At 75.4% G+C, this 461373-nt stretch carries 421 protein-coding genes, 4 tRNA genes, 2 pseudogenes and 4 riboswitches (2 of these 431 running past the window's edge); of the genes and pseudogenes, 223 read left to right on the forward strand and 204 right to left on the reverse strand.

The annotated features are described in order from the left end of the window. Window positions 1-620 carry the 3' portion of a type I 3-dehydroquinate dehydratase gene (aroD, locus tag FB586_RS01445; RefSeq protein WP_168800408.1) on the forward strand. The gene continues 184 nt to the left of window position 1, outside the view, so only the last 620 of its 804 coding nucleotides appear in the window; its start codon lies beyond the left edge, outside the window; it ends in the stop codon at window positions 618-620. A 110-nt stretch (window positions 621-730) separates the two neighbouring features. After that, a complete protein-coding gene (locus FB586_RS01450) occupies window positions 731-1897 on the forward strand; it encodes a serine hydrolase domain-containing protein (protein ID WP_168800409.1) in 1167 nt (388 codons plus the stop codon). A 15-nt stretch (window positions 1898-1912) separates the two neighbouring features. Here the strand turns inward: FB586_RS01450 and FB586_RS01455 are convergent, their stop codons facing one another. The 3 genes from FB586_RS01455 to FB586_RS01465 form a co-directional block, all read right to left on the reverse strand. Then, complete coding sequence (locus tag FB586_RS01455) at window positions 1913-3175, reverse strand: AI-2E family transporter (RefSeq protein ID WP_136517555.1); 1263 nt, start codon at window positions 3173-3175, stop codon at window positions 1913-1915. A 132-nt stretch (window positions 3176-3307) separates the two neighbouring features. After that, entirely contained in the window at window positions 3308-4279 is a 972-nt protein-coding gene (locus FB586_RS01460) for a DMT family transporter (RefSeq protein ID WP_136517556.1), read from the reverse strand. Window positions 4280-4410: 131 nt separating this feature from the next. Then, window positions 4411-4974 (reverse strand): TIGR03086 family metal-binding protein, encoded by a 564-nt coding sequence (locus FB586_RS01465; protein ID WP_136517557.1) that lies wholly within the window; start codon window positions 4972-4974, stop codon window positions 4411-4413. Between the two features lie 34 nt (window positions 4975-5008). Between FB586_RS01465 and FB586_RS01470 the strand changes: the two genes are divergently transcribed. Further along, on the forward strand, window positions 5009-5872 hold the full coding sequence (locus FB586_RS01470) for a helix-turn-helix domain-containing protein (RefSeq protein ID WP_246036303.1): 864 nt from the start codon (window positions 5009-5011) through the stop codon (window positions 5870-5872). Here the strand turns inward: FB586_RS01470 and FB586_RS01475 are convergent. The 4 genes from FB586_RS01475 to FB586_RS01490 all read right to left on the reverse strand — a co-directional run bounded on the left by FB586_RS01475 (window position 5841) and on the right by FB586_RS01490 (window position 7718). Then, entirely contained in the window at window positions 5841-6290 is a 450-nt protein-coding gene (locus FB586_RS01475; RefSeq protein WP_136517559.1) for a hypothetical protein, read from the reverse strand. The genes FB586_RS01470 and FB586_RS01475 overlap by 32 nt on opposite strands. 67 nt (window positions 6291-6357) lie before the next feature. Then, a complete protein-coding gene (locus FB586_RS01480) occupies window positions 6358-6747 on the reverse strand; it encodes an ArsR/SmtB family transcription factor (protein ID WP_136518244.1) in 390 nt (129 codons plus the stop codon). Between the two features lie 2 nt (window positions 6748-6749). Continuing rightward, window positions 6750-7403 (reverse strand): SRPBCC family protein, encoded by a 654-nt coding sequence (locus FB586_RS01485; RefSeq protein ID WP_136517560.1) that lies wholly within the window; start codon window positions 7401-7403, stop codon window positions 6750-6752. Window positions 7404-7487: 84 nt separating this feature from the next. Continuing rightward, on the reverse strand, window positions 7488-7718 hold the full coding sequence (locus FB586_RS01490; RefSeq protein ID WP_136517561.1) for a hypothetical protein: 231 nt from the start codon (window positions 7716-7718) through the stop codon (window positions 7488-7490). 133 nt (window positions 7719-7851) lie between these two features. Between FB586_RS01490 and FB586_RS01495 the strand changes: the two genes are divergently transcribed. Together FB586_RS01495 and FB586_RS01500 are read left to right on the forward strand one after the other, a co-directional pair. Further along, the gene (locus FB586_RS01495) at window positions 7852-9138 is read left to right on the forward strand and encodes a glycoside hydrolase family 6 protein (protein ID WP_136517562.1); all 1287 of its coding nucleotides are present in this window, start codon (window positions 7852-7854) and stop codon (window positions 9136-9138) included. Window positions 9139-9276: 138 nt separating this feature from the next. After that, complete coding sequence (locus FB586_RS01500) at window positions 9277-10410, forward strand: 6-phosphofructokinase (RefSeq protein WP_136517563.1); 1134 nt, start codon at window positions 9277-9279, stop codon at window positions 10408-10410. A 61-nt stretch (window positions 10411-10471) separates the two neighbouring features. On the opposite strand, the gene FB586_RS01505 is transcribed toward FB586_RS01500, so the two are convergent. After that, window positions 10472-10975: a DinB family protein gene (locus tag FB586_RS01505; protein WP_136517564.1), complete on the reverse strand. Its 504-nt coding sequence runs from the start codon at window positions 10973-10975 to the stop codon at window positions 10472-10474. Window positions 10976-11078: 103 nt separating this feature from the next. Here FB586_RS01505 and FB586_RS01510 point away from each other — a divergent pair, with 103 nt between their 5' ends. After that, entirely contained in the window at window positions 11079-12347 is a 1269-nt protein-coding gene (locus tag FB586_RS01510) for an alpha-amylase family protein (protein WP_136517565.1), read from the forward strand. A 42-nt stretch (window positions 12348-12389) separates the two neighbouring features. Here FB586_RS01510 and FB586_RS01515 read toward each other — a convergent pair whose 3' ends face one another. Then, window positions 12390-12971: a dihydrofolate reductase family protein gene (locus FB586_RS01515; RefSeq protein WP_136517566.1), complete on the reverse strand. Its 582-nt coding sequence runs from the start codon at window positions 12969-12971 to the stop codon at window positions 12390-12392. Window positions 12972-13067: 96 nt separating this feature from the next. Between FB586_RS01515 and FB586_RS01520 the strand changes: the two genes are divergently transcribed. Then, window positions 13068-14288 (forward strand): AAA family ATPase, encoded by a 1221-nt coding sequence (locus FB586_RS01520; RefSeq protein ID WP_136517567.1) that lies wholly within the window; start codon window positions 13068-13070, stop codon window positions 14286-14288. A gap of 24 nt (window positions 14289-14312) precedes the next feature. Here the strand turns inward: FB586_RS01520 and FB586_RS01525 are convergent, their stop codons facing one another. Then, window positions 14313-15443: an alpha/beta fold hydrolase gene (locus FB586_RS01525; RefSeq protein ID WP_136517568.1), complete on the reverse strand. Its 1131-nt coding sequence runs from the start codon at window positions 15441-15443 to the stop codon at window positions 14313-14315. An 83-nt stretch (window positions 15444-15526) separates the two neighbouring features. On the opposite strand from FB586_RS01525, the gene FB586_RS01530 reads away from it, so the two are divergent. Then, a complete protein-coding gene (locus FB586_RS01530; RefSeq protein WP_222928257.1) occupies window positions 15527-16321 on the forward strand; it encodes a glycoside hydrolase family 16 protein in 795 nt (264 codons plus the stop codon). Window positions 16322-16324: 3 nt separating this feature from the next. Here the strand turns inward: FB586_RS01530 and FB586_RS01535 are convergent, their stop codons facing one another. After that, window positions 16325-16939, reverse strand: coding sequence for a LysE/ArgO family amino acid transporter (locus FB586_RS01535; RefSeq protein WP_136517569.1), 615 nt, complete (start codon window positions 16937-16939; stop codon window positions 16325-16327). 71 nt (window positions 16940-17010) lie between these two features. Here FB586_RS01535 and FB586_RS01540 point away from each other — a divergent pair, with 71 nt between their 5' ends. Further along, window positions 17011-17910 carry an ArgP/LysG family DNA-binding transcriptional regulator gene (locus FB586_RS01540; RefSeq protein ID WP_136517570.1) on the forward strand — a complete coding sequence of 300 codons (900 nt, stop codon included), beginning with the start codon at window positions 17011-17013 and terminating at the stop codon, window positions 17908-17910. 117 nt (window positions 17911-18027) lie between these two features. Then, entirely contained in the window at window positions 18028-19302 is a 1275-nt protein-coding gene (locus tag FB586_RS01545; protein WP_136517571.1) for a CE1 family esterase, read from the forward strand. A 31-nt stretch (window positions 19303-19333) separates the two neighbouring features. Here the strand turns inward: FB586_RS01545 and FB586_RS20230 are convergent, their stop codons facing one another. The 4 genes from FB586_RS20230 to FB586_RS01565 all read right to left on the reverse strand — a co-directional run bounded on the left by FB586_RS20230 (window position 19334) and on the right by FB586_RS01565 (window position 23066). Further along, window positions 19334-19789, reverse strand: a complete 456-nt coding sequence (locus FB586_RS20230; protein ID WP_136517572.1) for a DUF1905 domain-containing protein — start codon at window positions 19787-19789, stop codon at window positions 19334-19336. A 135-nt stretch (window positions 19790-19924) separates the two neighbouring features. Further along, window positions 19925-21862 carry an ABC transporter permease gene (locus FB586_RS01555; protein WP_136517573.1) on the reverse strand — a complete coding sequence of 646 codons (1938 nt, stop codon included), beginning with the start codon at window positions 21860-21862 and terminating at the stop codon, window positions 19925-19927. Further along, complete coding sequence (locus FB586_RS01560) at window positions 21859-22536, reverse strand: ABC transporter ATP-binding protein (protein WP_136517574.1); 678 nt, start codon at window positions 22534-22536, stop codon at window positions 21859-21861. Before FB586_RS01560 ends, FB586_RS01555 begins: the two co-directional genes overlap by 4 nt. Beyond that, entirely contained in the window at window positions 22533-23066 is a 534-nt protein-coding gene (locus FB586_RS01565) for a PadR family transcriptional regulator (RefSeq protein WP_136517575.1), read from the reverse strand. Before FB586_RS01565 ends, FB586_RS01560 begins: the two co-directional genes overlap by 4 nt. A 124-nt stretch (window positions 23067-23190) precedes the next feature. Between FB586_RS01565 and FB586_RS01570 the strand changes: the two genes are divergently transcribed. Beyond that, window positions 23191-23802 carry a LysE family translocator gene (locus FB586_RS01570; protein ID WP_136517576.1) on the forward strand — a complete coding sequence of 204 codons (612 nt, stop codon included), beginning with the start codon at window positions 23191-23193 and terminating at the stop codon, window positions 23800-23802. 141 nt (window positions 23803-23943) lie between these two features. Here the strand turns inward: FB586_RS01570 and FB586_RS01575 are convergent, their stop codons facing one another. The 3 genes from FB586_RS01575 to FB586_RS01585 are packed head-to-tail and all read right to left on the reverse strand — an operon-like array spanning window position 23944 to window position 28264. Next, window positions 23944-25887: a hypothetical protein gene (locus tag FB586_RS01575; RefSeq protein WP_136517577.1), complete on the reverse strand. Its 1944-nt coding sequence runs from the start codon at window positions 25885-25887 to the stop codon at window positions 23944-23946. Then, window positions 25884-27782 carry an HSP90 family protein gene (locus FB586_RS01580; protein WP_136517578.1) on the reverse strand — a complete coding sequence of 633 codons (1899 nt, stop codon included), beginning with the start codon at window positions 27780-27782 and terminating at the stop codon, window positions 25884-25886. The genes FB586_RS01575 and FB586_RS01580 overlap by 4 nt, the downstream gene beginning before the upstream one ends. Then, the gene (locus FB586_RS01585) at window positions 27779-28264 is read right to left on the reverse strand and encodes a type III secretion system chaperone family protein (RefSeq protein WP_136517579.1); all 486 of its coding nucleotides are present in this window, start codon (window positions 28262-28264) and stop codon (window positions 27779-27781) included. The genes FB586_RS01580 and FB586_RS01585 overlap by 4 nt, the downstream gene beginning before the upstream one ends. Before the next feature lie 198 nt (window positions 28265-28462). Here FB586_RS01585 and FB586_RS01590 point away from each other — a divergent pair, with 198 nt between their 5' ends. The 3 genes from FB586_RS01590 to FB586_RS01600 all read left to right on the forward strand — a co-directional run bounded on the left by FB586_RS01590 (window position 28463) and on the right by FB586_RS01600 (window position 31039). Next, the gene (locus FB586_RS01590; protein ID WP_136517580.1) at window positions 28463-28873 is read left to right on the forward strand and encodes a YciI family protein; all 411 of its coding nucleotides are present in this window, start codon (window positions 28463-28465) and stop codon (window positions 28871-28873) included. A gap of 3 nt (window positions 28874-28876) precedes the next feature. After that, window positions 28877-30109 (forward strand): RNA polymerase sigma factor, encoded by a 1233-nt coding sequence (locus FB586_RS01595; RefSeq protein WP_246036305.1) that lies wholly within the window; start codon window positions 28877-28879, stop codon window positions 30107-30109. 78 nt (window positions 30110-30187) lie between these two features. After that, a complete protein-coding gene (locus tag FB586_RS01600) occupies window positions 30188-31039 on the forward strand; it encodes a MerR family transcriptional regulator (RefSeq protein WP_136517581.1) in 852 nt (283 codons plus the stop codon). On the opposite strand, the gene FB586_RS01605 is transcribed toward FB586_RS01600, so the two are convergent. Both FB586_RS01605 and FB586_RS01610 read right to left on the reverse strand, forming a co-directional pair. Continuing rightward, window positions 31036-32457, reverse strand: coding sequence for an amino acid permease (locus FB586_RS01605; RefSeq protein WP_136517582.1), 1422 nt, complete (start codon window positions 32455-32457; stop codon window positions 31036-31038). The two genes, FB586_RS01600 and FB586_RS01605, sit on opposite strands and share 4 nt — an antisense overlap. Window positions 32458-32632: 175 nt before the next feature. Continuing rightward, window positions 32633-33097: an SRPBCC family protein gene (locus tag FB586_RS01610; RefSeq protein WP_136517583.1), complete on the reverse strand. Its 465-nt coding sequence runs from the start codon at window positions 33095-33097 to the stop codon at window positions 32633-32635. A 177-nt stretch (window positions 33098-33274) separates the two neighbouring features. On the opposite strand from FB586_RS01610, the gene FB586_RS01615 reads away from it, so the two are divergent. Beyond that, window positions 33275-33646 carry a YciI family protein gene (locus tag FB586_RS01615; RefSeq protein ID WP_246036314.1) on the forward strand — a complete coding sequence of 124 codons (372 nt, stop codon included), beginning with the start codon at window positions 33275-33277 and terminating at the stop codon, window positions 33644-33646. Window positions 33647-33670: 24 nt separating this feature from the next. On the opposite strand, the gene FB586_RS01620 is transcribed toward FB586_RS01615, so the two are convergent. The 3 genes from FB586_RS01620 to FB586_RS01630 form a co-directional block, all read right to left on the reverse strand. Continuing rightward, window positions 33671-34327: an HAD-IA family hydrolase gene (locus FB586_RS01620; protein ID WP_168800410.1), complete on the reverse strand. Its 657-nt coding sequence runs from the start codon at window positions 34325-34327 to the stop codon at window positions 33671-33673. A 164-nt stretch (window positions 34328-34491) separates the two neighbouring features. Continuing rightward, a complete protein-coding gene (locus FB586_RS01625) occupies window positions 34492-35751 on the reverse strand; it encodes an MFS transporter (RefSeq protein WP_136517585.1) in 1260 nt (419 codons plus the stop codon). 101 nt (window positions 35752-35852) lie between these two features. Continuing rightward, window positions 35853-36623 (reverse strand): GNAT family N-acetyltransferase, encoded by a 771-nt coding sequence (locus FB586_RS01630; RefSeq protein ID WP_136517586.1) that lies wholly within the window; start codon window positions 36621-36623, stop codon window positions 35853-35855. A gap of 285 nt (window positions 36624-36908) precedes the next feature. On the opposite strand from FB586_RS01630, the gene FB586_RS19885 reads away from it, so the two are divergent. Then, a complete protein-coding gene (locus FB586_RS19885; protein WP_246036316.1) occupies window positions 36909-38576 on the forward strand; it encodes a glucuronyl esterase domain-containing protein in 1668 nt (555 codons plus the stop codon). Between the two features lie 158 nt (window positions 38577-38734). Further along, window positions 38735-39220 (forward strand): hypothetical protein, encoded by a 486-nt coding sequence (locus tag FB586_RS19170; RefSeq protein WP_168800411.1) that lies wholly within the window; start codon window positions 38735-38737, stop codon window positions 39218-39220. 97 nt (window positions 39221-39317) lie between these two features. On the opposite strand, the gene FB586_RS01645 is transcribed toward FB586_RS19170, so the two are convergent. From FB586_RS01645 to FB586_RS01665, 5 genes are all read right to left on the reverse strand, one after another. Beyond that, entirely contained in the window at window positions 39318-39878 is a 561-nt protein-coding gene (locus FB586_RS01645) for an AMIN-like domain-containing (lipo)protein (protein ID WP_136517587.1), read from the reverse strand. Window positions 39879-40125: 247 nt separating this feature from the next. Beyond that, window positions 40126-41652: an alpha-N-arabinofuranosidase gene (locus tag FB586_RS01650; RefSeq protein WP_136517588.1), complete on the reverse strand. Its 1527-nt coding sequence runs from the start codon at window positions 41650-41652 to the stop codon at window positions 40126-40128. Window positions 41653-41707: 55 nt separating this feature from the next. After that, window positions 41708-42532 (reverse strand): carbohydrate ABC transporter permease, encoded by an 825-nt coding sequence (locus FB586_RS01655; RefSeq protein WP_136517589.1) that lies wholly within the window; start codon window positions 42530-42532, stop codon window positions 41708-41710. Beyond that, the gene (locus FB586_RS01660) at window positions 42529-43485 is read right to left on the reverse strand and encodes a carbohydrate ABC transporter permease (protein WP_136517590.1); all 957 of its coding nucleotides are present in this window, start codon (window positions 43483-43485) and stop codon (window positions 42529-42531) included. Before FB586_RS01660 ends, FB586_RS01655 begins: the two co-directional genes overlap by 4 nt. Window positions 43486-43547: 62 nt before the next feature. After that, complete coding sequence (locus FB586_RS01665) at window positions 43548-44801, reverse strand: ABC transporter substrate-binding protein (protein ID WP_168800412.1); 1254 nt, start codon at window positions 44799-44801, stop codon at window positions 43548-43550. A gap of 192 nt (window positions 44802-44993) precedes the next feature. Here FB586_RS01665 and FB586_RS01670 point away from each other — a divergent pair, with 192 nt between their 5' ends. Both FB586_RS01670 and FB586_RS01675 read left to right on the forward strand, forming a co-directional pair. Next, window positions 44994-45995 carry a LacI family DNA-binding transcriptional regulator gene (locus tag FB586_RS01670; RefSeq protein WP_136517592.1) on the forward strand — a complete coding sequence of 334 codons (1002 nt, stop codon included), beginning with the start codon at window positions 44994-44996 and terminating at the stop codon, window positions 45993-45995. Window positions 45996-46122: 127 nt separating this feature from the next. After that, window positions 46123-47601: a hypothetical protein gene (locus FB586_RS01675; protein ID WP_136517593.1), complete on the forward strand. Its 1479-nt coding sequence runs from the start codon at window positions 46123-46125 to the stop codon at window positions 47599-47601. 29 nt (window positions 47602-47630) lie between these two features. Here the strand turns inward: FB586_RS01675 and FB586_RS01680 are convergent, their stop codons facing one another. The 9 genes from FB586_RS01680 to FB586_RS01715 all read right to left on the reverse strand — a co-directional run bounded on the left by FB586_RS01680 (window position 47631) and on the right by FB586_RS01715 (window position 56870). Further along, entirely contained in the window at window positions 47631-48359 is a 729-nt protein-coding gene (locus tag FB586_RS01680; RefSeq protein WP_168800395.1) for a GNAT family N-acetyltransferase, read from the reverse strand. A gap of 2 nt (window positions 48360-48361) precedes the next feature. Next, window positions 48362-49708 carry an MSCRAMM family protein gene (locus tag FB586_RS19680; protein ID WP_187697831.1) on the reverse strand — a complete coding sequence of 449 codons (1347 nt, stop codon included), beginning with the start codon at window positions 49706-49708 and terminating at the stop codon, window positions 48362-48364. 227 nt (window positions 49709-49935) lie between these two features. Next, complete coding sequence (locus FB586_RS19180) at window positions 49936-50106, reverse strand: hypothetical protein (RefSeq protein WP_168800413.1); 171 nt, start codon at window positions 50104-50106, stop codon at window positions 49936-49938. Between the two features lie 152 nt (window positions 50107-50258). Continuing rightward, window positions 50259-51056 (reverse strand): hypothetical protein, encoded by a 798-nt coding sequence (locus FB586_RS01690; RefSeq protein ID WP_136517595.1) that lies wholly within the window; start codon window positions 51054-51056, stop codon window positions 50259-50261. 52 nt (window positions 51057-51108) lie between these two features. Further along, window positions 51109-52227 carry a nitroreductase family protein gene (locus FB586_RS01695; protein WP_136517596.1) on the reverse strand — a complete coding sequence of 373 codons (1119 nt, stop codon included), beginning with the start codon at window positions 52225-52227 and terminating at the stop codon, window positions 51109-51111. 38 nt (window positions 52228-52265) lie between these two features. Then, window positions 52266-53372, reverse strand: coding sequence for a GNAT family N-acetyltransferase (locus FB586_RS01700; RefSeq protein WP_136517597.1), 1107 nt, complete (start codon window positions 53370-53372; stop codon window positions 52266-52268). Continuing rightward, window positions 53369-54196, reverse strand: a complete 828-nt coding sequence (locus FB586_RS01705) for a hypothetical protein (RefSeq protein ID WP_136517598.1) — start codon at window positions 54194-54196, stop codon at window positions 53369-53371. Before FB586_RS01705 ends, FB586_RS01700 begins: the two co-directional genes overlap by 4 nt. Then, window positions 54196-55815 (reverse strand): phenylacetate--CoA ligase family protein, encoded by a 1620-nt coding sequence (locus FB586_RS01710; protein WP_136517599.1) that lies wholly within the window; start codon window positions 55813-55815, stop codon window positions 54196-54198. Before FB586_RS01710 ends, FB586_RS01705 begins: the two co-directional genes overlap by 1 nt. A gap of 65 nt (window positions 55816-55880) precedes the next feature. Further along, on the reverse strand, window positions 55881-56870 hold the full coding sequence (locus FB586_RS01715; RefSeq protein ID WP_136517600.1) for an ALF repeat-containing protein: 990 nt from the start codon (window positions 56868-56870) through the stop codon (window positions 55881-55883). 274 nt (window positions 56871-57144) lie between these two features. Here FB586_RS01715 and FB586_RS01720 point away from each other — a divergent pair, with 274 nt between their 5' ends. Continuing rightward, entirely contained in the window at window positions 57145-59892 is a 2748-nt protein-coding gene (locus FB586_RS01720) for a glycoside hydrolase family 3 N-terminal domain-containing protein (RefSeq protein ID WP_246036474.1), read from the forward strand. Between the two features lie 12 nt (window positions 59893-59904). Here the strand turns inward: FB586_RS01720 and FB586_RS01725 are convergent, their stop codons facing one another. Both FB586_RS01725 and FB586_RS01730 read right to left on the reverse strand, forming a co-directional pair. Beyond that, window positions 59905-60237, reverse strand: a complete 333-nt coding sequence (locus FB586_RS01725) for a hypothetical protein (protein WP_136517602.1) — start codon at window positions 60235-60237, stop codon at window positions 59905-59907. A 155-nt stretch (window positions 60238-60392) separates the two neighbouring features. After that, complete coding sequence (locus tag FB586_RS01730) at window positions 60393-60572, reverse strand: hypothetical protein (protein ID WP_136517603.1); 180 nt, start codon at window positions 60570-60572, stop codon at window positions 60393-60395. Between the two features lie 323 nt (window positions 60573-60895). Here FB586_RS01730 and FB586_RS01735 point away from each other — a divergent pair, with 323 nt between their 5' ends. Further along, entirely contained in the window at window positions 60896-62317 is a 1422-nt protein-coding gene (locus tag FB586_RS01735) for a glycoside hydrolase family 10 protein (RefSeq protein ID WP_136517604.1), read from the forward strand. A 144-nt stretch (window positions 62318-62461) separates the two neighbouring features. Here FB586_RS01735 and FB586_RS01740 read toward each other — a convergent pair whose 3' ends face one another. After that, window positions 62462-63268: a Nif3-like dinuclear metal center hexameric protein gene (locus FB586_RS01740; RefSeq protein WP_136517605.1), complete on the reverse strand. Its 807-nt coding sequence runs from the start codon at window positions 63266-63268 to the stop codon at window positions 62462-62464. A 49-nt stretch (window positions 63269-63317) separates the two neighbouring features. Here FB586_RS01740 and FB586_RS01745 point away from each other — a divergent pair, with 49 nt between their 5' ends. After that, the gene (locus FB586_RS01745) at window positions 63318-64259 is read left to right on the forward strand and encodes a pseudouridine synthase (protein WP_136517606.1); all 942 of its coding nucleotides are present in this window, start codon (window positions 63318-63320) and stop codon (window positions 64257-64259) included. A 56-nt stretch (window positions 64260-64315) separates the two neighbouring features. On the opposite strand, the gene FB586_RS01750 is transcribed toward FB586_RS01745, so the two are convergent. After that, a complete protein-coding gene (locus tag FB586_RS01750) occupies window positions 64316-66574 on the reverse strand; it encodes an endo-1,4-beta-xylanase (protein ID WP_136517607.1) in 2259 nt (752 codons plus the stop codon). Window positions 66575-66944: 370 nt separating this feature from the next. Here FB586_RS01750 and FB586_RS01755 point away from each other — a divergent pair, with 370 nt between their 5' ends. Both FB586_RS01755 and FB586_RS01760 read left to right on the forward strand, forming a co-directional pair. Next, complete coding sequence (locus FB586_RS01755; protein WP_246036321.1) at window positions 66945-67985, forward strand: lytic polysaccharide monooxygenase; 1041 nt, start codon at window positions 66945-66947, stop codon at window positions 67983-67985. Between the two features lie 490 nt (window positions 67986-68475). Beyond that, window positions 68476-68682 (forward strand): hypothetical protein, encoded by a 207-nt coding sequence (locus FB586_RS01760; protein WP_136517609.1) that lies wholly within the window; start codon window positions 68476-68478, stop codon window positions 68680-68682. Between the two features lie 510 nt (window positions 68683-69192). Here FB586_RS01760 and dnaB read toward each other — a convergent pair. Further along, window positions 69193-70572, reverse strand: coding sequence for a replicative DNA helicase (gene dnaB, locus FB586_RS01765; protein WP_136517610.1), 1380 nt, complete (start codon window positions 70570-70572; stop codon window positions 69193-69195). A gap of 418 nt (window positions 70573-70990) precedes the next feature. On the opposite strand from dnaB, the gene FB586_RS01770 reads away from it, so the two are divergent. Further along, entirely contained in the window at window positions 70991-72295 is a 1305-nt protein-coding gene (locus tag FB586_RS01770; RefSeq protein ID WP_136517611.1) for an MATE family efflux transporter, read from the forward strand. Between the two features lie 58 nt (window positions 72296-72353). On the opposite strand, the gene FB586_RS19185 is transcribed toward FB586_RS01770, so the two are convergent. The 6 genes from FB586_RS19185 to FB586_RS01800 form a co-directional block, all read right to left on the reverse strand. Further along, window positions 72354-72746, reverse strand: a complete 393-nt coding sequence (locus FB586_RS19185) for a hypothetical protein (protein ID WP_168800396.1) — start codon at window positions 72744-72746, stop codon at window positions 72354-72356. A gap of 198 nt (window positions 72747-72944) precedes the next feature. Continuing rightward, on the reverse strand, window positions 72945-73394 hold the full coding sequence (gene rplI, locus FB586_RS01780) for a 50S ribosomal protein L9 (RefSeq protein ID WP_136517612.1): 450 nt from the start codon (window positions 73392-73394) through the stop codon (window positions 72945-72947). 14 nt (window positions 73395-73408) lie between these two features. Continuing rightward, entirely contained in the window at window positions 73409-73645 is a 237-nt protein-coding gene (gene rpsR / locus FB586_RS01785) for a 30S ribosomal protein S18 (RefSeq protein WP_136517613.1), read from the reverse strand. 77 nt (window positions 73646-73722) lie between these two features. Then, on the reverse strand, window positions 73723-74256 hold the full coding sequence (locus FB586_RS01790) for a single-stranded DNA-binding protein (RefSeq protein WP_136517614.1): 534 nt from the start codon (window positions 74254-74256) through the stop codon (window positions 73723-73725). Window positions 74257-74351: 95 nt separating this feature from the next. Continuing rightward, the gene (rpsF, locus tag FB586_RS01795; protein ID WP_136517615.1) at window positions 74352-74645 is read right to left on the reverse strand and encodes a 30S ribosomal protein S6; all 294 of its coding nucleotides are present in this window, start codon (window positions 74643-74645) and stop codon (window positions 74352-74354) included. Between the two features lie 177 nt (window positions 74646-74822). Beyond that, window positions 74823-77300: a transglycosylase domain-containing protein gene (locus FB586_RS01800; protein ID WP_136517616.1), complete on the reverse strand. Its 2478-nt coding sequence runs from the start codon at window positions 77298-77300 to the stop codon at window positions 74823-74825. 306 nt (window positions 77301-77606) lie between these two features. Here FB586_RS01800 and FB586_RS01805 point away from each other — a divergent pair, with 306 nt between their 5' ends. From FB586_RS01805 to FB586_RS01835, 7 genes are all read left to right on the forward strand, one after another. Next, the gene (locus tag FB586_RS01805) at window positions 77607-78245 is read left to right on the forward strand and encodes a PadR family transcriptional regulator (RefSeq protein ID WP_136517617.1); all 639 of its coding nucleotides are present in this window, start codon (window positions 77607-77609) and stop codon (window positions 78243-78245) included. Next, window positions 78242-79336 carry an inositol-3-phosphate synthase gene (locus tag FB586_RS01810; RefSeq protein ID WP_136517618.1) on the forward strand — a complete coding sequence of 365 codons (1095 nt, stop codon included), beginning with the start codon at window positions 78242-78244 and terminating at the stop codon, window positions 79334-79336. The genes FB586_RS01805 and FB586_RS01810 overlap by 4 nt, the downstream gene beginning before the upstream one ends. Before the next feature lie 385 nt (window positions 79337-79721). After that, complete coding sequence (locus FB586_RS01815; RefSeq protein ID WP_246036322.1) at window positions 79722-80723, forward strand: type IV toxin-antitoxin system AbiEi family antitoxin domain-containing protein; 1002 nt, start codon at window positions 79722-79724, stop codon at window positions 80721-80723. 165 nt (window positions 80724-80888) lie between these two features. Beyond that, window positions 80889-81218 (forward strand): DUF4333 domain-containing protein, encoded by a 330-nt coding sequence (locus FB586_RS01820; protein WP_222928258.1) that lies wholly within the window; start codon window positions 80889-80891, stop codon window positions 81216-81218. 28 nt (window positions 81219-81246) lie between these two features. After that, window positions 81247-81576 (forward strand): type VII secretion target, encoded by a 330-nt coding sequence (locus tag FB586_RS01825; protein ID WP_136517619.1) that lies wholly within the window; start codon window positions 81247-81249, stop codon window positions 81574-81576. After that, a complete protein-coding gene (locus FB586_RS01830) occupies window positions 81573-82847 on the forward strand; it encodes a WXG100 family type VII secretion target (RefSeq protein WP_136517620.1) in 1275 nt (424 codons plus the stop codon). Before FB586_RS01825 ends, FB586_RS01830 begins: the two co-directional genes overlap by 4 nt. Next, window positions 82844-83314, forward strand: a complete 471-nt coding sequence (locus FB586_RS01835) for a hypothetical protein (RefSeq protein ID WP_136517621.1) — start codon at window positions 82844-82846, stop codon at window positions 83312-83314. Before FB586_RS01830 ends, FB586_RS01835 begins: the two co-directional genes overlap by 4 nt. A 37-nt stretch (window positions 83315-83351) precedes the next feature. On the opposite strand, the gene FB586_RS01840 is transcribed toward FB586_RS01835, so the two are convergent. After that, window positions 83352-83891, reverse strand: a complete 540-nt coding sequence (locus FB586_RS01840; RefSeq protein ID WP_136517622.1) for a hypothetical protein — start codon at window positions 83889-83891, stop codon at window positions 83352-83354. Between the two features lie 95 nt (window positions 83892-83986). Between FB586_RS01840 and FB586_RS01845 the strand changes: the two genes are divergently transcribed. Together FB586_RS01845 and FB586_RS01850 are read left to right on the forward strand one after the other, a co-directional pair. Further along, complete coding sequence (locus FB586_RS01845) at window positions 83987-85300, forward strand: MFS transporter (RefSeq protein WP_136517623.1); 1314 nt, start codon at window positions 83987-83989, stop codon at window positions 85298-85300. Then, window positions 85297-87006 carry a SpoIIE family protein phosphatase gene (locus FB586_RS01850; protein WP_246036325.1) on the forward strand — a complete coding sequence of 570 codons (1710 nt, stop codon included), beginning with the start codon at window positions 85297-85299 and terminating at the stop codon, window positions 87004-87006. The genes FB586_RS01845 and FB586_RS01850 overlap by 4 nt, the downstream gene beginning before the upstream one ends. 25 nt (window positions 87007-87031) lie before the next feature. On the opposite strand, the gene FB586_RS01855 is transcribed toward FB586_RS01850, so the two are convergent. After that, the gene (locus FB586_RS01855; protein WP_281276643.1) at window positions 87032-88540 is read right to left on the reverse strand and encodes a CCA tRNA nucleotidyltransferase; all 1509 of its coding nucleotides are present in this window, start codon (window positions 88538-88540) and stop codon (window positions 87032-87034) included. 168 nt (window positions 88541-88708) lie between these two features. Between FB586_RS01855 and FB586_RS01860 the strand changes: the two genes are divergently transcribed. The 6 genes from FB586_RS01860 (at window position 88709) to trxA (ending at window position 96598) form a co-directional block, all read left to right on the forward strand. Beyond that, window positions 88709-89263 (forward strand): NUDIX hydrolase, encoded by a 555-nt coding sequence (locus FB586_RS01860; protein ID WP_136517625.1) that lies wholly within the window; start codon window positions 88709-88711, stop codon window positions 89261-89263. After that, complete coding sequence (locus FB586_RS01865) at window positions 89260-91425, forward strand: DUF6049 family protein (protein WP_136517626.1); 2166 nt, start codon at window positions 89260-89262, stop codon at window positions 91423-91425. The genes FB586_RS01860 and FB586_RS01865 overlap by 4 nt, the downstream gene beginning before the upstream one ends. Beyond that, entirely contained in the window at window positions 91422-93086 is a 1665-nt protein-coding gene (gene murJ, locus FB586_RS01870) for a murein biosynthesis integral membrane protein MurJ (protein ID WP_246036327.1), read from the forward strand. The genes FB586_RS01865 and murJ overlap by 4 nt, the downstream gene beginning before the upstream one ends. Before the next feature lie 138 nt (window positions 93087-93224). Next, window positions 93225-95087, forward strand: a complete 1863-nt coding sequence (locus FB586_RS01875) for a protein kinase family protein (protein ID WP_136517627.1) — start codon at window positions 93225-93227, stop codon at window positions 95085-95087. A 141-nt stretch (window positions 95088-95228) separates the two neighbouring features. Beyond that, complete coding sequence (trxB, locus tag FB586_RS01880) at window positions 95229-96269, forward strand: thioredoxin-disulfide reductase (RefSeq protein ID WP_136517628.1); 1041 nt, start codon at window positions 95229-95231, stop codon at window positions 96267-96269. Further along, entirely contained in the window at window positions 96266-96598 is a 333-nt protein-coding gene (gene trxA / locus FB586_RS01885; protein ID WP_136517629.1) for a thioredoxin, read from the forward strand. The genes trxB and trxA overlap by 4 nt, the downstream gene beginning before the upstream one ends. A gap of 301 nt (window positions 96599-96899) precedes the next feature. On the opposite strand, the gene FB586_RS01890 is transcribed toward trxA, so the two are convergent. The 8 genes from FB586_RS01890 to rpmH form a co-directional block, all read right to left on the reverse strand. Then, window positions 96900-98207, reverse strand: a complete 1308-nt coding sequence (locus FB586_RS01890; protein WP_136517630.1) for a ParB/RepB/Spo0J family partition protein — start codon at window positions 98205-98207, stop codon at window positions 96900-96902. Further along, entirely contained in the window at window positions 98204-99139 is a 936-nt protein-coding gene (locus FB586_RS01895; protein ID WP_136518253.1) for a ParA family protein, read from the reverse strand. Before FB586_RS01895 ends, FB586_RS01890 begins: the two co-directional genes overlap by 4 nt. Window positions 99140-100571: 1432 nt before the next feature. Beyond that, window positions 100572-101240: a 16S rRNA (guanine(527)-N(7))-methyltransferase RsmG gene (rsmG, locus tag FB586_RS01900; RefSeq protein ID WP_222928259.1), complete on the reverse strand. Its 669-nt coding sequence runs from the start codon at window positions 101238-101240 to the stop codon at window positions 100572-100574. Window positions 101241-104755: 3515 nt separating this feature from the next. After that, window positions 104756-105265 (reverse strand): Jag family protein, encoded by a 510-nt coding sequence (locus tag FB586_RS01905; RefSeq protein WP_136517632.1) that lies wholly within the window; start codon window positions 105263-105265, stop codon window positions 104756-104758. 54 nt (window positions 105266-105319) lie between these two features. Beyond that, on the reverse strand, window positions 105320-106465 hold the full coding sequence (gene yidC / locus FB586_RS01910) for a membrane protein insertase YidC (RefSeq protein ID WP_136517633.1): 1146 nt from the start codon (window positions 106463-106465) through the stop codon (window positions 105320-105322). A 21-nt stretch (window positions 106466-106486) separates the two neighbouring features. Next, the gene (yidD, locus tag FB586_RS01915) at window positions 106487-106783 is read right to left on the reverse strand and encodes a membrane protein insertion efficiency factor YidD (protein ID WP_136517634.1); all 297 of its coding nucleotides are present in this window, start codon (window positions 106781-106783) and stop codon (window positions 106487-106489) included. After that, window positions 106780-107145, reverse strand: a complete 366-nt coding sequence (rnpA, locus tag FB586_RS01920) for a ribonuclease P protein component (protein WP_136517635.1) — start codon at window positions 107143-107145, stop codon at window positions 106780-106782. The genes yidD and rnpA overlap by 4 nt, the downstream gene beginning before the upstream one ends. Before the next feature lie 11 nt (window positions 107146-107156). Next, window positions 107157-107294: a 50S ribosomal protein L34 gene (gene rpmH / locus FB586_RS01925; RefSeq protein ID WP_043601468.1), complete on the reverse strand. Its 138-nt coding sequence runs from the start codon at window positions 107292-107294 to the stop codon at window positions 107157-107159. 475 nt (window positions 107295-107769) lie between these two features. Between rpmH and dnaA the strand changes: the two genes are divergently transcribed. From dnaA to FB586_RS01980, 12 genes and pseudogenes are all read left to right on the forward strand, one after another. Beyond that, the gene (dnaA, locus tag FB586_RS01930) at window positions 107770-109356 is read left to right on the forward strand and encodes a chromosomal replication initiator protein DnaA (protein ID WP_136517636.1); all 1587 of its coding nucleotides are present in this window, start codon (window positions 107770-107772) and stop codon (window positions 109354-109356) included. A 1109-nt stretch (window positions 109357-110465) separates the two neighbouring features. After that, the gene (gene dnaN, locus FB586_RS01935; RefSeq protein ID WP_136517637.1) at window positions 110466-111596 is read left to right on the forward strand and encodes a DNA polymerase III subunit beta; all 1131 of its coding nucleotides are present in this window, start codon (window positions 110466-110468) and stop codon (window positions 111594-111596) included. A 137-nt stretch (window positions 111597-111733) separates the two neighbouring features. Next, a pseudogene (gene gnd, locus FB586_RS01940) lies at window positions 111734-112669 on the forward strand (phosphogluconate dehydrogenase (NAD(+)-dependent, decarboxylating)); the annotation flags it as partial. A gap of 8 nt (window positions 112670-112677) precedes the next feature. Continuing rightward, complete coding sequence (recF, locus tag FB586_RS01945) at window positions 112678-113892, forward strand: DNA replication/repair protein RecF (RefSeq protein WP_136517639.1); 1215 nt, start codon at window positions 112678-112680, stop codon at window positions 113890-113892. Then, window positions 113882-114490 (forward strand): DciA family protein, encoded by a 609-nt coding sequence (locus tag FB586_RS01950; protein ID WP_136517640.1) that lies wholly within the window; start codon window positions 113882-113884, stop codon window positions 114488-114490. Before recF ends, FB586_RS01950 begins: the two co-directional genes overlap by 11 nt. Before the next feature lie 362 nt (window positions 114491-114852). Beyond that, the gene (gyrB, locus tag FB586_RS01955; RefSeq protein WP_370741045.1) at window positions 114853-116826 is read left to right on the forward strand and encodes a DNA topoisomerase (ATP-hydrolyzing) subunit B; all 1974 of its coding nucleotides are present in this window, start codon (window positions 114853-114855) and stop codon (window positions 116824-116826) included. Window positions 116827-116883: 57 nt separating this feature from the next. Continuing rightward, window positions 116884-119559, forward strand: a complete 2676-nt coding sequence (gyrA, locus tag FB586_RS01960; RefSeq protein WP_136517642.1) for a DNA gyrase subunit A — start codon at window positions 116884-116886, stop codon at window positions 119557-119559. Continuing rightward, window positions 119556-120488 carry a DUF3566 domain-containing protein gene (locus FB586_RS01965; protein WP_136517643.1) on the forward strand — a complete coding sequence of 311 codons (933 nt, stop codon included), beginning with the start codon at window positions 119556-119558 and terminating at the stop codon, window positions 120486-120488. Before gyrA ends, FB586_RS01965 begins: the two co-directional genes overlap by 4 nt. Window positions 120489-120608: 120 nt before the next feature. Continuing rightward, window positions 120609-120682 (forward strand) — tRNA-Ile (locus tag FB586_RS01970). A gap of 57 nt (window positions 120683-120739) precedes the next feature. Continuing rightward, window positions 120740-120859 (forward strand): DLW-39 family protein, encoded by a 120-nt coding sequence (locus tag FB586_RS19765; RefSeq protein ID WP_222928260.1) that lies wholly within the window; start codon window positions 120740-120742, stop codon window positions 120857-120859. 45 nt (window positions 120860-120904) lie between these two features. Beyond that, window positions 120905-120977 (forward strand) — tRNA-Ala (locus FB586_RS01975). Between the two features lie 155 nt (window positions 120978-121132). Beyond that, window positions 121133-122662, forward strand: a complete 1530-nt coding sequence (locus FB586_RS01980; protein WP_136517644.1) for a DUF6345 domain-containing protein — start codon at window positions 121133-121135, stop codon at window positions 122660-122662. A 52-nt stretch (window positions 122663-122714) separates the two neighbouring features. On the opposite strand, the gene FB586_RS01985 is transcribed toward FB586_RS01980, so the two are convergent. The 6 genes from FB586_RS01985 to FB586_RS02010 form a co-directional block, all read right to left on the reverse strand. Further along, entirely contained in the window at window positions 122715-123062 is a 348-nt protein-coding gene (locus FB586_RS01985; protein ID WP_136517645.1) for a UBP-type zinc finger domain-containing protein, read from the reverse strand. After that, window positions 123059-124528, reverse strand: a complete 1470-nt coding sequence (locus FB586_RS19890; RefSeq protein WP_246036331.1) for an ATP-binding protein — start codon at window positions 124526-124528, stop codon at window positions 123059-123061. Before FB586_RS19890 ends, FB586_RS01985 begins: the two co-directional genes overlap by 4 nt. Beyond that, window positions 124525-126204 carry an NAD(P)/FAD-dependent oxidoreductase gene (locus FB586_RS01995; protein WP_136517646.1) on the reverse strand — a complete coding sequence of 560 codons (1680 nt, stop codon included), beginning with the start codon at window positions 126202-126204 and terminating at the stop codon, window positions 124525-124527. The genes FB586_RS19890 and FB586_RS01995 overlap by 4 nt, the downstream gene beginning before the upstream one ends. A gap of 154 nt (window positions 126205-126358) precedes the next feature. Further along, window positions 126359-127048 (reverse strand): GNAT family N-acetyltransferase, encoded by a 690-nt coding sequence (locus FB586_RS02000; RefSeq protein WP_136517647.1) that lies wholly within the window; start codon window positions 127046-127048, stop codon window positions 126359-126361. A gap of 238 nt (window positions 127049-127286) precedes the next feature. Further along, entirely contained in the window at window positions 127287-129899 is a 2613-nt protein-coding gene (locus tag FB586_RS02005) for a glycoside hydrolase family 9 protein (protein ID WP_136517648.1), read from the reverse strand. Between the two features lie 218 nt (window positions 129900-130117). After that, entirely contained in the window at window positions 130118-131089 is a 972-nt protein-coding gene (locus FB586_RS02010) for a hypothetical protein (RefSeq protein WP_187697832.1), read from the reverse strand. A gap of 146 nt (window positions 131090-131235) precedes the next feature. Between FB586_RS02010 and FB586_RS02015 the strand changes: the two genes are divergently transcribed. Beyond that, window positions 131236-131775 (forward strand): peptidylprolyl isomerase, encoded by a 540-nt coding sequence (locus tag FB586_RS02015; RefSeq protein ID WP_136517649.1) that lies wholly within the window; start codon window positions 131236-131238, stop codon window positions 131773-131775. Between the two features lies 1 nt (window position 131776). Continuing rightward, a complete protein-coding gene (locus tag FB586_RS02020; protein WP_370741046.1) occupies window positions 131777-132652 on the forward strand; it encodes a rhomboid family intramembrane serine protease in 876 nt (291 codons plus the stop codon). 142 nt (window positions 132653-132794) lie between these two features. Here FB586_RS02020 and FB586_RS02025 read toward each other — a convergent pair whose 3' ends face one another. Beyond that, the gene (locus FB586_RS02025) at window positions 132795-133046 is read right to left on the reverse strand and encodes a cell division protein CrgA (protein ID WP_136517651.1); all 252 of its coding nucleotides are present in this window, start codon (window positions 133044-133046) and stop codon (window positions 132795-132797) included. Window positions 133047-133224: 178 nt separating this feature from the next. Between FB586_RS02025 and FB586_RS02030 the strand changes: the two genes are divergently transcribed. Genes FB586_RS02030 through FB586_RS02040 form a run of 4 tightly spaced genes read left to right on the forward strand, consistent with a single transcriptional unit; the run spans window position 133225 to window position 135742 of the window. Continuing rightward, window positions 133225-134106, forward strand: a complete 882-nt coding sequence (locus tag FB586_RS02030) for a DUF881 domain-containing protein (RefSeq protein ID WP_246036340.1) — start codon at window positions 133225-133227, stop codon at window positions 134104-134106. Then, window positions 134103-134906, forward strand: coding sequence for a class E sortase (locus FB586_RS02035; RefSeq protein ID WP_246036343.1), 804 nt, complete (start codon window positions 134103-134105; stop codon window positions 134904-134906). The genes FB586_RS02030 and FB586_RS02035 overlap by 4 nt, the downstream gene beginning before the upstream one ends. Window positions 134907-134955: 49 nt before the next feature. Next, complete coding sequence (locus tag FB586_RS19190; protein ID WP_168800397.1) at window positions 134956-135117, forward strand: hypothetical protein; 162 nt, start codon at window positions 134956-134958, stop codon at window positions 135115-135117. A gap of 1 nt (window position 135118) precedes the next feature. Beyond that, window positions 135119-135742: an aminodeoxychorismate/anthranilate synthase component II gene (locus FB586_RS02040; RefSeq protein WP_136517652.1), complete on the forward strand. Its 624-nt coding sequence runs from the start codon at window positions 135119-135121 to the stop codon at window positions 135740-135742. Window positions 135743-135828: 86 nt separating this feature from the next. On the opposite strand, the gene pknB is transcribed toward FB586_RS02040, so the two are convergent. From pknB to FB586_RS19195, 7 genes are read right to left on the reverse strand one after another with little or no spacing between them, the layout of a single operon-like run. Beyond that, entirely contained in the window at window positions 135829-137862 is a 2034-nt protein-coding gene (pknB, locus tag FB586_RS02045; protein WP_136517653.1) for a Stk1 family PASTA domain-containing Ser/Thr kinase, read from the reverse strand. Next, window positions 137862-139211, reverse strand: a complete 1350-nt coding sequence (locus tag FB586_RS02050; protein ID WP_136517654.1) for a serine/threonine-protein kinase — start codon at window positions 139209-139211, stop codon at window positions 137862-137864. The genes pknB and FB586_RS02050 overlap by 1 nt, the downstream gene beginning before the upstream one ends. Continuing rightward, window positions 139208-140659, reverse strand: a complete 1452-nt coding sequence (locus FB586_RS02055) for a peptidoglycan D,D-transpeptidase FtsI family protein (RefSeq protein WP_136517655.1) — start codon at window positions 140657-140659, stop codon at window positions 139208-139210. The genes FB586_RS02050 and FB586_RS02055 overlap by 4 nt, the downstream gene beginning before the upstream one ends. Next, window positions 140656-142161 (reverse strand): FtsW/RodA/SpoVE family cell cycle protein, encoded by a 1506-nt coding sequence (locus FB586_RS02060; protein WP_136517656.1) that lies wholly within the window; start codon window positions 142159-142161, stop codon window positions 140656-140658. Before FB586_RS02060 ends, FB586_RS02055 begins: the two co-directional genes overlap by 4 nt. Next, a complete protein-coding gene (locus FB586_RS02065; protein ID WP_136517657.1) occupies window positions 142161-143621 on the reverse strand; it encodes a PP2C family protein-serine/threonine phosphatase in 1461 nt (486 codons plus the stop codon). The genes FB586_RS02060 and FB586_RS02065 overlap by 1 nt, the downstream gene beginning before the upstream one ends. Before the next feature lie 3 nt (window positions 143622-143624). After that, window positions 143625-144134, reverse strand: coding sequence for an FHA domain-containing protein FhaB/FipA (locus tag FB586_RS02070; RefSeq protein WP_136517658.1), 510 nt, complete (start codon window positions 144132-144134; stop codon window positions 143625-143627). Between the two features lie 10 nt (window positions 144135-144144). Then, on the reverse strand, window positions 144145-144849 hold the full coding sequence (locus FB586_RS19195) for an FHA domain-containing protein (protein ID WP_168800414.1): 705 nt from the start codon (window positions 144847-144849) through the stop codon (window positions 144145-144147). Between the two features lie 240 nt (window positions 144850-145089). Here FB586_RS19195 and FB586_RS02080 point away from each other — a divergent pair. From FB586_RS02080 to FB586_RS02105, 7 genes are all read left to right on the forward strand, one after another. Continuing rightward, window positions 145090-145172, forward strand: a tRNA-Leu gene (locus tag FB586_RS02080). A gap of 89 nt (window positions 145173-145261) precedes the next feature. Beyond that, window positions 145262-145486 (forward strand): hypothetical protein, encoded by a 225-nt coding sequence (locus FB586_RS02085; RefSeq protein ID WP_136517659.1) that lies wholly within the window; start codon window positions 145262-145264, stop codon window positions 145484-145486. A gap of 450 nt (window positions 145487-145936) precedes the next feature. Then, window positions 145937-146428 (forward strand): Rossmann-fold NAD(P)-binding domain-containing protein, encoded by a 492-nt coding sequence (locus FB586_RS19895; protein ID WP_246036514.1) that lies wholly within the window; start codon window positions 145937-145939, stop codon window positions 146426-146428. Next, window positions 146332-146673, forward strand: a complete 342-nt coding sequence (locus tag FB586_RS19900) for an NAD(P)-dependent oxidoreductase (protein ID WP_246036479.1) — start codon at window positions 146332-146334, stop codon at window positions 146671-146673. The genes FB586_RS19895 and FB586_RS19900 overlap by 97 nt, the downstream gene beginning before the upstream one ends. After that, window positions 146666-147952, forward strand: coding sequence for an ATP-grasp domain-containing protein (locus tag FB586_RS02095; RefSeq protein ID WP_136517661.1), 1287 nt, complete (start codon window positions 146666-146668; stop codon window positions 147950-147952). Before FB586_RS19900 ends, FB586_RS02095 begins: the two co-directional genes overlap by 8 nt. A 153-nt stretch (window positions 147953-148105) precedes the next feature. Continuing rightward, complete coding sequence (locus FB586_RS02100) at window positions 148106-148753, forward strand: 4-hydroxyphenylacetate 3-hydroxylase N-terminal domain-containing protein (RefSeq protein WP_136517662.1); 648 nt, start codon at window positions 148106-148108, stop codon at window positions 148751-148753. Window positions 148754-148886: 133 nt separating this feature from the next. Then, entirely contained in the window at window positions 148887-150476 is a 1590-nt protein-coding gene (locus FB586_RS02105) for a pectate lyase family protein (RefSeq protein ID WP_136517663.1), read from the forward strand. Window positions 150477-150571: 95 nt separating this feature from the next. Here the strand turns inward: FB586_RS02105 and FB586_RS02110 are convergent, their stop codons facing one another. Continuing rightward, the gene (locus FB586_RS02110; RefSeq protein ID WP_136517664.1) at window positions 150572-151105 is read right to left on the reverse strand and encodes a hypothetical protein; all 534 of its coding nucleotides are present in this window, start codon (window positions 151103-151105) and stop codon (window positions 150572-150574) included. Between the two features lie 103 nt (window positions 151106-151208). Between FB586_RS02110 and FB586_RS02115 the strand changes: the two genes are divergently transcribed. Together FB586_RS02115 and FB586_RS02120 are read left to right on the forward strand one after the other, a co-directional pair. After that, on the forward strand, window positions 151209-152315 hold the full coding sequence (locus FB586_RS02115; RefSeq protein ID WP_306419147.1) for a spore photoproduct lyase family protein: 1107 nt from the start codon (window positions 151209-151211) through the stop codon (window positions 152313-152315). A 278-nt stretch (window positions 152316-152593) separates the two neighbouring features. Then, window positions 152594-153328, forward strand: a complete 735-nt coding sequence (locus FB586_RS02120; RefSeq protein ID WP_246036345.1) for a class I SAM-dependent methyltransferase — start codon at window positions 152594-152596, stop codon at window positions 153326-153328. Window positions 153329-153344: 16 nt separating this feature from the next. Here FB586_RS02120 and FB586_RS02125 read toward each other — a convergent pair whose 3' ends face one another. The 5 genes from FB586_RS02125 to FB586_RS02145 form a co-directional block, all read right to left on the reverse strand. After that, window positions 153345-154544: an AI-2E family transporter gene (locus FB586_RS02125; RefSeq protein ID WP_136517667.1), complete on the reverse strand. Its 1200-nt coding sequence runs from the start codon at window positions 154542-154544 to the stop codon at window positions 153345-153347. A 90-nt stretch (window positions 154545-154634) separates the two neighbouring features. Then, window positions 154635-156227, reverse strand: coding sequence for a polyamine aminopropyltransferase (locus FB586_RS02130; protein WP_136517668.1), 1593 nt, complete (start codon window positions 156225-156227; stop codon window positions 154635-154637). 2 nt (window positions 156228-156229) lie between these two features. After that, complete coding sequence (locus tag FB586_RS02135; RefSeq protein ID WP_136517669.1) at window positions 156230-156436, reverse strand: DUF350 domain-containing protein; 207 nt, start codon at window positions 156434-156436, stop codon at window positions 156230-156232. 22 nt (window positions 156437-156458) lie between these two features. Continuing rightward, the gene (locus FB586_RS02140) at window positions 156459-157187 is read right to left on the reverse strand and encodes a DUF4178 domain-containing protein (RefSeq protein WP_136517670.1); all 729 of its coding nucleotides are present in this window, start codon (window positions 157185-157187) and stop codon (window positions 156459-156461) included. 10 nt (window positions 157188-157197) lie between these two features. Next, window positions 157198-157542 carry an S-adenosylmethionine decarboxylase family protein gene (locus FB586_RS02145; protein ID WP_168800415.1) on the reverse strand — a complete coding sequence of 115 codons (345 nt, stop codon included), beginning with the start codon at window positions 157540-157542 and terminating at the stop codon, window positions 157198-157200. Between the two features lie 343 nt (window positions 157543-157885). Between FB586_RS02145 and FB586_RS02150 the strand changes: the two genes are divergently transcribed. Continuing rightward, window positions 157886-159484: a glycoside hydrolase family 64 protein gene (locus FB586_RS02150; RefSeq protein ID WP_136517672.1), complete on the forward strand. Its 1599-nt coding sequence runs from the start codon at window positions 157886-157888 to the stop codon at window positions 159482-159484. Between the two features lie 185 nt (window positions 159485-159669). Here the strand turns inward: FB586_RS02150 and FB586_RS02155 are convergent, their stop codons facing one another. Then, on the reverse strand, window positions 159670-160743 hold the full coding sequence (locus FB586_RS02155) for a hypothetical protein (RefSeq protein WP_136517673.1): 1074 nt from the start codon (window positions 160741-160743) through the stop codon (window positions 159670-159672). Window positions 160744-161317: 574 nt separating this feature from the next. Here FB586_RS02155 and map point away from each other — a divergent pair. After that, window positions 161318-162082: a type I methionyl aminopeptidase gene (gene map / locus FB586_RS02160; protein WP_136517674.1), complete on the forward strand. Its 765-nt coding sequence runs from the start codon at window positions 161318-161320 to the stop codon at window positions 162080-162082. 107 nt (window positions 162083-162189) lie between these two features. Beyond that, window positions 162190-163008: a VanZ family protein gene (locus FB586_RS02165; protein WP_168800416.1), complete on the forward strand. Its 819-nt coding sequence runs from the start codon at window positions 162190-162192 to the stop codon at window positions 163006-163008. Between the two features lie 39 nt (window positions 163009-163047). Here the strand turns inward: FB586_RS02165 and FB586_RS02170 are convergent, their stop codons facing one another. Next, window positions 163048-163362, reverse strand: coding sequence for a hypothetical protein (locus tag FB586_RS02170; RefSeq protein WP_136517676.1), 315 nt, complete (start codon window positions 163360-163362; stop codon window positions 163048-163050). Here FB586_RS02170 and FB586_RS02175 point away from each other — a divergent pair. Then, window positions 163352-163648 carry a TetR-like C-terminal domain-containing protein gene (locus FB586_RS02175; protein WP_136517677.1) on the forward strand — a complete coding sequence of 99 codons (297 nt, stop codon included), beginning with the start codon at window positions 163352-163354 and terminating at the stop codon, window positions 163646-163648. The two genes, FB586_RS02170 and FB586_RS02175, sit on opposite strands and share 11 nt — an antisense overlap. 10 nt (window positions 163649-163658) lie before the next feature. Here FB586_RS02175 and FB586_RS02180 read toward each other — a convergent pair whose 3' ends face one another. Both FB586_RS02180 and FB586_RS02185 read right to left on the reverse strand, forming a co-directional pair. Continuing rightward, window positions 163659-164078 (reverse strand): arsenate reductase ArsC, encoded by a 420-nt coding sequence (locus tag FB586_RS02180; RefSeq protein WP_136517678.1) that lies wholly within the window; start codon window positions 164076-164078, stop codon window positions 163659-163661. Further along, complete coding sequence (locus tag FB586_RS02185) at window positions 164075-164470, reverse strand: ArsR/SmtB family transcription factor (RefSeq protein ID WP_136517679.1); 396 nt, start codon at window positions 164468-164470, stop codon at window positions 164075-164077. The genes FB586_RS02180 and FB586_RS02185 overlap by 4 nt, the downstream gene beginning before the upstream one ends. 88 nt (window positions 164471-164558) lie before the next feature. Between FB586_RS02185 and arsM the strand changes: the two genes are divergently transcribed. Continuing rightward, window positions 164559-165425, forward strand: a complete 867-nt coding sequence (gene arsM / locus FB586_RS02190; RefSeq protein WP_136517680.1) for an arsenite methyltransferase — start codon at window positions 164559-164561, stop codon at window positions 165423-165425. 2 nt (window positions 165426-165427) lie between these two features. On the opposite strand, the gene FB586_RS02195 is transcribed toward arsM, so the two are convergent. Together FB586_RS02195 and FB586_RS02200 are read right to left on the reverse strand one after the other, a co-directional pair. After that, entirely contained in the window at window positions 165428-166252 is an 825-nt protein-coding gene (locus tag FB586_RS02195) for an endo alpha-1,4 polygalactosaminidase (RefSeq protein WP_168800417.1), read from the reverse strand. A 5-nt stretch (window positions 166253-166257) separates the two neighbouring features. Continuing rightward, complete coding sequence (locus FB586_RS02200; RefSeq protein WP_222928261.1) at window positions 166258-167787, reverse strand: DNA polymerase IV; 1530 nt, start codon at window positions 167785-167787, stop codon at window positions 166258-166260. Between the two features lie 169 nt (window positions 167788-167956). Here FB586_RS02200 and FB586_RS02205 point away from each other — a divergent pair, with 169 nt between their 5' ends. Further along, entirely contained in the window at window positions 167957-168757 is an 801-nt protein-coding gene (locus FB586_RS02205) for a CPBP family intramembrane glutamic endopeptidase (protein ID WP_168800418.1), read from the forward strand. Window positions 168758-168825: 68 nt separating this feature from the next. Further along, window positions 168826-169320: a protein-tyrosine phosphatase family protein gene (locus FB586_RS02210; RefSeq protein WP_136517684.1), complete on the forward strand. Its 495-nt coding sequence runs from the start codon at window positions 168826-168828 to the stop codon at window positions 169318-169320. A gap of 22 nt (window positions 169321-169342) precedes the next feature. Here the strand turns inward: FB586_RS02210 and FB586_RS19200 are convergent, their stop codons facing one another. After that, window positions 169343-170311, reverse strand: coding sequence for a phosphotransferase (locus FB586_RS19200; protein ID WP_168800419.1), 969 nt, complete (start codon window positions 170309-170311; stop codon window positions 169343-169345). Between the two features lie 156 nt (window positions 170312-170467). On the opposite strand from FB586_RS19200, the gene FB586_RS02220 reads away from it, so the two are divergent. The 4 genes from FB586_RS02220 to FB586_RS02230 are packed head-to-tail and all read left to right on the forward strand — an operon-like array spanning window position 170468 to window position 172842. Next, on the forward strand, window positions 170468-171043 hold the full coding sequence (locus tag FB586_RS02220; protein ID WP_246036348.1) for a GNAT family N-acetyltransferase: 576 nt from the start codon (window positions 170468-170470) through the stop codon (window positions 171041-171043). A 39-nt stretch (window positions 171044-171082) separates the two neighbouring features. After that, window positions 171083-171394: an arsenate reductase/protein-tyrosine-phosphatase family protein gene (locus FB586_RS20290; protein WP_370741039.1), complete on the forward strand. Its 312-nt coding sequence runs from the start codon at window positions 171083-171085 to the stop codon at window positions 171392-171394. Beyond that, window positions 171298-171648 carry an arsenate reductase/protein-tyrosine-phosphatase family protein gene (locus tag FB586_RS20295; RefSeq protein ID WP_370741040.1) on the forward strand — a complete coding sequence of 117 codons (351 nt, stop codon included), beginning with the start codon at window positions 171298-171300 and terminating at the stop codon, window positions 171646-171648. Before FB586_RS20290 ends, FB586_RS20295 begins: the two co-directional genes overlap by 97 nt. An 18-nt stretch (window positions 171649-171666) precedes the next feature. Further along, on the forward strand, window positions 171667-172842 hold the full coding sequence (locus FB586_RS02230) for an aminotransferase class I/II-fold pyridoxal phosphate-dependent enzyme (protein ID WP_136517686.1): 1176 nt from the start codon (window positions 171667-171669) through the stop codon (window positions 172840-172842). Here FB586_RS02230 and FB586_RS02235 read toward each other — a convergent pair. Together FB586_RS02235 and FB586_RS02240 are read right to left on the reverse strand one after the other, a co-directional pair. Beyond that, entirely contained in the window at window positions 172839-173195 is a 357-nt protein-coding gene (locus FB586_RS02235) for a hypothetical protein (protein ID WP_136517687.1), read from the reverse strand. The two genes, FB586_RS02230 and FB586_RS02235, sit on opposite strands and share 4 nt — an antisense overlap. Before the next feature lie 54 nt (window positions 173196-173249). Continuing rightward, window positions 173250-174614 (reverse strand): glucose-6-phosphate dehydrogenase, encoded by a 1365-nt coding sequence (locus FB586_RS02240; RefSeq protein WP_136517688.1) that lies wholly within the window; start codon window positions 174612-174614, stop codon window positions 173250-173252. A gap of 155 nt (window positions 174615-174769) precedes the next feature. Here FB586_RS02240 and FB586_RS02245 point away from each other — a divergent pair, with 155 nt between their 5' ends. After that, window positions 174770-175261, forward strand: coding sequence for a heme-degrading domain-containing protein (locus tag FB586_RS02245; protein ID WP_136517689.1), 492 nt, complete (start codon window positions 174770-174772; stop codon window positions 175259-175261). A gap of 18 nt (window positions 175262-175279) precedes the next feature. Here FB586_RS02245 and FB586_RS02250 read toward each other — a convergent pair whose 3' ends face one another. Next, the gene (locus FB586_RS02250; RefSeq protein WP_222928262.1) at window positions 175280-176191 is read right to left on the reverse strand and encodes an SDR family NAD(P)-dependent oxidoreductase; all 912 of its coding nucleotides are present in this window, start codon (window positions 176189-176191) and stop codon (window positions 175280-175282) included. A 95-nt stretch (window positions 176192-176286) separates the two neighbouring features. Between FB586_RS02250 and FB586_RS02255 the strand changes: the two genes are divergently transcribed. Continuing rightward, window positions 176287-176859, forward strand: a complete 573-nt coding sequence (locus FB586_RS02255; RefSeq protein WP_136517690.1) for a TetR/AcrR family transcriptional regulator — start codon at window positions 176287-176289, stop codon at window positions 176857-176859. 44 nt (window positions 176860-176903) lie between these two features. After that, entirely contained in the window at window positions 176904-177296 is a 393-nt protein-coding gene (locus FB586_RS02260; RefSeq protein WP_136517691.1) for a TFIIB-type zinc ribbon-containing protein, read from the forward strand. Between the two features lie 6 nt (window positions 177297-177302). Here FB586_RS02260 and FB586_RS19205 read toward each other — a convergent pair whose 3' ends face one another. Continuing rightward, the gene (locus tag FB586_RS19205; protein ID WP_168800420.1) at window positions 177303-177716 is read right to left on the reverse strand and encodes a hypothetical protein; all 414 of its coding nucleotides are present in this window, start codon (window positions 177714-177716) and stop codon (window positions 177303-177305) included. A gap of 148 nt (window positions 177717-177864) precedes the next feature. Here FB586_RS19205 and FB586_RS02270 point away from each other — a divergent pair, with 148 nt between their 5' ends. The 5 genes from FB586_RS02270 (at window position 177865) to FB586_RS02290 (ending at window position 182032) form a co-directional block, all read left to right on the forward strand. After that, window positions 177865-178965 carry a lactate/malate family dehydrogenase gene (locus FB586_RS02270; protein WP_136517692.1) on the forward strand — a complete coding sequence of 367 codons (1101 nt, stop codon included), beginning with the start codon at window positions 177865-177867 and terminating at the stop codon, window positions 178963-178965. Further along, window positions 178962-179429 carry an ACT domain-containing protein gene (locus tag FB586_RS02275; protein ID WP_136517693.1) on the forward strand — a complete coding sequence of 156 codons (468 nt, stop codon included), beginning with the start codon at window positions 178962-178964 and terminating at the stop codon, window positions 179427-179429. The genes FB586_RS02270 and FB586_RS02275 overlap by 4 nt, the downstream gene beginning before the upstream one ends. 87 nt (window positions 179430-179516) lie before the next feature. Next, a complete protein-coding gene (locus FB586_RS02280; protein ID WP_136517694.1) occupies window positions 179517-180083 on the forward strand; it encodes a dihydrofolate reductase family protein in 567 nt (188 codons plus the stop codon). A gap of 91 nt (window positions 180084-180174) precedes the next feature. Next, window positions 180175-181107, forward strand: a complete 933-nt coding sequence (locus FB586_RS02285) for a DUF72 domain-containing protein (RefSeq protein ID WP_136517695.1) — start codon at window positions 180175-180177, stop codon at window positions 181105-181107. Window positions 181108-181483: 376 nt separating this feature from the next. Further along, entirely contained in the window at window positions 181484-182032 is a 549-nt protein-coding gene (locus FB586_RS02290; protein ID WP_136517696.1) for an RBBP9/YdeN family alpha/beta hydrolase, read from the forward strand. A gap of 77 nt (window positions 182033-182109) precedes the next feature. On the opposite strand, the gene FB586_RS02295 is transcribed toward FB586_RS02290, so the two are convergent. Then, complete coding sequence (locus tag FB586_RS02295; RefSeq protein WP_136517697.1) at window positions 182110-183120, reverse strand: aldo/keto reductase family protein; 1011 nt, start codon at window positions 183118-183120, stop codon at window positions 182110-182112. Window positions 183121-183237: 117 nt separating this feature from the next. On the opposite strand from FB586_RS02295, the gene FB586_RS02300 reads away from it, so the two are divergent. The 7 genes from FB586_RS02300 to FB586_RS02330 all read left to right on the forward strand — a co-directional run bounded on the left by FB586_RS02300 (window position 183238) and on the right by FB586_RS02330 (window position 190553). Further along, entirely contained in the window at window positions 183238-183837 is a 600-nt protein-coding gene (locus tag FB586_RS02300) for a sugar O-acetyltransferase (protein ID WP_136517698.1), read from the forward strand. Between the two features lie 51 nt (window positions 183838-183888). Beyond that, window positions 183889-183999, forward strand: a riboswitch (glycine riboswitch). A gap of 247 nt (window positions 184000-184246) precedes the next feature. Beyond that, window positions 184247-187162: an aminomethyl-transferring glycine dehydrogenase gene (gene gcvP / locus FB586_RS02305; protein WP_246036480.1), complete on the forward strand. Its 2916-nt coding sequence runs from the start codon at window positions 184247-184249 to the stop codon at window positions 187160-187162. After that, window positions 187159-188340 carry a glycine cleavage system aminomethyltransferase GcvT gene (gene gcvT / locus FB586_RS02310; protein WP_136517700.1) on the forward strand — a complete coding sequence of 394 codons (1182 nt, stop codon included), beginning with the start codon at window positions 187159-187161 and terminating at the stop codon, window positions 188338-188340. Before gcvP ends, gcvT begins: the two co-directional genes overlap by 4 nt. 41 nt (window positions 188341-188381) lie before the next feature. Then, window positions 188382-188753, forward strand: a complete 372-nt coding sequence (gcvH, locus tag FB586_RS02315; protein ID WP_136517701.1) for a glycine cleavage system protein GcvH — start codon at window positions 188382-188384, stop codon at window positions 188751-188753. A gap of 322 nt (window positions 188754-189075) precedes the next feature. Continuing rightward, window positions 189076-189312 (forward strand): helix-turn-helix domain-containing protein, encoded by a 237-nt coding sequence (locus tag FB586_RS02320; protein ID WP_136517702.1) that lies wholly within the window; start codon window positions 189076-189078, stop codon window positions 189310-189312. A gap of 136 nt (window positions 189313-189448) precedes the next feature. Next, window positions 189449-189919 (forward strand): (deoxy)nucleoside triphosphate pyrophosphohydrolase, encoded by a 471-nt coding sequence (locus FB586_RS02325; protein WP_136517703.1) that lies wholly within the window; start codon window positions 189449-189451, stop codon window positions 189917-189919. 175 nt (window positions 189920-190094) lie between these two features. After that, the gene (locus FB586_RS02330; protein WP_136517704.1) at window positions 190095-190553 is read left to right on the forward strand and encodes an Hsp20/alpha crystallin family protein; all 459 of its coding nucleotides are present in this window, start codon (window positions 190095-190097) and stop codon (window positions 190551-190553) included. Between the two features lie 267 nt (window positions 190554-190820). On the opposite strand, the gene FB586_RS02335 is transcribed toward FB586_RS02330, so the two are convergent. After that, window positions 190821-191951, reverse strand: coding sequence for a MalY/PatB family protein (locus tag FB586_RS02335; RefSeq protein WP_136517705.1), 1131 nt, complete (start codon window positions 191949-191951; stop codon window positions 190821-190823). 85 nt (window positions 191952-192036) lie between these two features. Here FB586_RS02335 and FB586_RS02340 point away from each other — a divergent pair, with 85 nt between their 5' ends. After that, window positions 192037-192471 carry a hypothetical protein gene (locus FB586_RS02340; protein WP_136517706.1) on the forward strand — a complete coding sequence of 145 codons (435 nt, stop codon included), beginning with the start codon at window positions 192037-192039 and terminating at the stop codon, window positions 192469-192471. Between the two features lie 91 nt (window positions 192472-192562). Beyond that, on the forward strand, window positions 192563-193204 hold the full coding sequence (locus tag FB586_RS02345; RefSeq protein WP_136517707.1) for a dihydrofolate reductase family protein: 642 nt from the start codon (window positions 192563-192565) through the stop codon (window positions 193202-193204). Between the two features lie 131 nt (window positions 193205-193335). On the opposite strand, the gene metE is transcribed toward FB586_RS02345, so the two are convergent. From metE to FB586_RS20140, 5 genes are all read right to left on the reverse strand, one after another. After that, complete coding sequence (gene metE, locus FB586_RS02350; RefSeq protein WP_136517708.1) at window positions 193336-195684, reverse strand: 5-methyltetrahydropteroyltriglutamate--homocysteine S-methyltransferase; 2349 nt, start codon at window positions 195682-195684, stop codon at window positions 193336-193338. A gap of 6 nt (window positions 195685-195690) precedes the next feature. After that, entirely contained in the window at window positions 195691-196767 is a 1077-nt protein-coding gene (locus tag FB586_RS02355) for a methylenetetrahydrofolate reductase (protein WP_136517709.1), read from the reverse strand. Window positions 196768-196858: 91 nt separating this feature from the next. Next, a riboswitch (SAM riboswitch) is annotated at window positions 196859-196966 on the reverse strand. A gap of 159 nt (window positions 196967-197125) precedes the next feature. Then, the gene (locus FB586_RS02360) at window positions 197126-197347 is read right to left on the reverse strand and encodes a hypothetical protein (RefSeq protein ID WP_136517710.1); all 222 of its coding nucleotides are present in this window, start codon (window positions 197345-197347) and stop codon (window positions 197126-197128) included. A gap of 52 nt (window positions 197348-197399) precedes the next feature. Then, window positions 197400-198074, reverse strand: coding sequence for a DNA-3-methyladenine glycosylase I (locus FB586_RS02365; protein WP_136517711.1), 675 nt, complete (start codon window positions 198072-198074; stop codon window positions 197400-197402). Between the two features lie 106 nt (window positions 198075-198180). Next, entirely contained in the window at window positions 198181-199368 is a 1188-nt protein-coding gene (locus FB586_RS20140) for a TetR/AcrR family transcriptional regulator (protein WP_136517712.1), read from the reverse strand. Window positions 199369-199439: 71 nt separating this feature from the next. Here FB586_RS20140 and FB586_RS02375 point away from each other — a divergent pair, with 71 nt between their 5' ends. The 5 genes from FB586_RS02375 to FB586_RS02395 all read left to right on the forward strand — a co-directional run bounded on the left by FB586_RS02375 (window position 199440) and on the right by FB586_RS02395 (window position 204185). Then, window positions 199440-200360 carry an ATP-binding cassette domain-containing protein gene (locus FB586_RS02375; RefSeq protein WP_136517713.1) on the forward strand — a complete coding sequence of 307 codons (921 nt, stop codon included), beginning with the start codon at window positions 199440-199442 and terminating at the stop codon, window positions 200358-200360. Further along, the gene (locus tag FB586_RS02380; RefSeq protein ID WP_136517714.1) at window positions 200357-201157 is read left to right on the forward strand and encodes an ABC transporter permease; all 801 of its coding nucleotides are present in this window, start codon (window positions 200357-200359) and stop codon (window positions 201155-201157) included. The genes FB586_RS02375 and FB586_RS02380 overlap by 4 nt, the downstream gene beginning before the upstream one ends. Before the next feature lie 121 nt (window positions 201158-201278). Next, on the forward strand, window positions 201279-202676 hold the full coding sequence (locus FB586_RS02385; RefSeq protein ID WP_136517715.1) for an MFS transporter: 1398 nt from the start codon (window positions 201279-201281) through the stop codon (window positions 202674-202676). Then, window positions 202673-203707 (forward strand): alpha/beta fold hydrolase, encoded by a 1035-nt coding sequence (locus FB586_RS02390; protein WP_168800421.1) that lies wholly within the window; start codon window positions 202673-202675, stop codon window positions 203705-203707. The genes FB586_RS02385 and FB586_RS02390 overlap by 4 nt, the downstream gene beginning before the upstream one ends. Window positions 203708-203765: 58 nt before the next feature. Continuing rightward, window positions 203766-204185 (forward strand): pyridoxamine 5'-phosphate oxidase family protein, encoded by a 420-nt coding sequence (locus tag FB586_RS02395; protein WP_136517717.1) that lies wholly within the window; start codon window positions 203766-203768, stop codon window positions 204183-204185. A gap of 25 nt (window positions 204186-204210) precedes the next feature. On the opposite strand, the gene FB586_RS02400 is transcribed toward FB586_RS02395, so the two are convergent. After that, window positions 204211-204543 (reverse strand): ArsR/SmtB family transcription factor, encoded by a 333-nt coding sequence (locus FB586_RS02400; protein ID WP_222928263.1) that lies wholly within the window; start codon window positions 204541-204543, stop codon window positions 204211-204213. A 16-nt stretch (window positions 204544-204559) separates the two neighbouring features. Between FB586_RS02400 and FB586_RS02405 the strand changes: the two genes are divergently transcribed. Further along, window positions 204560-205036: an SRPBCC domain-containing protein gene (locus FB586_RS02405; protein WP_136517718.1), complete on the forward strand. Its 477-nt coding sequence runs from the start codon at window positions 204560-204562 to the stop codon at window positions 205034-205036. A 9-nt stretch (window positions 205037-205045) separates the two neighbouring features. On the opposite strand, the gene FB586_RS02410 is transcribed toward FB586_RS02405, so the two are convergent. Then, window positions 205046-205720: a DUF6766 family protein gene (locus tag FB586_RS02410; RefSeq protein ID WP_136518259.1), complete on the reverse strand. Its 675-nt coding sequence runs from the start codon at window positions 205718-205720 to the stop codon at window positions 205046-205048. Between the two features lie 91 nt (window positions 205721-205811). Then, complete coding sequence (locus FB586_RS02415) at window positions 205812-206240, reverse strand: hypothetical protein (RefSeq protein WP_136517719.1); 429 nt, start codon at window positions 206238-206240, stop codon at window positions 205812-205814. 211 nt (window positions 206241-206451) lie between these two features. Between FB586_RS02415 and FB586_RS02420 the strand changes: the two genes are divergently transcribed. Continuing rightward, a complete protein-coding gene (locus FB586_RS02420) occupies window positions 206452-207528 on the forward strand; it encodes a right-handed parallel beta-helix repeat-containing protein (RefSeq protein ID WP_136517720.1) in 1077 nt (358 codons plus the stop codon). A 205-nt stretch (window positions 207529-207733) separates the two neighbouring features. Continuing rightward, window positions 207734-208411: a 4'-phosphopantetheinyl transferase family protein gene (locus FB586_RS02425; protein ID WP_136517721.1), complete on the forward strand. Its 678-nt coding sequence runs from the start codon at window positions 207734-207736 to the stop codon at window positions 208409-208411. 214 nt (window positions 208412-208625) lie between these two features. On the opposite strand, the gene FB586_RS02430 is transcribed toward FB586_RS02425, so the two are convergent. From FB586_RS02430 to FB586_RS02465, 8 genes are all read right to left on the reverse strand, one after another. Further along, complete coding sequence (locus FB586_RS02430; protein WP_136518260.1) at window positions 208626-209531, reverse strand: siderophore-interacting protein; 906 nt, start codon at window positions 209529-209531, stop codon at window positions 208626-208628. A gap of 158 nt (window positions 209532-209689) precedes the next feature. Further along, window positions 209690-210130 (reverse strand): type II toxin-antitoxin system VapC family toxin, encoded by a 441-nt coding sequence (locus tag FB586_RS02435; protein WP_136517722.1) that lies wholly within the window; start codon window positions 210128-210130, stop codon window positions 209690-209692. After that, window positions 210120-210389: a type II toxin-antitoxin system Phd/YefM family antitoxin gene (locus FB586_RS02440; RefSeq protein WP_136517723.1), complete on the reverse strand. Its 270-nt coding sequence runs from the start codon at window positions 210387-210389 to the stop codon at window positions 210120-210122. Before FB586_RS02440 ends, FB586_RS02435 begins: the two co-directional genes overlap by 11 nt. Window positions 210390-210422: 33 nt before the next feature. Beyond that, entirely contained in the window at window positions 210423-210794 is a 372-nt protein-coding gene (locus FB586_RS02445) for a VOC family protein (RefSeq protein ID WP_136517724.1), read from the reverse strand. Window positions 210795-210969: 175 nt separating this feature from the next. Further along, window positions 210970-212169 (reverse strand): VIT1/CCC1 transporter family protein, encoded by a 1200-nt coding sequence (locus tag FB586_RS02450; RefSeq protein ID WP_136517725.1) that lies wholly within the window; start codon window positions 212167-212169, stop codon window positions 210970-210972. A 245-nt stretch (window positions 212170-212414) separates the two neighbouring features. After that, window positions 212415-213413, reverse strand: coding sequence for a TIGR03557 family F420-dependent LLM class oxidoreductase (locus FB586_RS02455; protein ID WP_136517726.1), 999 nt, complete (start codon window positions 213411-213413; stop codon window positions 212415-212417). A 49-nt stretch (window positions 213414-213462) separates the two neighbouring features. After that, window positions 213463-214254: a DUF899 family protein gene (locus FB586_RS02460; protein WP_136517727.1), complete on the reverse strand. Its 792-nt coding sequence runs from the start codon at window positions 214252-214254 to the stop codon at window positions 213463-213465. A gap of 114 nt (window positions 214255-214368) precedes the next feature. Further along, window positions 214369-215493: a Gfo/Idh/MocA family protein gene (locus tag FB586_RS02465; protein WP_136517728.1), complete on the reverse strand. Its 1125-nt coding sequence runs from the start codon at window positions 215491-215493 to the stop codon at window positions 214369-214371. Between the two features lie 163 nt (window positions 215494-215656). Between FB586_RS02465 and FB586_RS02470 the strand changes: the two genes are divergently transcribed. From FB586_RS02470 to FB586_RS02480, 3 genes are all read left to right on the forward strand, one after another. Then, window positions 215657-216349: a Pr6Pr family membrane protein gene (locus FB586_RS02470; RefSeq protein ID WP_168800422.1), complete on the forward strand. Its 693-nt coding sequence runs from the start codon at window positions 215657-215659 to the stop codon at window positions 216347-216349. Between the two features lie 25 nt (window positions 216350-216374). Next, window positions 216375-217454 carry a winged helix DNA-binding domain-containing protein gene (locus FB586_RS02475; RefSeq protein ID WP_136517729.1) on the forward strand — a complete coding sequence of 360 codons (1080 nt, stop codon included), beginning with the start codon at window positions 216375-216377 and terminating at the stop codon, window positions 217452-217454. A 144-nt stretch (window positions 217455-217598) separates the two neighbouring features. Beyond that, a complete protein-coding gene (locus FB586_RS02480) occupies window positions 217599-218999 on the forward strand; it encodes a family 43 glycosylhydrolase (protein ID WP_168800423.1) in 1401 nt (466 codons plus the stop codon). A 6-nt stretch (window positions 219000-219005) separates the two neighbouring features. Here the strand turns inward: FB586_RS02480 and FB586_RS02485 are convergent, their stop codons facing one another. Continuing rightward, entirely contained in the window at window positions 219006-219623 is a 618-nt protein-coding gene (locus tag FB586_RS02485) for a hypothetical protein (protein WP_246036352.1), read from the reverse strand. A 139-nt stretch (window positions 219624-219762) separates the two neighbouring features. On the opposite strand from FB586_RS02485, the gene FB586_RS02490 reads away from it, so the two are divergent. Beyond that, window positions 219763-221007, forward strand: coding sequence for a sensor histidine kinase (locus FB586_RS02490; RefSeq protein WP_136517731.1), 1245 nt, complete (start codon window positions 219763-219765; stop codon window positions 221005-221007). Further along, the gene (locus FB586_RS02495; RefSeq protein ID WP_136517732.1) at window positions 221004-221678 is read left to right on the forward strand and encodes a response regulator; all 675 of its coding nucleotides are present in this window, start codon (window positions 221004-221006) and stop codon (window positions 221676-221678) included. Before FB586_RS02490 ends, FB586_RS02495 begins: the two co-directional genes overlap by 4 nt. Window positions 221679-221823: 145 nt before the next feature. On the opposite strand, the gene FB586_RS02500 is transcribed toward FB586_RS02495, so the two are convergent. Continuing rightward, window positions 221824-222681 (reverse strand): SDR family oxidoreductase, encoded by an 858-nt coding sequence (locus FB586_RS02500; RefSeq protein ID WP_136517733.1) that lies wholly within the window; start codon window positions 222679-222681, stop codon window positions 221824-221826. 179 nt (window positions 222682-222860) lie between these two features. Here FB586_RS02500 and FB586_RS02505 point away from each other — a divergent pair, with 179 nt between their 5' ends. From FB586_RS02505 to FB586_RS02525, 5 genes are all read left to right on the forward strand, one after another. Continuing rightward, window positions 222861-223892: a TIGR03885 family FMN-dependent LLM class oxidoreductase gene (locus FB586_RS02505; protein WP_136517734.1), complete on the forward strand. Its 1032-nt coding sequence runs from the start codon at window positions 222861-222863 to the stop codon at window positions 223890-223892. Beyond that, a complete protein-coding gene (locus FB586_RS02510; RefSeq protein WP_136517735.1) occupies window positions 223889-225583 on the forward strand; it encodes an alpha-amylase family protein in 1695 nt (564 codons plus the stop codon). Before FB586_RS02505 ends, FB586_RS02510 begins: the two co-directional genes overlap by 4 nt. 282 nt (window positions 225584-225865) lie before the next feature. After that, window positions 225866-226840 (forward strand): FKBP-type peptidyl-prolyl cis-trans isomerase, encoded by a 975-nt coding sequence (locus tag FB586_RS02515; RefSeq protein WP_136517736.1) that lies wholly within the window; start codon window positions 225866-225868, stop codon window positions 226838-226840. A 119-nt stretch (window positions 226841-226959) separates the two neighbouring features. Next, window positions 226960-229020: an elongation factor G gene (locus tag FB586_RS02520; protein ID WP_136517737.1), complete on the forward strand. Its 2061-nt coding sequence runs from the start codon at window positions 226960-226962 to the stop codon at window positions 229018-229020. A 41-nt stretch (window positions 229021-229061) separates the two neighbouring features. Continuing rightward, window positions 229062-229415, forward strand: coding sequence for a nucleotide pyrophosphohydrolase (locus FB586_RS02525; RefSeq protein ID WP_136517738.1), 354 nt, complete (start codon window positions 229062-229064; stop codon window positions 229413-229415). Between the two features lie 22 nt (window positions 229416-229437). Here FB586_RS02525 and FB586_RS02530 read toward each other — a convergent pair whose 3' ends face one another. The 3 genes from FB586_RS02530 to FB586_RS02540 form a co-directional block, all read right to left on the reverse strand. Next, the gene (locus tag FB586_RS02530) at window positions 229438-230871 is read right to left on the reverse strand and encodes a calcium-binding protein (RefSeq protein WP_136517739.1); all 1434 of its coding nucleotides are present in this window, start codon (window positions 230869-230871) and stop codon (window positions 229438-229440) included. Window positions 230872-231067: 196 nt separating this feature from the next. Then, window positions 231068-233635 (reverse strand): ABC transporter permease, encoded by a 2568-nt coding sequence (locus FB586_RS02535; RefSeq protein WP_136517740.1) that lies wholly within the window; start codon window positions 233633-233635, stop codon window positions 231068-231070. Next, the gene (locus FB586_RS02540) at window positions 233635-234393 is read right to left on the reverse strand and encodes an ABC transporter ATP-binding protein (RefSeq protein WP_136517741.1); all 759 of its coding nucleotides are present in this window, start codon (window positions 234391-234393) and stop codon (window positions 233635-233637) included. The genes FB586_RS02535 and FB586_RS02540 overlap by 1 nt, the downstream gene beginning before the upstream one ends. Before the next feature lie 289 nt (window positions 234394-234682). On the opposite strand from FB586_RS02540, the gene FB586_RS19210 reads away from it, so the two are divergent. Continuing rightward, complete coding sequence (locus FB586_RS19210) at window positions 234683-234853, forward strand: hypothetical protein (RefSeq protein ID WP_168800424.1); 171 nt, start codon at window positions 234683-234685, stop codon at window positions 234851-234853. 27 nt (window positions 234854-234880) lie between these two features. On the opposite strand, the gene FB586_RS02545 is transcribed toward FB586_RS19210, so the two are convergent. The 4 genes from FB586_RS02545 to FB586_RS02560 all read right to left on the reverse strand — a co-directional run bounded on the left by FB586_RS02545 (window position 234881) and on the right by FB586_RS02560 (window position 238063). After that, a complete protein-coding gene (locus FB586_RS02545) occupies window positions 234881-235711 on the reverse strand; it encodes an ABC transporter permease (RefSeq protein WP_136517742.1) in 831 nt (276 codons plus the stop codon). Next, window positions 235711-236484 (reverse strand): ABC transporter ATP-binding protein, encoded by a 774-nt coding sequence (locus FB586_RS02550; protein ID WP_136517743.1) that lies wholly within the window; start codon window positions 236482-236484, stop codon window positions 235711-235713. The genes FB586_RS02545 and FB586_RS02550 overlap by 1 nt, the downstream gene beginning before the upstream one ends. A 124-nt stretch (window positions 236485-236608) precedes the next feature. Continuing rightward, entirely contained in the window at window positions 236609-237451 is an 843-nt protein-coding gene (locus FB586_RS02555) for a DUF4097 family beta strand repeat-containing protein (protein ID WP_136517744.1), read from the reverse strand. A gap of 66 nt (window positions 237452-237517) precedes the next feature. Then, window positions 237518-238063, reverse strand: coding sequence for a histidine kinase (locus tag FB586_RS02560; protein WP_136517745.1), 546 nt, complete (start codon window positions 238061-238063; stop codon window positions 237518-237520). Window positions 238064-238182: 119 nt separating this feature from the next. On the opposite strand from FB586_RS02560, the gene FB586_RS02565 reads away from it, so the two are divergent. The 8 genes from FB586_RS02565 to FB586_RS02600 all read left to right on the forward strand — a co-directional run bounded on the left by FB586_RS02565 (window position 238183) and on the right by FB586_RS02600 (window position 243766). After that, complete coding sequence (locus tag FB586_RS02565) at window positions 238183-238800, forward strand: L-threonylcarbamoyladenylate synthase (RefSeq protein ID WP_136517746.1); 618 nt, start codon at window positions 238183-238185, stop codon at window positions 238798-238800. 1 nt (window position 238801) lies between these two features. After that, window positions 238802-239305, forward strand: a complete 504-nt coding sequence (locus tag FB586_RS02570; protein WP_246036358.1) for a TIGR00725 family protein — start codon at window positions 238802-238804, stop codon at window positions 239303-239305. A gap of 112 nt (window positions 239306-239417) precedes the next feature. Next, complete coding sequence (locus FB586_RS02575; protein ID WP_168800425.1) at window positions 239418-239822, forward strand: YbaB/EbfC family nucleoid-associated protein; 405 nt, start codon at window positions 239418-239420, stop codon at window positions 239820-239822. Continuing rightward, window positions 239819-240160 (forward strand): hypothetical protein, encoded by a 342-nt coding sequence (locus FB586_RS02580; protein WP_136517748.1) that lies wholly within the window; start codon window positions 239819-239821, stop codon window positions 240158-240160. The genes FB586_RS02575 and FB586_RS02580 overlap by 4 nt, the downstream gene beginning before the upstream one ends. Continuing rightward, complete coding sequence (locus FB586_RS02585) at window positions 240157-241944, forward strand: glycohydrolase toxin TNT-related protein (protein ID WP_136517749.1); 1788 nt, start codon at window positions 240157-240159, stop codon at window positions 241942-241944. The genes FB586_RS02580 and FB586_RS02585 overlap by 4 nt, the downstream gene beginning before the upstream one ends. 8 nt (window positions 241945-241952) lie before the next feature. Continuing rightward, a complete protein-coding gene (locus FB586_RS02590; protein ID WP_168800426.1) occupies window positions 241953-242426 on the forward strand; it encodes an Imm61 family immunity protein in 474 nt (157 codons plus the stop codon). Beyond that, window positions 242423-242932, forward strand: coding sequence for an Imm61 family immunity protein (locus FB586_RS02595; protein ID WP_136517751.1), 510 nt, complete (start codon window positions 242423-242425; stop codon window positions 242930-242932). Before FB586_RS02590 ends, FB586_RS02595 begins: the two co-directional genes overlap by 4 nt. A gap of 75 nt (window positions 242933-243007) precedes the next feature. Beyond that, window positions 243008-243766: a uracil-DNA glycosylase gene (locus FB586_RS02600; RefSeq protein ID WP_136517752.1), complete on the forward strand. Its 759-nt coding sequence runs from the start codon at window positions 243008-243010 to the stop codon at window positions 243764-243766. A gap of 57 nt (window positions 243767-243823) precedes the next feature. On the opposite strand, the gene FB586_RS02605 is transcribed toward FB586_RS02600, so the two are convergent. Further along, complete coding sequence (locus FB586_RS02605) at window positions 243824-244324, reverse strand: SgcJ/EcaC family oxidoreductase (RefSeq protein ID WP_168800427.1); 501 nt, start codon at window positions 244322-244324, stop codon at window positions 243824-243826. A gap of 108 nt (window positions 244325-244432) precedes the next feature. After that, entirely contained in the window at window positions 244433-245302 is an 870-nt protein-coding gene (locus FB586_RS02610; RefSeq protein WP_136517754.1) for a CPBP family intramembrane glutamic endopeptidase, read from the reverse strand. A gap of 149 nt (window positions 245303-245451) precedes the next feature. On the opposite strand from FB586_RS02610, the gene FB586_RS02615 reads away from it, so the two are divergent. After that, window positions 245452-246159 carry a nucleotidyltransferase domain-containing protein gene (locus FB586_RS02615; RefSeq protein WP_136517755.1) on the forward strand — a complete coding sequence of 236 codons (708 nt, stop codon included), beginning with the start codon at window positions 245452-245454 and terminating at the stop codon, window positions 246157-246159. Window positions 246160-246279: 120 nt separating this feature from the next. Further along, entirely contained in the window at window positions 246280-250080 is a 3801-nt protein-coding gene (locus tag FB586_RS19215) for a choice-of-anchor I family protein (protein ID WP_168800428.1), read from the forward strand. 94 nt (window positions 250081-250174) lie between these two features. On the opposite strand, the gene FB586_RS02635 is transcribed toward FB586_RS19215, so the two are convergent. Beyond that, window positions 250175-250825 (reverse strand): SDR family oxidoreductase, encoded by a 651-nt coding sequence (locus tag FB586_RS02635; protein WP_136517756.1) that lies wholly within the window; start codon window positions 250823-250825, stop codon window positions 250175-250177. Beyond that, window positions 250825-251718, reverse strand: a complete 894-nt coding sequence (locus tag FB586_RS02640) for an SDR family oxidoreductase (protein WP_136517757.1) — start codon at window positions 251716-251718, stop codon at window positions 250825-250827. The genes FB586_RS02635 and FB586_RS02640 overlap by 1 nt, the downstream gene beginning before the upstream one ends. A 108-nt stretch (window positions 251719-251826) precedes the next feature. Here FB586_RS02640 and FB586_RS02645 point away from each other — a divergent pair, with 108 nt between their 5' ends. The 3 genes from FB586_RS02645 (at window position 251827) to FB586_RS02655 (ending at window position 254430) form a co-directional block, all read left to right on the forward strand. After that, window positions 251827-252825 (forward strand): glycoside hydrolase family 113, encoded by a 999-nt coding sequence (locus FB586_RS02645; protein WP_442319892.1) that lies wholly within the window; start codon window positions 251827-251829, stop codon window positions 252823-252825. Between the two features lie 107 nt (window positions 252826-252932). Further along, window positions 252933-253373, forward strand: coding sequence for a VOC family protein (locus FB586_RS02650; RefSeq protein WP_246036359.1), 441 nt, complete (start codon window positions 252933-252935; stop codon window positions 253371-253373). Between the two features lie 166 nt (window positions 253374-253539). Then, window positions 253540-254430 (forward strand): dihydrodipicolinate synthase family protein, encoded by an 891-nt coding sequence (locus tag FB586_RS02655; RefSeq protein WP_136517758.1) that lies wholly within the window; start codon window positions 253540-253542, stop codon window positions 254428-254430. Between the two features lie 8 nt (window positions 254431-254438). Here FB586_RS02655 and FB586_RS02660 read toward each other — a convergent pair whose 3' ends face one another. Continuing rightward, window positions 254439-255689: an alpha/beta fold hydrolase gene (locus tag FB586_RS02660; RefSeq protein WP_136517759.1), complete on the reverse strand. Its 1251-nt coding sequence runs from the start codon at window positions 255687-255689 to the stop codon at window positions 254439-254441. 123 nt (window positions 255690-255812) lie between these two features. Here FB586_RS02660 and FB586_RS02665 point away from each other — a divergent pair, with 123 nt between their 5' ends. The 4 genes from FB586_RS02665 (at window position 255813) to FB586_RS19220 (ending at window position 261975) form a co-directional block, all read left to right on the forward strand. Next, complete coding sequence (locus FB586_RS02665; protein ID WP_136517760.1) at window positions 255813-256184, forward strand: DUF3817 domain-containing protein; 372 nt, start codon at window positions 255813-255815, stop codon at window positions 256182-256184. Window positions 256185-256225: 41 nt separating this feature from the next. Further along, window positions 256226-259939, forward strand: coding sequence for a TM0106 family RecB-like putative nuclease (locus FB586_RS02670; RefSeq protein ID WP_136517761.1), 3714 nt, complete (start codon window positions 256226-256228; stop codon window positions 259937-259939). Window positions 259940-260023: 84 nt separating this feature from the next. Beyond that, a complete protein-coding gene (locus FB586_RS02675; protein ID WP_222928264.1) occupies window positions 260024-261433 on the forward strand; it encodes a glucose-6-phosphate dehydrogenase in 1410 nt (469 codons plus the stop codon). A gap of 2 nt (window positions 261434-261435) precedes the next feature. Next, on the forward strand, window positions 261436-261975 hold the full coding sequence (locus FB586_RS19220; RefSeq protein WP_168800429.1) for a hypothetical protein: 540 nt from the start codon (window positions 261436-261438) through the stop codon (window positions 261973-261975). An 11-nt stretch (window positions 261976-261986) separates the two neighbouring features. Here FB586_RS19220 and FB586_RS20145 read toward each other — a convergent pair whose 3' ends face one another. Next, entirely contained in the window at window positions 261987-262904 is a 918-nt protein-coding gene (locus FB586_RS20145; protein WP_168800430.1) for an RDD family protein, read from the reverse strand. A gap of 52 nt (window positions 262905-262956) precedes the next feature. After that, window positions 262957-264462 carry an MFS transporter gene (locus FB586_RS02690; RefSeq protein WP_246036362.1) on the reverse strand — a complete coding sequence of 502 codons (1506 nt, stop codon included), beginning with the start codon at window positions 264460-264462 and terminating at the stop codon, window positions 262957-262959. A gap of 281 nt (window positions 264463-264743) precedes the next feature. Here FB586_RS02690 and FB586_RS02695 point away from each other — a divergent pair, with 281 nt between their 5' ends. The 4 genes from FB586_RS02695 to FB586_RS02710 all read left to right on the forward strand — a co-directional run bounded on the left by FB586_RS02695 (window position 264744) and on the right by FB586_RS02710 (window position 270352). After that, window positions 264744-265439: a DUF998 domain-containing protein gene (locus FB586_RS02695; RefSeq protein WP_136517765.1), complete on the forward strand. Its 696-nt coding sequence runs from the start codon at window positions 264744-264746 to the stop codon at window positions 265437-265439. A gap of 10 nt (window positions 265440-265449) precedes the next feature. After that, the gene (locus FB586_RS02700) at window positions 265450-266412 is read left to right on the forward strand and encodes an LLM class flavin-dependent oxidoreductase (protein ID WP_136517766.1); all 963 of its coding nucleotides are present in this window, start codon (window positions 265450-265452) and stop codon (window positions 266410-266412) included. Between the two features lie 320 nt (window positions 266413-266732). Then, on the forward strand, window positions 266733-268973 hold the full coding sequence (locus FB586_RS02705; protein WP_136517767.1) for a glycoside hydrolase domain-containing protein: 2241 nt from the start codon (window positions 266733-266735) through the stop codon (window positions 268971-268973). 62 nt (window positions 268974-269035) lie between these two features. Further along, window positions 269036-270352, forward strand: coding sequence for a glycosyltransferase (locus tag FB586_RS02710; protein ID WP_136517768.1), 1317 nt, complete (start codon window positions 269036-269038; stop codon window positions 270350-270352). A gap of 70 nt (window positions 270353-270422) precedes the next feature. Here FB586_RS02710 and FB586_RS02715 read toward each other — a convergent pair whose 3' ends face one another. Beyond that, window positions 270423-270839, reverse strand: coding sequence for a DUF3592 domain-containing protein (locus tag FB586_RS02715; protein WP_136517769.1), 417 nt, complete (start codon window positions 270837-270839; stop codon window positions 270423-270425). A gap of 37 nt (window positions 270840-270876) precedes the next feature. Continuing rightward, the gene (locus tag FB586_RS02720; protein ID WP_136517770.1) at window positions 270877-271338 is read right to left on the reverse strand and encodes a winged helix-turn-helix transcriptional regulator; all 462 of its coding nucleotides are present in this window, start codon (window positions 271336-271338) and stop codon (window positions 270877-270879) included. Between the two features lie 84 nt (window positions 271339-271422). Here FB586_RS02720 and FB586_RS02725 point away from each other — a divergent pair, with 84 nt between their 5' ends. Next, the gene (locus FB586_RS02725) at window positions 271423-271956 is read left to right on the forward strand and encodes a pyridoxamine 5'-phosphate oxidase family protein (RefSeq protein ID WP_136517771.1); all 534 of its coding nucleotides are present in this window, start codon (window positions 271423-271425) and stop codon (window positions 271954-271956) included. A gap of 24 nt (window positions 271957-271980) precedes the next feature. On the opposite strand, the gene FB586_RS19225 is transcribed toward FB586_RS02725, so the two are convergent. Continuing rightward, window positions 271981-272838, reverse strand: a complete 858-nt coding sequence (locus FB586_RS19225; protein WP_168800431.1) for a hypothetical protein — start codon at window positions 272836-272838, stop codon at window positions 271981-271983. 110 nt (window positions 272839-272948) lie between these two features. On the opposite strand from FB586_RS19225, the gene FB586_RS02735 reads away from it, so the two are divergent. From FB586_RS02735 to FB586_RS02745, 3 genes are all read left to right on the forward strand, one after another. Beyond that, on the forward strand, window positions 272949-274139 hold the full coding sequence (locus FB586_RS02735; protein ID WP_222928265.1) for a sensor histidine kinase: 1191 nt from the start codon (window positions 272949-272951) through the stop codon (window positions 274137-274139). Further along, the gene (locus FB586_RS02740) at window positions 274136-274741 is read left to right on the forward strand and encodes a response regulator transcription factor (RefSeq protein WP_136517772.1); all 606 of its coding nucleotides are present in this window, start codon (window positions 274136-274138) and stop codon (window positions 274739-274741) included. Before FB586_RS02735 ends, FB586_RS02740 begins: the two co-directional genes overlap by 4 nt. A gap of 123 nt (window positions 274742-274864) precedes the next feature. After that, window positions 274865-278248, forward strand: a complete 3384-nt coding sequence (locus FB586_RS02745) for a hypothetical protein (protein ID WP_136517773.1) — start codon at window positions 274865-274867, stop codon at window positions 278246-278248. A 29-nt stretch (window positions 278249-278277) separates the two neighbouring features. Here the strand turns inward: FB586_RS02745 and FB586_RS02750 are convergent, their stop codons facing one another. Then, complete coding sequence (locus tag FB586_RS02750) at window positions 278278-278925, reverse strand: hypothetical protein (RefSeq protein WP_136517774.1); 648 nt, start codon at window positions 278923-278925, stop codon at window positions 278278-278280. Window positions 278926-279102: 177 nt separating this feature from the next. On the opposite strand from FB586_RS02750, the gene FB586_RS02755 reads away from it, so the two are divergent. Beyond that, complete coding sequence (locus FB586_RS02755; protein WP_136517775.1) at window positions 279103-280026, forward strand: hypothetical protein; 924 nt, start codon at window positions 279103-279105, stop codon at window positions 280024-280026. Here FB586_RS02755 and FB586_RS02760 read toward each other — a convergent pair. From FB586_RS02760 to FB586_RS02810, 9 genes are all read right to left on the reverse strand, one after another. Further along, window positions 280001-280402, reverse strand: coding sequence for a universal stress protein (locus tag FB586_RS02760; protein WP_136517776.1), 402 nt, complete (start codon window positions 280400-280402; stop codon window positions 280001-280003). The genes FB586_RS02755 and FB586_RS02760 overlap by 26 nt on opposite strands. Beyond that, window positions 280399-281925, reverse strand: coding sequence for a tripartite tricarboxylate transporter permease (locus FB586_RS02765; RefSeq protein WP_136517777.1), 1527 nt, complete (start codon window positions 281923-281925; stop codon window positions 280399-280401). Before FB586_RS02765 ends, FB586_RS02760 begins: the two co-directional genes overlap by 4 nt. A gap of 16 nt (window positions 281926-281941) precedes the next feature. Then, window positions 281942-282508 (reverse strand): tripartite tricarboxylate transporter TctB family protein, encoded by a 567-nt coding sequence (locus FB586_RS02770; RefSeq protein ID WP_136517778.1) that lies wholly within the window; start codon window positions 282506-282508, stop codon window positions 281942-281944. Continuing rightward, window positions 282505-283473 (reverse strand): Bug family tripartite tricarboxylate transporter substrate binding protein, encoded by a 969-nt coding sequence (locus tag FB586_RS02775; protein WP_246036363.1) that lies wholly within the window; start codon window positions 283471-283473, stop codon window positions 282505-282507. Before FB586_RS02775 ends, FB586_RS02770 begins: the two co-directional genes overlap by 4 nt. A gap of 501 nt (window positions 283474-283974) precedes the next feature. Further along, on the reverse strand, window positions 283975-288159 hold the full coding sequence (locus FB586_RS02785) for a glycoside hydrolase (protein WP_136517780.1): 4185 nt from the start codon (window positions 288157-288159) through the stop codon (window positions 283975-283977). Window positions 288160-288314: 155 nt separating this feature from the next. Next, window positions 288315-290072: a glycoside hydrolase family 35 protein gene (locus FB586_RS02790; RefSeq protein WP_136517781.1), complete on the reverse strand. Its 1758-nt coding sequence runs from the start codon at window positions 290070-290072 to the stop codon at window positions 288315-288317. A gap of 195 nt (window positions 290073-290267) precedes the next feature. After that, window positions 290268-291611, reverse strand: coding sequence for an ABC transporter substrate-binding protein (locus FB586_RS02800; protein ID WP_136517783.1), 1344 nt, complete (start codon window positions 291609-291611; stop codon window positions 290268-290270). Between the two features lie 56 nt (window positions 291612-291667). Further along, complete coding sequence (locus tag FB586_RS02805) at window positions 291668-292618, reverse strand: carbohydrate ABC transporter permease (protein ID WP_136517784.1); 951 nt, start codon at window positions 292616-292618, stop codon at window positions 291668-291670. Between the two features lie 3 nt (window positions 292619-292621). Further along, window positions 292622-293545, reverse strand: coding sequence for a carbohydrate ABC transporter permease (locus FB586_RS02810; RefSeq protein ID WP_246036364.1), 924 nt, complete (start codon window positions 293543-293545; stop codon window positions 292622-292624). 189 nt (window positions 293546-293734) lie between these two features. On the opposite strand from FB586_RS02810, the gene FB586_RS02815 reads away from it, so the two are divergent. Beyond that, on the forward strand, window positions 293735-294763 hold the full coding sequence (locus tag FB586_RS02815; protein ID WP_246036365.1) for a LacI family DNA-binding transcriptional regulator: 1029 nt from the start codon (window positions 293735-293737) through the stop codon (window positions 294761-294763). 328 nt (window positions 294764-295091) lie between these two features. Here the strand turns inward: FB586_RS02815 and FB586_RS02820 are convergent, their stop codons facing one another. Together FB586_RS02820 and FB586_RS02825 are read right to left on the reverse strand one after the other, a co-directional pair. After that, a complete protein-coding gene (locus tag FB586_RS02820; protein ID WP_136517787.1) occupies window positions 295092-299756 on the reverse strand; it encodes a lamin tail domain-containing metallophosphoesterase family protein in 4665 nt (1554 codons plus the stop codon). Window positions 299757-300005: 249 nt separating this feature from the next. After that, window positions 300006-300923: a TetR/AcrR family transcriptional regulator gene (locus FB586_RS02825; RefSeq protein WP_136517788.1), complete on the reverse strand. Its 918-nt coding sequence runs from the start codon at window positions 300921-300923 to the stop codon at window positions 300006-300008. A gap of 125 nt (window positions 300924-301048) precedes the next feature. Here FB586_RS02825 and FB586_RS02830 point away from each other — a divergent pair, with 125 nt between their 5' ends. Together FB586_RS02830 and FB586_RS02835 are read left to right on the forward strand one after the other, a co-directional pair. Then, on the forward strand, window positions 301049-302002 hold the full coding sequence (locus tag FB586_RS02830) for an ABC transporter ATP-binding protein (protein ID WP_136517789.1): 954 nt from the start codon (window positions 301049-301051) through the stop codon (window positions 302000-302002). Continuing rightward, entirely contained in the window at window positions 301999-302769 is a 771-nt protein-coding gene (locus tag FB586_RS02835; protein ID WP_136517790.1) for an ABC transporter permease, read from the forward strand. Before FB586_RS02830 ends, FB586_RS02835 begins: the two co-directional genes overlap by 4 nt. Before the next feature lie 45 nt (window positions 302770-302814). Here FB586_RS02835 and FB586_RS02840 read toward each other — a convergent pair whose 3' ends face one another. The 4 genes from FB586_RS02840 to FB586_RS02855 all read right to left on the reverse strand — a co-directional run bounded on the left by FB586_RS02840 (window position 302815) and on the right by FB586_RS02855 (window position 308531). Next, window positions 302815-303672, reverse strand: coding sequence for a hypothetical protein (locus FB586_RS02840; RefSeq protein WP_136517791.1), 858 nt, complete (start codon window positions 303670-303672; stop codon window positions 302815-302817). Between the two features lie 62 nt (window positions 303673-303734). Continuing rightward, window positions 303735-305129 carry a hypothetical protein gene (locus tag FB586_RS20150; RefSeq protein WP_136517792.1) on the reverse strand — a complete coding sequence of 465 codons (1395 nt, stop codon included), beginning with the start codon at window positions 305127-305129 and terminating at the stop codon, window positions 303735-303737. Window positions 305130-305511: 382 nt separating this feature from the next. Beyond that, window positions 305512-306747, reverse strand: coding sequence for a globin domain-containing protein (locus tag FB586_RS02850; protein WP_136517793.1), 1236 nt, complete (start codon window positions 306745-306747; stop codon window positions 305512-305514). Window positions 306748-306992: 245 nt separating this feature from the next. After that, entirely contained in the window at window positions 306993-308531 is a 1539-nt protein-coding gene (locus FB586_RS02855) for an MATE family efflux transporter (protein ID WP_136517794.1), read from the reverse strand. 254 nt (window positions 308532-308785) lie between these two features. On the opposite strand from FB586_RS02855, the gene FB586_RS02860 reads away from it, so the two are divergent. Both FB586_RS02860 and FB586_RS02865 read left to right on the forward strand, forming a co-directional pair. Further along, a complete protein-coding gene (locus FB586_RS02860; protein WP_136517795.1) occupies window positions 308786-309394 on the forward strand; it encodes a GNAT family N-acetyltransferase in 609 nt (202 codons plus the stop codon). Further along, entirely contained in the window at window positions 309391-310284 is an 894-nt protein-coding gene (locus FB586_RS02865; protein ID WP_136517796.1) for a phosphotransferase, read from the forward strand. Before FB586_RS02860 ends, FB586_RS02865 begins: the two co-directional genes overlap by 4 nt. 116 nt (window positions 310285-310400) lie before the next feature. Here the strand turns inward: FB586_RS02865 and FB586_RS02870 are convergent, their stop codons facing one another. Beyond that, on the reverse strand, window positions 310401-310613 hold the full coding sequence (locus FB586_RS02870) for a hypothetical protein (protein WP_136517797.1): 213 nt from the start codon (window positions 310611-310613) through the stop codon (window positions 310401-310403). 131 nt (window positions 310614-310744) lie between these two features. Here FB586_RS02870 and FB586_RS02875 point away from each other — a divergent pair, with 131 nt between their 5' ends. The 3 genes from FB586_RS02875 (at window position 310745) to FB586_RS19230 (ending at window position 313434) form a co-directional block, all read left to right on the forward strand. After that, entirely contained in the window at window positions 310745-311158 is a 414-nt protein-coding gene (locus FB586_RS02875) for a RidA family protein (protein WP_136517798.1), read from the forward strand. Further along, on the forward strand, window positions 311155-312099 hold the full coding sequence (locus tag FB586_RS02880) for an ADP-ribosylglycohydrolase family protein (RefSeq protein WP_136517799.1): 945 nt from the start codon (window positions 311155-311157) through the stop codon (window positions 312097-312099). The genes FB586_RS02875 and FB586_RS02880 overlap by 4 nt, the downstream gene beginning before the upstream one ends. A gap of 81 nt (window positions 312100-312180) precedes the next feature. Further along, window positions 312181-313434, forward strand: coding sequence for a hypothetical protein (locus tag FB586_RS19230; protein WP_168800432.1), 1254 nt, complete (start codon window positions 312181-312183; stop codon window positions 313432-313434). Between the two features lie 143 nt (window positions 313435-313577). Here the strand turns inward: FB586_RS19230 and FB586_RS02890 are convergent, their stop codons facing one another. Together FB586_RS02890 and FB586_RS19235 are read right to left on the reverse strand one after the other, a co-directional pair. Further along, a complete protein-coding gene (locus FB586_RS02890; RefSeq protein WP_246036366.1) occupies window positions 313578-314381 on the reverse strand; it encodes a hypothetical protein in 804 nt (267 codons plus the stop codon). A 77-nt stretch (window positions 314382-314458) separates the two neighbouring features. Next, on the reverse strand, window positions 314459-315142 hold the full coding sequence (locus FB586_RS19235; protein WP_168800433.1) for a DUF6318 family protein: 684 nt from the start codon (window positions 315140-315142) through the stop codon (window positions 314459-314461). Window positions 315143-315153: 11 nt separating this feature from the next. Between FB586_RS19235 and FB586_RS02900 the strand changes: the two genes are divergently transcribed. The 4 genes from FB586_RS02900 (at window position 315154) to FB586_RS02915 (ending at window position 317810) form a co-directional block, all read left to right on the forward strand. Further along, window positions 315154-315960: a nuclease-related domain-containing protein gene (locus FB586_RS02900; protein ID WP_136517803.1), complete on the forward strand. Its 807-nt coding sequence runs from the start codon at window positions 315154-315156 to the stop codon at window positions 315958-315960. A 59-nt stretch (window positions 315961-316019) separates the two neighbouring features. Continuing rightward, a complete protein-coding gene (locus FB586_RS02905; RefSeq protein WP_136517804.1) occupies window positions 316020-316913 on the forward strand; it encodes an HNH endonuclease in 894 nt (297 codons plus the stop codon). 97 nt (window positions 316914-317010) lie between these two features. Beyond that, a complete protein-coding gene (locus FB586_RS02910) occupies window positions 317011-317469 on the forward strand; it encodes a nucleotidyltransferase domain-containing protein (RefSeq protein WP_136517805.1) in 459 nt (152 codons plus the stop codon). After that, window positions 317466-317810, forward strand: a complete 345-nt coding sequence (locus tag FB586_RS02915) for a HepT-like ribonuclease domain-containing protein (RefSeq protein ID WP_246036367.1) — start codon at window positions 317466-317468, stop codon at window positions 317808-317810. Before FB586_RS02910 ends, FB586_RS02915 begins: the two co-directional genes overlap by 4 nt. Window positions 317811-317893: 83 nt before the next feature. Here FB586_RS02915 and FB586_RS02920 read toward each other — a convergent pair whose 3' ends face one another. Next, the gene (locus tag FB586_RS02920; RefSeq protein ID WP_136517806.1) at window positions 317894-318883 is read right to left on the reverse strand and encodes an HNH endonuclease; all 990 of its coding nucleotides are present in this window, start codon (window positions 318881-318883) and stop codon (window positions 317894-317896) included. A 257-nt stretch (window positions 318884-319140) separates the two neighbouring features. Here FB586_RS02920 and FB586_RS19685 point away from each other — a divergent pair, with 257 nt between their 5' ends. Both FB586_RS19685 and FB586_RS02930 read left to right on the forward strand, forming a co-directional pair. Further along, complete coding sequence (locus FB586_RS19685) at window positions 319141-320196, forward strand: thermonuclease family protein (protein ID WP_187697834.1); 1056 nt, start codon at window positions 319141-319143, stop codon at window positions 320194-320196. Between the two features lie 287 nt (window positions 320197-320483). After that, window positions 320484-321527 (forward strand): restriction endonuclease, encoded by a 1044-nt coding sequence (locus FB586_RS02930; RefSeq protein WP_136517809.1) that lies wholly within the window; start codon window positions 320484-320486, stop codon window positions 321525-321527. Window positions 321528-321662: 135 nt separating this feature from the next. On the opposite strand, the gene FB586_RS02935 is transcribed toward FB586_RS02930, so the two are convergent. Next, complete coding sequence (locus FB586_RS02935; RefSeq protein ID WP_136517810.1) at window positions 321663-324167, reverse strand: hypothetical protein; 2505 nt, start codon at window positions 324165-324167, stop codon at window positions 321663-321665. 131 nt (window positions 324168-324298) lie between these two features. On the opposite strand from FB586_RS02935, the gene FB586_RS02940 reads away from it, so the two are divergent. Next, window positions 324299-324571 (forward strand): type II toxin-antitoxin system Phd/YefM family antitoxin, encoded by a 273-nt coding sequence (locus tag FB586_RS02940; RefSeq protein WP_136517811.1) that lies wholly within the window; start codon window positions 324299-324301, stop codon window positions 324569-324571. Continuing rightward, window positions 324568-324960, forward strand: coding sequence for a PIN domain-containing protein (locus FB586_RS02945; protein ID WP_136517812.1), 393 nt, complete (start codon window positions 324568-324570; stop codon window positions 324958-324960). The genes FB586_RS02940 and FB586_RS02945 overlap by 4 nt, the downstream gene beginning before the upstream one ends. A 74-nt stretch (window positions 324961-325034) precedes the next feature. Here the strand turns inward: FB586_RS02945 and FB586_RS02950 are convergent, their stop codons facing one another. The 6 genes from FB586_RS02950 to FB586_RS02970 form a co-directional block, all read right to left on the reverse strand. Next, window positions 325035-325631: a PKD domain-containing protein gene (locus tag FB586_RS02950; protein WP_246036369.1), complete on the reverse strand. Its 597-nt coding sequence runs from the start codon at window positions 325629-325631 to the stop codon at window positions 325035-325037. Window positions 325632-325915: 284 nt separating this feature from the next. Further along, the gene (locus tag FB586_RS19245; RefSeq protein WP_168800434.1) at window positions 325916-326524 is read right to left on the reverse strand and encodes a DUF6318 family protein; all 609 of its coding nucleotides are present in this window, start codon (window positions 326522-326524) and stop codon (window positions 325916-325918) included. A gap of 79 nt (window positions 326525-326603) precedes the next feature. Next, window positions 326604-327305: a hypothetical protein gene (locus tag FB586_RS19250; protein ID WP_168800435.1), complete on the reverse strand. Its 702-nt coding sequence runs from the start codon at window positions 327303-327305 to the stop codon at window positions 326604-326606. Next, a complete protein-coding gene (locus FB586_RS19255; RefSeq protein ID WP_168800436.1) occupies window positions 327296-328324 on the reverse strand; it encodes a hypothetical protein in 1029 nt (342 codons plus the stop codon). The genes FB586_RS19250 and FB586_RS19255 overlap by 10 nt, the downstream gene beginning before the upstream one ends. A 25-nt stretch (window positions 328325-328349) precedes the next feature. Next, window positions 328350-328631 carry an isoamylase early set domain-containing protein gene (locus FB586_RS02965; protein ID WP_136517815.1) on the reverse strand — a complete coding sequence of 94 codons (282 nt, stop codon included), beginning with the start codon at window positions 328629-328631 and terminating at the stop codon, window positions 328350-328352. A 238-nt stretch (window positions 328632-328869) separates the two neighbouring features. After that, entirely contained in the window at window positions 328870-330816 is a 1947-nt protein-coding gene (locus FB586_RS02970; RefSeq protein ID WP_136517816.1) for a pectate lyase-like domain-containing protein, read from the reverse strand. Window positions 330817-330998: 182 nt separating this feature from the next. Between FB586_RS02970 and FB586_RS02975 the strand changes: the two genes are divergently transcribed. Both FB586_RS02975 and FB586_RS02980 read left to right on the forward strand, forming a co-directional pair. Further along, the gene (locus FB586_RS02975) at window positions 330999-331760 is read left to right on the forward strand and encodes a deoxyribonuclease IV (protein WP_246036371.1); all 762 of its coding nucleotides are present in this window, start codon (window positions 330999-331001) and stop codon (window positions 331758-331760) included. A gap of 43 nt (window positions 331761-331803) precedes the next feature. Further along, a complete protein-coding gene (locus tag FB586_RS02980; protein WP_136517817.1) occupies window positions 331804-332286 on the forward strand; it encodes a hemerythrin domain-containing protein in 483 nt (160 codons plus the stop codon). Between the two features lie 49 nt (window positions 332287-332335). Here FB586_RS02980 and FB586_RS02985 read toward each other — a convergent pair whose 3' ends face one another. Beyond that, complete coding sequence (locus tag FB586_RS02985; protein WP_136517818.1) at window positions 332336-333010, reverse strand: hypothetical protein; 675 nt, start codon at window positions 333008-333010, stop codon at window positions 332336-332338. Between the two features lie 17 nt (window positions 333011-333027). Then, a riboswitch (SAM riboswitch) is annotated at window positions 333028-333140 on the reverse strand. On the opposite strand from FB586_RS02985, the gene FB586_RS02990 reads away from it, so the two are divergent. From FB586_RS02990 to FB586_RS03005, 4 genes are all read left to right on the forward strand, one after another. Further along, window positions 333135-333842 (forward strand): DUF6318 family protein, encoded by a 708-nt coding sequence (locus FB586_RS02990; RefSeq protein WP_136517819.1) that lies wholly within the window; start codon window positions 333135-333137, stop codon window positions 333840-333842. Its footprint overlaps the riboswitch before it by 6 nt. 350 nt (window positions 333843-334192) lie before the next feature. Continuing rightward, window positions 334193-334771 carry a hypothetical protein gene (locus FB586_RS02995; RefSeq protein ID WP_246036372.1) on the forward strand — a complete coding sequence of 193 codons (579 nt, stop codon included), beginning with the start codon at window positions 334193-334195 and terminating at the stop codon, window positions 334769-334771. A 204-nt stretch (window positions 334772-334975) separates the two neighbouring features. Further along, on the forward strand, window positions 334976-335704 hold the full coding sequence (locus tag FB586_RS03000) for a hypothetical protein (protein ID WP_136517820.1): 729 nt from the start codon (window positions 334976-334978) through the stop codon (window positions 335702-335704). A 398-nt stretch (window positions 335705-336102) separates the two neighbouring features. Next, complete coding sequence (locus FB586_RS03005; protein WP_136517822.1) at window positions 336103-336510, forward strand: hypothetical protein; 408 nt, start codon at window positions 336103-336105, stop codon at window positions 336508-336510. A gap of 7 nt (window positions 336511-336517) precedes the next feature. Here FB586_RS03005 and FB586_RS03010 read toward each other — a convergent pair whose 3' ends face one another. After that, window positions 336518-338722 (reverse strand): nuclease-related domain-containing DEAD/DEAH box helicase, encoded by a 2205-nt coding sequence (locus FB586_RS03010; RefSeq protein WP_136517823.1) that lies wholly within the window; start codon window positions 338720-338722, stop codon window positions 336518-336520. A gap of 193 nt (window positions 338723-338915) precedes the next feature. Beyond that, window positions 338916-340229 (reverse strand): MFS transporter, encoded by a 1314-nt coding sequence (locus FB586_RS03015; protein ID WP_136517824.1) that lies wholly within the window; start codon window positions 340227-340229, stop codon window positions 338916-338918. 229 nt (window positions 340230-340458) lie between these two features. On the opposite strand from FB586_RS03015, the gene FB586_RS03020 reads away from it, so the two are divergent. After that, window positions 340459-340926 carry a hypothetical protein gene (locus FB586_RS03020; RefSeq protein WP_136517825.1) on the forward strand — a complete coding sequence of 156 codons (468 nt, stop codon included), beginning with the start codon at window positions 340459-340461 and terminating at the stop codon, window positions 340924-340926. Next, window positions 340923-341591, forward strand: a complete 669-nt coding sequence (locus tag FB586_RS03025; protein WP_136517826.1) for a hypothetical protein — start codon at window positions 340923-340925, stop codon at window positions 341589-341591. The genes FB586_RS03020 and FB586_RS03025 overlap by 4 nt, the downstream gene beginning before the upstream one ends. Window positions 341592-341628: 37 nt before the next feature. Here the strand turns inward: FB586_RS03025 and FB586_RS03030 are convergent, their stop codons facing one another. Further along, window positions 341629-342348 carry an alpha/beta fold hydrolase gene (locus FB586_RS03030; protein WP_136517827.1) on the reverse strand — a complete coding sequence of 240 codons (720 nt, stop codon included), beginning with the start codon at window positions 342346-342348 and terminating at the stop codon, window positions 341629-341631. A 166-nt stretch (window positions 342349-342514) separates the two neighbouring features. Here FB586_RS03030 and FB586_RS03035 point away from each other — a divergent pair, with 166 nt between their 5' ends. Continuing rightward, window positions 342515-343375, forward strand: a complete 861-nt coding sequence (locus tag FB586_RS03035; protein WP_136517828.1) for an NERD domain-containing protein — start codon at window positions 342515-342517, stop codon at window positions 343373-343375. Window positions 343376-343402: 27 nt separating this feature from the next. Here the strand turns inward: FB586_RS03035 and FB586_RS03040 are convergent, their stop codons facing one another. Beyond that, on the reverse strand, window positions 343403-344029 hold the full coding sequence (locus FB586_RS03040) for a hypothetical protein (RefSeq protein ID WP_136517829.1): 627 nt from the start codon (window positions 344027-344029) through the stop codon (window positions 343403-343405). A 75-nt stretch (window positions 344030-344104) separates the two neighbouring features. Between FB586_RS03040 and FB586_RS03045 the strand changes: the two genes are divergently transcribed. Genes FB586_RS03045 through FB586_RS03060 form a run of 4 tightly spaced genes read left to right on the forward strand, consistent with a single transcriptional unit; the run spans window position 344105 to window position 346736 of the window. Next, the gene (locus FB586_RS03045; protein ID WP_306419139.1) at window positions 344105-344590 is read left to right on the forward strand and encodes a VOC family protein; all 486 of its coding nucleotides are present in this window, start codon (window positions 344105-344107) and stop codon (window positions 344588-344590) included. A 54-nt stretch (window positions 344591-344644) separates the two neighbouring features. Continuing rightward, window positions 344645-345574 carry an ABC transporter ATP-binding protein gene (locus FB586_RS03050; RefSeq protein WP_136517830.1) on the forward strand — a complete coding sequence of 310 codons (930 nt, stop codon included), beginning with the start codon at window positions 344645-344647 and terminating at the stop codon, window positions 345572-345574. Continuing rightward, on the forward strand, window positions 345571-346476 hold the full coding sequence (locus tag FB586_RS03055; protein WP_136517831.1) for an ABC transporter permease: 906 nt from the start codon (window positions 345571-345573) through the stop codon (window positions 346474-346476). Before FB586_RS03050 ends, FB586_RS03055 begins: the two co-directional genes overlap by 4 nt. A 2-nt stretch (window positions 346477-346478) precedes the next feature. After that, window positions 346479-346736 carry a helix-turn-helix transcriptional regulator gene (locus tag FB586_RS03060; RefSeq protein WP_136517832.1) on the forward strand — a complete coding sequence of 86 codons (258 nt, stop codon included), beginning with the start codon at window positions 346479-346481 and terminating at the stop codon, window positions 346734-346736. A 112-nt stretch (window positions 346737-346848) separates the two neighbouring features. Here the strand turns inward: FB586_RS03060 and FB586_RS03065 are convergent, their stop codons facing one another. After that, window positions 346849-348378 carry a M20/M25/M40 family metallo-hydrolase gene (locus FB586_RS03065; protein ID WP_246036373.1) on the reverse strand — a complete coding sequence of 510 codons (1530 nt, stop codon included), beginning with the start codon at window positions 348376-348378 and terminating at the stop codon, window positions 346849-346851. A gap of 200 nt (window positions 348379-348578) precedes the next feature. Here FB586_RS03065 and FB586_RS03070 point away from each other — a divergent pair, with 200 nt between their 5' ends. The 3 genes from FB586_RS03070 to FB586_RS20155 all read left to right on the forward strand — a co-directional run bounded on the left by FB586_RS03070 (window position 348579) and on the right by FB586_RS20155 (window position 350567). Beyond that, window positions 348579-349775 carry a cobalamin-independent methionine synthase II family protein gene (locus FB586_RS03070; RefSeq protein WP_136517834.1) on the forward strand — a complete coding sequence of 399 codons (1197 nt, stop codon included), beginning with the start codon at window positions 348579-348581 and terminating at the stop codon, window positions 349773-349775. A 169-nt stretch (window positions 349776-349944) separates the two neighbouring features. Next, on the forward strand, window positions 349945-350370 hold the full coding sequence (nrdI, locus tag FB586_RS03075) for a class Ib ribonucleoside-diphosphate reductase assembly flavoprotein NrdI (protein WP_136517835.1): 426 nt from the start codon (window positions 349945-349947) through the stop codon (window positions 350368-350370). 62 nt (window positions 350371-350432) lie between these two features. After that, on the forward strand, window positions 350433-350567 hold the full coding sequence (locus tag FB586_RS20155; protein ID WP_281276645.1) for a hypothetical protein: 135 nt from the start codon (window positions 350433-350435) through the stop codon (window positions 350565-350567). Window positions 350568-350584: 17 nt separating this feature from the next. Here FB586_RS20155 and FB586_RS03080 read toward each other — a convergent pair whose 3' ends face one another. The 3 genes from FB586_RS03080 to FB586_RS03090 form a co-directional block, all read right to left on the reverse strand. Beyond that, on the reverse strand, window positions 350585-351862 hold the full coding sequence (locus FB586_RS03080; RefSeq protein ID WP_136518270.1) for an alpha/beta fold hydrolase: 1278 nt from the start codon (window positions 351860-351862) through the stop codon (window positions 350585-350587). A gap of 273 nt (window positions 351863-352135) precedes the next feature. Further along, the gene (locus FB586_RS03085; RefSeq protein WP_136517836.1) at window positions 352136-352408 is read right to left on the reverse strand and encodes a hypothetical protein; all 273 of its coding nucleotides are present in this window, start codon (window positions 352406-352408) and stop codon (window positions 352136-352138) included. Window positions 352409-352612: 204 nt separating this feature from the next. After that, window positions 352613-355009 (reverse strand): glycoside hydrolase family 31 protein, encoded by a 2397-nt coding sequence (locus tag FB586_RS03090; RefSeq protein ID WP_136517837.1) that lies wholly within the window; start codon window positions 355007-355009, stop codon window positions 352613-352615. A gap of 216 nt (window positions 355010-355225) precedes the next feature. Here FB586_RS03090 and FB586_RS03095 point away from each other — a divergent pair, with 216 nt between their 5' ends. Further along, complete coding sequence (locus tag FB586_RS03095) at window positions 355226-355663, forward strand: nitroreductase family deazaflavin-dependent oxidoreductase (RefSeq protein WP_136517838.1); 438 nt, start codon at window positions 355226-355228, stop codon at window positions 355661-355663. Window positions 355664-355743: 80 nt separating this feature from the next. Here the strand turns inward: FB586_RS03095 and FB586_RS03100 are convergent, their stop codons facing one another. Beyond that, the gene (locus tag FB586_RS03100; protein ID WP_136517839.1) at window positions 355744-356334 is read right to left on the reverse strand and encodes a YdeI/OmpD-associated family protein; all 591 of its coding nucleotides are present in this window, start codon (window positions 356332-356334) and stop codon (window positions 355744-355746) included. Between the two features lie 13 nt (window positions 356335-356347). Then, a complete protein-coding gene (locus FB586_RS03105) occupies window positions 356348-357898 on the reverse strand; it encodes an amino acid permease (protein WP_136517840.1) in 1551 nt (516 codons plus the stop codon). A gap of 285 nt (window positions 357899-358183) precedes the next feature. On the opposite strand from FB586_RS03105, the gene FB586_RS03110 reads away from it, so the two are divergent. Then, on the forward strand, window positions 358184-358711 hold the full coding sequence (locus FB586_RS03110) for a hypothetical protein (protein ID WP_246036374.1): 528 nt from the start codon (window positions 358184-358186) through the stop codon (window positions 358709-358711). A gap of 108 nt (window positions 358712-358819) precedes the next feature. After that, window positions 358820-359548: an HNH endonuclease family protein gene (locus FB586_RS03115; protein WP_136517841.1), complete on the forward strand. Its 729-nt coding sequence runs from the start codon at window positions 358820-358822 to the stop codon at window positions 359546-359548. A 111-nt stretch (window positions 359549-359659) separates the two neighbouring features. On the opposite strand, the gene FB586_RS03120 is transcribed toward FB586_RS03115, so the two are convergent. Genes FB586_RS03120 through FB586_RS03130 form a run of 3 tightly spaced genes read right to left on the reverse strand, consistent with a single transcriptional unit; the run spans window position 359660 to window position 363040 of the window. After that, window positions 359660-361525 (reverse strand): threonine/serine exporter family protein, encoded by a 1866-nt coding sequence (locus tag FB586_RS03120; RefSeq protein ID WP_136517842.1) that lies wholly within the window; start codon window positions 361523-361525, stop codon window positions 359660-359662. A gap of 43 nt (window positions 361526-361568) precedes the next feature. Beyond that, window positions 361569-362351 (reverse strand): M50 family metallopeptidase, encoded by a 783-nt coding sequence (locus tag FB586_RS03125; RefSeq protein ID WP_306419141.1) that lies wholly within the window; start codon window positions 362349-362351, stop codon window positions 361569-361571. Beyond that, on the reverse strand, window positions 362348-363040 hold the full coding sequence (locus FB586_RS03130) for an LmeA family phospholipid-binding protein (protein WP_136517843.1): 693 nt from the start codon (window positions 363038-363040) through the stop codon (window positions 362348-362350). The genes FB586_RS03125 and FB586_RS03130 overlap by 4 nt, the downstream gene beginning before the upstream one ends. A 163-nt stretch (window positions 363041-363203) precedes the next feature. Between FB586_RS03130 and FB586_RS03135 the strand changes: the two genes are divergently transcribed. Beyond that, window positions 363204-363620 carry a hypothetical protein gene (locus FB586_RS03135; protein WP_136517844.1) on the forward strand — a complete coding sequence of 139 codons (417 nt, stop codon included), beginning with the start codon at window positions 363204-363206 and terminating at the stop codon, window positions 363618-363620. Between the two features lie 18 nt (window positions 363621-363638). Here FB586_RS03135 and FB586_RS03140 read toward each other — a convergent pair whose 3' ends face one another. The 9 genes from FB586_RS03140 to FB586_RS03175 form a co-directional block, all read right to left on the reverse strand. Then, window positions 363639-366842 (reverse strand): AAA family ATPase, encoded by a 3204-nt coding sequence (locus FB586_RS03140; RefSeq protein ID WP_136517845.1) that lies wholly within the window; start codon window positions 366840-366842, stop codon window positions 363639-363641. Next, entirely contained in the window at window positions 366842-368026 is a 1185-nt protein-coding gene (locus FB586_RS03145; protein WP_136517846.1) for an exonuclease SbcCD subunit D, read from the reverse strand. The genes FB586_RS03140 and FB586_RS03145 overlap by 1 nt, the downstream gene beginning before the upstream one ends. A gap of 84 nt (window positions 368027-368110) precedes the next feature. Continuing rightward, on the reverse strand, window positions 368111-368470 hold the full coding sequence (locus FB586_RS03150) for an STAS domain-containing protein (RefSeq protein WP_136517847.1): 360 nt from the start codon (window positions 368468-368470) through the stop codon (window positions 368111-368113). Between the two features lie 199 nt (window positions 368471-368669). Further along, the gene (locus tag FB586_RS19930; protein WP_246036375.1) at window positions 368670-369173 is read right to left on the reverse strand and encodes an aminoacyl-tRNA deacylase; all 504 of its coding nucleotides are present in this window, start codon (window positions 369171-369173) and stop codon (window positions 368670-368672) included. A gap of 14 nt (window positions 369174-369187) precedes the next feature. Further along, window positions 369188-369643 carry a hypothetical protein gene (locus FB586_RS19935; protein ID WP_246036376.1) on the reverse strand — a complete coding sequence of 152 codons (456 nt, stop codon included), beginning with the start codon at window positions 369641-369643 and terminating at the stop codon, window positions 369188-369190. A gap of 101 nt (window positions 369644-369744) precedes the next feature. Continuing rightward, window positions 369745-371379 (reverse strand): ATP-binding cassette domain-containing protein, encoded by a 1635-nt coding sequence (locus tag FB586_RS03160; protein ID WP_136517849.1) that lies wholly within the window; start codon window positions 371377-371379, stop codon window positions 369745-369747. Between the two features lie 157 nt (window positions 371380-371536). Next, window positions 371537-372097 (reverse strand): TetR/AcrR family transcriptional regulator, encoded by a 561-nt coding sequence (locus FB586_RS03165; RefSeq protein ID WP_136517850.1) that lies wholly within the window; start codon window positions 372095-372097, stop codon window positions 371537-371539. 10 nt (window positions 372098-372107) lie between these two features. Continuing rightward, window positions 372108-372725, reverse strand: a complete 618-nt coding sequence (locus FB586_RS03170; protein ID WP_246036378.1) for a sugar O-acetyltransferase — start codon at window positions 372723-372725, stop codon at window positions 372108-372110. Window positions 372726-372817: 92 nt separating this feature from the next. Next, window positions 372818-373018: a hypothetical protein gene (locus FB586_RS03175; RefSeq protein ID WP_136517851.1), complete on the reverse strand. Its 201-nt coding sequence runs from the start codon at window positions 373016-373018 to the stop codon at window positions 372818-372820. Between the two features lie 145 nt (window positions 373019-373163). Here FB586_RS03175 and FB586_RS03180 point away from each other — a divergent pair, with 145 nt between their 5' ends. The 5 genes from FB586_RS03180 (at window position 373164) to FB586_RS03200 (ending at window position 381116) form a co-directional block, all read left to right on the forward strand. After that, on the forward strand, window positions 373164-373883 hold the full coding sequence (locus FB586_RS03180; protein ID WP_168800437.1) for a DUF1361 domain-containing protein: 720 nt from the start codon (window positions 373164-373166) through the stop codon (window positions 373881-373883). 83 nt (window positions 373884-373966) lie between these two features. Next, window positions 373967-378520, forward strand: a complete 4554-nt coding sequence (gene hrpA / locus FB586_RS03185) for an ATP-dependent RNA helicase HrpA (protein ID WP_136517853.1) — start codon at window positions 373967-373969, stop codon at window positions 378518-378520. A 217-nt stretch (window positions 378521-378737) separates the two neighbouring features. Next, a complete protein-coding gene (locus tag FB586_RS03190) occupies window positions 378738-379139 on the forward strand; it encodes a type II toxin-antitoxin system VapC family toxin (protein WP_136517854.1) in 402 nt (133 codons plus the stop codon). Between the two features lie 53 nt (window positions 379140-379192). Next, complete coding sequence (locus tag FB586_RS03195) at window positions 379193-380419, forward strand: saccharopine dehydrogenase family protein (protein WP_136517855.1); 1227 nt, start codon at window positions 379193-379195, stop codon at window positions 380417-380419. A gap of 49 nt (window positions 380420-380468) precedes the next feature. Next, window positions 380469-381116 carry a maleylpyruvate isomerase family mycothiol-dependent enzyme gene (locus tag FB586_RS03200; RefSeq protein ID WP_136517856.1) on the forward strand — a complete coding sequence of 216 codons (648 nt, stop codon included), beginning with the start codon at window positions 380469-380471 and terminating at the stop codon, window positions 381114-381116. Between the two features lie 29 nt (window positions 381117-381145). On the opposite strand, the gene FB586_RS03205 is transcribed toward FB586_RS03200, so the two are convergent. From FB586_RS03205 to chrA, 3 genes are all read right to left on the reverse strand, one after another. Then, a complete protein-coding gene (locus FB586_RS03205; protein WP_136517857.1) occupies window positions 381146-382861 on the reverse strand; it encodes a cation:proton antiporter in 1716 nt (571 codons plus the stop codon). Between the two features lie 6 nt (window positions 382862-382867). Continuing rightward, complete coding sequence (locus tag FB586_RS03210; RefSeq protein WP_246036380.1) at window positions 382868-384274, reverse strand: APC family permease; 1407 nt, start codon at window positions 384272-384274, stop codon at window positions 382868-382870. Window positions 384275-384347: 73 nt separating this feature from the next. Beyond that, a complete protein-coding gene (chrA, locus tag FB586_RS03215; RefSeq protein ID WP_246036382.1) occupies window positions 384348-385820 on the reverse strand; it encodes a chromate efflux transporter in 1473 nt (490 codons plus the stop codon). A gap of 199 nt (window positions 385821-386019) precedes the next feature. Between chrA and FB586_RS03220 the strand changes: the two genes are divergently transcribed. Together FB586_RS03220 and FB586_RS03225 are read left to right on the forward strand one after the other, a co-directional pair. Then, a complete protein-coding gene (locus FB586_RS03220) occupies window positions 386020-386364 on the forward strand; it encodes a YtxH domain-containing protein (protein WP_136517858.1) in 345 nt (114 codons plus the stop codon). A 118-nt stretch (window positions 386365-386482) separates the two neighbouring features. Beyond that, window positions 386483-386833 (forward strand): hypothetical protein, encoded by a 351-nt coding sequence (locus FB586_RS03225; protein WP_136517859.1) that lies wholly within the window; start codon window positions 386483-386485, stop codon window positions 386831-386833. A 45-nt stretch (window positions 386834-386878) separates the two neighbouring features. On the opposite strand, the gene FB586_RS03230 is transcribed toward FB586_RS03225, so the two are convergent. The 3 genes from FB586_RS03230 to FB586_RS03240 all read right to left on the reverse strand — a co-directional run bounded on the left by FB586_RS03230 (window position 386879) and on the right by FB586_RS03240 (window position 389716). After that, window positions 386879-388342 carry a PepSY-associated TM helix domain-containing protein gene (locus FB586_RS03230; RefSeq protein ID WP_136517860.1) on the reverse strand — a complete coding sequence of 488 codons (1464 nt, stop codon included), beginning with the start codon at window positions 388340-388342 and terminating at the stop codon, window positions 386879-386881. Window positions 388343-388448: 106 nt separating this feature from the next. Beyond that, window positions 388449-389087: a hypothetical protein gene (locus FB586_RS03235; RefSeq protein WP_136517861.1), complete on the reverse strand. Its 639-nt coding sequence runs from the start codon at window positions 389085-389087 to the stop codon at window positions 388449-388451. A gap of 68 nt (window positions 389088-389155) precedes the next feature. After that, entirely contained in the window at window positions 389156-389716 is a 561-nt protein-coding gene (locus FB586_RS03240) for a gluconokinase (RefSeq protein ID WP_246036384.1), read from the reverse strand. 84 nt (window positions 389717-389800) lie between these two features. Between FB586_RS03240 and FB586_RS03245 the strand changes: the two genes are divergently transcribed. Then, entirely contained in the window at window positions 389801-390880 is a 1080-nt protein-coding gene (locus tag FB586_RS03245; protein WP_246036386.1) for a magnesium and cobalt transport protein CorA, read from the forward strand. 58 nt (window positions 390881-390938) lie between these two features. Then, window positions 390939-392222 carry an MFS transporter gene (locus tag FB586_RS03250; RefSeq protein WP_136517862.1) on the forward strand — a complete coding sequence of 428 codons (1284 nt, stop codon included), beginning with the start codon at window positions 390939-390941 and terminating at the stop codon, window positions 392220-392222. 52 nt (window positions 392223-392274) lie between these two features. Here the strand turns inward: FB586_RS03250 and FB586_RS03255 are convergent, their stop codons facing one another. After that, a complete protein-coding gene (locus FB586_RS03255) occupies window positions 392275-393738 on the reverse strand; it encodes an outer membrane protein assembly factor BamB family protein (protein ID WP_136517863.1) in 1464 nt (487 codons plus the stop codon). A 53-nt stretch (window positions 393739-393791) separates the two neighbouring features. Here FB586_RS03255 and FB586_RS03260 point away from each other — a divergent pair, with 53 nt between their 5' ends. From FB586_RS03260 to FB586_RS03285, 6 genes are all read left to right on the forward strand, one after another. Then, window positions 393792-395387, forward strand: coding sequence for an outer membrane protein assembly factor BamB family protein (locus FB586_RS03260; protein WP_136517864.1), 1596 nt, complete (start codon window positions 393792-393794; stop codon window positions 395385-395387). 129 nt (window positions 395388-395516) lie between these two features. Then, window positions 395517-396542 (forward strand): LacI family DNA-binding transcriptional regulator, encoded by a 1026-nt coding sequence (locus FB586_RS03265; protein ID WP_136518278.1) that lies wholly within the window; start codon window positions 395517-395519, stop codon window positions 396540-396542. 387 nt (window positions 396543-396929) lie between these two features. After that, window positions 396930-398357, forward strand: coding sequence for a glycoside hydrolase family 10 protein (locus tag FB586_RS03270; RefSeq protein ID WP_136517865.1), 1428 nt, complete (start codon window positions 396930-396932; stop codon window positions 398355-398357). Between the two features lie 130 nt (window positions 398358-398487). Continuing rightward, window positions 398488-398934, forward strand: a complete 447-nt coding sequence (locus FB586_RS03275; protein WP_136518279.1) for an ArsR/SmtB family transcription factor — start codon at window positions 398488-398490, stop codon at window positions 398932-398934. After that, entirely contained in the window at window positions 398931-399848 is a 918-nt protein-coding gene (locus FB586_RS03280; RefSeq protein ID WP_136517866.1) for a cation diffusion facilitator family transporter, read from the forward strand. Before FB586_RS03275 ends, FB586_RS03280 begins: the two co-directional genes overlap by 4 nt. Window positions 399849-400069: 221 nt before the next feature. Continuing rightward, window positions 400070-400627, forward strand: coding sequence for a DUF2231 domain-containing protein (locus FB586_RS03285; protein WP_136517867.1), 558 nt, complete (start codon window positions 400070-400072; stop codon window positions 400625-400627). 48 nt (window positions 400628-400675) lie between these two features. On the opposite strand, the gene FB586_RS03290 is transcribed toward FB586_RS03285, so the two are convergent. Next, entirely contained in the window at window positions 400676-402049 is a 1374-nt protein-coding gene (locus FB586_RS03290; RefSeq protein ID WP_136517868.1) for an MFS transporter, read from the reverse strand. A 111-nt stretch (window positions 402050-402160) separates the two neighbouring features. Here FB586_RS03290 and FB586_RS03295 point away from each other — a divergent pair, with 111 nt between their 5' ends. From FB586_RS03295 to FB586_RS03315, 4 genes are all read left to right on the forward strand, one after another. Next, window positions 402161-402451 carry a GNAT family N-acetyltransferase gene (locus FB586_RS03295; protein WP_136517869.1) on the forward strand — a complete coding sequence of 97 codons (291 nt, stop codon included), beginning with the start codon at window positions 402161-402163 and terminating at the stop codon, window positions 402449-402451. A gap of 449 nt (window positions 402452-402900) precedes the next feature. After that, the gene (locus FB586_RS03300; RefSeq protein ID WP_136517870.1) at window positions 402901-404406 is read left to right on the forward strand and encodes a glycosyltransferase family 2 protein; all 1506 of its coding nucleotides are present in this window, start codon (window positions 402901-402903) and stop codon (window positions 404404-404406) included. Then, window positions 404399-406222 (forward strand): glycoside hydrolase family 26 protein, encoded by a 1824-nt coding sequence (locus FB586_RS03305; RefSeq protein WP_246036388.1) that lies wholly within the window; start codon window positions 404399-404401, stop codon window positions 406220-406222. The genes FB586_RS03300 and FB586_RS03305 overlap by 8 nt, the downstream gene beginning before the upstream one ends. Window positions 406223-406274: 52 nt before the next feature. After that, on the forward strand, window positions 406275-407636 hold the full coding sequence (locus tag FB586_RS03315; protein WP_136517871.1) for a UDP-glucose dehydrogenase family protein: 1362 nt from the start codon (window positions 406275-406277) through the stop codon (window positions 407634-407636). 145 nt (window positions 407637-407781) lie between these two features. On the opposite strand, the gene pgm is transcribed toward FB586_RS03315, so the two are convergent. Next, window positions 407782-409467: a phosphoglucomutase (alpha-D-glucose-1,6-bisphosphate-dependent) gene (pgm, locus tag FB586_RS03320; RefSeq protein ID WP_136517872.1), complete on the reverse strand. Its 1686-nt coding sequence runs from the start codon at window positions 409465-409467 to the stop codon at window positions 407782-407784. A 204-nt stretch (window positions 409468-409671) separates the two neighbouring features. Continuing rightward, complete coding sequence (locus FB586_RS03325) at window positions 409672-410649, reverse strand: diacylglycerol/lipid kinase family protein (protein ID WP_136517873.1); 978 nt, start codon at window positions 410647-410649, stop codon at window positions 409672-409674. A 184-nt stretch (window positions 410650-410833) separates the two neighbouring features. On the opposite strand from FB586_RS03325, the gene FB586_RS03330 reads away from it, so the two are divergent. Then, window positions 410834-411655: a DUF5926 family protein gene (locus FB586_RS03330; protein ID WP_136517874.1), complete on the forward strand. Its 822-nt coding sequence runs from the start codon at window positions 410834-410836 to the stop codon at window positions 411653-411655. Window positions 411656-411762: 107 nt separating this feature from the next. Then, a complete protein-coding gene (locus tag FB586_RS03335; RefSeq protein WP_370741041.1) occupies window positions 411763-412584 on the forward strand; it encodes a glycosyltransferase family 2 protein in 822 nt (273 codons plus the stop codon). Here FB586_RS03335 and FB586_RS03340 read toward each other — a convergent pair. Next, the gene (locus FB586_RS03340) at window positions 412556-414976 is read right to left on the reverse strand and encodes a hypothetical protein (RefSeq protein WP_136517875.1); all 2421 of its coding nucleotides are present in this window, start codon (window positions 414974-414976) and stop codon (window positions 412556-412558) included. The two genes, FB586_RS03335 and FB586_RS03340, sit on opposite strands and share 29 nt — an antisense overlap. A 72-nt stretch (window positions 414977-415048) precedes the next feature. Between FB586_RS03340 and pheA the strand changes: the two genes are divergently transcribed. Next, the gene (gene pheA, locus FB586_RS03345; protein ID WP_136517876.1) at window positions 415049-416005 is read left to right on the forward strand and encodes a prephenate dehydratase; all 957 of its coding nucleotides are present in this window, start codon (window positions 415049-415051) and stop codon (window positions 416003-416005) included. A gap of 82 nt (window positions 416006-416087) precedes the next feature. Then, a riboswitch (TPP riboswitch) is annotated at window positions 416088-416198 on the forward strand. After that, on the forward strand, window positions 416187-417527 hold the full coding sequence (locus FB586_RS03350) for an MFS transporter (protein ID WP_136517877.1): 1341 nt from the start codon (window positions 416187-416189) through the stop codon (window positions 417525-417527). Its footprint overlaps the riboswitch before it by 12 nt. 115 nt (window positions 417528-417642) lie before the next feature. Here FB586_RS03350 and FB586_RS03355 read toward each other — a convergent pair whose 3' ends face one another. Further along, the gene (locus FB586_RS03355) at window positions 417643-418788 is read right to left on the reverse strand and encodes a diacylglycerol/lipid kinase family protein (protein WP_136517878.1); all 1146 of its coding nucleotides are present in this window, start codon (window positions 418786-418788) and stop codon (window positions 417643-417645) included. A gap of 229 nt (window positions 418789-419017) precedes the next feature. Between FB586_RS03355 and serS the strand changes: the two genes are divergently transcribed. From serS to FB586_RS03385, 6 genes are all read left to right on the forward strand, one after another. After that, entirely contained in the window at window positions 419018-420316 is a 1299-nt protein-coding gene (gene serS / locus FB586_RS03360) for a serine--tRNA ligase (RefSeq protein WP_136517879.1), read from the forward strand. Beyond that, complete coding sequence (locus tag FB586_RS03365; protein WP_136517880.1) at window positions 420313-421110, forward strand: HAD family hydrolase; 798 nt, start codon at window positions 420313-420315, stop codon at window positions 421108-421110. The genes serS and FB586_RS03365 overlap by 4 nt, the downstream gene beginning before the upstream one ends. 163 nt (window positions 421111-421273) lie before the next feature. Next, the gene (locus FB586_RS03370) at window positions 421274-422653 is read left to right on the forward strand and encodes an ABC transporter substrate-binding protein (RefSeq protein ID WP_136517881.1); all 1380 of its coding nucleotides are present in this window, start codon (window positions 421274-421276) and stop codon (window positions 422651-422653) included. 104 nt (window positions 422654-422757) lie between these two features. Beyond that, window positions 422758-423747 (forward strand): carbohydrate ABC transporter permease, encoded by a 990-nt coding sequence (locus tag FB586_RS03375; RefSeq protein WP_136517882.1) that lies wholly within the window; start codon window positions 422758-422760, stop codon window positions 423745-423747. Beyond that, on the forward strand, window positions 423744-424682 hold the full coding sequence (locus tag FB586_RS03380) for a carbohydrate ABC transporter permease (protein WP_136517883.1): 939 nt from the start codon (window positions 423744-423746) through the stop codon (window positions 424680-424682). The genes FB586_RS03375 and FB586_RS03380 overlap by 4 nt, the downstream gene beginning before the upstream one ends. Window positions 424683-424719: 37 nt before the next feature. Further along, window positions 424720-425601, forward strand: a complete 882-nt coding sequence (locus FB586_RS03385) for an EamA family transporter (RefSeq protein WP_136517884.1) — start codon at window positions 424720-424722, stop codon at window positions 425599-425601. Window positions 425602-425658: 57 nt separating this feature from the next. On the opposite strand, the gene FB586_RS03390 is transcribed toward FB586_RS03385, so the two are convergent. Continuing rightward, on the reverse strand, window positions 425659-426252 hold the full coding sequence (locus tag FB586_RS03390; RefSeq protein ID WP_246036390.1) for a bacterial proteasome activator family protein: 594 nt from the start codon (window positions 426250-426252) through the stop codon (window positions 425659-425661). Between the two features lie 90 nt (window positions 426253-426342). On the opposite strand from FB586_RS03390, the gene FB586_RS03395 reads away from it, so the two are divergent. Then, complete coding sequence (locus tag FB586_RS03395; RefSeq protein WP_136517886.1) at window positions 426343-427575, forward strand: AGE family epimerase/isomerase; 1233 nt, start codon at window positions 426343-426345, stop codon at window positions 427573-427575. Window positions 427576-427758: 183 nt separating this feature from the next. Here the strand turns inward: FB586_RS03395 and FB586_RS03400 are convergent, their stop codons facing one another. Further along, the gene (locus FB586_RS03400) at window positions 427759-428772 is read right to left on the reverse strand and encodes an NAD(P)H-quinone oxidoreductase (protein WP_136517887.1); all 1014 of its coding nucleotides are present in this window, start codon (window positions 428770-428772) and stop codon (window positions 427759-427761) included. 240 nt (window positions 428773-429012) lie between these two features. Here FB586_RS03400 and FB586_RS20160 point away from each other — a divergent pair, with 240 nt between their 5' ends. From FB586_RS20160 to FB586_RS03430, 6 genes are all read left to right on the forward strand, one after another. After that, window positions 429013-433431, forward strand: a complete 4419-nt coding sequence (locus FB586_RS20160) for an ATP-binding protein (protein WP_222928267.1) — start codon at window positions 429013-429015, stop codon at window positions 433429-433431. 85 nt (window positions 433432-433516) lie between these two features. Continuing rightward, entirely contained in the window at window positions 433517-433966 is a 450-nt protein-coding gene (locus FB586_RS03410) for a roadblock/LC7 domain-containing protein (protein WP_136517889.1), read from the forward strand. Window positions 433967-433976: 10 nt separating this feature from the next. Next, window positions 433977-434354, forward strand: a complete 378-nt coding sequence (locus FB586_RS03415) for a DUF742 domain-containing protein (protein WP_136517890.1) — start codon at window positions 433977-433979, stop codon at window positions 434352-434354. Next, entirely contained in the window at window positions 434335-434946 is a 612-nt protein-coding gene (locus tag FB586_RS03420) for a GTP-binding protein (protein ID WP_136517891.1), read from the forward strand. The genes FB586_RS03415 and FB586_RS03420 overlap by 20 nt, the downstream gene beginning before the upstream one ends. 107 nt (window positions 434947-435053) lie before the next feature. Further along, window positions 435054-435476, forward strand: a complete 423-nt coding sequence (locus FB586_RS03425) for a hypothetical protein (protein WP_136517892.1) — start codon at window positions 435054-435056, stop codon at window positions 435474-435476. Window positions 435477-435559: 83 nt separating this feature from the next. Further along, window positions 435560-436357, forward strand: a complete 798-nt coding sequence (locus FB586_RS03430; RefSeq protein WP_136517893.1) for an SDR family NAD(P)-dependent oxidoreductase — start codon at window positions 435560-435562, stop codon at window positions 436355-436357. Between the two features lie 12 nt (window positions 436358-436369). Here the strand turns inward: FB586_RS03430 and FB586_RS03435 are convergent, their stop codons facing one another. Continuing rightward, on the reverse strand, window positions 436370-436729 hold the full coding sequence (locus FB586_RS03435; protein ID WP_136517894.1) for a hypothetical protein: 360 nt from the start codon (window positions 436727-436729) through the stop codon (window positions 436370-436372). 101 nt (window positions 436730-436830) lie between these two features. Here FB586_RS03435 and FB586_RS03440 point away from each other — a divergent pair. The 4 genes and pseudogenes from FB586_RS03440 to FB586_RS03455 all read left to right on the forward strand — a co-directional run bounded on the left by FB586_RS03440 (window position 436831) and on the right by FB586_RS03455 (window position 439040). Then, window positions 436831-436920, forward strand: a tRNA-Ser gene (locus FB586_RS03440). Between the two features lie 47 nt (window positions 436921-436967). Then, window positions 436968-437318: pseudogene (locus FB586_RS03445) on the forward strand (NUDIX hydrolase); the annotation flags it as partial. 225 nt (window positions 437319-437543) lie between these two features. Continuing rightward, window positions 437544-438008, forward strand: a complete 465-nt coding sequence (locus FB586_RS03450; RefSeq protein ID WP_136518281.1) for an ASCH domain-containing protein — start codon at window positions 437544-437546, stop codon at window positions 438006-438008. A 63-nt stretch (window positions 438009-438071) separates the two neighbouring features. Further along, complete coding sequence (locus FB586_RS03455; RefSeq protein WP_136517895.1) at window positions 438072-439040, forward strand: alpha/beta hydrolase; 969 nt, start codon at window positions 438072-438074, stop codon at window positions 439038-439040. A gap of 103 nt (window positions 439041-439143) precedes the next feature. On the opposite strand, the gene FB586_RS03460 is transcribed toward FB586_RS03455, so the two are convergent. From FB586_RS03460 to FB586_RS03490, 7 genes are all read right to left on the reverse strand, one after another. After that, complete coding sequence (locus FB586_RS03460; protein WP_136517896.1) at window positions 439144-439593, reverse strand: iron chaperone; 450 nt, start codon at window positions 439591-439593, stop codon at window positions 439144-439146. A 183-nt stretch (window positions 439594-439776) separates the two neighbouring features. Next, window positions 439777-441174 (reverse strand): zinc metallochaperone AztD, encoded by a 1398-nt coding sequence (aztD, locus tag FB586_RS03465; protein WP_136517897.1) that lies wholly within the window; start codon window positions 441172-441174, stop codon window positions 439777-439779. Window positions 441175-441322: 148 nt separating this feature from the next. After that, the gene (locus FB586_RS03470; RefSeq protein WP_136517898.1) at window positions 441323-442168 is read right to left on the reverse strand and encodes a MetQ/NlpA family ABC transporter substrate-binding protein; all 846 of its coding nucleotides are present in this window, start codon (window positions 442166-442168) and stop codon (window positions 441323-441325) included. Between the two features lie 80 nt (window positions 442169-442248). Next, window positions 442249-442929, reverse strand: a complete 681-nt coding sequence (locus FB586_RS03475) for a methionine ABC transporter permease (RefSeq protein WP_136517899.1) — start codon at window positions 442927-442929, stop codon at window positions 442249-442251. Next, window positions 442929-443957 (reverse strand): methionine ABC transporter ATP-binding protein, encoded by a 1029-nt coding sequence (locus FB586_RS03480; protein WP_136517900.1) that lies wholly within the window; start codon window positions 443955-443957, stop codon window positions 442929-442931. Before FB586_RS03480 ends, FB586_RS03475 begins: the two co-directional genes overlap by 1 nt. Before the next feature lie 299 nt (window positions 443958-444256). Beyond that, window positions 444257-444931: a YqeB family protein gene (locus tag FB586_RS19270; protein ID WP_168800438.1), complete on the reverse strand. Its 675-nt coding sequence runs from the start codon at window positions 444929-444931 to the stop codon at window positions 444257-444259. A 43-nt stretch (window positions 444932-444974) separates the two neighbouring features. Continuing rightward, window positions 444975-446048, reverse strand: a complete 1074-nt coding sequence (locus FB586_RS03490; protein WP_136517901.1) for an alpha/beta hydrolase — start codon at window positions 446046-446048, stop codon at window positions 444975-444977. 107 nt (window positions 446049-446155) lie between these two features. On the opposite strand from FB586_RS03490, the gene FB586_RS03495 reads away from it, so the two are divergent. After that, window positions 446156-447085: an Fpg/Nei family DNA glycosylase gene (locus FB586_RS03495; protein ID WP_136517902.1), complete on the forward strand. Its 930-nt coding sequence runs from the start codon at window positions 446156-446158 to the stop codon at window positions 447083-447085. 18 nt (window positions 447086-447103) lie between these two features. On the opposite strand, the gene FB586_RS03500 is transcribed toward FB586_RS03495, so the two are convergent. Next, complete coding sequence (locus FB586_RS03500) at window positions 447104-447757, reverse strand: DUF1684 domain-containing protein (RefSeq protein WP_246036392.1); 654 nt, start codon at window positions 447755-447757, stop codon at window positions 447104-447106. 151 nt (window positions 447758-447908) lie between these two features. Here FB586_RS03500 and FB586_RS03505 point away from each other — a divergent pair, with 151 nt between their 5' ends. The 4 genes from FB586_RS03505 to FB586_RS03520 all read left to right on the forward strand — a co-directional run bounded on the left by FB586_RS03505 (window position 447909) and on the right by FB586_RS03520 (window position 453834). After that, a complete protein-coding gene (locus tag FB586_RS03505; RefSeq protein ID WP_136517904.1) occupies window positions 447909-448853 on the forward strand; it encodes an LLM class F420-dependent oxidoreductase in 945 nt (314 codons plus the stop codon). Window positions 448854-449273: 420 nt separating this feature from the next. After that, on the forward strand, window positions 449274-451010 hold the full coding sequence (locus tag FB586_RS03510) for a glycosyltransferase family 2 protein (protein WP_136517905.1): 1737 nt from the start codon (window positions 449274-449276) through the stop codon (window positions 451008-451010). Continuing rightward, a complete protein-coding gene (locus FB586_RS03515; RefSeq protein ID WP_136517906.1) occupies window positions 451007-451738 on the forward strand; it encodes an efflux RND transporter periplasmic adaptor subunit in 732 nt (243 codons plus the stop codon). The genes FB586_RS03510 and FB586_RS03515 overlap by 4 nt, the downstream gene beginning before the upstream one ends. Then, entirely contained in the window at window positions 451735-453834 is a 2100-nt protein-coding gene (locus FB586_RS03520; protein WP_136517907.1) for a glycosyl hydrolase, read from the forward strand. The genes FB586_RS03515 and FB586_RS03520 overlap by 4 nt, the downstream gene beginning before the upstream one ends. Here the strand turns inward: FB586_RS03520 and FB586_RS03525 are convergent. Continuing rightward, on the reverse strand, window positions 453760-455133 hold the full coding sequence (locus FB586_RS03525; RefSeq protein ID WP_136517908.1) for a glycosyltransferase 87 family protein: 1374 nt from the start codon (window positions 455131-455133) through the stop codon (window positions 453760-453762). The two genes, FB586_RS03520 and FB586_RS03525, sit on opposite strands and share 75 nt — an antisense overlap. 166 nt (window positions 455134-455299) lie before the next feature. After that, window positions 455300-455521, reverse strand: a complete 222-nt coding sequence (locus tag FB586_RS03530) for a hypothetical protein (protein WP_136517909.1) — start codon at window positions 455519-455521, stop codon at window positions 455300-455302. A 185-nt stretch (window positions 455522-455706) separates the two neighbouring features. Between FB586_RS03530 and FB586_RS03535 the strand changes: the two genes are divergently transcribed. Further along, complete coding sequence (locus FB586_RS03535) at window positions 455707-457041, forward strand: uracil-xanthine permease family protein (protein WP_136517910.1); 1335 nt, start codon at window positions 455707-455709, stop codon at window positions 457039-457041. Between the two features lie 95 nt (window positions 457042-457136). Here FB586_RS03535 and FB586_RS03540 read toward each other — a convergent pair whose 3' ends face one another. Together FB586_RS03540 and FB586_RS03545 are read right to left on the reverse strand one after the other, a co-directional pair. Then, window positions 457137-457769, reverse strand: coding sequence for a LytR C-terminal domain-containing protein (locus tag FB586_RS03540; protein ID WP_136517911.1), 633 nt, complete (start codon window positions 457767-457769; stop codon window positions 457137-457139). A gap of 12 nt (window positions 457770-457781) precedes the next feature. Further along, window positions 457782-458078, reverse strand: a complete 297-nt coding sequence (locus tag FB586_RS03545) for a type II toxin-antitoxin system VapB family antitoxin (protein ID WP_136517912.1) — start codon at window positions 458076-458078, stop codon at window positions 457782-457784. A 216-nt stretch (window positions 458079-458294) separates the two neighbouring features. Between FB586_RS03545 and FB586_RS03550 the strand changes: the two genes are divergently transcribed. Continuing rightward, window positions 458295-460928, forward strand: coding sequence for a rhamnogalacturonan lyase (locus FB586_RS03550; RefSeq protein WP_168800439.1), 2634 nt, complete (start codon window positions 458295-458297; stop codon window positions 460926-460928). Window positions 460929-461041: 113 nt separating this feature from the next. On the opposite strand, the gene FB586_RS03555 is transcribed toward FB586_RS03550, so the two are convergent. Beyond that, on the reverse strand, window positions 461042-461373 hold the end of the coding sequence (locus FB586_RS03555) for a hypothetical protein (RefSeq protein ID WP_136517913.1). The gene runs 412 nt beyond the window's last position; only the last 332 of its 744 coding nucleotides appear in the window; the start codon falls outside the window, past its right edge; the stop codon is at window positions 461042-461044.

Below are 461373 nucleotides of genomic sequence, written 5' to 3' on the forward strand. Positions count from 1 at the left end.
TGGCCGGTGCCGCGGACGACCCGGCGCTGGTCGGCGCGACCCTGACGGCGGTGCGCGCCGTCCTGCCGCCGCACGTGCCGGTGCTCGCCACCTACCGCTCCGCCCGCGAGGGTGGCGTCCAGCCCGCCGACGACGCCGCGTACGCGGCGGTGGTCGAGGCCGCCGTCGAGGCCGCCGCCGGCGGTGCCGCGGACGCGGTGGACGTCGAGCTCGCCACGCCGGAGACGCTGCGCGACCCGCTGCTCGCCGCCGCGCGGGCGCACGCGGTGCCGGTCGTCCTCTCGACCCACGACTTCACCGGGACGCCCCCGCTCGACGGCCTCCTCGACGTGCTGCGCCGGCAGCGCGCCCTGGGTGCCGACGTCTGCAAGGTCGCGGTCATGCCGCACGACCCGGACGACGTGCTCACCCTGCTGCGGGCGACGCGTGCGTTCGGCCGCGAGGCGGACCGTCCCGTCGTCGCGATCGCGATGGGCGGGCTCGGGCTCGTCACCCGTCTCGCGGGCGAGGTGTTCGGCTCGGCCCTGACGTTCGGCGCCGTCGGCGCCGCCAGCGCACCCGGCCAGGTCGACGCGGTGCGCCTGCGCGACGTGCTCACGCTCGTGCACGACGCGCTCTGACGGGTCGGGCCGCTCGCGGGCGGGCGCCCGATGAGTCCCGGCGGCGGGGCCGGTCGGCACCGACGAGCCCGGCACCGGGCTGCTCACCGCACCAGCCCGAGGAGACCGCCGTGCGCGCAGGAGCCGACGACCCCCGCAGCGCGGCCGTGGCCGCGCTGCTCGACCGCGCCGTCACGGACGGACGCGTCCACGGCGCCGCCTGGCTCGTCGCGCGCGGCGACGACGTGGTCACGGGCACCGCGGGCGAGGCCGCCCCCGGGCGAGCGGTGCGGCGGGACACCCTGTTCCGCCTGTCCTCGACCACCAAGCCGGTCGTCGCGGCCGCCGCCCTCACGCTCGTCGACGACGGCACGCTCGGCCTCGACGCCCCCGTCGACCGCTGGCTGCCGGAGCTGGCGGGCCGCCGCGTGCTCGCCGACCCCGCGGGACCGCTCGACGCGACCGTCCCCGCCGAGCGGCCGATCACGGTGCGCGACGTGCTGGAGTCGCGCATCGGGCTCGGGTTCGACTTCACGTCCGAGGGCCCCGACCCCGTGCTCGCGGCGCTCGCCGCGGGGGGCCTGCACGTCGGTCCGCCCGCGCCGCAGGCCGACCCCGACCCCGACACGTGGCTCGCCGTGGTCGGCGGCGTGCCGCTCGCCGAGCAGCCCGGGACGCGCTGGCGCTACCACCTGCCGATGCAGGTGCTGGGCGTCCTGGTCGCTCGCGCCGCCGGGGCGCCGCTGCCGCAGGTGCTGCGGGCGCGGGTGCTGGACCCGGCGGGCATGACCCGCACCGGCTTCCACGTGCCGGCCGACCAGCGGCACCGGTTCGGGCGGCAGTGGGCGACGGGACCCGGCGGGGACGTCACCGTGTACGACGAGCCGGACGGGCAGTGGGCGCGCCCGCCGGCCTTCCCCGACGGCGGTGCGGGGCTGGTCGCGACGGTCGACGACGTGCACGCGTTCGCGCGCGTGCTGCGGGCGGGCGGCACGGCGGACGACGGCACCCGCGTGCTCGCCGCCGGCACGGTCGAGGCGATGCTCTCGCCGCACGTCGGACCGCTGGGCGACGACGGGCGCGGCGCGTGGGGCCTGGGCATCGGCCTGTGCCGGCTGGACATGCCCGACGGGCGACGCGCGGGCACCTACGGGTGGGACGGCGGCCTGGGGTCGACGTGGTGGACGGACCCCGTCCAGGACGTCGTCGCGGTGCTGCTCACGACGGACGCGTGGACGTCGCCCGAGCCGTCGCCGCTCTTCCAGGCGTTCTGGTCGGCGGCGTTCGGCGGGGCCTGAGCACCGCCCGGGCGGCTACTGGACCCCGTCCGCGTGCCGCTGCTCGACCTCGCGCGCGGCGGCGCGCGTGCGCTCGGCGTTCGTCCCGTCCGGCGCGGCGGCCGTGGTCTCGCCCGGGTCGTGCAGCATGTGCGACTGCACGAGCTCGTGCCGCTGCACGTACGTGTTCGCGACCGCCTGGATCGTCGCGGCGATGGGCAGCGCCAGGAACGCGCCGAGCGCACCGAAGACCGCGCCGAACGCGAGCACGACGACGAACGACACGGCCGCGTTCATCTCCAGCGCACGCGCGGACACCTTCGGCGCGAGCCACAGGTTCTCCACCTGCTGGTAGCCGATGATGAACGCGAGCACGCCGAGGGCCTGCGGCACCCCCTGCGAGGTCAGCGCGACGACGACGGGCAGGGCGCCGCCGATGTACGTGCCGATCGTCGGGACGAACTGCGAGACGACACCGGTGAACAGCGCGAGCGGCAGCGAGTACGGCGTGCCGAGGATCGCGAGGAACGCGAACGTCGCGACGGTCGCGATCGCGGCCAGCACGATGCGCGTGTTGATGAAGTCCGCCACCTTGACCTGCGTGATCTCCCACAGCCGCAGGACCTCCTGCTGGCGGTTCGGGGTGAGCCAGCGGCAGATCGACGCCCGGAACCTGGGGCCCGCCGCGAGCAGGTAGTACGTGACCAGCAGGATCGTCAGCGCCGCGAAGACGCCGCCGAGGATCGTCGTGCCCACCAGCAGCGCCCCGCTCGCGAGGTCGCCGCCCCACGCCTCGGTCGCCTGCCGCAGCAGCTCGTCGGTCTCCGGGACCTCCACGCCGAACCGCTCGCCGACCATCGTCCGCGCGTCCGCGTAGAGCTGCGGCACGTTCTCGACGAGCTGCACGAGCTGCTGGACGAAGAGGTTGCCGAACAGCGCCAGCACGACGACCACGAGGACCAGCCCGCCGATCAGCGCGACCGCCGCGGCCGCACCGCGCTTCCACCCGTGCCGCACGAGCCAGACGACGATCGGCTCGAGCGCGAGGGCCAGGAAGAACGCGATGAGCAGGTTGACGAACAACGTGCCGAGGGCGCCCAGCGCGTTCCACGTGAAGATGCCGACGAACACCGCGACGACCGCCATCGCGAGCGCCTTGCCCCACCACCGCGGGGGGCGGCGTGCGTCGTGCTGGAGCGCCCGCGTGCCCCGGTCGCCCGGCTGCTCGGGTGCGCCGAGCACCGGGGCCGGCGCGGTGCTGCCCCCGGGCACGGGGGGCGGGGTGTCGGTGCTGCTCACGGGCGTCCTCCCGGTCGGGCGGCGCCTCCTGCGGGGAGGCTCGGCCACACCCTAGGGCCGCCCGCCACGCCGTGCGGTGCGGCGACCGGGCGGGTCGGGCGCACGACGTCCACCGCGGTGGATGCGTCACATCTACCGCGCTCGTGGGGTGGGGGCTGAGGTCGGGGTGGGTGGGGCGGACGGGCGGGGGTGGCGGCGGGTGCCGGCGGTCAGGGCGACGAGGCCCGCGGCGAGCACGGCCAGGCCGACGAGCGTCGAGGGCGACAGCCGCTCGTGCAGCACGACGAGTCCGAGGACGGTCGCCGTGAGGGGCTCGGCGAGGGTCAGGGTCGCGACCGTGGCGGCTCCCAGGCGCGCCAGGCCGTACCCGAACAGCACGTAGGCCAGCGTCGTGGTCACGAGGCCCAGCCACGCGACCTGCACCAGGCCGGCCGGCGTGGTGAGCAGACCGTCCCCGGCGACGAGCAGCACGGGGACGCTCACCGCCCCGGCGGCGCCGAACACGGCGCCCATGCTGGTCGTCGAGGTCCACCCGCCGTCGATGAGCGCCGCCCCGGCCAGGGTGTAGAGCGCGTAGGCGGCGCCCGCGCCGAGGGACCCGAGCACCCCGACCGGGTCGACGCCGCCGCCCCCGTCGCCCGGGCCCGCGAGCCCGAGGACGGCCACCCCCGCCGTCGCCAGCGCCGTCGCGAGCACCCACGCGGCGGACGGACGCTCCCGCCGGAGCACCCAGGCGAGCACGCCGGTCACCACGGGTGCGGAGCCGAGCGCGATGACCGTGCCGACGGCCACCCCGTTGCGCCCCGTGCCGAGGAAGAACGCCGGCTGGTACGCGAGGACGCCGGCGGCGCCGACGGCCACCGCGACGGCACGACCGGTGCGGGTGACGGCGGCACCACGGGGTCGGCCCGGGCCCGCGGCCGGGGCCGCACCCGTCCTCCCGCGGCGGGCGACCACCGCCGCGACGGCCGCGAGCGCGAGCCCTCCGACCGCGATGCGCGCGGCGCCGAGCGCCACCGGGTCCGCGTCCGGGCCCAGCGCCTGGGCGGTGCCGGTGGTCCCGAAGCACAGGGCGGCGAGGAGGACGGCGAGGACGGCGCGCACGAGCGGATGGTCGCACGCGCCGGGCCGCCCGGGTCAGGCGGGCAGGGTGGCGCGGGCAGGGTCAGGCGGGTCGGGTCAGGCGGGCAGGGTCAGGCGGGTCGGGTCAGGCGGGTCGGGTCAGGCGGGTCGGGTCAGGCGGGCAGGGTCGCCCGCCGGCCGAGGGCCGCGAGGGCCCGGGTCTGCCGGTCGGCGTCGGCCGGCACCTCCACCGGGGGCGCGCACACGCCCTCGCCGTACAGGTGCTCGCCCATCGCGGAGACCATGCCCTCGATGGTGTCGAGGTCGGCGTCGGTGAAGCGGTGCGGGCGCCCGTCGGCCGCCGCGACGTCCCACCGGTGCGCGACCATGTCGAAGCCGTAGAACATGTCGAACGTGGCGCCGAGGGTCGAGCGGCCCGTGATCGTGTCGATCTCGCGGTCGCCGACGCCGGGCTCGGCGAGGGCACGTCGGACCGCGGCCGCGTGGGTGCGCCAGGCGGCGGCGGGGTCGGCGAGGTCGGGACGGGGGCCGAGGTCCACGTCGTGGCGTGCCAGGTAGTCGCGCTGCGTGTCGACCACGTGCGCGACGACGTCCCGGCCGGTCCAGCCCTCGCACGGCGAGGGTGCGTCCCACCCGGCGGGGCTCGTGGCGTCGAGCACGGCCTGGAAGCCGGCGGCGCGCTCGTCGTAGGCGTCGAGGACGGGGGTGTCGGTCATGTGCGCCACCCTACGGACGAGCGGGAGGTGCGCATTGGACGAACGCGACAGGCGCGACGACGTCGAGCGGGCCCACCTCGTCGACCCGCGGGACACGTCGTTCCGCATCGGCCGGTGGGGGCCGGCGGACGACCTCGCGCCGCTCGTGCGCCGCTACTGGGTGCCCACGTGGTCGGTGCCCGAGGGACACGAGGCGGAGCAGGGCGTCCTGCAGTACCCGGTGTGCCTGGTCGTCGTCGCCGACTCCTACGCGCGGTTCTATGGCGTGCAGCCGGGGCTGTCGCGCACGACGCTGAGCGGCACGGGCTGGGCGGTCGGGGTGATGCTGCAGCCGGCCGCGGGCGCGCTGCTCACCGGTGGGTCGGTGGCGCCGTGGACCGGACGCCACGCCGACCTCGCGGACGCGCTGGCGCCCACCACGCCCCGTGCGGACGTCGAGACGCTCGTCGCGGGCGTGCGGGGCGACATGGCGCCGGACCCGACGGACGAGGAGCGCCAGCACGTCGCGACCGACCGCGTCGGGGCGTTCCTGCGGCGCTTCCTGCCCGTGGACGACGAGGGGCTGCTCGTGGACGCGGTGGTCGCGGCGGTGGAGGAGGACCCGGAGGTCCTCCGGGTCGCGCAGCTGTGCGAACGCTTCGCGATGTCCGAGCGGACGTTGCAGCGGCTGACGCGCCGGCGCCTGGGGCTCACGCCGAAGTGGCTCGTGCAGCGCCGCCGCCTGCACGAGGCGGCGGGGCGCCTGCGGGACGGCGGGGCGACGCTCGCCGTGCTCGCCGCCGAGCTGGGCTACGCCGACGAGTCGCACCTCTCGCGCGACTTCCGCCGGGTCACGAGCATGACGCCCGGCGCGTTCGCGGCCCGGTTCACGCCGGACGGACCCCGTCGTACGGGGTGAGCAGGCGCCAGCCCTCACCGGTGCCGTCGGCGGGGTCGCCGCGGTCGAGCCAGAGCCGCACGGGGTGGTCGACGTCGAGCGGGTCAGGGGGTGGGTCCGGCGTGCAGGTGACGGGCGTGGCCGCCACGTGCAGGCGGTCGCCGGGTGCGGCGTCGCCGGCGACGACCGCGACCACCTCGACCTCCCACACGGCGGCCTGCGTGCCGAGCATCGGCCGGGTGCCCGCGCGCTCGTGCACGGTCGCGTCGACGACGAGCGCGGCGGCCTGCGTCCGCGCCGCCTCGTCGGGGTAGGGCACCCAGTCCACGCACGTCTGCGCGCCGGCGGGTCCGGTGCAGGCCGCGACGACGAGCACGAGGGCCACGGGCGCGGCCCGGAGGGCACCACGCCGGCGGCCCGCGCGCACGTGACCGCTCATGCCCTGCCTGTGTCCCGCGGGCCCGCGCCCTTGCACGCCGACCCACCCCGACCCCGACCTCGACGGCTCACGCGCCCGCGGCCCGCTCCGCACGCTCCGCCGCCGGCGCGGTGCGTGCCCGCGACCGCCGACCACGTGCGAGCTCGGTCGCGAGGGCGTCCAGCGGCTGCGCGAACGGGTCCTGGAACGCGCGCAGCCAGTCGGCGACGACCGCCAGCGCGGCCGGGTCGGGCGCGTACACCCGGCGGCTGCCCTCGGCGCGGACCTGCACGACGCCCGCCTCGCGCAGCACCCGCAGGTGCTGCGACGTGGCCGGCTGCGAGATCCCGAACTCTCCCCGCGCGAGCGCGACGAGGTCGCCGGCCGCGCACTCGCCGACCGCGAGCCGTTCGAGGAGGCGTCGCCGCACCGGCTCCGCGAGGGCGGCCAGGACGGCGTCGACGTGCGGGGCCGGCACGGTCAACCGGCCTGCCCGGCGCCGGTGTCGCCCGTGTAGAACGCGATCGTCCGCTCCCCCGCCTGCTGCGCCGCCGCGGGGTCGTCGCCGTCGCCCACGGCCGCTGCGACCCAGCCGGTCGCGGCCGACGTGACGAACGCGCGACCCTCCGGCCCCACCGACCACGCCTCGCTCTCGGCCGGGTCGACGGAGGCCCCCGTCGCCAGGTGCAGCGCGAGGCCCCACAGCGCGAGGTCCCAGCCCACACCCACCGCGCCCGGGCCGAACTGCTCCCAGAAGGCCGGGTCGACGTGGGCCTCGTGCAGCAGCCGGAGCTCCGTCGCGTCCTCGCCCGCCGCGGCGAGGTGGACCTCGACCCAGCCGACCTCGCCCCCGTACTCCCAGGTCACCGCGAGCCGGTGCGGCCGGTCGCAGGCCTCGACGGTGCCCCCCGCGTTGCCCTGGAGCTGGTAGCGCCCGCCCACGCTCAGGTCGCCGCTGACGGGCATGAACCAGCGCGGCAGGCGCTCGGCGCTGGTGAGGGCGTCCCAGACGTCGTCGACGTCCGCGCGGTAGACGCGGCGCGCCTCCGCGACCTTCGTCGGGCGTCCGTCCCGCTCGCCGGTGCGCACGACGCGCGTCACCAGCCCGACCTGCTCCAGCGCGTCGATCGACATCGCACGTCCTCCTCATTTATAAGCGACGACTTATACGGTAGCCACGCCCCCGCGACGGTGTCCAGACCTCGGCGCCGCGGCCCGTCAGTGCCCGGCCGCGGGCCGGTCGTCGGCGAACGCGCGGCCCTGCGCCGCCAGCTCCTCGGCCAGGAGGCGGACGGCCTTCGGGCCCACGCCGTGGATCGCGAGGAGGTCGGACCGGCGCACGTGGGTCAGCTGCTCCCAGCGCGTGTACCCGGCGAGCGCGAGGGCCCGCCGCGCGGTGCGGCCGATCGCCGGCGGGTACTCGGTGGGGACGGGCACGTCCTCGGGCACGGGTCCTCCTGGGGACGACGGCACGGTGCGGTCGTCCGCACGCTAGCGTGGGCGCCTCGCACCGGTTCGTCCCGGTGCCCCGTCGGTCGCTGATGCCCGCACCGGGATCGGCACGTCCTGCAGGAGCGTCGCCATGACCGCAGCACCCCGCCGCCGCGGCCTCGCCGCACTCGTCGCCTGCGCCCTCGCCGTCGCCGGCGTCGTCCTGGGCGCGGCACCCGCGTCCGCGGCGAACGACGTGCTCGACGCCCGCACCCGCCTGTACGTGGACCCGCAGAGCACGACGGCGCAGGCCGCGCGCACGCTGCGCGGCCAGGCGCGCCAGGACGCCCGCCTCCTGTCGCGCGTCCCCAGTGGCTCCTGGTTCACCGGTGGCACCCCGGACGAGGTCCGCCGGGACGTGTCGCGCCTCGTGCGCCGCACCGGCAGGCAGGTGCCCGTGCTCGTCGCCTACAACGTGCCGTTCCGCGACTGCGCGCTCTACTCCGCCGGCGGCGCCGCGAGCCTCGACGAGTACCGCGCCTGGATCGAGGGGTTCGCCGCGGGGATCGGCGACCGGCAGGCCGTCGTCGTGCTCGAGCCCGACGGCCTGGGCGTCATCCCCTGGTACACCACGCTCGACGGGGTCCAGGAGTCGTGCCGGCCCGCGGAGCTCGACCCTCAGACGGCGGTCGACGAGCGCTTCGCGGCGCTCAACCACGCGGTCGACGTGCTCGCCGCGCTGCCCCGCACGGTCGTCTACCTGGACGGCACCGGGTCGTCGTGGCTGCCCGCGGGCGAGTCCGCGGACCGGCTGCTGAAGGCCGGCGTGCAGCGCGCCGACGGGTTCTTCCTCAACGTCTCCAACTACGAGCGGACGGAGAACGTCGTCCACTACGGCACGTGGGTGTCCGGCTGCATCGCCTACGTCACGCAGGTCGCACCCGGTGACTTCGCGAGCTGCGGGCACCAGTACTGGAGCGGCGGCCCCGCGAACGACTGGAACGGCGTCCAGCTGAGCAACCAGGGCGTGTGGAGCGACGACGCCGCCGACCCGCTGCTCAACACGGCCGGGATCACGTCGCGCTACGCGATGATCCTGGGCGACGTCGAGCCGAGCACCCACTTCGTGGTCGACACCAGCCGCAACGGGCAGGGCGCCTGGGCGGCGCCCGCCGGCGTCTACACGGACGCCGAGACCTGGTGCAACCCGTCGGGCCGCGGGCTCGGCGTGCGCCCGACGACCCGGACCGGGAACGACCTGGTGGACGCCTACCTGTGGATCAAGGTGCCCGGCGAGTCCGACGGGCAGTGCCTGCGCGGCACGGCCGGCCCCGAGGACCCCGAGCGCGGCATGGTCGCGCCGCAGGCGGGCGGCTGGTTCGTGGAGCAGGCGCGCGAGCTGATCGCCCTGGCCGACCCGCCGCTGGGCCGCCGCTGACCGGCCGCTGACGCACGTCCCGCCCGCCGCGCCCGGCGATCAGGGGTCCCCCGTCTGCCGTTGGCGCAGGTCACGCGCGTGCACCAGGCTGGGCGCCGACGGGGCCGGTCCGCCGGCCGGGCGAGCACGGGAGCGGCGATGGCGCGGTCGAAGGTCAAGAAGGTCGGCATCCTCACGGCGGGTGGCGACAGCCCCGGGCTGAACGCCGCCATCCGGGGGTTCGGCAAGACCGCGATCGGCCACTACGGCATGGAGCTGTTCGGGTTCCGCGACGGCGTGACCGGCCTGGTGGAGAACCGCTACGTCGAGCTCGACGCGAAGGCGCTCTCCGGCATCCTCACGGTCGGCGGCACGATCCTCGGCACCAGCCGCGACAAGGTGCACCGCTTCCCGGTCGACGGCGGCACGCAGGACATGGTGCCGACCGTCGTCGAGAACTACCGCGCGCTCGGCCTGGACGCGCTCATCATGCTCGGCGGCGGCGGCACGGCGAAGAACGCGATGCGGCTGGTCGAGGCGGGCCTCAACGTCGTCCACCTGCCCAAGACGATCGACAACGACATCGCCGAGACGGACACGACGTTCGGCTTCGCGACCGCCACCGAGATCGCGACCGACGCGGTCGACCGCGTGCACTCCACGGCGCACAGCCACCACCGGATCATCCTCACGGAGATCATGGGCCACCGGGCCGGCTGGCTGACGCTCGCCGCCGGCATCGCGGGCGGCGCCGACATCATCCTCATCCCCGAGATCCCGTACACCGTCGAGTCCGTCGCGGAGACCATCAGGGCCCGCACGGCGCGCGGGTCGTCGTTCTCGGTCGTCGCCGTCGCGGAGGGCGCGCGGGACGTCGACGACACCGCCGACTACGAGGCCGCCCAGCTGCTGGTGCGGACCGCGAAGACCCCCGAGGCGCAGCGCGCCGCCCGCACCCACCTCGCCAACGTCGAGGACCAGCAGCGCGAGCACTCCTTCCGCCTGGCCCGGGCGCTCGAGGCCGCGACGGGGCTGGAGTCCCGCGTGACGATCCTCGGCTACGTGCAGCGCGGCGGGACGCCGTGCGCGGCCGACCGCCTGCTCGCCACCCGTCTGGGCGCCGCCGCGGCCGACCTCGTCTCGCGCGGGCAGTTCGGGGTCATGGTGGCCGCACGCGGCGAGGGCACGAAGGCCGTCCCCCTCGCGGACGTCGCGGGCAAGGTCAAGCTCGTGCCGAAGGACCACGCGTGGATCACCGCGGCGCGGCAGGTCGGCACGGGCCTCGGGGACTGACGGCGCCGCTCGCGCGGGCCGCGCGGTCACGTCCCGGTGCACGTGCTCCTCGTCCCGCCGGTCAGAGCCCCCGCGTGCCGTCGGTGCTCTCGCGCAGCAGGTCGAGGTGCCCGCAGTGGCGGGCCGTCTCCTCGATCATGTGCGCGAGCGCGTAGCGCAGCGTGAAGTCGCAGCCGTCGGCACGGGCCCGGGCGTCCAGGTCGGCGGCCGCGACGACCGCGGAGGACCGGGCGCACTCGGCGCGGTACGCCTCGACGAGGCCCGCGAGCGTGTCGCCGGGCGCGAGCGTGAAGGCGCCGGGGTCGTCGTCCCCCCAGGGCGCCGGCAGGTCGAGCCCGGCGAAGTCGATGCTGAACCAGAACCGCTCGACACCCGTCAGGTGCTTGACCACAGCCGCCGGTGTGAGTGCGGACGCGCCCACCGGCCGCGCGGCCGCCTGCTCGTCGGTGAGCCCGGCGACCTTCAGGACCACGGTGGCCCGCAGGTAGTCGAGGAGACCGGTCAGGGTGTCGCGCTCGGTCGCGTCCTGAGCGGGGCGCACGCGGGTCACGGTGTCGGGCGTCATCGGGGGACGGTAGCGGCGGGCGCCGACACCGAGTGGGCCGGCGACGCCGGAGGCCGGCGCCCAGCGGTCGCGGCCGGACGGTGCGCCGGGGCAGGGTAAGGACGTGACCAGCACCGACGTCCCCTCCGCGCGCGCCTGGGTCGAGCACGCGATCTGGTGGCACGTGTACCCGCTCGGGGCCGTGGGCGCGCCGATCCGCGAGCCGGACAGCGACCCCGAGCCGCACCGCCTGCGCCGGCTGCTCCCCTGGCTGGACCACGTCGTCGCGCTGGGCGCGAACGGCCTGCTCCTCGGCCCGGTCTTCGCGTCGTCGACGCACGGGTACGACACCACCGACCACTACCGCGTCGACCCGCGCCTGGGCACGGAGGAGGACCTCGACGCGCTGCTCGCCGCCGCCCGCGAGCGCGGGGTCCGCGTGCTCATGGACGGCGTCTTCCACCACGTCGGCGCCGAGCACCCGCTGGTCGCGCAGGTGCTCGCCGAGGGGCGCGACGGACCCCGCGCGTCCTGGCTGGCCGTGGACTGGGACGCGCCCGGCGGCCCGCGGACCGCGGACTTCGAGGGCCACCGCGCGCTCGTGAAGCTGAACCACGACGAGCCCGCGGTCGCGGACCTCGTGGCCGACGTCATGACGCACTGGCTCGACCGCGGCATCGACGGGTGGCGGCTCGACGCGGCGTACGCGGTGCCGCCGGCGTTCTGGGCGCGCGTGCTGCCGCGGGTGCGCGAGAAGCACCCCGGCGCGTGGGTGGTCGGCGAGGTGATCCACGGCGACTACGCCGCAACCGTGCGCGACTCCGGCATGGACTCGGTCACGCAGTACCCGCTGTGGAAGGCCACCTGGAGCAGCCTGCGCGACCGCAACTTCTTCGAGCTCGACTGGGCCCTGCAGCGGCACGCCGAGCTGCTGGACGCCTTCCTGCCGCAGACCTTCGTCGGCAACCACGACGTCACGCGCATCGCGACGCAGGTCGGGGCGGACGCCGCCGTGCTCGCGCTGGTCGTCCTCATGACCGTGGGCGGGGTGCCGTCCGTCTACTACGGCGACGAGCTGGGGTGGACGGGGCTGAAGGAGGAGCGGGAGGGCGGGGACGACGCGGTCCGGCCGGCCCTGCCGGACGCGCCGCCGGACCCGTCCGCACCCGGCCAGGACCTGCTGCACGCGCACCGGGCGCTGATCGCGCTGCGCCGGCAGCACCCGTGGCTCGTCCGCGCCCGCACCCGGGCCGACGAGCTCACGAACGAGCGGTACCGGTACACGGCGACCTCGTCCGACGGGGCGCACCGGCTGCAGGTCGAGCTGGACGTGACGGGCCGCCCGCGGGCGGTGGTGCGGGACGGCGGGACGGTGGTCTGGGCCTTCGGGTGACGCCTCCCGCGCCGGCCCCGGGCCCTGCGTGACACCCGGCCTTCAGCGCAGGGTCGGCCGGTACACGAGCTCCTGCGTGCGGCCGTCGAGCACGCGGCTCCCGAGCAGCTCCAGGTCGAAGTCGTCCGCGCCGGCGAACACCGGCGCCGTCCCCGTCCGGCCCGTCAGGACCGGGAAGATCGTGACCTGCACCCGGTCCACCAGGCCCGCGGCCATCAGGGCGCGGTTGAGCGACAGGGAGCCGTGCGAGCGCAGCGGCACGTCCGACTCCTCCTTGAGCCGCGCGACGACCTCGGCCGCGTCCCCGCGCGCGACGGTGGCGTCGGGCCAGTCGAGCGGCCCGGACAGCGTCGACGACACGACGGTCGTCGGCAGGTGGCGCATGCGGGTCACCCACGGGTCGCGCACGTCGGAGTCCTCGGTGCTGCCGGCGAGCATCGCGACGAACTCGCGGAACGTCGTCGCGCCGAGGACCAGGCGCTGCTCGCCGTCGTACTGCGCGAGGCGGTGCTCGAGCAGCTCGGGCCCCTGCTTGCCCCAGTAGCCGCCCCAGTCACCGGGCGGCGCGTAGGAGCCGAAGCCGTCGAGGCTGGTGAAGACGTCGAAGGTGTAGGTCGCGGTCATGGTCGTCCTCCCGGGCGGCGCGGTCGTGGGTGCAGACCGGCCGCGCAGGCGGGACTCATCGCCTCGGGCGTCGGTGGTCGCCCCTACGGTGGCCGCGTGATCCGGACCGTCGCCGTCGAGGGCTACCGCTCGCTGCGCAGCCTCGTGCTCGAGCCGGGCGCGCTGACCGTCGTCACCGGCGGCAACGGGTCCGGGAAGTCGTCGCTGTACCGCTCGCTCCGGCTGCTGCAGGCGTGCGCGACGGGTGCGTTCGCGTCCACCCTCGCGCAGGAGGGCGGGCTCTCCTCGACGCTGTGGGCGGGCCCGGAGCGGATCGGCCGGGCCGTGCGCGAGGGGCGGGCGCCCGTCGAGGGCACCTGGCGCACCGGGCCGGTGCGGCTGCGGCTCGGCGTGCAGCACGGGCCCGGGCACGTGCGGGGGCGGCTCCCCGACGACGACGTCGCGTTCGGGTACGCCGTGGACGTCGGCCTCCCGCAGCTGGACCAGCACTCCCCGTTCGTGCGCGACCCGGAGGTGAAGGTCGAGACGGTGTGGGTGGGCGACGCGCCCCGCCCGCGCGACGTGGTCGCCGAGCGGCGCGGGCCGTCGGTCCGGGCACGCGACGCCCACGACGACTGGGTGCAGGTGCCGCTGCAGCCCGGGCCGACCGACAGCCTGCTCACCGAGCTGGTCGACCCGCTCGGCGCTCCGCAGGTGCTGCTGGTGCGCGAGCGGCTGCGCGCGTGGCGGTTCTACGACCACGTCCGCACGGACGCGGGCGCACCCGCCCGGCGGGGCTCGGTGCTGACGCGCACGCCGGTGCTCGCCGCCGACGGGCACGACCTCGCCGGCGCCCTCGCGACCATCCGGTACCTCGGCGGCGGCGCCGAGCTCGACGACGTCGTGGACCGCGCGTTCCCCGGGGCCGTCGTCGGCATCGGGGGCACCGACGCCCAGGCGACCGTGACGATGACCCAGCCGGGCCTGCTCCGCCCGCTCACGGCCGCCGAGCTCTCCGACGGGACGCTGCGGTTCCTGCTGTGGGCGGCCGCGCTGCTGACGCCGCGCCCGCCCGCGCTCATGGTCGTCAACGAGCCGGAGACGAGCCTGCACCCCGACCTGCTGCCGGCGCTCGCGCACCTGCTCGCCGCGGCGGCGCGGCGGACACAGGTCGTCGTCGTCAGCCACGCACGGGCGCTGGTCGACGCGCTCGTCGCCGACCCGGACGCCCCGGCGGACACGCGTCACGTCGTGCTCGAGAAGGACCTCGGCGAGACGGTGGTCGCCGGCCGCGAGGGCCTGCTCGACCAGCCCGCGTGGCACTGGCCGGGGCGGTGAGGACCGGCGCGTCGACCCGCGCCGTCAGCCGTCCGCGCGCGCCGGGAAGCAGAGGTCGCACCACCGGAAGCCGGCGGGCCGGGCGCCCACGGGCACGCGGTTGCGCAGGGCGATGTCGTCCACGAACGCGCACGGGTGGTCCAGCGAGTGCGTCTCCCGGGTGCGGCGGTTGGCGAGGAGGCGCTCGGTGGCCTGCGACACGGCCACCTCGCCGCAGGCGCCGCCGCTCGCGACGAGCGCCTCCCACCCGCCGAGGAACCCGCCCGCGAAGAACTCCTGCTCGCGGGTCAGCACGAGGTCGGGCGGCTCCAGGTCGACGGGCACCTCGGACGCCAGGTTCGTGGCCAGCTCCGGCGGCAGGTAGCGGGCCAGGAACATCGTCACCAGGTCGGCGACGGCGCCGCGGATGCCCGGGCAGGTGGGCGGCGGAGCGCACGGCGGCCGGTCGGTGCCGAGGTAGTCCCAGTGCTGTCCCTCGGCGAACACCACCCGGTGTCGTGGTCGGGCCATGGCCTGCCACTGCGGATCCGGCAGGGGGACGAGGAACTCCTCGGCGCCCCACGTGAGCAGGGAGGGGACGGTCAGGAGGGGCAACGGGAAGGGCTCGGCGCCGAACCAGTCCTGCCACCGCCCGCTCAGGCCCGCGTACGCGGACACCGGACGCCCGACCGCGTACCGCGCGGCGACCAGCGCACCGAAGCTGTGCCCCACCACGCCGGTCGCCGGGGGCGGCAGGAGCACGTCGGCGTGCTCCCACCCCGTGCGGGCCCACGCCTCGACCGCCGCGAGCGTCGCCTCGTCGGGGTGCTCGGGCACCGACGGGTTCGCTCCACCGGCGTTGCCCGCCAGGTGCGGCACGACCACCACGTATCCGCTGCGGGCGAGGAAGGCCGGGATCAGGAACCACCGCCGGAAGTGCTGCGGGTCGCCGTGGCAGTGCCCGTGCGCGAGCAGCACGAGCGGGTAGCGGCCGCAGCCGGCCAGGATCGGCGCGCTCTCGACCGCCCCGTCGAGGCTCGGGAAGAAGATGCGCAGGTCGACCGGGGCGCCGTCGCCCGGGCCGACGGAGCGGACGCCCCAGAAGACGGGCGCGAGCGCCTGGGGCTGCCAGTGGATCGGGCAGCTCGCGGGAGGCGGCGCCGGCCCCGGGCCCATCCGTCCAGTCTCCTCGCCGCGCTGCAGCCGTCAACACCTCCGCGCGTGCCCGTCGCGTCGGTGGTCCCGCCTACCGTTGCCGCGTGGACGACCTCGACCTGAGCGGGTACGTGCTCGTGGCGGCGGAGGAGTTCGACGCCGACCGGCTCGACACCGACCGGTGGTGGCCGCACTACCTGCCGCACTGGTCCTCGCGGGCGACGACGGCGGCGCGGTACGAGGTCGGCGGCGGACGGCTGCGGCTGCGCGTGGAGGCGGGCACGGAGCCGTGGGCGCCGGAGTGGGACGGGGACGTGCGGGTCTCGCACCTGCAGACGGGCCAGGTGTCGGGTCCGGTCGGGTCCGGCCGCGGGCAGCACCGGTTCCGCGACGGCCTCGTGGTGCGCGAGGAGCAGCCGGAGCACCGCGGGTGGCTCGTGCGCGACGGCGTGCTCGAGGTGCGCATGACGGCCGTGCGGCACCCGGCGGCACTCGTGGCGTTCTGGCCGGTCGGGGTCGAGGACCGGCCGGAGGACAGCGGGGAGATCTGCGTCGCCGAGGTGTTCGGCAGCGAGATGGACGACACCGGCGGCCTCGTCGGCGTCGGCGTCAAGGCCCAGCACGACCCCCGCCTGAGGGACGACTTCGTGAAGGTGCGGGTCGACGGCGACCTCACGGCGCCGCACGACTACGCCGTGCAGTGGGACGACGACGAGCTGCGCTTCCACGTCGACGGCCGGCTCGTGCACACCGTCCGGCAGCGGATCGGCTACCCGGTGCAGCTCATGCTCGACGTCTACGAGCTGCCGGTCGCCGGGACCCCCCGCGACACGGCCGCGCTGCCGTTCGTCGCCGACGTGCACCACGTGCGGCACTGGCGGCGGCGCGACCGGCTCTGACCGCTACAGCACCTCCGCGACCAGCCGCCCTGCGATCGCGACCATGACGAGCGCGATCACCGAGTCGAGCACGCGCCACGCGCCCGGCCGCGCGAACAGCGGACGCAGCGCCGCCGCGCCGAAGCCGAGGCCGGTGAACCAGGCGATGCTCGCGACGGCCGCGCCGATCGCGAACCACCACCGCTCGTCCCCGTGGCCCGCGGCGACGGACCCCAGGAGCACGACGGTGTCGAGGTAGACGTGCGGGTTGAGCCACGTGAGCGCGAGCGTGGTCGCGACGGCGGCGCCCGTGCTCAGGCCGGTGCCGCGCGCGTCGGCGACGAGCGCCTCCCCGGGGCGCAGCGCCCGGCGGGCGGCGAGGAACCCGTAGCCCAGCAGGACCAGCGCCCCGAGCACGGTGACGACGACGGTGACGGTGCGGCTCGCCGCGATCACGGCACCGACGCCCGCCGTCCCGACCGCGATGAGGACGACGTCCGACAGCGCGCAGATCGCCACCACCAGGCCGACGTGCTCGCGGCGCAGCCCCTGGCGCAGCACGTGCGCGTTCTGCGCGCCGATCGCCACGATGAGCGCGAAGCCGAATCCCGCGCCCGCGAGCGCTGCCGTCCATCCCACGTCGGCGACGGTACGTGCCGCGGCGGCGTGAACTCCAGCGACAGTTCCTCACGCACCGTTAGCGTGGCTTCATGCCGGACTGGGACCTGGGACAGCTCCGCGCGCTCGCCGCCGCGGCCGACCTCGGCACGCTCGACGCCGCCGCACGCGCCCTGCACGTGACCCCGTCGGCGGTGAGCCAGCGGATCAAGGCGCTCGAGCAGCAGGTCGGCGCGGTGCTGCTCCGCCGCGAGCGGCCGGTGCGCCCGACGGCGGCGGGCGAGCCGCTCGTCCGGCTCGCCCGCCAGCTCGACGCCCTCACCGAGGACGCCACCCGCCACCTCGCCGCGCCCCGCGTGCCCCGCGTCCCCCTCGCCGTCAACGGCGACTCCCTGACGACGTGGCTGCTGCCGGCCCTCGCCCCGCTCGCGGACCGCGTGGTGGTCGAGCTCGTGCGCGAGGACCAGGACCGCTCGGCGACGCTGCTGCGGGACGGGTCGGTGATGGCCGCGGTGACGGCCGAGCGCACGGCGGTGCAGGGCTGCTCCGTCGAGCCGCTCGGCGTCATGCGCTACCGCCCGTTCGCGGCGCCCGCCTTCCGGGACCGCTGGTTCGCGGACGGCGTGGGACCGGCGGCGCTGGCCGCGGCACCGGTCGTCGTCTTCGACGCAGCCGACCGGCTCCAGGACCGCTGGCTCGAGCGCGCCGGCGTCGACCCGCTCGCCCCGCCGCGCCACCTGGTGCCCGCGTCGGCCGACTTCGCGACGGCGATCCGGCTCGGCTTCGGCTGGGGCATGCTGCCCGACCAGCAGAGCGCCGACGACGTCGCCGCCGGCCGGCTCGTCCTGCTCGACGACGGGCCGGGCGTCGAGGTGCCGCTGTTCTGGCAGCAGTGGTCGCTGCGGACGCAGGCGCTGGACGCCGTCGCCGACCACGTGCGGCGCGGGGCACGGGCGGCGCTGCGGGGCGCGCGAGGTCCGGCAGCGTCGTGAACCGTTTCGCCCCGTCCTCGCCGGCGTGGTTTATCGATAGATTCGCCGGGCCGGCGGTCGTCCGACCGCCGTGCCACCCGGCGACGACGCCGGGCGCCCGCGCCGGAGGGAGCCACCGTGCGACACCCCACCCCGTCCCGAGCCCGTCGGACCGTGCTGGCCCTCACGGTCGCCGCGCTCGCCGTCGTCGGCCTGACCGCGCCCGCGTCGGCGCTGCCGGGCGCCCCCGCCCCCGCTGCCGCCACGGCGGGCTGCGGCCGACCCGCCGGGCTGGCCACCGGCACCCACACGATCACCAGCGGCGGGCAGTCCCGCACGTTCCGCCTCGACGTGCCCGCCGGCTACGACCCGAACCGGCCGTACCGGCTGGTCGTCGGGCTGCACTGGTGGCACGGCACCGCGGCCGACGTCGTCAACCAGGGCTTCTACGGCCTGAAGCCGCTCGCCGGGACCAGCACGGTCTTCGTCGCGCCGCAGGGCATCGACAACGCGTGGCCCAACAGCGGCGGCCAGGACGTCGCGTTCGTCGACGACATCCTGCGCACGCTCGAGCGGGCGCTGTGCATCGACACCACCCAGCGGTTCGCCACCGGGTTCAGCTACGGCGGCGGCATGAGCAACGCACTCGCGTGCGCCCGGGCCGACGTCTTCCGCGCCGTCGCCGTCCTCAACGGGGCGCAGCTGTCCGGGTGCGCCGGCGGCACGCAGCCCATCGCCTACCTCGGCTCGCACGGCGTCGTCGACGACGTCCTCAACATCTCACAGGGCCGCGCCCTGCGGGACCGCGCCCTGCGCACCAACGGGTGCCAGGCGCAGCAGGCGCCGGAACCCGCTGCCGGCAGCCGCACGCACGTGCGCACCGCGTACACCTGCCGCGAGGGCTACCCCGTGGTGTGGATCGCGTCGGACAGCGGGCACCAGTGGGACGCCCGCGACCGCGGGCAGCAGCAGTCGTGGGTGCCGGGCGAGATCTGGCGGTTCTTCACGTCGCTGACGTCGACGACCCCGACGGCGTCGCCGACCCCCACGCCCACCGCCACCACCACACCGACGGCCACCCCGACGGCCACGCCCACCGCCGGCCCCACCACCCCGCCGCCCGCGGGCGCCTGCACCGCCACCTACCGGACCGTGAACTCCTGGCCCGGCGGGTTCCAGGGCGAGGTGACCGTCCGCGCCGGCTCCCCGTCCACGTCGTGGAGCGTGAGCTGGCGTCCCTCCGGTGAGCGGGTCGACCAGGTGTGGAACGGCACGCTGCAGCCGCAGGGTGACCTCGTCGTCGTCCGCAGCACCGCCTGGAACGGGCGGCTCGCCGCCGGCGGCACCGCGTCCTTCGGTCTGCTCGGCAGCGGCACGCCCCCGAACCCCGCCCTGACCTGCACGAGCTCCTGAGGGGGAGGAGCCCGACGGCCGCCGGCGCTCGTCAGCCGGCGGCCGTCGGTGCGTCCGCGCCCCGGCCGGCGGCGGGGCCGGCAGCGGGATCGGCGGCAGGGTCGAAGTAGTCGTCGTCGTCAGCCGGGTCGTGCCGGGGCGCGCGACGCGTGACGGGGACGGCGTCCTGCGGGTCCTCGGCGTCGTCCGCCGGCCCGTCGGGGTCGTCCACGACGACGACGAGCGCCACCTCGTCCCCGAGCTCGACGCCCTCGGCCCGGCGGGCGGCCGTCTTGACCGGGACCAGGAAGCCGCCGTCCTTGGGGAAGATCGACGTGGTGAACGTGGTCGCGCCCAGGGTCACCGTCGCCGGGATGCACCCCCAGCCGTAGGTGACCCGCGACGCCACGGCGCGCAGCCGCGCTGCCTCGGGCTCGGGCAGCGCGACGAAGTGGAACGGCGCGGGCCCGCGCCACCACACGACCTCACCGCCGAACCGCAGCTCCACCCGGCGAGCATGGCACCGGCCCCGGACACCGGGAACCCCCGCCCGTCCCGGCAGGTCGCGGACCACGCGGACGACCCGGGCGGGCGCTGGAGGACCCGGGTCGGCACACCCGCGCGGCCTGTCACGCAGGGAGCGTCACTCCCGCCGCAGCAGGTCCGCGGTCACCCGCGCCCGCACCACCGGGACCGTCGTCAGGGACACGAGGACCGCACCCGCCAGCGTCGCAGCCGCGACGAGGCCGAGCTGCGTGCTGTCGGCGAGCGGCGGCCAGCCCGACAGGGCCGCGTACGCGCGCACCATGAGCGACCCCAGCGCCGCCGCGAGCGCGACCGCGACGACGAGCGGCAGCAGCGTCTGCAGGAGCTGCGCCGTCCGCAGGACCCGGGGCGGCACCCCGACGGCGACGTGGCGCGCCACGGCCCGCCGTCGCTCGACCGCGCGGTCCACCGCCACCATCGCGAGGCTGAGCAGCCCGGCGCCGATCACGATCGCCGAGAGCGTCGTGACCACCACGCGCACGCGCTGCACGGCGTCGTAGTCGTGGAGCGGGTACGGCTGGACGACGAGGCCGGGGGGCGCGGCGTCAGCGAGGGCCCGCTGCACGGCCAGCCCGCCGTCGGCGACCACGAGCGCCGAGCTCGGTCCCACGCCCGCGCGCTCCGCCACGGACCGGGGCACGAACACGGTGACGGAGGACTGGTACACCCAGCGCTCCTGCGTGGCGGCGGAGTCCTGCACCACCGGCTCGCCCAGCGGGACGGTGACGTCGGGGCCGTCGGCACCGAACCGGACCTGCGCCGACGACTCCGACGCGCGCTCCGGCAGCACGGGTGGCATGCCGTTCGTGGTGCCCTCGTACCGGTCGACGGTGACCACGGCCGCCCGGTCGTCGTGGCACCCCTCCGCCACCATGAGCTGCGCGAGGTCGTCGCAGGTCCCGACGAAGACCTCGGCCGCGCACGGCGCCTGGGGCGAGCACCACCCCTCCACCTCCGCGGTGTAGCGCGGGACCACCGCCTGCACCCCGGGCACCGCGGCGAGGGCGGCGAGCTCCGTGTCGGAGACGGGAGCGACACGCCCGCCGCGGCCGTCCCACTCGTGCCCGACGACGACCGGCTGCGGCCCCTGGCGGATCGTCTGGAGCGCGTAGCGGTACTGCGGCGTCGACTCGTAGGCGGCGAGGACGGCGAGCGCGGCGAGCACGAGGTAGACCGCCACGCCGACGCCCGAGACGAGCCGGCCCGTCGCCGCCGGCTCCCCCTGGACGGCGCGTCCGGCGAGGACCGCCGGCACCGCGCGCGTGCGGACGAGCAGGCCCGCGCACCATGCGGCGAGCAGGGGCGTGACCACCGCGACCGCCACCGCGCCGACGACGGCACCCGCCACCAGGAGGAGCACGCCGGCGTCCGAGCGCAGCCACGCCGCGGTACCGGACTCCTCGACGACGAGCACGAACGCGCCGACCGAGAGCGCGGCCGGCACGAGACGCCACGGGCTCAGGACGCGGGGCGTCCCCTCGGCCCGGTCCGCGAGCGGCCGCCGGGTCGAGCGCGCGGTGGACCCGGCGGCGACGAGCGCCGACGCACCGGTGGTCGCGACGACGACGAGCGCGGCCGCGGCCGGCGTGGCCGCGAACGTCGCGGCGAACCACTCGGGCCCCGCCGCCACCGCCGCGTCCACGACCGGCGCCATCACGAGGAAGAGCGCGAGCCCCACCAACGACCCGGCGAGCCCGAGCACCCCGTTCTCCACGGCGGCGACGACGACCGTCCGCGTCCGCGTGAGGCCGAGCAGGCGCAACGCCGCCGCGCGGCGGTCGTGCGCGGCGCCCGACGTGCGCGCGGCCGTGAGCACGAGCACCACCGCGGGGACGAGGCTGAACGCCAGCACGGCGGCCGTGTTCGTCCGCTCGACCGGGTCGACCACGTCGCCGGCCGGGTGCAGCGCGGCGGGGAGAGCCGCCGCGGCGAGCAGCAGCGCGGCCGCCACGGCGTTCCCGACGACGACGGCGGCGGAGCGCAGCCGGCCGCCGGACAGCGCGAACCGCAGCCCGAGGGCGACGAGCGCCCTCACCACGTCACCGACGGCGTCTCGATGCGCCCGTCGCGCAGGTGCACCTCGCGACGCGCCCACGCGGCGACCCGCAGCTCGTGGGTCACGAGCAGGACCGCCGCCCCACGGGACGTCGCCGCCGCCACGAGCGCCTCCAGCACGCGCTCGCCCGTCACCGTGTCGAGGGCGCCGGTCGGCTCGTCGGCCAGGACGACCGCGGGCTCGTGCACGAGCGCCCGCGCGACGGCGGCGCGCTGCGCCTGCCCGCCCGAGACCTCGCTCGTGCGACGGGACGCGACGTCGGCGACGCCGAGCTCGTCGAGCAGCGCGAGGGCGCGGTCCCGGGCGGCGCGTCGTGGGACCCCGGTCAGGCGCAGGGGCAGCTCGACGTTCTCCACGACGGTGAGCTCGGGCACGAGGTCGCCGAACTGGAAGACGAAGCCCGTGCGGCGCAGGCGCAGCCGGGACCGCGCGGCGTCCGGGAGGTCGTCGAGCCGCGACCCGGCGAGCGTGACCGTGCCGGACTCCGGACGCAGGAGGCCCGCGAGCACGTGCAGCAGGGTCGACTTGCCGGAACCGGACGGGCCCATGACGGCGACGACCTCGCCCGTCTCCACCGTGACGTCGACGCCGTCGAGGACGCGCCGCCCTCCGAGCGTGATCGACAGGCCCTCTCCGGCCAGGACGGCGCTCACCGGTCCCGCTCCGGCCCGTGCCCGTCGGCCCCGCCGTGCAGGCGTGCCGCCGCGGTCTCGATCCACCGCAGGTCCGCCTCGAGGTGCGCGATCTCGTAGTCGCCCGCGAGCCGGTCGACCAGGTCGCCGGCGTGCCGGGCCGACGTGAGCTCGCGCATGCGGGTGAGGTACAGCGCCCGCTGGGCCGCGAGCACCGCCTCCGGGGAGCGGCCCGAGACGAGCGCGAGCACGACCTTGGTGAAGAGCTCGCCGGGGCGCGTCCGGGTGGAGTACGGGGTCGCGAGCCACTGCTCGAGCTCGGCGACCCCCTCCTGCGTGATCGCGTACACGCGGCGGTCCGGCCCCTCCCCCTTGGCGATCTCCACACCACGCGCCAGCCCGTCGCGCTCGAGCCGGGCGAGGGTGGAGTACACCTGCCCGGACCGCAGCTCGCGCTCGTGCCCGAGCAGCTCGTCGTACCGCTGCTTGAGTGCGAACCCGTGCGCGGGGTGCTCGTCGAGGAACGCCAGCATCGCCATCGGGACCGTCATGCGCGTCACAGTACACCGGGTGTATGCACTCAGTGGGTAGTTCGCGAGCGGATCTGCTGCCCCTGTCCCTGCTCGACGGCGACCGCTAGCGTCGAGCCGTCGTCCGCCACCGCCGGGAGCACCCGTGAGCGTCGCGTTCCTCGTCACCACCCTCGTCGTCGTCGCCACTCCCGGCACCGGCGCGCTGTTCACGATCGCGGCCGGCCTCGCGCGCGGAGCCCGGGGCAGCCTGGTCGCGGCGCTCGGCTGCACGCTCGGCGTCGTGCCGCACGTGGCCGCCGCGATCACCGGTCTCGCCGCGCTGCTGCACGCCTCGGCCGTGGCGTTCCAGACGCTCACGTACCTGGGCGTCGCCTACCTGCTGTACCTGGCGTGGCAGACGTGGCGGGACCGCACGCCGCTGCACGTCGAGGAGGGGGCGCCGCCGCGGTCGGCGCGGCAGGTCGTGCGCGACGCGGTGCTGCTCAACCTGCTGAACCCGAAGCTGACGATCTTCTTCCTCGCGTTCCTGCCGCAGTTCGTCCCCGCGGACGCCCCGGGTGCGACGGCGCGGATGGCGGTGCTCAGCCTCGTGTTCATGGCGGTGACGTTCGCGGTGTTCGCGCTCTACGGGCTCGGTGCGTCGGCGGTGCGCCGCCACGTCGTCCAGCGCCCGCGGGTGGTGTCGGCGCTGCGCCGCAGCTTCGCGGCCGCGTACGTCGTCCTCGCGGGACGCCTGGCCCTGCAGACCCGCTGACGCCTGCCCGCCACCCCGGCACCCCGGCACCCCGGCACCGAGTTCGCCACCCCGGCCCAAGGTCGCCAGGTCGGCCTGGCGACCTCGGGCCGACGTGGCGAACTCGCCGGGAGGAGGCGGGGTCGTGGGGGGCCGCGCGGGTCAGCGCGTCAGCGCCTCCAGCACCTCCTCCGCGCGGGCGTCCTGCCCGGTGCGGCGCAGCAGCGCGACGAGGTCGTCGGCCGCCTGCGCCCGGGTGCGGCGGTCGCGGGCGAGGCCGAAGCCCTCGACCGCGGACTCGAGGTGGTGCAGCGCGTCCTCGGGGCGGCCCGCCGTGTCGAGCACGCGGCCCGCGAGCCAGAACGCGTGCGCCGCGTCGGCGACCGCCCCGACGGAGGCGTACACCTCGCCGGCGCGGACGGCCCGGTCGACGGCGTCCTGCGTCCGCGCGTCGCCGCCCAGGGTCGCCAGCGCGCGGGCCGCGGCGTCGTCGACGTCCGCGAGGGCGCGGCGGCGCTCGGTGCGGCGTCGGTCCGCGAGCGCCTGCCCGGCCGGGTCGGGCGCGCCGTCGGCGTCGTCGCCGTCGAGCGCGGCACGCACGGCGTCGACCGCGTCCAGGTACGGCGGCAGCGTGCCCGCGGACGCGGCCGCGGGCGCCCACGCGACGAGCACCGGCACGACCTGCACCGGCTCGGCACCGCCCGCGTGCAGGCGGGCGACCGCGTGCGCGTACAGGCCCGCAGCCGTGTCGTCGTCGCCGAGCACCTGGGCGCAGCGCGCGGCCTCGGCCGCGGCGTACCCGGCGTCGACGAGCAGCCCGGCCTCCTCGGCGGCCGTGGAGGCGGCGACGAAGGCCCGGGCCGCCTCCTCGGTGCTGCCGTCGGCGAGAAGGCGCTCGGCGCGGGCGAGGAGCGGCTCGTCGCCGTCGGCGCCTGCACCGTCCGGGCCGTCGTCGGAGCCCGCCCCCGTCGCGTCCACCACCGGCCGCGCCGACGCACCGGGCAGCGCGACGACGTCCAGCTCCAGCGGCTCGTCGAGCGGCCGCGTCGCGCGCGCCTCCGCCAGGCGCGTCGTGAGCGCCGTGCCCCCGTCGCGCAGGTCGAACGCGGCGGCCAGCGCCTCCGCCTCGCCGACCGCCCAGCCGTGCAGGTCGGCGACCGTCGCCGCCGGCACCCGCGTCAGGCGCACCGCCGCATCGGCGTGCGCGGGCAGCAGCGCCGCCGTCCCCGCGACCACGCCGAGCAGCCACTCCAGCCGTGCCCGCGGCGTCTCCGCCTCGAGGAGCAGCCGCTCGTCCTGCTCGACCGCGCGCACGAGCCGCGCCACGGCGCCCGCCCGTCCGAGCAGCACGACGCGCCGCCCCCGCGCCCCCGCCATCTCGCCCGTCGCGTCCGCGAGCGCGGCGACCGCCCGCCGGTGCGCGCGCGCCGCCTCCGCCCGGTGCCCCAGGTCGAGGTGCGCGAGGGCGAGGTGGGACAGCATGTCGGCCGGCTCGGTCGCGCACGTCGCGCCCGTCGCGAGGGTCTCCTCCACGAGCCGGACGCCCTCGGCGAGCCGCCCCGTGGCGAACAGGTGCGACGCCCGGTCGCCCGGGTCGCAGACCTCGCACTGCGAGTAGTCGTCCCGCGGCGTCGCGACCCACGTGCGGTACGCCTCCTCGACGTCCTCCGCGCCGCGTCGCGCCGCCCACGCGAACCGCGCGTACGCGACCGCGTCCCGGCCGAGGCCCGCGAGCGCGTACCGCCGCTCCATGTCGTCGAGCGTCGCCTCGATCTGCGCCGCCGGGACGGTCGGGAACTCGCCCAGGTGCCCGACCATCCACTTGAACGACCAGAACATGGCGTACCGGTCGGCGTCGTCGAACTGCTCGGGGTGCTCGTCGTACCAGCGCACGAGCTGCGTGAACGGCAGGTACGAGCGCTCGACCTCACCGCCCCACACCATCGACTCCAGCAGCACCGACAGCGCGTACGCGCGCGCCCGGTCCGGCCCCTCGGCCTCCACCAGGCGCACCTGCCGCTCGGCTGCCTGCGTGCGCGCCAGGCCGTACGGCATGTCGCGGATGCGGGACAGCTCCCGGTTGGCCTCGTCCAGGCTGCGGCTCACCGCTCCTCCTCCTCGTGGGCGACGGTGCCCGTCGCGCCGGTCGCGCCCTCGGGTCCGAGGCCCGCGTCGAGCAGCACGGTCATGGCCGCCGTCATGGTCGCGGCGTCCTGCGCGCGCAGCGGCTCGCCCGCCAGCAGGACGGCCGTCACGTACATCGACCGCAGACCGGCCGCGAAGACCTCGGGCCGCGCCGCACCCGCGAGCAGGCGGCGGACCGTCGGGTTGGTGTCGTTGAGCACGAGCCGGCGTGCGGGGGCCGGCGCGGACCCGGCGGTGAGGCCCGCGAGGACACCGCCCCACAGGTCGTCCGCCGCCTCGACGGCGCGGGCGACGTCGCGCCGGTGCTCGTCGTCGCGGTCCTGCAGCAGCACGGCCGGCAGGTCGGCGGGGGCGAAGCGGCGCACGACGACCTCGCAGTCGAGGTCCCGGACGGCCGACGTGGCGGCGTCCACCGCGTCGAGGAGCTCGAGCTCCCGCTGCGGCTCGACCCGGTCGAGCACCTGCGCGACGTCGGCGGCCCGCAGCGGGCGCACGTCCCACCCGCGCCGGCCCGCGAGCCGCGCCAGCAGGTCCGCGTCGTAGACGTACCCCGCGTTGACGACGAGCAGGCCCTGGGCCCGCGCGACGGGGGCGACCCGCCGGTACTCCTCGACGCTCGTCGTGTGCACCACGGTGCCGCCCTGCTGGGCGACCTCGGCGAGCGTGAGGGTGCCGTCGGTCGTCTCGAACGGCAGCACCTGCGCCGCGAGGTCGAGCATCTCGTCGTCGACGAGCGCGAGGGACCGGATCGCCAGGTGGTGCGTGCGGACGAGCTCGCGCGCGAGCGCGCTGCCCGCCCGCAGGGTGTCCAGGGTCCACGTGCGGACCTGCGCGGCGAGCGCGTCCCGGGCGACGAGCAGCGCCTCGTCGTCGTAGAGCTGCTCGCGGGAGGCCGTGGGACGCAGCCCGTCGGCGTCGACGACGCAGCGGACGTAGAAGGCCCAGTCCGGCAGCAGCCCCGCGACCCGCTCCCCCAGCAGCATCCGCTTGAGGTGCACGCGGTGGGTGCCGCCGCCGCCCGGCGGCACGGCCGTGGGCAGCACGAACGCGACGCCCGTGAGCCCGACCAGCGGCACCTCGAGGTCGACGTGCGTCAGCGGCGTGAAGCCGAGGGTGCGCTCGCAGTACCGCGCGAGCGCGTGGTCACGGGCCGCGTCGTCCGCGTACGCGGCACGCCACGGCAGCTCGGGCTCGCTGACCCGCCGCCACGCCCGCGCCTCGTCGCCCAGCGGCACCTCGACCGCCACGTCGAGCGGCAGGAGGGCGCCGAACTCCCGGGCGAGCTCCGCGACCGTGCCGGGGTCGAGCCAGTGGTCCATGTCCTGGCGCGGTGCGAGGCGCACCGTCGAGCCCACGGGGTCGTCGTCCCTGCGCGGCAGGACCGTCAGGTCGTACGTGCCGTCCGCGTGACCGACCCACCGCACGCCCGGCGCGTCCCGGTGCACCGCCGACCGTGACTCGAGCTCGATGCGGTCGGCCACCATGAACGCCGAGAGCAGCCCGATGCCGAACTGCCCGAGGAACTCCGCCCGCCCGACGCCCAGCTCGAGGTCGCGCTTCGAGCTGCGGCCCACCGTCGCGAGCAGCTCGCGCGCCTCGTCCGGCGTCAGCCCGACGCCCGTGTCGGTGACCTCCAGCCCGCCCCCGTCCACGCCGCGGAACCGCACGCGCGCGGGCGCGTCCGGCTCGTGCGCGCGGCGGGCCGTGACCGCGTCGACCGCGTTCTGCAGCAGCTCGCGCACGTACACGCGGGGCCCCGAGTACAGGTGCCGGGCGAGCAGGTCGACGACGCCGCGCAGGTCGACCTGGAACGCCTGCGCGGCCTCGCCGCCCGCCGGGGCGGGCGGGTGCGTCACTCCTTCTCGAGCTCGGCGCGCGCGGCGGCCGCGAGCTCCGGGTACGCCTCGTCGAGGTGCGCGAACAGCTGCAGGCCGGTGCTGATGCCGCAGGCCAGGTGCAGGTCGAGCTGCTCGTCGGTCAGGCCGTGCTCGTAGTCGACGGTGTGCTCCGCGTACACGCCGAGCTGGTCCTCCTCGACGCGCACGTAGCCCTTGGGCCACAGCCGCTCGGCGTTCCAGTCGTTCACCAGGCGCGTCACGCGGTCCAGCTCCGTGACGGGCAGGGGGCGGTTCCAGCGGCCGCGGGTCTGCAGGTACTCGCGGTGCTCCCCCAGGCGGAAGAAGTAGAAGAGGTGCCCGTCCCAGTAGCCGCCGACGTCGCCGTCGTCGTCGACGCCGTAGCGCATGTCGCGGGCCTCGAGCGTCGCGGTGAGGCGCTCGTGCGAGAGCGGCGCGAGGGCGGCGTCGGGGATGTCGGTCGGCTTGGTGAAGAAGCCCATGGGTCCTCGTCCGTCGGGGTCGGCTGGGGTGGCGCGGCGCGGGGGCCGCCGCCGCGTCGAGCCTAGACCTGGGTGCTGCGTCACGTCCCCGCCTCACACCTGTGGTCCACGGGGCGGCACGATGTCGAGAACCGCCCACCGGCTCCGCTCCCCCTGCGAGGCCGCGACCGGCGCGGCCCACGACACGGGAGGCACCCCATGCCCAGGTACCTGCTCCTCAAGCACTACCGCGGCGCGCCCGAGCAGCACCGGCCCGTCCCGCCGATGGACCGGTGGGCGCCGGAGGACGTCGAGGCCCACATGACGTTCCTGCGGCACGTCGCCGACATGCTGCGGGAGACCGGCGAGTACGTGGACGCGCAGGCCCTCACGACCGCGCAGACGTGGGTGCGCTACGGCGGGCCCGACGCGGCACCCGTCACCACCGACGGCCCGCACCCGGAGACGAGCGACCTCGTCGCCGGCTGGTACATGGTCGACGTCGACTCCTACGAGCGGGCCCTCGAGCTCGCCGCGTACGTGTCCTCGGAGCCCGGGCCCGGTGGGACGCCGCTGTACGAGTGGATCGACGTGCGCGAGGTCATGTCGGGGACCCCCGCGGACGACTGAGGCGTGGACCACGTCGACGGGGTCCCGGCGGCCCCCGCGGCTCCCCTGGACGAGGGCACCCTGCGTGCCCTCGTCCCGCGGGTGCTCGCCGGGCTGGTGCGGCGCGGCGAGGACTTCGACGCCGCCGAGGACGCGCTGCAGGACGCGCTGCTCGAGGCGCTGCGGGTCTGGCCGGAGCACCCGCCGCGGGACCCGCGCGCGTGGCTGACCACGGTCGCCGTCCGTCGCCTCGTCGACGCCCGCCGCAGCGAGGCGGCGCGGCGGCGGCGCGAGGAGGCCGTCGAGACGCAGCCCTCGCCCGGTCCGGCGGAGGAGACCGACGACACGCTGCTCCTGCTGTTCTGCTGCTGCCACCCCGACCTGCCGCCCGCGTCGCAGGTCGCGCTCACGCTGCGCGCGGTGGCCGGCCTCACGACCCGGGAGGTGGCCGACGCGTTCTTCGTCCCCGAGGCGACGATGGCGCAGCGCATCAGCCGCGCCAAGCGCTCGCTGCGCGGGCAGCGGCTCGACCGGCCAGGTGACCTCGCGGTCGTCCTGCGCGTGCTGTACCTCGTCTACACGACCGGGCACGCGGGCCGGGTCGACCTCGCAGCGGAGGCGATCCGGCTGACGCGGCAGCTCACGCTCGCGACCGACGAGCCGGAGGCGCGGGGCCTGCTCGCGCTCATGCTGCTGCACCACGCGCGGCGCGCGGCACGGCGGGACGACGAGGGCCGGGTGGTGCCGCTCGACCGCCAGGACCGCTCCCGCTGGGACGCGCACGAGGTCGCGGAGGGCGTGCACGTCCTGCAGCAGGCGCTCGCGGAGCAGACCGACGACCGTCCCCCCGGACGCCACCAGGTGGAGGCCGCGATCGCCGCCCTGCACGACGACGCCGCGAGCGCCGCCGAGACCGACTGGCCGCAGGTCCTCGCGTGGTACGACGACCTGGTCGCGCTCTCGCCGGACCCGGCGCGGCAGGACCCGGCGGCGGTGCTCGCGCGCGCCGTCGCGGTCGGCCACGTGCTCGGTCCGGCGGCCGGGCTGCGCGAGACCGAGCGGGTGCACGACGTGCTGGGTGACCGGCACCGCTGGCACGCGACGCGCGGCTACCTGCACGAGCTGGCGGGCGACCTGCCCGCGGCGGCCGACGCCTACGCCGAGGCGGCCCGGCGAGCCACCAGCGCCGACGAGCGCGACCACCTCGTGCTGGAGGCGGCACGGGCCCGCGCGGGGCGGGTGCGGCCGGTGCGGTGACGGGCTCGGCAGCCGGCCCTTGCACCTCACGCGACGTGAGGGGCCACGCTGACACGTGGGACCGACGGGAGGCACGACATGACGACGCACGACACCGGTGCGGACGACGACCTGCACCTCGGCGTCGGGGACGTGGCCCGCGCCGCCGGCGTCTCCGTCCGCACGCTGCACCACTACCACGAGCTCGGCCTGCTGCGTCCCGCGCAGGTCGACCCGCGCACGGGGCGCCGCCGCTACGCGACGCGACAGCTGCGCGACCTCAGCCGGGTGGTGACGCTCAAGGAGCTGGGGTTCTCGCTGCGGGAGGTCGGCGACATCCTGGCGCGGGACCTGTCGGAGGACGGGATGCGCCGCCTGCTGCTCACACGACGAGCCGAGCTCGAGCGGCGGCAGGCGGAGGTGCGGCACCGCCTGGTGCAGCTGGACGCGCACCTGCGCCTGCTGGACGCGGCGGAGGTCGGACCGCAGGTCCTCACGCGCGAGGTTCCCGCGCTGCGCGTGGCGGCGCTGACCGCCGTGCTGGCCGACGACGCGGAGCGGGGGCGACGCGTCGAGGACCTCTTCGCCCGGGCGTCGGACCTCGCCGACGCGGCGGGTGCGTCCCGCACGACGCCCGTGGGCCGGTTCGTGCCGGTCACCGACGGGACCGTGCACGTCCTCGCCGGGTTCGAGGCGGTCGGTGACGTCCCCGGGCTCACGGTCGCGCACCTGCCCGCGGCACGCGTCGCGACCGTCGTGCACCACGGTCCGATGGACGGCGTGGGCCGCGCCGTCGAGATCCTCGACGCGTGGGCCGTCGCGCACGGATCGTCGCCCGGGACGGTCGTGCGGCGGTGGCACTTCCTCGAGGCCGACGGCGAGGACCAGGGCGACTGGGTGGTCGAGGTGCAGGTGGAGCTCGGCACCGGCGAGGCGGTGCCGCCGCGCTAGCGTGCCTGCCGCCGCCGCACCAGCGCCGTCACCCCGTACACCGCGACGACCACGGCCACGAGCCCGGTGGTCGCGAGCAGCTGCGCGCGCGCCGCCGTGTCGGTCGCCATGAGCACCACGACGCCGGCGAGCGCGGCGAGCGTGGCCCACGTGAGCCACGGGTACAGCCACATGCGCAGCTCCAGCGGGCGCCCGGCGGCGCGCGCCTCGGCCTCCAGGCGCGGTCGCAGCCGCAGCTGGGCGACCGCGACGAGGACCCACACGACGAGCAGCGACGCGCCGACGGCGTTGAGCAGGATGCCGAGCAGCGCGTCGGGCAGCAGCCAGTTCAGCCCGACGGCGACGAGACCGAGCGCGACCGACACGAGCACGGCGACGAACGGCACGTCCCGGCGGGACACGCGGCGCAGCACCGCGGGCCCGTCGCCGCGCGCGGCGAGCGAGAACGCCATGCGCGACGTCGCGTACACGTTGGCGTTGAACGCGGACAGCAGCGCCAGGACGACGACGACCTCCATGACCCGCGCAGCGCCGGGCAGGCCCGCGAGGTCGAGCACCGCGACGAACGGCCCCTCTTGGAGGGCGGGTGCGTCCCAGGGCAGCAGCAGCACCATGAGCGCGACGGAGCCGACGTAGAACAGCAGGATCCGCCAGACGATGGAGCGGGTCGCGCGCGCCACGGCCCGCTGCGGGTCCTCGGCCTCGGCGGCCGCGATCGTGACGATCTCGATGCCGCCGAACGCGAAGACGACGACGAGGAGCCCGGCGGCGACGCCCGCCACGCCCGTGGGCGCGAAGCCGTCCACGAGCAGGACGGACGTGCCGACGGGGTCGGTCCCGGGCAGCAGGCCGAGGACCAGCGCGACGCCGACGACGAGGAACGCGACGATCGCGACGACCTTGATCGCGGCGAACCAGAACTCCGTCTCGCCGAACTGCCGCACCCCGACGAGGTTGACGACCGCGAACACCGCCACGACCACGAGCGCGACCGCCCACTGCGGCACGCCCGGCAGCCACCCCGTGACGATCCGCGCGACGCCGGTCACCTCGACGCCCAGCACCATGACGATGGTGAACCAGTAGACCCAGCCGAGCGTGAAGCCGGCCCAGCGCCCGAGCGCCCTCTCGGCGTAGACGGAGAACGACCCGCTGGCGGGCACGGCCGACGCCATCTCGGCGAGCATCCGCATGACGAGCACCACGAGCACGCCGGCGATCGCGTACGAGACGAGCACGGCCGGCCCGGCGGTCGCGATGCCGACGCCGCTGCCGAGGAACAGGCCCGCCCCGATCGCGGAGCCGAGGCCCATCATCGTCAGGTGCCGCGTCCGCAGCCCGTGCCGCAGCGGGGCGTCGGGAGCGGTCGCGGGGTCGGTGCCCGTCGCGGGAGGGCCGGCGGGGGTCGTGGACGTCATGGGGTGCCTCGGTGGTGCGGGGTGCGTGGCCGGACGGCCGACGGACCACGGTAGCCGCCGTGCGTGGCCGGTCCTCCCGCCGGCCCCCCGGGCGCCGAGCGCGCCACCCGTCGCACGAGCGCGCCACTCGTGTCCGGCGCGCTCGACCCAGAGGTGGCGCGCTCGGCGGGGGTGGCTACACGTCCCGCTCGACGAGCACCGCGAGCTGGGCCAGCGACGACGCGAGCCCGTCGGCGTGGTCCTGCGCGGAGATGCCCGGAGGCACGTCGTCGGCGCGGAACGTCACGCGGGTGCCGCCGTCGACGGGCTCCAGCGACCACGTCATGCGCATCGTGCCGCCGAACGCGGGGTCGTCGGACACGAAGACGACGTCGTGCACCACCCGCTCCCCCGGCACGACCTCGACGAACGTCCCCTCGGTGACGTCGGCGTCGGCGGTCGTCTTGCCGTGCCCGCCGCCGTCGACGTAGGTCAGGACGATGCGGTACCGGCCGCCCGGGCGGGCGTCGAGCTCCTCCACCACGCCGGTCATGCCGTCCGGCGGCAGCCACGCCGCGAGCGCGTCCGGCTCGACGAACGCGCGGAAGACCCGCTCCGGCGGTGCCGCCACCACCCGGTGCTGCTCGTCGGTCCTGCTCATGCCGCCTCCTCCGCCCGGTGCTGCGCGGCGCCTCGCCGCGATCCGTACCGACCGGCGCGCCGCCGCCTCCTCGTCGGCCCCGCCGCGCTTCACTCGTCCGGGTGATGCGGCCCGCCGCGCGACGAGTCCGGCACGTCGTCCGGGTCGAGCCACCCACAGGTACCACGACGACGGAGGATGAGCCCGATGCCCCAGTACTTCCTGACCGTGCCGCACGACAGCGCGGAGGAGCCCACGATGGAGTCGATGGCTGCGGCCGACCCGGCCGAGCTCGAGGCGCTGGTCGCGGCCGTCAACGACCTGAACGCCGACCTGGCGGCCGCGGGCGCGCTCGTGCACGCGGGCGGTCTGATGCCGCCGTCGACGGCGGTCACCGTGGACGCGTCCGGCGAGGTCCCGGTGCGCACTAACGCCCCGTTCGTGGAGGCGCCCGCGTACGTCGGCGGCTTCTGGATCCTCGACGTCGCCGACGAGGACGCCGCCGTGTCGTGGGCCGAGCGGGCGTCGGCCGTGCTCGGCTCGCGGATCGAGGTGCGCGCCGTGCAGTGACGCGCGCGCCGCGGGGCGCGGGTCTCAGGCGACGGTCAGGCGCAGGAGGTCGCCGTCGACGGTCACGACCACCCGCCCGGGTGCGTCCACGAGGGCGTCCGCGCCGGCGCTGCGCAGGTCGTCCGGCCGGTGCGTGCCCAGCACCCCGACGACGCGCAGCCCCGCCGCCCGGGCCGACCGCACCCCCTCGGGCGTGTCCTCGAGCGCGACGGCGTCCGCCGGCTCGACCCCGACCCGCTCCGCGCCCCGCAGGTAGGGCTCCGGGTCGGGCTTGCCGCGCCCGACGTCCTCCGCGGCCACGAGCACGTCCGGCACGGGCAGGCCCGCCCCGCGCAGGCGCGCGGTGAGGATCTCGCGGCGTCCGGACGTCACGCACCCCCACCGCCCGGGCGGCAGCGACGCCAGCAGGTCCGCGGCGCCGGGCAGCGCCCGGACGAGGTGCGCCGACGCGACCGACGTGCGCAGCGAGGCGTCCAGCGCGTGCGGCCGGTCCTCGGCGTAGAAGAACTCCTCGACGACCTCCGACGCCCGCCGGGCGAGGGCCGCCGCCGCGACCTCCTCGGGGTCCGCCCCCAGCTCCTGCGCCACGGCCGACCACGCGGCGCGCACGGCGTCCGCGGAGTCCACGAGCGTGCCGTCGACGTCCAGCAGCAACGCCCGGCAGGTCAGGGTGACGTCCACCCCCCGATCCCAGCACACGACCCCCGCCGGGGCGCTCCCGCGGCCGCCGCCCGGGTGGCGGCGCCGCGACTTCGCCAGTGCGGCTCGACCTCGCCAGGTCTGCGTGGCGAACTGGGGTCGGGATGGCGAACTCGCGGGGCGAGGAGGCGGCGGGGTGCGAGGCGTCAACGGGATGGGTCGGGTGTCGCCGGGGTCGGTGCCGGGCGGAGCTGGACCGCCGTCGTCACCGCGACGAGCGCGACCAGCACGGCCGCCAGGCCCGAGAAGCCGACCCACGCGAGCACCGGCCCGGCGAGCGCGCCGCCCACCGCGCCCGCGAGGCTCATGAGCGCGTCCGCGACGCCCTGCAGCGCGGGCCGCTGCGGGGGCTCGACCGCCGTGACGACGAGCGCCGAGCCGGCGACCGTCGCCGCCGACCAGCCCAGGCCCAGCAGGACGAGGGCGACGACGACGGCCGTGTGCGACTCGGACCCGACGAGCACGAGCACGAGCGACGCCAGCAGCAGCGCCTGCCCCACGAGGACGACCCGGTGCCGTCCCCAGCGGTCGGCGAGCCCGCCGAACAGCGGCGACAGCGCGTACATCCCCGCGACGTGCAGGCTGATGGTCAGGCCGACGGCCGTGAGGGTGGCGCCGTGCCCCGTCAGGTGCACGGGCGTCATGCTCATCAGCGCCACCATCACGGCGTGGCTGAGCGCGACCGTGAGCACGGCCCGACGTGCGGTGGCGCTGCCCCGCAGCACGCGCAGCCCGCCGGCCCGGGGCGTCGGCGCACCGCCCGCGGGGACGCGTGCGGCCTCGTCCGCCGCGGCGACGAGCAGCGGGTCGGGGCGCAGGCCCGCGACGTACACGACCGCACCGAGGGACTGCGCGACCGCCGCGATGACGAACCCGCCGGCGAGCGGCGGCAGCCCGAGGGCGCCCGCGAGCGCCTCCCCCGGCTCGTACAGGTTCGGCCCGACGACGGCCCCGACGGTCGTCGCCCAGACCACCAGCGACAGGTCGCGGGCGCGACGGCCCGGCGCCGCGAGGTCGGTGGCGGCGAAGCGGGCCTGCAGGTTCAGCGTGGTCGCGGCGCCGAGCAGGAGGATCCCGGCGAGCAGCAGCGCGAGCAGGTCGGCGACGGCGGCCGCGACGACCGTGAGGCTGCCGAGCACGGCGACGAGCGCACCGGTGGTGAGGGAGACGCGCCGTCCGCGCCGCAGGGCCAGCGTCGCGAGCGGGACGGAGAGCAGGGCGGCACCGAGCGTGCCCATCGTCGCGGCCATGCCGGACCAGGCGGGCGACCCGGAGACGTCCGCGACCAGCAGGGCCCCGAGGCCCAGCGCGGCTCCCGTGCCGAGCCCGCCGAGGACCTGCCCGGCGGCGAGCACGCGCACGACGCGGCCCTGCAGCCGCCCGTGGTCGACGGCGCGCCCCGTCACGGGCTCGGTGCTGCTGCCCGCTGCTCCTCCTGCTGCGCGCTCCGCCCGCTCGGCGGTCGTGGGGCGGACGCCGGCGTGCCGGGGTCGGCCGGCGCGGCCCCTCACGCGAGGTCGACGTACACGTCGAGCCCGTCGACCTCGACGAAGCCGAGCCGGGCGTACACGCGCGCCGCCGCGTCGGTGTCGGGGTGCAGGTGCGCGATCCGCGCCCCCGCCGCGACGGCCCGGGCGAGGAGCCAGGCCGACACGGCGGCCGCGACGCCCCGCCGGCGCGCCTCGGGCAGCACCGCGACGCCGGCCAGGTACGCGGCGGCGCCCGCACGTCCGTCGGTGCGCAGCACGGACGCGGTGGCGACGGGCCGGCCGTCGAGCTCGGCGAGGGCGACGGTCGCGCGCTCGGCCTCGAGCATCGGCCGGACCCACGCGGCCTCCGTGGCCGCGTCGGCGTCGAAGGCGACCGCGTCGACGTGGGCGACGGCGTCGAGGTCCGCGAGCCGCGCCGCACGGACGGTCAGGCCGGGCACGGGGACGGCGGGTACCAGGTCCGCGGCCTCCAGCAGCATGAGCCGCTTGTGGAACAGCAGGCGTCCGTGCGGCCACGGCGCCCCCGCGGGCACCCGCACGCCCCACGGCACGCGCCGGGCGGCGTACCAGGCGCGCAGCGCGTCGACGTCGGCGGCGGCCGGGTCCGTGACGTCCCCGTTGTTCCACTGCGCGTACGGCAGGCCGCTGGTCATGACCCGGACGCCGGGCAGCTCGGCGGCCTCCCCGCCGACGGTCGCGCGGAGCAGGCCGTGCTGCTCCCAGGCGTCGGCGTGCGCCGTACGGGCGAGCGCTGCACGGGCGAACGCTGTCGCGGACCGGGTCGTCACGTGGGCCTCCTGTCCCGCCCGCACCCGGGCGGGCGCGGCACGTGGCGAGCATGGCGGCGCCACCCGTCGCGGCGCCCCTTGATTTCCTCGGACGTGGCAGCCGCGTCGCCCTCGTCTGGCAAAAGTTTCGCTAAAGGGTTCATGCGTTGCCCGCCCTGTGAGCAGCCCGCACAGTGATCCGCAGCGTGGGCAGGAGTCCGACCGGTCCACCCGCGGAGCGAGACTTTCGGCCTCGACGGCGAGCGCCGCGTCCCCGTCCGCGACCGTCCTGGAGGGAGTCCACCCGTGACCACCACACGCCGTCCGGCGGCCCGCTCGGCGCTCGTCGCGCTGACCGTGGCCGCCCTGGCGACCGCGACCGTCCTGACCGACGTCGGCGGCGCCGCCCCCGCCCAGGCCGCCCCGTTCGCGGCCGCCGTCGAGAACGAGGGTGCCGACTGCGCGGTGCCCGCCCTGCCCGACGCGGGCGCGCTGCCGACGAACGCCCAGCTGCCCGACCCGTTCCGCCGCCTGGACGGCACCCGCATCGCCACGAAGGCGGACTGGCGCTGCCAGCGCGAGCTGACCCGCCGGCTGGCCGAGAAGTTCGTCTACGGCGAGAAGCCCGGCAGGCCGGCGAGCGTCACCGGCACGGTGAGCAGCACGAGCATCACCGTGAACACGTCCCACCAGGGACGCAGCTCCAGCTTCTCGGCGAAGGTCGAGCTGCCCAGCGGCACCGGCCCGTTCCCGGCGGTCATCGTCTACGGCGGGTTCGGCGCCGACACCGCCGCGATCAAGGCCGCCGGTGCGGCGGTCATCAGCTACGACCCGTACCTCGTCGGCAAGGAGGGCACCGGCCGGTCGAACAAGCAGGGCGCCTTCTACACGCTGTACGGCGCGCAGAGCCAGACCGGCCTGCTCATGGCCTGGGCGTGGGGCGTCAGCCGCATCATCGACGTCATCGGCCAGTCCGGCGGCAGCATCCTCAAGGCGGACGCGACCGGTGTCACCGGCTGCTCGCGGTTCGGCAAGGGCGCGTTCGTCGCCGGGGCCTTCGACCAGCGCATCGGCCTGACCATGCCGATCGAGTCCGGCAGCGCCGGCGTGCCGATCTTCCGCGGCATCCCCGGCGAGGGCGCCCAGAGCCTGAGCAGCGCGTACGGCGAGCAGCCGTGGCTCGGCGACGCCTTCGGGACGTTCACGAGCAGCCCCACCCGCCTGCCGGTCGACACGCACCAGGTCGTCGGGCTCGTCGCGCCGCGCGGTCTGCTCGTCCTCGACAACCCGCACATCGCCAACCTGGGGCCGCGCTCGGCCAGTGTCGCGGCGCTCGGCGGTGCCGAGGTCTACGAGGCGCTGGGTGCCGGGGCGAACATCTCCTACTGGTCCGACGTGCAGGACGGCTCGCACTGCGCGAACCGCTCCGAGTGGCGCACGCCCATCCAGCAGAACATCCAGAAGTTCCTCGTCGGCACCGGCAGCGCCTCGGGCACCTTCCGGATCTCCAGCCGGGCGCAGGGCCGCCTCGCCGACTGGGCCTCGTGGACGACGCCGACGCTGACGGACGGCCCTGGCACTCCGACCCAGCAGCCCACCCAGCAGCCCACGCAGCAGCCCACCCAGCAGCCCACGCAGCAGCCCACCCAGCAGCCCACCCAGCAGCCGACGCAGCAGCCCACCCAGCAGCCGGGCGGGGCCTGCGCCGCGACCGTGTCGGTCAACCAGTGGAACGGCGGGTTCGTGGCGACCGTCCGGGTGACGGCCGGGTCGGCGCCCCTGAGCCGCTGGACCGTCGACGTCGTGCTCCCCGCGGGGGCCGGCGTGACGAACGCGTGGAACGCCGCGCGCAGCGGGACGCGGTTCTCGAACGTCGCGTGGAACGGCTCCGTGGGGGCGGGCCGGACCACCGAGTTCGGGTTCCAGGGGACGGGCAGTGCGAGCGGTCTGACCGCTACCTGCAGCGCCGGCTGACCGGCCCGTCCCGCGGGGCCCGGCACGACGTCCGCCGTCGTGCCGGGCCCTGCCGCGTCCGGGTCCGTCCCGGTCGCTCCGGATGCCCGGGCGCGCGAGCCGGGTCACAGTGGGACCAGCGGCAGGACGACCGCTCCGCCGCCGAGCAGGGGGACGACATGCGACGGAACGGTGCCACGGCGGGCGTGCTGCTCGCGCTCGCGCTCACGGGGTGCGCGGACTCCCCGGAGGCCGGCGAGGGCGCGCTGGAGACGAGCGCGGCCTCGACGCCGCCGGCGACGACGGACGCCTCGCCCTCCGCCTCGCCGACGCCGTCCGTGCCGAGCGCCGCCGAGACGTTCTTCCCGGGTGCCCCGGACGACGTCGGCATGGAGGAGGTCGCCGTGGTGGCGGACGAGGACCCGCGGCGGGTCCGCGTCGTCGCGTGGGGCAGCTCGAGCTGCCCGACGCTGCCGGACGACGTCCTCTGGGACGAGGCGGCCGAGGTCCTGCGCGTGACGCTGACCGACGCCACCGCGTACGGCGACCGCGCGTGCACCACGGACATGGCGCCGACGACGAGCGTCGTCGAGCTCCCCGACGAGGCGCCGGACGCGTCGGGCCTGTCCGTCGAGGTCGCGGGCGAGACGCTGACGGTCGACTGAGCCGGCACGGGCCGGCGCGGCCCGGGCGACTGCAGGGGCGGTCGCCGCGGCGCCCGTCCCTGCAGTCCTGTGCCCGGAGGTGGTCCTCGGTGCGGTGTCAGCAGGTGTGCCCGGTGGCGCACCACTGGTGGGCGACGTCGACGACGAGCCGGGACCCGGCGCCGGGGCCGGGCAGCACGAACGCGCGGAACGGGAGCCGGGCGCGCACGCCCAGGCCGACCGTCGTCATGCCCTCGAAGCTGCCGGCCCAGACCACGTCGCGGAACGTGCGGTAGCCGGTCGTGTCGACGAGCCGGTTGGGGGCGACGAACCAGGCGTCGGTCGGCGTCGCGGGGACGCCGGCGACGACCTGGAGCCGGGCCCCGCCGGCGACGGGCACGACGTGCCCGGAGCCGTCCTGCCGGACCTGGTCGACGTACCGCACGGACCAGCCGGTGAGGACCGCACCGCCGACGTCGAGGACGAGCCGGTCGTAGCAGTCGTGCCGGCCGGCGCGCACGTCGACGAGCCTGCCTGCGGAGAGGCTGCCGGCCGCCTTCGGCGCGGAGCCCCACGTGATGCCGCAGTAGGGGTGCGCCGAGGCGGTCGGCGCGACGAGCAGGTGCAGACCTGCCAGGACGACCAGGGCCACGAGGGCCCGCAGGAGACGGGAACGCATGGTGGGTTCCTTCGGGGAGTGCCGTCGTGGTGCGCGCGCTCGCGCGCGTGACGTCGGCGGCCCGCCGCGACGCCCGCCCCCCTCACCGGTCGCCGTGACCACCGCCGACGCGGACGGTGGACGTGCCACACCCGTAGGAGGGGTGGCGGGCTCCCCTGATACGTCCCCGGACGCACGGGACCGCAGGAGCGGTCGTCGGGTTCGACCGTTCCTGCGGTCCGTGCGAGGGCCGGCGGTGCCGGGCCGGTCAGGCCAGCGTCAGCCGCACCGTCGCGTAGGAGTGCGCCGGCAGCTCGACCTCGAGGCCCAGCGCGTGCGGACGGACCCCGTCGAACGCCACGGGCGCGACGGCGTCCGGCGACTCGGGCGTGTTGTGGGCGTTCAGCTCCGGCGCGGTGAGCACGCGGGCCTCGTGCCCCGTGACCTCGCGGCCGCGCAGGTCGAGCACGAGGGTCAGCGGCTCGTCCGCGTCGAGGTTCGACAGCGACAGCAGCGCGGTCTCCCCCGTGGTCGACGCCGACGCCGAGAACAGCTGCAGCCGCTTGCCGTCCACCTCGCGGGCCGGCACGTCGCCCTTGAGGTGCACGTCGAGCGCGGCGGCGTCGTGATGGCCCACGTTCATCTCGAACACGTGGTAGCTCGGCGTGCGGACCAGCGCGCCCGTCTCCGGGTCGGTGAGCAGCATCGCCTGCAGCACGTTGACGGTCTGCGCGATGTTCGCCATGACGACGCGGTCGGCGTGCCGGTGGAACGCGTCGAGGTGACGGCTCGCGACGAGCGCGTCGCGCAGCGTGTTCTGCTGGTACAGGAAGCCGGGGTTCGTGCCCTTCTCGACGTTCCACCACGTGCCCCACTCGTCGACGACGAGGCCGACGCGCTTGCGCGGGTCGTAGCGGTCCATCACCGCGCCGTGCCGGTCGAGCAGCTCCTCCATGTACGCGGCGCGGGCGAGCGCGACGTACCACTCGTCCGTCGTGAAGTCCGTGGCCCAGCCCTTGTCCGACCACGGTCCGGTCATCGTGTAGTAGTGCAGCGACACGGCCTGGAACGGCGCGGCCCTGCCGTCGGACGTGTCCAGCGGGTCGAACGACCGCATGAGCGTCTCGGTCCAGTGCAGGTCGTGGTCGGACGCGCCGGCGGCGATCCGGTAGACCTCGTTGCCCGCGTGCTCGCGCACGTACGTGGAGTACTGCCGGGCCAGGGACGCGAACTGCTCCGCGCGCAGGTTGCCGCCGCAGCCCCACGCCTCGTTGCCGATGCCCCAGAACGGGACCTTCCACGGCTCGTCGCGCCCGTTCTCGCGCCGCAGCGCGGCCATCGGCGAGTCGTCGGCGCGCGTGAGGTACTCGATCCACTCGCTCATCTCGCGCACGGACCCGGACCCGACGTTGCCGCTCACGTACGGCTCGGCGCCGAGCAGCTCGCACAGGTCCATGAACTCGTGCGTGCCGAAGGAGTTGTCCTCGACGACGTCGCCCCAGTGCGAGTTGACCATCCGCGGCCGCTGCTCGCGCGGGCCGATGCCGTCGCGCCAGTGGTAGTCGTCGGCGAAGCAGCCGCCCGGCCAGCGCAGGTTCGGGATGTGCAGGGCGCGCAGCGCCTCGACGACGTCGGTGCGGATGCCCCGGACGTTCGGCACGTCGGCGTCCTCGCCCACCCAGAACCCGCCGTAGATGCACCGGCCGAGGTGCTCGGCGAAGTGCCCGTAGACGTGGCGGCTGATGGTGGGCCCGGGCAGGTCGAGGTCGACGACGGCCGTGAGCGGGACGGGCATGGTGCTCCTTCGCACGGGGATGGGACGGGTGGTACGGGCCGGACGGGCGCGGCGGTCAGCCCTTGACGCTGCCGGCCAGCAGGCCGCTGGCGATGTGCCGCTGAGTGAACACGAAGAACACGACCATCGGCACGAGCGCCACGACCGAGACGGTCATGAACACGGGCCAGTTGGTGGTGAACTCGGTGACCGCGTTGTAGACCTGCAGCACGATCGTCCGCTTCTCCGGGCTCGAGATGATGACGGTCGGCAGCAGGAAGTCGTTCCAGACCCACATCGTCTGGAAGATGCCGACGGTCACGAGGATCGGCTTGATGAGCGGCAGGACGATCCGGCCGAAGATCTGCACGTCCCCGGCGCCGTCGAGGCGCGCGGCCTCGATGAGCTCGTACGGCAGGGTGCGGATGTACCCCTGCACGAGGAAGTAGCAGAAGATCGACCCGCCCAGGTAGAGCAGGACGAGCCCGTTGAGGTCGTCCACGAGCCGGAAGCCGACCAGGGTCCGGTACAGCGGGATGAGGGTCGACTGCCCGGGGACGACGAACCCGATGAGCAGCACCGACGCGAGGATCCTGTTGAACCGGCTGGTCCGCACGACCATCGCGTAGGCGGCCAGCGCGCCCACGGCGAGCTGCAGCAGCACCGAGGCCACCGTGACGTAGAGCGTGTTGGCGAACGACCGGTAGATGCGCGGGTCCGACAGCACCTCGGCGTAGTTGCTGAACACCGGGCTCGTGGGCAGGCCGAGCGGTGTCGCCACCATCTCGCCCTGGGTCTTCAGGGTGTTCGCGAGGACGTAGTACAGGGGCACCGCGACGACGGCGGCGAGCGCCAGCATGGCGATGCTCAGCACCGCCCGGCGCCACAGGGGCGTGGTCACACGAACCTCCGCTCGACGTAGCGGGTGAGGGCGAGCTGCCCGAAGGACAGGGCCGCGACCGCGACGGTGAACAGCACCGCGAGCGCCGACGCGAGCCCGTACCGGCCCTGGCCGACGCCGGACACGACGATCGACTGCGTGATCGTGTACGTCGAGAAGCCCGGGCCGCCGTTGGTGAGGGTGTACGGCAGGTCGAACACCTTGAGGCCGCCCGTCATCAGCAGGAACGTGCTGATGACGATCGCCGGGGTGAGCAGCGGCAGCGTGATGCCGAAGAACTGCTGCCGGGCGCTGGCGCCGTCGATCTTTGCGACCTCGTAGTACTCGTGCGGGATCGACTGCAGGTACGCCGTGTAGAGCACGGCGTGCCAGCCGGTGGCGCCCCAGACGCCGACGAGGATGACGGACAGGCGGGCCAGCGTCGGGTCGGACAGCCACCCGAGCGGGCCGACGCCGACGGTCGCGAGCGCCGTGTTGAGCACGCCCGAGTCCAGCGGCGACAGGATGTACCGCCACACCAGGCCGAGGATGGCCATGGACGGGATGGCCGGGAAGAACCAGATCGACCGGACGAGGTTGCGCCCGACGAACGCCTTGTTCAGCTGCACCGCGAGCGGGATCGCGAGCAGCGTGATGGCGATCGTCGTGCCGACGCCGAACAGCAGGGTGAAGCCGAGACCCGCGAGCATCGACGGGTCGGTCATGATCACGCGGTAGTTGGCCAGCCCGACGAAGCTCGCCTCGGGGCTGTACCCGGTGAAGTCGGTGAAGCTCCACCACAGCGTCTGCGCGAGCGGGATCACGAACAGCAGGACGAAGACGACGATCGCCGGCAGCAGGAACGCCTTGTTGACGGTCGTCTGCCGCCACCCGCCGGACGGGCGCGACAGCCAGGACCGGCCGGAGCCCCCGGGCACGAGGGCGGGCTGCCTCAGCGTGGTGGTTGCGGACATGGGTACCCCTCTCGGGGCGTGCCCGGCGGCGGCGGTGCGCCGCCGCCGGGCACGCGAGGTCGTCAGGACGCGGCGAGCTTCGTGTCGAGCGCCTTCGCGACCTGCTCGGGCTGGACCTCGCCGCGGATCATCCGCTGGATCTGGGCGACGGCCTCGACGTTGAGCACGTCCTCGGCCCGCTGCCACGCGATCATCGGCAGGTAGAGCTGGCCGTTGCGGATCGGCTCGACCATGGGCTCGAACGACGGGTCGACCGGCGGCTCGAAGTCGTCGGTGACGGTGACGTCGTTGGTCAGGCTCTGGAAGAGCTCGACGGCCTCGGGCTCGGCGAGCCAGCCGAGGAACGTCTTGGCGGCCTCCTGCTTGGCCTCGTCGCTCTTCGCGTTGATCGCGTACCCGGGCGCGGCGGCACCGGCGGCGAACGGCGTGCCGGACTCGTCCATCGCCGGCACGAGGGAGAACTGGAAGTCGAGGTCGGGGTTCGCCTCGCGCAGCGACGCGATGAACCAGGGACCGCCGTTGATGACCGCCACGCGGCCGTTGGCGAACTCCGCGCTGACCTGGTCGCCGTCGAGGCCGACGACGTCCTTCGACATCAGCCCCTCCTCGAAGACGCGGTTGTACTGCTCGAGCGCCGGGGTCCACTGCTCGGCGAAGGTCGACTCGCCGTCGAAGATCTGGTCGTCCAGGGACGGCTCCATCTCCGCGTTCTTCGCGCCGATCCACGCCGAGACGGTCGTCGGCATCTGGTCGACGCTCTCGAGGAACGGCGTGATGCCGGCGTCCTGGAGCTTCTGGCACATCTCGAGGAACTCGTCCCACGTCTCGGGGACGGTCTCGTACCCGACCTGCGCGAGCAGGTCCTTGTTGTAGATGTAGCCGGCGGCCCACGACGAGAGCGACAGGCCGTAGTACTTGCCGTCGCGGCCGTAGGTCTCGAGGTTGAACGGCTCGACGCCCTCGACGAAGTCCTCGCCGGACAGGTCGAGCACGTGCCCGCCCTCGATGAGGTTCGTCTTGTTCTCGGCGGCGATGACGAAGACGTCGGGCGCCGTGCCGGACAGCACGCGGGTCTGCAGCGCCTGGATGTACTCGGCCACCGGGGGCGCGTAGGACGCCTCGACGCGGACCTCGGGGTGGTCCTCCTCGAACGCGTCGATGACCTGCTCCATCTGCTCCTCCCCGGTCCAGGAGAGGAAGGTGATCGTGGTGACGCCCTCGGGGTCACCACTGCCGCCACCGCTGCAGGCGGTGAGCGCGAGGGCGGCGGAGGCCGCCACGGCGGCCAGGCCTGCCAGTCGAGAGCGTCGCTTCATCGAGAGCTCCTTCATGCCCCGCCAGGGGCTGTCGGCCGGCGGGGACAGGGCGGCGGGTGCCTTGTCGTCCTCGCCATTTAACGTTACACATCGGTGTGCAGGGCACGACTGTGCCTCCCCGGTCCTCTACGGTCAAGACCTGGGGCCATCGGATTTGTGAGCGTTCACATGTTGTGACCGGAAGGAGACCGGGTGGCGACCTTGCGCGACGTGGCGAAGGTCTCGGGCGTCTCCGTCATGACCGTCAGCAACGTGGTGAACGGGCGGCCCAGCGTCGGCGAGGCCACCCGGCAGCGCGTGCTCGAGGTCATCGCCGAGCTCGGCTACGAGGCCAACCTCACCGCCCGGCGGCTGCGCGCCGGCCGCAGCGGCACCCTCGCGCTCGTCGTGCCCCGCATCGACCACCCGTACTTCGGCGAGCTCGCCGCCCGGTTCACCGACGCGCTGCGCCCCACCGGCCGCCACCTCGTGCTCGAGCAGAGCGGCGCCAGCAAGGAGGGCGAGCTCGGCGCGCTCTCGCAGGCGCGCCTGCAGCAGTACGACGGCGTGCTGCTCAGCGCCGTCGGCCTGCAGTTCGCGGACGTCGACCGCCTCGACGGCGGCGTGCCGCTCGTGCTGCTCGGCGAGAAGCCCATGCCGCCGCGGTTCGACCACGTCTCGCTCGGCAACCGCGCCGGCGGGCGCCTCGCCACCGCGCACCTGCTGGCGCACGGGGCGCGTCGCGTCCTCATGCTCGGCGGGACGACCGCGCCGACCGACGGCGGCATGGGGGACCTGCGCACGCAGGGCTGGCGGGACGCGCACGCGGACGCCGGCGTCCCCGCCGACCCGGCCCTCGTCGTCCCGCTGGCCCAGCTCGAGATGGGCTGGGCGCGGGGCGTCGTCCGCGGCCTCGTCACCGACGGGCCGGCGTTCGACGCGGTGTTCGCCGTGACCGACCAGGTCGCGGTCGGCGTGCTCGCGGGCCTGCGGGACGCCGGGCTGCGCGTCCCGGAGGACGTCCAGGTCGTGGGCTTCGACAACCTCGCCGTCGGCGAGCACGTCGGCCCCGGCCTGACCACCGTCGACCCGGGCAACGACGTCCTCGTCGAGCACGCGGTCCGGCTGCTCGACCGGCGGCTCGCCGGGGACGCGCCCGAGGCCGAGCACGTGGTCACGCCGGTGCGGCTCGTGGAGCGCGGCACCACACGCTGACCGGCGCCGTGATGTGATGCGGCTCACATCACGGTCGGGCCACGACGGCTGCGGGTCGGCCTCCCGATCCGATGGGATGCGTCCTGCACGCGGGCGGCCGGACCCGCCGACCCGGACGGACGGGCCCATGCCGACGATCGACGCGCAGGAGCTGCTGGGCAGCTGGTCGAGCAGCGCGAGCCGGATGGACGAGTTCACGCTCGTCTCCGACGTCCTCGAGGCGGCCGCGCGCGCCGGGCACGCCGAGGACCTCGAGCTCGAGCGGGCCCGCGCCGCCGTCGTCGCCGGACGTCCCGCGCTGGCCGCCGGCCTGCTCGCCGACGTCGACCGGGACGTGCTCACCGGCGAGACCCACACGTGGCGGACCGTCGTCGCCGTGGCCGCGTGGGCGGCGCAGGGCGACACGGAGGCGCTGGCGGCCCTCATCCGGGTCGGCCAGGGCATGGAACGCGGGCCGGCCCTCACCCACCGGTACCTCCTCGCCGCCGCGGCCGAGCAGGCCGGCCAGAGCGACCTCGCGGACGCGACGTGGCGCGAGATCCAGGAGACGACGAACGCCCCGACCCAGACCGTGCAGCGGCGCGTCCTCGCCGCGGACGTCGCCCGCCGCTCCACGACCGACGTCGACGCGGCCGGCGCCGTCGTCGGCGGCACCGTGCGCACCCTCGTCGAGGCCCACCCCATGCCCGAGGACGGCCTCAACCCGACGCGCGACGTCGTCACCCGGCTCGAGGAGCGCGGCGACCGGGCCGGCGCCTGGCTCCTGCTCGAGGGCATCGCCGCGCTCCGCCCCCTGGCGACCGGGGTCCGGCAGATGCGGGACGAGCGCAGGTCCGGCGGCGGCTGGTGGCACGAGCGGCTGCCCGGGCTGGCCGCCGCCGTCGCCGCCGCGGCCCTCGTGGTCGTCGCCGGGCTCGCGCCGCTGCCCGCCTGGGTCCCCGCGCTCGCGTCCGTGGCGGCCGCGACCGTGTGGCGGCGCTGGCGGCTGCCGCAGGGCACCCGGCTCGGGCGGGTCGACGCGCGCCTGCTGTCGCAGGTCCGCGCGTTCCCGCCGGACATCCCGAACGGGCACCGGTGGGGGCTGCGGCGGGTCGGCGCGATCGTCACCGGTGGCGCCGCCGGGTTCCTGCTGGCGGTCGTCGTCACGGGCGTGCTCGTCGAGGGTCCGCTCGCCGAGCTGAACCGGACGCACACCGCGGCCGTCGACGCCGTCGCGTGGCCGCTCGTGCTGCTCGCGCTCGTGCTGGGCGGCGCGGCAGGACCCCACCTGCTCACCCGGACGCTGCGCGAGCCCGCGCAGCGGTGGGTGGACGAGGCCCGGGCGCGGACGGTCGAGCAGGTCCGCGGCTGCGTGTGCGTGCGCACGCTCGCGCTGCGCGGCGTGGAGGTCGACGCCTACACCACGGGGCACCTGCGCGCCGCCGACGCCGACGTGGCGGCCCTCGCGCCGTCCCTGCCGTCCGCCACGGTCGCGGTCCACCAGTGCCCGCTGTCGGGCACGCCGTGGCTCCGGGTGCAGCTGCCCGACCGTGAGCCCGTGCTGCTGCGCGGCACCCTCACGCGGGTGCAGGACGAGCCGGAGCGGGCGGTCGGCGGCTACCTCTGACGGCACCGCGACCGCGCCGGGCACCGCGGTCAGGCGTCGGGCTCCAGGTGGTGCCGGGGGACGCCGACGCCGTCCCCGGGCGGCGTCATCGGCGGCGCGAGCTCGGTCAGCGGTGCCACGCGGGCAGCCGCACCCCAGCGCAGCCGCTGCGCGACGGCCTCACCGAGCGCGGTCCGCACGCCGCCCGTCCACAGGCGCGGCCACCCGCGTGCAGCCGCCGCGCCCTCGGCGGCCAGCAGCAACGACGTCGCCACGCGCCGGCGCCGGTGGGCGGGGGCGACGTACACCTCGAGGACCTGACCCGTCCCGACGCTCCACCGCAACGCCCCGACCTGGTCGCGGGAGGCGAGGCCGATGCGCGCCACGTCCCGCGCCGTGAGCACCGCACCCGGGGACGTGCGCGCGCCGACCGCCGCGGCACGCCCGGCCACGAGGTCGTACGGGAACGCGACCAGCTCGGCGAGCGGCGGACGCGCGTCGCGCAGCACCCGCTCGACGACGACGAGCGGGGGTGCCCCGTCCACGAGCAGCTCGGCGGTCAGCAGCTGCAGCGACCCCGCGCGGACGGTGACCCGGCCCACGCGTCGGCCGGCCGTCGCGAGGCCCGGCGGCAGGTCCGCGACGTCGACGACGGCACGGTCCGGACGCTCGTCGCCGGCCACCGCGTGCACGACGACGACGTCCCCCTCACCGGTGCCGGCCGCCGCCGCGCGGACGGACCGCAGCCACCAGACCGGGACCCGTCCGCGCGGCGGCACGGTCAGCGGCGCCGTGCGGGCCGGCGCGCGGCTGCCACCGCTGCGGCACCGGCCACGACGAGCCCGGCGGCGAGCGCGCCCACGGCTCCGGGCTCGGCACCGGTCGCGGCGAGGCGGTCGGTGCGGGGACGCGCGACGGGGGCCGCGACCGCTGCGGCCGGTGCCGCCGGTGCCGCCGGCAGGGCGACCGGTGCCGCGGGCGGCACGGGTCCGGTCGACGGGACCGACGGCGCGGGCGCCGGGACCGCGGCCAGCACGAGCGGCACGACGACCGGGACGTCCGCCTGCGTCGCCGAGAGGACGGCGTCGAGGGCGACCGGCTGCGTGGCGGACGGCAGGACCCAGCCGGCGGGCACGCCCGTGGTCCGCAGCTCGTAGGTGCCGGGCGTCCGGGGGCCGAACGCGACGCGACCGGCCGCGTCCGACGTCGCGGTGCCGAGCAGGACCAGGCCGGCGGGCTCCGCCGCCACGGCCAGGGGCCGGACGACCGGCTCGACCGGCTCCGGCGGGGTGCCCCACAGCTCGACCGTCGCGCCGGCGACGGCCGCGCCCTCGTCGTCCTGCACGTCGACGTCGAGCACCCGGTACGCCTCGACGAGGTCGGTCCTGAGGTCGTACGAGCAGTCGAACGGGTCCTCGGGCCCGCACGGCCCGATCGTCCACTCGACGGGCCCGGTGGCCATGAGGCCCGCCGGCGCCGCGACCAGGCGCACGGTCGCGGACTCGCCCGTGCCCAGCTCGTAGTAGCCCGCGACGGCGCCGAAGGAGGTCGTGCTGGGGGCCCACTCCGGCTCAGGGCCGGTGCCGACCACGTCGAGCTCGAAGCGCGCACCGGCGAGGTCCCTGCCCGTCTCCGAGCCCACCCCGAGGGAGACCTTGCCCGTCCCGTAGCAGCCCTCGACGCAGGGCAGCTCGGGGAACGGGGGCAGCTCGGGCTCCGTCGGCGGGGCGGGGTCCTCCTCCGCGGCGGCGTCGGCCGGCTCCCCGACCGGGACCTCCTCGGCGGGCGCCTCGGGGAGGGCGGTCCCGTCGAGCGGCTCCGGGTCCGCGGTCCCGTCGGCCGGGGCCTGCACGACCGGGGCCTCGTCGGCCGGGGCGTCCTGCGTCACCGCGGCCGGCACCAGCTGGTCGACCTGGTCGTCGGACGGCAGCAGGACCTGCGTCGCGATGGCCGTCGTACCGGCTGCGGCGTCGGAGGCGGGCGCCGTGGCGTCCGTGACCGTGTCGTCGGCGGCCAGCGCGGCCGGCGCGGAGCCGACGAGGGCGACCGCGCCGAGAGCGAGGAGGGCGGAGCCGCGGCGCGCGGCCGACCGGCTGCGGGCAGGGGTGGTCGAACGGGCAGGGCGCACGGGAGGGCCTTGTCGTCGGGGCCGTCGACGACGGCGGGAGGGCGCGGCAAGGACCGGCCGCAGGAGGATCGTCGCGGCCGCGGTCCCGCTCGTGACGCGCACGATGCTCGTACGCCGCAGATGTCCGACTACTTCACCCGGCGACGTGGGTGCTACGTCCCGCCCGTACGGCCCTCACGTCACCCGTGCGTGCGACGAGGCAGACCGGAGCAGGAGCGCCCGCCCGGCTACCGCCGCGTGCCGCTGCGGCTCTTCACCCAGCCGTAGACGACGGTCGCCGCGAGCAGCACGAGGCCGACGACGGTCAGCCACAGCAGGCCCTCGACGAGTGCGCCGAGGATCGAGAGCGCTAGCCAGATCAGCGCGAGGACGACGACGACGGTGAGGATCGACTTCATCGCCCCACCGTCCCACGGCACGGGAGGGCCGGCATCCGGGTGCTGCCCCCGGGGAGCTCGCGGGAGTCGTGCGAGCTCGCGGGCCGGAAGCCGCGACCTGGCGGCCGACCGCGACCGGGCGCCGGCGTCACCGGCGGCAGCGGCGACCGTGATCAGTGCGGAGGAGCCGGCATGGCGAGCGCTGTCGACGGCCGGCAGCCCAGCTCGCCCGGCTGGAGCTGCACGGGCGCGACGTGCACGTCCACGACCGTGCCGCCGACGCGAGCGACGAGCACGCAGTCATCCGGGCCGCCGGTCGCGACCCCCACGTCGGCGCCCTCCACCTCGACGTCGACGTCGGCGAGGGGCGGGCCGCCGGGCTCGACCGGCGCCAGGAGCGCGGTGATCCGCTCGGCCACGTCGTCCGCGTCGGGCGTCCCGCCGGCCGGCAGCTCCTCGAGCACCTGCCACGCGGCGTCACGCGCGTCCTCGGCCGCGACGGGCACGTCGGACGGCGGCGGCGTCACCTCGACGACCCCCGGCGGGCAGTCGACGCGGTCGACGCCGTCGGGCTCCCCCCACTCCCCGACCTTGCCCCAGCGGTCGAACCGGACGGCGAAGCAGTGCGGGCCGCGGTCGACCTCGTCCGGCTCGCCGATCGAGAACTTCGGCGCGTCCGCCGGCTCGGGCAGCGTCACCGCGAACGTCAGCGTCCCCAGCAGCACGTCGCCCCGCTCGAACCCCTCGGCGGGCTCGATGCCGACGAGCGTCGTCCCCGAGGGCGTGCCCACCGCGGCACGGGCGAACCCGTCGATGCTCTCGGTGTGCGAGCTCATGCGTGTCGTCGCCAGCAGGTCGAGCACGACGTCGCGCGCCTGCAGCTCCCCCGGCGTGAGGGACGGGGCGCACGCGACGAGCGCGAGGACGGCGGCTGCGACAGGCAGGGTGCGACGCGCACGGTCGGTCGGCATGCGCGGACGGTAGCGCCGTGGCCCGGGCCGTGTCCGCCGTTCCGCGCGGCCCTCAGGCCCGCCCGTCCCCGGCGTCGGTCAGCCGCGGCGACCACGGCGACGTCTTGGTCGGCCGCCCGACGCTGAACACCGCGAGCGCGACGTGCGACCGCCGCAGCCCGAGCCGCCGGCGCAGCGCGGCCACCGCGTGCGGGGAGTCGACGACCTCGGAGTGCGGTGCCACCGCAAGCCCGGCCCGGTGCGCGTGCAGCCACGTGCGCTGCAGCGCCCGCCCGGCCTCGACCACGTCGGCCGGCGGCAGGCCGAGCCGGGCGTCGAGTGTCTCGGTGGCGCTGTGCACGTCGCGGGTCTGCGCGACGAGCACGAGGTGCTGCGGCCCGTCGAGCGGCGCGCCCGGCGCGGGCGGCGGCGGGAGCGGACGCGTGCGGTCGACGGCCTCCACCGCACGGCCGACGAGCCCGGCGACGCGCAGCGCGGCGTCGTGCAGGGCCGGGCGGCGGGTGAGCGGTGCGGCGACCAGCGCGGCCCACGGCGGCAGCTGCAGCATCCGGTCGGTCATGCCGTCGAGCGCGTAGCGCGGGTGGGCGGGGCTCAGGCGCAGCCACCGGACGAGCTCGGCGGCGACCGCCGGGCGCGAGGCCGTCCACGCGGAGCCGAGCCGCACCAGGCGGCGCATCGCCGGGTCGTCCACCTGCAGCAGGCGCAGCCAGGACGGCAGCGCGGGAGCGTCCGCGCGCAGGTCGGGGCCGGGCAGCAGCGGGCCCCGGTTCACGCGGCGCTCGCGCACGTCCGCCGGGGTGAAGGGTGTGGCCGCCGGGGAGGCGGTGGGCCGCAGCACGAGCACCGTGTCGGCGGGGTCGGCCGGGCCGCGCACCGGCAGGTCGTCGAGCCGGTCCAGGACGGGCGTCGGCGCGACCTCCAGGCCGCACCCGTCCGCCGCGGCGACGACGACGGCCGACTCGACCCACGCGCCCAGCGCGAGCAGCAGGTCCCGCGACGACGGGTCGCCCGCGCACAGCATGCGCCCGGGCACGACGCCCACCTCGATCCGTCCGTCGACCACGCGCACCGACCACGGCTGGGTGTTGTGCGCCGACGGCGCCCGCCCGGCCAGGCGCACCCACCGGCGCACGTCGTCCTCGGTGACGGGCGCACCGTCCGTCGCGGTCATGCGGCCTCCCTCGCCGCCGTCGGCGGCCCTCGTGCCGGTCACGCGACCGGCCTGCGGTAGAACGTGACGCCGTGCAGCGGGCGCCCGCCGAACCGCGCGAACTGGCGCGCGGACGCCGGGTTGTCCCGGCCGACGAACGTCGAGCGCAGCCGCTCGTAGCCGCCGGCCGCGAGGTGCGCCTGCAGCGTGCGGGACAGCAGCGTCAGCACGCCGCGCCCCTGCCGGTCGGGGTCCGTGCCCTGGACGACGAGCACGGCCTCCCGCCGGTGGCGCTGCCGGGTGGCGAGCAGGAGCAGCTGCTGCAGCGGCCCCAGCCGCCCGCCGACGCGCTGCACGAACGCCGTGATGTCCGGCACGACCAGCACGAACGCGACGAGCCCGCCGGTGCCGGCGTCGCGCGCGAGCAGCAGCAGGTCCTCGTCGACGAGGAAGCCCAGCCCGTCGGTCGCCGCGGCCATCTCCGCGTCGGTGATGGTCGTGTAGTACGGCAGCGCCGCGAAGGAGCGGTTGAGCACCGCGAGCACCTCGGGCACGAGGCGGGCCACCTGCGAGCGGCGTCCGCGCTCGAGCCGGAGCCCGGCGGCGCGCCACTCGGCCTCGCTCGGTGCACGCCTCGCCGCCGTCGGGTCCACGTCGACGACCCACGTGTCGGACTCGCCCCAGCGCTCGAACCCCAGCGCCTCGTAGGCCGCCGGCACCCGGGCCGGGTTCCACGGCGAGTCGACGAACCCCCGCTCCTCGAAGCCCGACGTGATCACCCCGCCCGACTGGTTGGGCAGCAGGGACACGGGCCCGAACAGCTGCGCCCGCCCGGCGGCCCTCGCCTCGAGGGCTCCGACCAGCGCGGCCGCTGCGTCGGCGTCGGCGAACTCGGTCGCGCCGAACAGCAGCGACGGCACTCCCAGGCGCGCGTCGAGCCGGGCGTCGGTGTGGACCGTCGTGCGCCCGACGACCTGCCCGGCGGCGTCGCGCACGAGCAGCAGCTCGACGGGCCCGGGGTGCGGCGACGTGCCCCGCCACCACGACGTGATCGTCGACGCGAGCAGCGGCACAGCGAGGTGGCGCGGGTGCAGGCGCAGCGGCAGGTCGACGAACGCGCGCAGGTCGGCGCGCGTGGTGACGGGGACGACGGTCAGCCCGTTCACGTACCGCCCTCCCCCACGTCGCCGCCCGGCGCGTCCCCCACGCCGGTGGCGACGTGCACGCGGATGTACCCCCCGGTCCCGTGGCGCCGGTCGCGCGTGATCCACGTCATGAGCCGCCGGTGCGCGGGCAGCCGCGCGAACAGCATCAGCGCGTCCCGGTCGGCGAAGAACGCGATCGTGCCGAGCGTGAACGGCGGCGCCCAGTACACCCGGTGCCACACGTGCCCCCTCATGCGGCGCATGGCGGCCACCATCGGGTACCACTCGCGCGCGAGGGCCGCCCACGAGTGCGGGCCGCGGTAGCGCGTGGCGCCGAGGAACATCGCGCCCGCCTGGGCGGGTGTGCGGACGGGACGGGCGGCTGCGACGGCGGGGTCGTCGACCCCCGCCCGGTCCACGGGCGTCCGGCGGCCGCGCGGTGGCGCGGGCGCGACGAGCGGCGGCGTCCGTCCCCGTGTGCTCTCGCTGGTCAGCGGGGTGAACCGCTCGACGTGCGCCATCACGTCACCCTCGGCGCGCCAGACGCCGTTGGAGTACCCCTCGGCCTCCGCGACGAACGTGCGCGCACGCTCGTGCCCGGGGGCGGACGAGCCCGCGAGCGCGGCCGCGTGCGCGGGCGTCGCGACGCACACGACGAGCCCGCGCACGGTGCTCCCGGCGGCGTCGCGTGCGCGCACCCCCGCGCTCCAGACGTACCCGTCGGCGGCGCGCACGGCCCGCCGCGCCCCACGCGTCCACCTCGGCCCGGCTCCGGTGCGCTCCAGCACGACGAGCGCCCCGGCGCGGGCCTCGGCGGGTGCGCGGGAGAAGTCTCGGGTCCGCATCAGGCGGTGCCGGCCGCCGGCACCGGGTGGGCGGTCGTCGCGTCCCGGTCGCCGGGGTCCACGACGTACACGTTCTTGATCTTCGTGCTGCCACCCGTGAACGGCCCGGTGCCGTGGTCGTGCACGTGCACGCGCAGCTCGGACGCCGCCGGGTCCTCCTCGAGCGACTGCGCGAAGTCCCGCGACACCGCGGCGAGGTGGCGCAGCACACCCGCCGCGGCCCGGTCGGCGAGCTCGGCCCGCGCCGCGTCGTCGAGGTCCGCGTCGGCGCGCAGCTGCAGGTGGATCGCGGGACGCTGCTCGTGGTCGCCGACGTCGACGAGCGCGAGCTTGAACGACTCGATCGCGGCCGCGTGCGGGTTGTCGAGGTACAGGCCGTTCTCCACGTCGAGCGGGTAGAGGTTCGCGCCCATGTACGACACGGTCGAGTCCTTGCGGCCGTACAGCAGCAGGAACGGCAGGCGCATCCGCTGGATCGCGTACGCGCGCTCGAACCCGAACGCGAGCCGGTCGCGCACCGGCTCCGGCAGCGCCGCGATCGCCGCCTTCATCTCGTCGAACTGCACGATCTTCGCCTCGTCGCCGATGTCGTAGCGCAGCTTCGGGCTCATGATGTCGGCCGAGTTCAGCGTGACGAGCAGACGCCCGTCGGGCGTCGTCTCGAGGTACGTCTCGAGCGGGTTGTACTGGAAGACCATCGGCGTGCGGGCCTCGTCCGGCCCGAGCAGCGCCTCGCGCAGCGGGCCGCCGGCGGCGAGCGTGCGGCGCAGCCACACGGACAGGTCGCTCTCCCCGGCCATGCCGATCGTCAGGTCGGACGCCCCGTAGCCGGAGTACACGCGGCCGAACCGGTCCTCCAGGTAGTCGCGCAACCCCTCCGTCAGGGCCTCGCCGCCGACGAACCCGTTCAGGTCGTACGCGTCCCAGTCGAAGCCCTCGGCGTCGAGCCGGTCGCGCAGGTGCTTGAGGAACGGCGGGTACGCGCAGACCAGGTACGTGTACCCGGGGCCGAAGTGGCGCAGGGTGTCGACGATCTTGTCGATGTCCGGCCCGGTGTTCTTCACCATGGCGATGCGCGACATGGCGATGCCGGTGTTCGTCCCGGTCGCCCACGCGCCCATCGAGAAGGCGTTGACCGCGAACAGCCGACGCGACCCGAACAGCAGGGTCACGTAGCCGGACACGTTCTTGTGGACCGTGGCCAGCTCGCGCTTCGACCGCATCCAGTTGTACGGCGTCCCGGACGAGCCGCTGGACTCGTCGACCACGGTGCCGACGGTCTCGATGAGCCCGTTCCAGCACCGCTGGTCCTCGGGGTAGCGGTCCACGTAGTCGTGCTTGGACGTCGGCCGGTAGTTCGTCAGGTCCCACCAGCGGAACCGGAAGCCGGCCTCCTCGACGTAGTGCCGGTAGGCCGGCACGTCGAGGTACGCGTGCTGGCAGATCATCCACGCGTTGAGCCGCGCGAACCGCTCCATCGCCGGGTGGTAGTTGCGGGCGGTGAACCGCCACAACGCCGGGTGCAGGCGGTAGACGCGGTACACGACGGTCACGAGCCAGGTGGCGAGCCGCAGCGCGGCCTGCCGCAGGACGCTCGTGCGGGGGGCGTCCGGTGTCACGGGCGGACAGTAGCAACGGGGACCGGCGCGGCACCGCCGCCGTTCGGGGCGCGTCCCGCCCGGGTTCAGGCCCGGCGGTACCGCCGCGCGAGCACGACCAGGCCGGCACCGGTGACGAGCGCGGTCCCGGCGAGCGCCGCGAGGGACGCCTCGGCGAAGGGGCCCGTCGTGGCGAGCTCCGTGACGCCGCGCGTCCCGGCGGCGGACCGGCTCGCGGGCTGCGGCGCCGCCGCGGGGGCGGCGGGAACCGCCGGTACGGCAGGCGCGGCGGGGACCGCCGGTGCCGCCGGCGTCCCCGGCGCGGTCGGCGTGCCCGGCGCCGCTGCGGCGTCGATCGCGCGGGCCACGTGCTGCCCGGTGAGCAGGAACTCCCGGAGCTCCTCGGGGGTGCCCGCCAGCGCCGCCGCCGCCGCGGCGTGGAGCGCCGGACCGCTGTTGTTCGGCCCGCCGTTCAGCATGCTGGCCGCCGTCAGCCGGTCGTCGGCGTGCTGCGCCTGCGCGAGGCCGGTGGCGAGGAACGCGGCCACCACGTCCGGGTCGTTGCTGGCGAGCGCCCGCTCCGCGGCGCTGCGGACCACGGGACCGGGCTCGTCGGCCAGCACGCGCGCGATCGCCAGCCGGTCGTCGGCGTACTGCGCCTGAGCGAGACCCGTGGAGAGGAACGCGGACCAGTCGGCGGGGTCGTCGCTGTCGAGCGCCGCCTGCACGCCCTCGTACACCGCGGGTCCGGTCGCAGCCGCGAGGACGCGCGCCAGCCGGAGGCGCTCGTCGGCGTACCAGGCCGTGCGGAAGCCGCCGTCGACGAAGGCGCGCAGCTCCTCGGGGGTGCCCTCGAGCGCGCGGGTGGCCGCACGCGGGACGGCCGGACCGTCGGTCGACGCGGCCAGGACCCCGGCCCAGGCGCGGTACTCCTCGTCCGTGGAACCGGTGAACCCCGCCTCGACGAACGCGCGGAGCTCCGCGGCCGGTGCCGGTGCGGCCGACGCCGGTCCTGCCACGAGCCCGACCACCGACAGCACCACGGCCAGCCCGAGCGACCCCATCCACCTGCGCACAGAACCGCTCCTCGTCGTCCACCGGACGGGCGGGCGACGCGCTGCGCGCGAGACGGACCCTGCCCCCGCGCGACCCTAGCGATCCGTCGCTCCCGGCGTGGGCGGTTCCGGCAACGTCGTCCGGGCACGTGGTGACGGTGCCGCCGCGCACCCGGCCGGGCTCCTCCGTGGGGGCCGCTCACCCGGCCGCGACTGCGGTCGGCGGCCGGCAGCACGGGAGTCGACGGAACCGTTGACAGCGGCCCGTCGGCGTCGAAGCATGGGGCGCGTGCGCATGCCGCACCGCGTGCCCGACGACGTGCACGCGAGCTCGAGAGCCCGGGGGGGCCGGCTCATGACCGTGCTCACGTCTGTCCGGCGGCACGTCGCCGCACTCGGCGCAGGGGCCCTCGCGGTCCCGCTCGTGGTCGTCACGGCCCCCGCGGCCGTGGCGGCGTCACCCGTCACGGTCGCACCGGTGGCCGCGCTCGTCACGGCCGCCGAGGGTGACACGGCCACCGTGACGCTCAGCGCCACGACGGCCGACGGCACCGCGCTCGCCGCACCCGTCACCGTGTTCTTCTCGACCGGCACGGGCACCGCGACGGGCGGCGCCGACTACACCGAGACCGGCGGGACCGTCACCTTCCCCGCCGGTGCCGCCTCGGGCGCGACGCAGGAGGTCACGGTCGAGCTCGCGGCCGACGACGACGCGGAGACCACCGAGACCGTCCCGCTGTCCTTCAGCACCACGACCAGTGGTGCCACCGTCTCCGGCGGCGCGACGGTCGCGGTGGTCGCCAACGGCTTCCCCTACCTCGACGCGGGTCGTCCGGTCGCGGAGCGTGTCGCCGACCTGCTGGGCCGCATGACGCTGGCGGAGAAGGTCGGCCAGATGACGCAGGCGGAGCGCGCCAACGTCGCCGGCAGCCCCGGCCGCGTCGCGTCGCTCGGGCTCGGCTCGGTGCTCTCCGGCGGCGGGTCGACGCCGACCCCCAACACGCCCGAGGCGTGGGCGGACATGGTGGACGGGTTCCAGACGCAGTCGCTGTCGACGCGCCTGTCGATCCCCCTGCTCTACGGCGTCGACGCCGTGCACGGCCACAACAACCTCGTCGGCGCCACGGTCTTCCCGCACAACATCGGCCTGGGCGCGATGCGCGACCCGGGCCTGGTCGAGCGAGCCGCGCACGTCACCGCCGCGGAGACGCGCACGACGGGCCCCCAGTGGTCGTTCGCGCCGTGCCTGTGCGTGGCGCGCGACCTGCGCTGGGGTCGCACCTACGAGAGCTTCGGGGAGGACCCGGCGCTGGTGGTCCTCAACGAGACGGCGATCGACGGGCTCCAGGGTCCCGCGCGCAGCGAGCTCGACCAGCCGGACCGCGTGCTGGCGTCGGCCAAGCACTTCGCCGGCGACGGCGACACCGAGTTCGGCACGGGAGAGGGCGAGTACACGATCGACCAGGGCGTCACGGTGACGAACCGGCAGGACTTCGAGCGCATCGACCTCGCGCCGTACGTCCCCGCGGTCCGGCAGTACCGCGCCGGCACCGTCATGCCGTCGTACTCGAGCGTGGACTGGACCGAGAACGGCGTGGGCGACCCGCTGAAGATGCACGCCCACACCGAGCTCATCACCGGCTGGCTGAAGGGCCAGCACGAGTTCGACGGGTTCGTCATCAGCGACTACAACGCGATCCACCAGATCCCCGGCGACTACGCGACGCAGGTGCGCACGAGCGTCAACGCCGGCGTCGACATGTTCATGGAGCCGAACACCGCGGACCCCTTCGTCGCCACCCTCATGGGCGAGGTCCGCGGTGGCCGGGTGCCGATGGCCCGGATCGACGACGCCGTGCGGCGCATCCTGCGGCAGAAGATGGAGCTCGGGCTGTTCGAGCACCCGTTCACCGACCGCGCCGGCCAGGCCGCGATCGGCTCCGACGAGCACCGCGCCGTCGCGCGCGAGGCCGTCGTGAAGTCGCAGGTCCTGCTGCGCAACACCGGCGACGCGCTGCCGCTGGCGAAGGACGCCCGCCTCTACCTCGCCGGCCGCGCGGCGGACAACATCGGCATCCAGGCGGGCGGCTGGACGGTCACCTGGCAGGGCCAGCCGGTCCCGGACCTGATCCCGGGTACGACGGTCCGCGAGGGCATCGCGCAGGTCGCGCCCGACGCGCAGGTCACCTTCAGCGCGGACGCCTCCGCGCCGATCGAGGGCGTCGACACCGGTGTGGTCGTCGTCGGGGAGACGCCGTACGCCGAGGGCTACGGCGACGTCGGCGGGCCGGGCTGGCCGTGGGACCCGTCGGACGGCGGCGTGCCGCGCGAGCCGGACAAGCAGCTCACGCTCACGCCCGGCGACCAGGCGGTCGTGGACAAGGTCTGCTCCGCGGTCGAGACGTGCGTCGTGCTGCTCGTCACGGGACGGCCGAACGTCGTGGCCGACCCGGCGGGGCAGATCGACGCGCTCGTCGCGTCGTGGCTGCCGGGCTCCGAGGGCGCCGGCGTCGCGGACGTGCTGTTCGGCGACGCCCCCTTCACCGGGCGCCTCGGCATGACGTGGCCGCGGACGCAGGAGCAGGAGCCGATCAACGTCGGCGACGCGGACTACGACCCCGAGCTGCCGTTCGGGTGGGGCCTGCGCACCGACTCCGCGCAGGCGCGGCTCGAGGCCCTCCGCGGTGAGCTCGAGTCCTCGCGCGACCGCTCCGTGCGGCGTGCGGTCGGTGACATCGACACCGCCCTGGCGCGGGGCCGGTGGACCGAGACCGGTGCCGTCGGGAACGAGCGGCTCGTGCTGCGGGTCCTGGGCCGGGCCGTCGAGCGGCTGTCCGCGAGCGACGAGCCGACGTGGCAGCAGATGGACGCCGTCGTCTCGGTGCTGCGCGACGTCGCGCAGCGGCACGTCGTCGAGGCGGGCGCCGACGCCCCCGAGGGCTGGGCCGCCGACCTCGCGGACGCCGAGCACGCTCTGCTCGTCGGGGAGTACACGCGGGCCGCCGACCTCCTGCGCGCGGTGGCCGGCTACCCGGCGGGCTGAGGCAGGCCGCGGTCAGCCCTCGGCGCAGAGGTGCCGCGGCGCCTGGGTCGCCGCGGCGACGGCGGCCGAGTCCTCCGCGCCGTACTCCGAGATGACCCAGGGCAGCACGTCGCTCGTGGCGACGTCACCCGTGGCGAGCCGCTCGCAGATGGCGTACCCGACGGCCAGGACGTGCTCCTCGTCCCAGTCCTCCTGCGTCCGGACCGCCACCTGGTCCATGGTCTCGATGTACGCGATCTCGCGGGGATCGGTCGTGGGCGTGGCCTCGTCGGCCGGCTCGGAGCCTCCGCACGCGGCGACGGTGAGGGCGGCGGCCACGACGAGCAGCGGGGCGATGCGCTTCATGGCTCTCCTGTCGGTAAGCGCAGTCCAACACGTGAGGCGTGGTGTCCCGCGTCCCGCTCCCGTGGCGGGACCGTCCCCCGGGCGGGGGGCGCAGCCGGGTGAGAGGTGCACCGCGAGGCGCGGCGCCGGGGTAGGGGCCGTGACCGTCCCGGCCGTCACCGCGCGGCCTCCCCCGCCTGTCGGCGCGCCTGCTCCACGGTCGCGTTCCAGCGCGCCAGGTACGGCAGGCGGCTGTCCCGCTCCGCCGAGGGAGGCGAAGGGGGCACGGGGATCTCGGCCAGGGGCGACCGCCCCCACGGGACTTCGGAGGCGGGGTCCGTCGACGGGGTGCTCATGGACCCTCCTCCCCGGGCTCCGCTGCGCGGGAGCGTCGCCCGCCGGCCGGCACGTGACCGGGGGGGCGACACCTCGACCGCCAGCGTGCCAGAGGTGCGCCGTGCGCGGTGTCACCCGCGCGGGTCGCGCCCGGGTGACCGGTGCTCGGCGCCGGTGCCGCTGCCCGTCCGGCGCCACCGCCGCTACCGGTTTCGGCGCAACACCCGAAAGTGCGCGAACCATAACGTTTACGTCCATCGACGGTGGGAGCGCGAGGTCCGAGAGTTGACCACCGCCGACCGGCTCAGGGTTGATCCGGGGATCGGCTCATCGAGGAGGCATGATGACCCCACCCATGCTCGGACGAGGACGAGGGCGTCGTCACGGCGCCCGCAGCGCGGGCGCGCTCGCCGTCGCCGTCGTGACCGTCGCGGTGACCGCCGTCGCGGGCGTCCCCGCCCACGCCGCCGGCTCGACGCTGCAGGACGCCGCCGAGGAGCGCGGCCGCTACTTCGGCACGGCGATCGCCGCGAACAAGCTCAGCGACTCGACGTACGTGACCATCGCGAACCGCGAGTTCAACATGATCACGGCCGAGAACGAGATGAAGATGGACGCGACGGAGCCGTCGCAGAACCAGTTCAACTTCACCAACGGCGACCGGATCGTCAACTGGGCGCTGCAGAACGGCAAGCAGGTCCGTGGCCACGCGCTCGCCTGGCACTCGCAGCAGCCCGGCTGGATGCAGAACATGTCCGGCACCGCCCTGCGCCAGGCCATGCTCAACCACGTCACGCAGGTCGCGACGCACTACCGGGGCAAGATCCACTCCTGGGACGTCGTGAACGAGGCGTTCGCCGACGGCAACGGTGGTGCCCGCCGCGACTCGAACCTCCAGCGCACCGGCAACGACTGGATCGAGGCCGCGTTCCGCGCCGCCCGCGCCGCCGACCCGGGCGCGAAGCTCTGCTACAACGACTACAACACCGACAACTGGAACTGGGACAAGACCCAGGCCGTGTACAACATGGTCCGGGACTTCAAGGCCCGCGGCGTGCCGATCGACTGCGTCGGCCTCCAGTCCCACTTCAACTCGGGCAGCCCGTACCCGAGCAACTACCGCACGACGCTGTCGAGCTTCGCGGCCCTGGGCGTGGACGTCCAGATCACCGAGCTCGACATCGAGGGCTCGGGCCAGACGCAGGCCGACACCTACGCCAAGGTCGTCGCGGACTGCCTCGCGGTCGCCCGCTGCACCGGCATCACGGTGTGGGGCGTGCGGGACACCGACTCGTGGCGAGCCTCGGGCACCCCGCTGCTGTTCGACGGCCAGGGCAACAAGAAGCCGGCGTACACCGCGGTCCTCAACACGCTGAACAACGGCGTGACGCCGACGCAGCAGCCGACCCAGCAGCCGACTCAGCAGCCCACCCAGCAGCCGACCCAGCAGCCCACGCAGCAGCCCACCCAGCAGCCCACGCAGAACCCGGGCGGCGCCTGCTCCGCGAGCCTGACCATCGCCAACAGCTGGGGCGGCGGCTACCAGGCCACCGTCACGGTCCGGGCGGGCTCGTCCGCCCTGAACGGCTGGCGGGTCACCCTGCCCTCCGGCGTGACGTCGTCGAACCTCTGGAACGGCGTGCTGTCCGGCGGCGTCGTGACGAACGCGCCGTACAACGGCTCGGTCGCTGCGGGGCAGTCGACGTCCTTCGGGTTCATCGGCAACGGCACGCCGCCGGCCGCCGGCTCCCTCGCCTGCGCCTGACCTGACCTCCCGCCGCAGCTGACCGCTCGGCACGACCGGCTCCAGCCGGGCACGACGACGGCGCCCCACCGATCGCTGGTGGGGCGCCGTCGTCGTCCCTGCGCGCGGTGCGGGGGCGGGCGCGTCGCGGCGCGGGGGCGAGGGCTAGCGCACGACCGTCCGGAACGGGTCGGCCGTGGGCACGAGCTCGACCGGGACCTCCGGCACCAGACCGGCGAGCCACCGGGCCGCCTCCGCCATGCCCTCCTGCTCGGACGGCACGTGCCCGACGACGACGAGCCCGGCGCACAGCCCCGCGCTCACGGCGTCCGCCGCGTACTCCCCCGTCTCCCACTCGTGCCCCTCGCCGATGACGAGCACGTCGACGTCGGGACGGGCGAGGAGCCGGCGGTTCGGGCCGAAGCCGTGGAACCCCGGCTGGAGGCCGACGGTGCGCACGGGGGCGTCGGGGTCGCCGACGTAGCGCAGCGCCCGGGCGCCGAGCGCCTGCGCGACGTGCGCGGCGAGGGCGCCGAGGGTCGTGGGCGGCAGGTCGTAGACGCCCTCCACGTCGGGGCGCTCGGCGTCGAGCCAGCCGAGCGCGCGCGCGACGCCGGTGAGCACGCCGTCGGGCCGGCGGTCGTGCCAGACGTCGTGCAGGTGGAAGACGACGAGCCCGTGCTCGGCGACGAAGGCCGACTTCGCCGCGTAGACCGGGTCGCCCTCGGCCGCGAGCTCCGCGCCGGCGGCGCCGTGGTGGTCGAAGTAGAGCGGCTCGTGCGTGACGACGAGGTCGAGCCCGCGCTCCACGGCGTCACGCAGCACGTCGAACGTCGCCATCATGGTGACGGCGACCCCTCGGACCGGGGCGTCCGGGTCCCCGGCGAGGAACTCGTCGACCGTCCTCTCGCGCCACGGCACCCCGACGTGCGCGCCGATCCGCTCCACCACCTGCCGCGCCGTGACCGTCACGGCCGTCACCCTACGACGCGGTCACGGGGCGGGCTCGTACCATCGACGGGTGCCGCCCCGCTCGCCGCTCCCGGCACGTCACGGCCTCGCCGCCGCGCACCTGTGCACCCCGCCGCGGGTCCGTACCGCCCCCGACCCGTGGCCGACGATGGGCGCCTGGCTGCGCCACCGCCTCCCCCGGCACGTCGACGTGGCCGGGCTGCTCGCGCAGGGGCGCTTCGTCGACGAGGACGGCCGCCCGCTGCACGACGACGACCCGTACGCCCCCGCGCGGCACGTGTGGTTCCACCGCGACCTGCGCGACGAGCCGGTCGTGCCCGGCGCGATCCACGTGGTCCACCGGGACGAGCGGCTCGTGGTGGTCGACAAGCCGCCGTTCCTGTCGACGATCCCCCGCGGCCGGCACGTGGTGCAGAGCGTCGTCGTCCGGCTGCGCGCGGAGCTGGACCTGCCGGAGCTCTCGCCGCTGCACCGGCTCGACCGCGTGACGTCGGGGCTGCTGCTGCTCACGACGGAGCGGCGCTGGCGGGGCGCGTACCAGACGGGGTTCGAGCGCCGCGCCGTCGACAAGACCTACCGGGCGCTCGCACCGCTGCGGGCCGACCTCCCGCTGCCGACGGTCGTGCGCGACCACATCCGCAAGGACCGCGGCACCCAGCGCGCCGAGGTCGTGCCCGGCGCCCCGGTCAACGCCGAGACGCGCGTGGAGCTCGAGCGCGAGGTCGACGGCCACGGGGTGTACCGGCTCAGCCCGCGCACGGGCCGCACCCACCAACTGCGGGTCCACCTGGCGGGGCTGGGGATCCCGATCGTGGGCGACCCGCTGTACCCGGTCGTGCGTGAGGTCGCCGTGGACGACTTCCGGGAGCCGCTGCAGCTCCTCGCCGCCGAGGTCGCGTTCACCGACCCGGTCGACGGGCGGCGGCGCGAGTTCCGCAGCGTGCGGTCGCTGCCGCTGCCTCCCGAGCAGGTCGTCGGCCCGCCCCGGTGAGCGGCGGGGCACCGCCCCCGAGGAGACCGGCACCCCGCCGCCGCACGGCTGCCGGGTCAGCCGCAGGCCGCCCCCGCGTGCCCGGCCTCGTAGGTGGTGAGGGCTCCGCGCCACGCCTCGACCTTCACGCCCGTGACGCTCACGTGCCCGGCCTCGAGGGTCTTCCCGGGTGCCGTCCACGAGCGCTCGAAGGACGCCCCGGGCGGCAGCACGGTCCCGGCCGCCGTCCACCACGGGGTCGTCGCGACGACGACGACGGGGACGCGCTCGGTGTTGCGCACCCGCACCGTGACCCGCGGGCGTCCGTCGACGCACTGCGCCTGCCCCGACACGGTGAGCGCCACCGCGCGCGGCGTCCCGGCCGGAGCCGAGGGCGTGACCGGCGCGGACGGCGCCGACGGCGCGGAGTCGCCCGCGGCGTTCGTCGCGACGACCGTGAACGTGTGCGCGCGCCCGGCCGCCAGTCCGGTGACCTCGCAGGACGTGCCCTCCGTCGTGCACGTCGCCCCGCCGGGCGACGCGGTGACGGTCGAGGTGGTGACGGGGCTGCCGCCGTCGTCGGCCGGCGGGGTCCACGACACGGTCGCGGAGCCGGCCCCGGCGGTCGCCCGCACGTCCGTGGGCGCCGCAGGCGGCGTGGCGGGCGGCGCGACGGCGCCCGGCCAGGTCACGAGCAGCTCGTCGCCCGTCGGGGAGATCCGCTCGACCGTGATCCTGTTGATCGTGAAGGCGTTGCCTCCCCCGCCGCCGCGGATGCCGACGTTGCCGACGAGCCCGTCGGCCGGCTGCGACCCGTCGAAGGTGATCTCGCTGACCAGGTCGTAGCTGCCCATGTTGACCATGCCGCTGTTGAAGTACGCCGGGAGCTGCGTGGCGACCTGGTTCGCGGAGTACGGGTGGGCGTTCACGAGCGCGCCGTCGGCGGTGGTGTAGCCGCCGTTGGTGTTGTCCTTGAGCCAGCGGACCCGGATCGCGGTCGTCCCCTTGGCCGTGTAGTTGACGGTGAAGCGGTAGGTGCCGCCCGGCTCGGGCCGGAACGCGACCTCGCCGTCGTCCGTGGTGGACCACGGCCACGCCGTCGCGTCGTCGCCGAGGACGATGTTGGCGCCGCTCCACGGGTCACCGGCGGAGGTGTCGAAGACGTGGACGCCGGGGACCGGGGCCGGCTCCTCGCCGCCGGAGGTGTCGATCCACTCGTGCGTGGCGAGGAACTCGTCCGGGTACAGGATGCCGAGCAGCGCGAGCTTCGCGCGGCCGTCGTAGTCGTACGGCATGGCGAACTCACCGCCCTTCCAGCCGGTGCGGACGTCGCGCACACCCGCGAGCTTCACGGCGGTGACGACCTTCGGGTTGCCCGTCGTGTTGGCCGGGCCGGCCGCGTGGTCGCGGTAGACGCGGAAGAGCTCGGCGTACTTCACGCCCTGGTTGTTCTCGTTCTCGGGCGTCAGCTCGCCGGGCGGCAGGGCGATGTCCATCTCGGTCACGTGGACCTCGACGTTCCCGAGCGTCGCGAAGAGCTTGATGTTCTGCTCGACGGCCGCTACGTCGGTGGCCAGGTTGTAGTGCCCCTGCATGCCGATGACCTCGATGAGCGGCTTGCCGCCCGGGCGTGTGCCGGCGTACCGCTCGTTGATGTCCTTGACCATCTCGTGGACGACGCGGGCCTTCGCCGGGGAGTCCAGGCCGAAGTCGTTGTACGTGAGCTTCACGTCCCAGCCGTGCGCGTCGACCACCTCGGCCGCCTTGAGGAACGCGAGCTCGACCCACTCGTGACCCAGCGCCTGGTACCACCCCTCGCCCTTGGCCAGGGACGCACGCCAGTCGGCCGGGTCGGCGGTGCCGACCGCCTCGTTCACCACGTCGATCGCCACCAGCCGGTCGCCGAAGTGGCCCAGCACGGTCTCGATGTGCGTGTTCAGGTTCTCGAGAGCGACGGCGCGGTCGAACGTGCCGGGCTGGCCGAACCGCGCCGGGGGCGCGTCCCACATCCACGTGGGCGTCTGCGAGTGCCACGCCAGCGTGTGCCCGTAGAACGTCAGGTCGGGGTTCCGCGCCGCGTGCTCCGCGAAGGCCGCCTCCGCCGCGTCGAAGGTGAACACGCCCTTGTCCCGCTGCGTGCTCTCGGGCTTCATCTCGTTGCCCGGGGTGTAGGACGCGTAGTTGTGGACCAGGCCGTCCATCTCGCCGCGGCCGAAGATGCCGAACGAGAAGTGGTCCTCGTAGACGTCCTTCATCGCGGGGTAGTGCTCGAACGTCTGGCCGCTCGGGGGGAGCTCGGCCTCGGCGGCGGCCACCGCCTGCTGGCCGGCGCCCACCGCGGCGAGCGACAGGACTCCTGCCAGCAGCGTGGCGAGTGCGGGCCGGACCGGCCCCCGTGCCCGCGGAGGTCTGCGTGAGGAGCCCGGCACTCCGGGCGCTGCGAGCTGTGATCGCCGATCCGACATGGGACCTCCGGTGATGACCCACGCACCGTTGCGCGGGGAGGCGGGTGGCAATTTTGCCACTGTTGCACAGCGGCTTTGCCAGGTTGTCGAGGGGCGTCGTCGCTGTCAAGGGCTCCCCAAGCGTTTCGGACGTTGCCGCGCCCGCTCCCGCGGCCGAAGGGTGCTCCTCGTACGTCTCCACCGACCTCGTCCCGGAGGGGCACCCATGTCACGGTCCTCAGTACTCCGCCGCCTCACCGCGGTGGCCGGCACCCTCGCGCTCGGCGCCGCGATGGTGGCGGGCTCTGCCGTCCTCGCCGCACCGGCGTCGGCGCACGGCGCCGTGTCCGACCCGCCCTCGCGCATCTACGGCTGCTACGACCGCTGGAGCGCGGCGTGGACCGACCCGGCCATGCAGACGCAGGACCCGATGTGCTGGAACGCGTGGCAGAGCAACCCCAACGCCATGTGGAACTGGAACGGCATGTTCCAGGAGAACGTCGGCGGCCGTCACGAGCAGGTGATCCCGAACGGCAAGCTCTGCTCCGCCAACAACCCGACCTACGCGGCGGCCGACGTCCCCGGCGCCTGGCAGACGACCTCCCGCCCGCACAGCTTCCGGCTCACCGTGCACGACCCGTCCAACCACGGCGCGGACTACCTGAAGATCTACGTCACCAAGCAGGGCTACGACGCCCGGACGAAGGCACTCGCGTGGTCCGACCTCGAGCTGGTGAAGACGACCGGGAGCTACCCCACCTCGAGCCCGTACGTCACCGACGTCACCGTCCCGAGCGACCGCCGCGGCCACCACGTCGTCTTCACGATCTGGCAGGCGAGCCACCTCGACCAGCCGTACTACCAGTGCAGCGACGTGAGCTTCGGCGGCACCGGCAACCCGACGCCGAACCCCACGACCCCGGCGCCGGACCCCACCACCCCGGCGCCGAACCCGACCACGCCGGCCCCCGACCCGACCACGCCGGCGCCGAACCCCACGACGCCCGCGCCGAACCCGACGACGCCGGCCGGTGCCTGCACCGCGACGGTGACCGTCGCGAGCTCCTGGCAGGGCGGCTACCAGGCCACGGTGACGGTGAAGGCCGGGGCCAGCGCGATCAACGGCTGGAGGGCGACCATCAACGGCGCGACGATCACCCAGGCGTGGAACGGCACGGCCTCCGGCAACACGATCACCTCGTCGTCGTGGAACGGGAAGCTCGCCGCGGGGGCGACGACCTCCGCCGGCTTCCTCGGCAGCGGCAGCCCGAGCAACCTGAGCGCCACCTGCACGGCGTCGTGACCGTCGGGCACTGATCGCCGAGCACTGACCGTCGAGCACTGACGCACGAGGGCCGCACGCCCGGGTGGGCGTGCGGCCCTGGTGCAGGCGTCGAGCACCGTGGACGCGCGCAGCCGCCGTGCCGCGGGCTTTCCGATCGGCTTTCGGGGGCGCCGCCGAAAGAAGCCTCCACCTCATGTCGCCAAGTCGCGGTGCCGCGCGTCGCTCGGTCCGGACCTCGGGCTCGGCGGCAGGGATCGCATTCGTGCCCGTCGCGGCAAAAAGGCGCACGTTCTTGCCGGGAAGTTCGGGACTGGTCACCGTTGACAGGCCGAGTCGCACCCCCATAGCGTTCCGGCATTGGAATCCTCGAGGTGGCCGGCAGCCGGCCGCCGTCATATCGAGTCGCGCACCGAGGCGAAGGCTCGACATCAAGGATCCATGCCATTCTCGCGTTTCACGCGACCACAAAGGGGGCTTCACGATGCATCGGAAGATCGCACGCGCAGTTGTGACGGCGGGAGTGCTCGCCGGCGTCTTCGTCGGCGGGGCGACGTCCGCGTCGGCGGCGACGCACTGGTCCGGCAACTACCCCACCAAGGCGGCCTGCGACCGGGCTCGGATCGCGCACCACGACTACGGGCAGCGCACCACCACGTGCTCCGTGTCGTACGACCGCGCCGGCAACCGGTCCTACTTCTTCCACTGGTTCAGCTGACGTCACCGCGGTGGGCAGCCGCAGTTCCGACGTCGTCGTCGGGTGCGGCGCACCCACCCGCGGATCTTTCCCGATCCGGGATCTGAGCCGCAGTCGGTGAAGCGGGGTGTCGATGTTCGAGCTCGGACATCGACACCCCGCTGCCGCGCGCCCGGGCCGCGGTGATGCCGGTCGTCGAAACGCGTTCCGAACCCGGGACAGGAACGGTGCGAGCTGCGAAAGCTCGCCAACCCTCGCCACGAGCTCCCCAGCACTTCGCACTTCGCCGCACTCGCGACGAGTATGCGCATCGATGTGGGCGCCCGTCGCGGCACGTTGCCTGGTCGTCGTGCCCTAGGTGTTCGTCCGTCGCCGTCCGGTACGCCGGTTGCCGGTCGACTGAGGGCCGCTCCACTGACCAGACACCGGCGCGCGCCCACGTGCCACTCATTCAGCCGCCGCATTCAATGAAGTCGTCGCGGCTTTCCGAAGTAGAGGGGAGCTCGACATCGCCCTCGCAGAGGTCGTCAGCTACATCTGCATGTCGACGAAGCGCGAGTAGTGGCCCTGGAACGCGACGGTGATCGTGTCCGTCGGGCCGTTACGGTGCTTCGCGACGATCAGGTCGGCCTCGCCGGCGCGCGGGGACTCCTTCTCGTAGGCGTCCTCGCGGTGCAGCAGGATCACCATGTCGGCGTCCTGCTCGATGCTGCCTGACTCACGCAGGTCGCTCATCGCCGGCCGCTTGTCGGTGCGCTGCTCGGGGCCACGGTTCAGCTGCGAGATCGCGATGACCGGGACCTCGAGCTCCTTGGCGAGCAGCTTGAGCGCACGCGAGAACTCCGAGACCTCCTGCTGGCGGGACTCGACGCGCTTGCCGGACGTCATCAGCTGGAGGTAGTCGATGACGACGAGCTTGAGGTCGTGCCGCTGCTTGAGCCGCCGGCACTTGGCGCGGATCTCCATCAGCGACATGTTCGGCGAGTCGTCGATGAAGAGCGGCGCCTCGGAGATGCGGCCCATGGTCGCCGCGATCTTCGCCCAGTCCTCCTCGCCCATCGCACCCGTGCGCAGCTTCTGCAGGTGCACGCGCGCCTCGGCCGAGAGCAGACGCATCGTGATCTCGTTGCGGCTCATCTCGAGCGAGAACACGACGGACGCCATGTTGTGCTTGATGGCCGCGGACCGGACGATGTCGATTCCCACCGTCGACTTGCCGATGGCCGGCCGCGCGGCGATGACGATCATCTGCCCCGGGTGCAGGCCGTTCGTCAGGCGGTCCAGGTCGGAGAAGCCGGTCGGCACCCCGATCATGCCCTCGCCGCGGTGGCCGGCTGCCTCGATCTCGTCGACCGTGCCGCCGATGATCTCCGACAGCGGCAGGTAGTCCTCCGACGCACGCCGCTCGGTGACCGCGTAGACCTCCGCCTGCGCGTTGTTGACGAGCTCGTCGACGTCGCCGCCGTCGGTCGCGTAGCCGAGCTGGACGATGCGGGTGCCGGCCTCGACGAGCTTCCGGAGGATGGAGCGCTCGCGCACGATGCGCGCGTAGAAGCCGGCGTTCGCGGCGGTGGGGACCGACGCGATCAGCGTGTGCAGGTAGGCGGCTCCGCCGATGCGGCCGATCTCGCCGCGCTTGGTCAGCTCGTCGGAGACCGTGATCGCGTCCGCCGGCTCGCCGCGGCCGTACAGGTCGATGATCGCGTCGTAGATCGCCTCGTGCGCCGGCCGGTAGAAGTCCGTCCCCCGCACCTGCTCGATCACGTCGGCGATGGCGTCCTTGCTGATCATCATGCCGCCGAGCACCGAGCGCTCGGCCTCGAGGTCCTGCGGCGGCGTGCGGTCGAAGCCGCCCCCGCCGCGGTTGCCCGTGTCCGGCGGTGCGCCGTACTCGAGGTCCTCGATGGTCACCTGTCACCCACTCTTCGCTCGTCCCACCCGGTCGAACGCCTGTTCTACACGGAGCCGCTGACAGTGCTCGGGGCCGCACGGCACGCCGCGCGGGCGCACCGGTGCCACCTGTCCTCGCGAGACTAGGGGGCGCGCCGCGGCTCCCCAAACGGCGCTGTGCACGCACCGGTGGACAGCCTGTGGACTCACGCCCGGACCCTGTGTGCACAGGATGGGGACAGTCCTGTGGACAACATCGAGGACGAGTCCGGACGGCGCCTCCCACCGGCGCATACGCTGTGCACGTGCTGTGGATCGGAATTCGTTCGTCTCGTATCCACCTGGCGGACGCCTGAACCGGCACGCGGACGACGAGCGCGCGTCACACTCCCCCGCCCAGCCGTCCCCCGACCCGTCGCCGGCGGCCCGACCGTCGGGTGTGGACCGGCAGATCGTCGCCCTCGCCGTCCCCGCCCTCGGCGCCCTCGTCGCCGAGCCGCTGTTCGTCCTCGTCGACTCCGCGATCGTCGGCCACCTGGGCACGGACGCCCTCGCCGGCCTCGCGCTCGCCTCGACCGTGCTCGTCACGCTCGTCGGACTCTGCGTCTTCCTCGCCTACGCCACGACCGCCGCCGTCGCCCGGCGCCTCGGCGCCGGTGACGCCCGCGGCGCCATGCAGACGGGTGTGGACGGGCTCTGGCTCGGTCTCGGGCTGGGCCTCGTGCTCGCAGCGGCCGCCTGGCTCGTCGCGCCGTGGCTGCTCGCCGCGCTCGGCGCCACGGGCGGCGTCCTCGAGCAGGCCGTCGCGTACCTGCGCTGGTCCACCCCCGGCCTGCCCGGCATGCTGCTCGTCCTCGCGGCCACGGGCGCGCTGCGCGGCCTGCAGGACACCCGCACGCCCCTGGTCGTCGCGGCGTCGGGCGCCGTCGCCAACGCCGTGCTCAACGCCGTGCTCGTCTACGGCGCCGGCATGGGCATCGCGGGCTCCGGCCTCGGGACCGCCGTCGCGCAGCTCGGGATGGCGGTCGCGCTCGTCGTGGTCGTCGTGCGCGGGGCGCGCGCCGCGGGCGCGGACCTGCGCCCGGCAGCGGGCGGCATCCTCGCGAACGCACGCGCCGGCGTCCCGCTGCTCGTGCGCACGGCCACGCTGCGGCTCGCGATCCTGCTCACGGTGTGGGTCGCGACCGGCCTCGGTGCCACGGCCCTGGCCGGGCACCAGGTCGTCAACGCGGTCTGGGGGCTGACCGCGTTCGCGCTCGACGCCCTCGCGATCGCCGCCCAGGCGCTGGTCGGGCACGCGCTCGGCGCGGGGGACGTGCCCCGCACGCGCGCGCTCCTGCGCCGCACGCTGCAGTGGGGCGTCGCGGCGGGGGCGATCATGGGTCTGCTCGTCGGCGTCCTCGCGCCGGTGTACGTGCGCCTGTTCACCACCGACCCCGACGTGCGGCGGGCCGCCGTCGTCGGCCTCGTCGTCGCCGCCGTCGCGCTGCCCATGGCGGGCTGGGTGTTCGTCCTGGACGGGGTGCTCATCGGCGCGGGTGACGGCCCGTTCCTCGCCTGGGCCGGCGTCGCGACCCTCGTCGTCTACGTGCCCGCCGCGCTCGCCGTGCACGCGTGGGCGCCCCCGGGGGCCGCGGGACTCGCGTGGCTGTGGGCGGCGTTCGCGGTCCTCTTCATGGCGTCACGGGCCGTGACCACCGGATGGCGTGCGCGGGGCACGGCGTGGATGGTCACGGGCGCGTAGACGCTCCCGCCCCTGCGGCCCGTGAGTCGCGGCCGGTGCGCCGCGGCGTCCGCCCGCGTCAGTCTCCGCCGCCGCCGCCCCCGCCGTCGGAGCCGCCGTCGCCGCCCCAGCCGCCGCCATGGCCGCCGGAACCGCCGTCGTGCCCGTCACGGCCGTCGCCGGAGGACCCCGCGCCTGCCGCGCCACCGTCGGACCCGCCCCCGTCGCCACGGCGTCGACGGTCCGCCGGCGCCGCCGGACGCGTGCTGACCCACCACGACCCGGTCGCACCGAGACCGAGCGCCAGGAAGACGATCCCGATCGCGGTGAACGACGAGCTGCCCTCCTGGGTCAGCCCGAGCACCAGGAACACGATCCCGATCGGCAGGAACGCCGCGCCGGCGCCCTGCGCGTTCCAGTCCCCACCGGTCTGCGCGCCGTCGCGCTCGGCACCGTTGCTGTCGTCGGCCATGCCGACCTCCTCGTCCGTCCTCCGTCGTCCGGTGGCTGACGCTAGCGACGGCCAGGGGCACAGGGGCACCGTCCGGCGGCCGATGTCGTCCTCGTCCTGGGGACGGAGGAGGCACCGCGCTCCGGACGCGACGAGGCCCCGCCCCGGACGGACCGGGACGGGGCCTCGTACCACCTCGAGGAGGTCAGGCGCGGCAGGTCAGGCGCCGACGACCTTGACGGTCACCGTGGCCGAGACCTCGGGGTGCAGGCGGACCTGCACCTTGTACTCGCCGAGCGACTTGATCGCCTGCGAGACCTCGATCTTGCGCTTGTCGACGGCCGGGGCACCGGCGGCCTTGATCGCCTCGGCGATCTCGGCCGTGGTGACGGCACCGAACAGGCGGCCGGACTCGCCGGACTTCGCCGTGACCGTGACCGCGTTCGCCTGGAGCGAGTCGCGGATGGCACGGGCGTCGTCGAGGGACGCGATCTCGCGGGCCTTGCGGGCCTTGCGGATCGCGGTGACGTCCTTCTCGGCGCCCTTGGTCCACGGCGTGGCCAGGTTGCGCGGGACGAGGTAGTTGCGGGCGTACCCGTCCTTCACCTCGACGACGTCGCCGGGGGCACCGAGGCCGGTGACCTCGTGGGTCAGGATGATCTTCGCCATGAGTCTCCCCTTCCTCAGCGGGCCGACGACGAGTACGGCAGCAGGGCCATCTCGCGGGCGTTCTTGACGGCGCGGGCGATCGCGCGCTGCTCCTGCACCGACACGCCGGTGACGCGACGGGCGCGGATCTTGCCGCGGTCGGAGATGAACTTGCGGAGCAGAGCCGTGTCCTTGTAGTCGACCGTCTCGATCTTGGCGGCCTTCAGGGGGTTCTGCTTCTTCTTGGGCTTGCGGACGACGGGCTTGGCCATCGTGGTGCTCCTTGTCTGTGGAGCCCCGAGCGTTGCCGTGCTCGGGGATGTGCGTCTTCAGGTGGTGCGAGCGCCGATCAGAACGGGGGCTCGTCGGAGTAGCCGCCGCCGGAGGACCCGCCCGCGGGCGTGGCCCACGGGTCGTCGGCCTGGCCGGCGGAGGACGACTGGCCGCCCCCGTAGCCGCCGCCACCGCCGCCGAACCCACCGCCGCCGCCGCCGCCGAAGCCGCCGCCACCGCCGGACCGCTGGGTCCGGGTGACCTTGGCCGTGGCGTAGCGCAGCGACGGGCCGACCTCGTCGACCTGCAGCTCGTACACGGTGCGCTTCTCGCCCTCGCGGGTCTCGTAGGAGCGCTGCACGAGCCGCCCGGTCACGATGACGCGGGTGCCCTTGGTGAGGGACTCGGCGACGGACTCGGCCGCCTCGCGCCAGATCGAGCAGCGCAGGAACAGCGTCTCGCCGTCCTTCCACTCGTTGCTCTGGCGGTCGAACGTGCGCGGCGTGGACGCGACGGTGAAGTTCGCGACCGCGGCCCCGGACGGGGTGAAGCGCAGCTCCGGGTCCCCGGTCAGGTTCCCGATCACCGTGATGGTGGTCTCACCGGCCATGGCGGCCTCCTCGCTCGTTCCGACGGATCGACTGCGGCTGTGCCGCACGGGTGGGGTGCTGCCCGGACCCTAGGGCCGGGCACCCACACGCGGGCTCAGGCCTCGCGGCGCAGGACCTTGGTGCGCAGGACGACCTCGTTGAGGCCGAGCTGGCGGTCGAGCTCCTTGGCGGTCGCGGGCGTCGCGGTGAAGTCGACGACGGCGTAGATGCCCTCGGCCTTCTTCTTGATGTCGTACGCGAGGCGACGACGGCCCCACACGTCCACCTTGTCGACGGTGCCACCCTCGGTCTTGACGACCGTCAGGTACTTGTCGAGCGACGGGGCGACGGTGCGCTCCTCGATCTCGGGGTCGAGGATGATCATGATCTCGTACTGACGCAGGCTCATACCCACCTCCTCTGGTCTTCGCGGTCACGGTCGGTCCGTGACAGGAGGGTCTCGTGCGTCTGCGCACCCCCGCCCCGAGCCGGGGAGAGGGCGCACGGAACCGTCCGCGAGGGACGGCAGCGGCCCAGCCTACCGGGTCCGGACGCCAGGTCCGAACCCGGTCACCCGGGCGCGACGTCAGCCGCTCTGGCCGGTGCCCTGACCGCCGCCCTCACCGCCGCCGCCCTGGCCGCCACCGGCTCCGCCGCCGCCGTCGCCGGCACCGGCCGTCTGCGTGGGCTGCGGCTCCGCCGGCTGCGTGGGCTCCGGCGGGGGCGGCGGTGCCTGCGTCGGCTGCGGCGGCGGACCGCTGGAGACCACGATCGTCACCGTCGAGCCCGTCGGCACGGTGCTGCCCTCACCGGGCTGGACGCGGATGACCCGTCCCCTGTCGACGTCCGCCGAGCTCTCGTACGTCACGCTGGCGACGAGGTTCGCCCCCTGCAGGGCCCCGACCGCGTCCGCCTCGCGGCGGCCCGCCAGCCCACCGGGCACCTGGACCTCGGCGGGAGCCTCCTGGGTCGGCTCCGGCGCGGCCGTCTCGGTCGGCGTCGGCGTCGCCGTCGCGGTCGGCTTGCGGCCGACGTTCGCGCGCGCCGGGAAGTCGACGACCTCGGCGTACCGCGGCTGGGCGAAGACCTGCCCCATGTAGTGCGCCCACAGCGCCGCGGGGTACGTGCCGCCGGTGATCTCCGTCAGGCGACGTCCGCCCGCGGAGTACCCGAACTCCGAGATGGAGTCCTTGCCCTTGCCGTCGACCGCGTCCTGCGACAGGGCGACGGCCGTCGCCAGCTGCGGCACGTACCCGACGAACCAGGCGGACTTGTTGAGGCTCGACGTACCCGTCTTGCCGGCGATCGGCCGGCCCAGGGGCGACACCCACCCCTCCGCGGAGCCCTCCTCCACGACGCGCGTCATCGCGTACGTGGCGTCGGCCATGACGGCCGGGTCGAACGTGGGCTGACCGGTCGTGTCGGCGGTGTACGCGACCGAGCCGTCGGTGTTGGTGACGCTCGCCACGATGTGCGGGTCGTGGCGCACGCCCTGCGCGGCGAACGTGGCGTAGGCGTTGGCCATGTCCAGCGGGTACACGTCGTCGGAGCCGAGCACGTTGGACGCCAGCACCTGCGGCTCCGTCGTGAGGCCGGCGCGCTTGGCGACCTCGGCGGTCTTGTCGGGCCCGACCTCGAGGTTGAGCTCCGCGTACACGGTGTTGACCGAGTGCGCGGTGGCGGTCGCGAGGTCGATCGACCCGAACGAGTCGTTGCCGAAGTTCTGGACGCGCCACGGCTCGCCCTCGCCGATGTCGAACTCCTGCGGCGAGTGGCCGCTGTACCGGTTGCTGAGACCGATGCCCTGCTCGAGAGCGGCGACCAGCGTGAAGGGCTTGAAGGTGGAGCCCGCCTGGATCCGGTCGAACGTCGCGGTGTTCCGCGCGTCCGCGAGGTAGTCCGGGCCGCCGTAGAGCGAGACGATCGCTCCCGTCGCCGGGTCGACCGACACGATCGACACCCGCAGCCGCTCGTTGGGCACCTCGCCCTCCGACAGCCCGCCGCTGCGCAGCGCGTCCGCCGACGCCACGGCCGCCTGCTGGAGCGCCGGGTCGATCGTCGTGACGATCGACAGGCCCTTGGTGCGCAGCTCGTCCTCGCGCCACAGCTTCGTGGCGAGCAGCTCGTCCTCGACCATCTTGAGCAGGTGCCCGTTGGGGCCCCGGAACGTCTCGCCGCGCGCGTACGGCACGGTGGCGGGGAACACCTGGGCGGCGCGGTCCGCCGCGGTCAGCCATCCCGAGTCGACCATCGAGTCGAGCACGAGGCCCCAGCGCTGCTCCGCCTTCTCCGGGCTGTTGGCGGGGTCCCAGTTGTTCGGGGACGGGATGACGGCCGCGAGCAGCGCGGCCTCGGAGACCGTCAGGTCGGCCGCGTTCTTGCCGAAGTACGACTGCGCCGCGGCCTGGATGCCGTACGAGTCACGACCGAAGTAGATCGTGTTCAGGTAGCGGCCCATGATCTGTTCCTTGGACTCGCGCTGGGTGATCTTGATGGCGAGGATCGCTTCCTTCGCCTTGCCCAGGTAGTCCGTGGTGGTGTTCTGGTAGTACCGCTCGACGTACTGCTGCGTCAGCGTCGACCCGCCCTGCGTCGGCTTGCCCTGCACGTTGTTGAGGAACGCGCGGGCCATGCCCGTGATCGAGATGCCGCGGTTGGAGAAGAACGTCTTGTCCTCGCCGGCCGCGACGGCCTTGCCGATGTGGTCGGGCAGCGTCTCGTAGTCGACGATCTCGCGCTTCTGCTTCGCGAACTGCCCCATGACGGGCCCCGGCTCCCCCGGGTTCGCGCCCGCGAAGTAGACGGTCGTCGTCTCGAACTCGACCTCGTCGAGGGGGTCCGGCGGCTGGACCAGCGAGAAGGCGGCGACCCCCGCGCCGAGCACGAGGAAGATGCCGCCGATGACGGTGCCGAGCACGACGCGCCACGAGGGCAGCCAGCGGTGCAGGCCCGTGTACCCCGACCGGGGGTAGTCCCAGAAGCGGCGCTTGCCGGCCTCCGTGGTGGGGCGACGCGTCGCGCGCCGGGCGCGCGGGGGCGCCGCACGGCGGTTCGAGGCTGCCAACTCCAGGCCTTCCGTCGACGACTGGTCCGGCGCCGTCCCCCGTCGCGACCGACGGCGGGGACCGCGCCGGGCTCAGTATGGACGAACGACCTGGGGCGGTCGCCCGGTCGGCGCCCGGGATGTTCCGGTTCGCGGCGTGCCTTCACATGATCGCCACCGGCCCCGAACGGTCCCCGCCGACGCGCGCCGGGGTCGGTGCGCCCGTCCCGGTTGTCCCGACCCGTCCCGCCGACCTATTCTCCGGATGTATCGAGTTGATACATCGGCACCGACGACCGGTGCCGATGCGAGCGGGAGGAGGGTGACGTGCGCGGACGTTCCGACGTGCTCGAGCCGGCGATCCTCGGCCTGCTCGCCGAGTCGCCCATGCACGGGTACGAGCTGCGCAAGCGGCTCAACCTGGTGCTCGGCTCGTTCCGCGCGCTGTCCTACGGGTCGCTCTACCCCGCCCTCAAGGCGCTGGCCGCGAAGGGCTGGATCGTCGGCAACGACGCGCCGGTCGAGCGCCCCGTCGCGACGAAGCGCGCCCGGATCGTCTACCAGCTCACCGGCGAGGGCAAGGAGCACCTGCAGCAGGTGCTCGCGTCCGCCGGGCCGTCGGCGTGGGAGGACGAGAACTTCGACGTGCGCTTCGCGTTCTTCGGCCAGACGGACGCCGAGACGCGGCTGCGCATCCTCGAGGGCCGCCGCACCCGCCTGACCGAGCGGCTCGAGACGATCCGCCAGTCGTTCAACCGCACCCGCGAGCGCATGGACGAGTACACGCTCGAGCTCCAGCGCCACGGCCTCGAGCAGGTCGAGCGCGAGGTCCGCTGGCTGGACGGCCTCATCGACAACGAGCGCGGCGTCCGCCGCGCCCGCACCGAGAGCGAGGGCCGGCCGGCCCTCGCCACTGACGACGCCGAGGGATCCACCGAGGCGCACACCGAGAAGGAGCGAGGATGACCTCCATCCGCGTCGCCATCGTCGGCGTCGGCAACTGCGCCGCATCGCTGGTCCAGGGCGTGCAGTACTACCGCGACGCCGACCCGCAGGCGAAGGTCCCGGGCCTCATGCACGTGCAGTTCGGCGACTACCACGTGCGCGACATCGAGTTCGTCGCCGCGTTCGACGTCGACGCGAAGAAGGTCGGCTTCGACCTCTCCGAGGCGATCTTCAACTCGGAGAACAACACCATCAAGATCTCCGACGTCCCGCCGCTGGGCGTGCCGGTGCTGCGCGGCCACACGCTGGACGGCCTCGGCAAGTACTACTCGCAGACCATCGAGGAGTCGGACGCCGAGCCCGTCGACGTCGTCGCCACGCTGCGCGAGGCGCAGGTCGACGTGCTCGTCTGCTACCTGCCCGTCGGGTCCGAGGACGCGGCGAAGTTCTACGCGCAGGCCGCGATCGACGCCGGCGTCGCGTTCGTCAACGCGCTGCCCGTGTTCATCGCGTCCGACCCGGAGTGGGCCGCGAAGTTCGAGGCCGCCGGCGTGCCGATCGTCGGCGACGACATCAAGTCGCAGGTCGGCGCGACGATCACGCACCGCGTGCTCGCCCGTCTGTTCGAGGACCGCGGCGTGGTCCTGGACCGCACGTACCAGCTGAACGTCGGCGGCAACATGGACTTCAAGAACATGCTCGAGCGCGAGCGCCTGGAGTCCAAGAAGGTCTCGAAGACGCAGGCCGTCACGTCGAACCTCGACGACGGCCCGCTGGCCGGCAAGAAGGACGACCGCAACGTCCACATCGGCCCGTCGGACTACGTCGCGTGGCTCGACGACCGCAAGTGGGCGTACGTACGCCTCGAGGGCCGCGCGTTCGGCGACGTCCCGCTGAACCTCGAGTACAAGCTCGAGGTCTGGGACTCCCCGAACTCGGCCGGCGTCATCATCGACGCCCTGCGCGCGGCGAAGATCGCGAAGGACCGCGGCATCGGCGGCCCGATCCTGTCGGCGTCGACGTACTTCATGAAGTCCCCGCCGGTGCAGATGGAGGACCAGAAGGGCCGTGCCCAGCTGGAGGCCTTCATCCGCGGTGAGGTGGAGCGCTGATCCGGAGCGCAGCGGAGCGTGGGGGTCGAGCGGAGCGAGGCACCCGCGCGTAGCGGAGCGCAGGACCGGCGCGACCACAGGCGTGGAGCGCTGATCCGGAGCGCAGCGGAGCGTGGGGGTCGAGCCGAGTGAGGCACCCGCGCGTAGCGGAGCGCAGGATCGGCGCGACCACAGGCGTGGAGCGCTGATCCGGAGCGCAGCGGAGGCCGAGGGCCCGACGAGCACGTGCTCGTCGGGCCCTCGCCCGTTCCCCGGCCCCACCACGTCCGCAGTGTGCAGCGTTCGTCCCGTCCGGCGCGACGAACGCTGCACACGGACCGTCAAGCTCGTCCACAGGAGGGGGTCGGTGGCGTCCCGCGGCCCCGGGCGTCGGCATGGTGGCGGGGTGCGGTGGGACGACGGCGGGCGGGCGCCCGTGGACGTGGCACGGCTGCCGGGCGTCGCCGGGCTGCCCGAGCCGGTGCGCACGGCGGTGCTGCGGCGCGACGGCGTCGTGACGACGGACGAGCTCGTCCGCGCGGGCACGAGCCGGGGGCGCGTCGCACGCCGCGTGGCGTCCGGCGAGTGGCAGCGGTTGCACCGTGGCGTCGTGCTGCTGCAGTCCGGACCGCCGACGTGGCGCCAGTCCGCGCGCGCGGCGCTCGTGGCGGCGGGTCCCGGTGCGGCGCTCTCGCACGTCTCGGCGGCGTACGTCCACGGCATCGTGCGGCGGCCCGGAACGCAGGTCGTCGTGAGCGTGCCCGTCGAACGGTACGTACGACCGCACGCGGGCGTGGTCGTCCGGCGTCGGCGCCGCATGCCGCCGGTCTGCGGGCGCCTGCCCGCGACGACGCGCGAGGCCACGGTGCTCGACCTGGTGCACGACGCACTCACGGAGGACGACGTGGTGGGCCTGCTCTGCGACGCGGTGCGTGCGGGCGTGCACCCGTGGGCCGTCGCCCGGGCCGCGCAGGCGCGTACCGCGCTGCGGCACCGGGCGCTGCTGCGGGACGTCGTCGAGGACGTGCGGGCCGGGGTCGAGTCGCCGCTCGAGCGACGCTACGACCGCGACGTCGAGCGTCGGCACGGGCTCCCCCGGTCGGCGGCCCAGGTGCGCGAGCGCGTCGGCGGGACGTGGATACGCGCGGACCGCGTCTACGTGGGCCTGGGTGTGCGCGTCGAGCTCGACGGCCGGCTCGCGCACCCGTCGGGCACGACCGACGACGACGTGTGGCGCGACAACGCGGTCCTGCTGGACCGCGCGGACGTGACGCTGCGGTTCCGCTGGCGGCACGTGGTCGCGACGCCCTGCGCCGCGGCCGTCCAGGTCGCCCGCGCCCTCGCGTCCCGCGGCTGGCGCCCCCGTCCCACTCCCTGCTCCCCGGCCTGCCCCCTGCCCCGTCCCTGACCGTCGGTGTGCAGCGTCCGTCCTGTCACGCGTGACCGACGCTGCACACCCGGTCGTGCGGCAGCGCGGGGTGGCAGGTCCGGGTGCGGCGTGGCGCTGCTCCGGTCGGGTGTCACCCGCGAGCAGGTCGGGCGGCGCCTGCGGCACCCGTGGCAGCATGCCCTGGTGCGCCTCCGTCCCGCCCTCGCCGCCGTCCTCGTGATGCCGGCCCTCGCGGCCTGCACGGTCTCCGCGGACGTGGACCTCGGCCCGGGCGTGGAGCCGGAGAAGCTCGCGACGCAGGTCAGCAGCGCCCTCGAGGAGTCCGTCGGCGTCGCCCCCGACGACGTGGAGTGCGACGACCAGCTCGACGCCCGGGTGGACGCCACGACGCGGTGCGTCCTGACGGCCGGCGAGGAGCGGTACGGCGTCACGGTGACCGCGACCGAGGTGTCGGGCGACACCGTCGACTTCGACGTCCAGGTGGACGACCAGCCGATGACGGACGGGTCCTGACGGGACCGGTCCGGGCGGGAGGGGTGCGATGAACGTGTCGATCTCGGTGAGCGCGCAGGAGGTCGGCGCCCTCGCCGACGCGCTGGACGGCGTGGGGGCCGAGTACGGCTGCCCGGCGCTGCCGACCGCGGGCACGGGTGCCGAGTCGACCGGGCACGTCGAGCTCGCGCAGGCGCTGCCGCAGTTCTGCCAGTTCACCTCGGACGTCCTCAACGCCCTGGTGGCGAACCTGGGGCAGCACGCGGACCAGCTGCGTGAGGCGTCGCGCCTCTACTGCTCCGCGGACGACGGCGCCTCGTCCGCCGTCGACGCGCTGCGCCTGCCCGCGTTCGACGCGCACCTGGACCAGTCGCGGTGACGGCGCCCGCGAGCGCCGAGCTCGGCGAGTCCGACGACCCGGTCGCCCTCGTCCCGGGGGTCGCGGGCGACGTGCGCGGGGCCGCCGCGACGCTGCGGTCCTGGTCGACGCGGCTGTCGGACACCGGTGACCAGCTCAAGGCCCTGCGTGCGCCGTCCTGGACCGGCGAGGGAGCGGACGCGTTCTGGGGGTCGTTCGGCCCCGTGCCGGGGGTCTGGTTCACGGCGTCCGACCTGCTCGCCGACGCGGCGACCGCCCTCGAGGCGCACGCCGACGCGATCACGAGCGCGCAGGACAAGGCGCAGGACGCGATCGACCGGTGGAACCGCGGCGAGGAGCGCACCGCGCGTGCCCGCGCCGACTACCAGGAGGCCGCAGTGCGCTTCGCGCAGCACGGCGGGGGCATGCACCCGGTGTTCGTCGACAGCGGTGAGGCCGACCGCCGCGAGGCGCGCGAGATCCTCGAGGACGCACGCACGGCGCTGGACGAGTCCGGGCACACCGCGATCATGGCGCTCGTCGAGGTCGGCGGCGGCACGATGACGCAGGGCGGCTCCGAGGGCCCGGGCGCGGAGGGCAGCTGGTCGTGGGGCTCGGCGAAGAGCGACCAGTGGAAGAAGCACTTCGGCGACGGCCCGTCCTGGGCGCCGGGGCCGAGCGGACCGCCGGAGCTCGGCCTCTCCGCGGTGCTCGCGTCCGTGCACGGTGCCGCCTGGGTGTGGCGGACGCAGGGCAGCTTCACGCGCCCCCTCGGCGGGGGCGCGCAGGTGTACGGCAACGGCAGCGTGTCCGTCCTGTCCGCCGAGGCCACCGGGTCCGCGTCGTGGTCGAACAGCAAGGGGTTCCACGCCGCTGCCAACGCCGAGGCGAACGTCGCGAAGGCGGAGGGCCGGGTCGGCTACCGCAACGACTGGGCGGACGCGCACCTGGGCGGCACTGCGCAGGTGGGCGCCTACGCGAGGGGTGAGGCGCAGTTCACGACGGACGGCGTCGAACTCAGCGGCGAGGCGCTCGCCGGAGCGAAGGTCTCGGTGGAAGGCGAGGCCACGCTCGGCGGCATCGGGATCAGCGCGGGAGCCGAGGGCTGGGCCGGCGCCGGTGCCGGTGGCTCCGTGCAGTTCGGCATGGAGGACGGCAAGTGGCGCATGGGCGTCAGCGGCGGCGCGGCGTTCGGTCTGGGCGGTGAGCTCTCCGTCGGAATCGTGATCGACCCGGCGGAGGTCGTCGAGACGGGGCAGAAGCTGGCCGACGAGATCGCGAGCTGGTGGTGACGGAGATGGTGACGCTGCGGTGGCCCAACGACCTGTGGCGGCCCCTGGACCCCGGCGCGGTCGGGGTGGAGGGGGTCGAGCTGCTGGTCGGGCGCGCGGGCCTGGGTGGCGGGTACACGCCGCTGATGAGCGTGCGCCGCACGCTGCTGCCCGCGGGTGCGCCGCTCGAGCGGGTCGCCGACGAGGCCGCGCTGCGGCTCGCCCGGCAGACGGGGACGGCCGAGCGCCTGCGCCTGACGACGACGGGCACGGACGGGCCCGCGCCGGGGCTCACCCAGCTGCTGGCCGGGCAGGCGGAGGTCGACGGTGTGCGCTACGACCTGCGCCAGCTCGACGGGTTGCTCGGGGCGGTGCAGGAGAACGGGACGACCGCGGTGGTCGTCCTCACGGCCGTGTGCACGGCGGACCAGCTGCCGGTCGTCGGTCCGGAGTTCACCGCGGTGCTCGGGGGCATGACGGCCGACTGACGGCCGTCGCGCCGGCCACGGGAGCGCCGGGGCGCCGTCAGCCCAGCCGGCCGGTGAGCGCCAGCACCCCCAGCACGACGAGGGTGAGGAGCGCCCCCGCCCCGGCGATCGCGCCGACGACCTTGCCGACGGTCGCGGAGAGCGGCTGCTTCTCGTGCCACCCCAGCTCCGCCGCCGGTCCGCGCACGGCCCCGTGCAGCGTGGAGGTGCGCTGCACCTGCCGCTCGACGAGCACCGGCTCGCCGTCGGGGCCCGGGGCGTACACGGCCACGGACCGCACGGCGTTCTCCCGCCCGCGGAAGCCGGCGACGCCGACCTTGCCCGTCAGGCGGTCGGTGCCGGCGCTGAAGCGCATGTCCTCGATGCGCAGCGTCATGGTCGCCGGGTCGCAGCGGACCATCGCCCACGAGCGCACCTGGCCCTGCGTGCTCCCGATGCGGTCCTCGAACGGGTGGCGGAACCCCACGGCGAAGCCGTCGTCCGTCTCCCGCACCATCACGTCGTCCGGCACGCGCCGCTCGACGGCCTCGCGCAGCTCCGCGACGAGGTCGACCTCGTCCCGCTCGTCCCTGTCCACGTCGTCCTCCGTCCACGGCTGCCGGGCAGCGTAGCCCGACGGCCGGCCCCCGCCGAGCACGGACCGAGGGCCGCCCCGGGCATAGCCTGTCCCGCGTGCAGGTGATCTCCGACCTCCGGGCGCTCTGGCCGCTGCGCGGCTTCCGGCGCCTGTTCGCCGTCCGTCTGGTCAGCCAGACGTCAGACGGCATGTTCCAGGTCGGCCTCGCGACCCTGTTCTTCTTCTCGCCGGAGAACGCGAGCACCGCCACGGGTGTCGCGGCCGCGTTCGCGGTGCTGCTGCTGCCGTTCACGATCGTCGGACCGTGGGCGGGCGTGCTGCTGGACCGGTGGCGGCGCCGGCAGGTGCTGCTGTGGGGCAACCTCGTGCGGGTCGCGCTGACGCTGACGATCGCCGTGGTGATGCTCACCAGCGGCGTGACGCCCGCGGTGTACGTGCTGGCGCTCGTCACGCTGTCGGTCAACCGGTTCCTGCTCGCCGCGCTGTCGGCGTCGCTGCCGAAGGTCGTCGACGGGCCCCTCCTGCTGACGGCCAACTCCCTGACCCCGACGCTCGGCGCCGCGGCCGCCGGCGTCGGCGGTGCCCTCGGGTTCGTCCTCGGGCTCGTCCTGCCGACGGGCAGGCTGCGCGACGCGATCTCGCTGCTCGTCGCGGCGGCGGTCATGGCCTGCGCGTCGGCGCTCGCGACGCGCCTGCGTCCGGACCAGCTCGGCCCCGACGAGCGCGCCGCCCGGTCGGACGTGCGCGCCGCGCTCGTCGACCTCGCCCGCGGCCTCGTCGCCGGTGCGCGGTGGCTCGTGGCCCGGCGCACGCCCGCGCAGGCGCTCGGCATCATGGCGCTGCACCGCTTCTGCTACGGCGCCGTGTTCATCGCCAGCATCCTCATCTCCCGCAACCTGCTCTCCGACCCCGCGGACGTCGACGCCGGCCTGCGCACGTTCGGCACCGTGCTCGCCGTCAGCGGCGTCGGCTTCGCCCTCGCGGTCGTGCTGACGCCGGTGCTCAGCCCGCGCACCGGTCCGCACCGCTGGATCGTGCTGTGCCTGGGCCTGGCGGTGGTCAGCCAGCTGCTGCTCGCCGTGACGGTCGAGCGGTGGGCCGTGCTCGCGGGTGCGCTCGCGCTGGGCCTCGCCGCGCAGGGGGCGAAGATCGCGGTCGACACGATCGTGCAGCGCGACACCGTCGACGCGTACCGCGGCCGCGCGTTCTCGCTCTACGACGTGCTCTACAACGCCGCGTTCGTCGGCGCGGCCGCGCTCGCCGCGGTGACGCTGCCGGACAGCGGCTGGTCCCGCCCGGTGTTCGTCGCGCTGGCCGTCGTCTACGCGGCCGGTGCGGTGCTGTACGCGGCGGCGCCGCACACCCCGGCACGGGCCGAGGGGCCGGTGCCGCGAGCGGTCGCGCCGTGAGCGCCCCCGACGCGCTGCCCCTGCCGCCGACCGTCCTCGAGGACGTCCTCACGGGCGACCTCGCCCGGCGCGTGCTGGTCGACCAGACGCTCGCCATGGTGCTGACCGACCCGTCGCAGCCGGACGAGCCCGTCGTCTGGACGAACGCCGCCTTCACGCGGCTGACCGGGTGGGCGCCCGAGGACGTCCGCGGGCGCAACTGCCGCTTCCTGCAGACCCCGCGCACGGACCGGGACGCCCTCGCGCGCCTGCGCGCCGCGCTCGAGGCGGGCGAGGACCACGTCGAGCTGCTGCTCAACGCCCGCAAGGACGGCAGCGAGTTCTGGAACCAGCTCGTCGTCACGCACGTCCGCGACGACGACGGGCGCGTCACACACCGGGTCGGCGTGCAGGTGGACGTCACCGCGCGCGCGGTCGGGGACGCGGTGCGCGAGACCGAGCTGACGCTCGCGCGGCAGACGGGCGAGCGGCTGGCGCTGCTCTCGGCGGTGACGGACGAGCTCACGCGCCACCTGGAGTACGGGCACGCCGTCGACGCGCTCGCCGAGGTGGTGGTCCCGCGGATGGCGACGTGGGGGTTCGTCGCGGTGACGAACGAGCGCGGGCGGTTCGAGCGCGTGCACGTCGTCACGACGGACCCCGGCCGGCGGGCGGAGGCCGTCGCGCTGGGGCACGAGGGACCGGAGTGGCTGCTCAACTCCTCGCGGGTGCAGCAGGCGCTCGCCTCGGGGACCGACCACGTCGCGGAGCCGTTCGTCGTGGACGTCGACTCCCTGCCGGGCCGCACGACGCCACGCCAGCTCACCCTGCTGCGCGCGCTCGGGCTCGGCTCGGCGCTGGTGGTGCCGCTGCGCGCCCGCTCGGGGGTGATCGGCGTGCTGTGCCTGGTGCACGAGCGCACCGACGCCTTCGGCCAGGACGCGGTCGTGACGGCGGCGCACCTGAGCAGCCGCGCCGGCGTGGTGCTGGAGAACGTCCGCCTGTACCTGGCGGAGCGGGACGCCGCGGTGACGCTCCAGCACAGCCTGCTGCCCGTGCTCGGCGACGTCGCGGGGCTCGACGTCGCCGCGTCCTACCTGCCGTCGGGCCGGCGCGCCGAGGTGGGCGGCGACTGGTTCGACGCGTTCGCCCTGCCCGACGGCGCGGTCAGCCTCGCCGTCGGCGACGTCGTCGGGCACGACCTGCGCGCCGCCGCCTCGATGGGCCAGCTGCGCTCGCTGCTGCGCGCCGCGGTGTGGAGCGGCGACGAGCCGGGGGGCGCGCTCGCGCGGCTCGACGAGCTCGTGCGCGGCCTCGAGATCGCGGACCTCGCGACGTGCGTCCAGGTGCGCTGGGAGCGCACGGACGCCGGCGCGCGGCTCACGTGGGCGACGGCCGGGCACCCGCCCGCGCTCGTGCGGCTGCCCGACGGGGACGTCGTCGAGCTCACGGGCGGTGCCACGACCCCGGTCGGGCTGGCCGGACCCGGGCGGGGCACGCAGGCGTCGAGGACGGTCCCGCCGGGCTCGACCCTCGTGCTCTACAGCGACGGCCTCGTCGAGCGCCGCGACCGCACCCTGCGCGAGGGCATCGCCGTGCTGCGGGCCGCGCTCGCCGCGGTCCCCGCCAGTGCGACGGCCGAGCAGGTGCGCGACGCCCTCGTCGACGAGCTCGTCGGACGCCACCAGGAGGACGACGTCTGCCTGCTGGTGGTCCGGGACCCCTGACCGGGCCGGTCCCCCGTCGTGGGCCTCAGCCCTGACGCGCCGCCCACCAGCGCAGCAGCTCCTCGCGCGCTGCGTCCTCGCCGAGCGGTCCGCGCTCCATGCGCAGCTCGAGCAGGTACCGGTACGCCTCCCCCACCTCACGGCCGGGGGCGATGCCGAGCGCGGCCATGATCTGCGTGCCGTCGAGGTCGGGGCGGATCGCCGCGAGCTCCTCCTGCTCGCGCAGGCGCGCGATGCGCGTCTCGAGGTCGTCGTACGCCGCCGACAGCCGGGCCGCCTTGCGCTGGTTGCGGGTGGTGGAGTCCGAGCGGGTGAGCCGGTGGAGCCGCTCGAGCAGCGGACCCGCGTCCGTCACGTAGCGGCGCACGGCCGAGTCCGTCCACTCCCCCTCGCCGTACCCGTGGAAGCGCAGGTGCAGCTCGGTCAGCCGGGCGACGTCCTGGACGGTCTGCTTGTCGAACCGCAGCGCCTTGAGCCGCTTGGCGACCATCTTCGCGCCGACCACCTCGTGGTGGTGGAAGCTCACGCCGCCGCCGGGCTCGAACCGGCGGGTGCGGGGCTTGCCGATGTCGTGCAGCAGCGCGGCCAGGCGCAGCACGAGGTCGGGCCCGGGCACCGCGCCGTCGGGCCCGGTCTCCAGCGCGATCGCCTTCTCCAGGACCATGAGCGAGTGCTCGTAGACGTCCTTGTGGCGGTGGTGCTCGTCGATCTCGAGCCGCAGCGCGGGCAGCTCGGGCAGGACGTGGTCGGCCAGGCCGGTGTCGACGAGGACCTCGAGGCCGGCGCGCGCGTGCGGGGCCAGCAGCAGCTTCACGAGCTCCTCGCGTACCCGCTCGGCGGACACGATCGAGATCCGCTCCGCCATGTCGACGATCGCGGCGCGGGCGTCGTCGTCGAGGCGGAAGCCGAGCTGCGCCACGAACCGGGCGCCGCGCATCATGCGCAGCGGGTCGTCGTCGAAGGACTGCCGCGGGTCCACGGGGGTGCGCAGGACGCGCCGGGCGAGGTCGCCCATGCCGTCGAAGGGGTCGACGAACACGAGGTCGGGGACGCGGACCGCCATGGCGTTGACCGTGAAGTCCCGCCGGGACAGGTCGCCCTCGAGCGTGTCGCCGAACGCGACGACCGGCTTGCGCGACGACGGGTCGTACTCGTCCGTGCGGTACGTCGTCACCTCGACGACGACGTCCTGGGACCCCGGCCCGCGGCGGCCGCCGAACCGCCGGGCGCCCACCGTGCCGAAGGCGCGGCCCACGTCCCAGTGCGCGTCCCCCCACGCGGCCAGCAGCGGCTCGGCCTCGTCCGGCGTCGCCGACGTCGCGAAGTCGAGGTCGTGGCTCGCCCGCCCGAGGAACGCGTCGCGGACCGGGCCGCCGACGAGCGCGAGCTCGTGCCCGGCGGCACGGAACGCCTCCCCGAGCGGCCCGGCGTCCGGCGCCATGCGCGTGAGCACGTCGATCGCGCGGCGCTGGAGCTGCTGCAGGGTCGGCTGCGGCTGGGAGGTGGACGGTCGGTCGTCGGTCTCGCGCGGCACCGGACAAGCCTGCCAGAGGTTGCCGTCCCCGCCGACGGGCCGCGGGTCGCGATGCGTGACCGCATCGTGGCCGGCGGTCGACCGCCGCATGACCCGCCGATGGCCTCTCCATGACATCCCCACACGGACGACAGGGGACAGCAGGGGATGACTCGTTACAGTGTCGGCATGTCCGCCGCCGCCCACCCGCCCGTCCCCGGGCGTGTGCCGGCCCCGCCCGGCGGCCACCGGCTGCGTATCGACCCCGCCCGCCTGACCCCACGGCCGCACCCCGTGCCCGTCCCGGTGGTGGACGAGACGTCCGCCGGCGGGCTCGTCGTCACGCGTCGCCACGGCGAGTACGAGGCGGCCGTGATCGCGCGACGCAACCGCGCCGGCCGCCTCGAGTGGTGCCTGCCGAAGGGCCACCTCGAGGGCGACGAGACGCCCGAGGAGGCGGCGGTCCGCGAGATCGCCGAGGAGACGGGCATCACCGGGCAGGTCCTGCGCCGGCTCGGCGTCATCGACTACTGGTTCTCGGGCGACGACCGCCGGGTGCACAAGGTGGTGCACCACTTCCTGCTCGGCGCCGTCGAGGGCGACCTCACCGTCGAGAACGACCCCGACGGCGAGGCCGAGCAGGTCGAGTGGGTGCGGGTCGTGGACCTGTCCGCGCGCCTGGCCTACCCGAACGAGCGCCGCCTCGCCGGGACCGCACTCGTGGTCCTGTCCGCCGACGCATGAGCGCCGCCCGACGGGGACCCGTCCCGGCCCTGGTGGCGCTGCTCGTCGGGCTGCTCGCCGTGCTGCTCGCGGCGCCCGCGCAGGGAGCGGCCGCGTCCCCGTCCCCACGCCCGGGCTCCTCGGCGACGGACGCGCGCACGGCCGCCGCGGACGACGAGGACGACGCGCTGCCCGTGCGCGTCCAGGTGGTCGAGGTCGCGCCGCTCGTCCTCGCCCCCGGGGAGGATCTCACCGTCCGGGCGCGCCTGACGAACGACGGCGACGAGGAGCTCGACGCACCGCGCGCCCACGTGCGGATCGAACGCATCCGACCCGGCACGCGCGCCGACCTCGACGTGTGGCTGGACGAGCCGGTGGCGCCGGGCACGGGCAGCCGGGCCGGCAGCCGGGTGGCCGTGGCGACCGCACCGGGACCGCTCGCACCCGGCGCGTCGGTCGAGCTGGAGCTCACCGTCGCGGCGGACGACGTCGGCCTGCTCGACCGCCCCGACGTGTGGGGGCCGCGCGGCCTCGCCGTGGAGGCCGTCGACGGGTCCCGGCGGGTCGGGCTGCAGCGCACCTTCCTGCTCTGGGCCCCCGAGGGCACGATCCCGCAGGCCCGGCTGTCCGTGCTCGCGCCGGTCGTCGGCCCCGCACAGCTGCCCGCCGACGTGGCGACCGACGTCGAGCCGGCCGGGCCGGCGCTCGAGGAGCTCGCGGCCGACGGGCGCCTGGCCGACGTGCTGACGGTCGTCCGCGAGCACCCCGAGGTGTCGCTCGCCGTCGACCCCGCGCTCGTCGCCTCGGCGCGGGCGTCCGACGGCCCCGCTGCCACGTGGGCCGAGGAGCTGCTCACGGCGTCCGCCGGGCGGGACGTCCTCGTGCTGCCGTGGGGCGACCCGGACCTCACCGCCCTCGCCCACGCCGGCACTCCCGACCTGCTGGGCGCCGCGGTCGCGCGGTCGCGCGCCGCCGTCGCCGGCGGGGACGTGGAGGACGCCCCGTTCGCCGGACGCACCGACGTGCTCTGGGCGCCCGGACCCGCCACCGACCAGGCGACGGCCGACCTCGCCGCCGCGGCCGGGGCGCAGGCCCTCGTGCTGCGCCCCGGCGACCTGCCCACGCGGGCCGGCGATCCCGGTGGCGCCCGGACCGCCGCCACCGCCGACGGCCTCGTGGGCCTGGTGCCCGACGAGGTGCTCACCCAGCTCCTCGTCGACCCGACCGCGCTCGACCCCGACGCCACCACCGCGACCACCGTCCAGCGCGTGCTCGCGGAGCTGTCGGTCGTGGCCCGGGACGCCGCCGGCGGGCCGCGGCACCTCCTGGTCGCACCTCCCCGCGGGTGGACGCCCGACACGGCCGCCGTCGACGCCGTCCTCGCCGCGGTCGCGCAGGCGCCCTGGGCACGGCTCTCGTCGCTGTCGTCCCTGCTGGGTGCGTCGTCCGACCCGGCCGTGCGCGAGCCGCTCCCCGCGGTGACGCCCGTCGAGGCCGCGCTCGGCGCCGAGCACGTGCGGCGGCTCGACGAGACCCGCACGGCCACGCACGCGTTCGCGTCCGTCACGCAGGACCCGGCGGCGATCGTCTCCGGCGTCGACGAGGACGTCCTCGCACCGCTGTCCACCGCGTGGCGTGCCGACCCGCAGGCGCGGGCGCCGCTCGTCGACGCCGTCGTCGCCGCCGTCGACGCCCGCCGCGCGGGCCTGGAGCTCGCACCCACGAGCACCCAGAACATCCTCAGCGCACGCGGCGAGGTCCGGTTCTCGGTGCGCAACGCCCTGCCGGCGGACGCCTCGGTCCGCGTCCGGACGACGCCGCGCAAGGCGTGCCTGCGCGCCGGCACGAGCGACGCGGTCGTCGTCCCGGCCGGCAGCGAGGTCGCCGTGCCGGTGCCCGTGCACGCCACCGCGAACTGCGAGGTGCTGGTCGAGGCCGTGCTCACGAGCGTGGACGGCACACCGCTGTCCGCGCCGGTGACGTTCCTCGCGCGTGCCACCCCGACGATCGAGTCCGTCGGCACCGCGGTCGTGGGCGTCCTGCTCGCGATCGGGCTGGTGCTCGGCATCGTCCGGACCGTGCGCCGCGGCCAGAGCGCCCGGCGCGGGGCGCGGCGGATGCGCGAGGAGGAGGGCACGCGGCCGCTGCCGGTGCTCGGCGGGACCCGGGAGGGAGACGCGTGAGCGAGGCAGGCACGTCGGCGGGCTCGTCCCGGAGCGCCGTGGGGCGGGGTGCCGCGCTCATGGCGTCGGGGACCGCGGTGTCGCGGGCGCTCGGGCTGCTGCGCGCGATGGTCCTGGCTGCCGCGATCGGCGTCACCGGGCAGGCGGCCGACGCGTTCGCGATCGGCAACACGCTGCCGAACGTCCTGTTCATGCTCCTCGCCGGGGGCGTCCTCAACGCGATCCTCGTCCCCCAGGTCGTCCGCGCCTACAAGCGGGACGCGGGGCAGGAGTACGTCGACCGGCTCCTGTCGTTCGGTTTCGCCCTGCTCGCCGGCCTCACGGTCCTCCTCACGCTGGCCGCACCCCTGCTGGTGCGCCTCTACACCGACGGCGGGGACGACGCGCAGATCGCCCTGGCCACGACCTTCGCGTGGTGGTGCATCCCCCAGCTGTTCTTCTACGGCGCGTACGCGCTGCTGGGCCAGGTGCTGAACGCGCGCCAGTCGTTCGGCCCCTACATGTGGGCGCCGGTGGTCAACAACGTCGTGTCGATCGCCGGGTTCGGCGTGTTCATCGTGGTGTTCGGGCGCGACGTCTCGGACGCGTCCGCGTGGGACGCCGGGCGCATCGCGCTGCTCGCCGGGACCGCGACCGCCGGGGTCGTCGCGCAGGCGCTCGTCCTCGTGCCGTTCCTGCGCCGGGCGGGCGTCTCGTACCGGTGGCGCTGGGGTCTGCGCGGCTCCGGGCTCGGCCGCGCCGGGACGGTGGCGACGTGGACGTTCGTCGGCCTCGCGATCGGGCAGATCGGCTACCTCGTCGTCCAACGGGTCGCATGGTCGGCGCCGGGTGCGGCCGCCGACGCGGTGCACGTCGCGGGCAACGCCGCCTACCAGTACGCGTTCACCATCTTCATGCTCCCCCACTCCCTCGTCACCGTGTCGCTGGCGACTGCGCTGTTCACGCGGCTGTCCGCGCAGGCGCACGACGAGGACGCGGACGCCGTGCGCTCGACGCTCTCCGTGGGCCTGCGGGTCGTCGGGCTCTTCACGGTGCTGGCGGCCGTCGCGCTCGTCGTGCTCGCCGAGCCGGTGACGCGGATCGTCCTGCTGACGGAGCCGAGCGGTTCCGTCCGCGCGGTGGCGGACGTCGTGATCGCCATGGCCGTCGGTCTTCCGGCGTTCGGGGCGTGGTCCATGTGCCAGCGCGTGTACTACGCCTACGAGGACGCGCGCGGGATGGTCCCCATCCAGGTCGCGATGGCGGCGGTGGTGGTCGGTGGGACGCTGCTCGGCACGGTGCTGCTGCCGAGCACCGCGTGGGTGGCCGCCGCCGGTCTGTCGATGAGCGTGTCGTACCTGCTGGGCGCGCTGCTCGCGCTCGCCACGCAGCGGCGCCGCCTGGGCGGCGTCGACGCGGGCGCCGTGCTGCGCACGCACGTCCGCGCGCTGCTCGCCGCCCTCGTCGCCGGGGCGGTCGCCCTCGGCGTGCTGGTCCTGCTGCGCCGGGCGGGTGTCGAGGGGGTCCCGGGTGCGGTGCTGGAGTGCGTCGTCGGCGGCGGTGTCATGGGCCTGGTGTACCTCGGTGCGCTGCGCCTGCTGCGGGTCCGGGAGCTGGACCTGCTGCTCGGGCCGCTGCTGCGACGGGTGCGTGGGCGGCGAGGTCAGGACCGACCCGTCTAGCATGGCCTCCGGGGTGCGTACCGGTTGCCGCGGGCGACGCGGAGGTACGGGCCGGGCGGGGTGCACGGACGGTGGTGACCCGCACGGACGGGTCGACGGCGGTTGCGGACGGTTGGTCGGACGGGCGGAGGTGCGGACGTGGCGGAGGTCGGCCGGGGGACGGTGCTGGCGGGGCGCTACCGCGTCCTCGAACCACTCCCGTCGGACCTCGAAGGCGTGTCCGTGTGGCGGGCCGTCGACCAGATCCTCGACCGGCCGGTGCGCGTGCGCGTGCTGCAGTCCGGCGACGTCGCCCCCGCCCTGGACGCGGCCCGCCGTGCCGCCCTCGTCACCGACGCACGCCTCGTGCGCGTGCTCGACGTCGGCATGCACGAGGGCGTCGGCTACGTCGTCACCGAGCAGATCGTCGGTGCGTCCCTCGCGCAGCTGGTCGAGAACGGTCCGCTGACGGCGGACCAGGCGCGCGCCGTCGTCGGCGAGGCCGCCGCGGCGCTCGAGGTCGCGCGCCGCCGCGGCGTGCACCACCTGGCCCTGCGTCCGTCCGTCGTGCACGTCTCCGCCGACGGGCGCGTGCTGCTGTCCGGTCTCGCGCTCGACGCCGCGCTGACCGGCCTGCCCCCGGGCGACGCGGCAGCCACGAGCCGGACCGACGCGGTCGACCTCGTCCGCCTGCTCTACACGGCGCTCACCGGCCGCTGGCCGGCGGACCAGCAGCGCGGCGTCGGCCCCTCCCCGGACGTCGAGACCGCCCCCGTGCTCGACGGGGCGCCCGTCCCGCCGGCCGAGCTGACGAGGGGTGTGCCGAACGACCTCGACACGCTCTGCACCGTGACGCTCGGCAGCTACGGCGACGGCCCCCACACCCCGGGCGAGCTGGTGCACGAGCTCGAGCCGTGGGGCGAGATCCGCGTCGGACGTGCGGCGGACGGACCGGTGGACGCAGCGACGGCCGGTGCGGCCGCGGCTGCTCCGGCCGCAGCGGACGTCGAGACCGAGACGGCCCCCGTGCGCGTACCGCGTCAGTCGGTCCGCACCGTCTTCGACGAGGCACCGCCCGGGGTCGTGCGACCCGGGACGCCTCCCCCGGCGGCTCCCGCGCGCGCCAGCGGGCTGCCGGGAGCGGGGCCGCGCATCGAGCGCACGAGTGCGCTGCCCGCGGCGGGCGCCGGCGCGGCGGCGGGTGCCGCAGCGGCGGCTGCCGCACCGCCCACGCTGCCCGCGACCATCCCTCCGGTGGCCGCAGGCCACGGCGGTCCCCCGCCCTCGGTGGCACCCGCCGGCCCCGCCGAGGACGAGCCGTGGGGCGGCGCCTGGGACGACGGGGGCGACGACCCGTTCCCGTTCGAGCAGGACGAGCCGGAGGAGCGGCGCCGGTTCGGGGCCACCGGCCTCGTCCTCGTCCTCGTCGGGCTCGCCGTGCTGGTCGGGCTCGTCCTGGCGGCCCGTGCGCTCTTCACGTCCCCCGACCTCACCGGAGGGGGCACGGAGCCGGAGCAGACGGCCTCGTCCGCGCCGTCCGAGCCGACGGACGACGGCTCCGAGCCGCCGGCCTCGCCCGAGCAGCCGGCCGCCGGCCCCCCGGTCGTCATCGGGATCCGGTCGCTGGACGCCTCCGATGCGGACGGCGAGCACGAGGAGGCCGTGACGCGCGCGACCGACGGCGACCCCGGGACGTACTGGTTCTCGCAGACGTACAACCGACCGGACTTCGCGGGCCTCAAGGAGGGCGTCGGCCTCGAGCTGCGCCTCGCCCAGGCGACCGCGGTCAGCGGCGTGACGCTCCAGGTCAACGGGTCCGGCGGGAACGTCGAGGTGCGGGCCACCAGCGGCGACGCCCCGACGCAGGGTGACGTGCTCGCGTCCGGACCCATGGGGCCCGAGACGGCGCTGACCTTCGCCGAACCCGTCGAGACCGACGTCATCACGATCTGGTTCACCGAGCTCCCGACCATGCCCGACGGCCGGTTCCGCATCGAGCTGCCGGAGCTCGGCGTCAGCTGACCAGGCCCCGGCCACGCCGCCGCGGACCGTCCGGCGGGTGGGAACAGAAGCACCCTACGATCGGTTTGACCGGGCAGAACAGGGCCGCCGACGGCGGCTCCGTCGCCCGCGCGACGCACCCGACCAACCAGCGAGGCACTTGTGACCGCTCAGACCCCCGCCGCGCAGTCCGGCACCCCGGCCGACGACGTCCGTGACGTCGTCATCGTGGGGTCAGGCCCTGCCGGGTACACCGCCGCGGTCTACGCCGCCCGTGCCGGGCTCGCGCCCGTCGTGGTCGCCGGCTCGGTCACCGCGGGTGGTGCGCTCATGAACACCACCGACGTCGAGAACTTCCCCGGCTTCCCCGACGGCATCCAGGGCCCCGAGCTCATGGAGAACATGCAGAAGCAGGCGGAGAAGTTCGGCGCGACCGTGCTCTGGGACGACGCGACGGCGCTGGACCTGACCGGTGACGTCAAGGTCGTCACGACCGGCAGCGGCGAGGTGTATCGCGCCCGTGCGGTCATCCTCGCCACGGGCTCCGCCTACCGCGAGCTCGGCCTCCCCGACGAGAAGCGGCTGTCCGGACGCGGCGTGTCCTGGTGCGCCACCTGCGACGGCTTCTTCTTCCGCGACCAGCCGATCGTGGTCGTCGGGGGCGGGGACTCGGCCGTCGAGGAGGCGACGTTCCTCACGCGCTTCGGTTCGAAGGTCACCATGGTCCACCGCCGTGACCAGCTCCGCGCCTCACGGATCATGGCGCAGCGCGCGTTCGACAACCCGAAGATCGAGTTCGAGTGGAACGCCGAGGTCGTCGGCATCAACGGCGACCAGAAGGTCACCGGCGTCACGCTGCGCGACACCCGCACCGGCGAGACGCGGGAGCTCGAGGCCGGCGGCCTGTTCGTCGCCATCGGCCACGTCCCGCGCTCCGACCTGCTCGTCGGGCAGGTGGACCTCGACGAGAACGGGTACGTCCAGGTGGTGGGCCGGACGACCGCCACCAACCTGCCCGGTGTCTTCGCGTGCGGCGACCTGGTCGACCACACCTACCGCCAGGCGATCACGGCCGCCGGCTCCGGCTGCTCCGCGGCCCTCGACGCCCAGCACTACCTCGCCGGCCTCGCGTACACGTCCGACGTGGAGAACCCCGTCGTGCCGGCCGAGGCCACCGCTCCCGTCCCGGAGGTGCAGGCATGAGCACGACCGACGTCACCGACGCCACGTTCCGCGCGGAGGTCCTCGAGAGCGACCTCCCGGTCGTGGTCGACTTCTGGGCGCCCTGGTGCGGGCCCTGCCGGCTCGTCTCCCCCGTGCTCGAGGAGCTGTCGAACGACTACGAGGGACGCGTGCGCGTGGTGAAGGTCAACGCGGACGAGAACCCTCAGCTGAGCCAGGACTACCAGGTGCAGTCGATCCCGCTGATCGCGTTCTTCTCCGGCGGGGAGCTCGAGAAGACCCTCGTGGGGGCGCGTCCGAAGGCGGTCCTGAAGGAGGCGGTCGAGGAGCTGCTCGCGCAGCAGTCCTGACCCAGACCCGCGGCGAACGCCCGGGCCCGTCAGCAGCCGGTCGGCTGCGGGGGTCCGGGCGTTGTCGTACCCCGACGGTGGGACGCGTCACGGCGGCGACCGCGTGCCCCGGGCTGGCGCGACCGGGTGGCAGGACGTCGTCGTGGGTCTCTCGCACGATCGCTCTGGGAGAACTCACGCACGCCCGACGCGGGCTTTACCGGTACACGACTTCGTGGAGAAGCCCTGAGAGGCCAGAAGCAGGCCGTTCTGGGGCGCCGAGGACGTCACCAAGCGGCCCGTCAACGCGCTGGCGCAGGCGTCAGCGTCGCAGGATGCCCGGGTCGTCGGGTGCCAGCGAGGCCAGGATCCGGTTGAGGTCCTGCACGGACGCGAACTCCACCGTGAGCTTGCCCCGCGTCTTGCCGAGGTCGACCTTGACGCGCGTCTCGAAGCGGTCGGACAGGCGCGAGGCCAGCTCGTCGAGCGCTTCGTTCCGCACGCCCGCGCGCGGCCGCGGCCGCGGCTTGGGCGCGGACTCGTCACCACCGAGGGCGACGATCTCCTCCACCGCGCGCACCGACAGACCCTCGGCGACGATGCGCTGCGCCAGTCGCTCGATCGCCGCACCGTCGCTGAGTCCGAGCAGTGCACGGGCGTGCCCCGCGGTCAGGACCCCGGCCGCGACACGACGCTGCACCAGCGGCGGGAGGCGCAGCAGGCGGAGCGTGTTCGAGATCTGCGGGCGGGAGCGGTGGATGCGAGCCGCCAGCTCCTCGTGCGTGCAGCCGAAGTCGTCGAGGAGCTGCTGGTACGCGGCCGCCTCCTCGAGCGGGTTCAGCTCGGCACGGTGGAGGTTCTCCAGCAGCGCGTCGCGCAGCAGGTCGCCGTCCTCGGTCTCCCGGACGATCGCGGGGATCGTCGTCAGGCCGGCCTCCTGGGTCGCGCGCCAGCGCCGCTCCCCCATGATCAGCTCGTAGCCCTCGTCGACCGGACGGACCACGACGGGCTGGAGGACGCCGATCTCCCGGATCGAGCCCACGAGCTCCGCGAGGGCGTCCTCGTCGAACACCGAACGGGGCTGGCGGGGGTTCGGCCGGATCGCGTCCACGGGCAGCTCGGCGAAGCGGGCACCCGGGACGGGGACGAGGCCGTCCTCGTCGCCTGCGGGCGCGTCCGCGTCGGCGGCACCGGTCACGACGGCGTCGATGCTGGAGGCGTCGACGCCCGCCCCGCCGGCTCCGGAAGCGTCGGCGGTGGTCAGCCGTGCGGCCGGATTCGCCGCGTCCGCGCTGGTGCTCGCGCCGGCGCCTCCGGCGGCCGGGATCCCTGCACCGTCCGGCGCGGGGGTCGTGGCCCGCTCGGCGGGCGCCGAGTCCGAGGTCGTACCGGGTGCAGCAGGGGCCGACGTGCCGGCGTCACCGACGGGCGGCGCACCCTCACGCTCGACGTCGGCGGGTGTCCCCCGGTCCTCCGTCGTCGTGTCCGCGGTCTTCTCCGCGGCCGCGTCCTTGCGGTTGTCGGGGAAGAACACGTCGACCGGTCGTTCCGCCGTCGAGCGGGGCTGGTCCAGCCCCGTCGGGATGAGGGCGCCGAGTCCGCGTCCCAGGCCGCGCCGCTTCTCGCTCACTGATCCTCCTGTCCAGGGACCTGCGCCTGGGACGGGACGTCCTCGGCGGCGGTGCTGCTCGCGGTCGTCGCCCCGACCGCTCGTTCCGCGAGCTCGCGCGCCGCCTCGAGGTACGCGAGCGCACCCGAGGACCCGGCGTCGTAGGTCATGACGGTCTGCCCGTAGCTCGGCGCCTCGGAGATGCGCACGGAGCGCGGCACGGTGGTCCGCAGCGTGCGGTCCGGGAAGTGCGTTCGCACCTCCTCCGCGACCTGCTGCGCGAGGTTGGTCCGCGCGTCGTACATCGTCAGCAGGATCGTGGAGACCCGGAGCGTGGGGTTGAGGTGCGCCTGGATGAGGTCGATCGTCTTGAGCAGCTGCGACAGTCCTTCCAGCGCGTAGTACTCGCACTGGATGGGGATGAGGACCTCGCGCGCCACGACGAACGCGTTCACGGTGAGCAGGCCGAGGCTGGGCGGGCAGTCGACGAAGACGTAGTCGATCCGCTCCATGCCCTGGTCCAGGCGCCACTGCAGGTACGCGTCGAGTGCCGTCCGCAGGCGTGTCTCCCGGGCGACCATGGAGACGAGCTCGATCTCGGCGCCGGAGAGGTCGATCGTCGCGGGCAGGCACCAGAGGCCCGGGATCTCGGGGCTCTCCTGCACGGCGTCCTGCATCGGGGCGCTGTCGACGAGCACCTCGTAGATCGAGGGGGTACCGGCGCGGTGGTCGATCCCGAGCGCTGTCGACGCGTTCCCCTGCGGGTCGTTGTCGAGCACGAGCACCTTGAGGCCCGCCTGCGCGAGCGCGGCGGCCAGGTTCACGGTCGTCGTGGTCTTGCCGACGCCGCCCTTCTGGTTCGCCACGGTGATGACGCGGGTCTGCGGCGGGCGCGGGAACTTGCGTCCGCGCAGCTCGATCCGCCGGCGGGCGTCGAGCTGGAGCTCGGCCATCAGCGGGGTGTCGTCGGACGGACGCGGCAGGCTCTCGACCAGAGCGGCGCGGCGCAGCTCGTCGGGGTCGGTTGCCCCCGGGCGAGCCGTCTCGGTCGTCGACGCCGCGGTCGCGATGGTGGACTCTCGCCCGCTGCCGGTCACAGCACTTCCCTCCCCGTCGTCCAGGACGTCACCGCCCCGTACGGGACCCTGGGCCGCCGACGCGATCGCATCGGGCTGGTCCCCGACGTCCGACGTCACGCGGGCCGGCGTCGCGAGCGCGTGGTGCGCGGACGCCGCAGCGGGCGAGTCAGCCTCGGGGGAAGGTGACGGCTCAGTCTGCCACGCGTAGACGGCGCCGACGTCCGCGACGGAGACCGGCTGTGGACGCGTCCCGGCGCGCCGAGGGCGTCCCTCTGCGCCGTCGGCGCGAGGGGCGACGCCGGATGTCGGGGCGGCGTCCGGGCGGGTGGCCGTTTCACGTGGAACGTCGCTCCGCTCACCCTCGAGCAGGGCGGCGTCCGGGTCGTTCTCGTGCGTCGGCGTCGCCCGATCCTCGACCGGCTCGGGCCACGTTTCACGTGAAACGGCGCTCGCGCCGTCGTCTGCCGCGGGATGCTCCGTGCGGTCGTCGCCAGGATGCGGAGCGGCAGGCGTACCCGCGGCGACCTCGGTCCGCCCGTCGACTGCGATCTCGGCCGCGGTGGCCGTCGCGGTGTGCCCCTCACCGCCGCCTCTGTAGCTGGCATCGCGCTCGGTTCCACGTGAAACGGCGGCGCCCGTTTCGGCCGGCGCGCCACTGCCACGCGCGACGGGCGAAGACGCGGGGAGCCCCGCGTCGCCGCTCTCGGCTCGTGCACTCGGGGCGCCATCACGCTCGCCGGCTTCCCCCGAGGCCGGCTCCGAGCTCTCATCAGCAGACTCGAGCCGTCCGAGCGCCTGCGGAACCGGCGTCGTTCCACGTGAAACGGCCACGGAGTCGGCGTCCCCCAAGCCGCCGTTGCGCACCCAAGGACTGCTCGACGCTTCCGCGCTGGAACGCGGGGGAACGTCGGCGAGCGGCGTCATCTCCTGGGCTGCCGCCGACGGCCGCGCCCGACCCGTCTCGGCACCTCCCGAGTCCGTCGTGCCCACGACCTGAGGAGAGGCGCCGTCACTCCGCGCCCCCACTCCGGTGTTGCCGGACGTGCTCGCCGCATCGGAGGCTCCGCCATGGCGGGCGCTCGCCGGCGTCACGACGGTGGAGCGTCCGAGGGCGGCATCGCCCCCGGCTGCGACGGGAGCGGAGGGGTCGGGATGCGTCAACGCCGACCTCGAGGGGACCCACGACGTCTCAGCGTCACCCGGCGGACCGTCGGCGCGGCCCAGGACGCCGCCGGTGGAGGCGGTGCGCGCTTCGGACGCGCTGCGCTGCGCCGCCTCGCGCGCCTTCTCCTCGCGCCGCTTCTTCCTACCGAACACCGGCGCCGCCCCCTCCCCGTACGGCGGTCACGACGTGGGTCGGCTCGACGCCCGGGATCGTCCCGGCGCGGTGCACCTGCGCGTCGACCAGTCGCAGCTTGCGCAGCACGGGGGCCGCGGCGGTCAGCTCCTCGGCAGCACGGGATCCCTTCAGAGCGACGATCACACCGCCGTCACGCACGAGTGGGACGGTCCAGCGGAAGAGCTTGTCCAGCGCCGCCACCGCACGGGCCGTCACGACGTCGGCCTCGATCGCACCCTCGAGCTCCTGTGCACGAGCCCGTCGGACGGTGACGTTCACCAGCCCGGTCGCCGCCACCACGTCGTCGAGCCAGGTGGTGCGTCGCTCCATCGGCTCGACGAGCACGACCTGCGCCTCGGGGCGCATCGCGGCGACGACGATGCCCGGCAGGCCCGAGCCCGAACCGACGTCGACGATCACGCCGGTCTCCGGCAGGAACGGGACGACCGCGGCGGAGTTGAGCAGGTGACGCTCCCACAGGCGGCCCACCTCGCGGGGTCCGATCAGCCCACGCAGCTCACCTTCATCGACAAGCATCCGGTGGAACCGCTCGACGGCGGGCCAGGCGTCAGCGAAGAACTCCGGAAGCCGCGCGTCGCCCTCCCAGGGGTCCCGGACCGCCTCGGCCTCGGTCACCGCTGCGGCGTCCGGTTCTCCGACCACTCGACAACCCCCGGTTCGACATCGAGCCGCGGCGGTGCGGCGGTCCTCTCACGGGCGGACCCGTCGCCGGCGTCCGCGGGCCCACGCTACTAGGCGCATCCGCCGTCCGGGTGGACGCGCACCGGCGCATGCGGGCCGAGTCCACAGATCTCCCGGACTGTGCTTCCTCGAGCGCGCAGCACGACGTGAATCGGAGTCGCGAAGAGGAGACCCACGTCCGCCGCGTCGATGTCGAGGGTTCGCCGATCCCTCGGCCACGAGCGTCATCACGTGCCGATCGCCCGCTGGCGGACCGCTGCCGCGGGACTCGACTCGGCATTTCGTCCTGCTGTCATCGCTCGACGGTCCATCCCGCTCTTCGCCCCGTAGCGGGCGAACGCGACGTTCCGCAGCGCACGGGCAGCGCCGGCGGCGTGCGGACCGCGTAGGGCGCCGCGAGCGAGGCGAACCAGAATCCTGTGCCGCCGTGTCGCAGCGGAGCACCGCCCGCCAGCGCTTGCCGTTCTGCAGCGCTGTTGCAGTCCGTCGTGGCGGCCGGTTCCCGCCGAGCCGCCCGCGGCGGGAGGCCATCCTGCTCGCGCAGCACGGTCCTGCCCCGCACCACCGTCCTGCTCTCCGCAGCACCGTCCTTGCCCTGGACAGCACCGTCCTGCCCCCCGCACCACCGTCCTGCTCTCCGCAGCACCGTCCTTGCCCTGGACAGCACCGTCCTGCCCCCCGCACCACCGTCCTGCTCTCCGCAGCACCGTCCTTGCCCTGGACAGCACCGTCCTGCCCCCCGCACCACCGTCCTGCTCTCCGCAGCACCGTCCTTGCCCTGGACAGCACTGTCCTGCCCTGCGCAGCACTGTCCTGCCCGGCGCGGCACTGTCCTGCCCAGGACGGCACCCATCCGCGACGGTCTCTCCGCACCGTTCAACACTGGACCCGTCCGGTACCGGTGCTGCGCCTCTCCGACGCGATCGAGCTGGCGCGCCTCTCCGCGGGCAAGCACGACAGGCACGGCTGCGCGCCCCCGTCCCCCCGGACACGCGCTGCTCCCGGGACGCCCGCGACAGACCGACCCTGTCGCCCCTACGGTCACCGTGCCTGGTCCGTTGGTGCTCGGACGGTCCGTCCGGCCGCGCCCGAGGCCGCCTGCCCGACGTGACGACCCCCTCCGCTCCCGTCCGAGGCTGCCTGCGTCGTGGCGTGCCTCGCTTCGGCAAGGGCTGCTTCGTGTGCTGGCGCCCTCGTGTCTCGCGCGTCGACGCAGGCGGGTGAATCGTCCCCGGAAGGTCGAGACGAGATTGCTACGTGCCGCGCTGTTTCACGTGGAACGTGGACCGCTCATGCCCCATCCGCCAGTGCGGCGGTGCCCATCGGTGTCTGGTGCCCACTCGTCGGGAACGGCGGGGAAGCGAAGTACCGTGCGCCGCTTCGTGCGCGCTGGCGTGGGTTGGCCTCACTCGCTTCGCTCCCATCACAGCGACTCCTCGGCGCAGAAGCGGCGGGGGTAGCCGGCCAGTTCGCGGACTAGGCCCCGCCGGTACGCGCATCTCGATGGGACCGGGCTCCCGGACGGGGAAGACGACCGCGCGGCGAGGTGGAGCCGGTGCGGACGCCGTGCACAGGCGGGTGGGACGCAGCGCAAGAGGCGCGGGATTGGAGGTGTCGAGAGGATACGGGTCGCGCAGGCCCGCTCTGCGGCCTCCTCCGTCGGGGGCCGTCCGTCTGTCCTCGACGGCGCGTGCCAGCGCCCGGAGATCCAGGGCAGTCGGCTCGGCTCCGAACGGGCGAGCGTCGCGCCGCGCAGGACGGGCGGTTGCGGCGGCGCGGCCCCGGCGCCATAGGTCTCACATCGGACCGGCGCGTCGCTCGGCGCTTGTCCGTCGGTGGACGGCGCCCTGACCCGCTCACACTCCTCGGTCGCGCGCATGTCCCGGCCCTCGCGGCGAGCCGTCGTGGCGCGGCAGGCTGGCTCTCCCCCGTGAGCGCGACGCCCGTGCTCCAACGGGGCTCTACCTCTCGTGCGAGGCCGGTCGCCACGCCCATGGACATCGCCTTCTCCGGTACGTCGTGATGCCGTCGTTCGCCGGGCTGGCGGCGCCGCGCAGCAACGAGCTCCATGACGGACGAGCATCGAGGAACGATGCGCGGCCACGAGGACCGGTGGCGGTCGAGGAGGGGTGGCAGTCGGCGGCCAGTCCCCGCTCACGGCAGTCCCTTGCGGCTCCACGCCCGGCCTCGCCGTCCCACACCCTGGTCGAACGCAGCGGGCCCGTTCCACGTGAAACGGCCGCGCTCGGTGGTGGGTTTCGGGGTCCCCGACCGGACCCCCCGCTGCTGCGGCCCGCGCACGCACCCAAAACCGACGACGCGTCCTACGCGACGACGTGTGGGCGCGCCCCCCAACCCTGTTCGCCACAGCGGGACCGTGCCCGAACCGCTACTCGCTCAGAAGGCGCGCCGCAGAACTCCTGACCGTTCCACGTGAAACGGCAAGACGGGAGATCGGCAGGGCGCCGTTTCACGTGGAACGAAGCCTGTTCACGAGCGGGTCTGCGTCGAGCGCGACGAAGAACAGCAATGGGAACGGAACCGGGCACCGTCATCCGGTGAAGATGGCGGGGCGTTCACGTGGAACGGTCCACCCTGCGCGGCGGCGGTATGCGGAGAACCGGGTCCGTGCCGTCCCGCCGCCGTCCCGCCGCTCCGCGCGGTGGCGGAACCGGTGTCGGACGGCACGCGGGCGGCGTCCCTGCATGCGGCCAGCGGAACACCCCGGCACCGTGGCGCTACACGCCGGCGCACGGCTGCACCGCGCGACGTCGTGACAACGCAGAGCGGCCCCCGTCACTCGTCCCCCCGGCGGCCGACGCCGCCGGTGCCGGGGCGCTGCCTCGATCCCGTCGCCCGCCCTTCAGCCAGCCGGCGACCGTCATCCCCGCCCTCGCCTGCTCCGCGTGGGCTGCTGTGCCACAACTCCTAGCGACCTCGACCTCGAGGCCGATGGCGTGACCACGGAATATCCGACAACCACGGACGCTCCATCGTCGGACGCCTCGAATCAGCGATACCCGCACAGGCTCTCGCGCGCCGCCTGTTCCCGACTCACCCTCGTACAGCTCGCCTCTCGCGAGCGCCGGTCGGCACCAGGAGTGCTCGACCGCTCACGACCGACTTCCGACCGGCCCGCAGATCCGCGCGCGCAGACACGCCGCCGCTTCTGCGCGCCCCGCGCTGTCGCGTCCAGCCCTCCACTCCCCAGACTGCGCCGGCCCTCGCACAGTTCGTGCCCCGGTGGGAGGGACACGACGCCCGTCCTCGTCTGATCGGCCACGTGCGCAGCCACGCCCCTGACGGTGCGACGCAGAGCAGACCATCGGCGCACACGCCCACCCGCCACCGGTGTTCCACGTGGAACCACGCCGTGCCGGGCGCCAGAGCATGACGAAGGGCGGGTGACCGTCCGGTCACCCGCCCTTCGTCGAGGGACTCCGCCGCCGTCAGGCGGGACGCACGACCACCCGACGCTGCGGCTCGACACCCTCCGAGTCGCTCACCAGGCCCGCGTCCGCCACCGCGTCGTGGACGACCTTGCGCTCGAACGGGTTCATCGGGGCGAGCGGAACGGGCGTGCCCGACTCCCGCACGCGCTCGATCGCCTCCTTCGCCACCGCGACCAGCTCCGCACGCCGGCGCGCACGGTGGCCAGCGATGTCGAGCATCAGGCGGCTGCGCTCCCCCGTGCGGGTCTGGACCGCGAGCCGCGTCAGCTCCTGCAGAGCGTCGAGGACCTCGCCGTCCCGACCGATCAGCTGCTGCAGCGAGGCGTCGTCGCCGTCCTCGGCGAGGATCTCCACGGCGGCGCGGCCGTGGTCCACGTCGATCTCGATGTCACCGTCGAGGTCGGTGATGTCGAGCAGCTCCTCGAGGTAGTCGGCGGCGATCTCGCCCTCCTCCTCGAGGCGCCGCACGACGTCGGCGTCGACCGCGGTCTCCGGCTGTGTGCTCATGTCTCCTCCGATCAGACGCCGCGTCACCGCGGCCACGTCCGTGTGGTGCTGCCGTCAGGAGGCGTCGGGACCGTCGACGGCCCCGCTGCCCGAGCTCTTCCCGGGTGCACGGGTCGTCCCCGACGGTCGGCCGCCCTGAGGGCGCGACTTCCCCGCGGACGGCGGAGCGCCCTTGCCCTTGCCCGAGGTCCCGCCCGCGCCGGGCGACGCGGGCTTCGTCGGGGCCTGCGACGGCCGTGCCTTGGCACGGTCCTTGCGCTTCGGCTGCTCCCGCTGCCCGCGCGGCTTCTCCTCGATCACGGCGACCGGCCCCTGAGAGCTCTCCTCGATCCCGACTCCCTTGCGCGCGGCCTTGCGCGCCTGGCGTGCCTTCAGCGCCGCCTCGGCCTCCGAGCCCGGCGCCGGCATGCGGCGGATCGTGTAGAACTGCTGGCCCATCGACCACAGGTTGGTCGTGGTCCAGTAGATGAGGACGCCGATCGGGAAGTTCACGCCCGAGAATGCGAAGACCAGCGGCAGGACGTAGAGCAGGATCTTCTGCTGCTGCGCCATCGGGCCCTGCAGAGCGGCCGGCGGCATGTTCTTCATCGTCAGCTGGCGCTGCGTCGTGAACGTCGTCACCGACATCGCGATGATGAGGATCACCGTGACGATGCGGATGTTCCAGTTGCCGTCGGCCTGCATGAACGTGCCCGAGAGCGGCGCGCCGAAGATCGTCGCGGCCTCGGCCTGCGCCGCGAGCTGCTTGGTCATCGGGCCGATGGACTCACCGCGGGGGTACGTCCCGTCGGCGAGGCGGGGCAGCTCGTAGAGCACCCGGAACAGCGCGAAGAAGATCGGCGACTGGAGCAGCAGCGGCAGGCAGGACGCGAACGGGTTCGTGCCGTGCTTGCGGTAGAGCTCCATCATCTCCCGGCTCATCGCCTCACGGGAGGCCGGGTCGGTCTTGCCCTTGTACTTCTTCTGCAGCGCCTGCATCTCCGGCTGCACGAGCTGCAGGCCGCGCGACGCCTTGATCTGCTTGAAGAACAGCGGGATCAGCAGGATGCGGATGACGATCACGAGGCCGACGATGGACAGGGCCCACGCCGCACCCCCCGCGGGGTCGAGGCCGAGCGTGGTCAGCAGGTCGTGGAACTGGACCATGATCCAGGCCACCGCGACCATGATCGGGAAGAGCAGGCCGTCCATCCAGTCCATCGGGAAGTGCTCCTCGAGAGCTCAGTGCGCGGACGTGACCGCGTCGAGATGATGGCGCGCATCGCGCGCCGGTGGAACGTCGTCGACGCCGCCGGGGTTCCAGGGGTGGCAGCGCAGGAGGCGTCGGGCGGCCAACCAGGTCCCCCGCAGCGCACCGTGCCGTTGCACCGCGATCACCGCGTACGTGGAGCACGACGGGTAGAAGCGGCAGGTCGCGGGCGTGAGAGGCGACACCAGGTGCCGGTAGAGCCACAGGAGGCCGAGCAGCGCACGGGCCGGGAGGCGGCGCAGCTCACGCCCGAGTGCGCGCACGGTCATGGGACGACCCCTCGGGCGTCGCCGGCTCGCCGCAGGGCCCGGTCGAGCGCGGCGTCGACGTCCGCCTCCAGGCGCGCGAACGAGGCCGACGCTGCCGCGGCCTGCGCGCGGACGACGACGCGGGCGCCCGTCGGGAGGGCCCCCAGACGTGCCCGCACGATCTCGCGCAGCCGCCGGCGCACCCGGTTGCGCACGACCGCACCGCCGACGGCCCGAGACACGACGAGACCGACCACCGGAGGACCGGGGTCGGTCGTGGTCGTGACGTGCACGACGAGGGTCGGTCGCCCCCCGCGCGCACCGCGACGCACCGTCTGCTGGAAGTCGGCAGAGCGGCGCATCCGGTGCGCTGCGGGGAGCACCGGCGTGCGGGTCAGGCCGAGAGCTCGGCGCGCCCCTTGCGACGGCGCGCGGCGAGGATCGCGCGGCCGGCACGGGTGCGCATGCGCAGGCGGAAGCCGTGCGTCTTGGCCCGGCGCCGGTTGTTCGGCTGGAAGGTGCGCTTGGTCACGACGATCTCCACGTTCTCGGGGCGGCCGCACACGTGCGCGACCAGGTCCAGGTGCTCGACCGCTCCTCAGGAGCACACGGGGAGCCGTGTGAGTGGCGTCTGGGCGCGCCGGATGGAGCCGTCAAAGGCTGGACCACGTTACGCTGCCGGCCACGACCCGGTCAAATGCGGACGTGCGTCCGCGGCCCTGCACGCGCACCGCGCGCACGGGTCCGACGGGACCGGGCCCTTCTGCGGCCCGCGCCGCACCGTTAGCATCGGTCGACGTCGCTCCCCGCGCCGCACCGTGCGCGCCGGACGGCCCACCGGTCGGGCAGGCGGTGGCGACGACCGTCTGCGGGACCGCTCTCGCGACCCCCCGGGTGCGGTCGTCCGCGCCACCCCAGCGGTGAGCGCACAGGTGTGGACAACTATGTGGACGACGGGCCCGCGTGCCAGACTCGCCGGACCGCGAGACCGATCATCGAGGTAGGACGTGTCACAGGACGAAGAACCCGCCCGCGTCTGGGGGCACGTCGTGGCGACCCTCGAGGCGAGCCCCGACATCACCCCGCGCCAGCTGGCGTTCGTCCGCCTCGCGCACCCTCTGGGCCTGCTCGACGGCACGATGATCCTCGCCGTCGGGAACGACCTGACGAAGGAGTACCTCGAGTCGCGTGTGCGGGGCGAGGTCACGTCGGCGCTGTCCGAGGCGCTGGGACGCGAGGGCCGTTTCGCGATCACGGTCGACCCCGAGGTCGCGGACGACGTCCCGCCGGCGCTCCGCGTCGTGCCGTCGTCGCCGGCGGCCCCGGCCGACGACAGGTTCGGGCGGGACGACGACCTGCGCCCCGACCTCTCGCTCGTCTCCTCCGCCGGCTTCGGCGGCTACGGGCGCGACGACCGCTCCCCCGGCGACCGGACCGGCGACCCGGCGGGATCGGCCGAGCCGGCGGACCACGACCGCGGCGACGGGCGTGCGGCCCTGCGGGCCGTCGACGGCAGCCTCGCCGAGGACGTCCGGCCGGCGCGGCGCGGACTGTCGGAGCCTGCCCGCCTGAACCCGAAGTACCTGTTCGAGACCTTCGTCATCGGCTCGTCCAACCGGTTCGCGCACGCGGCCGCGGTCGCTGTGGCGGAGGCACCGGCCAAGGCGTACAACCCGCTGTTCATCTACGGGGACTCCGGGCTGGGCAAGACGCACCTGCTGCACGCGATCGGGCACTACGCGCAGAACCTCTACCCCGCGGTGCGCGTGCGCTACGTGAACTCCGAGGAGTTCACGAACGACTTCATCAACTCCATCAGCGAGGGCAAGGCCGGCGCGTTCCAGCGCCGCTACCGCGAGGTGGACGTCCTGCTCATCGACGACATCCAGTTCCTGCAGGGCAAGGAACAGACGATGGAGGAGTTCTTCCACACGTTCAACACCCTGCACAACGCGAACAAGCAGGTCGTCATCACCTCGGACGTCCCGCCGAAGCAGCTCAACGGCTTCGAGGACCGGATGCGGTCGCGGTTCGAGTGGGGCCTCATCACGGACGTCCAGCCGCCGGACCTCGAGACGCGTATCGCCATTCTCCGCAAGAAGGCCGCGAGCGAGCGGCTGCAGGCACCGGACGACGTGCTCGAGTACATCGCGTCGAAGATCTCGACGAACATCCGCGAGCTCGAGGGCGCCCTCATCCGCGTGACCGCGTTCGCGAACCTCAACCGCCAGCTCGTCGACGTCTCGCTCGCGGAGATCGTCCTCAAGGACCTCATCACCGACGACCAGACGCAGGAGATCACCGCGACGACGGTGATCGGCCAGACGGCCGCCTACTTCGGCCTGTCCATCGAGGACCTGTGCGGCTCCAGCCGGTCGCGCGTGCTCGTGACCGCCCGGCAGATCGCCATGTACCTCTGCCGCGAGCTGACGGACCTGTCGCTGCCCAAGATCGGCCAGGCGTTCGGCGGGCGTGACCACACGACCGTCATGCACGCCAACCGCAAGATCCGCGAGCTCATGGCGGAGCGCCGCTCGATCTACAACCAGGTCACCGAGCTGACGAACCGCATCAAGCAGCAGCACCGGGGCTGAGCCGACCGTGAGGACCTGCCCCGCCGGGGCAGGTCCTCACGTCCGTCCGGCACGTCCCCGGCGCTCACCGCGCAGGGCACCCTCCCGTGCGACGTCTTCCCGCGTGCCGGGGCCGGCGACCCCTGCCCGCGTCCCGTCCCACCGCGTCCCGCTCCGCAGCGCCCTGGGCCCCCGCGTCCCCGGGACACCTCGTCGACGCCCCTGCGACCGACCAGGCGGCCCGGCGCTCACGCCGCCCGCCGCCGGCCCACGCCCCCGCGCCGGCCACATCCCCGCGTCCGCGCCGGCGCACGACGGACGAACCGGGACCATCGACCGCCCCGGCCTGGCACGCCCGGGCTGTGTCCGCGGTCACGTGCGGACAGCGCCGAGCCCCACCTTCACCACCGCCCGTCCACTGTGTCCTCCACCGCGAGGGGCGGGTTGTCCACAGAGTTGCCCACGGTTGGGGACAACGGCGGAGGTCCTTCCGCGTGCTCCTGGACGAGTTGTCCACTGCCCGCCGGCGCTTGAGGACGCGTCCCTCCTGACCAGCACCGACACCCGGTCGCGCCCGCGACGACGGCAGCACCGTGACGCCCCGCCCGGCACCTGCACCTATGAGAGCACTCTCACCACAAAACGGGTGGAACCGCGCGACCGTCGTCCACCGGTGCCTGAAGAAGGCGTAGGACGATTGTTCACACCTGTGCACACACCTGTGGATGACGGTGGACGACCTGGATCGTTGCTGTGGACCGATCCTGTGCTCGCCGTGGACGCCGGTGCACGGTCCGCGGCCGGTCCACCGGCGTCCACACCCGGCACCGGGTCCGGCACAGCGGCCCGCACACCCTGTTTCGTGACCTGACCTGCACGGAAGCCGCTCGTCCACACGATGCACACCCCCGATGACGATGACGACACTTCTCTGCTGGAGGGATCCACACACCGCCGTGTGGTGCGGTGCTGCGGCGACCGGGCGGCGTGCCGCCGACCACGTGCCGGGCGTCGGGGCGGTCGCGTAGTGTTCGGCAGTGCTCCGCCGGTGCGTGCCGGCTGCATCCCCGCGCGCCGTGCCGGCGCCGCAGGGCGGGAGCGTCGACGGGTCGATGACGAGAAGGTGGCGCATGAGGTTCCGGGTCGATCGCGACGTGCTGGCCGACGCCGTCACGTGGACGGCGCGAAGCCTGCCGACGCGCCCGCCCGTACCGGTGCTCGCGGGTGTGCGCATCGAGGCGGACGCCACGGGCACGATCCAGCTCTCGAGCTTCGACTACGAGGTCTCCGCGCGCGCCCAGCTGCCCGCCGACGTGTCCGAGCCGGGCACCGTCCTCGTCTCGGGTCGCCTGCTCGCGGAGATCTCGCGCGCGCTGCCGGCCAAGCCGGTCGACGTCGTGCTCGAGGGCACCAAGGTCCACGTCACCTGCGGGGCGAGCCGCTTCACGCTGCTGACGATGCCGGTCGAGGACTACCCCGCGCTGCCGGTGATGCCCCCGGTGACCGGCACGGTGGACGGCGACGACCTGACGCACGCCGTCGCCCAGGTGTCCGTGGCCGCGAGCCGCGACGACACCCTCCCCCTGCTCACCGGCGTCCGGGTCGAGATCGAGGGCGAGAAGGTGACGCTCCTGGCGACCGACCGGTACCGCCTGGCCCTGCGCGAGCTCACGTGGAAGCCGTCGACCCCGGACATCTCCACGGTCGCGCTCGTCCGTGCCCGCACGCTCTCCGACGCGGCGAAGTCCCTCGGCAGCGCCGGCTCGGTCGCCGTCGCCCTCTCCACCGGCGGTGGCGTCGACCTCATCGGCTTCGAGGCGGGCGGCCGCCACACGACGAGCCTGCTGGTGGACGGCGACTACCCGGCGGTGCGCCGGCTCTTCCCGGACGAGACGCCGATCCACGCGATCGTGCAGCGCCAGGCGCTGATGGACGCCGCCAAGCGCGTGGCCCTCGTCGCCGAGCGCAACACCCCGATCCGGCTCGGCTTCAGCGACGGCCAGGTCGTCCTCGACGCCGGCCAGGGCGACGACGCCCAGGCCTCCGAGGCGCTCGAGGCCGTGCTCGTGGGCGACGACATCACCGTCGCCTTCAACCCCCAGTTCCTGCTCGACGGCCTCGGCGCCCTGGACACGACGTTCGTGCGGATGTCGTTCACCCACCCGAACAAGCCGGTGGAGTTCACGGGCCAGGAGTCGCTGGACGGCGAGGACTCGAAGGACTACCGGTACCTGCTGGTGCCGATCCGCTTCTCGAGCTGACCGGCACCGGTCCCCCGCGCGGGGACCGGCGACCTGCGGCACAGTGACCGGGGGGCGGCCGCCGACCCGGCGGTGCGCCGGACGCGTCCGCGCAGGACGGCACGACAGGCTCGGCGGAGGACCGCCGCGGGAAGGGGCGAGGCATGCAGATCGGGCTGGTCGGCCTGGGCAAGATGGGCGCGAACATGCGCCAGCGGATGCGGGACGCGGGGATCGAGGTCGTCGGCTACGACCGCAACCCCGACGTCTCGGACGTCGGCTCGCTCGAGGAGCTCGCGCAGGCGCTGCCCGCCGGCGAGCGGATCGTGTGGGTGATGGTCCCGGCGGGGAAGATCACCGACGCCGTCATCTGCGACCTCGCGGAGATCCTCGCCGAGGGCGACCTCGTCATCGACGGCGGCAACTCGTACTACCAGGACGACGCGAAGCACGCGGAGCTCCTGGACGCCAAGGGCATCCGCTTCGTCGACGCCGGCGTCTCGGGCGGCGTGTGGGGCCTGGAGAACGGCTACGGCCTCATGGTCGGCGGGGCACCCGAGGACGTCGAGCGCGCCATGCCGGTCTTCGACGCGCTGCGACCCGAGGGCGAGCGCGCCGACGGCTTCGTGCACGTCGGCCCCGTCGGTGCGGGCCACTTCGCGAAGATGGTCCACAACGGCGTCGAGTACGGCCTGATGCAGGCGTACGCCGAGGGCTACGAGCTCCTCGCGGCGAAGGACCTGGTCACGAACGTCGGCGGCACCATGCGGGCGTGGCGCAAGGGCACGGTCGTGCGCTCGTGGCTGCTCGACCTGCTCGTGCAGGCGCTCGACGAGGACCCCGGCTTCGCGGCGATCGACGACTGGGTCGAGGACTCGGGCGAGGGCCGCTGGACCGTGGACGAGGCGATCGACCTCGCGGTCCCGGCGCCGGTCATCGCCGCGTCGCTGTTCGCGCGCTTCGCGTCCCGTCAGGGCGAGTCGCCGGCGATGAAGGCCGTCGCCGCGCTGCGTCAGCAGTTCGGCGGGCACGCCGTGCGCGCCGCCGGCGCCGACAGCGTCGCCCCCGCGACGCCACCGACCTCGGAGGGCTGAGGCGGCCCGTGTACGTCGCGCACCTGTCCCTCACCGACTTCCGGTCGTACCCGCAGGTCGAGCTGCCGCTCGAGCCGGGCATCACCGCGCTCGTCGGGCCGAACGGGCAGGGCAAGACGAACCTGGTCGAGGCGGTCGGGTACGTCGCGACGCTGGGCAGCCACCGGGTGCCCAGCGACGCGGCGCTGGTCCGGGCGGGCGCGAGCCGTGCGGTGGTCCGGGCGAAGGTGGTGCGCGAGGAGCGCTCGACCCTCGTCGAGATCGAGGTCACGCCGGGACGGGCCAACCGCGCCCGCGTCAACGGCGGCTCGCCGGGGCGCGCGCGGGACGTGCTCGGCATCCTGCGCACCGTGCTGTTCGCACCGGAGGACCTCGCGCTCGTCAAGGGCGACCCGGACGGTCGCCGTCGGTTCCTCGACGACCTGCTCGTGCAGCTCACCCCGCGCATCGCGGGGACGCTGACGGACTACGAGCGCGTCCTGCGCCAGCGCTCGGCGCTGCTGAAGTCGGCGGGTGCGGCCGTCCGGTCGCGCGCGGGGGCGGACCTGCGCACGCTCGACGTGTGGGACGCGAAGCTCGCGCAGGCGGGCGCGCAGATCGTCGTGGCCCGGCAGGCGCTGGTGGAGGCGCTGCGGCCCCGGGCCGCGGACGCGTACCGGCAGGTCAGCTCCGGTCAGGGCGAGCTGGAGCTGGCGTACCGGTCGTCGCTGGAGGCGGCCCTGGGGCGTGACGACGAGACGTCGGGAGCGCCGGGCGCCCCCGACGCGCGGGAGCGTGCCTCCGCGGCGGACGTCGAGGCGCGCCTGCTCGAGGCGATGGGCCGCCTGCGCTCGAAGGAGATCGAGCGCGGCGTCAGCCTCGTCGGGCCGCACCGCGACGACCTCGTCCTGACGCTCGGCGCCCTGCCGGCGAAGGGGTACGCGAGCCACGGCGAGTCGTGGTCGGTCGCGCTGGCGCTGCGGCTCGCGTCCTGGACCCTGCTGACGCACGGCTTCGACGATGCCGGCGGGTGGGCGGCCGACTGGGGTCCGGACGGCGAGCCGGTGCTCATCCTCGACGACGTGTTCGCGGAGCTGGACGCGCGCCGGCGCGACCGGCTCGCCGAGCTGGTGGCGCCGGCCCGGCAGGTGCTGGTCACGGCGGCGGTGCCGGAGGACGTCCCGGAGCCGCTCGCGGGTGCGCGCGTGGACGTCCTGGGCGGGGGGGTCTCCCGTGTCCTCTGACCCTCGTGCCGGGCGGGGCGACGCGGGCGCGGGCGACACCGGCGCGGGTGACGACGCCCTCCTCCCGCCGCCCACGGTCGTACCGGACGGCGTCCCGGTGTCCGAGCTCGTCGCGCTGACCCCGCCGGAGCAGGTCGCCCGCACCGCGCTCGCGCGCGCGAAGGCCGCCGCACGGGCCCGCGGCCTGCGGCCCGGGCAGGCACCGCGCGGCACGGTCGCGTCGAGCGGCGCCGCGCCGGGTCCCCGCGACCCGCAGCCGCTCTCGGTGTCGGCGGGTCTGCTCGCCCGCGACCTCGGGTGGGAGCCGGGCCTGGTGGTCGGCGACCTCGTGCACCGCTGGGTGCACATCGTGGGTCCGCAGGTCGCCGAGCACTGCACGTACGAGTCGTTCGAGGCGGGCCTGCTGACGGTGCGGGCATCGTCGACCGCGTGGGCCGCGAACCTGCGCCTGCTGGCGCCGGCGATGCTGGCCCGCTTCGACGAGGCGCTGGGGCCGGGCGTCGTCGTCCAGGTCGACGTCCTGGGGCCGGTCGGCCACGGCTTCGGCCGCGGGCCGAAGCGGGTGCAGGGGCGGGGGCCGCGGGACACCTGGGGCTGAGCCGCCCGGGGACGCGGGCGGCCCTGTCGTGCCGCGTCACCGTACCGGTGGCGCCCCGGCGCCGCGCCGCCCGGTTCCCGCCGCGCCCAGGCGGTAGACTGGACAGGTCATTGCAGACGTCTGCGCGCCCTCGTGCGCCGCGAACTCCGCCCGCGCGGGGTGATCCGGTGTCCTGGCGGCTCGCAGCCGCTCTCGACGCGCCTCGCGCGCGCACGACTTTTCGAGGAGACCCGCCGCCCGTGGCCGACCAGAGCACCCCTCGCGACACCGACTCGGACCACGGCGACGACGCCACCCCCGCACCGGCACCCGCCTCCCCCGCGCCCAGCGGCGCCTCGTCGTACGACGCCAGCGCCATCACGGTGCTCGAGGGCCTCGAGGCCGTGCGCAAGCGCCCCGGCATGTACATCGGGTCGACGGGCGCGCGCGGCCTGCACCACCTCGTGTACGAGGTCGTCGACAACTCCGTCGACGAGGCGCTGGCGGGGTACTGCGACACGATCGAGGTCACGCTCCTGGCCGACGGCGGCGTGCGTGTCACGGACAACGGCCGCGGCATCCCGGTCGCGATGCACCCGACGGAGGGCAAGCCGACCCTCGAGGTCGTCATGACAATCCTGCACGCCGGCGGCAAGTTCGGCGGCAGCGGCTACGCGGTCTCCGGCGGCCTGCACGGGGTCGGCATCTCCGTCGTCAACGCGCTGTCCCGGCGGGTGGAGTCGCGCGTCAAGCGCGACGGCCACGCGTGGGAGATGGACTTCGAGGACGGCGGGCACCCCGTCGGCCCGATCCGTCAGGGCGCCCCGACCGAGGAGACGGGGACCACCCAGACGTTCTGGGCGGACCCGACGATCTTCGAGACGGTCGACTACGACTTCGAGACGCTGCGCTCGCGCTTCCAGCAGACGGCGTTCCTCAACAAGGGCCTGAAGATCACGCTCACCGACGAGCGTCCGCAGCACACCGGCACCGAGGACGAGGTCGTGGAGCCCGCGAGCACCGACCTCACGGACGTCGCGGAGGCCCCGCAGCACCGCTCGGTCACGTACAAGTACGACGGCGGCCTCGTCGACTACGTCGCGCACCTCAACGCGGCGAAGAAGGTCGACCTCGTCCACCCGGACGTCATCGAGATCGCCGCGGAGGACCCCGAGCGGCGCATCTCCGTCGACATCGCCCTGCAGTGGACCAGCGCCTACAGCGAGTCCGTGCACACGTTCGCGAACACGATCTCCACCACCGAGGGCGGCACGCACGAGGAGGGCTTCCGCGCGGCGATGACCTCGCTCATCAACCGCTACGCGCGCGAGAAGAACCTCCTGAAGGAGAAGGACGAGAACCTCACGGGCGACGACATCCGCGAGGGCCTGACGGCGGTCATCTCCATCAAGCTCGGCGAGCCGCAGTTCGAGGGGCAGACCAAGACGAAGCTGGGCAACACCGAGGCGAAGACGTTCGTGCAGCGCGTCGTCAACGAGCGCCTCGGCGACTGGCTGGACGCGCACCCGGGCGAGGCGCGGGACGTCATCCGCAAGGCGTCCCAGGCGGCGGCCGCCCGCATGGCGGCCCGCAAGGCGCGCGAGGCGACCCGCCGCAAGGGCCTGCTGGAGTCGGGCGGCATGCCCGGCAAGCTCAAGGACTGCCAGTCGAACAACCCCGCCGAGTGCGAGGTCTTCATCGTCGAGGGCGACTCCGCCGGCGGCTCCGCCGTCCGCGGCCGCAACCCGCGCACGCAGGCGATCCTCCCGATCCGCGGCAAGATCCTGAACGTCGAGCGCGCCCGCCTGGACCGCGCCCTGGGCAACCAGGAGGTGCAGGCGCTCATCACGGCGTTCGGCACGGGCATCGGCGAGGACTTCGACATCGCCAAGCTGCGGTACCACAAGATCGTGCTCATGGCCGACGCCGACGTCGACGGCCAGCACATCCGCACCCTCCTGCTGACGCTGCTGTTCCGGTACATGCCCGAGCTCATCACGCACGGGCACGTCTACATGGCGCAGCCGCCGCTGTACCGCATCAAGTGGTCGAACTCGGAGCACGACTACGTGTACTCCGACCGCGAGCGGGACGCCGTCATCGCCGACGGGCGCGCCAACGGCAAGCGCCTGCCCAAGGAGAACGGCGTGCAGCGCTACAAGGGCCTCGGCGAGATGGACTACTCCGAGCTCTGGGAGACCACCATGGCGCCCGAGCACCGCACGCTGCTGCAGGTCACCCTCGACGAGGCGGCCGCGGCGGACGAGATCTTCTCGGTGCTCATGGGCGAGGACGTCGAGTCGCGGCGCGCGTTCATCCAGCGCAACGCCAAGGACGTCCGCTTCCTCGACATCTAGGGCGCGCACGCACGCCTGCACCCCTGACCGCGCGCCCACGACTGGAGTGACCACCACGTGACCGAGACCCCCGGCGAGATCGAGCACGGCCGGATCGACCAGATCGACCTGCAGCTCGAGATGCAGCGCTCGTACCTGGACTACGCGATGGCCGTCATCGTCGGCCGTGCCCTGCCCGACGTCCGCGACGGCCTCAAGCCGGTGCACCGCCGCGTCCTGTACGCGATGTACGACGGCGGGTACCGCCCCGACCGGCAGTTCTCGAAGTGCAGCCGTGTCGTCGGCGACGTCATGGGCAAGTACCACCCGCACGGCGACGCCCCGATCTACGACGCGCTCGTGCGCCTCGTGCAGGACTGGTCGATGCGGTACCCGCTCGTGTCGGGCCAGGGCAACTTCGGCTCCCCCGGCGACGACCCGGCCGCTGCCCCGCGGTACACCGAGTGCAAGATGGCGCCGCTGGCCATGGAGATGGTCCGCGACATCGACGAGGACGCCGTCGACTTCCAGGACAACTACGACGGGCACACGCAGGAGCCGGTCGTCCTGCCGTCGCGGTTCCCGAACCTGCTGGTCAACGGCTCGGCCGGCATCGCGGTCGGCATGGCGACGAACATCCCGCCGCACAACCTGCGCGAGGTCGCGGCGGGCGTGCAGTGGCACCTGGACCACCCGGACGCCTCGAAGGAGGAGCTCCTCGAGGCCCTGATGCAGCGCATCAAGGGCCCGGACTTCCCGACGCACGCGACGATCCTCGGCCGGCGCGGTATCGAGGACGCGTACCGCACGGGCCGCGGCTCGATCACGATGCGCGCGGTCGTCGAGGTCGAGGAGATCCAGAACCGGACCTGCCTCGTCGTCACCGAGCTGCCGTACCAGGTCAACCCGGACTCCCTGGCCAAGAAGATCGCGGACCTGGTGCGCGACAACAAGGTCCAGGGCATCGCCGACATCCGCGACGAGACCTCGGGCCGCACCGGTCAGCGCCTGGTCATCGTGCTCAAGCGCGACGCCGTGGCGAAGGTCGTGCTGAACAACCTGTACAAGCACACGCAGCTGCAGGACACGTTCGGCGCGAACATGCTCGCCCTGGTCGACGGCGTGCCGCGCACGCTCAGCCTCGACGCGTTCGTGCGGCACTGGACCGCGCACCAGATCGACGTCATCCAGCGCCGCACCCGCTTCCGCCTCCGCCGCGCGGAGGAGGAGATCCACATCTACCGCGGGTACCTCAAGGCGCTCGACGCGCTGGACGAGGTCATCGCGCTCATCCGCCGCTCCCCCGACGCCGACACCGCGCGCACGGGCCTCATGGAGCTGCTCGAGATCGACGAGCAGCAGGCGCAGGCGATCCTCAACCTGCAGCTGCGCCGCCTGGCCGCGCTGCAGCGCCAGGAGATCCTGCAGCGCCACGCGGAGCTCGAGGCCCGGATCGTCGAGCTCAACGCCATCCTCGAGTCGCCGGTCCGGCAGCGGCAGATCGTCAGCGAGGAGCTCGCGACGGTCGTCGACAAGCACGGCGACGAGCGCCGCACCCGCATCCTGCCGTTCGACGGCGAAGTGAGCATCGAGGACCTCATCGCCGAGGAGGACGTGGTCGTCACGATCACGCGCGGCGGCTACGCCAAGCGCACGCGGGTCGACGCGTACCGTGCGCAGCGTCGCGGCGGCAAGGGGGTGCGCGGCGCGCAGCTGCGCGAGGACGACATCGTCGACCACTTCTTCGTCACGACGACGCACCACTGGCTGCTGTTCTTCACGAACCTCGGCCGGGTGTACCGCGCGAAGGCGTACGAGCTGCCCGAGGGCGGCCGTGACGCCAAGGGCCAGCACGTCGCGAACCTGCTGGCCTTCCAGCCGGGCGAGCGGATCGCGCAGGTGCTGGACCTGCGCGACTACGAGCAGGCCGAGCACCTCGTGCTCGCCACCCGCCGCGGCCTGGTGAAGAAGACCCGTCTGACGGAGTACGACTCGAACCGCTCCGGCGGCGTCATCGCGATCAACCTGCGCGAGGACGAGGAGGGCCGTGCGGACGAGCTCGTCTCGGCGCGCCTGGTCGACCCCGACCAGGACGTCATCCTGGTCTCGCGCCAGGGGCAGTCGGTGCGCTTCACGGCCTCGGACGAGGCGCTGCGGCCGATGGGCCGGGCGACGAGCGGCGTGACGGGCATGAAGTTCCGCGGCGACGACGACCTGCTCGCGATGGACGTCGTCCGCGAGGACGCGTTCCTGTTCACGGTCACCCAGGGCGGGATCGCGAAGCGCACCGCCCTGACGGTCGAGAACTACCGCCAGCAGGGACGTGGCGGCCTGGGCATCAAGGTGGCGAACCTGCCGGAGGCGAACGGGGACCTCGTCGGCGCGCTGGTCACCGACGCGGACGACGAGGTGCTCGTCATCATGGAGCGCGGCAAGATCGTCCGTTCCTCCACCTCCGAGGTGAACGCGACGGGGCGGACGACGCAGGGCGTCATCTTCGCCAAGCCCGACAACGGGGACCGCATCATCGCGGTGGCCCGCAACACCGAGCGACACCTCACGGACGATGCGGGTAGCGTGGCCCCGAACGGCGAGGGAACGGACGGACCCGACGGCGACGGCCCGGCGCCCGAGCCGGTGGCCCCGGAGCCCACCGTGCCGGACCAGGCTGTGCCCGACCAGGCCGCGCCCGACGACACCGTGCCCGACGGGCCGGAGCCGGACAGCGGTGACCGACCCGCGGAGGACGCATGACGGACACGCCCCCCTCGATCCCGCCGCGCAAGAAGCCGACGCCGCCCGTGACGGGTGGCTCGGCGCGCACCACCCCGACCGGTGCGACGACCACCGACCGGGGTGCCGGGACGGGCGGGGCCGAGACCGGCGGCGCGACGACGGCACGGTCCACGACGGTGCGGACGTCCACGCGGCCGCAGCCGGCCGGCCGCAGCACCGGCCCGGCGGGTGCGCGTCCGGCCGACGCCTCGGCGGGCGACGCGGCACCCGCACCGGCGTCCGAGCGGCCCGCGCCGGCGTCGGCGGGCGCCGAGCCCGACGACTCCCAGGAGCCGTCCCCGCTCGTCACGGCCGTCGACACGACGACCGTGTGGCTCAAGAAGGCGGCGGGCGCGACGAGCGCCCGGCTGTCCCAGGCGTACTCCCAGCTGACCCGCCCCCGGAGCGAGGACCCCGAGATGACCAGCACGGACGCACCCGTGACCCCTGCCGCCGCGAGCACCGCGACGGCGACCGCCGGTGCGCCCCGCGCCGACGCCGGCCCGGCACCGCGCCCCACGACGGGTCGGATCCCCTCGGTCGGCGGGCCGCGGCGGGTGCGCCTGTCGGTGTCCCGAGTCGACCCCTGGTCCGTCATGAAGCTCGCGTTCCTGCTGTCGGTCGCGATCGGCATCATGCTCGTGGTGGCGGCGGCCGTGCTGTGGTTCACGCTGGACGGGCTGGAGGTGTTCGCGCAGATCGACGCCCTCGTGCGCACCGTGGTGGGCGACGACAGCCCGATCCAGGTGGCCGACTACCTGTCCTTCCAGAAGACGATCTCGGCGGCCACGCTCGTCGCGGTCATCGACGTCTTCCTGCTGACGGCCCTGGCCACGATCGGTGCCTTCCTCTACAACCTCGTGGCCGCGCTCGTGGGCGGTGTCCACGTGACGATGACGGACGAGTGACCTCGGCCGGGACGCCCCGCAGCGACGTCGCCGGTTTGGGATCGGCGCCGCGGCTGGGGTAGTCTCGACCGTCGCACCCCCCGGGACGCTCCTCGTGAGCGCGCAGCGGAGTGCGAAGACGGGCCTATAGCTCAGACGGTTAGAGCGCTTCCCTGATAAGGAAGAGGTCACAGGTTCAAGTCCTGTTAGGCCCACTCGCGACGGACCCGCTCGGGTCGCGCCCACCGGCACCACCCGAGACGGGGGAACCGATGAAGAAGCTGCTGCTCCTCGCCGCCCTCGCGGGCGTCGGCTACGTCGCCTGGCAGAAGTACGCGCAGGACCGCGACGAGCGCGACCTGTGGGCCGAGGTCACCGACACCTTCGAGTGACCGGACGCTCCCCCGCGGAGCAGCACCAGCGGCGGACGCCGCACCGGGGCCATGGCGCAATTGGTAGCGCACCTGCTTTGCAAGCAGGGGGTTAGGGGTTCGAGTCCCCTTGGCTCCACGCCTGGACCGAGGCCCTCCCCGTCCGCGGGGAGGGCCTCCGTCGTTCCCGCCGCCGGTCTTCGCCCGGGTGAGGCGCGGTCGGCTCCCGTATCAGCCCCTCGCCCTCCCCCTCCTCCCTGCCGTCCGAGCACGGAGCTGACGAGGAGCGATCACATGACCGATCTGCTGGACGTCCGCACGCTGACGGGGGCGGACCCGGACGCGCGTGGCGAGAGGAACATGAAGGGGACGCAGCAGGACGTCTACTTCTTCACGTCGATCGAGGACTTCCCCGCCGGTGTCGGCGACCTGGGACTCACCCACGACGACGCACAGGGCTTCCACGACTACGTGAAGCAGTTCAACACCCCGAACGGCTGGTACCGCGACGGCAGCGTCGGGCAGTGGATCTACGAGCAGACGTACGACAACTGGCTCGACGACGTCGGCTTCGACTCCGCGAAGGTCGTGTACCACTCCGGGCACGGGGTGATGGGCGCCGACGGCGTCTTCTCGATCCCGGTCGGGAACGACTGGGGCGGCGACCACTGGACCAGCTCCGCCGACATGCGGCTGGGCGACGAGTACGCGCGGTACGCCTTCTGGTCGACGTGCGAGTCGCTGCGCGTGAAGGGCGGGCACACCCCGCTGCGGACCTGGGGCACGGCGAACCTGGGTCTGCGGATGATCTTCGGGTACGAGACCGTGAGCGTCGACGACGGCAACTACGGGCGGTACTTCTTCGACGAGTGGAAGAAGGGCAAGTCGTTCAGCACCGCGTTCCTGGACGCGTCGTGGCGGATCAGCCGCCACCAGGAGCCGGCCGTCGTCGCCTGCGGCGCCACGCAGGCGGAGGCCAGCGACCGGGTGTTCAACGAGCGGTTCTTCGACGGCGCCCGCGCGAGCACCACGTGGTGGTGGTGGCGCTGGTACGACATAGCGGCGCGGCGGACGCGCACGCTCGACGTCCCGTCGCGGGCCCGGTCGGCGGCGTTCGCGCCGGCCGCGCCGCGCGACCTGGCCGCCGGCTGGCGGGACCGCTTCGGCGACGCCTCGCGGCTGGTGCTCGCCGGCGACGGCGCCCGCGAGGTCACCCTGGCCCCGCCCGCCGAGACCGACCGGGACCTGTCCGACGACGAGGCGGTGGACGTGGCGCGGCGTGCAATCGACCGCCACGGGGTCGCCGAGCACGTCGAGCTGGCGCTCGACCACATCCGGTACGACCGGCACGCCGGCGGCACGCAGGACGAGCTCGTGGACGCCCGGGTGCGGGAGCGCACGGTCACGTTCGTCCAGCTGGTCGACGGTGTCCCCGTCGTCACGCCCGGCGGCGGCCGGGTGCAGGTCCGGGTGGACAACGAGGGCACCGTGACGGCCGTCGCCGACTCGACGCGGCCGGTCGCGGACGTGCGGGACGTCGCCGCCGTCCCGGCCGCCCCGTCCTCGGGCACGGGGAACCGCCGCGCGGGCGGCTCGGACGCGTCGAGCATCGACGAGCTGCTCGACGAGTCGCTGCAGCGCCGCCTGCGGCGGGCCGCGGCCGGTGGGCGTGTGCCGAGCGCGGTGCACGCCGTCCCGGAGTCGACCGAGGTCGGCTACGCCGTCCGCGGGGACGCCGCGGTCCTCGTCGCGCGGCGCGAGATCGAGGTCGGGTTCGGCCACGGCCTGGCCAAGCGGTACGTGCTGGAGGAGCCGATCACCTGAGGGCCGCGCAGGCGGCGGGCCGCACCCGGGATCACCGGGGGCGGTCCGCCGCTCACGCGTGGATGTGGGAGCGCCAGTCCGCCGGCACGCGTCCCGCCGGCCCGGGCACCGGCTGGTCGTCCGGCCGGTGCGTGGGCGGGGCGAGCGCCGGGCCGCGGGCGTAGTCCTCGGTCGCGTAGTCCCAGAACCAGTTCTCGCCGGGCTCGAAGGAGCGCACGACGGGGTGGCCGGTCGCCCGCCAGTGGGCGGTCGCGTGCTGGGCGGGGGACGTGTCGCAGCAGCCGACGTGGCCGCACGCCGCGCACCGGCGCAGGTGCACCCACCAGCCGCCGTCGGCGTCGCACTCGACGCAGCCGGGGCCGCTCGGGGGGACGGTCGGGTCGATCGGTTCGACGGTCATGACGCACGCACCTCCGGGGTGTAGGGGAGCCGGACGAGGAACCGGGTGTCACCGGGCACGGACCGGACGGTGAGGTCGCCGTGGTGCTTGGTGACGACGATCCGCCACGCGATGTCGAGGCCGAGGCCGGTGCCGGACCCCACGGGCTTCGTGGTGAAGAACGGCTCGAACACGCGCCCCACCACGTCGGGCGGGATGCCGGGGCCGGTGTCCGCGACCTCGACCTCGAGCCAGTCGTCCACCCGGCGGGTGGAGACCGTCAGCGTGCCGCTGCCGTCCATGGCCTGGGCGGCGTTCTCGACCAGGTTCGTCCAGACCTGGTTCAGCTCGGCGCCGTAGGCGTGCACGGGGGGCAGGTCCCGGTCGTAGTCGCGGACCACCGTGAGCCCGTCCAGGCGACGGTCGAGCATCGTGAGCGTGGCGTCGAGGAGCTCGTGGACGTCGAGTTCCCGGTCCGGTGCCCGGCCGATCTGCGAGTACTGCTTCGCGGCGCCGACGAGCGCGGAGATGCGGGTGCTGGCGTCCTCGACGTCGTTCATGAGCTGCTCGGTCTCCAGGCCGTACGCGAGCCAGCGGACCGCCCCCTCGAGCACCGAGGGGGCGACCGCCGCGGCGACCGCGTCCAGCCAGCCCGTGTCGAGGCCCGCCGTGACGAACGTCGGCGCGAGGTCCCACGACGCGGCGACGCCGTGCGCGTCCAGCCAGTCGGCGAGCGCGTCCTCCGCGTCCGCGCGCTCCAGGGCCGTGGGTGGCGGCGGTGCGCCGGGCGCCCGCGACTTGGCGAGCGACTCCACCGCCTGCTCCTGCAGGTCGACGAGCGTGGTGAGCGTCGACGCGTCGTACGGCCCGGACGCGATCAGCCCGAGCTTGTGCCGCATGCCCGCGACGCGCTCGCGCAGGGCCGAGGTGGCACGGCTCGCGGCCGCCGCGGGGTTGTTCAGCTCGTGCGTCAGGCCGGCCGACAGCGCGCCCAGCGCCAGCAGCCGCTCGCGCTGGTTCACCGCGAGCTGCGTGTCGCGCTGGCCCATGAACAGGCCCTCGAGCAGGTGCACGGCCATGGGGAACCAGTCGGTCATGAGCCGGCTGAAGTCCGCGGCGGGCAGCGCGTAGAAGCGGGACGACGCGAGCACGCGCATGGTCTGCGTGTACGTCTGCGGCGCGCGGTCCCCGAGGTAGGCGGCCCACGCCCCGCCGTACACCCCGCGCTGCGACGTGCGCGAGATCTCGACGTCGTCGGCGCCGACGCGCCGGTCGAGCGCCACCGACCCCTCGAGCAGGACGTAGAACCACTCCGCGGTCTCCCCCTCGGCGTACAGGACGCCGGGCGCTCGCCGCTCCACGTGCCCGTGCGCGCACAACCACCGCAGCTGGTCGTCGTCGAGGTGCTCGAACAGGAACAGCGTCCGCAGCTCCTCGACGTCGCAGGGCTCGGCGCCCGCGGGCCGTCCGGCCGGCACCGCGCTCACCGCTCCGCCAGGTACCGGTGCACGAGCATGACCGCCATCGCCCCCTCGCCGACGGCGGACGCGACGCGCTTGGCGGACTCCGCCCGCACGTCCCCCGCCGCGAACACGCCCGGCACGCTCGTCTCCAGGTGGTACGGCGGCCGGTCGAGCGGCCACCCGCCCGGGGGGCGCCCGTCGACGAGCAGGTCGTGGCCGGTGCGCACGAACCCGCGCTCGTCCCGCGCGACCGTCCCGTCGAGCCACCCGGTGAAGGGCGCCGCGCCGATGAACACGAACAGGAAGGCCGCCGGCACGGACTCCTTCTCCCCCGTGCCGACGTCCTGCAGCACGAGGCCCTCCAGGTGGTCGTCGCCCACGCCCTCCACCACCGTGGTCCGCGTCCGCACCGTGATGCGGGGGTGCGCTTCGATCTGCTCGACGAGGTAGTGCGACATCGACGCGGTCAGCCCGTCGCCGCGCACGAGCAGCGTGACGGACCGGGCCTCCCGGGCGAGGAAGAGCGCCGCCTGACCGGCCGAGTTGGCGCCGCCGACCACGTGCACGTCCTGGTCGCGGCACGCCGGCGCCTCCGTGAGCGACGACCCGTAGCAGACGCCGCGCCCGACGAGGGCCGCCAGCCCGGGCCCGTCGAGCTCGCGGTAGGCGACGCCGTTCGCCAGCACGACCGCGTGCGTCGCGATCGTGCTGCCGTCGGCGAAGCGCAGGGCCCGCGCCGAGCCGTGCACCTCCAGGCCCACCGCGTCGTGCGTCATGACGATCTCCGCACCGAACCGCTGCGCCTGGCGGCGCGCGCGCTCGGTCAGCTGTGCGCCGGAGACGCCGTCCGGGAAGCCCAGGTAGTTCTCGATCCGCGCGCTCTGCCCCGCCTGCCCGCCGGTCGCCGTCCGCTCGACCAGCGCCGTGCGCAGCCCCTCCGACGCGCCGTACAGGGCCGCGCTCAGCCCCGCGGGCCCGGCACCGACGACGACGAGGTCGTAGAAGTCCGACGCCGGCTGCACGGCCAGGCCGACGCGGGCGGCGAGGGCCGCGTCGTCGGGTGCGACGAGGACGTCCCCGTCCCCCGTCACGACGACCGGCAGGTGCTCGCCGCCGATGCCGGCCGCTTCGAGGATGCGCCGCCCCTCGGCGGACTCGACCGGGTACCAGCGGTAGGGCACCTGGTTCCGGGCGAGGAACTCGCGCACCTGCGACGAGCGCGCCGACCAGCGGTGCCCGACCACCCGGGGCCCCGTCACGGGCGGTGGTGCCGCGGCGTGCCAGGCCTCGAGCTGCGCGTCGAGGACGGGGTAGAGCTTCTCCTCGGGCGGGTCCCACGGCTTGAGCAGGTAGTGGTCCAGGTCGACGACGTTCACCGCGTCGATCGCCGCGGCCGTGTCCGCGTACGCCGTGAGCAGGACGCGACGGGCAGCCGGGAAGAGGTCCATCGCCTCCTCGAGGAAGTCGATGCCGCTCATGCCCGGCATCCGCTGGTCGGCGAGCAGCACGGCCACCTGCTCCCCGCGCAGCTTCAGCTCGCGGCACGCGTCCAGCGCCTCCGTGCCGGACTCGGCCCGCAGGACGCGGTACCGGTCGCCGTACCGTCGCCGCAGGTCGCGCGCGACGGCGCGGGAGACGGCGGGGTCGTCGTCGACGGTGAGCAGGGCGGCGCGGGGGGCGGTGGCGGACTCAGCGGGCACGGGGCCTCCCGGTCTCAGAGGTGCGTCGGCGGCGCAGGCCACAGTCTGCGCCCACCGGGCGTCGCGGCACAGCCCTCGACGACGCGGGGTGCTCGCCCGAGCTCGTCCTTCCCCTCCACCACCGGTTCTGCCACCATCGCGCCGCGCGCCGCGGTCAGGACAGCCCGAGCTGGTCGCGCAGGGCCTCGACACCCTCCATCTCGACGTCCAGCCGCAGCTCGTCCCGCCGCGCGTCCCAGTCGGCCCGGTCCAGCACGTACAGCCGGCTCTCGACCGGCCCGCCCTCGCGGGCCTGGTGCACGACGCCGTTCTCGCGGTAGCCGATCTTGCGGGTGACGCCCGACGAGCCCGGGTTGTCGGCGAACGCGGACGTGGTGGCGTGCTGCGCGCCCAGGCCCTCGAAGAGCAGGTGCAGGATCATCAGCCGCATCCGGGTCCCGATGCCCTGGTGGTGGTGCTCGAGGCCGAGCCACGAACCGGTCTCGGCCGAGCGGGTGATCGCGAAGTCCTTCGCGTACATGCCCTGCGTGCCCAGCGGGACGCCGTCCCGGACGACCGCGAGCTCGATCGCCCAGTCGGCGGGCGTCGTCCGCTGGCGCAGGCCCCACTGGTACGTCATGACGCTGCGCGCGACCTGCACGGGCGTGCCGCGCGTCCAGGGCACGAGGAAGGGCATGTAGTCCGGCGGGTGCACGCCGCGGGCCGCGAGCCGCGCGAGGTCGAGGAGCATGCGGTCGTCGGGCGCGCGCAGCTCGAGGTCCCCGCTGCGCACGCGCACCCCGAGCAACGGCCAGATCTCGGCGTCGGTCAGCGGTGCGGCTGCGTCCTGCTCGGGTGCGGTCATCCGCGCAGGCTCCCGGTTCGCGGACCGTGGGGTCAACCGGAAACCGGCCCGCCGCGGGACGGTCCGGCCGACGACGCCACGAGGGCGCCGCACGTGCGTGCGGCGCCCTCGCCGTGCGTCCTGACCGCCCCCGCGTCGGACGCACGCCCTCCGGCGGTGCTCACGGGCGGCACCGCAGGTGGTGGTGGTTCGGCCCCGACCCGGCGACTCGAGGTCGAGCCGGGCCGGGACCCGTCTGTCAGCCCACGGTGCAGCCCGTCCCGTTGACCGTGAAGGCCGTCGGCGCCGGGTTCTGGCCGGTGTGGCTGCCGTTGAACCCGAGGTCGACCGAGGCGCCGGGCGCGAGCGTGGAGTTCCACGCCGCTCCCGTCGCGGTCACCCGCGTGCCGGTCTGCGACCACGTCGCGCTCCACCCCTGCTGCAGCCTCTGGCCGCCGGCGAGGTCGAACGCGAGCGACCACCGCAGCGGCGCCGTGCCGCTGTTGGTCAGCCGGACCGTCGCGGTGAAGCCGGTGCTCCAGCTGTTCGCGGAGTACCGCACGGCGCACGCGGCGGGGGACGTGGTCGGCGTGACGGTCGGTGTGGCGGTCGGCGAGCTCGTCGGGAACCCGTCGACGATCTCGATCTCGGTGCTCACCCACGGCGAGGTGCGCCCGTCCGCGGCGACGGCACGCACACGCAGCACGTACCGGCCGTTCGTGAGGTCGTAGAACGTCGCGGCCGGCTCGGTGACGCCGAACGCCTGGCGGGTGACGACCTCGACCTCGTACGACGCGGGCGGCGTGCCGGTGCTCGGCGGGTCCCAGGCGGCGTGGACGGTACCCAGCCCGCGGAGCGTGTAGCGCAGGTTCGTCGGGGACCCGACCGGCGTCGGGGTGACCGTGGGCGTGGCGGTCGGCGTCGGGGTCGGCGTCCCGTCCGGCTCGGTGCCCCACACCAGGCGCCCGGCCTCGTACAGCGTGATCGCCCGCGTCTTGACGGGGTCGCCCGTGGCGACCAGGCCCGCGGACGACGGGTCGTTCGCGGCGTTCCACGCCGCTCCCCCGCTGACCCGGAACTGGATCTCGCGCCGGTGCTGCGACTGCCCGCCCGGGTGGATGTCCTGCCCCGCGCACGCCAGCTCCGCGTAGTACAGGTTCCCCCCGGCGTGCACGACGCGGTTCGTCTGGGTGCCGCACTCGCTGTAGTTGGTCGAGACCGTCAGCCCCGACGCGGGGTCCGCGCCGTCGAGCGTGAACCAGTACCGCAGCGACGCGTTGCGCAGCGACCGCGCGGGGAACGCGGACCTGTTCCGGATGATCGCCTTGACCTCGGTGAACGTGCCGCCCGCGGGCTGGTTGAGCCGCGCCTCGACGAACAGCTCGTCCTGGTCGGGCGTCTCGGGCCGGGGGAAGGACGCCAGCGGCGTGCCGCCGTACTCCTGCGTCAGCCGGGCCAGCGCGCTCGTGAACCCGGCGTTGTAGTCGGTCGCGACCTCGTTGGCGACGTAGTCGGACCGGCTGTCGGTGTACGCGTCGTTCGGCGACCCGGGGCCGCCCACGAGCGCGCCGTACAGGACGTGCCGGGTCTCGGCGGGCTGCGTCAGGGAGTCGAGCCACGACCCGTGCGCGGTGCGGTGGTGCGGGTTCTGCGGCGGGTTCGCGCCGAAGCCGACCACGTAGGACGCCTTGCGCGGGTTGTCCCCGAGCGCGTACCCGATCTGCCGCACCCCGAAGTCGTGGTAGCGCGCCTTGCGCACCGGGTCGCCGACCCAGTCCGAGTAGACGAGCGCGACGAACGACGTGTTCGCGGCGTAGCGCAGCGCGCCCCACGAGTCGAGCACCGCCATGCCACCCGGCGAGTAGGGCACCTTCTGCCCGTCGACGCCGACCGTCCAGTAGTCGAGCCACCGGTTGGTGTCGTCGACGTACTTCTGCTTGCCGGTCTCCATCGCGAGCAGCGCGTACGCGCCGAACGACTTGTCGTCCCACGCGACGGTCCACTTGTACTTGCGCGTGGACGTCTGGTTCTCCGTGCCGAGCTTGTCGTACTCCGCCTCGGCCTTCGCGAGGTACGACGCGTCCCCCGTGGCCTCGTACAGCCAGTACGCGCCCCACACGAGCTCGTCCTGGTACCCGGACCACGACCGGTAGAACGACTGGGCGTCGGTGACGCAGTCGGAGTAGCTGCCGCGGTAGGTGTCGGCGAACGAGTACAGCTGCTTCGCGTGCTCCACGAGCGTGCGGGCGTACGCGGGGTCGTCGTCGGCGAAGACGACCGACGCCGACGCCATAGCCGCCGCCGTCTCGGCCGCGACGTCGGAGCCCGGGCACGAGGCGGTGATCTTGTACGCCGGCCGCGCCATGGTCATGACCTCGGCGGGGCCCCACCACTTGTGGTCGTCGTCGCCCTTGCCCACCTGCACGTACAGCTCGTTCGGTGCCGTGTGGGCCTTGACGAGGTAGTCGTTGACCCAGCGCAGGTTGTCCTTCAGCTCGTCGAGCTGGCCGGCCGCGCGGTAGCCCTCGGGGCTCTCGATCGCCCCCCACGCGAGCATCGTCGCCGTGAACGCCATCGGGAAGCCGAACTTCACGTGGTCGCCCGCGTCGTACCAGCCGCCGGTCAGGTCCTCCCCCACGTCCGCGCCGTCCTGCAGGCCGGAGTCGCCGCGCCACGAGACCGGGAAGTCCTCGGGAAGGTCGCCCGAGCGCTGCGCCTGGTAGAAGAACATCGACTTCTGCAGCGCCTCGGCGTAGTTGAACGCGGGCGCGGCGTCCGCCGCCGACAGCGGCACGGTCACCGCACCCGCCGTGAGCGCCAGTGCCGCCGCCCCTGCCCAGAGCGGACGGGTCGCGCGTGCCAGACGAGCCATCGGACCATCCCTTTCGCGACGGGATGGGAGCGGTGGAGCGCTCCCACGCGGCCCGGGCCAGCGGCGACGTCGTCGTCGGCAAGGGGCGGGGGCCGGCTGCGATGCTGCCCGACGGCCGCGACCGCGCGGAACGCACGAAAGGTTTCAGGGCGGGACGCACACCGGCCCCGGTCCGTGCGGACCGGGGCCGGTGGGTGCGCCGCGCGAGCGGCCGGGACTCAGGAGCCGGACGTGCCGCGCTCGTCCTGCGGGCGGGACTCGACGACGGGGTCGGGCACCTCGCCGGTCGTCGCGGTCTCCGCCGGGAGGCCCTCGGTGGTCGCCGGGACGTCGGTCTGCAGGCCCTCGGTCGGCTTCGTCTGGTCCGGCGCCTTCGACGTGGAGCGACGCGTGGTCTTGCGGGCCTCCTGGACCTTCTCGGTCAGGTCCTCGGTCGCCGCCGAGACGCGCTCCGCCGCCTTCTTGGTCGCCTCGCGGCTCCTCGCGACCGCGGAGCCCGCGGCCTCACCGACGGCGTCGGCCGCGTCACCCGTGGCGGCCTGCGCCCGCGTGCGCAGGGACTCGGCCGTGGTGCTGTCGCCCGGCTCCCACGGCTCGGCCCACGGGTCGGTGGTCGAGCGCGACCGCAGCCAGGCGAACGCGGCCGCGCCGCCACCGAGCAGCAGCGCGACGAGGAAGAACCGCTTGCCCGCCGACCCCTTCTTCTCCGCCTTCGCGGCCTCCTTCGCGGCGAGCGCGGCGGCGGCCCTGGCCGCCTTCGCGGCCTTCCTCGACTGCTTGCCGGTCGCCACCGCGGCGGCCGTCGTCGCGGCCTCGACCTGGGCACCGGCCTTGACGGCGGCCTCGTTGACGGCGGCGACCACCTTGGGGATCAGCTCGCTGACGAGCTTGTCGTGCGCGGTGTCGATCGCGGGCGTCGCCCGGAGGGCGGCCCTCTCCACCTGCGGCGCCGTGGCCTTCAGGCTCTCCCGGTACAGGTGCTCCACGCGGGGCGTGAGCCACTCGGCGAGCGCCTCGATCTTGGGGGTCGTCCACTCCTTGGCGTGGCCCGCCGCGCCCGACGCCCTGGAGGCGGCGTCGAGGGCGCCGAGCCTCGCTGCGCCGGCGGCGTCCACGAGCGTCGCGCCGAGGCCCGCGGCCTGCACCTTCAGACGCTCGGCGTCCACGTCGATCTTCGGACGATGGGTCATGTCCACTCCCGGACTGGTCTCGACGACGGGGCTGTGGCACCTCACTCTGCCACCGTCGTGCCTGGTCCGCCCTCTGTTCACACTCCCGGCACCGGGTGCGCACGGGGCGCCCGTGCGGCGTCGGCGGCCCGTGGAACACTGGGCAGATGTTCGCGACCATCCACACGACCGCCGGTGACATCCGGGTCGAGCTCTACGAGAACCACGCGCCGCGCACCGTCGAGAACTTCGTCGGCCTGAGCACGGGCGCCATCGAGTGGACCGACCCGTCGACGGGTGCGCCCCGCACCGACCCGCTGTACAAGGACGTCGTCTTCCACCGCGTCATCCCGGGCTTCATGATCCAGGGCGGCGACCCGCTCGGCTCCGGCCGTGGCGGCCCCGGCTACCAGTTCGACGACGAGATCCACCCCGAGCTGACGTTCTCGGAGCCCTACCTGCTCGCCATGGCGAACGCCGGCAAGCGGATGGACCCGGTGACGGGCAAGGTCGGCGGCACCAACGGGTCGCAGTTCTTCATCTCGGTCGCGCCGACCACCTGGCTCAACGGCAAGCACACGATCTTCGGCAAGGTCGCGGACGACGCGAGCCGCCAGGTCGTCGACGCCATCGCCGCGACGCCGACCCGTCCGGGCGACCGTCCGGTGCAGGACATCACGATCACGTCGATCTCCGTGGAGGACTGAGATCAGCACGCTCCCCCCGGCCGGCGGCTCCCCCGTGGAGCCGTCGGCCGAGCAGCAGCCGCCCGTCTGCCCCCGGCACCCGGACCGCACGTCCTACGTGCGCTGCCAGCGGTGCGGTCGCCCGACGTGCCCGGAGTGCCAGCGCCCGGCAGCCGTCGGCGTGCACTGCGTGGACTGCGTCGCGGAGGCGGCGAGGAACGCGCCCCAGGCCCGCAGCGCGCTCGGCGGGCGCGCCGTGCAGGGCCGCCCGGTGGTGACGCTCACGATCATCGCCCTGTGCGTGGCGAGCTACGCGCTGCAGTGGGCGGTGCCCGGGTGGACGACCCGCTGGGCGTTCAGCCCGGCGGCCGGGGTCGTCGAGCCGTGGCGCTTCCTGACGGCCGCGTTCCTGCACTCGACCGGGCTCCTGCTGCACATCGCCTTCAACATGCTGGCGCTGTGGATGCTCGGTCCGTACCTCGAGCAGACGCTCGGCCGCCTGCGCTTCGCGACGCTGTACGTGCTGAGCGCGATCGGCGGCTCCGTCGCGGCCGTGCTGCTCGTCCCCGTGGTCGGCGGCTGGAGCACGGGTGCCGTCGGCGCGTCCGGGGCCGTGTTCGGGCTGTTCGGCGCCGTGCTCGTCGTGCTGCGCCGCCTCGGACGGGACGCGCGCGGGATCGTCGGCATCATCCTCGTCAACGTCGCCCTGAGCTTCCTGCCCGGGATCGCGTGGCAGGCGCACCTCGGCGGGCTCGTCGTCGGCGCGGCACTCGGCGCGGCGTACGCCTACGTGCCGCGGGAGCGACGTCGGCTCGTCGCCGTGCTCGCGCCGGCACTCGTCGGCGTCGCCCTGGTCGGCGCGACGCTCGCCGTGTACGGCCGCTACGGATTCGTCTGAGCGACCGTCTGCGGCCCTCCGGGCGCGTCCCCAGCGTTGCTCACAGCTGTGGAATTACACCGGTGTAGTTATCCACAGGTCTGTGCACCGTCTCTGTACCGAACCTTCCAGCGGCCCTTGAACCTGTGGACGGAGCGGTGGGTCAGCGCCAGCGCGTGAGCATCGCGAAGCCCACGATGATGAACCCGAAGCCGATCGCCAGGTTCCACTGGCCGATGCCCGGCACGGGGTACGCGGCGCCCGGGGACAGGTACGTCGTCACGAGCCAGACGAGGCCGAGGATCATCAGGCCGATCGCCAGCGGGACGTACCAGCGGGGCAGCGGCCCCGGCGCGGGCGCCTTGCCGGGGGGCGGGGTGTACGACGCCTTCTTGCGCGACTTCGACTCGGGCACGTCGGTGAGCTCCTGTCTGCGACCATGGTGCGGCGGCCGCCGCCGTCCGTCCGCGGCCGCCGTCCCGGTACGGCGGGCTCGGGGTACGGACCGATGTCGGCACGGCGCCGATCGTGACCTAGCGTAGTGGTGTCGACCGGTAGGCGTACGTGCCGGCCGACCGGCGGAAGGAGCAGGCGTGAGCCAGCGGGCGCACCGGGGCACCGGCGACCTCCCGCCGGCCGTCGTGCGCCGCCGCCGTGCGCGCCGGGGCACCGCGGCCGTCGGCGCCGTGCTCGCCCTGTCGGGCGCCCTGTTCACGCTCAGCGCCCGCAGCGCCGACGCCGGCCCCGACCGCCACCCCCAGGACCTCGGGGAGCTCTCCCGCCAGCAGGCGCAGAACGTCGAGCGCATGTCCGCCGAGGTGGACGCCCTGCGCGCCGACGTCGAGCGGCTGGCCGCGGAGCAGAACGCCCTCTCCGGGTACACGCTGCCCACGCCGTCGCCCGGGTACCTGGTCGCCGGCGGGTCCGTCCCCGTCGTCGGCCCCGGTCTCACGGTGGTCCTGGACGACGCCCCGGCGGACGTGCAGAACCAGTCGGTCAACGGCGACGTGCTCGTCGTGCACCAGCAGGACCTGCAGGCCGTCATGAACGCCCTGTGGGCGGGCGGTGCCGAGGCCATGGCCCTGATGGACCAGCGGGTGGTGTCGACCAGCGCGTTCTGGTGCGTCGGCAACGTCCTGCGCCTGCACGGACGCGTCTACTCCCCGCCCTACACGGTGCGGGCCGTCGGCGACCCCGACGACCTGCGCGCGGCCCTCGACGACTCCCCGGCGGTCCGGGGGTACCAGCGACACTCGGTGGAGGTGGGGCTCGGCTGGGAGGTCCACGAGTCCGACCGGCTCGAGCTGCCCGCGTACTCGGGTGCCACCGAGCTCACGTCCGCGCGGGTGCCGTCCGACGTCGAGGTCCTGCCGGGCCTGCCCGCCCGGCCGGACGCCTTCCCCGACGCGGGCACCGGGGACGCCGTCGAGGACACGACCGGGACCGGCGGTCCCCCCACCGAGGAGGGCACGTGACGACGCAGCCGATGACCGAGCGGCCGACGCGCCGGGCCGCCCGCACGCAGCGGCCGGCACCGACGACGCGGCGCGGCGGCGTGCGCTCGTTCGTGTACGGCGTCGTGGGCGTGCTGGGCGAGCTGCTCATCACGCTCGGCGTCCTGCTGCTCGGGTTCCTCGTCTGGCAGCTGTGGTGGACGGACGTCGAGGGGGACCGCGCGCAGGCGGAGATCGTGCGCGACCTCGACTTCGTCGAGCCCGCGCAGGCCGCCGCGGACACCGGTCCCGTGGTCGCCGAGCCGCGGCGGGACGAGCCGCCGGCGCCGATGGCCGAGCCGGGGCACGCCGAGACGTTCGCGACGATCCAGGTGCCCCGCTGGGCGGGGGAGCCGGAGCGCCCCATCAGCCAGGGCGTCGACCGGCCGACGGTGCTGGACGTGCTCGGCGTGGGCCACTACCCGGGCACCGCCATGCCGGGCGGTGTCGGCAACTTCGCCCTCGCCGGGCACCGGGTCACCTTCGGCAAGCCGTTCAACCGGATCGAGGAGATCCAGGTCGGCGACCCGATCGTCGTGCGCACGGCCGACACCTGGTACGTCTACCGCGCGACCGGCACCGAGGTCGTGCTGCCGCGGGACGTGCGCGTCATCGCCCCCGCGCCGAACCAGCCCGGCGTCGAGCCCACCGAGCGGTCGATCACGCTGACCACGTGCCACCCGATGTTCTCCGCACGCGAGCGGTACGTCGTCTACGGCGTCCTCGACTACTGGGCACCCGCGTCGAGCGGGACGCCCGCCGAGCTGCTGGAGGCGTCGTGAGGACGCCGGCGTGCCGGACCAGGGGTGGGCGACGCGGACAGGGAGGTTCATGATGTACGGATGGCTGTGGCGGCACCTGCCGGGGCCGTGGCCCGTGCGGGCGTTCCTCGCCCTCCTGCTGGCGGCGGCCGTGCTGGCCGCGTGCTTCCTGTGGCTGTACCCCGCCGTGGCGCCGTACATGCCGTTCAACGAGACCACGGTGGGTGAGTGACGTGACGCGGATCCTCGTGATCGACAACTACGACTCGTTCGTCTACACGATCGTCGGCTACCTCGACCAGCTCGGGGCGACGACCGAGGTCGTGCGCAACGACGCCGTGCCGCCCGCGGCCGAGCGCGCCGGCTACGACGGGGTGCTCGTCTCGCCCGGACCCGGCACGCCGTCCGAGGCGGGGCAGAGCATGCAGGTCATCCGCGAGTGCGCCGCGGCCGGCACCCCGATGCTCGGCGTGTGCCTCGGGCACCAGGCGCTCGGTGAGGTGTTCGGCGGGACCGTGACGCACGCGCCGGAGCTCATGCACGGCAAGACGAGCGAGGTCGAGCACGGCGGCGACGGCGTGCTCGCCGGGCTGCCGACGCCGTTCACGGCGACGCGGTACCACTCGCTCGCGGTCGTCGACGGCACCTTCTCCGACGAGCTGTCCGTCACCGCCCGCGCCAACGGGATCATCATGGGCCTGCAGCACCGGGAGCTGCCGCTGCACGGCGTGCAGTTCCACCCCGAGTCGGTGCTCACCGAGGGCGGCCACCGGCTGCTCGCGAACTGGCTCGAGGTGTGCGGTGCCTCGGACGCCGTGGAGCGCTCGGAGGGGCTGCACCCGCTCGTGCGGCTCTGAGCCCGGCGCGCGGCGCGCGCGGACGGACGAGAACGGCCCCCGGGGGGGAGTCCCCCGGGGGCCGTCGTCGTCTCACCGGTCAGGGGTCACTCGTCGTCGTCGTCGCCCTGGCCACCGCCCTGGCCGTTGCCCTGCCCGCTCGTGGGCGACGGGCTGGGGTTGCTGCTCGGGCCGCGGGACACCCGCAGCGTGACCTGCTGCTCGCGGGCGATCTTCGTGCCGCCGTTCGGGTCGGAGGAGACGACGGTGCCGGCGGGCTCGTCGGAGTCGACGTCCTCACGGCGGACGTTCGTCAGACCCACGGCGGCGAGCGCCTGCGAGGCCGCCTCGAAGGTCTGCCCCCGCAGGTCCGTCGGCACGGTCGCCGTCGTCGGCGGGGACGCGACCCCGAGGTTCACGGTCGCGCCCTGGGGGACGATCTCGCCCTCCGGCCGGTCCTGCGAGACGACCGTGCCCTCGGGCTGGTCCTCGCTCGGCTCCTCGAACGTCGAGACCTGCAGGCCTGCCTCGCGCAGCGCGGTGGTGGCGTCCTCGATGTTCTGGCCGGTCACGTTCGGCACGGTGACCATGCCGTCGGACACGTACAGGGTGACCGTCTGCCCGGCGGTCACCGGCGTGCCCTCCGCGGGGTCGGTGCGCACGACGCGTCCGCGTGGGATCGTCGGGTGGTTCTCCGACTCGCGGTTGTCGGCGACCACGAGGTTCTCGTCCTCGAGGATCTGCACGGCCTCAGCCTCGGTGAGCTCCGCCACGCGGGGGACGGTGACCTGGGCCGGACCCGTGGAGATGAAGACGGTGACGTCGCTGCCGGGCGCGACCTCCTCGCCCTCCGCCGGGTCGGTGCCGATGGCCTGGTCCGCCGGGACGGTGTCGTCCGCGCGCTGCTGGGGCACCGGGTCGAGGTTCGCGTCGCGCAGCGTCTGCAGCGCCTCCTCCTGGCTCATCCCCGCCACCGGCGGCACCGTGACGACGTCCTGCGCCCCGTCGTCCCCGTTCAGCGCGATCGCCGCGACGATGCCCGCGATCGCGAGCACCGCGACCGCGATCAGCGTCCACAGCAGCCAGCGCTTGCGCTTCTCCTCCGGCTCGTCCTCCTCCGGCGGCGTCGAGGCGAGCACACCCGTGGCACCCCAGGGCGCGGTGCCGGCCGCGGCCGGCGGCATGGCCTGCGTCGTGGCGACCGGGGGAGCCATGACCTGCGTGGTCTCGCCGGCGGGCATCGCCGCCAGCGCGGCCCCCACCGCCGGTGCGCCCACGGCACCGCCACGCAGCACGGCCTCGAGGTCGGCGCGGAACTCGGCCGCCGTGGAGTAGCGGGCGTCGCGCTCCTTGGCGAGGGCCTTGAGCGTGATGCGGTCCAGCGGCTCGGGCACGTCGGACGCGATCTGGCTGGGCACGGGCGGCGCCTCGCGCACGTGCTGGTACGCGACGGCGACGGGGGAGTCGCCGACGAACGGCGGCCGGCCCGTGAGCAGCTCGAACAGCAGGCAGCCGGTCGAGTACAGGTCGGACCGGGCGTCGACCTGCTCGCCGCGCGCCTGCTCCGGGGAGAGGTACTGCGCCGTGCCGATCACGGCCTGCGTCTGCGTCATCGTCGCGGCGGAGTCCGCGACCGCACGGGCGATGCCGAAGTCCATGACCTTGACCGCCCCCGTGGGCGTGATCATGACGTTGGCCGGCTTGATGTCGCGGTGCACGATGCCGGCGTGGTGGGAGTACTCGAGCGCCGACAGGACGCCCGCGGTGATCTCCACGGCCTCGTCGATCGGCACGGCGTGGCCGTCGCGCAGGATGTCCCGCACGGTGTGGCCCTCGACGTACTCCATGACGATGAACGGCACGTGGGCGACCGTGCCGGTCGCCTCGGTGACGAGGTCCTCGCCGGTGTCGTACACCGCGACGATCGCCGGGTGGTTGAGAGCGGCCGCCGACTGCGCCTCCCGGCGGAACCGGTTCTGGAACGAGGGGTCGCGGGCCAGGTCCGAGCGCAGGATCTTGATCGCGACCGTACGGCCGAGCCTGGTGTCGTGGCCGATGTGCACCTCGGCCATGCCGCCGCGCCCGATGAGCTCGCCGACCTCGTACCGGTTGGCCAGGATTCGGGATCCGTCGTCCACCACTAGGCGTCCTTCACTTCCGTCGATCGCGGGACGGGCGTCCCGCCCGGGTCCCGCCCTGCCGGGTCGGTGGTCTCGCGCACGGCCCGGCGCTCCCCGGTGATCATCCCACCGGGTGCGTCCGCACGAGGGTACTGGTCGGTCCGGGTCGCGCCCGTCGCCTGCACGGAGGACGTCGCGGCGGGACCGGCCGCCCCCACGAGGCGGTCGGCCAGGGCCGCGCCCAGGAGCGCGACGAGCACGAGCACGAGGATGACGAGCGGCAGACGCAGCCGCCGCAGGTTGCGGCCCGCGTCACGCACGGCGTCGAGCACCGAGCCGGACGGGGGAGTGGCGGCGCGGGCGGCGGCACGCCGGGTGCCCGGGGCGGGCTCGGTGCGGCCGGCACGTCCCCGACGCGAGGGCGGGTAGGACGGCGGCGTCTGCGCGCGCGGGGGCGCGGGCGCCTCGGGTGCGTCCCGCCGGGTGCGTGCGAACTCGTCCCGGGGCCGCTGCGGGTGCGACACGAGCACGGGGACGCCCGACGGCGGCGTCTGCGGCACGAGCCGGTCGAGCATCGCCGCGAGCTCCTCGCCGGACCGCGGCCGCTCCGACGGCTCCTTCGACAGCAGCCGCAGGACCAGCGCGGCCAGGCGCCGCTCGACCGTCGTCGGCAGCGGCGGGACGGGGTCGTTGACGTGCGCGACCGCGATGTCCACGGCCGTCGGCCCCGTGAAGGGACGCCTGCCGGCCAGCGCCTCGTAGGCGACGACGCCGAGCGAGTACAGGTCGGACAGCGGGGTCGCCGGACGCCCGACGGCCTGCTCGGGGGAGAGGTACTGCGCCGTCCCCATGACCATGCCGGTCGCCGTCATCGTCTTCTGGTCCGCCGCGAGGGAGACGCCGAAGTCGGTGATCTTCACCTTGCCGGACCGGGCGAGCAGGATGTTGCCGGGCTTGACGTCCCGGTGGACCACACCCGCCTCGTGCGCGGCGTGCAGACCCCGCGCGGTCTGGGCGAGCACCGGCAGGAGCCGGCGCGGGTCGAGCACCGGCTCACGCTCGAGCAGGTCGCTCAGCGGCTCGCCGACGACGAGCTCCATGACGAGGTACGCCGACCCCTCCTGCTCGCCGTAGTCGAACAGTGCGGCGATGTTCGGGTGCGACAGGGCGGCGGAGTTGCGCGCCTCCGTGCGGAACCGCTCGAGGAACCCCGCGTCCCCGGCGAACTCGGCACGCAGCACCTTGACGGCGACGGGACGGGCCAGGGCGTCGTCGTTGGCCTCCCACACCTCGCCCATGCCGCCCACGGCGATGCGGCGCAGGAGCCGGTAGCGCCCGCCGCCGAGCGCGACGCCCGGAGCCGTCCTCACGATGCCAGCACCGCCTCGATCACGGCCCGCGCGATGGGCGCCGCGACCTGACCGCCGGTCGCCTCGTTGCCGAGCGACCCACCGTTCTCCACGACCACGGCGACCGCCACCCGGGGCTCGTCCGCAGGTGCGAACGCCGTGAACCACGCGTGCGGCGGCTCGCCCTGGACGGTCTCCGCCGTGCCGGTCTTGCCCGCGACCTGCACGCCGGGGACCTGGGCCGAGCGTCCGGTACCGGACTCGACGACGCCGACCATCATCTGCGTGAGCGCGTCCGCGCTGGCGCGCGACAGGGCGGTCGAGAGCTCCTCGGGCTCGGTCCGGGACACGACCGTCAGGTCGGGGGCACGCACCGTGTCGACGAGGTAGGGCCGCATGACGACGCCGTCGTTCGCGATCCCCGCGCTGACCATGGCCATCTGGAGCGGCGTGGCGCTCACGTCGCGCTGGCCGATCGCGGCCTGCGCGAGCGACGGCGGGTCCAGGTCGGCGGGGAACACGCTCTCGACGACCTCGGTCGGGATCGTCAGCGTGGCGTCGCCGAAGCCGAAGCGCTCGGCCTGCTCGCGCAGGGCGTCCTCGCCGAGGGTCAGGCCGAGGTTCGCGAACGCGGTGTTGCACGAGACCCGCAGCGCGTCGGCGAGGGTGACCTGGTCGCCCCCGCAGCTGCTGCCGCCGAAGTTGCCGATCGTCGCGGACGTCTGGGGGAGGTCCAGGACGACCGGCGAGGGCACGGGCGTGTCCGCCGCGTACCCGCCGCTCTCGAGCGCCGCGGCCGCGGTGACGAGCTTGAACGTGGAGCCGGGCGCGTAGCGCTCCTGCGTGGCGTTGCTGCGCAGCGGGTTGCCCTCGGCGGCGTCGAGCTCCGCGTACCGCTGCGACGCCTCGCTCGTGCTGTGCACGGCCAGCGCGTTCGGGTCGAACCCCGGCGTGGAGACCAGCGCGAGGACCTTGCCCGTGGACGGGTCGAGCGCCACGACGGCACCGTGCTGGTCCCCGAGCGCGTCGCGCGCGGCCCGCTGGGCCGCCGGGAGGATCGTCGTCTCGACCGCCGCGCCCTCGGGCCGCCGGCCCGTGAGCAGGTCGCGGATCCGGGAGAAGAACAGCTGGTCACCGCGGCCCGTGAGCTGGTCGTTCGCCGCGCGCTCGAGCTGGCTGCGCCCGTTCGCGATCGAGTAGAAGCCGGTCACGGAGGAGTAGAGCTCGCCCTGCGGGTACGTGCGCTGGAAGCCGAACGGGTCGTCCACCGGGACGGACGAGGCGATCGCCTCGCCGCCGGCGACGATCGGCCCGCGGGCGTTGCCGTGCTCGCGGTACAGGGTGCGGGCGTTGCGCGGGTCGGTGTTGAGGTCCTCCGCCTGGACGAACTGCACCCACGACGCGCTGCCCATGAGGGCGACGAACATGACGAGGACGAGCGTGGCCAGGCGGCGCAGCGGCGTGTTCACGCGTCACCCCCCAGGTGCTCGGTCGGTCGGTCGTCGGGACGTGGGCCGGTGCCGTCGGGTACGTCCCGGGCGGACGACCGCACCGGGCGGCCCGTGCCCTCGCCGCGGCCCGCCACGGCGACCGGGACGCCGATGTCCGGCGTCGGCACCGCGCGGACCACCGGCACGGGGCGGCGCGCCTCGTCGGAGATGCGCAGCAGCAGCGCCGCGATGATCCAGTTCGCCACGAGGGACGACCCGCCGTACGCGAGGAACGGGGTCGTCAGACCGGTGAGCGGGATGACGCGCGTGACGCCGCCGACGACGACGAACAGCTGGAACGCGACGACGAACGACAGGCCGCCCGCGAGCAGCTTGCCGAACCCGTCGCGGACGCCGATCGCGGTGCGCAGCCCGCGCTCGGCGAGGACCGTGTACAGCAGCAGCACGGCGAGCAGGCCCGTCAGGCCCAGCTCCTCGCCGATGGACGCGATGATGAAGTCCGACTCGGCGTACGGCACCAGGTCGGGGCGTCCCTGCCCCCAGCCCGTGCCGAACAGCCCGCCGTTCGCCATGCCGAACAGCCCCTGCACCACCTGGAACGAGCCGCCGACCTCGCGCCCGTACACGTCCTGGTCCAGCGCGCGCAGCCACACGTCGAACCGCGCGCCGACGTGCCCGAACGTGGTGGCCGCCGCCGCGGCGCCCCCGACGAACAGCAGCAGGCCGATGACGACCCAGCTGGTGCGCTCGGTGGCGAGGTACAGCATCGCGACGAACAGGCCGAAGAACAGCAGGGACGTGCCCAGGTCGCGCTGCCCGACCAGGACCAGCAGCGACGCCCCCCACACGACGAGGATGGGGCCGAGGTCGCGCGCGCGGGGCAGCTGCAGCCCGAGCACCTTCTTGCCGGCGAGGGCCAGGGTGTCGCGGTGCGTGACGAGGTAGCCGGCGAAGAACACCGCCAGGGCGATCTTCGCGAACTCCGCCGGCTGCATGCCGACCGGCCCGACCCGCACCCAGATCCGCGCACCGTTGACCGTCTGGCCGATCACGGGCAGCAGCGGCAGCGCGATGAGCGCGAGCGCGGCCACCATCGCCGTGTACGTGTAGCGCCGCAGCGTGCGGTGGTCGCGCAGGAGCAGCAGCACGACGACCGCCAGCGCCACGGAGATGGCGGTCCACGCGAGCTGGCGGTCGGCGAAGCCGGAGTCGGCGCGGCCGCGCTCGGCGTACGCCAGGGACAGGCGCGAGATCATCGCGAGACCGAGGCCGTTGAGCGCCACGACGACGGGCAGGATCACCGGGTCCGCGTACGGCGCGCGCAGGCGCAGCACGACGTGCACGACGAGCGCGAGCACCGTGGTGCCGACCGCGTACCCGACCGCGTTGCCCGGCACGTGGTCGGTCACGCCGATGCCGGCGAGCACGTACCCGGTGACGCCGATCGCCAGGGCGGGCACGAGCAGCAGGAGCTCGGTCCCACGCCCGGGACGGACCCGGTGGGGCTGGATGCTGGCCATCACCGCGCGCCGGCCTCGGGCAGGTCGGAGCCCGCCGCGTTCGGCTGCGGGTCGGTCGGGGCGGGCACGGCGGGGTCGGTGGGCGCCGGCGGCAGCGTGCCGTCGGTCGGCCGCGGGCTCGGGGCGGTGGTCGTCGGCCTCGGCGTGGGCGTCCGGGACCCCTCGGGCGGGAGGCCGTCCTCGAGCATCGCGACGAGGGCACGCGCCTCGGTGAGGGAACCGGCCGAGATCGTCTGCTCGACGCGCTCGCGCAGGTAGGCGGGCAGGTCCTCCACCTCGAGGTCGGTGGTCTCGACGACCGACGCCAGCTCGACCGGTCCGAGGGTCTGCGGGATGCCGCGGTAGACCGTGACGCGCCCGTCGCCGTCGCCGACGTAGTACTGCTGCTGCGTCCACAGGTAGCCGAGCACGACCGCCGCGACGACGGCCACGCCCGCGACCACCCACGCGACGACCAGGCCGCGCCGGCGCGGCTCGGGCGCGAGCGGCTCGTCCTCGTGCTCGGGGTCCCGCTCGGGCTCGCCGCCGCCGTCGGCGGACGCGGCGGTGCCGGCGGGGGGCGTGTCGGGGGTGCCGTCCTCGTCGGCGGTGCCGCCGCGCCGTGCGCGGCCCGTGAGCCACGCCGCGCGGGCCGCCGGGCTCTCCGCGGCCGCGGACGGGCGCTTGCGCGAGAGCGCCGCGGCGCCGACGACGCTCGCGTTGGTCGACGGCATCGCGCCGTCGGGCAGGTCGTCGAGCTCGACGACGTCGGCCAGCACGACCGTGACGTTGTCGCCGCCGCCGGCGCGGAGCGCGAGCTGCACGAGCCGGTCGGCGCACGCGTCGACGTCAGGGATCGTCGCGAGCGTCTCCTCGATCGTCTCCGCGGAGACGAAGCCGGACAGGCCGTCCGAGCACAGCAGCCAGCGGTCGCCGACGCGCGCCTCGCGCACCGACAGGTCGGCCGTGACGTCGGCGTCGAAGTCGCCCAGGACGCGCATGACGACCGAGCGCTGCGGGTGGTGCTCGGCCTCCTCGGCCGTGATGCGCCCGGTGTCGACGAGGTGCTGGACGAACGTGTGGTCGGTCGTCACCTGCGACAGGACGCCGTCGCGGAACAGGTAGCCGCGGCTGTCGCCGAGGTGCACCATCGCGAGCTTGTTGCCCGCGCGCAGGATCGCGGTGACGGTCGTGCCCATGCCGGCCAGGTCGGGGTCGGCGGTGCTGCGGGCGATGATCTCCGCCCGCGCGTCGTCGAGCGCGACCTCCAGCTCGTCCAGCGCGTCGTCAGGGCCGTGCGACTCCCCGTCGAGAGGAGCGAGGGCCGCGACCGCCACCGACGAGGCGACGTCGCCGCCGGCGTGCCCGCCCATGCCGTCGGCGACGACCAGCAGGTGCGGTCCCGCGTAGGCGGAGTCCTGGTTGTCGGAGCGCACGAGCCCCACGTCGGAGCGCGCGGCGAAGCGGAGGGCGACCGTCACGGGCTACCTCTGCAGCTCGAGCACGCTCTGCCCGACCCGCACCGGCGTGCCGGTCGGGACGGGCGTGGGCTGCTCGACGCGCTGGTCGCCCACGTAGGTGCCGTTGGTGGAGCCCAGGTCCTCGACGAACCACTGGTCGTCCTGCGGGAACAGGCGGGCGTGGCGGGAGGAGGAGTAGTCGTCGTCCAGGACGAGGGTGCAGCTGGGGGCGCGGCCGATCAGGACCGCGGACGACCCGAGCGGCAGCGTGGTGCCCCGCAGGGGCCCCTCGGTCACCACGAGACGGCTCGGACCGGCGGAGCGGCTGCGGCGCGGCGGGCGCGCCGGTGCCTCCGCCGCCGCCGGCGGTGCGTCGGCGGCGGGACCGGCCGCGCGGGGCGCGGGGGTGCGGCGGCGGTCGATGATGCGCGTGCCGTACAGGTCGCGGCGCAGCACGGTGATGGCGGACAGCACGAGCAGCCACAGCAGGGCCAGGTACCCGATGCGCAGGAGGGTGACGGTCAGCTCGCTCATGCCCGCCGTTTCACTCGTCCGCGTCGGGGCCGCCGGTCCAGAACAGGATCCGGGTGCGGCCGATCGTCAGGGTGTTGCCGTCGAGCAGCGTCGCCGCCGGCACCTGGTGCCCCTCGACGTACAGGCCGTTGGTGGAGCCGAGGTCGCTCGCGACGACGCCGTCCGGCGTGACGCGGATCTCGAGGTGCCGCCGGGACACGCCCGGGTCGTCCACGATGATGTCCGCCTCGGAGCCCCGGCCGATGACGGTGACCGGCCCCGTGAGGATGTACCGCTGCCCGTCGATGTCGATGAGCGGGTGCCGCGGGCTGGGCGCCGCGCTCGTCGCGGGGGCGACGGCGCCGCGCACGGTCGCGCTGTGGACGGCGAACCGGCCCGCGTCCTGCTCCGTGTTCTCGCTGAAGGACACCGTGACCGGGCCGACGAACGCGTAGTGCTGGCCGGCGGCGTGGTCGGTCACGTTCGCGGCGAGCTCCTCCGCGAGGGCCTCCGCGCCCCACTGCTCGACCTGGTCGTAGTCGGGCGTGGACAGCTCGATCGTGAACTCGTTCGGCACGACGGTGCGGTCGCGACCCACCACGGCCGCGCGGTCGTCGAGCTCGCGCCGCAGCGCGTCGGCGAGCTCGATCGGCTTCACCTCGCTGCGGAAGGCGCGCGCGAACGCGTTGTTGACCACGCGCTCGACGCCGTTCTCGAACTTGTCGAGGAACCCCACGCCCACCTCCTCCCGCCGCTCGTCCGGGGCCGTCGGCCCCCAGCGTGCTCCGTGGCTCGTCGGGCGTGGCGCGCCGACGGTCCGTCCTGATCGTATCCGTGCCGTGCACCCCACGGGTCCGCCCGGGGTGGGGACACCCCGCACGTGTGGTGGGACGTGGGTCGTACCGGACCTGCCCGGACCTCGCCCTGACCGGCCGGTTCGGTGCCGGGCACACAGCGTGCTACTGTTCCGGACTGCGCGCGAGTGGCGGAACGGCAGACGCGCTGGCTTCAGGTGCCAGTGTCCGAAAGGGCGTGCGGGTTCAAATCCCGCCTCGCGCACGTCAGGACGAGAGCCGGTGACCTCAGGGTCACCGGCTCTCGTCGCATCCGACCACGTCCGCGGCGGACGGGATGGGGGCGCGAGCGCGATGGGCGGCAGCACGGACTGGGCCGGCGTGACCGTCATGGCGCTCGTCGCGCTGGGCGGCGTCGCCCTGGTCGTCACCGGCGTCCGGCTGCTGCGGTCCGCGCGCACGTCCGCCCGCGGGGGCTCGGTGCGCGCGGTGGTCGGCGTGCTGCTGGTCGTGGCCGGTGCCGTCGCGACGTTCTTCGGCGGGTTCCTCGCGCTGCTGGCGTACTCCCTCTCGTCCTGACGCGACGACGAGCGCGACGTCGGGTGGAGCGCCGTCGTCGACGACCGCACGTCGTACGCCGTGCGATCTCACCGTCGGGGCATGCCTGGCGCCCGCAACGGTGGGGGCAGGAAGCGGCGTAGATGTCTGCCTGAGATGGTCGATGTTTGCCTGACATGTCGGCCCGTACCCGTGCCTCCGTGGAGTAGTTGGCGGGTTCGTCGCGCGAGCGCGCGCAAGGAGCTACTGACAGCCCGCGTCGCCGGAGGCTCGCCGGTCTGGCGCGACCCGTGGCTCGTACGGGCTTCGACCACTTTTGTCCGGGGCCGTCCGTTACGGTCCGGTACCGACTGCCAGTCGAAGATACGGTGATCATCCCGTTCTGTCGTTCCGGTGCAGGGGGCCTGCGCGGATGTGGTGTGCGCGCCACGTCGCGCAGTCGCCGTGCCACGACCAGGAGGTCCGAGGTCCATGACGCACGTCATCACGTCCGCCGTCCCCCCGGGGGCAGCGGACGAGCTGGCAGCACGCCTCACGAAGGCGCTGCGCTCCGACGTGGCCGTCGTCGACTGGAAGGACGGCCCGACGCCGGGCGGTCTCCTGGTGCTCGCCCCGCACGAGCTGGCCGACGACGAGCGTCGGGCGGCGCTGGCTTCCGTCGACTACTCCTGGGTGCACGTGACCTCGGCCGGCGTGGACTTCGCCGGGCTCGCCGACGTCGGTCCGGGCACGCTCCTGACGCGGAGCTGGCGCTGCTACGCGGCGCCGCTCGCCGAGTACGCGATGCACGCGATCCTGACGCACGAGTCGGTGAGGACTCCCGTCGGCTTCTCGACCGCGAGGCGCTCGGGCGCGCCCGGCCGGGCCTGCACCTCGTCAACGTGTCGCGTGGCAAGCTCGTGGACACCGACGCGCTCCTCGAGCACTGCGACGCAGGCCGCCTGCACGCGACGCTCGACGTGACCTCGCCCGAGCCGCTGCCGGACGACCATCCTCTGAGGGTGGTGCCGACGGTCCGCCTCTCGCCGCACGTCGCCTGGCGCAGCCGTGAGAGCGCCTGGGCGTACGTCGACGACCTGGTCGCGGTGTGGCAGGCCCTCGCGCGGCACGAGCCGGTGCCTGGAGTCGTCTCGGGGCAGCTGGGCCGTGCCCGCGCGCTGACCACCGGCCGGGTGCTGGTCCCGACGTCAGGAGGCCATGGTGGGTGACGCGTCCGACGCGCGCCGGCGAGTGTTCGTCCTCCACTCGCGTCAGTTCCTCACGACGGACCCGGCGGAGGCGTTCCCGCCGGACCGGTTCGACGTCGTCGTGCTGACCGACGCCGACCCCGGCAGCGTCCTGCGGGAGGACGGCGGGAACCCGGACGTGCGGGTCGTGCGCGCGGACCGGGAGGAGTGGGAGGCGGTCGTGCGGTCCGCGCCCGGTGCGCAGGTCGTGAGCAACGACGAGTACTGCGTCGTCGAGTGCGCGCGCCTGCGGGCCGCGACGGGTCTGCCCGCGCGGCACCCCGCGGACCTCGAGGGGTACCGCGACAAGGTGCTGATGAAGCGTCGGCTCGCCGCCGCTGGCGTCGCGGTGCCGCGGCACCTGACCCTCGAGCCGGCCGTCACGTCGTCCGGCGCGGTCGCGGACCACGTGGTGGCGAGCGTCGGGCTGCCCGCCGTCGTGAAGCCCAGGGACGAGGCGAACTCGCGCGGCGTCGAGGTGCTGCACGACCGCCAGGCGCTGCTGGCGTGGCTGGCGCGGCACGACGGTGAGACGGGGTGGCAGGTCGACGAGTACGTGACCGGCGCCCTGGGCCACGTCAACGCGCTGGTGCGCCACGGCGACGTGCAGCCGGTCCAGGTGGGTGGCTACCTGGGGCCGCTGCTGGGGTTCGAGCACGGCCGAGTACTGGGCGGGTGGAGCGTGCCGCACGCATCCGCGCAGGCCGCGGCGGCGCACGAGCTGAACGAGCGCGTGGTCCGCGCACTGGGCGCGGACGGCGACTTCGTGGTCCACACGGAGTTCGCGACGACCCCCGACGGCAGGCTCGTGGTGCTGGAGACCGCCGCGCGCGCTCCGGGGGCGCTGGTCTCCGAGGTCGCCCGTGTGCACGCCGGTGTCCAGCTCGAGGTGGCGAACCTGCGTCTGCAGGCAGGTCTGCCCGTCCCCGAGCCGGACCGCACCGGAACCCGCCAGGGCGCGTGGCTGTGGCTGCCGGTGATGCCGGGTCAGCGTTGGGACGGCACGCCCGAGGTCGTCGACGTCCTGGGCAGCGAGGTCGACGTGCACGTGTTCCGCGTCGCGCGCGACGGCAACACCGGGACCACCGTGCGCCTCGGTGCCTCGGCCCTGCTCGCGAGCACCGGCGCGATCGCCGACGACGTGGCGGCACTCAGCCGTGCGCCGTGGTTCGCCGCGGTGGCCGAGACGAATGGCTTCGCAGACGAGCAGCCCCACGCCCCCCGACGTGACGAGGAGGACGACGGTGATGGTCGTGCGTGACCAGGACACCCAGATGGCGACGGCCGCGGCCGCGGGACGGAGCGCGTCCGACGGTCCGACCCGTACCGGCGCCGACTACCTCCGCGGCCTCGCAGGTCGCCGGGTCTTCTCGTCGGGCACACCCATCGAGGACGTCGCTGAGGACCCGCGGACGTGCGCCATGGCGCACCTGCTCGCGGAGATGCTGGACGAGGCCCTCGTACCCGGCCCCTTCGTCGGGTCGTCCGGGTTCCCGCTCGCGTACAGCATCGCGTCCTCGCCGGAGGACGTGCGGGCACGTGGGGCCGCCTTCGCCGCGACCGCACGTCGCAGCGGCGGGTTCATGGGCGGATCCCCGACTTCCTCGCCACCGTCCTCACTGCGTGGCGGGCGGCCTCCCCGCACTTCGGCAAGCACGCGGACGACCTCGTCCGGTACTGGGAGCGCGCCCGCACGCTCGACCTCGTGCTCACCCATGCGATCAGCGACCCGCCGGGAGACCGCCACCTGCCCGCCGAGCTCCGCGGTGCGCCGCGCACCCTGCGTGCCGTGGATCGGACGGCGGAAGGCCTGGTCGTGAGCGGCGCGAAGATGCTCGCCACGCTCGCGCCCTTCGCCGACGACCTGATCGTGTACCCGTTCCGGCCGCTCGGCCCGGCCGAGGCCGACCAGGCGCTCTGCTTCGCCGTGCCCGTCGCGACGCCGGGTCTCGTGCTGTACAGCCGCCCGTCGCTCGCGGTCGGCGCACCGCAGGTCCGGCCCGGCACGCGCGGTGCCCGCTCGTGCGGTCGGGCACGGCGTCCGCACACCGGGCACGTGTGAAGCGTTTCGTCGTCCACACAGGGCCTTGCGCGCCGGGAAAGCGGTCTCCTAGCGTCGAGAAACCGGTTACCCGGCGAGTCAGCCGCCGCTCCGGTGCAGTCCCCACTTCGACGACGAAGGTGAGACGACGACGATGACACGACCCACCGCCCTGCGATCACTCGCGGCCGGCGCCACTCTCGCGCTCGCGGCCGCGGCCGGCGTGACCGCGCTCGCGGCCCCCGCCGCCCATGCCGTCTCCGGCAGCGCCACGGGCTTCGCGTCCCAGAACGGCGGCACCACCGGCGGCGCCGGCGGGCAGACCGTCCGCGCCACCACCGGCACGGAGATCCACCAGGCCCTGTGCAGCCGCCCCAGCACGAGCACCCCGATCACGATCCAGGTCTCCGGGACCATCACCGTCGGCAACACCGCCAAGGTGTCGGGGACGGGCTGCAACACGGCCGCCGGCGTGATCGAGCTCAAGGGCATCAGCAACGTGACGATCGAGGGCGTCGGCAGCGGTGCGACGTTCGACCAGATCGGCATCCACATCCGCGACTCGAGCAACATCATCATCCAGAACGTCACGGTCAAGAACGTCAAGAAGTCGGGCTCCCCGACGTCCAACGGCGGCGACGCCATCGGCATGGAGAGCACGGTCCGCAACGTGTGGGTGGACCACGTGACGCTCGAGGCGTCGGGCGGGGAGTCGGAGGGCTTCGACGGCCTGTTCGACATGAAGAACGACGTCGAGTACGTGACGCTGTCCTACTCGATCCTGCGCAACTCCGGCCGCGGCGGGCTGATCGGCTCCAGCGAGAGCGACACGGGGAACAGCAACATCACGTTCCACCACAACCTGTACCAGAACATCGACTCCCGCACCCCGCTGCTGCGCGGCGGCGTCGCGCACATGTACAACAACCACTACCTGCAGCTCAACGAGTCGGGCATCAACTCGCGCGCCGGTGCGCGGGCGAAGGTGGAGAACAACTACTTCGAGGACTCCAAGGACGTCCTCGGCACCTTCTACACGTCCGAGCGCGGCGAGTGGCAGACGGCGGGCAACATCCTCGACAACGTCACGTGGTCCAGCCCGGGCGGCGACACGCGTCCGGCCGGCCCGAGCATGGCGTCCACGACCACCGTGAGCGTCCCCTACTCGTACCGCCTGGACGGGGCGAGCTGCGTCCCGGCGCTCGTCGCCGCCACCGCGGGCGCGAACAAGGGTCTGCGCGTGTCCGACGGCTCCTGCTCGCCGCAGACGCCCGCGCCGAACCCGACCACCCCGGGGCCCAACCCCACGACCCCGGGGCCCAACCCGACGACGCCCGCGCCGAACCCGACGACGCCCGCGCCGAACCCGACCTCGCCGTCGGGGACGAACCTCAGCCGCGGCGCGGGCGCCGACGGCTCGGGCAAGGCGAGCGGCACGAGCTACGGCAACGTGATCGACGGCAACCTCAGCACCTACTGGTCGCCCAGCGGCTCGACGGGTCGCGTCTCGGTCAAGTGGGACTCGGCGACGACCATCTCGACGGTCGTCGTGAAGCAGGCGTCCGGCGGCGGCAGCATCACGAGCTTCCGGGTCGTCAACAACGACACGGGTGCCGTGCTCGGCACGGGTAGCGGCAGCAACGCGACGGTCTCCTTCCCGGCCGTCTCGCTGAAGAAGGTCAACGTCGAGATCACCGGCGCGAGCGGCACGCCGCGCGTCGCCGAGGTCGAGACCTACCGCTGACCCGGCTGGTCGCCCTCACGCGACGCTGAACCCGGGGATCGTCAGGACCAGGGCCACCTCGTCCTGACGATCTCCGGGTTCGTCGCGTCCGGGGGTCAGTCGTCCGTGTCCGCGGGGATGAGGGACAGGGCGCCCGAGAGGGCGCCCAGGACGAGGGCCGCGCGGGTGTGCGCCAGCGGGCGGCCTGCCGCGGCCAGCCGCTCGCCGCGCCGGAAGACCCACCGCTCGAACGCGACGGTGCCCACGGCGGACACGGCGACCGTCGCTGCGGCGACGCCCGCGACCAGTGCGGGCCGCAGGTCGCGCGGGGGTGCCGGCGCGTCGTCGGACGTGCGGTTCTCGTCGACGGCGCGGGCGACCGGCTCGGTGGCGTCGAGGCCGGTGCCGTCAGGCACGGCGATGCCGTCGAGGCGCAACCCGTCGGTGGCGAGCTCCTGCCTCCCGGCGGCGACGGCGGCACGCATATCGGGGATGCTCGCGGCCAGCGTGACCGCCGCCAGACCGGCCTTCGCCCAGCCACGGGCGGTGCGGGAGCGGATGAGGTCAGGGGTGGCGTAGTAGGCGGTCGTGGCGACGCCGGTGACGAGCGCGGCGAGGACACGGGAGGCGGTCGGTCGGGTCGTCGTCATGGGGCCATCCTCGCGCCGGGTGGGCCGTCTCACACCCTCCTCGAGGACCAGACGGGACGTCCCGGGCTCATCCCGGCGTTCCACCTGTGTGACGACACCGCCGCTGTCCGTCCCGCCCGCCGCACCCTCCGCGCCCCCCTCCGCCCGCCGCACCCGGCCCCTCCTGGACGTCCGCCGCATCTACGTCGAGCCCGAGGCCGCGGCCCTGCCGCGCGGCCAGGAGGTGCTCGCGCGCTGGCCCGACGCGGAGCGGGTCGAGGTGGCGTCCCACTGGAACATCCCCGAGCTGCACGGCGACGAGGCCAACGTCGACCGGTGGGTGCGGATCAAGACCGAGGCGCTCGTGCTCGGCGTCAAGAAGTCGCTGGCCGCGCGGCCGAACGGCCGCTCGTCGGACTTCATCGCGCCCTCGACGGCCAACGGCTGCGCCATGGCGTGCTCGTACTGCTACGTGCCGCGGCGCAAGGGCTACAGCAACCCGATCACGGTGTTCGCGAACATCGAGCGCATCACCGGCTACCTGCGCCGGCACGTCGCCAGGCAGGGCGTGAAGGCCGAGCCGAACCAGTGCGACCCGCACGCGTGGGTGTACGACATCGGCGAGAACAGCGACTGCTCCGTCGACGCGACCGTCAGCGACAACGTCCGCGACCTCGTCGAGCTCTTCCGCGCCCTGCCGACCGCGAAGGCGTCCTTCGCGACCAAGCACGTCAACCGGGACCTGCTCGACTGGGACCCGCAGGGGCGCACACGCGTGCGGTTCTCGCTCATGCCCGAGCGCGTCTCGCGGCTGGTGGACGTGCGCACGGACAAGGTCGCGGACCGCATCGCCGCCATCGACGACTTCGTCGAGGCCGGGTACGAGGTGCACCTCAACCTCTCGCCCGTGATCGTCCACGACGGCTGGCTCGAGGACTGGGCCGAGCTGCTCGACCAGGTCGCCGACGGCGTGGGGCCGCGGGCACGGGCGCAGCTCGCCGCCGAGGTCATCATGCTGACCCACAACCAGGCCCTGCACGAGGTCAACCTCGGCTGGCACCCGAAGGCGGAGCAGGTGCTGTGGCGCCCCGACCTGCAGGAGCCGAAGCGCTCGCAGACCGGCGGGTGGAACGTCCGGTACCGCACGGGCGACAAGGGCCGGTACGTGCGCGCGCTGACGGACCTGGTCGCCGAGCGCCTCCCGGAGTGCCGCATCCGCTACGCGTTCTGACGCCCCCGGCCCCCCGCCCCCGCCCGACCGCCCCCACCCCACCGCCCCCGCCCGACCGCCCCCACCCCACCGCCCCTCACCCGACCGCCCCCGCCCCGCGAGTTCGCCAGTTCCGTCTCGAGTTCGCCAGGTCGACCTGCCGAACTCGGCACCGAGGTGGCGAACTCGGCGGAGGCACGGCCGGGCCGGGGTCGGGCCAGGGGCGGGGGCGGGCGAGGGGCGGTCGGCACGGCGGAGGGGTGGGTGCGCCCGCGCCCGCGGCGGGGCAGGGTGGGGGCGTGGAGGACTTCTGGTCGGAGGTCGCCGAGGAGTGGGCGCTGCTGTGGGCGCGGTCGCCCGACCCGGCGCGTGACGTCCTCCTCACGGAGTCGGGCGTGCGTCCCGGGACGCGCGTGCTCGACGTCGGCTGCGGCAGCGGAGAGCTCCTCGCCCGGGCCGCCGCGCTCGGGGCGAGCGTGGCGGGGGTCGACAGCGCGCCCGGCATGGTCGCGGTGGCGCGTCGCACGGCACCGGACGGCGACGTGCGCGTCGCGGACGCGCAGGCGCTGCCCTGGCCCGCGGCCGTCTTCGACGTCGTCCTGGCCGTCAACGCGCTCCACCTGGCCGACGACCCCGACGCGGCGCTCGCGGAGATGGTGCGGGTCACGCGCGCCGGCGGCCGCGTCGGGCTCGCGCAGTGGGCCGAGGCCGGGCGCAACGACCTGGAGGCCGTCGAGCGCGCCGTCGCGCTGGCGCACGGCGAGGACGACGTGGGGCGCGACGACCCGCACCTCGACACGCTCCTGCGCGAGGCCGGGCTCGCGGACGTCCGCGGCGGGGTCGTCGACGTGGTGTGGGAGGCACCGGACGACGCGACCCTCGTGCGCGCCGCGCTGCTGGGCGAGGACGCCGAGGGCCGGGCGGCGACCGCCGGGGTCGTGCTGGCCGCCGCCGCGCCCTACCGGACGGACGGCGGTGGCTACCGGTTCGTCGACGCCGTGCGCTGGGTGGTCGGGGCAGTGCCGGCGCGGTGAGGGACGCCGCGCCCGCTCAGACCGTCTCGGGTCGCTTCTTGCGCGCGAACCGGGCCGGCAGGTCGGGACCGTCCCACACCTGGATCGCGCGCCAGATCGCGGCGGCGATCGGCACGGCCAGCACGGCGCCCGTGATGCCGACGAGCACGGTGCCCGCCGTCAGCGCGAACAGGATGACCAGCGGGTGCAGGCGCAGCGCGCGGCCCATGACGATCGGCTGCAGGAAGTCGCCCTCGACCTGGTTCACCACGACGACGATCGCGACGACGATCAGCGCCTCGACCGGCCCGACCGCCACGAGCGTGACCAGCGCGGCGAGGATGCCGGCGAGGGTGGCGCCGACCAGCGGGATGAACGCGAGCAGGAAGACGAGCACGGACAGCGGGATCACCAGCGGCACGCCGACGACCGCCAGGCCGATGCCGATGAAGACCGCGTCGACGAGCGCGACGATCGCGGTGCCGCGCACGTAGCCGCCGAGCGTGCTGATGGTCGCGTGGCCGACGCGGCGGCCGCGCTCGTAGCGGTGGCCCTCGAACGGGCGCAGCAGGAACTCCCACATCGCCGGGCCGTCCTTCAGGAAGAAGAACAGCACGACGATCATGATGAAGAAGCCGGCGACGAAGTCGGCGGTCTGGGAGACGCCGGCGATCGCGCCGGAGCCCACGGCGTCGGACTGCAGCAGGCCGGTGGCGGACTCGCGGACGGACTGGATCTGCTCGTCGGTGATGTCGAACGGCAGCCCCTGGATGTAGGCCTGCAGCTCGTCGAAGCCCTCGAGGGCCTGGTCGCGCAGCTCGCCCCACTGGTTCGCGACCGCGCGCACGACGAGCCACAGGATCACGCCCAGCAGCGCGACGAGGGCGAGCAGCGCGATCCACGTGGCCAGCAGCGACGGCACGCCGCGGCGGCGCAGGAGCGACACGAGCGGCGAGATCGCCGCGGCGAGGACCAGCGCGATGAGCACCGGGATCACGACGAGCGTCAGCCGCGTGACGACGAACCCGAACACCGCCACGAGCGCCACGACGGCGAGCACCTGCAGCGAGCGCGTGCCGACGCGGCCGAACCCGTCGGACCACAGGCCGGCGGTGCGCCGCTGCTCGGGTGCGTGCTCGTCCGACGGCGGTGCCGTCGGCACGGTGCGCGTCTCGACGCGCGTGACCTCGACGCCCGGCCGGGCGGGGGGTGGTGTGCGGCGGCCGAAGAGACCCATCGCCTGTCCTCCTGGTGCTCGCGGCGGTTGCCGGACGGTGCCGACGCTATTGCCGACCGGTCCTCCCCGCGCGGCGACGGTGTGCGGGGGTCAGTACCGCCAGCGCCCCATGTCCTGCTGGTACGTGCGGTGGACGGTGGGGGAGAGGAGGGTCGAGGGCGGCAGGTCGCGCGGTGGCGCGTCCGCGGGCAGCCGTGCGGTGGCGCGCAGGGACGCCTCGTCGTGGAACCGCAGGCCGTCGGGCAGCGGCGTCGCGGCGAACGCCTGCGACCCGTCGCCGGGCAGGGAGAGCGCGAAGCCCCACTCGCCGAACGACGGCACGTTGACGCCCAGCGGCAGCACCGTCCGGCCGGGCGCCCCGTCGCGCATCGTCGACACCACCTGCCAGAACGCGTTCGGGGTGAAGTACGTCGAGGTGGCCTGGGTCGCCATGACGCCGCCCGGGCGCAGGTGCGCGGCCGTCATCGCGTAGAACGGCGACGAGTAGAGCTTCGCGATGCGCTCGTTCGACGGGTCGACGAGGTCGACCAGCACCGCGTCGAACGTCCGGTCGGTACCGCGCAGCCACGCGAACGCGTCGGCGTTGACGACCTCGACGCGCGGGTCGTCGAACGCGTGGCCGTTGAGGTCGCTGACCAGCCGGTCGTGCCGGCCCAGGTCGGTCATCGCGGGGTCGAGGTCGACGACGACGACCTCGCGCACCGTCGGGTACCGCAGCACCTCGCGGACCAGCAGCCCGTCACCGCCGCCGAGCACCGCCACGGCGGACGGGGCGGCGACCGAGGTCAGCGCCGCGTGCGCGAGGGTCTCGTGGTACCGCGCCTCGTCGACGGACGAGAACTGGAGCTGGTCGTCCAGGTACAGGCGCGTGTCGCCCTGGTACGACGTCACGACGAGCTTCTGGTAGGCGCTCTGCTCGTAGTGCAGCACCGGGTCGACGTACAGGCGGGTGCTGACCGCGTCCTCGAGCGCGGTGGCCGTGACGAGACCGGCGACGAGCAGCACCGAGACGGCCGCCGTCGGCCAGGTCAGCCGCACCGGCCAGCCCATCCGCCCGAGCATGAACAGCGCGACCAGCACGTTGAGCAGCGCGACGGCGAACGCCGTGCGGACCAGCCCGAGCGTCGGCAGCAGCAGGAACGGGAACAGCAGCGACGCCGCCAGCGCGCCGAGGTAGTCCAGCGCGAGGACCTTCGACAGCAGCGCGACCGACTCGTCCCGCCCGTGCTCCTTGAGCAGCGCGACGAGCAGCGGGATCTCGACGCCGATGCCCACGCCGATCGCGAGCGAGAGCAGCGTGAACACCACCCACGCCAGGTCGGTGACCGCGTAGGCCCAGAACAGCAGCAGCACCGACGACCCGCCGAGGACGCCGAGCAGCAGCTCGTTGCGGACGAACGCGCGCCCCGGCGACCGGGCCAGGCGCACGGCGAGCAGGGAGCCGACGCCCATCCCGAACATGGTCACGCCCGTGGCGACCGAGAAGGCCACCACGGAGTCGCCGAACAGCGCGGAGGCGGCCGTCCCGAGGATCAGCTCGTAGACGATGCCGCCGACCGCGACGAGCAGCGCCGCCGCGAACACGGTGGGCCGGTCGCCGCGCCGGGCGCCGCGGGGCGCGGCCGGGACGGCGTCGAGGACGACCGTGCCGGCGCCGCCGGCGGGGGTGCTGCCGTCGTCCACGGTCAGGAGGTGATCGTCCCCGCGACGATCACGCCGATGGCGATGGCGAGGCCCGCGATGACGACGCCGAACGCCACGTTGTGCTCGTCGACGAGCTCGCGGTGCAGGTCGAGCCGGAACAGCTTGTTGACGACGACGACGGTGACCAGCAGCAGCACGATGCCGATCACCGCGTAGACGATCGTGGACAGCAGCTCGTCGAGGGCCATGGTTCCTCCGGTGGGGTCGCGGTTACTTGCCGAGACCGCCGACCCCGGTGACCGGGCGGCGGTAGCAGATCTGGTTCTCGTCCTCGGAGACGACGGTGCTGCCGCTGGGCGGCGCGGTCGCCAGCGTCCGCGGCGTGCAGTCGGTGCGGTGACCCGGGGAGCAGGAGTGCGCGAACGAGAAGGTGACGAGCGCGAGCACGACGAGCGGACCCACCCAGCAGCCCCACCGGCGCGGTGCGACGACCTTGCCGAAGTGCTCCTTCTGCGCCTGCGCGTCGAGGACGGTGCCGCGGTACACGTCGAGCACCCGCTCGTCGAACTTCTCGACCGACAGCACCAGGCCCGGCCCGTGCAGCTCGGCGTAGGCGACCTTCTGGCCCTTCTGCAGGTCGTACGTGAACGACCCCTCCAGGCTGCGGACCGTCCCGGCGCCGACCTCGCCCACGCGCAGCCGCTGGGGCGTGCCGTCGACGGTGACCGTGACCTCCTGCCCCGTGCGCAGGGTCTCCGGGTCGAGGGTCTCCGGGACGCGCTCGGGCCAGTACAGCGTGACCTTGTGGGTGTCGTGGTCGTACTCCACCCAGTAGTCGAGGTTCTGGTAGCCGAGGAGCTCCCACTCCTCCCAGTGGTACCAGCGCCCGTCGGACGCGTCCTTCTCGGCGTAGACGACCACGCCGTGCGGCATCGACCGCCACGGCGGCTTCCCGACGAGCGCGTGGCCGAGCTTCATGCGTGCCTGGTGACGTGCCACGGCGTGCCCCTCAGACCAGCGCGCGCACGTCGACCGACGCCGCCCCCAGCACGTCGGCGAGGTCGGCGCGCGTGGCGTCGGCGAAGTCGTCGCCGTCGGGCCGCCGGCAGGTGGTGAGCGTGACGTAGGCCGTGCCGCGCTCGGGCCAGGTGTGCACGGCGACGTGCGACTCGGCCAGGATCACGGCCACGCTCAGGCCCTGCGGGCTGAAGCGGTGCGCGGCCTCCGCGCCGACCGGCGTCAGGCCGGCGCGCGTGACCACCGCGTCGAGGCACCGGCGGACCGTGCCCTCGTCGTCGAGGCGTGCGGCGTCGGCGCCCGCGACGTCGAAGACGTACACGAGGTTGCGGTCCACGGGCGTGCGGCCTCCGGGCGGGGGGTGGGGGGAGCGCGGTGAGCCTAGTGGAGGCGCGGGGCCCGCCCGGGACCTGCACCCGTTCGCCGACGTGCGCCGTCCCCGCCGTTCCCCCGCCCGGTCACGGCAGGACGTCCCATGACTGGAGTGCGAGCCCGCGAGAACAACCATACGTTCGAGTGACGCGCACGCGCCGGAGATATGTCAGGGTTGCTTACTAATCGCCCGACGGTGCGCGTCGGAGAGGCCGCGTACCGGGGGCGTCCGGGTGCGCAGCGCCGCGTACCCGCACCCGCGCGCAGCACCGTGCGCGGGCCCACCGGGGGGCGAAGGGAAGACATCGATGCGTCAGCTACGGACGTGGCTCACCGCGCTGGTCGTGGGAGCACTCTGCGTCATGGGGGCGGCCGCGCCGGCGGCCGCCGTGGGGCCGGACCGGCTCCCGATCACGATCGGCAACCAGTCGGGGCGGGGCGAGCAGGTGTTCGTCCACGTGCTCGGCACCGACCTGGCGACCGGCCGGCTCGGCTGGGTCGACGCCGGCGGCACGTTCCGGCCGTGGCCGGCGGGCTCGAACCCGCCGTCGCCGGCACCGGACAGCGCCATCGCCGGCCCCGCGAACGGCGGCTCTGTGACCGTGCAGGTGCCGCGCGGGTTCTCGGGCCGCATCTACTTCTCGTTCGGGCAGAGGCTGCCGTTCTCGCTCACGCCCGGCGGGCTCGTGCAGCCCGCGCCGTGGGCCGCCGGCGACCCGACGCGGGACATCCTGTTCGACTGGAGCGAGCTCACCTACAACGACGCGGGCCTGTGGCTGAACAGCTCGCAGGTCGACATGTTCGCCGTGCCGCACTCGGTGAGCGTCACGGGTGCCTCGGGCCAGACCCGCACGACGGGCCGCCTCGTCGCAGGCGGCCGGCAGCAGGTCATCGACGCGCTGCGCGCCGACCCCGCGTGGGCCCGCAGCGTCGTCACGCGCGCCGACGGCACGGTCCTGCGCGTCCTCGCGCCCGGCAAGGCGGCGAGCGCCGGCCTGCTGAGCAGCACGTACCTCGACGGGTACATCTCGTCGGCGTGGAACGCGTACACGACCCGCACGCTCACGGTGCAGCCGTTCGGGGACCGGCCCGAGGTCCGCTACACCGGCCGCACGTCGGGCACCACCCTGCGGTTCACCGACGCCTCGGGCCGGGAGGTCGCGGCGTTCCAGCGACCGTCGTCCTCGGACGTCTGGGGCTGCGACGGCGCCCTGCACGCCCCGAACGACCAGGTCGTGGGGCCGATCGCGCGCACGCTGTGCGCCGCGCTGTTCCGCGGCACCCTGGGCAGCAGCACCACGGAGCCCGTGCTCGACGCGGCGCAGTTCTACCGGAGCAGCCCCCCGAACCTGTACGGGCGGGCCGTGCACGCGGCGATGGTCGACGGGCGTGCGTACGCGTTCGCGTTCGACGACGTCGGCGCGTTCGAGTCCCTGGTGCACGACGGCGACCCGCGCAGCGCCCGTGTCGACCTCACGCCGTTCACGGGCGGCACCGGCACGCCGGGCGGCGGCACCGGGGGCGCCGGACGGGCGCTCGCCAGCCAGTGGAACGGCAAGTGCCTCGACGTCCCCGGGGGCACGTTCACCGCGGGCGCCCGCGTGCAGATGTGGACGTGCAACGGCACCGCGGCGCAGCGATGGGTCGCCACGGGCGGCGCGCTGCGCGTCGGGCCGGACCAGTGCCTGGACGTGGTGTGGGGCGGCACCGCCAACGGCACACCGGTGCAGATCGCCACGTGCAGCGGCAACCCGGCCCAGCAGTGGGTGCTCAGCGGGGCCGGCGACCTGGTGAACCCGGCCTCGAACCGCTGCCTCGACATCGCCGACTGGGGTGCGGGGGACGGAGCACGGCTGCAGATCTGGGACTGCGCCGGGTCCGCCAACCAGAGGTGGGCGTGGCGCTGACCCGGGCGTGACGGCGCCGCGGGCGGCCTGCCCGCGGCGCCCTCGCACGACCGTGCGGCCCGCCGGGGGGGTGGACGGGCCGCACGGTGCTGCCGGCAACGGAGGGGGAAGTACGCCGGCATGAGCTGCCCGGCGCCGGGCGGGGGACCGCGTCTCGACCCCCGCCCGGTCCGGACGTCGCTGCGTCAGGCCTCGGTCGTGCGACCGCGGCGGCGCAGGATCATCAGGACGGCACCCGCGGCCACGGCGGCGACGGCGGCGAGGAGTCCGACGAGGACCGACGTGCCGGTGGCGGCGAGCACCTGCCCGCGGTTGCTGCCGGAGGCGTCGTCGTCGTCCGCGGCGGACAGCACCTCGGCCCGCTCCGTCACCGACGGCGTGGGCGCCGGCGTGACCGGCGCCGCGACCGGCGTCGGCGTCGTGGTGACGACCGGAGCCGGCGCGGGCTCCTCCTCGACGTCCTGCGTGGGCGCCGGGGTCGGCGTCGGCGTCACGACGGGCTCCGGCTCCTCCTCGACGTCGTCGGTCGGCGTCGGGGTGGGCGTCGGCACGGGGGTCGGGACCACCGGCGGCACCTCCACGTCGGGCGCGCAGAGCTCGTCGAGGTCGACCAGCTCGGCGACGTCGTAGTGGCCGTAGAACGCCAGGGTGTGCGGGGTGTTGAAGCCGCCGTCGTGCGGGGGCGTGATGACCGTCGGCATGAGCGACGCCACGTCCAGCCCGCGGTCCGCGACGAAGTCCCCGATCAGGTCGACCTGCAGGCCGTACGCCTCGGGAGCCTCGCAGACGGCCGCCGTGTCCGTGGCGTCGAGCTCGAGCGGGATGACGTCGTAGTCGCGGGGCAGGTGGTGCGACGCGCCGTGCCGCTGGCGGTCGTCCGCGGTGGGCCACGCCCACGTCAGGTGCAGGGCCACCCGGTGCTGCTGCTTGCTGTTGGACCAGTTCGCCGACTGGCGCGGGTCCTTCTTCTCGTAGAGGAAGTAGCCGGTCGCCTTGTCGCAGGTGTAGGCGTGCCACGGGATGACCTCGCCGGCCCGGGACCCGCCGCACAGCTCGGGGCGGGGCGTCGGCTGACCCTTGCCCGGCTTGCCGTGGTCACCCTTCCCGGGCTTGCCGTGGTCGCCCTTGCCGGGCCAGCCGTGCCAGGTGCTGGTACCCCAGCGGTGGTCGCCGTCGCCCGTGGCCGACGCGGCCGTGGCGGGGGCGAGGAGCAGGGCGCTCGCGGTGAGCAGGACGAGGGGGAGGTGATGACGCTTCACGAGGGGGTGACTCCAGCGACCGTGGGACGGGGGACGGAGGCCGAGGTCGCACGGTCACGCCGTCGGCCGGTCCGGACAATACGGTGGAATCGGACAACTGTGCAGGACGCGTGCACAACTCACCCGAAAGGGGCATCGCGGCTCCGCCGTCCGGCGGCGGTGCAGGCGCGCGAGCGCCTGACCAGCGGACGCGCGGGCAGCCGGGCCGGCCCCGCCCCACGCGGCCCTCGGCGCGCGTGCACGCCGTGGGCGAAATCCTGTTGGCAGCCGTCCCGGGCAGGCGTACGGTCGCTGGCACACGGGAAGGAGGTGGTCCGAGACATGAAGTCTTCTTGGACGCGTGAGGTGGCTGCCCGCTAGTCGCCCGAGGCATCGGACGGACTCCGAGGTCCGCCCGCGCCGTGTCAGGGTCCCCTGACCGGCGGCGAGCGAATCCCCGGCAGTCACCGCAGCCCGTGGGTGCCGCGACATCGTCCATCGCGGCAGGGCCCCGTCAGGGGTCCGACCCACGGGCTGTTCCCTGCCCGCGCACGGTCGCGAGGTCACCGTGGGCGGCGGGTGAGAGGGTGGGACGGTGCCCCTCAAGACGCCCGCCCAGATCGAGGAGATGCGGCCCGCGGGCCGCTTCGTCGCCCACGTCCTGACCTCGCTGCGCGAGCACGCGCGCGTCGGCATGACGACGCAGGACCTGGACGCGCACGCCCACCGCCTCATCGACGAGGCCGGGGCGCGGTCCGTCTACCTGGGCTACCACCCGAGCTTCGGCGCGATGCCGTACCCCGGCGTGCTGTGCACGTCGGTCAACGACCACGCGCTGCACGGGCTGCCGTCGGACCGCGTGCTCGAGGACGGCGACGTGCTGAGCATCGACTTCGCCGCCGAGCTGCAGGGCTGGGTGTGCGACTCCGCCCTGACGTTCCAGCTCGGCACGCCGACCCCCGACGCGCAGCGGCTCATCGCCACCACCGAGCAGGCGCTGGACGCGGGCATCGCGGCGGCACGCGTCGGCGGGCGCATGGGGGACGTGTCCGCGGCCATCGGCCGCATCGGGCGCGACGCGGGCTACGGCATCAACGGCGACTTCGGCGGCCACGGCGTCGGGCGCACGATGCACGAGGACCCGCACGTGCCGAACCTGGGCCGGCGCGGCACGGGGGACCGGCTCAGGGCGGGGCTGGTCGTCGCGATCGAGCCGTGGTTCATGGCCGGCGGCGACGGCTACGTCGTCGACGACGACGGCTGGACCATCCGGACGGCCGACGGCTCGCTCGCCGCGCACGCCGAGCACACGGTGGCGCTGACGCAGGAGGGCCCGGTCGTCCTCACGGCACGGGACTGAGACCACCGGGGCGGTCGCGGGACCGGTTCGGTGTCCGACCGCGGGAGGACCGGGGCTCCGGCCGCCGGCGGACGCAGCCGCCCCGGCAGGACCGCGACGATGCGGGGGTGACGGACCAGCCCGCCCCCGCCCTGCACCGCGCCGCACGCGTGGCGTTCGTGCTCTACCTGCTCGTGCTCGCGGCCGCGGCGTTCCTGCCCCTGCCGTCGCAGACCCTCGCGCACGGCACGGGCGCCGCGTACGACCTGCACCTGCGCCGGCCCGACCTGCTCGGCGGGTGGGAGGCGCAGCGCAACGTCCTCATGACCGTGCCGTTCGGCGTGCTGCTGCCGCTGGTCGTGCGGTGGCGGTACGAGCTGCTGGTGCTCGCGTGCGTCGGCGTGACCGTCCTGATCGAGTCGGTCCAGCTGCTCGTCTCCCTGGCGGTCGGGTGGCCGTGGCGGTCGTTCGACGTGAACGACCTGCTGCTGAACACGGTCGGCGGTCTGCTGGGGCTCGCGCTGGCGGGCGCGGCGCTCGCCGTGGTGCGGCGACCGGCGCTGCCGGCCGGCCGACGGCTGGTCCCGGGTGCGCTCGCGGTCGGCCTGGTCGGCTGGGCGGCCGTGTCGACCGTGACGGCAACGCCCGCCGTCCCGCTCCCGGAGGCGTGCGCGCAGGGGCCGGCGGGTGCGGTCACCGCGCTCAGCGAGGGCGAGGTGTTCGCGGGGGACGACGGGTCGTTGTGCTTCGTGCTCGCGAGCGGGACGGCAGACGTGCCGGCCAATTCACCGGCCGGGCCGGTCGTGCTGGTGGACGACTCCACCGGGACGTGGGAGGTGGGCACCGCACCGGCCGGTGCCCGGGACGTGCGCGACGGCCGCGGGGCGCCTGTGGAGCTGCTCGAGGTCGAGGGCTCCCCGCTGCGCGTGTGGGAGTCGCGCTGGTAGACGCCGGCGGTCTGCCGCCGGAGCGACGTGGACGCGGCCTCAGCCGGACGCGAGAACCGAGCGCAGCCGGTCCGCGAACGCGCGCGGCTGCTCGAGGAACCCGGTGTGCTCACCGGGGAAGGCGGTGACGGGGACGCCGAGCAGCGCCGCCAGCGCGGTCGACGTCCGTGCCGTCTCCAGGCCCCCCGACTCCTCGCCGAGGCCGACGACGACCCGCCGGGCACCCGCGCGCACCGCGGCGGCGTCGGGCACCCACGTCGTCGTCCAGGTGAGCTCGTGCAGGAAGAAGCGCGCGCTCTCCCGCTCGAGCTGCTCGTCGTCCTGCGCGGTCGCCCTGTTCGCGATGGAGGACATGGTGGAGGTCGAGGACCCCGCGTCGACCGGGGAGACGGGCCGCTCCCCGTACCACCAGCTGCAGGACGCGCTGGCCCGGCTCGTCGCCGAGGGGCGCCTCGACCCGGCCGCCGTCGCCGGCGCGGCGCTCACCTGCTGGTCCGGCGTCCACGGCTACGCGACGCTGGCGGCGCTCGGACCGCTGCGCTCGCTGCCGCGGGCGGAGCGGGACGCGGCGGGTGCCGGCGTCGTGGGCGGCCTGGTCGCCGCGGTGACGGACGGGCCGGGCGCCGGGCGCGGCGCCTGACCGCGCGACCCTACGGCGGGGGGACGGGCACGCCCAGCGACTCCAGCAGCGCCACGACGCGGCGGCGGATCTCGTCGCGGATCGGCCGGACGGCCTCGAGGCCCTGGCCGGCGGGGTCGTCGAGCTGCCAGTCCTCGTAGCGGACCCCGGGGTAGAACGGGCAGGCGTCGCCGCAGCCCATGGTGACGACCACGTCGGAGGCCTGGACGGCCTCGGGGGTGAGCACCTTCGGCTGCTCGCCCGTGAGGTCGACGCCGACCTCCCGCATGGCCTCGACCGCGACCGGGTTGATGCGCTCGGCGGGCATCGACCCGGCCGACCGCACCTCGACGGCACCCCCGGACAGCGCGCGGACGAAGCCGGCGGCCATCTGGGACCGGCCCGCGTTGTGCACGCAGACGAAGAGCACGGACGGGGTCGTGGCGGTCATCGAGCTCCTCCGGTGGCGGTGGCGGTGGCGGTGGCGGGGGCGAGGGTCGCGGCGAGGGCGCCGGCGACGAGGTCGTGGGCCTGCCCGGCGACCCGGAAGTGGGCCCAGCGGCCCCGCTGCTCGCGGGTGACGAGGCCGGCCTCGGCGAGCGTCGCCATGTGGTGCGAGACGGTCGGCTGGGAGAGGCCGACGGGGCCGGTGAGGTCGCAGATGCACGCCTCGCCGCTCTCCTGGGCGGCGATCAGCGAGAGCAGGCGGACGCGGGCCGGGTCGGCGAGGGCCTTGAACGTGCGGGCGACGTCACGGGCGGCGTCGGCGTCGAGGCCGGCGTCGGGGGTGCCGCAGCAGCCGTCCGTGGAGGCGTCGACGGCGAGGGGCAGGAGGTCGGGCACCCGCACATCGTGGCACACGTATTGACATGTGTCGATGCGTCGGTCCAGGCTTCGACACATCGAAGTTCATCGATACGTGGAGGACGACATGAACACCAGCGCGAGCACCCACGAGGTGCACGAGACGGTCCGCCGGCGGTACGCCGCCGTCGCGACCGCGACCGCGACGGGCGCCGACCCGGCCGACGGCCCGGCGACCGACGGCGGGTGCTGCGGCGGCACGGGTGGCTGCGGCGGCACGGGGTGCTGCGGCGGCACGGGTGGCTGCGGCGGCACGGGGTGCTGCGGCGGCACGGGCGGCTGCGGCAGCGGCGCCGGCCCGACGTTCGGCGCGGGGCTCTACGACGCGAGCGAACTCGTGGGCCTGCCGCGAGCGGCCGTCGGCGCGAGCCTCGGCTGCGGCGACCCCACTGCGGTCGCGGACCTGCGCCCGGGCGAGCGCGTCCTCGACCTCGGCTCGGGCGCCGGCATCGACGTGCTGCTGTCGGCTCGGCGCGTGGGTCCCACCGGCTTCGTGCACGGGGTCGACATGACGGACGAGATGCTCGCGCTGGCCCGTGCCAACGCGGCCGAGGCCGGTGCCACCAACGTCGCCTTCCACCGCGGCACCATCGAGGACCTGCCGCTGCCCGACGCGTGCGTCGACGTCGTCGTCTCCAACTGCGTCGTCAACCTCTCGCCGGACAAGGACGCCGTGCTCGCCGAGGCCCACCGCGTCCTGGTGCCGGGCGGGCGGCTGGGCATCTCCGACGTCGTCGCGGAGGACCGGCTGACCCCGGCCGAGCGCGCTGCGCGCGGCAGCCACGTCGGGTGCGTCGCGGGCGCGCTGTCGTTCGGCGAGTACACCGCGGCGCTCACCGCCGCCGGCTTCGTCGAGGTGCGCGTGGAGCCGACGCACACCGTGGCCGACGGCATGCACGCGGCCGTCGTGCGGGCGGTCAAGCCCCGCCCCTGACGTCAGCAGGTCGCGTGCACCGCGCCGGGTGCGTCGCGGGGGAGCACGTCGCGGTCACGCAGGACGACCGACAGCCCGGGCAGCGCCCGCCGTCGGTCGTCCTGCGCCGCGCACAGGAGCGCGAACGCGTCGGCGTCGTACTCGACGTCGAGGACGACCGGGTACGCGCCGGCGTACGTGCCGCACTCGTCGAACGCCGCGCAGTCCTCGGCCACCACGAGGTCGGCGCCGGCGGCCCGCACGCGGTCCGTGACCTCCGCCGCGTTCTTCTGCGCGTACGCGAGGCCGCGGGCGTGCGCGCGGTCCACGAGCAGCGCCGTGAACGCGACCGCGTCGTCCGCGTCCAGCAGGCCGCGCGAGCGGGTCCACGAGTCCAGGTTGTCCACCTCGACCGCCTCGAAGCCCGCGCTCGCGCAGCGGTCGAGCAGGGGGCCGACCACCTCCCGGACCAGGCGGGTGCGCAGCGCGGGCGTCGACACGTCGAGGAGGACCTCGTCGGGCCAGTCGGGGTCGGCCACGGGTTCGCCGCCGTCGTGCAGCACCAGCTCGGGGTGCTCGGACACCAGCCGGTCGGTCTCCGCCGGCTGGCTCTGGAACCCGTTGACGTAGCAGACGTCGTACCGCCCGGCGGGCAGGGCGGTCACGTCGCGCACGACGACCTCGGTCGCGGGCGCGGGTGGTCCGGCACCGCCGAGCTGGTACTCGAACGGCGCGCCCGGACGCGGGAGCGTCACGGCGTCGGTGCCCGGCCGCGGACCGGTGCACCCGACCGCGGCCAGCAGGGCGAGCAGGGCGAGCAGCGGGGCAGCGGCACGGCGCACCGGCACGGGCGTCACCCGTCGCCCCGCAGCTCCGCCGGGACCGCGCTCGGCGGCGTGACCCCGACAGGCTCGACGAGCACGAGCGGGTCGGCGTCCAGGTCGAGCACGCGCGAGCGGGCGGGCGCCGTCGTCGCCGTCTCGAACCGCACGGTCGCCTCGCGCCCCCGCACGTGGACGACCCAGCCGCGGCCGAGCGTCGCGTGCTCGACGTCGAGGCCTGGCCGCGCGTTGGCGGCGTCGAGGAGGCGCCCGGTCGCCGGCGGGCCAAGGGGTCGGCCGACGACCGGGACGGTCCCGTCGCCGGGCGCCTCGACCGCCGGCACCGGCTTCTCGGCGCCGACGAGACGCGGGTCGTCCGCCGGCCCGGGCAGGACGTCGCCCTCGTCGTCCCCGTCGAGCGGCAGGTCGGGCTGCACGACCGCGTCGTCGCCGCCCTCCAGGTCGAGCGCGAGCTGGGCGTGCGGTGCGAGGTTGTGGAAGGAGACGCCGAGCAGCCGGACGGGCTCGTCGATGCCCGCCGCGAGGGCGGCGCGCCGCGCCGCGTCCCGCAGCTGCGCGACCGAGGCGGTCGGGTGCGGGAACGTCACCGACCGCGTGACCGTCGAGAAGTCGCCGTAGCGGACCTTCGCGACCACCGTCCGCGTCGCACCGCCGTGCCGCTCGAGCCGCTGCAGCGCCTCGTCGACCACGTCGTCCACCGCCGCGAGCACGACGTCCCTGCCGGCCAGGTCGTGCGCGAACGTGCGTTCCGCCCCGGCGGACTTGCGCTCGCCCGACACGCTGACCGGCCGGTCGTCGAGCCCCCGCGCCATGAGGAACAGGTGGGACCCGTTCGCCTCGCCGAGCGTCATCGTCAGCGTGTCCAGCGGCTGACGGCGCAGGTCGGCGACGGTGCGGACCCCCAGGCGCTCCAGCGCGCCCGCCGTGGCGGGCCCGACGCCGGGGATCACGCGCACGTCGAGCGGCAGCAGCACGTCGTCCTCGTCCGCGGGCCGGACGACCACGACGCCGCCGGGCTTGCGCAGGTCGGATGCGATCTTCGCGACCAGCTTCGAGCGTCCCACGCCGACCGAGACGGTGAGACCGGTGAGCTCCGCGACGCGGGCCTGCACGCGGGCCGCGGCCTCCTCCGGCTCCGGCGTGCCCCCCTCGGCCTGCGCGAGGTCGGCGAACGCCTCGTCGATCGACAGCGGCTCGACGCCCGGCGTCAGCTCGCGCAGGACGCCCATGATCACGCCCGAGTAGGCCGCGTACGCCGCGAAGCGGGGCACGAGCACGGCCGCCGCCGGGCTCAGCCGACGGGCCCGGGCCATCGGCATGGCGGACCGTGCGCCGTCGCGACGGGCCTCGTAGGACGCGGTGGACACGACGCCGCGCGGCCCGACACCCCCCACGAGCACCGGCCTGCCGCGCAGCGACGGCTTGTCGCGCTGCTCGACGGCCGCGAAGAACGCGTCGGCGTCGAGGTGCAGCACGGTGGCGGCGTCGCGGACGCGCACCGCGTCCACCAGGCGCTGCGCCCGGTCCCCTCGCCCGTCCACGCCCCCATCCTCCCCGTCCCCACCGACGCCGGACGCACCGGCGGCCCCGGTGGCGGGTGTGCCGGAACCCGCCCCGACCAGGGGTGGGGATGGCTACGCTCGGCCCGATCGTCCGGCGGGGACCCCCGACCGGTGCACGCCGCGGGGCACGGCGACGGGAGAGACCCACGTGACGACCACCTCCGACGCGCCTGCGCGCACACGGCCGCGCGGGCGCGACCGCGTCCTCCTCGTGGTCGTCGTCTTCCTCGCGGTCTCGGCGGTGGCGTCGGTGCTGCTGGCGGCCGCGCAGGCCGCGACCGGGCTGCCGACCGACGTCCTGGTGCTCACGCAGCTCGCGACGGCGTTCGGGGCGGTCGTCACCTGGCTGCTGTGGCGCGGCCGGCTCGTGCTCCCGCCGGTGCGCCGCGGGGGACTGCGGGTGCCGCTGCTCGCGTCGCTCGGCGTGGCCGCGGTGGTCGTCGCGGTGGCGGCGGTGGCGCAGGCGGTGTGGGGCGGGTGGCCGCCGCTCGACCCGGCCACGCTCGGGGCGCCGCTCGTCGTCGTCCTCGCCGCGCAGCTGCTGGGTGCAGCGGGCGAGGAGGTCGGCTGGCGCGGCCTGGTCCAGCCGCTGCTCGAGACGCGCCTGCCCGTGCTCGGCGCGGCGGTGGTGACCGGCCTGCTGTTCGGCCTGGGGCACGTGCACGTCCTGGCCGCCGGTCCCGTCGTCTACGCGCTGTTCCTCGTCTCGGCCGTCGGGCTCTCGGTCGCGCTCGCGTACGTCACCACGGGCCGGTCGGTCGTGCAGCGCGTCGTGCTCGGCACCGTGCTGCACTGGCTCGTCAACGTCGTGCTGCTCGTCGGCTTCTCCGGCGGGGACGCGTCCGCGCGGTGGACGGCGACCACGGCCGTCGCGACGGTCGTCGCCGGTGCCGTGTGCGCGCTGGTGGCGGCGCGTGCCGCTCGCCGGGCCGCCCGGACGGCCGCCTGACGTCGTCTTCACCCGGCGGTCGGACGCTCGCCGCGCCGTCGTCGCCGGCCCTGGTTAGCGTGAGCCGCGTGAGCGCCCCCACGGTCAACCTGACGACCGACCCCGTCGAGCTGCCCGGCGTCGACCCGGCCGACCCGCCGACCGAGCTGCTACCCGGGAAGCTGTGGCAGGGCGGCTGCCCGGTCGACTTCGACTGGGTGCGCGCGACCGGCATCGGCGCGGTCGTCGACCTCGCGGACGCCGACGCCCTCGCCCCGGCCGCCGACGTCGAGGGTCTGGTCTACCTCAAGTCGCCGCTGGTCGACGGCGACGACCTCCCCGACCCGGCGCTCACGCTGCGGCTCGCGGCCCTCGTGGCCGGCCTGATCGCCGACGGGTACCGCGTGCTCGTGCACTGCACGTTCGGGCGCAACCGGTCCGGGCTGATGGCGACCCTGGTCGTCCGCGAGGTGCTCGGGGTGACGGGTGCGGAGGCGCTCGCGCACGTGCAGTCGCACCGGCGCCGCACCGTCAACAACGAGGGCTTCGCGGCCTGGCTGCGGACGCTGCCCGCGCCGCGCTGACGGCGCGCACCGAGCACGGCCGTCAGAGCGGCGTGCGCCACCGGGCGACCGTCGCGCCCAGCCAGTCGAGCGGGCGGCCCGCACGCCGGTCGTCCCACACCCGGAAGGCGACGCCGCCGAGCTGGGCGATCGCGTCGAGGACGGCCCGGCCCTCCCACGTGCGCACGTCCGCGCCGTAGGCCCGGCAGAACGCGAGGTAGGTCGCGGGGTCGAGCTCGCCCGCGTCCGCGCGACGTGCGGCGCTGGACAGGTCGTACTCGAGGGGTGCGCGCGCCGCGAAGTCGAGGTCGATGAGCACCGGGCCCGCGGCCGTGGCCAGCACGTTCGCGGGGGAGACGTCGCCGTGCACGACGCCGGTGCCGAGCGGGGAGCGCAGCGCGGCGAGCTCGGCGAGCAGGGCCGCGCGGGCCTCGACGAGGACGCGCGCGGCGCTGTCGGGCAGGTCCGGCGCCACCGTGAGCACGCGGCGCAGCGGCTGCCACGCGGGCACGTCGGCGTCGGCGTGCTCGGCGTGGAACGCGCGCAGCAGGGCGCCCGTGCCGGCCCAGTCGACGGGGCCCGTCGCGGTCAGCCACGGCTGCACCGAGACCACGCCCCACGACGTCACGACCGGCTCGGCGACCGGCAGCAGGGCCGTCGCGGACCCGGCGAGGGCCGTCGTCACGCGCGCGAGGTGGTCCGGGTCGGTGCCCGCCGGGTACACCTTCACGGCCAGGTCCCCGCACCGCAGCACGACCGTCGTGAGCGCGCTGACGACGACCGCGTCCGGCACGGCGAACGGCAGGGCGAGCCGTGCCTCGTCGAGCGCGAGCAGCGCCTCGTCCGCGCCCCACGTGCCGGCCGGGAGCGGCAGCGGGTCGGCCGGGAGGACCGCCCCGGCGGCCGGGTGCGGCGCCGGGACGACGAGCGCCTCCGCGTCGAGCACGACGGCGACGTCGGCGGGGGAGCCCGAGGTCGGGCGGGGTGCTGCGGGCTCGGCCGTGAGCGACATGGGAGGTCTCCCGGTCAGGTGCGGATGGTGCCACCACACGACGTCGGTGCACGCGCACGACCGGGTTGGGAGCAGGACTGTAACCCCCGGACGGCCGCCCGTGGCAGTCACCCGCGCGGGCGACGCGCCGGCGGGTCGCGTGGTGGACTGTCGGCCGTGACCGAGCCGACCGCCGTCCTCGTGCGTCCCGCGACCGCGGCCGACCTGCCCGCCGCGGCCGCGGCCCTCGCCGACGCCTTCGCCGACTACCCCTGGACGCGCTGGGTCGTCCCCGCCGACGACCACGCCGCACGCCTGGCCGAGCTGCAGCACCTGTACCTCGCGCACGCGCTCGCGCACGGGGTCGTGCTCGTCGACGACGCCGTGACCGGCGTGGTCGCGCTGGTCCCGCCGGACGTGCCCGCCCCCGACGACGCCACGTGGGCGCGGGTCGCCGAGCTGCACGGCGACCGGCTCGGCCGCCTCGCCGAGGGCGGCGCGGCGCCGGCGCCGGACGGGGCCTGGACCCTCGCGACGCTGGGGGTCGCCCGGGCGGGGCAGGGACGCGGGGTGGGCGGTGCGCTCCTCGCCGCGGCGCTCGGGCGGGTCGACGCCGCCGGGGCGCCGGTCGCCCTGGAGACGTCGGACCCACGCAACGTCGCCCTGTACGAGCGCCACGGCTTCACGACCACCGGCCACGTGCAGGTACCCGCCGGGCCGCCGGTGTGGGCGATGGTCCGCCCCGCGCGCTGAGGGCCGCCGGCCCGCACGGCGTCGGCGAGGATGGGGGACGTGGACACCCCCTACCGCGTCATGACCGTCTGCACGGGCAACATCTGCCGCTCCCCGATGGCCGAGGTCGTGCTGCGCACGAAGCTCGAGGAGGCCGGGCTCGCCGACGTCGTCGAGGTCGACTCGACGGGCATCAGCGACGAGGAGCACGGCAACCCGGTCGACCGCCGGGCGCGCGCGGTGCTGCGGGCGCACGGGTACCCCACCGGTGAGCGGTGCTGCGGGCGCACGGGTACCCCACCGGTGAGGGGCACCGCGCCCGGCAGGTCCGCGCGAGCGACCTCGTCTCCCGCGACCTGCTCCTGCCGATGACCGCCGCGCACGCACGCGCGCTGCGGCGGCTGGCCGGCGGGGACCCCGCCCTGACCGACCGCATCCGCATGCTCCGCACCTTCGACCCCACCGCCGAGCACGAGGCCGGGCAGCCGGAGGACGTGCTCGACGTCGACGACCCCTGGTACGGCCCGGACGAGGCGTTCGAGCGCACGCTCGCGGAGATCGAGGCGGCCGCCGACGGCATCGTCGCGCACGTGCGGGACGGCCTCGCCGCCCGCCGTCGCGGCTGACCGGGGGAGGATGGCCCCATGAAGGTCGCCCGCCGCGCCCACGTCCCGCCGTTCGCCGTCATGGAGGTCCTCGCCGCCGCGAACGCGCGCCGGGCCGCCGGCGAGCACGTGCTCAACCTGTGCGCCGGCGAGCCGTCGACGGGCGCCTCCGACGTCGTGCGGCAGCGCGCCGTCGACCTGCTCACCATCGGCGACCTCGGGTACACCGAGTCCCTTGGGGCGCCCGGGCTGCGCGCGGCGATCGCCGCGCACTACCGGGACACCTACGCCGTCGACGTCGACCCGTCGCGCGTCGCGGTCACGACCGGGTCGTCCGGGGGGTTCATGCTCGCGTTCCTCGCGGCGTTCGACGTCGGCGACCGCGTCGCGCTCGCCCGCCCGGGCTACCCGGCGTACGCGAACATCCTCACCGCGCTCGGCATCGAGGTCGTCGACCTGCCGTGCGGCCCGGAGCAGCGGTACCAGCCGACGGTCGCGCAGCTCGAGGCGCTCGACCGCCCCGTCGACGGGCTGGTCGTCGCGAGCCCCGCCAACCCCACCGGCACGATGATCGAGCCGGCCGAGCTCGCCGCGCTCGCGGCCTGGTGCGGCGAGCACGGCGTGCGGCTGGTCAGCGACGAGATCTACCACGGCATCACCTACCCGGACGCGTCCGGCAGCACGCCGCAGACCGCCACGGCCGCGCGGTTCCTCGACGCGGGCGCGGTCGTCGTCAACTCGTTCTCCAAGTTCTGGGCGATGACCGGCTGGCGCCTCGGGTGGCTCGTCCTGCCCGACGACCTCGTCGCGCCCGTCGACGCGCTCGCGGGCAACGTCGCCCTGTGCCCGCCCGCGCTCGCGCAGCACGCCGGCGTCGCGGCGTTCAGCGCCGAGGGCATGGCCGCGGCCCGCGCGAACGTCGAGCGGTACGCGGTCAGCCGCCGGCTCCTGCTCGACCGCCTGCCGGACCTCGGGTGGGACCCCGTCGCCCCGGCCGACGGCGCGTTCTACCTGTACGGGGACGTGTCGGCGACGGGCCTGGACTCGGTGACGTACTGCGCGCGGCTGCTCGACGAGGCCGGCGTCGCGCTCACGCCAGGCAGCGACTTCGACCCCGTCGGCGGCCGCGACTGGGTGCGGCTGTCGTTCGCCTCGGCACCCGAGGTCGTCGCGGAGGCGGCCGACCGCGTCGCCGACTGGCAGTGGCGGCTCTAGGCGCCCGGCGCCTCGGGCGCGGTGCCGACGACGACCGTCGCCCCCGTGGCCACGGCCGCGCTCACGCAGCCGTGCACGCGCTCGACGTCGGCGCGGCGCGCGTCCGCGGCCAGCACGAACACGGCGCTGGAGGACGGCTGGTCGGCGGACATGTACGCGTCGACCACGGCCGGGTCGGACGCGCACGCCCCCGCTCCGGACGCGTCGCCGGAGACGTAGACCGCCCACGGCCCCTCGTCAGGGATGTCGACGGCCGCGCGCCGCCCGAGCAGCATCGACACGGCGGCGAGCACGCTCGTCGAGAGCATCGCGGCCACGACGACGGCGGCGATCAGCCGGGTGCGTCGGCGCATGGGGGTCCTCCCGGTGGGTGCCCGGCACCCTAACCCGGATGCCCTGACGGACCCTCAGGCCGGCCCGTCGCTGCCCGCCGGGTACTCCTCGAGCGGCGCCGCGTCGTCCGCCCAGGCGGCGAGCATCGGCTCGACGATCCGCCACCCCTCCTCCGCCTCCGCGGCGCGGGCCGACAGGCGGGTGTCGCCCTCGATCACCGCGAGCAGCAGCTGGCCGTACGGCGTGGGGTCCTGCCGCGCGAGCTCGGTGTCCAGGCGGACCGTCTCCAGCTCGAACGGGTCGCCGATGCCGTTGACGTTGAGGTCGAGGGACATGCGGTCCGGGTCGAGCTGCAGGCGCAGCTCGTTGCGCACGGGCCGCTGCCCGGGGAAGACGAGGTGCGGCACCTGCCGGAACCGCACGACGATCTCGCGCCGGTCCGCCGCCAGCGCCTTGCCGGTCCGCAGCCGGAACGGCACGCCGGACCAGCGCCACGTGTCGACCCAGAGCGTCACCTCGGCGTACGTCTCGACGCCGCGGCCGGGGTCGACGCCCGGCGCGTCGGCGTACGCGTCGACGGCACGCCCCTGCACCGTGCCCGCGGTGTACCGGGCGCGGCGCGTCCAGCGGGCGACGTGGTCGCGGTCGGGTGTGCGCACGGCGCGCAGCACGTCGGCCTTGCGCGCGGCGAGGTCGGCGGGGGCGACGGACGTCGGAGGCTCCATCGCCACGTACGTCAGCAGCTGCAGCAGGTGGTTCTGCACCATGTCGCGCAGCGCGCCGGACCGGTCGTAGTACGACGCCCGGCTCTGCGCGTCCACGGTCTCGTCGAACACGATGTCGACGGACTCGACGTGCGTGCTGCTCCACAGCGGCTCGAGCACGCGGTTCGCGAACCGCAGCCCGAGCAGGTTGAGCACCGTCTGCTTGGCGAGGAAGTGGTCGACGCGGAAGACCTGGTCCTCCGGCAGGAGGCGGCCCAGGGCGGCGTTCAGCTCGACCGCACCGGCCAGGTCCTCGCCGAACGGCTTCTCGACGACGACGCGCAGCCCGCTCGGCAGGTCCACGTGCGCGAGCGCCTCGACCACCGGCTGGAACAGCACGTGCGGCAGCGCGAGGTACAGGACGAGCGGGTCCGCGTCCTCGAGCTCGGCGGCCGCGATGCCGGCCTGCAGCGTCGCGGGGTCCGTGACGTCGCCGCGCACCCACAGGGCGGCGTCGACCAGGGCCGCCACGTCCGGGTCGGGGCCGTCCGGCTCGTACCGGGCGACCTTCGTGCGCACGTGCGCGCGGAAGCCCTCGGTGTCGAGGTCGTCGTTCGCGACGCCCACGAGACGCAGCCCGCCGGGCACCGCGGACGCGACCCGCGCCAGCCCGGGCAGCAGGTAGCGGGCCGTCAGGTCGCCGGTGGCGCCGAGGACGACGACGCCCGCGGTCACGGGCGCACTCCTCGGACGCGGGACGGGAGGGGGCCGCGGCAGCTCGTGCGCATCGCCCCATCGTGGCGAGGACGGGGCGGATCCGCGCGTCGACCGGCGCGGCGGCCGCCGCGGCTGGGAGGGTGCGGCCAGGACGTTCGACGGGCGGAGGAGACATGGGCGAGACGGACCTGGCGGCGCTGGTCGCACGGCTCGAGCAGGAGGAGGGCGGTCGGTCGCTGCCGCGGTTCACCAACGACGACGCCTGGTGGCTCGGGACGTGGGTGCGGGAGAGGGCGCGCGAGCGCGGCCTGTCCGTCGTGGTGGACGTCCGGCGCGGTGAGCACCAGCTGTTCCACGCCGCGCTCGACGGCACGTCGGCGGACAACGACGCGTGGGTCGAGCGCAAGGTCCGCACGGTCCGGCGCCTGGGGCAGTCCTCGTACCTGGTGGGACGCCGGCTCGCGCTCAAGGGGCAGACGCTCCTCGACATCGGGCTGGACCCGCTGCTGTTCGTCGCGGCCGGCGGGTGCGTGCCCGTGGTCGTCGACGGGGTGGGACCGGTCGGGACGCTCGCGGTGTCGGGCCTGCCGCAGGCCGACGACCACGCGCTGGCCACGGAGGCGCTCGCGGCGCTGCGCGAGCACCAGGGGGCCGGCGCCGCCTGAGCGCGCGGCACGCCGACGTCACTCGACGACGCCGGCGTGCACGTCCTCCGCGAACCGCCACAGCGCGTCCTCGCGGGCCTCGTCGTACGACTCGGGTGACGACGGCACGACGCGGCGCCGGTCGACGTACGCGCCGCTCGCCGCGGTGAGGTCGCCCAGGAGGAGGGCCGCGAGCGACGCGCCCGCCGTCTCGACGGTGTCGAGCAGCGGGGTGCGTGCGAGCAGCGGCAGCACCCGCAGGTTGAGGAACCGGGTGGCGGGCCCCGCCCGGCGGGTCAGCCCGGTGCCGGGCACGAACGCGGGGTTCCAGGACAGCACGTCGACGCCCGCCGGGGTGTGCCGGGCCCAGGCGTGCACGAGGTGGACGGCCGCGAGCTTGCTCGTGGAGTAGGCGGTGCGGCCGGCGGCGACCGTGCCCGGCCGGTCGAAGGCACCTGGCCGGGCCAGCACCGCGGGCTCCGACCAGCGGGGCGCCGGCACGAGCCCGAGGTTGTGCCGCAGGTCGCCGAAGTGCGTGTCGCTCACGGTGACGACGGCTCGCGCCGGCGGGCGCAGCCACGGCGCGAGACCGCGCAGCAGCACGTGCACCGACAGCACGTTGACGACGAACGTCGTCTCGAGGCCGTCGGTGGTGTGCAGCGCGTCCGGCAGCTGCACCCCGGCGTTCGCCGCGACCGTCCGCAGCGGCGGCAGGCGGCCCGCGTCCAGCAGGCGGCCGACGTCAGCGGTGGCGGCGCGGACGTCGTCGAGGCGTGCGAGGTCCGCCTCGACGGGGACGACGCGGGCGGGACCCAGGGCGTCCGCCGCGGACCGCACGGCCGCGGCGCGCCCGACGAGGACGAGGTGGGCGGAGGGGTCGCGGCGCAGCACCTCGGCAGCCGCCGCGCGGCCGATGCCCCGGGTGCCTCCGGTCATGACGATCGTGTGCACGGGTCTACCTCTCGCCCTGCGGGTCCTCCCGCACTTCGGTTGACAATGTCAACCTTAGGTCCGGTCCAGTGGACGGTGTCAACTACCCTGCCTGCATGACGTCCAGAGCCGAGACCGCGGCCGGCACACGGAGGGCCCTGCTCGACGCGGCCGGCCAACTCCTCGACGCGGGCGGCGAGCCCGCGGTGACCCTGCGCGACGTCGGCGCCGGCGCGGGGGTCTCCCGCACGGCGCCGTACCGGCACTTCGCGGACAAGGACGACCTGCTCGCGGCGCTCGCCGCCGACGCCTGGACGTCCGCGGCCGACCGCGTACGGGCCGTCGCCGAGGACGCCCGGCTCGCGCCGACCGACGCGCTGCGCCGCGCGCTCGCGGCGCTCGTCGACCTCGCGCGGACACGGCCGCACCTGTACCGGCTGATGTCCACGCCGCCGGCCGCGTCGTCCCCGCGGGTCGTCGCCGCCGCGTCGGCCGCGCAGGACGCGCTGCTCGTTCTCGTCGCCCGTGCCGTGGGCGAGGCGCGCGCACGGCCGGTCGGCGGCCTGCTCGTCGCCACCGTGCACGGTGCCGTCGACCTCCACCTCGCCGGCCACCTGCCCGCCGAGAAGTGGGACGTCGACCTCGACGGCCTAGTCGACCTGGCCGTCGCGGCCGTCGCCCGGACCTGACAGTGGCGTAGGTTCGTCCGCACACGACCGGAAGGAGCGCGGCGATGCAGTGCCCCGTGGACCAGGCCCAGCTCGTCATGGCGGAGCGCCAGGGCGTCGAGATCGACTACTGCCCCGTGTGCCGCGGCATCTGGCTGGACCGAGGCGAGCTCGACAAGATCCTCGACCGGGCCGCCGGCCCCGCCGCGCCTGCGGATCCGCTGTCCGCGCCGGGTGTCCAGACCCCTGGCCCGCCGCCCGGGTACGACGACCGCCGCTACGACGGCGGGCGGCCCGAGCGCGGGTACGAGCGGGACTACGGCCGCGGCTACGACGACGACCGTCGTGACCCGCGGTACGACCCGCGGCGCCAGGCGCCCGGCTACGGCACGCCCGGCTACGACCCGCGTCGCCGCAAGAAGAAGGACTCCTGGCTCGAGGACCTGTTCGACTTCTGACGCACGTCAGCAGCTGAGGGAGTCTGCGAGGTCGTCGCGGGCGGTGCCGACCTCGGTCGCCTGCTCGCGCAGCGACTCGGCCGCCGCGCCCACGCCCCCGCCGTCCTCCGCGTCGTCGAGCTGGTCGTCGAGCCGCTCCCACGCGTCGTCGAACGCCTCGCGCTGCTCCTGCGCGATCTCGTCGGCGGCGTCCGCCAGGCGGTCCTGCGCCTCGTCCGCGCGCTCGCGGGCCTCGCGGACGTCGTCGGCCGTGGAGTCGGCGGTGAACGTCGCGTCGAGCTCGTCCAGCGCGGTGCCGAACTGCTCGACGGCGGCGCAGGGGGCGGCGTCCTTGTCCTCCGGCTGGTCGCCGTCGCTGCACGCGCCGAGGGCGGTCACGGCGGCGAGCAGGGCGACGGTGCGGACGAGCGGACGGCGCATGGTGGTCTCCCTCACGAGGCACGGCCGCGGGTGCGACCACGACCAGCGTCCGTCGTCCCGGCGGGCCGCGCACCCGCTCCCGGCGGACGCGTGCCGGGCGCCCGGTGCCGCGACGCGCGCGACACGCGGCGCCCGTAGCCTCGGCCGCATGGACGTGGCGGTGCTCGGGGCGACCGGGGACGTGGGGCGGCAGGTGTGCACCCAGCTCGTGGAGCGGCAGGTGCTGCCCACGACGTCCCGGCTGCAGCTCGTCGGACGCCCCGGCGGTGCGTCGGGCCGCGCCGTGCACGGCCTGCGCGCCGACCTCGTCGACGCGTACGACGAGCACGCGCCCGTGCTCGACGTGGCGCTCGACCCGGCCGACGTCGTCGCGGACGTCGTCGTCGTGGCCGCCGGGCGCACGGTGCCGCCGCGCAGCGACGGCGTGCCGCCGAGCCGGGCCGAGCTCGCGGCCGCCAACGCCGCCGTCTTCCGCGCCTACGCCGACGCGCTCGCCGCGCACGGGTCCGGCAGCGAGGTCGTCGTGGTCGTCGCGAACCCGGTCGAGCTCGGTGTCGCCGTCATGGCGGAGCGGCTGGGCCGGCACCGGGTGATCGGCATGGGCGCGTGGCTCGACACGCTGCGGTTCCGGCGGGAGATCGCCGTGCAGCTCGGGGTCCGGCGGCACCGCGTGGGCGGGTTCGTGGCCGGGCAGCACGGGGACGACGCCGTGCCGCTGTGGTCGACCGTGCGCATCAGCGGCCTCGACCTCGCGGAGCGGCGGCGGGCCGTCACCCGCCTGCGCGGCGGACGGACGCTCGCGACGTTCCCGGCGGAGGTGGCCCAGGCGAAGCAGGACCTGCTCGCGGTCGCCGCGACGGACATCGGCGCCGCGTTCGCCCTCATCGACACCTGGCCGCCCGACCTGCGGGCCCTGGCGCGGCCGTGGATGACGCACCAGTCCGGCGCCAAGACCGCGACCGGCACCGCGTCGGCCACGATCGACCTGCTGGAGACGGTCCTCGACGGGCGCGACATCGTCGTGGCCGGGCAGGTCGCGCTCGCGGGGGAGGCGACGGTGGGCGGCGCACCCGTGCACGGCGTGCTGGGCGTGCCCGTCGTCCTCGGACCGGAGGGGTGGACCCGCGTGCTGCTCGACCCGCTGCCGGAGGACGAGGACGCCCGCCTGGCGCAGGCCGCGGCCGCGATCGCCGCCGGCACCGCGTCCTGGACGTCGGCCGGCACCGCCGCCCCCGAGGAGGCCCGATGACGACCGACGACGACACCCGCTGGGTCGGCTGGGTGCGCACCGAGCACCGCACCGGCAGCATCTCCGCGCTCGCGGGCGTGTTCTCCACCCGCGGCGTCAACGTCGACTCCATGGCCACGGGGGACGTGCACGACGACGCCGGCCTCGTGGTCGTCACGTTCCGCGCCGGTGAGCGCCGCGCGCGCCTGCTCACGCGCACGGTCGAGCGCCTGCCGCAGGTCCGCTCGGTGCAGGTGCGCCGCGCCGACGACCTCGGCGTGCGGGCCGCCGCCGTGGTGCACCTGCCGGCGGGCGTGGCGTTCCGGCCGCCTGCGCACGCGGCCGTGCGCTGGTCCGGGGAGACGGAGCAGGGCCAGCCCCTGCTCGTCGAGGGCGCGCTGGCCGACGTCGAGGCGACGGTCGACGCGGCGCGGGCCGCAGGGGCCACGAGCGACGCGACGGTCATCCAGCCGCCGTACGCCTGAGCCGGCACGCCCGATGAGAACCGGCGCCGGCCGGAGTCCCCTCCTCCGGTGAGGCGCGCCGTGCGCCCCGAGGGAGAGGCGACGCCGATGAGACCGCTGCGCTACGCGATCAACGTGACGCTCGACGGCTGCTGCCACCACGAGGCGGGGCTCCCGCCCGACGAGGAGTCGATGCGCTGGTGGACCGACGAGCTGGGGCGGGCCGACGCCCTCCTGTTCGGCCGGGTGACCTACGGGATGATGGAGTCCGCGTGGCGGCGGCCCGCCACGGGCACGTGGCCCGACTGGATGGGCGAGTGGGAGGTCCCCTTCGCCGAGACCATCGACCTCGCGAGGAAGCACGTCGTCTCCAGCACGCTGGACGAGGTCGACTGGAACGCCGAGCTGGTGCGGGGCGACCTGGGGGACGCGGTGCGGCGGCTCAAGCAGGAGCCGGGCGAGGGCCTGTTCGTGGGCGGCGTGACGCTGCCCCGGGCGCTGGCGGACCTGGGACTCGTCGACGAGTACGTGCTCCTCGTGCAGCCGGTCGTCGCCGGGCACGGGCCGACGTTGCTCGCGGGTCTGCGCGAGCGCGTCCGGCTCGAGCTCGTCGACCGCCAGGAGCTCCGGTCGGGGGCGGTCGTGCAGCGGTACCGGCCGGTGCCGGCGATGTGACGTGACGTGGGGCGGCGCTCCTCGTCGCGCCGGCACCGGAGAGCGCCGCTCACCGGGTGCACGCGCCCGCGCCCTCCTAGAGTCCCGTCGCATGACCGGGGACGTGCGCATCGGCATCTCCGGGTGGCGGTACGCGCCCTGGCGCGGCGTGTTCTACCCACCGGGCCTGGCGCAGCGGCGCGAGCTGGAGTTCGCGTCGCGGCAGATGCGGTCCGTGGAGATCAACGGGTCCTTCTACTCGCTGCAGCGCCCCGACAGCTACCGCGCGTGGCGGGCCGAGACGCCGGACGACTTCGTGTTCTCCGTGAAGGGCCCCCGCTTCGTCACGCACATGAAGAAGCTGGCCGGCGTCGAGACGCCGCTCGCGAACTTCTTCGCCTCCGGCGTGCTGGCTCTGGGCGACCGCACGGGCCCGATCCTGTGGCAGCTGCCGCCGAACCTCGGCTTCGACGCCGACCGCCTCGCGCGCTTCTTCGACCTGCTGCCCCGCTCGACGGCCGCCGCCGCCCGGCTCGCCGAGCAGCACGACGACAAGGTGCCGGAGGGCCGTGCGCTGACCGAGACCGACACGGACCGGCCGCTGCGGCACGTCCTCGAGGTGCGGCACGACACGTTCGTCACGCCGGCCTTCCCCGCGCTGCTGCGTGCGCACGACGTCGGCCTCGTCGTCGCCGACACCGCCGGCCGCTGGCCCCACCTGGAGGACCTGACCAGCGACGTCGTCTACGTGCGCCTGCACGGCGAGAGCGAGCTGTACGTCTCGGGGTACGACGACGCGTCCCTCGACCGCTGGGCGGCGAAGGTGCGCGCCTGGTCCACCGGCGCGCCGCCGCCCGACGGCCCCCGCGTCGCGCCGCCCGCCCCGGACCGCCCGCGGGACGTCTACGTGTACTTCGACAACGACGTGAAGGTCCGCGCCCCGTTCGACGCCATGGCGCTCGCGGCCCGCCTGGGCGCCGGCCCCCAGGAGGCGGCGCAGGGCGGGGTCGGCGGAGCAGACGCCACACCCGGCGGACGGGCCTGACCGGTACCCGCTCCGCCGACACCTCGACTGCCGGCCGCGCCCGTCCCGCCCGTCGTGTCGACTGCCGGCCGCGCCGGTCCCGCCCGCCACGGCGACCGCCCACCGGCCGCGGTCCCTGCGCCGTCACGACCCTTCCGCTCGGCGTGTCGCACGCGAGGACAGGCGTTCGCCGCGACCGTACGGACGGTGTGCGTACACCGTGCGTACGGTCGCGTGAGAAGGGTGCCTCCCTCCGGGTCCGACGACCCGGCGCGGCCGCGTGGAGGCGCATCCTGCGCCCGGCGCACCCGCCTGCGCACCCGGCCGCGCCGCCCGGCACCGTGTCCCCCGGCACGGGGCCCTGCCGGCCGCAGGCCCGGTGCGGGACGATGGCGGCGTGCAGCCCACCGACGCACCCCGACCCGTCTTCGTCGCCGGCATCACCGGTTCCGAGCCCGAGCACTGGCAGGCCCTGTGGCACGCCGAGCTGCCGCACGGCGTCTGGGTCGAGCACGCCTCCTGGGACGAGCCGGTCCGCGACGAGTGGGTCGCCGACCTCGACGCCGCGCTGCGCGCCACCGACGGGCCGAAGGTGCTCGTCGCGCACAGCCTGGGGTGCACGGTCGTCACCGAGTGGGCCGCCACGCACACCGACGAGTCGGTCGTGGCTGCGCTCCTCGTCGCACCGCCGGACGTGCACGCCCCGGCGTTCCCCGCCGCCGCGCACGGGTTCGACGCACCCCTGCGCCGGCGGATGCCGTTCCGCACCGTCGTCGTCACGAGCCAGGACGACCCGTACGGCACGCCGGAGCACGCGGCGCGGCTCGCGGAGGACCTCGGCGCGGAGCTCGTGGACGTCGGCCCGCTGGGGCACATCAACTCCGACTCGGGCCTCGGCACGTGGCCGCAGGGTCGTGCGCTCCTGGACGACCTGCTCGCTCACTGAGGATCCGACGCCCCCGGACGCACCGACGCCCGGCGGCCGCGAGGGCCACCGGGCGTCGGGACGGGCCGACCGCGAGGTCAGACCGGGCGCTTCTGCGGCGACGTCTCCGCCGTCTTGCCCGGGTCGCGCTCGACGACGTCGCCGAGGACGTCGTCGATCCTCTGCATCATCTCGGCGGGGATCTTCACGCCCGCGGCCTTGACGTTCTCGTGCACCTGCTCGGGGCGCGAGGCGCCGATGAGCGCGGCCGCGACGTTGTCGTTCTGCAGCACCCAGGCGACGGCGAGCTGCGCCATCGAGAGGCCGAGCTCGTCCGCGATCGGCTGCAGGCCCTGCACGCGCGTGAGGACGTCGTCGTTCATGAACCGCTTGATCATGTTCGCGCCGCCCTTCTCGTCCGTGGCGCGCGACCCGGCCGGCGGCTCCTGACCCGGCTTGTACTTGCCGGTGAGCACACCCTGGGCGACGGGCGACCAGACGATCTGGGAGATGCCGAGCTCGCGCGAGGTCGGCACGACCTCCTCCTCGATGACCCGCCACAGCATCGAGTACTGCGGCTGGCTCGAGATGAGCTGGAAGCCGAGCTCCTGCGCGAGGGCGTGGCCGGCGCGGATCTGGTCCGCGGTCCACTCCGAGACGCCGATGTAGAGCGCCTTGCCCTGCCGGACGACGTCGGCGAACGCCTGCATCGTCTCCTCGAGCGGCGTCTCGGTGTCGTACCGGTGGGCCTGGTAGAGGTCGACGTAGTCGGTCTGCAGGCGCTGCAGCGAGCCGTTGATCGACTCCATGATGTGCTTGCGCGACAGGCCGACGTCGTTCTTGCCCTGCGGGCCGGTCGGCCAGTAGACCTTCGTGAAGATCTCCAGCGACTCGCGCCGCTCACCCTTGAGCGCCTCGCCGAGGACGGTCTCGGCCTTGGTGTTCGCGTAGACGTCCGCGGTGTCGAACGTCGAGATGCCGGCGTCGAGCGCGGCGCGCACGCACTGGGTCGCGGTCTCGTTCTCGACCTGCGAGCCGTGCGTCAGCCAGTTGCCGTAGGTGATCTCCGAGATCTTGAGCCCGGAGTTGCCGAGGTAGCGGAATTCCATGCCCCCATCCCAGCACCTCCGCCGGGGTGCTGCCGCACCGGACGGGACCTGAGGCACGTGGGCGGCCGCCGCGCGGGTGACAGACTCGCGGACGCCGAACCACCGGGAGGGTGCTGCATGGACCTCGACCTGGCGACCGCGCTCGCGGACGCACGCTCCGAGTACGACAAGATGGTCGCGGGCGACTGGTACCGCTACCGGTACGGGCCGGAGCTGGCGGACATGACGACGTCGACGCAGCGCACCTGCCGGCGCATCACCGCCCTCTACGACGAGGACCGCGACGCCGCGCTGGCGATGTTCCGCGAGCTGCTCGGCACGGTGGGCGAGGGAGTCGACTTCCGCCCGCCGTTCTACCTCGACTACGGCCACCGCCTGCACCTCGGGGACCGCACGTTCGTCAACGCCGACTTCCTCACGCTCGGCGGCGGCGAGATCCGCATCGGCGCGGACGTGCTCATCGGGCCGAGCGTCCGGCTGTACACGCCCACGCACGTGCTGGACCCCGCGCTGCGGCCCGACGGCTGGGAGCGGGTCGACCCGATCACGATCGAGGACGGCGTGTGGCTCGGCGGCAGTGTCGTGGTGTGCCCGGGCGTCACGATCGGGGCGCGGTCCGTGATCGGGGCCGGCTCGGTGGTGACGAGGGACGTCCCGCCGGACGTGGTGGCGGTCGGCAACCCCGCCCGGGTCGTGAAGGAGCTGCGGGCCGGCTGACCGCCGTGGCGTAGGCTGGACGTGAAGCGAGCCACAACTGAACACGCTGCTCGAACCGCGGCGGGAGAGCTCCCGCCGGTCGCCCGTGAGGGCACCGACGCGGGACGCCGAAGGAGCAACCCTCCCCGGGAATCTCTCAGGCACCCGTACCGCCGCGGCCAGGCAACTCTGGAAAGCGGTGCCGGCTCGTCCGGCGCCCACCGACGGTGCAAGCCGGCGCGCCCCGGAGCCTCGCGAGGCTCATGGCGGACCGGCAAAACTCTCAGGTCGCAGCCCTCACCGGCGCGCGGATGACAGAGCGGGGAGCCCCCAGCCCGTCCCGGTGCCCGGCACCGGACGACCCCGTGGAGCAGCCGTGACCGACCTCGACGTGCAGTCCCTCGCCGCCACCGGGCGGTCCGCGACGCCCGTGCCGCACGCCCCCGCCGCCCGCGGCTTCGCCGACCGGCACATCGGGCCCCGCGGCGACGAGACCTCGCGCATGCTGGCGACGCTCGGCTTCGGCAGCCTCGACGCGCTCGTGGACGCCGCCGTCCCGGCGTCGATCCGCACGGAGCGCCCGCTCGACCTGCCGCCGGCCCGCGGGGAGTCCGAGGTGCTCGCGGACCTGCGCGCGATCGCCGGCCGCAACCGCGTCATGACGCAGATGATCGGGCAGGGCTACTACGACACCGTGACGCCGCCGGTGATCCGCCGCAACGTGCTCGAGTCGCCCGCCTGGTACACCGCGTACACCCCGTACCAGCCGGAGATCTCGCAGGGCCGGCTCGAGGCGCTGCTCAACTTCCAGACGGTCGTCTCCGACCTGACCGGCCTCGACGTGGCGAACGCGTCGCTGCTCGACGAGGCCACCGCCGTCGCGGAGGCCGTCGCGCTCATGTGGCGGGCGTCGAAGGCCGCGACCGGCACCGTCGTCCTCGACGCGGACCTGTTCCCGCAGTCCCTCGCCGTCACGCGGGGCCGGGCGCGCGCGGTCGGCCTGCCGGTCGTCGTCGCGGACCTCACCGAGGGCCTGCCGGAGGTCGACGGCCCGCTCGTCGGCGTCGTGGTGCAGCAGGTCGGCGCGTCGGGCGCGCTGCGCGACCTGCGCCCGGTCGTCGCGGCCGCGAAGGAGCGCGGCGCGCTCGTCACGGTCGCCGCGGACCTCCTCGCCCTCACGCTCGCGACGACGCCGGGCGAGCTCGGCGCGGACGTGGCGGTCGGGTCGGCGCAGCGCTTCGGCGTCCCGCTGTTCGGCGGCGGTCCGCACGCGGCGTTCATGGCGGTGCGCAGCGGCCTCGAGCGCACGCTGCCCGGCCGGCTCGTCGGCGTCTCCGTCGACGCCGACGGCGCGCCCGCGTACCGCCTCGCCCTGCAGACCCGCGAGCAGCACATCCGCCGCGAGAAGGCGACGAGCAACATCTGCACCGCGCAGGCGCTGCTCGCGATCGTGGCGTCGATGTACGCCGTCTTCCACGGCCCCGACGGGCTCCGCGACATCGCGCGCCGGGTGCACGGGCAGGCCGTCACGCTCGCGGACGTGCTGCGCGCCGCCGGGGTCGCCGTGGAGCACGACGCGTTCTTCGACACCGTCCGCGCCGTCGTCCCCGGCCGCGCCCGCGAGGTCGTGCGGGCCGCCGCCGCACGGGGCGTCAACGTGTGGGCGCCGGACGCGGACCACGTCCAGGTCGCGTGCGACGAGACGACCACCGACCACGACCTGCTGCGGGTCGCGCTCGCGTTCGCCGAGGGCGGCGCGACGACGCTGACGCCGGACGACGCCGGGCGGTACTCCGTCGGTTTCGTCGGCGCGCGCCCGGCCGACCTGCCGCCACACCTGTCGCGCGAGTCGGACTACCTGACGCACCCGGTCTTCCACCGGTACCGCTCGGAGACGGCGATGCTGCGCTACCTGCGCCGGCTGTCCGACAAGGACCTGGCGCTCGACCGCACGATGATCCCGCTCGGCTCCTGCACCATGAAGCTCAACGCGACGGTCGAGATGGAGCCGATCTCCTGGCCGGAGCTGGCGACGATCCACCCGTACGCCCCGCACGACCAGACGGACGGCTACGCGGCGCTCGTCGACGAGCTGCAGCGCTGGCTCGCGGAGATCACCGGCTACGCCGCGGTGTCCGTCCAGCCGAACGCCGGCTCGCAGGGCGAGCTCGCCGGGCTGCTCGCGATCCACGCGTACCACGAGGCGCGGCGCGGCCCGGGGGACGAGGCGCGCGACGTCTGCCTCATCCCCGCCTCGGCGCACGGCACGAACGCCGCGTCCGCCGCGCTCGCGGGCCTCAAGGTCGTCGTCGTCGCGACCGCCGAGGACGGCGAGGTCGACCTCGCCGACCTGCGCGCGAAGCTCGACCAGCACGGCCGTCGCGTCGCGGCGATCATGATCACCTACCCCTCGACGCACGGCGTCTACGAGGAGCACGTGCGCGAGGTGTGCGACCTCGTGCACGCCGCGGGCGGGCAGGTGTACATCGACGGCGCGAACCTCAACGCGCTGGTCGGCCTCGCACGGCCCGGCGAGCTGGGCGGCGACGTCTCGCACCTCAACCTGCACAAGACGTTCTGCATCCCGCACGGCGGTGGCGGCCCGGGCGTCGGCCCGGTCGCGGTGGCGCAGCACCTCGTGCCGTTCCTGCCCGGGGACCCGACGCCGACGGGCAAGGGGTCGGCCGCGCCGGTGCCGCCCGTGTCCGCGGCCCGCTGGGGCTCGGCCGGGATCCTGCCGATCTCGTGGGCGTACGTCGCGCTCATGGGCGCGGAGGGCCTGCGCGCGGCCACCGAGACCGCCGTGCTCGCCGCGAACTACCTCGCCGCGCGCCTCGCCCCGCACTACCCGGTGCTCTACACCGGCCCGAACGGCCTGGTCGCGCACGAGTGCATCCTCGACCTGCGCCCGATCACCAAGGCCACGGGCGTCACGGCGGAGGACGTCGCGAAGCGGCTCATGGACTACGGGTTCCACGCCCCGACGCTGTCGTTCCCGGTGGCGGGCACGCTCATGGTCGAGCCGACCGAGAGCGAGGACCTGGCCGAGCTCGACCGGTTCGTCGACGCCATGGTCGCGATCCGCGCCGAGATCGACGCCGTCGAGGACGGCCGCTGGCCGCTCGCGGACAGCCCGCTGCGCCACGCGCCGCACACCGCGGCGTCCGTGACGGCCGACGCGTGGGACCACGCCTACGGGCGCGAGACCGCGGCGTACCCCCTCGCGAGCCTGCGCCAGGACAAGTACTGGCCGCCCGTGCGGCGCATCGACGGCGCCCGCGGCGACCGCAACCTGCAGTGCTCGTGCCCGCCGGTCGAGGCGTTCGCGGACGGGGACCTCGCGTGAGCGGCGGGACGGACGCGACGACGGACGAGCGGCGCTCGCCGCTGCACGACGAGCACGTGGCGCTCGGCGCCGCGCTGACGTCGTTCGCGGGCTGGCAGATGCCGCTGCGCTACACGTCCGACCTGGCCGAGCACACCGCGGTGCGCACCGCGGCGGGGCTGTTCGACCTGTCGCACATGGGCGAGATCGCGGTCGCCGGTCCGGACGCGGGCCGGTTCCTCGACCTCGCGCTGGTCGGGAACCTCTCGGGCCTGCGCGTGCTCGGTGCGCGCTACACGATGGTCGTCCAGCCCGACGGCGGCGTGATCGACGACCTCGTCGTCTACCGGACCGGCGAGCAGGAGTACCTGGTCGTCGCGAACGCCTCGAACCACGTCACCGTGCTGGACGAGCTGCGCGAGCGGGCCGCCGGGCTCGACGTCGAGGTCGCCGACCGGTCCGCCGCCACCGGCCTCGTCGCGGTGCAGGGACCGCGTGCGCTCGACGTCGTCCTCGCGACCGCGGGCGTGTCCGCCGACCCCGACGCCCCCGCCGACGCCACCGTCGGGGCGCTGCGCTACTACGCGTGCCTGCCGGTGCGGTTCGACGGCGTGCCCGTGCTCGTCGCCCGCACCGGCTACACCGGGGAGGACGGGTTCGAGTTCTTCCTGCCCGCCGAGCACGCGCCGGCGCTGTGGCGCGCCCTGCTCGCCGCCGGCGAGCCGTACGGCCTCGTGCCCGCCGGGCTGTCCGCGCGGGACTCGCTGCGCCTCGAGGCGGGCATGCCGCTGTACGGCAACGAGCTCGACCGCACGACGACGCCGCACGACGCCGGCCTCGGCCGCGTGGTCCGGCTCGACAAGGTCGACGCGGACGGGCGGCCGGTGCCGTTCGTCGGGCGTGACGCGCTCGCCGCGCGGGCCGCGTCCGCACCGGCGCGCGTGCTCGTCGGGCTGCAGGGTCTGGGCCGCCGCGCCGCCCGGCACGGGTACGCCGTGGTGGCGTCGAGCGCGCCCGACGCCCCCGCCGTCGGGACCGTGACGTCCGGCGCGCCGTCGCCGACGCTCGGGCACCCCGTCGCCATGGCGTACGTGACGCCCGAGGTGTCCGCCGAGGGCACCGAGCTCGCCGTCGACGTGCGCGGGCGGCGCGAACCCGTGCGCGTCGTGCCCCTGCCCTTCTACCGTCGTCCTCGCTGACGTCCCACCCGCCCCGCACGACCGTCCCGGACAGGAGCACCATGGCCGCCGAGCTGCCCGACACGCTGCAGTACACCGCCGAGCACGAGTGGATCGACGCGGCGTCCCCCGCGACCGTCGGGATCACGTCGGTGGCGGCCGACGCGCTCGGCGACATCGTGTTCGTCGAGCTGCCCGGTGTGGGCGACGAGGTGACGGCGGGCGCGGTCGTCGGCGAGATCGAGTCGACGAAGTCGGTCTCCGAGCTCTACTCCCCGGTCACGGGCACCGTCGTCGAGGTGAACCAGGCGGTCGTCGACGACCCCGCGCTCGTCAACGCCGACCCCTACGGAGCGGGCTGGCTCCTGCGCGTCGAGGTCACCGCGACCGGCGACCTGCTGTCCGCCGAGGAGTACCGCGCGCTCAACCCGTGACGCACCTGGGTGCCACGTCCCAGACGAATCGGACGCGTACGCCGGACGGGTGAAGTCCGGGCGCGCCTAAGCCTTGCGGGTGCTTGCCCCGTACGGGTGAAGGGGAGCACTCTGCTGGCGACAGCCCGTGACGTCGTGTATCAAGCGGCGGCCCGGGGCGTCATGTGTGGTGCAGCGTTCGGCACCGCGGGGGGGAACCTTCGGTGGTCGGAGAGAACAGGGCGTGGAAGTCCCGTCATAGGACGGCGTCCTGTCCCTCTCATCCGGTACGCAGCCCTAGCGGGATCGGACGGTCCGGCCCCGCCGCCCACCGGAGGACATCATGAGCATGCTGGAGACCCGCCCGAACCCGGCCGTTCTCGGCGGACACTCCCTCACCCGTCGTGAGCGCGTCGTCCTGGCCGAGCTCACGGAGGACGTGACGCTCGAGGAGATCGCGACGCGGCTCTTCGTCACGCGCAACACCGTGAAGTCCCAGGTGCGGAGCGTCTACCGCAAGATCGGTGTCTCCACGCGCGCCGAGGCCGTCGCCTGGGCCGAGGCGCACGGCATCCGCTGACCCCCCGATCCTCCGGGCACCCGCCCGGCGTCCGGCCGGGGGAGAGCGGACGCCGGGCGGCCCTCGGGCCGCTCCCCGCGCCTGCCGTGCACGCGCCCGTGACCTGCACGTGACGGGCGGCTGGCAGACTCGGCGCATGACGCCGCCCACGCTCGTCGTCGCCGCTGCGCTGGTGGACGACCTGGACGACCCGCGGCTGCTCCTGGCGGCCCGCCGCGCCACGCCAGCGAGCCTCGCCGGCCGGTGGGAGTTCCCCGGCGGCAAGGTGGACCCGGGCGAACAGCCCGAGGAGGCCCTCCACCGTGAGCTCCGCGAGGAGCTCGGCGTGCGCGTGGCCCTGGGGGTCGAGCTGCTCGGTCCCGACGACGGCGCCTGGCGCCTGTCCGACCGGTACGTCATGCGGCTGTGGTTCGCCGAGGTCCTCGACGGCGAGCCCGAGCCCCTCGTGGAGCACGACGAGCTGCGCTGGCTGCCCGAGGGGCAGTGGCGTGAGGTGCCCTGGCTCGACGCGGACGTCCCGATCGTCGAGCGCCTGGCCGAGTTCGTGGCGACGTTCCCGGGCCGCGGCCACGACCCCCGTGTGGACGCCGGGGACCGCCCCGCCTGACCCTCGGCGGGAGCCCCGCCGTGGCGTTCTCCCTGAGCGAAACGCCGCCTCCCGACGCTGGCACTCTCGGGTCGAGAGTGCTAAATCTGTGCGTGTAGCCACCCGGTGCCGGAGAGGCCCGGGGACGCACCGGGGCCCGGGAGGTCCGAGGCCCCACGTCGAGGAGGTGAGGGGCGTGGCTACTCGTTTCGACCCGTTCCAGGAGATGGACCGCGTGCTCGCGCAGGTGTTCGCCGCGGACCGCGCGTCGGCGTCGATGCCGATGGACCTCTACCGCGACGGCGACCACTACGTGCTCCACGTCGACCTGCCGGGTGCCGACCCGGGCACGATCGACGTCAACGTCGAGGACCGCACGCTGACCATCCGCGCGCAGCGCTCCGGCCGCACCGAGCACGACGTGCAGTGGCTCGCGAAGGAGCGCCCGTCCGGCACGTACGCACGGCAGCTCACCGTCGGTCGCGGCCTCGCGCTCGACCGCATCTCGGCGACCTACGCCGACGGCGTGCTCACGCTGACGATCCCGGTGGCCGAGGAGGCCAAGCCGCGCCGCATCGAGGTGCAGCACGGCGCACGGCCCACGTCCATCGAGGCCGGCCACGTCGAGGCCCAGCAGGCCGACGCCACCGCCTGACGGGCTCGTCGCACCGGTTGCACGGCCCCGCTCCCGCGACGGGAGCGGGGCCGTCCGTCGTCCTGCCCCGACCCGCGCCCCCGCCCGCGCCACCCGTCCCACCCGCGCCACCCGTCCCGCCCCTCCCGCCTGCGGCTCCCCGTCCACCCCTCCGCCGAGCTCGGCAGGTGCGTGCCGAGCTCGCGACCTCGAGGTGCGGGTCTCGGCACAGGACTGCCGAAGTCGGCGAGAGGGGTGCGGGTGGGGTGGGTGAGGTCGCGGGAGGTGTCAGGCGAGGGTGGTGGTCAGGCGGTCGAGGACCTCCGTCAGGGTCTGCGGGGAGCAGGCCAGGTTGAGGCGGACCCGGCCCTCGCCGCCGGGGCCGAACGCCGGGCCGGGCTGCGTCGCCAGGCGGCCCTCCTCCCGCAGGAGGTGGACCGGCTCGGCACCGGTCGCGCGGACCGCCGGGGTGTCGCGCAGGTCGAGCCAGGCGAAGTAGGTCGCCTCCGGGCGGCGCCAGCGCGCCGAGGGCAGGCGGTCCGCGAGCGTCCGCTCGGTCGTCGCGACGTTCTCGCGCAGCACCGCCAGCACCTCGTCCAGCCAGGGACCGCCCTCCCGGAACGCCGCCTGGTGGGCGACGGAGCCGACGTGGCTCACGGCGTGACCGACGATCTCCGGCATGCGGGCGAGGTCGGCCGCGGCGTCCGGCCCGGGCACCGCGACCGCGGCCTTGAGCCCGGCCAGGTGGAACCCCTTGGACGCCGAGTGCAGCGCGACCGCGTCCGGGATGACCGTGGTCGTGGGCACGAACGGCGCGTCCCCCACGACGAGCGGTGCGTGGATCTCGTCGGCGACGACGCGCACCCCGTGCCGCGCGGCGAGCTCGCCGACCGCCGCCAGCTCGTCCCGGGTGTGCAGGGTGCCGGTGGGGTTGTGGGGGTGGCACAGCAGGTACGCCGTCGCGTCGGTGAACGCCCGGTCGAGGGCCTCGAGGTCGAGGCGGCCGTCGGCGCCCAGCGGTGCGTCGACCACCCGCCGGCCGGCGTGCGCGAGGAACTCCCGGAACGGCGGGTACACGGGCGGGTTGATGACGACGCCGTCGCCCGGGGCCGTCAGGACGCGGACCACCTCGACGATGCCCAGCATGACGTCCGGCACGGGGCGCGAGGCGGCGACCGGCACCTGCCACCCGTACCGCTCCGCCGCGAAGGCGGCGAACGCCTCGGCGTACCCGTTGCCGACCTCGTAGCCGGTGTCGCCCCTGCTCAGGGTGTCCGCGACCGCACGGACCACCGCCTCCGGCAGCCGGACGTCCATCTCGGCGACGAACGCCGGCAGCACGTCCGGCGGGTAGGTGGCCCACTTCGAGGAACGCCGCGTGCGCAGCTCGTCGAGGGGGACGTCGAACGGGGTGCCCATACCCCCGACGCTAGCCGTCGCGTCCGCGGCCGGGCCCCCTGGAATGCGCTCGTCGTGCCCGCGGGCCCAGGAGCATGCTGACCACATGACGCACTTCCTGTGCCGGGCCTGCGGCGCGCGGCTCACCGCCGACCTGCGGCCGGTCACCGACGCCGACCGGGCCGCCGCGCCGACGGTCCGCCCCGAGGAGCCGACGCCGAGCGTCCCCGTCGGCACGTTCGGCATGGACCCCGAGCCCTTCGGTGCGCCCTGGGTGCCCGGACCGTCGGCCGGTGTGCGCGTCGCCGGCGGTCCCGCCGGCTGCGTCGTCGTGCACCCCGCGGAGGCGCTCGCGGTGCGCCGGCACCACGACGGGTACCGGCTCGCCGGCTGCTGCGGGCGCGACGGGATGCAGGGCCCGAACCTGCTGTGCGACGCGTGCGGGGCCGAGGTCGGCACCCTGCGGGACGACTGCTGGGTCGACGAGTCCGGCGTGTGGCTCGACCCGGGGGCAGTCGTCGCGGGACCGACGCTGCCCTGACGTGCTCCGGACGGGGACTGGCGCGCACCCGATGACTGCGGCCCGTCGCGCCGGTCGGTAGGGGCACGAGGACGACGACGGGAGGCGCGCGATGCGGCTGACGGTGCACGAGTTCATGACGCTCGACGGTGTGGTGCAGGGGCCCGGCGCGCCGGACGAGGACACCAGCGACGGGTTCACCGCCGGCGGTTGGGTGATCCCGTTCGCGGACGACCCGCTGTTCGGGGAGGTCGTCGGCGGGTGGTTCGAGCGGACGGGCGAGCTGCTGTTCGGCCGGACGACGTGGGAGCTGATGCGCGCGTACTGGCCGCAGGTCACCGACGGCGACCCGGCCGCGGTGGCGCTGAACTCGCTGCCGAAGCACGTCGTCACGTCGACCGACCTCGGCGGCGAGGAGTGGGCGGGCTCGCGCCGGGTCGAGGGCGACCTCGTCGAGGCGGTCACGGCGCTCAAGGAGCGCGACGGCGGCGAGCTGCAGGTGCACGGGTGCGCCCGGCTCGCGGCGTCGCTGCACGCCGCGGGTCTGGTGGACGAGTACCGGTTGCTCGTCGCGCCGGTGACGGTCGGGCACGGGCGGCGCCTGTTCGGCACCGACGCCGTGCCGCGCGGGTACGACGTGGTCGAGCACAGGTCGAGCGAACGGGGTCTGACGTACCTCGCGCTGGAACCGCGGCCCTACGAGGTGGCGTCGACGGCCGTGGTCGACGGCAGCGAGGTGGTCGTCCCGGCCTGACCGCCCACCCGGCCCGTCCCGACGCGACGGCGCCCGCCCCCCGGCAGGGGACGGGCGCCGTCGTGGCTCCGCGGCGGTGGGCGCGCCGCGGGTGGTGCGGGCCGGCGCGAGCGGACGCCGGCCCGACGCCGTCAGAGCGTCGCGCGCACCGTCCGCGTCGCGGCGACGAGGTGCTCGAGGGAGGGCGTGACCTCCTCGTAGCGGCGGGTCTTCAGGCCGCAGTCGGGGTTCACCCAGAGCTGGTCGACGTCGATCGTCCGCACCGCCTCGGTGAGCAGCTCGGTCACCTCGGCCTCGCTGGGCACGCGCGGGGAGTGGATGTCGTAGACGCCCGGGCCGACGGCGCGCGGGTACCCCGCCGCCGCGATGTCCCCGAGGATCTCCATCTTCGACCGGGCCGCCTCGATGCTCGTCACGTCCGCGTCGAGCCCGTCGATCGCGTCCATGATCTCGCCGAACTCCGAGTAGCACAGGTGCGTGTGGATCTGCGTCTCCGGGCCCACCCCGGCCGTGGAGAGCCGGAACGAGCGGACCGACCAGTCGAGGTAGGCGGCGTGGTCCTTCTCCCGCAGCGGGAGCAGCTCGCGCAGCGCGGGCTCGTCGACCTGGACGATGCCGATGCCGGCGGCCTCGAGGTCGGCGATCTCGTCGCGCAGCGCCAGGGCCACCTGGTTCGCGGTGTCGCCGAGCGGCTGGTCGTCGCGGACGAACGACCACGCGAGGATCGTCACCGGCCCGGTGAGCATGCCCTTGACCGGCTTCTCGGTCAGAGACTGCGTGTACGTCGACCAGGCGACCGTGATGGGCGCCGGGCGCGAGACGTCGCCCCACAGGATCGAGGGACGCGTGCAGCGCGAGCCGTACGACTGCACCCAGCCGTTCTGCGTCACGGCGAACCCGTCGAGGTTCTCCGCGAAGTACTGGACCATGTCGTTGCGCTCCGGCTCGCCGTGCACGAGCACGTCCAGGCCGATCCGCTCCTGCAGCTCGACGACGCGGCGGATCTCCGCCTTCATCTCGTCCTCGTACTGCTCGGCGGTCAGCTCGCCCTTGCCGAACGCCGCACGGGCCTTGCGGATCTCCGGCGTCTGCGGGAACGAGCCGATGGTCGTGGTGGGCAGGGCCGGGAGCTGCAGGCGCTCGGCCTGGGCGGCCTTGCGCTCCGCGAACGGGCCGCGGCGGAACTGCTCGTCCGTGAGGGCAGCGGCGCGCTCGCGGACCTCCGGGCGGACGACGCCCGGGGCGGCCGCACGGCTGCGGACGGCGTCGGACGCGGCCAGGAGCTGCTCGTGGATCGCCTCGCGGCCCTCGGTCAGGCCCTCGGCGAGGGTCGCGACCTCGCGGACCTTCTCGTCGGCGAACGCCAGCCAGGACACCAGCGTGCGGTCGAGAGCCGGCTCGTCCTCGACCGTGTGCGGGACGTGGAAGAGCGACGTGGACGTGCCGACGGTGACCGCGCGGGCGGCGAGCGTCTCGAGCTGCTCCAGCACGGCGAGCTTCTGGTCGAGGTCAGCACGCCAGATGTTGTGGCCGTCGACGACGCCGCCGACCACCGTCTTGGTGCCCAGGCCGGGCGCGACGACCGAGGGGGCCTCGCCGCGGACGAGGTCGATCGCGATGCCCTCGACGTCGGTGGCCGCGAGCACGGGCAGCGCCGGCCCGAGGTCGCCGTAGGGCGCCGCGACGAGGATCGCCGGCCGCTGCGGGCGCGCGAGCTCGGTGGCCAGGGCGCGGTAGGCGCGCGTCGTGGCCTCGTACAGCTCCTCGGCGGGCACGCCGATCGAGTCCGAGACGAGCGCGGGCTCGTCGAGCTGCACCCAGGTCGCGCCCGCGGCGGCGAGCTCGGTGAGCAGGCGCGCGTAGACGGGGAGCAGGTCGTCGAGGCGGTCGAGCGGGCCGAACCCGGCCGGCGCGTCCTCGGTCGGCTTGGACAGCGCGAGGAAGGTGACCGGGCCGACGACGACGGGACGCGTGAGCACGCCGTCCGCCAGACCCTCGGCGAACTCGGCGACCGGCCGGTCGCTCGCGTACCGGAACGTCGTGCCCGGGCCGATCTCCGGCACGAGGTAGTGGTAGTTCGTGTCGAACCACTTCGTCATCTCGAGCGGGAGGTCGTCGCCGCGGCCGCGCGCCACCGTCGAGTAGCCCGCGAGGTCGAGGCGGCCGTCGGCGTCCTGCAGGTCGGCGAAGCGTGCCGGCACGGCGCCGACGAGGGCGGCCGCGTCGAGCACGTGGTCGTAGAAGGAGAACGCGCTCGGGATGGCGGGCGCGTCGGTCGCCAGGCCCAGCTCCGCGAGGCGGGTGCGCGTGCGGCGGCGCAGGTCGGCGGCCACGGCCTCGACCTCGTCGGCCGTCGTGCGGCCGGCCCAGAACGCCTCGAGCGCCTTCTTCAGCTCACGGCGCGGGCCGATGCGGGGGTAGCCGAGCACGGAGCCGGCGGGGAACGCCGGGGCGGGGGTCGTGGTGGCGGTGTCGGTCATGACGGGTTACCTCGCCGGTGTCGGGGTGGGCCCGGCGGCGGGGTCGCCGACGGGCTCGGTGGACGTCGTGGGGGCGGCGGCGGCCGGTCGGCCGCCGCGCAGGTCGGCGCCCTCGAGCAGGTCGAGCGCGGCCTCGTGCTTGTTGAACGTGTAGACGTGCACGCCCGGTGCGCCGCCGTCGAGCACGGCGCGGACCAGGTCGACGCCCGCGCGGATCCCGCGGCGGTGGCGGTCGGCGTCGTCGTCGGCGGAGCCGAGCAGGTCCAGGAGCGAGCGGGGCACGGGGACCCCCGTGAGCTCCTGCACGCGCAGGAGCCGGGCGGGGTCGGTGGTCGGGATGATGCCGGGGACGATCGGGATCGTCACCCCGGCGCGGCGGGCCTCGGCGACCAGGCCGAGGTACGCCTCCGCGTCGAAGAACACCTGCGTGATGGCGAAGTCCGCCCCGGCCTCCTGCTTCGCCAGCAGCGCCTGCACGTCCTGCTGGCGGGTGCCGCCCGTCGCGTGGTTGCCGCGGGGGAAGGCGGCGACGGCGAGGGAGAGCGGACGCACGCGCGCACGCACCGCCTGCGCCGGGGACCCCGCGCACCGGCGCTGCTCGATCTCGCGGAGCAGGGCGACGAGGTCGGCCGCGGTCGCGACGCCCTCGGGGTGCGGCTGCCAGTCGGCCTGCCCCGCGGGCGGGTCGCCCCGCAGCGCGAGGAACGCGCGCACGCCCTCGTCGAGGAACTCCTCGACGACGGCCGCGACCTCCGCGCGGGACGTGCCGACGCACGTGAGGTGCGCGATCGGGTTGAGCGTCGTCTCGCGCAGGAGCCGCGTCACCAGGGCACGCGTGGTCTCGCGGGTCTTCCCGGACGCCCCGTAGGTGACCGAGACGAAGTCCGGCTCGGCCGCCTCCAGCTCGCGCACCGTCGACCACAGGCGGGGGGCGGCGTCGACGTCGCGCGGGGGGAACAGCTCGAACGACACCGTGGGCCGGTCCAGCGCGGCCGCCGGCTCGTGCCGGTGGGCGGCGCGCGTGGCGGGCGTCGCGGCGGTGCGCGGCGGAGCCTGCTCGCGGGTGTCGGTCACGACCGTCATCGCGCCGTCCCGGCGCGGTGCCGGGGACGAGGGCGGGCGGCCGGCACGGACGACGTCACGCCGTCCGTGGGGTCGGCGACGTCAGGGCGCACGATCATCGTCACTCCATCGTTCCTGGCGGAAGCACCCACACCCTCGACGAGGAGGGGGGTTGCTGCGGCGTCGCTGAGCCAGGTCTCTCGGCCGCTCTGGATGGTCGGCGTGAGCGTAGCGAGGGCGCCCGCATGGCGGACAGAGGCGCCCGTGTGGTGAGACAGAGTGTGTCAGCGCGCGGTCCGGCGGCAGCCCGCACATTCGTCCGGGCGCGGGTGGGGGACGGGCCGCTGAGAGCGGGGCGTCCCCTCCGGGGGAGCGCGTGTCAGCGCTGGCGGCGGTGCAGCCCGCCCGGCGGCTGCTGCTCCCGCGACGGGCGGGGGCGCGGGACGCCGAACCAGGCGGTCGGGGACCCGGCGGGGACCGCGAGCAGACCGTCCTGCACCGCGGCGAGCACGCTGGGGTCCGGCGCGTCGGCGCTCTCCCACGCGTCCTGGGCGCCGCGCACGGCGTCGTGCCGTCCGTCGCCGTCCCGCTGCTCCACCATGCGGGGCACCCTAGCCCCGACGCCGTCCCTGGACACGCGTCCGACACGCGTGTCACCCCTGCGGAGCACCGCCACCCGCGGTGGCCTGCACGCCGGTCACCGGGGCACCCGACCGGAGGACCGCGACCGGGCACGTCGCCGGGTGGTCGTCGACGACGCCGCACGCCTGCATCGCGGCGTACGCGGTGGTGGGGCCGACGAACCGGAACCCGAGCCCGCGCAGCTCCTTCGCCAGCGCGCGCGACTCCGGCGTGCTCCCGGGCACGTCGGCCCCGGTGGCCGGCCGGGTCCGCGGCGCGGCGGGCGCGTGCGACCACAGCACCTCGTCGAGCGTGCGACCGGCCGCGTGGAGCGCGAGCGTGGCCCGCGCGTTCGCGATCGTCGCCTCGATCTTCGCCCGGTTGCGCACGATGGCCGCGTCCCCGAGCAGCCGGGCCACGTCCTCGTCCCCGAACCGCGCGACGGCCTCCGGGTCGAAGCCCGCGAAGGCGGACCGGAAGGCCGGCCGCTTGCGCAGGATCGTGATCCACGCCAGGCCCGACTGGAACGCCTCGAGGGCGAGGCGCTCGAACAGGGCGTGCTCGTCGTGCACCGCAACGCCCCACTCGTCGTCGTGGTAGGCGGCGTAGAGGGGGTCGCCGTCGCCGAAGCAGCGGCCGGCGACGAGGGGCAGCGCGTCGGGCCGCGGGTCGGACGCGCCGTGCACCGGCGCGGGGGTGTCGGTCATGCCGCGAGTCTGCTGCCCACCGGCGACACCCGGGCAGGTCCGGGCGGCACCCTGTGAGCTCCCCACGGTGACGGCGGGCTGGGGTCGGCCCGGCGGCGCCCCTTGGTCAGGCCCGTGCGTCGTCCTGTTCGTGCCGCGCGACGAGGGCGGCGATCCCATCGAGGATCACCCGGGTCCCGAAGTCCAGCCCCGACCCGTCGCCGCCCGCGGGCGCCGCCTCCGGGTCGAGGGCGCCACCCGCGACCGCCCGCGCCAGCGCCGGGTGGGTCGCGGGGTCGACGAGCCGGGCGATGACGGCGTCCGGGTCCTCGCCGCCGCCGTCCCCGGCCGTCCGCTGCCGGGTCGCGTAGGCGTCGAGCAGCCGGGCCCAGTCGAGCTGGTGGCTCGACAGCACGCCCGTCACCGCCAGCTTCTCGGGCTCGGTGAGCCCGGTGTCCTCGAAGCACGCCAGGATCGCGTCCATCCACGCGAGGCGGTTCGGCCCGACGGCGAACAGCGTGCTGGTCGTGCGCGCGAGCCACGGGTGCGCCGCGAGCACGGGGCGCTGCAGCTCCAGCAGGAGCTCCAGGCGCTCGCGCCAGCCGCCCACCTCGGGCCCGACGCGCGGGACCTGCCCGGCCGCACGGTCGGCCATGAGCATGAGGACCTCGTCCTTGCTGGTCACGTACCGGTACAGCGACATCGTCGTGAAGCCGAGCGACTCGGCCAGGCGGGCCATGGAGACGGCGTCGAGGCCCTCGGCGTCGGCCAGGGCGATGCCCGCGTCGGCGATCTGCTCGAGCGACAGACCGGGACGGGGCCCCCGGCGGCCGGGTGCCGGGCGGCGCCACAGCACGGCGACGTCCGGGGGCAGGTCGGCCAGGTCGGGCGGTGCGGCGAGCGGAGGGTCCGCGCGCTCGGCCTGCCGGCGCGCCTTCTCGGCCTCGCGGGCGGCACGACGACGGGCGAGGGCGGCGGCCCGCTCGGCCTGCTCGGCCTCGCGCAGCGCGCGCGCCGCCTCCCGCGCGCTCTCGGCCGCCTCGCGCTCGCGCTCGCGGCGTCGCTGCTCGTCGTCCTTCGCGCGTTCCGCCTCGAGCCGCAGCCGCTCGCGCTCGTGCCGCTCGGCGGCGCGTCGCGCCTCCCGCTCGTCCTTCTCGGCCTGGCGTGCGGCCCGCTCGGCGTCGCGACGTGCGCGCTCGGCCTCCTTCTGGGCGGCGCGGTCGGCCTTCTCGCGGTCGCGCCGGGCGCGCTCGGCCTCGCGGCGGGCGGCGGCGTCGTCGCGGTCGAGGGCGTCGGTCGGGGCGTCGGCATCCATTGACGCCACATCCTACAAGTGTGTATGACATACACACACAGTTTGCGACGTACACAGAAAGGTGGTGCGCGATGGAGGAGCCCGTCATCGAGACGCGGGGGCTGCGCAAGGCGTACGGCGGGCGCCCGGTGCTCGACGGCGTCGACCTGACCGTCCGGCGCGGTCAGGTGCTCGCACTGCTCGGCCCCAACGGCGCCGGCAAGACGACGACCGTCCGGATCCTGTCCACGCTCGTGGCACCGGACGGCGGCACGGCCCGCGTGGCCGGCTTCGACGTGCGGACCGAGGCCGCCCGGGTCCGCGCGGCCCTGAGCCTCACCGGCCAGTACGCCGCCGTCGACGAGCTCCTGACGGGCGAGGAGAACGTCCGGCTCGCCGCACGGCTCGCGCACGTGCCGCGCCGGCAGGTGCGCGAGCGGGCCGCCGAGATGCTCGCCCTGTTCGACCTCACCGACGCGGCACGGCGCACGGTCCGCACCTACTCGGGCGGCATGCGCCGGCGCCTCGACCTCGCCGTCAGCCTGCTGAGCCGACCCCAGGTCCTCGTCCTCGACGAACCCACCACAGGTCTCGACCCGCGCAGCCGCGCCGCCCTCTGGGACGTGGTCCGCTCGGTCGTCGCAGCGGGCGGGACCGTCCTGCTCACCACGCAGTACCTGGAGGAGGCGGACGCCCTGGCCGACCGGGTCGCCGTCATCGACCGCGGGGTCGTCGTCGCCGACGGCACCGCGGCCGAGCTCAAGGCCGCCGTCGGGTCGGCGCACGTCGAGCTCGCGCTCGCGGACGGCCGCACCGAGCGCCTCGCCACCGACGGCACCGTCGGCGACGTCCGGCGCGTCCTCGGGGAGGTCGAGCGGCGCGGGCTCGACGTCGTGCACTGGCAGGTGCGCACGCCGACGCTCGACGACGCGTTCCTCGCCCTCACCGGCCACGACGCCGGCACCGCCGACCGCACCCCCGCGCTCGCCACGACCGCCCAGGAGCCCCGATGAGCACCGTCGACCTCACGCCCCGCCCGGTCCCGCCGCCCCCGGGCCCCCTCGACGCGGCGCGCGACACGCTCGCGCTCGTCGGCCGCAGCGTGCGCCGGTCCACCCGCCAGCTCGACACGCTGCTGCTCGCGGTGCTGCTGCCGGTCGTGCTGCTGCTGATGTTCGTCTACGTCTTCGGCGGGGCCATCAGCACCGGCATGGAGTACGTGGACTTCGTCGTCCCGGCGATCGTCCTGCTCACCGCGGGGTACGGGGCCGCGACGACCGCCGTGGACGTCGCGAGCGACATGACGAACGGCATCGTCGACCGCTTCCGCAGCATGCCCGTGCCCGCCGGCGCCGTCCTCACCGGCCACGTGGTGGCGAGCCTCGCGCGCAACGCCGTCTCGACCGCGCTCGTCGTCGCGGTCGCGCTGCTGGTCGGCTTCGACCCGGCGGCGTCGGCCGGGGACTGGCTGGCCGCGGCGGGCGTGCTGGTCGTGTACGTCCTCGCGCTGACCTGGGTCGCGGTCGCGATCGGCCTCGTCGCGTCGGGGCCGGAGGCGGCGAGCGGGTTCACGTTCGTCATCCTCTTCCTGCCCTACGTGTCCAGCGCGTTCGTGCCCGTCGGGACCATGCCCGGCGTGCTCGAGACCGTGGCGCGGCTGAACCCCGTCACGCCGACGTCGGACGCGCTGCGGGCCCTGCTGCTCGGCATGCCGGTCGGCAGCACGGTGCTCGTCGCCCTCGCCTGGTGGGCGGGCGTGCTCGTCGTCGCGCGGGTGGCGTCGGCGGTGCTGTTCCGGCGCCAGCGGTGAGGCCCCTGGGCCGGTCGTGACGCCGGCTCCCGTCCGGTCCGTGCGGTTCCGTCCCCGCGTCAGGCACGCGTTCACCGTGCCGCCATCCCACAGGGGGGCGCCGCGGCCTACGCTCGCGCCCATGGCGCACCCCACCGCTGCGGTCCCCGCCGGCGCTCCCGTCGCGGAGCCGCCGCTCGTCCGTCGTCAGATCGCGGCCTGGGCCGCCTGGGACTGGGGCTCCGCCGCCTTCAACGCGGTCGTCACGACCTTCGTCTTCACGGTGTACCTCACGGGCTCGTCGTTCGTGGAGCCCGGCGCCGACGTCGAGGCCGTCACGGCCCTGCACAGCCAGTGGCTCGGGTGGGGGCTGGCCGCCGCGGGCGTGCTCGTCGCGCTGACCGCGCCCGCGCTCGGAACCCTCGCCGACGCGGGCGGGCGGCGGCGCCCCCTGCTCGCGGTGACCTCGCTGGTCGTGGGCCTGTGCATCCTCGCGCTGTGGTTCGTGCAGCCCGTCGAGGGCGGCATGGCGGACGCCGTGCGCCTCGGCGTCACGCTGCTGGCGGTCGGCACCATCGCCGCGGAGATCGCCGGCGTCGCCTACAACGCGCTCCTGCTGCAGATCAGCGGGCCGCGGACCATCGGGCGCGTCAGCGGCATCGGGTGGGGCGCCGGGTACGTCGGCGGCATCGTGCTGCTGCTCGTCCTGTACTTCGGCCTCATCCAGCCGGAGGTCGGCCTGTTCGGCGTCACGTCGGAGGCCGGCATGGACGTGCGCGTCTCCATGCTCATCGCGGGCCTGTGGTTCCTCGCCTTCGCCGTCCCGGTGCTCGTCGCGGTGCCGGACCGCCGGCGTCCCGGCGCCCCGGAGCGGGTCGGCCTGGTCGGGGCGTACGTGACCGTCGGCCGGCACATCGCGACGCTGTGGCGCGAGCGGCGCTCGACGCTGCGCTTCCTCATCGCCAGCGCGGTGTTCCGCGACGGCCTCACCGGGGTGTTCACCTTCGGCGGCGTGCTCGCGGCGGGCACGTTCGGGTTCTCCCCCGGCGAGGTGATCGTGTTCGCGATCGCCGCGAACGTCGTCGCGGGCGCCGCGACCATCGCCGCCGGGTGGCTCGACGACCGGTTCGGGCCGCGGCGTGTCGTCACGTGGTCGCTGGTCGTGCTCGTCCTCGCCGGGACGGCCGTGTTCCTCCTGCACGACCTCGGGGCGTCGGCGTTCTGGGCGGGTGGGCTCGTGCTCTCGGCGTGCGTCGGGCCGGCGCAGTCGGCCTCGCGCGCGCTGCTCGCCCGGCTCGCGGAGCCGGGGCGGGAGACGGAGGTCTTCGGTCTCTACGCGACGACCGGGCGTGCCGCGACCTTCCTGGCACCCGCGGCGTTCTCGCTCGCGATCGCCCTCGGCGGCGGGCAGTACTGGGGGATCCTCGGGATCGTCGCCGTGCTGCTGCTCGGGCTGCTGCTGTTCGTGCCGGTGCGCTTCCCGCGCGGGCTGGGCGTCGACGGGCGGCGGGACGTGGCCACGACGACGATGGGCGCGTGACGGGGGCGGACGTGGACGGACCGGCGGCGGCGGACGAGACGGCGACCGGCTGGTCGCCCGACCCGCTGCTCGACGGGTACGAGGTCCGCACCTTGCCCGGCTGGCGCCCGGCGCCCGGCGGCCCCGGCTGGCGCGCCGTGGGCGTCGGCGGCGCCGCACCGGTGCTCACCCTCGTGCGGCCGCTCGCACAGCCCGAGGACCCGCGCGGCGTCGTCGTCCACCTGCACGGCTACAACGACTACGTGTTCGCGACGCCGCTGCCGCAGGCGCTGCGCGAGGCGGGGTGGGCCTTCCTCGGGCTCGACGCACGCCGGGCCGGGCGGTCGCTGCGTCCCGGGGACGTGCCGCACTACCAGGGCGACCTGCGCGAGCAGGCGTCGGACCTGAGCCGTGCGGTGGCCGCCGCGCGCTCCGCCTGGCCGGGTGTGCCGGTGGTGGTGCACGCGCACTCCACCGGCGGGCTGGTCGCGGCGCTGTGGGCGCACGCCCACCGGGTGCGCGGCGGTGCCGACGGGCTCGTGCTGAACAGCCCGTTCCTGTCCGTCGAGCGCTCGTGGGTCACGCCCCTGCAGGACCAGGCGCTGCGCCCGCTCGCGCGGAGCGCGCCGCTGCGGGTGCTGTCGAGCGGGCCGTCGCACTACGCGGGGCGGATGCGGGAGCGGTGGGAGTTCGACACCGAGCTGAAGCGACCGGACGGGGTGCCGATCCGGGCGGGGTGGCTGGCGGCCGTCCGGGCGGGGCAGCGCCGCGTCGCCGCGGGCATGGAGATCGGCGTGCCGGTCCTGGTCGCGCGGTCGGCGCGGTCGCGGGCGGACCTCGCGGAGGGGGACGACCTCGACGCCGTCGACACCGTGCTCGACGTCGCGACGATCGCGGCGCTCGCGCCCGGCCTCGGGCCGGACGTGCGCGAGCTCGTCGTCGACGGCGGCGTGCACGACCTGGTGCTGTCGCACGACGAGCCGCGCGGCGCGTACCTCGGCGGGCTCGTGCGCTTCCTCGACGAGGCCGTGGGCGTGGCGCGGCGCGGATGACCTCGGGTCCCGGCGCGGTTGTGCCCGACGTAGGGACACGCCGACGAAAGGAGCCGTGATGACCGACGCCCTGACCGATGAGGACCGCGCGCTGCTGCGCCGCCCGCTGCACGCGTTCTTCACCCCCGCGGCGGGGCCGGTGCCGCCGCAGCCGCGCCCGGTGTGGTTCGAGCTCGCGGACGACGGCACGGTGCAGCTCTTCACCGGTCCCGACAGCCTCAAGGTGCGGCACCTGCGCCCTGACCCGCGCGCGTCGGTGGTCGTCGCCGCCCCGGTGGGCGAGCGCGAGCACTGGGTGTCCGTCAGCGGCCCGGTCACGGTCGAGGCCGACGGCGCGCACGAGCTCGCCGCGCGGCTGGCCGCCCGCTACTGGGACCTCGGCGACCCGGTGCGTGCGCGCGACCTCGAGGCCCTGCTCGCGGACGACTACGTGCGGCTGGTCCTGCGTCCGGAGCAGGTGCGGCGCACGGTGTTCTGACCGCCGGCGTCCGCGCCCGACGCGCTCAGCCGCGGTCGAGCCGGTCCAGCAGGTCGACGGCGACGCGCGCGTAGTCGCCGATCCACCGGTCGTGGATGCGCTTGATCGGCAGCGGCGCGAGGGACAGGTGCCGCTCGCGGCCCACCTTGCGGCCGGTCACGAGCTCGGCCTGCTCGAGCACGCGCAGGTGCTGGAGCACGGTGGTGCGGTCGAGGTCGGGGAAGAGCGAGCAGAGCTCGCCGGTCGTGCGGGGTGACTCCTTGAGGGCGTCGAGCATGCGGCGGCGAACCGGCGCGGCGAGGGCCTTGAAGACGCGGTCGTCGGCCTCGTCGTCACCCTTGTGGGCCGTCCCAGACATGTTGTAAGAATACAACATGTCAACCGACGAGACGCTCACCGCACTCTCCTTCACCGTGTCGGGACGCATCGCGCGCCCCTGCGAGCAGGTGTACGAGGCCGTCGCCGACCCCGAGCAGCTCTCGCGCTACTTCACCACCGGCGGCGCCCACGGCCGGCTCGAGCCCGGCGCTGACGTGACCTGGGACTTCGCCGACTTCCCCGGCCGGTTCCCCGTCACCGTCGTCGAGGCGGACCCGCCCCGCCGCCTCGTCATCGAGTGGGGCGGCGAGGCCACCGCCGGCGAGGGCGGTACCACGCGCACCGAGTTCGCGTTCGAGCCGGTCGACGACGGTGCGCGCACGCTCGTCACCATCACCGAGTCGTCCTGGCGTCCGACGCCCGACGGAGCCCGCGCCGCCTTCGGCAACTGCGAGGGCTGGACGAGCATGCTGAACGCCCTCAAGGCGTGGCTCGAGCACGGGGTGAACCTGCGGGAGGGGTTCTACCGCTGACCGCGGGAGTCAGCCCTCGACGCCCGTCGCCGAGTGGGCGGACCCCACCGGCTTCGACTCCGGCGACCCGCGCTCGCGGAGGAACACCGCCAGCAGCACCATGCTGAGCACCGCGAGGAACTCCGACTGCCAGTTCTGGAACGTGCGGTTCCAGAAGTCGGGGTGGCCGAGGTACTGCGCCCACGGGACCGGGTCCTGCAGCTCGCGCATCTGCTCCTCCGAGTACGCGACCGCACCCGTCATCGACTGGACCAGCCACGACAGCAGGAAGATCGACCCCATCACGAGCGTCAGGGAGTGGGAGTAGACGCTCAGCCGCCACCCGCGCACGCGTGCCCAGGCCGGCGAGTCCGGCGTGGCGTGCTCCGCGACCTTCTGCTCCTCGTCGCTCTCGCGCCCGGCCTCGTCCAGCGCCTTCGACTCCGGCGAGCCCTTCTGCACCAGCCACACCGTCGCGCCGATGTACAGCAGGAACTGCAGGAACTCGGACTGCCAGTTCTCGGTGACGTCGACGGCGAAGGCGGACGAGAAGAGGTAGTCGGCCAGCGGCACGGGGTCGAGGCCCGCCGCGCGCTGCTCCTCGTTGAAGAACGCGACGCCGGTGAGGGCCTGCCCCACGAGGGACAGCAGGAAGATCGCCGCGAAGAACAGGCTCAGCCCGTTCTCCCGCACCACGCGCGGCATCCTCATCGCCGCACCACCGCCAGCACCACCGACAGCACCAGGGAGGCGTAGACCGCGACCAGCGTCAGCGCGACCAGGACCCGCTGCGACCTCATGCCTCCACCTCGCAGTCGTAGGGACGCTCCGGGCGGGAGTCGCAGCCGGCGGCGGTGACGACCCACCCGCCGCCCGACCGCGCCAGGAACACCGTGTCCGCCGCGAACAGCACCTGTGCCTGCCGGCCCGCCACGTGGGCCGTCGCCGTGCCGAGGCCGTCCGCCCGGGAGGCGAGGTCGTCCCCGACGTCGCCGGAGGTCACCGCCTGCGCGCAGGGGGCGTCCGCGTCGGCGGCGGCGGCCTCGGCCGCGTCGGGGAGCAGCAGGGCGCAGGCCGCCTCGCCGTCGCCGTCGGCGACGGCGGCGTAGAAGCGCTCCGCGGCGTCGACGGCGTCCGCGGAGGCGGGGGCGTCGCTGCAGGCGGAGGCGACCAGGGCCACCGCCAGGGTCAGCGCGGCGACCGCCGCGCCGTGTCGTCGATCCATGCCGGGATGGTGGCAGGGGCGACGTCGGCCGGCATCCGGTCGCCGGGGAAGCCCGCGGGGGGCACCCGTTCGGCCGTGGCCGAGCGAGCCCCACCAACTTCACCCGACTCCGGGAGATCTCCTGGGTGATCCACGTCCTTACCATCCCTTTGTCACAGTTTGAGCGGCGCTCGAACCGTGTGCGCCGCGGTCCTGCAAGGGGGGCAAGGACATGAGGACGAGGTCTCTGCTGGCCGTCGGTGCGGCCCTGGGCATGGTGGTCACGTTCGCGACGAGCGCGGCGGCGGCACCTCCACCGTGTCCGGGGTTCGTGCAGAAGGGGCCGAACCACTACCGGTTGGTCGCGGACTCGACGTGCGACCTGGGGGTGCTGCCCTCCGGCACCACGGTCGACCTGGCCGGGCGCACGCTGACGAGCCCGGGGAGCGGTGGTTCCGGCACCGTGGTCGGTGGATCCGACGTGACGCTCGCCCGAGGCCACCTGCGCGCGAACTCGATCTACTGGGCGGGCGAGCGCGGCCGCCTCGACCGCGTCGACGTCACGTCCGTCGTCCCCGGTGCCGCCACCGGCGCCTTCCTCACGGCCGGCGCGCCGGGGATGGTCGTCACGAGGAGCCACTTCCACGACCTGCCCGGCACGGCCGTCGACTTCTACCACGCAGGGCAGGGGAGGGTCTCCGACTCGAGGTTCACCCGGAACGGCATCGCCGTCGCGATCCAGAAGAGGGACGGGTTCGTCGTCGAGCGGTCGACGTTCGTGGGGAACCAGACGGGCGTCTTCCTGCGCAACGAGGACGGCGCCGGCGCCAACGACGTCGCCGTCGCCGACAACGTCTTCAAGGCCAGCTCCGGGGCCGGCATCCGCGTGGTCCTGCGCAAGAGCTACTTCCAGAGCGCCGCCCGCGGCCTCGACGACGTGCAGCTCCTCCGGAACCGCCTGATCGACAACGGCGGGCCCGGGATCGACGTCACGGTGGAGTGCTCGACGGAGGAGGCCGAGTGCACGCTCGGGCAGTCCTCCATCACCGTGACGGGGAACGCGCTCCGGCACAACGGCTTCGCCCCCTCGGCCGGCCTGGGCGACGACGGCATCTCGGCCCGGACGCTCGTCGGCGGCCCGGGAGCCGCCCCGGGCACCGCGGGCCTGTCCGTCGTCACCGTGACCGGCAACCGCTCGGACCGGAACGCGGACCGCGGGTACGACGTGGCGGGCGTGACCGACGGCGGCGGCAACACCGCGCGGCGCAACGCCGACCCGCAGCAGTGCCTGGGCGTGGTCTGCCCGTAGACGGGGACGGCGAGGGCCGGGGACGCGCAGTCCCCGGCCCTGTCGCGCGGCCGCGTCGGGCGGGACGCGAGGGTCCGGGGCCCGGGCGGCGCGCCCGTGCGCGACACTGCTCCGAGCCGCTCACGCGGCGGGACCGCCCTGCCGGCACGGGTCGACGGGGTCGGCGCAGTCCCGCCGCCCTCGCCCCGACGGAGGACGACCACGCATGGTGTCCCGGCTGCTGCCCACGGAGAGCGTCGGCGTCTGGACCGACGCGCCGGTGGAGGCGCTGCCGGCCGCACCGCCCTGGCTCGCGATCACCGACCCCGTCGCCGCGAGGCTCGCGCGCCTGCGGGACCCGCGCGACCGCCGCGCGGCGGTCTCGGCGCGGGCGCTGGCCGTGCTGGTCGTCGCCGACCTGCTCGGCGTCCGGCCGGGCGACGTCCGCCTGGCCCAGCGGTGCCCGGGCTGCGGCGGCGACGACCACGGGGCACCGTTCGTCGAGGGGTACCCCGACGTGCACGTGAGCTGGTCGCACACGCGGGCGCACGTGGCCGCGGCAGCCGCCCCGACACCCGTCGCGGTCGACGTGGAGGAGGCGGTCGCCGACGTCGACACCCTGGCGTCCCACGTCGCCACCGCGACGGAGCGTGCGTGGCTCGCGCAGCACGACGCGCCCCTCGCGTTCGCCCGGCTCTGGTCGCGCAAGGAGTGCGCCGTCAAGCTCGGGCGGATCGACCTCGGCGGGATGACGGCGATCGCGTTCTCCGACGGCCGCGAGCTGCTGACCCGCGTCGACGGCGCGTCGGTCCTCGACCGCTCGACCACCGAGCGCGCGCTCGTCGCCATGACGGCCGGGGAGCTCCGGTGGACGCCCGCCCACCGGCTCCGCGCCGGCGTGTGAGCGGACTCGCGCTGCACGGCGGACCCGCACGCGTCACCCGTCCACGGTCGGGGCGAGGGTGTGCTGGTCAGGGGTGGGTGGGCAGCCCTTGCCTCCGGTCCGGGAGGCTGCCCCGTCGCGCTCGCGAGAGCGGGACCCGGGCTTCCGCCGGGGACCACGGCGCTTGCCCGGGGACGTCGACGTGGTGCGCGACGCCGGCGACCGGCATCAGGCGTCAGGCGCCCTCGCAGCGCCCCTCGCGCCAGTAGCCCATGAACGCGACGGCCTTGCGGTCGACGCCGCACTCGCGGACCAGGTGGCGGCGCAGGGTCTTGATGACGCCGGCCTCGCCGGCGAGCCACGCGTACAGGTGCGCCTCGGCGGCCAGCGGGGCGCCCGTCGTGTAGTCGACCGGCACCTCCCACAGCATGCCGTGGTCGACGTCGACGTCCTCGAGCTCGACGTCGGGGACCGGGGCCTGGCCGGGCAGCAGGCGGGCGCACGCGGCCTGGACGGCGGGCACGAGCAGCTCGCCGTGGCCGCGGCCGTCGCGGCCGTACCAGCGGACGGTCACGCCGTCGGGGGCGTGCAGGTCGAGGCGGTCGTCCGACCACGGCATCTCGATGACGACCTCGCCGCGGGCGTCGCGGGGGAGGCGCTCGACGATGCCGGAGATGGCGGGCAGCGCCGTCTCGTCGCCGGCGATGAGGAGGCGGTCGGTGCGCGCCGGGGGCACGAAGTCGACGCCGCCGTGCGGGCCGTCCCAGTCGGCGTTCGGGCCGAGCACGACGAGCTCGTCGCCGACCTCGGCGGTCGACGCCCAGCGCGACGCCGGGCCGGTGTCGCCGTGCAGCACGACGTCGACGTCCAGCTCGCGGACCGGCTGCCGGACGGTGCGGGCCGTGTACGTGCGGACGGGGTGGCGGGCGTCCTCGGGGAGCTCGCGCCAGCGGCCGTACCAGTCGCCGGACTGGCCGAGGTCGAGCAGGCCCTCGTAGCCGGCCGTGTCGATCGGCAGGAAGAACTTGATCCGCTGGTCGAACCCGTTGTCGGCGAAGCGGTCGAGGTCCTCACCGGTGAACGTGACGCGCAGCAGGCTCGGGCACATGCGCTGCAGCCGCGCGACCCGCACGTGGAACATCCGGAACGGGGAGACGGCGGTCCCGACCGCGGCGTCGGCCGTGGTCGCGGGCGTCTCGTCGGTCGCCGTGGCGGTGCTCGTCGCGGTCACGCACGCAGCATAAGGTCAGGCTTACCTGACCTGGCAAGGTGCGAGTGCGTCACGTCACGTCCGTGGCGTCACGTCGCCCGCTCGGGGCGCGCGAGGGCGACGACCTCGACGACGCCGTCGAGACCCGCGAAGTCGGCGGGGTTCGTCGTCCACAGCGGCAGCCCGTTCGCCGCAGCGGTCGCGGCGATCATCAGGTCGGCCACCCGGCGGCGAGGGGTGCGCCCGGCGGCGCGGACGGCCGCCGCGACCCTCCCGTAGAGCCGCGCGGCCTCCGCGTCGAACGGCAGCGGGTCGAACTCGCTCTCGGCGCGCTGCAGGACGTCGGTCCGGCGCGCGCGCTCCGCGTGTGCGTCGGCGTCGTCGCCCGTGACCAGGTGCACGCCCGCAGAGAGCTCACCGAGCGTCACGGCGGAGATGGCGACCTCGTCGGGGAGGAGTGCCGCGTCGATCCAGCGCCGGAGGATCAGCACGTTCGTGTCGAGGAGCCCGCGGTCGTGGTCAACGGGCATAGGGGTCGGCCTCGTCGTCGTCGAGCACCGCGTCCTGGTCGCTCCGGAAGCGCTCGAGGTCCATGGCCGGCGCCGTCCGCGACATCGCGCCGAACTCGGCACGCGGCACGAACTGGCGCCTGCGCCGGAGGGGGACGAGCTCACCGATCCCGTGGCCGTCGCGGGTGACGGTGAAGGACTGGCCACCCTCGACCGCGTCCATGATCTCCTTCGACCGGAGCCGGAGGTCGCGCTGGCTGATCTCGGGCTGGAGCGTCACGTCCGCCAGCGTAGCCCGGTGTGCTACCTAGTGCTACACCCGGTCGGGGAGCTGCTGGACCGCCCACTCGTTGCCGTCGGGGTCGCGGAAGCCCGTGAACCGGCCCCACGCGAGGTCCTGCACCGGCGGCGCGTCGACGCCGTGGGCGAGGAGGTGCTCGCGGGCCGCGTCGGCGTCGTCCACGACGACCTGCAGCCCCTTCACCGACCCCGGCGGCGCCTGGACGATGCCCTCACCGATCGCGATCGAGCACGCCGAGCCGGGCGGCGTGAGCTGCACGAACCGCAGGTGCTCGTGCACGCGCACGTCGTGGTCGACCACGAAGCCCACCTGGTCCGCGTAGAACGCCTTCGCCCGGTCGACGTCGCTGACCGGGACCATCACGAGCTCGAGCCGGAACTCCATCGCCGCACCCCCAGGGTCACCCGCCGGCCCGACGCCGGCGGCCGAGGCCATGCTCCCGCGGACACCGACACGGCGTCACCCCGCGGGGACGTCCCGGGTGGTGCAGCGTTCGTCGCGCGTCACGGGACCGACGCTGCACACCCCGGCGCCGCCGGGCGGGGCCGGCGCGTCCGCGTCAGGCGAGGCCGTCCGTGCCGAACGCCAGGCCCAGGACGTAGGTCGCCGCCGCGGCCCCGAAGCCGATCGCGAGCTGGCGCACCGCCCGCTTCACGGGAGACGCCCCCGAGAGCAGCCCCACGACCGAGCCCGTGCCCAGCAGCGCGACGCCCACGAGCCCGGCGGACCACGCGACGGCGGTCCACCCCTCGGCGCCGAGCAGGTAGGGCAGCACCGGCACCGCGGCGCCGGACGCGAAGAAGCAGAAGCTCGCGATCGCGGCGCCCCACGCGGTGCCGACCGACTCGTGCTCGTCCCGCTCGGGGACGCCCGGAGCGGCGTGGGTGACGGGGGCCGGCGTCGCACCCGGCAGCGTCGTCGTCGTCCGCAGCAGGGAGCCGCTCACCTGCTGGCGCGCCTCGTACTGCGCGAGGGAGGCCAGCACGACGTCCGCGCGCGTCTGCGCCTCGTCCGGCGACATGCCCCGGGCCCGGTAGACCAGCGCGAGCTCGTTCGCGTCGACGTCGAGGTGCGCGAGCGCCGCCGCGGCCTCGGCGTCCGGGCGGGACGCCTCGAGCAGCTCGCGCTGCGAGCGCACCGACACGTACTCGCCGGCGCCCATCGACAGCGCGCCGGCGAGCAGACCCGCCAGCCCGGTGAGCAGCACGGTGCCCGTCGCGACGCCGGACGCGCCGATGCCGAGCACGAGCGCGAGGTTCGAGACCAGCCCGTCGTTGGCGCCGAACACGGCGGCGCGGAACGTGCCGGAGATCTGCTGCCGGCCGCGCATCGCGAGCCCGCGGACGACCTCCTCGTGGATCTGCTCGTCGGCGGCCATGCGCGGTGTGGCCTCGGCGTCCCGCTCGTACGTGGACCGCGCCTCGGCGCGCTGCGCGAGCGCGAGGACGAACACCGACCCGAACCGGCGCGCCAGCCAGCCCAGCACGCGGCTGCGCCAGTCGCCGCGCAGCGGGCGGCCGACGTCGTCGCCGAGCAGCTCGAGCCAGTGCGACTCGTGCCGCCGCTCCGCCTCGGCGAGGGCGAGCAGGATGTCGCGCTCCTCACCGGTGCGGCGGCCGGCGAGGTCGCGGTAGACGGCGGCCTCGGCGCGCTCGTTCGCGAGGTTGCGGCGCCAGCGGCGCAGCTGTGCGGGCGTGGCGGCGGGGCGGCCGGCGGGTGCGGGCCGGTCGGCGGGTGCGGGACGGTCGGGCGTGTTCACGGTGCTCCGGGGACGGCGACGGGCGGGCGCACACGGACGCGCCCGGGACCGTCCGGTCCCGGGCTGCGTCGGTGCACGTCGCACCGTAGGCGTGCGGCGGGGGTTGCGATAACGGGTGGCGGCAGGATGCCGTGACCCCCGCTCGCCCGTTTCGGCCACCCGAACGCGCGTCGCCGGTCATGCGCGGTGCGAGCGCAACCTGGTGCACTGCACCGCGCGTCCGGCGGTGCACCACGTTGCGTTCGTCAGGAGGCGGTGGGGGCGGCGTCGCGGAGCTTGGTCAGCAGGGGCTCCGCCGCCTCGGCGAGGAAGCGCTCCTGGCCCTCGTCGCCGACCTGGACGAGCGCGATGTCGGTGAACCCGGCCTCCCAGTAGGCGGAGACGGCCTCGACGATCGCGTCCAGGTCGGGGCCGCAGGGGATCTGCTCCGCGACGTCGTCGGGGCGGATGTACTGGCTGGCCGCGGCGAACGACTCGGTCGTCGGCAGGTCGGCGTTCACCTTCCAGCCGCCGCCGAACCAGCGGAACTGCTCGTGCGCGCGCTGCTTGGCCCGCTCCGGGTCCGGGTCCCACGAGATCGGGATCTGCCCGATCTTGCGCGAGGGCGTGCCCGCCAGGCCGTCCTCGGCGCGCGCGCGGTCCCACTTCTCGACGAGCTCGGCGTCCGGCTCGACGGCGATGAGGTGGTCCGCCAGGCCGCTGAAGCGCGAGACCGACTGGTCGCCCGACACGGCGGCGCCGATCTCGACCGGCCGGTCGGGCAGGTCCCACAGCTTCGCCGAGTCGACGCGGAAGTGCTCGCCCTCGTACGTCACGCGCTCGCCCGACAGCAGCTCGTGGATGATCTCGAGCGCCTCCTCGAGCATGTCGTGCCGCTCGCCGACGGCCGGCCAGCGCTCGCCGACGACGTGCTCGTTGAGGTTCTCGCCGGCGCCGACGCCGAGGGTGAAGCGGTCCTCGGACAGGATCGCGAGCGTCGCGGCCTTCTGCGCCACGACCGCCGGGTGGTACCGGATGGTCGGGCAGGTCACGTACGTCATGAGGTCGATGCGCTGCGTCGCCTGCGCGACCGCGCCGAGCATCGTCCACGCGTACGACGCGTGCCCCTGCTCGTCCAGCCACGGGAAGTAGTGGTCGGACGACACGGCGAAGTCGAACCCGAGCCGGTCGGCCGCCTGCGCGTACCGGACCAGCTCGCGCGGCCCGGACTGCTCGGTCATGAGGGTGTACCCGAATCGCGTCATGCCACGAGGGTCGTGCGGATGCGGCGATCCGGCATCCGGAAGCGGCGGGTCAGTGGTGGTGCCCGTGCCGGCCCAGGGTCTCGACGGGCGTGGCGCCGGGGCGCGTCCACTGCGGCGTGGGCCGGGTGTCCTCGCCCCACCCGGCGCGCCCGTCCGCGTCCGTGCGCCAGTACCAGCACGCCTCGTGCCCCTGCGGCCAGCCGTCCGGCACGTCCTGCCACGCCTCGCGCCGGCCGTACGGCGTCATGTCGAGCAGCGCGAAGACCGGGTTCGCGACCTCGACGCCCCGGCCCGTGACCGTGTACGTGAGGAAGGCGCGGTCGCCGTCGCGCAGGAAGCAGGCGAACGAGCCCATCTCCTCGCCCAGCGGTGCCGGGGTCTCGCGGACCGAGTACCAGGGCTGCGCGTAGCCCATGAACGCGACGAACGGCGCGACCTCGTCCCACGGGCCGGTCGTGACGACCGCGAGGGAGACTCCCGCCGCGTGCAGGTAGACCGCGGCGTCCTCGACGCCCCACGCGCTGACCGTGCAGCCCTCGCACTGGCCCTGGTGCGGTGCGCCGTCGTGCCACATGTGCCGGTAGACGACCAGCTCGTCGCGCCCGGCGAACAGGTCGAGGAGCGGCACCGGGCCGTCCGGCCCGACCACCTCGGCCCCGCCGTCGACCTCGACCATCGGCAGGCGGCGGCGGTCCGCCGCGAGGGCGTCCCCGGCGCGCGTGTGCGCCTTCTCGCGGACCAGGAGCTCGTCGCGGGCCGCCTGCCAGGTGCTCGCGTCGACCACGGGCGGGCGGCCCGTCGCCGCCGTGCGTGCGGTGCGGTGCTCGGGTGCGCTCGTCATCGTGCCCTCCGTGCCGTGGCGGTGGCGGGCGCGCCGACGACGCGCACCGCGGGTCACCGGGGCAGACACGGGACGGCGGCGGAACTCACCGGCCGGGGTCGCGCGGACCGGGGGTCAGGCCTCCGCCCACGCCTCCGCGGACGTCGTCACGGGCTGCCCGGTGCGGGCCGACTCCTGCATCGCGATGCCCAGCAGGTGGTCCTGCATGCCGTCCGCCAGCGGGTACGGCGGCGGCGCCTCGCCGCGCACCCACGCGCCCGTGCCGTCGATGAGGTGGGCGACCGCCAGGTCGTCGTCGGCCAGGCGCGCCCCGACGAACGGGTTGCGGTAGAGCACGCGGCCCTCGAAGGACAGGTGCATGAGGTCGAAGCCGTCCATGTCCTGCTCGATGCCGTGCATGCGCCGCTCGATGCGCGAGGTCACCTGCGTGCGCGGGTCGATCCAGCGGGTCACTGCGTCGTCGACGATCTCGCCGAGCGACCCGCGCACGACGACCCGGTTGGCCCGCAGCGGGTTGTGCCACTGGTTGTCGGTGAAGTCGTAGAGCACGTGGCGGCCGTCGCCGAGGTCGAGCGTCGCGAGGAGCGTGCGGGCGTCCGTGGGCTCGGTGGCGTCGGTCCAGCCGTGGCGGTTCATGGGGTCGACCAGCGGGGCCGTGAACTCGCGGGCGTGCACCGTCACCGGCCCGCGGCCGGCCCCGAGCAGCCGGCGGGCCAGGCCGATCGCGTGGTACTGGTGCGTCGAGGACACCTGCACGCTCGTCGCCGCGCCGATCAGGCCCTCGTCCACGACCCGCTTGCGCGCCTGGTGCACGGGCAGGAACGGGCTGTGCTCGGCGACCTGCACGAGGCCGGTCGCGCCGACGTCCGCCCACAGCGCGCGCATCGCGTCGACGTCGGGGGCGGGCGGGGTCTCCGCGAGCACGGGGACGGACGCGTCGACGAGCTCGCGGACCACGTCCGGCGTCACCGGCCACGGCGTGCCGGTGACGACGAGCTCGGGGCGGTCGGGCGCCGCGCCGGCACCCGGCACGGCCCCGGTGACGAGCTCCTCGACCGTCCGGACGGTCGGCACGCCCCACGTCGCCTCGACCTCGGCGCCGCGCTCCGCGGTGCGCGTCACGACCCCCGTGCACGTGAACCGCTCGGGCATCAGCCGCGCCATCCGGACGAAGAAGTACGAGCGCCAGCCGGAGCCGACCACGCCGAAGCGGATGGGGGCGGGGGCGTGCTGCGTCATGGACCGTCCTCGTCGTCGAGCCGTCGCGTCCCGTCGACCCTAACCGCGGGGCGCCGCGACGCCCGCGGGGAGCCGCCCCGAGGGTGATGCCGTCCGCCCGGCCGGCATGGCAGCGTGAGCCCGCCGGTCCGCGTGCCGGCCCCGTCCCGAGAGGAACCCGCCCGTGAGAGCACCCGACGTCCTCGTCGCCCTGGTCCGGGGCGCGATCGCCACGCTCGCGCTCGCGGGCACGCAGGGGATCTGGCGCGACGGCGACCTGCCGGGGCTCGTGTACTTCACCAACGTCTCGAACCTGTCGTTCGCCGTCGTCATGGCGTGGGCCGCGGTGGCGTCCCTGCGGGGGCGGGGGCAGCCGCCGGCCGTGCTCAAGGTGGGCGTGACGCTGTTCCTCGCGATCACGGGGCTGGTGTCGTTCTTCGTCCTGGCCCCCGAGTCGCCCGACGCCCCCGTGGTCGCGTTCGGGCTCACGGGCGGGCAGATCGAGCACGAGTGGACGCCCGTGCTGGCGTTCCTCGACTTCGTGCTGCTCGACGCGCACCGGCGCCTGCGCCTGCGTGCGGTCGCGTGGTGGCTCGTCGCGCTGCTCGCGTACTGCGCGTTCACGACGACGCGCGGTCTGCTGCGGCCCGACCTGGGCTACCCGTACGGGTTCATCGACCTGGGGGCGCTCGGGTGGGACGGGCTGGCGCTCAACGTGCTGCTCTACGGCGTCGCGTTCGCACTGCTCGGGCTGCTGCTCGTGCTGCTCGACCGGGTGCTGCCCGCGCACGCGCTGGTGGGGACGGCGGGCCGCGAGCCCGCCCACGACGGGAGCGGGGCACGCCCCGACGTGAGCGGGGTGGAGGACAGGTCCTGACCGCCACCGGGCCTAGCGTCGACGCATGACGACGCTCTCCCTGCGCCGGCTCAACCGGACCCTGCTGCACCGGCAGCAGCTCGACGTGCGGTCGTCCGCCTCGGTCGTGGAGGCCGTCCGCCGGCGCGTGGCCGTGCAGGCGCAGGAGCCGAACTGGGTGCACGTGGGGATGTGGGCGCGGCTCGAGGGGTTCGCGTCGGGCGACCTCGAGGCGGCGGTGGAGGGGCGCGCGCTCGTCCGCGGGCCCCTGCTGCGCGGGACGCAGCACCTCACCGCCGCGGCCGACCACGCCTGGCTGCGCCCGACCGTGCAGCCGGTGCTCGACCGGCTCGTCCGGTCGGCCTACTACGCGGAGCACGTCGGCGACCTCGACCCGGCGGTGCTCGTCGCGGCCGCGCGCGAGGTGCTGGGCGACCGGACCGTGCGCCGGCGGGACCTCGGCGCGGCCCTCGCCGAGCGGTTCCCCGGCCGCAAGGGCGCGGTCATGGCCGCCGCGGTCGAGGCCCTCACGCCCGTCGTGCACGGCCCGGCCACATCGGCGTTCGGGTCGTGGTGGAGCCGCCGGGGGATCGAGGTGACGACGGCGGAGGCGTGGCTGGGCGAGCCGGTCGGGGAGCCCGACGTCCCCACGCTCGTGCGGCGCTACCTCGCCGGGTTCGGGCCGGCCGGCGTCATGGACCTGCAGACGTGGTGCGGGCTGACGCGCCTGCGCGCCGTCGTCGACGGGATGCGCGACGAGCTGCGGGTGCTGCGCGGCCCGGACGGCGCCGAGCTGCTCGACCTGCCCGACGCCCCGCTCGCCGACGAGGAGGCACCCGCCCCCGTGCGCTTCCTGCCGATGTTCGACGACGCCGTGCTCGGGCACCGGGACCGGACGCGGATCCTGCCCGAGGCGGTGCGGCGGGAGGTGATGCCCGGCTGGTCGATGGTCCGCGCGACGGTGCTGGTGGACGGGTTCGTCGCCGCGACGTGGGAGCTCGCGGAGGGGCGGGTGGTCGTGCGGCCGCTGCGTCCGCTGACGCCGGGCGAGGAGGAGGACGTGCGGGCGGAGGGCGCCGCGGCGGCGGCGTTCGTCGGTGCCGAGCCGGCCGTGCGCCTGACCTGACGCACGCCGGTCGCCCGCTCGCCGCGCGGACCCGACCGGGCGCTGTCGGAAAGCGCTCTATGAATCGCTTCACGGCATAGCCGAGCGGTGTCCCGGCGCGCCATGTTTGCGCTCACATCGCCCCCGACACCGAAGGCGGCCCCCATGCGAACCCGTCCCCGCCGCACGAGCGCCCGCGCCCTCGCCCTCGCCGCGGCCACCGCCCTGGTCGCCGCCCTCGCCGGCGCGGCGTCCGCCCCCGCCGCGCAGGCCGCACCACCCGCCCTGGTCTCCGCGCAGTCCGGACGCTGCCTCGACGTCGCCGGCAACGACGCGAACCCCGGCGCCGCGATCCAGATCTGGGACTGCAACGGCGTCGCCGGCCAGGGCTGGACGCTCACGGCCGCGGGCGAGCTGCGCGCGTTCGACGGCACGCGCTGCCTCGACGCGCTGAACTGGGGAACGGCCCCCGGCACCGCGCTGATCTCGTGGAGCTGCACCGGCGGCGCGAACCAGCGCTTCGCGCGGGGCGCGAACGGCTCGCTCGTGCACCAGCAGTCCGGCCTGTGCGTCGACGTGACGAACGGCCGCACCGCCAACGGCACCCCCGTCGCGCTGTGGACCTGCAACGGCCGGGACAACCAGCGCTGGACGAGCGTCGCGACCGGGGACGGCGGCGGCACGCCGCCGGCGGCCTACCCCGGCCCGGGCGTCGTCACCGGCAGCACGTGGGCCCACGACCCGACCGTCGTCAAGCGCCCCGACGGCTCCTATCTCGTCGCGACCACCGGCCGCGGCATCCCGCTGAAGACGTCGCGCGACCGCACCGCCTGGACCGACGCGGGCGCGGCCTTCCCGAACGGCACGCCGTGGACCGCCGCGCACACCACGGGCGACCTGTGGGCGCCCGACCTGTCGTACCGCGACGGGCAGTACTGGCTGTACTACTCGGCGTCGTCGTTCGGCAGCCGCAACTCGGGCATCTACCTGGCGACCAGCCCCTCCGGCAACGCCGGCACGTGGACCAACCGCGGCCTGGTCGTCAGCACCACCGAGGCCAGCGACCACAACGCGATCGACTCCGACCTCGTCGCCGACGCCCAGGGCCGGCTGTGGATGAGCTACGGCTCGTTCTGGACCGGCATCAAGATGATCGAGATCGACCCGGCGACCGGCCTGCGCCGGGGCACCGCGATCCACTCGCTCGCGACCCGCAGCGCCGGCATCGAGGCGCCCGACATCCTGTACCGAGACGGCTACTACTACCTGTTCGTGTCGTTCGACCGGTGCTGCCAGGGCGCCGACAGCACCTACCGGATCGCGGTCGGCCGCTCGACGAGCATCACGGGGCCGTACGTCGACCGTGCCGGCACGCGGATGACGAGCGGCGGCGGGACCGAGATCCTCGCCGGCCGGGGGTCGGTGAACGGCCCCGGGCACAGCGCCACCCTGCGGGACACGGACGGCGACGTGCTCTTCTACCACTGGTACACCGACGCCGGGGACTCCCGCCTGGGCATCAACCTGCTCGGCTGGGACGCCGCGGGCTGGCCGTACGTGCGGTGACGCCCGTCAGGTGAGGGTGCGCGGGCGGGCGTCGGTCCCGGCGTCCGCCCGCTCGTCCCCCTCGGCCGTCCCGCCCGAGAACGCCTGCCACAGCGGCCCGAACACGCCCCACGCCACCAGGACGAGCGTCGCGCGGCCGGCCCAGCCGAGCAGGACCTCGCGCTGCTCGGGCGCCGTCGCGATGAGCGCGAGGACCCCGAGGACCGTCACCGCGACGGTCCACGCCAGCAGCACCCGCAGCCACATCCGCCACTCGTGCCGCAGCGCCGCGCGCCCGTGCTTCGGCGGCCGCGGCGGACGCGGCCCGTCGAAGAACCGCCACGCCACCCACCCGTCGACCTTGTGCACGGTCCACCTGCCGAACGCGACCGTGTACCCGAGGTAGAGCGCCGCGAGGCCGTGCGTCCAGGTCGGCTCGCTGCCGCGCAGCAGGTCGCCGACCGTCGCGACGAGCAGCACCACCTCGATCGCCGGCTCGCACAGCAGCAGCACCGTCGACAGGCGCCGCCGGCGCAGCACGTACCGCGCGACGACCGCCGCGGCGAGGAACACCCAGAACGCGACCTCGCAGGTCACCACGAGAGCGGCCACGGGGTTGTCCCGGACCCAGTCGATCACCGTCATGCCCCCACGCTCGCGCGCGGGCCGGTGCGGGCGCGTCGGGCGGACGGAGCGTCCTCGCCGCGCCGCCCGGTGCGCACGGACGACGCGCCTCCTCCCTTCGGACGAGAGGGCCCGTGCCGGCGTCTGCTGGGATGGACGGGTGCTCACCGCCCTCCGCAGCCGCGCGGCCGCCGCGACCCGGCGCTGGTGGGCGGCACGCGCGTCGGGGGCGACGGACCGCGCCGACGCCCTCGGGCTGCTGCTGCTCGGCCTGGTGCTGCTCGCCCTCGACGTCGGCGGCGTCGGCCCGACCGTCCCCGTGCTCGACCTGCCGGCGCCGCGCTGGTGGCAGGCCGGCCTGCTGCTCGTCGCCGTGCTGGTCCTCGTCGCGAAGCGGCGGCGGCCGCTCGCCGTGCTGCTCGCGGTCACGGCCCTCGCGGTCGTCGACGCGCTGCTGGGCGGGTCGCTCGGCATGTACCTCGTGCTGTTCGACGCGCTGTTCGCGGTCGCCGTGCACGGCGCCCCGCGCGTGCGGCGGGCGGTGCAGGGCGTCGTCGGGGGCGCGGTGCTCGCCGCGGCCGTGGCCCTCGTGGCCGCGGGAGGGTCGGCCCGCGACGTCGTGCAGCTCGTGCTGGTGCTCGTCGCGATGTTCCTCACGCCGTTCTGGTGGGGCGGCGACGTGCGGCGCACCGAGGAGCTCGCGCGGTCGGAGGCGCGCCGGGCCGACCTCGAGCGTGAGCGCGCCGACCTGGCCCGGGCGCACGCCGACGACGTCGCCCGCATCGCCGCGCTCGACCGGACGTCCGCGGTGCAGGACGAGCGCCGGCGCATGGCCCGCGACCTGCACGACGCCGTCGCCGGGCACCTGTCCGCCGTCGCGATCCACGCGGAGGCCGCGCTCGCGGGCGGTCCCGACCCCGACCGGGACCGGGCCGCCCTGCGCGCCGTCCGTGCGGGCGCGCTCGACGCGCTCACCGAGATGCGCGCGATGATCCTCGTGCTGCGGGCGGGCGACGACGCCGACGACGTCCCCGCCCCGCCGGGCCTGGACCGCGTGACCGCCCTGGACGCGGACGTCGGCCCCGCGCCCCTGCCGGTGGTCTCCGCCGCCGTCGGCCAGACCGCCTACCGCATCGCGCAGGAGGCCGTGACGAACGCCCACAAGCACGGCGCCGGCCGCCCCGCCCTGACCGTCCGCACCGACGACCGCACGCTGCACCTGGAGGTCCGCAACGCCATGCCCGCCGTCGCCGCCGCGAGCCCCGTCCCGTCGTCCTCGACGGGCCTGACGACGATGCGCGAGCGCGCGGCCACGCTCGGCGGCACGGTGACCGCGGGACCGGAGGGGGACGCGTGGGTCGTGCGGGCCGCGCTGCCGCTCGACCCGGCGCAGGTGCCGGCGTGAGCGGGCGGGTGCGGGTGCTGCTCGCCGACGACCACGGCGCGATCCGCGCGGGCCTGCGGCTGATGCTCGAGCAGTCGGGCGACGTCGAGGTCGTGGGGGAGGCCGGCGACGGCGAGGTCGCGGTGCGCCAGGCGCGGGCGCTGCGACCGGACGTCGTGCTCATGGACGTGCGCATGCCGGGCACGGACGGCATCACCGCGACCGAGGCGATCGTGCGGGACGGTCTGGCGGAGGTCGTCGCCCTGACCACGTTCGACCTGGACGAGTACGTCGTCGGCATGGTGCGCGCGGGCGCGGCCGGGTTCCTGCTGAAGTCCGTCGGCGCCGTCGAGCTGGTGGACGCGGTGCGCCGGGTGGCGGCGGGCGAGGGCGTCCTGGCCCCCGAGGTGACGCGGCGGCTGCTGGACGCCGTCGCCGGGCGGGCGCCGCTGGGCCACGCCGCGGACGCCCCGGACGCCGACGCCGAGGAGGACCCCCGGCTCGCCGCCCTCACCGCCCGGGAGCGGGACGTCCTGGCCGGTCTCGGCGAGGGCCTGTCGAACGCGCAGCTCGCGGAGCGCCTCGTGGTGTCGCCGACCACCGTGAAGTCCCACGTCAGCCACGTGCTGGCCAAGCTGGGCGTCAGCTCCCGCCTCCAGGCGGGCGTCCTGGCCCGCGACCTCCTCGGCTGACCCAGGCCGCCTCCCGCCGACGTCGAACCCGGACTTCGTCACGTCCTGGTGGCGCATGACGCGGACGAGTCCGGCTTCGACCCCGGACTTCGTCAGGACCGGACGGGCGGGGTGCTGACGAAGTGCGGGGTCGCGGATGTCCTGGTCAGGCGAGGGCGGCGCGGAGGGCGTCGACGAGGGGGGTCGTCGGGCGGCCGATGAGGGTGCGCAGGTGGTCGGTCGCGTCCGCCAGGGCACCCGCGGCGATGCCCTGGTCGAGCGCGACGACGAACCCGGCGGTGCCCTCGTCCAGGCCGGCGCCGGTCAGGACGGCGAGGTGCTCGTCCGCCGAGACCCGGCGGTAGGTCACCGGCCGCCCCAGCAGCTCGGTCGCGGCCGCCGCGAGGTCGTCGAAGTCCCACGCCACGTCGCCCGACAGCTCGTACGTGCGGCCCTCGTGCCCCTCGCCGGTGAGGACGGCGACGGCGCCGGCGGCGAAGTCGGCGCGCGTGGCCGACGCGACCCGCCCGTCCCCGACGGACGCGACGATCTCCCCGGTGGCCGCCGCCTGCTGCACGGGCGCGACGTAGTTCTCCGTGTACCAGTTGTTGCGCAGCACGGTCACGGGCAGGCCGGACGCCGCGAGCAGCTCCTCGGTCGCCTTGTGGTCGGGCGCCAGGACGAGCGACGTCGTGTCCGCGTGCGGCGCGGACGTGTAGACGACGTGGCCCACGCCGGCGGCGACGGCGGCGTCGACGACGGCACGGTGCTGCTCGACCCGACGGCCCGGCTCGCTGCCGGACACGAACAGCACCTTCTGCGCCCCGGCGAACGCCTCGGTGATCGTCTCGGGCCGGTCGTAGTCGAGCGTCACGACGCGCACGCCGCGCCCGGCCAGGTCGGCCAGCCGCTCGGTGGCGCGGCCGCCGGCCACGACGTCGGACGGCGCGACGCCCGCGTCCAGCAGGCCCTCCACGACGAGACGGCCCAGGTGCCCGGTGGCTCCGGTGACGACGATCGACATGACTGCTCCTCCTGCGGGTGCGCGTGCGCGGACGTCCGCCACAACCCGCCCGGGTGCTCCCGCCTTCCCGCCCTCGCGCGCGTGCGACGGCGACCGCCGCGTGACGGGTCCGTGACGGCCTTGCGACCTCCGCCCGCTCGGGAGGCGGGACACCCGTCCAACCGGTAGGAACGGGACCCATGGTGCGCGTCGGACTCCACAACTCCCATGAGCAGGTCCACCCCTCCGCGCTGCTCGCGGCGACCCAGCTCGCGGAGCAGCGCGGGTTCGAGGCCGCGATGTGCTCCGACCACTGGGCGCCGTGGTCGACGACCCAGGGCCACTCCGGCTACGCCTGGACGTGGCTGGGCTCGGCGCTGGCGACGACGCGGCTGCCGTTCGGCGTCGTCAGCGCGCCGGGGCAGCGGTACCACCCGGCGATCACCGCCCAGGCCGTCGCGACGCTGTCCGCGATGTACCCGGGGCGGTTCTGGGTGGCGCTCGGGTCCGGGCAGAACATGAACGAGCACATCACCGGGGACCCGTGGCCGCCGAAGGAGGTCCGCGACGCGCGCCTGGTGGAGTGCGTCGAGATCATCCGCGCGCTGCTGGACGGCGAGGAGGTGACGCACGACGGCCTCGTGCGGGTCGACCGGGCGAAGCTGTGGACGCTGCCGGAGGTCAAGCCGCTGCTCATCGGCCCGGCGGTCAGCCCCGAGACCGCCGCCCGGCACGCGCGCTGGGCCGACGGCCTGGTCACGGTCAACCAGGCGCCGGACACGCTGCGCGCGATCGTCGACGCGTACCGCTCGGCGGGCGGCCGCGGCGAGATCTCGCTGCAGGTGCACGTCGCCTACGCCCCCGACGCCGACGACGCGTTCCGGCTGGCGCGCGAGCAGTGGGCCGGGAACGCCGTGGGGCCGCCGCTGGCCTGGGAGCTCGACACCCCCGAGGCGTTCGACCGGGCGGCGGCGGACCTCGACGACGAGACGATCCGTGAGGCGGTCGTGGTCGACCACGAGCCCGCGCGCATGGCCGAGCGCGTCGCGGCGCTCGCGGAGATCGGGTTCGACGCGGTCTACCTGCACCAGGTCGCGAACGACGTCGTCGTGTCCGACGACAAGCACCCGCACGCGGCGCCCACCGTGACGCCCGTGTCGTCGTCGCTCGAGGCGTTCATCGACGTCGCCGCCGAGCACCTGCTGCCGGTCCTGCGCGAGGTGCGCGCGTGAGGATCCGCGACACCGGCGACCTGTGGTGGAAGAACGCCGTCATCTACTGCCTCGACGTCGAGACCTACATGGACTGGAACGACGACGGCATCGGCGACCTGCCTGGTCTGGTCCAGCGCATCGACCACCTCGCCGAGCTCGGCGTGACGTGCCTGTGGCTCATGCCGTTCTACCCGACGGCCGACAAGGACGACGGCTACGACATCCGGGACTACTACGGGGTGGACGAGCGGCTGGGCGACTCGGGCGACGTCGTCGAGCTCATCCGCACCGCCCGCGACCGCGGCATCCGCGTCATCGCGGACCTCGTCGTCAACCACACGTCCGACGAGCACCCGTGGTTCCGCTCGGCCCGCAGCTCCCCGGACAGCCCCTACCGCGACTTCTACGTCTGGCGCACCGACCCGCCGCCGGACACCAGCGACCAGGTCGTCTTCCCCGACCAGGAGGACGGCATCTGGACGTGGGACGAGCAGGCGGAGGCCTGGTACCGGCACCGCTTCTACAAGCACCAGCCGGACCTCAACACCGCGAACCCGCAGGTCCGGGACGCGATCGCGAAGGTGGTCGGCTACTGGGCCGAGGTCGGCATGTCCGGCTTCCGGGTCGACGCGGTGCCGTTCTTCCTCGCCGACGCGGCGAACGACCCGAAGGACGAGATCGAGCACCCGCACGAGTTCCTGCAGCAGCTGCGCGCGTTCCTCACGCGCCGCGCGGGCGACGCGATCCTCATGGGCGAGGTCAACCTGCCGTACGACCAGCAGCTGCTGTTCTTCGGCGACCACGACCACGACGGGCACCACGAGGGCGAGGAGCTGAACCTCCAGTTCGACTTCGTCCTCATGCAGCAGATGTACCTGGCGCTGGCCCGCCAGGACGCGGGCGTGCTCGCGGCGGCGCTCGAGGCCCGCCCGGAGATCCCGCGGGACGCGCAGTGGGCGACGTTCGTGCGCAACCACGACGAGCTGACGCTCGACAAGCTGAGCGACGACGAGCGCCAGGAGGTGTTCGACGCGTTCGGCCCGGACGAGGACATGCAGCTGTACGGGCGCGGTCTGCGCCGCCGGCTGCCCCCGATGCTCGACGGCGACCCGCGCCGGATCCGGATGGTCTACTCGCTGCTCTTCACGCTGCCGGGCACGCCGGTGCTGTTCTACGGCGAGGAGATCGGCATGGGGGAGAACCTCGCGGCCGACGGCCGGCTCGCCGTGCGGACGCCGATGCAGTGGACGTCCGGGAAGAACGGCGGCTTCTCCTGCGCCGAGCCCGACGCGCTCTCGGGCCCGGTGGTCGAGGGCGCGTTCGGCCCCGACCACGTCAACGTCGCGGACCAGCGGCGCGACCCGGACTCGCTGCTCTCGTTCGTCCAGCTGCTGGCGCGCCGGTACCGGGAGTGCCCGGAGCTGGGCTGGGCCGGTCACGCGGAGATCCTCGAGCAGCCGCACGGCTCGGTGCTCGCGCACCGGTGCACGTGGCAGGAGGCGTCGATGGTGGCGGTGCACAACCTGGGCCCGGAGGCCGTGACGGTGCCGCTCACCCTGGACGACGCGGACGAGCACAGCCGCCTGGTCGACCTGCTGCACGGGGACCAGCTCGCGCTGGACGCGGACGGGGGCGTGCAGGTGGAGCTGACGGGCTACGGGTACCGGTGGCTGCGGGTCGTGCGGCCGGACTCGCGCCGGCTCCTCTGAGGCGGCGCCGCCCTCGGCGCGGACGGGGGCGGGGCGCCGAAGCCCCGGCCCGCCGGGGGGAGGACGGACCGGGGCGTCTCGGGGGGAGAGGGGGGGATCTCCGCCGTCGCGCCGCGTTCTGGACGCACGTCCATGATGCGTCACGGATCCGCGACGGAATCGGGACCGAGGTCCCGCCGAAGCGTTTCGGCACGGACGCTCCCGGCGTTCGTCCAGGTTCGTCGCGTACCGTGCCCGGGTCCGCCGCCTCATCGGGCGGTACCCGAGACGACGGAGGACCCCGTGCGCCGCACGACCACCGCCCGACCCGCCGCCCGCCGGCTGGCCGCGGCCGCGCTCGCCCTGACCCTGGGCGTCGGCCTGGCCGCGTGCTCCGGCGAGGCCGGGGACGACGCCACCACCCCTGCCCCCACGGACTCCGCGACGCCCGCGGCCCAGCCGACCGCGAGCGCCGAGGACGTCGCCGCGCTGGAGGGCGTGACGATCGAGGGCGAGCCCGGCACCAAGCCGACCGTGACCCTGCCGAGCACGCCCTTCGAGGTGTCCGCTCCTGTCGCCCGCCTCGTCTCCGACGGCGACGGCGAGGCCGTCGAGGTCGGGGAGCTGCTCTCCATGCAGACCACCGGCTTCAGCGGCGCGGACAGCTCCGCACTCGGCTCCACCTACGACTCCGGCAGCCCCGAGTCGGTCGAGCTGAGCGAGCAGGCGCTGTTCCCGACCCTGTTCGAGGCGATCCAGGGCGCGAAGATCGGCGCCCGTATCGTGTTCGCGGTGCCGCAGGAGGGCGGCGCGGTCGTCGCCGTCGCGGACCTGGTGGGCTCGTCCCCGGCGCGTGCCGAGGGCACCGCGGTCGAGCCGCCCGCCGAGCTGCCGACCGTGACGCTCGCCGAGAACGGCGCCCCGTCTCTCGAGCCCGCGGAGGGCGACGCGCCGACCGAGCTCGTCGTGCAGCCGCTCATCGAGGGCGACGGTCCGGCCGTCGAGGCCGGCCAGACCGTCGTCGTGAAGTACACGGGCTGGCTGTGGGACGGCACGCAGTTCGACTCCTCGTGGGAGAGCGGCACCACGTTCCCCGTGCAGAACGTCGGCCAGGCGAACGTGATCGCCGGCTGGAACGAGGGTCTCGTCGGCCAGAAGGTCGGCAGCCAGGTCATGCTGGTCGTCCCGCCGGACAAGGGCTACGGCGACCAGGAGAGCGGCTCGATCCCCGCGAACTCCACCCTCGTCTTCGTCGTGGACGTCCTCGCCGCGAGCTGACCGCCCGCCGCACGCGCACCAGGACCGCCGGCCCCGCACCAGGGACCGGCGGTCCTGTCGCGTCCGGGGGTCGTGGTCCTACGCTGACCGGACCAGTTCCTCCAGCGTGGGAGGCCCGCATGGACCAGGCGACGGCCAGGATCCGCACCGTGGCGCTGGTCGGCGCCGCGGGCGCCGGCAAGACGACGCTCACCGAGGCCCTCCTGCACCGCGCCGGGGTGCTCGTGCGCCCCGGTCGCGTCGAGGACGGCACCACGGTGTGCGGCCACGAGCCGGAGGAGGTGGCGCGGGGCTGCTCCTTGACGCTCGGCGTCGCGCCGTTCCGGTGGCAGTGCGACGGGGACGCCGACGGCGGGGCCGACGTGACCCTGCTGGACACCCCCGGCTCGCTGGACTTCGCCGGCTGCGTCGACGCCGCGCTCGCGGCCGCGGACCTCGCGCTCGTCGTGGTCAGCGCCGTCGACGGCGTGCAGGCCGGGACCCACCGCGCGTGGCGGGCGGCGGCGGAGGCGGGCGTGCCCCGCATGGTCGTCGTGACGAAGGAGGACAAGCCGCGCGCCGACTTCCACCGCGTGCTCGACGAGCTGCGCGCGGCGTTCGGCGGCGGCTTCGTGCCGCTGGAGCTGCCGCTCGGGGAGGAGGCCGCGTTCCGCGGCGTCGCGGACGTGCTGAGCGAGCACGGCTACGCGTACGAGGCCGACGGGCGGCACCACGACGAGCCGCTGCCGTCGGGCGTCGCGGAGGAGGAGCACCGCCTGCACGAGGAGGTGACCGAGGAGATCGTCGCGCACGACGACGAGCAGCTCGAGCGCTACCTCGCGGGCGAGGAGCCGTCGGTCGCCGACCTCGAGCGCACGCTCGCGCACGAGGTCCGCGACGGGGAGGCGTTCCCCGTGCTCGTCGCGTCCGGGGTGACCGGGGTCGGCGTGGACCGCCTCGCGGACCTGCTGTGCGCGCTCGGCCCGGGCCCGGCCGACCGCGCCGTCACGGTGCTCGCCGGCTCGACCGAGGTCCGCGTCGCCGTCGACCCCGACGGGCCCGCGCTGGCGCACGCGTTCCGCACCGTCGCGGACCCGTTCGTCGGGCAGGTGACGCTGCTACGCGTGCTCTCGGGCACGCTGCGCCCCGGCGACCGGCTGGTCAACGCGACGACCCGCGCCGAGGAGCGGCTGCCCGGCCTGTTCCGGCTGCGCGGCAAGGAGCACGAGACGGTGCACGCGGCGCGCGCGGGCGAGGTCGTCGCGGTCGCGAAGCTCACCGGCACCCCGACGGGGTCGCTGCTCGCCGCGAAGGGCAGCCCCGGCACGCGCCTGACCCCGCGGCCGCTGCCGCCGAGGCCCGCGGTGTACGGGCTCGTGCTGGAGCCCGTGACGCAGTCGGACGACGACCGGTTGTCCTCCGCGCTCGCCCGGCTCGTCGGCGAGGACCCGACGCTCGTGGTCGAGCGCGCGGGGGAGCGCACCGTGCTGCGCGGGCTCGGGGACACGCACCTGGCGGTCGCGCTCGAGCGGCTCGCCCGCGTGTTCGGGGTGCACGTCACGACGTCCGCGGTGCCGGTCGGCTACCGGGAGACGATCGCCCGGGAGGTCGAGGTCGAGGGCCGGCTGAAGAAGCAGTCGGGCGGGCACGGGCAGTTCGCGGTCGTGCGGATGCGGGTCGCGCCGCTGCCCGCGGGGTCCGGGCTGGAGTTCGTGGACTCGGTCGTCGGCGGCGCGATCCCCCGCGGGTACCTGCCCGCCGTGGAGCGGGGTGTGCGCGAGGTGATGGCGGCCGGCGGGCCGCACGGGTTCCCGGTGGTGGACGTGCGCGTCGAGGTCGTCGACGGCAAGGCGCACTCGGTGGACTCCTCGGACATGGCGTTCCGCACGGCGGCGTCCCTCGGGCTCAAGGAGGCGCTGGCGACGGCGGGCACGGTGGTGCTGGAGCCCGTCAGCCGGGTGCGGGTCACCGTGCCGGTCACGGCGCAGGGCGACGTCATGAGCGACCTGTCGTCCCGGCGCGGTCGCATCACCGACACGGCGTCCCTCGACGGGGGCGAGGTCGTGGTGGAGGCGACCGTGCCCGAGGCGGAGATCGCGCGGTACGTCCTCGACCTGCGCTCGCTCACGGGCGGCCGCGCGGACCTGGAGGTCGCGCCCGACCACTACGAGCCCTGCCCCGAGCACCTGGTCACGGCCTGAGGGGCGGGACCGGGGCGCCTGCGGGCTGGCAGGATGCCCGGATGGACGAGCCGGAGATCGCCGCGCTGACCCGCGCCGTGCGCGAGTTCAGCACCGAGCGGGACTGGGAGCAGTTCCACGACCCGAAGTCGCTCCTGCTCGCGCTGGTCGGCGAGGTGGGCGAGCTCGCGGAGCTGTTCCAGTGGGTGCCGGCCGCCGAGGCGGTCGACCGCTTCTCGGCCGCCGACCGCCGCACGCGCGCCGCCGAGGAGATGGCCGACGTGCTCGTCTACCTGGTGCGGCTCGCGGACGTGCTCGGCGTCGACCTCGGCAACGCGGCCCGCGCGAAGCTGGCGGCCTCCCACCGGCGGTTCCCGGCGGACGACGTGCGCGGCGTGGCGCCGGACAAGCCCTGACCCTGCTCGCTCGCGGGGCGGGTCAGCGTCCCGGTGCCACGCGCAGCGGCGAGCCGGACGACGACGTGCCCCACGACGGCGCCGGGCCCGGCGGCACGGGCATCGGCGAGCCGGTGCCCGACGGGGTCGGCATCGGGAACGTCGGGCGTGGGCTGGGGTCGTTGCACGAGACCACGCGGTCGTCCGGGTCGGCGGTGCAGGTGTCCTCGTCGGCGCCGCCGTCGAGGTCGTCGTTGCCGGGGACGCCGTCGGCTCCGCGGAGCGCGTCCCGCCCGGCCCCGCCGCGCAGGAGGTCGGCGCCGAGGCCGCCGACGAGCGTGTCCGGCCAGAGGTCGCCCGTGAGCACGTCGTCGCCGTGGCCGCCGCGCACCTCCTCGACGTCCGCCGGCCAGTTCCACGGCGCGGGGACGCCCACCGCGTCGCCCTCGCCGGGTGCGCCGTCGCCGCCGACGCCGTCGAGCGTCACCGTGACCGGCCCGAGGCGCGCGCCGTAGTCCGCGACGTCGTGCCCCGGCCCGCCGACGAGCTGGTGCGCCCCGTCCGGGTCGGGCCCGGTGACGAACCGGTCGTCGCCGCGGCCACCCTCGGCCCGTCCGCTGTCCGGGCCGCTGTCGAGCACGTCGGCGCCCCAGCCGCCCTGCAGCAGGTCGTGCCCCGCGCCGCCGAGGAGCACGTCGTCACCCTCGCCGCCGACGAGCACGTCCGAGCCGCCCAGCCCGGAGACCCGGTCGTCGCCCGCACCGGCGCAGATGACGTCGTCCCGCGGGGTGCCGCGCAGGACGTCGGGGCCGGCCGTGCCGCGGATCGTGCACGACGGCGCCCCCGGCACCGTGTCGTAGCGGACGTAGTCCCACGTCGAGCTGCCCTGGTGCGTCTCGAAGCCGAGCGCGACCGTGCCCGCGCCGCGGCCCGCGAGGTCGCGGTCGAGGACGGTCCGGCCGTCGACCGCCAGGCGCAGGTGCTGCCCGCGCGCCTCCAGGCGGTACCGGTGCCAGCGGTGCGTGTCGAGCGGGATGCGCACGCGGTCCTGGAAGGGGTAGGTCAGGCAGATCTCGCCCGGCCCGAAGCCGACCTGCACGAGGTCCGTCGTGTCGCCCACCCACAGCAGCGTCGGGGGCGGGGCGCCGGTCTCCTCGTCCAGGCACGTGTGCGTGGTGTCCGCGCCCAGGCGCATGCGGAACTCGACGTCCCAGCCGGTGAGGCGGTTGGCGGAGCCCGTCCACTCGGCGGGCGCCGCGTACTCGAGCAGCATCACCAGGGTCTGCTCGCCGATGGTGATCGTGCCGCCGCGCGTCGTCGCGACCGGGTCGCCGCTGAACCCGCGCACCTGCCAGGGGTCGGCGGGAGGACGCCGGAACTCCTCGCGGTGGACGTCGCCGGCCCATGCGGTGGCCGGCAGCAGCAGGGTGGCGGCGAGGACCGTCGCGACGGTCAGGCCGAGCCGGGTGTGCCTCATCGTCGAGCTCCCCCCGTGGCAGGTGCTCGTCACGGTAGGGCCGCCGACGGCCGACACACCCGGACGCACGGGACCCGAAAGGCTTCAGCCGTGCTCCCGCCCCCCCGAGACCGTCGACCTGGCGCGCGGGGACGACCAGGTCGACAGCCTCGCGGGAGCGGGCGGGACGGGACGGGCTGCTCCGACGGGGACGGGGCTAGTCCGCGGCGATCGCGTCCAGGACGCGCAGGCGGGACGCCCGCACCGCCGGCCACAGCGCCGCGAGCACCCCGACGACCGCGGCCAGCGCGACCATCGCGCCGAGCTGGCCCCAGGGCAGGACGAGCCGGTCCAGGCCGTCCTCGGCGTAGACGCGCGGCATCACCGACGCCAGCCCCACCCCGACGGCGAGCCCCACGAGCGTCCCGAACACCGCGGTCAGCACCGACTCGACCGTGACCGTCCCCGCGAGCTGCAGCCGCCCGAGCCCCACCGCGCGCAGCAGCCCGATCTCGCGCGTCCGCTCGATCACCGACAGCGCGAGCGTGTTGACGATCCCGAGCACGGCGATGACGAGCGACAGGCCCAGCAGCGCGTAGAGGATGACGAGCAGCTGGTCGACCTGCGCGGCCATGGCGTCGACGAACTCGTCGCGGTCCTGCACCGAGACGACCACGTACGGCGCGACGGCGTCGGCGACGGCCGAGCGCAGGTCCGCGACCGACGTGCCCGCCGCCGCGTCGAGGAACACGGTGTCGACCTGCGGCTCGGGCGCGAGCGCGTCGAGCACGTCGCGCGTGACGACGACCGGGGTGCCGAGCACGTTCGTGTCGACGACCGCGACGACGGTGAGGTCGCGCGCGCCCGCGGCCGTCGTCACCGTCACGGTGTCGCCGACCGCCCACTCGCCGTCGGCCACCTGCGAGTTGACGACCGCGGAGGTGTCGTCGAGGTCACCGACGTCGCCCTCCTCGACGTCCACCAGCAGCGTGCCGCCGAGGACCCCGGGCTCGAGGCCGACGACGGCACCGCCGGCCGACGCGTCGCCGGCCACACCGGGCGCCGGCGAGACGCCGGCCGTGACGAACGCGACCTCGGCCGCGGCGCCCACGCCCGGCAGCGCGCGCACGTCCTCGATCGCCCCCGCGGGGATCACGCCCGTGGCCGAGCGCAGCACGAGGTCGGCCTCGGTCGAGCTCTCGACGACGCGGGCGAGCGACGCCTGCGCGGAGGACGCGATGACGGACACCGCCCCGACCAGCGCCATGCCGATGACGAGCGCACCGGCCGTCGCGGCCGTGCGGCGCGGGTTGCGCGTGACGTTGCCGCGCGCGAGGCGGCCCATCGGCGGCAGCAGCCGCACGGCCGGGGCCGCGAGCACGCGCATCGCCGCCCGGGCGACCGTCGGCGCCGCGACGAGCACGCCCGCGAGCACCGCCGCGGCACCGCCGCCGAGCAGCCCCTCCGCGGCGTCGAGCGCCGGCCGCACGGCGGCGACGCCGACGGCCGCGGCGCCGGCGAGCACCAGCAGCGCGCCGGCCCACGCCCGCCGGTGCAGGGACCGCTCGGGCACCGTCACCTCGCCGCGCATCGCCTCGACGGGCGGCACGAGCGCGGCCGTCCGGCCCGGCACCGCGGCGGCCAGCGCCGACACGAGCGTCCCGACCGCGAGGCACAGCGCCACCGTCCCCGCGTCCAGCGGGACGTCCCCGGTGAGGTCCATGCCGACCTGCGCGAGCACGACCCGCAGCACCGACACCAGGCCCAGCCCGCCGAGCACGCCGAGGGCGGCGCCGACGAGCCCGACCACGACGGCCTGCCCGACGACGACGGCGAACACCTGCCCCGGCGACGCCCCGACGGCCCGCAGCAGCGCGAACTCGCGCACGCGCTGGCGCACCGACATCTGGAACGTGTTCGCGATGAGGAACGCGCCGACGAACAGCGACACCAGCGCGAAGACCAGCAGGAACGCCGTGACGAAGCCGAGCAGCTCGTCGATGTCCGCCCGCAGGTCCGCGCGCAGCGACGCACCCCTCACGGCCTCCGCCTCCGCGCCGCCGTCGAGGTCCGGCAGCGCCGCGGCCACAGCGTCCGTCAGCGCCGCCTCGCTCACGCCGTCCTGCGCGTAGACCGCCACGGTCGCGACGGTGCCCTCGGGCGCGAACGCCGCCACGGCGGCGTCCCGGTCGAGGAAGACGAGGGTGGCTCCCGCCATCGGCCCGCCGGCGGACACCTCGCCCACGACCTCGACGTCGGTGACCTGGCCCGCCACGACCACCCGCGTGCGGTCGCCGACGGCGAGGCCGGACGACGCGAGCGTCGCCTGCTCGAGCGCGACCTCGTCGGGGCCCTCGGGGAGGCGTCCGTCGAGGACGTCCAGCGACGGGTCCCGCGGGTCCGCCCGGATGCCGATGCTGGGCGCCTGCGTGGACTGCACCGCGGTGCCGTCGGCACCGACGAGCACGACCGGGCCGGAGACGTCCGGCAGCGCCAGCCGCACGCCCTCGACGTCCGCCAGCGCGTCGGCCAGCGTGAGCGGCACGGGGGTGCGCGCCTCGCCGACCCCCCCGGTCGCGGCGGCCCCGCCGGGCAGCGGGTCGGCGCCGCGCACGTACGCGTCGGCGGGCGCCTGCGCGTCCACGATCCCGTGGAACGTGCCGGACATCATCGTGCGCAGCGCGAACGTGCCGGCGACGAACGCGACACCCAGCGCGACCGCCAGCACGGACAGCGCGAACCGGACGGCGTGCGCGCGCACTCCCCGCAGCGTGACCCGCAGCATCAGAGCACCGGCGCCGAGGTCGGGTCCTCGCGGCGGCCGAGCGCGCCGAGGCGCTCCAGCACCGCGTCCGGCGTCGGGTCGGTCAGCTCGTCGACGATCCGCCCGTCCGCCAGGAACAGCACCCGGTCCGCGTAGGACGCGGCCGTCGGGTCGTGCGTGACCATGACGACCGACTGCCCCAGCTCGTCGACCGAGCGCCTCAGGAACGACAGCACCTCGCGCGCGGAGGACGAGTCCAGGTTGCCCGTCGGCTCGTCGGCGAACACGACCGCCGGCCGCGTCACGAGCGCCCGCGCGCACGCGACGCGCTGCTGCTGCCCCCCGGACAGCTCGCCGGGCTTGTGGCCCAGCCGGTCGGTGAGGCCGACCGCGCGCACGACCGCGTCGAGGTGGTCGCGGTCGACGGGGCGGCGCGCGATGTCCAGCGGGAGCGTGATGTTCTCCAGCGCCGTCAGAGTCGGCACCAGGTTGAACGCCTGGAAGACGAAGCCGAGCCGGTCGCGGCGCAGGCGGGTCAGGCGCCGCTCGGAGAGCGCGCTGACCTCCTCGCCGTCGACGACGACGGTGCCGGACGTCGGCCGGTCCAGGCCGGCCATGCAGTGCATGAGCGTCGACTTGCCCGAGCCGGACGGGCCCATCGTGGCGGTGAGCCGTCCGCGCTCGAAGTCGACGTCGACGCCGTCGAGGGCGCGCACGGCGGTCTCGCCGCGGCCGTAGGTGCGGGTGAGCGCCCGGGCGCTCGCGATCGGGGTGGTCATTCGGTCCGTCCCAGCGTCGGGGGTGATCGGGGTACGAGCACCATCGTGGCGGCGGGCAGGGGCCGCGCCCATCGGTGACGTCCCTGGTCAGGGCCCTGACCAGGGCGTCCCCGACCCCCGGTGGTGGGGGTGCCACGACCAGGGTCCTCCCCGAGTCCGATCGGGTCACGCCCCGGGTCGCGTCCGGGTCCGTCCCGGTGCCGCCACGACCCCTCTCGCACCCACGATGGGTTCGGGCCGCCGGCGGCCCGCCACACCGACCACCGCCCCACGAACCCCGGAGGACCCCGTGCTCACGCTCGCCAAGGCCGTCGCCGCCGTCACCGCCGTCGCGATCGGCGCCGTGCTCGGCGTCGTCACGCAGGCCGTGGACGACGCGCTCGCAGGGCTCGACCGGCAGCCGGTCGTCGTGGAGCGGTCGGTGGAGCCGACGGCACGCACGGCCACGACCGACGGCTGAGCGCCGTCGGCCGCGGCCGCGCGGGGGTCAGCTGCGCTCGCGCCGGTACAGCGAGCGCGACCAGGCGTACCCGGCGACGCCGATGAGCACGAGCCAGCCGATCGCCAGCAGGGTCGTCGTGGCGTCGGGCGCGGTGCCCGCGAGCAGCCCGCGGACCGTCTCGATGACCGGCGTGAACGGCTGGTACTCCGCGAACCAGCGCACCGCCGACGGCATCGTCTCGACCGGCACGAACCCGCTGCCCAGGAACGGCAGGAGCAGGAGCACCATCGGCGTGTTGCTGGCCGTCTCGACGCTCCGCGCGTTCAGGCCCATGCCGACCGACAGCCAGTTGAGGGCGAACCCGAGCAGGACGAGCACGCCCAGCAGCCCGAGCCAGTCGAGGGCGTCCGCACCCGGCCGGTAGCCCATGAGCAGCGTCGCGCCGAGGACGAGCACCACGGCCACGAGCGCCTGCACGACGAACCCGATGACCTGCCCCGACAGCACGGACCCGGGGGCGATCGCCATCGTCTTGAACCGCGCCATGATGCCGCCGGCGGCGTCCATCGCCGCGCTGGTGGCCACCGACGTCGCACCCCCGACGACGGTGAGGACCAGCAGGGTGGGCGTGATGTAGTCGAGGTAGGCCGCGCGCCCCTCGGCACCGGGGGCGACGCCCGGGGCGACGCCGGCACCGAACGCCCCGCCGAAGACGTAGACGAACAGCAGCAGCATGACGAGCGGGCCCAGGACGAGGAACAGCGTGAGCCCGGGGTAGCGGACGGCGCGCAGCAGGCTGCGGCGCACCATCGTGGCGACGTCCGCGAGCGGACGGGGGCCGGCCGCGGGTGCGGCGGGGACGGCGACGGTGGTCATCAGGCCACCTCCTTCGGGGTCGTGGCGGTCGTGTCGGTGGTGGAGGGCTCGGTGAGGCGCAGGAACACGTCGTCGAGGGACCCGGCGCCGTGCACGGCCTTGAGCTCCGCGGGCGTGCCCTCGGCGACGACGCGCCCGCCGTCGAGCACGGCCACGCGGTCCGCGAGCTGGTCGGCCTCCTCGAGGTACTGCGTCGTGAGCAGGATGGTGGTGCCGGCCGCGACGAGGGCGCGCACCTCGTCCCAGAGGGTGCGGCGGCTGCGCGGGTCGAGGCCTGTGGTCGGCTCGTCGAGGAAGACGACCGACGGGGACCCGACGAGGGTCATCGCGAGGTCGAGCTTGCGGCGCATGCCGCCCGACCACGTCGACACCGGCTTCGCGGCCGCGTCCGTGAGGCCGAACTGCGCGAGCAGCGCGTCGGTGCGCTCGCGGCCCTGGCGGCGGCCGAGGTGGTGCAGCGCGGCCATGAGCCGCAGGTTCTCCGCGCCGGTCAGCAGGTCGTCCACGGCGGAGACCTGGCCCGTGACGCCGATCGCGGCACGCACGGCCCCCGGCTCGGCGACGACGTCGTGGCCGGCGACGCGGACGGTGCCGGCGTCGGGGCGCAGCAGGGTGGACAGGACGCCCACGGTGGTGGTCTTGCCGGCCCCGTTGGGGCCGAGGAGGGCGGTGACGGTGCCGGCACGGACGGCGAGGTCGACGCCGTCGAGCACGGTCTGGTCGCCGTAGGACTTGCGCAGGCCGCGCACGTCGACGGCGAGGTCGCTGGTCATGGTGGTGCTCCTCTCGGTGGTGGTCGTGCCCGGGCGCGCGAGGTCGCGCGTCCGGCGGTGCGCCGGACGACGGTGCCGTCGGTCGTGGGGATGGTGGTGCGGATGGTGCGGCCGTCCGTGGGGCTCAGGGGCGGCGGACGATCACGTCGCCCCAGCCGCTGCTGGCGCGGATCTCGGCCGTCGACTCGTCGGCGACGGGCCCCTCGGTGGGGGTGAGCTGGTTGCGGACGGCGCCGTGCTCGGAGGTCGCCTCGAGCCACGCGGCGGTGCCCTCGGGCACACCGACCTCGATCGAGCCGTACGACGTCGTGAGCGTGACGCTGCCGGACTCGACGTGGTCCACGCGGATGCCGGCGTGGGCCGCCTTGGCGGTGACGGTGCCGCGCACGCGGCCGACGGCGATCTCGGCGTGGGCGCCGGCGACCTCCAGCGTGCCGGTGACCGCGCCGACGGTCGTCGTCCCGTTGCTCGCGCGGATCGTGCCCTCGCCGGTGAACTCGTCCACGCGGACGTACCCGGCGCTCGCGCGGACGTTCGTCGGGCCCGTCGCGCGGCCGACGACGACGGAGCCGGCGGTCACCTTGAGGTCGAGGCGCTCGGCCTCGTCCAGGCGCGCGTCGCCGCCGTTGAGCACGAGCTCGACCGTGCCGAGCCGGCCCTCGGAGAACAGGGACCCGGCCTTGCCGCGCAGGTCCGAGCCGGCGGGCAGCTCGACGGTGACGATCGCGCCGCCGGCCGAGAAGGGCAGCACGTACTGCTTCCAGGCGTTGGGGTAGACGATGCTGACGGCCTCGCCGTCGCGGGTGACCCGCGTCTCCTGGGCCGCGCGCACCGCGCCGGACTTGGTCGGGTCGGCGGGCAGGACGGTGACGACGACGTCGTCACGGTCGCTCGCGACGACGTGCAGGTTGCCGAACGGGACGTCGACGACGACCGGGACGGGCCCGGCGACGGGGAACGTGGGCATGACGGAGCTCCTGACGTGGTGGTGGGCGGTGGTGGTGCCGTCGGGTGGGACGGGGCGGGGTGCGGCTCAGCGCACCCAGCCGGTGACGCGCGTGACGCCGCGCTGCTCGGTCCGGCCCGTGGGGGCGGGCCGGTTGTCGCACTGCTCGAGGGCGGCGGCGACCGCGCGGACGAGCCAGGTGTTGACCGAGACGCCGTCGCGTGCGGCGGCGACCTCGACCTGCGTCTTCAGCCGGTCGGGCAGGCGCAGGGTGGTGCGGGTGGTGCTGCCCTCGTCGGCGTCGGCCGGCGCTGCCACCGGGGTGGCCGGCGCTGTCGGTGCCGTCGGTGGTGTCGTGGTGGTGTCGGTGCGCCCGGCGGACGCGGGCGCCGGCGGGGCGGTGACGACGAACTCCGGCTCGCCGGAGCGCAGCCGCACGTCGACCGAGCCGGGCGCCAGGTCGGCCGAGATCTCGCCGGCCGCGGAGCTGAGGGCGTCGAGCAGGACGAGGCGCACGGCGGCGTCGAGCGGTGCCGTGAGGCGCTCCGCGAGCTGCCGGGCGTCGTCCCCGGCCGCATCGGCGGCGGTGGCGAGCCGGTGCTGGAGGTCGTCGACGTAGCGCGTGAGGTCCATGACGCCATCATGACACCATGCGTGGTGTCATGCAACCCCTTGTGGTGCCGGATGGTGGTGTCGTGGTGTCAGGCCCCTCCGGAGGGCGGCCGGCACGGCCCCCGCCTAGCCTGTGCGGCATGGCCCGCTACTTCGACGTGCACCCGCACGACCCGCAGCCGCGGACGATCGCGCAGGTGGTCGCGATGCTGCGCGACGACGCACTCATCGCCTACCCCACGGACTCGATGTACGCGCTCGGCACGCGCATGGGCAACCACGCGGGCACCGAGCGGATCCGGCAGGTGCGCGACCTCGACGCGAAGCACCACTTCACGCTCGTGTGCGCGGACTTCGCGCAGCTCGGGCAGCTCGTGCACCTCGACAACAGCGCCTTCCGCGCGATCAAGTCGGTGACGCCCGGCCCGTACACGTTCATCCTCCCCGCCACCCCCGAGGTGCCGCGGCGCCTCGCGCACGAGAAGAAGCGGTCGGTCGGCGTGCGCATCCCGGACGACCCGGTGGCCCACGCGATCCTCCGCGAGCTCGGCGAGCCGCTGCTGTCGTCCTCGCTGATCGTCCCGGGCGCCGAGTGGCCCATGACCGAGGGGTGGCAGATCAAGGAGGAGCTCGACGACCAGCTCGACGCGGTGGTCGACGCGGGCGACCGCGGCACCACCCCGACGACGGTCGTCGACTGGACCTCCGGGAGCCCCGAGGTCGTGCGCGAGGGCGCCGGCGACCCGGGGCGGTTCTGAGGTGGCGGACGGGACGGACGCCGGGCGGGTGCCCGGCCGCGACCGCACGTACGTCGCCGTCGTCGGCCCCTCCGCGCCGACGCCGGAGCAGGAGCGGGACGCCCACGACGTCGGCGCGGGGCTCGCGCAGCGCGGTCACGTCGTCGTGTGCGGCGGCCGCGGGGGCGTCATGGCGGCGGTCGCGCGCGGCGCCGCCGAGGCCGGCGGCACGGTCGTCGGCTACCTGCCGGGCACGGGCCGCGCCGACGCGAACCCCTGGGTCACGGTCGCCCTGCCCACCGGCATGGGCGACCTGCGCAACGCCCTCGTGGTACGGGCCGGCGACGTCGTCGTCGCCGTCGGGACCTCGTGGGGCACGCTGAACGAGGTGTCCTTCGCGGTGTCGGTCGGCACGCCCGTGGTGCAGATCGGCGGGTGGGACCTGCCCGAGGACGACCGGGTGCGGCGCGTCCCCGACGTCGCCGCCGCGCTCGCCGCCGTCGACGGGCTCGTCGCCCCGGGCTGACGTCCCGCGCCCGGCTCGGCCCGGACGCGCGCGGACCCGGGCGACACGGGCGCGTCGGCGTCCGGTGGACATTCTCGACACCCTCGCCGGTGCGCGCGTACCTTTGCCGCCCGTGGCGCTGGGGGACTCGTACGAGCAGACGCAGGCGCGCGTGACCGCGCAGGTCGAGCAGGCGCAGGAGCGCGCCCGGCGCGCGACCGCGCTGCGGCAGCAGGTGGAGCAGCTGGTGGGCGAGGCGCGCTCGCCGCGCCAGGAGCTGCAGGTGCGGGTCGACGCCCAGGGGCGTCTGCTCGACCTCGAGCTGTCCGACGCCGCGCTCGACCTCGGTCCGCGCGACCTCGCCCAGCTCGTCCTGCGCACCGCGGCCGCCGCCCACCAGCGCGCCGCCGAGCAGGTCGGCCGGCTGGCCGAGGAGGCGTTCGGCGAGGGCTCCGACCTCGCGCGGCGCGTGGCCGAGGAGGCCGGCGCACGCGCGGCCGCCGGTCCCGCGTCGCAGGAGAAGGGCCCCTGGTCGTGAGCGGCGGACGCATCGCGATCGACGTCGACACGCTCACCGCGCACCGGCGCCGGCTGGAGCAGATCGGGTCGCAGGTGGACGTGGCGCGGGACGCCGCCGGGTCGGTGAACCTCGGCGGCGGTGCGTTCGGCCTCATGTGCGCGTTCCTCGTGCCGCCGCTGCAGGTCGTCCAGACCGCGGCGCAGGCGTCGATCGCGCGGGTGGCGTCCTCGCTCGAGCGGGCGGGCGCCGAGGTCGCCGCAGCCGCTGCCGACCTCGAGGCCGCCGACACGTACGGGACGGACACGTACCGCGCGCTGCAGGCCGACCTCGACCGCGCCGCGGTCACGGGCTGGTGAGCGCCAACCCGCTCGTCGTCGAGCGCACCGACACCACGTCGCCGCTCGCCGGCACCCTGCTGCTGGAGGACGGCGAGCAGCTCGTCCACGCCGTGCAGAACGGCGACTGGGTGTCCGGTGGCCTCGCGCTGTTCACGGGTGCGCTCGACACGGTCGCGGCCGTGTCCGACCCGCTCGGGACGCTGTTCGCGATGGGCATCGGCTGGGTCATCGACCACGTCGAGCCCCTGAACTCCTGGCTCGAGGACCTCACCGGCGACGGCGACCAGGTGCGCGCCTTCGCCGGCACGTGGGCGAACGTCTCCAGCCACCTGCAGCAGCAGGCGGACGAGCTCACGCGCGTCGTCGCCGCGGACCTGGCCGGCATGGACGGCGCGACGATCACCGCGTACCGGCAGCTCGCGGCCGACATGGCCGAGCACATGGGTGGCGCGAGCCGCTGGGCGGGGTCGATGTCGACCGCGCTCGAGGTCGCCGCGACGCTCGTGCAGATCGTCCACGACATCGTCCGGGACGCGATCGCCCAGGTGCTGGGGGCCGTCGCGTCGTACGCGGCCGAGCTGATCTTCACCGCGGGCCTCGCCACGCCGCTCGTCATCGAGCAGGCGGCCACGCGCGCCGCCGCGCTCGCCGCCCGGATCGGCTCGTACGTCACGCGCCTGCTCACCTCGTTCCGCAACCTCGACGAGCTGCTGAGCGGCCTGCGCCGGCTGTTCGACGACCTCGGCCGGCTGTTCGACGACCTGTTCCGCGGCGGGCGGGGCCCCGACGCGCCGCGCACGCCGGACGCCCCGCGCGGGGACGGCGCCACGCCGCCGACCGGTCCCGCCGGGCCCGGCCGCACGGCCCCGGGCGGCGACCCCGGGACGCCCACCGGCCCGTCGGTGCCGACGGGACCGGTCGTCTCCGGCGGCCCCGACGTCCCCGGTGGACCCGGTGCCGGCACCGTGCCCGGTGGCGGCGGTGCGCCGGGCGGGACGCCCGTGCGCCCGGGCCCCGACGCGCAGCAGTTCGTCACACCCGACGCCGACCTGGTCGGCGGACGGCCGGGAGCGGGCGGGCCCGACGGCGGGCGGCCCGGGGAGCCGGACGCGGGCACGACGAGGCCCGAACCGGACCCCGTGACCGACCCGACGACCCCGGACCCGACGACCCCGGACCCCACCGTCCCCGACCCGGGTGCACGGCCGCTGCCCGACGGCGCGACCGCGGTACCGGACCGCAACCCGGACCCGCACTACGGCGAGCCGCGGACGGACGCCGGCACGTCGTTCCACCCGGACAACGCGCCGGCCACGCACACGAGCTCCGACGTCGCGAAGCTCGGCGGCGACGCGGCGCACCCGTGGGGGACGAACCCCGACACGGGCCGCCCGTTCACCGAGAAGGAGTTCCTCGAGCGGTTCACGCACGCGGACGGCACGATCCGCTGGCCCCCGAACGACGGCGCGGTGCCCGGGTCCAAGCACGAGTTCACGTCGACGAGCGACTTCCGGAACGCCTACGGCGACGGCCTCGACCGGGTGGGGCTGCCGGACGGCTCGTACCTCGGCTTCCCGCCGGGTGCGCCGTGGGGTGACCGCGCGCTCTTCCCGTCGTCGCTGGACGACCCGGTCGACGCCTACCGCCTCGCGGGTGACCTGCCCGACGGGTGGCGCATCCAGGTCAGCGAGATCGCGCCCGCGTTCGGGCAGCCCGGTGGAGGGATGCAGGTGCTCGTGTTCAACGACAAGAACAAGACGGTCCCGGTGACGGAGCTCATCAACGCGGGGATCCTCCAGTGACGCCGCCGGTGCACGCCTCGCTCCTGCGCCTCGCCGAGGAGTCGGGGCTGCGCGTCGCGCAGGACGGCGCCGCGGTGCGGTTCTCGAGCGTCGAGAGCACGCTCGCGCTGGCTCCCGTCGAGGGCGGCTGGGCGCTGACGCGCACCCTGCGCGACGGCGACCCCGAGGTCGAGGTGGTCTCGGACACCGTCGACGCGCCGGAGCGCCTCGTGGTCACCACGGTCGGTGCGGTGTGGCGCAGCGCCCAGGGGCTGCCGCCGATCGTCACGGTGCGGCGCGGGGAGCCGCTGGCGGGCGCCGAGGTCGTCAAGGACCCGGTGACGTGGTGGAACGTGCGGTGGGACGGGCACGTCGCGCGCGAGCTCGACTCCGTGCAGGCGGCGACGCTCGTGCGCACCCTCGCCCACGACGTCGACACGCTCGTCGCGTCCTACCGCGACCCGGACGGCCTGCCGGCGTTCCCCGTCACCGAGTCGCGGTGAGGTCCTCCGACGCGACCGGCGCGCTGGTGCACCCGTCGGTCGTGCGCCTGGCCGAGGAGTCCGGTCTGCGCGTCGTGCACCGTCCGGACGCGACCGTGCTCGAGGAGACGGAGATCGGGTACACGGTCGCGAGGACGCCGGACGGCTGGACCCTCACGCGCAGGTCGCGCGACCGGGTCCACGTGGAGGCGACGAGCGACGTCCTCGAGGGCGTCGAGGTGGTCCTGCTGACGGCCGTCGGGCCGGCCTGGCGCGCGGCGCACCGCCTGCCCGCCCTGATGACGAGCACACGGGGGGCGCCCACGCCCGGCGCCGTCCCGTACCGCGACGTCGACGGACGCTGGGCGGTGCGCTGGCCCGGCGACCACGTCGTGGCAGGGCTCGGCTCGATCGGCGTCGACACCGTCGTCCGGGTGGTGGGCCGGGACGTCGACGAGCTCGTCGCGTCGTACCGGCACCCCGACGGTCTGCCGCTCTTCCCGCCGGCCGAGCCCGCTCTCGGCTGACGGGCGACGCCGGCCCCCCGGCACGCCCGCTCGTCGCGGGGGGCGCCGTCGCACGGGCGCGGTGATGATGGGCCGATGACCCCCGTCGACGTCCCGCGCAGCGCCGCCGACGTCGCGACGGCCGCCGGCACCGCGCCCGACCTCGCGACGCTCGACGCGCGCGTCGTCGACTGCTTCGCGTGCCCGCGGCTCGTCGCGTGGCGGGAGGCCGTGGCCGCCGAGCCGCGCGCGTCGTTCCGCGGGCAGACGTACTGGGCGCGGCCGGTGCCGGGCTTCGGCGACCCGCGCGCGCGGGTCCAGGTCGTCGGGCTGGCGCCCGCCGCCCACGGGGCCAACCGCACGGGTCGCATGTTCACCGGCGACCGGTCGGGCGACTTCCTGTTCGCCGCCATGCACCGCGTCGGCATGGCGAACCAGCCGACGTCCGTCAGCGCCGACGACGGCCTGACGCTGACCGACGTCCGCGTCACCGCGCCCGTCCGCTGCGCCCCGCCGGCCAACGCGCCCACGCCCGAGGAGCGCCGCACCTGCGGGCCGTGGCTCGCGCGCGAGATCGAGCTGGTGGACGCGCACGTGCTCGTGGTGCTCGGCGGGTTCGGCTGGCAGGCGGTCCTGACGACGCTCGCGGAGCAGGGCTGGGAGGTCCCGCGCCCGCGACCGGCGTTCGCGCACGGCGCCGAGGTGGTGCTGGGCCGCCGGGACCCGGACGACGACCGCGCGCTCACCCTGCTCGGGTGCTTCCACGTGAGCCAGCAGAACACCTTCACGGGGCGCCTGACGCCGGAGATGCTCGACGCCGTGCTGCTGCGCGCACGGGAGCTGGCGGCCACCTGACCCCCCACGCCCACCGGGAGGCCCCGCGGGCGGTCGCGTCCGCGGGGCCTCCCGGTGTCACGCGCCGGGGACGAGGGACGAGTGGTGCTCGACGATCTCCCAGCCGCCGTGATCGCGCTCGTACACGAACGTGAAGCGCGCGTGGACGACGTCGCCGGTCGCGGCGAACGTGAACGTGTACAGCCCCGAGTACGTGGCGACGTCCTTGCCGAGGACGCGCACGACCCCCTCGTCGACGGACCCGGAGGGGTCGTTCGCCAGGAAGTGCTCGAAGTAGCCGATCCGCTCGGCGCTCGTGTCGTGGACACCGGGCGCGAGCGTCGGCAGCAGCACGGCGTCGTCGGCGTACAGGTGGTCCACCCGCTCGGGGTCTCCCGTCGCGAGCGCGGCGTTCCACGTGGTGAACAGGCGACGGATCTCGGCCTTCGTCGGCGTGCCCTGGTGCGCCGGACGGGCGAGGTCGGTGCCGGGCGCCGGATCGGCGGCGACGGCGACCCCGGTGCCCGTCCCGGCGACGAGGGCGGCGACGACGGCGACGATCAGCGGACGTGCGGGCATGGCTGTTCCCTTTCCCCCCTGGTGGTGACCCCCGGTCGAGGGCCGGGAACAGGGAGCCACGGACAGGAGGGCGGGTGCAACCAAAGAGGGCATAACGGACGGTGACGTTCACCCCACCAGCGCGACGACCACGAGGAAGCCGTTCGAGACGAGGTGCACCGCGATCGTGAGCCAGGGGTTGCGGTAGCGGGACCACAGGTAGGCGACCGTGAGCCCGAACGACCCCTGCACCACGAGCGCCGCCGCCACCTCGACGAGGGGCCCCTGGCCCTGCCGGGCACCCACGTGCATGAGCGCGAACACGAGCGTCGCCACCGCGATGCCGCCCCACCGCCCGAGCAGCGCCTCGAGCCGCGTCTGCAGCCAGATCCGGTAGAACACCTCCTCGCCGACGCTCGCGGTCAGCGCCGTGGCCACCGCGGCCGTCACGACGAGCTCGACCGGGAGGCCGGAGTAGTCGGGCACCTCGACCCACGGCGCCGCCTGGGACACGAGCGTCCAGGCGACCAGGACGACCGCCGGCGCCCACCACCGCCACCCGCCCCGCGCGGGAACGGTGTGCATGGCACCCCGCGTCAGCACGACCACGAGCCCCGGCAGCGCGAGGAGCAGGACCAGCTTCGCGAGGTGGTACCCCTCGGACCGCGCGAGCCCGCCCGCCGCGACGACGACGGGCAGCACGACAGCGCAGGCGAGCATCGCCGTCACGGCGACCAGGAGCCGCGGCCGGTCGACGACGGCCGGCGTCAGGTCGGGCGTGCGCGGGGGGAGCAGGCGGACGAGCGGCACCGCGACCGCCGCGGGCAGCAGCACCGCCCAGTACGGCACGGTGGGCGCGCCGGGGTCGGCGGACTCGCGCACGCCCGCGGGGCTCAGCACGAGCAGCACGACGAGGGCGGCCGCGGCGAGCACGCCCACGGCGACGGCGAGGGTCACGCCGGCGCGGGCGTGCGGTGGTGCGGCAGGTGGGGTCGGCACGTGCCGACGCTAGGGAGCGTGGCGCGCGGCCCGCGTCGTCGGAAGGGACGAGACGGCGCACCGGGCCTCGTGCGGACCGCCGAGCGCGCAATGGTCCTGCTGCGGGTATCCGGTGGCGCCCGACGGTGCCGGTCGGTGACGCTCCCGCCATGAACCCGGTGCCCCCGCACGTCCGTCGGATCGCCGAGGACGTCCTCGCCGCGCGCCTGCCGGCCGCCGACACCGTCGTGGTCGCGGGCAGCAGCGCGGCCGGGACGTCGACCGCGACGAGCGACGTGGACCTGCTCGTCCTGGGCCCTGACGCGATGTTCCCCGACGGGAGCGGCAGCGCCGCCTTCACCGACGAGCGGGACGGGCGGCCCGTCGAGGTGTTCGCGTACACGGCTGCGGGGTACCGCGAGTGGGCGCGCCGCGAGGTGGAGGACTGCCGACCCGTGGTCCTGGTGATGCTCGCGACGGGTGTGCCCGTGCGCACGGGCCCGTCCTACGCGGGCCTGCGGGCGTGGGCCGCGGACGTGCTGGACGCCGGACCGCGCGTCGACCGCGCGGCGCTGGACACGCGCCGCTACCACCTGACGGCGCTGGTGGACGACCTCGCGGACGCCACGGACCCCGCGGAGTCGGCCGTGCTGCGCGCCACGGTCGTCACGTCCCTCGCCGAGCTGCTCCTGCTCGCGCACGGGCGGTGGCTGGGGTACGGGAAGTGGCTCGTGCGGCGCCTGCGGTCGTGGGACGCCGACGTGGCGGACGCGCTCGGCGCCGCGCTGGCCGCGGGCGACACGGAGCAGGTGCTCGCCGCGGCCCGGCCCCAGCTCGAGCGTCTCGGCGGGCCGCTGCGCGCGGGGTTCGTGCGCTAGGCACGCGGGTCACCCGACGTTCACCCGGCCGTCTCCCGTCGTCGGGGTCCCGGTCGGCCGAGGCCCCTAGCGTCCGTCCGTCCCGCCGGGTCCGCCGGCACCCGTGGAGGAAGGACTCCCGTGAGCGAGCTGCGCCCCCGCGCGCCCCGTCCCCGCCGCCGACGTGCGACCGCGACCGTCGCCGCGACGACGCTGCTGACCGCCGGGCTCGTGCCCGCGCTGCTGGCACCCGCGTCGGCGAACCTCGTCGCCGAGCCGGTGCGGCACGCCGCCCCCGACGCCGCCGTGACCCTGTCCCCGCTCGGCACCTACGAGACGGGCGTGTTCGCCGAGTCGGCCGCCGAGATCGTGACGTACCACGCGGGCACGCAGCGGCTGTTCGTCGTGAACGCCCTGTCGGGCGAGGTCGACGTGCTCGACGCGTCCGACCCGACGGCGCCGGCGAAGGTCGGCACGATCGCCGTCGCGGACGTCGCCGACGCCCTCGACGCGGCGATCCCGGCCGGGGCCGCCGTCAACTCGGTCGCCGTGCGCGCGGACGGGCTCGTCGTCGTCGCCGTCGAGCACGCCACGAAGACCGAGCGCGGCTGGCTCCTGTTCCTCGACGCCGACACGCTCCGCGCGCTCGGTGCGGTGCGGGTGGGCGCGCAGCCCGACAGCGTCGCCGTCTCGCCCGACGGCGCGTGGGCCGTGACCGCCGACGAGGGCGAGCCCGACGACGCGTACGCCGTCGACCCGCCGGGGTCGGTGAGCGTCGTCGCGCTGCCCTCGGACGTGGCGGCGCCCTCGCAGGAGGCGGTCCGCACGGTCGGCTTCGAGGACTTCGACGCACCCGGCGCGCTGCCGGACGGCGTCCGCGTCTTCGGGCCCACCGACCCGGGTGCCCCGCCGCTGGTGCCGTCGCTCAACCTGGAGCCGGAGTACGTCACGGTCGCCGGCTCCACCGCGTACGTCACCCTGCAGGAGGCGAACGCGATCGCCACCGTCGACCTCGACGACGCCCGCGTCACCGGCATCCACGCCCTCGGCTCCCAGGACCACGGCACGGTGCCGCTCGACCCGTCGGACCGCGACGGCGGGTTCCGCCTGCGCACCTACGAGGGGCTGCGCGGTCTGCACCAGCCGGACGCGATCGCGTCGTACCAGGCGGGCGGCGTGACCTACCTCGTGACCGCGAACGAGGGCGACGCCCGCGAGTGGGGCGACTACGCCGAGCCGGCCCGCGTGAAGGACCTCGGCAAGGACGGCCTCGCACCGGTCTGCGCCCCGCTCGCGGGCCTCACCGGCGACGCCGACCTCGGCCGCCTCAACGTCTCCACCGCATCGGGCCTGAACGCCGACGAGAGCTGCTACGAGGAGCTGTACGCGTTCGGCTCGCGCTCGTTCTCGATCTGGACGACGGACGGCGAGCGCGTCTGGGACTCGGGCTCCTCGTTCGAGGAGGTCACCCACGCCGCGGCCCCGGAGTTCGTGAACTCGAACCACTCGGAGTCGAACCTCGAGGGGCGCAGCGACGACAAGGGCCCCGAGCCCGAGGCGATCGCCGTCGGCCAGGTCGACGGCCGCACCTACGCCTTCGTCGGGTTCGAGCGGGTGGGCGGCGTGGCCGTCTACGACGTGACCGACCCGCGGGACGCGTCCTTCGTCAGCTACGTCAACAACCGCGACTTCTCCGTCTCGGTGGAGGACGGCGGCGACCTCGCTGCCGCCGGCGACCTCGGCCCCGAGTCGATCGCCTTCGTGCCCGCGGCGGACTCGCCGACGGGCGAGCCGATGATCGCGGTCGGCAACGAGGTGTCCGGCACCACGACGCTGTTCGCCGTCGGGACCGGCGCACCGGCCGACGACGACCTCGTCGAGCTGCAGCTGCTCGGCACGAACGACTTCCACGGCCGCCTCGAGGCCGACCTGCGCGGCGGCGTGGCCGGTGCCGCGGTGCTGTCCGGGGCCGTGCAGCAGCTGCGCGGCGAGAACCCCGACACCGTGTTCGTGTCCGCGGGCGACAACATCGGCGCGTCGACCTTCCCGTCGATGATCGCCCAGGACGTCCCGACGATCGACGTGCTCAACGCGACGGGCCTGGAGGTCTCCGCGGTCGGCAACCACGAGTTCGACCAGGGCCTCGACGACCTCACCGACCGGGTGCAGCCGCTCGCGGACTTCCCCTACCTCGGCGCGAACGTGTACCGCGCGGGCACCACCGAGCCGGTGCTGCCCGAGTACGAGGTGGTGGAGCGCTCGGGCGTGCGCGTCGCGTTCGTCGGCGTCGTCACGGCCGCCACGCCCACGCTCGTGTCCCCGTCCGGCGTCGCGGGCCTCGACTTCGGCGACCCCGTCGCCGCGCTCGACCGTGTCGCGGCCGAGATCGAGGAGCAGGACGCCGCCGACGTCACGGTCGCGCTCGTCCACGACGGCGCCGAGGTCGGCGACTGCACGGCCGTGGCCGCGGAGGACAGCGACTTCGGCCGGGTCGTGCGCGACACGTCCGCGGACGTCGACGCGATCTTCTCCGCGCACACCCACCGGTCGTACGCGTGCGCGTTCCCCGTGGCGGGCAGCGACGTCCCGCGGCCCGTCGTGCAGGGCGGGCAGTACGGCCAGAACCTGGCCCGCGTCGAGCTGACGTACGACCCGGCGGCCGGGCGCGTCGTCGCCGCGTCGCAGGACCTGCTGCCCATGGTCGTCGACGGCGCCCCCGCCTACCCCGCCGACCCGGCGGTCCAGGAGGTCGTCGACGCGGCCGTCGCGGAGGCGGCCGAGCTCGGCTCGGTCGTCGTCGGCTCGCTCACCGCCGACGTGCTGCGCGCGCGCAACGCCGCCGGCGAGGTCGACCGCGGCCTGGAGTCGCCGCTCGGCAACCTCGTCGCGGACATGCACCTGTGGGCGACGAGCGCCGCGAACCCGGCTTTCGGCGGCACCCCGGCCGACCTCGCGGTGATGAACCCGGGCGGCCTGCGGGCCGACCTCGTCGCCGGGCCGGACGGGTCCGTCACCTACCGGGCCGTGGCCGACGTGCAGCCGTTCGCGAACACGCTCGTCGTGGTCGACCTGACCGGTGAGCAGCTCGTCGACCTGCTCGAGCAGCAGTGGGGCACGCCGGACGCGCCCCGGACCCGGCTGCACCTCGGCCTGTCCGCGAACGTCACGTACAGCTACGACGAGTCGGCCCCGGTCGGGCAGCGCGTCGTCGAGGTGCGCGTCGGCGACCGGCGGGTCGACCCGGCGGCGACGTACCGCGTGACGGCGAACTCGTTCCTCGCCTCCGGCGGCGACGGCTTCACCGCGCTCGCGGCCGGTGCGTCCCGTGCGGACTCGGGGCAGGTGGACCTGGCCGCGTCCGTCGCGTACGTGCAGGCCAACAGCCCCGTCTCGCCCGCGGCCCTCGGCCGCGCGGTCCCCGCGTCCGCGGCGCCCGCGTGGGTGTCGATCGAGCTGGACGGCACCGAGGTCCGCCAGGGCGAGGAGCTGCGGGCGCGGCTGTCCGGGCTGGAGCCCGGGCAGGAGGTCGAGGTCACGGTGCGGTCCGAGCCGGTCGCGCTCGGCACGTTCACCGCCGACGCGTCCGGCGAGGTGCTCGTGACCTGGACCGTGCCGGCCGGCTTCGCGCCCGGTGCGCACTCCCTGGTCGTGACGTCGGCCGGCCTGCCGGCGGCGTCGGCGTCCTTCACGGTGCTCGCCGCGCCGTCCGGCGGTGCCGGCGGCGGTGGGGGTGCCGGTGCCGGTGGCGGCGTCGCCGCGGGCCTCGTGCCGGGCACGGGTGAGTTCCCCGCCCGCCTGTCCGACACCGGCGCGGACGTGGTCTTCGCGCTGCTCGTCGCGCTGGGCCTGCTCGGCACGGGCGCGGCGGCGCTGACCGCGCGCCGCGGCACCCGGACCCGCCCGGTCGGCAGCGGGGCGGCGGAGGTCGGCACGGCCGACTGAGCCGCCCGAGCCGGACGAGCACGGCGATCTGGTCGTCCCGAACGACCAGATCGCCGTGCTCGCGGTGCGTGACCGCCGGGGTGCGGCCGCCGGCTCAGCCGGCCGCGACCGCCTCGCGGACCGGCACGTCGCCGGTCACGAGCTCCCACTGCCTGCCGACGCTCGCCGGCTCCGCGAGGCACGCCGCGACGACCGCGGCGACGTCCGCACGGGGCACCTGCGCCCGGGGCGCCGACTCCGAGAGCAGCACCGTGCCGACGGGGTCGTCGTCGGTCAGGCCGCCGGGCCGGATGATCGTCCAGGCGAGGTCGGAGGCCCGCAGGGCGGCGTCGGCGTCCCGCTTGGCCTCCACGTACGCCTTCCACACCTCGCCGGTGTCGTCCGGCAGCGGCTCGTCGACGCCGATCGCGGAGACCTGCACGAACCGCTGGACACCGGCCCGCCGGGCGCCCTCGATCGACTTCAAGGAGCCCTCCAGGTCGACGGTCCGCTTGCGGTCGGCGCGTCCGTCGGGCCCGGCGCCCGCCGCGAAGACGACCGCCTGCGTCCCGGCGAACGCCTCGGCGAACGCGTCGGCGTCCTGCGCCTCGATGTCGAGCAGGCGCGGCTCGACGCCGGGGCTGCGCAGCTCGTCCGCGTGCTCCTGCTTGCGCACGAGCGGGACGACCTCGTCCCCCCGCTCGACGAGCAGGGGGATGAGGGCCCGCGCGACCTTGCCGTGCCCGCCGACGACCGCGACGCGCATCAGGCGAGCTTCCCGCCCGTCGCGACGATGCGGTCGCCCGTCACGTAGCTGGACTCCTGCGACGCGAAGAACACGTACGCGGGCGCCATCTCGGCGGGCTGGCCGGCGCGGCCGAGCGGGGTGTCCCCGCCGAACGACTCGACCTTCTCGTCGGGCATGGTCGCCGGGATCAGCGGCGTCCAGATCGGGCCGGGGCAGACCGCGTTGACGCGGATGCCCTGCTGGGCGACCTGCTGGGCCAGGCCCTTGGTGAAGTTGAGGATGCCGGCCTTGGTGGTCGCGTAGTCGAGCAGCGGCGGGCTGGGCTCGAACGCCTGGATCGAGCTCGTGTTGATGATCGCCGAGCCGGGCTTCAGGTGCGGCAGCGCGGCCTTGGTGATCCAGAACATCGCGTAGAGGTTGGTCTTGAAGACGCGGTCGAGCTGCTCGGTCGTGATGTCGGCCAGGCTGCCCGGCTGGGCCATCTGGTAGGCGGCGTTGTTCACGAGGATGTCGAGCCCGCCGAGCTCGTCGACGGTGCGCTGCACGAGGTCCGAGCAGAACTGCTCGTCGCGGATGTCGCCGGGGATCGCGAGCGCCTTGCGCCCGGCCTCCTCGACGAGGCGGACGGTCTCCTGCGCGTCCTCCTCCTCGTCCGGGAGGTACACGATCGCCACGTCGGCGCCCTCGCGGGAGTAAGCGATGGCGACGGCCCGGCCGATGCCGGAGTCCCCACCGGTGATGAGCGCCTTGCGGCCCTCGAGGCGGCCGGAGCCGCGGTACGTCTGCTCGCCGTGGTCCGGCTCCTGCGGCATGTCCTCCGTACGACCGGGGTGCTCGATCGTCTCGCCGGACTGGGCCTCGGGGCCGGGGTACTGGGAGCGGGGGTCCTGGTTCGTCGTCTGGTCAGCCATGCACCCCATCGTCAGCAGCGGCCCGGGAGCCCGCACGCCGAGCGGCGACCCTGGACTTCTTTCGGCCACCGAATAAAGTGGGGCGACGACGAGGTCGAGGGAGACGACGTGACGAGCACGAGCACGACCACCGGGACGGACCTGGGCCCGCTCGCCGGGTACGCGGCGGGCATGACGTGGGGCTGGACCGGCGGCGGGCGGGGGACGTGGACGGGGGCCGACGCGGAGGCGTCCCTGGACGCGATGGTGGACCGGCTGGGCGTCACGTGGGTCACGCTCGCGTTCTCCGCCCTGCAGGACACCGCCCAGTCCACGACGATCGCGTGGCGCGACGCCCCCACGCCGACGGACGACGAGATCCGCACCGCGATCCGCGCCGCCCACGCCCGCGGCCTGCAGGTCTGCCTCAAGCCCGTGGTCAACGTCCGCAACGGCACGTGGCGCGCGCACATCGCCTTCTTCGACGAGGACGTGCCCTGCGAGCCGACGTGGGCGCAGTGGTTCGCCGCGTACACGGAGTTCCAGGTGCACTACGCCCGCATCGCGGCGGAGGAGGGCGTGGCGATGGTGTGCGTGGGCTGCGAGATGGTCCAGTCCGACAAGCGCGAGGACGAGTGGCGCGCGCTCGTCGCCGCCGTGCGCGAGGTGTACCCCGGGCTGGTCACCTACAACTGCGACAAGTACCAGGAGGGGAACGTCCGCTGGTGGGACGCGGTCGACGTCGTCTCGTCGTCCGGCTACTACCCCGTGGACGACTGGGAGGCGCAGCTCGACCGCGTCGAGGCCGTCGTGCGCCGCGTCGGCAAGCCGTTCCTCTTCCTCGAGGCCGGCTGCCCGAGCCGCGAGGGGTCGCCCGCGCTGCCCAACGACTGGGCCCTGCCGGGGGCGCCGTCCGGCGAGGCGCAGGCGGACTGGTACCGCGCCGCGTTCGCGGCCTGCGCCCGGCGCGACTGGGTCGGCGGCTTCATGCTCTGGGACTGGCCGACCCGCCTGTACGCCGAGGCGGAGGCCGCGGCGAACGACGACTACTGCCCGTACGGCAAGCCGGCCGAGGGAGTGATCCGGGACGCGTACGCCGAGGGCGTCGCCCGCCGGGCGCACGGCTGACCGCCGCGCCCGGCCGTCCCGAGGGCGCTGCGTCACGGTTCGGGCACGGCGTCGACGCCGGCGCCTCCGGCGGGGCACGCTGGGCGCAGCGGCGCGAGGTCCGCGTCGTGGAGGCGGGGGAGGCCGACGTGCACGTCGAGTTCGTCGCGGGTTTCGGGCCGATCACGCGGGACGACGCCGCCGCGGGGACGTTCTGGGCCGACGCGCTGGGGATCAGCTTCGCGGAGGTCGCACCGGGGTACTTCTCGACCGACGAGCTGCCCGGGGCGCGCGCGTTCGCACGGTGGCCGCTGGCGCAGGCGGCGCAGGCGACGTTCGGCCGGCCGGAGTGGCCCGCCGACCGTCCCGTGCCGCAGGCCTGGATCGAGCTCGACGTGCAGTCCGTGCAGGCCGTGGCGGACGCGGTCGCCGAGCTGCGGGGTGCGGGGCACGACGTCCTCGTCGACGCGCACGACGAGCCGTGGGGCCAGACCTCGGCTCGCCTGCAGAGCCCGGAGGGGCTGCTCGTGGGCATCACGTACACCCCCTGGATGCACCGGGAGACCTGACCACCGCCCGGGGGGCCCGCCGAGCCCGCGGTTCGTCAGCACCAGGGGCGGCCGGTGCTGACGAGGTCCGGCGTCGTCGCGGACAGGGGCCGCGGGGACGCGTGCCGACCTGGCACGGTGGGGCACCGGGCCGGACGGCGGTCCGCCGTCGTCCCGAGGAGAGCCGATGTTCGCCGGAGTGAGCGCCTTCCCCCTGACCCCGCTGCGGGACGACCGGGTCGACGAGGACGCCCTCGGCCGGCTCGTCGCCGGTGCCGCGGGAGCGGGCGTCGACTCGGTCTGCGTCCTCGGGTCCACCGGCGTGGGGCCGTACCTCGCGCGCGAGGAGCGGCGCGCCGTCGTGGCCCGCGCCGCGAAGGAGGTCGGCGACGTTCCCCTGCTCGCGGGCGTCAGCGCGCTGCGGACGTCGGACGTGCTGGCGCACGCGCAGGACGCCGCCGAGGCCGGTGCCGCGGGCCTGCTGCTCGTGCCCGTGTCGTACCAGCCGCTGACCGACGACGAGGTGGTCGACCTGTACGCGGAGGTCACCGACCGCGTCCCGCTGCCGCTCGTCCCCTACGAGAACCGGCGGACCACGTCCGTCGCGTTCAGCGACGACCTCCTCGCGCGCGTCGCCGCGCTGCCGCACGTCGCCTCGGTCAAGGTGCCCGGTGCGCCGGGCGACGTGGCCGCGGTGAGCGCCCGCCTCGCGCACCTGCGGACGCTCGTGCCGGCCCAGGTCGGCGTCGGGTTCTCCGGCGACGCGTACGCCGCCATCGCGCTCGCGGCGGGTGCCGACACGTGGTGGTCGGTGCTCGCGGGCGTCGTCCCGGCCACGGCCGTGCGGCTCGCGCACGCCGCGCGCACCGGCGACCACGCCACGGTCGACGCGCTCACCGCCGCGCTGCGCCCCGCGTTCGACGTCCTGGCCGCGCAGGGCGGGGTCCGGGTCGCCGCCGCGCTCGCGGAGCGCCGCGGGCTCGTCCAGGGTCCGTGCCTGCCACGCCCGGTGCAGGGCCTCCCGGCGTCGGACCGCGACGCGGTGGTGGCGGCGCTGGAGGCGGCCGAGCGGGTCTGAGCGCGCCGTCAGGGGCGCCGCGTCGTCGCCCGCACCACCGCGGTGATCGCGGTGCCGACGTGCCGCGACGGCCCGCGCCGCGGCAGGGCCGCGAGCCGGTCGGCCAGGGCGGGCAGGCGGTGCACGGCGCCGACCGCGGCCGCGTGGGCGACGTGGAGGGCCGCGCGCCGGTGCGTGTCGAGCGCGCTGTGTCCGGTGCCCGCGAGCGGCACGAGCACCGCGTCCGGGTCGACCGCCGCGACGTGCTCGGCCACCGGGCGGGGCGTGCGCAGGTCCCGGTCGCCGGACACCACGGCCGTCGGCCAGGTGAACCACGGGACCGCGGCCGGCAGGTCGAAGCGGTCGGCGACGGCCGGGACGCCGTGCCGGGCCACGTGCCGTGCGGCCGCGTCCGCGAACGTGAGCTGCGGGTCGAGCGGCAGGCCGTCCGGCGGCAGGCCGGAGCCCACCTCGCCGTACATGATCCCGGCCACCAGGTCCGGCTCCATGACGTACGGCTGGCCGCTGCCCTCCGTCTCGCCCGAGCCGAGCGTCGCGACGCGGTCCCAGACCGCCCGCAGCCGGCCGGCGCGGCGCGCGAGGAGCAGGCGGTGCAGCACCTCGGGGCCGGCGAACTCGTGCACCACCTGCACGACGTGCCCGAGCTCGGCGGGCGGCACGTCGTCCGCCAGCGCCCGCACGGCCGCCGCGACCGGGGCGAGGGCGGGGTCCTCGCCGTCCCACAGCAGCCGCCGCCGGTGGGCGCGCGCCGTCGCGAGGTCGTCCACCGGTGCGTGCACGGGGGAGTCGAGGACCATCGCCGCCACCCGCTCCGGGTGGCGGGCCCCGAACGCCTGCGCGAGGTACGAGCCGTAGGACGCCCCGTACACGACCGCCTGGTCGACGCCGGCGGCGTCGAGCACCGCGGCGAGGTCCTCCACCACGGCGGCGACGGTGACGGCGGCGACCGGCAGGTCGCGGCCCTCGGTGTCGCGACGCGACAGGCCGACGCCCCGGTGCTCGACCATGAGGACGTCGAGACCGCGCCGGGCGGCGTCGGCGCGCAGCGGGACGTACGGCAGCACCGACGCGAGCCCGGGACCGCCGGGCAGCACGAGCACGGGCGGCGCGTCCCCCCGCGGGCCGGAGCGCACCCAGGCGACGCGCACGGTCCCGTCGGAGCCCCCGCCCACGGGACGCTCGACCGTCCCACCCTGCTGCGCCAGCACCTGCTGCGCCGCCCTCGCCACGCCGTCGTCGCCCGCGCGCTGCTGCCCCATGACCGCCGCAACGGGCGGGGTCCCCGCGGGGTTCCTGGTCCGTGGGGGTCCGTGCGCGTCCGTGCAGGCCCGCGGCGTCGGGCACGATGGAGGCACCACCCCCGACCGCCCAGGAGCCCCCGCATGCGCACGCCCGTCGACCGCACCGGTCGCGCCTTCGCCGTCGTCGCCCTCGTCGAGGCGTTCACGTGGGCGGGGCTCCTCGTGGGGATGTTCCTGAAGCACGTCACGGAGACGACGGAGCTCGGCGTCACCGTGTTCGGGCGGCTGCACGGCGGCGCGTTCCTCGTGTACGTGGCCGTCGCGCTGGTCGCCGCCGTGCGGCTGCGGTGGCCGTGGTGGGTGACGGGGCTCGCGCTGGCGGCGGCGGTCCCGCCGCTGGTCACGCTGCCGCTGGAGCGGTGGCTGCGCCGCACCGGGCGGCTCGCGCGGCCGGGTGCGGCCCTCGCGGGCGACGAGGAGCCGGAGCGCAGCGGGGCCTCGGCGGGCGTCTGACGGGCGGCGGCGCTGTCGGTCCCGGCACGTAGCCTGCCGCTGTGATCCTGCTCGACGACGGCACCCTGACGTACTCCGCGAGCGACCTGACGGCCGCGGCGGAGTGCGAGTTCGCGGTGCTGCGCGCGCTCGACGCGCGGCTCGGGCGCGGGCCGCTGGCCGTCACGGACGCCGACGCGATGCTCGCGCGGGTGTCGCACCTGGGCGACGAGCACGAGCAGCGGGTGCTGCGGGGGCTCGTCGCGGAGCACGGGGTCTGGGTGCCCGGCCGCACGGGCGGCGTCGCCCAGGTGCCGAGGGCGTCCGACCCCGCGTCCCGGGCGGACCTGGAGGCCGCGCACGCGGCGACGCTCGACCGTCTCGCGGCCCGGGCCGACGTCGTCCACCAGGCCGCGTTCTTCGACGGGCGCTTCGTCGGCCGCGCGGACTTCGTCGTGCGCGAGCCGGGGCCGGACGGCGACGTGTGGAGCGTGCGGGACGCCAAGCTCGCGCGCAACGCGCAGCCGACCGCGCTGCTGCAGGTGGCGGCCTACGCGGACCAGCTCGTGCGGGCCGGCGTCCCCGTGGCGCGGGACGTGGTGCTCGTCCTCGGCGACGGCGCCGCGGCGAGGCACGCCGTCACGGACCTCGTCCCCGTCTACCGCGAGCGGCGCGCGCGGCTCGAGGCGCTGCTCGACGCGCACCGCGCCGCCGGCGACCCGGTGGCGTGGGGGGACCCCGACGTGGCCGCGTGCGGCCGGTGCGCCCTGTGCGTCGCCGAGCTCGAGGAGCGGCGCGACCCGACGCTCGTCGCCGGTCTGTACGAGCGGCAGCGTGCCCTGCTCGCCAGGGCCGGCATCACGACGGTCGACGCGCTCGCCGCCGCGCCCGACGACCTCGCCGTCGAGGGGCTGAGCCCCGCGCAGGTGCAGCGCCTGCTGCGCCAGGCGCGCCTGCACGTCGACCTCGAGCGCCGCAACGCCGACCCCGCCCACCCGACCGACGTGCCGTGGGCCGTGCCGCACCCGGACCGGGTCGCCGCGCTGCTGCCGCCGGCCGACCCGGGCGACGTGTTCTTCGACTTCGAGGGCGACCCGCTCTGGTACGACGCCGCGCTCGCCGGGGAGCCGGACGCGTGGGGCCTGGAGTACCTGTTCGGCGTCGTCGAGGCGCCCGAGCGCCCCGGCGCCGAGCCGCGGTTCCGCGCGTTCTGGGCGCACGACCGCGGCGAGGAGCGCACCGCCCTGCGCGCCTTCCTCGACTACCTCGCCGAGCGCCGCAGCCGCTTCCCCGGCCTGCACGTCTACCACTACGCGGCGTACGAGAAGGTCGCGCTGCTGCGGCTCGCGGGGCGGCACGGCGAGGGCGAGGCGGAGGTCGACGGGCTGCTGCGCGAGGGCGTCCTCGTCGACCTGTACGCGGCCGTGCGCGCCGGCGTGCAGACGGGGCAGCGGTCGTACTCGCTGAAGAAGCTCGAGCCCCTGTACATGGCGCAGGGCCGCGGCGACGGCGTCACGAACGCCGCCGACTCGATCGTGGAGTACGCCGAGGCGGTCGCCGCGCGCGACGCCGGCCGCGAGGGCGAGTGGCAGGACCGCCTCGACGCCATCGCGGCGTACAACCGCTACGACTGCCTGTCGACGCTGGGGCTGCGCGACTGGCTGCTCGCGCGTCTCGCCGAGGCCGGCCTGGAGCCGCAGCGGGCCACGGTCCTGGACCCGGAGGCCGCTGCGCGCGCCGCCGAGCTGGGGGAGCCGGACCCGCTGGAGGAGCGGCTCATGGCCGTCGCGGGTCCCGGCCCGAACGAGGGCGTCGTGCGCCCGCCGGGCCGGCAGGCGGTCGCGCTCGTCGCCGCCGCCCTGCGGTACCACCAGCGCGAGGACAAGCCGTACTGGTGGGGCCACTTCGACCGCCTCAAGGCCGACCCCGCCGAGTGGGCCGAGCGCCGCAACGTGCTCGTCGCGGACGACGTCGAGGTGCTCGACGCGTGGCGGCTGCCGCCGGGCAAGCAGGTGGAGCGGCGCGTGCTGCGGATGACCGGCCGGCTCGAGCCCGGCAGCGACCTGCGCGCCGGCGCCAAGGCCGTCGGCCTCTACGACCCGCCCTTCCCGGACTGCATGAAGTCCTCGCCCGACGGCCCGCGCGGCTGGTGCGAGCGCATGACGGTGCTCGAGGTCACCGCGGCCGAGCGGGACGGGCGCGTCCGCGACGTCCTGGTCGTGGAGGAGACACGCCCGAAGGGGTCCGAGGCGTTCGACGCCCTGCCGATGGCGCTCGCCCCCGCCGGTCCGCTGGGCACGCAGCCGCTGCGCACCGCGATCCGTGTGCTCGCCGAGGACGTCGCGGCCGGGCTGGAAGGGGTGCCCGCGGACCCGGCGGACGACGTCCGCCTGCCCACCCGCGCGGTCCTCGACCTGGCCCGGCGTGTCCCGCCGCGCGCCCGGTCGGGCGCCCCCATCCCGCCGCTGGCCGACCCCGGCGACGCCGTCGACGTGCTGACCCGCGCGCTGCTCGACCTCGACGACTCGTACGTCGCGGTGCAGGGCCCGCCCGGCACCGGCAAGACGTACACGGGTGCGCGGGTCGTCGCGGGGCTGGTCGCGCGCGGGTGGCGCGTGGGTGTCGTCGCCCAGTCGCACGCCGTCGTCGAGAACATGCTGCGCGCGGTCGCGGGCGCCGGGGTGCCGGCCGACGCGATCGCCAAGAAGGCGCCCGGAGCGCAGGACGGTCGGGTCGCCGACCCGGACGCGCCGTGGACGTGGGTGCCGGACAAGGGGTTCGCGGGCTTCTGGGGCTCGCACCCCGGCGGCGCGCCCGGCGCCGGGGCCGTGCTGGGTGGCACCGCCTGGGACCTCGCGAACGCCGGTCGCCTGCCGGACGCCCCGCTCGACCTGCTCGTCGTCGACGAGGCCGGGCAGCTGGCGCTCGCGACGACGTTCGCCGTGGCGGGCGCCGCCCGCAACCTCCTGCTGCTCGGCGACCCGCAGCAGCTCCCGCAGGTCAGCCAGGGCACCCACCCGGAGCCGGTCGACCGGTCCGCCCTCGGGTGGCTGTCCGACGGGCACGACACCCTGCCGCCCGCGCTCGGCTACTTCCCGCCCGTGACGCACCGGATGCACCCCGCGCTGTGCGCGGCCGTGTCGACCCTGTCGTACGAGGGCCGGCTCGCCGCCGCCCCCGCCGCCGCCGCGCGCGAGCTCGACGGCGTCGCCCCCGGTGTGCACGGCGTGCTCGTCGAGCACGACGGCAACAAGGTCCGCTCCCTCGAGGAGGCGGACGCCGTCGTGCGGCTCGTGCGGGACCTGGTGGGGCGGACCTGGCGTGACCCGTCGGCGGGCGGGGGGGCGTCCGAGCGGCCCCTGGAGCCGCAGGACGTGCTCGTCGTCGCCCCGTACAACGCGCAGGTGTTCACGGTCCGCCAGGCGCTGGAGGCCGCCGGGCTCGGCGGCGCCCGCGTCGGCACGGTCGACCGCTTCCAGGGGCAGCAGGCGCCCGTCGTCGTGGTCACCACGGCGGCGTCGTCGCCGGCGCAGGTGCCGCGCGGGCTCGACTTCCTGCTCGACCGCAACCGGCTGAACGTCGCCGTCTCGCGCGGGCAGTGGGCGGCGTTCGTCGTCCGCAGCACGCGCCTCACGCACGTCCTGCCGCGCCGTGCGGAGACGCTCGAGCGGCTCGGCGCGTTCATCGGCCTGACCACCGCCAGCGTCGTGCCGGTGCCAGAGCCGCCGGCCGGCCCCGCCGACCCTGCGCGCGCGCCCGTCGGCAGCCGCACGTAGCGTCGAGGAGGTCCCCGACCGCACCGACGTGCCGCGCGCCCCGCACCGGCGCCACGTCGGCCGAGCCCTCCGGAGATGGTGCCCGTGCCGTCCGACCGTCCCCTCGTCCTCGTCCTGCACGGCGCCCGCGGCGACCTGTCGCGGCGCATGGTGGTCCCCGCCCTCGCGACGCTCGGGGCACGGGGGCTGCTGCCCGACCGGTGGGCCCTCGTCGGCACCGGGCGCCGGGACCTCGACGTCGAGGAGTTCCGCGACGTCGTCCGGTCCTCGCTCGACGAGTTCGGCGACGACGAGTCCCGCGGCGCGCTCGACGACGTCCTCGAGCACCTGGCGTGGTGCCGGGACGTCAGCCAGGACGACGACGACCCCGGCACGCTCCCGGACGTCCTGGCCGACCTGCGCGAGCGGCTCACGGGCGACCGCGACGGCGACGTGCTCGTCGTGCACTACCTGGCCGTGCCGCCGGAGTCGTTCGTGCCGCTCACACGGGCGCTGGCCCGCCACGGCCTCACCGACGGCGTCCGCGTCGTCTACGAGAAGCCGTACGGCACCTCGCCCGACTCGTTCCGCGAGCTCGACGAGGTCGTGCACGAGGCGCTCGACGAGGAGCAGGTGTTCCGCATCGACCACTTCCTCGGCAAGGAGGCGACGCAGAACCTGCACGTGTCCCGGTTCGCGAACGAGCTCATCGGCGGCGCCTGGGACCGGCAGCACGTCGCGCAGGTGCAGATCGACGTGCCGGAGACCCTCGACGTCGACCAGCGCGCCGAGTTCTACGACGCGACCGGCGCCGCGCTCGACATGCTCGTCACGCACCTGTTCCAGGTCGCGGCGCAGGTCGCGATGGAGCCGCCCGCCGGGCTGTCCGCCGACGACCTGGGACGGGCCCGCGCGGAGGTCCTCGAGGCGTTCCGCCCGCTCGACCCGGACGAGGTCGTGCTGGGCCAGTTCGAGGGCTACGGCGACATCGACGGCGTCGCCGACGGGTCCACGACCGACACCTACGTCGCCGCCCGGCTCTGGGTCGACACCGAGCGGTGGCGCGGCGTCCCGTTCCTGCTGCGCACCGGCAAGCAGCTCGCCACGTCCGCGCAGCAGGTCACGCTCGTGCTGCGCACGCCCGACCACCTGTTCGGCGAGGACGTCGGCCCCAACCGCCTCGAGCTGTCGCTGACCGGCGCCGGCGAGGTGCGCCTCGTCACCACGGTGAAGAAGCCCGGGCCGCGCCTGGAGCTGGAGACCGGTACGGTGCGGCTCTCGCTGGACGACGTGCCGGGGACCTCCCTGCCGCCGTACGCCGGGCTGCTGCAGGACGTGCTCGCCGGGGACCGGACGCTGTTCACCACCCCCGCGGGCCTCGACGCCGCGTGGCGGGCGTTCGCCCCGCTCCTCGGCGACGGACGTCCCGAGCCCGTGCCGTACGAGCGCGGCTCGTGGGGCCCGCAGGAGGCACGCCGGCTGGCCGAGCCGCACGGGTGGGTGCTGGGGCAGTGACCATGACGGACGAGCGCGAGGACGGACCGGTGGACGAGCAGGTGGACACGCAGGTGCAGGAGCACGACGGCGGGCAGGTCCCGGACGGCGGGACGGCCGTCGTCGCGGACGAGGGCGCCCAGACCGTGGAGGAGGCGTTCGACCGGGTCCGCGCGTCGCTGCACGCCGAGGAGGCGCGCCTCGCGGCCGAGCTCGAGCGCACCGAGGCCGAGGCGCGCGCCGCGGTGGACGCGGCGGTCACCGCCGTGAAGGAGGACCTCGCGACGCAGGCCGAGCGCGTGCGCGCCGCGATCGAGGAGCAGCGCGACGCGGTCGTCGCCGAGGGCGAGCGGGTCAGCGCAGAGCTGGACGCGCAGGCGGAGGAGGACCTCGACAGCGGTGTCGCGCCCGGCGAGGTCGAGGTCGAGCACGGCACGGTGGAGCGCGGGAGCACCGGCGGCGACGTGGACGCCGACGGTGCGGCGGGCACCGAGGTGCGCGTCGAGGACGGCGAGGTCACGCAGGTGCGGCCCGAGCCCGGCCAGGACGACCGCGGCGCCTGACGGCCGGGCGCTCAGGCGGGGTCGCGCAGCACGACCGTCCTGACGGCCTTGTCCGCCAACGTCTGGCGCTTCGCGTCCCACAGCGGCCAGAGCCAGCCGAGGTAGAGCACGAACGAGTCGAGGACGTGCGCGACGTCCCGCACGAGGCACATCCAGACGCCCGGCGGGGCGTCGGTCTCCTGCGAGACCAGGCGGATGCCCACCGCGCGCTTCCCGAGCGACTGCCCGGTCCGCGCCTGCCGCACCCAGCGGTTCCAGCCCCACACGGCGAGCCCCACGAGCGCGGCGACCAGCGTCACCACGCCGGCGGTCTGCGTGGGCTGGCGCACGGGGTACCCGTAGGCGTCGACGGTCCACTCCGCGGTCGCGAACGCGTACACGCCGGCCAGGCCGTACGGCAGCCAGGCGAGCAGGTCGTCGAGCACGTACGCGAGGACCCGCCAGCCCCAGTGCGCGTAGGCGGGCGGCATCCACGCCGCGATCGGGTGCGACGTGACCGGCCAGCCGCCCGGCGCCCCGACGGCGGTGCGTCCGAGGCCGGGGCCGGGCGGCGTCGCCCCCCAGCCCGCGCCGCCGGCCGGTGCGGACCAGCCGGCTCCGACGGGCGGCGCCGCGAGGGCCGGGGCGGTCCCGAAGCGCGCGGAGCCGGCCGCCGGCGACCACCCACCGGTGCCCCCCGGGCGCGCGACGGCCGCGACCGGTTCGGCGGGCTGGGCCGGTGCCCACCCGGGCGGCGGGGCCGCCGGCTGCCAGGACGTCTGCCCGGTGACGAGCGCCACCGGGGGCGGGGGCGGGGGCGGCGGGGGCGCCGCCGGTGCGGGGACGGGACGCGTGCGCTCGGTCCAGTCCCGGCCGTCGAACCACCGCTCGACGTGCGGCGTCACGCCGTCGTCGTACCAGCCGGGGGCGGGCCCGTCCGAGGTCGTCACGAGGGGCGTATCGGCAGGTGGGGCGAGCTGCATGAGCCCGCCCGCACCGTCGTCACGCGTCCAGCGACTCCCCGGCCCGCTCGGGCAGGGCGAGCGCACCGGCCGCGGCGACGACGAACACGGCGGCGAACACCGTGAACAGCAGCCCCGTGCCGCCGACCTCGCGCAGGGGCGGCACGGCGAGCGGCGCGAGGATCGAGGCCGTCCGCCCGACGCCGGCCGCCCAGCCCGCGCCCGTGGTGCGCACCGTCGTCGGGTAGAGCTCCGGCGTCACGGCGTAGAGGGCACCCCAGGCGCCCAGGTTGAAGAACGAGAGCAGCAGGCCCGCGGCGATCACCGGGCCGGTGCCGTCCGCGGCGGCGAACAGGCCGGCGGCCACCGCCGACCCGGCGAGGAACGCCGCGAGGGTGGGCCGGCGGCCCCACCGCTCGACGAGCACGGCGGCCGCGGCGTACCCGGGCAGCTGCCCGAGCGTGATGATCAGGGTGTACTCGAACGACCGCACCAGGGAGTTGCCGTCCGCCGCCAGCAGCGACGGCAGCCAGATGAAGGCGCCGTAGTAGCTGAAGTTCACCGCGAACCACACGACCCACAGGGCGGCCGTCCGGCGGCGCAGGTCCGGCGCCCACAGCGCGGCGAGCCGCAGCCGCGTCTGTGCCGCACGGCCCGTGCCGGCCTCGCCCGTGCCCTGCCCGCCGGCCTCGCCCGCGCGCTGCCCGCCGGGCGACGCCACCTGCGGCGTCGCCTGCGCCACCGCCCGCGCGGCCGCCTCCCGTGCGGCAGGGTCCGCGTCGCGGACCTGCGCACCCGTGCGCCCGTCCCCGCCGACCGCCGGGGACTCCTCGAACGCGCGCACCACCGCGTCGGCCTCGGCGTGCCGTCCGTGCCCGACGAGGAACCGCACCGACTCCGGCAGGCCGCGGCGCACGACCACCGCGTACACGGCCGGCAGCGCGCCGAGCGCGAGCGCCCACCGCCACCCGTCGTCGCCGACGGGCACCACGAGGTACCCGATGACGGCGGCGAGGATCCACCCGACGGCCCAGAACGACTCCAGCACCACGACGGCCCGCCCCCGGATGCGCGGCGGGGCGAACTCGCTGACCAGGGTCGACGCGACGGGCAGCTCCGCGCCGAGGCCGAGCCCGACGACGAACCGCAGCGCCATGAGCGCGGCCACCGACCAGGCGAGCGCGGACGCACCGGTCGCGACGCCGTAGACGAGCAGCGTCAGCGCGAACACCTGCCGCCGGCCGATCCGGTCCGCGAGCAGCCCGCCGAGCGCGGCGCCGATCGCCATGCCGAGGAACCCGGCGGACGCGATCCACGACAGCTGCGACGCCGGCGTGCCCCAGACGACCCCGAGCTGGGCGATGACGAACGAGATGAGGCCGACGTCCATCGCGTCGAACGTCCAGCCGACGCCCGAGCCGACGAGCAGGCGCACGTGCCGGCGCGTGACCGGGAGCGCGTCGAGGCGCGCGGTCGGGTCCGCGGCGGACGCGGCCGCCGCGGTCGGCGCCTCCGGCCGGGGTGCGTGCGGCTGCGGGTCGGGCACGGCGCCTCCTGGGCGTCGGGACGCACGCGTCGGGACGCGGCGCCGGGGGGCTGGTGCGGGCCCGTGCCGGCCGGTCCCGGCCGGCCGGGACCGCGCTGCACGCATCGTCCTCGCCTCGCCGCGACCACGCCACCGCGCACCCGGCCACCCGCCCCACCGGACCCGCCCCCACCCCGCCCCCGCCGCCGCCGAAGCCGGACTTCGTCAGGACGAGCACCGGGTGGTGCTGACGAAGTCCGGGTTCGCCGCGCGAGGCGGGCCCGGGTGGTGAGGATGAGGGCGTGACGGGTGACGGCGGCGGCAGGGGGCGGGGCCGGGGACGGCACGTCGCGGGAGCGCTGCTGCTCGTCGCCACCGCGCAGGTGCTCGTCGTCGAGGAGGTCGTCGCGTCCGCCTGGGAGGTCGTGCCGTACAGCCGCGCAAACCACTACGTGAGCGACCTGGGCCTCGCGGAGTGCGCGGAGCTGACGGGGCGGACCGTGTGCTCGCCGCGGCACGCCCTCATGAACGCCGCGTTCGTGGTGCACGGGCTGCTGGTCGCGGCGGCCGCCGTCCTGCTCCGCAACCTGCTGCCGCCGCGCGCCCGGCCGTGGGTGCTCGCGGCGCTGCTGGCGCACGCGACCGGCGTCGTGTGGGTCGGCCTCGTCCCGGGGTCGCTCGCGGAGCCGGTGGGCGGCCTGCCGCGGTACGTCGTGCACAACGTCGGGTCGGTCCTGGCGGTGGTCGGCGGCAACGTGGCCGCGCTCGCCGCGGGGGCGTCCCTGCTGCGCCGGCACCGGGTGTGGGCGGTGACGTCGCTCGTCCTCGCCGGGCTGGGCGCGGCGGCCACCGTGCTGGACGTCGTCGACGTCGACGTCGGGCTCGGGGTGGGCGGCAGCCAGCGGGCGACGATGTACCCGGCGGTCGTGTGGCTGGTCCTCACGGGCGGGGCCCTGCTCGGCGCGGTCGTCGCCGCCGGACGCCGCCCCGTGCGGTAGGCATGGGCGCATGACACGTACCCCCGCCGTCGGCGTGATGCTCCCGCGCGACCTCGACCCCACGCAGGTGCTGACGTTCGCCCGCCGGGCCGACGACCTCGGCTTCGACGAGCTCTGGGTCGTCGAGGACCTCGGGTTCCGCGGCGGCGTCGCGCAGACCGCGGCGGTGCTGGCGGCGACGACCCGGATCCGGGTGGGCATCGGGATCCTGCCGGCGGCGGTGCGCAACGTCGCGTTCGCGGCGATGGAGGTCGCCACGCTCGCCCAGCTGTTCCCCGGCCGCGTGGACGTCGGCATCGGGCACGGCATGCCGGACTGGATGCGGTCCGTCGGTGCGTGGCCGGCGCGTCCGCTGACGTTCCTCGAGGAGTACGTCACGACCCTGCGCGCGCTGCTGCGCGGCGAGACCGTCACGAGCGCACCCGGCTCGCCGCTCGCGCTCGTCGACGTCGCGCTCGACCCGTCCGCCCTGCCCGAGGTCGTCCCCGACCTGCTCACCGGCGTGCGCGGACCGCGCTCCCTCGCGGCAGCGGGGCGGGTGGCCGACGGCACCGTCCTCGCCGAGCCGACGACGCCGGAGTACGCGCGCGCCGCCCTGGCGCAGATCGCCCCGTCCGGCCCGCACCGGGTCGCCGGGTACGACGTCGCGGCCGTCGACGACGACGCCGCCGCGGCCTACGCGGCCGCGCGCCCCGCGCTCGCGTGGATCGGCGAGCCGGACTGGGCCGTGCACATCGACCCGCTGCCGTTCGCCGCCGAGTTCCACGCGCTGCGCGCGTCGTCCGCGACCCGCGAGGAGTTCGCCGCCCGCCTCCCCGACGAGTGGGTCGCGCAGCTCGCGCTCGCGGGCACGCCCGACGCCGTCCGTGCCCGCCTGGCCGCCCTGGCCGAGGCGGGTGTCACGAGCGCCGTCCTGCTCCCCGCCGGGCCGGACCCGCTCGCCGCCCTGCCCTCCCTGGCCCGCGTCCTCTGACCGACCGCCCACGCCACCGCCCCACCCCCGCCCCCCGCCCGCCGCCCCGCCCGTCGTCCGCTGCGGGGGATGCGTCGCGAGTGCGGTGGTCGCAGCACCCGCACGCGTGACGCATCGACCGCAGTCGTGGGCGGGGCGTGACCTCGCGGCAACACGGGGGACACACCGGGCTCGTACGGTCGCCGGGTCCCGGAGCGCCGGGGCCCGGCGAGCCGCCGGTCGAGGAACGTTCACCGGCACGTCATGGACAGCGGCGCCCCCCAGGCGCCACGCTGTGCCGACCGTGCACGGGGCCGGTGCGAGGGACGCGGGAGGTGCCGGTGCTCGAGCACGTCGACCCCTTCATCGGCACCGAGCGGACGTCCCTGCCGCCGGCGTCCGGGCTGGCCGCGACGTGGTGGTGGCCCAAGCCGCAGGTCGGCAACACGCACCCCGGTGCGACGTACCCGCTCGGGATGGTGTCGGCCTGCGCGTACTCGGGCGCCTACCCCACGGGGTACGGGCGCTACGACCTGTCCACCGAGGGCCTGCCGCCGGTCCTCCACGACCGGCAGGTCGCCAGCGGGTTCACGCACTTCCAGCAGTCCGGCACGGGGGCGATCCGCAAGTACTACAACTACTTCCGCGTGACCCCGATGCTGCGGCCCCTGGACGACCTGGGGCAGACGTGGGACGTGGTCGACGAGGAGGCGTCCCCCGGGTACTACGCGGCGACGCTGTCGTCGGGGGTCCGCGCGGAGATCACCGTCGGGCCCAAGTCGGCGGTGCACCGGTACACGTTCCCCGCGCACCACGACGCCCGCCTCGTCATCGACTTCTCGCTCGGCGGGCTCGACATCCCCTACGGCCGCACGGTCCCGCTGCGCGCGCACCTGGGCTCGGTCGCCCCCGGGGTCGCGGAGGGCGAGATCGTCGTCGAGGGCGCCCCGCTCGCCGTGCGCGTCGAGTGCGACGCCCCGCACTGGCGGCAGATGCTCTGGTACGACCGGCGCCTGATGCCCGGCGGCACGCGCCTCGACTTCGACCGCATCCGCCCCACGACGCTGCGCCCGTTCGGGCTCATGTGGGCCGGGCCGACCGAGCCGGGGCAGGTCGTCGAGCTGCGGTTCGGGTTCTCGCTGCGCGGCGTGGACCAGGCGCGCGAGACGCTCGCCCGCGAGTGCGGCGACGGGCCGCAGGCGTTCGACCGCCGCCGCGCCACCACCGAGGCGGTGTGGCGCGAGCACCTCGACAAGGTCGCGGTCGACACGCCGTCGTCGGACCGGCGGACCGTCATGGCGACCGCGCTGTACCACTCGCTCGTCAAGCCGTGCCTGGCCCCCGACGAGAGCCCGTTCTGGCCCACCCCGGGGCCGTTCGCGTTCGACCTGTCGACGATGTGGGACATCTACCGCACGCAGCTGCCGCTGCTCACGGCGCTCGTCCCCGACCGCGCCGTCGAGCTCGCGAACGCGCTGCTGCAGATCGCCGAGGAGGAGGGCAACCTCCCCATCGGCTACCGGATGGCCCGCGGCGCCGACCGGTTCAGCCGCCAGGGGTCGGCGCTGGCGCACACGTTCCTCGCGGACCTGTGCGCGTTGGGGCTGCCGGGCGTCGACTGGGACTGGGCGCTGGTGCACATGCACAACGACCTGCGGCGCACGTACGGCGAGGACTTCCTGCTGCGCGGGCGCGCGCACCCGATCAGCCACACCCTCGACCTCGCGTTCGGGTACTGGTGCAGCGCCATCGTGGCGGCCCGAGTCGGCGACCTGGCGCTGGTGGAGCAGTTCCGCCCGCTCGCCGCCCGGTGGCGCAACGCGTTCGGCGACGACGGGCTGCTCGTCGACTCGACGTACTACGAGGGCGGACGGTGGAACTACTCGTTCCGCCTCCAGCACGACATGGCGTCCCGGATCGCGCTCGCGGGCGGCGACGAGGAGTTCGTCGGCATGCTCGACCGGTTCTTCGGGTACGGCGCGGACCCCGTGACGCAGCCCGGCCTGCACCCCGACGCCGACGAGCTGCTGGCGGGCTACGCGCTCGACCGGTTCGAGGGCCTGAACAACGAGCCGGACATGGAGGCCCCCTGGGCGTACATGTACGCGGGCCGCCCGGACCGCACCGCCGAGGTCGTGCACGAGGTCGTCACGCAGCAGTTCGGCACCGGACGCGGGGGCCTGCCCGGCAACGACGACTCCGGGGGCCTGTCGTCCTGGTACGTCTGGGCGACCCTGGGGCTCTTCCCCGTCGCGGGGCAGAACCTGTTCCTGGTCAACGCGCCCGCGTGGCGCGAGGCACGCATCGACGTGGGCGGCCGGCCGCTCACGGTGGAGACGACCGGCTTCGTCGAGCCCGAGCCCGGCGGACCGGCGCAGCACGTGCAGTCCGTGCACCTGGACGGCCAACCGCTGGACCGCCCGTACCTGACCGGCGGCGAGCTGCACGCCGGGGGACGGCTGCTCGTCGCCCTGGGCCCGCAGCCGTCCGGGTGGGGCACGCAGCACCGACCACCCAGCGCACCCGCACCGCGCCCGCCCGCCGGCGCCCCCGTCGTCGCCGCCCGGCTCAGCCGGCCCTGACGGCCGACGCAGCAGCACCGCCTCACCCCCCGCTCCCACCCTCGGACCGAGAGGACGACGCCGTGACCCCTTCCGCCGCCGCCCACCACGCGCGTCGTGCGCGCCGCCTCGTCATCGTCGTCCGGGCCGACCCGGTCATCTGCGGGCACTCCGGCGAGGCCCGGAACCTCGCCGAGGCCGCGCTCGACCGCGGGTTCGACGAGGTCCGCATCGTCACGTGGCCGATCGAGCGGCTGCAGGCCGCGGGCCTGCCGCTCAAGCCGCTCGACCGCGTGCTGCCGTACCGGGAGGGGATCGTCGTCGAGCGGCCCGAGCCGGTCGGCGACTACAAGGTCCCCGACGGCCGCTACCTCGCCGGCCTGACGGGCCGCCTCGTCGAGCTGTTCACCGACGGCGTGCCCACGGTCGCCCTGTCGCTGTACCTGTCGCCGCACGCCACGGCCGTCGCCGACGCCGTCGCCGTCGCCCGCCGGACGGGCCTGCCCGTGGACGTCGTCACCGTGGCCGAGGCGGTGGGCTCCGACGTCACCAACGTGGTGCGCGCGTGCGTCGAGGAGGACCGGTTCGGGGCCGCCGCGCACGTGCTGGCCCAGTACCTCTCCCACGACGTGTGCCTCGCGGTGTCGCGGTACACGCGCGACCTCATCGTCACGGAGGCCGCCGCGATCGACGCCCGCCACGGCACGCGGTTCGCGGAGCAGTGCGCCGCGCGGGTCGAGGTGTCCTACCCGGCGATCGACGTGGGCCAGTACCTGTCGCGCACCGAGGAGGGCACGGACGTGGTGCTGGCGGCGCGCGGCTTGCAGCGGGACGGGTACGTGCTGTTCCTGTCCCGCCTCGCGCACGCCAAGGGCGTCGACGACCTCATCGAGGGGTTCGTGCGCTCCGGTGCGCCGGCGGCCGGCCAGCGCCTCGTGATCGCGGGCAACGGGCCGCAGGCCGACGAGCTGCGGGCGCTCGCCGCCGCCACGCCCGTCGCCGACCGCATCACGTTCCTGCACGACGTGTCCGACGACGAGAAGCCGCACCTCATGGCCGGCTGCACCGCGTTCGTGCTGCCCAGCAAGCCCCGCCCGGAGTTCGTCGAGACGTTCGGCATCGCGCTCGCGGAGAAGATGCTGTCGGGCGGCGGGCCGGTGATCACCACCGACACGGGCGGCATCGGCGAGGCCGTCGGCGACACCGCGGTGGTCGTGCCGGTGTCGGACCCCGACGCGATCGCCGCCGCCCTGGACGACGTCCTCGCGACGGACCCGGTCGACCGGGCGGCGTGGGCGGAGCGGTCGCGGGAGTACGCCCTGCAGTTCGACCGGGCGGTCGTGCTCGACAAGATCCTCGACCACGTGGCGGCCCTGGACGCGACGCCGGCGCTGGCCTGACGCGCGGCGCTGGCCTGACGCCCGGGCGAGGCCGTCGTCCTGGTCGTCGCCGGCGACCAGGCCGACGTCCTCACCGCAGGAGCTGCAGCAGCAGGGCCGCGGCGAGCAGGACGGCGGCGACGGCGGCCGACGCCCGGGCCCGCGGTGCGCGCGGCGGCCGGGCGTCCCCGGGGACGGCCTCGACGGTCATCCACGCGGGGTCCTGCGGGTCGTACCGCACGTCCACCGGCTGGCTCACGAGGTAGCGGGCGCCCGGCCGGGGCGTGCGCGGCACGCCCTCGAGCCGCTCGCCGCCGACGAAGTACCGAACGGTCGGGACGACGCCCCCGGCGCCCTCCGTGACTGCGACGACCTCGCCGGACGCCGTCCGGGCGCGGGCCAGGCGGCGCCGGGTGCGGGTCGCGTCCCGCCGGGCGAGCACCGCCGGCACCGCGAGGGCCGCAGCGGCGACCACGAGCACGACCTGGACCACGAGGACGACCGGCATGGCAGCCATCGTCCGTCACCGGGCGGGCGCGCGGGTCTCAGGACGCGTCGGCCACCGCGGCGTCGGCCGGGAGGTCGAGGTCGTCGACGTGCAGCGCGCCGCCGCAGCGGGCGCACCGCACCTCGGCGTGGGTGACCTCGCCGCACGTGCGGTGCCGGTACAGGACCGGGGGCCCGTCCGGCCCGGCGAGCCAGCGGTCGCCCCAGGCCGACATGACGAGGAGCACCTCGCACAGCTCGCGCCCGCGCTCGGTGAGGCGGTACTCGGAGCGCGGGGGGCGGTCGCTGTACGGCACGCGCTCGAGCACGTCCTGCTCGACCAGCCAGCCGAGGCGCTCCGTCAGCACCTTGCGCGAGACCCCCAGGTCGGCGCGGATCTCGTCGAACCGGTGCAGACCCATGAGCACGTCACGCAGGACGAGCGGGGACCAGACCTCCCCGACGACGTGGAGGGTCCGCGCGATGGAGCAGCTCATGCGGCTGAAGTCGGTGCGTTGCACGCGTCCCAGCCTAGACGAGTGGGTTCCCTGGGGGAACCGACGCTGCTAGCGTCGGGCAAGTTCCTCGAAGAGACGGAGTCGACGATGCCCCCGACACCCGGCACCGCGCTGCCGCAGGGCGATCTCGGCCTGCTCGACGCGCCCGTCGCGCGCGAGCTGCTCACCGGCACCGCGCCGGCGCACCTGGGCTACCTCGCGACCGACGGCTCGCCGCGCGTCGTGCCGACCTGGTTCCACTGGACCGGCGACGAGCTCGTGACGGTCACGTACGTCGCGGGGCCCGGTGTCGTGCACCCCGCCCGGCGGCTGGCCGCGCTGCGTGCCGACCCGCGCGTGGCCGTCACCGTGGACGACGACGGGCCGCCGCCGCGCGTGCTGACCCTCCGCGGGAAGGTCACCGTGGAGGAGGTGCGGGGCGTCGCCCCGGAGTACGCCGCCGCCGCGCGCCGCTACCTCGGCACCGAGGCCGCCGACGAGATGCTCGCGGAGCTCGACCACCCGAGGCTGCGGCAGGCCCGGATCGGGCTGCGGCCGCAGTGGGTCGGCCTGCTGGACTTCACCACCCGGCTGCCGAGCGCCCAGGGCGGCCTCGCGCCGGAGGCCGGGCGCCCCGCATGAGGCGCCCGGCCGGGTCCGCGGCCGTCACAGCGTGAGCAGCACCGTCGCGCCGACGACCAGGTCGATGACGATGCACGCCTCGGCGTACCAGCGCCACACGACGCGGTCGGCGCGGTGCAGGGCGACGTCCCACCCGACGTGCAGGAGCCACCCGGCCGCGACGACCCACGCCGCGACCTCCGCCGGTGCGCTCGCCGCGACCGCGGCCAGCCCGAGGTAGAGCAGCAACCCGGCCACGTGCGCCGCGAGCAGGGCGTCGCGCCGGAACTGCCGGCGGGCCGCGCCGATGACGAGGTACTCCCCGCCCAGCGCGACCAGCAGCCACGGGGACGGGATGCCCGGGTTCAGCCAGCCGTCGAAGGTCAGCCCGAGCGCCAGCAGCGTCGGCCAGCGGTGCGACACGGCCTCCACGGCGCGCCACCACCCGCTGCGCGGCCCCGACGGCGCGTGCGCGTGGGCGTGGGCGTACTCGTCGCGACGCAGCAGCATCACCCCGACCATCGCCGGCAGCATGAGCACGTGCCCCAGGAGGAGCGCGTCGCCGGCGCCGACCGCCCCCGCCCAGTAGGGCACGAGGCCCACGACGAACGGCAGGGCCATCGCGGCGCCCATCTCGGCGACGGGGCGTGGTCCGTGGCCGCGGTGGACCATCCACACCGCCATGCCGAGGGTCATGGTCACCGCCATGGCCAGCGCCGTGACCTCGGGTCCGGCGGTCGACGCGTCCCACCCGAGCGCCGCGCCCGCGGCGGTCACGACGGGCAGGAGCAGGAGCATCCCGAGGACCATGGCGACGGCCATGCCCGCGAGGTGGAGCGTGAAGGTGAGGGCCCGGGAGTGCCGGGCGGTGGCCGGGGACGTGGGTGCGTGTGTCGTGGTCATGGCTCCACGCTCTGGGCGCCGCCCACCCGTACGGCAGGTGCCGGTCGTCACCGGATCCGGTGCGGATCGCACGGGTCCGCCGTGCGCGCGGCGGCCCTAGCATCGCGGCTGTGAGCGCTGCGGCCGCAGGAGCCGGGGGGTCCGCCCCGCGGGACCGCCGCCTCGCGCGCGCCCGCGCACTGGTGCTCGTGTGGCTCGCGACGACGGCGTGGACGAGCCTGGTCATGCCGGGCCTCGGGCTGCTCGAGGAGCACCGGCCCCTCTGGGTGGTGCTGGGGGCGGTCGGCGTCGCGGCGTTCACGGTGGCGGCCGGCGGTGCCGTGCACGCGGCGGTCACGCCGTGGGTGCCCGTGGGCCGGCGCCGCACGTGGGGCCGGGCCCTCGCGGCCGCCTCGGCGGCGTCCGTCGTCCTCGTCGCCCCCGTGGCCGCGGGCCGCTGGGACACGTGGGCCTGGGTGGGGGCGAGCGTGGTCGGCGTCGCACCCCTGCTGCTGCGCCCGCGGTGGGTCCCGGTGGTGGCGCTGGCCTGCACGGGCGCGAGCGCCGCCGTCGCGGGGGTCGTCGGCGGCGACGTCGACCGCGCGGTCGTCGTGACGGCCGGGATCGGCCTGTCGGTCGCCGCCGTGAACTGGGCGCCGGCATGGATGTGGGCGCTGCTCGTCGACGCCGACGCCGGACGCGACGCCCGCGCCCGCCTCGCGGCCGGCGAGGAGCGGCTGCGGTTCGCGCGCGACGTGCACGACCTGCTCGGCCACAGCCTGACCGTCATCGCGCTCAAGGCCGAGCTCGTCGAGCGGCTGCCGCCCGGCGACCCCGCCGCCCGCGCCGAGGCCGAGCAGATCCGGGTGCTCGCGACCCGCGCCCTGGCGGAGGTGCGCGCGGCCGTGCACGCCTACCGCACGGTCGACCTGCACGCCGAGCTCGACGCCGTCCGGCAGGTGCTCGACTCCGCGGGCGTGCGCTGCACGGTGACGGGCGACCCCGCGGCCGTCCCGTCCGACGCCGCCGCCCGCCTCGCGCCGGTCCTGCGGGAGGCCGCGACGAACGTGCTGCGGCACAGCCGGGCGACGTGGTGCCGCGTCGAGGTCGCGGTCGGGGACGCCGCCGCGACCCTGTCCGTCCGCAACGACGGTGCCGACGCCTCCGTCGCCGACGCCCACAGCTCGGGGCTGGACGGGGCGGCGGAACGCCTCGCCGACGCGCGCGGCAGCCTGCACGCGGCCCGCGACGGCCGCGAGTTCGTCCTCGTCGCGCGCGTGCCCGTCGACGCCCCGACCCCTGCTGCGGGCGGTACGGCGTGATCCGGGTGCTGCTCGCCGACGACGAGGAGCTCGTCCGCACCGCCCTCGCGGCGCTGCTCGCGCTCGAGGACGACCTCGAGGTCGTCGCCCAGGCGCAGGACGGGCCCGGTGCCGTGCGGGCGGCGCTCGCGCACCGTCCGGACGTCGCCGTCGTCGACCTCGACATGCCCGGGGCGGACGGCGTGCAGGTCGCCGCGGAGCTCGCGCGCGCCCTGCCCGCGTGCCGGGTCGTCGTCCTGAGCGGCCGCGGACGGCCCGCGCACCTGCGCCGGGCGCTCGAGGCCGGCGCGCGCGGGTTCGTCACGAAGGGCGTCCCCGGGTCGACGCTCGCCGGGGTGCTGCGGCTCGTGCACGGCGGCGGGCGCTACGTCGACCCGGGCCTCGCGGCGGACGCGCTGAGCACGCCCGACTGCCCCCTCAGCCCGCGCGAGCTCGAGGTGCTGCGCCTCGCGTCGTTCGACCTGCCGAACGCCGTCATCGCCCAGCGCGCGCACCTCGCGCCGGGCACCGTGCGCAACTACCTGCTGGCCGTGCAGACCAAGCTCGGCGCATCGAGCCGGGCGGAGGCGGTGCGCACGGCGGAGCGGTTCGGCTGGCTCTGACCCGGGCCCTGGTCGGCTGCCTCGCCGTGCAGGGCAGCACCCGGATCAGCCGCAACGCCTGCCGAGGACGGACGTCTCCTGAGCAAATGGACCAGGACGACGTACCGGACGAAGGGCGCGCCGATGCCGCACCGTTCCCGCACGACCCCCGTGGCCCTGCTGCTGACGCTCGCGGTCGTGCTGCTCGGCGCGGCCGGGCCCGTGCCGGCGCAGGTCGACCCGAACGTCACCGGGCGGCTGTCCCTGTTCAAGCGCATCGAGAACCTCGACACCGGCGCGACCGAGGGCCGGCGCGAGCTGTGGTCGGTCCAGGCGGTCAACACCACGGACCCCGCGTACACGTTCAGCGGCAACGGGCTCAACGGCGTGCAGTCGCTGCCGGTGCCGGCCGGGTCCTACACGATCAGCGAGTCCGGCGGCGTGCCGGGGTACGCGTTCGTCTCCTGGGACTGCGGCGACGCGGGCACGTTCACCAGCCCGACGCCGACGATCACCGTCCCGGCGAACGGGTCCGTGACGTGCACGGTCCGCAACGACGCGCAGAAGCCGTCCCTCACGCTGCGCAAGCAGGTCGTGGGCGGCTCGGCGTCCCCCGCGGACTGGACGCTGCGGGCGCAGGGGACGGCAGCGACGGTCGTCGGGACGGACGGCGTGCGGCAGGCGGTGCCGGTCGGCACGTACGAGCTCTCGGAGACGGAGGGTCCGCAGGGCTACACGGCGGGGGACTGGTCCTGCACAGGAGGGCAGCAGACGTCGCCCACCACGGTCGTCCTCACGCTCGGGCAGGACGTGGTCTGCACCGTGACCAACACCTACACGGCACCGCCGGGGCCGACCCTCACGCTCGTGAAGCAGGTCGTCGGCGGCCCCTCCCGCGTGGGTGACTTCACGCTGCGCGCGGCGGGCCCCGAGGTGGTCTCCGGGAGGTCGGGCACGCGGTTCGTCACACGCGTCCCCGTCGACCCGGGCACGTACACGCTGAGCGAGTCGGCCTTCGGCGTCGCGGCGGCCGGGTACGCGCCGAGCGCCTGGGGCTGCACGGGAGGCACGCCCACCGGTGCGCAGCTCACGCTCGCGCCCACCGACGGGGACGTGACCTGCACGATCACCAACACGTGGACCGGCGGCACGCTCACCCTCGTCAAGGAGGTGGTCGGCGGCACCGCGCCGCCGGACGCGTGGACCCTGGAGGCCGCGGGGCCGGACGTCACGGTCAGCGGCACGAGCGGCAGCCCCGACGTGACCCGGTTCCCGGTGCCGGCCGGGCGTTACGCGCTGTCGGAGTCCGGCCCGACCAACTACGCGGCGTCCGACTGGTCCTGCACGTCGGGGCAGGCGGGCCCGGCCGCGGTGGACGTGACGGCCGGCGCCGACGTCACGTGCACGATCACCAACACCGTCGAGCGCGGGAGCCTGACCCTGGTCAAGGTCGTCGGCCCGGGCGGGCCCGCGGAGGTCGAGGACTTCACGCTGACCGCGACCGGCGACGGCGGGACGATCACGGGCACGAGCGGCACCGCCGCCGTGACGCGGGTGGCCGTCGACGTCGGCTCGTCGTGGACGCTGTCGGAGGCCGGCCCCGCCGGGTACGAGCCGTCCGCCTGGGAGTGCGACGCGGGTGCCGACGTGGCGGGCGACACCGTGACCGTCACGACCGCCGCCGACGTCACGTGCACGGTCACGAACACGTGGACCGGCGGCACGCTCACCCTCGCGAAGAGCGTCGAGGGCAGCTCGATGCCGGCGTCGGCGTGGACCCTGACGGCGACGTCGCCGGGCACGACGCTCGAGGGGGCGTCCGGGTCGTCGGACGTCACGGACGTGCCCGTCCCGGCGGGCACCTACACGCTGTCCGAGTCGGGGCCCGGCGGGTTCGCGTCCGAGGGCTGGGCCTGCATGGGCGCCACCGTGGACGGCGACACGGTGCAGGTGGTCACCGGCGCCGACGTCACGTGCACCGTGACGAACCGCGCGACGAGCGCGCACCTGGCGCTCGTGAAGGACCTCGACAACCTCGGCGGCGGCACCGCCTCGCTCACCGACTGGGTGCTCGCGGCGAGCGGACCCGTCGCGCTGGCCGGCACGAGCGGGTCCCCCGGGGTCACCCGCGTCCCCGTCGAGCCGGGCGACTACGCGCTCAGCGAGTCGCCGGAGCAGACGGAGGGGTACGAGGCGGGCCCCTGGCTCTGCTACGTCGGGCGCACGCTGCTGCCGGTGGACGACGGGACCCTGACGGTGCCGGAGACGTGGCGCGACGGCGTCCCCTTCACCGAGGACGTGGTCTGCACGATCACGAACAGGGCGGTCGCCCCGCGGCTCACGCTCGTGAAGGACGTCGTCAACACCGGCGGCGGTCCCGCCTCCGCCGACGCGTTCGTGCTGCTCGCGCTCGGCCCGTCCGTCGTCGTCGGCACCACCGGCGACGTGCGGGTGACCGACGTCCCGGTCGTCGCGGGCACGTACGCCCTGCGGGAGATCGGCGTGCCGGGCTACGCGCGCCTCGGGTGGGCCTGCGTCGACGAGGGCGGCGCCCCGGTCTCGACGACGGGCGACCAGGTCGCGCTGGACCTCGGGGACGACGTCACGTGCACGGTCACCAACCGGTGGAGCGGCGCGACGGTCACGCTGGTCAAGGACGTGGCCGGCGGGCCGGCGGCCGCGACCGACTGGACGCTGAGCGCCTCGGCCCCCGGCGGCGGCGGTGCGACCGGCGTCTCGGGGGCGCCCGAGGTCACGGCCGCGCCGGTCCTGCCGGGCACGTTCGCCCTGGCCGAGGAGCCGCGCACGCCCGTCGCGGCCGCCGGCTACCGCTCCGAGGGCTGGGACTGCGGGCCGGTCCCGGTGACGGGCGACGAGGAGCCGACGATCGAGGTGCCTGCGGGGACGGACGTGACCTGCACGGTCACGAACACGTGGACCGGTGGCGTGCTCACCCTGGTGAAGGAGGTGCGGGGCCCCGCGGCGCCGACGGCGTGGACCCTCTCGGCGAGCAACCTGACGATGACCGTGGCGGGGACGACCGAAGACCCCGCGGTCACGGACGTCCCGGTGGTCGCGGGCGCGTACGTGCTCGACGAGTCCGACGACGTGCCCGGGTACGAGCAGCAGAGCTGGGAGTGCACGGGCGGCGCGCTGGACGGCGACGTCGTCCGGGTGCCCGAGGGCGGCGACGTGGAGTGCGTCGTCACCAACGCCCTCGACCCCGACGCCCCGCCCACGCCGACCCCGACGCCCACGGCGCCGCCGGTCGACCCGACGGACCCGCCCGGGCCCGGCGACCCGGGCGGCCCGGGGCTGCCCGGGGACCCGGGGCAGCCGGGCGCCCCGGGGCTGCCGGGTGACCCGTGGGGGCCGGGCGGCGCGGCGGGTGCGGACGACGTCGCGGCCGAGGGTGGCGGGCGCATCGCGGCGACCGGTGCCGACGTCGGAGCGGCGGCGGCACTCGTCGCAGTGCTGCTGCTCGCGGGCGGGGCGGCGCTCGTGGTGGCGCGGCGGCGCCGCAGCTGAGCCGGCCGTCGCGGCCGCCGGGCGGCCCGTCAGGCGGGTGCGCCGCCGACCGCCCGGCGTGCCCGCGCCCGCAGGACCCACCAGATCACCCCGGCGAGGAGCAGCCCGGCCCCGAAGGCGCCGACCACGAGCACGCCGAACACGCCGGCGATCGTGCCGAGGATCCCGCCGACGAACGGGGCGACGTCCTGGTCGGGGGCGAGGACGACCCGCGCCCCCTGGACCGTCGCCGCCGGCACGGCGACCTCGTACGTGCCGGACTCCGGCGCGGTGAACGCCGACACCGAGACGACGGACCAGGACCCGACGCCGAACCGCCCGTCGACCGCCGGGTCGTCGTCGGCCGCGACGACGGTGCCGGACGGGGCGCGCAGCAGCACGTCCTCCGTCAGGCGCGGCTCGCTCGACCCGTCGTAGGCCAGGTGCACGGCGTACCGCTCGCCGGCCTCGAGCGTCGCGGTCGTCATGCCCGGCGCGTCCGCGGCGGCCACCGCCGACGGGCCGGGCGCGCCCGACGCCGTCAGGACGTCCGTCGTCACCAGGCCGATGAAGGTGCGTGCGGAGACCAGGCCGACCACGAGCGCGACCAGCAGGGCGACCACGCCCAGCGAGGTCGTGACGGCCGGCCCGACGTAGGAGGTCGTGCGGGGACGGGGCGGGGGCGGCAGGGCGGTCACCCGAGCACGGTAGCGGGACGACGGCCGGGCGGACCGGGACCGCCGGGCGGGTCACGCGCGGCGGGCGGCTCATGCGGCGGGCCGCCCGTGCCGATGGTCGGGGAGCCGGCCGGGCCCGTCCGCGGCCGGCGCCCGTCGTCCGTCCGCGCGCCGGGTGCCCCGGGCAGGAGGACGCGCGTGCGACGAACAGCCTGGCTGGTGCTGTCCCCGTGGCTCGTGGTGCTCGCCGCGGGTGTGCTCGCGGTGGCGCCGGGCGCGCTCGTCGCGGAGCTCGCCACCACCGGCACGGGCGGCCTGGAGGACCTCGGGGGCACGCTGCTGGCCCTCCTGGTCGGCGCGGTCGCGTGGTGCGCCGGGTCGGTCGTCCTGCTCGTGGTGGTCGCCCGGCGGACGTTCCCGCGCCCGCACGCGGGGCGAGCGGTGCTCGGCACGACCGTCGGCGGGGTGGTCGCGGGGACCGCCGTGGCCACCGCCGGCCTCGCGCACGTGGAGGGGTCGGTGCTGGTCGCGCTCGTCGTGCCGGCGTGCGTCCCGGCCGCCGGCACGGTCGCGTTCCTGCTCACCGAGCGCCGGCTGACCGGGCGCGCCCTGCCCCCGGATTGGGTGGGCCGCGGGAGCGCACCGGTGGTGGTGGCGCTGGCCGCGCTCGCGGGCTGCCTCGTCGGGGCGACGGTCGCGCTGGTCGTCGACGAGGCGGTGCTGCGGCCCTCGGAGCGCGACCTCGAGCGTGCGGCGCGTGAGCTCGTGCCGGACGGGTGGCCGGTGGACCTCGTCGCGCCGGTGGGTGGCACGGTCCTGCTGCACGCGAGCCCGCCCCCGGCCACGGACGACCTCGCCGAGGTGCGCGCGGTCGCGGCGGCGGCCGGGTGGCGGCCGGTCGGCGCCGGCGGGGACGCGACCGAAGCGGAGCTGTCGCGCGGGGACGTCGAGGCGAGCGTCCGCCTGAGCGCGAGCCGCACGCTGCCCTTCTCGGTGGCGGTCCGGCGGGTGCCCGCGAGCCCCGGCACGGCGGCGGTCGGCGCGGGTGTCGGCGCCCTCGTCGCGGGGTCAGGGGTGCTGGCCCTGCGGGGGCGCGTCAGCGCGGGGAGTCGTCGGCCTTGACGGCCAGCACCGGGCAGCGGGCGTCGAGCAGGATGCGCTGTGCGGTCGAGCCCATGATCAGCTTGCCGACCGGCGAGCGGTGGCGGATGCCGATGACGAGCACCGACGCGTCCACCTCCTCGGTGACGCCGAGCAGCGCCTCGGTGACGTCCCGGACGACCGGCTGGCGCACCTCCGCCTCGATCCCGAGCGACGCCAGCAGCGAGCGCACCTCCGTGACGTCCGACGCGGCCGCGAACCGGTCGTCGACCGCGGCCGTGCCGGTGGTCGCGTTGACGACGAGCAGGTCCTCGCCGTGCGCGCGTGCCTCGCGGGCGCCGCGCACGAGCGCCGCGTAGCCCCGGGCGTCGGGCGTCCAGCCCACGACGACGGTCATCGCCTCACCTCTTCCTCGAGCTCGTCGACCCGGTCCTCCAGCCGCTCGGGCCCCTGCCGCCCGGGGATGAGCCGCAGCACGAGCGGCCCCAGCAGCAGCACCGCGATGAGCGCGTACACGACCACCGCGACCGGCTCGCCCCACAGCGCGGACACGTCCCCCTGCGAGAGCTGCAGCGCCTGCCCGAGCTGCTCCTCCAGCCGCGGGCCGAGGATGACCCCGACGATGAGCGGCAGCACCGGCAGCCCGAACCGCCGCATCGCGAACCCGAGCGCGCCGAACAGCCCGAGCAGCGCGACGTCGAACCACTGGAAGTTCACGCTGTACGCGCCGAGCACCGCGAAGAACAGGATGCCCGCGTACAGGTAGGGCCGTGGGATGCGCAGCAGCTTCGCCCACAGCGGCGCCATCGGCAGGTTGATGACGAGCAGCAGCGTGTTCGCGACGAACAGGCTGGCGAGCAGCGTCCAGACGAGCTCGGGCTCGGCCTCGAACAGCTGCGGACCGGGCTGCAGCCCGTAGCCCTGCATGGCGGCGAGGATGACGGCCGCCGTGGCGGTGGTGGGCAGGCCGATCGCGAGCAGGGGGACGAGCGTGCCGGCGGCGGACGCGTTGTTCGCGGCCTCCGGGCCGGCGACGCCCTCGATCGCGCCCTTGCCGAACTCGGCCTTGTGCTTGCCGGCCAGCCGCCGCTCGGTGATGTACGACAGGAACGTCGGCATCTCGGCGCCGCCCGCGGGCAGCGCGCCGAACGGGAACCCGTACGCGGTGCCGCGCAGCCACGGCTTCCACGACCGGCGCCAGTCGGCGCGGTCCATCCACGGGCGGCCGACGGGGATGATCTCGAGCGGCCGGCGCCGCAGGTGCGCGGCCACCCACAGCGCCTCCCCGACGGCGAAGATCGCGACCGCGACGACGACGATGTCGATCCCGTCGGCGAGCAGCGGGTTGCCGAACGTCAGCCGGGCCTGCCCCGTCGCGGTGCCGACGAGCCCGATCGTCAGGCCGAGGGCGAGGGAGATGAACCCCCGCAGCTTCGAGCTGCCCAGGACGCTCGTGACCGCGATCAGGGCGAGCACCATGAGCGCGAAGTAGGACGGCGCGCCGAGCACCACGACCCAGTCGGCGACCGTCGGGGCGAGCGCCACGAGCAGCACCGTGCTGATCGTGCCCGCGACGAACGAGCCGATCGCGGCGGTCGCGAGCGCCTGCGCGGCCCGCCCCGCCTTGGCCATCTTGTTGCCCTCGAGCGCCGTGATGACCGACGACGACTCGCCCGGCGTGTTGAGCAGGATCGACGTCGTCGACCCGCCGTACATGCCGCCGTAGTAGATGCCGGCGAACATGATGAGCGCGGCGCTCGGGGAGACGTTGTACGTGACGGGCAGCAGCAGCGCGACCGTCATCGCCGGGCCGATGCCGGGCAGCACGCCGACGGCGGTGCCGAGCAGCACGCCCACCACCGCGTAGAGCAGGTTCTCCGGGGTGAGGGCCAGCTCGAAGCCCGTGAGCAGCGCGTCCATCACCGGGCTCCGTCCATCACAGGATCCCGTCGAGGACGCCGGCCGGGATCGGGATGCCGAGGCCGACGTAGAAGCCGTACCAGGACGCCACCGAGAGCACCGCGCCGATGAGCAGGTTGCGCACCCAGTGCCGGTTGCCGAGCACCGTGGCGGCGCCCGCGAACAGCAGCGCGCCGACGATCGCCCAGCCCAGCCGGTCGAGGAGCGCGACCGTCGCGACGAGCACGCCCGCCAGCCCGGCGAGCGTGCGCCAGTCCGTGCGCTGGGTCAGGTCGACGTCCTCGCCGGCCTCGCCCTCGGCGCGGTCGCCCCGCGCGGTGGCGACGGCGAGCAGGACGGCGAGCAGCACGAGCGCGGCGCCGATGACGTAGCCGAAGGCCGACGGCTGCACGACCTGGTCGGCGAACCCGGGGCGCAGGCCTGCCGAGTCGACGAGCGTCAGGACGCCCACGAGCGCGAGGAACGCGGCGAGCCCGTACTGGGCGCGGTCGGGGCCGGGGGCGGCCCGGTTCGCGGAGCCGTCGGCTGCGGGGCCGTCGGGCGCGGGCCCGTCGGGAGCGGGGCGGGTGCCGGCGGCGCTCACAGCAGCCCCAGCTCCTCGAGCGTCCCGGCGACGCGTTCGTCCTGCTCCCGCAGGAACTCGCCGAACTCGTCGCCGGTGCGGAACGCGTCGATCCAGCCGTTCGTCTCGAGCGCCTCCTGCCACTGCGGGGACGCGTGCATCTCCTCCAGGAGCGCGATGTGCGCCTCGCGCACCTCGTCGGGGATGCCGGGCGGGGCGAGCACGCCGCGCCAGTTGGTGAAGACGAGGTCGATGCCGGACTCGACGAGCGTCGGGGCGTCCACTCCCTCGAGCCGCTCCTCGCCGGAGACCGCGAGCACGCGGAGGGAGCCGTCCGCGATCTGCCCCTCGAACTCGCCGAGCCCCGACGTGCCGACGTCGATCTTCGCGCCCAGCAGCGCCGTCGTCAGCGGGCCGCCGCCGTCGTAGGAGATGTAGTTGACCTCCGTCGGGTCCACGCCGACGGCCGCCGCGAGCTGCATCGGGAACAGGTGGTCGGGCCCGCCGTTGCCCGAGCCGCCGCCGATCCGCACGCTGCCGGGGTCCGCCTTCCACGCCGCGACCATGTCGTCCACCGTCCGGAACGGGGAGTCGGCGGGCACCAGGAGCCCCTCCTGGTCCTCGATGAGCTGCGCGATCGGCGTCGCCTCGCTCACGCGCGCGTCCGACCCGTTGGTGTACGTCGCGCCGACGACGCCGAGGCCCATCGTCATGAGCAGGTCCTCCGCGCCCCGCTCGTTGACGAGCCGCTGCATCGCGACCGTCCCGCTCGCCCCGATGACGTTGCTGACCTCGAACCGGCCTGTGAGGTCCTCGTCCTCCAGGACGCGCGTCGCCGCCCGTCCGGTCTGGTCGTACCCGCCGCCGGGGGAGTTGGGGATCATCATGCGCAGCCGCCGGTTCTCCGCGCCCGCCTCGCTGCGCGTGACGCCGCACCCCGTGAGCGCGAGCACCGCGACGAGCAGGGCGGCGAGGACGACCCGCACCCGCGCACGCCGCGCCGTGTGCAGCGTTGGTCCCGCCTGACGAGCCGAATGCTGCACGACGTCGCCGCGCGGAGACGTCGGGAGGGGCGCGTGCGCCCGGGCGCCGTGTCGCAGGACCGCCATGCAGAACACCCCCTCGTGCCTGCTCCCGATCCTGTCCCCCCGAGCCGGGTCCGGCACCTCGACGGCGGGGCGGCGCCCCCCACCCACCCACCGTCCCCTCCGACCCCGCCCCCACCGAGCCCCCACCGACGCACTCGGCGGTGGAGGAGCGCCCCCGCCGGCCAGCGCGCCACTTCTCGGGCGAGCGCACCGGACACGAGTGGCGCGCTCGGCCGGTGTGTGGCGCGCTCGGCGGTGGCGGTGGCGGTGGCGGTGGCGGTGGCGGTGGCGGTGGCGGTGGCGGTGGCCGGCGGGGTGGGGGCGGACGCGACGCGGCCCCGGGGAGGGTCGCTCCCCGGGGCCGCGTCGGTGGCCGGTGTGCCGGCCGGTGGTGTCGCGTCAGGCGGTGGTGCCGGCCTGACGACGACGGACCGTGACCACACCCGCGCCGGCGGCCACGAGACCGAGGCCGAGCGCGAGCAGGGCCCACGGGGTGGCGCCCGTGACGGCGAGGCTGCCGCCGCCCGTGGCGACGACCCGGAGGGTCGCCGTGCCGGTCGCACCCGTCGCGCGGTCGACGACGACGACGGTGTGCGTGCCGGCCGCCGTGCCGCGCGGGATCGTCACCCGCGTCGTCAGCGCCCCGGACGCGTCGGCCGTGCGGACGGCGAGCAGGACGGGCTCCGAGCGGAGCTCGACCGCGACCTCGCCGCCGGCGGTCAGGCCGGACGCCGTGACGTCGACCGTGCCGCCCGCGCGCACCGTGCCGGCCGACAGGGAGACCGTCGGCCCCGCCTGCTGACCCGGCTGACCCGGCTGACCGGGCTGACCGGGCTGACCGGGCTGCCCCGGGTCCGGCCCGCCCGGCTGCCCCGGCTGACCGGGCTGACCGGGCTGACCGGGCTGACCAGGCTGACCCGGGTCGACCGCCTCGACGACCGTCACCGGCGCCGACGCGACCGCCTCCGACGCGACGAACCCGTCGGCGGTGGCGGTCACCGTGACGGTGACCTCCGCGCCGACGTGCTCGTCGGCCGGCGTGAAGGACGCCCCCTCGACGCCCTCCACGACCTCGCCGTCGACGGCCCACGCGTAGGCGAGCGTGGCGTCCGTCGGGTCGACGTCGGCGACCGCCGTGAGCGCCGAGCCGGCCGTGGCCGACCCGTCCGCCGCGAGGCCGCTGAGCGTGACGCCGCGCACGAGCGCACGCCGCGCCACGGCCACGGTGGTCTCGCTCGTCGCCGTGCCGTCGGGCGACGTGACGCGCACGGTGGCGACGCCGCCGTTCCCCTCCGAGGGCTGCGTCACCTCCACGCGCGCGGCGGCGTCGACCGGCACCGCGACGACCGTCGGCCAGGCCGACCCGTCGACGATCACGTCGTACGCCGTCACGTCGGGCGAGAAGCCCGGCACGTCGACGCCGTTCGTGCGCAGCGCGGCGAGGTCCGCGACCGAGGACGCGGCCGGCGCGACGGCGCCGATCTCGACCTCGGACACGATCATGTGCGTGTTCTCGTGCGCGGTGAGCACGAACCGCAGACCGGTGGCGGTGATGCCGCCGAGGTCGACGGTGACGACGGGTGCGGTGCCGTCCTCGGGCGTCGCGACCGGGAGCGGGTTCGCCACCCCGGGCACGGGCGCCCACGTGCCGTCGGCGGCCTGCGCCTCGACGACCATCTGCCGGGCCCAGCTCGTGGTGCCGTCGGCGTAGAAGTACACGGTGGCGTCGGCGAGGTCCGTCGGCGCCGCGAACGTGTACGTGAGGGTGTCGGACGTGCGCTTGGTGCCCGACAGCCAGTTGGACCACGCCTTGTCCGTGCGGACGCCGTTGCGCGTGCCCGCCACCGAGTAGCCGGGCTCGGTGAACGTGGCCGTCGCCGTGGTGGCGGACGCCGGCAGGTTCACCGACGAGCGCGCGGTGACGACGACGTTCAGGGTCGCCGGCACCGGGTCCGCGCCGGCCTCGTTCGAGGCGGCCGAGCCGGGCACGGTCACGACGCCCTCGTCCGCGAACGACGCGTCCGTGACGCCGGTCCAGTCCCACGTGACGGGGGTGTCGAACGTCGCGGTGGACGCGCCGACGCGAGCCGGCACGACCTCCGGGGCCGTCGCCTGCACCTGGGCGAGCGAGGATCCCTCGTACGTCGTCACGGACACCGGGTCGGTGACGGTGAACCCGCCGACGTCGACCGTCCCGGTCACGGGCAGCGACGCGCCGTACACGTCGGTCGCCGTGCCGGTGATCGCGACCTGACCGGCCTGCTGCCAGGCGGACGCGGGGACCTCGTCCCACACGACCGTCGCGGCCGGGCCGGTGCCCCAGCGGTACGTCGGCACGACCGTCGCCGGCAGCGTCGGCGCGACGCCGACCGTGGTGCTCAGCGCGACGGGGGAGGCCCCGGTCGCCGCGACGTCGCGCGGGTACCAGCGCTGGTTGGCGCCGCCGTTGGACCCGTAGACGCCGACGCCCGCGTTCTCGGCCGTCGACTGCCCGCCGACCTCGAGCGCCTGCCCGATGCCCTCGTTGACGAACGCGAACGTGCGCGCGTCGGTGGACGAGACGATCCAGCGCGTCTGCGGCTCGGCCGCGGCGGCCTCGACGCCGAGCTCGCGCAGGTCCGTGCCGGCGCGCGTCGCGCCGAGCACCCGACCGTCCGACGCGACGAGCACGAACCGCCTCGTCCCGTCGAGGCGGCCGGGGGCCACCTCGTGCGCCGTCCACAGCTGCGGGCGGGCGGCCTCGGCCGTCGTGCCCGGCGTCGTGATGGTCGTCGCCGTGGGCGCACCGGTCGCCGCCGTGAGCGCCTTGCCGCTCTGCACGCCGGTGAGCTGGTACGTGTGCCCGTCGGCGATCGCCGCCGCGTCCTCGGCCACGCCGCTGACGCCGTCGAGCTCGATCGACGTCACCGAGCGCGCGGGCAGCGTGAGCGTGACGGTCTTGGCCGCGGCGTCCACAGCGACCGGCTCGCCCCGGACGAGCGCGTTCGCGCTCGGCCGGTCCTCCGGCGACTGCGTCGTGACGTAGGGCGTCGCCGTGGCGTCCGCCGCCACCGTGCCGAAGTGGCGCAGGTCCACCGTCAGCGTGACCGGCTCGGCCGACGCGTTCGTGTGCACGAGCGCGGTCGACGTGCCGTCCGCCTTGAGGGCGGCGGTCGTCGTGAGCGAGTCCGTGGCGACGACGCGGTCGCCCGGCCGGATGAAGTGCGTGAAGTTGCGCGTCGTGTCGTACTTCGTGTTCGTCTCGACGTGGCACGGCTCGACCTCGGAGAGGTCACCGCCCGCGGCCTCGACCCGGCGCTCGGACGCGAACACCCGGTCCTCGCCCGACCCGAACCAGCGGCAGTCGAGGTCGATGAAGACACCGCCCCAGTTGAGGTCCTCGCCCTGCGGCTCCATGTTCCACAGGTCCTCGACCGGCTGCCAGAACACCCACGCGTCCGACTCCAGCTCGCGCAGGTCGTCGTGGATGCGCCCGGCCAGGCCGAGCCCGTTGACGATGCTCGCCGGGTTCCAGCCGTTGACCCAGCTGCCCTCGACCTCGCTCATCCACAGCGGCTTGTCGGCCACCTTCGCGAGGTCGCGGACCGTGACGCGGCCGCCCGTGCCGTACGTGTGCACGTTGAGCTGGTCGACGTTCGCCCGGGTCTCGGCGTCGTACGCCTCCCAGTTGCGCACGAACGTGCCGGGGTTGGTCTCGTCCATCGCGGAGACGACGGCGTCCGTCGTGGTCGACGCGTCGGCCAGGTGCCCGGCCAGCGCGTCGATGAGGTCCGCCTGCCGCGCGGGGCCGACGTGCATGCCCTCCTGCCGGCCGCCGACGGGCACGCCGTCGTCGTCCAGCGTCGTGCCCCAGTAGTTCGTGTTCGGCTCGTTGAGCGGGTCGATGGTGTCGACCGTGATGCCGTGCGCGTCCTCGAGCGCCTCGCTCACCCGCACCAGGTAGGCCGCGAAGTCGTCGATCGAGTCGGGCCGCAGCTGCTCGGCGTTAGCGTCGAACCCGCCGGACACGTACCCGTTCTCGGTCATGAACCACGGCGCCGAGTTCGCGAACGTCTCCCAGTGCGTGATCTGGTCGTCCGCCGCGAGCTGCTCCACCCACCACCGCTGGCCGGCGTCGGCGTCGAGGTCGTAGAAGCGGTCGTCGGACGGGTCGAACGCCTCGCGCACCCGGTCCGCGTTCGCGTGCGTCGTGGACGCCCCGCCGTACAGGCCGAGCGCACCGTCCGGGTCGGCCTGCCACCACCCCGGCACCGCGCCACCGGGGCGCAGGTAGTCGACGACGTCGGACGCGTGCCCGCCGCCGATGTTGTAGCGGGCGATGTTGAGGTCCAGGCCGTCGGCGCTGAACAGCTTGTCGTACAGGTCCTGCCGGACGTCGGCCGGGTAGCCGCCGGTCGCGTTCGCGAACCAGACCAGCGAGGTGCCCCAGCCCTGGAACTCCTCCCCGGCGTACCAGGGGTTGGGGGTGACGGTGACCGCGGCCGCCGCGGCGGCGGGGGCGGTCACGGCCGGTGCTGCGATGAGCCCGGCCGTCAGCGCGAGCACGGCGGCTCCCGCTGTCGAGCGACGTGACGTCGTCGTCATCGGTCCTCTTCTCTCGGTTCTTCCTGGGGTCGTGCTCTCTCTCGTGGTGCGTGAGGGGGTGGACCGGCGGGCCGGCACGGGCACCGGGGGACTGCGTACGTGCCCGTGCCGCCCCGTCGGGGTCGGTGGGGCCGGGCCGCGGGCGGCCCGGCGGGTCAGAACTCCGTGTGGCCGAGGTCGGGTGCGTCGACGAGCGCGAGGTCGCCCGGGCCGCCGAGCAGCTCGAGGACGACGACGCGGTCGTCGCGTCCGGTCACGGCGGGGGCGGGGACGTAGAGGGTGGTCTGCGGGCCCTTCGACCAGTACCGGCCGAGCGACGTGCCGTTGACCCAGACGACGCCCTTGCCCCAGCCGCGCGTCGAGACGAACAGGTCGGCCTGCGGCAGGTCCGTCTCCCAGACGCTGAACGACGGCCCCGGCACCGGGCCGGCGGACGCCGGCGCGTCGGCCGCGAGCGCGGGGGACGCCGCGACGGCGTCGACGTCGAGCGGCAGGACGCGCCACCCGGTGAGCTCGCGCCCGCCGAGCAGCGCCGGGCCGATCAGCCCCTTGGCCTCGCCGATCCGCGGGCCGTAGTTGACGCGGCCCTGGTCCTCGACGAGCACGTCGAGGCGGCCGGCGCCGGCGGGCAGCGTCAGCGACGTGCCGCGCTCGGAGCGGTCGATGACGCCGACGGGACGCCCGTCGAGGAACACCTGCGCCCGGTCGCGGACCTCGGTGAACGCGAGCACGGCGGGCTCCGCCAGGTCGACGGAGGTGCGGTACAGGACGAAGCCCGACGCGGCGGCGACCTGCTCGTGCGTGGGTACGTCGTGCGCGTCCAGCCAGCCGTCGAGACCGTCGACGACGCTCCACAGGTCGACCGTCCGGCGTCCGTCGGCCAGGACTCCCGTGGGCGCCGGCCGGCGCGCGGGCGCGGTCTCCGCCGGCAGCGCGGTGTACCGGCCCAGCACCTCCCGGAACGCGTCGTACTTGGCCGTGCGCGTGCCGTCCTCCGCGAGCGGGGCGTCGTAGTCGTACGACGTGACCGTCGGCTGGTAGACGCCCTTGTCGTTCGCGCCGGACGTGAACCCGGCGTTGGTGCCGCCGTGGAACATGTACACGTTCACCGAGCCGCCGGCCGCGAGCAGCGCGTCGAGGTCGGCCGCCGACTGCGCCGGGTCGGTCGTGTGGTGGTGCGCGCCCCAGTGGTCGAACCAGCCGCACCAGAACTCCATGCACATGAGCGGCCCGGTGGGCTGGTGGCGGCGCAGGATCTCCAGGCGCTCCGGGGTGCGGGAGCCGAACGTGGCCGTGCGGTGCAGCTCGGGCAGGCCGCCGCGCTCGAGCATCGCGTCGTCGGCCTGGTCGCACGTGAGCAGCGGGACCTCGATGCCCTGGGCGCGGTTGATCGCGACGAGCGCGCGCAGGTAGTCCTTGTCGTCGCCGTACGCGCCGTACTCGTTCTCCACCTGCACGGCGATGACGGGCCCGCCGCGCGTGACCTGCCGCTCGGCGACGATCGGCAGCACGTGCTCGAGGTACTGCTGCACGGCCTTCATGTACGTGGGCTCGTTGCGGCGCACCCCGACGCCGGGCATGCGGAACAGCCAGGCGGGGAACCCGCCGTTGTCCCACTCGGCGCAGATGTACGGCCCGGGACGCACGATCGCGTGCATGCCCTCCGCGGCGACGAGGTCGAGGAACCGGCCGAGGTCGCGCGGGCCGGTCGTGTCGAACACGTCGGGCGTCGGCGCGTGCACGTTCCACGCGACGTACGTCTCGATGGTGTTGAGGCCCATGAGCCGCGCGGAGCGGATGCGGTCGGCCCACAGGTCCGGGTGCACGCGGAAGTAGTGCAGCGCTCCCGAGAGCACCTGGTGGGGGCGGCCGTCGAGCAGGAAGTCCTGCTCGCCGATCTCGAACGTGGGCATGGCAAGGGCTCCTCGGGTCGCCAGGCGGGTGCAGCGGTGGGTCGCACGTCCACGACGGAGGGGCGGTACCCCTCCCACGTCGGCGGGCGGTCCGTGGGGGCCGGGCGGGACCGGCGGCGGGCCGGGCGGGGGCCCGGTGGCGGCCGGGGGCGGCGACGCGTGCGCCGCCGCCCCCGGTCCGTCGTCAGGGGCGGGTCACTCGACCGTGAAGCCCTGGTCGTTGCCGTAGGTGACGAGCTGCTCCTGCCACGCGGACAGGCCCTCGGCGATCGTCGCGTCGGACACGTACGCCTGGCCGACGGTGTCGTTGAAGACGCTGTTCGCGTAGACCTGGAAGGGCAGGTACTGCCAGCCCTCGGACACGTCCGCGGCGGCCTGCGAGAGCACCTCGTTGATCTTCTGGCCGCCGAAGTACTCCGACTCCGTGCCCAGGTACTCCTCGGACTCCAGGTCCGCGACCGTCGCGGGGAAGCCGCCGCCGTCGATGCGGATCTGGACGCCGTCGCCGGCGGACGCGAACTCGAGGAAGTCGTAGGCGAGCGCCTTGTTCTCCGACGCCTCCATGACCGACATCGCCGAGCCGCCGTTCTCGGCCGTCACGGACTCGCCGGCCTCCCACTGCGGCATCGGGGCGACGCGCCACTTGCCGGAGCCCTCGGGCACGCCCGACTCGAAGTTGCCGGGCATCCACGCGCCGGTCACGAGCGTGGCGATGGTGCCGTTGCCGAGGCCCTGGTACCACTCGTCGCTCCACGCGCTGATCGGCGCGACGAGGTCCTCGCCGACCAGCTGCTGCCACAGCTCCGCGTACTGCTGCGAGCCCTCGTCGGCGAGGTCGACGGTGACGTCCGTGCCCTCGACCTGGAACGGGCGGCCGCCGGCCTGCCACATGAGCGACGTGGCCAGGCCCGCGTCACCGGTGTCGGCGGTGATGTAGGCGTTCGGGTCGGCGGCGTGCAGGGTGCGCGCCGCGGCGACGTACTCCTCCCACGTCGTCGGCACCTCGATGCCGTGCTGCGTGAAGAGCTCCTCGTTGTAGAAGAGCGCCATCGGGCCGGAGTCGAGCGGGAGACCGTAGACGCCCTCGCCCTGCTGGACCGCGTTCCACGGGCCCGGCGTGTAGGTGCCCTCGAGCTCGTCGGCGCCGAGCTCGGTCAGGTCGGCCAGCGACTCGCCGATCGCGAACTGCGGGAGCGCGTAGTACTCGATCTGCGCGAGGTCGGGCACGCCGGAGCCGGCGCTGATCGCGTTCTGCAGGGCCGTGTACTGGTCGTTGCCCGTGCCGGCGTTGACGAGCTCGATCGTCACGTCGGGATTGGCCTCCATGTAGGCCTCGGCGATCGGCTCGACGGTCGGGTCCCAGGCCCAGACGAGGAGCTCGCCGCCCTCCTCGGCGGCGGCCTCGGGGTCGGCGTCGGAGCCACCGCCGCCGCTGCAGGCGGCGAGGGTCAGCGCGAGCGCGCCGACCACGGCGGCGCCGCGCAGGGCGGTGCTGCGCCGCGCGGCCGAGGGCCGGGCGGGACGGGTGGTGCGGGTCATGGGAGTCCTCTCACGTCGTCGTTCGGGAACCGGGTGGGGGTGGGGCGGACCTGCCGTCACTCCTTGACGGAGCCGGCGGCCAGGCCGGACTGCCAGTAGCGCTGCAGGAAGAGGAAGGCGACGACCAGCGGGACGATCGTCAGGACGGACCCGGTGATGACGAGGTGGAAGATCGCCTCGCCGCCCGCGGTGGCGGCCTGCGCGTTCCACGCGTTGAGGCCGAGCGTCAGCGGGTACCAGTCGGGGTCCTTGAGCATGATCAGCGGCAGGAAGTAGTTGTTCCACGTCGCGACCATCGTGAAGAGCAGCACGGTGACGATGCCGGGGGCGAGCAGCGGCAGGCAGATCTGCCCGAACGTACGCGCCTCGCTGGCGCCGTCCATCCGCGCGGCCTCGAGCAGCTCGGTGGGGATCGCCTCGGCGGCGAACGTCCACATGAGGTAGAGGCCGAACGGGCTGATCAGCGACGGGATGATGACCGACCACGGGGTGTTGGTGAGGCCCATCTGGCTGAACATGAGGAACGTCGGCACGGCCAGCGCGGTGCCGGGGACGGCCACGGCGCCGATGACGACGGCGAACACGGCGCGCTTGCCGGGGAAGGAGAACTTCGCGAGCCCGTACCCGCCGAGCACCGCCAGCGCGGTGGCGCCGCCGGCGCCGAGCACCACGTAGAGCAGCGTGTTGGCGAACCAGCGGACGAAGATGCCGTCGTCGTAGGTGAGCGTCTGCCCGATGTTCGACAGGAGCGCGAACGAGTCGCCGAACCACAGGCCGAAGGACGAGAACAGGTCGCCCTGCGTCTTCGTCGCGTTGATGACGAGCCACGCGAGCGGGACCAGCGCGTACAGCAGGACGAGCGCGGTGAGGACCGTCAGCAGGACGGACCGGCGCGGCCTGTCCACGCTGTGCCCGCGGGTGCGGGCGCGGTCCTTCGACCCGCCGCGCGTGCTGCGCAGCCGGGGCGCGGACGACCGGGGCGTCGTGGTGGGGGTCGCGGTGGTCATCGCTCACGCCTCCTTGCGCATGCCGCGCAGCTGGACGACGTAGGCGATCACCATCGTGAGGACGCCCATGATGAGGGCGACCGTGGCCGAGTAGTTGTACTGCTGGCCCGAGAAGCTCAGCGAGAACGCGTACAGGTTCGGCGTGAAGTACGTGGTGATGGCGTTGGGCGCCAGGGACTGCAGGATGCTCGGCTCGTTGAACAGCTGGAAGCTGCCGATGATCGAGAAGATCGTCGCGACCACGAGGGCGCCGCGGATCGCGGGCAGCTTGATCGCGGTGATCACGCGCCACTGGCCGGCGCCGTCGATCTCCGCCGCCTCGTACAGCGACGTCGGGACGGTCCGCAGCGCGGAGTAGAAGATCAGCATGTTGTAGCCGACGAACTCCCAGGTCACGATGTTGCCGATCGCGGCCAGGACGAGGTCGGGCGACAGCGGGTTCGGCAGCGTCGTGCCCAGGGCGTCGTTGATGTTGCCGACGAGGCCGAACCGCGTGCCGTACATGAAGCCCCACATGAGGGTCGCGACGACGGCGGGGACGGCGTACGGCAGGAAGATCGAGATGCGGAAGAAGTCGCGCCCGTAGAGGCGGCCGCTGTCGAGCGCGAGGGCCACGAGCAGCGCGATGCCGAGCATGACCGGCACCTGCACGGCGAGGAACGCCGTGACGCGGCCGAGCGCGGACCAGAACTGCGGGTCCTCGAGCGCGCGCTGGTAGTTCTCCAGCCCGACGAAGGTGGTGCCGCCGACGAGCTGGGTGCGGAACAGGCTGATCCACAGCGAGTACGCGATCGGCGCGAGGAACACGAGGGCGAACACGGCCATGAACGGGCCGACGAAGCCCCAGCCGGTCCACGAGCCGCGGGTGCGGCGGCGGCGCGGCGCGGTCAGCGCGGCGGCCGCGACGGGCACGGCGGTCTGGGTCACGGGACACTCCTTCGTGGCGCCGGATGTTGACGTCACCATCGACAGCACCCGGCACGTTTCCACTGGCCCGCGCGACGTGTCAAGCGGATCGACGTTGTTGCAGGTCACGGAATGGTGACGTCACCATGCGTCACGTCCCGCCGTGACGCCTCGCCCCGTGGCGACGTCACCATGGCTATGCTGCGGGCCATGTCCCAGGTCTCGGTGCGCGGTCGCCCCGGCCCGTCCATCGCCGACGTCGCACGGCTGGCCGGCGTCTCCCAGCAGACCGTCTCCCGCGTCTCCACGGGCGCCACCAACGTCCGGCCCGAGACGCGCGAGCGCGTCCTCGCCGCCATGGACCAGCTCGGGTACAGCCCCAACCACGCCGCGCGGGCGCTGCGGTCCGGCTCGTTCGGGACGATCGGGCTCATCGCGCACCGCCTCACCCGCACGGGGGAGTCGCGCACGTTCGAGGGGGTCGTCGAGGCGGCCCGCCAGCACGGGTACAGCGTCACCCTCGTGGACGTCCGCACGCCGTCGTCGTCCGACGTGTCCGACGCCGTCCGCCGCCTCGACCACCAGGCCATCGACGGCCTCGTCGTCATCCGGGCCGAGGACGCCACCCCCGCCACCCTGGCCCTGCCCCCGCGGCTGCCCGTCGTCGTCTCCGACTCCCGGTTCGTCGGCCACCACCCGGCGGTCGGCACCGACCAGGCCGAGGGCGCGTCGCTCGCCGTGCAGCACCTGCTCGACCTCGGCCACCCGACCGTGCACCACGTCGGCGGCCCGCTGGACTCCACGCCGGCACGCGTGCGGGCCGACGCGTGGCGCACGCGGCTGCGCGCCGCCGGCCGGCCGGTGCCGGAGGAGTGGCACGGCGACTGGTCCGCGGCGTCGGGGTACTCGGTGGGCGCGCAGATCGCCGCGTCGTCCGACGTCACCGCCGTCTTCTGCGCGAACGACGAGATGGCGGCAGGCGTGATCCGTGCCCTGCACGAGGCGGGCCGCCGGGTGCCCGAGGACGTCTCGGTCGTCGGCTTCGACGACATCCCCATGGCCGAGTACCTGTGGCCGCCGCTGACGACGGTCCGCCAGGACTTCACGGCCATCGGCGCCGAGCTGGTGGAGCTGCTCATGCGCCAGATCCGCGACCGCACCCGCCTGGCCGGCCACCACGTGGTGGTCCCGACGACCCTGGTCGTCCGCGCCAGCACGGCCCCCCCGCGCCCGAGCTGACGCCCCGCACCCCGCCGAGCTCGGTGGCCCGAGCGCGAGTACGCGACCTGTACCTGCCGAACTCGGCACCGAGGTCCCGAGCTCGCCAGCTCGCGTCCCTCACCTCCAGTTCGCCACTGCGGCCCGAGTTCGCCAGGTGGACCTGGCGAACTCGGGCACGGGTGGCGAACTCGGCGAGAGGTGCGGGTGTCGACGCAGGGGGACGGCGGCAGGGGCGTCGGCCGAGACGACGACGGACGGGACGGTGCCCCTCGGGTGAGGGGCGCCGTCCCGTCCGTGTCGGTGCCGGAGGGTGGGCGACGACGCGTGCCGTCGCCCACCCGCCGGGTCACCCGGCCGTCAGGCGGCGGCGGGCGAGGACCGCCGCGCCGCCGGCCGCGACGAGCAGGGCGCCGAGGAGCGCGAGCGCACCCGCGTCGGCACCCGTCACGGCCAGCGCGCCCGAACCGCCGCGGCCCGTGCCCGCGGCCGAGCCGGTACCCGCACCCGTGCCGGACCCGGCGCCCGTGCCGCCACCCGTGCCGCCCGTGCCCGTGCCGCCGGTGCCGTCGCCGCCACCCGCGCCACCGTCACCGCCGCCGTCGACGACCCGCGTGAACGCGACCGTGCGGACCTCGGACTCCACCGCCGCGCCGTGCTCGTCGACCACCCGCACGTACCAGCCGTGCGTGCCGTCGGCCGGCGTCCAGTCGACCGAGACCACCGAGCCCGCGGCGCCCGGCAGCACCGGGACCGCCATGAGCGCGGGCGCACCGGCGAACGGCGCCGCCGCGGCGAGCGGCGACGTCGACGCGGCGACCGGGGTCACCGTCTCCGCAGCGCCGACCTCGGCGTTCGTGCGGACCTCGGCCGAGAACGCGTCCCCGACCAGCACCTTGTCCCGCACCACGATGCCCGCGTCCGCGTACGAGATCGCGAACTCCTGCGACTGCGGGTCCAGCGTCTCGTGGTCGGAGTTGTAGACCTCGAGCGACGGCGAGTAGGTGCGCACCTGGATCTGCTGCGCCTCGTTGTCGAAGTGCATCAGCCGCAGGAAGCCCTGGCCGCCCTCGGGCAGGCCCTGGTAGTCGAACAGCATCTGCGTGACGACGCGCTCGGCGGTGCCGTCGCCGTCGTCGTCGAACCGGTCGATGCGCGTCGACGCGTCGTGGTAGTGCCCGGACATCACCATCGTGACGTTCGGGTTCGTCGCCACGACCTCGTCCTGGATCCGCTGCGGCACCGGGCCGAGGCCCATGCTGGGCAGCAGGTACTCGTGCAGGTTGATGATCGCGACCCGGTTCGGGAACTTCGCCAGCGTCTCGTTCATCCACGCGATCTCGGCGTCGCCCGGGCCCCAGCCCATCGAGACGACGACGAAGTCGATGCCGCCGGCCGTGAAGAGGTCGTAGTGGCCGCGGTTGTCCTGGTACGACGCGCCGTACCAGGGGTTGCCCGCGTACCGGGCCTCGCCGAAGAAGCGCGAGTACGTCGAGTAGTCGGAGTCGAAGTTGCCGACGTCGTGGTTGCCCGCGAGGACGCCGTAGGGCAGGCCGGCCTCGTCGAGCATCCGGTACGCGGCGTCCGCGTTCTCCCACTGGTACGCCTGGTCACGCTCGTCGACGATGTCGCCGGTGTGGAAGACGTACTGCAGGTTCAGCTCGTCGCGCCGGTCCAGGAAGTACTCGTGGATCGCGAGCTGGTGGTCGTACCAGGTCTCGTTGTAGTACTGCGTGTCCGACTCCCAGCCGAGCGTGAAGTCGAACTGCTCGCGCGGGGTGTCCTCCGGGTGCGCCGGCGTGACGGCCGTCGAGCGGTCGGACAGGTTCGCACCGGCCCAGCCCTCGGAGTGCTGCACCAGGAAGCGGGCCGTGCCGTCCGTGACGAACCCGGTGACCGGGACGTCCGCGGTCAGCGTGAACGACTCCTGGGCGGAGCCGTCGCCCGTGCCGACGTGCCGGTCGACCTCGGTCCAGGCGCCGGCGGCCGCGTCCCACGCGTGCAGGACGACGGTCGCGCCGGACTCGGCGGCGCCGTCCCACATGGCGTGGACCTGCGCGTCCGTGCCGGCCTCGGCCGGGACGGCGACGTCGAACAGCTGGTACGGCAGGGCGTCGCCACCGTGCGTCCGCACGCCCTCGCCGTCCAGCGCCGTCAGCGCGGCACGCTGGTCGCCGGTGAGCGCGGCGCCGTCGCGGGTCACGGCCGCCGCGTCGCGCGTCGTGCCGCTGGAGGCGGTGACGGCGGCGTCGGTCGCGTCGAAGTGGAACGCCTCGTGGAACGACACCGTGAGCGCGTCGCCCGTCGGGTCCGACACCCGCGCGGACAGCTCGACGGCCGCACCGCGGACCTCGGCGCCGTCCTGCGGCGTGAGCAGCTCGACGGCCGGAGTCTCGTCCGGCGTGACGAACGTGCGGCGCTCGGTCGTGGTGTTGCCCGCGACGTCGGTCGCGGTGACCGCCAGGTGGTGCTCACCCGGCACGAGCAGGCGCGACGACGTCGTGTGCGGCAGCGTGACGGGCTCCCCGTCGAGCGTGGCCGTCACCTCGGCGACGGAGGACGCCGCGTCGGTCACGACCGCGTCGAGCGTGATGCGGCCCTGCAGGCCGGCGTCCGACGTCTCGTCCGCGACGAGCGACGGCTCGACGACCGGCGCCGTGTTGTCCACGACGACCTCGGCGGTGTCGGTGCGCACGCCGTCCGTGCCGGTCACCGTGTGCGTGCCGTCGGCGACAGTCGTGGTGTCCCAGGCGTGGCCGACCGCCGAGAAGGCGTCATCGGGCAGCGTGAAGGTAGCCCGGTAGTCGTCGACGTTGTTCGCGCCCGAGTCGCCCATGCCGATGTTCCCGCCGGTGTACCCGGCCGGGGTCAGCGTGCGGCCGTCGGGCAGGACGAGGCGCGGCGAGGAGATCGTGAAGTTGTCGTTGTTCTCCTCGAGGTCGATGCAGGGCGCGGCCTTCGTCCCCGCCGACACGAGGAGCGACAGCGGCTCACCGGGGCGCACCGCGTCGAGCGGGACCGAGGCCGTGACGGTCTCGACGTTCCCGTAGGTGCCACGCTCGAAGATCGTCAGCACCTCGCCGTCGTGGCACGCGTCGCCGGTGGGCGAGGGCAGCACGATGCCGTTGCGGAAGTTGTTGTCGGTCGCGGTGACCTCGACCGCGAACACCGCCTCCTTCTCCAGCTGCGGCGCGGTCGGGGTCAGCGGGGTGCCGTCGACGGCGAGCACGAGGTCCGCCGGGTCCCCCGTGCTCGTGTGGACCGACACCGGCGCGGTGCCCGCGAGGACGTCGCCGTCCTCGACGTTCAGCCGGACCGGGTCCGCGTTCGCGCCCAGCACGGACAGCGTCACCGGCTCGGTCCGGGTCACGTGCGTGCCGTCGGAGGCGACCCACCGGTAGGTGTACGACGACTTGCCGATGAGGTCGACCGGCGGGATCGATGTCGCGTAGCCGCCGCTGCCGTCGTCCTGCACGGGGACCATGCGCTCGGCCGCATCGAGGTCGGAGCGGACCCACAGCTCGACGCGCTTGACCTGGCGGTCGTCGCTGACGTCCGCCGCGAAGGTCAGCGGCACGGTCGGGTCGACGACGTCCGGGGCGCCGTCCTCGATGCGCGGGGCCCGGGTGTCGGCGACCGGCGTGGTGAGCGTCGTCGGCACCTGGTCGGCCGAGACGCTGCCCGGCGTCGCGGCGCTCGTGCGCAGCAGGCGCTGCCACGAGAAGTCCGCGGGGTCGACGCCGTAGTGGATGCCCTGGTCGGTGGCGACGTCGCGGGCGCCGCCCATGTTGTAGTACGCCCGGTTCACGGTGTGACCGGTCCGCGTCATGACCTCGATGCCGCGGGGGCTGCCGTTGGCCATGCCGCCGACCTGCATCTCGAGGATGCTGGCGTCCGGCAGGTCGACGCCCCAGAAGGCCCGGAAGTCGGCGCGCGTGAGGTCCGTGTTGCCGCCGTTCTTCACCCACAGGACGAGCGTCTCGCCGGGGGCGACGACCGCGTCGGCCGGGGTGGCCGGCCACAGCGCGGTGTTCGAGTTGGTGTAGTCCGCGTTCGGGTAGAGGTACCGGATGACGTGGTCCTCGAACGGGATCGGCTCCGTCGTGGAGTTGTAGAGCTCGACGAACTCGTAGCCGTCGGCGCCGCCGACGTTGGTCGAGTCGACCACCAGCTCGGTGACTTGCAGCAGGCCGACGAGGGAGTCCGCGGCCGGGCCGGGGACCGTGCCGGGCGTCGGCTGTGCGGTCGGCGTCGTGCTGGGCGTGGGGGTCGGGGTCGCGGACGGCGTCGGGTCGGGCGTGGGCTCGGTCGTCGGCTCCGGGTCGGGCGTCGGCTCCGCCGAGCGGTCCTCGAGCTGGGCGGGGTCGACGACGCCCGGGGTCGGGGCCGCGAGGGTGGCGAGCACGTCCGTCGACCGCTGGTCCGCGCCGACCGGGGTCCGGAACTGCACGACCTGGTCGGCACCGGCACCGCCGGAGGGCACGTGCGACCGCGTCACCTCGGCGCCCGAGGCGTCGAGCACGCGGATGCCCCGGTTGCCGCCGTTGGCCATGCCCGGCTGACCGCTCAGCGGGACGACGGGGTACTCGGCGGCCGAGCCGCCCCGCTCGGACCAGAACGCGCGGAAGTCGGCGGCGTCGAACTGCGTCGTGTCGACGTTGCCGGCGGTGTACTGCAGCCAGAGGACGACGGTGGCGCCGGCGGGCACGACCGTGCCGGCCGGGACGGACAGCGGCACGTCGCGCGTGCGGTCGTCGGAGTCGGCGTACGTGTACGCGAGCCGGTACCCGCCCTCGCCGAGGACGACGTCCTGGCCGGTCGGGTTGTGGATCTCGACGTACTCGAAGTCGTCGTAGCCCGTGTTGTCGGGCGCGATCTCCGTGACCAGGAGCGGCCACGTGTCGGCGGGTGCCGCACCCGCGGGTGCGGGCACGAGGGTCAGCGCGAGCGCGGCGACGGCGGCGGCACCGACCGCCTTCGCCGGGCGTGACGCGCGGGGGACGTGCGTGGGCATGGCTGTCCTGTCTCGAGGCGAGGGGATCGCCGCGAGGCTAGGAAGGAGGGTTGACCTCCGGATGAACCGGTGATGACCGGGGACTGTCCGTCCCCCGACCTTGGAACGTTTCGACCGTTCGGGTGACCCCTCCGACTCGCCCTCGGCCACCCGTGACCCCGGACCTCGTCAGCACCCCGGGCGCCCGGTCCTGACGAAGTCCGGGGTGAATGGCGGTGACCGGTGCGACCGGGGTGCGGGTGGGGCGGGTCAGGAGAGGAGGCGGGCGATCACGCGGGCGCCGGCGCGCGGGGACAGGTGCTCCGAGCCGGTCAGGCGCCCCTCGAGCGCGGCGACGTTCATGACGCTGATGACGGCGAGCGCGGTGTCCCGGTCCTCCTGCGTGGTGCCCGGCTCGGCGTCGTCCCCCTGCCGGGCGCGACGGACCTCGGCCACCTGGTCGGCCAGGACCTCGTGCGACGCGACGTGCAGCCGCGCGAGCTCGCCGGACGCCTCCGGGTGGCGCAGCCCGTACGCGAGGAACTCGAGCGAGAGCAGGATGCGCGGGTCGTCCTGCGCGCCGCACAGCCACGCGGCGACGGCCTCCTCGTCGACGCCGTCGACGGTGACGCCGGGGATGGTGGCGTCGGGGGACTCGATCGTGATGTTGAGCTGGTCGCGCGCGAGGGCGAGGAAGACCTCCTCCTTCGACGCGAAGTGCGCGTACACCGCGCCCTTCGTGTAGCCGGCTTCGGCGGCGATGTCCCCGACGGACGCCCCCTCGTACCCCTTGGCGGCGATCACGCGCGCGGCGGCGTCGAGCAGGTCGGCGCGCGTCCGGTCGACCTTCTGCCGGCGGCGGCTCTCCGCGCGGTCGCCGGCGGACTCGGCGCGCGCGGCGGCGGCACGGGTGCGCGACTCGACGCGGTCGGCGGCGGCACGCGCCCGGGCCTCCGCGCGCGTCGCGGCGTCCCGGCCGTTCGCCGCGGCGGTCTCGGCCGTCCGGGTCACGGTCTCGGAGGCCTGCGCGAGTCCGCGCGACGCCTCCCGCAGCGACTGCGCGACCGCGTCGCCCACCTCGGGGACGACCGTGCGCGCCTGCTGGCCGAGCACGCGGCTGAGGGTCGCGGTGGCGTCGGCGAGCGCGCGCGTGGCGGCGCTCAGCGGGTCGTCGTGCTCGCGGGGCATGGCTCAGGCTAACCCGTCCCGGTACCACGCGGTACGACCGCGTACCGTGTGGAACTTCGGCCTTGATTCCACCCGGTACGCGCAGATACCGTCCAGCACGTACCGATCGGAATCAAGGAGGCGGGATGAGCACGCAGGTGCTGCTCTCCGTCCGCGGGCTGCGCAAGCGCTACGGCGGACGGACGGGCGTGCAGGCCAACGACGGGATCGACCTCGACGTCGCCCCGGGGCAGGTCGTCGGCCTGCTCGGCCACAACGGCGCGGGCAAGACGACGCTCGTGCACCAGGTCGTCGGGCTCGTGCGGCCCGACGCGGGCACCATCACCCTCGACGGCGTCGACGCCGTCGCGCACCCCGAGGTCGCGCGGCGCCGCGCGTCCATCCAGGCGCAGGCGAACGTCCCGATCACGGGGCTGACGCCGCGGCGCGCGATCGAGCTCGTCGGCCGCATCCGCGGCGGCGACCGCGCGACCGTCCGCCGCCGCACCGAGGACCTCCTCGACGCGCTCGACCTCGGCGCCTGGGCCGACACCCGCGCGGAGAAGGTGTCCGGCGGCGTCGCCCGCCTGACGTCCTTCGCCATGACCGCCGTGCAGCCCGGCGCGCTGGTGGTGCTCGACGAGCCGACCAACGACGTCGACCCCGTGCGCCGGCGCCTGCTCTGGCAGCAGATCCGCGGGCTCGCCGACGCCGGGCACGCCGTCCTGCTCGTCACCCACAACGTGCGCGAGGCCGAGCGCGTCGTCGACCACCTCGCGGTCCTCGACCACGGCGTCGTCCTCGCGGCCGACACCCCCGCCGGCCTCACGGCGTCCCTGCGCGGCGCCCTCACGCTCGAGGTCGACCTGCCCCACGACGGCCCGATCACCTGGCACCCCGCGGTGCGCCCGGTCGCCGCCGGGCGGCTGCGCGCCACCGGCACCGTCCCCGCCGCCGACGCGCCCGCGGTCGTCGCCTGGGCCCAGGCCGAGGTCGACGCCGGCCGGCTCGAGCGGTACGCGCTCACGCCCGCGTCCCTGGAGGACGTCTACGTCCGGCTCGTCGGCGACGAGCGCGTCACCGAGGAGGTGCCGGCATGACCGCCGTCCAGCAGGGCGTCCGAGCGGACGCGCGCGAGAGCATCAGCCAGACGCTCCTGCTCGCGCAGTGGCAGTTCCGCCGGCAGGCCCAGTTCCTGCCGCTCATGGTCGTGGTGCAGGCGTTCATGGCGGTCGCGACCGTCGTCGGCTACGGCCTGCTCGTCGGCGACCCCGACCCGGTGACGGCCCTCTACCTGGCCACCGGCGCGCCCACGATCACGCTGATCACCATCGGCCTCGTCCTCACGCCGCAGCTGCTCTCGCAGTCGCGCACCGAGGGCAGCCTCGACTGGCTGCGCACGCTGCCCGTGCCACGCACCGCGTTCCTCGTGTCCGACCTGCTCGTGTGGACGCTGCTCGCGCTGCCCGGCATGGTGCTCGGCGTCCTCGTCGGGGTCTGGCGCTTCGACGTCGACCTGTCGCCCGCGCCGTGGCTCGTGCCCGCGACCCTGCTGGTCTCGCTGACGGCGGCGTCCGTGGGGTACGCGATGGCGTCCCTGCTGCCGCCCGCGCTCGCGCAGCTGCTCACCCAGGCGCTCGTGTTCGTCGTCCTGCTGTTCTCGCCCGTCAGCTACCCGGCCGAGCGCATGCCCGCGTGGCTGCAGGACGTGCACGCGTGGCTGCCGATCGAGCCGATGGCCCAGCTGGTCCGCACGGGCCTCGCGTCCGAGGCGTTCACGCTGCCGACGCGCTCGCTGGTCGTGCTGCTCGTGTGGTGCGTCGCGTCCGTGGTCGGGGCGGTGCTCGCGCTGCGGCGACGCGCGTAGGGGCGGGGACGACGGCGCCGGGGGACGTGCCGCCCGGCGCCGTCGTCAGCCTGCGCCGACCGTGAACTCCTCGTACCCGACCCCGCCGGCGGTCACCTCGAGGACCACCGTCTCCGGGTCGGAGACGGTGTACCCGAGGTCGAACGTCACGCTGCCGCCCGGCGGCAGCGGCTCCTGCGGCGGGATCCCGAGCAGGCCCGCCACGCTGTCGAAGACCGGCGTGCCCCGGATGCCGCCGGACGCCGCGGAGGTCTCGAAGAACGTCGGCGTCCACGGCTCCGGCGTCCCGTTCGTGATCGTCACCGCGAACCGCAGGTGCTCGCCGGTCGCACCGGCGTCGGCGGTGTCCGACGGCTCGAACGGCTCCGGCGCCGCGACCGTCACGGCCAGCCCGGTGTCGTAGGTGTACGTGCTCCCGAAGGTCGTGGTGGTCGGGCGCTGCCGGCCGGGCGGCTCCTCGGCGGCCGAGCCCGCGGGGGCGTCCGCCTCGTCCTGGTCCGCAGCCTCGTCCCCGGGCTCCTCCCCACGCTCCGACGCCGCTGCGCCCGGCGCGCCGTCCGCCTCGCCCCCGGCGTCCAGCAGCCCCGCCCGCGTGACGAGCACGAGCGCCAGGGCCACGACGGAGACGACGACGGCCGCGACGGCCAGGACCGCGCCCCGGCGTCCGTTCCGCACGGCGGTGACCAGCGCGGCCACGCCGAGCACGAGGGCGATCACCCCGACGACGCCCGCGAGGACCGCAGCCCCGGCGTCCCGGGTCTGCACCCAGGCCAGCGCCAGGGCGACCAGCGCGGTCACCCACGCCGTGACGGCGGTACCGCGGCCGCCGGCTTCGGGACCGGGGTCGACGTCCCCCGCGGTCGGTGCGTCCGCGGGCCGGACGGTCGTGGGGTCGGTGCTCATGGCGCGGCTCCTCACTGCCGGTGCGGTGGTGCCGGACGGGACGTGTCCGACGGGACGGGACCTCAGCGGGCCCCGACCGTGAACCCCTCGTGCGTGAGCATGTTCGGCTCCACCTCCATCACGACCGCCGACGGGTCGGCCACCGTGTAGGCCACCTGGAACGACACGCTCTGCCCCGGGGCCACGGGGTCCACCGGTGCGGGCGCGAGGGTGGACGAGAGGTCGAAGATCTCGCTCGCCTCGGCACCCCCCGACATCACGCTCGTGAGGAACAGCGCCGGGTTGTACTCCTCGGCCCCGCCGTTCCCCACGGTGATCGTGAAGCTGACGTGCTGGCCCTCGGTCACCGTCGCGTACTCGGACGGCGTGTAGGGCTCGGGCGCGGCGACCGTCACCTCGAGGCCGTCCGCGTACACGAACGTCTCGCCGAACGCCGCCGTGAGGCCCTCCGGCGCGGCCTCGCCGCCGGGCTGGTCGCCCGCCTGGTCGCCGGGCTGGTCCTCGGGCTCGCCGCCGGGCTCGCCGGAGGGGTCGGGGACGGGTGCCGTCTCCGCCGGCAGCGGCAGGCCGCCGGTCGCGTCCATCCCGTCCTGCACGCCCCGGACGAACGTGCCGAAGGCGCGCGCGTAGACGGTGTGCGACACGGCGACCGAGCCGATCGCGACCACCGCCACGACGGCGCCCGCGATCGCGAGCCCCCGCCCGGGGCGGGCCTTCACGAGCGCCACGACCCCGACGACCAGTCCCGCGAGCGCGAGCAGCCCGGCCAGGTAGTTGACCAGCGGCACCCAGCTGAGCAGCAGGCCGACCCCGGCGAGCGAGAGCGCCGTGATCGCCATGGCCTTGCCGGGACCGGCCGGGGCGCCCGGGTAGGACGGACCGCCCGGCGCGAGGTGGCCCGGTGCCCCGTAGCCCGGCGGCTGCTGGCCGGGGGGCTGCTGGCCAGGTGCGACGTACGCGGGGTAGGGGGCGGTGGGGACGGCGGGCGGGTGGGGGACGGCGCCGCTGGGGGCGGCCGGGGCCGGGGCCGATGCAAAAGCGGGTGCGGCGACCGGTGCCGGTGCGGCAGCCGCCGCTCCGCCGGTCGGCGCTGCCGGTGCCGGCGCGGTGGGGACGGACGCTGCGGCCGGTGCCGCTGCCGGGGCCGGCGCGGCCGGCGGCGCGGGGGCGGGCGTGGGCAGCGGCGCGCCCGGCGGCGGCGGGATCGCGGGACCGTGGCCCGCCGGCGCCGGCGGGATCGCGGGACCGCCGGCGGCCGGCGCTGGCGGGACGCCCGGTGCCGCCCCGTACGGTGCCGCGTACGGGACGGCCGGTGCCGCCCCGTACGGTGCCGCCGGAGCGAGGTCCGGCTGCCGTGCACCCGGCGTGGCCGACGCGGCGGGCGCGGGCGGGACGTCGCCGGACGGCAGGGGTGCGGTCGGCGGCGGGGGGATCTCGCCGGGCTGCTGGTCGGTCACGCGGACGGTGCTCCTCGCTGGGTTCGGACGACGACCACGTCCGGACGGGCACGACGCGGCGCCCCAGTATCGAGGACCGCCCCGTCCGCCCGATTCGCCCGTCCGCGTGGTGTCCGCCGGGACGCCCCACGTCCCGACGCCCCTCGCACCCCCGGCCCCGCTCCCTCCGCCGAGTTCGCCACGTCGGTCCCAGTTCGCCAGGTCCACGTGGCGAACTCGAGCCGAACTGGCGAACTCGAGCCGGACTGGCGAACTGGGGCCGGACTGGCGAGCTCGGGGACTGGCGCGCTGGGGGCGACTCGTGGACCCGGGGCGGACCGGCGACGGGGGCAGGGGTGGCGAGCTCGGGACGGACCGCGGGTGCGAGCGCGCCTCGCCGCCGTCAGGCTCCCGCGGGCTCGCCCGGGGACGGCTCGCCCAGCAGGTCCGCCTGCCACAGGTCGGGGCCGAACACCTCGTACTGGATGTCCTGCGGCGTGACGCCGTCGGCGAGCAGCTGCTCGCGCACGCCCTTCATGAACGGCAGCGGACCGCACAGGTAGTAGAGAGCGCCGGAGGGCAGGTCGACGGCGTCGAGGTCGAGGCGCCCGTGCCCCCGCCCGTCCACGGGCAGGTCGCCGCCCGGCTCCTCGTACCAGACGTACGCCCGCCCGCCGAGCGCCCGGACGTCGTCGAGCACCTGCCGGCGCAGCGCGAAGGCGTCCTCGCGCACGTCCGCGTGCAGCAGGGTGACGGGCAGCCGGGACCCGGCCGCGACGAGGTGGGACAGCATCCCGGCCATGGGCGTGATGCCGATGCCGGCGCTGACGAACACGAGCGGCCGCCCGGAGTCGTCGAGCACGACGTCCCCGAACGGCACCGACATGGTGAGCGTGTCGCCCACCTGCACGGTGTCGTGCAGCAGGTTCGACACCTCGCCGTCCGGCATCCCGTCCCCGCGGACGCGCCTGACGGAGAACTGCCGGTGCTCGCCGTCGTCGGCGCGGGTGAGGCTGTACTGGCGCGGCTGGTGGACGCCGTCGGGCATGCGCACGCGCACCGACACGTACTGCCCGGGCAGCGAGGTGCGCACGGCGCGGCGGTCGAGCCGGCGGACGCGGAACGTCACGACCTCGTCGGTCTCGGGGACCTTCTCGGCGACCTCCCAGTCGCGCCACACCGTCTGCGGCCGCACGCCGCGCGCGCTGTAGAGGCCGCGCTCCATGTGCACGAGCGCGTACGCCATGAGCCAGTAGACCTCGTCCCAGGCGGCGGCGACGTCGGGCGTGACGGCGTCGCCGAGGACGTCGTCGATGGCCCAGAACAGGTGGTCGTGCACCACCTGGTACTGGTCGGGGCGCAGCCCGAGGGACGCGTGCTTGTGCGCGATGCGGGACAGCAGCCGCTCGGGCAGCTGCTCGGGGTCGCGCAGCAGCGCGGCCGCGAACGCGGCGACGGACCCGGCGAGCGCGACCTGCTGCGTGCCCTCCGCCTGGTTGCCGCGGTTGAACAGGCCGTCGAGCAGCTCGGGGTGCTCGCCGAACATGTGCCCGTAGAAGCGTCGGGCGATCTCGCGGATGTGGTCCGCGACGACCGGCAGGGTCTCCTCGACCACCGGCCGGGACCGGTCGGACAGCATGAGGCCCCCTCTCGCTCGCGACGGTGCCGCGTGCGCCGGGTCGCCCCGGGCCGGCCGCTCCGCCTCCCGCCATGGTCGACCCGCGGGGAGCGGCCCGCCACGGGAGGGCGTCGCGCCGGCGGGCGACCCGCCACCGGGAGGGCGTCGACGCCGTCGGGCGACCCGCCGTGCCGGCACGCCCGTGACGCCGCCCTCCCCGCCCGCGAGGGGCGCCCCCGCGAACGCGGGGTGGGGCGGGCGGTGCGTCAGTGGCGGCAGCCGGCGTCGGTGAGCTCGGCGCGGTCGGTCTCCGGGACGGCCTCGGCCTCCGGACGCGCCGGCTCGTCGTGGCCCGCGGTCGGGTGCGTCCCCACCGCGTCGACGTCCGGGACGACCGCGTCCATGACGGCCGACCCCTCGTGCGGCCCGCCCTCGAGGACCATCGTCTCGGGGGCGTGCCCGCCGACGAGGACCGGCTCGGACTCGAGGTTGCGGTGCGCCTTCAGGTACGCGGGCACGAGCAGGGCGACCGCGCCGAGCCACGCGAGCGGGTTCGCCCAGACGACGCCGGTGAAGCCGAACGACGCGCCGAGCACGATCGCGGCGCCGACGCGCATGACGAGCTCGATGACGCCCGTGACGGTCGGGACGCCCGTGTGCCCGAGGCCCTGCAGGGCGCCGCGCAGCACGAACAGCACGCCGAGGATCGCGTAGAGCACGCCGTTGACGTGCAGGAAGTGCGCGGCCATCCCGACGACCTGGTCCTCGCCGGGGCCGACGAACAGCCGGACGATCTGCGCGCCGCCCGTGACGAGCACGGCACCGAGCAGCACCGACCCGACCACCGACATCCACACGCCCTGGACCACGCCGGTGCGGATGCGGTCGGGGCGGCCGGCGCCGTGGTTCTGCGCGACGAACGTGGAGACCGCGAGCCCGAGCGACTGCAGCAGCGCGACGGCCAGGCCGTCGACGCGCGCGGCCGTGGTGTAGGCGGCGACGGCGTCCGGGCCGAGCGCGTTGAGGCGGACCTGCACCGCGAGCGTGCCGATCGCGATGATCGACATCTGGAAGCCCATCGGCACGCCGATGCGCAGGTGGCGGACGAGGTCCTCGCGCGTGACGCGCCAGTCCTCGCGGTGCACGTGCAGCACCGGCACGCGCTTGACGACGTACGCCAGGCACAGTGCGACGGAGACGCCCTGGGAGATGACGGTCGCGAGCGCGGCGCCGCCGACGCCCATCCCGAGCACGGGCACGAGGCCGAGCACCAGCACGATGTTGAGCAGGCAGCTGATCGTGAGGAACACGAGCGGGGTGCGGGAGTCGCCGATCGCGCGGATCACCGCGGACAGGAAGTTGAAGAACATCATCGTGCTGCCGCCGAGGAACGTGACGACCGTGAACGTCGTCGCGTCCTCGAGGAGGTTCTCCGGCGTCTGCAGCAGGCGCAGCGCGGGCTCGGCGACGAACGGCGCGCCGACGGTCAGCACGAGGCTGCCGATCGCGGACAGGATCGTGCCGGCGGCCACCGAGCGGCGGACGCCCGCGGCGTCGCCCGCACCGAACGCCTGCGCGGTCGGGATGGCGAAGCCGCTCGTCATGCCCCACGTGAACCCGAGCAGCAGGAAGGTCAGCGCGCCGGTCGCGCCGACGGCGGCGAGCGCCTCGACGCCGAGCACGCGGCCCACGACCATCGCGTCGGCGACGTGGTAGAGCTGCTGGACGACGTTGCCGATGAGCAGGGGGACGGCGAACAGGAGGATGACGCGCCAGGGGCTGCCGGCGGTCAGGACCTTGGGCATGACAGGGGTCTCCGGGATCGGAGGAGTGACGGATGGGGGCGTGCGGTCCCGGCGCTTCTCGCGCCGGCCGCTGTCGCCACTGAATCGTATCGATACGATGCCCGCCCGTCTGTAGCCCTTTTCGGTGCGGGATGCTGTCCGCTCGGTCACACCGTGGACGCTCGTCCAAACGCTGTTCATCGCCGCGCAAAGGCTCGGGCGACGCCGGGGCAAAGGCGTGGCCGGAGGGTCGAGGGACGGCCTAGCGTGCGACGGTGACCGACACCGCGCTGCGCCCGTGGCGGCCCTCCGACCTGCCCGCGCTGCTCGACGCCGTCCGCGCCGGCGACGACCTGCCGCGCCAGCTCGACCTGCCGCCCGACCCCTCCGACGACGCCGTCGCCGACCGCCTGCGCACCCGCCTGCTGCGCTGGGAGCCGGCCGCGTACGTGCTGGCCGTGACGGCCGACGACCGGCCGGTCGGGTCGGTCGCCCTCACGCACGTCGAGCGGACGCACGACACCGCCTGGGTCTCGTACTGGGCGGCGCCGGCGGCGCGAGGGCGCGGCCTGACGACGTCGGCGGTCGCGGCCGCGGCGCACTGGGCGCTCGGCACGCTGGGCCTGCACCGCCTCGAGCTCGGCCACCGCGTCAACAACCCGGCGTCGTGCCGCGTCGCGACGCGGGCCGGGTTCGTCGCCGAGGGCGTCGAGCGCGCGAAGCTCCGCTACGACGGCGTGCGGTACGACGTCGAGACGCATGCGCGGCTGGCGACCGACCCGGTGCCGGACGTGCCGCTGCTGGCGGTGCGGGCGGTGCCCGTCGGGGACGGGGACGCCGCCGCGTCGGCCGCGCGCGCCGCCGCGCCGGGCGGTGCGGCGTGACCGCCCCGCCCGACGAGGTGCCGATCTCCGCCGAGGTCGTCACCGCCCTGCTCGCCGAGCAGCACCCGGACCTGGCCGGGCTGCCCGTCGGGCGGCGCTACTCCGGGTGGGACATGGCGATGTACCGGCTCGGGGACGACCTGGCCGTGCGGCTGCCGCGGCTCGCGACGACGGTCGGCTCGCTCGAGGCGGAGCTGCGCTGGGTGCCGGAGCTGGGCCGCGGGTGGACGTTCCCGACGCAGCGGGTCGTGCGCGTGGGCGAGCCCGGTGCCGCGTACCCGTGGCCGTGGGCGGTCGTCACGTGGCTGCCGGGGGTGCCGGCGTCGGAGCGTCCGCTGAGGGCGTCGGCCGGACCGGCGCTGGGCCGCGCGCTCGCGGAGATCCACGTGCCGGTGCCGGTGGGCGTCGAGCCGCCGTTCAACCGCGAGCAGTCGGTCGCGCTCGCGGAGCGGGGGCCGGGGCTCGTGTCGTCGCTGGACCGGATCGAGGCGGCGGCTCCCGGTCGCGGCGTGCGGCTGGACCGCGCGGCGGCGGACGCGCTGTGGGCCGACGCGCTCGCCGCGCCCGTCGACCTGCCGCTCTCCTGGATCCACGCCGACCTGCACCCGTACAACCTGCTCAGCGACGACGGGCGGCTCGGCGGCATCATCGACTGGGCCGACGTCGCCGGCGGCGACCCGGCCACCGACCTGGGGTTCCTGTGGCTCTCGCTGCCGCCCTCCGGTGTGGCGGCGGCGGTGGAGGCCTACGGGGGCGTGTCGGCGGCGACGCGCGCACGGGCGCGCGGCGTCGCGCTCGCCCTGGCTGCCGGGTGGGCGGTGTGGGAGGGCGAGGAGCTGACGATCGAGATCGGGTGGCGGGCGCTGGGGGCGCTGGGCGTCGTGCGCTGAGGGACGCGCCTCGGACGCCGCGGGCGTGCGCGGCCTCGGGGGCGGACGTGCGCCTGCTGGGAGACGGCCGCGCGGCGCCCCGGCGACGGTGCCGCCGGGGCGCCGCGCGCGTCGTGTCAGATGCCCGCGCCGCCGCTGCCGGACGCGCCGCCCATCTGGGCGCTCTGCATGCTGTTCGCCGTGATCGGCGGGTTCGGCAGGCCGTCGCCCTCGTCGTACGGCTCGTTCTGCGGGGCGGTGCCGCGGACGGGGTCGGGCGCGGCGGTGGTGTCCGCGGCGTGCGCTCGGGTGGCGTCGTCGCCCGGCTGGGGCGTGGTCGGGTCGGTCATCGTCGGCCTCCTGACGTCGGTCCGTCCTGTCTACCAGGGCGCCGCGGTGACGGCTCCTCGACCGTGCCCGCCGCCCGCCGGAGCCGCGGCACGTGCCACGCTGCTCGCACTCCCCGTCAGAGAGGACCCCGATGAGCTCCGCCGTCCGCCTCATCCGATCCGGCACCCTGTCCGACGTCGCCGAGTACGCGTACGCCGCGACCGCACCGGCCGACGCGCGCTTCGTCTTCCTCGCCGGGGCGTGCCCGCTCGACGACGACGGGCGGACCGTCGGCGTCGGCGACCACGCCGCCCAGGCGGCGCAGTGCGTGCGCAACCTCCTCGTCGCGCTGCGCGACGCCGGCGCCGGGCTGACCGACGTCCTCAGCACGCGCGTCCTCGTCGCGACCACGCGCCAGGCGGATCTGGTGGCCGCGTGGGAGGTGGTGCGCGAGGCGTTCGGCGACCACGACGTGCCGAGCACCCTCGTGGGCGTGACGGTGCTGGGGTACGACGACCAGCTGGTCGAGGTGGAGGCCGTCGCGGCCGTGCGGGACGAGGCGTGAGCGTCGACGACGACGCGCGCACCGACCGGCTGCGGGGCGTGCTCGCCGGGCAGGCGTGCGGGGACGCGCTGGGCGCCGGGTACGAGTTCGGGCCGCCCCTGGGCGACGACGCGCCGGTGGGGATGGTCGGCGGCGGGGTCTTCCACTGGCAGCCGGGCGAGTGGACCGACGACACGCAGATGGCGACCGTGCTGGTCCGCGTGGCGCTCGACGCCGCCGAGCGAGGGAGCGACCTGCTCGCGTCCCTCGACGACGTCACCGCGGGCTGGGCGGCGTGGGCGCGGACGGCCGCGGACGTCGGCGCGCAGACACGGTCGGTGCTGACGACGGCGGCGTCGACGTCCGCCGCGGACGTGGCCGCCGCGGCCCGCGCCCACCTCGCGGCGACCGGGCGCGCCGGGGGTAACGGGTCCTTGATGCGGACGGCGCCGGTGGCGCTCGCGTACCTCTCCGACCGGGGGCGGCGGGCCGAGGCGGCGCGGGTCGTCAGCGACCTCACCCACCCCGACCCCGTCGCCGGCGACGCGTGCGTCCTGTGGTGCGACGCGATCGCGCGCGCCGTGGAGACCGGGGTGGCCGACGTGCGCGCCGGGCTGAACCTGGTGCCGTCGTCCCGGCGGGACGCGTGGGTGGCGTGGATCGACGAGGCCGAGGCGGCACCGCCCGTCGCGTTCCACCGCGACAACGGGTGGGTGGTGTCCGCGTTCCGGGCCGCCTGGTCCGCGGTCGTGCGCGGCGACGACCTGCGGGGCGTGCTCGAGGTGGCCGTGCGCGGCGGGAGCGACACTGACACGGTCGCGGCGATCGCGGGGGCGCTCGCCGGGGCGGCGCACGGGTGGTCGGGCGTGCCGGGGGAGTGGCGCGAGGTCGTGCACGGCTGGCCGGGGTGGACGGTCGGGGAGCTGGCGCAGCGCGGGGTGGTGCTGGCCGGTGGCCGGTAGCGGGGCGGTGACGGGCGGGCGTGGGGGTGCCGTCGGGTGCGAGGGCTCAGGACGCCCCGTCGCGCTGCCGATGCTGGTGCCGTGAGCATCCCCGGTGACGACCTGCCGCGGTCACCGACGGGGCGCGTCCCGCAGTGGGTGATCGACGAGGCGATGGGTACGCCGGCTCCGGTGACGGAGTGGCGGCCGTACGCCGTCGCGGCCCCCGCGCCGGTGCCGCCGCGGCGGGGCAGGGTCCTGCGACGGCTCGGGCTGCTGGTCGTCCTCGCGGCCGTGGGTGCGTGGGCGGCGATCACCATGCTCCCGGCGGTGCTGAGCCAGGTGGACGCGCCGTGGCTCGACCGGCTCGTCGTGGGTCGCGTCCCGGAGCCGACCGCGGAGGTGGCCGCGCTCGCGGACGAGATGTTCCTGACCCAGGAGGGGCGCGACCTGCTGTACCGGGCGCAGCCGGAGCTGCTGGGGGACGCGGAGTTCGAGGGCCGGTGCGGCACGGGCCCGCGGCTCGTCCGTGCGGACGGCGCCGTCGGCTGCTACTGGACGCGCTCGGGCACGGACATGGGCGCCGGGTCGATCATCGTCTACGCGCCGGCCGACCCGCGGCTGCGCGGGTACGTCGTCGAGACCGCCGCGCACGAGCTGCTGCACGCGGCGTGGCTGGAGCTGAGCCCGGGCGAGCGCGCAGAGGCGACGTCACTGCTGGCCGAGGTCGTCGCCGGGATCGACCCGGCGGACGAGATGCACGCGCAGATTGCCGGCTCCGTCGGTGGGACCGAGGAGAACCGCGCCACGGAGCACTTCGCGTACGTCGGGACGCAGGTGTGGCCGGAGGGCGGGCTGCATCCCCGGTTGGAGGAGCTGTACGGCCGGTTCATCGCCGACCGCGCTGCGCTCGTCGCCGTGCACACCACGTTCCAGGCGGAGCTCGACCGGCTGTACGCCGACGCGACCCTGTCCCAGCAGGCCCTCGACGGGCGGCGCAACCAGCACTACCAGGCGCAGGCGCAGCTCGACGCCGACACCGCCACCCTGGACGGCTACCGGGCGATCCTCGAGGAGGAGGAGGCCAGGTACGCGGCGATGTCCCCGGGGGAGCAGTCGCGCTCGCGGCTGGGGTGGACGTGGCGGGACGGGACGCGGCTGCCGATGGCTTCTGCCTCGACGACGCTGGCGGCGGCGCGTGACTTGCTGGCGCGGGACGAGGCGGAGCTCGCCGCTCGCGCGGAGCAGCTGCGGGTCTCCGGCGAGGAGCTGGCCGCCGAGGAGGCGCGGGTGGATGCGCTGACCGCGGATGTGCAGGCGGTGTTCCGGCAGCTGGACCCGGGGGGAGGGTCGTGAGGTTCGGCGAGCCCGCCGGTCACTGCTGCGCGCCGCTCCCGTAGCCGGGCGCGATCCCCGACCCGTAGGACGCGTACACGTCGTCCTCCGCCGGCGGGATCGGCACGGCCCGGTCGAACCGCTGCACGCGGGGACGCGCGTGGTCAGCCGCAGTCGGGTGGGGTGGGGACGGCGGTGCAGAGCTCGGCGACGAGCTTGCTGGTGCGTTCGACGACCTCGAACGGTGGGCTGGTCGTGGTGGTCTGCGCGGTGCCATCGACGTCGCGCCAGGCCGGTGACCCGGCGACCTGGTAGCGGCCGGACCACTCGGTGGTCAGGGTGATCTGCCGGGTGCCGAGGTCGCGGTAGACGTGGAAGGTGTCGAACGCCGGGTACGGGGCGCCGGGGTCGGTGGTGACCAGGGGCCGGGTGCCGTCGCCGAAGTCGTAGGTGAACCGGGTCGGGGTCGCCTCGACCGTGACCTGGTAGCCGAGCAGGTCGGTGGTCAGGGTGACCGGGGAGGGGTCGGTATAGACGATCGTCTCCTTGTTCACCAGAACCCAGTCCGCCGCGGGTTGGACGTTCAGGACCGGGGCCGGGATGGGCAGACGACGGAAGTCCTCGGCGGTGAGGGTGGGAAGGACGTCGGCGCCACACCCGCCGGAGTCGACCTGCTGCCACTGGCCCCACTCCGCAGTTGTGGTGGCTCGCTGTCGCCGCCACATGGGCTGTAGCACTGTGTCGCCGTCACATCCGGTGAGGGGGAACGGTGTGCCGCCCTCGGGGCAGGACCCGTCGACGTTCCCCTTCTGCCAGAACCACGCGGCCCCGGTGGCACAGATGACGGAGCGCTCGTAGTCAACGAGCCGCTCGGTTGCCGGCACCACAGCGTTCGTTCGTGCCCGCGCCTCCCCGTCCCGGACGTGCAACTGGGCCGCCTGGCCTGCTTCGTCGAAGTAGCCCTCCACGTTGGGCAGTGCCGTAGCGCTCGTCGCCGAGGCCACCGCGAGGAGGGCTGCCAGGAGAACGACCGGCGCTGCCCTCTTCATGAGCCTTCGGCCGGGCCGACGTCCAGCGCCTCGACCCGCCAGCTCTGGTCGTAGGAAAGCGCGAAGTAGAAGCGATATGTGCCCGGCGTCGACGCTTCTGTGGCTGCGTCGCCACGCTGCTCCCGGACGATGAGGGTCGCCGAGTACGAGGATCCCGGTGCAAGCTCGACGGCGGTCGAGTGGACGACCTCCAGCACTCCGTCCTCTCCATCGTCGCGCCCGGCCCTCGCGTCCTCGAGCATCGCGGTGCAGGTGCGGCAGCCCTCCGCGACGAGCGCGTGCCATGGGCCCTCGTCCCGCGTCTCGAACAGGTGCGTCATCACTGCGATGAAGTACGTGCCTGCTGCGGCAGCGCCCTCCGTGCCGGCGTTCGCCATGGCGTCCGGTGGAACTGGGGCCGCAGGTGCGGTACTCGGCGAGGGCGTCAGCGGCGAGTTGGACGCGTGGGAGGTCGCCGACGTTGCCACCGTTGTCGGGGTGCTCGCGGGAGTCGGTTGGGTGCACGATCCGCACAGGACGGCCAGCACCCCGACCGCGACCATGCGCGCGGTGCTGCGTCCTCGTCGATGCATGCCCGGAAAGTACCGGTTCTGCGCTTCCGCGTGGCCAGCGCCGTTCACCTTGTGGATAGGCGTCGGAGCGAGCTGCAGGACGTTCGCTGGCGTGCCGAAAGAGTCCACATGGAGCGACGATGACCGCCGCCGGCTATGGCGCCGAGGAGCAGGCGAGCCGCCGCGCTCGCCGACTGGCTCGCCTCCGCGAGGAGGAGGCACGCGGCGCGGCGGTCGACGCCGAGGTCCTCCGCCGCGCCCAGCAGGACCAGCGCAACTGGTCCGCCGGCGCGGAGGGCGAGCGGCTCGTCGCCGCGAGCCTCGCCTCGCTGGAGCGCTACGGGTGGACCGCGCTGCACGACGTCAGGTGGCCGGATCGGCAGCAGGCGAACATCGACCACATCGCGATCGGGCCCGGCGGCATCGTCGTGATCGACGCGAAGAACTGGTCGGGCCGCGTCGCCGTGGCCGAGGGATCCCTGCGGCAGAATGGGTACAGCCGTGCCTCGTCCGCGGAGGGCGCGGGCCAGGCCGCCGCCGCAGTCACCGCCCTGCTCGCGCCGCAGCACCGGACGGCCGTCCGCGCGGTGCTGTGCCTGGCTGCCCAGGACCAGGCGCCGACGCCGGTGAAGGGCGTGGACGTGCTCGGGCGGTGGCAGCTGCCGGAGTACCTACTCGGTCTGCCGCACCGGCTCTCGGTGTACGACGTCGCGGACATCGCGCGCTACCTCGGGACGGAGCTGGACCGAACGCGTCCGAGCAAGCCTCGAGCGCCGCGTGGGAAGAACCGGACGCGTCAGCCGGCGCAGCGCCGGCCGGCGGGTCGCCGGAAGGAGGGGCCCGGGGCTGCGCTGCTGAGGCTCGTCCTCACGCTCGGCGGCCTGTACCTGTTCCTGCAGTTCATGATGCGCCTGCTGGAGAACTACGCCGCGAGCATCTCGGGCTGATCTGGGCGCGCGGCGTGGCGCTCCTTGCCGTGTGCAGGTGTAACTGCTGAGCTCCGCCCGTGGACACCGCCGTCGAAGCCCAGCTCCGCAAGCAGATCATCGCCTGGGTGCACCAGCGCGCCGAGGCGAACGGCGGGTTCCTGCACCGTCAGGAGCTGCTCGGCTACCGCACCGGCGGTCGTGACCTGCCGCTCATCGACTTCTCGCGCGGCATCCGCAACCCTGCCGGCTTCGGCTCGACGCTCGCGATCGTCCAGTCGGCGCACGGTCCGTACGACGACGCCGAGGACCCCGAGGACGGCCTGCTTCACTACGCCTATCGCAAGGGCGACCCCGACGGCGGCGACAACCGCAAGCTCCGCAACGCGATCGAGACGGGCATGCCGCTGATCCTGTTCCGGAAGGAGCAGCCGAACTACTACACGCCGATCGCGCCGGTCTACGTCGTCGACGACGTGCCCGAGGAGCGCGCGTTCCTCATCGCCCTCGACGAGTCGTTCCGGTACATGGGCGACGTCCGGCACCTCGGTGACGACCAGCGCCGGTACGCGTTGCGCCTGGCGAAGCAGCGGCTGCACCAGCCGGCGTTCCGCACGCGCGTGCTGCTCGCGTACGAGACGCAGTGCGCGGTGTGTCAGCTCAAGCACGGGGCACTGCTCGACGCTGCGCACATCGCCCCCGACTCGGCCGAGCACGGGATCCCGATCACTCCCAACGGCCTCGCGCTGTGCAAGATCCACCATGCGGCGTTCGACCAGAACATGCTCGGGATCTCGCCGGACTACGTGGTGCACATCGACCGGGACCTGCTCGAGGAGGTCGACGGGCCGATGCTGCAGCACGGGCTGCAGGAGATGCACGGGCGGGCGTTGACGCTGCCGGCTCGGCGCGCGGACCACCCGGACCGTGACCTGCTGTCGAGCCGGTGGCGGGCGTTCGCGCGGACGCGCTGACTGCGACAAGGGCTCCTCAAGGAGCAACCGCCACGCTCGCGCCCCGAGCATCCATCTCCGTCCCCCGCGGCGATAGCAAGGGCGCTATCGTCGACTCATGACCGACTCCTCCGGTGCGCAGCTGCGCGCCCGTCGTCTGCGCCTCGGTCTCACCCAGCGTGAGCTCGCGGCGCGGTCGGGCGTCGCCCAGCCCGTCATCGCGGCTGCCGAGACGGGGCGGCGCGGCATTGGTCCCGAGGGCCGCGCGAGGCTCGACGCGGCGCTACGCGTCCGCCCGTCGACGGTGCTGGACCGGCACCGCGCTGCTGTCCGCGAAGCCGTCCAGCGGCACCACGGTCACGACGCGCTCGTCATCGGGTCGGTCGCTCGAGGCGAGGACAACCCGGACTCCGACATCGACCTCATGATCACTTTCGACGAGGGAACCGACCTCGTCGACGTCCTCGACCTCACGGACGAGCTCGAGGAGCTGCTGGGAACGAAGGTGGATGTCGTCTCCGGTCGCGTTGCCGGAGCCGTGAGTGCACATGCGCGCCGCGACGCGGTGCCCCTGTGACGACCGACAAGGTCGCTCGGCTGCTCGACGACCTCGTCGCGATGGGCGAGGACGCCGCGCACATCGTCAGCCTCGGTCAGGCGGCCTACCTCGCCGACGACGCCAACGGCCGCCTCCTTCGCAATGCAGGCGAGCGCGTCATCATCAAGGTCTCCACGGTCGTCGAGAGGCTGCCGGAGGAGTTCAAGGCGGCGCATCCCGAGGTCGAGTGGGTCAAGATCCAGCGGATGCGCAACCTCGTCGCGCACCACTACGACAAGGTGCAGTCCGACTTCGTGTGGGCCACGTTGGCGCACCGGATCCCGCGGCTGATCGCGGACGTGGTGGATCGGCGGGGGTGACCGCCGGCCCGCCCTGTCCCGCGTGAACCGGTGCGATTCGAGGCGACGCTCGCGCACGACGGGCAGTAGCGCGCCCGCTTCAGTCACTGCACCCGGAAGATGCGGGTGCGGTGCCACTGCGCGTACTGCACGTCGATCGTCGTCGCCGTGGCCGGCAGCGCGACGCGGTCGAAGAGCGGCGGAGAGCCGAAGTACCTGCGGACGTCCGCGCGTGTGTCGCGGTCGAGCAGGAGGCTGGGCGCCACGGTGACCCGCAGGTCGTCCTCGATGGTGAGCAGACCCTGGTCGAAAGCGGCGTCGTGGGTGGGGCACGCGGCGAGGCCGTTGGCGACGAGCAGGCGCTCCCGCTTCGTCGCATCTCGCCACGGCTTCACGTGGCTCGCTCGGAGCAGGTGCGAGGGACCGGCGCTCGGCGCGGCGAACCCGCAGAAGACGCAGGCATGGCCGCAGTTCGCGAGGACGTCGCGTGCGAACCTGTGCTGTCCGACGCGCACGGCTGCCAGCGTGATGCGCTCGGTCTCGCGCTCGTCGTAGCCAGCGTCCGCGAAGCTCTCGAGCGCCTCCTCCACTGCGAGTTCCAGAAGGCTCGGCCCGAGCTCGTCCTGCCCGAGGAGCGAGACCTCACCCCCGGTCTCGATCCCAAGAAAGTCCGGTAGCGCGACGACGTCGACACCGGCCGCTCGGGCCGCGGCGAAGCAGGTCCGGTACACCGCTGCCAGGAGCTGGTGATCGCTCCGGAGCGTCGCCGCGACGAGTATGTCGTTCCTGTTCCCCTTGGGCCTGGCTCCGTCGAGGTTGTCCATCTTGGCGATGATGCTCGTCGGCGGCCGTCGAAACAGACGAGCGAGCTCCGGTACCGGCGTCGGAGCACGACGGGCAGCCGCGTTGCTGAACCGCGAGCTGTCGACCAGGTACATCGCCGCCAGGCACAGGATCGTCTCGACGGGCGTGAAGTTCTCCTGGCGCTGTCCCGGCTCGACGGGCTGGCGCGCCAGGATCGAGAGCCACTGCCCGCGTGCAACGGGCGGCTCGATGTCGACGTAGTCGGCTGCTGCGTAACGGGTTCGCGGCATGCCTCCTCCTCGTCACCGTGGCACGGCTTCTTGAACAGCCGCACTGGAGTGCGCGCCTCCTGCGAGCCGGCGCGGGACGTCCCTACGTGCCACGGCACGTGTGACGTTCGCCGTGCCTGCTCAATCTGCTCTCGCGAGTGTCGATGAACCGAGGAGGCAGGCTGCGAGCCGCGCTGCCCGTGCGATGGAAGGACAGCCGACACGTGCCAGGAGCTGCAGGGATCGTTGCAGGGGTAACGGGATTCGCCATCGGAGTCGTGGCTGTCGCAGCCGCCGCCGTCTACGTGTCGACGGATCCGCTCGCCACAGTCGTCGCGGTGGTCGACGGTGACACGGTGGACGTCAAGCTTGCGGGCGAGGAGCTTCGCGTGCGCCTCCTGAACGTGGACACCCCTGAGACGGTCGACCCGGACGAGCCGGTGCAGTGCATGGGCCCGGAGGCGACCGCCTTCCTGGAGGAGACGCTGCCTGTCGGGGCGAGGGTGCGGCTCGAGTACGACACGGAACGCACCGACCGGTACGGCAGGGTGCTCGCCGGTGTCTACCGGGACTCGGAGCTCGTCAACGCTTCGATCGCTCGTGCCGGCCTGGGCGTCGCGGTCGTCATCGGCGACAACGACCGCTTCTACGGCGAGGTGAAGGCGGCCGAGGAGGCCGCGCGTGAGGACAGCATCGGGCTCTATGCGACCGACGTCGCCTGCACGATTCCCGCACAGGTTGCCGCGACGGAGAAGACGGTGGACGACGCGCTCGCCGAGGAGCCGACTGCGGGGGCTGGGCTCGAGGAGCTCAACGGTTACGCGTTGACCCTGGCAGGCGCGGCCGCGACAGCCGCGAGCACCGCCGACCTCCTCAGGGGCAACCCGGAGCGATGGCCGCTGCTGGCGGCCCGTGACCTCGCAACGTTGCGGACAGGGCTCCAGGAGCGAAGGGCGCTCGTCGCCGCGGCCGCCGAGAGGAACGCGGCAGCAGTTGGGGTCGAGCAGCAGCGGATCGAGGCCGAGCGTCTCGCGGCCGAGGCCGCGGCCCGGGCTGCGGAAGAAGCCCGGTTGGCGGAGGAGGCGCGTCTGGCAGAAGAGGCTCGTCGCGCCGAGGAGGCGCGGGCTGCCGAGGCTCGACGTGCGGAGGACGCTCGCCGCGCCGCCGCGGCTGAGCGGTCGGCGCCGTCCCGACCAAGGTCGTCGGGGTCCTCTGGCGGGTCCAGCGGAGGCGGCGGGGGTGGCGGCGACAGCTATACCGGATGCCGTGCGTACGCCCCGGGCGGCAAGACGTACACGAAGATCGACTGCGTGACGAAGCAGCCGATCGGCTGAAGTGCCGAACCCTTTGCCTCGAGCGGTTCGAGGTCGATGCTACGTGCGGAGGGAGAGACCCCGACGGCCACCCGTCCTAGTCAACGACTCGTCGCCGGAGCTCGTGGCGACCGTCACGGACCAGATGTGCAGCTACTGGCTGACCCGGCGAGACGATGCGGACCTCCCCCGGGTCGCTGCGGAAGGCGGACTGCCCGCAGTCTGCCGAGCGAGCGCTGGGGCACCTGCACCGGCAGACGTAGGCAGCCGGACACGGCCGCCGTCGACGTACAAGAAGGGCGACACGCATGCCGAGGACGTGGGGCATCCACAACGACACCCTGACCGACGAGCTCGTCGCCGGCGGCTTCGTAAGCGTGGGGTGGGACGAGCTCAACTTCGACCTGCAGATGATCCGCGACGGACGCGACGGGCTGAAGGCCGAGCTGGCGAAGGCGTATCCAGGCAAGAAGCCGATGTCTCTCGCGAACTGGGCGGGCACCATCCTCCGCTTTCGGGACGACATGCAGGTCGGTGACGTCGTCGTCGCGCCCTACCGCCCGGACGGGACGATCAACCTCGGCGTCGTCACTTCGGACTACGAGTTCGTCGCCGACGCCCCCACGCACCGGCACCGGCGACGGGTGGAGTGGAAGAAGCTCGGGCTGTCGCGCTCGGTGTTTACGCAGGCGGCCCTGTACGAGATCGGTTCGCTGCTCACGGTGTTCGGGGTGCGCAAGCACGACGCGGAGTTCCGTGCAGCCCTTGGGTCCGACGCCGCGTCCGTGGAGGAGGTGACGCGGACGGTCGAGTCCGTCGCCGTGACCGAGACCGGCGACGTGTTCGACGAGCGAGGTGCCGACGAGCCGCGCGCCTCACGAATCGAGGAGCACACGCGCGACTTCGTCCTCTCGCGCCTCCTGCGGGAGATCAGCGACCAGCAGTTCGAGGAGTTCACGGCCGCGCTGCTACGGGCCATGGGCTACCAGGCGCGAGCGACGCGGTTCGTCGGCGACGGCGGCATCGACGTCATCGCGCACCGCGACCCCTTCGGCGCGGAGCCGCCGATCATCAAGGCGCAGTGCAAGCACACGACGAACACGATCGGCGGGCCGGACGTGCAGCGCTTGGTCGGTGCGCTCGGGCGCGAGGAGTTCGGGCTGTTCGTCACGCTGGGCACGTACAGCGCGGACGCCGTGGCGGCCGAGCGGCACAACCCGCACCTGCGGCTGCTGACGGGTTCCGAGGTGGTCAGCCTCGTGCTGGAGCACTACGAGCGCCTTGACGCCAAGTGGCGAACGATCATCCCGCTTCGCCCTGTTCTGGCCGTCGACGACGCCGCCGAGGTCTAGCGACACCGCGAAGACCACCTGCAGGCCGGACCCGCGTGCCCTTCGACAACATCCGCGACCACTTCGACCTCGTCTTGCCCGGCAAGGGGGTGACCGCACCCGTCGACCGGACCGCCCACCTACGAGCCGCACCCCCTACCGGTACCGCCGCGGCGCCGTCGGATCCGCCGCCGGCACGTCCACCCGCGGCGAGCGCCCCGGGTCCAGCCCGGCCCCGACCTCCGCGCACATCGCGTCCACCCGGTTCCAGAACGCCCCGTCCTGCCAGTACCCGGTGTGGGTCAGCACGCGCGGAAGCGGCTGCCCGGCGACGTACCGGTGCGTCGGGGGGTCGACGAGCGGGACGTCCACGTGCCCCCCGACGCTCGACTCGCGCGTGCGGACCGGGCCGCCGACGTAGTCCGTCCGGTAGAACACATTGGTCCACCGCACGGGGCCGATCCCCGCGACGTCCCCGTCGCCCCGCCGGTTGCCGTCGGCGAGGCGCGCGAGCACCCCGTCGCTGAACAGCCCGGGGAAGGCCCACCGGTACAGCTTCCCGAGCGGTGACCCGACGCCGACGAACCCGATCGCCGGCTCCGTGGACGACCGCGCGGAGGCGCGCACGAGCGTCGCGGCGGCCAGCACGCTGCCCTGCGAGTGCGCGGTCAGCACGACGCGCCCGCCGTTGTCGTGCAGCCGCCAGATCCGTCGCGTCAGCTCGGGCACGGCGCGCTCGGCGTACGCCGGCGGGGCGAAGGGGTGGAACGCGCGGGGGAAGAACGTGCCGACGTCGAACAGGCTGCCGAGCGCCTTGCGCCACCGCTCGCGCCGCCACAGCGCGACCAGCACCGCCACGTACACGGGCGGCAGCAGGACGGCGATCGTGGTGCCGATCTCGGGCAGCACGGGCGCGCCGCGGCGCAGCACCCACACGTGCACGAGGAACAGCACGACGACGACCACGGCCGTGCCGATCATCGCGACGAACGACCAGGTCACGCTGCGCGCGTGGCGGCCGACGAACCGCATGCCGGCGACGCCCCGCACCCAGGCGCTCGGCCCGTGCCCCTGGCGCTCGCCCGGCCCCGGCTCGAACGCGCTGCACACCCAGGCGTCGGGCGAGCCCGCGGGCGCGTCCTGCGCGACGACCGGGCCGCCGAGCCGTGCGTAGGCGTCCCGCAGGTCGCGCTCCACCTCGGCGGCGTCGCGCGAGCGCGCCACGAGGTAGGCGACACCGAAGGCCACGGCGGTCACGACGAGGACCGCGACGAGGCCCAGCGACAGCGCCGACGCGGCGGAGCCCACCGCCAGGGGCAGGTAGACCGCGCCGTCCGGTGCCCGCGACCCGGCCGCGGGCCCGAACCCGTAGACCACCTCGCCGGGGAGCAGCCGCGCGACCTGCACCAGCACCGACAGCTGCACGGTGCTCGCCACCACGAGCGCCATCGCGTCCAGCACGAACGGCGTCGCCCAGGGGAAGAGGTCGAGGCGCGAGGTCCGGGGGGTCCGGCGACGACGCCACACGCGGTGCAGCCACGCGCACGTGAGCTGCACGCCGAGCACCAGCAGGAGCAGGAGCGTGACGCCCCACGCCCAGTTGACGGTCGCACGCGCCCCGGGTGCCATGCCGGCCGGGCCGGGGCCGAGGGGCAGACGCAGGGCCGCGACGGCCGCGAGCAGCACCGAGGCGACCGCGGCACCGAGCACCGCGTTGCCGGCGGCGTCGGCGGCGGTGTCCCTGGCCAGCAGCAGGACGACCGCCAGCAGCGCGGCCGCGGCCACCCCGACGGCGAGGCGGCCCACCGTCACCGCCTCCCCGTGCCGCCCCGCCGTGCCCCACGCGGCGGCGGCCGACCCGAGCATCGCCCCGACGACCGTGAGGCACGCGGCGAGGTGCAGCCGCGACAGGTAGCGGTGCCAGCGAAGGCCCGACCAGAAGTCGCGGTGACGCAGCCCGCCGGGGTGCGCCGCCGCGCAGGTGCGCGACGCGTGCAGCCTCCGCTCGGGGGTGTCGTCGGGGTCGTCGACGACGCGCGGCGGCTCCACCGCCTCGTACGCGCGCCGTGTGCGCAGGGCGAGGGCGAAGACGACGAGGACGACGAGCGTCGTCGCCGCCGCGCCGAGGACGAGCCGCGCCCCCGGTCGCTCGACGCCGAACCACGCGTCCGCCCACCCGCTCCACCAGCCACCCGGCCGGCACGTCGCGGTCCCGCCGCACTGGTAGGCCAGCACGTCCACGACCAGCAGCGCCGTCATCGCGGTGCTCGCGACCGTGAGGGACAGCGCCGCGAGCCGCGCCGCCCAGCGGAAGGCGTGCGAGGTCGGCGCCGCGTCGCTCTCCGCCCGGCCCGAGGTGCGCCACCGGCGGGCGGCCCAGCCGCCCATGTTCGCGAGCATCGCCGGCACGAGGAACATCCACAGCGCCCGCACCGGGCTGTGCGACGTCATGCCGCCCCACGAGTACGCCTCGCGGTGGCGGCCGCCCGCGTCGGAGGTGCGGTAGAAGCCGGCGATGCGGTCGCCGGCGACGCGGGTCGGGGCGGGGTCGCCCAGCAGGGCCTCCGGCCCGGTGCCCCCGACGCCGTGCACCCGGATCTCCGTGACCCCGTCCAGCCGCGCGGGCGGCGGCACCGGCCCGGTGGGTCCCTCGTGCGCCATGACGCCCCCTCCACGTCGAGGCCCCGCCCGGCGGGGGAGCGCCGTCGTCGGCCGCTCACCAGGAGGACCGCGCGTGGGTCCCGGAGATACCGGTGTAGACGACCGTCTACACCCCTCCTAGGCTGGATGCCATGTCCACCGTCGGTACGCGTGAGCTGAAGCAGAACCCGCAGGCGGTCGTCCGTCGCGTGCTCGAGACCGGCGAGCCCGTCGAGGTGACCGCGCACGGGCATCCGACCGGCGTCCGCCTCGTCCCCGACGCGCCGGCTCGCCGCGCCTGGGTGCGCGGCGTTGACCTCGCACGCATCGCACCGCTGGACCGCGACGAGGCGCAGCGGCTCCACCGGGACCTGGCGGAGTTCGACGACGACGAGCCGCGCGACCCCTGGAGCCGGCCGGCGTGATCATCCTCGACACGAACGTCCTCATCGACCTCGACCGTTGTGCGCTCGACCCCGACGAGCTCTACGCCGCGAGCATCCTGTCGCGCGCCGAGTTGGAGTTCGGGGTCCGGGCAGCCCGCTCGGCGGGGGACACGGCAGCACGCACCCGGCGCCTCAACGACCTCGACCGCTACTTCGACTGGCTGCCGCTCGACATCGAGTCCACCCGGTCCTACGGCCTCGTGGCAGGGTCGGCTCGTGCGACGGGCGCGAAGGTCCGCAGCAAGGACGCGCTCATCGCGGCCCAAGCGCACCGTCACGGCGCGGCGGTCATGACGGCGAACCTCGGCGACTTCCGCCCCTTCGACCACCTGGTCGAGATCGTCGCGCCACGCCTGCGCGAATCCTGAGGCGCGGAAACGGGACCTCGCGAGGGCGCCGCGCACCGCCGCTGGGGAGTAGCCGGAGTGGGACAGCGGTCGACTCAGCAGTCCGGCGGTTTCGGTCGGTCCGTGCACAGGCCGGACACCAGGTGCGACCGCCGTTCCTGCGCCTCGAACGGTGCCGACGTGGTCGATGTCGTGGCGGTGCCGGTGACCTCGCGCCAGGTGGGGTCGCCGTCGACGCGGTACCGGCCGGACCACTCGGTGGTCAGCGTGACGGCGTAGGTGCCGGGTTGCTCGTACTCGTGGAACGTGTCGTGGTCCGGGTAGGGGCGGCCGGGTGACCGCGTGGCGAGCGTGCGGCCGTCGCCGAAGTCGTACGTGAAGCGGGTCGGCACCGCCTCGACGTCGACGCCGAGGCCTGCGAGGGTCGTGCGCAGCGGCACGGGGGTGGCGTCCGTGAGGACGATCGTCTCCTTGTTGATCAGCACCCACCCGCCGTCGGGCTGCAGGCGCAGCGTGGGCGCGGGGATGGGCAGCGAGCGGAAGTCCTCGACGGTCAGGACGGGTAGGGCCGTCCCGCAGGAGCCCTGGTCGAGTCGCTCCCACTCGGACCAGTCCTCGCCTGGTGCTTGCGTGCGACGCCAGGTCGGCGCGACCAGCTCGGCGTCGCACGTGAGGGCGCCGGTCTGCGGCACGCCGGTCCGGCACCAGCCGTTCTCGTGTGCGGGTGTCTCGCCGAGTTCGGGATCCCAGCAGGTGAAGGCGTGCTGGGTCTCGACCTTGATCTCGCTGGTACCCGAGCCTGGGGTCCCCCGCGCGCCGGTGCTGGTCCAGCCCGCCAGGAACTCGAACGTGCGGCTTCGGGCGTTCGCCGCTGCACGGGTGTGGTGGTATCCACCATCTACGGCCGGTCCAGCGGTCAACGCTGCGGGTGCCCCTGCCAGCGCGCCGATCAGGACGGTAGCCGCGAGCGTGCCTCTCACTGTGCGGCTTCCTCCACGAGCTCGGGGCCCATCTCGTCCACTCGAAAGCCGTTCTCCCAGCTGAGGGCGAAGACGACCTCGAACTCCTGGTCGGGCCGGGACGAGATGACCGTCGAGTCGGGGCCCAAGCGGGACGATGCGGCCTGAGTGACTTGGAGGGTGACCGAGAACCAGCGGTCCTCAGCGATCTCAGTCGCATCCGCGGAGTTCACCGTCGGTGTGCCGCCGACGACCTTGTGTCGCTGCTGCACCATCTCCGCCACATCCGCGGACACGCCCGCGCAGAATTGGCACGTCTCGCGTGTGACCGCGTTCCAGGGGCCGACGTCTCCGCTCGCGAACGTGTACGTATACAGCTCCAGCACGTACGTCGCCGCGGCGATCGCCCCGTCCGTCGTCGGCTCCGCCATGGCGGCGGGCTGCTCCGGCAGCGCCACCTCGGTCGGCGTCGGCGTCTGGGTGGGTGTCTCCTCGGCCGCTGCCGTGGAGCGGGAGGGCTCGGGGGCGGCGCCCTCGTCCCTGCTGCACCCACCCACGACCAGCAGGACGACGGCCGCGCTCGTCGCCGTCAGTGCGCGCCACGACGACCGTCCGGGACCAGGCATGCCGGACAACCTAGCGCGAACCGGACAGCCGCCGACCGGGCCGCGTCCGGCTGTGGACGAGGCGTGAGCAGCCCTGCGCTCAGCCCCCGGCGCGTCGTCGCCGCCCCGCCTCCCGCCCGCTGCGCCGCGTCTCCCGCGCCCGCTCGACGTCCACCCTCGCGAGCGAGGCGCGCATCCCGTCCAGCCGCTCCGCGAGCGCCCGCACGTCGCCCTCCGACGCGGTCCGCACCGCCCCCGTGGCCCGCCGAGCCGGCACCAGCACCAGCCGGTTCCCCGACCGCGTCACGACCACCACCGCCGGACGCATCCGCCCTCGTCCCAGCACACCCGACCCCGCGACGATCTCCTCGACGCCCGGCCAGCGCAGCGAGTGCACGAGCACCGGCTCCGCGGCCCCCGACCACAGCTCCAGCCCCTCCGAGCTCACCGCGAGCGACAGCGCCGTCGCCCTCCGGGGGTGCACGGTCGCCCGTCGCGCGTTCTCACCGGCCAGCGCGTCCCAGAGCCCGACCGCGCCCCGCACCTCGACGACCTCGGCCTTCCGCCGGCGCGTCCGCACGGCGGCGTGCCGGGCGGCCGTCCGCGCCTCGGTCCGGGCGAGGGTCGCGGCGACGGACACGACGACGACCGCCGCCACCAGCAGCGCAGCCCCCGCCACGACCGCGAGGGGCGTCCCCTGGCCGAGGAGCGGCACAGCCGCCACGACAGCGAGCACCGCCACCCCGAGCGCGACGCCGACCCCCGCCACCGGGCCGGGCCCCCACCGCCCCCTCAGTGCCACGCCCACTGCCCCACCTCCCGCCCGACCACCACCGTCGCCCGCATCCGCCGCGACAGCACGACCGCCGCACGCACGGCCGCGGCGACGTCCGGCTCGGCGGTCAGCCGGACCGGCGCCGCACCCGCAGCGCCCACCATCAGCAGCCGGAAATCCTCCGGCGCGCGCCACGACGCGGGCAGCCCGGGTTCGCGCACCGGCTCGACCCGATGCCGCGCCCACACCCGCAGCACCTCGCCGTCGTGCACGACCGCGCGCCGCTCCTCGAGGTGCAGGTTCGTGTACCCCATCGGGATGCGCCCGGTCAGCTCCTCCGGCGTGAGCTCCCCCTCGAGCAGGCACCGCGTCGTGCCGTGGTTCGTCGACCAGTAGACGCCCGGCCGCGCGTCGGACGGGTCGGCGACGAGCGGGCCGAGAGTCGGGTCGGGAGGGGAGCAGCAGTCGACGACGTCCGGCGGGACGAACGCGGCGGCCGCGGCCGACACCCAGGCGGTGTCGTCCGTGACCTCCCCGGGCGGCACCGGCACGCGCGTGGGCCATGAGCCGCGCTCGCGGACGCCGTCCCGGCGGGTCACCAGCACCGGCACCCCCGCCGACCGCGAGACCACGCGCACCGCGACGACCGCGTGCCGCACCGGCCCAGGGACCCCGACCTCGACCGCGCCCCGCCCGCCGGCCGCCGGCACCACCAGCCGGTACGCGGGCGCCCCACCGTGCGGCCACACCCGCACCACGTCGTCGCCGTGCACGACCGCGACCGTCCGGTGCGTCGTCACCCGGCCGCCCGCCGACGTCAGCAGGGCGAACTCGTCGGGCTCCAGCCCCCGCCGCGGCGCGCACCGCGTGAACCCGTCGTCCGTCGAGTAGAACGTCGATGCCGCGGGCTGCCGGATGTCGAACGGGTGGTGCCCGCCTGCCAGCACCCCGGACGGGTCGCAGGACGGCAGCTCCGGCTCCCCGAGGTCCGGCGGGTCCGGCGTCGTCCAGTCGGTGTCCCCGGTGATCCGGTCCTCGCGCAGCACGGGCCCATGCTGCCCGTGCACGGCGTCAGACCGCGACGACCGACCCCTCGTTCGTCACCCGGTCCGCCTCGACCTCGTCGAACCACTTCCCGCCGTCCCCGAGGTACCGGAACGTGACGGTGGTCCCCGCGGGCACGGTGACGGCGGCGCTCGACATCCCGTTGGACCGCTTGCGGAGCACGTGCACCCCCGGCGTCCAGTCGTTGAACGTGCCCACGACGCTGACGGGGCCGTCGAGCGACGGGGTCGGCAGCGCGAACGTCAGGGTGCAGGTGGCGGTCTTGGCGGAGCGGGACTTCTTGAGCACGGGAGGCCTCCACGTCGGCACGGCAGGGGTGTGCGGGAGCAGGGTGGCGCCACGATGTTTCGGGACGGCGCGGCCTCGATGACCCCCGTGTGACGGGCGGGTGGCGGGAGCGGCACGGCCGGCGCGCGCCCCGTTGCTCGAGCGACCGGGCGTCACCCTAACGGTCCAACACGGAGGGCCGTGGACGTGTCCGTCCACGGCCCTCCGTGTCGTCGTTCCTACGTCCGGGGCGCGCCCGTCACGGGTACTGCACGACGTACTGCGGCGTGCCGGTGTTCGAGTTGTCGACCTGCCCGCCGACCCCGTTGACGACGTGCCGCACGGTCCCGTCGCCGAGGTTCACGGTCATGACGTGCGTGAGCCGCACGCCGGGCCGCTGCGGAACCTCGAACCCGTTCTCCGTCACGATCGACGGGTCGTTGCGGTTGTACACGTACACGCCGCCGCCCCAGAGCTGGTGCTCGCGCACCGCGTCGCCGACCTTGTAGCCGGCCCAGCCGAGGGTGCCGTCGGGCTCGGTCCAGTCGGCCTGGCTCGGCGGGTCGTACGGCAGCTCGTTCTGGTAGAGCACGACGCGTCCGCGCTCGCCGTTCCAGATGGTGTTGTGCTGCTGGAAGTGCTCGACGAACAGGCCGGTCGCGGTGACGTCGTCCCCGTTGACGACGACGCCGACGCGTCCGACGTTGGTCCGCCACCGCTCGTCGTCGCCCGCCACACCGTCCGCGAAGCCCTCGACGCCGTGGTCGGCGCGCCACACCCAGGTGTGGTCGACGAGGACGTCGTCGGCGTTGATCTCCATCGCGACGTCCGTGCTGCCGCGGTGCGGCCCGCCGATCCGGAAGTACACGTCGGACAGGGTGATGGGGTCGTGCCGGCTCTTGCTGCCCCAGTCGGGCGCGTACCGGCTGTTGATGCCGACCTTGAGCAGGACGGGCGACTTCCGCGGTCCGGCGTCGATCGTCACGCCGGCGACGACGATGCCCGGCACGTCCGCGACGAACAGCGGCACCGACCCGCGCGCCGACGTCAGCGTCGCGTGCCCGATGCCGAGCACGACGGTGCCCGGTCGCCACGCGGCGATCGTCCCGGCGACGTCGTACACGCCCGGCGTCAGCAGCAGGTGCTTGCCGAGCGCCAGCTTCGCGTTGATGCGCGCGACGGAGTCGCCGGGCCTGGCGACGTAGAAGTCGCGCAGCGGGATCGACCGGCCCGGCGTCATGCCGTCCGCCCACGAGATGCCGCGCGTGCCCTCGCGCGCCTGCGGCACCCGGACGTTCCAGCGTCCGCGCTGGTCGACGTACAGGTACGGCTTCTCGCGGCTGACCGGCGTCTCGTCGAGGGTCGTGTACGGCGGGTCGGGGAACGTCGCGTCGTCCGGCGCCCCCTCGACGCCGGAGAACACCTGGTTCCACACGCCGTTCGACCAGCTGCGGACCACGCTGTTGCGCGTCAGCCACTGCTGCTGCGACCCGTTCGTCACGTCCCCGAACCGCGAGTCCGCGATGAACCCGCCGCTCGCGTACTGCGGGCCGGCGGTGCAGTAGTCCATGAGCGAGAAGCCCAGGTCGCCCTCGTCGGCGCGGACGTCGACGCGCCGCACCGAGACCGCCTGCGAGACGGCCCAGAAGTTCGCGGTGCGGCGGCAGTCGTCCTGGCCGGTCGCGTCGATGTCGAGCGTGAGGTTCGACAGCGTCCGCCAGAAGTTGACCAGCGCGATGCAGTTGGGGTTCGCGGGGTCGTCGGACAGGCAGCGGTTGTACGTCTCGATCTTGCCGTGGACGACGACGTCGGACGGTGACGCGCCGAGCCCGGAGACCTCGGTGTAGTAGCCGACCTTCATCTGCAGCGGCTGCTCGGGCGAGCCGTACTCGCCGGGCAGGAACAGCAGGGCGTAGCGGTTCGTGCCCATCTCGTCGTCGACCTGCTGGGCGTGGATCTCGTCGACGCGGGCCTGGATGTCCGCGACCGGCATGGACGGGTCGAAGACGAGCACGTTCTCGCCCAGCGCCGGGGCGGACGTGCCCTGGCGGGCGAGGGTGTCGGTGGTGACGTCCTGACCGGCGGGCGCCGCGGCGGACGGGGTGACGGTGGCCGCGACGACGGCCAGCGCGGCTGCGGTGACGGCCAGGACGCGCGCTCGCGACCTGGCCGGTGGGTGGGTGGGGGCGTGGGTGGACGGGTCCATGCGGTGTTCCTCTTCCTCGAGCAACGACATCGGACATTCCGGAGCACACCACACCGGGAGGGGGTTTGTCAGGAGTCCGTGCAAATTGCGGCCGCGGGATGCGGTTGCCCGTCGCGAGGGACGGCAGGGTGTCGGTGCCGCGGGTTAGCCTGGCGCGACCCCGACCCCGCAAGGAGGCCCTCGTGGTGCTCATCGGCGCCCACGTGCGCGGCGACGACCCGATCGCCGCGGCGACGGAGGTGGACGCGCAGGCCGTCCAGCTGTTCCTGGCCGACCCGCAGGGCTGGAAGAAGCCCGTGCGCCGCCCGGACGCGGACGCGCTGATCGAGTCCGGCCTCGGCCTCTACGCGCACGCGCCGTACCTGGTGAACGTCGCGTCGACGAACAACCGGATCCGCATCCCGAGCCGCAACATGATCGCCCAGCACGCCGCGGCGGCCGCCGACCTCGGGGCGAAGGGCCTGATCGTGCACGGCGGGCACGTCGGCGACGGCGACGACATCGCGGTCGGCATCGACAACTGGCGCAAGACGTTCGCGCGCGCCGAGTTCCCCGTGCCGGTGCTCGTCGAGAACACCGCCGGCGGTGAGAACGCCTGCGCCCGCACGCTCGACCGCTGGGCGATGCTCTGGGACGCCATCGGGGAGTACGAGGTGGGCGTCTGCCTCGACACGTGCCACGCGTGGGCCGCGGGGGAGGACCTGGAGACGATCGTCGAGCGGCTCACCGCGATCACCGGACGCATCGACCTCGTGCACGCCAACAGCTCGCGCGACGAGCGCGGGTCCAGCCGCGACCGGCACGCGAACTTCGCCACCGGCACGATCCCGCCCGAGCTCATCGCGCACGTCGTGCGCGAGGCCGGGTGCGACGCCGTGGTCGAGACGCCGGGCGAGGGGCAGGCCGACGACGTCGCGTTCCTCAAGGCCGCGCTCGCGGGCTGAGGGCTTCCCGCCGGCGGCGGGGCGTCGCTAGCGTCGGCGGCACATGTCTCCCGACGGCCGCTCCCGCCTCGTCGCGTGGGACCGTCAGCTCCGCGACGTCCACGCCCGCCTCCGTGACAGCCTGCAGATCGCGCGCGACGCGATCGACGACGCCGGGGACGACCCGGCCTCACCCCGTCTCGCCGCCGACCTGCGCCTCTTCTGCACCGGCTTCTGCGCCGCCCTCGACGGCCACCACCGCGGCGAGGACGCGGTGATGTTCCCCGAGCTGCTCGCCGCCGACCGGTCGCTCGCCGACGTGGTCGCGCAGCTGGTGCGCGACCACAGCGTGCTCGCGCAGCTGCTCGGGTCGCTGCAGCGGGCGGTCGACGGCGGCACCACCGGCGCCGAGCTGCACCGCCACCTCGACGGCATCGAGGCGGTCATGGAGACGCACTTCCGGTACGAGGAGAAGCGTCTGCTCGAGCCGCTGTCGCGGCTGGTCGTCGACCGCCCGTCGCAGGAGGTGCTGGGGCCGCTGGCGTAGCCGCCGCGGAGCCGTGAAGCGTTGCGGCCGCGCTTGTGCCCGCAACGCTTCACGGCTCGGTCAGTCCGACGGCACCGGCTCCAGCACGACCTCGTACCCGGCGCGGTTCAGGGCCTCCACGTGGTCCGTGCCGCCGCCGTACGAGCCCGGGCAGATCGCCCGGCGACATGCGCGCCTCCGCGTCCGCGGGGAAGATCCGCGTCAGCCCGCCGGCCTCCGTGTGCTCGGCGAGGACGACGACGTGGTCGTACCGGCCGGAGCGCGTCCGCATGGGCGGGTCGAGCCGGTACAGGGACGCCGTGTGCGGGAACACCGCGACGAGGGTCGGGTCGAGGGGCAGCGCGCGCTGGAGGAACGCGTACCGCGTGCCGGTCGGCCGCACGACGCCCTCGACGCACGGGGACGCGACGCCGTCCGTCGCCACGCTGCGGTAGCGGGAGCCGACGCGCACGACGCCGCCGTCGTGCAGGCGCACGGTCGGGTCGACGGTGCGCGCGTGCTCCGCGAACGGTGCCGGGTCGTGCACCCACCACCGTGCCGGGGTGCCGTCGTGCCGGGTGGCCAGGACGACGTCGCCGTCGACGCCCGTCACCCGGTACGTCTCACCGGCGGCGGACACCGCCGCCCGCACCCGACGTGCCGCGGGGACGTGCCCCGGCTCCTCGCAGACGCAGCCCGTCCGGGGTGTGCCCAGCGGGGTGTCGATGTCGAACGGTGCGGCCATGGCTCCTCCTGGGGAGGTCGAGCGTCTTCCCGCGCGGGACGGCACGGGCGGATCTTCCTCCGGGGGCACCGAGCGCTCGCGCGGTTGCCAGTCGGCCGCGCCGGAGGGCGTGAGGCCGAGCTTCGTGATCGAGGACGACTCTAGGCGCGGTCACCGACACCGCATCCACAGGGTGGGCGGCACTGGCGTCCGCACGGTCGCGAACCGGTACTTTCCCGGCATGCAGGGGCGACGGGGCTGGGGCAGGGGTGTGTCCGGGGTGCTGCTGGCCGGGGTGCTGGTGGCCGGGTGCACGGGGGAGGCGACGCCGGCGGAGCCCTCCAGGTCCGAACCGGCAGCGTCGCCCACCGCCTCGACGAGCCCCACGCCCACCGGGACGCCGACCACCGACCTGAGCACCCCACCGGTGCGCCCCGAGGCGATGGCGACGCCGAGTGCGGAGGGCGCCGCGGCGGCGGCGTCGTACTTCGTGTCCGCCCTCTACGTGCACATGTACGAGGCGCAGGACGTGACTGCCTGGGCCGAGATCGCTGGGGAGGACTGCGCGTTCTGCTCGTCGGTCATCCGGGACGTCGAGACGATGGTCTCGAGTGGCCTGACCGAGGCAGGCACAAGGGTGGTGGTCGAGAGCGCCAGCGGGACCGAGGTCATTCCGGGGGAGAGCTACACGGCGACCCTCGTCGCCGAGCAGTCACCTACGACCCGCAGGGACGGAGAAGGCAACGTGGTCAGCAGGGGCAGCGGAGGGCGGTACGAGCTTCTCGTGGCTCTCGGCTGGAACGGTGGCTGGGTGGTGCGTGCCGTCGACGTTCACGAGCTGGGTCCTGCATGAGGGCCGTCGCTTCTCGCCTCGGCGCGCCAGGCCCTGCTCTTGTCGCAGCGGTGCTGCTGTCATCCCTTCTGGCGGTCGCTCCCGCCGCGGCCGCGGCCGCGTCCGAGGGAGGGCCCGATTGGCGAGATCACGTCGTGGCAGGGGCCGAGGGCGACGCTGCCACGCTCGCCGTCCGTGACGGTGAGCGACTGCGCCTGCTCCACCAGGCCGCCGGCACTCGACCAGAGGACGCGCTCGACCAGTTCCAACGCGCTGCGGCATGTCGAGAAGCGGCTGGGATCTGGGTGATCGGGAGCAGCGACGGTACGTGTGCCCCCGGTGCCGACACCGCGGCTGCCCCTGACTGCGGTGTGGACCAGGCGCTGCTGAGCCTGTGGCGTCGGCAGCGTGCGACCCCTGCGTCGGACTGGGGGCAGTGGGAGCGGATCGACTACGGGGGCTGTGCCGCCGACGCGCTCCCCGTCCTGTCCGCCGAGGACTTCCGCCGCCTGCCTCTTCCGGCCCCGGTCCTGAACGTCCAACCGGCGGCGGACTGGGTGCTGGTGAACAAGGAGACGATCGTCTACACCGACCCCTCCGCGGTGACCCTGACCACGGACCTGCTCGGCTACCAGGTGACCGTCGAGGCGACCCCGACCCGGTTCACCTACGACTTCGGCGACGGCACCCGGCCCCTGGTCACCACCGACCCCGGCGCCCCGTACCCGGCGTTCGACACCTTCCACGTCTACCGCGACCTCGGCACCCGGCAGATCACCCTGACCACGCAGTGGTCCGGCCGCTACCAGATCGCCGGGTCCCCGGCCTGGCGCGACGTGGACGGCACGGCGCAGACCACCACGACCAGCGCATCGTTCGAGGTCGTCGAGCGCACCAGCAAGCTCGTCGCCGAGCTCTGCACCGCCGTCCCCACGCCGCCCGACTGCTGACGCCCGGCCGTCGGCGCAGGAGCTGCAGGCCCGCAGCCGGCACGGCGCGGGCCGCCGGCGCGCCCGTGCGCACGCAGACCTGGGGGTGCGGGAAGCCGCGTCCGGACGGCGCCGAGCCGACCACAGCCCCGGGGATGGTCCGCGCATCCACCGATCTCCCGGAGGACACGAACCGGGCAGGCGCCCGGGCAGCACGCTCCCCGCATGCCTCTGCCGCTGCCCACCGCACCGTCCGTCGTCGTCACCGCGCTCGCGCTCTCGCTCGCCACCGGAGGGTGCGCCGCGGGTGGCGCCACCTCCGCCGAAGCCGCGAGCGCTCCGTCCGCCATGACGGCCCCGGCGCAGACCACGGCACCGGCACGCTCCGGGCCGACGACGCGCATCGCACCCGCACCGACGGGCCCAGTGCCGGCCCCGCCGGGAGCTTCGGCGGACCCGTCCGCCGACAGCCCGACCCCCCTTCCGACCGCCGGCCAGGCGCGGCCCACGCCCGTGCCGTCGCCGCACCCGGCGATGGCGGCCGGTGGCAGCGACGCGGCCGCACTCGCGGGCGTGCACCTGCTCCACCTCTATGACCACGCGATCACGACGCGTGACGTCACGCCGCTCACGGCGTTCTGCGACCCGGGGAGCACCTGGTGCGCGGAGCGCGCCGCCGAGTTCACGTTCCGTGCGGTCGTCCCAGCGGACAGGGCGGCGAAGGTACGCAGGTCGCGGCACGAGAACCGCCTGGTCTCCGCGCGGCTGGCCGTCGACGGCACCTGGCACGTGCAGATCGACAGCGACCACGTGCTGACGACGACGTGGACCAGCGAGGCGACCGGCGCCACGATCGTCGAGGTCGGCGGCGGACCGGTGCGGTACGACATCGAGCTCGCGCACGGCCTCACTGGGTGGATGGTGCTCGAGGTGACGACGTCACGCCCGGCCTGAGCCCGGAGGCGGAACCTCACCCCCCGACGCCTTCGGCCGGCGCCCGAAACACCGTGAGCCGCCCACAGCCGCCTGTCACGCCCAGGATGTCCACGGGCAATGACGCTGGCCGCCCGCGGCGGGCGGTGCTGGACGACGCTCGATGCATGCCCACACGCCGCCGGTCCCGCCGTCTCTTGGCTCCCGCTCTGGTCTGCGCCGTCCTCGTCGCACTCACGACGTCCGCCTGCACAGCACCTGGCCGTGCACCGGAACGCGGGTCACAGCAGACGGCTGACGGGGAGGTGCGCACACCGGTCCCGGCACCGACACCGACCGCCGAGCTCGCCGTGCTGGACGACGGTCCCGCGGCGAGCGAGCTGCCTCTCACCGCTGAGCCGCCCGCTCCGCCCTCCGCCATGGCCGCGACCGACGCCACGGGAGCCGCCGCGGCGGCCGAGCACTTCCTCGCCCTGATGGACCACGCGGTCAGCACGTTGGATGCCGGACCGATGATGGCGATGTGCGATCCGGGAAGTCGGTGGTGCGCCTCGATCGCGGACCAGACGGCGCAGGCGCCTGAGGCTCGGGCGGAGGGCGCTGCCCGCGTGTCCGCGGACACGGCGCTGCCGAGCCAGCTCAAGGTCGACCCACGCGACGATGGCACGTTCGTCGTGCACCTGACCGGTCAGCACACGACGACCACGACCTGGACCGATCCGGCGACTGGCATCACGCAGATCCACATCAGCGACCCCGAGACCGTGCCGTTCGCCATCCACCTCGAGTCGCGCCCGTCCGGGTGGACGGTCCTCGGGGTCAACTGAGCGCCGGTCAGACCGACGCCACCCACAGCCCGTCGCGGGCGCGGGTCATCGCCACGTACATCTCGCGCAGGCGATACTCGCGGCGTTCGCGCTCCACCTCGTCGAGCTGGTCCGGCTTCTGGGTGAACCAGGACGCGCGCACGTCGACCACGAGCACCTGCTTGAACTCCAGGCCCTTGGCGCGCTTGATCGTGCCCACCTTGACGGCGTCGACCGGCACCCCGTCGTACCGCTCGAGGTTCACGACAGGGATGCCCGCTGCGGTCAGCGCCGCGGTCGCCTCCTCCATGCCGCGACGCGACAGCGACAGGACGCCGACGTCGCCGTACCCGGTGCCGACCTGCCGGACGACGTCCTGCACGCGCGCCACCATGCGGCGCTCGCGGTCGGCGGAGTTGGCGCACCGCACGTACACGGGCTTCGGGCCGGTGCGGGGCACGCGGGTCGGGCGGTCGCCGCGGGCCGTGGCGCCCTCGATGTCGGCGAACTCGTCGTCGGCGACCAGCATCGACGCGAACTGCACGATCTCGGCGGTGTTCCGGTAGTTCACGTCGAGGACCACGCCGCGCCCGGCGACGGAGACGCCCGCCTCGGCGAGCGTGAACCCGCCGGGGTAGATCGTCTGCTGGCCGTCGCCGACGAGCGTGAGGCCGTCGGGAGCGTCCCCGACGAGGGCGTGCAGCATGCGGATCATCACGCACGAGAGGTCCTGCGCCTCGTCGACGATCACGGCCGTGTACGGCTCCGCGGGCGGCTGCCGGCGCAGCTCGGCCTCGGCGAGCGCGATCTGGTCGGCGAAGTCGTGCACGCCGCGCGTGCGCAGCTCCGCCTCGTACGCCTGGTACAGGTCCCACACGACGCGCCGCTGCTGCGGGCCGAGCCGGTGCCGGCGGCCGAGGCGCGGCAGGTCCGCGTACTGCTCCCAGCGGGTCAGGCCGCGGCCCTTGATGACGTGGACGACCTCGTCGTGCCAGTAGTCCTGCTCGTGGCGGTCGGTGTCGATGATGCTGCCGCCTGCGACGCGGCCCCACGCGGTGGTCCACGCGGCGGTGATCTGCTTGCCGTCGATGCGGCACTGCACCCCGCGCTCGTCGAGGATCCGCTTGGCGGTCTCGTGCACACCGGCGAACTCGACACGGCCCACGACGTCCGGCGCGAGCCGGGTGAGCAGCTGGCGCAGCACGTCGGGGAGCGTGCGGATGTAGGTGGTGACGAGCACTCGCCCCTGGCGGGTGCGCGCCAGGTACGCGGCCCGATGCAGCCCGACCACCGTCTTGCCGGTGCCCGCGGCGCCGCGGATCCGGGACGGTCCGTTGAACGAGCGCCGGACCACGCGCGCCTGCGCGGGGTGCAGGAACGCCATCCACTCCTCGACGGGGGCGGCCATCAGGCCCTCGAGCAGGGCGGCCTGCACGGTCGCCTCGTCGAGCAGCGGCTCGATGGTGAACGTCGCGGGGTCGTCCGGCGCCGGCAGCGTCGGCGCCGCGGCGTCAGGTGCGGGGTGCGGGGTCGGGATCAGCGGCACCGTCGACGTGGTCGGGACCAGTGGTGCCGTGGTGGGGGCGGGCGTCCCGGCGGGCGGGGCGGGGAGCACCGGCTCCGGCAGGGTCGTGCTCACGGGCGCCGGCGCGCCCACCTGGCGGAACCAGCCGAGCGCGTGCGTGAGGACCACGTCGACCTGGGCGGGCGTGAGCCGCTGACCGTGCCGGGCGACGAGCTGCAGCACGTCCCGCTCACCCACGACGCGGACCGGGCCGACGCGCTCGTCGACACCCCCGCGGCCCGCGAGCACCGCGACCGCGTGCACCTCGCCGGGGGCGAGGCCGACCTCGGCGAGCTCGCCCTCGGTGCGGTACGCGAGGTCGGCGAGGGCCATGAGGTCGTCGGTGACGTCGGCGTCGCCGCGGTGGATGCGGTCGCCGACGATCGACACCTCCGCCCAGGCCTTGGTGTCGACGACGAACACACCACCGGGGCCGATCACGACCATGTCCACCTGGGCGCGCCGGCTGCCGGGCCACTGACGGTCGGCGAGCAGGTGGTAGCCGGCGGCCGCCAGCGGTGCGAGCGCGCGTGCGGTCCGCTGCTCGGTCGCCGACGCCAGGCCGTAGCTCGCCGCCGCGCGACGGGCGTCCGCCGCGGCCTTCTCGTGCGCCGACGCGAGCAGCAGCTGACGCTGCGCCTCGCTCGCCGCGGAGTCCCCTGCGGGCATGTGGAAGTCCTCCCTGCTCACGGCCCTATCGGCTGGCAGGGCGCCCACCATGAGCGGCGGCCGGGCGAAGCACCCGAACACCGGGCGGCTGTGGCACGAGGGACGCCGACGCGGCGACCGGCGCGACCTGCGCCGCGGCGTCCGGCGGGGAGGGGAGCACCGCGCCCTGCGAGCCCGAGGACGCGTCGGGAGGTCAGCGCCCGGAGCGTCCGCGCTTCGGCGGCACCTCGGTCGAGGCGGAGATCGGGGTGGTGGGCGGGGCGACGGACTCGGCGGCCGCACCGGCCTCGCCGGCCGGCCCCGTGGCAGGTGCGCCGCCGAACCGCGGCGACACCGCCACCGCCGGCAGAAGCAGGAGCGCGGGGATGAGGAACGCCGGACCGAGACCGGGCCCCTCCGACAGCAGGCCCAGCGCGACGGCGCCGAGCATCGCGCCGACGTAGTTGAACAGGTTGATGCGGGCGATGACCTCGTCCAGCCGGTCGGGTGCGAGCTCGCCGGCCACCGAGAACGCCTGCGGCACGAGGGCACCGACGCCCACGCCGGTCAGCGCGAACCCGACGATCGCCGCCACCGGCGACGGCACGAGCGCGACCAGGCCCAGTCCGGCCACGGCCACGAGCACGGTCACGCCGACGACCTTGGCCCGCCCGAACCGGCGCACGAGCGCGTCGCCGACGAGGCGCGACACCAGGACGGTGCCCTGGTACGCGGCGTACCCGAGCGGGGCGACCGTCGCCGCGGCGTCGAGGTGGTCCGCCAGGTACACCGTGCTCCAGCTGCTCACGGCCGAGTCGGCGACGAACGCGACGGCGACCATCGACCCGAACAGCCAGATGCCTGCACGCGGCAGCGGCGAACGGGAGCGACCCCGACCGGCCTCGGAGGGAGTGGCGACCGCGCTCGCGGCCGCCGCGGCGTCCGCGGTGGCCCGCGGGATGAGCGTGCCCCGGATCGTGAGCGCGACGGCCGCGGCCACGCCGGCGGCCACGAGCAGCGCGACGACGGCACCGGTCGTCACGCCGAGGTTCGCCAGGACCGCCTGCGCCAGCGCCGCCAGGATCGCCGCCGCCGTCAGGCACGCGAAGAGCGTCGACATGATCGAGCGTCCCGCGAGGCGCTGCAGCAGGACGCCCTGCATGTTCGTCGACGCGTCGACCATGCCGAGCCCGATCGCGAACACGACGAACGCGCCGACCAGCGGCGGGACCGACGTCGCTGTCGTCACCAGCGCCAGACCGGCCGCCTGCAGCAGCAGGCCCGTGACGAGGGCGGCGCGGCTCGACCGACGCACGGCGACCCGCTCCGCCGTCACCGACCCGGCGGCGGCCAGCAGGGCGCCGAGGAGCAGCACGATCGAGATCGTGGCGTCGTCGATGCCCGTGCGCGCCTTCAGGCCCGGCAGTGCCGTGACGACCGTGGCGTACCCGAAGCCCTGCGCGGCGTACGCGGCACCGACGGACGCCCGCGTCCGCCATGGTGTGGACGTCGTCGTCGTGACCGACATGTGTGCTCCCCCTGCTCGTGGACGCCGCGGTCCGACGCCCGGGGGGAGGCTACGTGCTCGGGCGCCGGAACGGGAGGGGACGGACAGATCGGCGACACGGGACGGGACGGACAGATCGAGGAGTGCGCCGGCTCCGGGCCGACGTGCCCCGGACGGCCGGTGCCGCGTCCTGCCCCCACCGCTACCGTGCGTGCTGCCCGTCGTCGCGGGCCCGGACGGAAGGACGCGTGTGCCCCCCACACCCGACCCGGCGGACGTGCTCGTCTTCCTCGAGCTCGGAGCCGGCGCGACCGGTCAGGTCGCCGGGACCCTCGACCGGAGGACGGGAGTGCTGACGCCGACCCGCCGGACCACGCGCACCCGTCCCCTGCTGGTCGACCGGCGCGCGCACGTCCTGCTCGTCGCCCACCGGCGGGGCGTGAACCTGTCGGTCGAGCGGTGGAGGGGCGCGCGGCGTGCGGTCGTCCCGCTCGTCCGGGTGCACGAGGAGCACGAGGCGAGCCAGTCGGCCGAGCTGTTCGCCGAGCTCGCGGTCGAGCTGGACCGGCGCAACCCGCGCGACGTACCCCGCACCGTGGTCATGCTCCGCGACCAGGCGCGCTGGCTGGCGGACGGCCACTCCGTCCGGACCTCCCCCCTGACGACCGTGCCGCGGGGCAGCGTGCTGGACCTCGTCGGCTTCCCGGTGGACTGGTGAGCGGCACGACGGGCGCGGCCGGCACGGTGCGCGTCCCCGCGCTGCGCACACGCGCGTCTGCGCGTGCGACCGCCACGACGGCAGCGGTCGTGCTCGTGGTGACGGCGTGGACCGCGTTGACGCAGCCCGAGAGCCGGGTCGGCGTGGCCGTCGGGCTCGTGGTGCTCGCGGTGGTCGCGCTCGTCGTGCGGCGGGCGTCGGCGTCCCTCGACCTCGAGGCCGGCGTCCTCGTCACGCGACGGATGGGCCTGCGTCGTGAGGTGCCGCTGGTGCCCGGGACGCACACCGCCCTCGTGCCGGACGGCAGCGGCACGCTGCTGCTCACGCTCCGCCCTCGCGACGCCGCGCGGGAGTCGGTCCAGGTGCTGGCGGTCACCGACACGCTCGTCGCGTCCCAGCCGGCCGAGGTCCTCACCGCGCTCGCGGACTCCCTCGAGCAGCACGTCGGACCCGCGACGCGCGGCGTGGTGCGCGCGCTGCGTGGGCAGGCCGAGCACGTGGCCGGCGGCGGCACGCCGCAGATGTCACCCCTGGCGGAGTGGTTGAGCCGCGGAGCGCCTGGCGGCGCCGCCGCGCGGCGGGCCGGCGGCCGTGGTGCGGGGAACGGCCGTGACCCGGACGGCGACCGGGGCGCGGAGGGCGACCGGCCGGGACGCCCCGGCTGACCTCCGGACGACGTCCTGCCGACCGGACCGCGCCGCGTCAGGCCGCCGCGGTCCGGTCCACCTCGGCGCGCAGCACCTCGCCCAGGTCGTCCGGGCGCGTGAGCTGCGGCCAGTGCCCGGTGGGCAGGTCGACGTAGGTGACGTCCTCGACCGTCCCGAGCTCCGCGAACATCGGTGCGCCGCTCTCCAGGTAGCGCTGCATCTCGGCGGACGGGAACTCGCACGCCACGACGGTGACGGGCACGCGGTAGCGCGCGGACGAGTCGGAGAGCTGCTGCGGGTCGCTCGCGACGCGCGCGGGCACGGGCTTGGCGATCGCCCGGAACTGCTCGCGCAGCGTCTCGTCGAGGTCCCTCAGGTCGGCGTCCTCGAACGCCTCCCAGGCCGGCAGCGGCAGCGAGTCCCCGACGACGGGCAGCTCGTCGTTGATGACGCCGCCGTGCCCGGTGGGCCAGCTGTCGACGTAGACCGCGCGCGCCACGCGGTCGGGTCGTGCGTCGACGACCGCGTGGATGACGGTGCCGCCGCCGGAGTGGCCGACGAGCACGACCGGGCCGTCGACCCCGTCGACCACCGCCACGACCGCGTCCACCCAGTCCCGCAGGCCGAGGCGGGCGTGGGCGGCGAGGTCGGCGCCGTCCTCGACGCCGGGCAGCGTGACGGGGTGCACGCGGTGCCCCGCGGCGACGAGCGGAGGGGTGACGGCGTCCCACGACGACGCGTCGAGCCAGAACCCGGGAACCAGGATGACGTCCATGTGACGCACGTTACGGGTGACCACCGACATCGCGGCCGCGAGCCGACCCCAGCCCGCCGATGGGCTCGGCGGTCCACCGTTCGGACCTGTCTGCGGAATCGGGTTGCCGCCCGGCGTGACGCTCGGCACGCTCACGAGAGCAACTCACTCGTCCGATCGAAGAGGCATGGGCATGACGACCGCGGGTGGCGCCGAGCGCGAGACGCACGGGGGCGCGACGAACGGCTCCCCGGCGTGCGCGGAGGCGGAGCCGCGCGCCGCCCTGGCGGCCCCGCCCACGCCGCGGCGGCGCCCGCAGGAGCAGTGGTCGGCGCAGCAGCCCTGGCTCGCGCAGCTGCCCCCCGAGCGGCTGGTCGCGGCGACCCTGCGCGGCCTGGAGCCGGAGGGCTGGACGTCCGTGCACGACGTGCACTGGCCCGGCCGACCGCTCGCGAACATCGACCACCTCGTGGTCGGGTCGGGCGGAGTCGTCGTCGTGCACACCGAGTCGTGGGCGGGGGACCTCAGCGTCACGGAGGGCGAGCTGCGCGTCGGCGAGCACGTCCGTACCGGGCAGGTCGCACGCGCGGCGCAGGCGGCCGCCGCCGTGACGGCCCTGCTCGCACCGCGGCACCGCACCGCCGTGCGCGCCGTCCTCTGCCTGGGCGACCGGTCCGACCCCGCGGTGCCGGTGGCCGGTGCGACCGTCGTCGGCCGGGCCGCCCTGCCCGGGTACCTGCGGTCCCTGCCGCCCCGGCTCACCCCGGCCGAGGTGAGCGGGCTCGCGCAGTACCTCGGCGTGCGCCTCGGCGGCACGCAGCCGCCGGAGATGCTGACGACCGCCGCGCTCCTCCCGCCGTCCCGGGCGGCGCGCCGCCGGGCGGTCCGCGCCGGCACCGACGTCCGCCCCGCTCCCACGGTCACGCACCCCGAGGCGGACCAGCGGCCCGGCAGCCGCGTGCGCAGCGCCCTCCTGCGCCTGCTGGTCGTCGCGACGACGGTGGGGGCCGGTGCCGCGGCGTTCGCGGTGCCCGTACCCGGGTTCTGATCGCCCGGGGCGCCCGACGTCCTGCCGTCAGTCCCGCCCGCCCTCCGCGCCGGCCGCCCGGCCGCCCTCCACGCCGGTCGGTTGCCCGGGGCCCGCGTCGTACCCGCACCCACCACCCGCGTCCAGCCGCCGCGCCCGCTCCGTCCGCCCGGCCCGCCGCCCCGGCAGGAGCCGCGCGCGACGCGGCAGCGCCGGCGGCATGGTCCGCCCCGGCACGCCGTCGCCCGCGGGTCCGCCGTCGGCGGCCGGTCCGACGAGGGCGTCGAACACCTCGGTGGCGAGCGCGTCGGCCTCGGCGGCGACGCGCGCGAGCATCTCGCGGCGGGCGGTCCCGCTGCGCACGACCGCGACGTCGAGCGCCTGCCGCAGCCGGTCGGCACGGCCGTCCCACGCCTCGGCCTGCACCGGGTCGTCCGCGTGCCGGTCCGCGGCCAGCCGGGCGACGAGGTCGATCGTCGCGGCGACCTGCCCCTCGGGGGAGCGGCGGCGCTGCGCGACGAGGACGGCGTCGCTCCAGGCCTCGAGCCGGCGCCGCACCGGGACGGCGATCTCCGGGTGCGCCCGCAGGTAGGCCGTCACCTGCCCGGACGCGGCCACCACCATCGGCCCGTACCGCCGCACCATCGTCCACAGCCGCCGGCCGTCGGTCGCCACGTGCACCTCCCACGACGTCGGCCGTCGCCCGGACCCGGCGTCCGCGGCCGTCGCGACCACCCTGCCGCGCCCCCGATGAGTTCGCGCGTCGTCGGGCGTCTGACCGGGTGTGCGCGCACGCAGCGCGTCGCCGACCTGGAGGACCTCATGGCCATCACCCTCAACCCCTACCTCGGCTTCCGCGGGCAGGCCCGCGAGGCGCTCGAGTTCTACGCGTCGGTCCTCGGTGGGACGCCGGTGATCTCCACGTTCGCCGAGTCGGGCGTGGCGGAGGCCGGCGACGGCGTCATGCACGGGCAGCTCGACGTCCCCGGTGGGCTGACGCTCATGGCGTCGGACGCGCCGCCGGAGATGCAGGTGCCGTCGGAGTCGTCCGTGGCGGTGTCGCTCAGCGGCGGGCCCGAGGACGCCGACACGCTGCGCCGCTGGTACGAGGGTCTGTCGGCCGGCGGCACGAACGTCCTGCCGCTCGAGCGGGCGCCGTGGGGCGACGAGTTCGGCATGTTCACGGACCGGTTCGGGACGAACTGGATGGTGAACATCGCGGGCGCGCAGGGGTAGCGCAGACAGGACGAGGGGTAGCGGGACTACGTCGGCATGTAGTACACCTACTACATGCCGACCACAGCCGACCCCGCGATCCACGTCGACGGGCTCCGCATGTCCTACGGCGGGCGTGCGGTGCTCGACGGCGTCTCGTTCGACGTCCCCGGAGGGGTCGTCGCCCTCCTCGGCCCCAACGGCGCGGGGAAGACGACGACCGTCGAGATCCTCGAGGGCTTCCGCCGCCGCGCCGCGGGGACGGTCCGCGTGCTCGGGGCGGACCCGGAGCGCGCCGACGAGGCGTGGCGCGCCCGCGTCGGGGTCGTGCTGCAGTCGTGGCGCGACCACCGCCGCTGGCGCGTGCGCGAGCTGCTCGACCAGCTCGCCGCCGCGTACCGCCCCTATGCCGACGTCCGCGGCCGCGGCCCCCGCGCGACCGACGAGCTGCTCGCGCGCGTCGGCCTCGCCGGCATCGGCTCCCAGCGCGTGCGGACCCTGTCCGGCGGGCAGCGGCGGCGCCTCGACGTCGCGATCGGGCTCGTCGGACGGCCGCAGCTGCTCGTGCTCGACGAGCCCACGGCCGGCCTGGACCCGGCGGCTCGCCGCGAGTTCCACGAGCTGCTGCACGAGGTCGTCGACGACGACGGCACGACCGTCCTGCTGACGACGCACGACCTCGCGGAGGCGGAGGTCGTGGCGGACCGCATCCTCGTCCTCGCCGGGGGGCGGATCGTCGCCGACGGCAGCCCGGAGGCGCTCGCGCGCGAGGTGGCCGGCCCGAGCGAGGTCCGCTGGACGGCCGCCGGCACCCGCCACCTGCACAGCACGCACGACCCCGTCGGCTTCAGCCGGTCGCTGCTCGCGGGCCCCGAGCCGGTGGAGGACCTCGAGGTCCGCCACGCGCGCCTCGAGGACGCGTACCTCGAGATCGTCCGCCGGCACGAGGCCGGCGAGACCCAGCCGGCGCCCGGCGCCCCGACCCGCACGGAGGCCCGGCGATGAGCGCCACGACCCCCACCGCCCGCACGGGCGCGGCCCCGCGCAGCGGCAGCCCGCGCGCCTTCGCCGTGCGCCTCGGCCTGCGCCGCGGCGTCACCGAGTTCGGCCACATGCTGCGTTCGCCCGAGGACGTCGGCTGGAACGCCGTCATCGGGGTCGCGATCCTCGTCTACCTGTGGACGCAGCGGGACACCGCGGTCGCCGGAGCCGACGGCCTGACGCTCCCCGAGCTCGCCCTGCCCGGCATCCTCGCCGCCACCATCATGTTCGGCATGACCCTGGGACCCGCGTTCGGCCTGGCCACGGAGGTGGAGGACGGCACCGTGCTGCGGCTGCGTGCGACGCCGCGCGGCACCACGACGTACACCGTCGGCATGGTGACGGGCCAGGCGCTCGGTGCCGTGCCGATGCTGGCGATCCTGCTGCTGCCGTGGCCGTTCCTGCTGGGGAACCCCATGCACCAGGGTGCGGGGGGCTGGGCCGCGCTCGTCGGCTGGCTGCTGCTCGGGACGCTCGCGGTGCTGCCGATCGGCGTGGTGGTCGGCGCGCTGTGCGGCCGCCCGAGCCGCGTCCTGCCGTTCGGCGTCGCGCCGGTGGTGGTGCTCGCGTTCGTGTCCGGCGTCTTCGGGCCGCCCACCGGGCTGCCCGGGTGGGCGCAGGGGGCCGTCCAGGGCTTCCCGCTGTACTGGCTCGCGCACGGTCTGCGGTCGACGACCCTGCCGCCCGGCGCGGAGGCGCTGGAGATCGGCGGTGCCTGGCACCCGGGTCTCGCGGTGCTGGTGCTCGCCGCGTGGGCCGTCGCGGGGCTCGTCGCCGCACCGCTGCTGCTGCGCCGCCTGACGCAGCGGGAGTCCGCCGGCGCCATGGCCGCGCGGCTGCAGGCCCACCTGCAGCGGGCGGGCTGAGCGTGGCGCAGCAGGGCGGCGAGGCCGTCCACAACCGCATCGCCGTGCTCCGCGCCGAACGGGGCGTGAGCCGGCGGGAGCTCGCCGACGCGCTCGGCGTGCACTACCAGACCGTCGGGTACCTCGAGCGGGGCGAGTACGCGCCGTCGCTGCACCTGGCGCTGCGGATCGCCGCGTTCTTCGACGTCCCGGTCGAGGTGGTCTTCTCGCTCGCGCCGTTCCCGCGGATCGGCGCACCGGCGGTGGCGTCGGAGGGCTGAGCCCCCGCCGCGCCCCCCAGGGGCGGGCCGGACGCGCCCCGGCCCGGGTCGCCGCGCGGGCGCCCCGGGCCGGGTCGGTGGTGCCGGTGTCAGGCGGTCGTCGCGCGCCCGGTCACGCCGCGTCGTCCAGCGAGCGGACGTCGTCGGGCCGCCCGTCGTGCGGCCACCAGTGCTTCCACGGCGTGCGCTGGTCGCCGGGGCCGGAGACGCCGTTGATCGCGGAGGTGTCGAACGCGAGCGACAGCGTCGCGTAGCCGATCGCGGTCGTCATGATGCCCAGCGCCTCGCGGTCGACGTTCGTGATGTCGTCCTGCGGCGAGTGGTAGTTCGGGTCGTAGGGGATGCCGGCGGTGCCGCCGAACAGCGCGACCTCCTCCTCCGTCTTCGACCCGTCCGCGCCCGTGAACAGGCCCGACGCCGGCACACCGTTCTCGATGAACGCCTGGTAGTCCGACCGGCCCGAGAACTCGGTGTCGACGTAGGGCTGGTCGACCCTGTCGAACCAGCGCGTGAACACGTCCTCGGTCTGGGCCGACCCCGGCGGCACCGGGACGGGCGCCGGGTACGTCGACTCGTCCGCGTCGTAGACGCCGATCACGTAGTTCGGCGAGCCCACCATGTCGAAGTTGAGGTACGTGGCGATGCGGTCGAGCTCGCCCTCCCGCGTCGCGAGCTCCCCCACGTAGGCGGTCGACCCGATGAGCCCGAGCTCCTCGGCGCCCCACCACGCGAAGCGCACCGTGTTGTTCAGGTACGGCAGGCGGCCGAGCTGGACCGCCACCTCGAGGATCGCCGCCGAGCCGGTGCCGTTGTCGTTGATGCCCGCCCCCTCCTCGACGCTGTCCAGGTGGGCGCCCAGCATGACGACGTTGTCGTCGCGGCCGGCGCGCGTCTCGGCGAGGACGTTGAAGCTCTCGACCTCCTCGGTGTGGACGCGTGCGTCGAGCGTGACCTCGACGGGCCCGGCCTCGGCGGCCGCGACGAGCGCCTGCCCGTCGGCCTGCGACAGCCCGACGACCGGGACCGCCACGACACCGTCGGCACCGAGCGTGCCGGCGAACAGGCCCTCGACGTTGTTGTGGACGACGACGCCGACGGCGCCGAGCTCCTCGGCCGCGGTGGCCTTCGCGGAGAACGGGCAGTCGCCGCCGCGGCTGACCACGGCGATCGCGCCGGTCGGGTCGGCGTCGCCCCAGGCGGCGGTGGTGCAGCCGAACGGGTCGTCGGGGACCGCGACGGCCGCCGTGAGTCCGCCCTCGGGCGTGCTGGGGGAGAACTCCATCTGGTCGACCTCGTACGCGGCGCCCCCGGTCACGGTGAGCGTCGCGGCGTCGACGACCTCGCGGTCGAACGTGAACGGGTCGCGCCACGTGCGGTAGCCCGCCTTGCGCAGCGTGCGCTCGACGTACTGCGCGCTCGCCTCGTAGCCGGGCGTCAGCGCGGCGCGGTTGCCGTCGTGGCGGTCGGCGATGCGCTGGAAGGCGTCGAGGTGCCGCATCACCGCCTTCGCGCTGACGCGCTCGGCGAAGCGCACGGCGTCGCCCTTGTCGAGGGCCGCCGCCGGTGGTGCCAGGAGTGCCGTCACCCCGAGCGTGAGCGCGGACGCGCCGGCCAGGATGGCGGTGGGACGTCGAGCAGACACGAGGTGCCCCCTTCTCCACGGTGAGAGGCGCCGGTCGGACGGCCGGGCCGTGGTCACGTCGCCCGCCCAACGTAGGCGCGGGGTGCCGGAATTGTCACCACGTCCGGTGACTTTCCCGTTACGTCCTTGTGACTTCCTTCTCATGGCCGGGATGGGACCGGTCGCGGGACGCGTCCGCGGCCGACGTAGCATCGCCCGACGTGAGCACCCCCATCGCCACCACCCACGCCGGCTCCCTGCCCCGCACCCCCGAGCTCATCGCCGCCAACGCCGCGCGTGCGGCCGGCGAGACCCGCGAGGACTGGGACGACTTCCTGCGCGACCAGGTCGTCGCGCTCGTGCAGCGCCAGGTCGACCTCGGCATCACCGTCCCGGGCGACGGCGAGTACGGGAAGTCGATGAGCAGCGCCGTCGACTTCGGTGCGTGGTGGTCGTACTCGTTCCAGCGCACGGGCGGGCTCGAGCTCGACACGTCGATGGCGTGGGCGACCGAGCAGCGGCTCTCGTCCCCCGGCGACCTGCGCACCACCGGCTTCCTGCACCGGCGCGACCAGCAGCGGTTCGCGCAGGCGTACCGCGACCCGCACTCGGGCGTCATGTCCGGCGAGGCGCCGACGGACTTCCCGAAGGCGACGGGTCCGCTGACGTACACGGGCCAGGCGGCGATCGCCGCGGACGTCGCCCACCTGCGCGCCGCCCTCGACGTCACGGGCGCCTCCACCGGCTTCATCACCTCGATCGCACCGGGCTCGGCCGCGCGCCTCGCGAACGAGCACTACGCGACCGACCGCGACTACCTGTTCGCGTGGGCCGACGTGCTGCGCGAGGAGTACCTCGCCATCCTCGACGCCGGCCTCCAGCTCCAGGTCGACGACCCGTCGATGGCCGAGAACTGGGACCAGATCGAGCCCGAGCCGTCCCTCGACGACTACCTCGCCTTCACCGCGCTGCGCGTCGAGGCCCTCAACCACGCGCTGCGCGACCTGCCGAAGGACCGCATCCGCTTCCACCTGTGCTGGGGCTCCTGGCACGGCCCGCACACCACGGACCTGCCGATGGCGGACATCGTCTCGACGATGCTCGAGGTGCACGCCGGCGCGTTCTCGTTCGAGGCCGCGAACGTGCGGCACGAGCACGAGTACCGCGTGTGGGACGACGTCACGCTGCCCGCCGGCGCCGTGATCCTGCCCGGTGTGGTGTCGCACGCGACCAACGTCGTCGAGCACCCGGAGCTGGTGGCGGAGCGGATCGAGCGGTTCGCGACGCGCGTCGGCCCGGAGAACGTCGTGGCGTCGACCGACTGCGGGCTGGGCGGGCGCGTCCACCCGCAGATCGCGTGGGCGAAGCTGGAGTCCCTCACGGAGGGCGCCCGCATCGCCGGCGACCGCCTGGGCTGACCCCCGCCACCGAGCGCGGTCGATGCGTCACGAGTGCGGTGCTGCACCACCCGCACTCGTGACGCAGGTACGGCACTCGTGGTGGGGAGGTGGTGGGAGCGGCCGGCCCCGGGCGGGGGCGGGACGAACGTCCGGCGGTCCGCGGCGGCGCGTGCGGTGGGGTGGGTGGGTGCGTCCCACACCCGTGTACTACTACTCGTCCGCCAGCGGGCTCGTCCGCACCTTCGCGGAGCGGCTCGGTTGGCCGGCGTTCAACCTGGCCGAGCGGGAGCACCGGCGCAGCGAGGTCGACGGGCCGTGGGTGCTGCTGACCCCGTCCTGCACGACGGGCAACGAGGCGAACGACACGGTCCCCGAGGCGGTGCGCCGCTTCCTGCGCTCGGCGCACAACCGCCGCCTGCTCGTCGGCGTCATGGGGTCCGGCAACCGCAACTTCGGCCGGTACTACCAGCACGCGGCGCGGGAGATCGCGGCGCGCTCGGGCCGCCCGGTGCTGCTCGAGTTCGAGCTGGCCGGCACGCCCTGGGACGTCGCCGAGGCGCAGCGGGTCCTGGCCGAGCTCGACGCGGCCCTCGCGCACCGGCACGCCTCCTGACGCGCAGCGCGTGCGCGACGGCACGGGGACGCGCACCGTGGAGGCATGACCGGGACGACGACGTGAGGGGCCGCGGGCACCACGAGCCGTGGGGTGACGAGCGCCGGACGCGGCAGCTCGCGCGCGTGCTGACGGGGCTCGGAGCGGTCGTCGTGCTCGGGGCCGTGTTCGGGATCGTCTACGTGCTCGCGCGCTGAGCCGGCGTCGCGGCCGGTCAGCGGCTCGTGACGCTCCAGCGTCCCGCCGTCAGGTCCTGCAGCCGCGGCAGGATCGCGTCCCCCGCGACGCGCAGGCCGTCGTGCAGGAACTCGTTCGTGATCCACACCTGGCTGCTGCCGAGCCCGTCGGCGGTCCGCAGTGCGAGGTCCAGGTCGACGTACGGGTCGTCGACGTACTGCACCGCCGCGACCGGGACCTCGTTCGCGGCGAGCCGGTCGACGTCGTACAGCTCGGGCCAGTCGGTGCGGGCGGCCAGCTCCTCCGCCGCCGCGCGGAACGGGCGCAGCGCCGGGACCTGCTCGTACATCCACGGGAAGATCGCCTCGCCGGTGAGCAGCAGGGGGCGGGCGTCGACCGCGAACCCGGGCCGCCGGGCGTGCTCGGCGGCGGCCGCCCAGCCGGGCTCCCGCGGCCCCGAGTGGTAGATGACCTCCTGCAGCACCGCGTACAGCGGGTTCGCGTCGAAGCCCGTGCGGCGGCCCACCTCGGCGAGGAAGCCGGGTGCGGGCTCGCCGCGGCGGTCCAGGGCGGTGTCGAGCAGCCAGTGCAGGTCGTCGACGCCGGTGCTCATGCCGAGCGGCATCCCGAGCGCCTGCAGTCGCTCGACCGTGAGCTCCTCGCCCGTGGGCAGCGTGACACCGCCCGCGGCGACGCGGTCCGCGAGGCGGCCGAGCAGGTCGACGTCGTCCGGGAACGCGCGCCGGAACGCCCGGTTGCGCGCCTCCTGCCGCGGGTACGTCGCGGCGTAGACGTCCTCCGCCGTGGCGCCGACGGGCGGCAGACCGCCGGTGACCCAGCACGCCTCGAGCGCCTCGGGGTGCCGGGACAGGTACGTCAGCGTGAGGAACCCGCCGTACGACTGCCCGAGCGTCGACCAGCGCCGTCCGCCGTACACCGTGCGCCGCAGGGTCTCGGCGTCCTCGACGATCGCGTCCGCGCGGAAGCACGCGAGGTAGCCGGCGGCCGCCGCGGCGTCGTCGAAGGCGGCGAGGTCGGTGCCGTCCACCCGCCCGGACCGGCCCGTGCCGCGCTGGTCCAGCAGCACCACGCGGTGCGTGCGCAGGAGCGTCGCCCACCAGCCGCCGCCGGGCATCGGACGCGGCGACTGACCGCCCGGCCCTCCCTGCAGGAACAGCACGAGCGGCAGGTCGTCGCGGTCCTGCGCCGGGTCGACGATCTCGCGCGCGAACACCTCGATCGAGCCGAACCGGTGCGGGTCCGCCCGGTCCACCGGCACCTCGACGCGGTGCTCGCGAACCCGGAACCCCGTCATCGCGTACTCGCCCACGCGGCCACCCTACGAGCGGGCCCGCCCGCCGAGCGCGGCGCCGCCCGCCGAGCACGGGCCCCGGCCGCCGAGCGCGGGCCCCGCTCGCCGAGCGCGTGCGTCGTCGGGCGAGCGCACCGGACACGAGTGGTGCGCTCGCCGGACGAGTGGTGCGCTCGCCGGACGAGTGGTGCGCTTGCCGGACGAGTGGCGCGCTCGCCGGACGAGTGGCGCGCTCGACGGAGCGGCGGTGCGGGCGGGGGGCAGCGCGGCGGGTCGTCAGCCGGAGACGGCCACGAAGCCGTCACCGTCGGCGGCCACCCGCCACCGGCGGACGTCCTTGCCGGTGCCGTCGCCGGTCTTCTCCTGGACGACGGCGTGGTGGTCGGCGGTGGTGCCCTGCCCGCGGACGAGGTGGGCGCCGGTCCTGCCCTGCACGCGCATGGCGACGACGCCGGTGAAGTCGTCGAGCGTCCGCGGGGGACGCCCGTCGACGTCGAGCACCTGGTAGGGGACTGCGGAGACGACGGGGTCGGCCGTGGGGTGCGACATGCTGCTCCGATCGGTGGCCGCCGTGGCTGCTGCACGGCGGGGTGGTCGACCTGACGGGACGGACGGTGCGACGACGACCGGGTGCGGGCGCGGGCCGACCCGGGCGCGGCGCCGCGCGATGTGGGAGAGGTGCAAGGCGTGTGACGTGGAGCACGTCGACGGTACCGAATGTCCGATTCCCCGGCCACGGGAACCGGGCGCCCCTCAGCCGGCGACGCGCGCCAGGACGACCTCCTCGAGGGCCTCGCGCAGCGACGGCGGCACCGGCAGCGCAGCCAGGTGGGACAGGCGCACGTGCAGCGGACGGTCCGACGTCAGCACCGCCAGCACCCGGCTCTTGAGCTCGTACCCCACCTGCGCCGCGTCGAGGATCCGGTGCAGGCGCCGCGCGACCTCGTTGAGCCGCAGCGCGGGGCCCGGCCCCAGCCCGATCCGCACGACCGCGCCGACGGGCACGTCGGCGACCGTGACGCGCAGGTGCCCGTCGGCGGTGCGGGCCACGGCCGGCTCCACGGGCGCGCCCTCGACGGTCGCCGCCGGCGCGACCTCCTCGGCGACCGACACGAACGTCGCCGTCCACGTGCGGGCCGCCGGCAGGAACCCGGTCGACCCGTCCGCCGGACCCACGGTGAGCACGCCGGCCGCCTGGTCCCAGACGAGGGGCGTCCGCGCGACCCGCGCGTCGTCGAGCCCGTCGCCGGTGCCTTCGTCCTCCACGAGCGTGAACGCGCCGTCGGCGCCGACCACCACGAGCACCTCGAGCGCCGCCGGCTCGACCGGGTCGTCGGGCGGCACGTCCGCGGCGTCGAGCGGGACGAGCGCGCCCGCCGGGGCGAGCACCGGCACGCCGGCCAGGTCGCGGTGCAGGACGATCTCGCGGCCGCCGTCGTAGACGAGGCCGTCGAGCACGTCCACCCACGTGCCCTCGGGGAGCCACGCCCGGACGGCACCCGTCGCGGACGCGCGGTCCCGCGGCCGGGTGATCGGCGCGACCACCAGCTGCGAGCCGAAGGCGAACTGGCCCGGCACGTCGTACGCCTCGGCGTGCCGCGACCAGCGGTGGTACATCGGCGTCACGAGGGGCACGCCCTCGCGGGCCGCCCGGTGGTTCATCGTGTGCAGGTAGGGGACGAGCCGGTGCCGCAGCCGCAGGTACCGCGTCTGCACGGCCTCGTGCTCCGGGGCGAACGCCCACGGCTCCTTCGTCATGAAGGGGTTGTTCGACGAGTGCAGGCGCAGGACCGGCGAGAACACGCCGAGCTGCACCCAGCGGGTCGCGAGCTCGTCGTCCTTGGCGCCGAACATGTGCCCGCCGACGTCGTGGCTCCACCAGCCGTACCCGATGTTCGCCGCCGTCGCCGTGAAGTACGGCTGGAACTCCAGCGACGCCCACGAGACGACGGTGTCGCCGGAGAACCCGACCGGGTACCGGTGCGAGCCGGGCCCGGCGTAGCGCGAGAACGTCAGCGGCCGGTGGCCGTCGCGGGCGGCGTCGAGGAAGTGGAAGTGGTTGAGCATCCACAGCGGGTCGATGCCGGCGACGCGCGAGTGCGCGCCCTGCTGCCAGTCGATCCACCAGAAGTCGACGCCGTCGGCCTCGAGGCGGCGGTGCAGCACGTCGAGGTACGCGGAGAGGAAGGCCGCGTCGGCCACGTCGAACGCGATCGGCTCGCGCGCCGCCGGGTCGAGCCCCAGCGCGTGGCACATCGCCTCGTACGCCTCCTCGTGCGGCCCGACGCCGTCCGCGGGGTGCACGTTGAGCGTCACCCGCAGGCCCCGCGCGTGGACGTCGGCGAGGAACGCCGCCGGGTCGGGGAAGAGGGTGCGGTCCCAGGTGTAGCCGGTCCAGCCGCTGCCGATCGCCGGGTCGACGTCCGTCACGTGCCAGTCCATGTCGAGCACCGCGACGGAGAACGGCAGGCCCGCCGCCTGGAAGCGGTCGAGCAGCTCGCGGTACTCGTCCGCGGTGTACGGGTGGTACCGGCTCCACCAGTTGCCGAGCGCCCAGCGCGGCAGCACCGGCTGCGGCCCGGAGACCGCGTACAGCGCGCGCACCGCCTCGGCGTGGTCGTGCCCGTACGCGAAGACGTACAGGTCGGTGCGGCTGCCGTCCCGCGGCGCGACCCAGCCGTCCTCGGTGAGCAGCAGCGACGTCGAGTCGTCGACCACCGCGAAGCCGTGCCGCCCCGCGACGCCCGGCTCGAGCGGCAGGGCGCCGTCCGCCTCGTCCAGGGTCCGCGCGGTGCCGCCGAGGTTGCGGCCGTCGTCGGGCCCGCCGTACCGCCACACCGAGTGCCAGCTCGTCACCGCGCCCAGCACGGCCACCGACAGGCCGCTCGTGCTGAACGGCCCCTTGTCGTACGTCAGCCGCAGCCGGCGCGTGACGACTTCGAGGTGCGTGCCCTGGTCGACGACGCGGAAGTCCGGCACGGGCAGCGCGCGGTGCAGCGCGAACGTCGACGCGCGGTCCTCGAACACGCCGTCCTCGGCGTACTCCAGGCGCAGCAGCCCCTCGGTGAGGACGGTGATGCGGTAGCGGTCCCCGGCGACGACCGCGGCCGGGTCGGCGACGGGCGACGCGGGCAGGGTGGGCAGCGGCATGCCTCCATCCTGACCGCGACCCGGGCGACCCGCCCTCCCGCCGCCCCTCGCCCGCGGCCCCCGCCCGCCGCCCCCGACGCCGAGCGCGCCACTCGTCGGACGAGCGCACCGGACACGAGTGGCGCGTTCGCCCGACGAGTGGCGCGCTCGGGAGGAGGGCGGCGGAAGGAAGGGGGCAGGGGAATGGGGGTGAGGGCGTGTGGTGTTGGGACGGGCATGCCTCTCACCGGTGAGTACGCACCCAGCCCGAACGACTTCGCGCGCGAGCAGGCCGAGCTGTTCGAGCGCACCGACGGCGCCGAGGGCAACACCCTCAACGGGCGGCCGATCATCGTGCTGACGACGGTCGGCGCGAAGAGCGGGAAGATCCGCAAGACGCCCCTGATGCGCGTCGAGCACGACGGCGAGTACGCCGTGGTCGCGTCCAAGGGCGGGGCGCCCGAGCACCCCACGTGGTTCCACAACATCGTCGCCCACCCGCGCGTCGAGCTGCAGGACGGCGCCGTGAAGAAGGAGTACGACGCGCGCCTGGTCACGGGCGAGGAGCGCGCCGTGTGGTGGGAGCGTGCGACGGCGACGTGGCCCGCGTACGACGAGTACACCCAGAAGACGGACCGCGAGATCCCCGTCTTCGTGCTCACGCCCGTCGACTGACGGCGCAGCGCTCATGGGCGCGGCGCTCGTCGAGGCAGCGCTCACCGACGCAGCGCCGACGGGCGCGGCGCCGACCGGCGTCAGCGCGCGCTGCGCCCCGCGGCGGCGGCCGACGCGATCCGCTCGACGCGCCCGGCGCGCGTCTGCGGCCGCCGTGCCTCCGCGAGCCAGCGCAGTTGCGCACGCTGCACGCCCGGGGTGAGCCGGCGCCACCCCGCCCCGGCCTGCGCGTCCGCCTGCAGTGCCGCGGACAGGTCGTCCGGGACGACGCCGGCCTCGGCGTCGTCGTACAGCGTCCAGGAGCCGTCCGCCCGCGCCGCCTCCACGACGGCCCGGCCCGCGTCGGTCATGCGGCCGGACGCCTCCACGCGCGCCAGCCGCTCCTTCGTCAGGCGCGACCACCCGCTGCCGGGCCGGCGGCGCGTGAACCACATCTCCGTGCGCTCGTCGTCGACGGTGCGCTGCGTCGCGTCGATCCAGCCGAAGGCCAGCGCCTCCTCGACCAGGGGCTCGTAGCCGAGCACGGGACGCCCCGACGACGGCTTCCACCGCACCACCCACAGGCCCGGGCTGGTCGCGTGGTGCTCGGTGAGCCAGGCGCGCCACCCCGCGGCGGTCTCGACGAGCAGGCGCTCGTCGCGGCCACCGGCGGGGGTGGCGTCACCGGCCACGTGGGGTCCGTCCTCAGACCCGGTCGGCGTCCTCGGCGGGCGTCGGGGCAGCCGCCCCGCGGCCGACCAGCGAGTGCCGGTAGGAGTAGGCGAAGTAGATGACGACGCCGGCGGCGAGCCACGCGAGGAACCGCAGCCAGGTGAGGGTCGTCAGGTTGAGCATCAGCCAGATGCACGCCAGGCCCGAGATGATCGGCAGCACCGGCGACCACGGCACGCGGAACCCGCGCTTGAGGTCGGGGCGCGAGCGGCGCAGCAGCGGCACCGCGAAGCTGACCAGCACGAACGCGGACAGCGTGCCGATGTTGATCATCTCCTCGAGCAGCTCGACCTCCGAGAGGCCGGCGATGAGGGCGATGACGACGCCGGCGCCGATCTGCAGCCAGAACGGCGTCCTGAACCGCGGCGAGGTCTTCGACATCCCGCGCGGCAGCAGCCCGTCGCGGCTCATCGCGAAGACGACGCGGGTGAGGCCGAGCATGAGGACCATGAGGACGCTCGTCAGGCCGACGAGGATGCCGATCGAGATGACGCGTCCCGCCCAGTCGGCACCGACGAGGACGAACGCGGTGGTCAGCGACGGGCTGTCCTCCTGCGCGAGCTCGGTGTAGCTGACCATGCCGGTGACGACGACGGTCACCAGCACGTACAGGATCGTCACGAGGACCAGGCCGCCGAGGATGCCGCGGGGCACGGCGCGCTGCGGGTCCTTCGTCTCCTCGGCCGTGGTCGCGACGACGTCGAAGCCGATGAACGCGAAGAACACGAGCGCGGCGCCGGACAGGATGCCCATGACGCCGTACGTGGACGGCTCGAAGCCGAGCAGGAAGCCGGTGAGCGGCTGCTCGAGGGTCGTCGCGTCGGCACCGGCCGGCTGCGACGGCGGGACGAACGGCGACCAGTTCTCGGCCTTGACGTAGAAGAAGCCGGCGACGATGACGAAGATCGTGATGCCGACCTTGAGGATCGTGAACACGCTGTTCACGCGCGTGCTGAGCCGGGTGCCGATCGCCAGCAGGGCCGTGAACACGGCGACGATCAGCATCGGCGCCCACGAGACGTCCGCACCGAGCACCGGGACGGTCGTCGGCAGGTCGAACCCGAGCAGCGAGAACGCGTCGGACAGGTACACGCCCCAGAACTTCGCGATCACCGCCGACGCGAGCAGCATCTCGAGGATCAGGTCCCAGCCGATGATCCAGGCGACGAGCTCGCCCATCGTGGCGTAGGAGTACGTGTAGGCGGACCCCGCGACCGGCAGGGTCGAGGCGAACTCGGCGTAGCACATGATGGCCAGGCCGCAGACGACCGAGGCGATGAGGAACGAGACGATCACGCCGGGACCGGCGTAGTTGGCGGCCGCGGTCGCGCCGACCGAGAAGATGCCCGCACCGACCGCGACGGCGACGCCGAGCACCGCGAGGTCCCACGCCGTCAGCGAGCGGCGCAGCTGCCGCTCCGGGTCGTCGATCGAGGCGAGCGAGGCCTCGACCGACTTGCGGCGCAGGATGCTGCGCGGCGCCGGTGCCGCCACGCCCCGTCCCGCGGTGCCGTCGTGCGTCATGGTGTTCCCCTTCGTGGTACCGGCCGACGGCGCGCGTGACCGCGGACCTGCGGTCGCGACGTCGGCACCTGCGGACGAGCATGTCGGACGCCGGCGCGCTCGGCCAACCCGACGCCGCCTTGCCCGCGGGACGTCCACGTTCCGGGACGTCCCGGCGACGAACCCGGAGCTCTCGGCCGCACGGGAGCCGGTGACGTGACGAGGTCCGGGTTCGTCGAGCGGGGCCGGGTGGTGGGCGACGGGTGTCGGCGGGCGGGTCCCGGCGGGTCCGGGCAGCATGACCGCATGACGGAGCAGCACGGGTCCGCCGGGCCCCTCGGTGACGACGACGTGGCGGGCCGACCCGCCGGCGGCCCCCGCTCGGCCGGCGACGGACCGGACGACGCCCACCGACGGCCGCCGGGCGTCGACGACGCGACGGTCGAGGCCGTCGGCGGCGTGACGGCCGCCCTCGAGGTGATCGAGCACGCGCGCGGCGTCCTCTACGAGTTCCACCGCCTCATCGGCCAGGGCGACATCGAGCTCGGCCAGGCGCTCGACAAGCTCGAGGCCGCCGGGCACGCGGAGCTCGCCGAGCGCATCCGTGCCGACGTCCTCGGCGCGAACGTCCTGGCCGGCCGCTGGACGTTCCAGATCGTCGAGGACTTCGACGCCGGCTACCACGCGCGGTTCCGCGAGGCCGAGCAGCGGCTGCGGGACGAGCTCATGGCGGGACGCCGGCACGTGTACGAGGCGGGCCTGAAGGAGCAGAACCGCACGCACGGACGTGCGGGGCACGAGGCGCTGCCGGAGGACGTCGGCACCGGCGCCTGACGCGCCCGCGCCGGCGACCCGTCCACACGCGGCGGTCGTTCCCGGCGTCCGGGCCCGGCGGCGGGTCGGCGCCCACGCTGTCGGACCCGTCCGGCATGCTCGGCGCCCGTGACCTCCCTGCTCGACGCCCTGCCCGACCGCGCGCCGCGTGGCCGGCGCCGCCGCCGCGCCCCGTGGGTGCTCGCGCTCGTCGTCGCCGCGGCGGTCGGCCTGGGCGGTCCCGTGTGGCTCGACGCGCGCGCGGCGGCCCGCTACCCGGTGACGGCCGACGAGGTGGCGGCCGGCCGCGCGGCGCTCGCGGAGCTGCCGGTCAAGGGCCGCGCCCCACGGACGGGCTACGAGCGCGAGGAGTTCGGCCAGCGCTGGGCGGACACCGACCGCAACGGCTGCGACACGCGCAACGACGTGCTCGCGCGCGACCTCGTCGACATCACGACCAAGCCGGGGACGCAGGACTGCGTCGTCCTGGCGGGCACGCTGCACGACGTCTACACCGGCACGACGATCGCGTTCGAGCGGGGCGAGCGGTCGTCCGAGGTGCAGGTCGACCACGTCGTCGCCCTCGCGGACGCCTGGCAGAAGGGCGCGCAGCAGTGGACGCCCGAGCAGCGCGAGGCGTTCGCCAACGACCCCGCCAACCTGCAGGCGGTGCAGGGACGCGCGAACCAGCAGAAGGGTGCGGGCGACGCCGCGACCTGGCTCCCGCCCGAGAAGGGGTACCGCTGCGTCTACGCGCTGCGCCAGGTGCACGTGAAGCACGGGTACGGCCTGTGGGTCACGCGCGCCGAGCGGGACGCGCTCGCGCGCGAGATCGACCGCTGCGCGGTCGTGGGCTGACGGGGGACGGCCGCGTCACGAGGGGGGGCGCGGAGGTCGTCGCGAGGTCCCGCGCGGACGTCGTCACGAGGGCGGGCGCCGACGTCGTCGCGAGGTCCGGCGCCGACGTCGTCAGGACGTCGGCGCGGGCCGCCCGGTGCGGCGTGCCACCGCCGAGCCGACCGCGATGCCCGCCAGCACGCCCAGGGAGATCGTCACCATGGTCGCCCCCGCCGTGACGACCGTGGTCAGCGCGGGCGCGTCGGTGAGCACGGAGGTCACGCCGACGAGCCCGAGCGCCCCGGGCACGAGCAGCCAGAACCCCGGCAGGAACCCGACGAGGGTCGGCGGGCCGGTGGGGCGGGTCGCGGCGAACATCGCGACGACCGTCATCGCGAACGCCCCGACGAAGGCGGACGGCGCGCCGCCGAGCAGCAGCCCGCCGAGCACCTGCCCGGCGTAGGCGACGACGAGGACGAGCAGGATCCACGGCAGCGCGCCCCGCGGGGCGCAGTTGTGGAGCACCACGCCGCACCCGTAGACCAGCACGCCCACCCACGGGCCGGCCCAGCCCAGGGAGTGCGACGCGTCGGTGGCGACGGTCGGCCCGGTCACGCCGACGAGCCCGGCCGCCGCCGTGATGCCGAGCGCCAGCAGGACGAGCTGCATGGCGCCGGCGGCGAGGCGGGCGGATCCGGCGATCATCTGACGCGTCGCGAGGTCGATGGCGGCGGTGGTGAGCAGCGCGCCGGGCAGGAACGTGATGAGCGGGGCGGCGAGGGGCGCCAGCGGGTTCAGGTCGAGGCCCGTGCGGGAGAGCGCGAACACCGCGGCGGACACGAGGAACGCGCTGACCAGCACCAGCAGCGCCTGGTAGGCGGCCGGCAGCCGGGCGGACGCGGCCTGCAGCCCGGCGACGCCGGCGCCGAGCGCGGCCGCGACGAGCACGTCCACGAGGCCGCCGCCGAGGACCAGCGCGAGGCCCGCCGACGAGGCGACGTAGCCGAGCGCCCGCGCCGCCGCGCCGTACAGCGGCGGCGCCTGCACGGCGTCGCGGATGCGGGCCGCACCCTCGGCGGGGTCGATCCGGCCGGCCTCGGCGGCGTCGGCGACGCGCAGCACGTCCGCCACCTGGTGCAGCCGCAGCGTCCGCCCGCCCGCGTTGGAGGCGGCGGTGCGCGGTGCGGCGTCACCCGGCACGGACACGACCAGTGCCGTCGGCAGCGCGACGACAGCGACCCCCGGCACGCCGTTGACCTCGGCGATCCGCTCGAGCGTCCGCTCGACCTGCACGACGGGCGCGCTCGCGTCGGTGAGGGCCTCGCCGATCGTGAGCAGGAAGCCCATGGTGGCGGCGGGGTCCGGTGGGACGGCCGCTGGGTCCGGCGGGACGGCCGCGGTCTCCGGCGGGACGGCGGCGGGGGCGGCCGGGTCCGGTGCCGGCGCCGCGGTCGGCGGCTGCGGTGCCCCGGCCGCGGCGGTGCCGACCGGGAGGGCGGCCCGGGCGCGCACGGCCCCGGCGTCGAGCGCTCCCGTGACGGCGTCCGCGGTCGCGGCGGCACCCGTCGGGCCGGCCGCCCTGCCGCGGGCCCGCCGGTGCAGCAGGACGAGCGCGGCGGCGACCGCGAGCAGGACGAGCACGGCCGTGAGGACCACCCCGGCGGGCAGGGTGGACGTCGTCACCGCGGGCTCGCGCGACCACGGCACGACCGTCGCGGGCGTCGACTCGACCGGGGTCGGCGTCGGAGCGGGGACGGTGGTCGGCATGCCCGTCGGCGTCGGCTGCACCGGGGCCGTCACCGAGGGGGTCGGCGTCGGGTCCGGCTCGGGGTCCGTCGTCGGGGCGTCCGTGACGGTCGGGGTCGGCGTCGGCGTGGGCGGCGGTGTCGTGGCCGGTGGCGTCGTGGGCGTCGGGGGCGGGACGTCGGTCGGCGTGCCGCCGGGCGCCGGCACGGGCGCGTCCGTCTCGGGCGCGAGCGGCGCCCCGGGTGCCCTCATGAGGCGATCCTCCCCCGGCGGGGCGGACGCGTCCTGCCCGGCGTCAGGCCGGCCACGCCGCCAGCAGCCACGCGCCGCCGACGACGAGCAGCGCGACGCACACCAGCAGCAGCACGCCGACCCAGACGACCGCCGGCACCCGGGTGAGACCGGCGAGCAGGCCGGCGTCGGACTGGTCGCGCCCGCCCCGGCGCCGCAGCCGCGCGCGCTGGGCCTGCATCTCCAGCACCGCACGCGGGGCACCGAGCAGGAAGAACCACGTGAGTGCGGCGGCGACGACGGTCTGGACGGCCGCAGGCGCCCAGCCGGTGACGCCGACCAGCACGGCCCCGCTGACGAGCACCGCCCACAGCCCGTACCAGTTGCGGATCTGCAGCAGCACGAGGACGACCACGAGCAGCAGCAGCCACAGGACGCCCAGCGCGTACCCGCGGGACAGCAGCCAGGCCGCCGCGAGCCCCAGCACGGCGGGCGCGGGGTAGCCGGCGGCGACGGTGGCCACCATGCCGGGGCCGCGCGGCCTGCCGCGGGAGACGGTCAGCCCGGACGTGTCGGAGTGGACCCGGATGCCGCTGAGCCGGCGGCCGACGAGCACCGCGACGGCGGCGTGCCCGGCCTCGTGCACGATCGTCAGCCCGTGCCGGAGCAGGTGCCACAGGCCGGGCACGGTCAGGGCGGCGAGCACGACGACGCCGACGACCAGCACGGTCGTGCGCGCGGGCGCGGGCTGCGGCGTGGTCACCTGCTCCCACCAGTCCGCCAGGACGGCCGTGGCGCCGGTGGCGGCCCCGTCGGGTGCGGTCCGCAGCACGGCGAGGGCGCTCACGGGGCCGCCGGCAGGACGACGTCGGTGCCCTCGGCGGTGACGCGCACGCCGCCGGGCACCACGGTGGCGGACGTGAGCACGACCCCCTCGGGCAGGCCCTCGACCGGCACCGGGATGCCGCTGGCGGCGTCGCCGAGCCCACCGGGCAGGTCCGTGAGGTCGAGCGCGCGCCGGCCGAGCCGGACGTCCACGAGGTCGACGAGCAGCGTGCCCTCCTCGACACGGGGCACGAGGCCGGCGGAGAGCGTGAGGCCGAGCACCTCGCCCGACGCGCGCAGCGCCTCGCCGTCGACGGCGAGGTCGACGTCGACCCCCGCGCGGTCGGCGACGACCTGCTGGAGCGACTCCGGCGGGAGGGTGGCCTCCACGCGCGCGTGCCCCACGGTGTGCGGGGCCTCGAGGCCGACGTCGCGGGCGCGGACGCTCACGTCGGTGGCGTCGACGCCCTCGAGCGTGACGCCGGCGGCGGTGGCGTCGACGTCACCGAGCGACCGCGTGAGCAGCTGCGTGAGGAACGGGAACCCGTGGATCGTCACGTCCGGCTCGCCGACGACGTCGAGCTGCTGGGTGACGACCTCGGCGGCCCTGTCCTCGGCCATGCCGAGCGCCGCACGGTCCACGACGACCGCGGCACCCGCGAGGACGACGAGGGTGACGACCGTGCCGACCACCGCTCTCCTGGCTCCCATGACCCTCCCGTCGCCCCCGTCCGTCCGTGTGCGGCGCTCACGGTACGGGCTGCGCGGGGCCCGCGCCGGTCTGCCCCACCGCCGGCGCGATCAGGACCGCCATTGATGTGGTCTACGTCACAACGGCGACCTAGGCTGGAGGGCGACTCACGAGGGACGCGCGATGAACTGGGCACTCCTCCTGCTGTGCGCCGCCGCACCGACGGTGGTGCTGACTGCCGTCTGGTCCCTGATCCCCTCGCCGGACGAGCCCCCGCGCTGGCGGGCGGCGCTCGCCGGGCGGCTGGAGCGGACGGCGGCTCGGCTGCGCCGTGAGCGGCCCGCGGCGGAGGACCCGTTCAGCACCTTGAGGGTGCAGCAGCGGCTCGGGGTCGTGGCGAACCACGTGCGCCAGCTGGAGGCGGACCAGCACACGTTCGCCCGGGCCGAGCGGATCATCGCCTCGCAGCTCGCGTACGACCAGCTCCTCGCCGAGGCGTGCCGGATGGCCGGTGTGGAGGTGCGCCCGGCGGCGAAGGGCGACCCCGCCGAGCGGTTCCGCGAGGAGGTGGAGCTGGCCTCGCGCGGCTGGACCTGGTGACCCGGCCGCGTCTGCGTCTCAGCCCGCCAGGACGGTGAGCGTGCTCGGACCCGCCGGGGTCGGGCGCACCTCGATCCGGTCGGCGACCGCCTGCTTGAGCGCCTCGACGTGGGACACGACGCCGACGACGCGGCCGCCGGCCCGCAGCCGCCCGAGCTCGGCGAGCACCTGGTCGAGCACGTGCGGGTCGAGCGTGCCGAACCCCTCGTCGACGAAGAGCGTGCCGAGCTCGACGCCGCCCGCCTCCGCGGTCACCACGTCGGCCATGCCGAGCGCGAGGCACAGCGAGACGTAGAACGTCTCGCCGCCGGACAGGGTGCGCGGGTCGCGCGCCTGCTCGGTGCGGTGGTCGAGCACGCGCATCGACAGCCCGGTGGTCCGGGTGCGGACGTCCTCCTTGGCCTCGCTGCGCGCGAGCTCGTAGCGGCCGTCGGACATCACGCGCAGACGGTCGTTGGCGGCGTCGACGACGTCCTCGAAGCGGCGCGCCAGGACGTACGTCGCGAGGGAGAGGGCGTGGGCGTTGTCCCCGCTCGTGCCGGCGGCCAGGCCGGCCATGCGTGCCACGGGCAGCGCCGCCTCCGTCCGGTCCTCGAGCTCCCGGGCGGCGGAGCGGACGGCGCCGCCCGCGCGGCGTGCGTCCTCCGCCCGCTCGTGGGCGACACGCGCGCGCCCGGCGAGGTCGTCGGCGACCGCCCGGGCCGACCGCTCGGCCGTGCGGGCGGTGTCGACGTCCGCCGTCGCGTCCTCGGGCAGGTCCCGCAGGGCGGGGTCGGCGAGCCCGTCGGCGACGCGCGCCGACTCCTGCGCCCACCGCTGCACGTCGCGCTCGAGCGACGCCAGCGCGGGCGGGGCCAGCCACGCCGTACGCGCGGAGCGTGCGTCGGCGAAGCCGTGCTCGGCGAGACCCGTCATGAGCTCGGCCAGGCGACGGCCGGTGTCGCGGGCGGCCGCGTCCTCGGCCGTGAGCGCGTCGAGCAGGTCCTGCGCGACGTCGGCCCGCGCGACGAGCGCGGCGTGCCGGGCGGCGACGGTGGGGTACGTGCCGCGGCCCTCGACGACCTCGACCTCGGTGCGGGCGAGCGCGTCGCGCTGGGCGTCGAGCGCGGCCTCGGCGGCGGCGACCTGCCGCGCCCGCTCCTCGCGCCGCTCGCGGCGGGCGTGCGTCGCGGTGTCGAAGCGGTCGAGCTCCGCGTCGAGCCGGTCGGCCTCGGCAGCGGCGGCGCGGGCGGCCGCGGCCTCCGCGCGCGCGGATGCGAGCGCCTCGCGTGCGGCGGCCTCGTCGACGTCCCCCACGCGCCCGCGCAGGGAGGCGACCCGCTCGGCGGCGGCGGCCTCGGCGGCGCTCGCCGCGGCGAGCCGCTGCTCGGCCGCCACCCGCGCCTCCTCCGCCGCCGCGACCTGCTCGGCCGTCACGTGGTCGGCGTCGAGCGCGGCCTTGCTCGGGTGCTCGACGGCGCCGCACACGGGGCACGCGTCCCCGTCGCCCAGCCCGGCCGCGAGCTCGCCGGCGAGCCCGGCCACCCGCGCCGTGCGCAGCGTCGCCTCCGTCGTCACCGCCGCGTGCGCGTCCCGCGCGGCGGAGGTACGGGCGGCGAGCACGCGCTCGTGCTCCTTCTCGGCGTCCCGCAGGGCGGTGACCTCGCGCAGCGCCTGTTCCGCGGCGGTGGCACGGGCGTCGCACGTGGCGCACGTCGCGCCGTGGCTGCGGGCGTTGTCGCGCTCCGCGACGAGCGCCGCGCGTGCCTCCGGCCGGGCCGCGAGCCAGACGTCGTGGGCCTCGACCTCGGCCCGCAGGTCGTCGATCGCGGTGCCGGCGTCCCGCACCGCACGGCGTCGGCCGTCCAGCTCCTCCTCGACCGCGACGAGACGGCGCAGCGCGCTCGCCTCGTCGGCCGCCGCGGCGCGTGCGCCCGCCACGTGCGCGCGCCACGCGCCCGTGGCCGCCTCGCCGGGGCCGGTCCCCGGGTGCTCCGGCACCACGAGGTCGGCACCGAACAGCGCGCCCTCCCCGCCGTCCGCGGGCACGTCCGCCGTCGTCCCGACCGTCTCGCGCAGCGCCTCCTGCACCGCGGGGACGGGCCGCAGGTCCTCCGGCGCCGCGTCCACGACCGCCAGGAGCGCCTTGCGGGCCCCCGCCCAGGCCGTCGCGGCGTCGTCCGCGCCCAGCAGCAGCGGACGCACGGCGGCCGCGGCGCGGGCGGACGCAAGTCGCAGGACGTCGGCCTCGTGCGCGGGCCGCGCGTCCTCGAGCCGCGCGAGGTCGGCCCGCAGCGCGGACCGGCGGGTGAGCAGCGCGGCGGTGGCGACCGCCTCGTCGCACGCCCGGCGCGCGGCGTCCCACGCGTCGGCGGCCGCGGCGGCCTGCGTCGCCAACGCGGTGGCCGACTCCGCGAGCCGCGCGACGACGCCGTCGACGACCGCGGTCACGCGCGCCGCCGGTCCCTCGGTGCCGGTGCCCGCAGCGGCGGCCGCCTCGGCCAGGTCGGCGCGCAGGCCGTCCGACGCCTCGGCGTCGAGGCCGCACGCGCCCACGAGCTGCGCGGCCGTGCCCTGCAGCGCCGACCGGGCCGCCTCGACGGCCCGGTCGGCCTCGCGCCGCATCTGGGCGAGCTGCTGCTGCACCTGCTCGTACACGGCCGTGCCGAAGATCTTCTGCAGCAGACCGCGCCGGTCCTCGGGGTTCGCGCGCAGGAACCGCGCGAACTCGCCCTGGGGCAGCACGATCGTCTGGACGAACTGCGCGCGGTCCAGCCCGACCACGCGCTGCAGCTCGTGCCCGACCTCGTCCAGGCGCGCGCTCACGAGCTCGCCGACGACGTCCAGCGCCTCGGGCCCGCCCGTGCAGTCGACGTCCGCGGGCAGCCGCCACAGCCGCGCGCTCGCCTGCGCCGTCGTCGTGCCGGCACCCCGCCGCTTCGCGCGCTGGTAGGCCGGGGTGCGGCGCACCCGGTAGACGCCGGACGGCACCTCGAAGACGAGGTCGACGACGGACTCCGTGTCCGGCGCCGCGTACGCGGACCGCAGGCGCTCGTCGCTCGCGTCCGCCCCGGCGACCTTGCCGTAGAGGGCGAACACGACCGCGTCGATGAGCGTCGACTTGCCGGCGCCCGTCGGGCCGTCGAGCAGGAACAGCCCGGCGGCGCCGAGCGCGGTGAAGTCGACGGTGTGGCGCGCGGCGAACGGGCCCACGGCCTGCACCGTGAGGGAGCGCAGGTGCATCAGGCGCTCCGCTCGCCGGCGAGGACCTGCTCGTACGCGCGCCGCAGCACGTGCACCTCCGCCTCGGTGGGCGCCGCGCCCGTCACGTGGGCGACGAAGTCGGCCGCGACCTCGACGGGGTCCGCCGCCGACGTCACGACCGCGGCCCGCTCCGTGGTCCGTTCCGCGCCGTCCGGGCGGTGGTGCACGACGAGGGCGTGCGGGAAGCGCTCGCGCACGCGGCGGAACAGGTCGGCCGGCCGCGCGGGATCCGTCACGGTGACCCGCACCCAGGCGTCGGTGTGCCGTTCCCCGGCGGCACCCAGGAGGTCGTCCAGCGTCCCGGTCACCTCGGCGAGCCGGCGGGGGACGGGCGCCGGCACGAGCTCGGTCACCGGCTCCGGCCCGCCCAGGTCCACGAGCACCGACGACTTGCGCTGCCGCAGCTCGGAGAACGAGTACGCGAGCGGCGAGCCCGAGTAGCGCAGCACCGTGCCCTCCGGCCCCGGCACCGACTGGGGGCCGTGCAGGTGGCCGAGCGCCACGTAGTCCGCGCCGGCGAACACGTCGGCGGTCACGTGGTCGACCCCGCCGACCCGGATGTCCCGCTCGGACTCGCTGGCCTGGCCGCCGACCACGAACGCGTGCGCCGCCACGACCACCCGCGGCCGTGCTGCGCCGCCGTCGCGCCCGGCCAGGTCCGCGCGCACCCGCGCCATCGCGGCCGTCGTCACCGCCTGGTGCGACCGCGCGAGCGGCACCCGCACGCCGTCCGGTCCGTCCTCGCCGAGCGCGGTCCGGGCCGCGTCCGGGTCCAGGTAGGGGAGCCCGTAGACCAGCACGTCACCGTCGTCGGCGGGCAGCACGACCGGCTCCGCGAGCCGGGCGACGTGCGTGCGCAGCCGCACGCGCTCGCGCATGAGCGCGGCACCGAACCCCAGGCGCGTCGCCGAGTCGTGGTTGCCGGAGGTGACGACGACGGTCGCGTGCTCGGACAGGCGCGCGAGCACCTCGGAGAGCAGCGTCACGGCCTCCACCGGCGGGATCGCCCGGTCGTACACGTCCCCGGCGACGACGACCGCGTCGACCGCCTCGGCGCGCACCACGTCCACGAGGTGGTCCAGGTACGCGGCCTGGTGGTCCAGCAGGTCCACCCCGTGCAGGGTGCGGCCCAGGTGCCAGTCGGAGGTGTGCAGCAGCCGCATGCGGGCAACGTAACGGCGACCACCGACACGTCCGCGGCCGCCGCGCCCGGGCCGGTCGGCCCGGGGCTGTGACGTCGGCCGGGGTCAGCCCTCGTCGTCGGGGATGACGACGGACAGCCCGACCATGTCGAGCACCTCGCGCAGCACCCGGTGCGGGTCGCGCAGCGTGACGGGGATGCCGGCCTCGGAGGCGGCCAGGTGCAGCTGCAGCACGAAGGCGACGCCGGAGGAGTCGACGAACGTCGCCTCGGTCGCGTCGATCACCACGGGCAGGCCGCTCATGAGCGCCATCCCCATCGAGGCGCTCGCCTCGGCGCGCAGCGCGGCGTCGATCTCGCCGACCAGCCGGACGACGGCGCGGCCGTCCTCGGGCTCGACGCGGATCGCGTGGACGGGTCGGGTCTCGCCCAGCTCGGGCGCGTGCGCGTCCCTCAGCTCGGTCATGGGCGTGGGTTCTCCTCGTGCGTGCGTCGGCGTCGGCACGTCGCTGGACCGGCTCGACGGCGCCGCAACGTTACCCGTGCACCCCCCGTACGTCTCGTCGAACGCCGTGGGCCGTCCGGACGTTCCCGGACGGGGCAGCCGCCCCGGGGGCCGCGGGTGCGCGCCGACGTCGGGCCTGGTCAGCGCGTCGGCCGGTGCGTCACTCCGGGTCGGTGACGTCCGCCACGGTCGCCCCCAGCACCCGGACGAGGTCGTCCCCCGCCAGCGTGAGGCCGACCCCGTGCCCGCCCCCGCCGATCGACACGCGCCGGCCGGGGACGCGGCTGTCCGCGACGACCGGCAGCGGCCGGGTCGTGCCGAACGGCGTGATCGTCCCGCGCTCGTAGCCGGTGACCGCGAGGGCCGTCGCGGCGTCGGGCATCGACATGCGGTTGACCCCCAGCAGCGCCCGCAGCCGCGGCCAGGCGATGGTCCGCCCGCCGGGCACGAGCACGAGGACGTGGTCGTCCTCGCCCCGCCGCACGACGAGCGTCTTCAGCAGGTCCTCCGGGGCGATGCCGCGCGCCGCCGCGGCCTCGGCCAGCGAGGACACGCGCCCGTGGCGGGTGCGCTCGTAGGGCACGCCCGCCGCGGCGACCGCCTCGGCGGCACGCCGCTCGGCCTCCGTGCGGAGCTCCTGGTCCGGTTCCGCCTGCTCGCTCACCGGTCCACGGTAGGTCAGGACGGCAGCCCCAGGACGAGGGCGACGGCGGCGAGCGGCACGACGACCACGGCGACAGCGCCCGCGACGAGCCACCGGGCCAGACGTGACCGTGCGGGCGGCGGGGTGACGGCGGGCGCGCGCCGGGCGAACGCCGCCACCCAGTCGTGCTCCGGCGTCCACCGCTGCTCCGGCGACGGGGCGGGCTGCGGGATCCAGGCGGGCTCCGGCCACCAGGTCGCCTCCGGCCCGCGGTCGGGGGCCGGCCCCGGGCCGTGCCACCGGGCCGGCGCCGGGCGGTCCTCGCCGACGCGGCGCGGCGCGGAGCCGCGGGGGGCGTCGGCCGGCCACCGTGCTGCGGCGCCACCGGCGGGCGGGGGCGTGCGCGAGACGTCGTCCGCCCAGGCCCGGGCGTGCGCGTCCCGGGGCTGGCGGGGGCCGTCGTGCGGCGGGGGCCAGGGCGCGTCGAGCACGGCGGTCCTCCCGTCGTCGGCGTCGGTGATCCGGACGAATCGCCCAGGCGTCCAGCATGCCGTGCCCCGGGGGCCGTCGCGCACCGATCCACCCGATCGGGTCACGTCGAGCGCAGCACGCCGTCCTGCACCTCGAGCCGCTGCCCCTGCCACGTCCGGCGCAGCCACCGGTCGTGCGTGGCGACGACGACGGCGCTCGGCGCGGTGCGCAGCGCGTCCGCCAGCTCGTCCGCGAGCGCGACGGAGACGTGGTTGGTCGGCTCGTCGAGCAGCAGCACGTGCGGTGCGCGGGCCACCAGCAGCGCGAGCACCACCCGGCGCCGCTGGCCGACGGACAGCTCCCGCATCGGCCGGTCCACGTCGCGGGGCGCGACGAGGCCGAGATCGACGAGCGGGGGTGCGTCCGTCCGGTCCGCCGTGACCGCCGCGTAGAGCGCGCGGGGCGTGCGGGCGTCGTCGCTCAGGCCCACGTCCTGCTCGAGCAGGGCGACCTCGGCGCCGCTCGCCCGTTGCACGTCGCCACCTTGTGGGACCAGGTCGCCCGCCAGCAGGTGCAGCAGCGTCGACTTGCCGGACCCGTTCGGCCCGGTGACCAGCAGCGAGGCGGACGCGTCCACGTCGAGCGCCGGCACGTGCAGGCGTCCGGGCACGTGCGCGTCCCGGACCTGGAGCACGACGGGCGTGCGGGCCTCCCGGGGCGCGGGCATGGCGAACCGCAGCGGTGCGGGCGGGCGGCGCACCTGCTCGGCCTCGAGCGTCTCGAGCCGGCGGCGCGCGTCCCGCACCCGCCGGGACACCTGCTGCTCGACGCGCTGCCCCTTCGCGTCGAACGCCAGCTTCGCCTCGTTGCCCATCGGCCGGTCGTGGCCGACGCGGCGCGCGGTCGTGCGCACGGCGACGCGCAGGCTCCGCAGCTCGTCCTGCTCGTCGCGGTACCGCTGCTCCCACCGCTCCCGCGCGGCGCGGCGGGCCGCCAGGTAGTCGGTGAACGTGCCGCCGTACTGGGTCGGCCCGTCGAGGCCGGGGTCGAGGTCGAGCACGCCGGTGCAGACCTCGTCGAGGAACACGCGGTCGTGGCTGGTGAGGACCACGGCGCCCGGCAGGCGCCGCAGCGCGTCGGCGAGGTACGCCGCCGCGTCGTCGTCGAGGTGGTTGGTCGGCTCGTCCAGCAGGACGGCGGCCGGCTGGCGGACCAGCAGCGCGACGAGCGCGAGGCGGGAGCGCTGGCCGCCGGACAGCGAGCCGACGGGACGGCGCCGGTCGACGTCGCCCAGGCCGAGGCCCGCCAGGGCCAGGGCGGCACGCCGGTCGGCGTCCCAGACGCCGGCGAGCTCGGCGCGGGTCAGCGCGGCCGCGTAGGCGTCGGCAGGGTCGTCGGCGCCGTCGTCGGGGCCGTCGTCCGAGCCGTCGCCGGCCAGCGCCGCCGCGGCCCTCTCGAGCGCGTCGGCCACGGCCCGCACGCCGGCGAGGGCGTGCGCGAGGACGTCGTCGAGCGTCGCCGCCGGGTCGAGCAGTGGTTCCTGGCCGAGGAAGCCGAGGTCCGGCGGCCGGACGACCTCGCCGTGGTCGGGGTCCTCGTGCCCGGCGAGCAGGCGCAGCAGCGTCGACTTGCCGACGCCGTTCTCGCCGACGACGCCGAGGCGGTGCCCGGGGTCGACGTCGAGGCCGACGCCGTCGAGCACGGTGCGGCCGTCGTAGGAGCGGACGAGGGAGCGTGCGCGCAGCACGGGGGTCATGCGATCACCACCTGCGGGCACCCGGAGCGCGTGGGGCTCGACGGGTGCGGGGAGTCGGACGGGACTCGGGGCAGGGGTTCAGATCAGCACGGGACCACGGTAGGCGGAGGACGGCGGGGTCGCACCCTGTTTTCCGCGGGGCCGCGGGCGGTCCCGGTCAGGCGGTGCGGCCCGGCGCGCCCACGAGCGCGCGCACGGCGTCCTCCGTCAGCGCGCGGTCGAACGGGTCGTCGTCGAGCGCCCGGTGCAGGGAGAGGCCCTCGATGAGCGCGTCGAGCCGGCGCGTCACCTGCGGGTCGAAGTGCCGCGCGAGCTCCTGCCGGCTGCGCGCCATCCACGCGGTCGTGATCGCGCGGTAGCGCGGGTCGCGCGCGGCCAGCGTGTACAGCTCGTACATGACGACACGCTCGCCGTCGGTGCGTGGGTCGGACAGCTCGTGGACGAGGTCGACGACGGCCGCGACCGCCTCGTCGCGGTCGCGCGCGGCACCCAGGAACTCGGCGAACCGCTCGGCGCTGCGGTCGGCGAACCGCGTGAACGCCTCGTGCAGCAGCTCGTCCATGCCGTCGAAGTGGTACGTCATCGACCCGAGGGGGACGTCGGCGCGGGCCGCGACGCGCCGGTGCGAGACGCCGGCGACGCCGACCTCGGCGACGACCTCGAGCGTGACGTCGATCAGGCGGTCGCGGCGGCCGGGGTCCGTGCGGCGGGGCCTCACGCGTCCTCCCTCAGATCGTGCGGACGACGCGTGCGGGGTTGCCGACGGCGAGGCTGTTCGGCGGGACGTCCCGGGTGACGACCGCGCCGGCGCCGATCACGCTGTTCTCGCCGATCGTCACGCCGGGGCACACGATGACGCCGCCGCCGAGCCACACGTTGTCCTCGATGGTGATCGGCCGCGCCGCCTCGAGCTTGTCGCGGCGCGGCTGCGGCTCGACCGGGTGGGTCGGGGTGAGCAGCTGCACGTGCGGCCCGATCTGGCAGTCGGCGCCGATGCGGATCGGGGCGACGTCGAGCGCGGTCAGGCCCATGTTGACGAACGTGCGCGCGCCGACGCTGATGTACGTGCCGTAGTCCACGTGGACGGGGGCACGGACGAACGCCGTCTCGTCGAGCTCGCCGAACAGCTCGCGCAGCACGGCCTGGCTCGCCATCGGGTCCCGGTCGTACGCGTCGCGGAACCGCGCCGCCAGCTGCACGGCCCTCGCCTGCGCCTCGACGATCGCGGGGTCGTCGGAGACGTAGAGGTCGCCCGCGAGCATGCGCTCGTGGTGGGTGCGGGGGTCGCCGGCGAAGTAGTCGGGCGTGGCGGGCGCGTCGTCGGCCATGAGGACGATCGTACGCATGGTGTGTACGACCGTCCACGGGTGGGGGGCGAGGCGGACCGCCAGGGAGGACATCCCTCACCCGACGTCACGCGCGGTGCGACGCGCCCGCGTCAGCCCGCGTCGTCGTCCCGTCCCGCGGAGAACAGGCCGAGCAGCCCGGAGACGACCGCGGCGCCGCCGCCCACCACCGCCGCGAGGAGCACGACGAGCAGGACGCCCGACGCGCCCTGCGCGAGCCGCTGCCCCGCCGTGCCGAGGGCCAGCACCCCGAGCCCCAGCAGGGCCAGGTGCAGTCGGTGCCGGTCGTGCATGCGTCTCCTCGGGTCGTGGGGCGCCGCGCCGACGTCGGCGGCACCCCGTCCGCCGACGCTAGGGCATCGGTGCGCCGCGCTCGCCGCACCGCTCCGTCGGCGCCAGGATGACCCACGACACGGTCGGCGGCGGAGGGACGCGCACGTGGTCGGGAGCCTGGTGCTGGGCGTCGTGCTGATGAACGTGCTCGCGATCGGGCTCGTCCTCGCGCGCGGGCCGCTGCACGGCACCCGGCTGTACCGGCCGATGCTGCTCAACCTCGTGCTCGCGGTCGCCCCGCTCGTCGTGCTCGTGCTGGCGGCGCTCGTCGTGCTGCCGCTGCTCGCGCTCGGGGTGCCGCGGTGGATCCCCGTGGTGCTCACGGTCGTGCTCGCCCTCGTGTGGCTGCTGCTCCTGCCGAACGCCGGGTACCTGATCACCGAGCTCAACCTCAACCACCGCCGCCCCGGCGAGCGCGTGCCCGAGTGGTACGACGTGCTGCTCGTCCTGACGCTCGCCATGGCCGGCGTCCTGACCACCGTGCTCAACGTGCTGTCGATCGAGCTGCTCTACACGATCCTGCGGTTCGGCGACCGGGCCGCGCCCCTGGCGGGTGCCGAGGCGCGCACCGTCGTCGTCGTCCTCATGCTGCTCGTCGCGTTCGGCATCTGGCTCGGCCGGTCCGTGCGGCTGAACAGCTGGGACGTGCTGCACCCGGGGTCGCTCGTGCGCAAGGTGGCCGGCGCGCTGCGTGCTCCCGGCGGTGCGCGCGGCGCCGTCGGGTTCACGCTCGTCGGGGGCGCGTTCTTCGTCGTGATGTACGTCGCCGTGGCCGGGCCGGTCGTGCAGGCGCTGGTCGAGCTGGAGCGTGCGCGGGGCGGCTGAGGGCCCGGCGGGCGGCGGCGGGCGGGCGCGCATCGCGCAATGACCGCGCGATGCGCGCGCGAGGCCTGGGAGGATGGGCCGTCGTGAGCACGACGGACCCCACCCCCGCCACGGACGAGCGCGCACCGCGCCGCCCGCGCGGTCGTCGTGGCCGCGGGCGCGGCGAGGGGACGCGACCGGACGTCGGCCAGCGCGACGGTGACCAGCGCGACGGTGACCAGCGGGGCAGCGACCAGCGGGGCAGTGACCAGCGGGACGGCGAGCGGCGGGACGGCCGGCGCCGCGAGGGGGACCGCCGCGAGGGGGAGCGCCGCGAGGACCGGCGCGCCCGCGACGAGCAGCGCCTGGCCGAGGCCGCCGAGCGCCGCGCCGCCGTCACGATGCCGGCGATCGTCTACCCCGAGCAGCTGCCGGTCTCCGCGCGCCGGGACGAGATCGCCGCCGCGATCCGCGACCACCAGGTCGTCGTGGTCGCGGGCGAGACGGGGTCCGGCAAGACGACGCAGCTGCCCAAGATCGCGCTCGAGCTGGGGCGCGGGCGCGCGGGGCAGATCGGCCACACCCAGCCGCGGCGCATCGCGGCGCGGTCGGTCGCGGACCGCATCGCCGACGAGCTCGGCGTGCCGCTCGGCGGTGTCGTCGGGTACCAGGTGCGGTTCACCGACGAGTCGTCCGACGAGACGCTCGTCAAGGTGATGACGGACGGCATCCTGCTCGCGCAGATCCAGCGCGACCCGATGCTGCGCCGCTACGACACGCTCATCATCGACGAGGCGCACGAGCGCAGCCTCAACATCGACTTCATCCTCGGGTACCTCACGCGGCTGCTGCCGCAGCGGCCGGACCTCAAGGTGATCATCACCTCGGCGACGATCGACTCGGCACGCTTCGCACGGCACTTCGCCGGCCCGCCGACCGACGAGCACCCCGAGGGCGTGCCCGCCCCGGTCGTCGAGGTCAGTGGCCGCACGTACCCGGTCGAGATCCGGTACCAGCCGCTGACGGGCGAGGGCGGCGAGGACCGCGACATGGTCACCGGCATCGTCGACGCGGTCACCGAGCTCATGGCCGAGGGGCCCGGCGACGTGCTCGTGTTCCTGTCCGGGGAGCGGGAGATCCGCGACGCCGAGGACGGCCTGCGCGGCGCGCTCGGCCCCCGTGTCACCGACCCCCGTCACCCGCAGGCCGTCGAGCTGCTGCCCCTGTACGCGCGCCTGTCGGCGGCCGAGCAACGCCGTGTCTTCGAGCCGCACGACACCCGCCGCGTCGTGCTCGCGACCAACGTCGCCGAGACGTCCCTGACCGTCCCCGGCATCACCTACGTCGTCGACCCCGGCACCGCGCGCATCTCGCGGTACTCCAAGGCGACGAAGGTCCAGCGGCTGCCGATCGAGCCGATCTCGCAGGCGTCCGCCAATCAGCGGTCCGGGCGGTCGGGGCGCCTGTCGCCCGGCATCGCCATCCGCCTGTACTCGGAGGAGGACTTCGCGTCCCGGCCCGAGTACACCGAGCCGGAGATCCTGCGCACGTCGCTGGCGTCCGTGATCCTGCAGATGATCTCTGTGGGTGTGGTGCGCAGCCCCGACGAGGTCGTGGAGTTCCCGTTCGTCGACCCGCCGGACGTGCGGGCGGTGCGCGACGGCGTCGCGCTGCTCACCGAGCTCGGCGCGCTGGAGGTCCGCGACGGCCGCACGCGCCTGACCGAGACGGGCCGCGCGCTCGCGCAGATCCCCGTCGACCCGCGCATCGCCCGGATGGTCGTCGAGGCGGGCCGGCGGGGCGTCGCGCGCGAGGTCGTCGTCATCGCCGCCGCCCTGTCGATCCAGGACCCGCGCGAGCGTCCCGCCGAGCAGCGCGACGCCGCCGACGCGATGCACCGCCGCTTCGCGGACCCGAGCAGCGACCTGCTCAGCTACCTGAACCTGTGGACGTACCTGCGCGAGCAGCAGCGGGCCCTCTCGGGGTCGGCGTTCCGCCGCCTGTGCAAGGCCGAGCACCTGCACTACCTGCGCGTCCGGGAGTGGCAGGACGTCGTCACGCAGCTGCGCGACCTCACCAAGCCCCTCGGCATCGCGGCGAAGGGCGCGCCCACGCCGGTGTCCGACGAGGTCGTCGCGGCGCGTGCCGCGGCGGAGGCGGCCGGACGCGACGGCGGGCGCGGGCGGCGCGGGCCCGCGGGGGCCCCCGTGCAGGAGGCCGCGGCGGAGCCGACGACGCCCGGTGGCACCGCGGAGGACACCCGCACCCGCTGGGCGTGGGACGGCGACGCCATCCACCAGGCGATCCTGTCCGGGCTGCTGTCGCAGATCGGCATGCAGCTCGCGACCGAGGTGCAGGCGACGGCCAAGGACGCCAAGGGTCGCGGCCGCGTCACCTCCGACCGCCGGGCGCGCAACGAGTACCTCGGCGCGCGCGGTGCGCGGTTCGCGATCTTCCCCGGCTCGGGGCTGTCCAAGCGGCCGCCGGCGTGGGTCATGGCCGCGGAGCTCGTCGAGACGTCGCGGCTGTGGGCGCGCGACGCGGCGCGGATCCGGCCCGAGTGGGCCGAGGAGCTCGGCGCGCACCTCGTCAGGCGCACCTACTCCGACCCCGCGTGGTCGACCCGGCAGGGCGCGGCGATGGTCGTCGAGAAGGTGCTGCTGTACGGCGTGCCGATCGTCGCCGACCGCCGGGTCCTGCTCGGCAAGGTCGACCCCGCCGGCGCGCGCGAGCTGTTCCTGCGGCACGCGCTCGTGCAGGGGGAGTGGACGACGCACCACGCGTTCTTCCACGAGAACCGGCGCCTGCTCGCCGAGGTCGGCGACCTCGAGGCCCGCACGCGCAGCCGGCTCGTCGTCGACGACGACGTCCTGTTCGACTTCTACGACGAGCGCGTCCCCGACGACGTCGTCTCCGCCCGGCACTTCGACCGGTGGTGGAAGGACGCGCGCCGCCGCGACCCGGACCTGCTGACGTTCACGCGCGAGCTGCTCGTCGGGTCCGACACGGCCGTCGACGAGTCGCAGTTCCCGTCCCGCTGGCCGCAGGGCGAGCTGTCGTTCCCGCTGACCTACCAGTTCGAGCCGGGCACCGAGGCCGACGGTGTCACGGTGCACGTCCCGCTGCCGCAGCTGCCGCGCGTGCGGCCCGAGGGCTTCGACTGGATGGTGCCCGGTCTGCGCGCCGAGCTGCTCACCGCCACGATCCGCGCGCTGCCCAAGGCCGTGCGCGTGCAGCTCGTGCCGGCGCCGGACGTGGCCCGCGCGGTCGACGCCTGGATGTCCGAGCACGTCGCGTCCTGGGAGGACACCGTGCGCGCCGCCGACGCCGCGCCGTCGTTCCGGGAGATGTTCGCGCGCGCCGTGCGGGCGCTGCGCGACGTCGACGTGCCGCCGGACGCCGTCGAGGAGGACCGCCTGCCGGCGCACCTGCGCATGACGTTCCGCGTCGTGGGGGAGCGCGGCGGCGTCGTGGACGAGGGCAAGGACCTGCTCGTGCTGCAGCGGCGCAACGCCGACCGCGCGCAGGACGCCGTGTCGTCGGCGGTGCGCAGCGCCGTGCGCGCCGCGATGGAGGAGGCGATGGCGGCGTCGGGCGGCGGTGCCGGTGCCGCCGGTGCGGGGGCGGCCGGTGCGGGGGCGGCCGGTGCGGGCGAGCCCGGCGGCGAGGCCCGTGACCGGGCGCGGTCGCGCGGTGGGCGTCCCGGTGCCCCGCGCCCGGGAGCCGGCGCGCCCGCCGGCGTCGACCTGGAGCGCACCGGCCTGACGACGTGGCCCGACCTGCCGGGTCCCCTGCCGGAGGTCGTCGAGGCGCCGTCCGCGGCGGGCGGCGTCGTGCGCGCGTACCCGACGCTCGTCGAGGAGACCGCCGGCGGGCGGGCGGCCGTGGCGCTGCGCGTCCTCGCGGACGCGACGGCGGCCGAGGCGGCGGCGGGGCGCGGCCTGCGCCGGCTGCTCGTCCTCGACGTCGGCCTGGCGCCCGCGCGCGTGACGAGCCGGTGGACGGGCACGCAGGCGCTCGCGCTCGCGGCCTCGCCGTACCCCTCGACGGACGCGCTGGTCACCGACGTGCAGCTCGCGTCCGTGGACCGGCTCGTGGCGCGCCACCTGGGTGGGCGGTCGGCGCGCGAGGCCCGGGACGCCGACGCGTACGCGGCGCTGCGGGCGGCCGTGCGGGCGGGGCTCGAGGACGACGTGCACCGCGTCGTCGGCGACCTCGTCGGCGTGCTGTCCGCGTGGCGCGAGCTCGACGGGGAGGTGCGTGGCACGACGAGCCTCGCGCTGCTGTCGACCGCCCAGGACGTGCGCGAGCAGTCGGCCGCGCTCGTGCACGACGGGTTTGTGTCCGAGGTCGGCGCCGACCGGCTGCCCCAGCTCGTGCGCTACCTGCGCGCGGCCCGGCACCGGCTGGCCAAGGCCGCGGAGAACCCGCAGCGCGACGCCGACCTCGCGTGGCAGGTCCACGACGTGCTGGAGCAGTACCAGGCGGCACGCGCCCGGCTGGCCGCGGGGGCGCCCGACCCGGCGCGGGCGCGGGCGCTGGACGACGTGCGCTGGCTGATCGAGGAGCTGCGCGTGAGCCTGTTCGCCCAGCAGCTCGGCACGCCGGTCCCGGTCTCCCCGACCCGCATCCGCAAGGCCCTCGCGGCGCTCGCCTGACCGGCCGGCGATGTGCCGGTGGTCGATCTGCCGGTCGTCGACGTCCGGCCGGTGGGACGCCGCCGCGGCGAACCGCGCGTCCCGTGCCCCTGGCGTCCCCTGCGACGCAGGAACGCGCGGCTCGCGCGACCCGACGCCCGCCCCCTGGGACGGCCGTACCGAACGAGCAGGTGGTTGCGTCCGACGTCCGCGCCGTGGTCCGGGGGACGATGGCCGCATGACCCGTTACGCGATCGACCACCTCGTCGCCGTCGAGCTCGCCCGGGACGGGGTGGTGGTCCCGGCGGAGCACCAGCTCGTCGGGCCGACGCTGCTGCGCTCGCACGTGCTCGGGTACCTGTACCGGGCGGTGCGCTCCGGTGTCCTCCCGGAGGCCGAGGGCCGGCGGCTGCTGGACGGCGTGACGACGACGAGGATGCGGCTGCTGGGCGACCGGGTCTCGCGCGCGACGGCCTGGCGGATCGCCGCCGAGCTCGGCTGGTCCGACACCGCCGACGCCGAGTACCTCGCCGTCGCCCAGCTCCAGGCCGACGCGTTCGTCACCCTCGACCCGGTGCTGCGTGCCGGTGCCGAGGGCCGCGTCCCGCTCGCCGAGGTCGAGGACCTGTACCCCTCCTGACGCGGGGACGCCGGCCGGTTGCGGCCGTCCGCCCACCGGGTGAGCATCGCCGGATGACGGACGCGCGCGAGCACGACCTGGTCCTCTTCGGCGTCACCGGGTTCGTCGGGCGGCTCCTCGCGGCGTACGTCGCGGAGCACGCGCCGCCCGGGCTCCGGGTCGCGCTCGCGGGACGGACGCGGTCGCGCGTCGAGGACGTCCGGGCCGCGCTGCCGGCCGCGGCGCAGGACTGGCCGGTCGTCGTCGCGGACACCCGGGACCCGGAGCAGCTCACGGCGATGGCGCGCTCCACCCGGGTCGTCGCCAGCACGGTCGGCCCCTACCTGCGGCACGGGCTGCCCGTCGTCGGCGCGTGCGCGCGCAACGGCACCCACTACGCGGACCTGACGGGGGAGACGCCGTTCGTCCGCCGCGCGATCGACCGGTACGACCCCGTCGCGCGGGCGGCCGGCGCGCGGCTCGTGCACGCGTGCGGGTACGACGCCGTGCCGTCCGACCTCGCGGTGCTCACGCTGCACCGGCGCGTCACCACCGACGGTGCGGGCTGCCTGCGCGACGTGCGGCTCGTCGCGACCGCCCGCGGCGGGGTCAGCGGCGGGACGATCGCGTCCGTGCGGGGCATCGCGGAGCAGGCGGCGCGCGACGCCCGCGTGCGACGGCTGCTGGCCGACCCGTTCGCGCTCAGCCCGGACCGCGGCGCCGAGCCCGACGTGCCGCAGCCGCCCGACGTCCCCGCGCCGGGCCGCACGGTCGACGGCGGCTGGGTGGCGGCGTCGCCGATGGCGTCGTTCAACACGCGCGTCGTGCGGCGCAGCAACGCGCTGACCGGCTGGTCCTACGGGCGGTCGATGCGGTACGGCGAGGTCGCCGGCACGGGCCGCGGCGCGCGCGGCGCCGCGGCCGCGTACGCCCTGACGGCCGCGCTGCCCGCGTTCGCGGGCGCCGTGGCGTTCCCGCCGACGCGCGCCCTGCTCGACCGCGTCCTGCCGGCGCCGGGCGAGGGCCCCGACGAGGAGACCCGCCGCACGGGCCGGTTCCGCATGGACGTGCACGCCGTCACCACGACCGGCCGGCACTACCGGGCGGTCGCGGCCGGCGAGTGCGACCCCGGGTACGCGGCGACGGCCGTCATGCTCGGCGAGTCGGCCCTCGCGCTCGCGCTCGACGGCGACCGCCTGCCCGACGCCGCCGGCTCCCTCACCCCCGCGACGGGGCTGGGCGACGTCCTCGTCGAGCGCCTGCGCGCGGCGGGGCACACGTACGAGGCGTCACCCCGCTGAGGGCGTCCGCCCCCGACGAGTTCTCCGGCCCGCGCGGGTCGGTAGCGGCATGACGACCCCTGCCCTGACCGAGCAGGACGTGCGCGCCGCCGTGCGCGACGCCCGCCTGCGCCTCGCCGACACCCTCGCCGCCCTGCCCCCGGAGGCCTGGTCGACGCCCTCGCTCGCGGCCGGGTGGACCGTGCGGGACGTCGCCGCGCACCTGACGACGACCACGCGCGAGACGTGGGCGGACGTGCTGCGCGAGGCGGTGCGCGCCCGGTTCTCCTTCGACCGCATGACGCACGACGTGGCCGTCCGCCGGGCGCGCGCCTTCACACCCGGCCAGCTCGTCGCCCAGCTGCGCGAGAGCGCCGCCTCGGACCGGCGGATGCCGATGTCGGGGCCGATGGACCCGCTCATGGACCTCGTCGTGCACGCGCTGGACGTCGGCCGGCCGCTGGGCCTGCCCGACGCGACGCCGCCCGACGTGGCCGTCGCGGTCGCGTCCTACCTGGCGGGGAACCGGCTCATGGGCGGCCCCCGCCGTCGTGCCGGCCTGCGCCTGGAGGCCGCGGACGTCGACTGGTCCGTCGGCGACGGGCCGGTCGTGCGCGGACCGGTGCACGACCTGCTGCTCGTGCTCACCGGTCGACCCGCCGGGTTCGCGGCCCTGACCGGCGACGGCGTCGCGACCCTGCGCGGCCGCGTGCGCTGAGGGGCCGCCAGCCGCCCCTCAGGCGCCCGTCAGCCGCCCTCGGACGCCCGCATCTGCACCCCGATCTGCGCCGCGTCGACCCGCACGAGCGCGGCGTCGAGCTGCTTCGAGGAGTACGCACCCACGTCCCGCAGCCCCAGCAGCTTCTGCCGCTGCGCGTCGAGCAGGACGAGGAGCAGCTGCTGCAGGTCGGCGCGCACGGGGCCGGCGTCGTCGTCGGTGTCGCTCGCGTCGATCGCGGCGAGCTCGAGCCGCGCCCGCTCGACCACCTCGGGCGGGAACGGGGTGCCGTCCCGGCGGCGCAGCGCGTCGTCGTCGAGCCGGCGCAGCGCGGCCTGCCGCAGCTCGGCGCTGAGGGCGTCGCGCTCGCTGCCGTCGTCCGCGGGCCCGTCGGCCAGGCCGAGCCGGCGGACGACCCACGGCAGCGTCGCCCCCTGGACGAGCAGCGTCCCCGCGGCGACCACGAACGCCACCAGGACGAGCAGCGAGCGCTGCGGGGTGTCCGACGGCAGCGACTGCGCGGCGGCGAGCGTGACCGCGCCGCGCATGCCGGCCCACACGAGGACGACGCCCTCGCGGGGCCCGAACGCCTGCTCGGCGAGGTAGTCGATGTCCGCCAGGCGGCGCCGCACGCGCCGGCGCAGGAGCCCGCGGCGGCGCTCGACCTCCTCGCGCGGCGCCCCGGGCGGTTGCGCCTGCTTCTCGATCCGGTCCTGCGCGCGGGTCAGCACCGCCCGCAGCTGCGGGATGCGCCGCGCCCGCCGGGCCAGCGCCCACACGGACGCGCTGACGAACACGGTGCGCACGGCCACGACGAGGGTCGCGACGAGCGCGCCGAGGCCCAGGGCGAGCACCTCGCTGCCGTGCGCCTCGCGCACGTCCAGCACCAGCCCGGACACCTCGAGCCCCATGACGAGGAAGACGGCGCTCTCGAGCAGCAGCTCGAGCGTGCGCCAGACCGTCCGCTGCGCGGCGCGGTCCTCGGCCCGCAGGCGGCGCGGACCCCCGTGGCCGGTGACGAGCCCGGCGGTGACCGCCGCGACGAGCCCGGACGCCCCGAGGTGCTCGGCCGGCAGGTACGCGACGAACGGCGCGACGAGCGAGATCGCGACGTTCGACGTCGCCTGCGCCAGGCGGGCCCGCACCTCGAGCTGCAGGCGGCCGACGACCCACCCGATGAGCACCGCGACCGCGACGGCGACGACGAAGTCCCACGCGACGTCGAGGACGGACACCGTGGCGGCGGTCGCGACGATCGCGGAGCGCAGCAGCACCAGCGCGGACGCGTCGTTGAGCAGCGACTCGCCCTCGAGCACGGTGACGATCCGTGGCGACACCCCCGCCTTGCGGACGATGGACGTCGCGACGGCGTCGGTGGGGCTGACGACGGCGCCGACGGCGACCGCCGTGGCCAGGCCGATGTCCGGCAGCAGCGCGTGCAGCACGACCCCGACGACGAGCGCCGACGCCACCACGAGCAGCACCGAGAACACCGAGATCGTCCGCAGGTCGCGGCGGAAGTCCATGGCGGGCACGTTCGCCGCCGCGGAGTACAGCAGCGGCGGCAGGATCACGCCGAGCACGAGCTCGGGCTCGACCTCGATGGGCGGCACGAACGGCAGGAAGCTCACGCCGATCCCGACGAGCACGAGCAGCAGCGGTGCGGCGACGCCGACCCGGGGGGCGAACGACGTGACCGCGACGATGACGACGACGCCGAGGACGATCGCGACGAGCAGGTCCATGCGGCGTCAGGACTCGTGCGTCCCCGCGGGGTCGCCCTGGTCGACCGCGAGCGCGATGCGCTCCGCCTGGCCCTCGGGACCGACGAACGCGCGGTTGACGACGTAGAGGACGACCCCGATCGCGAGCAGGATCCCGGCGCGTGCGTACACGTCGGCGTCCCGGCCGGTCAGCGGCGAGGCGAGCACGAGCGAGACGACGGCGCCGAGCACCGGGGCCCACGTCGGCGCGCGGAACCCCCGCTCGGCGTCCCCCGCCGGCTTCGCGTCGTCGTCGGCCCGGGAACGGCGCCGCAGCACGAGGACCGAGACGTTGACGGTGGCGAACACGAGCAGCAGCAGGAGCACGGTCGTGTCGGCGAGCCCCGACAGGTCACCCGTGCTGACGAGCGTCAGGGCGATGACGGTCGTGAAGGCGATCGCCGTCCAGGGCGTGCGGCGCCGGGTGCCCACCCGGCCGAGCCACCCGGGGACGATCCCCTCGCGGGACATCCCGTAGACCACCCGCGAGGCCATGATCATGTTGATGAGCGCGGTGTTGGACACCGCGACGAGGGCGATGAGCGCGAACAGCCACGGCGGGAAGACGAGCCCGGCGACGCGGACGACCTCGAGCAGCGGGCCGGACGACTCGGCGAGCGTGTCGGTCTCCACGAGCATCGACGTCGTGAACGCGACAGCGAGGTAGATGACGCCGGTGATGGCGATGCCGCCGAACAGCGCGCGGGGGAAGTCGCGGCGCGGGTGCTGGCACTCCTCGGCGAGGTTCACGGAGTCCTCGAAGCCGAGGAGGGCGTAGAACGCGAGGGCGGTGCCGCCGAGCACGGCCATCCAGGCCGGCCCGTCGGCCGTCAGGGTCATGGCGCGCGACGGGTCGCCCTCGCCGGCGAGGAACGCGCGCGCCCCGATGACGAGAATGACGACGAGGCCGGTCACCTCGATCGCGGTGAGCACGAGGTTCACCCGGACCGACTCCGCCACCCCGATCGCGTTGACCACCGCGATGACCAGCACGAAAACCCAGGCGGCGACGAGGGTCGGCACGGTGACGAGCTCGGCCAGGTAGTCGCCGCCGAAGGCCCGCGCGGCGGCGCTCGCGCTCGTGATGCCGGACATGAGGACGGCGAACGCGACGAGGAACGTGACGAAGGGCCGGCCGAACGCCCGCTGCGCGTACACGGCGGCGCCCGCGGCGCGCGGGAACCGGCCGACGAGCTCGGCGTACGCGGTGGCGGTGAGCGCGGCGAGCGCGAAGGCCACGACGAACGGGATCCAGATCGCGCCGCCGACCTCGCCCGCGACGCGCCCGGTCAGGGCGTAGATACCGGCGCCGAGGATGTCCCCGACGACGAAGACGAGCAGCATGCGTCGTCCGACGGTCCGCTTGAGCGCGGGAGCCGGTGCGGTGGCGACCACGGCGACCTCCTGACCTGGGATCAGGGGGAGTCTGCTCCTGGTCGTCCCGGCCCGCCCGCCGAGGTGGCCCGCGTCATCCGACCAGCCCGAGCGCGCCCGCGGCGGCGCCGAGCAGCGCGCACACGCCGAGGGTGCGCAGCACCGACCACCGCAGCCGGAGGACCAGCACCCCCGCGACCAGCGCGATCACGACCGACACCGGCCGGACCGAGCCGAGGTCCGGCACCTCGAGGTGCAGCGGGCCCGCCGCCACCTCCCGCGTCGTCGCGAACAGGGTGTGCAGCGCGAAGTACACGGCGAGGTTGGCGATGACGCCGACGACGGCGGCCGTGATTCCCGTGAGCGCCGCGCCCAGCGGCGCGTTGCCGCGCAGCCGCTCGACGTAGGGGGCCCCGAGGAAGATCAGCAGGAAGCTCGGCACGAACGTCACCCACGTCGTCAGCAGCGCGCCGAGCAGGGCCGCGGCCCACGGGTCGAGGGTGCCCGGGTCGCGGTACGCGCCGAGGAACGCGACGAACTGCACGACCATGATGAGCGGGCCGGGCGTCGTCTCGGCCAGCGCGAGGCCGCGGACCATCTCGCCGGGCGCGAGCCACCCGTACGTCTCCACGGCGCGCTGCGCGACGAACGCGAGAACCGCGTACGCGCCGCCGAACGTCACCACGGCGGTGCCGGAGAAGAACAGGCCCTGCTGGGTCAGGACGCCGTCGCGCCCGGTGGTCAGCGCGACGGCGAGCACGGGGGCCAGCCACACCACGACGCCCACGAGCGCCACGAGCGCCGTCCGGCGCCCCGACGGGCGCTCGCTGTGGAGCGCGTCGTCGGGGATGAGCGGCGCCGGCCCGTCGGCCTCGGCCCCGTGCCCGCCGCGGGTCGCCAGCAGCCGCGGCGCCACCCGGTGCAGCGTCCAGCCGACCAGGCCCGCGGCGGCGACCACCAGCGGGAACGGCAGACCGAACGCGGTGAGGGCGAGGAACGCGGCCACCGCGAGTGCGACGAGGGCCGGGCCGGCCAGGGCGCGCCGGCCGACCCGCACGACGGCCTGCACGACGATCGCCAGCACCGCCGGCGCGAGGCCCGCGAACAGCGCGGTGACGGCGGTCGTGTCGCCCCACACGACGTAGACGGCGGACAGCGCGAGCAGCGCGACGACGCCCGGCAGGACGAACAGCGTCCCCGCGACCAGCCCGCCGCGGAACCCGTTGAGCAGCCACCCCGTGTACACGGCGAGCTGCTGGGCCTCGGGACCGGGCAGGAGCATGCAGTAGTTCAGCGCGTGCAGGAACCGGCGCTGGCCGATCCACCGCTTCTCGTCCACGAGCGTGCGCTGCATGACGGCGATCTGGCCGGCGGGGCCGCCGAAGGTCTGCAGCGAGATGGCGAACCACGCGCGCACGGCGGTGCCGAACGGCACGAGGTCGCGGCCGGTCGCGTCGTCGTGAGGCGAGGCCGCGGCGTCCTGCCCGGCCGCGTCGCGCGAGGGCGTCGCCCGGGCGCCCTGCAGGTCCGGCTCGTCCGCCGCCGTACTCGCACCGCTGGTGTCCACGGCGTCATGGGACCACGCGCGCACCGGCCGGGGAAGGGGACCGCCCGCCGTGCTGCCACCTGCTCGGCAGGCGCACTCGGCCCCGCGGACCTACGCTCGGTGACCTCCGGACGAGCGGTGCGCGGGCAGGCCGCCGCCGTCCGACGGCACGCACGTCCCACGACACGACCGGCCGTCGAGGCCGGTCCGAGGAGGTCGCATGAAGGGCAAGCTCACGTTCCTCGTCGGCGCCGGGGTCGGGTACCTCCTGGGCACCCGGGCCGGTCGGCAGCAGTTCGAGAAGATCAAGGGCTGGGCCACCGAGACGTGGCAGGACCCGCGCGTCCAGGGCTACGTGAAGGACGCCGAGTCGGCCGCCGCGGACTTCGCCAAGACCCAGGGCGGTGCGCTGAAGGACAAGGCCGTGAGCACGGCGAAGGGCGCGTTCGGCGGGTCGAAGGACGACTCCTCCGACACCTCCACGACGTCCGAGACGTCGTACCCGCAGACCGAGGGCCCGCTGGTCGACGCGGACGACGCCAACCCGAACACGCCGCGCACCTGACGCGGCTCGCGCACGCAGGACGGCGGGCGGTGGGGTCCTCCCCACCGCCCGCCCTCCACGTGGCGGGCGGGTCCAGGCCCGTGGGGTCGTGGTCCGCGTGCCCATCCCAGGAGCCGTCATGACCCGCACCCCTCGACGGGCGGCAGCCGCCGTGCTGCTGGCCCTCCCGCTCACCCTGCTCGGTGCGTCCGCGCAGGGCCACGACCGGCCGGCCGGCGACGGCCCGGCCGACCCCCGGGTCCTGCCCGCGTCGGCGCGGGTCGTCCCGGGCGACGGGCGCGCGGTCGAGGGCACGTACGGCTTCCGCGTCGACGCGCCGGCGGTCCCGGTCGGCCCCGCGAGGGCGGGTGCGCCGGCGCACGCCGCCGCATCCCCCGTCGCGGCGCCGGCGTGGCCGTGGGTCGTCGGTGCGAGCGCCCTCGCGACCGTCGTCACCGCCGCCGTGGCGCTCTGGCGCCGCCGGCGCTGACCGCCACCGCGGCCTCCGCCCCGTCGCCGGCCTCCACCCGTCGGCTCAGCCCGCCGCTGCCGCCCGCCGCCGCGCCCGCGCCGCCAGCAGCACGTCGACCACCAGGAACACCAGCAGGGGGATGCCGAACAGCGGCACGAACCACCCCACGGCCGCCGCGAGCACCAGCAGCAGCACCGCGAGCCACCGCGGGGCGCGCCGCAGCCCGCCCGGGGGCAGCCACGGACCCGGCCCGCGCCGCTGCCGGGTGGGGCGGCGCTGCCACCACATGCGGTAGCCGAGCACCAGCAGCGTGATCAGCCCGATCGCCAACGCCGCCAGCACGAGCTGGTTCGCGACGCCGAACAGCTCGCCCATGTGCGCGTAGATCCCCCAGTGCGCGAGCTTCGCCGCGAGGTTCTGGTCCGCGAAGTCGACCCGGTCCACGACGGTGCCGTCGGCGCCGTCCACGGCGATCGCGTCAGCGCGGGTCGGCCACCCGCTGCCCTGCTCGGCGGCGGTCCACGCCTGCCCGGCCTCGCTCGGCGGGGTGAGGCGCACCGGCTCGCGCAGTCCCTCGGCGCGCGCGGTCGCGAGGACGCCGTCGACGCCGACGCCGGCCGTGAGCACGGCGTCCGGTCCGCCGGTGCCACCGCCGTGCTCGGCGTGCTCGCCGTGCTCGTCGCCCACCGCGGCCCCGGGCAGCGTCGGGTCGACGTAGGTGGTGGTCCAGCCCCACGTGGCGCGCAGCTCGGAGACGTTCGCACCCGCGTACGCCGACCACGTCAGCCCGGTCGCGGAGAGCACAAGCAGCCCGAGTGCGGCCACGAGGCCGACCGTCCCGTGCCACGACAGCGTGCGCCGGCGGCCGGGCCGCACGCGCTCGGGCACGACCAGGCGGCGCAGGCGCCCGCGGCGGGCCGACCGGGCCACCCACATGACGACGCCACCCAGCACCACCACCCACAGCCACGAGGCGGCGATCTCCGAGTACATCTCGCCGGGGGCACCGAGCAGCAGGTTGCGGTGCAGGTCGTCGAGCGTCCACCGCACGGGCAGGAAGCCGGTGTACGTCGTGAGCGCGCCGCGCACCTCGGCGGTGTACGGGTCGACGAAGACGGTGCGGTCCTTGCCCTCGGGCACGTCGTCGACGGCGAGGACGACGCGCGTGGTGCCCTCGGGGGTCGCCGCCTGCTGCACCTGCACGACGACCCCCTCGGGGTGCTCGGCGCGCGCCGCGCCGAGCTGGTCGGCGAGCGGCAGGCGCGCGTCACCGACGGTGTCGACGGTGAGCTCGTGCCGGTGCACCACGGCCTCGAGCTGCGGGGCGACCGAGTAGAGCAGGCCGGTGAACGCCGCGACCAGCAGGAACGGGCCGACGAGGACGCCGGCGTAGAAGTGCAGGCGCAGGAGCAGCGGCTGCAGCGCGGACCACACGGAGGTGGGGGAGTCGGGCGGTGGTGCCGGCGGGGCGGCGGGTCGGTCGTCGGGACGCTCGTCGGGCAGGACGGAGGGCGGGGTGGTGGTCATGGCGGGTCCTCGGGTGTGCGCGGGGGCGCGCGGGCGGCCCGACGGCGGGCGTGCCGGCGCGCGTGGACGTCGGGCGCCGACCCGGGGACGCCCGTCGTGCGCGGGGTCAGGGGCCGGGGCGCACCGCGACCGGCGGACCGCGCCGGCGTGCGGCCGAGCCCAGGGCGGCCCCGCTGTGCGCGGCGACGAGCGGTGACCCGGCGGGCAGCGGGCGGGGCGCCGGCCACGCCGGCAGCGCGGCGTGCGCGAGCAGCGGCACGACACGGGACAGCCACCCGGCGGCGGCACGGGCGGCGCGGTCGGTCGCGACGAGGAGGAGCGCGGTGGCGAGGGCGGCGGCCGCGTGCGCGACGACCATCGGCAGGTCGCCGTGACCGAGCGCCGCGGGGTCGCCGTGCCCGGGCGGGGTGGTGCCGGTGGGCGCGACGACGGCGCGCACCGCCGCCCCCGCGGCGTGGTGGGTGGGCGTCGTCACCGGGGACGCCGGGTGCAGCAGCGTGAACGCGTGGTGCAGGGCCACCTGCAGGACGGCACCGGCCGGTGCGAGCACCCGCACGCGGAACGTCCGGGGGCCGCCCAGCGGCAGCACGGCGACGGTCGTCACCGCCAGGAGCGCGGCGACCGCGGCGGGTGCGGGGACGGCCCCGCCGGCGGACAGGTGCGCGGCGCCGGCCGACGCGAGCGCCGTCGCGGCCACGAGCAGCGCCCGGGCCGTCCGCAGCGCAGCGCCCGCCGTCGGATCCACCCGCGCACCGTACGGAGCGCAGGTCCGGCCCCGGCAGGGGTCCGGCGGCGGCGAACCGTTTCAGGCGGTCAGCCAGCGGCGCGCGACCCCGTCGCGGCGGCGCCGTCGCGCGCGTCCTGCTCACCGAGCAGCCGCAGCGCGTCCGCCACGGTGGCCTCGACGTCGCCGCGCACGTGCACGGTCACCCCGTCCTCGTCGGCCTGCAGCGGCTCCAGCAGCGCGAGCTGGGACTCCAGCAGGGCCGGCGGCATCCAGTGGCCCTGCCGCTGCGCCACGCGCTCGCGCAGGAGGTCGGCCGGCACGTCGAGCAGCACGAACCGCACGCGTCCCTCGGCCGCGGTGAGGGTCGCGCGGTACACGCGACGCAGCGCCGAGCAGGCGACCACGGTGGAGCGGCCGGCGCGCGCGTGCTCGGTCATCGCGTCGCGGACCGCGGCGAGCCACGGCCACCGGTCGTCGTCGGTGAGCGCGACGCCGCTGCTCATCTTCGCGACGTTGGCCTCCGGGTGCAGGTCGTCCCCCTCGACGAACGGCCGGTCCAGCCGTGCCGCGACGCCCCGGCCGACGCTCGACTTGCCGGTGCCGGAGACGCCCATGACGACGAGGTGCTCGACCGGTGCGGTGTCCACGCGTCACACCCTGCCACCCGGCGCCGCTGCCCGGGCCGCCCACGCCCGGCCCGGGTACGGTCGCCCGGGTCGGGAGGAGCGGACGTGGACGTGGGCAGCAGCGGGGTCGTGGACGGCACGGGCGCACCCGGCACGGCGGGGCCGTCGGGCGCGGAGCGCGTCGTCGTCGACTCCGCCCTCTACGTCGGCGGGCGGCGGCAGGCCGGTCCGCTCTCGGTCGCGCAGGCGGCGCGGGAGGCGCAGGCCCCGCGCGGGGAGGACGGGTTCGTGTGGCTCGGGCTGCGCCACCCCACCGCGGACGACGTCGTCGACGTCGCCGCCGCGTTCGGGCTGCCCGCGCTCGCGGTCGAGGACGCCGTGAAGGCCCACCAGCGCCCCAAGCTCGAGGTCTACGACGACGTCGTGTTCGTCGTGCTCAAGCCGGCCCGGTACGTCGACCACGACGAGGTCGTCGAGGTCGGCGAGATCGCGATGTTCCTCGGCCCGCGGTTCGTCGTCACCGTCCGGCACGGCCACGGCGAGGTGCTCGGGCGGGTGCGCGCCGAGATGGACCGCGGCGAGGGCCCCGCGGCGGGCTTCGGCCCGGCGGGCGTCCTGTACCGGGCGGCGGACCTCGTCGTCGACGGGTACGAGCAGGCGCTCGAGGAGATCAACAGCGACGTCGACGACATCGAGGCGCGCGTGTTCGGCCCCGGGCAGGGCAACCACGCCGAGCGGATCTACAAGCTCAAGCAGGAGGCGGCCGAGCTGCGCCGCGCCGTCCTGCCGCTCGGCCGCCCCCTGCAGCGCCTCATGGAGGCGGACGTGCCGCACGTCCCCGAGGCCGCTGCGCCGTACTTCCGCGACGTCCAGGACCACCTGCTGCGTGCCGCCGACGCCGTCGAGGCGGTCGAGCGCCAGCTCGGCGACGTGCTGCAGGCCAACACCGCGCGCGTCACGGTCGGGCAGAGCGAGGTCGCGCTGCGGCAGAACGGCGACATGCGCAAGATCTCCGCGTGGGCGGCGATCGCGCTCGTCCCCACCGCGATCGCCGGCGTGTACGGCATGAACTTCGACCACATGCCCGAGCTGCACTGGGTCTACGGGTACCCGGCCGTGCTGGTGGTCATCGTCACCGCGTGCGTCGTGCTGCACCGCGTGTTCCGGCGCAACGGCTGGCTGTAGGGCGCACGTCACGCCGCCGCGGCCGGGTCGGGCCGCGGTGCCGCCGTAGCATCGCCCGGTGCGCCACCTGCTCGTCGACCTGACCCCGGTCCGGGTCAGCCCGGCGTTCCGGCGGCTGTGGCTCGGCCTGTCGGTCGCGAACCTCGGCGCACAGCTGACGGTGGTCGCGGTGGGCCTGCAGGTGTACGCGCTGACGGCCTCGACGCTGGCCGTCGGCGTGCTCGGGCTGTGCGCGCTCGTGCCCCTCGTCGTGTTCGGGCTGTACGGCGGCGCGCTCGTCGACCACTACGACCGGCGGACCGTCGCGCTCGTCGCGTCGGTGGTCAGCTGGGTCGCGGTGCTGGTGCTCGTGGCGCAGGCGGTGCTCGGCAACGAGCACGTCGGGCTGCTGTACGCGCTGGTCGCGGTGCAGTCGGCCGCCGGCGCGGTGAACTCCCCGGCGCGCTCGGCGATCATCCCGCGCCTGCTCGAGCCGCGGCTCATGCCCGCCGCGAACGCCCTGCAGACCATCGGCTGGAACACGGCCCTGACGGTCGGCCCGCTCGCGGGCGCGGTCCTCGTCGCCTCCGTCGGCTACGCCTGGGCGTACGCCGTCGACGCCGTGCTGTTCACCTTCGCGCTCACCGCGCTGCTGCGCCTGCCGCCCGTCCCGCCCGAGCCGTCCGCGACCCGCCGGGAGCGCCTCGGCCTCGGCTCGGTCGTCGACGGCCTGCGCTACCTCGGCACGCAGCCGAACGTGCGCATGACGTTCCTCGTCGACATCGTCGCCATGGTCACCGCCATGCCGCGCGCGCTCTTCCCCGCCGTGGGTGTCCTCTACCTGGGCGGCGGCGAGGCGACCACGGGCGCGCTCACGGCCGCGATCGCCGTCGGCGGCATCGTCGCCGGGCTGTTCTCCGGCGGGCTGGCGCGCGTGCGGTGGCAGGGGCGGATCATCGCGGTCGCGATCACCGCGTGGGGGCTGTCGGTCGTCGGGTTCGGCACCGTGCTCGTCGCCGCCGGACGCACGTCGCCGGACCACGCGCTGCCCGTCGCGCTCGCGCTGGCGCTGGCCGCCCTCGCCCTCGCGGGCGCCTCCGACACCGTCTCGTCGGTGTTCCGCCAGACGATCCTGCAGACCGCGACCCCGGACGACATGCGCGGGCGCCTGCAGGGCGTGTTCGTGGTCGTCGTGGCGGGCGGACCGCGCCTCGGCGAGCTCGCGCTGGGCGCGGCCTCCACGCGGGTCGGCGAGGGGTGGGCGGCCGTCGCCGGCGGCGTCGCGTGCGTCGTGCTGCTGTGGGTGCTCGTGCGCGCCCAGCGCACGTTCTGGGACTACGACGCCCGCGCCCCCGCACCGTGATGCGGGCGGTCGTCGTGAGGCGCCGCCCGGCCGACGCGCGGACCGGGCCCGGTCAGCCGAGCACCAGCGGCCCGTCCGCCCCGAGCGCCACCACCGCGCCGGCCCACGGCTGCACCGACGTGACGTCGGAGGGCAGCGCGACGGTCCGCCGCACCGCGCCGTCCGCGGGGTCCAGCCCGACGAGCTCGCGACGCCGAGCCGCGCCGGCGACCCGGCGCGGCTCGTACAGCAGCGTGCCGTCGGTGACCACCCCGAAGAAGGACGCACCCTCGCGCGGGCGTTCCCAGAGCAGGGCGCCCGTCCGGGCGTCGACGGTCGCGAGCAGGACCGGCGTCGTCAGGTGCACCCGCCCGTCCAGCAGGGATGCGGCGTCGACGAGCGGCACCGCCACCTCCCAGCGGACCTCGCCGGTCCGCGCGTCGACGGCGCGCACGTGCCCGCCGTCCCGCGCGAGCAGCAGCCCGGGCACCGATCCGTCGTCGACGCGCACGGCGACCAGGCTCCCCGTGACCCGCACGTCGCCGCCGGCCCGCAGCACCGTGCCGTGCTCACGGCCGGGGACGACCACCTCGACCCGCCCGTCCGGGAGGGGGACGACGTGCGCCTGCGCCGTGCCGGGCAGCGGCGCACGCAGCCGCCGGCCGTCCTCGGGGTCGAGCAGCACCACCGAGCCGTCCTCCCGCACGACCGCCGCCGTCCCGTCCGCGAGCGTGCGCACGTCTGCCGGGCCGACGGCGCCCGCACCCCCGGACAGGACGTCGACCTCGGCAGGGGGCAACGGCGTGGCCCACCGCTCCCGCGCGTCCTCGGCGTCGACGGCCCACACGTGCGACCCGCCGGCCGGGTCCGTCCCCAGCAGCACGACGAGGTCCGCCACGCGGGTGGCCGCGTGCGCGAGCGCGTCCCCGTGCCGGGCGGCGTGCTCGGCCAGGACCTCGCCCGTGGTGGCGTCGAGCACGAGCAGCCGCGCCGTCGTCGGCGTCGTGGTGAAGCTGCTCGTCCCCTCGACCACCAGGTACGCGTCGACGGCCAGGCAGACGACACGGTGCTCGCCCGTCGCGAGGCAGCGGGTGCCCGCGGGCTCCGTCGCGCCCCCGCGCTCGCCCGGGGCCGGCAGCAGGGGCACGGACCAGCGCACGTCGCCGCTCGGCGTGTCGACCGCGACCGCGTCCTGCGCCCCGTCCGCCGCGGTGCGCACCGCGACGACCGTCCGCGGGTCCCGCCACCCCGGCACCGGCGCGAGGTGCGGGTCGGGCGACCAGCGGGCGGCGAGCGCATCCGGCAGGGGCGCGACCGCCCCGGCGACGTCCAGCGCACGCTCGAGGCGGTCGCGCTCGCGGGCGTCGACGACGGCCTGCGCGATGCCGAGCCCGCCGAGACCGACGGCGACGGCCCCCGCGACGGCCCACCACCGCCGGGCCCGGCCGGCGCGGGGGCGCGCCGTGCCGGGGTCGCCACCGGCGTCCGCGCCGGGCGGCTCCTCGACGAGCTCCACGTCGCGTGTCCCGCGCCTCATCCGGGCACGCTAACCGAGCCCGGAGCCACCGGCGGCGGGGGTAGCGTCCGCGCATGGCGCTGCGCGACGTCGAGCTCGTCGAGGACGAGCCGGAGCGACCGGACGGCCCGGACGAGGGCGGGCCGGCGCGGCCCTGGCTGCGCCGCCACCCGCGCGCGGTCGGCGCGCTGGCGGTCGGGCTCGTCCTCGCCGTCGCGGTGGCCGCCGGGCTGGAGGTGCGCGCGCGGCAGCAGGACGCCGCCCGCGTCGAGGCGCTGCAGGGGGTGCCGGGCGTGCTGCGCCCGCTCGACCCGGCGCTGCCGGTCGACGTGAGCGTGTCCCGGTCCTACGAGGACGCGACGGCGTTGCCCGTCGCCGTCCATGCGCTGCTCGCCGGCGTCGCGGCCGGGGACGTCGTGGTGGCGGGCGTGTGGGATCCCGACGGCGTCGACGTCGTCGGTGTCGGTGCCGAGGACGGCAGGGAGCGCTGGCGGACGCCGATCGCGCCGCCACCCGACCTGCCGGCCCCCGAGTCGCGCTGGGTGTGGTGCACCGCGTACGGGCGCCTGCCCTGGCAGCCGGCCCCGGCCGTGCCCGCCGGACGGGGGCCCGTCGCCTGCACGGCGGAGTGGCTGCCGCCGTCCGCCCCCGCCGCCGACGGGAGCATGACCGCGCAGAGCCGGACGTCCCTCCTCGAGGTCGACCCGGTGGACGGACGCGTCCTGCACCGGGTCGAGCTGCCGCCGGGGCGGTCCGTGGCACGCGCGCCCCACGGCTGGGTCACGGCGACGGCCGAGGGCGGGACCGTCGTCGTCGAGTCGCTCGCGGGCGACGGGACGTCCCGGTGGCGGACCGTCCTCGACGTGCCGGGCGGCGACCCCGTCCTCGGTGCCGGCGAGTTCTTCGGCGTGCTCGTCGACGAGGAGCGCGTCCTCGTGCAGGCGGAGGGTGGCGCCTGGGTGCTCGCGGCGCAGGACGGCGCGGCGGTCGGCACCGTGGCCGACGCGGGGGCCGGGATGGCACGGCTGCTGCCCGGGGGGCGTCTGCTGCTGGAGGACGCGACCCCGTCCGGCGCGCCCCGGGGCGTCCTGCACCTCCCCGACGGGACGTCGCACGACCTGGACGGCGAGGAGCTCGTGCAGCCGGCGCTCGACGACGGCAGCCTCGGCGACGTCCTCCTCACGACGGACCGGGGCGACGGGCTCGGGGTGGAGGGCCGCGTGACGCTGCGCGGACCGGACGGCGAGGCGCTGTGGTCGGCGCAGGGGCGGCCGGCCGGCGGCGCCCTGGTGGTCGACGGCACGGTCGTCGTGCTCGACGGGACGCACCTGCGGCGCCTGGACGGCCAGGACGGGGACGAGCGGTGGAGCGCGCCGCTGCCGCGCCGCGTCGGTGCCGGGCAGCTGCTGACCGACGGCCGTGTGCTGCTGCTCGGGACGAACACCGGCCTGGACGCGTGGACCTACGACGGCGCGCACGCCTGGTCGGCCGCGCTGCAGCGCGACGGCGACGAGGTGCGCCTGCGGGCGGGGGAGGCGGTGCCCTCCCCGACGGGTCCGTCCGCCGGCGTGGCGGACATGGTGACGTGGACGGCGACGGCCCGGGGACGGCTCGTGCTGATGGTGTCCTCGACGACGTCGTCGCGCGAGGACGTGCTCGTGCTCCGCTGAGGCAGCGGCGGGCCGGCGACGGCGCCGGTGTAGATTGCGGGCGGTCCCGGCGCGTGGTCCGCCGGTCGCGGCATCGGGGGCCCTCGGGACGCCGCCGTGACGAGGCGAAGGGGATGGGCTGTGGCGACGATGGTCGACGTCGCGCGCCTCGCCGGCGTGTCGGTCAAGACCGTCTCGAACGTCCTCAACGGCTACCCGTACATCCGCGAGACGACGCGTGCGCGCGTGCTCGAGGCGATCGACGAGCTCGGGTACGAGGTCAACGTGACGGCGCGCAGCCTGCGGTCGGGCCGCACCGGGATGATCGGGCTCGCGGTGCCGGAGCTGGGGCAGCCGTACTTCGGCGAGCTCGCGGACGAGGTGCTGGCCGCCGCGCGCAGGCACGGCGTGCAGGTCCTCATCGAGCCCACCGGCTTCACGCGCGAGGGCGAGCTGGCCGCGCTGCGCGAGCCGCGGCGCGGGCTCGTCGACGGGCTGGTGTTCAGCCCGGCCGCGCTGGAGCAGGACGACGCGCCGCTGCTCGAGGAGGCCGGCTACCCGCTCGTGCTCCTGGGCGAGCAGGTCTTCTCGTCCCGTGTCGACCACGTGACCATGCGCAACGTGGAGGGGGCGCGCGCGGCGACGGACCTGCTGCTCGACCTGGGCCGGCGGCGCATCGCGGCCGTCGGCATGCTGCACTCCCGGACCGCCGGGTCCGCGTCGCTGCGGTACCAGGGCTACCGCGAGGCGCTCGCCGCGCGGGGGCTGGAGGTCGACGACCGGCTGCTCGGCTGGGCCGACGACGGCTGGCACCGGGCGAACGGCGCGCGCGCGATGGCGCACGTGCTCGACACCGGCGTGGAGGTGGACGGCGTCGTCGCGTTCAACGACGCGCTCGCGGTCGGGGCGATGTTCGAGCTGCAGGTGCGCGGGCTGCGGATCCCCGGCGACGTCGCGGTCGTCGGCTTCGACGACGTCGAGGACGCGCGCTACTCCGTGCCGACGCTCACCACCGTCGACCCCGGTCGCCGGGAGATCGCCGACGTCGCGGTCGAGCTGCTGGTGCGACGGGTGCAGGAGCGCCTGTCGCCGCCGGACGAGCCCGCGCCGCCGGTGCTGCACCTGGCGGACCTGCGGGTCGTCGAGCGGGAGAGCACGCCGCGGCGCGACCGCTGACGGGACTCCCTGTCGCTGCCGTCACCGCCGGCGCGGGCTGTACCCGGGTGCGCCGACCCGTCGTCCCGGGGTCCGCCGACCCGTCGTCCCCGGCCCGCCGACCCGTCGTCCCGGGCCTGCCGAGGAGCGCCCGCGGTGGCAACGGACGTTCCGACACTTTCGATTACGGTCGGTGCCGGCGGCGCGGCGTAGTCCCTCCCCGGAGCGGGACGCTAGCGCGAAACGCGCGTCTACATCGATAGAGATCACCCGCAGGAGTGATGAAACGGTTCGAAAGCCAGCCGAAACCCGTCCGCCGATCCGTCCTCCTTGACCGGGTTTCCCGTGGCAACGGAGGGTGGCGTGCCGGTTTCTCGCCGGACTTCCACCACCCCCGAGGAGGGATCGATGACGACCCCACGTCCGAGGACGCGACGCGGCCTCGCCGCCGTCGTCGGCGGCGTGGCCGCCGCCACCCTGGCCGTCGCGCTCGCCGTCCCGGCGTCCGCCGCCGGCAGCACGCTGCAGGCGGCCGCGGCCGAGAGCGGCCGCTACTTCGGCACCGCGATCGCCGCGAGCCGGCTCAACGACGCGACGTACACGACCATCGCGAACCGCGAGTTCAACATGATCACGGCCGAGAACGAGATGAAGATGGACGCGATGCAGCCCAGCCGCGGCCAGTTCAACTGGTCCAGCGGCGACCGCATCGTCAACTGGGCCCGCCAGAACGGCAAGCAGGTCCGTGGCCACGCGCTCGCGTGGCACTCGCAGCAGCCCGGCTGGATGCAGAACATGTCCGGCAGCGCGCTGCGCACCGCGATGCTCGACCACGTCACGCAGGTGGCGTCGTACTACCGCGGCAAGATCCACTCCTGGGACGTCGTCAACGAGGCGTTCGCCGACGGCTCGTCCGGCGCCCGCCGCGACTCGAACCTGCAGCGCACCGGCAACGACTGGATCGAGGCCGCCTTCCGGGCCGCCCGCGCCGCCGACCCGAACGCGAAGCTCTGCTACAACGACTACAACACCGACAACTGGCAGCACGCCAAGACGCAGGCCGTGTACCGGATGGTCCAGGACTTCAAGGCGCGGGGCGTCCCGATCGACTGCGTCGGCTTCCAGGCGCACTTCAACTCGGGCAACCCGGTGCCGTCCAACTACGACGTCACGCTGCGCAACTTCGCCGCCCTCGGGGTCGACGTGCAGATCACCGAGCTCGACATCGAGGGGTCGGGCAGCTCGCAGGCGCAGCAGTACCAGGGCGTCGTGCAGGCGTGCCTCTCCGTGCCCCGCTGCACCGGCATCACGGTGTGGGGCGTGCGGGACACGGACTCGTGGCGCGCCTCGGGCACGCCGCTGCTGTTCGACGGCTCCGGCAACAAGAAGGCCGCGTACACGAGCGTCCTCAACCAGCTGAACCAGGGCGGCACGCCGGTCCCGAACCCGACGACGCCGGGACCGAACCCGACGACGCCGGCACCGAACCCCACGACGCCCGCGCCGAACCCGACGACGCCTGCGCCGAACCCCGGGGCGAGCTGCACGGCCACGTACTCCGAGGGCCAGAAGTGGAACGACCGGTTCAACGGCACGGTGACCATCCGCGCCAACACGGACATCAACAGCTGGACGTCCACGGTGACCGTCCGCTACCCGCAGCGCGTCATCGCGACCTGGAACGGCTCCCCGACGTGGGACTCGTCCGGCAACGTCATGACGATGCGCCCGAGCGGCGGCGGTGCGCTCGCCGCGGGCCAGACCGTGAGCTTCGGCTTCACGGTGCAGCACGGCGGCAACTGGACGTGGCCGTCGATCAGCTGCGCGGCCTCCTGACGGCCGGCGACGGGCCCTGACGGGTCGGACGACGGGCGCGGCACCTGCGGGTGCCGCGCCCGTCGGCGTCGGTGGCGCGCCGTGACGGTTGCCGCGCGTGCCGCAGGCGGGCCATCATCGGCGGGTGGCGATGACGGCGGAACGCACCGATCCCGCGGCGGCCGACGACGACCGTGGCGTCGCGGTGGCGTCCGCGCTGTTCCGGTGCCTCGGCGACCCCTCCCGCCTGGCGATCCTGCGCCACCTGCTGCTCGGCGAGCACCGCGTGGTCGACCTGACCCGGCACATGGGCCTCGCTCAGTCCACCGTGTCGCAGCACGTCGCGTGCCTGCGCGACTGCGGCCTCGTCACCGCCCGCGCGCAGGGCCGGGCGAGCGTCCTGTCGGTGCCGCACCCCGACGCCGTGCGCGCGCTCCTCGCCGTCGCCCAGGCGCTGCTGGCCCGCACGGGCGACGCGGTGGAGCTCTGCCCGGTGCACCCGGCGGACGACGGGGCTGACGACGGGGTGGACGACGGGCCCGACGGCGAGCCCGACGACGAGGCGGACGTCGAGGCGGACGTCGAGGAGGCCCGGTGAGCGCCGGGCACCACCACGGCCGCGCGACCGCCACGGGCCGTCACCGGGGGCGGCTCGCCGTCGTCCTCGCGCTCACCCTGGTGGTCGCGGCCGTGCAGGTCGTCGGCGGTCTGGCGTCGGGCTCGCTCGCGCTGCTCGCCGACGCCGGGCACATGGTGACCGACGCGAGCGGCGTCGCGATCGCGCTCGCCGCGGCGGCCCTCGCCGCACGGCCGGCCACGACCAGCCGCACGTTCGGGCTGCAGCGCGCCGAGGTGCTGGCGGCCCTCGCCAACGGGCTGCTGCTCGCCGCGGTGGGCGTGTGGGTCGTCGTCGAGGCGGTGCGGCGCTGGTCGGACCCGCCGGAGGTCGCGTCGGGGACGATGCTCGCCGTCGCGGCGCTGGGCGCGGCCGCCAACGTCGTCGGCCTGCTCCTGCTGCGGCCGGGCCGGCGCGAGAGCCTCAACGTGCGCGGCGCGTACCTCGAGGTGCTCGCGGACCTGGCCGGCTCGGTCGCGGTGCTCGTCGCGGGCGTCGTCATCGCGACGACGGGTTGGGCGCGCGCCGACGTCGTGGCGTCGCTCGTCATCGGGCTGCTCGTCGTCCCCCGGGCGTGGTCGCTCCTGCGCGACGTCGTCGACGTGCTGCTGGAGTCCACGCCGCGGGACCTCGACCTCGACGCGGTGCGGGCCCGCATCCGGCGGGTGCCCGGCGTCGTCGACGTCCACGACCTGCACGCCTGGACCATCACGAGCGGGGTGCCCGTGCTGTCCGCGCACGTGGTCGTCGACGACGCCTGCCTGGCCGGCAACCGCAGCGGGCAGGTGCTCGACGCGCTGATCGCGTGCCTCGGCGAGCACGTCGACACGGCGCACTCGACGTTCCAGCTCGAGCCGGTCGGCCACGCCGCGCACGAGCCGGTCCAGCACGCCTGACCGCCTCGGCTCGGCGAGCGCGCCACACACCGGACGAGCGCGCCACACGTGTCCGGTGCGCTCGACGGACGTCCGGCGCGCTCGCCGCCGGCCGCACTCGACGGGGGCGGGGGCAGGGGCGCGAGGCGGGCCGTCGCGGTGCGAGGTCGCGTCACCCCGGCCATGCTGGACGGGGCGCCGAGAGCGCGCCCGCGTCCCGCAGCGACCGTCCGGAGGCCCCCGTGTCCCACACGCGCTCGATCGACACCGACAACACCGCCCTCGGCTGGACCCTGCAGCTGGAGGAGGCGAAGGGCCTGGACCCGGCCGTCTCCGCCGCCCGCGCGTTCTACGCGCCGGTCCTGGGCAACGACGCCCTGCGCGGGCTGCTCAACGGCGAGCCGATCGGCCACGCGCTGCACCCGCTCATGACGGACCTGCCGCTGGGCCTGTGGATCAGCGCGACGACGCTCGACCTCGTCGGCGGGCGGAGCTCGGAGAAGGCCGCGGACCGCCTGCTCGGCCTCGGCGTCCTCGCGGCGCTGCCGACCGCGCTGACGGGTGCCGCCGACTGGTTCAGCGGCAACCGGCGCGTGCAGCGCGTCGGCCTGGTCCACGCGGCGCTCAACGGCGTGGGCCTGGGCATGTACGCGGGTGCGTACCTGCTGCGCAAGAAGGGCAAGCGCAAGCTCGGCAAGGCGGTCGTGCTGGCGGCGGGCGGCGTGGTCGCCGTCAGCGGGTACCTCGGCGGGCACATGACCCTCGTCCAGGGCTACCCCGAGGGCGGCCTCGCCGACTGACGGGCCGACTGGCGGGCGCGGGCGGTCCGCCGGGCTCAGGCGCCGGGCTCAGGCGCCGGGCGTCTCCCGGCGCGGCGCGACCTCCGACGCCGTCTCGCACGCCGCCACGCTCGCGCCGCCCGTGGCGGAGGGGCTGAGGTCCTCGACCTGCCGGACCTCACCCTGCCGGACCTCGCCCCCGGCGCCCGGTGCCGCGTCGCCGGGCGCCGCGGCGGGCGTGCCCGCGTCCGGACGCGGGCGCAGCACGGGCAGCGCGACGAGGGTCGCGACGAGCGCGCCCGCGCCCGCCACGACCACGACGAGGAACCCGGCGTGCGCGCCGCCGGCGTCGATGCGCGAGCCGGCGACGGACGACCCGACGGAGACGCCCACCCCGAGGGCCGTGCTGACCCACGTGAGGCCCTCGGTGAGCCGGCCGGGCGGCACGAGACCCTGCACGAGCGCGTTGCCGTTGATGATCGACGGCGCGATGGCGAAGCCGACGACGAACATGACGACCGCCAGCACGGCGAGCGACTGGGCGAGGAAGAACGCGCAGACCCCCACGGCGAGGGCGATGACGCCGAGGGCGAACCGCAGGTGCAGCGGCGACGTCCAGTGCCGCGCGCCGTACAGCAGGCCGGAGACGAGCGAGCCCAGCGCGAACACCGCGAGCACCGCGCCGGCGAGCGCGGGCCGGCCGGCCTCCTCGGCGAACGCGACGGTCGCGACGTCGGTCGCGCCGAAGATCGCGCCCATCCCGACGAAGACGAGCACGAGCACGACCATGCCGGGCGAGCGCAGCACCGTCCCGTGGGACCCGTCGCCGGTGGTCCGCGTGCCCGCGGCGGGCGGCTCGGTGCGGCGCTGGGCGAGGAACGCGAGGCCGCCGACCAGCATGGCGACGACGGGCACCACGAGTCCGGCGGACGGTGCCACCGACGTCGCGAGCACCGTCGCGAGGACCGGCCCGACGACGAACACGAGCTCGTCGAGCGCGGACTCGAGCGAGAAGGCGGTGTGGACGCCGCGGGGGTCGTCGCCGAGCGCGTGGTTCCAGCGCGCCCGCACGAGCGCGCCGAACGACCCGATGGTCGCGCCGGCGAGCACTGCGGCGGCGTAGAGCCAGGCCGGGTGCGCGTGCAGCGTCGCGGCCAGGACGAGGAGCGCGATCCCCGCGGCGGACGTGAGCAGGGCCGGGCGCATGACCCGCGCCTGCCCGTACCGGTCGACGAGGCGCGCGATCTGCGGCGAGCCGACGGCCTGCGCGACGACGAACACGGCCGACACCCGGCCGGCCAGGCCGTAGGAGTCGTAGATCGCCTCGACCATGAGGACGATGCCGATGCCGACCATGGACATGGGCATCCGGGCGAGGACGCCGGTGGACGAGAACGCGAGTGCGCCGGGGCGCGCGAGGACGTCCCGGTAGGGCTGGAGCATGCCCTCACTCTCGCACCCGGCGGGGACAGCGGGCGCCGGCGGCGGGAGGGCGCGGGGCGGCCCGGCGCGTCCCGACCTGCGGGCGGCGCCGTCGTGCCGCAGGATCGGGGGATGAGCGACGTCGTCGTGACGGATGTGCCGGAGGACCAGCGCTTCGAGGCGCGCACCCCGGACGGCGACCTGCTGGGCGTCGCGGTGTACCGGGTGCAGGGGGACGACGTCGTCCTGACGCACACCGAGGTCGACCCCGAGGTCGAGGGGCGCGGCGTCGGCTCGACGCTCGTGCGGGGGGCGCTCGACCGGCTGCGCGCGCAGGGGCGTGGCGTCGTGGCCGAGTGCCCGTTCGTCCGGTCCTGGGTCGAGGAGCACCCCGAGTACCAGGACCTGCTGACCGGTCACTGATCGCTCGGCACCCGCGCGTGGGGGCTCGTCGGTGTCCCCCGATCGTGAGACGTCTGTCACGCCGAGGATGACCTCTGTGACGTCCTGGACGACTGACCTGCAGCGTCCCTGACCTGCGGGTTGACCCGGTTTGCCCCGGGGGATCGTGGACGAATGTCCGAAAGGAACGTTTACCGGCAATTTACTGATACGTATTTGCCTTCACCCTTTCGGGCGGTCCATCCTCATACCACCGACCGGTGGCGGCCGCATCCAGCGGCGCCCGGGCACGACGGCCGGGGACGGGGCGTGCAGCCCTGCGCCCGGCGCGCGACCCCCGGTCGAGCGGCCCCGGCCGTACCCGTCCCGACGTACGTCTCCCGCCCCCGGGGGGTCGTGCGTGTCCGGCTGCGCCGACGACGCCGATCAGCCGATCAAGCCGATCCCTCCGGATTCTCCAGGAGATCCACTTGTTCATCTTCATCCTGCAGATGCGGCACATGATCGAGGCGCACAACGAGGTCTACCTCTTCGCTGTGTTCTCCGCCCTCGTCTGGGCCCTCTGGATCCTCAAGGTGGTGCTCTCGCGGCGCTACCGCCCCGTCACCGCCCCCCACCAGGCCACGACGTCGGTGGTCATCCCCGTCGTCGACGAGCCCCTCGACCTGTTCCGCGACGTGCTGCGCCGCATCGTCGAGCAGGAGCCCGACGAGATCATCGTCGTCATCAACGGCGCGCCGAACCCGGGCCTCGAGTCGGTCTGCGACGAGTTCGGCCCCGTCGTGCAGCACGTGCACACGCCCATCCCGGGCAAGCGCAACGCCGTCAAGATCGGCACCGAGATGTCGCACGGCGAGATCACGGTCCTCGTCGACTCCGACACGGTGTGGACCGACGGCACGCTGCCCGAGCTGGTCAAGCCGTTCGCCGACCCGAAGGTCGGCGGGGTCACCACCCGGCAGCGCATCCTCGAGCCCGAGCGCTCCTGGATCACCCGCTGGGCCGACTGGCTCGAGAACACGCGTGCGCTCTACTCGATGCCCGCGCAGTCCGTGCTCGGCCAGATCGGCTGCCTGCCCGGCCGCACCATCGCGTTCCGCCGGCACATCCTCATGCAGGTCATGGACAAGTTCATGCACGAGAAGTTCCTCGGCGTCTTCCTCGAGGTCTCCGACGACCGCACGCTGACGAACCTCACGCTCAAGGCCGGCTACCGCACCGTGTACCAGTACACGAGCCTCGTCTACACCGACGCCCCGCTGCAGGTGAAGAAGCTCTTCAAGCAGCAGCTGCGCTGGTCGCGCGGGTCGCAGTACAACACGCTGCGCATGCTGCCCTGGATGCTCGGGCACGCACCGGTCCTGGCGATCTTCTTCCTGACCGACATCATCCTGCCGTTCCTGCTGTTCGGCACGGTCGCGGGCTGGATCTACCGGGGCCTGTCGGGCACCGGGACGAACCTCTACCAGGCGATCCTCGAGACCACCGGCGTCAACGGCTGGGTCTGGGTCGTCGGCCTGATGGTCGTCTCCTCCGTGCTGTCGATGGCGATCCGCCAGATCCGCCACCTGCAGGAGAAGCCCTCGGACTTCTTCCGCCTGCCGGTCTTCATCATCGTCTCGACGCTCTTCCTCATGCCGATCCGGCTCATCGGCTTCTTCCGCATGGCCCACGTGGCCGGCTGGGGCACCCGCGCCGGTGCGTACACCGCCGGCCAGGAGGACGCCGTGAGCGACGACGTGATGGCGCAGCTGGAGCGCGAGAGCACCTCCGGCCACGCCCCGGTCGACCTCGTCGACCGCACCCCTCCCGGCGGCACGCCGGTGGCCGGTGACGGCCGCGTCGCGGTGCAGGCCCCGGCCCGCGCCCGCACCCGCACCGCCGCCCCGGCGCGGCGGCGCCTCAACCCCCTGGCCCTCGTCCCCTACGCGATCGGGATCGTGATGTTCGCACTCATGGCGGTGTTCTATGTCTGAGCGCACGGGCAAGCACTGGTGGACCCTCACCGGCCGGCTCGGCTTCGCCGCGCGGCTCGGTGCCCTCGTGACCGCGCTCGCCCTGGGCGCCGTCACCGGGATCGTCTGGCTGTCGCCCTCGGGCGCCCTGCCGGGCACGCCCAAGACCGCGGCCGAGAAGGAGCTCGAGCGCGAGGTCGCCGACCTGCGCGCCGTGCTGGCGGACCGCGACGACGAGATCGCCGCGATCCAGCGCGGCCAGGAGAAGGCGAAGTCCGAGCGCGCCGCCGCCGCCGAGCGCGGCAAGGCCAAGGCGGCGGCCGAGAAGGCCGCGGCCGCCGAGCGCGGCAAGCAGAAGGCCGCGACCGCGAAGGCGGCCGGCCAGGGCAAGGCCGCGCGCGAGAAGGCCGCGGCCGCCCAGCGGGGCAAGGCGAAGGCCGCCGCCGAGCGCGCCGCCGCCGCGGCCCGCGGCAAGGAGAAGGCCGCGCTCGAGCGGCAGCTGGCCGAGGCCCGTGGCGACGCGCAGGGCGCGGCGATCCGTGAGTCCGTCGCGGCGGCCCAGGTGGCCGCGGCGCGTGCCGCGGCGGCCGCCCGTGCCGAGGCCGCCAAGCCGGTCAAGCCGACGGCGCCCGCGCTGTCCAGCCTGATGGTCCCGGACCACCGGTACTTCGGCCTGTACACCCCGCAGTCGCCGTTCAACTGGGCCGAGGTCGACTCGGTGGCCAGCCAGGTCGGCCTCGCGCCGAACATGGCCGGCTACTTCCAGGGCTGGGACACCCCGTTCCGTGCCGACGCGGTCACCCGCTCGTGGGAGAAGGGCATGCTGCCGTTCCTCACGTGGGAGTCGCGACCGATGGCCGCGGACAACAACCAGGTCGAGGACCCGGAGTACTCGCTGCCCCGGATCATCGACGGCGCGTTCGACGACTACCTGCGCGAGTACGCCCGGGGCGTCGCGGCCACCGGCCTGCCGATGGCCATCCGTCTCAACCACGAGATGAACGGCAGCTGGTACCCCTGGTCGGAGCAGGGCAGCAACGCCAAGCCCATCAACGGCAACCGGCCCGGCGACTTCGTGAAGATGTGGCAGCACGTCCACGACATCTTCGAGTCCGAGGGCGCCAACGCCTACGTCATCTGGGTCTGGTCGCCGAACATCGTCAACAACCTGCCGGCGACGAACCGCACGCTGGACTACACGCGCAGCCTCTACCCCGGTGACGAGTACGTGGACTGGGTCGGCATGTCGGGCTACTACCGCCCGCCGTACCGCGAGGGGCAGACGCCGACGTTCGACTACACGTTCGGCCAGACCCTCACCCAGCTGCGTGCGATCAGCAGCAAGCCGGTCGTGCTCGCCGAGATCGGCGCGTCCGAGAGCGGTGGCGACAAGCCCCGCTGGACGACGGACCTGTTCGACGCGCTGGCCCGTCCGGAGAACTCCGACGTCATCGGCCTCGCCTGGTTCCACCACTCGGTGACGACCATCAGCGGCGGGGAGCGCATCACGAACGACTGGCGGATCACCTCGCGCAGCGACTCGCTCGCCGCGTTCGTCGAGGGCATCCACGACCCCGCGGCCGGCTTCCTGCCGGGCGCGGCCCCGCTGGCCGCGGCGAGCCCGCTCGCCGCGCCCGCGGAGCCGTTCGCCGCGGAGCAGCCCGCCGCACCGGCCCCCGAGGCCGCACCGGAGCCGGCGCCCGTCCTCGGGCCGCCGACCCCCACGCCGACGCCCCAGCCCGCGAACGCGCCGGCACCGACGTCGACCCCCGCCCCGACCACGGGCCCGGCCCGGCAGTCGTCCACCCCGACGCCGTCGCCGACGCCCAGCCGCTGACGCCCTCCGGCGGGGGCGCCCCGCGCCCCCGCCCCGCCTCCAGGAGCACGACATGACCAGCAAGCGCACCACCGCGCCGGCCGCGGCCGACGCCCCCCGCATCACCGTCCTCGGCACCGGGTACCTCGGCGCCACCCACGCGGTCGCCATGGCCGAGCTCGGCTTCGACGTCACCGGCGTCGACACCGACCAGGGCAAGGTCGAGGCCCTGCAGGCGGGCAAGGTCCCGTTCTTCGAGCCCGGGCTGCCCGAGCTGCTCGAGAAGAACCTGCAGACCGGCCGCCTGCGGTTCACCACGGACGTCGCGTCCGCGGTGGCGCAGGGCGACGTGCACTTCGTGTGCGTCGGCACGCCGCAGCAGCGCACGTCGCACGCCGCGGACCTGCGGTTCGTCGAGGCCGCCACGACGGCGATCGCCCGCCACCTCACCAAGGACGCGGTCATCGTCGGCAAGTCGACCGTCCCGGTCGGCACCGCCGCGCGCCTGCGGGAGCTCGTCGCGGCCGAGGCCCCCGCGGGCCTCGACGTCGAGCTCGTGTGGAACCCGGAGTTCCTCCGCGAGGGCAAGGCCGTGCAGGACACGCTGCACCCGGACCGCATCGTCCTCGGCGGGGTCTCCGCCAAGGCGGAGGCGATCCTGCGCCGCGTCTACGCGACCCCGATCGCCGAGGGCGCGCCGGTCGTCGTGACCGACCTGCCGACGGCGGAGCTCGTCAAGGTCAGCGCGAACGCGTTCCTCGCGACGAAGATCTCGTTCATCAACGCGATCGCGGGCGTGTGCGAGGCCGCGGGTGCCGACGTGACGGTCCTGGCCGACGCCCTCGGCCACGACGTGCGCATCGGCCGCCAGTTCCTCGACGCCGGCCTCGGCTTCGGCGGCGGCTGCCTGCCCAAGGACATCCGCGCCCTTATGCACCGCGCGAACGAGCTCGGTGCCTACCGGGCGACCGCGCTGCTGCAGCAGGTCGACGAGATCAACATGGGCCAGCGCGAGCGGGTCATCGACCTGGCGCTCGAGGCCTGCGGCGGCTCCGTCCTCAACAAGCGCATCGGCGTCCTCGGTGCGGCCTTCAAGCCGCTCACCGACGACGTGCGCGACTCGCCGGCCCTCAACGTGGCGGCGGCCCTGCACCTGCGCGGCGCGCAGGTCACGGTCTACGACCCCGAGGCCGGCGACACCGCCCGCCGCCTGTTCCCGACCCTGTCGTACGCGACGGGCGTCGAGGAGGCCGTCGAGGGTGCGGACGTCGTCCTCGTCCTGACCGAGTGGGACGAGTTCCTGCAGGCGGACGCGGCGAAGCTCGCACCGCTGGCGCACCAGGCGAAGATCATCGACGCCCGCGGCAAGCTCCAGGCGAACGCCTGGCGCGACGCCGGCTGGCAGTTCACGGGCCTGGGCCGCACCGCGGCCTGACCCGCACGACCGCGGCCGCGGTCCCGCCCCACGTCTCCGGGGTCGGGGCCGCGTCCCGTGCACGGAGCGCCCCCCGAGCGCCGTGCACGCCGAGGGCCCGGCCACGTCTGTGGCCGGGCCCTCGCGCGTGCGGCGGTGCCGCCCGTCAGGCGCCCAGCGCGTCCGCGACGACCTGCCGCGCCTCCTCCTGCACCCGCTGCAGGTGCTCGGGGGAGACGAACGACTCGGCGTAGATCTTGTAGACGTCCTCCGTGCCCGACGGCCGCGCCGCGAACCACGCGTTCTCCGTCGTCACCTTCAGGCCGCCGATCGCCGCGTCGTTGCCCGGCGCGCGCGTCAGGCGCGCCGTGATCGGCTCGCCGGCGAGCTCGGTCGCGGTGACCTGCTCGGCGGACAGCGCCGCGAGCGTCGCCTTCTCCTCGCGCGTCGCGGGGGCGTCGACGCGGGCGTAGTACGACTCGCCGAACCGCTCCACGAGCTCGCCGTGGTGCTGGGAGGGGCTGCGCCCGGTCGTCGCGAGGATCTCCGAGGCGAGCAGCGCCGGCAGGATGCCGTCCTTGTCGGTCGTCCACACGGTGCCGTCGGTGCGCAGGAACGACGCACCGGCCGACTCCTCGCCGCCGAACCCGACGGACCCGTCGACGAGCCCCGGCACGAACCACTTGAAGCCGACGGGCACCTCGAGCAGCCGGCGGCCCAGCGACCCCGCGACGCGGTCGATGAGCGAGGACGACACGAGCGTCTTGCCGATGGCCGTGCCGTCGGGCCAGCCGGGCCGCGCACCGCCGTACAGGTAGGAGATGGCGACCGCGAGGTAGTGGTTCGGGTTCATCAGCCCGGCGTCGGGCGTGACGATGCCGTGCCGGTCGGAGTCGGCGTCGTTGCCGGTGGCGATGTCGAACGGCGCGGCACCGCCGGCGCCGGGGCGCATGCGCTCGAGCAGGGACGCCATCGCGTACGGCGACGAGCAGTCCATGCGGATCTTGCCGTCCCAGTCGAGCGTCATGAACGACCAGCGCGGGTCGACCGTGGGGTTCACGACCGTGAGGTCGAGCCCGTACCGCTCGCCGATCGCGCCCCAGTACTCCACCGACGCGCCGCCGAGCGGGTCCGCGCCGATGCGCACGCCGGCCGCACGGATCGCGTCGAGGTCCACGACGTTCGCGAGGTCGTCGACGTAGGAGGACAGGTAGTCGTGCTTGCGCGTGGTGTCGGCGGCGAGCGCCTGCTCGACGCCCACGCGCGGGACGTTGCGCCAGCCGGAGCGCAGGATCTCGTTCGCGCGGTCGGCGATCCAGCCCGTGGCCTCCGAGCCGGCGGGCCCGCCGTGCGGCGGGTTGTACTTGAAGCCGCCGTCGCGCGGCGGGTTGTGGGACGGCGTCACGACGATGCCGTCGGCGAGGCCCGGGCCGGCGGTGCGCACGCCCTCGGACGTACCGGCGCCGTTGTGCCGCAGGATCGCGAGCGACACCGCCGGCGTCGGCGTCCAGGAGTCGCGGGCGTCGACGTGCACCTCGACGCCGGCCGCGGCCAGCACCTCGAGCGCCGTCGTCCACGCCGGCTCCGACAGCGCGTGCGTGTCGCGACCGATGAACAGCGGGCCGTCGGTGCCCTGCCCGCGCCGGTACTCGACGATCGCGGCGGTGATGGCGACGATGTGCGCCTCGTTGAAGGCCCCGTCGAGCGCGGAGCCGCGGTGGCCGCTCGTGCCGAAGACCACGCGCTGCGCGGGGTCGTCGAGGTCGGGCTCCCGGTCGTGGTACGCCGCGAGCAGGGCGTCCACGTCGATCAGGTCGGACGGCTGGGCAGGGGTTCCGGCGCGCGGGTCCATGCCCCGATCCTCGCGCAGGGGAGGGGCGCGGCGCACGCGGTCGGGCGGGTCCTGGGCGACGGGCGGACGGACGGCGGACGACGACGGGCGGCGGCCCTGGCCGATCCCGGCCGCCGCCCGTCGTCCGGCGTCCCGTCATGCGGACGGCGGGACCTCCACGACCTCGCCCCGGAGCCGCCCGGCGTCGGCCTGCCGGGCGGCCCGTCAGCGCTCGTGCGCCAGCGGGTCCCGCAGGACGAACCGCTGCGGCACGCGCACCCGCAGGGCACCCGCGTCGACGCGGACCACGAGGGGCTCGTCCGGCCCCACCCACCCGGCGAGCTCGCCGTCCACGTCGAGGGGCAGCCGCCGGTCGGTCACGACGCGCACCTGCGCCGCCGTGACGTACCCCTTGTGGCCGAGGGGACGCCACGGGGTCGTGGCCTGGTGCGCGGCGGCGGCGACGACCGACGCCGGGTGCGCGCCGCCGAGCGTGTAGGCGACCAGGAGCCGGTCGTCGATGCCCGCGTCCGCGGCGATGGCCGTCCCCGCGTGCACCCGCCCGTTCGCCACGTTGAGCTGGTGCGTGCGCACGTGCAGGGTGCGCCCGTCGGCGGTCACCTCGGCCTCGAACGGCCGGTGCGTCGCGAGGGCGCGGGCGGCCGTGAGGGCGTACGCGGCGCGCCCCAGCCGGCGCTTGAGCAGGTGCGGCGTGCGGCCCGCCACCTCGGACGACAGCCCCACGCTCACGAGGTTGGCGAACCAGTCGTCGTTGGCGCGTCCCAGGTCGACGCCCACGGTCCGCCCGTGGGCGACGACGTCCAGCGCCGCGCCCAGCCGCAGCGGCAGCCCGAGGCTGCGGCCCGTGTTGTTCGTCGTGCCCAGCGGCAGGTAGCCCAGCACCGTGGACCGCCCAGCGAGGTGGTCGACGACCGTGGCGAGCGTGCCGTCGCCGCTGCCCACGACGAGCATCGGCGGCTCGGTCGCCAGCACGCGGGGGAGCAGCTCCGGCAGCTCGGCGCCGGGGTCGCGCACCACGTGCACGTCGAGCACCCGCACGCCGCGGGCCGCCAGCGCCGGGGCGATGCGGTCGTGCAGGACCGCCCCGCGCCGCGACCGCGCGTTGACGACGACGACCGCCTCGGGCGCGCCGGCCCGTTCCGGCGCGCTGGCTGCCGGCGTGCGACGGTCGACGGGCGGCACGGGATCCTCCGGAGGGGAGACGGACGTGCGCCAAGGATGCCGCACACCCCTGCTGACCCGCTGCACCCGCGCACCGGCACCGGCCCCAGCCCCCGCGCCGCGAGACCGTCGTCCGCGGGCGTCGACGTCCCGGGGAGCGCGGTCTCGCGGGCCGGTGCCGTACGGCGCCGGGTAGCCTCGGCGGGTGCCCGCCAACGACACCTTCGTCCTGCGTCCTTTCGAGGGCCTGCCCGGGGAGCCCGACTGGGTGGCCCTGCGCGAGCTCGTCCCCGCCGCCACCGCCACCGCGCGCACGACCGCCGAGCACGGCGCCCGCGACGTCGTCGTCACGACCGTGCTGCCGAACTCGTGGCCCGCGCTGCACCGCGCCGACGGCACCGTGCTGCTCGCGCTGCAGACGGGCACGAGCTCCGGTGACGCCAGCCGCGACCTCGCCACCGCCCTGCTGCTCGCGCTCGACGCCGAGCCCGGCACGGCCATCGAGACGATCGGCCTGCCCACGCCCGGCCCGCGCCTGCAGGACGTGCTCGACCCCACCGTGCCGTTCGAGGTCACGGTCCGCGAGAGCTTCTCCTACTGGCTCGACCCGGGCACCGAGGTCACGGCCGACCTGCAGGCCGCGATCGAGGAGGCCGACGCCGGCATCATCGACACGCGCCGGATGTCGTCCGTCGGGTCCGCCTACTGGTGCCGCATGGGCGCCAAGGAGTTCCTGCGGTGGGCCCGCGCCGAGGACGAGCAGGTCGTGCTCGACGGCCTCGCGCGCCTGCACGCGCGGCGCGAGTCCGGCTTCGAGGACGCCCGCTTCCTCGGCTACTTCCGCGCCGCCGGCATCGTCGTGCCCGTGTGGGAGCTGGCCCGCGGGTCCGAGGCCGACGACGTCGAGGGTCCCCTCGCCGCGTTCGCCCCGCGGTTCGAGGAGGCGATGGCCGACACGAGCCCGCTCGACGCGAACGCCCGCCGCGCCCGCGCGGGCCTCGTCGCCCGGCAGGTCACGCTCCGCTGAACCCCTCCCCACCTGCGGCTCCGCACGGCGGGGCCGCAGGTGGGCGGCGCGTGCGGCCCGCCGCGTCGTGAGGCGACCCGGCCCCGTTCGTGACTAGGGTGGGACGCGTGACAGCGACGGGGAGCGAGGACGGCCGGAGCCCGCAGCAGGCCGTCGGGAGCCGCCCCCGCGCGCAGCGCCAGCGCCAGCGCGTGGCCGTGATCATCCCGGCCAAGGACGAGTCCCGGCGGATCGCGGCGACCGTCCGCTCGGCCCGGGCCATCCCGCACGTCGACCTCGTCCTCGTCGTCGACGACGGCTCGGAGGACAACACGCAGCACGTGGCCCGCGAGGCCGGTGCCGTCGTGGTGCGCCACTCGCACAACCGCGGCAAGGCCGCCGCGATGGAGACCGGCGCGGCCGTCGTCGCCATGCGCGACGCCCCCGACCGTCCGCCGCGCACCCTGCTGTTCGTCGACGGCGACCTGGGCGAGACCGCCGTCAACACGGCGCCGCTCGTCCCGCCGGTGCTCGAGGGGCTCACCGACCTCGCGATCGCGCTCCTGCCGCCCCAGCCCGGCGCCGGCGGACGCGGCCTCGTGGTCGGCGCCGCCCGCCGCGCGATCGTGTCGATGACGGGGTGGACGCCGACGCAGCCGCTGTCCGGCATGCGCTGCCTCACCCGCGAGGCGTTCGAGGCCGCGACGCCGCTCGCGCGCGGCTGGGGCGTCGAGGTCGGCATGACGATCGACCTGCTGCGGCAGGGCTACCGCGTGCTCGAGGTCCCGTGCGACCTGCGGCACCGTCCGTCGGGCACGGACCTCAAGGGCCAGCTGCACCGTGCGGCGCAGTACCGCGACGTGCAGCTCGCGGTGAACGCGCGCCGCGCCCGCGCCGCCGCCGGGTCGGTGCGGCGCACGCTCACGCCCGAGGGGCGTCCGCGGGGCTGACGTCCTCGGTCCCGGCGGCCGGCGTCGCGGGGTCCGCGGGCGCGCCGGGGGAGGCACCCGCCCGGTCGGGGCCGGCACCGGCGACGTCGTGCTCGAGCCGCCACTGGGCGGCGGCCGCCACCAGGCACGGCACGGACACCGCGATGCCCAGGGCGAGCACGACGATGCCCGAGTCGTTCATGAGGAACCCGATGGTCAGGGCCACGCCGGTCGCCGCGACGGCGGGGCGCAGCAGCGGCACCGTCCGCTGCAGGCCCTCGAGGGGCGACCCCTCGCCCATGATCGCGCCGCGCCGCGAGCGGGGCCCGGCGAGCACGAGCCACGTGAGCGCCACGCCGCCGATCGCGAGCACCAGGTAGCGCCACGACGTGAGCAGGCGCAGGTTCGCCGACAGCTTGCGTCCCAGGACGTCCCACAGCCCGCCGTCCAGCACCGTCGCGAAGAACCGGCCGAGGTGCGTCTGGTCGGCGGCGGGGCGCAGCCAGTCGAGCCACGCGAAGCCGAGGACGACGGCCGTGCCGACCGCGCCGACGAGCAGCACGACCCGCCACGAGACGCGGCGCCCCGCCACCGCGATCGCGAGCATCGCGAACGCGACGAGGATCGCCGGCGGGCCGCCGAAGTCCGCACCCCACTGCGGGGCGCCGTCGACGACGGCGATCGCGAGCCCGGTGAGCACGACCGCCGCGACCGCGGCGCGCCGGCGGCCGCGCCGCAACAGGGCGTCCGCCGCGACCACGGCCACGAGCACGCCCGCGGCCGTGACGAGCGCGAACGCCTGGTTGCTCATGCCGTAGAACCGCGCCGCCATGATCCGGTGCGCACCCATGGGGGCGTCGATGACGAGCGTGGACCCCGTGAGCGCGTCGGCCAGGAGCGTGACGACCGTGACGGCGGAGACCACGCCCGCGGGTCCCAGCACGTGACGACGCCACGGACCGGCCAGCGCGAGCGTCGTGATGACCGCGACCCACCCGAGCAGGACCCACCAGAACGCCGTGACCGGGCGGTCGGCGCGCCACCACGGGACGAGCCCCACGAGGAACGACGCGACGGGCGTCGCGCCCAGCGCGAGCGCGAGGACCTGGAGCGCGCGCAGCGACGGGCGCAGCGCGCCCGTCCGCCGGTCCGTGCCGGACCGCGCGCGGCGCGTGAGGACGACCGCGGCGGCGACGAAGAGGGCCGCCTGCGCGAGCACCAGCCGGGCCGAGAACGTGCCCGAGACGCGGACGACGGCCGACGCCTCCTGCTGCGCGTCGAGGAGCATGCCGACCCGGGCCGCACCCGACTCCGGCCCCGGCACCGGCCGGATCTCGGCGCCCGGCAGGGCCGGTGCGTCGTCGAGCAGCCCCAGCAGCGCGAGCAGCGTCGGCGTCACGTCGGTGGTCTGCACGACGCCCGGCTGCCGGGTGGAGCCGGAGGTGAGCAGGTTCTCGTCGTACAGGCGGCCGTCGGTGGCCGGGCCGACCGCCGCACCGAGCTGGAGCACGCTGCGGCCCGAGTCGGCGAGCGAGACCACCAGCACGGTGGCGTCGCGGTTGCCGAGCCCGTCGAGCACCGCCGCGACCCGCTCGTCGACGGTCACGGCCTGCTGCGCGCGGGACGGCTCGACGATCGACTCCGATCCCGGCAGGTCGGGCGCCTCGGAGCCGCCCAGCGGGGCCTCGCCCTCCTCCTCGACGGGGGCGGCGGTGGCACCGGGCGTGGGGTCGGTGGACGGCAGGCGGGGCGCGGTCGCGTACCCGGGGTCGCGGATCTGACCCGCGTCGACCACGAGCAGCCCGGCACCCTCGGCGGTGGCCTCGCGGACCAGCGCGCGCAGCGCGCGGGGCGTCGTCGGCGCCCGCAGGTGCTCACCGACGGGCAGGCCGTCGGGGTCGGCCAGCGCGATCGCCGCACCCGGCCCGATGCCGACGACCGGGGTCCCCGCGGCCGCGAGCACGTCGCCGAGCATGCCGGGGCGCGCGCCGTAGGACTCCGCGCCGGCGGCCGTGAGGTAGTCCTGCCAGCCGGGCACCTCCCCGGCCTCGCCGGGCTCGCGCAGCGTCCGGCACGTGCGGTCCTCGACGGGCAGGTCGGCGGCGCGGGCGCCGGCGGACACGGCGAGCCAGCCGTCGGCCGGGCAGGCCCGGGTGGTGACGGACCGCGCGGCGACGGCGGCGACGGAGCCGCCGCGGCTCAGCTCCCACAGCGCGGGCGTGGTCAGCGAGCCCACGTCGTCCCAGCGCAGGCCCGTCACGCCGACGAGCACGACGGGCCCCGGCACGGGGCTCTCGCCCACCGCCGGGGCGGGCGTCGACGCCGCGGCCGCGGGCACCGCGGCGCCCACGCCGAGCACCGCCACGAGGGCGGTGAGCAGGGTGGGGACGAGGGCGCGCAGGGACCGGGGCACCGACTCAGGGTACGTGCGCGCACTAGGCTCGGCGGGGCCGCGCGGGCGGCCACGGGAGCAGCGGGAGGGGCGATGGGCGTGCCGCGCTACGCGTACCTGGGGCCGGCGGGCACCTTCACGGAGCAGGCGCTGCAGCAGGTCGCGTCCCCGGACGAGGCGGAGTACCTGCCGCAGACGGACGTCGGGTCCGCGATCGCCGCGGTGCGCTCCGGCGAGGCCGACTACGCCGTCGTGGCCATCGAGTCGACCGCCGAGGGCGGCGTGACGGCGACCCTCGACGCGCTGGCGACCGGCGACCCGCTGGTGGTGCTGCGCGAGGTGCTCGTGCCCGTGCAGTTCACGCTCGTCGCCGCACCCGGCACGGCGCTCGCCGACGTGCGCCGGGTCTCGGCGCACCCGCACGCGTGGGTGCAGTGCCGGCGGTGGGTGGCCGCGCACCTGCCCGGCGCGGTGCACGTGCCCGCCACGTCCAACACCGCCCCCGCGGCCCTGCTGGTCGACGCGCTGACGTCCGGCGAGGCGGCCGCGCTGCCGTTCGACGCCGCGTTGGTCCCGCCGGCCGCGGTCGGCACCTACGGGCTGACGCCCCTGGCCGAGCTGGTGGCGGACAACCCGTCGGCCCTGACGCGGTTCGTCGTCGTGGGGGCGCCGCGCGAGGTGCCGCCGCGCACGGGCGCGGACAAGACGAGCCTCGTGGTGCACCTGCCCGACAACGAGGCCGGTGCGCTGCTGGCGATGCTCGAGCAGTTCGCCGTGCGCGGCGTGAACCTCTCCCGCATCGAGTCGCGGCCCATCGGGGACGCGCTGGGCCGGTACTCCTTCTCCATCGACGCGGAGGGGCACATCACGGACGAGCGCATGGGCGAGGCGATCATGGGCCTGCATCGGCGCTGCCCGTACGTGCGCTTCCTCGGCTCCTACCCCCGCGCGGACGCCGTCGCCCCGACGGTGCACGTCGGCACGGCGGACGAGGACTTCGTCGAGGCGCGCGCCTGGCTCGCGCGGCTGCGCTCGGGCACCGCCGTCTGACGGCTGCCCCCGCCGGAGGCGGTCCGGAGCGCGTCCGTGGACAGGGGTGCGCCGCCGGCGCCCGGCCTCGCTAGCATCGCCGGCACCACCACACGGGAGCCCGCACCAGCGGGCTGAGAGGACGGCTGTCGGGCCGTCGACCGTTCGAACCTGTCCGGGTCATGCCGGCGTAGGGAGTGCCATGCCTGACGTGCGTCCTGTCCTGCCCACCTCGTCCGCCGCCGGTGCCGGCGCCGCGACGACCGGTCCCGCGGGCGCCGCCCGGGGTCCCGAGCCCGACCCCGCCCGCGCCGCGGTGCGCGGCGGCGTGCTCGGCAACTACGTCGACCAGTTCGACATCTTCCTGCCGGTGCTCGCGCTCGCCCCCGTCGCGGCCGAGCTGTACGGCACGGAGGCCGTCGTCGCGCACGCCGGTCTGGTGTTCGTCGCGACGCTCGTCGGCCGCCCGCTCGGCGCCGCGCTGCTGGGCTCGCTGGCCGACCGCGTGGGCCGCGCTCCGGTGGCGCGCGCCAGCATGGCGGGTCTCGGCGTCGTCACCCTGCTCCTCGCGCTGCTGCCGGTCGGCCTGCTCACCCACGAGCAGGTGCTGCTCGCGGTGGTGGCGCTGCGGCTGGTCAGCGGCGTGCTCATCGGCGGCGGGTACACGTCGGCCGTGCCGCTCGCCATCGAGTGGTCCGCGCCGCGGCGGCGCGGGTTCGTCAGCGGGCTCGTCATGGCCATGTCACCCGCGGCGAACGCGACGATCGCGGCCCTGGTGCTGGTGCTGCTGGGTGTGCTCGGGCCCGACGGCTACGCGGACTGGGGGTGGCGTGTGCCGTTCGTCGTCGGCTCGGTGCTCGCGTTCGTGGCGGTGCACCACTTCCGCCGGCACGTGCGGGACACGCCCGAGCGGGCCGCGGCCGCGCCGGCGGCGCGCCCGCTCGCGACCGTGCTGGTCGGGGCCGAGCGCGGCCGCCTGTGGCGCCTGCTCGTGCTCATGACCGGGCTGTGGCTGTTCACCAACATGGCGGTCGCCGTGGTGACCTCGCAGCTCGGTGTCGTCGCGACGCTCGACGGGCGGGCGGTCACGCTGACGATGCTCGTGGCGACCGCCGTGTCGGCCGTCGCGATGGTGGCGAGCGGGCACGCCTCGACGCTCGCGGGCCGGCGGCGCTTCCTCGTCGCGTTCGGCGCCGGCGCCGCCCTGCTCGCGCCGGGGGTGTACCTCGCGGCGTTCGCGGGGCCTGCGTCGGGGGCCGCGCTCGTCGCGCTCGTCACCGTCCTGCAGGTGGTCACGGTGTCGGCGTACGGGCCCATCGGTGCGTACCTCGCCGAGCGCTTCCCGCCGGCGGTCCGCTCCAGCGGGTACGGCACCGCGTACAGCCTGTCCATCGTGCTGCCCGCGCTGTACCCGTTCTGGCTGCCGCCGCTGCAGCAGGCGTGGGGCGACGTCGCACCCGTCGCGGCGGCGCTGGCACTGGGCGGGGTGCTCGTGGTGGCGGGGGCGGCGGCGTCCCCGCGGGAGGCGATGACGGACGGCTGAGCCCGCCCGCGGCGGATCGGGCGGGACGCGCCGCGGGTCAGGCGGACGCCGGGCGGGTCGGACGGATGCCCGGCGGGTCAGGCGATGCCCGGCGGGTCAGGCGATGCCCGGCGGGTCAGGCGGGGACGCGCACGACCAGCGACTGCCGGTCCACGCGCGCCTCGACCTCCGTCGCGCGTCCCACGACGTCCCCGTCGACCTGCACGGGCTCGGGCACGCCGGCGGCCATGTGCACGCGCCGGGCGCGGGTGTGGTCGATGCGGCCGATCTTGCCCGGCAGGTCGTTGCGCGCGCCGATGCCCTGCAGCGCGACCTCGCCGAACAGCTGCGCCCACCCGGCGAGGCCGCCGCGCGTGTCGATGAGGGCCACGTCGAGCTCGCCGTCGTCGATGATCGCGTCGGGGAGCAGCGTGATGCCGCCGGGGAGCTTGCCGCAGTTGCCGATGAGCATGCTGCGCACGCGCACGTTCTCCGCCGGCTTCTGGTCCAGGCGCACGCGCAGCCGCAGGCGGCGGCCGTTGAGGTGGCGCGCGCCGGCGACGAAGTACGCCATCCACCCGACCTTGGCCTTCAGGTCCTCGTCGGCGTCGGCCACCATCTGGGCGTCGAAGCCGAGGCCGGCGATGACGAGGAAGACGTGGTCACGCGGGTGGTCGGTGTCGGCGGGCATGTCGTCGGCCGCCTCGGCGATGTCGTCGTCCATCTGCGACTCCCACTTCAGGACGCGCAGCCACCCGACGTCGATGGGCTTGTCCTGCCCGTCGATCGCGATGCCCATGGCGGCGATCGGGTCGTTCAGCGGGATGTCGAGGTTGCGCGCGAGCAGGTTGCCGGTGCCGAGCGGCATGAGGCCCATCGGGACGCCCGTGCCGGCCAGCGCCTCGGCGACCGCGCGCACGGTGCCGTCGCCGCCGACCGCGATGACGATGTCGGCACCCATCTCGACGGCCTGGCGCGCCTGCCCGACCCCCGGGTCCTCGACCGTCGTCTCGAGCCAGACCGGCTCCGGCAGGTAGCGCTCGGACGCCGCCTTGTAGACGGCGGCGCGCAGCGCGGGCACGTCCGGCTTCGAGGGGTTGGCGACGAACGCGACGAGCCGCCCCTCGCGCGGCGCCTCGGCCACGTGCTGCACGGCCTCGGCGTGCACGAGGTCGTCGTCCTCACGGACCCGGCGTTGACGCACGAACACCGTCCCGGCCAGGGCCAGCGCCAGCACCGCCAGGACGACGGCCACGACCGAGACCCACTCCACCCACGACATGTCGCGAACGTACCGGCGCCCCGGGACTCCGGCGATCCGGGAGCCCCACCACCGTGCACTCGCCCCGGCCGCCGCCCCCACCCCACGCCGCCGAGTCCGCCGGTGCTGCGACGAGTCCGACGGCCACGGGTCGAGAAGTCGGCACGGACGCGGCGGACTCGGCGACGGGTGGGGGCGGGTCGGTGGGCGTGCGCCGGGTGAGCGGGCGTGCGGTCGGTAGGGTCGACGCGTGATCGATCTGCGGCTCCTGCGGGAGGACCCCGATGTCGTGCGCGCCAGCCAGGTGGCGCGCGGTGAGGACCCGCACCTCGTCGACGAGGTGCTCGAGGCCGACGCCCGGCGTCGCTCCGCGCTGACGGAGTTCGAGACGCTGCGCGCCGAGCAGAAGGCGCACGGCAAGAAGGTCGCGCAGGCGTCCGGGGACGAGAAGCAGGCGCTGCTCGCGCACACGAAGCAGCTCGCGGAGCGGGTCAAGGCGCTGCAGGCCGACGCGGCCGCCGCCGAGGAGCGCGCGGCCGAGCTCGCGCGCCGGATCGGCAACGTCGTCGAGGACGGCGTCCCCGCCGGCGGCGAGGACGACTACGTGGTCCTGGAGCACGTCGGCACCCCGCGCGACCTCGCCGCCGAGTACGGCCCGGACTTCGTCGTGAAGGACCACCTCGACCTCGGCGAGGGCCTCGCCGCGATCGACACCGAGCGCGGCGCCAAGGTGTCCGGCGCGCGGTTCTACTTCCTCACCGGCATCGGCGCGCGCCTCGAGCTCGCGCTGCTCACCGCGGCCACCGACCTCGCGCTGCGCAACGGCTTCACGCCGATGATCACGCCGACGCTGGTCAAGCCGGAGATCATGGCGGGCACCGGGTTCCTCGGTGCGCACGCGGACGAGATCTACCGGCTCGAGGCCGACGACCTGTACCTGGTCGGCACGAGCGAGGTCGCGCTCGCCGGCTACCACAAGGACGAGATCCTCGACCTGTCGGCCGGGCCCCTGCGGTACGCCGGCTGGAGCGCCTGCTACCGGCGCGAGGCCGGCTCGTACGGCAAGGACACCCGCGGCATCATCCGCGTGCACCAGTTCCACAAGGTCGAGGCCTTCGTGTGGACGCGCCCCGAGGACGCCGCCGAGGAGCACCGCCGGATCCTCGCGTGGGAGAAGGAGATGCTCGCGCTCGTCGACCTGCCGTACCGCGTGATCGACACCGCGGCCGGCGACCTCGGCTCGAGCGCGGCCCGCAAGTTCGACTGCGAGGCGTGGCTGCCGAGCCAGCAGCGCTGGATGGAGGTCACGTCGACCTCCAACTGCACGACGTTCCAGGCGCGGCGCCTCGGCGTCCGGGAGCGCACCGAGGACGGCACGCGGACCGTCGCGACGCTCAACGGCACGCTCGCCACGACGCGCTGGGTCGTCGCGATCCTCGAGAACCACCAGCAGGCGGACGGCTCGGTGCGCGTCCCCGAGGGGCTGCGCCCGTACCTCGGCGGCCTGGAGGTGCTGGAGCCCGTCGCCCGCCGGGGTGTCGCGCGGTGAGCCGCACCCGCCTCGTCGCGCTCGACGTCGACGGCACGCTGATGAGCTACGACGGCGTCCTCTCGGCGGGCGTGCGCGCGGCGGTCGCGGACCTCGTCGCCGCCGGGGTGCACGTCGTGCTCGCGACGGGCCGGTCGACGCACTCCGCGGTGGAGGTGGCGCAGGACCTGGGCCTGCACGAGGGCTGGGTCGTGGCGTCGAACGGCGCGGTCACGGCACGCCTGGACCCGGCGGCACCGGACGGGTACACGGTCGCGCGCGCCGTGACGTTCGACCCCGCCCCCGCGCTGCGCGCGATCGCGCTGGAGATCCCGGACGCCCTGTTCGCGGTCGAGGACCTCGGCGTCGGGTTCCGGGTGTCGCGGCCGTTCCCGCCGGGGGAGCTGACGGGCGAGCAGCGGATCGAGACGTTCGAGGAGCTCGTGGGCGCGCCCGCGACCCGCGTGATCATCCGCAACCCCGGCGGCACGCCGGAGGAGTTCCACGAGATCGTGGAGCGCGTCGGGCTGCACCAGGTCTCCTACGCGGTCGGCTGGAGCGCATGGCTCGACCTCACGCCGGGCGGTGTCAGCAAGGGCAGCGCGCTCGAGGAGGTCCGGCGGGACCTCGCCGTGGAGCCGTTCGCGACCCTCGCGATCGGGGACGGCGAGAACGACCTGGAGATGCTGCGCTGGGCCGCGTGCGGCGTCGCGATGGGCCACGCGCGGGAGGTCGTGCGGCTGGCCGCGGACGAGGTGACGGGGACGATCGACGACGACGGCGCCGTGCCGGTGCTGCGTCGGGTGCTCGTCTGACCCGGGCACGACGGCGCGCCGGGGCGACATGCCCGGATCGGCCCGACGTGACCGGATCGTGACCGCTCTGTCGGTGTTTCGCGGTTGCAAGCGTTGCGCAAACGCACTTGCATCGACGCAGGCCGGGCGATCCGTGCCCGGACCACAAGGACGTGGAGGTCACATGAAGCGCATCCAGCGGCGCCGGGGGCTGGCACTGGCCGCCTCGGTCGCCGGTCTCGGGCTCGTGCTCACGGCGTGCTCCGACGGTGGGGACGGCGGCGGTGGCGGGGGCGACGAGGCGGCGGCCACGTTCGACTGCGCGGACTACGAGCAGTACGGCGACCTCGAGGGCAAGACCGTCTCCGTCTACACCTCGATCGTCGACCCCGAGGCGCAGGAGCAGGAGGCCTCGTACGAGCCGTTCGAGGAGTGCACGCGCGCCGAGATCGAGTACGAGGGCTCCCGCGAGTTCGAGGCGCAGCTGCCCGTCCGCCTCGAGGCCGGCAACCCTCCGGACATCGCCTACATCCCGCAGCCCGGCTTCCTGCGCTCGCTCGTCCAGGACTTCCCGGACGCCGTGCAGGCCGCGCCGCAGTCCGTCATCGACAACGCCAACGAGTACTACACCGAGGGCTGGGTCGAGTACGGCACGGTCGACGGCACGCTCTACGCGACCCCGCTCGGCGCCAACGTGAAGTCCTTCGTCTGGTACTCGCCGTCCGCGTTCGAGGAGAACGGCTACGAGGTCCCGACCACCTGGCAGGAGCTGCTCGACCTGACCGACCAGATGGTCGAGGACAACCCGGACATCAAGCCGTGGTGCGCGGGCATCGAGTCCGGTGACGCCACCGGCTGGCCGGCCACCGACTGGCTCGAGGACGTCGTCCTGCGCACCGCGGGCCCCGAGGTCTACGACCAGTGGGTGAACCACGAGATCCCCTTCGACGACCCGCAGATCGTCGAGGCGCTCGACGCGGTCGGCGGCATCCTCAAGAACGAGGACTACGTCAACGGCGGCCTCGGCGACGTCGCGTCCATCGCGTCGGCGCCCTGGAACGAGGCCGGCAACGGCATCCCCGACGGCACCTGCTTCCTGCACCGCGCCGCGAACTTCTACCAGGCCAACTGGGACGAGGGCCTGGAGGTCGCCGAGGACGGCGACGTCTACGCCTTCTACCTGCCGGGCGAGTCGGAGGAGGACAAGCCGCTGCTCGGCGGCGGCGAGTTCGTGACGGCGTTCTCGGACCGCGAGGAGGTGCAGGCGTTCCACGCGTACCTGTCGAGCCCCCAGTGGGCGAACGCCAAGGCGGAGGTGACCGGTCAGGGCTGGATCAGCGCGAACAGCGGCCTCGACCGTGAGCTGCTGCAGTCGCCGATCGACCAGCTGTCGTTCGACCTGCTGACCGACGAGACGTACACGTTCCGCTTCGACGGCTCCGACCAGATGCCCGGCTCCGTCGGTGCCGGCTCGTTCTGGCGCGAGATGGTCTCGTGGATCAGCCCCGGTCAGGACTCGCAGACGACGCTGTCGAACATCGAGGCCTCCTGGCCCTCGAGCTGACGTCGCCGCACCACGTGGTGGGGGTCACCGGTCCCGGTGGCCCCCACCACGGCGTCCGTACCCGCTGACCGGTCGACGACGACCGGCACGACGAGGGGATGACCATGGACTGGTTGCTCCGACCCGACACGACGCCCGAGAAGCTCACGCTGATGGTCATCGCCATCGTGCTCTTCGTCGTCGTGATGGGCGCGATCCTGCTCGGGATCGACCGGCTGAGGCGCGCGCCCACGTGGGTGGTCGTGGCGGGCTTCCTCGGGCCGACCCTGCTGTTCCTCGCGTTCGGCCTCTTCTACCCCGGCCTGCGCACCATCTGGAGCTCCTTCCACGACGGCCGCGGGCGGAACTTCATCGGCCTCGACAACTACGTCACCGCGTTCACGCAGGAGCAGTTCCAGGTCGTCCTGCGCAACACCGCGCTCTGGGTCGTGCTCGTGCCGCTCGCCGCGACGTTCTTCGGCCTCGTCTACGCCGTCCTCGTCGACCGCACGCGGTTCGAGTACGTCGCGAAGACGCTGATCTTCCTGCCGATGGCGATCTCCCTCGTGGGGGCGTCGATCATCTGGAAGTTCGTCTACGAGTACAAGCCGGTGCAGGGCAACATCCAGCAGACCGGCCTGCTCAACCAGCTGCTCGTGTGGCTGGGCATGCAGCCGCAGCAGTTCCTGCAGGACCAGCCGTGGAACAACCTGTTCCTCATCGTCGTCATGGTGTGGATCCAGGCCGGGTTCGCCATGACGGTGCTGTCCGCCGCGGTCAAGGCGATCCCGGACGACATCGTCGAGGCCGCGCGCCTGGACGGGCTGCACGGGCTGTCGATGTTCCGCTACATCACGGTGCCGTCGATCCGGCCGGCCCTCGTCGTCGTCGTGACGACGATCGCGATGGCGACCCTGAAGGTCTTCGACATCGTCCGGACGATGACCGGCGGCAACTTCGACACGTCGGTCGTCGCCTACGAGTTCTACACGCAGAGCTTCACGGCCCGGAACCAGGGCCTCGGTGCCGCGCTCGCGGTGATCCTCTTCGTGCTCGTCATCCCGATCATCGCGTACAACGTGCGGCAGCTGAAGCTCGCGGAGGAGATCCGATGACCGCCATCCCGCCGACGACGCTCACCGACCGCACCGAGGCCGACACCCGCAAGGTCCCCCGGCTCACGCGGGCGGAGCAGCGGGCGATCGCCGCGAAGGGCCGGCTCAGCTCGCCGTGGGCGTCCGGCATCGCGATCGTCCTGGCGATCCTGTGGACCGTGCCGACGTTCGGCCTGCTCGTCACCTCGATCCGGCCGCGGTCGGACATCCGCACGAGCGGGTGGTGGACGTTCTTCACCGCCCCGGCCGCCACGCTCGAGAACTACAGCGAGGTGCTGTTCGGCTCCTCGACGAGCTTCGCGACGTTCTTCGTCAACTCGCTCGTCATCACGCTGCCCGCCGTGGTCATCCCCATCTCGCTCGCGCTGCTCGCGGCGTACGCGTTCGCGTGGATCCCGTTCCGCGGGCGCGAGCTGCTGTTCGTGGCGGTGTTCGCGCTGCAGGTCGTGCCGATCCAGGTCACGCTCCTGCCGCTGCTGCAGCAGTACGTCTCGTGGGGGCTCGCCGGGTCGTTCTGGGTCGTGTGGCTGTCGCACTCGATCTTCGCGCTGCCACTCGCGATCTACCTGCTGCACAACTTCATGAAGGACATCCCGTCCTCGCTGGTGGAGGCGGCGCGCGTGGACGGCGCCGGGCACGTCACCGTGTTCTTCCGGGTGCTGCTGCCGCTGCTCACGCCCGCGATCGCGTCGTTCGGCATCTTCCAGTTCCTGTGGGTGTGGAACGACCTGCTCGTCGCGCTCGTGTTCGTCGGCGGCACCACGGACGTCGCGCCGCTGACGGTCCGCATCGCCGAGCTCGCCGGCACCCGCGGGTCGCAGTGGCACCTGCTGTCCGCCGGCGCGTTCGTCGCGATGGTCGTCCCGCTGGTCGTCTTCCTGGCGCTGCAGCGGTACTTCGTCCGGGGGCTGCTCGCGGGCTCCGTCAAGGGCTGACCACGGCCCGGGCGGGCACCGCGCGTAGCCTGACGCGGTGCCCGCCCCGCTGCTGTTCGTCGTCTCCGGGCTGACGCAGTACGTCGGGGCGGCGGTCGCGGTCGGCCTGTTCGCGGTGCTGCCGGCCGGCGTCGTGGCGTGGCTGCGCATCGCGGTCTCCGCGCTCGTGCTGCTCGCGTGGCGGCGGCCGTGGCGCACGCCCGAGCTGTGGCGCGGCCGGCGCCTCGGGGTCACCGCGGCGTTCGGCGTGGTCCTCGCGCTCATGAACGTCGCGTTCTACGTCGCGATCGAGCACCTGCCGCTCGGCACCGCGGTCGCCCTCGAGTTCCTCGGGCCGGTCGCCGTCGCCGCCGTCACCGGCCGGGGCTGGCGCGACCGCGCCGCGATCGCCGTCGCCGCCGTCGGCGTCGTGCTGCTCGCCGGCGTCACCCTCGACACCGGACCCGGCGCCCTGACGGGGCTCGTCGCGATCGGCGTCTCCGCGGCCTGCTGGGCGGCGTACATCGTCCTCGGGCGACGGGTCGCCCGGTCCGGCGGGCCGGGCGCGAGCGGGCTCGCCGTCGCCATGACCGCCGGTGCGCTCGTCCTCGCGCCGTTCCTCGCCGGGGGAGCGGGACCCGCGCTCGTCGACGTGCGGCTCGCCGCGCTCGTCGTGGTGATCGCCCTGTGCTCGTCGGTCGTGCCCTACGCGCTCGAGCAGGTCGTGCTGCGCCGCGTCAGCGCCGCGACGTTCGCCGTCCTGCTCGCGCTGCTGCCGGCGACGGCCGCCGTCGTCGGCGCCGTCGTGCTGCGGCAGTGGCCGCACGGGCTCGAGGTCGTCGGCCTCGTGCTCGTCTCCGGCGCGATCGCGCTCACCGCGCGGTCGGAGGCCGACGCCCCGACGCCGCCCGACGCGGCGCCGTCCCCGCCCGCACCCTGACCGCGCGCGCCCGGCCCCGCGCGCCCCGGCCCCGTGGCCGGGCGTGCGGGACGGGCGTCAGAGGTACTGGCCGGGGGTCGGGCGCGCGTCGTGCGCGGGCTCACCCTGCTGCGCCGGCATCCCGAACGGACCGCCGGGACCCCCGGGGCCGGGCGGGCGCACCCCGGGCGGCAGCGCCCGGCGCATCTGCGTCAGCTGCGCCTGCGCCGCCATCTGCTGCGCCACCAGCGCCGTCTGGATGCCGTGGAACAGGCCCTCGAGCCACCCGACGAGCTGCGCCTGCGCGATCCGCAGCTCCGCGTCGGAGGGGGAGGCGTCCTCGCCGAACGGCAGCGCGATGCGCCGCAGCTCGTCGACGAGCTCGGGCGACAGGCCCTCCTCCAGCTCGTGCAGCGACCGCTCGTGGATCTCGGCGAGCCGGGCGCGGGCGGCGTCGTCGAGCGGCGCCGAGCGCACCTCGTCGAGCAGCTGCTTGATCATCGTGCCGATCCGCATGACCTTCGCGGGCTGCTCGACCATGCCGCCGACGTCCTCGCGCCGCCCCTCCTGCTCGTCCGGGCCGTCCGGCGCGTCCTCGCCCGAGGGCAGGACGACCACGTGCGGCCGGCCGTCGTCGGTGCTGCGGTCCTCGTCCTGCTGCGTCTGGTCCACCCGGGCATTCTCGCCGAGGGGCCACCGCGGCGCAGCGTGGGCAGACGGTGTCGCCCGCCCGGGCGGCACCGCGTGGCTAGGCTGACCGGCATGGCGTGGCTGAGCACCCCGGCGCATCACCGTTGGCTCGAGGCGGAGGCCGACCGGCTCTGGGAGTTCGGGCGCGTGGCGCGGCTCCCGTCGGGCGGGTTCGCGCGCCTCGACGAGCAGGGACGCCCCGAGGACGGGCCCGTCGAGCTGTGGGTCACGTGCCGCATGACGCACGTCTACGCGCTCGCGCACCTCGCCGGTCGCCCCGGGTCGGCCGACCTCGTCGACCACGGCCTCGCCGCCCTCGCCGGCCCGTTCCGGGACGCCGAGCACGGCGGCTGGTTCGCCGAGGTCGAGCGCGACGGCACGCCCCGGGACGCCGACAAGGCGGCCTACCCGCACGCGTTCGTCGTGCTCGCGACGTCGAGCGCCGTCGCGGCCGGCCGGCCGGGGGCGCGCGCGCTGCTCGACGAGGCGCTCGCGGTGCAGGAGCGCCACTTCTGGGACGACGAAGCCGGCATGGCGGTGGAGCAGTGGGACCGCACGTTCACCACGCTCGACCCCTACCGCGGGGTGAACGCGAACATGCACACCGTCGAGGCGTACCTCGCCGCCGCCGACGTCACCGGCGACCGCCGCTGGCTGGACCGCGCGGTGCGGGTGGTCGAGCGCGTCGTGCACGGGTTCGCCGCCGGGCAGGACTGGCGCATCCCCGAGCACTTCGACGCGACCTGGACGCCGGACCTGGAGTACAACGCCGACGCCCCGGCCCACCCGTTCCGCCCCTACGGCGCGACGATCGGCCACTGGTTCGAGTGGGCGCGCCTGACGCTGCACGCGCGCGCGGCCCTCGCGGCCCGCGGCGACGACGCGCCCGCCTGGATGCTCGACGACGCGGTGGCGCTCTTCGACGCGGGCGTGCGCGAGGGGTGGGCGGTCGACGGTGCGCCCGGGTTCGTCTACACGGTGGACTGGCAGGGCCGCCCGGTCGTGCGCGAGCGCATGCACTGGGTCGCGGCCGAGGCGGTCGCGGCGGCGGCCGCGCTGCACGCGGCCACGGGCGAGGCGCGCTTCGACGACCTCTACACGACCTGGTGGGAGTACGTCGGCACCCACCTGCTCGACCGCACGGGCGGGTCGTGGTGGCACGAGCTCGGGCCGGACAACGAGGTCTCGCGCACGGTCTGGGCCGGCAAGGCCGACCTGTACCACGCGGTGCAGGCGACGCTCGTGCCGCGGCTGCCGCTGGCGCCCGTGATCGCGCCCGCGCTGGCCGCCGGCCTGCTGCCCTGAGGCCGGCGCCCGGCGCGGCCGGCGCCCGGCGCGGCCGGGCCCGGCGCGGCCGGGCCCGGCGCGGCCGGGCCCGGCGCGGCAGGGCCCGGCGCGGCCGGGCCCGGCGCGGCCGGGCCCGGCGCGGCAGGGCCCGGCGCGGCAGGGCCCGGCGCGGCAGGGCCCGGCGCGGCAGGGCCCGGCGCGTCAGGGCTCGAGCAGGAGCTTGCCGAGCACCTCGCCCGAGGCGAGCAGGCGGTGCGCCTCGCCCGCCCGGTCGAGCGGCAGGCGCGCGTGCACGACCGGGCGCACCCGCCCCGCGGCGACCAGCGGCCACACGTGCTCGGCGACCTCGGCCATGATCGCCGCCTTCTGCGCGGCCGGCCGGTCGCGCAGGGTCGTGCCGATGACGGAACCGCGCCGCGCCATGAGGGCGGACAGGTCGAGCTCGCCGCGGCGTCCCTGCTGCAGGCCGATCACGACGAGCCGGCCGCCCTCGGCGAGCAGGGACACGTTCGTCCCGAGCGCGCGGCCGCCCAGCACGTCGAGCACGACGTCGACGCCGCGCCCGTCGGTCGCCTCCCGCACGCGCGCCGGGACGTCCTCCTCGCGGTGGTCGACGACGACGTCCGCCCCGAGCGCCGCGACGCGTGCGCAGCGCTGCGCGCCTCCCGCGGTCGCGACGACGCGGGCGCCCAGCGCCCGGCCCAGCTGGACCGCGGCGGACCCGACCCCGCCGGAGCCGCCGTGCACGAGCAGCGTCTCGCCGGGTGCCAGGCGGGCGGCACGCAGGTTCGACCACACGGTCGCCACGGCCTCGGGGAGGGCGGCCGCGTCGGCCAGCCCTACGCCGTCCGGCGGCGGCAGGGCGTGGGACGCGGCCACGGTCACCCGTTCGGCGTAACCTCCCCCGGCCAGGAGCGCGACGACGGGGTCGCCGACCCGCGGCCCGGCCCCCGCCGGCAGGCCGCCGCGCCCCCCGGGCGCGTCCGCCGCGTCCGGCCCGACCCCCACGACGACGCCCGAGACCTCGAGGCCCGGCCACGCCGGAGCGCCGGGCGGAGGAGGGTAGTGACCCTCGCGTTGCAGCAGGTCAGCGCGGTTGACCCCGGCCGCGACCACCTGGACCAGCAGCTCCCCCGGACCGGGGACCGGCTCCGGCACGTCCTCGACCCGGAGCACCTCGGGACCACCGGGCCTCGTCACCACGACCGCGCGCACACTGCCGACCCTAGGAGCGCCCGGCCGTGTCCGCCCCGTGGACGGCCGTCGGGGGCGCGCCCGTTTCGCGCGGTACGCGACGTATCGGTGGGGGTGACTCCCGTGGCAAACTCTGCGCCGGGCTAATGGTCCGGTGTCCAGGTACCGATGAGACGCAGACGGCAGTCACCCGACGGCCGGCGCGGCTCGCCCGGCGGAGCGCGGCAGCGCGCCGACGACGGGCGGGAGGAAAGGATCAGCATGCTGCGACGGCTCGGAATCCGTGCCAAGGTCCTGGCGGTCCTCGCCGTGCCCGTGATCGTCCTCCTGGCCGCCGGCTCGTTCATCTCCGTCGAGGCGCTGAGCGACCTGCGCTACGCGCGCGCCACGCAGACCGTCGTCCGCACCCTGGACGCGCTGACGCCCCTGTCCGCCGCGCTCCAGCAGGAGCGGACGCTGTCCCTCGCCGGGGGCGACGAGCAGCAGCTGGCCGCAGCGCGCGAGGCCACGGACGACGCGCTCGCCGCGACCCGCGAGGTCACCGCGCAGATCGACCTCTCGCAGTTCCCCCCCAACGTCGTCCGCGACTTCCAGGACACGCAGACGGCGTTCCGCGAGGGCCTGCCGCAGCTGCGGGAGCGCATCGACCAGAGCCTGAACCGCACCATCATCAAGAACGGCTTCCAGCAGATCATCGACGGCCAGCTGCGCGTGGTCGAGGGCGTGGCGAACGCCCTGCAGGACCGCCAGCTCGCCCAGTACATCAGCGCCAACCGCGAGACCGCCGTCCTCGTCGACGCGCTCGTCTCCGAGTACATCGCCGGCGTCGAGCTGCTGCGGGCCACCGAGAACAGCCCCGCCGCGGCCCGCAGCTTCCAGTCGCTGTACCTCGCGACCGAGCTCGCCCGTGAGCGCGCCCGCCTCGCCGTCGCCAACCTCGGCATCGAGGGGCTCGCGGTCTCGAGCGGCGACCCGTCGCCCCAGCTGCTCGCCCAGCGCGCCCTGTTCACGCAGGGCAACACCACCGCCGTCACCTCGATCGACCCCGCGGCGTGGACCGAGCAGATGACCGAGCAGCTCGAGATGCTGCAGGGCGTCACCGACGGCGTCCTGGCCGCCGCCGACGAGCAGGCCGGCGCCGCCGTGGCCGGCGCCCGTGACGAGGCGCTGCTCACCATCGCGGCCGTCGTCCTCGGTGTCGTCGCCTCGGTCCTCATCGCGTCGATCGTCGCCCGCGGCATCGTCGTCCCGCTGCGGCGCCTCACCAGCGCCGCCGCCGACGTGCGCGAGCAGCTGCCCAAGCTCGTCGAGCAGGTGGCGGTGCCGGGCGAGCACCCGGCCATCACCCTGGCTCCGATCCCCGTCACCACGCAGGACGAGGTCGGGCGCCTGGCGCAGGCGTTCAACGCGGTCAACGCCCAGACGGTCACCGTCGCGCAGGAGCAGGCGGCCCTGCGCGGCTCGATCGCCGAGATGTTCGTCAACGTCGCCCGCCGCGACCAGGTCCTGCTCAACCGGCAGCTCTCCTTCATCGACTCGCTCGAGCGGGCGGAGGAGGACCCGGGGACGCTGGCGAACCTGTTCCGCCTCGACCACCTCGCGACCCGGATGCGCCGCAACGCGGAGTCCCTCCTCGTGCTCGCGGGGATCGACTCCGGCCGTCGCCTGCGCGACGCGATGCCGCTCTCCGACGTGATCCGGACGGCGTCCTCCGAGATCGAGCAGTACGACCGCGTCGAGCTCGACCTCCAGGTCGACCCGCACATGCTCGGGTTCAACGCCCTCTCGGCCGCCCACCTCATCGCCGAGCTGCTCGAGAACGCGACGGTCTTCTCCGAGCCCGAGACCCCGGTCGTCGTCACGACCGGCATCAGCGGGGCGTCCGTGGTCGTGCGCATCACGGACCAGGGCCTGGGCATGACGGACGCCGAGATGGAGGCGGCCAACCACAAGATCGCGTCCGTCTCCGCGAGCGACGCCCTCGGCGCCCAGCGCCTCGGCCTCTTCGTCGTCGGCCGCCTCGCGCAGCGCCTCGGCGCCGAGGTCACCCTGCGCAAGCGGGCGTCCGGCACCGGTACCGAAGCGCTCGTGCTCTTCCCGAGCACGCTGTTCTCCGCCAACGAGGTCAACGGCTTCGGCGCCCCGCCGGCCGCGCCGGTGCAGGCCGCCGCGACCCCGGTCGCGGAGATCGAGGCGCCCGCGGTCCGCGAGGTCGACCTCACCGAGCTGACGGACGGCCAGACGTCGCTCGGCCTGCCCCGTCGCCGGCGTGCCGACGACAGCGCGGCCACCCCGGTCGCGGCGTCCGCACCCGCCGCGCCGCGCGTGCCCGAGGACGCGCCCATCCCCGTGCCGTCCGTCGCGCCCGACGCGCTGCCGACCCGCTCGCGCAAGACGTTCGACGAGAACAACATCGTCCTGCCGGTCGCACCCGAGGCGACGCTCGCCCCCGAGCTCTCGGCGAGCACCGGCGAGTGGGCGCCGGCGGTCGTGGCCGCCCCCCGCTCGACCGGCCTGCCCAGCCGCACCCGCGCCGCGACGTCCGCGTGGGCGGCCCCCGAGACGCAGGACGAGGCGCCGCAGGCCGCTCCCGCGGACCCCGCAGCCCGCGCCGGCCTGTTCTCGGGCTTCCGCAACCGCGAGGCCCTCGCCCCCGCTCCTGAGGAGCAGGAGTCCGCCCCGGCCGCCTTCCACGTGCCGGGCCTGGTCCCGGACGAGAACGAGGCCCCCGCGGCCTCCCCGGCCGGTTCCGGCTGGCCGGTCCCCTCGTGGCAGGAGCCGACGCAGGACGCGGCACCGCTGCCGACCCGCGGGGGCGGCCTGCCGTCCCGCACGACCGCGGCCCCGGACGAGGCGACGAGCGCCATCGCGCCGTGGGCGGGCGAGTCGGGGGAGCGCGGGCAGGAGCCGGCGCAGCAGCCCGAGCAGGAGCAGCCCGAGCAGGAGCAGCCCTGGGCCCCGGCCGCGGAGGCGCAGCCGTGGGCGCCCGTGCAGTCCGAGCCCTGGGCGCCCGTGCAGGAGGAGTCCCGGCAGGCCGAGGCGTGGGCACCGGCGCAGCCGGAGCCGTGGACGCCCCCGCAGTCGGACGACCGTCCCTGGGCGCAGTCGGAGCCGTGGGCTCCGGTGCAGGCCGAGTCGGAGCCGTGGGCGCCCGCGCAGGCGCAGTCGGAGCCGTGGGCCCCCGCGCAGGCCGAGTCGGAGCCGTGGGCCCCCGCGCACGCCTCCGCGCCCTCGTGGTCGCAGGACGAGCCGGGCACCGACGACGAGTCCCGGTCCTGGGCGGCCGCCGCCCCCGCGTCCGCCGGGTGGGGCGACCAGCCGCAGGACGAGCGCGCCGAGGAGCAGGCGGCGCCCGCGGAGGAGACCTCGTCCTTCACGGCGTACAGCGGCTACTCCGGCTGGGCCGGCAGCGCCGACCGTCCGGCCCTCGACTACACGGCGCCCTACGTGCCGTTCGAGCGGACCCTCGACGAGACGCGTGCCTGGCACACGGGCGCGATCCCGGTCGTCCCGGAGCCGACGCACACCGAGCGCCCGACCCCGGAGCCAGTCCCCGCCCCCGTGGCGCAGGAGCTCCCCAGCCGCCGGTCCGTCGCCTCCGCCCTGCTGGAGGAGGACACGCAGGAGGAGCAGCCGGCACCGTGGGCGCCCGTGCCCGCCGCCGAGCGGCCCGCGCCGGCCGCCCCGGAGCAGCCCCTCTGGGCGCCCGCCCCGGCGCAGGAGTCGCCGTGGCAGTCGCCGCAGCAGCAGGACGACGCGCCGGCGGCCGCGGCGGCCGCACCCGCGGCGGCGCCGACCGAGGAGTGGCGTCCGGCCGCACCCGCCTGGAGCCGTCCGTCGCAGGGCTGGCAGGCCCCGGTGGAGCAGCCGACGCAGGTGTTCTCGCCGGTCGAGGCGGCCGAGGCCGTCGCACCGGCAGCCGAGGCACCGGCTCCGCAGGCGCCGGCTCCGCTCGCGCAGCGGCAGCCCGCCGCCCCCCAGGCACCCGCGTGGCAGGACGCGCCGGCCCCGGCCGCCGAGCAGGACGCCCCCGACTTCGGTGACGTCGTGCGCGGCGAGGACGACCGGCCGAAGCGCCGCTGGGGCGCCTTCTTCAGCCGTCGCAAGGACGAGGACTCCGCCCCCGAGACGCCGCAGCCCACGGCGGGCGCGCCGGTCCGGTCCTCGGCCTGGGGGCCGGCACCGGCCCCCGCCCCGGCCCCCACGCCGGCCGAGAGCACGTGGCAGGCACCGGCCTGGGCGCCGCAGGCGCCGACCCCGGCGCCGGCGCAGGAGCAGCGGCCCGCCCCGTCGTGGTCACAGCCGGAGTGGTCGGCCCGTCCGGCGCCGTCCGCCCAGCCGCTGGCCGCCGTGCCCCAGCCGTCCGTCCCGCCGTCGGTCGCACCGCGCATCGGCACGCTGGACGACGAGGTCGCGGCGATGCTCGCGCTCCGCTCCGACATCCAGGAGCAGGCGCTGTCCGAGCTGAGCCAGCTCTCGGCGTACCGCCCCAGCGCCGTGGGTGCGGGGGCCGAGCGCCTCACCAAGCGTGTGCCGTCGGCCGTGCCCCCGGCTCCGGCACCGACCGAGGAGCGCCCCGTGCAGCGTGACGCCGATCAGCTGCGCTCGCGCCTCTCGAGCTTCCAGTCCGGCACGTCCCGCGGGCGGCGTGCCGCCGGCGACCCCGGCGGTGAGGCATGATCCGACCCAGCTCTCCCGGTGACGTCAGCGCCACCGTGACGCCCCAGCCCGCAGTCGGCCCTGACTGCACCATGAAGGAGGAAGTGTGACCGCGCTCAGCACCGAGGCAGCCAACTTCGGCTGGCTCCTGGACAACTTCGTCCGGACCGTGCCCGGCACTCGCCACACGCTCGTGGTGTCGGCCGACGGTCTGCTCATGGCGATGTCCGAGCAGCTCGACCGCACCAGCGGCGACCAGCTCGCGGCCATCGTCTCGGGCATGTCGAGCCTGACCCGCGGCGCGTCGCGCCAGCTGCGTGCGGGGGAGGTGCGTCAGGCGATCATCGAGATGGACAACCTGTTCCTGTTCCTCATGAGCGTCTCGAACGGCTCCGTCCTCGCCGTGGTGGCGGAGTCGACCTGCGACGTCGGCCTCATCGGGTACGAGATGGCCATGCTCGTCTCGCGCACGGAGGCGACGCTGACCCCGCAGCTCATCTCCGAGATGCGCGGTCAGCTCCCCGTCGACGGCGCGACCCGGGCCCCGGTCGCCTGAGGCGTCGACGATGAGCGAACACGTCGAGTACGAGGCCAGGACGGTCCGGCCCTACGCCGTGACCGGCGGCCGCGTGCGCTCGGCTCGCTCCGACCTGCCCCTCGAGGCGCTGGTCGAGGTCATGCCGGGCGCCGTGGCGAGCACGGGCCTGACACCTGAGAAGCGCGCGATCATCCAGCACGCGTCGGCCGGGTACATCTCGGTCGCGGAGCTGTCGGCGCTCCTCCACCTGCCGCTCGGAGTGGTCCGGATCCTCGTGTCCGACCTCACCGACGCCAACTACGTGCGTGTGCACACCTCTCAGCCGGTCGAGGTCAACACCGGTGAGTCCCCCGCCCTGTCCCTGAGCGTGCTGGAGAGTGTTCTCAATGGCATTTCCGCCCTCTGACGCCGCCGTCGCCGCTCCGGCGGGGACCGCGGGCGCCGTTGCCCCCACCGTCGTCAAGATCGTCGTCGCCGGCGGGTTCGCCGTCGGCAAGACGACCTTCATCGGCTCCATCTCCGACATCGAGCCCCTCAACACCGAGGCCGCGATGACGGAGCACTCGGTCGGCGTCGACGACGCCGGCGGCGTGAGCGACCGCAAGACGACCACGACCGTCGCCATGGACTTCGGCCGCATCGCGCTGCCGGGCCAGCTGTGGCTGTACCTGTTCGGCACGCCGGGCCAGGACCGCTTCCTCTTCATGTGGGACGACCTGGTGCGCGGCGCGATCGGTGCCGTCGTGCTCGTCGACACCGACCGCCTCGACCAGTGCTTCCCGGCCGTCGACTACTTCGAGAGCCGTGGCATCCCGTTCGTCGTCGGCGTGAACTGCTTCGACGGCATCGCGAAGCACCAGCTCGAGGACGTCCGCGAGGCCCTGGCCATCCCCGCCCACGTGCCGGTGCTGTACACCGACGCGCGGTCGCGTGCCGCGACCAAGCAGGCGCTCATCGCGCTCGTGCAGCTCGCCATGGAGCGTCTGCGCTCCCGGTGACACCTGCGCCCCCGGACGGCCGGTTCCCTGCGGGGGGCCGGCCGTCCGCGTACCCAGGGCCCGCACCCCGCGGGACGGTCCCCTCGCCGCGGCCCGCGGCGGAGGCCGTGCCGCGTGCTCCGGTCGCCTACGCCGACGGCTCGGCGCTCTCCCGGTACCTGCCGGGCGCGCCCGAGCGGGACGCCTGGACGAGGTGGGCCGGCCCTCGTGAGGCGGTGCTGGCCGTGTCCGTCGTGTCGCTCGTCGAGCTGCGGGTGACCGGCGTCCTGCTGGGGCACGACGCGCGCGTCGTCGCGCTCGACGCCGAGCTGCGGCTCGGGCTGGTCCGCCTGTCGGACCGGGCCGTCGAGCACGCGGCCCTGCTGCTCGACCGCCTGGCCCCGTTCGCGGCGCTCCACGTGGGCGCTGCGCGCGCCGAACCGGGCGTGCGCACGCTCGCGACGTACGACGCGGCGACCGCGGCCGCCGCGGCACGACTCGGTCTCGACGTCGTGACGCCGGGCCGTCCGGCAGGCTGGTGGACGTCCTGAGCACGGGCGTGCTGGGTCGGGACGAGCGCGGCGCCGGGGCACCCCTGCGCGACGCGCCGCCCCGGCGTGGTTAGCGTCGGGGCATGACCCAGATCGACCTCACGGCACGGACCGCTCTCGTCACGGGCTCCACGCAGGGCATCGGCGCGGCGATCGCCGCCGGGCTGGCGCGCGCGGGTGCGCAGGTCGCCGTCAACGGGCGGACGGCGTCGTCGGTGGACGCCGCGCTCGACCGGCTCCGCGCGGACGTGCCGGGGGCGGACCTCGTCGCCGCGCCGGGCGACGTGACCACCGAGGACGGCCTCGCCGCCGTGCGGGACGCCGTGCCGCACGTCGACGTGCTGGTCAACAACCTCGGCATCTTCGAGGCGCGTCCGGCGCTGGAGATCACGGACGACGAGTGGCGGCGCTTCTTCGAGGTCAACGTGCTCGCGGCCGTGCGCCTCACGCGCGCCTACCTGCCGGCGATGACCGCCCAGGGCTGGGGCCGGGTGCTCAACGTGGCGAGCGACTCGGCGGTGGTCATCCCGGCCGAGATGATCCACTACGGGATGTCGAAGACCGCGCTGCTCGCGGTGTCGCGCGGGTTCGCGAAGGAGGCCGCGGGCACCGGTGTCACGGTGAACTCCGTGATCGCGGGCCCGACGCACACCGGCGGGGTCGAGGACTTCGTGTACTCGCTGGTCGACCGGGACCTGCCGTGGGACGAGGCCCAGCGCGAGTTCATGCGCCGGCACCGGCCGCAGTCGCTCCTGCAGCGGCTCATCGAGCCCGAGGAGATCGCCCACATGGTCGTCTACCTCGCCTCGCCGCTGGCGTCGGCGACGACGGGCGGCGCGGTGCGGGTCGACGGCGGGTACGTGGACGCGATCCTGCCCTGAGCCGCGGCCGCGTCAGGCGGACTCGGGCGCGTCCCAGTCGGTGAGGGCGACGGACCCCGCGAGGAGCGCGGTGCTCGTCAGCCACAGCGCCCGCGCCTTCGGCTCCTTCGAGATGCCGGTGAGGACCGGCAGGAGCACGTACAGCGGGTCGGACACCAGGTCGGCCGTGCGGTGGGCCCGCAGCGACAGCACCGGCTTGATGCCGAGCGGCGTGCGCGTGAGGGCGTTGACCACGGTGGCGACCGTGCCGAACGCGCCGAAGAACACCGTGGCCCGCGTGCTCATCCTCAGCACGTGCGGCACGGTGAGCAGGGCGCCCGCGACGCCGTAGTCGAGGGCGGCGTGGACGGTGGGGGAGATCGGCTTCATCATGCTTCGAGGCTAGGAACCGCCTCGCCGCCCGCCACCCCAGGCGCGGAAGTGCCCGGCCCCGGTGTGGGAGACTGCCGCGCGCCGGTGCACCGCACCGGCGAGGAGGGCTGGCTGAGCGGCCGAAAGCGACGGTCTTGAAAACCGTTAGCGCGGTGACCCCGTGCTCAAGGGTTCGAATCCCTTGCCCTCCGCCCGGCTGCCCGGCCGCGCCCTCTACCCTCGCGTGGTGCAGACACGGGTGGCGGCGTACGCGGTGGTCCTCGACGAGTCGGCGGACGAGCCCCGGATGCTGCTGGCGCACTGGGCGGCGGGGGACCGCTGGACGCTCCCCGGCGGAGGCATCGACCCGGGGGAGGACCCGGCCGACGCCGCCGTCCGCGAGGTCCGTGAGGAGACCGGGTACGCGGTCGTCCTCGACGGGCTGCTCGGCGTCGACTCGCACGTGGTCGCGGCGGCCGACCGGGTCGACGGCGTCGCGCTCGACGCGCACGGCCTGCGCCTGGTCTACCGCGCGCACGTCGTCGGCGGGTCGTTGGCGGTCGAGCGCGACGGGTCCTGCGACGACGCGGCGTGGGTGCCGCTGACGCAGGTGGACGCCCTGGCCCGGGTCCCGCTCGTCGACGCGGGTCGGCGGCTGGCGGGCCTGCCCGTGCCGCAGGCGCCCGCGGCACCCACCGGGGCGCCGAGCTCCGCGGCGCCGACCACTGCAGTGCCGACCACCGCCGCGTCGGCCACCGCCGCCTCGCCCACCGCCACGCCGCCCGCCCCGTCGCCCGGTGCCCCGGAACCGCTCGACCACGACGCGGCGGCGCGGATGTGGGCGGAGTACGCGGCCGCGCACCCGCAGGTCGCCGGCGACGAGTACGTCGTCGACCGGTTCGGCGACTCGGCGGCCCTGTCCGACGAGCTCCTCGGCGTCGTGCTCGGCGGGCGCAAGCGCGCGACGGCCGAGCTCGTCGCCGAGTTCGCCGCCCGCGGTGAGCCGCTGCCGCGCATCGGCGCGCACTGGGTGGCGTGTGACGGAGCGGGGCGCCCGCGCCTGGTGCTGCGCAGCACGGACCTGCGGATCGCGACGTTCGACGAGGTGGACGCGCAGTTCGCCCACGACGAGGGCGAGGACGACCGGACGCTGGAGTCCTGGCGGCGCGAGCACCGGCGCTACTGGGAGCGCACGTGCGCCGCGCGCGGTGCGGTGTGGTCCGGGTCCGACGAGATCGTGCTCGAGCGCTTCGCCGTCGTGTGGCCGCCCGAGCACGCGGACGGTGCCCGGCCGGCGTGACGGTGGCCGTCCGCCCGGCGTGCCTCGGCGGTGCGAGCCGCGGCGAGCCGGGATCATGACGCCGTGAGCGACGACGCCCTCCCCAGCCCCGCCGCACCCGTGGAGCCCCTCCTCCCGTTCTCCGGCCTCCTGGCCATGCTCGAGCCCCTCGACGAGTTCCGCGGCGACGGACCGTCGCCGGAGGAGGTGGTCGCGGCGTTCCCGCAGTGGGCGTCGGTCGACGTCGAGGACCTGACGGTCGACGGGCCGAACGGTCCCGTGGCGGCACGGCTGTACCGGCCGGGCGGGCCGGACGCGGCCCCGCTCCGCGCCGGGTGCGTCTGGGTGCACGGCGGCGCGTTCGTCATGGGGACACTCGACATGGCGGAGTCGCACGCGGTGGGCCTGGCGCTCGCGCACCGCGGCGTCGCGGTCCTGGCCCTCGACTACCGCAAGGCGCTGCGCGGCGTGCGGCACCCGGTGCCCCTCGAGGACGTCGCGGCGGGGTGGGCGTGGGCCCGCGAGCACGCGGACGCGCTGGGCGTCGCACCCGACGACCTGCACCTCGGCGGAGCGTCCGCCGGCGGTGCGCTCGTCGCCGGGCTGACGCTGCGGCTGCGTGACCGGGGGGAGCCGCTGCCGCGGTCGCTCGTCCTCGCGTACACGGCGGTGCACGCGGGGCCCGTCGGCCCGCCGGAGGAGCTCGCCCGCATCCGCGCGGTGACCGGCGACGCCTTCGCCGACGACTTCATGGACGCGTGCTGCGCCAACTACGCGGGCCCCGCGATCGGTGACCCGTACGCGTTCGCGGCCAACGGCGACGCCACCGGTTTGCCGCCGACGCTCGTGCTCACGTGCGAGCTCGACGTGCTGCGGTTCTCGGCCGAGGAGTGGGCGAAGGACGCGACGGACGCGGGTGTCGACGTCGTGCTGGAGGACCTGCCCGGCGCCCGGCACGGCGTCCTGGACCAGCCGACCACGCCCCACGGCCGGGCGATGACGCAGCGCATCGGCGACTGGCTGCTCGCCCCGGAGCACCCTCACCGCGGCTGACGCGGACGACCCCGGACCTCGTCAGGTTCCGCACGGTCGGGTCCTGACGGAGTCCGGGGTCGTGGCCGGGGGCGCCGTCGTCGGCCCCGGCGGCGGGCAGCCGTCAGCCGGCCGCGCGGCGCAGGAGCTCGGCGATGCGGGTGCGCTCGGCGTCGGTCATCGCGGTCACCGCGTACGAGACGGGCCACATGGTCCCGTCGTCCAGCGACGCGACGTCGTTGAAGCCGATGGTCGCGTAGCGGGTGCCGAACTTCTCCGCCGCCTGGAAGAACACGAGGACCTTGCCGTCCTTCGCGTACGCCGGCATGCCGTACCAGGTGCGCGGCGTCAGGTGCGGGGCGTGCTCCTTGACGAGCGCGTGGATGCCCTCGGCGATCACGCGGTCGGTCTCGGGCATCTCGGCGATCTTCGCGAGGACCTCGGGCTCCGGGTCCGCCTTGCTGCCGCGCCGGGCCTTCTTCACCTCGGCGGCGCGCTCCTTCATCGCGGCGCGCTCCTCGGCGGAGAAGGCACCCTTCTCGGTCTCGCTCGCGTCGGTGCGGGTGTCGGTCATGGGGTCCTCCCGGGCGGCTCGTCGTGACGTCCTCATGCTAGGGACGCGCGCTGACCTGGAACTTCTTCGTTCCTGACCACCTCGGACCCCGTGCCGGGAGGGTCGGCGACGGACGACGACGGCCCCGCCCCCCGGTGCAGGCGGGGGACGGGGCCGTCGTGGTCGTGCGGGTGAGCGGGAGCGTCAGCCCTCGCTGCCGTGCTCGTGCTCGTGCTCGTGGTCGTGCTCGGCGTGCTCCTCGGCGGTCTCGCCCGCGTGCTCGGCGTGCTCCTCGGCCGTCTCGCCGGCGTGGTCGTCGTCGCCGTGCGCGTGCGGCGCGCGGCCGGGTGCCGACGTGATCTCGTTCGGCGTGACCTCGAGCGTCACCTCGTTCCAGACCTCGCCGGTCTCGACGTCCACCGCGAGGACGCGGTCCGTGGCGGGGTCGGTGACGTACGCGGTGCCGTCGAGGACGTGGATCGCCGGGCGCGGCTCCTGCCACTCCATCGGCTCCTCCCACGCGTCGATCACGGGGATGGAGCGGGTGAGCGTGGCCGTCGCCGGGTCGATCACGTGGATCTGCCCGTCGGTGCCGAGGACGAGCGCCTCGCCGGCGTCGCCGCGGGCGAGCGAGCGGAACGTGTAGGACGAGGGCAGGTCGACGACGCGCAGCGTGCCCGCGGCGGTGTCCGTGATGGTGACGCGCGTCGGGCGCTCGAGCTCGGCGTCCTTGTCGGTCTTGTAGTCGCCCAGCACGTAGGGGGAGTCCTCGTCGCCGGCCTGGTTGCCGATGCGGCCGTAGGCGTCGGGCGCCTGGACCTTGGTGACGGACTGGCCGGAGACGATGACGATGCCGTCCTGGCAGCCGACCGTGACGACGTCGTTCGCGGCGACGGCCTCGCCGTGCACGCCGGGGCACTGGTCGGTCGCGGCGATCTCGGTGTCGTCGGCGCCCAGCAGGCGCACACCCGTGCGCTCGTCCTCGGTGCCGTCGGAGACGACCATCGTGTCGTCCGTGCGCACGACCGCGACGCCGTGGTGCGCCGACGGGGTCGTGTACTCGCGCACGACCGCGTCCTCGCCCTCGGCGACCGCGGCGGGGTCGACGACGGTGACCTCGCCCGTGCCGTCGGCGAACAGGGCGAGCGTGTCGCCGTGGACGACCGCGTGCCCGGGCTCGTCGGCCTCGAACACCGTGTCGGTGAGCACCGGGTCCGACGTCCAGTAGTGGTCGTGGTCGCCGTGCGGCTGGGCCCAGGTGCCGGCGTCGAGCACCTGGAAGCCGCCCTGCGTCGACACCATGACGTGCCGGCCGTCGCCCGCGGGGTTCACGCGCAGGAAGCCGTCCGCCTCGATGGTGTCGACCGTCTCGAGCGTCGTGGCGTCGAGGACCACCAGGCCGCCGTCGTAGGTCAGGACGAGGCGCGGCGTGACGGCCGCCGCCTCGGTCTTGGTGGCCGTCGCCTCGGGGGAGGCGGACGGGGTGGACGAGGCGGCGGGCTCGGACGAGCCGCCGGCGCAGGCGCCGAGGAGCGCGAGCGGCAGGGCGAGGGCGGCGAGGCGCACGCCGGTACGGCGCGGTCGGGTGACGGGGTGGTTCATGCCACGACCGTAACCGAGACTGCGACCCGTTTGCAAAAAGGCGGCGGGGTGCGTCCGACGACGACGACGCCCGCCCCCGCGGGTGCGGGGACGGGCGTCAGGGGCGGACGTCGGTCACGCCGTGCGGGCGCGACGGCGACGTCCGGCGTCAGAAGGCCGGGAGCACCTCGCCCGTGGGCCACCGCTCCTCGATGAACGCCTTCACCTCGTCGGAGTGCAGGAGCTCGTCGAGCGTCACGATCGCCTCGTTCTCCTTGTCCTCCGAGCGCACGGCGAGGAAGTTCGCGTACGGGTTGTCCTCGCCCGACTCGAGCACCAGCGAGTCCTCGGCCGGGTTGAGCCCCGCCTCGAGCGCGAAGTTGCCGTTGATGATCGCGGCGTCGACGTCCTGCAGGGACACGACGAGCTGCTCCGGTGCGGTCTCGACGAACTCGAGGTTCTTGCTGTTCTCCTCGATGTCGAGCAGCGTCGGGTCGCCCTCGGTCTCGGCCAGCGTGATCAGCCCGGCCTCGACCAGCAGGTCCAGCGCACGCGCCTGGTTGCCCGGGTCGTTCGTGATGCCGATCGTGCCGCCGTCGGGGATGTCCTCGACCGACTCGACCGTCTCCGAGTACAGCCCGTAGGGCTCGATGTGCACGCCCTCGAAGTGGTCGAAGTCGAAGCCCTGCTCCTCGACCTGCGCCTCGAAGTACGGCAGGTGCTGGAAGTAGTTCGCGTCGAGCTCGCCCTCGGCCAGCGCCGTGTTCGGCAGGACGTAGTCGGTGAACTCCTCGATCTGCAGGTCCAGGCCCGCGTCGGCGGCGAGCTCGTCCTTCACGAACTGCAGGATCTCGGCGTGCGGCACGGGGCTCGCGCCGACGACGAGGGTCGTCGTGCCGCCGTCCCCGGCGGTGGCGCCGCCGCCGGCCGGCTCGTCGTCCCCGCCGCCCGCGCAGCCGGCCATCACCAGGGCCGCTGCGGACAGGACGGCTGCGGTGCGGACGGTTCGCTTCATGGGGGTGGTTCCTCTCGGTGCACGCCCTCGGGTCGAGGGCGGGGTCTGCGGGCCGGACCTCCCGGCCGTGGGCTGCGCGCTCACCGGTGGTCCAGGCGGCGCGCGACCGCGTCGCCGACGACCTGGACGAGCGTGACCAGGACGACGATGACGACGACGGACGTGTAGAGGACGGTGGCGTCGAAGCGCTGGTAGCCGTAGCTGATGGCGAGGAAGCCGAGGCCCCCGGCGCCGATCGCCCCGACCATCGCGGAGAAGCCGATCAGCGAGATCACGGTGACCGTGAACGCGGACACGATCGACGGCAGGGCCTCGCGGACGAGGACCTGGGACACCACCTTCGCGGTGCTCGAGCCCATCACCCGGGCGGCCTCGACCTTGCCGGGCGCGACGTCGCGCACGGCCGTCTCGACGAGGCGGGCGAAGAACGGGATCGTCCCGATGCTCAGCGGCACGACGGCCGCCTCCCACCCGAGGCTCGTGCCGACGAGCGCGCGGGTCAGGGGGATCAGCGCGACCGCCAGGATGATGAACGGCAGCGCACGCAGCACGTTGACGACGACGCCGAGCACCGCGGACGTCGTGCGGTTCGGCGTGAGCCCGTCGGGTGCGACGGACCGCAGCAGCAGGCCGAGCGGCAGCCCGACGACCAGCGTCACGAGCGCGGACAGGCCGACCATCTGCAGCGTCTCGACGGTCGCCTCGGGGAGCATCTGGGTGATGACGCGGTTCGACGTCAGCTCCGACCAGAACCCGTCCATCAGGCGACCCCCTCCGTGCCCGTGCCGACGACGTCGGCGCCCACGCCGTCCCGTCCCGTGACCACCGGGTCCATCCCGGCGGTGCGCAGCCGGGCGACCACGTCGTCCGTGCCGCCGCGGGGCGCGTCCAGCAGCAGCCGGCCGACCCGGCGCCCGGCGAGCGGCTCGACGGTCGCGGACACGACCTCGACGTCGTCGCCGAGCGACGCGACGGCGGCGAACGCGTCGCGCGTCGCGACGTCGTCCGTGGCGTACGTGACCTCGACGAGGTGCCGGCCCGCGTCGGGCGGCAGGTCCGGCACGGGGACCAGCGCACGGGACAGCGGCGACCCGGTGGCGGTGACCACGTCGGTCAGCGGCCCCGACTGCACCACGCGGCCGTGCTCGAGCAGCGTCACCTCGTCGCAGACCTCCCGCACCACGGACGGCTCGTGCGTGATGACGACGACGGTGATGCCGAGGCGGTCGCGCAGGTCGCGGACCAGGCCGAGGATCTGCCGGGTCGTCTCGCCGTCGAGGGCGGACGTCGGCTCGTCGCACAGCAGGACCGCGGGCTCGGTGGCCAGCGCACGGGCGATGCCGATGCGCTGCTTCTGCCCGCCTGACAGCTGCGCCGGGTACGCCGAGCCGCGGTGCCCGAGCCCGACCAGGTCGAGCAGCTCCGCGACGCGGGCGCGGCGCCGGTCCCGCGGCACGCCGGCGACCTCCAGCGGGTAGGCGACGTTCGCGGCGACGGTGCGCGAGTCGAGCAGGTTCACGTGCTGGAAGACCATGCCCATGTTGCGGCGGGCGGTCCGCAGCTGCTTCTCCGACAGCCCCGTCAGCGTGACGCCGTCGACGGTCACCGTGCCGGACGTCGGCTGCTCCAGGCCGGTCAGGCACCGGATGAGCGTCGACTTGCCGGCGCCGGAGCGCCCGACGATGCCGTGCACGACGCCGCGGCCGACCGACAGGTCGATGCCGTCGAGCGCGACGACGGGCCCGTCCGCGGACGGGTACACCTTGCGCAGGGCGGACAGCTCGATCACGGGGGACGTTCCTTCGTCGGGGCACGCGGGTCACGCGGCGGGGCGGCCGCGGGGCTGGCGGGCCGGTGGGGGTGGCGCCGGTGGGGCGCGGACTGCCGTGGGGGACGGCCGGGCGGGCGGGGCCCGCGGGTCAGCTCAGCGCCGACACATGACGCCGCGACACATGCACGCCGCGGCGGGAGCCGGGCGCGTGCAGGTCGGGTCAGGGCGTGCCATGCCGGTCATGGAAGCACAGGGTCCGCAGGCCACCCCGGCAATGTCCCATGATCCGAGACGATGTGCTCGTCCAGCGGTCTCGCTCAGCGGACGCCGACGGTGCGCACCTGCTGCTCGCCCCGCCGGTCGCGCACGGCGACGCCGACGGCGGCGAGCGCCGCCGCGAGCTCCTGGGCCGCGGCGTGGTCCTTCGCGGCGACCGCCGCGCGCCGGCGCGCCAGCAGGTCGTCCGCCCCGGACGGCGTCCCGGGGCGCCCCGCGACCCAGGTCGTCCATGCGGCGGCGTACGGGTCGCCGTCGTCGGACCAGGGGTAGCCCGCGTCGCGCAGCGCGGCCGCGGCGCGCCGCAGCAGCACGTCGGCGTCGGCGCGCACCAGCTGGCCGCCCCGCTCGTCCAGGACGACCAGGTCGTCGCCGTCGCGGTGCACCGTGCCGACCTGCGTGCGCGGCACGTAGCGGGCGTGTCCGGCGTGCCGGACGACGAGGCCGTCGGGCTCGACGGTCAGCGACAGCGTCTCCTTGCGCCACTCGTCCCAGACCCACAGGCCCAGGACGGCGGCCACGACCGCGGGTGCGGCGACCTCCACCCACCGCGGCGTGCGCATCAGCAGGTCGAGGAACCAGGGGACGGGGACGCCGACCCGGTCGGCCCAGGTGGCCAGCGGCGTGAGGGCCAGGCCGAGGGCCGCGCCGAGCACGGCTCCGCACACGGCCAGCACGGCGGCCGACCGAGGGGTGAGGGTCACCGTCGTGGTCATCGCGCGCCAGCGTCCCGGCCGGCCACGCCCCGGTCAAGCGGCGTCAGGGAGCCGTGACGCGCTCGAGGAACGCGAGGATGCGGTCGAGGGCCTCGGGGCCGGGCTCCTCGTCGAGGTCGAACTGGTACTCGTGCGGCACCTCCGGACGCCGGTCGGCGGGGAAGAACAGGGCGTCGACGTCGACCCCCTGCGTCTCCAGCGCGTCCGCGAGCGCGTGCGAGTGCGGCTCGAGCGGGTCGCCGTTGCCGGCCGTGACGAACGTCGGCGGGAACGTCGAGGACACGTGCTGCGGCAGCGAGGCGAACGACACCCGGTGGTCGCTCTCGAACCCCTTCTCACCCGTGTAGGCCCACAGGATGTCTCGCTGCAGCCGGCCGGCGAGGCCGTCGCCGTAGTCGGGCAGCGTCAGGTCGTACGCGCCGCAGGCGAGGACCACGCCGCGCACCTGCCGCCGGTCGACCGCCTGCGGCAGCCCGGCCGCGCGCGCGTAGTCGTCGTCCGAGACCGCGAGCGCCGTCTGCGCGGCCAGGTGCGCGCCCGCGGAGTCGCCGGCCAGCACGATCCGCTCGGGGTCCACGTGCAGGCGGTCGGCGTGGCGGACCACGTGACGGATGGCGTCGGCGACCTGCTCGACCTGGTACGGGTAGTGCCGCTCGGGCGCCTTGGTGTACTCGACCGACACCGTCGTGTAGCCGTGCGAGGCGAGGATCTTCAGGTACGACGCGGTCCCGTCCTTGGTGCCGGCGACGAACGCGCCGCCGTGCACCCACACGACGACGGGCAGGGGTCCCGTCGCGTCCGCCGGCCGGAAGACGTCGAGGCGTCCGTCGGGGTCGTCGGGCCGGTACCGCTCGTCGAGGATCTCCTCGACGCCGTCGGGCACGTGCCGCGCGAGCGACTCCTGCGCGGCCGTGCCGTTGAGGTCGGGCTGGTACCGCAGCAGCAGCGTCGTCGGCCAGTAGCTGACCTGGAACGCGACGACGACGGCGAGCACGAGCACCAGCACCGTGACGGCCAGCCCGGTGAGCACGCGGAGCAGACGCCGGCGCCGCGGCCGCCCGCCGTGCGGGGGCGTGGCCGCGGTCGCCCCGCTGTCCTGCACCGTGCTCGGCTCCACCCCTGCCCCCCGTCTCCCGGACGCGGCCGTCCGCCGCGATCCTGCCCGCTCGGCGGCTCCTCGGCATCCGCGCGCCGGCGGCGACGCCCGCCCGTAGGGTGGCGGCCGTGCCCGAGGGTCATACCGTCCACCGCATCGCCCGGCAGCTGACGCTCGACCTCGTGGGCCGCCCGGTCGCCGTCTCCTCCCCGCAGGGACGGTTCGCGGACGGTGCCGCACGGCTCGACGGCCGGACGATGGTCGGCGCCACCGCGGTCGGCAAGCAGCTGTTCTGCCCGTTCGACTCCGGCGACGTGCTGCGCGTCCACCTGGGCCTGTACGGCGCGTGGGACCTGTACGGGCAGGTCAGCCCGCTCACCGACGGCGACGCCGCCCCCGGCAGCCTCGGGGCGCCCCGCGTGCGTCCCGCCACCCGGCTGCGGGTGAGCGAGGAGGAGTCCGAGCACCCCGCCCCCGAGGGCCTCGCGTGGCCGCCGCCGCCGGTCGGGCAGGTGCGGGTGCGGCTCGCGACGGACACGTTCGTCGCCGACCTGCGGGGACCGTCGGCGTGCGAGGTGCTGACGCCCGACGAGGCGGACGCGGTACGGGCGCGCCTCGGGCCGGACCCGGTGACGGCGGAGGACGTGGACGCCGCCGGCGAGGAGGTCGTGCGGCGCGTCACGCGGCGGGCCGTGCCGGTCGGGCAGCTGCTCATGGACCAGTCCGTCGTCGCCGGGATCGGCAACGTCTACCGGGCGGAGCTGCTGTTCCGCGCCCGGCTCGACCCGTGGACGCCCGGCCGGCGCGTGCCCGCCGGGACGGTCCGCGCGCTGTGGCACGACTGGGCCGACCTGCTCGCCGACGGCATCCGCGAGGGCGTCATGCTCACGCGTGAGGACCTCGACGCCGACGGCCGGGAGCTCGCGCGCCACGACCCCACGGTGCGGCACTGGGTGTACCGGCGCACGGGCCTGCCGTGCCGGGTGTGCGGCACGCCCGTGCTCATGGAGGAGATGGCGACCCGCAACCTGTACCGCTGCCCGGTCTGCCAGGTCTGACCCGGGCCGGGTCCCGCGTCAGGGGCGGGCGGCGAGCACCGGGGACGGCGCCCGCTCGCCGACCGGCACCGCGACGTCCACCGTGTTCGCACGGGTCGCCAGCGGGCACGCCCACCGGGGGTCGTACGCGCACGACGGGTTGTAGGCGAAGTTCAGGTCGACGACGAGGCGGCCGACGTGGTCGCACCCGAGGTCGGCGCCCTTGACGGTGTCGAGCACGTACCGTCCGCCGCCGTACGTGCCGCCCTCGGCGCCGGCCGAGGCGTCCTTCAGCGGCAGGAACAGGCCTCCGCCGTACCCCCGCAGCGACCAGACCGCGACGCGGCCCGCGCCCGGCAGGTCGACGGTGCCGATGCGGTCGAACCCGACGACCCCGTCGGTACCCGTCGCGATCTCCAGGCGCTGCTCCGCCGCCGGCTCCACGGCGACGCGGAACCGGTACGCGGGGTCGTAGGGGGCGACGTCGAGGCCGGCGAACTCCGCGCGCGCGTCGGGGGTGAGGGGCGAGGCGGGGTGCTCGGCGAACAGCTCGTCGCGCTGCTGCACCCACACGGCGTGGGCTCCGGCGGGGTCGTCGCGGGCGATCGCGCGCACCTGCGCGTAGGTCTCCGCGACCCGGCGTCGCCAGTCGGCGACCTCCAGCGCGGCGGTGAGCGGGGTGGCCTCGTGCACGTGACCACGGTGCCCGACGCGGGCCCGGGCGGCACGTCGACGCCTGCGCCCGCCGCCGGACCTCCCCCCGTCGAGTGGTGGTGCCGGTGGTGGGAGCGGCGGGCGGGGGCGGCGTGGCGGGCGCGGGTGCGGGGCGTGCGAGGCTGGCGGCATGGACCTGCGCATCTTCACCGAGCCCCAGCAGGGCGCCACGTACGACGACCTGCTCGCCGTCGCCCGGGCGACCGAGGACCTGGGCTTCGACGCCTTCTTCCGCTCCGACCACTACCTGACGATGGGCGGCGACGGCCTGCCCGGGCCGACCGACGCGTGGACGACGCTCGCCGGCCTCGCGCGCGAGACGAGCCGGATCCGGCTGGGCACGCTCGTCTCGTCGGCGACGTTCCGGCACCCGGGCGTGCTGGCGATCCAGGTCGCCCAGGTCGACCAGATGTCCGGCGGCCGCGTCGAGCTGGGCCTGGGTGCGGGGTGGTTCGCCGAGGAGCACTCCGCCTACGGCATCCCGTTCCCCGAGAAGCGGTTCGGCATCCTCACCGAGCAGCTCGAGGTCGTCACGGGGCTGTGGGGGACGCCCGTCGGCGAGCGGTTCGAGCACCGCGGCGAGCACTACACGCTGACCGACTCCCCGGCGCTGCCGAAGCCGGTGCAGCAGTCGCCGCTCGACCCGTCGCGCGCCGGCGTCCCGGTGATCGTCGGCGGCAACGGCCCGACGCGCACGCCGCGCCTCGCCGCACGCTTCGCGGCCGAGTACAACCAGGCGTTCCCCGAGCTCGCGGACGTGCCGGGGCGCATCGCGCGCCTGCGTGAGGTGTGCGTCGAGCAGGGCCGCGACCCGGGGACGCTCGTCCAGTCGGTCGCGCTCGTGCTGTGCGTGGGCCGGGACGAGGCCGAGGTGGCGCGCCGCGCGGCGGCGATCGGCCGGGAGGTGCCCGAGCTGCGCGAGCACGGCATCGCCGGCACGACGGGCGAGGCGGTCGAGCGGCTGCGCACGCTCGCGTCGCAGGGGGTGCAGCGGGTGTACCTGCAGGTCCTGGACCTGCACGACCTCGAGCACCTGCAGCTCGTGGCCGAGGAGGTCGCGCCGCACCTGGCGTGACGCGGACGTGACGACGGGGCGGGGACCGGTGCGGTCCCCGCCCCGTCGTCGTCCCGGCGGCCGCCGCGGCCCCACCAGGTCGGCCGTCCAGTCCGGATCGCAAGACCTGGGACGACTCGCCACGAAAGTTCACACGCCGGACACGTGACGCGTCCGCGCTGGTCAGGGCGCCGCCACCAGGGCGCTGATTCGAATAAGCACGGTCGTCCGTGTTCGTCCCGATGGTCCGAGTTCGTGACAGTCCTCCCGATCCCTGTCGTAGCGTCGTCGACATCACGCGGTGCCGATGCCCCCGGAGCCACCGGGACCCGCTCGACCGCCGCGTACGACCGGACGCCGAAGACGCCGTCGCCACCGCGACGTCGCCCCCCTCCCGGGTCGCCGCCGCACCTCGATGACGACGACCGCCTGGGGGCCTGCGTGTCCACGACCTTCGACCGACTGCTCCTCGACCCGCGCCGCACCGACGACGCCCGCAGCCCGCGTGACCGCACGCCGCGCCGGACCCGCTCGCCGGAGAACGAGGCGGCGCAGAGCCCGTCGCTCATGCTGCTCGTCCTGCTCGCCGCCGCCGGCGTGGTGGTCTACGCCGCGTTCCTGCTGAACCCGGCCAACCGGGGCGACTGGCTGCCCTACACGATGGTGATCCTCGCCGAGACGGTCCTCGTCGCCCACGCGCTGCTGGCGATGTGGACCGTCCTGTCGAGCGGTCACAACCCGCGCGGCTTCGCGTTCCACCACGCCCAGGAGCGGCTGTACGACGTCGCCGAGATCCTGCGCGAGGGCACCGAGGACGAGCCGCACCGCTGGCAGATGTACCTGGAGGACCGGCCGGTCACGGTCGACGTCTTCATCACGACCTACGGCGAGGACCTCGAGACGATCCGGCGGACGGTCACGGCGGCCGTCGCCCTGCACGGCCGCCACGACACGTACGTGCTCGACGACGGCCGCTCGGACGCCGTGCGCGACCTCGCCGCCGAGCTGGGTGCCCGCTACGTGCGCCGCCTGTCGAGCGGTGGGGCCAAGGCCGGCAACATCAACCACGCGCTGTCGCTGACGCGCAGCGAGTACTTCGTGGTGCTGGACGCCGACTTCGTGCCGCTGCCCCAGTTCCTGCACGAGACGGTGCCGTTCTTCGCCTCGTCCGACGTGGCGTTCGTCCAGACCCCGCAGACGTACGGCAACTACGACACGATCATCAGCCGCGGCGCCGGGTACATGCAGGCGGTCTTCTACCGCTACGTGCAGCCCGGCCGGAACCGGTTCAACGCGGCGTTCTGCGTCGGCACGAACGTGATCTACCGGCGCGCGGCCATCGACTCGGTCGGCGGCATCTACACCGACTCCAAGTCCGAGGACGTGTGGACCTCGCTCATGCTGCACGAGAAGGGCTGGCGCACGGTCTACATCCCCACGACGCTCGCGATCGGCGACACCCCCGAGACCGTCGAGGCGTACACGAAGCAGCAGCTGCGCTGGGCGACCGGCGGCTTCGAGATCATGCTCACGCACAACCCGTTCTCCCGGAAGCGCAACCTCACCACCGACCAGCGCATCCAGTACGCCGTCACCGCGACCCACTACCTGACGGGCATCGCGCCGCTGCTCCTGCTGCTCGTGCCGCCGCTGGAGATCTACTTCGACCTGTCCCCGATGAACCTGACGATCACGTGGACGACCTGGCTCCTGTACTACGCCGGCTTCTACGTCATGCAGGTCGTGCTCGCGTTCTACACGCTCGGCTCCTTCCGCTGGGAGGTGCTGCTGCTCGCGTCGGTGTCGTTCCCGATCTACGTGCGTGCGCTCGTCAACGCGGTGCTGCGCCGTGAGCAGGCCTGGCACGTCACCGGGCGCAAGGGCGCCTACCGCTCGCCGTTCGCGTTCATGCAGCCGCAGGTCCTGTTCTTCCAGTTCCTGCTCGTCACCACGGTCGTCGCCGCCTGGAAGGCGGCCGACAGCGGGCAGCTCACGCTCGCGCTCGCGTGGAACGCCACCAACACCCTGATCCTCGGCGGGTTCGTCGTCACCGCGTGGCGGGAGGGCCGCCGCGCGCGCGCCGAGCTGCGCGCAGCACGGCGCGCCGAGCGTGCCGCCGCCCCCGCACCCCACGCCGTCGCACCCGCCGACGCCCTGACCCCCGGAGGTACCCGATGACCTGGGCCAGCCGTCTCCGCCTGATGCTCGGCACGCTCGCCGTGCTCGCCGTGGCCGCACTCGCCACGTTCCACCTCAACGACACCCGCGGACGCGCCACGAGCGACTCCGCGCAGATCCTCGCGCAGACCTACACCGTCGGGACGCCCTACGCGGGCCTCGTGGCCGACCAGCTCGTCCAGGTCGGCGACGAGGTCGCCGAGGGCGACCCGCTGTTCGTCGTCGACTCCGCGACCCTCGCCTACGACCTGCGCAACGGGCTGGTCGCCGAGCCCCCGGAGCTGACCTCGCTCGACGCCGACGGGCGCCTGGTCGTCCACGCCAGCGGCGCCGGCCGGGTCACCGACGTCGCCGCCGCCCGCGGCACCTTCGTGCCCGCGGCGGGCCAGATGGCGACCGTCCAGCTCGCCGACTCCCTCTACGTGCAGGCCGAGTACACGCTGTCGGCCACGGAGTACGCGCGGGTCCCGGACCGTGCCGAGGTCACCCTCGTGCTGCCCGACCAGTCCCGCCTGCGCGGCCGGGTCGAGCGCGTCGACGTCGAGACCGTCGCGGGCGCGGCGCAGGCCGTCGTCCGCGTCGCGAGCGACGAGCTCGTCGACGGGGCCGGCGACGGCCTCGTCAGCACGGGAACGCCGGTCGTCGCGGTGATGGAGCTCGAGAACGACGGGCTCGTCAGCACGGTCGCGGACCAGGTGCGCACCTACGTCGGTGGGCTGCGCCCGTGACGGCCGCCCGACGCCCGCGCCCGCTGTGGCTCGCCGCCGGCGCCCTCCTCGTCGTGGTCCTGGCCGCGGTGCTCGTCGTGCTCCGGCCCTGGTCGGGCGGTGAGGCGGCGGCCGGCCCCGACGGGGCACCCGCCGCGCCGTCGCACGACGGCCCCGCGACCGCCGACCCGCCCGAGGTCGACACGGCGGCGCTCACCGCCGCCGTCACGCAGGCCGCGGACGCGAAGGTGACGCCCGTGCGGCTCGCCGACGGCGTCGTGCCGCCCTCCAACCGCTGGTACTCGGGCCTCGTCTTCGGCGAGGAGCCGCAGCCGGTGTTCCCGCTGCCCCTGTCGTTCGCCCTCGCGGACGGCGGCTTCACGGTGGGGCTGCCCGACCCGGTGACGAGCGAGCGGGCGATCCTCGGCCCGCACGTGCCGGCCGTGACCGTGGACGTCGGCGCCGCCTCGGCGCAGGTCGTCGCGGCCGACCCGGTCGCGGTGACCGTGCGCCTGCTCGACGCCGCGGGGGAGGCGCTCGGCGACGTCACGATCGCCGGCGGCTCGCCGTTCGTGTCCTTCACCGCCGCGGCCGCGGTCGGGTCGGGGGCGGGCGCCGGGTTCGGTGCGGCGTCCGACGGCACGGCCACCGCCGAGGTCGCCGGCACGACGTGGGCGCTCACCGCACCGGACGGAGCGCTGGCCGACGGCCGTCTCACCCTGGAGCAGGGCGAGACCGCGAGCTGGTACGCCCTCCCCGACGACGCGTCCGACGACGCCGCGACCGTGCTCGCGGACGCCGCTCGCGAGCCCGTGACCGGCGTCGACGTCGCCTACGGCGTGGACGAGCGGGTCGCCCGCACCACGCTCACCTACCGGACCGCCGGCGGCGCGCCCACCGCGTACGCGCTCATGCCGCACCACCGCGAGGGCACCCAGCCGGAGCGCGAGGGCTGCGGGCTCGGCACGTACCGCAGCGTGTACGGCGCGCTGGAGCTGTGCGCCGGGTCCCACCTGGTCGCGGACGTCCCGACCGTCGAGCCGACGGGCGTCCTCGACCTCGCCGACGTCGGGGAGGACCGTCGCACGGCGGTCCTCGACCAGCTCGCGGCCGACGTCGCCGCCACGGAGGCGTTCGCGTCCGACACCTACTTCGGCGGCAAGCACCTGTACCGCGCGGCGACCCTCGTCGTCCTCGGCGAGACGCTCGGCGCGGACGACGTGGTGGCCGAGCTGCGCACGCGCACCGCCGACGCCCTGCGGGAGTGGGCCGAGCCGGACGGGTGCGCGCAGCGCGACGCCCGCTGCTTCGTCTACGACGAGCAGGTGCGCTCGGTGATCGGCCGTACCGCGTCCTTCGGCTCGGACGAGCTCAACGACCACCACTTCCACTACGGCTACCTGCTGTCCGCCGCCGGCCTGCTCGGCGCGGACGACCCGGACCTCGTGGAGGACGTGCGCCCGGTGATGGACCTGCTCGCGGCGGACATCGCCGCCGCGCAGCCGTCCGACGCCCTGCCGCAGCTGCGCACGTTCGACCCGTACGCGGGCCACGCGTGGGCGTCCGGCACGTCCCCGTTCGCGGACGGGAACAACCAGGAGTCCGCGTCGGAGGCGGTCAACGCGTGGAACGGCGTCGGGCTGTGGGCGGAGGCGTCCGGGCAGGACGCGCTCCGGACGCAGGCCACGTGGCTGACGTCCACGGAGGCGGCGAGCGCGCGCACGTACTGGACGGCGCCCGACCTCGAGGACCCGGTGTTCGACGGCTTCGAGCACCGCGTCGTCGCCCTCAACTGGGGCGGCAAGCGCGACTGGGCGACGTGGTTCAGCCCCGAGCCGAGCGCCATGCTCGGGATCCTGCTCATCCCGATGGGCCCGGTGTCCGACTACCTGGCCGTCGGCGTCGAGCCGGAGACCATCACGGCCGCCGTCGAGGAGGCTGCACCTGACGGGGCCGACGTCATGTTCGGCGACTACCTGCTCATGTACCGGGCGCTCGCGGGCCCGGAGGAGGCGTCGGCCGCGTGGGAGGACGCCCTCGCGCTACCCGACACCTCGGTCGACGACGGGAGCTCGCGGGCCTACCTGCTCGCCTGGCTCGCCGCCCACGGCGCCTGACGGGTCCTGCTCCGACCGCCCCTCGGCCGGGCCGTCCCCGGTGACGACCTCCGTCGTCGCCCGGGGGCGTGCCCGGCCGACGCGCACCCGGCCGACGCGCGCCTCGTCCGCCGCGTGCGGCGGGCGCAGCAGGTGCACGACGGTCACGACGAGCAGGACGACCAGCGCGACGTTGCGGGCGGCGAGCAGCAGCGTCACCGCCGGGCGCCCGTACAGCACGTCCAGGTACCACCACGGGTAGACGACCTGCGTCGCCGCCGCGATGCCGGCGACCACGAGGGCCGTCCGCCCCCACCAGGGCCGGCGCAGCGCCAGCGCGACCGCGACGGGCGGGGCGAGCCACGTCATGAACTGAGGGCTGCCGACCTTGTTCGCGACGATGAGCACGAGCGCCATGAGGAACGCCCCGCGCACCACGAAGTCGCCGCGCAGGGCATCGTCCGTCCAGAACGCCGCCCCGTCGCGGCGGCGGCACCACCACAGCACCGCGGACGCGAGCAGGACCCCGACGACCAGCCCCGCCCCGAGCACGTCCGCCATGCCCTGCGTCCCCGGGCCGGCGATCTCGTAGGTGACCAGCTCGCTGTTGAGGTAGCGCTGCACCGCGGGCGACCACAGGCCCGCGACGAGCCACGGCGTGGCGCCCACCGACTCGATCTGCAGCCCGCGCGACCCCTGCTCGAGCACGAACGACGCGACGTTGCGCCCGCCGCCGAGCGCGACGACCGTGCCGACGACGACGGCGCACACGGCGGCCGCCGGTGCCACGACGTCCCGCCACGGACGCCGGGCCGCCAGCGCCAGCGGCACGATCGCCGCGCCGGGGGAGACCTTGACCCAGGCGCCGGCGGTGACGAGCGCGGCGGACGCCCGCGGCGAGGACAGCGCCGCCAGCAGCGCGAGCACCGACAGCGGCGCGACCACCGAGTCGAGCCGGCCGATCGCGACGGGCCCGAGCAGCACGAGGAACGCGAGCCACCACGCGGCCGCCACGTGACCGCCGGGGCGGCGCAGCAGCGCGGACACCGCGAGCGCGTCGAGCGCGGTGACCAGCACGCACCAGCCGAGCACGTACGCACCGCCGGCCGCGGTGCCCGCGACGAGGGTCGGCGCCAGCAGCGGGACGATCGCGCCCGCCGGGTACACCCACGCCTCGTCGAGCACGGGCCACCAGCCCTGCGTCAGGCCCGCCTCCATCCAGCGCCGGTACAGGTCGACGTCGCCGAAGGACTGGTTCAGCAGGACGAGGGAGCCCAGGCGCGTGAGCCACACGTGCGCCAGGACGAAGCCGACCCACACGGCCGCCGTGACGGCACGCGGGCGCGCGGGAGCGGTGGTGCCGATCAGGGTGACCTCCGGAGCCGGCGGGGCGTCGGCGCCAGGCTACGGGACAGGGCCCCCGCGGAGGGCGGCTACGGGCCGTCCACCTCCCGGCGCCCGCGCGACGGCGGGCGCCGGCACCGGCTCAGAGGGGCTGGTCGCGGGGCGGCGGCGGGGCGACGGGCGTCCCCGAGAGGTTCGAGCCCGGGGCGGGCGGGACCAGACCGCGCTGCTGCGTCGGGTCGTCGCGGTCGACCTCGACGTCGTCCGGTGCGGGGTCGGCGACGGGCGCGGTCCCCGTCACGGGGTCGGGGGCGCCGCCGGTCGTGGCGTCGTCGTGCTCGTCGGGCGTCGTGGGGACGGACATGGTCGGCCTCCTGCGTCTGGCGGAGCGTGGGCCCCCACCGTGCCACGGGGCGCCGGGGGTCGCCCGGCGAGCCGGCCGCGGGCGCGCCCGCCCGGACGTGTGACGTCCCGGTCACATGGCCGGACTACCCTCGGCGCGGTGCGCCGCGCGCGGTGCCGGGCACCGGTGCGAAGGAGCGTGGTGACGTGGCGGGCTGGGGCTGGACGGTGCACGGGGACGGCAGGTCCGTCGCGCCGGGCGAGGTGGTGGCGCCGGGCGAGCGGCTGTCCTGGGGCCGGACGGCCGGCATCGGGATGCAGCACGTCGTCGCGATGTTCGGCGCGACGTTCCTCGTCCCGCTCATCACGGGCTTCTCGCCGCAGACGACGCTGTTCTTCTCGGCCCTCGGCACGGCGCTGTTCCTGCTGCTGACGCGCAACCGCCTGCCCAGCTACCTGGGCTCGAGCTTCGCGTTCATCGCGCCGATCGGTGCGGCCACCGCCGCGGGCGGCCAGTCCGTCGCGGTCGGCGGCATCCTCGTGACCGGCCTCGCGCTCGCGGTGGTCGGCGTCGTGGCGCACCTGGCCGGCACGCGCTGGATCGACGCGCTGATGCCGCCGGTGGTCACGGGGACCATCGTCGCGCTCATCGGGTTCAACCTCGCTCCGGCGGCGTGGGGCTCGTGCACCGACGACGGCTGCTCGGGCTTCCGCGCGGCGCCGGTGACCGCGACCGTCACGCTGCTGGCGATCGTGCTCGTCACCGTGCTGTTCCGGGGCATCCTCGGGCGGCTGTCGATCCTCGTGGGCGTCCTCGTCGGGTACGCGGTCGCGCTGGTCCGCGGCGAGGTCGACCTCGAGGCGGTCGGCGAGGCCGCGTGGGTGGGGCTGCCGCCGTTCGTCACGCCGACGTTCGACCTGGCCGTGCTCGGCCTGTTCCTGCCCGTCGTGCTGGTGCTCGTCGCCGAGAACGTCGGGCACGTGAAGTCGGTCGCCGCGATGACCGGCACCGACCTCGACCCGTACGTGGGGCGCGCGCTCGTCGCCGACGGCCTGGCGACGACGCTCGCGGGGACGGGTGGAGGCTCCGGCACCACGACGTACGCCGAGAACATCGGCGTCATGGCGGCGTCGCGCGTCTACTCGACGGCCGCCTACTGGGTGGCGGCGGGGACGGCCCTGCTGCTGTCGCTGTCGCCGAAGTTCGGCGCGCTCGTCGCGACGATCCCCGACGGCGTGCTCGGCGGTGCCGCGACCGTGCTGTACGGGATGATCGGGCTGCTGGGCGCCCGGATCTGGGTGCAGAACCGGGTCGACTTCTCCTCGCCGGTCAACCTGATGCCGGCCGCGGTGGCCCTCATCGTCGGCATCGCCAACTACTCGTGGGCGGCCGGTGAGCTGCGGTTCGAGGGGATCGCGCTCGGGACCGCCGCCGCGATCGGGCTCTACCACCTCATGCGGGTCGTGGCCCGGTGGCGCGGCACGCACGACGAGCCGGCCACGCCGGCGTCTGTGCCGGGCGGGACGGAGCTCACGCACTGACGCGTGCGGGTCCGCGTCACGACGGCGCGGACCCGCACCGCCGTCGGGGTCGTACCGGTCGGGCCGACACGCCGCGGGCCGACGGCCCGGTCGGGTCAGCCCGCGGGGGCCGGCTCCTGGGTGGGCGCCTGCTGCGCCGCCTCGGCGAGCTCCGCGAACGGGATGCAGCCCTCGGGGCCCTCCAGGGGGGTCGACGCCTCCAGCAGGACCTGCTCGGGCGGCAGCAGCTCCGCGAACTCGGTGCCGAGGACGATGTCCAGGACGGCGTCCGGGCGCGAGCTGAACGTCAGCTGCGCGTCGGGCACGTGCGCGTGCAGGGAGTAGGCCGCCGCGACGCCGTGGACGCCGTAGATGATGCGCGCGACCCCGGTCGTCCTGGGGCCGTTGCCCTCGCTGATCACCGCGAACCCGCGCTCCCGCAGGGCACCGGCCGTGGAGGCGGCGAGCCCCGCGCGGTCGGCCCCGTTGAGCACGTTGACCTGGACCTGGTCCGCGGCGACGGGCAGCGCGCCCTCCGGCGGGCAGTAGACGGGGGCGGCGGTCGAGGTGGGGGTGGCGGTGCCGGAGAAGCCGCGCTCGAGGAACGGCAGCGAGAGGCTCTCCGTGTACAGCGCCGCGGACCCGACGCCCGCCACGGCCAGACCCGCCAGCAGGACGCCGAACACGACGGCCTGCCGCTCGTGCATGTGCCGCCGGCGGACCTGCCGGGCCTTGTCCTGCTCGCTCATCCGCCCCCTGCCTCAGCTCAGCACCAGGACGCGCGCGTGCAGGAGCGCACGCTGCTGGAGTGCGGCGCGGACGGCGCGGTGCAGCCCGTCCTCGAGGTACATGACGCCCTTGAACTGCACGACGTGCGCGAACAGGTCGCCGTAGAAGGTCGAGTCCTCGGCCAGGAGGGCGTCGAGGTCGAGCGTCCGCTTCGTCGTGACGAGCTCGTCCAGGCGCACCTGCCGCGGCGGCACGTCGGCCCACTGGGCCGGGGTGACGCGCCCGTGGTCCGGGTACGGGCGCGCGTCGCCCACCGCCTTGAAGATCACCCCCCGAGTGTAGGGGGTGGCCCCTCGCCGCTCGGGCCGCTCCGCGCCGGTGCCGCGGACCTCACCCGCACGCACGCGGCGGCCCGTGCGGCCGAGGGTGTTGACCTGGCGCCGCGGAGCGCGTTGAATCGATCAAACCGGACGGGAGAGCGCATTCCACGCCGTCTTCGCGGTCACCGACGACCGCGCGGCGCCCGTCCGCCGGAAGGGGAACCGATGACTCCGCGCACCCGACGACGTGTGCCCGTCCTGACCGCCCTGCCCGCGACCGCGTGCATCGCCGCACTGGCCCTCGCCGGTGCCGCTGCACCCGCGTCCGCCGGGCCCGTCCCCGCCGGCCCGGGCGCACCGGCCGCCGCGTCCGACGCGGCCGCAGCCCGGCACGGCCACCGCACGACCGCCGTCCAGCTCGAGCGCCTCGACCGCGGGCTCGTCGCCGTCGCCACCTCCGAGGGGGTGTTCGTCTCCTGGCGGCTGCTCGCCCCCGAGGTGACCGGTGCCACCGCCGGCACGCAGACCGGTCCCCGGTTCGCGGTCTACCGCGACGGGACCCTCGTCGACACCGTCGAGGGCGCGACGAACCTGCTCGACGCGGGCGGCACGGCCACGTCCGTCTACCGCGTCGCCGCCGTGGTCGACGGGGTCGAGGTCGACGTCAGCCCCGACGTCACGCCGTGGGAGGGGCACCACGACATCCCGCTGAACAAGCCGGCCGACGGCGTCACGCCCGCCGGCGAGGCCTACACGTACGCCGCCAACGACATGAGCGTGGGCGACCTCGACGGCGACGGGCAGTACGAGTTCGTCGTGAAGTGGGACCCGTCGAACGCCAAGGACGTCTCGCAGGTCGGGTACACGGGCAACGTGTACGTCGACGCCTACGAGCTCGACGGCACGCAGCTGTGGCGCATGGACCTTGGCGTGAACGTCCGGGCCGGGGCGCACTACACGCAGTTCCCCGTCATGGACTTCGACGGCGACGGCCGGGCCGAGATGATGCTCAAGACGGCACCCGGCACCACCGTCACCACCTACGCGCCGGACGGCACGCCGTCGCAGCCCCGACCCATCACGCTCCCGGCCGACGACGTCGCCGCCGGCGTCACCCACGCCGACGACTACCGGATGAGCCGGGCCGACTACTACGAGCACGTCGTGGAGATGTTCCGCGGCTGGTCGACGCGCGAGGAGGTCGTGTCCGGGCAGTGGCCGGCGACGCTCGAGGAGGCGTTCGGCATCGAGCCGCAGTACACGTACCCGCTGTCCGACGCGGACGCCCGCTCGCTCACCGACTACTTCATGGACGTGTACGCACCCTCCCGCAGCGCCCGCAACGTGCTGCGGAACTTCGAGGGCTTCGTCCTCGACGGGCCGGAGTACCTGACGGTGCTCGGCGGCGACGGCCGCGAGCTGCAGACCGTCGACTACAAGCCCGGCCGCACGGACGACGGCCTGCTGTGGGGCGACTACGCGATGTCCCGCATCGAGCCGGGCAACCGCGTCGACCGCTTCCTCGCCGGTGCCGCCTACCTCGACGGGCAGCGGCCGTCCGCGATCTTCGCGCGCGGCTACTACACGCGCTCGACGGTCGTCGCCTACGACTGGGACGGCAAGGCCCTCGAGGAGCGCTGGTACGTCGACTCCGGCTGGACGCCCATGACGAACCCGTTCAACGACGGCCCGCACGGGCGCGACGGCACGGACCCCGAGTTCGGCAGCATCACCACGCAGGGCTTCCACTCGCTGTCCGCCGCGGACGTCGACGGCGACGGCCGGCACGAGATCGTGTACGGGTCCGCCACGATCGACGACGACGGCTCGCTGCTGTACTCGTCGTTCGCCGAGATGCCGGAGGGCTCCGCGACGCCGGGCCAGCAGGCGCGGCTCGGCCACGGCGACGCCATGCACGTCACCGACATCGACCCGAACCGTCCGGGCCTGGAGATCTTCACCGTGCACGAGGGCGGTGCGTCCGCGCCCTACGGCATGGCGATGCGGGACGCCGCGACGGGCGAGACGCTGTTCGGCGTCTACACCGGCCGGGACACGGGCCGCGGCATGATCGGCGACGTGCGCCCCGACGTGCCGGGGCTCGAGGCGTGGGCGAGCCTGCCCGGCGGCACGGACGCGTCCGGCCTCTACTCGGCCGACGGGCGGGTCCTCCAGCCGACGATCTACGGCACGAACCAGTCCATCCGCTGGGCCGCCGACGGCACGACGCAGCTCGTCAACGGGACCGGCGACCAGACGCCGACCATCGACGACGCCGCCCGCGGCACGATGCTGACCGCCGAGGGCACGCGCACCAACAACGGCACCAAGGGCAACCCGGGCCTCGTGGCCGACGTGCTGGGCGACTGGCGCGAGGAGCTGCTGGTGCGGACGGCCGACTCGTCGGCGATCCGCGTCCACACGTCGACCGAGATCACCGACCGCGGGCTCGTCACGCTCATGCACGACCCGCAGTACCGGGCCGAGGTCGCGCGGCAGCAGACGACGTACAACCAGCCCGCGTACCCGGGCTTCTACCTCGCCTCCGACACGGACATGACGACCGTGCCGGTGGCCGAGGCGTGGCTGCCGGGCAGCGTCGACGCGCTGCGCGACACGTTCCGCCGGCTCGTCGCGTCCGGCGACCTGCGCGGGCTCGCCGTGATCGAGGGCCTGGCTGCGGTGGAGGTCGCCGACCGTGCGGCGGACCGCGGGCAGACGCGGGTCGTCGTCGCGACGCTCGACGCGTGGGCGAAGCGCCTCGAGCGCATGCGGGACAACCGGTGGTCGTCCGCGACGCCGACGGCCCGCACGACGCTGGTCACCCAGATCGGGCGGATCACGGCGCCGCTGCGCTGAGGCCACCGCGGCAGACGCCGCACCGGCAGCGACCCCGGAGGTCCTGCGTCCGCCCGAACGGCGGGCGCAGGACGTCCGGGGTCGTCCGCGTACCGGGCACCCGTGGGCGCCGGTCAGCGGGGGAGGGCCGTGACCAGCGCGACGGTGAGGAGGGTCGCCGCGGGGACCAGGAGCGCGGCCACCCAGGCCAGCCGCCGTGCACGCCGGGCGTCGGCCTCGGCCTGCTCCCGCGTGCGGCCCGGCGCCACCAGCAGGTCGCCCTGCCGCCGCCCGCGCAGCAGGGACGCCGACCCCGTCGCGAGCAGCGCGAGCCCGACGACCGCGAACGGCACGGGCGTGACGGTCAGGGCGGTGGCCGGCAGCAGCGCGATCGCCAGGGCCGACACGGCCACCGGCACCAGGCCGGCGAGGAACGCACGCCACCCGCGCAGCCGCATCAGCCCCC

Source organism: Cellulomonas telluris (genome assembly GCF_004886325.1).
GTDB lineage: Bacteria > Actinomycetota > Actinomycetes > Actinomycetales > Cellulomonadaceae > Cellulomonas > Cellulomonas telluris.

What these genes read in the sequence shown, in the direction of transcription:
- FB586_RS01465 (WP_136517557.1), bottom strand. Translation starts at nt 4,974, where the DNA reads ATGACCGACACCCCCGTCCTCGACGCCTACGACGAGCGCGCCGCCGGC.
- FB586_RS01475 (WP_136517559.1), bottom strand. Translation starts at nt 6,290, where the DNA reads ATGAGCGGTCACGTGCGCGCGGGCCGCCGGCGTGGTGCCCTCCGGGCC.
- FB586_RS01485 (WP_136517560.1), bottom strand. Translation starts at nt 7,403, where the DNA reads ATGTCGATCGACGCGCTGGAGCAGGTCGGGCTGGTGACGCGCGTCGTG.
- FB586_RS01495 (WP_136517562.1), top strand. Translation starts at nt 7,852, where the DNA reads ATGACCGCAGCACCCCGCCGCCGCGGCCTCGCCGCACTCGTCGCCTGC.
- FB586_RS01500 (WP_136517563.1), top strand. Translation starts at nt 9,277, where the DNA reads ATGGCGCGGTCGAAGGTCAAGAAGGTCGGCATCCTCACGGCGGGTGGC.
- FB586_RS01505 (WP_136517564.1), bottom strand. Translation starts at nt 10,975, where the DNA reads ATGACGCCCGACACCGTGACCCGCGTGCGCCCCGCTCAGGACGCGACC.
- FB586_RS01515 (WP_136517566.1), bottom strand. Translation starts at nt 12,971, where the DNA reads ATGACCGCGACCTACACCTTCGACGTCTTCACCAGCCTCGACGGCTTC.
- FB586_RS01525 (WP_136517568.1), bottom strand. Translation starts at nt 15,443, where the DNA reads ATGGGCCCGGGGCCGGCGCCGCCTCCCGCGAGCTGCCCGATCCACTGG.
- FB586_RS01540 (WP_136517570.1), top strand. Translation starts at nt 17,011, where the DNA reads ATGCCGGACTGGGACCTGGGACAGCTCCGCGCGCTCGCCGCCGCGGCC.
- FB586_RS01565 (WP_136517575.1), bottom strand. Translation starts at nt 23,066, where the DNA reads ATGACGGTCCCGATGGCGATGCTGGCGTTCCTCGACGAGCACCCCGCG.
- FB586_RS01585 (WP_136517579.1), bottom strand. Translation starts at nt 28,264, where the DNA reads ATGGGCTTCTTCACCAAGCCGACCGACATCCCCGACGCCGCCCTCGCG.
- FB586_RS01590 (WP_136517580.1), top strand. Translation starts at nt 28,463, where the DNA reads ATGCCCAGGTACCTGCTCCTCAAGCACTACCGCGGCGCGCCCGAGCAG.
- FB586_RS01600 (WP_136517581.1), top strand. Translation starts at nt 30,188, where the DNA reads ATGACGACGCACGACACCGGTGCGGACGACGACCTGCACCTCGGCGTC.
- FB586_RS01605 (WP_136517582.1), bottom strand. Translation starts at nt 32,457, where the DNA reads ATGACGTCCACGACCCCCGCCGGCCCTCCCGCGACGGGCACCGACCCC.
- FB586_RS01610 (WP_136517583.1), bottom strand. Translation starts at nt 33,097, where the DNA reads ATGAGCAGGACCGACGAGCAGCACCGGGTGGTGGCGGCACCGCCGGAG.
- FB586_RS01615 (WP_246036314.1), top strand. Translation starts at nt 33,275, where the DNA reads ATGAGCCCGATGCCCCAGTACTTCCTGACCGTGCCGCACGACAGCGCG.
- FB586_RS19170 (WP_168800411.1), top strand. Translation starts at nt 38,735, where the DNA reads ATGCGACGGAACGGTGCCACGGCGGGCGTGCTGCTCGCGCTCGCGCTC.
- FB586_RS01645 (WP_136517587.1), bottom strand. Translation starts at nt 39,878, where the DNA reads ATGCGTTCCCGTCTCCTGCGGGCCCTCGTGGCCCTGGTCGTCCTGGCA.
- FB586_RS01650 (WP_136517588.1), bottom strand. Translation starts at nt 41,652, where the DNA reads ATGCCCGTCCCGCTCACGGCCGTCGTCGACCTCGACCTGCCCGGGCCC.
- FB586_RS01660 (WP_136517590.1), bottom strand. Translation starts at nt 43,485, where the DNA reads ATGTCCGCAACCACCACGCTGAGGCAGCCCGCCCTCGTGCCCGGGGGC.
- FB586_RS01665 (WP_168800412.1), bottom strand. Translation starts at nt 44,801, where the DNA reads ATGAAGCGACGCTCTCGACTGGCAGGCCTGGCCGCCGTGGCGGCCTCC.
- FB586_RS01675 (WP_136517593.1), top strand. Translation starts at nt 46,123, where the DNA reads ATGCCGACGATCGACGCGCAGGAGCTGCTGGGCAGCTGGTCGAGCAGC.
- FB586_RS19180 (WP_168800413.1), bottom strand. Translation starts at nt 50,106, where the DNA reads ATGAAGTCGATCCTCACCGTCGTCGTCGTCCTCGCGCTGATCTGGCTA.
- FB586_RS01690 (WP_136517595.1), bottom strand. Translation starts at nt 51,056, where the DNA reads ATGCCGACCGACCGTGCGCGTCGCACCCTGCCTGTCGCAGCCGCCGTC.
- FB586_RS01695 (WP_136517596.1), bottom strand. Translation starts at nt 52,227, where the DNA reads ATGACCGCGACGGACGGTGCGCCCGTCACCGAGGACGACGTGCGCCGG.
- FB586_RS01705 (WP_136517598.1), bottom strand. Translation starts at nt 54,196, where the DNA reads ATGCGGACCCGAGACTTCTCCCGCGCACCCGCCGAGGCCCGCGCCGGG.
- FB586_RS01720 (WP_246036474.1), top strand. Translation starts at nt 57,145, where the DNA reads ATGCCGCACCGCGTGCCCGACGACGTGCACGCGAGCTCGAGAGCCCGG.
- FB586_RS01725 (WP_136517602.1), bottom strand. Translation starts at nt 60,237, where the DNA reads ATGAAGCGCATCGCCCCGCTGCTCGTCGTGGCCGCCGCCCTCACCGTC.
- FB586_RS01730 (WP_136517603.1), bottom strand. Translation starts at nt 60,572, where the DNA reads ATGAGCACCCCGTCGACGGACCCCGCCTCCGAAGTCCCGTGGGGGCGG.
- FB586_RS01735 (WP_136517604.1), top strand. Translation starts at nt 60,896, where the DNA reads ATGACCCCACCCATGCTCGGACGAGGACGAGGGCGTCGTCACGGCGCC.
- FB586_RS19185 (WP_168800396.1), bottom strand. Translation starts at nt 72,746, where the DNA reads ATGGCCGACGACAGCAACGGTGCCGAGCGCGACGGCGCGCAGACCGGT.
- rplI (WP_136517612.1), bottom strand. Translation starts at nt 73,394, where the DNA reads ATGGCGAAGATCATCCTGACCCACGAGGTCACCGGCCTCGGTGCCCCC.
- rpsR (WP_136517613.1), bottom strand. Translation starts at nt 73,645, where the DNA reads ATGGCCAAGCCCGTCGTCCGCAAGCCCAAGAAGAAGCAGAACCCCCTG.
- FB586_RS01790 (WP_136517614.1), bottom strand. Translation starts at nt 74,256, where the DNA reads ATGGCCGGTGAGACCACCATCACGGTGATCGGGAACCTGACCGGGGAC.
- rpsF (WP_136517615.1), bottom strand. Translation starts at nt 74,645, where the DNA reads ATGAGCCTGCGTCAGTACGAGATCATGATCATCCTCGACCCCGAGATC.
- FB586_RS01810 (WP_136517618.1), top strand. Translation starts at nt 78,242, where the DNA reads ATGACCTCCATCCGCGTCGCCATCGTCGGCGTCGGCAACTGCGCCGCA.
- FB586_RS01825 (WP_136517619.1), top strand. Translation starts at nt 81,247, where the DNA reads ATGAACGTGTCGATCTCGGTGAGCGCGCAGGAGGTCGGCGCCCTCGCC.
- FB586_RS01860 (WP_136517625.1), top strand. Translation starts at nt 88,709, where the DNA reads ATGTCCGCCGCCGCCCACCCGCCCGTCCCCGGGCGTGTGCCGGCCCCG.
- FB586_RS01865 (WP_136517626.1), top strand. Translation starts at nt 89,260, where the DNA reads ATGAGCGCCGCCCGACGGGGACCCGTCCCGGCCCTGGTGGCGCTGCTC.
- trxA (WP_136517629.1), top strand. Translation starts at nt 96,266, where the DNA reads ATGAGCACGACCGACGTCACCGACGCCACGTTCCGCGCGGAGGTCCTC.
- FB586_RS01895 (WP_136518253.1), bottom strand. Translation starts at nt 99,139, where the DNA reads ATGGCCGAGCTCCAGCTCGACGCCCGCCGGCGGATCGAGCTGCGCGGA.
- FB586_RS01905 (WP_136517632.1), bottom strand. Translation starts at nt 105,265, where the DNA reads ATGAGCACACAGCCGGAGACCGCGGTCGACGCCGACGTCGTGCGGCGC.
- yidC (WP_136517633.1), bottom strand. Translation starts at nt 106,465, where the DNA reads ATGGACTGGATGGACGGCCTGCTCTTCCCGATCATGGTCGCGGTGGCC.
- yidD (WP_136517634.1), bottom strand. Translation starts at nt 106,783, where the DNA reads ATGACCGTGCGCGCACTCGGGCGTGAGCTGCGCCGCCTCCCGGCCCGT.
- dnaN (WP_136517637.1), top strand. Translation starts at nt 110,466, where the DNA reads ATGAGGTTCCGGGTCGATCGCGACGTGCTGGCCGACGCCGTCACGTGG.
- FB586_RS01965 (WP_136517643.1), top strand. Translation starts at nt 119,556, where the DNA reads ATGACGGACACGCCCCCCTCGATCCCGCCGCGCAAGAAGCCGACGCCG.
- FB586_RS19765 (WP_222928260.1), top strand. Translation starts at nt 120,740, where the DNA reads ATGAAGAAGCTGCTGCTCCTCGCCGCCCTCGCGGGCGTCGGCTACGTC.
- FB586_RS01980 (WP_136517644.1), top strand. Translation starts at nt 121,133, where the DNA reads ATGACCGATCTGCTGGACGTCCGCACGCTGACGGGGGCGGACCCGGAC.
- FB586_RS01985 (WP_136517645.1), bottom strand. Translation starts at nt 123,062, where the DNA reads ATGACCGTCGAACCGATCGACCCGACCGTCCCCCCGAGCGGCCCCGGC.
- FB586_RS02000 (WP_136517647.1), bottom strand. Translation starts at nt 127,048, where the DNA reads ATGACCGCACCCGAGCAGGACGCAGCCGCACCGCTGACCGACGCCGAG.
- FB586_RS02005 (WP_136517648.1), bottom strand. Translation starts at nt 129,899, where the DNA reads ATGGCTCGTCTGGCACGCGCGACCCGTCCGCTCTGGGCAGGGGCGGCG.
- FB586_RS02010 (WP_187697832.1), bottom strand. Translation starts at nt 131,089, where the DNA reads ATGACCCATCGTCCGAAGATCGACGTGGACGCCGAGCGTCTGAAGGTG.
- FB586_RS02015 (WP_136517649.1), top strand. Translation starts at nt 131,236, where the DNA reads ATGTTCGCGACCATCCACACGACCGCCGGTGACATCCGGGTCGAGCTC.
- FB586_RS19190 (WP_168800397.1), top strand. Translation starts at nt 134,956, where the DNA reads ATGATGTACGGATGGCTGTGGCGGCACCTGCCGGGGCCGTGGCCCGTG.
- FB586_RS02060 (WP_136517656.1), bottom strand. Translation starts at nt 142,161, where the DNA reads ATGGCCAGCATCCAGCCCCACCGGGTCCGTCCCGGGCGTGGGACCGAG.
- FB586_RS02070 (WP_136517658.1), bottom strand. Translation starts at nt 144,134, where the DNA reads ATGAGCGAGCTGACCGTCACCCTCCTGCGCATCGGGTACCTGGCCCTG.
- FB586_RS02085 (WP_136517659.1), top strand. Translation starts at nt 145,262, where the DNA reads ATGGGCGGCAGCACGGACTGGGCCGGCGTGACCGTCATGGCGCTCGTC.
- FB586_RS19895 (WP_246036514.1), top strand. Translation starts at nt 145,937, where the DNA reads ATGACGCACGTCATCACGTCCGCCGTCCCCCCGGGGGCAGCGGACGAG.
- FB586_RS02105 (WP_136517663.1), top strand. Translation starts at nt 148,887, where the DNA reads ATGACACGACCCACCGCCCTGCGATCACTCGCGGCCGGCGCCACTCTC.
- FB586_RS02110 (WP_136517664.1), bottom strand. Translation starts at nt 151,105, where the DNA reads ATGACGACGACCCGACCGACCGCCTCCCGTGTCCTCGCCGCGCTCGTC.
- FB586_RS02125 (WP_136517667.1), bottom strand. Translation starts at nt 154,544, where the DNA reads ATGGGTCTCTTCGGCCGCCGCACACCACCCCCCGCCCGGCCGGGCGTC.
- FB586_RS02135 (WP_136517669.1), bottom strand. Translation starts at nt 156,436, where the DNA reads ATGGCCCTCGACGAGCTGCTGTCCACGATCGTCTACGCGGTGATCGGC.
- FB586_RS02150 (WP_136517672.1), top strand. Translation starts at nt 157,886, where the DNA reads ATGCGTCAGCTACGGACGTGGCTCACCGCGCTGGTCGTGGGAGCACTC.
- FB586_RS02175 (WP_136517677.1), top strand. Translation starts at nt 163,352, where the DNA reads ATGGAGGACATGGTGGAGGTCGAGGACCCCGCGTCGACCGGGGAGACG.
- FB586_RS02170 (WP_136517676.1), bottom strand. Translation starts at nt 163,362, where the DNA reads ATGTCCTCCATCGCGAACAGGGCGACCGCGCAGGACGACGAGCAGCTC.
- FB586_RS02180 (WP_136517678.1), bottom strand. Translation starts at nt 164,078, where the DNA reads ATGACCGCCACGACCCCGTCCGTGCTCTTCGTCTGCGTGCACAACGCG.
- arsM (WP_136517680.1), top strand. Translation starts at nt 164,559, where the DNA reads ATGAACACCAGCGCGAGCACCCACGAGGTGCACGAGACGGTCCGCCGG.
- FB586_RS19200 (WP_168800419.1), bottom strand. Translation starts at nt 170,311, where the DNA reads ATGTCGCTCACGGCCGAGCCCGCAGCACCCCGCCCGACCTCGGGCTCC.
- FB586_RS02230 (WP_136517686.1), top strand. Translation starts at nt 171,667, where the DNA reads ATGAAGGTCGCCCGCCGCGCCCACGTCCCGCCGTTCGCCGTCATGGAG.
- FB586_RS02235 (WP_136517687.1), bottom strand. Translation starts at nt 173,195, where the DNA reads ATGCGCCGACGCACCCGGCTGATCGCCGCCGTCGTCGTGGCCGCGATG.
- FB586_RS02245 (WP_136517689.1), top strand. Translation starts at nt 174,770, where the DNA reads ATGGGCGAGACGGACCTGGCGGCGCTGGTCGCACGGCTCGAGCAGGAG.
- FB586_RS02255 (WP_136517690.1), top strand. Translation starts at nt 176,287, where the DNA reads ATGACGTCCAGAGCCGAGACCGCGGCCGGCACACGGAGGGCCCTGCTC.
- FB586_RS02260 (WP_136517691.1), top strand. Translation starts at nt 176,904, where the DNA reads ATGCAGTGCCCCGTGGACCAGGCCCAGCTCGTCATGGCGGAGCGCCAG.
- FB586_RS19205 (WP_168800420.1), bottom strand. Translation starts at nt 177,716, where the DNA reads ATGCGCCGTCCGCTCGTCCGCACCGTCGCCCTGCTCGCCGCCGTGACC.
- FB586_RS02270 (WP_136517692.1), top strand. Translation starts at nt 177,865, where the DNA reads ATGGACGTGGCGGTGCTCGGGGCGACCGGGGACGTGGGGCGGCAGGTG.
- FB586_RS02275 (WP_136517693.1), top strand. Translation starts at nt 178,962, where the DNA reads ATGACGACCGACGACGACACCCGCTGGGTCGGCTGGGTGCGCACCGAG.
- FB586_RS02280 (WP_136517694.1), top strand. Translation starts at nt 179,517, where the DNA reads ATGAGACCGCTGCGCTACGCGATCAACGTGACGCTCGACGGCTGCTGC.
- FB586_RS02285 (WP_136517695.1), top strand. Translation starts at nt 180,175, where the DNA reads ATGACCGGGGACGTGCGCATCGGCATCTCCGGGTGGCGGTACGCGCCC.
- FB586_RS02295 (WP_136517697.1), bottom strand. Translation starts at nt 183,120, where the DNA reads ATGGAATTCCGCTACCTCGGCAACTCCGGGCTCAAGATCTCGGAGATC.
- FB586_RS02300 (WP_136517698.1), top strand. Translation starts at nt 183,238, where the DNA reads ATGGACCTCGACCTGGCGACCGCGCTCGCGGACGCACGCTCCGAGTAC.
- gcvH (WP_136517701.1), top strand. Translation starts at nt 188,382, where the DNA reads ATGGCCGCCGAGCTGCCCGACACGCTGCAGTACACCGCCGAGCACGAG.
- FB586_RS02320 (WP_136517702.1), top strand. Translation starts at nt 189,076, where the DNA reads ATGAGCATGCTGGAGACCCGCCCGAACCCGGCCGTTCTCGGCGGACAC.
- FB586_RS02325 (WP_136517703.1), top strand. Translation starts at nt 189,449, where the DNA reads ATGACGCCGCCCACGCTCGTCGTCGCCGCTGCGCTGGTGGACGACCTG.
- FB586_RS02335 (WP_136517705.1), bottom strand. Translation starts at nt 191,951, where the DNA reads ATGGGCACCCCGTTCGACGTCCCCCTCGACGAGCTGCGCACGCGGCGT.
- FB586_RS02340 (WP_136517706.1), top strand. Translation starts at nt 192,037, where the DNA reads ATGACGCACTTCCTGTGCCGGGCCTGCGGCGCGCGGCTCACCGCCGAC.
- FB586_RS02345 (WP_136517707.1), top strand. Translation starts at nt 192,563, where the DNA reads ATGCGGCTGACGGTGCACGAGTTCATGACGCTCGACGGTGTGGTGCAG.
- metE (WP_136517708.1), bottom strand. Translation starts at nt 195,684, where the DNA reads ATGACCGACACCGCCACCACGACCCCCGCCCCGGCGTTCCCCGCCGGC.
- FB586_RS02355 (WP_136517709.1), bottom strand. Translation starts at nt 196,767, where the DNA reads ATGACGGTCGTGACCGACACCCGCGAGCAGGCTCCGCCGCGCACCGCC.
- FB586_RS02360 (WP_136517710.1), bottom strand. Translation starts at nt 197,347, where the DNA reads ATGGTGGAGCAGCGGGACGGCGACGGACGGCACGACGCCGTGCGCGGC.
- FB586_RS02365 (WP_136517711.1), bottom strand. Translation starts at nt 198,074, where the DNA reads ATGACCGACACCCCCGCGCCGGTGCACGGCGCGTCCGACCCGCGGCCC.
- FB586_RS20140 (WP_136517712.1), bottom strand. Translation starts at nt 199,368, where the DNA reads ATGGATGCCGACGCCCCGACCGACGCCCTCGACCGCGACGACGCCGCC.
- FB586_RS02375 (WP_136517713.1), top strand. Translation starts at nt 199,440, where the DNA reads ATGGAGGAGCCCGTCATCGAGACGCGGGGGCTGCGCAAGGCGTACGGC.
- FB586_RS02380 (WP_136517714.1), top strand. Translation starts at nt 200,357, where the DNA reads ATGAGCACCGTCGACCTCACGCCCCGCCCGGTCCCGCCGCCCCCGGGC.
- FB586_RS02385 (WP_136517715.1), top strand. Translation starts at nt 201,279, where the DNA reads ATGGCGCACCCCACCGCTGCGGTCCCCGCCGGCGCTCCCGTCGCGGAG.
- FB586_RS02395 (WP_136517717.1), top strand. Translation starts at nt 203,766, where the DNA reads ATGACCGACGCCCTGACCGATGAGGACCGCGCGCTGCTGCGCCGCCCG.
- FB586_RS02400 (WP_222928263.1), bottom strand. Translation starts at nt 204,543, where the DNA reads ATGTCTGGGACGGCCCACAAGGGTGACGACGAGGCCGACGACCGCGTC.
- FB586_RS02405 (WP_136517718.1), top strand. Translation starts at nt 204,560, where the DNA reads ATGTCAACCGACGAGACGCTCACCGCACTCTCCTTCACCGTGTCGGGA.
- FB586_RS02410 (WP_136518259.1), bottom strand. Translation starts at nt 205,720, where the DNA reads ATGCCGCGCGTGGTGCGGGAGAACGGGCTGAGCCTGTTCTTCGCGGCG.
- FB586_RS02415 (WP_136517719.1), bottom strand. Translation starts at nt 206,240, where the DNA reads ATGGATCGACGACACGGCGCGGCGGTCGCCGCGCTGACCCTGGCGGTG.
- FB586_RS02420 (WP_136517720.1), top strand. Translation starts at nt 206,452, where the DNA reads ATGAGGACGAGGTCTCTGCTGGCCGTCGGTGCGGCCCTGGGCATGGTG.
- FB586_RS02425 (WP_136517721.1), top strand. Translation starts at nt 207,734, where the DNA reads ATGGTGTCCCGGCTGCTGCCCACGGAGAGCGTCGGCGTCTGGACCGAC.
- FB586_RS02430 (WP_136518260.1), bottom strand. Translation starts at nt 209,531, where the DNA reads ATGTTCCACGTGCGGGTCGCGCGGCTGCAGCGCATGTGCCCGAGCCTG.
- FB586_RS02435 (WP_136517722.1), bottom strand. Translation starts at nt 210,130, where the DNA reads ATGCCCGTTGACCACGACCGCGGGCTCCTCGACACGAACGTGCTGATC.
- FB586_RS02445 (WP_136517724.1), bottom strand. Translation starts at nt 210,794, where the DNA reads ATGGAGTTCCGGCTCGAGCTCGTGATGGTCCCGGTCAGCGACGTCGAC.
- FB586_RS02455 (WP_136517726.1), bottom strand. Translation starts at nt 213,413, where the DNA reads ATGACGCGATTCGGGTACACCCTCATGACCGAGCAGTCCGGGCCGCGC.
- FB586_RS02460 (WP_136517727.1), bottom strand. Translation starts at nt 214,254, where the DNA reads ATGACGAGCGCACCCGAGCACCGCACCGCACGCACGGCGGCGACGGGC.
- FB586_RS02465 (WP_136517728.1), bottom strand. Translation starts at nt 215,493, where the DNA reads ATGACGCAGCACGCCCCCGCCCCCATCCGCTTCGGCGTGGTCGGCTCC.
- FB586_RS02475 (WP_136517729.1), top strand. Translation starts at nt 216,375, where the DNA reads ATGACGACGCTCTCCCTGCGCCGGCTCAACCGGACCCTGCTGCACCGG.
- FB586_RS02480 (WP_168800423.1), top strand. Translation starts at nt 217,599, where the DNA reads ATGCGAACCCGTCCCCGCCGCACGAGCGCCCGCGCCCTCGCCCTCGCC.
- FB586_RS02485 (WP_246036352.1), bottom strand. Translation starts at nt 219,623, where the DNA reads ATGACGGTGATCGACTGGGTCCGGGACAACCCCGTGGCCGCTCTCGTG.
- FB586_RS02500 (WP_136517733.1), bottom strand. Translation starts at nt 222,681, where the DNA reads ATGTCGATCGTCGTCACCGGAGCCACCGGGCACCTGGGCCGTCTCGTC.
- FB586_RS02505 (WP_136517734.1), top strand. Translation starts at nt 222,861, where the DNA reads ATGGTGCGCGTCGGACTCCACAACTCCCATGAGCAGGTCCACCCCTCC.
- FB586_RS02520 (WP_136517737.1), top strand. Translation starts at nt 226,960, where the DNA reads ATGGACCAGGCGACGGCCAGGATCCGCACCGTGGCGCTGGTCGGCGCC.
- FB586_RS02525 (WP_136517738.1), top strand. Translation starts at nt 229,062, where the DNA reads ATGGACGAGCCGGAGATCGCCGCGCTGACCCGCGCCGTGCGCGAGTTC.
- FB586_RS02530 (WP_136517739.1), bottom strand. Translation starts at nt 230,871, where the DNA reads ATGAGGCACACCCGGCTCGGCCTGACCGTCGCGACGGTCCTCGCCGCC.
- FB586_RS02535 (WP_136517740.1), bottom strand. Translation starts at nt 233,635, where the DNA reads ATGCTGCGGGTCACGCTGCGGGGAGTGCGCGCGCACGCCGTCCGGTTC.
- FB586_RS02540 (WP_136517741.1), bottom strand. Translation starts at nt 234,393, where the DNA reads ATGACCACCCCGATCGCGAGCGCCCGGGCGCTCACCCGCACCTACGGC.
- FB586_RS02545 (WP_136517742.1), bottom strand. Translation starts at nt 235,711, where the DNA reads ATGACCACCGTCGCCGTCCCCGCCGCACCCGCGGCCGGCCCCCGTCCG.
- FB586_RS02550 (WP_136517743.1), bottom strand. Translation starts at nt 236,484, where the DNA reads ATGACCAGCGACCTCGCCGTCGACGTGCGCGGCCTGCGCAAGTCCTAC.
- FB586_RS02555 (WP_136517744.1), bottom strand. Translation starts at nt 237,451, where the DNA reads ATGCCCACGTTCCCCGTCGCCGGGCCCGTCCCGGTCGTCGTCGACGTC.
- FB586_RS02560 (WP_136517745.1), bottom strand. Translation starts at nt 238,063, where the DNA reads ATGGACCTCACGCGCTACGTCGACGACCTCCAGCACCGGCTCGCCACC.
- FB586_RS02565 (WP_136517746.1), top strand. Translation starts at nt 238,183, where the DNA reads ATGGCCCGCTACTTCGACGTGCACCCGCACGACCCGCAGCCGCGGACG.
- FB586_RS02600 (WP_136517752.1), top strand. Translation starts at nt 243,008, where the DNA reads ATGACCCCCGTCGACGTCCCGCGCAGCGCCGCCGACGTCGCGACGGCC.
- FB586_RS02605 (WP_168800427.1), bottom strand. Translation starts at nt 244,324, where the DNA reads ATGCCCGCACGTCCGCTGATCGTCGCCGTCGTCGCCGCCCTCGTCGCC.
- FB586_RS02615 (WP_136517755.1), top strand. Translation starts at nt 245,452, where the DNA reads ATGAACCCGGTGCCCCCGCACGTCCGTCGGATCGCCGAGGACGTCCTC.
- FB586_RS02635 (WP_136517756.1), bottom strand. Translation starts at nt 250,825, where the DNA reads ATGCGCGTCGCGGTCGTCGGCGGGCACGGCAAGGTCGCGCGGGCCCTC.
- FB586_RS02640 (WP_136517757.1), bottom strand. Translation starts at nt 251,718, where the DNA reads ATGGCTGACCAGACGACGAACCAGGACCCCCGCTCCCAGTACCCCGGC.
- FB586_RS02655 (WP_136517758.1), top strand. Translation starts at nt 253,540, where the DNA reads ATGTTCGCCGGAGTGAGCGCCTTCCCCCTGACCCCGCTGCGGGACGAC.
- FB586_RS02660 (WP_136517759.1), bottom strand. Translation starts at nt 255,689, where the DNA reads ATGGGGCAGCAGCGCGCGGGCGACGACGGCGTGGCGAGGGCGGCGCAG.
- FB586_RS02665 (WP_136517760.1), top strand. Translation starts at nt 255,813, where the DNA reads ATGCGCACGCCCGTCGACCGCACCGGTCGCGCCTTCGCCGTCGTCGCC.
- FB586_RS19220 (WP_168800429.1), top strand. Translation starts at nt 261,436, where the DNA reads ATGACGGACGAGCGCGAGGACGGACCGGTGGACGAGCAGGTGGACACG.
- FB586_RS02700 (WP_136517766.1), top strand. Translation starts at nt 265,450, where the DNA reads ATGACACGTACCCCCGCCGTCGGCGTGATGCTCCCGCGCGACCTCGAC.
- FB586_RS02715 (WP_136517769.1), bottom strand. Translation starts at nt 270,839, where the DNA reads ATGCCGGTCGTCCTCGTGGTCCAGGTCGTGCTCGTGGTCGCCGCTGCG.
- FB586_RS02725 (WP_136517771.1), top strand. Translation starts at nt 271,423, where the DNA reads ATGCCCCCGACACCCGGCACCGCGCTGCCGCAGGGCGATCTCGGCCTG.
- FB586_RS19225 (WP_168800431.1), bottom strand. Translation starts at nt 272,838, where the DNA reads ATGACCACGACACACGCACCCACGTCCCCGGCCACCGCCCGGCACTCC.
- FB586_RS02745 (WP_136517773.1), top strand. Translation starts at nt 274,865, where the DNA reads ATGCCGCACCGTTCCCGCACGACCCCCGTGGCCCTGCTGCTGACGCTC.
- FB586_RS02760 (WP_136517776.1), bottom strand. Translation starts at nt 280,402, where the DNA reads ATGACCGTCGTCGTGGGCTGGACGCCCGACGCCCGGGGCTACGCGGCG.
- FB586_RS02765 (WP_136517777.1), bottom strand. Translation starts at nt 281,925, where the DNA reads ATGGACGCGCTGCTCACGGGCTTCGAGCTGGCCCTCACCCCGGAGAAC.
- FB586_RS02785 (WP_136517780.1), bottom strand. Translation starts at nt 288,159, where the DNA reads ATGACGACGACGTCACGTCGCTCGACAGCGGGAGCCGCCGTGCTCGCG.
- FB586_RS02790 (WP_136517781.1), bottom strand. Translation starts at nt 290,072, where the DNA reads ATGCCCACGTTCGAGATCGGCGAGCAGGACTTCCTGCTCGACGGCCGC.
- FB586_RS02800 (WP_136517783.1), bottom strand. Translation starts at nt 291,611, where the DNA reads ATGACCCGCACCACCCGTCCCGCCCGGCCCTCGGCCGCGCGGCGCAGC.
- FB586_RS02805 (WP_136517784.1), bottom strand. Translation starts at nt 292,618, where the DNA reads ATGACCACCGCGACCCCCACCACGACGCCCCGGTCGTCCGCGCCCCGG.
- FB586_RS02815 (WP_246036365.1), top strand. Translation starts at nt 293,735, where the DNA reads ATGTCCCAGGTCTCGGTGCGCGGTCGCCCCGGCCCGTCCATCGCCGAC.
- FB586_RS02820 (WP_136517787.1), bottom strand. Translation starts at nt 299,756, where the DNA reads ATGCCCACGCACGTCCCCCGCGCGTCACGCCCGGCGAAGGCGGTCGGT.
- FB586_RS02825 (WP_136517788.1), bottom strand. Translation starts at nt 300,923, where the DNA reads ATGCCCCGCGAGCACGACGACCCGCTGAGCGCCGCCACGCGCGCGCTC.
- FB586_RS02830 (WP_136517789.1), top strand. Translation starts at nt 301,049, where the DNA reads ATGAGCACGCAGGTGCTGCTCTCCGTCCGCGGGCTGCGCAAGCGCTAC.
- FB586_RS02835 (WP_136517790.1), top strand. Translation starts at nt 301,999, where the DNA reads ATGACCGCCGTCCAGCAGGGCGTCCGAGCGGACGCGCGCGAGAGCATC.
- FB586_RS02840 (WP_136517791.1), bottom strand. Translation starts at nt 303,672, where the DNA reads ATGAGCACCGACCCCACGACCGTCCGGCCCGCGGACGCACCGACCGCG.
- FB586_RS02850 (WP_136517793.1), bottom strand. Translation starts at nt 306,747, where the DNA reads ATGCTGTCCGACCGGTCCCGGCCGGTGGTCGAGGAGACCCTGCCGGTC.
- FB586_RS02855 (WP_136517794.1), bottom strand. Translation starts at nt 308,531, where the DNA reads ATGCCCAAGGTCCTGACCGCCGGCAGCCCCTGGCGCGTCATCCTCCTG.
- FB586_RS02870 (WP_136517797.1), bottom strand. Translation starts at nt 310,613, where the DNA reads ATGACCGACCCGACCACGCCCCAGCCGGGCGACGACGCCACCCGAGCG.
- FB586_RS02875 (WP_136517798.1), top strand. Translation starts at nt 310,745, where the DNA reads ATGAGCTCCGCCGTCCGCCTCATCCGATCCGGCACCCTGTCCGACGTC.
- FB586_RS02900 (WP_136517803.1), top strand. Translation starts at nt 315,154, where the DNA reads ATGACCGCCGCCGGCTATGGCGCCGAGGAGCAGGCGAGCCGCCGCGCT.
- FB586_RS02910 (WP_136517805.1), top strand. Translation starts at nt 317,011, where the DNA reads ATGACCGACTCCTCCGGTGCGCAGCTGCGCGCCCGTCGTCTGCGCCTC.
- FB586_RS02920 (WP_136517806.1), bottom strand. Translation starts at nt 318,883, where the DNA reads ATGCCGCGAACCCGTTACGCAGCAGCCGACTACGTCGACATCGAGCCG.
- FB586_RS02930 (WP_136517809.1), top strand. Translation starts at nt 320,484, where the DNA reads ATGCCGAGGACGTGGGGCATCCACAACGACACCCTGACCGACGAGCTC.
- FB586_RS02935 (WP_136517810.1), bottom strand. Translation starts at nt 324,167, where the DNA reads ATGGCGCACGAGGGACCCACCGGGCCGGTGCCGCCGCCCGCGCGGCTG.
- FB586_RS02940 (WP_136517811.1), top strand. Translation starts at nt 324,299, where the DNA reads ATGTCCACCGTCGGTACGCGTGAGCTGAAGCAGAACCCGCAGGCGGTC.
- FB586_RS19245 (WP_168800434.1), bottom strand. Translation starts at nt 326,524, where the DNA reads ATGCCTGGTCCCGGACGGTCGTCGTGGCGCGCACTGACGGCGACGAGC.
- FB586_RS02970 (WP_136517816.1), bottom strand. Translation starts at nt 330,816, where the DNA reads ATGGACCCGTCCACCCACGCCCCCACCCACCCACCGGCCAGGTCGCGA.
- FB586_RS02980 (WP_136517817.1), top strand. Translation starts at nt 331,804, where the DNA reads ATGTCTCCCGACGGCCGCTCCCGCCTCGTCGCGTGGGACCGTCAGCTC.
- FB586_RS02985 (WP_136517818.1), bottom strand. Translation starts at nt 333,010, where the DNA reads ATGGCCGCACCGTTCGACATCGACACCCCGCTGGGCACACCCCGGACG.
- FB586_RS03000 (WP_136517820.1), top strand. Translation starts at nt 334,976, where the DNA reads ATGCCTCTGCCGCTGCCCACCGCACCGTCCGTCGTCGTCACCGCGCTC.
- FB586_RS03005 (WP_136517822.1), top strand. Translation starts at nt 336,103, where the DNA reads ATGGCCGCGACCGACGCCACGGGAGCCGCCGCGGCGGCCGAGCACTTC.
- FB586_RS03010 (WP_136517823.1), bottom strand. Translation starts at nt 338,722, where the DNA reads ATGCCCGCAGGGGACTCCGCGGCGAGCGAGGCGCAGCGTCAGCTGCTG.
- FB586_RS03015 (WP_136517824.1), bottom strand. Translation starts at nt 340,229, where the DNA reads ATGTCGGTCACGACGACGACGTCCACACCATGGCGGACGCGGGCGTCC.
- FB586_RS03030 (WP_136517827.1), bottom strand. Translation starts at nt 342,348, where the DNA reads ATGGACGTCATCCTGGTTCCCGGGTTCTGGCTCGACGCGTCGTCGTGG.
- FB586_RS03035 (WP_136517828.1), top strand. Translation starts at nt 342,515, where the DNA reads ATGGGCATGACGACCGCGGGTGGCGCCGAGCGCGAGACGCACGGGGGC.
- FB586_RS03045 (WP_306419139.1), top strand. Translation starts at nt 344,105, where the DNA reads ATGAGTTCGCGCGTCGTCGGGCGTCTGACCGGGTGTGCGCGCACGCAG.
- FB586_RS03050 (WP_136517830.1), top strand. Translation starts at nt 344,645, where the DNA reads ATGCCGACCACAGCCGACCCCGCGATCCACGTCGACGGGCTCCGCATG.
- FB586_RS03055 (WP_136517831.1), top strand. Translation starts at nt 345,571, where the DNA reads ATGAGCGCCACGACCCCCACCGCCCGCACGGGCGCGGCCCCGCGCAGC.
- FB586_RS03080 (WP_136518270.1), bottom strand. Translation starts at nt 351,862, where the DNA reads ATGACGGGGTTCCGGGTTCGCGAGCACCGCGTCGAGGTGCCGGTGGAC.
- FB586_RS03085 (WP_136517836.1), bottom strand. Translation starts at nt 352,408, where the DNA reads ATGTCGCACCCCACGGCCGACCCCGTCGTCTCCGCAGTCCCCTACCAG.
- FB586_RS03090 (WP_136517837.1), bottom strand. Translation starts at nt 355,009, where the DNA reads ATGCCGCTGCCCACCCTGCCCGCGTCGCCCGTCGCCGACCCGGCCGCG.
- FB586_RS03095 (WP_136517838.1), top strand. Translation starts at nt 355,226, where the DNA reads ATGCCTCTCACCGGTGAGTACGCACCCAGCCCGAACGACTTCGCGCGC.
- FB586_RS03105 (WP_136517840.1), bottom strand. Translation starts at nt 357,898, where the DNA reads ATGACGCACGACGGCACCGCGGGACGGGGCGTGGCGGCACCGGCGCCG.
- FB586_RS03110 (WP_246036374.1), top strand. Translation starts at nt 358,184, where the DNA reads ATGACGGAGCAGCACGGGTCCGCCGGGCCCCTCGGTGACGACGACGTG.
- FB586_RS03120 (WP_136517842.1), bottom strand. Translation starts at nt 361,525, where the DNA reads ATGAGGGCACCCGGGGCGCCGCTCGCGCCCGAGACGGACGCGCCCGTG.
- FB586_RS03130 (WP_136517843.1), bottom strand. Translation starts at nt 363,040, where the DNA reads ATGGGAGCCAGGAGAGCGGTGGTCGGCACGGTCGTCACCCTCGTCGTC.
- FB586_RS03135 (WP_136517844.1), top strand. Translation starts at nt 363,204, where the DNA reads ATGAACTGGGCACTCCTCCTGCTGTGCGCCGCCGCACCGACGGTGGTG.
- FB586_RS03140 (WP_136517845.1), bottom strand. Translation starts at nt 366,842, where the DNA reads ATGCACCTGCGCTCCCTCACGGTGCAGGCCGTGGGCCCGTTCGCCGCG.
- FB586_RS03145 (WP_136517846.1), bottom strand. Translation starts at nt 368,026, where the DNA reads ATGCGGCTGCTGCACACCTCCGACTGGCACCTGGGCCGCACCCTGCAC.
- FB586_RS03150 (WP_136517847.1), bottom strand. Translation starts at nt 368,470, where the DNA reads ATGACCGAGCTGAGGGACGCGCACGCGCCCGAGCTGGGCGAGACCCGA.
- FB586_RS03160 (WP_136517849.1), bottom strand. Translation starts at nt 371,379, where the DNA reads ATGACCCCCGTGCTGCGCGCACGCTCCCTCGTCCGCTCCTACGACGGC.
- FB586_RS03170 (WP_246036378.1), bottom strand. Translation starts at nt 372,725, where the DNA reads ATGCGTACGATCGTCCTCATGGCCGACGACGCGCCCGCCACGCCCGAC.
- FB586_RS03175 (WP_136517851.1), bottom strand. Translation starts at nt 373,018, where the DNA reads ATGCACGACCGGCACCGACTGCACCTGGCCCTGCTGGGGCTCGGGGTG.
- FB586_RS03190 (WP_136517854.1), top strand. Translation starts at nt 378,738, where the DNA reads ATGACCCGTTACGCGATCGACCACCTCGTCGCCGTCGAGCTCGCCCGG.
- FB586_RS03195 (WP_136517855.1), top strand. Translation starts at nt 379,193, where the DNA reads ATGACGGACGCGCGCGAGCACGACCTGGTCCTCTTCGGCGTCACCGGG.
- FB586_RS03200 (WP_136517856.1), top strand. Translation starts at nt 380,469, where the DNA reads ATGACGACCCCTGCCCTGACCGAGCAGGACGTGCGCGCCGCCGTGCGC.
- FB586_RS03205 (WP_136517857.1), bottom strand. Translation starts at nt 382,861, where the DNA reads ATGGACCTGCTCGTCGCGATCGTCCTCGGCGTCGTCGTCATCGTCGCG.
- FB586_RS03220 (WP_136517858.1), top strand. Translation starts at nt 386,020, where the DNA reads ATGAAGGGCAAGCTCACGTTCCTCGTCGGCGCCGGGGTCGGGTACCTC.
- FB586_RS03225 (WP_136517859.1), top strand. Translation starts at nt 386,483, where the DNA reads ATGACCCGCACCCCTCGACGGGCGGCAGCCGCCGTGCTGCTGGCCCTC.
- FB586_RS03230 (WP_136517860.1), bottom strand. Translation starts at nt 388,342, where the DNA reads ATGACCACCACCCCGCCCTCCGTCCTGCCCGACGAGCGTCCCGACGAC.
- FB586_RS03255 (WP_136517863.1), bottom strand. Translation starts at nt 393,738, where the DNA reads ATGAGGCGCGGGACACGCGACGTGGAGCTCGTCGAGGAGCCGCCCGGC.
- FB586_RS03260 (WP_136517864.1), top strand. Translation starts at nt 393,792, where the DNA reads ATGGCGCTGCGCGACGTCGAGCTCGTCGAGGACGAGCCGGAGCGACCG.
- FB586_RS03265 (WP_136518278.1), top strand. Translation starts at nt 395,517, where the DNA reads ATGGTCGACGTCGCGCGCCTCGCCGGCGTGTCGGTCAAGACCGTCTCG.
- FB586_RS03270 (WP_136517865.1), top strand. Translation starts at nt 396,930, where the DNA reads ATGACGACCCCACGTCCGAGGACGCGACGCGGCCTCGCCGCCGTCGTC.
- FB586_RS03275 (WP_136518279.1), top strand. Translation starts at nt 398,488, where the DNA reads ATGACGGCGGAACGCACCGATCCCGCGGCGGCCGACGACGACCGTGGC.
- FB586_RS03290 (WP_136517868.1), bottom strand. Translation starts at nt 402,049, where the DNA reads ATGCTCCAGCCCTACCGGGACGTCCTCGCGCGCCCCGGCGCACTCGCG.
- FB586_RS03295 (WP_136517869.1), top strand. Translation starts at nt 402,161, where the DNA reads ATGAGCGACGTCGTCGTGACGGATGTGCCGGAGGACCAGCGCTTCGAG.
- FB586_RS03305 (WP_246036388.1), top strand. Translation starts at nt 404,399, where the DNA reads ATGTCTGAGCGCACGGGCAAGCACTGGTGGACCCTCACCGGCCGGCTC.
- FB586_RS03315 (WP_136517871.1), top strand. Translation starts at nt 406,275, where the DNA reads ATGACCAGCAAGCGCACCACCGCGCCGGCCGCGGCCGACGCCCCCCGC.
- pgm (WP_136517872.1), bottom strand. Translation starts at nt 409,467, where the DNA reads ATGGACCCGCGCGCCGGAACCCCTGCCCAGCCGTCCGACCTGATCGAC.
- pheA (WP_136517876.1), top strand. Translation starts at nt 415,049, where the DNA reads ATGGGCGTGCCGCGCTACGCGTACCTGGGGCCGGCGGGCACCTTCACG.
- FB586_RS03350 (WP_136517877.1), top strand. Translation starts at nt 416,187, where the DNA reads ATGCCTGACGTGCGTCCTGTCCTGCCCACCTCGTCCGCCGCCGGTGCC.
- FB586_RS03355 (WP_136517878.1), bottom strand. Translation starts at nt 418,788, where the DNA reads ATGTCGTGGGTGGAGTGGGTCTCGGTCGTGGCCGTCGTCCTGGCGGTG.
- FB586_RS03370 (WP_136517881.1), top strand. Translation starts at nt 421,274, where the DNA reads ATGAAGCGCATCCAGCGGCGCCGGGGGCTGGCACTGGCCGCCTCGGTC.
- FB586_RS03375 (WP_136517882.1), top strand. Translation starts at nt 422,758, where the DNA reads ATGGACTGGTTGCTCCGACCCGACACGACGCCCGAGAAGCTCACGCTG.
- FB586_RS03380 (WP_136517883.1), top strand. Translation starts at nt 423,744, where the DNA reads ATGACCGCCATCCCGCCGACGACGCTCACCGACCGCACCGAGGCCGAC.
- FB586_RS03395 (WP_136517886.1), top strand. Translation starts at nt 426,343, where the DNA reads ATGGCGTGGCTGAGCACCCCGGCGCATCACCGTTGGCTCGAGGCGGAG.
- FB586_RS20160 (WP_222928267.1), top strand. Translation starts at nt 429,013, where the DNA reads ATGCTGCGACGGCTCGGAATCCGTGCCAAGGTCCTGGCGGTCCTCGCC.
- FB586_RS03415 (WP_136517890.1), top strand. Translation starts at nt 433,977, where the DNA reads ATGAGCGAACACGTCGAGTACGAGGCCAGGACGGTCCGGCCCTACGCC.
- FB586_RS03420 (WP_136517891.1), top strand. Translation starts at nt 434,335, where the DNA reads ATGGCATTTCCGCCCTCTGACGCCGCCGTCGCCGCTCCGGCGGGGACC.
- FB586_RS03430 (WP_136517893.1), top strand. Translation starts at nt 435,560, where the DNA reads ATGACCCAGATCGACCTCACGGCACGGACCGCTCTCGTCACGGGCTCC.
- FB586_RS03435 (WP_136517894.1), bottom strand. Translation starts at nt 436,729, where the DNA reads ATGATGAAGCCGATCTCCCCCACCGTCCACGCCGCCCTCGACTACGGC.
- FB586_RS03450 (WP_136518281.1), top strand. Translation starts at nt 437,544, where the DNA reads ATGTGGGCGGAGTACGCGGCCGCGCACCCGCAGGTCGCCGGCGACGAG.
- FB586_RS03460 (WP_136517896.1), bottom strand. Translation starts at nt 439,593, where the DNA reads ATGACCGACACCCGCACCGACGCGAGCGAGACCGAGAAGGGTGCCTTC.
- aztD (WP_136517897.1), bottom strand. Translation starts at nt 441,174, where the DNA reads ATGAACCACCCCGTCACCCGACCGCGCCGTACCGGCGTGCGCCTCGCC.
- FB586_RS03470 (WP_136517898.1), bottom strand. Translation starts at nt 442,168, where the DNA reads ATGAAGCGAACCGTCCGCACCGCAGCCGTCCTGTCCGCAGCGGCCCTG.
- FB586_RS03475 (WP_136517899.1), bottom strand. Translation starts at nt 442,929, where the DNA reads ATGGACGGGTTCTGGTCGGAGCTGACGTCGAACCGCGTCATCACCCAG.
- FB586_RS19270 (WP_168800438.1), bottom strand. Translation starts at nt 444,931, where the DNA reads ATGACCACGACGGTGACCCTCACCCCTCGGTCGGCCGCCGTGCTGGCC.
- FB586_RS03505 (WP_136517904.1), top strand. Translation starts at nt 447,909, where the DNA reads ATGGACCTGCGCATCTTCACCGAGCCCCAGCAGGGCGCCACGTACGAC.
- FB586_RS03515 (WP_136517906.1), top strand. Translation starts at nt 451,007, where the DNA reads ATGACCTGGGCCAGCCGTCTCCGCCTGATGCTCGGCACGCTCGCCGTG.
- FB586_RS03530 (WP_136517909.1), bottom strand. Translation starts at nt 455,521, where the DNA reads ATGTCCGTCCCCACGACGCCCGACGAGCACGACGACGCCACGACCGGC.
- FB586_RS03540 (WP_136517911.1), bottom strand. Translation starts at nt 457,769, where the DNA reads ATGAGCGAGCAGGACAAGGCCCGGCAGGTCCGCCGGCGGCACATGCAC.
- FB586_RS03550 (WP_168800439.1), top strand. Translation starts at nt 458,295, where the DNA reads ATGACTCCGCGCACCCGACGACGTGTGCCCGTCCTGACCGCCCTGCCC.